The sequence below is a fragment of the Octadecabacter algicola genome (genome assembly GCF_021532625.1).
Lineage (GTDB): Bacteria > Pseudomonadota > Alphaproteobacteria > Rhodobacterales > Rhodobacteraceae > Octadecabacter > Octadecabacter algicola.
Window position 1 is genome coordinate 57,672 of the sequence record NZ_JAKGAR010000001.1, and the last position, 455,751, is coordinate 513,422.

Genomic DNA, 455,751 nt, shown 5'->3' on the forward strand with positions numbered 1-455,751 from the left:
AGCCTTCTTTTCACCGTTGAGCAGGAGAAGCGCCAGTTTCAAAAGATTTTTCATGCAATTGCCCCCAGGTCAATGTGTCGCTGGAGTCTGGAAACCAACCTTGAATCATGGGTGGCTGCGATCAATGTTCCGCCCTGCGCGACGTAGGCCAAAAGTCCGTCAATAATGTCGTGCGCGGTGTCCGCATCCAAATCCGCCGTTGGTTCATCCGCAAAGACAATGCTTGGTTGTTGATGCAATGCGCGGGCCAACATCACGCGCCGCGCTTCTCCGCCAGATAGTCCTGCGCCTGTCTCGCCCAATGGGGTGCTTTCTTTGGCGGGAAGGGTGGCGATGATCGGAGTCACCCGCGTGGCATCCAATACATCTTTGTCCAGTACTTGTCCGAATCCGATGTTCTGGCGCAGGGATTGCCCCAAGAAACGCGGCGCTTGGGGCATCCATCCAAGCGAGGAACGCCACGCATCTGCGGTTGTGTCGTCCAACGTCGACCCGCTGATAAGCACGTCACCGGTTTCCAGCCGTTCAAGACCCGCAAGCACCCGAAGCAAGGTTGTCTTGCCGACTCCGCTGGGTCCGGTCACCGCGATGCTATCACCGGGATGGATGTCGAAATCTGGATATTCAAGCGTGCGGTCATCACGCTGAACTGTCAGGTTGCGCACTGATAGCCTTAAGAACGGCAAAGGTTTGGCGCTGGCTCCTGTGCCCAGAAGGGCGGGGCGGTTCTCGCTGCGCCACGTTTCGATTTCGTCCTGTACTGCATCCGCAGCCGATTTGTCGTGCCATGCCGCCGCCAGTTCGCGGAGAGGTTGGAAGTAATCAGGCGCCAAAAGCAAAAGATAAATTCCTGCAAAAGGCGTCAAAGGTTGGCCCCAACTGCCCCACGAAAGTTCCCCCAAAAGTGCAAAACCCACCCAAACAGCGATCATGGCAACACCAAGCGCCGAGAAAAGTTCCAGAACAGTCGAGGACAGAAACGCAACGCGCAAAACTGCCATTGTGCGTTCCCGAAGCGAATTGGAAACGGTGCCAAAGCCGTCAATTACCTGTGGGCCAGCGCCGATCAATTTCAGGTCTGAAAGGGCGGCTAGCCGATCTGCCAACAGGTCGTTAAGTGACCCGATTTCGACCATCTGGCGCGCGCTCGCTTCTTTGGCGGCCCAGCCTATCAAAGCCATGAACAGCGGGATCAACGGGCCTGCCGCAAACAGCACAATCGCAGCAGCCCAACTGTACCAAGCCGTAATGATCAAGATGACAATCGGGACGACCATCACCCGCGCACGTGCTGGTTTGTACCTAAGAAGATAGGGGCGCAATGCTTCGAGTTTTTCGGTCGCCAGTGCTGCGATGGCTCCGCCGCCGCCAAAGGCAGATGGCGTCGCAGTTGCGGTTTCGACAGCGATGAGGTTAGCGCGGAGCGATTGGATCTCGGCCTCGGCTGTGGCACTAAGGTAAACTTGCGCCATATAGTTGAGCGCTGAGCGGATAAGGCCAAGGCCCAAAAGGGCCGCGCCCATCGACCATACCGCCACTGATGTTCCGACAAGCAACGATGACAAAACCCGAGCAATGACCAAAGCCTGCATCAACCAAATTAGGCTTGCGGCAACAGCCAGCGCGTCGCCAATCCGACTATGTCGATGTGGCGTTTCTGTCGGGGTCTGCTTGTGAGTCATGTGTTTGGGCTTCCTTGTGTTGAAAGCTGTGTAGGGCAATTTTTGTGGGCCAAATGTGATCTGGATCAAAGAAACCGGTATCTGTGATGTGAAATATTGCTTCAAAGGGAAGGAATCTAGATGCGTCTGACGACACGAACCAATCTTGCCGCCCGAACGTTGATGTTTTGTGCTGTTAATGACCGCAATCTTGTTCGGACGTCCGACATTGCTGAGCGCTGTAATTCATCGACCAATCATGTCGCGCGGGTGGTCCAGAATCTCCAAGCCGAAGGTTTTGTCGTTACGGTGCGCGGTCGGACAGGAGGCATTCGACTGGCCAAACGGCCAGATCAGATTTCAATTGGTGCTGTCTTTCGGGTCTTTGAAACCGAAATCCCGTTTGCTGAGTGTTTTGACAAGGAACGAAACACTTGCCCGCTGGCAATAACATGTCGGCTGCGATCCTACGTCGCACGCGCGCTTGAGGCGTTTTATCACGAGCTCGATTTAGTGACGCTCGACGATCTGGTGCGCGGAAACTGCGGGTTGGTCGACTTACTGGCCATGCAGCCAAAGCTATCGGTTGAATGCACGAAAGATTCGATTGGTGCCTAGGGGCAGAGGGTTATTTTGCAGTCGTCTAATTGCCCACTGCAACAATCGGCGATCAAAAATTGGACCAGTTCATTGATATTCGCCAGATTTGCGGCGTAGTGGATTTCGCGTTGATGGCGGGTCGCCGTCAGCACGCCCGCACGTTTCAGGATCGACAGATGACCGGACAACGTGGACGGCTTTGCGCCCAATTGGCGCGATATTTCCATCGCTGGCAACCCCTTTGGACCCGCACGCACGAGAAGACGAAACGCATCCAATCGGGAGGGGTGGGCGAGGGCGGAGAAGGCTTCTATTGCGTTGGCTTGATCCATATTTCGTTAATACCCGAAATAACGAATCTTGACAAGCTTAGGCGACTCCACTTAGGTCACTGTCAATTCGGTGTTTGCCGAAATGAATGGACGGCTGAACTGCCACAAACGGAAAGATACCCTGATGACCGATACCCCTAACGTCGTAGAAGACCACTTTCGCACCACGGACACTGATCGTTTGTTTGCCCCTGATGATCTGATCCATGCGCCTCGCATTTTGCTGCTTTATGGATCACTTCGGGATCGCTCGTTCAGTCGTTTGATGACCGAAGAGGCGGCGCGCATTTTAGGTCGTCTGGGCGCCGAAACAAAGACGTTTAACCCAAGCGGGTTGCCGTTGCCCGACGACACCGATGCCGATCACCCAAAAGTGCAAGAACTTCGCGAGCTGGTGAACTGGAGCGAAGGCATGGTCTGGTGTTCACCAGAACGCCACGGGGCGATGACAGGGATTATGAAAATCCAGATCGATTGGATTCCACTATCGATGGGGGCTGTCCGTCCAACCCAAGGCAAGACGCTTGCGGTTATGCAGGTGAACGGCGGTTCGCAAAGTTTCAATGCGGTAAACCAGCTGCGGATTTTGGGGCGGTGGATGCGGTTGCTGACGATCCCGAACCAGTCTTCAACGCCCAAGGCTTTCTTGGAGTTTGACGACAATGACCGCATGAAACCCTCAGGCAACTACGATCGCGTGGTTGATGTCATGGAAGAGCTGGTAAAATTTACTCTGCTGACCCGTGGGCGCGCCGATTATCTGGTTGAACGCTACAGTGAACGCAAAGAAAGCGGTGAAGAGCTAATCAAACGGGTGAACCAAAAGTAGGACTGGCTGATTGGATTTCTCCAGCTAAAGTCAGGGCAACAGTTCTGATCGAAGGTAAGCGACATGAAATCCAAGACCCCTGCATTTGCGGCACCTGCCGATGCGGACGTACGGCGCGCCAAGCCTGCGGTTGTGTGCTACCCCACGACGGACCTTGCGCCACCTGATCTGAACATGATCGCCGCTCGACGCACGCGGGCGGTCAGTTCAGCCAGTGTTGTCGTGCCGCCACGCGATGCTCGTTGCATTGCAGTTCCCGCGGGCGGGTTCTTTCGCATTACGGCGCCAGAGGGATATCAGGTCGGGGATCTGAATGTTTGGGCCGCAGATGATCTGAGCGAACACTTTTATTCAGGAAAGACGAGGGCGCTGCATGGCACGCATTTGTCCACGGGCGATCGCATGTGGTCACGGTTCCCCAATATGCGGCCCATGGCAACGGTGACGCAGGACACGCTGGATTGGTATGGTTGGGATGCGGATGGCGGCTCGGTTCATGATGTCATTGGCACGCGATGCGACCCCTATACGGGGCAGTTGTTGTCAGGCATGGATTATCACTATTGCTGTCATTCCAATCTGACGCGGGCGCTTGCCGATTTTACGGGACTGTCGCTTACGGATGCTGAACCGCTGGTCCACGACGTTTTGAACGTTTTTATGTGTACGGGTTTCACAGCAGACACGCACCAGTATTTCATGAAGGCCAGCCCCGTGCGGGCCGGGGACTATCTGGAATTCTTTGCCGAGATGGATTTGATTGTTGGCTTGTCAGCCTGTCCTGGTGGGGATTGCGGGGACGAGCACACGTCCGACAAGGCGACCTGTTATCCGTTGGTCATCGATGTGTTTGATAGTGCCGAACCGTTTACTGCGCCGCTACCAAATGCCTATGACCGTAGCCATGGTCGCTAACTGATATGTTGTACCAGTGTCGTGAGCATGGTGACACAGACGTTTAGCTGATCGATCTCAAGATATTCGTCCGGCTTATGGGCCTGTCGGATTGAACCCGGTCCACAGACGACAACATCGCTTCCGAGTGCTTGAAACAGCCCTGCTTCGGTGCTGAACGCCACGAGATCAGCGCGGTTTGAATCCGTGAGCTGAGCCACCAAATCACGGGCCGCGTTCTGGGGCATCGGGACAAGTCCCGCGACTTCGCCGATTGTTGTCACTGAGATCGTAGCCTCAGGGCTGATCATTTGCATGGCAGGCAGCAGGTCATCCGCACAAAATCGCACCATTTCGGATTTCACAAAATCTGCGTCGGAGTCCTGCACGGGGCGCATTTCCCAATCCACCACAGCTTTGCCCGCGATGACGTTATGGGCGACCCCGCCAGAAATGCGGCCGATGTTGATCGTGCTCCACGGTGGGGCAAAGGGGCTGTCAGGCGGGCTGCGTTCAATAAGGTCTTGTCGCAGTTCCAGTAAACGGGTGACGTATCGCGTTGCGTATTCTGCCGCGTTCACACCCAAATCAGGGGCCGATCCATGGCCCTCTAGCCCGACAAATTCGGCGGTATATTCACAACATCCTTTGTGCCCTTCGATGATACGCATTTCAGTTGGTTCACCGATGATCGTGATTTCGGGCACCAATCCCTTATTGCGTAAAACTGCCACCAAGGCCCGCGCGCCAAGGCAACCGACTTCTTCGTCATAGGTAAAGGCGAAATGCAGCGGGCGGGCCAGCGAGTTCGCATCAATCGTTTCGGCCACGGCAAGGCACGCGGCGATGAACCCTTTCATGTCACAGGCCCCGCGTCCGTAAAGACGGTCATTGCTTTGGGTCAATTCAAAAGGATCGCTGGCCCAGTCTTGATCCGTCACGGGCACTACATCTGTATGACCCGAAAGCAGCACACCACCCGTAGTTTCCGGCCCCAGTGTGGCAAACAGGTTCGCTTTTGCGCCACTTGGATCATGGTCAAGAAACACCCGCGCGCCTAATGCTTTGAATTTGTCAGACAGCCAAGAAATCAAATCTAGGTTGCTGTCGCTTGATACTGACGCAAAACCAACCAAGTGGCGTAAATGTTCAATCGTGCGGTGTTCGACCGGTTTCATGCTAGCCCTTCAGATATATCTGGCGTGGCCGGTCACAGAAACACTGCGCTGGGCCATCTTCGGTAATCAAAATGGATTCAGTGATTTCCAGCCCCCAGTCGTCCATCCAAAGACCCGGCATGAAATGGAACGTCATGCCCGCTTGCAGGACTGTGTCGTCAGCTTCGCGCAGTGAGATCGTGCGTTCCCCCCAGTCGGGAGGGTAGCTGAGACCGATTGGGTAGCCACAGCGCGCGCCGCGTTCGATACCCGCGCGTTCAAGAGGCCCAGCAAGGGCCGCTGCGATGTCGCAAGCGCGATTGCCGGCGCGTGCTGCGTTTAATCCTGCTTCCAACCCTTCGACCAGCGCTGCCTCAGCACGTTTCAGAAAGTCGGGTGGCGTTCCCAGAAAGACTGATCGGCAAAACGGGATGTGATAACGGCGATAACAGCCTGCGAGCTCAAAGAAGGTCCCTTGCCCTTGCTTAAACGTGTCACCGTTCCACGTTAGGTGAGGGGCCGCGGCGTCGCTGCCCGAGGGAAGTAATGGCACAATTGCTGGATAGTCGCCCCAGTCATCGCCAACCCCACGGATCACATCGCCGTAGATGTCTGCAACCAGATCATTTTTGCGTAACCCCGGTTCAATCCGCTCAATCACGCCGTCTATTACGGTCTCAGCGATCCGCGCGGCTTTGTGCATATAGACCAACTCTTCGTCGGATTTTATGCCGCGTTGCCAATTCACAAGGGCGGTTGCATCGATGATTTGGGCGCTGGGCAATTCAGCAAGTAGCGTGGTGTAGGCCTTGGCTGAAAAGTAGTAGTTGTCCATTTCTACGCCAAGACGGGCGGCCCCATGGCCGATGTCTTTCAGAATGCGCGACAGGTCCTGCATGGGATGACGGGTGCTGGATTGCACAAAAGTATCGTCATACCCCAAGACGCGGTCGTTCCCCATCCAGACAGTCCGCACTGCGCCGTTGGCATCCTGATTGCGGCCCCACCAGATCGGGTCGCCGTCCTGCACCACGATCACGCCTTGATGGACATAAAAGGACCACCCGTCATACCCGGTTATCCACGCCATATTGGACGGGTCTTCGACAAACAAAACGTCAATGCCGGCCGTATTCATCGCAGAGCGCACAAGCGCCAAGCGGCGCGCGTATTCCTTGTCGCTGAAGGCGGGGTTTGGGTTTGTCATTCAGGCACTCCTCAGCAGGTTTTGCAGCCTCAGGTTAGGTCGCCCAGCGGGTTATTTCTACGATTTGGCGACATTGTGGGGGCGTTTTTGAACCATCTCCCGTAACCGAAAGCAGTGCATAGACTGATTCTCGATTCCATCGCGGTATTTGATCACATTTCCACAAAGTGCTGAAATTGGCCGCACAATTCACGGTGAAACGGCATCTCTGCGGCCTTTCGGACTTGTTCTTGGGAATCCACTTGCAGGTCCGACGTGCGATGGGTTTACTTGCCACAACGAAGAGTGGGGAACCCACCGCGTGATAGATAGGGAGCCCAAGTTGGCTGATACACAACGAGACGACGCGTTTGTCGAATTCGAGAGAGTTCAAAAAAGTTACGACGGTGAAATCCTTGTCGTAAAAGATTTGAACCTTGCACTGCCTAAGGGCGAATTTCTGACCATGCTTGGGCCGTCTGGGTCCGGCAAGACCACTTGCCTGATGATGCTGGCCGGTTTTGAAACCGCCACTCACGGCGATATTCGCCTGAATGGTGAATCGATCAACAACATCCCACCGCACAAGCGCGGCATTGGCATGGTGTTTCAGAACTACGCGTTGTTCCCACATATGACGATTGCCGAAAACCTGTCTTTCCCGTTGGAAGTCCGGAATATCGGCAAATCCGATCGCGAAGCAAAAGTGAAACGTGCGCTCGACATGGTCGAGATGGGCGATTTTGGTGGCCGGCGTCCGGCGCAGCTTTCGGGCGGCCAGCAGCAACGTGTGGCTTTGGCCCGTGCGCTGGTCTTCGAACCCGAACTTGTCTTGATGGATGAACCTCTTGGTGCGCTGGATAAGCAGCTGCGTGAGAAGATGCAGTTCGAGATTACTGATTTGGCGCATAATCTAGGCATTACGACGGTTTATGTGACGCACGACCAAACCGAAGCCTTGACGATGTCTGATCGTGTTGCCGTCTTTGATGATGGCCGCATCCAGCAGCTGGCGCCACCGGATGAGCTTTATGAGCAGCCGCAAAACAGCTTCGTTGCCCAGTTCATCGGTGAGAACAATACGCTCGTGGGGGTTGTTACCAAGATCGAAGGTGACACCTGCGAAGTGAAGCTGGATAGCGGAGAGATCATTGATGCCAAGCCCGTGAATGTCGGTGCTGTTGGCGACCGCACCACTGTTTCTATCCGCCCAGAGCGCGTTGAGATTGACCCAGAGCTTGGGCCGGATGCGCATACGCTTAGCGCTGAGGTGCTTGAGTTTATTTATATGGGCGACACGTTCCGCACACGCCTTCGCGTGGCGGGCAATAGCGACTTTATCGTTAAGACGCGTAACCGTGCCGACCAGCGGCGCTATGCGCGTGGAGACACAGTCAAGATTGGCTGGCTCCCTCAGGATTGCCGCGCTTTGGACGCTTAATCGTCCAAGGCTCCCAGAATAGGCCGCGCCAAGCTCGGTGCGCGCGGCTTGATCGTAAGAACAGTCCGAGTAAAACATGGAGACTTCTAATGAAACTCACTAAAACGCTCTTGGCGACAACGGCCCTTGGCCTGTCTGCCGCATCCGTTATGGCTGATGGCCACATGTCTTCCGACATGACACTCGTGAGCTGGGGCGGTGCATACCAAGCCTCACAATCAGCTGCGTATTCCGACCCTTATGTCGCAATGAACGAAGGCGTAACTGTCACTTGGGATGAGTCCTCTGCTGAAGCCGTGGCAAAGCTGCGCGCGATGAACGAAGCGGGTTCTATCACTTGGGATGTTGTTGACGTTGTTGCTGCTGACGCTCTGCGCCTGTGCGACGAAGGTCTGGCGCTTGAAATCGACGCTGATGAGCAACTTGCTCCAGCACCTGATGGCACATCCGCTGAAGACGACTTTGGTGACCTTCTGGTTGGCGACTGCTTTATCCCGCAGATCGTTTATTCCACAACATTTGGCTACCGCACGGACTTGGTTCCTGATGGTGTAGACGCACCGGATAACATCTGTGACGTTTTCGATCTGGAAACATATCCAGGCATGCGCGCACTTGAAAAGCGTCCGATCAACAACGTTGAATGGGCTTTGCTGTGTGACGGCGTTGCAAAAGAAGACGTATACGACGTTCTGTCCACTGAAGAGGGCCAAGAGCAGGCTCTGGCCAAGCTTGACACAATTCGCGACAGCGTAATCTGGTGGTCCGCTGGTGCTGACACGCCACAGCTTTTGGCTGACGGCGAAGTGTTCATGGGCTCCACATACAACGGCCGTCTGTTTGCTGCGATCGAAGAGCAGGACCAGCCAATCGGTATGATGTGGGACGCACAGGTATTTGACCTTGATGGTTGGATCATCCCAGCGGGTCTTTCTGAAGAGCGTGAAGCACGCGCACTCGACTTCGTTTACTTCGCAACAGACACACAGCGTCTTGCGGATCAGGCCAAGTACATCTCTTACGGTCCTGCGCGTATGTCGTCCGCACCACTTGTTGGTCAGCACGCAACATTGGGCATCGATATGGCACCACACATGCCAACCGATCCTAACAACGCTGCGAACACGTTCTTGTACAACTACGAGTTCTGGGCTGATTACCGCGACGATATCGACGCGAAATTCCAAGCTTGGTTGGCTCAATAAGCGACCTTTCGGAAGGGGCGTTCGCGCCCCTTCCACCCCTTTGTTTCTAAATTTATCCACCTAAAAACTACCTTCGCGGGGACACTATGAGCGATACAACAGGGTCAGGACCAATGCTTGCAGCTGACGGCACGCCACTTAAGGCGAGCCTCGGGCGGGCGTTGCGCCGCCAAAAAATCAGGGCATTGGCACTGATTGCGCCTTTGTTGCTGTTCGTGCTGCTGACCTTTGTCGTACCGATCGTGTCGATGTTGTTTCGATCCGTCGAAAACCAGATTGTGTCAGGGACATTGCCGGGCACTGTTGTGGCCCTTGAAAGCTGGGACGCTGGAAGTGGGGGAATCCCCTCCGAGGACGTATTCCAGAACCTGTTCTTTGATATGTTCAACGCTGCCGAGGCCAAAGAGCACACCAAACTGGGTACTCGCCTGAACTACGAAAATACAGGCCTTGCGTCGATGTTCCGCACGTCAGGGCGGTCGATGGATGATGTCGGAGAGGTGTTTCAAGACGCTATCGAAGACGTGGATGACCAATTTGAAGACGGTGCCTTTTGGTTTGCCATGATGAACGGCGCAGGTGGTGAAGACCTGCTACGCGAACGTCTTGAACGCTGGGTTGATTTGACTGGCGATGACATGCGCGGCGACGTCGGTTTTGTTCCGTCTGCGGAGATTGTCGAACTTCTGCCGACGACCGCAGCCGCCTACACGGACTTTGCGATCTGGACCGCGATTGAAGACGAAGATGTCGTTGCCGAAGAAGACCCATGGGAAGCGGTCTATGCCGCATTGGTTGTTGATCTGGAAAACCCAGCCACGGGTACTGCTATTGCTGCCTATGAGGGCGAAGGTGCCGAAGCGCTTCAGGCCATTGCCGCCGCTGAAATGCCAAAGGCCGATTTTACTGCCGCATTTGCCGATCTAGACGAAGATTGGGCCAATACTGATGTTTGGAAAACGATCGAGGTCTACAGTTCCGCATACACAACAGGGTACTTCCTCAATTCGGTTGACCGTGAACTAACGCCGGATGGCGTAGAACTACGCCCTGATAACGAACGCCTTTACATCAAACTGTTTGGCCGCACGATGTGGATGTCCATGATCATCACGCTGAGCTGCATTATCTTAGGGTATCCGGTTGCTTGGTTGCTGGCTAACTTGCCCATGAAGTCTGCTAATGTGTTGATGATACTTGTTCTGTTGCCATTTTGGACGTCGCTCCTTGTGCGGACGTCAGCTTGGAAAGTACTGCTGCAACAGCAAGGCGTAATCAATGAATTGCTTGTGTGGCTTGGCTTTGTGGATGATGCAAACCGTTTGATTTTGATGAACAACTCGACTGGTACGATCATTGCGATGACGCATATTCTGCTGCCGTTTATGATCCTGCCACTTTATTCAGTTATGAAGACGATCAACCCGACCTATTTGCGCGCAGCTAAATCACTGGGCGCAACTAATATCACTGCGTTCCGTCGCGTGTATTTTCCGCAGTCCGTTCCAGGCATTGGGGCGGGGTCGATCCTCGTGTTCATCTTGGCGATTGGGTATTACATCACGCCGGAAATTGTTGGCGGCACCGATGGTGTCTTCATCTCGAACCGGATTGCCTATCATATTTCCAGATCGCTGAACTGGGGCCTTGCGGCCGCGCTCGGGACGATCTTGCTGGTGCTCGTTTTGGCGCTTTACTGGGTCTACGATCAGATCGTCGGCATCGACAACGTGAAACTGGGATAACGACATGAGCATCACGACACCCAACACCCCGCGTCCTGACTTGATAACCTTCACAATGCCGCTGACAGCCTTACTGGCCGCCATGTTCGGCTTTGTTGGGGGAAATATGATTGGCCAACCTTGGTATGGCGCCCTGATCGGCGCGATCATTGGCGCTGCAGTCGCTTTTATCGTTGAGAACAACTTGTCCCGTCGCACCGCTGTCCGTTGGGGGCTGATTGGAGCCTTCGCAGTGGCCGGATTTATCTTTGGCAACCTTGGAACGGCTATATCCGGTGCCATCGTTGGTGCTGTCCTTGGCTGGGCAGGGTATTGGCTGGCGACGGGCAAATATCGCGCTGGCGTTCCAGTATATTACACGGCGGGCCAAACGCTTTGGCACAACGCGTTCTTGCTGATATGTGGGTTCATCTTTTTCTTTCTGATCGCGCCGCTGTTCCCCGTCATGTGGCTAAGCTTTAACGCGCAAGACTTCTTTACATTCACGCCTGAAATGCTGAACTTTCAGGCCGAGGGCTACAGCCTGAAACACTACCGCGATTTCCTTGGCACCGATGAATGGATGGTGCCGTTGAAGAACTCGCTGATCATTGCACCGATTGCGACCGTCATTTCGGTGTCCCTTGGCACTTTGGCCGCAGTCGGCCTAAGCCAAAGCCACGTTCCAGGCCGACGCGCGATGATGGCTATTCTGATTTCACCTATGATCGTGCCGCTAATCATTTCGGCGACAGGCATGTTCTTTTTCTATGCACCTTTGGGCAACTGGCTCGAGGCAACTTTGGGCCTTTCACAGACCTTTGTCGGTTTTGTCAAAGTGATCCTTGCCCATGCGGTTTTGGGGATTCCCTTTGTTATCATCACCGTTACAGCGACTTTGGTTGGCTTTGACAACTCGCTGACCCGTGCGGCGGCGTCGATGGGGTCTGCGCCTTTGCCGACGTTCTTTAAGGTACAAATGCCGCTCATCATGCCAGGAGTTATTTCGGGGGCCTTATTTGCGTTCATTACCTCGTTTGACGAAGTCGTCGTGGTGCTGTTCGTTGGGTCGGCCCAGCAACAGACTTTGCCGTGGCAGATGTTTACCGGACTGCGCGAGCAGATTTCACCGACCATTTTGGCGGCAGCGACTGTTCTTGTTGTGATGTCGATCTTGTTGCTGACAACCGTGGAACTCCTGCGTCGCCGGTCTGAACGGCTGCGCGGGCTAAGCCCTGCGTAATCAGATGGCCGATCCCATGATCCGTCTTGGCGCTGACATCGGGGGAACGTTCACCGATGTCGTGCTTGAGGTTAGGGGGCAGTCTTATTCGACAAAGGTTCTTACGACTTACGGCGCGCCAGAAGACGCGATTGTCGATGGGATGATGCAGGTTTGCGTCAAAGCAGGTATTCGGCCTGACCAAATCGGTCAGGTCATCCACGGAACCACCCTTGCCACAAATGCGCTGATTGAACGTCGCGGTGCGAAGACGGCGTTGATCACCACGGAAGGGTTCCGTGATGTCATCGAGATGCGGACCGAAAGCCGGTTCGAGCAGTATGATCTCAACCTCGAACTGCCCGCACCGCTGTTGCCTCGTCACATGCGATATACCGTTCCGGGGCGGATGGATGCGACAGGGTCAGAGTTACTGCCACTGACCCGTGAAGACATCGAACCCGTTGTCGAACAGATTGCACAAGCCGGCTATGAAAGCGTCGCGGTTGGGCTGATCCATTCCTATTTGAACGATGCCCACGAAAAACTGGTGCGCGACGTGCTAAGCGAGCGTCTGCCAGACGTCATGGTGTCTTTGTCCAGCGAAGTCAGCCCACAGATGCGCGAGTATGAACGGTTCAATACTGTTGTCGCCAACGCCTACATCAAGCCGCAGATGAAGTCCTATCTCAGCCGCCTTGAGGGCCGTTTGGCGGGCGAAGGGGTAGGCTGCAAGATTTTTCTGATGCATTCCGGCGGTGGGATTATTTCGCTAAAGGACGCTGCAGACTTTCCTGTGCGCCTCGTGGAATCCGGTCCGGCTGGTGGTGCTGTGTTCGCTGCGAATATTGCGGCACGCTATGGGTTGGATAAGGTGTTGTCATTCGACATGGGCGGTACAACAGCCAAGATTTGTCTGATCCAGAACCAGACCCCAAAAACCAGCCGTGTTTTTGAAGTCGCGCGGACATATCGGTTCAAGAAAGGGTCGGGGATGCCGATCTCGATCCCTGTAATTGATATGGTTGAAATTGGTGCAGGCGGCGGATCTATCGCCCATGTGGATGCCCTACAGCAAATCCGTGTGGGTCCCGAAAGCGCAGGTTCTGAACCGGGGCCTGCTTGTTACGGGCGGGGCGGTGAACGACCGACTGTCACGGACGCGGACTTGGTACTTGGTAAACTGCAGGCCGATGAGTTTGCTGGCGGTTCGATGTCCCTCGATAAAGCGGCGTCGCAAGTTGCGTTGCAAAATGAATTGGGCGAGCCCCTCGGGATGGATGCGCGCGATGCGGCCTTTGGTTTGGCTGAAGTCGTCGACGAAAACATGGCCAATGCCGCACGGGTTCACGCCGTTGAAAACGGCGAAGACCTGTCGGAATACACCATGATCGCATTCGGCGGCGCAGCCCCGTTGCATGCTGCGCGGCTGTGCGAAAAACTCGGGATTGATCGTTGCCTGATACCGCCCGGCGCTGGGGTTGGATCCGCAATTGGGTTCTTGCGTGCGCCATTCTCGTTTGAGGCGACACGATCCGCCTACATGACCCTCGCTGATTTTGACGCTGTGTCAATCAAGGCGCTGCTTGGTGAGTTACAAACCGAAGCCACGACGTTCGTGCGAAGCTGTGACAATGACAGCGAAATCCTGTCCGAGTTTAAGGTCTACATGCGCTACACGGGGCAGGGCTGGGAAATCCCGATTACATTGACTCAAAAACAAGCACTTGCGCCCGACGCGGCCACCTTTGAGGCATTGTTCGAGGAAAACTACAGCCGCTTGTTCGGGCGCACCGTACAGGGCTTGGATATCGAAATTACGGTGTGGGCCGTAAACGCGACGACACCGCCACAACCGGTTGAAAGAACTGCAGAAACCAGCGGCGACAAGGTCGCTGTTGTTTCAGGGAAGTGTTCTTTCTTTGATGCCGCTGTTGGGGATAACGTTGCCGGATACCTTTATCGGCGCGGCCCGAAATTCGATGTAGGGCAGTACATCGATTTCCCTGGAAAAATTATCGAAGATGAAACCACAATCATCATCCCCAAAAGCCGCCGCGCGATTTACCAACCGGACGGTTGCATTGATTTGATCGCAAAGAAGGATCTGACATGACCTCGTCGAATGTCGCGTATCAAGTCATGTGGAACCGCCTGATTTCGATTGTCGAAGAACAGGCGCAAGCATTGGTCCGTACGGCGTTTTCGACGTCGGTGCGCGAAGCAGGGGACCTTTCAGCGGGTGTATATGATGCGCAGGGTCAGATGTTGGCGCAGGCTGTCACCGGAACACCGGGGCACGTAAATGCCATGGCTGACAGTGTTGCGCATTTCATCCGTCGGATCGGCGTGGAGAACATCCACGAGGGTGACGTCTATATCACCAATGATCCATGGGAGGGCACAGGCCACCTGCATGACATCACCATGGTCTCGCCGTCCTTTTTTAAGGGCCAGCATGTAGGGTTCTTTGCCTGCACGGCCCATGTGGTGGACATAGGTGGGCGCGGCTTCGGGGCGGACGCTGCCAGCGTTTACGAAGAAGGAATTTACATCCCCATCATGAAGTTCGCCCGCGAAGGTGAAGTCGATCAAACGCTTGTTCAAATCGTGCGCGGTAATGTGCGCGAGCCTGACCAGTTGATCGGTGATATCTATGCTTTGGCCAGTTGTAATGAGATCGGCCACCGCCGTCTAAGTGACATGATGGAAGAATTTGCGCTGCCTGATCTGAAAGGCGTCGCGAGGTTTATTTTTGAGAATTCGCGCCGTGCCACGCTGGAGAAGATCGCCGCGTTGCCGCGCACATCAGCGGACGGGGAAATGACACTGGACGGGTTTGACACCCCGATCACGTTGCGCGTTAACGTGACGGTCCACGAGGATCGCATCGTTTCAGATTTTTCGGGTTCCTCTGGCATGTCGACCAAAGGCATCAACTGCCCACTGGTCTACACCAAAGCCTATGCCTGCTACGCGCTCAAGGTCGCGATTGCTCCCGAAATTCCCAACAATGCGGCCTCGCTTGCGCCGTTTGAGGTGACTGCACCCGAGAGGACGATTGTAAACGCGGCACATCCGGCACCTGTGGCGCTGCGCCATATCATCGGGCATTTCGTGCCGGACACTGTTTTCAACGCGTTTGATAAGATCGTTCCGAACGTGGTGCCTGCCGAAGGCGCTGGGTGCCTTTGCAATTTCCAAGTCAGCCTGCGACCGCGAAGCGACAGACCCGACCCTGAAGGCGCAAAGAGGTCCGAAGTTTTGACTTTTAATTCTGGTGGATCTGGTGCGCGTCCCTCCGTTGACGGACTGAACGCCACTGCGTTTCCATCTGGCGTTATGACGATGCCGATTGAAGCAACTGAACATGCAGGACCCGTGATCATCTGGCGCAAGGAGCTGCGGCCGGATTCTGGTGGGGCTGGTGAATATCGTGGTGGTCTTGGCCAGTTCATGGAAGTCGGTGCGCGGGATGGATATGAATTTGATATCCAAGCGATGTTGGATCGCGTGGATCATCCTGCTTTGGGGCGGCGGGGCGGGGGCGCTGGCGCTGCGACTTTGATCGCGCAGGACGATGGCACTTATATGCGTGGCAAGGGCAAACAGTTTGTCCCCCACGGGCGACGTGTGATGATGGCGTTCCCCGGCGGGGCTGGTTACGGCGACGCCAAGGACCGCGACATAATGTCGATAAAACGAGACCTCGCGCTGGGTTATATTTCTGCCAAGGAGGCACAGGAAATCTATGGCTTAAGCGCTACTGCGATTTCTGAAGTTGCGGAATTGGTGGCAAAAGGGGACACTGTCTAGCCTTGTGTCGCGGATGTTTCCGCTGGATATTCACATGAAATAAATTTCCAGTTTATCGTATTACATCGCGGGCTTTAACGGCTGAACCGCGAACAAAAGAGGAAGAGTAACACCAATGCAAACAGTTCAAACGAGCCCAATTGAGGGGCAAAAACCGGGCACGAGTGGTTTGCGTAAAAAGACGGCGGTATTCATGGGGCCGCATTATCTTGAGAACTACGTACAATCTACGTTTGACGGCATTGGCGGAGTTCAGGGGAAAACCTTGGTCGTCGGTGGGGACGGACGGTTTTTTAATGATCGCGCAATTCAGGTGATACTGCGGATAGCTGCTGCGAATGGGGCTGCGAAATGTATCGTCGGGCAGGGCGGTATTCTGTCTACGCCTGCGGCGTCCCACCTTATTCGAAAGCGCAAGGCAGACGGTGGTTTGATCTTGTCAGCGAGCCATAACCCCGGCGGAAAAGACGAAGATTTCGGTTTGAAATACAACGGTCCCAATGGTGGTCCCGCAACGGAGGCCGTCACAGATAAGATTTTCGCGCGCACGTTGGACATTGATGTCTACAAAATCAGCGAGAGCGTGGACATCGACATTGATACGCGAGGCATGACGTCCTTGGACGCATTAGAGATCGAAGTTGTCGAACCCGTTGCAGATTACCAAGAACTGATGGAGACGCTTTTTGATTTTGGCAAAATCCGCGCGCTGTTCGCGGGCGGGTTCACAATGCGGTTTGACGCGATGCATGCGGTGACGGGCCCTTATGCTCATGCGATCCTCGAAGGGGCGTTGGGCGCGCCCAAAGGCACCGTGATGAACGGCACGCCGAGCCCTGACTTTGGCGGCGGCCACCCCGACCCGAACCCGATTTGGGCTAAAGATCTGATGAACGTTATGTATGGCCCAGATGCACCGGATTTTGGGGCTGCGTCTGATGGGGATGGCGATCGTAATATGATTGTCGGCCGCAACGCTTATGTAACGCCGTCAGACAGCCTCGCCGTTCTCACGGCCAAGGCGCATCTTGCACCGGCATACAGCAGCGGTTTGACGGGGGTAGCGCGGTCCATGCCGACCTCGCGTGCAGTTGATCGTGTTGCCGAGAGCCTTGGCATCAAGTGCTATGAAACGCCGACTGGGTGGAAGTTCTTTGGCAATCTTTTGGATGCAGGGCTGGTGACGCTTTGTGGTGAAGAAAGTGCCGGAACAGGATCGGATCACGTCCGTGAAAAGGACGGGCTTTGGGCCGTTCTGTTGTGGCTGAATATCCTTGCTGAAACCAAGATGTCTGTCGCCGAAACTTTGGATGATCTTTGGTCCACTCACGGGCGATGTTATTATTCGCGTCACGACTATGAAGCTGTGGACAGCGAAAAGGCGGGGGCCATGATATCTGCGTTGCGTGCCAAATTACCCGCATTAGCGGGGACGTCTGTTGGTGGGCTTACCGTCGAGGCCGCCGATGAGTTCGCTTATGATGATCCGGTAGATCAATCCCATTCTGCAGGGCAAGGCATTCGCATTGCGTTCAAGGGTGGCGCACGGGCTGTGTTCCGCCTGTCAGGTACTGGTACGGAAGGTGCAACCATACGCATCTATTTGGAACACCTGCAAACAGATGCCAGCAAGCTAGATATGAAACCCGAAGACGCTTTGGCTGAGGTCTGCAACGCCGCGCGTGAGGTTTCCGATCTAACGGCGCTCACAGGGCGGGTCGATCCGGATGTGATTACCTAGCGCTATGAGGTCGATAGTCCTTAGCTGTCGGCGTCCGCTTGTTTGAGAGGGGTGAAACGACCGTCATCAAATTCTGCCTTCGAGCGGACCCAGATGGTGCCGACGGCATCATCATATAGAGCCACGGGAGACATGTCCGCTTCATAGGTGCCATAGCTCAGCAAGCGATAAAGCCCGCCCTTGCGGTGCTTATGCGTTGGTTGCCATCCGGCCCGCGCAAGCGGCGAAGCCTGCACTGGGTCTTCTGCCGTTGCGGTTTTGCGGCGAAACATGAATGAGGTTCCCTTCACGTGGATAAAATTGAACCGGTAATCGCGTTGGGGCGATACGTTGTACACCCTTTGCATCCTGTATCATAAGCCGACTTGTAGACGTCTTTGAAGCTCTCGAAGGGGATATCTTCGGGGCAGTTCACTGTTTTCGAAATACCGCTATCGACCCATTTTTGCGCAGCGGCTTGCATCGCAACGTGATCTTCGGGCGACAGGTCGGCCGCTGTTGTGAATGTTTCCGGCAAGTCGGTTTCTTCGCCAAAGAGGTGGGCGAATTGCAGGGCGGCGTAGTCCATGACCTGTTCGGATGTTGTAATGCCATTGGCGGCATTCACGCGCCGAGTGTAGGCGGTGGAGAAGATCGGCTCGATGCCGGATGATACGTTTCCAGCCAACATGGAAATCGTCCCCGTCGGTGCAATGGTCGTCAAGGTACCATTGCGCAAGCCATATCGTGAAACCTTGGCTTGAACGGCTTCATCCAACGATTTGACGCTCTTGGTGTTGAGATGTTTGTCGGGATTATAGTCGGGAAATGCCCCGCGTTCTTTTGCCAAGTCAGCCGACGCTACATAGGCAGTGTTCTGGATGACTTGCATCCATTCCGCTAATAATTGCACAGCACGTTCCGATCCGTATCTAACGCCCAGCATTGCAACCGCATTCGCAACCCCAGTTACGCCAAGCCCGATGCGACGTTGTTTTTGGGCTTTCTGTCGTTGTGCGTCTAGCGGGAAACGTGACACATCAAGGGAGTTGTCCAGCATCCGAACAGCTATCGCAACGAGGCGCCGCATCTCAGCAGTGTCGAGCGACGCGGATTTGGAGAACGGGGCCCTAACCAAACGCGCGAGGTTGATTGATGCGAGCGGACAGGTGCCATTGGGCGGAAGCGGTTGTTCCGCACATGAATTGGTCGCGGAAATCGTTTCGAGATACGCTAGCGGATTTGCATCATTGATCCGATCGATGAACAGGACTCCCGGTTCTGCCGCACGATAGGTCATTTTCATGATCGCGTTCCAAAGATCCTGCGCCTTTAACGTGCGAATGATCGACCCGTTCCAAGTCAGGTTCCAGTCGAGATTCCCTTCAACTGCGTCCATGAATTCATCAGTGATCAGAACGGACAAATTGAAATTGCGCATGCGGCTGCGGTCGGATTTTGCGAAAATAAAGGCTTCGATGTCTGGGTGATCACAGCGCATCGTGGCCATCATCGCCCCACGCCCCATTCCCTTAACGAGCATCTTGCAGGTGGTGTCGAAAATATCCATCGCCGCAAGCGGACCTGCCGCTGGGCAATCCAATCCGGCGACACGCATTCCAGAAGGACGCAAAGTCGAGAAATCAAATCCAATGCCACCGCCCATTTGCATGGTTAATGCAGCGTCTTTTAATGTATCCATAATTCCGGAAACTGAATCTGGAACAGTACGCATTACAAAAGTATTAGAGAGCGTGACATTCCGTTCAGTTCCACAACCGGCCAGTATTCGGCCTGCCGGAAGAATTTTGAAATCTTTCATAGCTTCATAAAAAAGCGTTTGAATTCTATTCCGGTCACTCGGTGTTTCGGCCATAGATAGACCGTTTGCAACACGTTTCCACGTGTCGTTTAGATTAGCGTCGACGATCTGTCCCCCCCGCACGTACCGATATTTTTGGTCCCATATTTGTGCAGCTATGGGTTGTTCGAAGTCTAGCACAGGCGCAGCTGCCATGCTTAAGTCGTTCATGATTTTTCTACCCCAAGTCTCTTAATACTAACAAGATAATAACCAACTGTGTTAAGTAAGTATTAACCTTAAGGTTGTGATAGAGATAAAGTAGAAAAATTCTTTGCCGCTGAAAAAATTGTCGGCTTAGGTCATTTTGCTGCGCCTTTGGGCGGCCTGTAGTTAGGGTCGTCTTAACAACACATCGGTAGTTAGATGAAAAGGGAATCTAATTCAGGAGTGTGATATGGTGACTTTATATGCGTGTGAAGGGTCCGGAAACTGTATGAAACCTTGGTTGGCCATGATTCAATTGGAACAAGAATTCGAATTGAAAATCGTGGACGTTTTAAATGGAGAGCAAAAACGACCCGATTTCCTCAACCTTAATCCGTTGGGGGTGGTTCCTTTTCTTGTGGACGAGGCAGATGTCAGTCTTGGCGAGAGCAACGCGATGTTGTGGTTTTTAGCCGAGGGCAGCCATCTTATGCCCGATACTGCAGCCGAAAGGGCCGAAGCCTTGCAGTGGATGTTTTTTGAGCAATCCAAGTTGGAGCCGTTTATTTCCCCCGCCCGTTTCTATTCTTTTATCCTGCCCGACCAACGCGAGGCGCATAGCGATGAGATTTCACATTGGTTGGAACGCGCTCGCCCTGGCCTTGAGCGACTGGACACACATCTTGGCGCACGCATGTTTATGCTGCAATCGGGCTATTCCATCGCGGACATCGCGATCTTTGGCTACGTGCATGTCCTTCACGAGGCAGGAATTGATCCTGCTGATTACCCGATGATCGAACGTTGGATTTCGGACGTAACACACACCGACAAATTTCAGCCCCTTCAAAATCTTGGCCCTTCAAATGCCGAGGCTGCGTAGTCCAATGACCAAAGGCGTCTTTTTCAATTGACTAAAGTTAGCTCTCTGACAACGAACCTGATCCATCGGCCAGACGAGCCGATTCAGGATTTCGTTCCTTTCGACCTAGCACAACGGCTTGATGCAGCCGTGTGGGTTTTTGATATCGACAATTCGCGTATAGCCCGCGCGAACGCCGCCGCATGCCGCCTTTGGCGTGCCTCTTCGGAAGAAGACCTGAAAGGGCGGGACCTTTCTCGCGATATGTCCAGCACCGTCGCGAAACGCCTGTTGCAGTATCAGGCTGATTTTACAGCCGGCAATACGACCTTTACTGAACTCTGGACCCTTTACCCGAGTGGCGAGCCGGAAAGCGTCATGGTCGTCTATAGCGGCTATCGCTTGGAAGATGGGCGAATGGCCATGATGTGCGAGGCGTTGGGCCAAGCCGAGGATCAGCCTGACAACTTGCGCAGCGCCGAAGCACTATTGCACACCGACGTCATGATTACGTTGTTCAGTCGGGACGGGCCTCCACTGTATATGAACCCCGCAGCCCGCAACGCATTCAAGACGCCTGTTGTTGATTTCGCCCGACTTTTCGTGGAACCGACAGATTGTGATGAGCTGTTGGACCAGATGGAACGCTTGGGAGAATACCGTCTTGTGTCGCGCATGAATACGGCGCGGGGCCAACGCTGGTTTGATGTGTCGGCCAAGAAATGTTCTGACGCGGTCACAGGTCAGCCCGCAATTCTAATGACTGCAATCGACGTCAGTGAATTAAAAGAAGCCCGCGATACAGCACGGCATTTGGCAGACAGAGACCAACTCACCAACCTACACAACCGAACTTTTTTGCAGAACCATCTTTCTACTTTGTACCGCGTTCGGCCGGACACCCCATGTGCCTTGATCTTCTTCGACGTTGATCGGTTTAAGCTTATCAATGATCGATACGGACACGAAGCCGGTGACACCGTCCTTAAGCAAATCGCATTGCGCACCCGTGCGACACTCAGGGCGCATGACATGATTGCCCGCCTCGGAGGCGACGAGTTTGTCGTCTTGATCGAAGACGTACACGATCGCGCTAGCTTGGAAGCTCAGATATCGCGACTGCGTTTGGCAATTTCTCGACCAATCTTGCACAATAAGACCCGCATCGACGCTAGGATCAGCGTTGGCGTGGCTTCGTTTTTCCCGCGCAAAGGTGACCAAAGCGATGTGCTGCGCGAGGCGGACATTGCGCTTTATGCGTCCAAACAAAGTGGTCGTGATAAGGTTACGTACTTCACACCAGAGATGGGCGTTGCGGCAAAGGCCCGCGATCGCCTTGAGATTGAACTTAGACATGCCGTCGAAAACGAAGAGTTCGTCCTATACTACCAACCTCGACTTGATATCGAGACGGGAAAAATCATTGGGGCAGAGGGCCTTGCCCGTTGGATGCACCCAGAACGCGGCGTGTTGCTCCCCGACAGCTTTATCCCAATCTGTGAAGAAACCGGGTTGATCGAAGAGCTGGGGCGATTGGTTCTTGAGGTAGGATGTCGCCAGGCAATAGATTGGGCGCGCCAAGGGCGTGACTTGAGTGTGTCTCTCAACGTGTCGCCACGACAATTTAGTGACCCGGGGTTTATCAACACGCTGACGTTGCTGGCCACGGATCCCGACTTTCCGACCGGCAAAATCGAACTTGAAGTGACCGAAACCGTTTTGATTGGTGATCATGATCTGATCGCGGGTCGTTTGCGCGCCATTACGGCCATGGGATACCGGCTTGCGATTGATGACTTCGGGACTGGGTATTCTAATTTGTCCTATATTTCGCGGTTCCCTTTGACTTGTCTCAAGATCGATAGATCATTCATTTCTCAATTGCCCGAGTCTGGCCCAATCGTTCAATTGATTTTGACGCTCGGTCAGCAGCTTGGGGCAACAGTTGTGTCTGAAGGCGTCGAAACAGCCGAACAGTTGGCGTGGCTCTCTGATCACAATTGTGACGAAGCGCAAGGGTATTACATTACGGCCCCACTTCCGGTTCCCGAGTTTGAGGCCTTTACTGATCGTCTACTCGTCTTCTGATTTGTAGAACCCTGAAGCCACGGGATGTGCTGACGTGAGCACTGGACCTTAACTGGCATTTCATGTCTTTTGCGTCCTTAGCAGGAGACATCAAATGCCACAAAAAACCGCCCAACTTAGCGACAGAATTGCCCAAGGACGCGGAGATGACCTTGCAGACGTTGTCCTGCGCGGAGGTCGTGTCTTTGATGTTATTACTGGGGCTTTCTTAGACGGTGACGTTGCAATCTGCGGTGATACGATCGTCGGGACCTGTGACAGCTATGATGCCCGCGAGGTGGTGGATGTAACTGGACTGACGCTCGTTCCGGGGTTCATCGACACCCATTTGCATATTGAATCCAGCCTCGTCACCCCGTTTGAATTTGACCGTTTGGTGACCCCACTGGGGGTTACGACCGCGATTTGCGATCCCCATGAGATTGCCAATGTTCTGGGCGTCGAAGGCATTCAGTATTTCTTGGATGCAGCGCTGGAAACGGTGCTTGATATCCGTGTGAACCTTAGTTCCTGTGTGCCTTCCACGGATATGGAAACCTCTGGTGCCCGAATTGAAGCAGACGACCTGATACCGCTGATGGATCACCCGCAAGTGATCGGACTGGCCGAGGTGATGAACTATCCAGGTGTGATCCATCAAGACGCGGGGATCATGGCTAAGCTTGAGGCATTCAAAGGAGGGCATATCGACGGGCATGCGCCTTTGTTGTCTGGGCGCGATCTCAACGCGTATATCGCAGCGGGTATCCGCACGGAACATGAAGCGACCAGCGCTGATGAGGCGCGTGAAAAGCTGCAAAAGGGGCTGCGTGTCCTGATCCGCGAAGGTTCCGTTTCAAAAGACCTTGATGCGCTGTTGCCGCTGCTAGATGAACGCACGGCAAGCTATATGTGTTTCTGCACCGATGATCGAAATCCTTTGGACATCGGCGAACACGGTCACCTTGATTACCTGATCCGGACGGCTGTCGCGCGTGGGGTTTCGCCCGTTGCAGCGTATCGCGCGGCCTCACTATCGGCTGCTGAAGCGTTTGGCCTAAAGGATCGCGGCCTCATTGCGCCAGGGCAGAGGGCAGACATTGTTGCCCTGAAGAACCTCGAGGATTGTGACGCGCAACTGACGTTCTGTGGTGGTGTCCATGCGGCAGAGGCTGCATTCGACGCTCGCAAGGTTACGCCAGTCATTGGCCGCAAGTCCGTAAAGGCACCAAAGCTATCGGCGAGCGATTTTCGCACGACCTCTAACCGCAGTGAAACCGATGTAATCGGCGTTATTCCGGGCAAGATTATTACCGACCACCTCCATGAGGTGATCGAGCCAAAGAATGGCGACAAACAGCCTGATACGCAGCGTGACTTGGTTAAGATCGCGGTGATCGAGCGTCACGGGATCAACGGCAACATTGCAACGGGCTTCGTCAAAGGGTTTGGCCTGAAAACAGGGGCCATCGCATCGACGGTTTGTCATGACCATCACAACATCGCCTGTGTTGGCGCTGACTATGATGACATGGCGCTTGCTTGCAATCGGATGAGCGACCTTGAGGGTGGCTTTGTGGTGGCTTCGGGCGGCAAAATTGTGGCTGAACTTGCTTTGCCTGTGGCTGGACTTATGTCGCTTGAGCCATTCGAAGATGTGCGTTCCAGCCTTGAAACGTTACGGGACGCAGCGCGTGCGCTGGGCGTGACGTTAGAAGAGCCTTTCTTGCAGCTCGCGTTTCTAGCGTTGCCTGTGATCCCGATGCTGAAGATCACGGATCGCGGCATGGTCGATGTCGCCAAATTCGAGATAATCAGCTAGGCTCGAGGCCCTGCAATGTTCCATCTGCAAGCAGTGTCACCGTCGCTGGAAGGCCGCGATCTAGGACAGCTTGGGCGTTGGGGATGTCATTTGACGTCGCGCGCCGCGTTGCCGCGGCGGAGCTGAGCCCATGGCCAAGCCAACGTTGGATAAGCCGCGCGCGCAGGTCCGGCATCGGGACGTCTAGACGCACCGACAGGGTCCATAGGGGCGCAAGGTTGAACCACGGCGCGTCATCAAACAGCAGGTAATTGCCTTCAACGATCACTACTTCGGCGCTGGCTGGTACGATCCGCGCGCCCGCAATCGAGATGTCGCGAGAGCGATCAAACAAGGGGACCGCAACATCGACGCGTTCTTTCAGGCGACGCACCAAATGGACAAAACCAGCCCCATCAAAGGTCTGCGGCGCACCTTTGCGGGACAATTCGCCCATGTCCACAAGAACGTCGTTATCAAGGTGAAACCCGTCCATCGGGACCACGGATGTCTCGCATTTTTGGTCATTGAGACGCCGTGCCAGTTCGCTGGCCAAGGTCGTCTTGCCGCTTGCAGGGGGGCCGGAAATCGCAACCAATACCCGTGCTGGACCCTCTCGTAAGGGTTGGATCAGATCGGACAACGCGTTCACCTGTAGCGTTAGGTCAATCATAGATGGCTCCTTTGGCAAAAGGGATGCACGTAGAAGATGTTGCAGACAAGGCGGCTGTTAAACAGGTGGCAGCTTTCGGCTTGCGTCCTTGCGGGCGAAAGGTTTCATCGCCTCGCCGTGGTCGGCCAAAAATGTCCGTACACGCGGTGCATCATGACGCCCCAGCTCACGCAACCACCATGAAATGGACTTCTGGATGAACCAAGCTGGGTCAGTTGCGTAGTCTGCCGCCCAGCCCAGAATCCGTTCCCGCGCGGCCAAGTCAGCCGGCTTGGGGTTGTTCATTTTGGTCCACGGAAGGGTCATCACCAAAGCAGCGCGTTTCGTCCACATGTGATCCGATGTTGTCCATGTTTCGACTTCGTCCAAACGGGTAGGGTCCGCAAGGAGCCGTCGGGACCCAGCACCGCAAACATGATCCGCAATCGCCCAAGAATCAAATTGAGGCACCCAAGACGTAATTAGTTCCCACGCCGCGTCGTCCGGCCGAATGCGCGCCTGAACCAATAGCTTGGCTGCAGCGACCCGACATTCATGGATGTTGGTGTCCCAGAGCTCAGAGGCCAGCGTCAGACGGTCATCAAGTGAAAGCTCTGCGCGCCAGTCTTTGACGGCAGCATCAATCACAGGATTGGCCACGCCGAAATAGGGGCGGTTGGCCTTGTGATACTTGCGCATCTCAAGGGCCTTTTGCGCGTCGCCTTGCAGCTGCAATGTGGCGACTGCATCTTCGATGGGGATCATTCGACTGTTACCGATTTTGCAAGGTTTCGTGGTTGGTCAACGTCCGTGCCTTTGGCGACAGCAGTGTGATACGCGATCAACTGGGCAGGAATTGCATAAAGGATCGGCGCAATAAAGGAGCCTGCCTCAGGCATCAAGATCGTGTCCCACACACCGCTCCCAGCTTCTTTGGCGCCTTGTGCATCCGTGATCAACAACACCTTACCGCCACGGGCCATGACTTCTTGCATGTTGGAAATCGTTTTATCGAACAGCGCATCACGTGGGGCCATGACGATCACAGGTACATGTTCGTCGACCAGCGCGATTGGGCCGTGTTTTAGTTCACCTGAGGCATAAGCTTCGGCGTGGATGTAGCTGATTTCTTTTAGTTTAAGCGCGCCTTCATGGGCGAGTGGGTACATCGCACCGCGGCCCAAAAACAGGATGTCACGCGCTTCTGAAAGCTTACGGGAAACCGCCTTTGAGCGATCTCCAAGCGTCAAAGCGTGGTTCATCAAACCAGGAACGGATTGCAACTGCTCAAGCGCTTCAGCGACCTGCGCGTCATCCATATGGCCGCGATCTTGTGCGGCTTTGAGGGCAAGGATCGCAAGGACCGTAAGCTGACAGGTGAACGCTTTGGTGGAGGCCACACCGATCTCGCGACCAGCGAGAATTGGCAGCGCCAAGTCGCTTTCACGTGCAATAGAGCTTTCGGGGACGTTGACGACAGAGACGATCTTGTCGGCCTTTTCGTTGCAGTAACGTAGCGCGGCCAAAGTGTCGGCGGTTTCGCCGGACTGGCTTACGAAGAGGGCAGCAGTGCCGTTCGGGATCGGTGGTTCACGGTAGCGGAACTCGGACGCGACATCGACATCAACGGGAAGGCGGGCGATCTGCTCGAACCAGTATTTCGCGGTAAGACAGGCGAAGAATGCAGTGCCGCAGGCCACCATCGACAGGCGATCAATCTTGGTGAAATCGAGCCCACCGTCGGGCAGTTCAATTTTGCCGTCCTTGATGTAGTAGCCCAAAGCATTCGTCAGAACGGACGGCTGTTCGGCGATTTCTTTCGCCATGTAGTGTTTGTAGCCGCCCTTATCGACCGCAGAAACGTCAACCTCGATCACACGCATGTCGCGATTAGCGATACGGCCTTCGGCGTCTCGGATCTCAATGCTTGTGCGTGTGATGATCGCCCAGTCACCTTCTTCGAGGTAAGTGATCTTGTCAGTCATCGGGGCCAGCGCGATCGCGTCAGACCCGACAAAGTTTTCGCCGTCCCCATGGCCGATCGCCAAAGGGGACCCTTTGCGCGCGGCGATCATAAGGTCTTCTTCGCCTTCAAACAGGAAACAGAGTGCGTAAGCACCGTCCAAGCGGGCAATGGTCTTTTCTGCGGCGTCTTGGGGGCTATCGCCTTGATCCAGGAAGCTTTGCGCCAGAAGTGCGACGGTTTCCGTGTCAGTATCGGTTTCATAGCCGATGCCTTTGGCAGACATTTCTTCGCGCAATTCGCGGAAGTTTTCGATGATACCGTTATGAACAACCGCAACGCGACGTGTCTGGTGGGGGTGGGCGTTTTTTACGTTCGGCTCGCCATGTGTCGCCCAACGCGTGTGGCCGATACCGGACTTACCGGCAAGGGGTTCATGGACCAGCAAATCTTGTAGGTTAACCAGTTTGCCGACGGCGCGACGACGATCCAGATCGCCACCGTTTACGGTTGCAATACCGGCGCTGTCATAACCGCGGTATTCCAGCTTTTTCAGCGCTTCAACGAGGATGGGCGCTGCTTCGTGCCGCCCAAGAACACCTACAATACCACACATTTTCAGGTCTCCTTAGCCGCTTCGGCCTTCTTTGACTTTAACTTTTCAAACATCCGCCGTGCAAATCCGGCTTTGTTTTCCTGACGGGCGCGACCGACGGCCAAATCGCCATCAGGCACATCGCGTGTGACGACCGTACCAGTTGCCGTCATGCTTGCATCGCCCAGTGTAACGGGGGCCACAAGCATGGTGTTTGACCCGACAAAAACATCCGCACCGATTGTTGTTTTGTGTTTGAAAACACCGTCGTAGTTGCAGGTGATGGTACCAGCACCAATGTTTGTACGCTCACCCACCTGTGCGTCCCCAATATAGCTGAGGTGGTTCACTTTCGAACCTGCATCAAGGGACGCATTCTTAATCTCAACGAAATTTCCGATCTTTACACCTTCGGCGAGTTCAGCACCGGGGCGCAGACGGGCGTAGGGGCCGACAACGCTGTCACGTGAAACGTGGCAGCCTTCTAGGTGACTAAAAGCGCGGATCGTGGCGTTGTTTTCAACAGTCACGCCAACGGCGAACACGACATTTGGTTCAATGATGGCATCTGTGCCGATATAAGTGTCATGGCTGAAATAAACGGTATCGGGCGCCTGCAGTGTCACGCCGTTTTCCATGGCATCGCTACGTGCGCGGGTCTGGAATGCAACCTCTGCCACGGCCAGTTCAGCGCGTGAATTGATGCCCATTGTTTCGGCCTCATTGCAGCGCACCACGGTGGCGGACAGCCCTTGGGCGCGGGCAATGCCGATAATGTCTGTCAGGTAGTACTCGCCTGCAGCGTTTTCATCTGTGACCTTATCCAAAAGGTCGAACAAGACGTCTGACTTTGCACAGATAACGCCTGAATTACAAAGCGTTATGGCGCGGGTGGTGTCATCGGCGTCTTTGTATTCTATGATGGCATCTAATGCGTCGCCTTGCATCACCAAGCGTCCGTAACGGCCAGGATCGGCTGCGTCAAAGCCCAGCACAACAACGTCATTCTCTGCTCGTGCCGCGATCATGGCCTCAAGGGTTTCTGCTTGGATAAACGGTGTGTCACCGTAAAGCACAATCGCATCGCCCTCAAACCCATCTAGGGCACCTTGGGCCTGCAAAACCGCATGCCCAGTCCCGAGCTGTTCAGATTGCAATACGACCTGAGCATCATCTGACCAATCGCGCGCAGCCGCTTCCACGAGTTCAGCGCCATGACCTGTCACAACAATGGTTTTTTCCGGCTCAAGAGATGCGCCAGATTTCATCGCGTGCACCAAAAGCGGCGCACCAGCGATTTTGTGCAGCACTTTGGGCAAGTCGGATTTCATCCGAGACCCTTTACCTGCGGCCAGAATTATCAACGCGACTGCCATGTGCCCAAACCTTTATACTTTTGCGACCTTCATAGCCGTGAATGCCAATTGCGCAAGGGTGGGGGGTTCACATCCCGTGTCGCTTGGTTACAGAGACGTTAACACCAGTTTGGAAACAGGGCAGCGCATATGAAAACGGTTATCTTTGATCTCGACGGGACATTGGCGGATACATCCGGCGATCTTATCGCAGCGGCAAACGTATGTTTTGAAGGGCTAGGGCTTGGCGCACTGCTTGATCCAGCGTCGGATGCGGGGACTGCGTTACGAGGTGGGCGTGCCATGTTGAAGCTGGGCTTCAGCCGTGTTGAAGGTTTCGGAGAAGATGAAATCCTACGCCAGTACCCCATTTTGTTGGAGGCTTATGCGCGAGATATCGACACGCACACCGTCCTTTACCCCCGCGCAATGGACGCTGTTGAAGCCCTAAAGGTCGCGGGTTACGGCGTTGGCATCGCGACGAACAAACCCGAAGGGCTCGCCGAAGAGTTGATGCGCCGCTTGGGTGTTCGTGATGCGTTTGCATCTTTGGTCGGGGCCGACACTTTACCAGTCCGTAAGCCGGACCCTGAACATTTGTTCGAGGCGGCACGGCGCGCGGGCGGCGATCCGGCGCTCACGTGTTTGGTTGGGGACAGCGACACAGACCGCAATACGTCAAAGAATGGTGGGGTGCCGTCGATCCTTGTGACGTTCGGGCCATCGGGTGAAGATATGGCCGCGCTTGAACCTGAAGCGCTGCTTGACGACTTCGCTGACCTTCCCGCTGTCGTTGCCCGCCTTCTGGACTGATCGAAACGTGTTGACCCAGTCCACATGGCTGCGCACAAACACATTATGACAGAAAAATTCACAGGCAGTTTCACCCAACAAGAACCGATCCCACAGGCTGGCATTGATGCCGCCCTTGCCGTGATGAACCACGGACGGTTGCATCGCTATAACACGCAGGGTGATGAGATCGCCGAAACAGCGCTGCTGGAAGAGGAATTCGCCGCCGCGACAGGCTCGAAATACTGCCTCGCGGTGGCGTCCGGCGGATATGCGATGACGACTGCATTGCGCGCTTGCGGTGTGGGACATGGCGATACTGTTTTGACGAATGCGTTTACGCTTGCGCCGGTACCGGGGGCGATTGCTGCCGTCGGGGCGACACCAATCTATGTGGGCGTGACGGAAGACCTTGTGATTGATTTGGATGATCTTGCGGATAAGATTACGCAATCAAAGGTCCTGCTGCTGTCTCACATGCGCGGCCATATCTGCGACATGGAGGCCCTGATGGCCCTCTGTGACAATGCCGGTGTGACCGTGATCGAGGATTGTGCGCACACGATGGGGGCCACGTGGAACGGCACACCGTCAGGGCGTTGGGGTAAGTTTGGCTGTTACTCGACGCAAACCTACAAGCACATGAATTCCGGTGAAGGTGGCTTGCTGATCTCGGATGATGCTGAGGGAATGGCCCGTGCCATCATGCTGTCTGGCAGCTATATGCTGTTTGAACGCCATCGTGCGGCACCGCCCGTCGAGACCTTTAAGCAGATCAAATATGAAACACCCAATATATCGGGCCGAATGGACAATCTGCGCGCCGCGATATTGCGCCCGCAATTGGCGGATCTTCAAACACAATGCGATCGATGGAACGCGTTATACCGAGAAGTCGAAACCGGTCTGACAGAGACACCCGGATTGCACGTGCCGCCACGCCCAGAAAAAGAGGGTTACGTGGCGTCGTCATTCCAATTCCTTTTGTTAGACTGGCCCTCTGAAGCCGTTCAGGACGTGATTGCACGATGTCTGGCACGTGGGGTTGAACTAAAATGGTTCGGCGGTGCAGAGCCGACAGGGTTTACGTCCCGCTATGACAGTTGGCGGTATGCGCCGTCCGAAAGGATGCCAGACAGTGACCGCATTTTGGCAGGGATCATCGATATGCGCTTGCCGTTGACCTTTACCACTGAGGATTGCACCCTGATTGCGCGTATTATTCGCGCCGAAGTCAGTGCGGTTTATCAAGCCCAAGTGGCCTGATCGCCAAACCTTCTACGCGCGAGAATGAAGTGTGAGGTTTTGATCCGTATGCGTTTGATCTTAATTTTAGTTCTGGGTCTTTCTGCGCCATTGGGGGCCGCAGCGGATGATTTGAACGATCACTATGACCCCACGATCCTTGATCTGTGTTTAGAAAACGCGGAACGGATAACCGATCGGGAATCTTGCATCGGGCGTGCATCTAACACCTGCATGACGACCGAAGCGGGGCAATCAACGCTCGGCCAAGGGTACTGCATGAGCCAAGAGTGGGAGCAATGGGATCAGCGCCTTAATGCGGTTTATCAGCGATTGTTGGTGCAACAAGTTGAATTGGCCGAGGACAATGCAGCATTTAACCCGCTGATTCCGCATGCAGTTGAATTGTTGCGCGACATGCAACGCAAATGGGTCGCCTTTCGCGATGCGGCGTGTGATTGGGAATATGTTCAATGGAGCGGTGGAACGGGCGCAGGGCCTGCAACTGCAGAATGCCTGATGCGACTCACAGCCCATCAAACCCTTTTCCTCGAAGGACGAAGCTATTGACCCATTTCGTCAGATATATCGCAGCCTGCGCCTTGATTGCAGGGCCAGCCGCCGCCGAACCGCAACCCGCTGTGGCGGCGCTGATGCATTATATGGACGGTGTCGAAACCTGTTTTGACAATGCGGCAGACACTGAGGCCGCTCACGCCTGCATCGGGCAGGGGGCAAGCCTGTGTATGGACACCGAAGCCGATGGTTATTCCACCGTAGGAATGATGTTCTGTTCATTGGCCGAACACGAAGAATGGGACCGTCTTTTGAACGAGACGTACACCAAGACCATGGCTTTTTTTGAACGCGATGATGCCGCCGAGGCGGAGTCGTTTCCAGAATTCGCGAACCGCGCAGAATCATTGCGCGCGGCGCAGCGCGCTTGGATTCCGCTTCGGGATGCAGACTGCAGCCTCGAATACGCCTTGTGGGGCGCAGGTTCTATGCGCCAAATCGCAGGATCAGGCTGTAGGCTTCGAATGACAGCCGAACGTACGATTTTCCTGAGGTTCCTTGGGGACTACATGCGATAGTGCGATGCGCGGCAGTTTGTGTTCTTGCGCTTGCCTAGGGGGGCACCCTATCTAGGCCCAACGCCCTCGAGCCGCTTGCGGCCTGTTATCTAGAATAGAAAGTTTGCCCAGTGGCTAGCAATGAATCAAAGCCGGATTTTTACTCAGGTATTCCATGGGTTTATGTTCCACCAGAGCAAGCCCGCGCGCACCCCAAGGGGCAGCTGAATTGGATCATGTGGCTTATTTCAATCTATTTCATCGGGATTGGACTGTTCAAAATCTATTGGATCATCGCGTCAGGCTACGGGATTGGGACTGCCTTTTTGAATGGGACGTGGCCGGTGTTGACGGGGATCGGTCTAATGTTGCGGTTTCCATATGCTGTGATGATGGCGGTCATTACCGCGGGTCTCAGTGCTTTCACGTTGTTGCGCGGGATAGGGGACACCGGAACTGCTCTGATACTGCTGCAAACATTGATCGCATTCGGGATCTTGTTTTACTTAATCGACGGGGACCGCCCGAATTTCATCTACCGCCATCGGTATCGCAAGTATTCGGCGACCAATGAGGGGCCATCGCCGTCCGAGAACGACTAACTTCATGCGAAATTGACAGGTCGCGCGGCCCTTCGATCATTTAATCGTTCAAAAGCTGCAAAAATCCCCCCGCGAGCAGGGGTTTCGGCCCCGTCCCCCCGTTGACCCCCTTGAGCCAGAGCGGTAAACGCGAGGAGACGCGACAGCCGCGCGAACGCGCACCGCCATTATAGGGAGTCTGCAGGTGGAAGAGTTTCTTAGGGAATACTTACCAATCGTCATCTTTCTTGGACTCGCCATCGTGCTGGGAATCGTTTTGATCCTTGCCGCCGTGGTGCTGGCCGTACGCAATCCTGATCCTGAAAAAGTGTCTGCATACGAATGCGGGTTTAACGCTTTTGATGACGCGCGGATGAAATTTGATGTTCGGTTTTACCTTGTGTCGATCCTGTTCATTATTTTCGATCTGGAAATCGCATTCTTGTTCCCGTGGGCCGTGGCCTTTGGTGATATTTCAATGGTCGGCTTCTGGTCGATGATGGTCTTCCTCGCGGTGCTGACCGTGGGCTTTGCCTACGAATGGAAAAAAGGAGCACTCGAATGGGAGTAGCTGTTGGCCAAAACACTGCAGGCGCGGACCCAGAGTACGCAACGCAGGCATTGAACAAAGAGCTGACGGATAAGGGTTTCCTTGTCACGTCCTCAGCTGACCTGATCAACTGGGCCCGCACGGGCTCGCTACACTGGATGACCTTCGGGTTGGCTTGTTGTGCGGTTGAGATGATGCACACGTCTATGCCGCGATATGACGCTGAACGTTTCGGTATCGCGCCGCGCGCTTCCCCACGTCAGTCTGACGTGATGATTGTGGCGGGTACACTGACCAACAAAATGGCCCCAGCTTTGCGCAAGGTTTATGACCAAATGCCAGAGCCGCGCTACGTGATCTCGATGGGGTCCTGCGCGAACGGTGGCGGTTACTATCACTATTCTTATAGCGTTGTGCGTGGCTGTGACCGGATCGTTCCGGTTGATATCTATGTGCCTGGCTGCCCTCCGACAGCGGAAGCACTGCTGTACGGTATCCTGCAGCTGCAACGCAAAATCCGCCGTACTGGCACGATTGTCCGCTAACGCGGGACGGGCCGCCGCGCCCAATACGACCTTCAAAGGGAACGCTCATGTCTGACGACCTCAAAGAACTCGGCCAACACATCGAACTCAAGCGCCCTGATTGCGTGCTGTCTTGGGACGTGACGGGGGGCGAACTAACGATTGCTGTCGCTCCGGCGAACTTGGCTTCGTTTGTGGAATTCCTGAAGGTTGATAGCTCATGCAAGTTCAGCTCTTTGGTGGACATCACGGCTGTTGACTACCCGGGCCGCGCACAGCGGTTCGACGTGGTCTATCACTTCTTGTCCATGTATCAGAACCACCGCATCCGTTTGCGCGTGAAGGCCCGCGAAGACGAGATGGTGCAATCCATCATCGATGTGCACCCGTCCGCCAACTGGTTTGAACGCGAAGTGTTCGACATGTTCGGGATCATCTTCAAAGGTCACCCAGACCTGCGCCGTATTTTGACCGACTACGGCTTCCGCGGTTACCCGCTGCGCAAGGATTTCCCGACAACCGGCTACACTGAGGTCCGCTACGACGAAGTGCAAAAACGCGTTGTCTACGAACCGGTGTCCTTGGTCCAAGAGTACCGCCAGTTCGACTTTATGTCCCCATGGGAGGGTGCCGAATATATCCTTCCGGGTGATGACAAAGCGAAGGAGGAGGCTAAGTGATGAGCGCCAGTTTGGAGCCAATTGATGATGTTCGATTGGGCTGGAAAGCTATTGAAAGCCATTCCAATTGGATTGAGTGGGCTCAAGAACTTATTCCTTCTATGGTCGATATGAATAGAACGGAAGTGTTTAGCAGTCTGTTTGGTCAAGATGGCACTGCGCGGAGCTTGATATGGGATTTGTTAGATCACTTTGAGCGAGGTGGAGATGAAGTCTCGTTGAATCGAGCTTTTGAGTTTGTTTTGCGCTGTGCGAAGAGTGAAGAGGTTGAAGTGTCGAGCCCCGCGTTCATAGGGTTCTTCTGCAAGATATCTCAGGGAAACAATCCAGTAATTTCAATCGAGGATTTGGCGCAGCGCCTTCCCAATGATATTCTCGAAGATTATTCAGGTCTTTGGTTGCATCATTATGGTCTCTCGGGATTTGAGCGGATGAGGGCAGCCAATAAAGCCAAAGGAGCCACTTCATAATGGACGGCACTAAAAACTTCGATGACGCCCTCACAGGCGAGCAGAAAATCCGCAATTTCAACATCAACTTCGGCCCGCAGCACCCTGCGGCGCACGGGGTTTTGCGCCTTGTCCTCGAACTGGACGGTGAGATCGTAGAACGCTGCGATCCACACATCGGCCTTTTGCACCGTGGCACCGAAAAGCTGATGGAAAGCCGGACGTATCTGCAGAACTTGCCGTATTTCGACCGCCTCGATTACGTCGCCCCGATGAACCAAGAACACGCTTGGTGTCTGGCGATTGAAAAGCTGACAGGCACAGTTGTACCGCGTCGTGGATCGCTGATCCGCGTGTTGTTCTGCGAAATTGGCCGTATCTTGAACCACCTGATGAACGTGACCACACAGGCCATGGACGTCGGCGCGCTGACGCCACCTGTTTGGGGTTTTGAAGAACGCGAACAACTGATGGTGTTTTACGAGCGCGCCTGTGGCGCCCGTTTGCATGCCGCGTATTTCCGCCCCGGTGGTGTTCACCAAGACCTGCCGGATGAGTTGTTGACAGATATCGAGGCATGGGCAGATCAATTCATGACTCGTTTCATGGTCGATCTGGACGGCTTGCTGACCGAAAACCGTATTTTCAAGCAGCGTAACGTCGACATTGGCATTGTGACTGAAAAAGATATTCAAGACTGGGGTTTCTCAGGTGTGATGGTGCGTGGCTCCGGCCTTGCGTGGGATTTGCGCCGTGCACAGCCTTATGAGTGCTACGACGAGTTTGAATTCCAAGTGCCCGTTGGCAAAAACGGCGACTGCTATGACCGTTACCTCTGTCGCATGGAAGAGATGCGCCAGTCCGTTTCCATTATCCGTCAGGCGATCACCAAGTTGCGTGAGCCCGAAGGGCAGGGCGATGTGATCGCGCGCGGTAAGATGACCCCGCCGACACGCGCTGCGATGAAGACCGACATGGAAAGCCTGATCCACCACTTCAAGCTCTATACCGAAGGGTTCCACGTTCCGGCGGGCGAAGTTTACGCCGCAGTTGAAGCGCCTAAAGGTGAATTCGGCGTGTTCCTTGTGGCGGATGGCTCTAACAAACCTTACCGCGCGAAAATCCGTGCACCGGGTTATTTGCACCTGCAGGCGATGGATCACGTTGCCGTTAAACACCAACTTGCCGACGTTGCGGCGATCATCGGTACGATGGACGTCGTGTTCGGGGAGATTGACCGTTGAGCGCGTTTGGTCTGATGCAGCTTGTTCCTTTGGCCATGGTGCTCGCGCCAGGCGGCGTTATGCCTGCAAGCCTATTCGTCTTAGTGAGCGGCGCTGCATTTGGGGGCGGACTGTAATGTTCAGAACGGCCTTGGTTCTTTCGGTTGTTGCGACGTCCGCTTTTGCGCAGGACGCAAGCGATGCCAATATTGCGGCGATGGTCGCTGCGATCGAAGATGCTGGATGTGTTGTGACGGCGGACAACGGGGACGCTGTCCATCTTGCCTCTGGTTTAACCGAAGATGAAACTGTGGCCGTGATCCTTACCATGTATGCGGATGGTTTGGTCGCACTCGAAGAAGACGGGACCATGTCCCTTTTCACTGAGGCGTGCCCATGATCCGCGCTGCGTTATTTGTCTGCGCGGGCTTTATGCTTGCGGGCTGTGATGGCGCTGCGACTGAAACACTTCCTGACGGCGTAAGCGCTGCTGACGTCGCCTTGTTTAAATCCGCTGTAACTGATGCGGGTTGCGATATCACGAACGATGATCAGGCTGCGCTGGTCGAAGACAAAACTGGCTTTGACGACGCAACACTTTCGATCATTGTTCAATACCTTACACTTGCCGGCGAAAGCGAACCTCTCGTGACCGGTTTTCGACTGACTTCAGGATCCTGTGCCAATGCTTAGACGCCTCCACCTCGACCAACCCGCTAGCTTTGCTTTCACTTCGGACAACCAGAAATGGGCCGAAGCACAGGTGACGAAATATCCAGAAGGCCGTCAGGCCAGCGCGATCATTCCACTGTTGTGGCGTGCGCAAGAACAAGAAGGCTGGCTGACTCGTCCGGCAATTGAATATGTCGCCGAAATGCTAGGTCTTGCCTACATGCGCGCTCTCGAAGTTGCGTCTTTCTACTTCATGTTCCAATTGCAGCCTGTTGGCTCGGTTGCGCATATTCAGGTGTGTGGCACCACGTCCTGCATGATTTGCGGTGCAGAAGATCTTGTCGCGGTTTGCAAAGAGAAAATTGCGCCGAACGCGCATGAAGTATCTGCAGACGGCAAGTTTTCGTGGGAAGAAGTTGAATGCTTGGGGTCTTGTTCTAACGCTCCGATGGCTCAGATCGGGAAAGATTACTACGAAGACCTGACAGCCGCCAAAATGGGTGAACTGATCGACGCGCTTGGCCGTGGCGAAGTGCCGCTGCCGGGCCCGCAAAATGGTCGTTACGCTGCTGAGCCTCTCAAGGGTCTGACAACGTTGACAGAGTTTGACAGCGGCAATCATCAGTACAACGCGTCCGTACAATTGGCGCATGACATTGGTGATACTGTCAAACGTATTGATGGCACCGAAGTTCCATTGCTCGCGCCATGGAACCAAGCGGCACCAACTTCGGGCGGCAAAGCGGCGACACCTGCCAAGAAAGCGCCTGCTGCAAAGAAAGCTGCACCAAAACCGGCAGCTAAGAAAGTTACAGCTAAGTCGGCCACTGCTAAGCCGGCTGTCAAAGCCGCATCCGCGCCCAAGGCCGCCGCAAAAGCGAGCACAGCCAAGGCTGCTAAGCCCGCTGCGAAAGCGGCTAAAGCAGCGCCAAAGGCTGCAACTGCGTCGACAACAGGCGAAAAGAAACCCAGAACAATGTCCAAACCACGGGCAGCGGGAGCCGATGATCTGAAACGTATCAGCGGTGTTGGCCCGAAACTCGAGGGTGTGTTGAACGACCTCGGCTTCTGGCATTTCGACCAGATTGCCAAATGGGGCGAAGGCGAAATCGCTTGGGTCGATAGCCGTCTGAAATTCAAAGGTCGCATTGAGCGTGACAATTGGGTTGATCAGGCGACTGAATTCGCCGCCGAAAAGTAACGCATTTCGAAATATCGACGGTGATATCGTAGAAACCGGCCTCAAATTCAAATTTTGGGCTGTTTTCGCTGGGGTTCCCCTTATCAAGTGTAGGTTGTCACATTAGGCTCTGGCGCAGTTGGCATGTCGGGGCGTGAGATTCCGCATGCGCACAGGGAAAGGGTACAACATGAATAATACTTCTTCGAAAGGGACGGGCGCATTTTTGATCGCCGCCTTGTTCGGTCTCGTGGCACTTTTGGTTGCTTGGGGCATTTTGGATTTTCGGTTCTTCTGGTCATTGGTGATTGGTGTGATCGTTGCGATCATTACTTGGATCGTGCTTTGGCTCGGATGGGGTAAAGATGATGCCGACACAGAGTCGAGCACTGGAATGTCCGCGGGAACGACTGCTGCCGCCGGTATTGCTGGTGCAGCTGGTATCGCGGGCGCTGCGGCAGGCGCGGCAAAATCAGCTGCGGGATCCGCTGCAAGTACCGCCAAGGACGCCGCTTCCGCAACCGCAGACACCGCCAAAAACGCAGCATCGACAGCTGCTGAAACGGCGACATCTGCAGCGTCGAACGTAGCAGACGTAGCGACCAGTGCGGCCGCAAAGACCGCAGATGCTGGTAAGGCTGCGGCCTCCAAAACGGCGTCCGCAGCTAAAGGCGCGGCAAGCACGGCGAAATCCACGGCGAAGAAGGCAACTGGTGCTGCGAAATCTGCGGCAACTGAGGCTAAATCAACCGGCAAGGCCGCTGCGGCAGGCGCAAAAACAGCAGCGAAGTCCACGGCATCGGGTGCAGCAACAGCCACCAAAGCAGCAGCAACAAGCGCTAAGACGACAGCGAAATCTGCAACGTCCAAAGCCAAAGCCGCCGCAGCACCTGCGGCAAAGGACAAGAAGACGGCTGCGAAAACAACGGCAGCCAAGCCAAAGGCAGCAGCAAAGCCCAAAGCAGCAACTAAGTCTGCAACTACGACGTCGAAAACCGCATCAAAGCCGGCGGCAAAGGCTACAAAGCCAGCAGCGAAAACGGCAAAACCTGCTGCCAAGTCCGCGGCTAAACCAGCGGCCAAGGCAACTAAATCTGCTGCCAAATCCACGGCTAAACCAGCAGCAAAAACCACTACCAAGTCTACCAAGGCACCAGCCAAGTCCGCTGCAAGCGCAACGCCTGAGATTCTAAAAGCCGCGCGTTCCGGCGGGGCCGATGATCTGAAACTCCTGAAAGGGGTTGGGCCGGGTCTTGAGAAAACTCTGAACGAGCTTGGGTTCTTCCACTTCGATCAAGTTGGGTCTTGGAAGAAGAAAGATGTTGAGTGGGTTGATAGCCGACTGAAATTCAAAGGTCGCATCGAACGTGACGGTTGGGTGAAACAGGCGAAAGTTTTGGCAAAGGGCGGAGAGACTGAGTTCTCCAAACGCGCTAAGAAGTAAATCTCTCAAATGAAACAGTAAAAGGCCCGCCGGATGCACCGCGCGGGCCTTTTCTTTTGGTGCATCAAAGGGCAAACTGCGCCTATGACGACGCCACTAAATCAGACGGACGCTAAACAGGGCCGCCAAGCCGCAATCGTAATTGCACTTGCTGGTCTTTTGAGCATTTTTGCCCCAGCAATTACCCGCACGCTGGGTGCGGAACCGCGGGTTGAAATGCTGTTGTACTTAATCTCTCTTGCTGGGTTCATTTGGTCACTGGTGGTGACGTGGAAGCTGTGGCAAAAGACACGGGATAAATGATACCTTTGCCGCGTTGCCGGTAAAGACGCCTAACCTAGATCGAGGACTTCGCGATGCTCGCTGATAAAGACCGCATTTTCACTAACCTTTACGGAATGCACGATCGCACGCTGAAAGGCGCGCAAAAGCGAGGGCATTGGGATGGCACGGCCAAGATTATTCAAAACGGCCGTGACTGGATCATCGACCAGATGAAGGCCTCTGGCCTGCGGGGCCGCGGTGGTGCGGGTTTCCCGACGGGTTTGAAGTGGTCCTTCATGCCGAAAGAATCGGATGGCCGTCCGGCGTATCTTGTTGTGAACGCGGATGAATCCGAGCCGGGTACATGTAAAGACCGCGAAATCATGCGTCATGATCCACACACACTGATCGAGGGTTGCTTGATTGCGTCTTTCGCGATGAATGCGAACGCCTGCTACATCTACATCCGCGGTGAATACATCCGCGAAAAAGAAGCGCTGCAGGCTGCAATTGACGAAGCTTACGAAGCGGGTCTTGTCGGTAAGAACGCTGCCAAATCCGGTTGGGATTTCGACATCTATCTGCACCACGGGGCAGGAGCTTATATCTGCGGCGAAGAAACCGCATTGCTCGAATCTCTCGAGGGCAAAAAGGGCATGCCGCGCATGAAGCCGCCGTTCCCTGCAGGCGCAGGTCTCTATGGTTGCCCGACAACAGTGAACAACGTTGAATCCATCGCTGTTGTTCCGACAATTTTGCGCCGTGGTCCTGAATGGTTCGCGGGTTTTGGTCGCCCGAATAACGCCGGAACTAAACTGTTCGCGATTTCCGGTCATGTGAACAACCCATGTGTGGTTGAAGAAAGCATGTCGATTTCATTCGAGGAACTGATCGACAAACACTGCGGCGGTATTCGCGGTGGTTGGGATAACCTTAAGGCTGTGATCCCCGGTGGGTCGTCCGTGCCAATGGTGCGCGGCGAAAACATGCGCGATGCGATCATGGATTTCGATGCGCTTAAAGAAAAGGGGTCTTCCCTTGGCACGGCCGCTGTCATCGTGATGGATCAGTCCACTGACGTGATCAAAGCGATCTGGCGCTTGTCCAAATTCTACAAACACGAATCTTGTGGCCAGTGCACGCCATGCCGCGAAGGCACGGGTTGGATGATGCGCGTTATGGATCGTCTGGTAAAAGGCGACGCCGACCCAGCTGAAATCGACATGTTGCTCGACGTGACCAAACAGGTCGAAGGCCACACAATCTGTGCGCTAGGCGATGCGGCGGCTTGGCCGATCCAAGGTTTGATCAAGAACTTCCGCGACGAGATCGAAGATCGGATTGCGCACAAGCGGAACCCTGTTGCGGCGGAGTAGTGAATGCCTATTCGCTGATAAAACTGCTTGAACGTGAAACGCCGAAATGGTGTGAACACTGCGAACGCAATGTTACAAATGCGGAACGGCACGCGCCGGATTGTCCAAACTTACCGGAGCCAAAGCGTTCATTCGCTTTGTCGACCGTTGTAATAGGGGCGTTGTTGCTGTTCTTGTGCGTGTTGATTACGCTTCTAGTTATCTACTGGACGCGACATGGTTATTGAACAGTTCTATAAACTCTCGGTCATCGCTGTCGTTTCAGGCCACACTTCTAATACGAGACTTTGCCTCCAATGAAAGCCTTCCTAGACGGTACTGCCAGTTTCCTTGCCGCCCTTGCGACTGTCGCGATTTGCGGATTTCCGTCTTGGTTCACTTATAAAGCCATCGAAGCCAATGTTGCACCGGTTTGGGCGTGGGCGGCAATCGTAGCGTTGGCAGGTGTGGGCATTTTGATGACAATTGCATTTTTGGGCAAGGCGATCAAAGGCATCGCGCCATCCCGTGATCGACGGAGACGCTGATGCACCTTGCTGAACTTAACATTGGCCGTCTTTTGGCCCCGACAGATGACCCGCTGGTTAAGGAGTTCATGGACAACCTTGATCGCATCAACGGGCTGGGAAAAAAGATGCCCGGTTTTGTTTGGATGTCAGAAGGGTCAGGTGAGCCGGGGACGGGAAACACAGAAAACAGCATCGGCGATGATCCGCAGTTTGTTTTCAATCTCACGGTTTGGGAAGATTTGCCCAGCCTTGAGACCTTTGTGTACAAAACACTGCATACCAAGTTCATGAACCGCAAAGCGGAATGGTTTGAGGTTCTTGATCAACAGCACTTTGTTATGTGGTGGGTCGAAGAGGGACATCAGCCCACACGCGACGAAGCGTTGGCAAAGCTGGATGAGCTACGCGCGAACGGGCCCAGCGACAGCGCATTCGGTTGGGACTGGATTCGCGCCCAAAACGGGTAAAAACTGCCGAAATAGCTGATATCAGGTCTTTGCTATTGAATAGCAGGTCTGCCTGACAGACATCTAACGCAACCGGCGCACCTGATGCGGCGTATGATTTGGAGTAATGTTATGAAGACCAAGACGACTTGGCTGATGGCCGCAACTGTTGCGATGGCAATGGGAAGCACAGCGACCGCAAATCCTCGAAACGTCGAATACGTGACCGAAGGGCTGATCGCGGCTGGCATGGCGGTAGAACTGGGTGATTACTGTGGCAGTGTTGATGTCCGCCTAATTCGCGGGCTCAACTTTCTACAGGGTCTAAAGCGCCATCTTGATGATTTGGGGTACACGGACGCCGAGATTGAACAGTACATTGATAATGACGTGGAAAAAGAACGGCTTGAGGGAATTGCACGCCAACGGCTTGCCGATCTGGGTGTGCGTCCGGGTGACAGTGCAAGCTATTGCACGGTGGCGCGGGCACAGATGGCGGCCGGGACTCAGGTTGGTCGACTGTTAAGGTAATACAATTCCTACTATTTTAGTCAGATAACGGGCGCATTTTTATGCGTCCGTTTTGCTTTTTTGGGGGGCAATTCGATACCATTCGCACTGGCAAACCTGATCGTGTCGCGATAGAACCGCAACCAACCTGTGGCCCAAAGTTTTGGGTCATTCGGCAGCAAAGCACTACGGGAACAGGGAACACGTCCATGTCCGATCTGCGCAAGATCATTATCGATGACCAAGAGGTCGAAGTTTCGGGCGCCATGACGCTCATTCAGGCCTGCGAAGAAGCCGGTATTGAAATCCCTCGTTTCTGCTATCACGAACGCCTTTCCATTGCTGGCAACTGCCGCATGTGTCTGGTCGAAGTCGTGGGTGGCCCACCAAAACCAGCGGCATCCTGTGCGATGCAGGTGCGTGACTTGCGCCCTGGCCCTGAAGGGCAACCACCTGTTGTTAAAACAAATTCTCCGATGGTGAAGAAGGCGCGCGAAGGCGTGATGGAATTCCTTCTGATCAACCACCCGCTGGATTGCCCGATTTGCGATCAGGGTGGTGAATGCGATTTGCAGGACCAAGCGATGGCTTACGGCGTCGACTTTTCCCGCTTCCGCGAACCAAAACGCGCCGCGACTGACCTTGATCTTGGTCCGCTCGTAGAGACTCATATGACACGCTGCATTTCATGCACGCGCTGTGTGCGGTTCACGACCGAGGTCGCTGGGATCACACAGATGGGCCAAACGGGTCGTGGTGAAGATTCGGAAATCACAAGTTATCTGGGCGAAACGCTCGACAGTAACATGCAGGGTAACATTATCGATTTGTGCCCTGTTGGTGCGTTGGTGTCCAAGCCCTACGCGTTCACGGCACGTCCGTGGGAGTTGACCAAGACCGAATCTATCGACGTGATGGATGGTCTGGGCGCGAACATTCGCGTTGATACGAAGGGCCGTGAAGTCATGCGGTTCCTGCCGCGCAACCATGACGGTGTGAACGAAGAATGGATTTCCGATAAATCCCGTTTCGTTTGGGACGGTTTGCGCCGCCAACGTCTGGATACCCCGTATATCCGTGAAAACGGCAAGTTGCGCAAAGCGGGTTGGGACGAAGCCTTGAAAGCCGCAGCTGCTGCGATGAAGGGCAAGAAGGTTGTTGGCTTGGTCGGCGATCTTGCGAACACCGAATCTGCCTTCAGCCTGAAGTCTTTGATCGAAGGGCAGGGCGGTGTTGTTGAATGTCGCGTTGATAATGCAAAGCTGCCTGCAGGTAACCGGTCTGGATATGTTGGCACCGCAACCATCGAAGACATTGATGATGCGAAGTTCGTTATGTTCGTTGGTACGAACCCTGTTGCGGAAGCCCCTGTGCTGAACGCGCGTGTGCGCCGTGCATGGTCTAAAGGCTGTAATGTAGACCTCGTCGGTCCTGCAGTTGATCTGACCTATGACTACAACCACAAAGGTGATGATCGCGCTGCTTTGCAGAAGCTTTTGGAAACGAAGCCTGCGAAGGCCGTTAAAGAAAACCCATCCGTGATTGTTCTCGGGCAGGGCGCTTTGCAAGAAGCTGACGGTGCGGCTGTTTTGGCTGCTGTCATGCAGATGTGTGAAGAGTCAGATTCCAAACTGATGATTCTCCATTCCGCCGCTGGTCGTGTTGGTGCGATGGATGTCGATGCGACGAACGCTGATGGTATGAAAGCTGTCGAAAGCGCCGAGGTTGTTTACAATCTTGGGGCTGATGAAGTTGAAATCGCCGACGGTCCATTCGTGATCTACCAAGGTTCACACGGGGATCGCGGTGCGCACCGTGCTGATATCATCCTGCCAGCGGCTGCTTACACAGAAGAAAACGCGTTGTTCGTAAACACAGAAGGTCGCCCTCAATTGGCGATGCGCGCTGGGTTTGCACCGGGTGAAGCCAAGGAAAACTGGGCGATCCTGCGGGCGCTCTCTGCGGAATTGGGCGCACAGCAGTCTTGGGATAGTCTTGCGCAATTGCGTCAAGCTCTCGTTGCGGCGGTTCCTCACCTGGCGGACATCGATGCCGTTGCTGAAAATGACTGGCAGCCGGTTAAGACAGGCAAGTTGGGTAAGGCGACGTTCCGCGCTGCGGTTAAAGATTTCTATCTGACCAACCCGATTGCACGTGCATCCCAGCTGATGGCTGAGTTGAGTGCAAACGCCAAAGCACGGGCTGAAGCCCCGATCGCGGCAGAGTAATTGATGCGCTCGGCCCTCATAACCCTCACAGCGCTCGCTGCTTGCGAGACTGTAACGGAGCCTCCAGTAGGCGCCGTGCGTTATGATGGAATCGAGACGCGTCTGTTGGACGGTGATTTGGTCAACTTTCATGTGAAAGCGGGCAACACCTTGGAACAGCAAGATATTGCGGATTATGCGGAATGTGCCGCGGCCCAGTATGCGCTGATCCGTGGGTACGGATTTGCGCGCCATGTGCGTACGCAGATGGACGAAGAGGGTGGCAATTGGACAGGTGATGCGGTTTATACCATCTCGCCGGCTCTGCCACGTGGATTACGAACGATAGATGCGGAAGTTACGGTTGCCGAATGCGCGCGCCGGGCTATTCCGACCGTCTAGGGCCGGGGGTCTAAGGGAACGAATATGGTTGAATTTTTCACCACCACCAATCTGGGAATTGTGCTTTTGATCTTGGGGCAATGCCTTTTGATCTTGTTGCCACTGTTGGTCGCGCTTGCGTTCCTGATGTATGCCGACCGTAAGATTTGGGCTGCCGTGCAGATGCGCAAAGGGCCAAACGTTGTTGGTGTCTTTGGCTTGCTGCAAAGTTTTGCCGACTTCATTAAGTACATTGTGAAAGAAGTGGTTGTCCCTGCGGGTGCCGATAAGGCAGTGTTTTTCCTTGCTCCGATGATCACCTTTGTTCTGGCCGTCATCGCTTGGGCGGTTATCCCGTTCAATGAAGGTTGGGTTCTCAGCGATATCAACGTTGCGATCCTGTATGTCTTCGCAATCTCCTCGCTTGAAGTCTACGGCGTGATCATGGGCGGTTGGGCGTCCAACTCGAAATACCCATTCTTGGGGTCGCTTCGCTCTGCGGCGCAGATGATTTCTTATGAAGTGTCCATCGGCCTGATCATCATCGGTGTTGTTATCTCCACTGGTTCTTTGAACTTTGGCGATATCGTCATGGCACAAGAGAGCGACTACGGCATCTTTGGCTGGTATTTCATCCCGCACTTCCCGATGTTGTTCTTGTTCTTTATCAGCGCCTTGGCCGAAACAAACCGACCACCGTTTGACCTTCCCGAAGCGGAATCCGAATTGGTTGCTGGTTATCAGGTTGAGTATTCTTCTACGCCGTTCTTGTTGTTCATGATCGGTGAATTGATGGCCGTCGTATTGATGTGCGCGTTGGTGTCGCTGTTGTTCCTTGGTGGCTGGTTGTCACCGATCGGGTTCTTGCCAGATGGCATCTTGTGGCTGATCGCGAAAATGCTGGTCTGTTTCTTCATCTTCGCGATGGTCAAAGCGATCACACCACGTTTCCGCTATGACCAGCTGATGCGGATTGGTTGGAAGATCTTCCTGCCGCTGTCCCTGTTCTGGGTCGTGTTGGTAAGCTTCTTGGCTAAATTCGAAGTAATGGGCGGCTTCTGGGCCCGCTGGGCAATTGGGGGCTGATATGACACAGCAGATCGACTACAAACGGCACGCCAAATACTTCCTTTTGATGGACGTAATCAAAGGCTTTGGCCTTGGGTTCAAATACTTCTTCGCCCCAAAGGCGACAGTGAACTACCCACACGAAAAGGGGCCACTGTCCCCGCGTTTTCGTGGCGAACACGCGCTGCGTCGTTATCCAAATGGCGAAGAACGTTGTATTGCATGTAAGCTGTGTGAAGCCGTGTGCCCTGCGCAGGCGATCACCATTGATGCTGAACCCCGCGAAGACGGTTCGCGTCGCACCACGCGCTATGACATCGACATGACCAAATGCATCTACTGCGGTTTCTGCCAAGAAGCCTGCCCAGTGGACGCAATCGTCGAAGGCCCGAACTTTGAATTCTCCACGGAAACCCGTGAAGAGCTTTACTACGACAAAGAAAAATTGCTCGACAACGGCGACCGTTGGGAAGCTGAAATTGCACGCAACCTCGAATTGGATGCCCCTTACCGATGAACGCCCAATCCGCATATGAGCGCGGCAAAGCGCTGTCGGAACAGGTTAACCCCGGCATGGAGGACGCTTTGGCGGCTCGCTATGACGCGTTGGTGCCTGGGCTGTCCCGCATGGTCGTAGAGGTGCCTTATGGTACATTCTATAGCCGCGGCACTGTGGATGAGAAAACGCGCCTGTTGTCGACGATTGCGGCGCTGACCGCACTTGGTGGACAGACGGCGCCACAGCTCAAGGTGAACATCGCGAGCGCACGTGCCGTGGGTGCATCCCGCGAAGAAGTATGTGAGATAATCTACCAAATGACGCTCTATGGTGGGTTTCCGTCCATGATAAACGCCATGAATGCGGCGATTGAAGTTTTTGAGGCGGAGGACGCCGCATGAGCGATCAGAACCCCTTTGAAGCTTGGATCAATGCGAGCCAAACTTGGGCGAAGGGCGTGAGCCCCGAATTCGCAGAAGTGATGGCAGAGTCTATGAAGGGCGTTCAGGACCTCATGCCGACCATGCCCAAAGAGATGATGGAAGCCTTCATGGGGAAGGGTGCGAACCCTGATGCTTTGGATGCGAAAACTAAGCTGTTGTTGACGTTGCAGGGTTTGACGATCCAAGGCGCGATTGCTGAACCACAGATCACGTTGACAGTGCGCCATGCGCTTGAAGCTGGCGCGACGCCGACAGAACTAACCGAAACGATTGGATTGGCGGGCCTGTTTGGCGGCGCCCCTGCAATGACTAAAGCCCTTGAACTTGCGAACGCCGTGATCAACAAGGCCCCGACTGATAAGGACGCGAAATAATGACCCCAGCTCTGATTGCATTTTACGCATTCGCTGTGACGACGATTGGCGGCGGTTTGATGACCGTAGTTAGCCGCAACCCCGTTCACTCGGTACTGTGGTTGATCCTCGCATTTCTAAGTTCGGCAGGTTTGTTCGTGCTTTTGGGCGCGGAATTTGTCGCCATGTTGCTGATCATCGTCTATGTCGGTGCGGTCGCGGTGTTGTTCCTTTTCGTTGTGATGATGCTGGACGTTGATTTCGCCGAGCTAAAGGCCGAAATGGCGCGCTACATGCCGCTGGCCCTACTGATCGGCGTTGTTTTGTTGATGCAGCTTGGTTTGGCCTTCGGTGTATGGGGCTTCTCGGAAGGGGTTGATACCCGTTTGGCACAGCCGATTTCGGACGCTGAAAACACCAAACAGCTTGGCATGCTTCTTTATGATCAATACTTCCTGATCTTCCAGCTGGCGGGACTGATCCTGCTGGTCGCGATGATCGGTGCAATCGTTCTGACCCTGCGCCACCGCACGGACGTCAAACGCCAAAACGTTATGGTGCAGATGTCGCGCGATCCGGCGAAGACAATGGAACTTAAAGACGTGAAACCGGGGCAGGGGCTGTAATCATGATCGGACTTGAACATTATCTTACAGTCGCGGCGGCCTTGTTCGTCATCGGCATCTTCGGGCTTTTCCTGAACCGCAAGAATATCATCATTCTTTTGATGAGCATCGAATTGATGCTTCTGGCTGTGAACATCAACTTCATCGCTTTCTCCTCATTCCTTGGCGATCTCGTCGGGCAGGTGTTCACCCTGTTCGTCCTGACGGTCGCCGCCGCTGAGGCCGCGATTGGCCTTGCGATCCTCGTTTGTTTCTTCCGCAACCGCGGCACCATCGACGTTGAAGATGTCAACGTCATGAAAGGCTAAGACCATGGAACTGATTATTCTTTTTGCCCCATTGGTCGGCGCCATCGTTGGCGGATTTGGCTGGAAAATCATGGGCGAGACTGCGGCACAGTGGTTGACCACTGGCTTGCTGTTCCTCGCTGCGATCCTGTCTTGGGTCATCATGCTGACGTTTGATGCGTCCGCGCATGAAAACGGCTACTACTGGGTCGAGATCATGACGTGGATCCAGTCCGGTACATTGGATACCTCTTGGGGTATCCGGATGGATCGCCTGACTGCGATTATGTTGGTCGTTATCAACAGCGTATCGGCTTTGGTTCACCTGTATTCATTCGGCTACATGGCCCATGATGAACAGTTCCCTGACACGCCTTACAAAGCGCGTTTCTTTGCCTACCTGAGCTTCTTTACTTTCGCGATGTTGATGCTGGTAACCTCAGGCAACCTTGTACAGATGTTCTTTGGTTGGGAAGGCGTCGGCGTTGCGTCCTACCTGTTGATCGGTTTCTACTATAAGAAACCGTCTGCCAACGCCGCAGCGATTAAAGCTTTTGTTGTTAACCGTGTCGGTGACTTTGGATTTGCACTGGGTATCTTTGCGATCTTCTACGTGACTGGGTCTATCAACTTTGATGTGATCTTTGCCGAAGCACACACTATTTCCGAAACCACGCTGCACTTCTTGTGGCGCGACTGGAACGCAGCTGAAGTCATCGCGCTTTTGTTATTCATCGGTGCCATGGGTAAGTCGGCGCAGCTGTTCCTGCACACTTGGTTGCCTGACGCGATGGAAGGCCCGACACCTGTGTCCGCCCTGATCCACGCCGCGACAATGGTTACTGCTGGTGTGTTCTTGGTCTGCCGCATGTCGCCGATCATGGAATTCGCGCCATCCGCGACGGGATTCATCGTATTCCTTGGCGCGACAACAGCCTTCTTTGCTGCGACTGTTGGCCTTGTTCAGAACGACATCAAACGCGTCATCGCCTATTCTACATGTTCCCAGTTGGGGTACATGTTCGTGGCTGCCGGCCTTGGTGTCTACTCGGTTGCGATGTTCCACCTGCTGACACACGCTTTCTTTAAGGCGATGTTGTTCCTCGGGGCGGGCTCCGTGATCCACGGAATGCACCACGAACAAGACATGCGGAATTATGGCGGCCTGAAAGACAAGCTTCCCTACACATTCTGGGCCATGATGATCGGCACATTGGCGATTACCGGTGTTGGTATACCATTGCTGTACCTTGGTTTCCCAGTCGGGTTCGCAGGTTTCGTGTCCAAAGATGCGATCATCGAAAGCGCTTATGCGGGCACGATGGGGGGCTATGCCTTCTGGATGCTGGTTATCGCAGCGCTGTTCACATCGTTCTACAGCTGGCGCCTGATGTTCCTGACGTTCTACGGCAAGCCGCGCGGCGACAAGCACACACATGAACACGCGCACGAAAGCCCAAAGGTCATGCTAGCACCGCTGGCGATCCTTGCAGTCGGTGCAATCTTTGCTGGCATGGTTTTCTACAAGCCGTTCTTCGGAAATGCGAAATACGTGGGCCAATACTTTGGCGTTGCGTACGCTGAGCAAGGCCATGGCGACGATCACGCGATGGACGGTCACACGGATGACACGCATGCGGATGACGATCACGCCGCTACGGTCGAAGAGCACCACGATGACGAGGCCGAAAACCACGGCGATGCGTCTCACAACGATGAGGCCAACGGCTATGAAGCGGCTGAAGAAGGCCACGGCGAAACGCACTACGCATTCGACGGTGAACCGGGTGAGGGCGCCATTTATGTCGCTCACGACAACACCACATTGGATGATGCGCACCTTGTTCCTGTTTGGGTCAAACTCGCGCCGTTCTTTGCGATGCTTCTTGGCTTCGTGACAGCCTACATCTTCTATATCCGTAAGCCTGAACTGCCACGCAAATTGGCCGAACAACAGGCTCCGCTCTACAACTTCCTGCTCAACAAATGGTACTTTGATGAGCTTTACGATGCGATCTTTGTAAAGCCAGCGATGAAGCTCGGTAAGTTCTTGTGGAAGCGCGGCGATGGCAATGTCATCGATGGCACGATCAACGGCGTTGCAATGGGTCTCATCCCGATGCTGACCCGTCTCGCTGGGCGCGCGCAGTCTGGCTATGTCTTCACCTATGCATTTGCGATGGTGATCGGGATCGTGGTGATCCTGACCTACTTCACGATCACCGGAGGGTACGAATAATGAGCAACCTTCTTTCTATCACCACCTTCATCCCTGCCATTGCAGCGGCCATTCTGGCCTTGTTCTTGCGCGGCGATGACGAGGCGGCACAGCGCAATGCAAAGTGGCTGGCGATGGCAGCGACGGCGATGACATTCATCGTCTCCCTGTTCATTCTGATCGGGTTTGATGCTGATGACACTGGGTTCCAGTTCGTCGAAGACCGCTCATGGATCATGGGTCTGAACTACAAGATGGGCGTCGACGGGATTTCGATCCTGTTCGTCATGCTCACAACGTTCCTGATGCCGATTGTGATTGCGTCCTGCTGGACCGTTAACAACCGAGTCAAAGAATACATGATCGCCTTCCTGTTGCTTGAAACACTGATGCTTGGTGTGTTCATGGCGCTGGATCTGGTGCTGTTCTACCTCTTCTTCGAAGCTGGTCTAATCCCAATGTTCCTGATTATTGGGATCTGGGGCGGCAAAGAACGCATCTACGCGTCGTTCAAGTTCTTCCTTTACACGTTCCTTGGCTCGGTGCTGATGTTGGTTGCGATGGTTGCAATGTTCTCAGCGGCTGGCACGACAGACATTCCGACACTGATGCAGTTCCCATTCGGGACTGACACGTTCAGCATCCTCGGTATTCAGATCATTGGCGGCATGCAGACGTTGCTGTGGCTGGCATTCTTTGCCTCCTTCGCAGTGAAAATGCCGATGTGGCCTGTGCATACATGGTTGCCAGATGCGCACGTTCAAGCGCCGACTGCGGGCTCTGTGGTACTGGCGGCGATCCTGCTGAAAATGGGCGGTTACGGCTTCTTACGTTTCTCTTTGCCAATGTTCCCGATCGGATCCGAAGTGATGGGATCGCTGGTCTTGTGGATGTCCGCAATTGCGATCGTTTACACCTCGCTCGTCGCATTAGTCCAAGAGGACATGAAAAAGCTGATCGCCTATTCATCCGTCGCCCACATGGGTTTCGTGACGATGGGTATCTTTACGTTCAACCAGCAGGGCCTTGATGGCGCGATCTTCCAGATGCTCAGCCACGGCTTTATCTCTGGTGCGTTGTTCCTGTGTGTTGGCGTGATCTACGACCGTATGCACACGCGTGAAATCGACGCTTACGGTGGTCTTGTGAACCGCATGCCGGCCTATGCGCTGATCTTTATGTTCTTCACGATGGCAAACGTTGGCCTTCCAGGGACATCCGGATTTGTTGGGGAATTCCTGACGCTTATGGCGGTCTTCCAAGTTAACACTTGGGTTGCTGCTGTTGCGACGACTGGCGTGATCTTTTCTGCCGCTTACGCGCTGTGGCTTTACCGCCGCGTGGTCATGGGCGATCTGATCAAAGAAAGCTTGAAATCCATAACCGACATGACAACCCGCGAACGTGCAATCTTCGCGCCGCTGGTGATCATGACGCTTTTGCTGGGTGTCTACCCCAGCCTTGTCACCGATATTATCGGGCCATCGGTCGCCGCTTTGGTCGATCATGTTGAAACTGCGCAGGCGGCATTTACGCCGACTGCTGCCGCTGTGGCCTCGCATTAAGGAACCGAACTGATGTTGTCCCAAGACCTGAACACCATCCTGCCGGAAATCATTCTGTCGCTCTTCGCGATGGGGGCACTTCTGGGTGCGGTTTATACTGTAAAAGACAAAAGCGCGGGGCTGCTGGTTTGGCTGACCTCCGGGCTGTTTGTCGCATTGGCCTTCTGGATCGGCACGACGGGCGAGGGCACAACGACAGCCTTCTCCGGTATGTTTGTCGACGATGCCTTTAGCCGTTTCACCAAGGTCGCTATCTTGTTGGCCGCTGCTGCGGTACTGGTGATGAGCCAAGACTACATGCAGAAGCGTGACCTGCTGCGGTTCGAATATCCATTGCTGATAGCATTGGCCGTTGTCGGCATGATGATGATGGTTTCCGCAGGCGACTTGATGTCGCTTTACATGGGCCTCGAGCTTCAGTCTCTTGCGCTTTATGTTGTCGCGTCCTTGCGTCGTGACTCTGTGAAGTCTACGGAAGCCGGTTTGAAGTACTTCGTTCTTGGCGCGTTGTCTTCGGGTCTGCTGCTCTATGGTGCGTCCCTGACATACGGATTTGCTGGCACCACTTCTTTTGCTGGTATCATCGAAGCAACAGAGGGCGGCGTATCACTGGGTCTCCTGTTCGGTCTTGTATTCCTGAGCGCGGGTTTCGCATTCAAGGTTTCCGCAGCACCGTTCCACATGTGGACACCTGACGTCTATGAGGGCTCCCCAACGCCGGTAACCGCTTTCTTCGCCACAGCACCGAAAATTGCGGCAATGGCGCTGTTCGCGCGGGTCATGCATGACGCCTTCGGAAATTCCATCGCAGATTGGCAGCAAATCGTTGCCTTCCTTGCGGTCATCTCAATGTTCCTCGGTGGTATCGCTGCGATCGGTCAAACAGACATCAAACGCCTGATGGCTTTTTCCTCGATCTCTCACATGGGCTTTGCGCTGATGGGCCTCGCGTCCGGTACAGCGTTCGGTGTGCAGGCGATGTTGGTTTACCTTGGCATCTATGTGGCGATGAACGTCGGCACATTCGCGTTTATCCTCAGCATGGAAAAAGACGGTCGTCCGGTGACAGATATCGGATCGCTTAACATGTATTCTAAACGTGAGCCGCTTAAGGCGCTGGCGATGTTGATCTTGTTGTTCTCTATGGCTGGTGTGCCGCCGATGCTTGGCTTCTTTGGTAAGTTCTACGTGCTGCAAGCGGCTTATGACGCAGGCCTCGCTTGGTTGGCGGTTGCTGGTGTGATCGCGTCTGTGATTTCAGCGTTCTACTACTTGCGCATCGTGTTCTACATGTACTTCGGGTCCGATAAGGATGACGCATTGGATGCGAACAAATCGCCTGTCTTGTGGGGCTTCTTGATGGCGTCCGCTGCGATCATGGTCTTGGGCGTTGTCAATCTCTTTGGGATTGAACCTCTGGCCGAAGCTGCGTCACTCGCTCTTGTCAACTGATCTGCCAACGGGCTTTGGTCACTTTCATTTCGATGAAGTGACTTCGACCTTGGATGTGGCCCGCGATCAAGCGGGCCAATCCCCAATGCCCACGTGGTTTACCGCCACGCGCCAAACCGCGAGCCGCGGCCGCCGTGGCCGTCCGTGGGTCGCGCCAGTCGGGAACTTTTACGGCACGGTTTCGCTGCCTTGTCCTGATCCCAATGCTGCATCCTTGCGCAGCTTTGTCGCTGCCATTGCGTTGCACGATGCGTTGCGTGCCGTGATGGGCGAGGGGCCGACCCTTTCACTGAAATGGCCAAACGATGTCTTGCTCAATAGTGGTAAGGTTGCGGGCATCCTCCTTGAAAGCCTACAGGTGAATGGCCAGATGTGGGGGGTCGCTGTTGGGATCGGCGTGAACCTTATTGCATCACCAGACTTGGATCAGGTGGAAGAGGGCGCGGTTTATCCGGTGAATGTTAAGTCCGAAAGCGGCGTTGATATTTCCCCGACGGATTTCTTGCACCACCTTGCGTCGGCGTTCGCCCGTTACGACGAACAACTCACTACCTATGGCTTTGCCCCGATCCGAACGGCGTGGCTTGCGAAAGCGGCGCGTCTGGGGGAAACGATTACAGCCCGACTTCCGGGCGAAGCCGTAACGGGACGCTTTGAAACGGTCGATGAAAACGGTTATCTGGTCTTGAACACGGCCAAAGGCCCTCGGGCGATTGCAGCTGCTGACGTCTTCTTCTAAGGAACTTCCATGCTTCTTTGCATTGATACCGGAAACACGAACACTGTCTTCGCCCTTTGGGACGGGGATAAATTCCTGTGCACGTTTCGCACCTCGACAGAATGGCAGCGCACAGCGGATCAGTATTTCGTGTGGTGGAGCACACTATTGGCGCACCACAAAATCGATGCTGATGTGACCGAAGTAATCATCTCGTCCACGGTACCGCGTGTGGTGTTTAATCTGCGCGTTATGGCGGACCGTTATTTTGACACGCGGCCCTATGTGGTTGCGAAACCGGACTGCTTGCTGCCTGTGCCACCACGCGTGGATGAAGGCACAGCCGTTGGGCCAGACCGGCTGGTGAATACTGCTGGGGCGTATGATCGCCATGGCGGTGATTTGATCGTTGTCGATTTTGGCACGGCGACAACATTTGATGTGGTCGCAGAAGATGGAGCCTATGTGGGTGGCGTCATCGCCCCCGGTGTGAACCTCAGCCTTGAGGCACTGCACCAAGCGGCGGCAGCTTTGCCGCATGTAGATATTACCAAACCACAGTCCGTTATCGGTACGAACACCGTGGACTGTATGCAATCGGGCGTTTTTTGGGGCTATGTCGGCCTTATCAATGGCGTCTGTGAACGGATAAAGGGCGAGTACGACCGCCCCATGAAAGTCGTAGGAACCGGAGGGTTAGCACCACTGTTTTCAAGTGGTTACGCCCTTTTTGATACAATCGAAGATGACCTGACGATGCACGGACTGACCGTGATCCACAGGTTCAACAAGGATAACAATAATTAAAATGACTAAAGCTAGATTGATGTATCTCCCCCTCGGCGGAGCGGGCGAGATCGGTATGAACTGTTATGTCTACGGCTACGGGCCAGAAGGCGCAGAACGGCTAATCGTGGTCGACTTGGGCGTCGCATTTCCAGACATGGACAGCACTCCTGGCGTAGACCTGATCTTTGCGGATATCGCATGGTTGGAAGAACGCAAAAACCAAATCGAAGCGATCTTTATCACCCACGCCCACGAAGACCACGTCGGCGCGGTTGGCCATCTATATGAACGTCTAGGCGCGCCAATTTACGCCCGTGCGTTTACCGCCAACATCGCCCGTCGCAAAATGACTGAACACGGTTATTCCGAGAAATCGGTCACCACTGTCGGCAAATGGCCAGAGACCGTGAAGAAGGGACCTTTCGAAGTCGGCTTTGTGCCAATCAGCCACTCGATCCCAGAAAGCAGCGGCTTGGTGATTGATACCAAGGGCGGGCGGATTATCCACACGGGTGATTTCAAGATTGATGTCGAGCCGGGCATTGGTGAACCGTTTGATCACGACCTCTGGGCCTCGCTTGGCAAGGATGGAGTTAAGGCGATGGTCATCGATTCGACCAACGTGTTCTCGACGGAAGAAGGCCGCAGCGAATCCACAGTCGGACCAGAGATCGAAAACTTCCTTAAAGATGCCAAAGGCATGGTCGCGGCAACGACATTTGCATCCAACGTCAGCCGCGTGCGCACGATTGCGCTGGCCGCGCAGCGGGCAGGGCGGTCTGTTTGCCTGTTGGGTCGTTCCATGCGTCGCATGGTCGAAGCCGCGACAGACGTTGGCATTTTGGAAGATTTCCCACCTGTCATCAGCGCCGAAGATGTGTCGAGCATGCCACGCGAAAACGTGCTGCTTTTGGTGACGGGATCTCAGGGCGAACGCCGTGCTGCTTCAGCGCAACTGGCGCGCGGCAAATATATGGGCATCACGATGAAAGAGGGCGATACGTTCCTGTTTTCATCCAAGACCATCCCTGGCAATGAAAAGGGCGTGATTTACATCATCAACCAGTTCAGTGAGCTGGGTGTGGATGTCGTGGACGACCGCAGTGGCCTTTACCACGTGTCAGGTCACGCCAACCGTCCTGATCTGGATGTCATGCGCGATCTGGTCAAACCACAGACCGTGATCCCGATGCACGGCGAACACCGCCACCTTCGTGAACACGCCAAAATTGCCGAAGAAGCCGGCGTTCAAAGCGTTCTGGCGGTCAATGGTATGATGATTGATTTGTCTGGTAACCAGCCTAAGGTCGCTGAATATATTGAGACAGGCCGCACCTATTTGGACGGCACCGTAAAGGTTGGCCAGTTTGATGGCGTCGTGAGGGACCGCATCCGGATGGCCTTAAACGGCCATGTGATTGTTACACTAATCATTGACGAAGATGGTGATCCGTTGGGCGATCCGTGGTGCGAAGTGATGGGGCTTCCAGAGATGGGCCGCAACAATGCGCCATTGGTTGATGTTCTTGAAGAAGACCTCAGCCAGTTCATGGGCCGCGCCAAGGACAAGACTATTGCTGACGATACCAAGCTTGAAAAAGAATTGCGCACACTTGCGCGCAAGACGGCGCAGGCTGAAATTGGCAAAAAGCCCGAAGTATCTGTAATTATTTCACGGCTTGGCTAAGCGATTGGCGCGCCCTAGTCAGGGCGCGTCAGCTTACCGACAAGGCGACGCGCGATAGGGGCGACAACCAAGACTGTCGGAAAGGCGACCATCCAACTTGATATCCAAGAGCCAATCCAATTTGGGAAAAACGCTATGTCAGCGTCCAAGACACGCCATGTCGCGATTGCCGAAACGATTCCGGACATCAGGCAAGACAGAATAAACCCAAAAAGGATCGGTGCAAAACGTGCTGGTATCATGCGTAAACTCCTAAACTGGTTAGTTTAGGTTTGCCGTGGATTTGTTCCAAAGGAAATAGGTGCCGCACCCGTTAAGGTGCGACAAAAAATCCAAGGAACTGCATTAGCTTCCCTGACGCTCGTCAAAGCTTTTCATAATGAAATCAGGCGCATCGTCACCCATGCCGACAATTGCGGGACCATGGTCCTGATTGCTGCGGCTGCGTCCCCTGCCGCCACGGCTGCGCTTTGGCTTGTCAGACTTTGGTTGTTCTTGCTCGGGCTTAGTAGGGGCCTCGGCTGGTGCGACGTCCTTTGGTGCTTCGACTGCCGCAGCGTCGGCCTTGGGCGCGTCTTCTTTCACCGCTTCGGTCGTTTCGACCTTATCGGCGGCAGGTTTGCGGCCGCGACCACCACGTGAACGGGTGCGTTTTGGCTTGTCCTCTGACTTGGCCTCTTCGGAGGCAGTAGCAGGGGCGTCTTTAGGGGCCTCAGCCTTTGCAGCACCTTTAAGGTCAATGCGGGGGATTTCCATCTCTACGAGGCGTTCGATGTCGTCGAAATTCTTTTCGTCGCGGGCCACGCAGATCATAATCGCGGTGCCTTTTTTACCAGCACGACCGGTGCGACCAATACGGTGCACATAGTCTTCGGCATGGCTTGGCACGTCGTAGTTAAAGACGTGCGACACGTTTGGAATATCCAAACCACGGGCCGCAACATCAGACGCTACAAGGAAACGCAAAGATCCATCGCGGAATCCGTCAAGCGTGCGCATGCGGTGCGATTGATCCAGATCGCCGTGAATAGGCGAGGCGTTATAGCCGTTTTTCTTCAGGTATTTAGCGACGGCATCCACATCGATCTTGCGGTTACAGAAGATGATACCGTTGCGGCACTCTTCGCCTTCGGCTTCAATCAGATCACGCAAGAGGCGCTGTTTATCAGCGGCCGATTTGGTGGACTTCGCCATCACCACACCTTGTGTGATGTTTTCAGATGTCGTTGCCGCGCGGGCGACCTCGATCTTGACCGGGTTGGACAAGAACGTATTCGTAATCCGTTCGATCTCAGGTGCCATTGTGGCCGAGAAGAACAGCGTCTGGCGGGTGAATGGTGTCAGTCCGAAGATGCGTTCGATATCGGGGATGAACCCCATGTCGAGCATCCGGTCGGCTTCGTCGACCACCATGATCTTAACGTCAGACAGGATCAGTTTACCGCGTTCGAAATGGTCAAGAAGGCGACCAGGTGTTGCGATCAGAACGTCAACGCCGCGATCAATCAGGGCGTCTTGTTCTTTGAACGATACGCCACCAATCAACAGGGCCTTCGTCAGTTTCGTGTGCTTGGCATAGGCGTCGAAGTTTTCTGCAACTTGTGCGGCCAGCTCGCGGGTCGGGGCCAGCACCAAGGAACGTGGCATACGCGCCCGTGCGCGGCCGCGCTTTAGCATGGAGATCATCGGCAGCGTGAAGCTGGCGGTTTTACCCGTACCCGTTTGGGCGATGCCAAGGACGTCCTTGCCCTCAAGGGCTGGGGGAATCGCTCCGGCTTGAATTGGGGTCGGCGTTTCGTAGCCGGTTTCTTCGACGGCCTTGAGGACCTTCTTGTCGAGATTTAAGTCACTGAATTTGGTCAATTTCTTCCTTTCGCGGAGTTTGCAGCTAGGTGCCGCAATCGTCACGCGGCTGGGTTGGCCGTATTGCCACCCTTTGGGTGCGGTTGGGATACGCGTGAAGTTGCTTAAGGTCAAGTAAACAAAGGGCTTTGCGCAGAGGGGTGGATAACTGGAGCATATCCGTTACGCAAAACATCCACCATTGGCGGCGCCGTAAGCAGTGTGACCATTCCAGACGGACGCGGTTGGGGCGCGCCATATCCATCTGGCATGTAGGGTAGAGCTGCGTCTCCATTTAACAGGAAGACGCGGTCAGTTTTGATAAACGTTCCAGCAGGCAGGCTATCTGCATCGGCCGTATGGGTTTGAAGGAGGCGCGCGCCATGAACTGCGCGTGCGCGGTGCAAGTCGTCGTCCATATGTGGCGCACTTGGTGTGCCACCCCAGGCATCTTTAAATACGTTGTAGCTTTTTCGGCGGCAGTAGGCGCAAGGGCGATGCCCTGCAGCCAATGCGACTGCTTCGTCCAGAAAGAAGAGCTCGGTCCAGTTGCGGCCCGTCATCACATCACGACGGCGGCCCTGCCAATCAAGCGTGCAGCAAATCCATGCACGATGTTTCCACAGAGCATCCCCTATGACCTTGTCAGAGGTGTGTAGTATTCCGCGATTGCCCGTAAAAAGACCACGAGACGGCACAGCGATAAACTGGCCGTCCGGCTGGACTCGATTGCGCAGTGGCATGATTTACAGGGGGCGGGCGCCTGTCAGGATCGTGGACTGCCATGTTTCAGGGTCTGAGATCGTTTCGAGAGCACCGCGAAGCGTGATCTGCTTGCCTTCTTCATACAAGACCGGCTCGGCCATGCTGACCTGAAGCGAAGTGCCATGTTCAGCGGACCCGCACAACGGGCAGAAGCCCATGTCGGAAATCAAGATGAAATCATACATCCAAGGGCCTTCGCTCAGCGGGACGAGGTAGCCAGAGATGTCAAACTGCTCAACACCATTTTCCAAAGCCGCAGGAAAAACTTTGCGCACTTCATAGCTTGTATCTGTAATGACTTCGTCGACTTGGATCTGCGAAAGCAGGTCCCACTGCTCTGGCGTGTCTTCGGCCCAGACCATAGTTGCGCCAAGACCCAAAGGTGCCGCAAGCGCGAGTACAGAAGTTGCAGATTTAGTCATGATGCCATCTCCAGTGTTGGTAGGTGAATCCTAAGGCAAAAAAACTTAGTGATCCAGCCACAGTTTTTGTCATGCGCGACTTGTTGCGGATCAGACTCAGCCAGCCATCATTTCTTTGGTCGAGGTGAGAGAAACATCCGGATAATCGCGGGCGACGCGGTCGATGTCCCACTGCAGGCGTGTCAGATAAACGGTGTCGCCATCGCTGTCTGTTCCGATGTGCTGCTTGTTGGCCGCAACGAACTTGTCCACCGCGTCTTTGTCACCCGAAACCCAACGCGCTGACGTGAACTGGGATTGCTCAAACCGCACGGGCAGGCCGTATTCCATCTCAATGCGACTGGCGAGGACTTCGAATTGTAGCGGGCCAACAACGCCAACGATAAAGCCAGACCCGAAGCTCGGCTTAAAGACCTTGGCTGCGCCTTCTTCGGCAAACTGCATGAGCGCCTTTTCAAGATGTTTCGCCTTAAGGGGGTCACCCGCGCGCACGCCTTGCAGCAGTTCCGGCGCAAAGGACGGGATGCCTTTGACTTGTAATGCTTCGCCTTCGGTCAGGGTGTCGCCGATGCGCAATTGTCCGTGGTTGGGAATACCGATGATGTCGCCAGCCCATGCTTCTTCCGCCAATTCGCGATCAGACGCGAGGAACAACACAGGGTTGGAGATCGCCATTGGTTTCTTGGTGCGCACATGGGTTAGCTTCATGCCGCGTTTGAAGTGGCCCGACGCCATCCGCACGAACGCTACGCGGTCACGGTGCTTTGGGTCCATATTGGCCTGCACCTTGAAAACGAAGCCCGTCACTTTGGTTTCGTCAGGGTGAATGACGCGCGGTTGGGCGGATTGCGGCTGCGGCTCGGGGCCGAATGCGCCGATCCCTTCCATCAATTCACGGACCCCGAACGAGTTGATCGCGGAGCCAAACCAGATTGGTGTCATTGTGCCTTCTAGAACAGCTTTGGGGTCGAGGGATGGTAGCAATTCCTTGGCCATCTCGATTTCTTCACGGAACTGTTCAAGCAGCGCCGCAGGAACATGTTCTTCCCATTTCGGATCATCCAGCCCGTTGATTTCGATGCTCTCGGCAACGGTATTCCGGTCGGCGCGGTCCATAATGTCTAAACGATCACGCAAGATGTCGTAGCAGCCGATGAAATCACGGCCAACGCCAATGGGCCAAGATGCCGGTGTCACGTCAATCGCAAGGTTCTCTTGGATTTCGTCAATGATCTCAAACGTATCGCGGCTTTCGCGGTCCATCTTATTACAGAACGTCAGGATCGGAAGGTCACGCAGGCGGCAAACTTCGAATAGCTTTTGCGTTTGGGATTCAACACCCTTGGCGCCATCAATCACCATCACGGCCGCATCAACGGCGGTCAGTGTTCTGTACGTGTCCTCGGAAAAGTCCGAGTGGCCCGGCGTGTCGACAAGGTTGTAGCGCAGCGACCCTTTGGCGCTGGCAAAGTCAAACGACATCGCAGAAGCCGACACCGAAATCCCGCGATCCTTTTCCATCTGCATAAAGTCGGATCGGGTTCGGCGGGCCTCACCCTTGGCGCGCACTTGGCCGGCCATCTGAATAGCCCCACCAAACAACAGGAACTTTTCTGTCAGGGTCGTCTTACCGGCATCTGGGTGCGAAATGATCGCAAAGGTGCGGCGGCGGGCAATTTCAGCGGGAAGGGGGGCACGATCTGTCATGCTCCGCGCTATAGCGATGTGCTCGAGCAAGGGCAATCACGACGACGCATTGAAGAGAGTTCGGCACGGCAATCGCAATTCGACTTGCGACATCAGCCCTATCGAAGACAATCACCCGTTTGATGGATCAGCTTGAGGAGGCGCGTTTCAGAAGTGTTACGACGTCCGGCCTGTTTGCAAGGCTTTCCGTAACTTCAAAATCTTGATGGGGCGCTGCAGCGTGATCAGGAATGAATTCACCGTCGGCGACGTCGTCTGGCAGTGCCTTACGGGTTCTGGAATCGACCAAAAGCGTCTCGGCGGCGATCCCTTCCGCGTAAATAATCTGGTGGTCATCAAACAAGATTTGGAAGTAATCCACGAAACCGCCATCGAGTTGATACACGCTATCGCCATTGATCAGGTGCCTGACTTTTACCAATACCTCGGAGCGGCCGGCTCCTAGTCGGTCTTCGCGCTGGTATATAAACAAGCGGTGGTCGGGCGACAGGATGAGATCACGGCTATTGAAAAGCGCGCCCTCTGAGATGACGACTGGCGCAAAATCACCAACCGCCCGAAGGGTTGTTTCACCAATCCATCGAATAGCTTGCGGCCCGGCATCGCGGGTCAGGACGCGATCACCGATATTCAGATCTTCGATCGGCACTTGCGCACCGGACGCCAAAGTAATGTGTGTACCACGCGCAAAACGCACACAGGCGACATCACCAAATTTCGCAGCCGCAGACTCGCGGTCGGCACCGACAAGACGATAAATGCTTTCTGGCTCGAAAGTTGCCAGCGGCATCAAATAAACCTCGGCGGCCTCGTCCCCTTCGACTTCGACCAGTACCAAGGCTTCGTAGGTCGTACTGTCACGCGCCATAAGCGTAATTGCACAATCCAGGTAAAGCAGGTTCCCAGGAGTTCCGAGTTCGGTTTCTTCGGCAATGATAAACGCGGACCCGTCGCCCTTTTCATAGATCAACGCCTTACGCTGCGATCCTGTTGTCAGTTGGTACACATCGTCGAGCACCAGTTCGTCCATAAATGACATGACGTCACCTTCGGCCACGCCGTCTGTCACCACGAAGGCGTCAGAAGGATAGACGGCTATGGTGTTCTGGTTCGTCTTGGACATAGATGGAAACTCAATTCAACAAGGGTGGTCAACTGTGACTGACCTAACATAGAAAATGGGCCAAACGGCGTCAAAGTTCCGTCAGGTCAGAGGCAATTGACGCCTAGGTAACGTATGTGACTTTGTAGGCCAAGAGCATCAAGCGACAACAGGAGATAACGACATGGATATGGGAATTAAGGGTAAACGGGCGTTGGTTTGTGCGTCGTCAAAGGGATTGGGGCGCGGTTGCGCCGAGGCTTTGGCGGCCGAAGGTGTCGACTTAGTGCTAAATGCACGAGGGGCGGACGCGTTGGAAACAACCGCACAAGCGATCCGCGATGAACACGGGGTCGATGTTGTTACTGTCGCAGCCGATGTCACGACCCAAGACGGCCAATCCGCTGTCATCAAGGCGGCGCAAGGTGTTGATATTTTAGTGACAAACGCGGGTGGTCCGCCTCCGGGGTCATGGGCCGACTGGGGACGGGATGATTTCATCGCCGCACTTGATGCCAACATGCTGACGCCCATTGCGCTCATTCAAGCTCTGGTACCGACGATGATGGATCGCGGTTGGGGCCGTGTGGTCAACATCACATCTGGATCGGTTAAGGCACCAATTCCTGTGCTTGGGCTGTCCAACACTGCCCGCACAGGATTGACGGGCTTTGTTGCGGGAACCTCGCGTCAGGTTGCGGGTTCTGGCGTCACTATAAACAACTTGTTACCGGGCATTCACGCCACGGATCGTGCGCAGTCTTTGGACAAAGGTGTCAGCGACGCACAAGGCATTTCCATGGAACAAGCTAAGACAAACCGCGAAGCGACGATTCCTGCAGGTCGATACGGCACCCGTGAAGAATTTGGTGCAGCCTGTGCGTTCCTATGTTCTGATAAAGCTGGCTTTATCGTCGGACAGAACCTGTTGTTGGATGGTGGGGCGGTGAACGCAACGATCTAGCGTCGTGGCGGGTCATCTCTTGCTCTGGGGCGTCTGCATTGCTATCTGCCTTATTTATCCGATATTTTCGGTAAGGATTAAGGCCGTATCCACGTGACAGACGCTCCACGCTTAGAAATCAAGTCGTTAAGCCGCTCTTTTGCGGGTCGCAAGGTTGTGGACGATGTCTCGTTGTCGGTGATGGCGGGGCAGGTGACTTGCCTGCTTGGCCCGTCTGGCTGCGGCAAATCGACGACGTTGCGCATGATTGCCGGCATCGAGATGCAGGATTCCGGATCGATCCTGTCGGACGGGGAACTGCTGTGCGACACGGTTTTTCGCGTCCCGCCTGAGGGGCGCGGTATCGGGTTAATGTTTCAGGACTTTGCTTTGTTTCCGCACCTAAGCGTTGCGGGCAATGTGGCCTACGGGCTGTCAGGCAGCACGCGCAGCAACCGGGCACGGGTCGAAGAATTGCTAGAACGGGTCGGGATGTCGGCTCATATCGATAATTACCCACATGAGCTTTCTGGTGGCGAACAGCAACGAGTGGCACTTGCGCGGGCCTTGGCACCACGTCCAAGGATCATGTTGATGGACGAGCCGTTTTCAGGACTGGATGATCGACTGCGCGATGAAATCCGCGATGAGACTTTGGATGTTTTGAAATCCGAAGGTGCGGCTGTTTTGTTGGTCACCCATGAACCTGGCGAAGCAATGCGCATGGCCGATGAGATTGCCCTGATGCGGGATGGCAAGATCGTTCAAAAAGGCGCACCCTACAACATCTACAATACGCCCGTTGATAAGGATGCGGCGGGTTTCTTTAGCGATATCAATGTTGTGCCATCCGAAGTGAATGGCGCGTTGGCCCATACAGCGTTCGGGCGCTTCCTTGTTCCAGGTGTGGCTGATGGCTCGGCAGTGGATATTATTGTGCGGCCTCAGCACATCAAAATCGACTTTGACCGATCCGGCAAGGGTCCCAATCCGACGATTGCCGATGGCACGCCTGCACGTGGTGTTGTGAAACGCGCGCGTTTTATGGGCAACGAAAGTCTGGTTGAATTTGTGCTGGATGATGGTTCTTTGATGAAAGCTATCGTTCCGTCCGTCTTCTTGCCCAAAGTTGGCACGGTGCTATGGCTGATGATCCGGCGCGACAAATGCTTCATTTTCCCGCGCGACTAAACGTTCATAATCGATCAACCGCTTGCCGTCTTCTTCGACGAACAAGGATGGCAGCACTCGCATCCCCGTAATCTGGTCAATGCGCAGGTCATCGAATTTCCGTGTGGTATCGCACCAGACAACGCAGGTCCAAAGCCGTCCCCAATAATCCAGCTGAAGAGGGCGGACCGTGCGATCGCGCCCCGCAATACTAAGTGATAGTTTCTGACGTGCCCGAATAGCTGCGCGGATCTTTGGCAAATGTTGGAACCCGCGCGCGGCATCCGCAAAGGGGTAAACCGCTAAGGTATTGGGCGCGTTCATTTCTGGCAGCACACCGTCGAGCTTAGCGGCAAGGCTGGCGGCGGCGGTCGCAAGATCGGGGTCTTGCGCCTGTCCCATGGCTGCAAGGCTGACATGGAGTGCCTCTAGCTCGGCCATGCTTAGGTTCAGCGGCGGCAGCGTGATGGCGGCCGTAACGCGGAATCCGGTACCGCGTTCGCCTTCGATGGGCACGCCGGACGCGGCTAACGTATCCATATCGCGGTAGATCGTGCGCAATGACACATCCATCGCGCGGGCCAAATCAGCTGCGCGGTGCAAATCGCCATCTCGCAGGTGGCGAATCAAATTCATCAGTCTGTCTGCGCGTCTCATAAGACCTCTCTTGGGGATAGTTTTGTCAAAAAACTGTCAGTTGTCAATTTAGTGACACAAGAAAGCTAAAACCCTTACAAATATAGGGGTATTTTGTCGTTTCCCCCTTTCATATCCGCCCAAGCCCCCCTAAGTCTGTTTCCTGCAATGCCAACGCGGGCCAAATGCCCGCCCCTCGTGGAGAGAATACATGCTCAACAATATCGGCCTTCCTGGCCTTCTTCTGATCGCCGTCGTGGTGCTGGTCCTGTTTGGCCGCGGCAAAATTTCGTCCCTGATGGGTGAGGTCGGCAAAGGCATCACTGCGTTCAAAAAGGGCGTTGATGACAGCAAGAGCGAAATCGAAGACGCAATGGCTGAAGACGCCAAAGACGTCACGCCGACTGAAGACGAGACCAAGGTTTAATAACCTGCTCTTTTCTCACTTAATTACCGGAGGCGTGTCTTGCCCAATCTAAGCTGGATGGAAATGTTGGTCGTCGGGATCGTGGCACTGGTTGTCATTGGTCCCAAGGATTTGCCGGGTATGTTCCGGCAGGTTGGCCAATTCGTGGGTAAGGCCAAAGGCATGGCGCGGGAGTTTTCCAGCGCCATGAATGCTGCCGCTGATGAGGCGGGCGTCAAAGACATCAACAAGACACTGAAAGCGGCTGCTAATCCGCAGAAGTTCGGTGTCGACAAAATCCGCGAAGCCACGAAGATGCAGGGCGGTTCTATGCCTGACCCTGATGCTAAGCCGGAAAACGAAACCGATAAGCTTCGTGCGAAGATGACGGATGAACGCAAGGCGACCGCCAAAAAGATGAGCGATGCCATGGCCAAAGCGGCCAACGAGCGTGTGGCGGCTGAGAAGGCGGCCGAAGCCGCAACCAAAGCACCAGCGGGCACCGTGAAAGACGCGCCAAAGACTGCGAAAACCGCGACATCGGCGTCCAAGTCTAAAGCCCCGGCTAAGGCGGGCACAAAGAAAGCGCCTGCCAAAAAGGCCGCGACAAAGGCCAAAGCCAAACCAACAACATCTGCAAAAACAGCTAAGCCCAAGGCTGCTAAGGCCTCGAAGGACGCGAAATGAGCCAGACTGATACGTCCGAAGATGGGCTGAACACCGATGAAATGGAAGACAGTTCAGCGCCGCTGATTGAACATCTGGCCGAACTGCGAACACGACTGATCCGTGCCGTTCTTGCGTTCATTGTCGGTATAGTGATCGCCTTTACGGTCGCAGAGCCGATCCTTCAGTTCTTGCTTGAGCCGATTGAAGCCACGTTGCGCGAACTCGGTGACCCGTCCCCGACGATGCAGTATACATCGCCGCAGGAATACCTGTTCACCTTATTCCGTATTTCGATGGTATTCGGCTTTGCTTTGGCGTTTCCGGTGATTGGGTACCAACTCTGGCGGTTCGTTGCTCCTGGGCTTTACAGCAAAGAGAAGGGCGCGTTCCTGCCGTTCCTGATCGCGTCTCCGGTGATGTTCCTGCTGGGGGCTTCGTTTGCGCACTTCGTTGTGACACCTTTGGCCATGGCGTTCTTCCTTGGCTTTGCGGATGTTCCGTCCATCATCGCGGATCTTATGGCCGGCTTTGTCGGCGGGACTGATGGCGCGAATGTTGTACCCCTAGAGGACGAAGGCATTCGCATTACCTTCTTTGGTAAGGTGAACGAAAGCCTCGATATTACGCTGAAATTCATCATGGCCTTTGGCCTTTGTTTCCAGCTTCCTGTTCTTTTGACCCTCATGGGGAAGGCAGGTTTGGTCAGTGCCGAAGGTCTGCGCAACGTCCGCAAATACGCGATTGTCGGTATCTTGCTGCTCGCCGCTCTGGTGACGCCGCCTGACATCATCACGCAAGTCATCCTGTTTGTGGTGGTCTACGGTCTTTATGAGATTTCCATCCAGTTGGTAAAGCGCGTCGAAAAAACGCGCGAAGCCAAGCTGCGCGCCGAAGGCCTATGGTTTGACGATGAGGAAGAAGACGAAGACCTTGCCAATGATGAAGAGTCCACGTCGTGAATGATGAAACCTTAGGCCGGATCGCGGATGCGCTGGAACGTTTGTCACCAGCCCCCGCGACCGCGCCTGACTTCAGTGGTGCAGCCTATGTCTGGCACGCCGATCCCGATCGTTTGGAACCAGTTGAAACGGTCAGCCGTGTTGATCTGTCCCTGTTGATTGGTATCAACCGATCGCGCGATACCCTGCACGCCAACACAGTGCAGTTTGCCAAAGGTTTGCCTGCCAACAACGCCCTTCTCTGGGGCGCGCGCGGCATGGGAAAATCCAGCCTTGTCAAAGCGATCCATGGCGATGTTCAGGCCAAACACGACAAACTGAAAATCGTTGAAGTACAGCGCGAAGATCTACCCAGCATTGGCCGTTGCCTGGCTTTGCTGCGGGGACGTCCTGAGCGGTTTATCATGTTTTGCGATGATCTGAGCTTTGGTCACGACGATGCCCATTACAAGTCGCTTAAGGCGGTCCTTGATGGTGGTATCGAAGGGCGGCCCGAGAACGTCGTGCTTTATGCGACGTCAAATCGCCGCCACTTGATGCCGCGTGACATGATCGAAAACGAACGATCAACTGCAATCACCCCGTCCGAAGCGGTCGAGGAAAAGGTGTCGTTGTCGGATCGGTTCGGGCTGTGGCTCGGGTTTCATCCGTGTGATCAGGACCAGTATTTGGACATGATCCGCGGCTATTGTGATGCGCATGGTGTGCAGATCGACGATGATACGATGCGCGCTGAAGCCATTGAATGGCAAGCAACGCGCGGATCCCGTTCAGGGCGCGTTGCTTGGCAATATTTCGTCGACCTTGCTGGCCGCAAGGGCGTTACGGTTTAGGGCAGGTAGTCTGCGGGATCGACACTTTCGAGCCCGTCGCGGACCTCAAAGTGCAAGAAGGCAGGCGATCCTGCCGCAACTTCGGCAATAGACTGACCTTGGTATACGCTGTCGTCTTTCTCGACGCTCAGGTTATCAACATTCACATAAACCGTCAGGATATTGCCCGTGTGGCGTACAACGATGATCTGTGCGCCATTGGTGTTCTGCGTGATGGCTGCGATTGTTCCGGCCGCTGCGGCTTTAACCGACGTACCTGCAGATGCGCTGATGTCGATGCCCTCATTGCGGCCCGGGTTGTATTCACGAATGATGCTGCCTTGGACCGGATAGATAAACGGTGCGCTGGTGGCAGGGGCTGGCGTTGTGATTTCGCCAATATCAGGGGCAGGGGTCGTGACCTCTGGTGTTTGTGGGGTCACGTCCACTTCGGGCAGTGGTACGACAGCGCTTGGTGGTGTCGGGGTTTGTGTCCCTTCGCCGGGTGTTGAAACGGCAGCGGCTGGTTGTGCTGGTGGCGTGGCACCCGCAACAGGGATCAGCAATTGCTGGCCTTCGCGCACGGTTAGATCGGACCCAAGGCCGTTCCATTCAGACAAAGCAGCAACAGGCACATCATAAAGACGCGCGATCTGGAACGCAGTTTCGCCACGGGCGACGCGGTGGAGGCCTGGCTCGATGCCGGTTTGCGCTGCCGATGCCGTTGTCGTTGCGGTAGGTGTCGTCGTTTGCTCACCCGCGCGGTCAATTGCGTCAGAAGCAAGCGTCGTGACATTCACGCTAGGTGGTTGGATCGGGCCTGTGGTCAGCGCGCCGGTTGCGGGTGACGGTTCGGCGACACGCGCAGGGAGAGCGACGACTTCATCGCGACGAAGCGCGATATCAGCGTCCACGCCATTGTAGGCCGCCAACTCATTGGCATCGATGTTCAAGCGGGTTGCGATCTGGCGAACAGTTTCGCCGCGTTCTGCAACTACCACTTGGTAATTAGGATATGAAATTACACCACGATCATCTGGTCGTGGTCTGTTAGCGAGGTTACGCGCCGCATCGGTTGTGTCGAATCCACCACCTAAGTTGCGGATATCCCAGTCAAAATCTTGCTTGATGATGTTGCCTTCGCCATCGCAGGCCGCCAGCGTCGCTAATGCGACAGACGCCAAAAGTGCCGTGCGGAATCGTGAATAAACGGGCGTGCCCATGCCTTGCTCCTCGTATGTGCAGGGTCTTTTGCCCTGCTTTTACTGCGTTATAGCTGTGTTTTAGTCTTTTCCCAAGCCCTCAAGCAGGGGGACAAAGCGCACTGGGCGAATTTCCTCGTACTCGAAACCGGTCTCGTTTCGGGTAACCCGAATGAGCGTTTGTACAGAATCTGACTGCCCGACCGGCAAAACCATAATCCCACCAACCTTGAGCTGCGCCAAGAGAGGCCCCGGAGGATCCTCAGCGGCGGCGGTGACAAGGATGCGGTCAAACGGGGCCTGTTCTGGCAATCCGTACGAACCATCCGCTGTAAAGGCAGTCAAATTGGTGATGTCGAGCGATTGGAACACCGCGCGGGCATCGTTCATCAATGTCTTGTGACGGTCCACGGTGTAAACGCGCCGCGCAAGGTGGCTCAGGATCGCGGCCTGATAGCCAGAGCCTGTGCCGACTTCCAAGACCTTGTCACGCGGTTGAATCTGCAACGCCTGCGTCATCAAACCAACAACAGACGGCTGACTGATCGTTTGCCCGCACGCGATTGGCAGGGGCATGTCCTCATAAGCGCGATCTGAAAAATGGCCTTTGACGAACAAGGCGCGGTCTGTCTTTTCCATCGCGGTCAGGACACGTGCATCCGTTACGCCCTTGGACCTAAGGGCGAACAGGAATTGCATCTGAAGTTCGGCGCGTGTGTTCATGACATTCATTTCAAACGCTCTGTTAAATCATCTAAGACATCGTGGGCGGTTAGATCTGCGCGCATTGGTGTGATCGAGATATAGCCGTCTAGGTTGGCTGTCACATCGGTTCCTACGCCAGTTTTTTGATCTTGGCGCCCCCCCGTGACCCACAAGAAACGGCGTCCATTCGGGGCGGTCATCGGTTCCATTCCGAAACTCGTCTGATCGCGGAATCCTTGGCGCACAACCTGCATGCCTTTGACATCTTTGGCGGCAATAGGCGGGAAGTTGATGTTGTAGAAGGTGCGGTAGCTGTCGCTGGTCCAGATGCCTTTGTCCAACAAAGCACGAACGGTTTCCGCGCCATGCTGTGCGGCCGCTTCGAATGGATCGTCGAGGTCTTTGTTTCCGGCACCGAAAAACTGGCTCATGGCGATGCCGGGGACACCTTGCAGCGCGGCTTCGATGATAGCGCCAATGGTGCCCGAATAAAGCGCGTTGTCGGCAGCATTGTTGCCACGGTTGATGCCAGACAAAACCAGATCGGGTTTTGCATCTTTCATCACGTCGTAGAGGGCTGCCAACACGCAATCAGCAGGGGAGCCTTCGGCGGCGTAGCGGCGATCATCCAGTTTGGCGATCATTGTGGGGCTGGAATAGCTGATGCAGTGACCAACGCCCGATTGCTCAAATGCCGGGGCCACGGTCCAAACTTCACCGCTCGGCCCAGCCACATCATGGGCAATCGCGGTCAACGTCGCCAGTCCGGGCGCGTTTATGCCGTCATCATTGGTGATAAGAATTCGCATGATCGCCTGCTTGTTTTCTATGTTGTTAAGTCAGCAGCGGCAGTGCGGCAATGGAAGAGACAGGGAAAACGCAACGCCATGCCTCGGCGTTGCATCAAAGACTCTAGCCAGTGATCAGTGGAAGCAGGCGGGCGGCTTCACTGTGGATGTCGGCCAGTGGATCGCGGTCTTCCCCTGGAAAGAAACGCGCCCGTGTGGCTGTTGGCATCGGGTTTGGTGTGACGATCTGAACGTTTGGTCCTGTTTTTGCCGTCTCGATAGCCCATGATTTGGCCAGCGCAATTTGCGCAGCCTTCGTGGCGCCGTATGATCCGAAGAATGCAGCGCCCTCACGCGGATCATCAAAGAACACGGCTTTGCCGTCGGCACCCAACAACGGAGCGACATAAGAGATCAGCCGCGACGTAGCTGTGATGTTGATCTCCGTCGACTTGGTGAAATCTTTGGGATTGATGTGGTGGGCAGGTGTAAGCGGCGCGGCGTGGATGGCCGTATGAAGCCATAGATCAACACCGCCCCAGCGGTCATGAATAGATCTGCACAACTGCTGCATGGCCGCATCAATCGTAATATCCATCGGGGCCAATGTTGCGTCGCCGCCAGCGGCTTTGATGCGGTCATCAAGGTCTTCAAGCGCACCGGTTGTGCGGCCAACGGCGATGATGTGATGGGTCGGGGCGAGGGCTTCTGCCAGTGCGGCGCCAAGCCCGCGTGACGCGCCAGTGATAAGAGCTGTTTTCATAGCGCCTGATTAGGACGCCCACTAACAAATGGCAATGTGACTTATCCAATCACGAGACGGTGGATTGTCGCGCCCTCTTGGATCATCGCCCAGCCGTCGCCTGTTCCGATGAGGGTTAAGTCGCCCAACAGGGCGTCCGTTTCCAAACGAACGATGGCACCGGATCGGGTCCGCAAAAGGACGTGATCGTTTTCGGGGCCCTGAAAGACACCAATCAGTGTCATTGGGCGCAGCGGGGCGCGGACCGTTTGCGTTGCCGCATCCGCAGTCACGGCGTTGGTCGCGGTAAGTGGTTGGGTTGTCATTGTCGTAGCCTATGAGTGGATCAGGCGGGGCAGGTATGCCTGCACCGCCCATCCGTCGAGTCCCATAGGTAATAAATGCTGCGGCGCGGCATTATTCCGCCGATTGCCTGCCGTTCTGGGCCGTTAAAGCCCAAACATGGGCCTATTCCGCGGCCGCTTTCATCTCGAAACCTTTTTCGAGCATGTCTGACGGTTTCACAGGATACTCTCCGCTAAAACAGGCATCGCAGTATTTTGGAGCAGACGGATCACGGCCTGATGCCTCACCGACGGCACGGTAAAGACCGTCGAGCGAAATAAACTTAAGGCTATCGACAGCTAGATGTTCCCGCATCTCTTCTTCTGACATCGTCGCAGCCAGCAGCTTTTCACGCTGTGGCGTGTCAACGCCGTAGAAACACGGCCAAGCGGTTGGCGGGGATGCGATGCGGAAGTGTACTTCAGCCGCGCCGGCCTCAAGGATCATTTCTTTGATCTTGCGAGACGTTGTGCCACGAACAACGGAATCATCAACAAGAATGATGCGTTTGCCTTTGACCAAGGCGCGATTGACGTTGAGTTTAAGGCGCACACCCATGTTACGGATTGATTCAGACGGTTCGATGAACGTCCGGCCCATATATTGGTTACGAATGATGCCCATCGCATAAGGGATACCTGATTCAAGCGAATAGCCGATTGCCGCCGGGGTGCCTGAATCTGGTACAGGGCAGACCAAGTCAGCCTCAACAGGGTTTTCTTTAGCCAGTTCACGGCCAATGTTTTCGCGGGTTTCATATACGCTGCGCCCACCAAGGATACTGTCCGGGCGGCTGAAATAAACATGTTCGAAAATGCAGAAACGGGACGGCGCACGGCGGAATGGAAAGTGGCTTTCGACGCCTTTTGTTGTGGCGACAACCATTTCACCTGGTTCAATTTCACGAATGAAGGTCGCGTTGATGATATCCAAAGCACAGGTTTCAGACGCAAGAACCCAACCATCGCCAAGTTGTCCCAGCACCAAGGGGCGCACGCCCAATGGGTCACGACAGCCAATTAGTTTTGTGCGCGTCATTGCAACGACGGAAAAAGCGCCTTCAACCTTGCGCAGGGCTTCTTCCATGCGGTCGGGAATGCTTTTGCCCATGGAACGGGCCATCAAGTGGACAATACATTCACTGTCGCTTGAGGATTGAAAGATCGAACCGCGTTCGACCAGTTCTTTGCGAAGTGCAAGTGCGTTGGTGATGTTACCGTTGTGGGCAATCGCTGCCCCGCCCATGGAGAATTCCCCAAAGAACGGCTGAACATCGCGAATCTGAGTTGCCCCTTTGGACCCCGATGTGGAGTAGCGAACATGCCCAATGCCAATGGGACCGGGCAGGGTGGCCATCGTTTCAGCGTCGGTAAAGTTGTCGCGGACATAACCGAAACGACGAGCTGAGCTAAATCCTTGGCCAAATTCGTGGGTGACAATGCCACCCGCTTCTTGGCCGCGGTGTTGCAGGGCATGAAGTCCGAGAGCTGTGATGGAGGCTGCGTTTTCGACGCCGACGACGCCAAAGACGCCGCATTCCTCTTTTAGCTTATCGTCATCAAAGGGATGCGCAGGTGGCATACGGTCGCGAAGGGTACGAGACGCTGAATTGGACAAGAGGAGGCTCCGAATCCGAGGGGTATGAGATGTGAAGGGGTTTAGCGGTTTGTCACAGGGGTGTCACGAACAGATAGATCACATCTTGCCTGCCTTTTCAGGCAGCCAAGTTCAGTGATCTCGTTTTATTCTATAATGAAAGCAGACGCGAGCGGTTCCCCCAGCGATTAATTCTCAGGGGTAACGGGTTCTTCTGGGGCGCCACATTGGCCGACCAGCTGTTCGTACTGGGTTGTGATCCAGCCAAGAGCGGCCTCCGGATCACGTTCTTCGATGTTGCCCGTCATCTTCGAGAACACGGCAATCGCACGAGAGTCTTCAACCATTTCAATGTCTTGGGATTCTAGGACTGTTTGGTAGACAAAGAAAGCGACAGCGACCAACAAGATGCCACGCAGAGCGCCAAAGAGGAAACCCAAGCCTTGATCAAGACCACCAAGGGCGGATCGTTGAATGAGCGAAGAAAACAGGGGTGTAAAGATCGACACGATGACAAGCACAATCGCGAACACCGCAGCAAAAGCTGCAATCACTGACAGTTCGCAGCTGTCACCGATAAAATCGCCAATTACAGGGATCTGTTTGACCAGTGGCTGAACTTTGTCGGCAAAGATAAAAGCCATGATGGTCGCGATGACCCAGCCTGCAATGGCCAGTGCTTCGCGCACCAAACCGCGGCTGTAGGCGAGCAACGCCGAGAGAACGATGACAACAGCGACTACGCCGTCAATAATTGTAAAGTCTGCCATGGTCCGCCTCGCTTGGGGTTATCGCGCCCCGAATACCTGTTCAACAAATGCGTGGAGGTCGCGCATCTCGCGCAAATCCACCCCGCTGTCCCCACCACGTTTCGCACGCACTGGAGTAATTGCTGAGGTAAAACCAAGTTTTGACGCTTCTTTCAACCGATTTTCCGTCTGAGGGGCCGGACGAAGGGCCCCAGACAGGCTAATTTCGCCAAAAACAACACAGTCTTTGGGTAAAGCTGCATCTTCGCGGGCGGAAACTAACGCAGCGGCAACGGCCAAATCTGCGGCTGGTTCGGTCACGCGAAGCCCGCCAGCGACGTTCAGGTACACATCCAACCCCGTAAACGGCACCCCCGCACGAGATTCGAGCACCGCGAGGATCATCGCCAAACGGCTCCCATCCCAGCCAACAACCGTACGGCGCGGTTGACTGTGGGGGGAGGGCGCAACGAGTGCCTGAAATTCGCACAACACAGGCCGAGACCCTTCGATGCCCGCAAACACGGCAGACCCCGGGGCGGGCTGTCGTTCAGATAGGAACAGCGCCGAAGGATTCTTAACCTCGGCCAAGCCTTTGCCTGTCATTTCAAAGACGCCAATCTCATCGGCCGGACCAAAACGGTTCTTAACACTGCGAAGGATGCGGAACTGGTGGCCGCGTTCGCCCTCAAAATAGAGAACCGTATCAACCATATGTTCCACCACACGCGGCCCAGCGATGGCGCCTTCTTTAGTGACATGGCCAACCATAACGATGGCGATGCCATTGAGTTTGGCGAAGGTCGTCAATTCATGGGCGGCGGATCGAACTTGGCTGACAGAACCAGGCGCGGCTTCTACAGTATCCAGCCACATCGTCTGGATGGAATCGATGATAACGAAATCGGGCTTTTCGGTTTCTAATGTCGTCAGAATATCGCGCAGGTTGGTTTCTGACGCGAGTTTCACAGGACTTTCAGTAAGCCCCAAACGCCGTGCGCGCATTTGTACTTGGCTGCGGGATTCCTCACCCGAGATATAGAGAACCTTCAGCCCATTGCGTGCGAAACGTGCGGCGGCCTGCAACAGTAAAGTCGATTTGCCGATGCCCGGATCGCCGCCCACAAGAATAGCCGAGGCTTTGACCAAGCCACCGCCCAATGTGCGATCCAGCTCTCCTACTCCTGAAAGAGTACGTGGTGGTTCGGCCTCTTCGGTGGCGAGATCGGTGAGGGGGATGGTCTTGCCCCGTGCTGCGCCCATCGCTTTTTTGCTGCGCGGGCCAGCGGACAGCGGCTTTACCTCTTCAATAGTGTTCCATTCGCCGCAGCCGTCACATTTGCCGGACCATTTGCTGGTTGAGGCATTACATGCGGTACAAGTGAAGGTGGGTTCTTTAGCCATGTTCACGTTTTATTCTAATGCGCGCGCAATGCAAGAGGCCCGTTCCTCTTAGCCGGCGTTCGTTGTCCGCAAAAATTCAAGAACTGTCGGAGAGGTGAGGGCGACTAAGTGCCTGTTTCCTGCATCCCTCACGTCAGATAGATCGACCACGCGGAACCCAAGTCCCTCGTAGGTTTCGATCTCATCCACATCTGCGCCCACACGATTGCTTGTTTGGGCCAGCCTGGCCGAGACGAACAGTGCTGGATCGCGGCCAGAAACCACCAGTAAAGAATTTTCAGGGAGCGGCGAGATATCGGCGACCTGCGAATTAAAGACTTCGGGTGCGATGTCTGGCTGCAAAAGAACCAAACCATCCAACACAACAGGGCGGTTCTGAAGGCGCATTCGTACAAGGGCTTCCATCGCGAGCATGCATCCAAGAGAGTGGGCCACAACGGTGATTTGCCCGTTCCAAACGCGGTCTAGCCTAATGAACAACTCCTCAAGCGCGGACCGCGATTGCAGGGCGCTGTCTCGGTCGAACAGATAGCCGCTGGCAGATGCCCGTGATGGCCAAACAAACGCCAGTTGCGGCCCTCTAAGGTTTGTATCAGTAGCCATCTGTGCGTGGCGGTAGACAGCCTCGGCGGAGGTGTTGTTGAACCCGTGAACCCAAACGACCAAAGGATCGCCCTGTGACGGTCCAAGCGCCGCCCGAAGTTCCGCATCCGACGAGACCTGAGTTTGCTGAGACAATGTAAATGCATTCGGCCCTTCAACCGGCACTTCGCCGGGTGCGCGGTCACGCGGGACGGCAATGCCAAGGTCAAAGAAATTCAAACCATCAACGCGGTCGGTTGCATCAAATGTTGCCCGATTTGTCGCCATCAAAATCCTTTGGGTGTCCGTAACGGCGCCAATGATCGGTGCTGTGAATAAGCCCCGAGGCGCGCAGCCCGCCATCAAAGCAGCTGTGCTGGTGCCTAAAAAGGCGCGGCGACTAAAGGAAGTGGCGGTGTTCACGGTGTGGTTTTCTTTATGTGGCGTATCGTGAGGATTGAGACAAGAATTGACGCAAGGACGCAGCCTGTAAATAGATAAAGGCCCCATCCGCCTTCAACGGTTACACGACCCGCGCCTTTGACCACAACAACATACAGGGCGATCAGGAAAATGTCGGCCATTGCCAGCTTACCCAGATAGCCAAGAACGGGCAGAACCTGTGCCTTGAGCAAATCAAAATGCACCAAGGCAAGGCCGATGGTTTTTAAGTAAGGGGCGAAAACGGCAAAGGCTGTGACGATTAATGCCAGAAAGACGTCGCTGCCCCAAAGGCTTTGCAGGCCCGAAATGACCGATATTTCGTCCATACCAAAGATCGGCAAAAGGGCCGCCCGCAAGAGGGGAGCGAACCAAGCGATCGGGAACAAGATCAGTAGCGATAGGTTAGCAATGCGAAGTGCGTTGAGCATCAAGTAGTCCTCGTTTCATGAGGACTATGTGGCGACCAAAGCGGGCCACCACAAGGTGTTACTGCTAGGGGGAAAGGTCGGATTATTCAGCAGCGGGCTTTTGTGACAGCTTTACGATCTCGGCGCTTTCCTTGCCCAAGGTGTAACCAAGAGACGGCAAAGTTGCCTCAAGCTGTTCTTCCAACTGGCTCAACTGGCTGGCGACAACGCTTTCTTCCAGTTCCACCTGTTGGGACCATTTGCGAATGTCGCGCAGCGCGTGGTGCGCTTCGACGATCAAGGATTGCTGACGCTCTGCTTCTTCTTGGCGCTGTGTCAGGAATGTCTTCGCGCGCATGACCTTTTCATCGCTGTAGACATCAGCCAATTCACGGGATTGCTGGGACATTTGTGCGGCCAGTTCCAGAACAGATGGTTCCAGACGGTCTAGGTCAGGGTGGTCTCGAAGGTAGGACAGGCGTTCACGCACAGCGTCAAACTCACTGCTCATGGTGAAAACACCGGAACGATCTGCTGTATGGCAAAGGTGATAAGCGCGCGCGACATCTTCCATGCTGAGTTTGAAGTTCCGGTGGGAACGTTCAAGCGACATGATACGGCCTGCGCTGGGCATGAAAAAGAACAGTGACGCGAGGATGACTGTCAATACGATCTGCGTGATCAAACCAGCGTTCGGCACTGAGTACTCACCAAAGACTGCCGTGAAGGTCAGCCAAGGAGCCAAACCAAACGCGCAAGCCAACGTATACGCGACCGCAGTCAGACCGATCAGAGCGATCAAGGTCATTGAAACAAAATGAAGACCACGGTGGCTACGTGCCACCAAAGACAGATCGGACACATTCACCCCCAAGTTGTGATGCACAAAAAAACGTTAACCCATCTTAGGCGGTTTCCTGCCGAGGTCCCAAGGGGAAATTACCCAAAAAAGCAGCATGGTAAGGAAAACCGGAACAATAACAGGCAATTGGCCGGATTGTTTGAGGATATAGAGATATTTTGATGATGCGTGCTTGTTTTCCGCTTCCTTTATCTGGGGCGGAAACTTTGCATCGGGTCGATATCAAGCCTGATCTTCGAAATGTAGTGTTTGTTCTGGTGCCGCACACAGTGTTGCGATTCGGATGGGCTCCTACAGACTAAAATTAGTTTGCGATAAGGCCGAATACATTGAGGCGGCCGCGATCACCAGAAGGACGCCTATAACCATCAAAATGGCAGGCCAAACGCGCGGTTTTTTTGAGGGATTCCAGAACTGTCCCACAAGCCCAATGAGCAACAGAACTCCGCCAAGGGGTGCGCCACCGAAGGCAATAACAACAGCGATCATTAGGTCCATTATTCCACCTCTTCGGTTAGCGGACGGCTTCGATCGGACCTTCTGCGCGTCCATGGATGAATTGATCCACATAGGGATCATTGGATTCGTCCATGTCGCCCACTGGGCCGCTCCAGCGGATTTTGCCAGCGTGGAGCATGGCGACCTTATCTGCAATCGCACGAACGGATGTCATGTCATGGGTGATGGTGATGGCCGTTGCGCCCATTTCCGTTACGATTTCACGGATCAGATCATTGATGACGCCAGACATGATTGGATCAAGTCCGGTCGTTGGTTCATCGAAAAAGATGATCTCGGGCTCGGCCGCGATTGCGCGTGCCAGACCGACGCGCTTTTGCATGCCGCCAGATAGTTCGGCGGGCAGGCGGTCGGCAACATCTTCTGTCAGCCCAACGCGGCGCAGTTTTTCAATAGCGATTGCGCGGGCTTCGTCTTTTGGTTTCTTTAGCGACCCACGCAAAAGGCGGAAGGCGACGTTTTGCCAAACGGGAAGACTGTCAAACAGCGCAGCACCCTGAAACAGCATTCCAAAGCGCGCCAAGAACGCATCGCGGTCGCCTTTGTTCACATCCTTACCGTCTACAGTGATGGTCCCGCTGTCCGGTTGAACAAGACCCAGTACAGATTTGATAAGAACAGATTTTCCGGTGCCAGAGCCACCGATCACAACCATGCTTTCGCCCTTGGGGACGTGCAAGCTTGCACCGCGGAGAACTGCGTTACTGCCAAAAGACTTATGGAGGTTTTCAATCGTAATCATGCTGAGAAAAACGCCTCAGTCAGGAGGAAGTTGGCGGCGAGTATCAGGATCGCCGCCGCAACAACGGACGACTTTGTTGCGCGGCCAACGCCCATCGCTCCGCGCTCAGAATTCATGCCGTAGTAGCATCCCATAAGGGCGGCGATGAACCCAAACACAGCTCCTTTTGCCAAAGATGAGATAACATCCAAGGGTTCTAGGAAATCGGCGGTGTTTTGTAGGTAAGCGGCTGCATTAAAACCAAGTCGTCCGGTCCCGACAAGATACCCACCATAAATACCCACGATATCGCCGACACCAACAAGCAGCGGCATCACCAAGGTTGCCGCCAGAACGCGGGGCAGGGTCAGGTACTTCATCGGGTGGGTCGAAAGTGTCACCAAAGCGTCAATCTGTTCAGTCACTTTCATGGTCGCAATTTCTGCGGCAATCGATGACGTCACGCGCGCCGCGATCATCAGCCCGACCAAAACAGGGCCAAGTTCGCGCACCATGCCGATGGCGACGATCTGCGGTACGACTGCTTCGGCACTAAAACGGGCGCTGCCCGCGTAGATTTGTAGGGCTAAGGCACCACCGGTGAATAGGGCGGTCAGCCCAACGACCGGTAAGGAGAAGTAACCGATCTGCAAGAGGGCATGGGCAAACTCACGACCGTAGAATGGCGGACGAACCAAATGGCTGATGGTTTGGCCGGTAAAAACACCCAACCGTCCGACGGATGCTAGAACCCCAAGAAACGCCGCCCCTAGGGATGCCAGAAATGAGGACACGGGAGCGATCATCCGCCTGCATACCGACGCGCATAGCGCGACCCGAGAGAGGTCAGGATTTCATAGCCAATTGTATCCGCTTTAGCGGCCAAGGCATCGACTGTTTGATCGGGGCCCAAAACAGACAGCGAGCCAGGCAATTCGGGCAGGTCCGTCACATCAACGGTGATCAAATCCATAGACACGCGCCCAACGACAGGCACGGATTGGCTACCGTGCCACAGGTTAACACCTGCGGATAGCGCGCGATGTAGCCCATCTGCATAACCGCCTGAAACGGTTGCTATTTTGGAAGGACGTTTTGCGGTCCATGCATTGCCATAGCCAACGGTTTCGCCCACTTCGAGTTCACGAATTTGGATTACCGGCAAGTCCAGGTAGGCCACGGGCTGCGCATCCGCGAATGGCATGCCGCCATAAAGGCCGACACCGGGGCGGGTCAGATCGAAATGGTATTCGGGCCCCAGAAGGATACCCCCCGTCGCAGCCAAAGATCGCGGAACCGAAATACCGTCCGTCATCAGGTGAAACTGTTCAAGTTGCTGGCGGTTCATCGGGTGGTCCGGCTCATCGGCGCAGGCCAGATGGGACATTACAAGGCGGCAGTTTTGAGCCAAAGCAATTTCGGCCACGCTCGCCCATTCGCCAATCTCAAGGCCAAGGCGGTTCATCCCAGTATCGAGTTGAACCCCAAACGGATGCTCGGGAAGGGCTTCTAGGTGGCGGGTCAACTGGCCGACGGTATTGCACATCGGTGTCAGGACCATATCGGCGATCATATCTGTATCACCGCGCATGTGGCCCGAGAACACACAGATTTCCACATTTGGACCAAGGGCTTGGCGTAGTTCTACGCCTTCTTCGGCGACGGCTACGAAAAACCGTTTCACGCCGGCTTTAGCAAGCGCGCGGGCGACTTTACCCGCGCCGAGACCATAACCATCGGCCTTTACGACAGCGCATGTTTCAACGTCTGTCATTGCATCCAGCGCGCGCCAATTTGTGGCGAGCGCGTCTAAATCAACTGATAAGAAACCTGTACTCATTGCGGTGTTGTGCCAGCCTGTGCGTTGAGGGGCAAGCCGCCTTTAGAATTCTTGATCGCCGTTCTGCTGCCAAGGTTTCACAAGGTTGCCAAAGCGGGTGAATTCCGGCGTGAACGACAGTTCCACGGTGCCAATTGGACCGTGACGCTGTTTACCGATGATGACTTCGGCTTTGCCGAAAAGATCGGACATCTTCTGCTGCCAAGTGGCCATCGCCTCGAGGTTCGAATCCTCGGGCTTTTCGCGTTCGGTGTAATATTCACCACGATACACGAACATGACGACGTCGGCATCTTGCTCGATCGAACCGGATTCACGAAGGTCAGACAGTTGTGGGCGTTTATCTTCGCGGCTTTCAACCTGACGCGACAACTGAGACAGGGCGATAACCGGGATGTTGAGTTCCTTGGCGATCGCCTTGAGACCCATGGAAATCTCACCGATTTCCTGAACACGGTTGTCGGACGTCCCGCGGACAAGCTGCAGGTAGTCGACGATCAACAGATCAAGGCCATGGGTCCGTTTCAGGCGGCGCGCACGGGCGGACAGTTGGCTGATCGGGATTGCAGCCGTGTCATCAATATAAAGAGGGCACGCCTCAAGGGATTTAGCGGCATCTACGAAGCGGCGAAATTCGCCTTCGGTCATGTCACCTTGGCGGATTTTATGGGACGAAATTTCTGATGCTTCCGCAAGAATACGACCAGCAAGCTGTTCCGCCGACATTTCGAGGGAGAAGAACCCGACAACACCGCCATCAACCGCACCTTCGCTTCCGTCCGTCAGAAGGCCCTTTTTATAGGCCTTGGCGACATTGTACGCGATATTGGTCGCAAGTGAGGTTTTCCCCATCGATGGACGACCCGCAAGGATCAACAAGTCAGACTTGTGCAAACCACCAAGCTTGTTGTCCAAATCGATAAGGTCCGTTGCAACACCGGCCAAACCGCCTTCGCGCTGGTAGGCGGAATTGGCGACGTTAACGGCTTCGGTGACGGCTTTAAGGAAAGATTGGAACCCTCCTTCGGAACTGCCTTGTTCGGCCAGTTTATAAAGGGCCTGTTCAGCCTCAACGATTTGCTCTTTCGGCTCGCTTGCGACGTCGACCTTTTTGGCCTTTGACGCAATGTCGTTGCCGACGGTGATCAATTCACGGCGTACGGCAAGGTCATAGATCATCTGCGCGTAGTCGCGGGCCGCAAAGGCAGAAATCGCAGCACCGGCAAGACGCGCAAGATAGGCGGGACCGCCGAGTTCTTTGAGGCCTTCATCGTCTTCGAGAAACGCCTTTAGCGTGACAGGGGACGCTAGGTTGTTTTTGGCGATACGTGCGGCAGCGGTTTCAAAGATACGTGCATGCACGGGGTCATAAAAATGGTCTGGGCCGACAATAGACGCAACGCGATCAAAGATATCGTTGTTGGTCAGGATTGCGCCCAAAAGCTGCTGTTCGGCTTCGATAGAATGGGGGGCAGTATCAACGTTCGCTTCAGCGACGCCTGTTGCGTTGAATGTCGATACTTCGTTCATTTGAGTGCCCCTTGATCGCGCGTCCCACCGCTGCGCTGTCATACAAAATCAGCCTCAACGAGGCAAATTGTATAACCTGTGGATAGGTCGCTGCGCGAAAGTGTGCCACAACATACAGCAGTTTGATAGGGTGCTGCTGCTGTATGTTGTAGCGAATGGGTCGAAACCCATTCGGATTATTTTATATGTTTACGCGTGGGCCGCTGACCAACCTGCTGGATCGCGCAGGTAGGCTTCGACTTCGGTCAGTGTTTCAGCGTCAAAGGATTCGGATGCCTTGGCTTCCGCCAGAACGTCCCACCATGTGCACAAGCTGATGAGCTGAACGCCATGTTCGCCCAAGGTTTGTTCGACACCTTCAAAGATACCGTAGTAAAAGATGACGGCGGTCGCATTACAGGTCGCACCGGTTTCGCGGATCGCGTCTACGAAAGACAACTTGCTGCCGCCGTCAGTCGTAAGGTCTTCGACCAGCAGCACGCGTTGGCCTTCAGTCATCACGCCCTCGATGCGGGCGTTGCGGCCGTAGCCTTTGGGCTTTTTGCGAACGTAGGTCATTGGCAATGCAAGGCGTTCTGCCATCAAAGCACTGAACGGGATGCCAGCGGTTTCCCCGCCTGCGATATTGTCAAACGCTTCGAACCCGACTTCGCGCATGGTCGTCACGGCCAGAAAATCCATCAAAGTGCTGCGGATACGCGGGAAGGAAATCAGTTTACGGCAATCCACATACGTCGGAGCCTTCTTGCCGGACGCATGTGTAAAAGGCTCGGTTGCGTTGAAATCGATCGCACCGATTTCGATCAGCATACGTGCCGACAGGCGGGCGATTTCGGCTTTGTCAGGAAAAGACGTAGGGATCATGGTTCTCTTTCGGTTTAGGTTATTGCACGCGCCAATGAAGCGGGAAGCCTGGGTCAAACACTGTGACAGGACCGTCACCGGTATCGACTGTAGCAGGGTAGGTGACAGGATCACCCTTGGTCAGAGTCATCGTGGCCTCGTTGGGCGGCAGGTTGTAGTAGCGCGGGCCCGCAAGCGACGTGAAGTTTTCGAGCTTGCTCATGGCACCTGCGGCGTCAAACACTTCGGCAAGGCAGGACATGGTGTTGATGGCGGTGAAACAACCGGCACAACCACACGGCAATAGCTTATTTTCGTCCGTGTGCGGCGCGGAATCTGTTCCAAGGAAGAACCGTTTGTCTCCCGAGATCGCAGCCTGCACCAAAGCAATGCGGTGCTTTTCGCGCTTGGCGACGGGCAAACAGTAATAATGTGGTTTGATCCCGCCGGCGAGGATGTGGTTACGATTGATGATCAAGTGGTGGGTCGTAATGGTCGCGGCAAGGTTTGAACGGCTGTCACGCACGTAATCAACTGCGTTTTCTGTTGTAACGTGTTCCATAATGACCCGCAAATCCGGCGTCTTTTTACGGATAGGTTTAAGAACCTTATCAATAAAGACGGCTTCGCGGTCAAAGATATCGATTGACGGATCAGTGACTTCGCCGTGCACACAGAGCGGCAGGCCGATTTCGGCCATCTTTTCCAGCACGGGGCGGACTTTGTCGAAATCAGAAACACCAGAGGCAGAGTTCGTTGTCGCACCAGCTGGATAGAGTTTAACAGCAGTGATGATGCCGTCCGCGTGGGCCTTTGCGATGTCTTCTGGATCTGTATCTTCGGTCAGATAGCATGTCATCAACGGGCGAAAATTGGACCCTTCGGGGACGTGTGCCATAATGCGGTCGCGGTACGCGGCGGCTTGCGCGCCTGTCACGACGGGTGGCACCAAGTTGGGCATTACAATCGCACGTTCAAAGTGAGCGGCTGTGTGAGGCGTCACCGCGGCCATCATTGCACCATCGCGTAGGTGAAGGTGCCAGTCATCTGGGCGGCGGATCGTCAGGCTATCTGGGCTTTGTTTGGGCATACCCGCCCTTTACACCGCCCGCCGCCGTCTGACCAGAGGGATCGGTTTGACAATTCCCCGTAAACCGCCCCTTGTCTTAGGGGCGCGAGTTTGCGAAATCCTGATGAACACGCCATGAATTGTTCCTGAAAGGACATGTCTATGTTTGGATTTTTGATAGCACTTATTGCCGGCGGCGTTACGCCAATGCTCGAAGGCCCTGTTGCCCGTCCGATCGCCGGAATGCTGAGCGACACTATCGAGCTCGCCGAAGGCGAACTTCGCACGTTGGCCTTTATGGTCGCCATGATCATTGCCGGCGTTCTTTGTTCCGTGTTCAGCACGGGCACGCCGTTGAGCCTCGCGATTGGCGGAATGTTGGGTTATTTTGGCATGCGTCTTTTGCGCTGGGGGCAACGCGCCCTTGAAAACCGCAAAGGTTAAATGCCCTTCTAAATGCAAACGCCGCTCGCCTCTAACTGGGCGAGCTTTTCTGCGAACAATGGACGGTCGCCACTGGCGCTGATCTGGCGGCAGTACCGCGCCAGCATACGCTCGTGCCCTTCTTCTGCCTCGGCGCGATGCAAAAGCGTGCGCAGGTATGGCATATGCGTACGCCGCGCCCGCCAAAGATGCGCAAAACAGTCGCACGACAAGTTGTCGTTCATGGCTTGTTCAATCAATTCGGGCAGCACATCCATTCCCAACAAACCGCGCTGGGCATCTGGGCCAAGATAGGTGCAGCTGAAGTGATTGGTGTTTTCGCCGTTAAACAACGACGCATGAACAGCATCTTCGATCACTGTCGGATCATGGATCACTGAGACAGTTCGAGCCGTTTCGACCATTTGGGGCGCGTATCCAAAGCGGCTGGTGAAATCGAGGCGGCGTGCCTCGGGGTAGCGGTGATCCCAACGGGCGAGGGCTGGATCAAGTGTTGCCTGTGGTTGGATCACCAAGACCTTTGAATCCGGTGCTGCAACGGAAAAGGCAGCCGCAGCATAGCCTGCGGAACCGGCTCCGTAAAACAGCACTTGATCGAAATCATCGAAAAAACCGTCATCAATCAGACGATCAAAGTAACCAAACATCGCTGGGTGGCGGAACCAATCTGTATCGGCCGCCGCCATGAGTGTGAGGCTGGACCACCCATGGGTTTGGGCAAAGCCCCAACCGATTGGGGCCGTCTCATCATTGTTCTTTCGAACCGACGCAACACTTTCAAAGGTCACAAACAATGTTCGGCCAGCATCAATGAAGTAAGCGAAGTGGTCGGGGCCAATAGGTTCGGCGTGACCGTGTTCTTCGGCAATGTCTTCGACTTTCTCGATCCAGTCAGCGCGGCTAAGTCCGCCAAGATCATAAGCAAGGGACGTCATAATATCTTTCATCGTAGCTTCTCAGTCAAAGTATGATCTAGCACAGGTCGCCCTGCTAGGAGCGCAATAGGGCGCAATTGCGAGGCCGATGCGGCGATTGTGCGTTAGAGTTAGAAAAATGGTTAGCATTAGAAAAACGCCTGAAGGCCGGTTTGCGCCCGCCCTAAAATCAAGGCGTGAACGTCGTGAGTCCCCTCATAGGTGTTCACGGTTTCAAGGTTCACCATATGGCGCATGATGTGAAATTCGTCCGAGATCCCGTTGCCGCCATGCATGTCACGCGCCGCCCGCGCCACATCCAGCGCTTTGCCGCAGTTGTTACGTTTCATCAGGCTTATCATTTCAGGCGCGGCCTTACCTGCATCCATCAGTCGGCCAAGTTGCAGGGCCGATTGCAATCCAAGTGTGATCTCGGTCTGCATATCCGCGAGCTTCTTTTGAAATAACTGCGTCTGAGCAAGCGGACGGTTAAACTGTTTGCGATCCAATCCGTATTGCAAAGCAGCGTGCCAACAGAATTCCGCAGCGCCCAAGACGCCCCAAGCAATGCCATAGCGCGCGCGGTTCAGACAGCCAAAGGGGCCCTTGAGGCCTTGAACATCAGGCAACAACGCATCTTCGCCGACTTCGACGCCGTCCATAACGATCTCACCGGTAACGGATGCCCGCAACGATAGTTTGCCGCTAATCTTTGGCGCTGACAGACCATTCATGCCTTTCTCAAGGATGAAGCCGCGAATCTTGCCATCATGGGCATCAGATTTTGCCCAAACAACGAAGACGTCGGCAATCGGCGCGTTCGAAATCCACATCTTCGACCCGCTCAGGCTGTAACCTGTTGCGGTTTTTGTCGCGCGGGTTTTCATACCTGCGGGGTCGCTGCCTGCGTCGGGTTCGGTTAACCCGAAACAGCCGATCAATTCACCGCTGGCCAAACCGGGTAGGTATTTCTGTTTCTGTTCTTCTGACCCGTAGGCGTTGATCGGATACATGACCAAGGACGATTGAACCGACATCATCGAACGATACCCGCTGTCAACGCGTTCGATTTCGCGGGCAACAAGTCCATAGGTGACATAGCCCGCACCCAGACCGCCGTATTCTTCGGGGATCGTTAGACCGAGCAACCCTGCCGCACCCATTTCGCGAAAGATGTCGCTGTCGACTGTCTCATTGCGGTAGGCATCGCGTATTTTAGGCTGGAGGGTGTCTTGTGCAAATGTGCGGGCCGCATCCCGTAGCATGCGTTCGTCCTCTGAGAGCTGATCTTCAAGCCGGAGGGCATCCGCCCAATCGAAGGCAGATAGGTCAGGTCCGTGGCCAGATTTTGACCCCGGTTGTTTCGGTTTCGACTCGTTCATCATTGTCCCCCAATGTCGTGCGTTAACCTATCCTGACTAATGTAGTCGGACAATGCACGACTCAAATATCGTAGGGTTAGATGCTGGAATTGGAAACAATCTCAGCGGGGCGGTTCGATCAATTCTCTCGGGCAGACAATAATCGGCAGGAGTGTTTGCTCAGAACAAATTTGATCGCATCTGGCAAAGGGGCCTCAGGCATATTAGGTAACTGCTCTGCCTAGATGAAAGAGCGACATGCGCCACCTGACCCAAACAGATGCCAACCTAAGCAACCAAAAGATTCAAGGTTGGAAAGTCGTCAAACGGGTCATCCCGTATCTTTGGCCTGACGGTCAGCAATGGGTGAAAAACCGTGTCGTCGCCGCCCTTAGCGTCTTGTTCATGGCAAAGTTGATCGCCGTAACCACGCCTATTCTTTACAAAGGAGCAGTTGATGCCTTGGCGGGTGAGGGATCTGCTTCGATGTTGGCGGTTGGGGCTGTTGGTTTGACTATCGCGTACGGGGTCGCGCGTTTGATGACTGTCGGGTTTAACCAATTGCGCGATGTAATCTTTGCGCGCGTGGGCCAACGTGCATTGCGCGCACTGGCGCTTGAGACATTCACGCACATTCATAACCTGTCAATGCGCTATCACATCACCCGTAAAACTGGCGGGCTGAGCCGGATTATTGAACGTGGGGTGAAGGGCGTCGAATTCCTTTTGCGCTTCTTGTTGTTCTCTATCGGGCCGTTGTTGCTGGAACTTTTGATGATCGCAGTCATCTTGTTTTTCTTGTTTGATGTTTGGTACTTGGCGGTGGTTGTCGGAACGATTTCTCTTTATATTTGGTTCACGTTCACGGTGACCGAATGGCGCGTGAAGATCCGTAAGGAAATGAACGACCAAGACACTGACGCCAACCAAAAGGCGATCGACAGTCTGTTGAATTTTGAGACTGTAAAGTACTTTAGCGCCGAACAACGCGAAGCAGAACGCTATGATGGTGCGATGGAGCAATACGTCGCCGCTGCGTTGAAGACGTCGTATTCTTTGGCGTTCTTGAATTTTGGGCAATCGGTGCTGATTACCGGGGGCCTGGTCGTTGTAATGGTGATGGCTGCAATGGGCGTGCAGAACGGAGCACTGACTGTTGGCGATTTCGTTATGGTCAACGCCTACATGATTCAAATTACCATGCCGTTGAACTTTTTGGGCACCGTGTACCGTGAAATCCGGCAGGCTTTGGTCGATATGGGCGAAATGTTCACCTTGTTAGAGCAGCCAGCCGAAGTGAACGACAAGCCAGATGCACATGTTCTAGACGTGCAAGGTGGTGAAGTTGTTTTCGACAATGTCTTCTTTGGATACGACGCCGCACGTCCAATTCTAAAAGGCGTGGATTTGCCTATCCCAGCGGGACAAACTGTGGCGATTGTCGGATCGTCGGGTTCAGGAAAATCGACCATCGGGCGACTTTTGTTCCGGTTTTATGATGTCGGGGAGGGCGCGATCCGCATTGACGGGCAAGACCTGCGCGACGTGACACAGCTTAGCCTGCACGAGCAGATTGGCGTCGTTCCGCAGGATACCGTGCTGTTTAACGACACAATCCGCTACAACATCGCCTATGGCCGCGATGGTGCCAGCTTTGATGACATCAAGGCAGCGGCGAAGGCTGCCAAAATTCATGACTTCATTGAAAGCTTGCCCGATGGGTATGAAACCACTGTAGGCGAACGTGGCCTAAAGCTGTCAGGTGGCGAAAAGCAACGTGTCGGAATTGCGCGCACGTTGCTCAAGAACCCACCGATCTTAATCTTGGACGAAGCAACAAGTGCGCTGGACACCGAGACAGAGATGGAAATTCAAAGTGAGCTAAAGGCCATGGGGCAGGGACGAACGGTTCTGACCATTGCTCACCGCCTGAGCACGATTGCGGATGCGGACCGGATTGTGGTGTTGGAAAACGGCGTGGTTGTCGAACAGGGCACCCATGATGATCTTTTGAGCGCCGAGGGGCGTTACGCACAATTGTGGAATCGCCAGCAGCAAGACGAAGCAGCTTAACGTTCAAAAACTGGGGCGCAGCGTTAGGGCGAGAATTTACTCTGCAGCCCGCAGCGCTGCGTCGTCGACCTTGATATCTTTGGCCTTAGTTTTTTCTGCTGGCGGCGAGGCGAAGGGCGCATCAAGATCATCCCAAATAAACTCTGGCGCTTTGATGCGTTTTGCTTCGCGGGATAGGGCCCAGTCCTGCGCAGCGCGGCTGGTTGTTCCCATTGAGAGCTTCGCTAAAAGCTGTCCGGCCCAACGCGCGTAGGTGGTGACCCAAACGCGCAGTGCCAACATCGACGGGGTGAACACCAACGTCAGAACAGTCGCGATGCCAAGCCCGAAGACGACGGCAGTCGCCAGTTGTTTCCACCACAATGATGTAGGGCTATCGACCGAGAACCCGCCACCGATGAAATCTAGGCTTAGACCAAACATCATCGGCGCAAGGCCCGCCATTGTTGTAATGGTCGTGAGCAACACAGGGCGAATACGGTCTTCGGCTGTGCGGGTGATCGCCTCAGTGCGGGGCATGTAGCGTTCGTATTCTTGATAGGTATCAATAAGCACGATGTTGTTGTTCACAACAATCCCCGCCAAGGCGACGATGCCCGTACCAGTCATGATGATGGAGAACGCTTGATCCATAACAAGCATCCCGATCAGCACGCCAGTGGTGGAAAGCACCACGGCAAGAAGTACGAGGATAGAGTTGTAGACCGAGTTGAACTGCGCCAGCAGGATGATGAACATCAACCCCAGCGCCCCTAAGAAAGCCTGCGCAAGGAACGCGCCTGACTCCGCCTGATCTTCTTGATCACCGGTCCATTCATAGTTGATAGACGCGGGGAAGGGATCTGTTTCGAGCCATGCGGTCAGCTGTTCAATCCGTTCGTTTCCGTTCACCGCGACCTGAACTGTGTCACCGTCATCGATCGCGGTCTGGACGTCTGCGACACTTGCCGCATCGCCCAGTTCGACAAGATCAAACAGGGTGCCGTCCGGTGTTTCCACGGTCCGAGTTGCATCGGTAGATGCCTCCGCTTCGATTTCACGGAAGAGGCCGAGCATCGTTTGCTCGTCGTCTTCACCAACCATGAATTTGATCAGGTCCGGCTCAACGCCCGCCTTGATGTCGAAATAACGCGATTGATCAATGCGGTCGATCTGGCTGAGTTCAGGAACCGGCGTGCGGGTGATAAAGTTGGAGAGGGGCACAAGGCCCGCATTGGTGCGCACACGCAGGCTGTCCAATGTCGACAGAACGCGGTCCTGTTCTGGAAGACGCACACGTATTTCGATTTCTTCGTCGGAACTGTCAACGCGCATCGTATCCAAAAGAATGCCGCGTGTGACCAGCTGCACCATGCCGCCAACAGCGGCGACATTGGCGCCATAACGGCCAGCTTGTTCTACATCGACGGTTATTTCCCAATCAATGCCGGGCAGGGGCAGGCTGTCTTCGATCTGGATCAGGCCTGTTGTGTCCTCGAACTGGGCGCGGGCTGTCGTCGTGGCGGCGCGCAGGTCGTCCCAGTTGTCGCCTGTCAGGCGCAAGTGAACGGGTTTGGCGGAGGCCGGGCCGCGACTGAGGTTCAGGATTTCGGTCTGGATACCGGGGAGGGTTTCAAGCTCGGTCTGGAGGCGTTCCATCACGAGGTCGCCGTCGAGGGTCGCCAGATCAATGTCATTGGCGCGCGCAAAGGCAGGGCGGTCTTCCCATGGGACCAATTCAATTTGCAGTTGTCCGATTGTGTCACGGGGGCCTTCGCCGCCGCCCGTGTTCTGGTTCAGACCACCTGCACCGGCAAAAGCGAATATGGATTGCACACCGGGTTCGCGCAGCGCGATGGCTTCTGCTTGGGCGACAATGTCGTCCTTTTCAGAAACGGAGAGGTTGCCACGGGCTTGGACGTAAACGATGGCCTGTTCGGGCTCGGATTCCACGAAGAATTCAACGCCATTATTGTTGGCGCCAAAGTAAGTGAACGTAGTCATCACGACGAAGAAGATACCGCCAATAGCGACGATAGGCATGATCGGGTTACCCGCGATGAAGTGGATCACGCGGCCAAAGATAGACCGTCTATAACCGGCTTTGATGTTACGAGGCTTGCGTTCGATCTTGGCGGCACCGACGGTGATCGAGAGGGCAAATGTGCCCAGCAGGAACAAGATCATGCCGGGAAGAGACGCGAAAAAGCTGCCGTCAACTTGGTTGCCCGTAAGGTAGCCGGGGTTGAGGGTCAGCATCGCGCCTGTAAAGACGATCATGATCGACGGCAGCACGAGGGCTGCGTTTACAAACCACGGCAAGCGCGCCTTAAGGGCGTCTGAAGTCGAACCGAATGCGCGACTCATCCGGCCTGTGACGCCGCCCAAGACAGGCAAGTAAATCAAGGCGACAACAAGGGATGCTGAGAGAACAAAGATAATAGTTACGGGCAACATGCCCATGAATTGACCGGGCACGCCGGGCCAGAACAGCATCGGCAGGAATGCACAAAGCGTTGTCGCGGTTGATGATACGATTGGCCAGAACATCCGTTTGGCGGCATCCGTATAGGCCGCCATCGGGCCCGCACCTTCGCGAATGCGACGGTCGGCGTATTCCACGACAACAATGGCCCCGTCTACTAACATCCCGACAGCTAGGATCAGGCCAAACATAACGATGTTGGAGATCGTGATTTCCATTACAGCAAGGAAGGCAAAACACAGCAGAAACGACGTCGGAATGGCAAAGCCAACCAGTAGCGCTGGGCGGGTCCCGAGGGCTGCCAAAACCACAATCATCACCAAAGCGATGGCTGTCAGTACTGAGCCTTCAAGCTGGCGCACCATGGAATCTACGTTACGGGATTGGTCGTTGCTGACGCCAACTTGAACCGCGTCCTGTAGATCTTGTGGCCAACTGGCGACCTCTGCATCGACCAGATCACGGACTTCTTGGGCGGTGTCGATCAGGTTAAAACCACGACGTTTGACGATCTGCAAAGCGACCGTCGTAGTCCCGTTGAACCGCGCAGTGCTGGCGCGATCCTCAAAGGTCAGGCGAATTTCTGCAAGGTCGCCAAGGGTGATGACGCGATCACCGTTTGTCTTTACAGGTAGGTCATAGATATCGCGTGGTTCATCGAAACTGGATGGAATTTTGACGGCAAAAGACCCTTGATCCGTTTCGACCTCGCCCGCGGCAATCAGTAGATTGTTCTGGGTAACGACGTCGATCAATTCACCTGCGGTGACGTTGTACGCCTCAAGGCGAAGGGGATCGATGATCACTTCGATCATCTCTTCGCGTTGACCCGTGAGGGAGGCTTCTAACACCCCGTCAATGCCTTCAACCGCGTCCTGCAGGTCTTTTGCGACGGCGATCAAAGTGCGTTCAGGGACGTTACCTGTCAGGTTGACGATAGCGATAGGAAATTCGGAAAAGTTGATTTCGTTGATCGAATAGTTGTCGGCTCCATTAGGGAACAGGCCTTCGACGCGGGTCATGGCATCGCGGATATCGGCCATTGTTTCAGTCTTGTTCCAACCGAAATCAAATTCAAGCGCCACACCGGCGTAGTTTTCGGCTGCCGTCGCGGTCATGGTTTTTAGGCCGTCGATGTCCTGCAGTTCGGCCTCCATAGGCCGCACGAGAAGGGTTTCTGAATCTTCAGCGGAAATACCGGGGAAGGGGACAGATACAAATATGACCGGAATTTCGATGTCGGGCTCACCTTCTTTTGGCAAACCGAAATAGGCCATGCCCCCCGCCAAAATTGACAGAGCGATAAAGGCCAACACCATCCTCGCGCGGGAGGCTGCGACGTCGACGATATTCATCATCCGTCGGACTCCTCACGGTAGGTTGGGGTGACGGGCACACCGTCGGTGACGTATTCCTGCCCGACCACGATAACATCGACGGTTTCTGGCAAACCCGAGACCCAGATACCATTAACCGTGTCGCGCATAATTCCAACGGGCATGAACTGGGCGATGTCGCCGTCGGCCAAGGCACGAATGCCGATAGTGCCTTCATCGTCCAAGGTCATCGAAGACCCCGGCAAAAGATGTGCGGTTTGCCCGCTGGATGCGACAAGGATTTCAACCGTCTGACCGTCGCCGATCGCCATATCCGCATTTGGCACCTGAATTTCCACGCGGAAGGTGCGGGTTGTTTCATCCGCGGATCGGGATACGAACGATACTTGGCCTGCGAATTCTTCGCCAGTCGACAATCGTGCTCCGGCCATCGCGCCCAAACTAACGTTGCCGATGTCAGCCTCTGGAACGAACCCGACGAGTTTAATCGGATCAAGTTGAATGATTGTGGCGCAGGGCGAGCCGGCCTGCATCAATGTCCCGAGTTCAGCAGTGTCACTTTCGAGCAGCCCAGCGAAGGGCGCGGTGATGTTGAGCCGTTCAATGTCGCGTTCAATCGCGGCGACGCCAGCTTGCGCGGCTTCGATGCCTGCTTGCGCTGAAATTACTTGGCTAGATGCGCGTTGAACGCCTGCTTTGGCGGCTTCAAGGGCGGCTTGTGCGCTGATTAGTCGAGTTTCAGAAGCGAATCCTCCCTGACTAAGCTGGCTTGCGACGTTTACTTCGATCTCTGCTTCTCGGACGCGGGCGTTCGCTTCGGCGACCGTGGCTTCGGCTTCTGGAACCTTGCCCTGCGCTTCGGTTAGGCGGGCGCGGCTTTCAGCCAATTGCGCCGCGCGTGTACCGGGATCAAGGTGGCAAAGAAGGGTACCCGTTTCAACGAATGCGCCTTTACGGATGGGTTCGGACACCACTTGGCCGCCTGTTTCGGATGCGACTATAACCTGTCGCGCGGCTTCGGTGCGGCCACGCAATACCACTGCACTTTCAACGATTTGAGACTGTGATCTCATGACGACCACACTCACGGGGGGCGGGGCCTCTGCGTCTACGTTGGTGGTTTCTGTCTCTGCTTCGACCTGTGCAAAGGCCATTAACTGGTCGCGCTCGAAAACAAGGGCGTAGAGCGTCAAGGAAACGACAATCGCAGCAAGGATGGGCAGGAGGCGCATTTTCAGTCTTTCATCAACAAGGCGCCTGTGGCGCTGAAAAGGTCTTGGCCACTTAAGGCTAGTAGCTCTGGCTATTACTGGTATTTATACTGAACTAATCGGTTCATTTTCAAGTTGTATTGCAGAGTCGCTCACGCTTGATGTTAAAACTGTTTACTTTAAAAGCGCAAGCCTGATTTCGCCCGTCTTTTATTGGAGATGTCCGCGGGACTTGTCCCTAGACTATGCTTCGCGATAAGAGGGGCCAACAAAAGTATGAGGACCCGATGAGCAATCCAGAATCCTTTATTGAAGAGGTCAGCGAAGAAGTCCGAAAGGATCAACTCTTCGGGTATATGCGCAAATATGGCTGGATCGCCGTTCTTGCGGTCTTGCTGGTTGTTGGCGGCACTGCCTATTCTGAATACCGCAAAGCGCAAACGACAGCAGCCGCGCAGGCTGCAGGTGATGAAATCCTTGCAGCGCTTGAGATGGATGATGATGCGGAACGTGCCGCGGCGCTTGGCGCAATCGAATCGACCGGTGGGGCTGGCGCTATTACTGGCCTGCTGACGGCGTCCAATCTTGTTGAAACAGGTGATATCGACGGTGCTGTTGCAGCACTTGAGGCTGTTGCGTTGGATGATACCGCGCCTGCGGTGTACCGCGATTTGGCAGCACTAAAGGCAGCAATGGTGCAGGGCGAAGAATTGTCCCTGGACGACCGTCGCGCGATGCTGACCGGATTGGCCGCACCGGGCGCGACGTTCCGACTGATTGCTCAAGAACAACTAGCCTTGCTTAACGTTGAGGCGGGCGAGGTCGATGCAGCGATCGAACAGTTCGCAGCCATCGGGCAAGACGCCGAAGTGACACAGGGCTTGCGCGAACGTGCATTCAGCATGATTGTGGCTTTGGGCGGTGACATTGATGCACTCATTGGCAATACTGCACAGACATCTGAGCAGGGCGATCAATAATCCGCCTATAGGGGCATCTTAAAAGCCCGGGCATGGAAGGGAATGACGTGACAGGACTTATCTCTGGCACCACGACTAAGAAACAAAAGCGCGTGGCGATGCCCGCATTTGCGGCCCTTGCCGTTGTTGGTTTGCTTTCTGCCTGCGGTGAAAAAGACATCATTCTACCAGGGGAACGGTTGGATATTCGCGGGGACCTAGTCGACGCAAATGCCTTCGTGAACCAAGCACTGCCGGTTTCTTTGGGTGCTACGACCGCCAATGCCGACTGGACACACCGCAATGGTGGTCCAACGCACCGCATCGCCCACCCAGCACTCAGCACGACGTTGGCGCCAGTGTTTTCAACCAACATCGGTCAGGGTAACACCCGCCGGTTACGGATTACCGCTGACCCTATCGTCGCCTCTGGCCGTATTTTTACGCTTGATGCAGAAAGTCAGGTTGTGGCGACGTCCACAGCAGGAGAAAGCCTGTGGTCGCGTAGTCTAAAGCCGGACACCGACAACGCCCGCGACGCATCCGGCGGCGGTCTTGCGGCTGCTGGATCTGTTATTTTGGCGACGACTGGATTTGGTGAAGTTGTTGCTCTTGATGGCGCAACTGGTGGTGAAATTTGGCGTCAGGACCTTGATGCTCCGGGGACGTCCGCACCAACGATTGTTGGTGATCTTGCCTATGTTGTCGCCCGCGATGGCCGCGCTTGGGCGATTGAGCTCGGCTCTGGCCGTGTGCGTTGGACCGTGAGCACAACAGCACCGACAGCTAACTTTTCTGGTGGCGCTGGCGCTGCCGTGAACTCTGACGTTGCAATCTTTCCTTTCCCGACCGGTGAAGTTCTAGCCGCGTTCCCAGAAGGCGGTTTGCGTCGTTGGTCTACGGTCGTTTCTGGCCAACGCCCTGGTTCGGCGGCGTCTAATGTTTCTGACATTGCGGGTGACCCCGTTATTGATGGCAACCGTGTGTATGTGGGCAATGTATCGGGCCGGGTTGTGGCGCTTGAAATTGCCAATGGCGATCGCCTCTGGACAGCCACAGAAGGTGCGGTTGGTCCTGTTTGGCCTGCCGGTGGATCCGTTTTCTTAGTCAATGACATCGGCGAACTCGTCCGTCTTGATGCTGATACGGGGGAAGCGATCTGGCGTGTTGAAATGCCGGGCTTCGTAGAAAACCGTGAACGCCGTCAAAAAACACGCTTTGCACATTACGGTCCGATCATTGCGGGCAACCGTCTGATCGTTGCCTCTGGTGACGGGCTAATCCGACAGTTCGATCCGGCCTCTGGCGCGCTTGTTGGCACCATTGAAATCGCGGGCGGCGCTGCCTCAAACCCCATCGTAGCAAATGGCACACTGTACGTTGTATCGGCGCGCGGACAATTGGTCGCTTTCCGTTAAGCGAAAAAGGGTGTAGTGGGCTGCACTTGATCACTTAGAGAAACGCAAATGTCCTTCACACTCGCCATCGTGGGCCGCCCGAACGTGGGTAAGTCCACCTTATTCAACCGCCTTGTCGGCAAGAAGCTGGCCTTGGTCGATGACCAACCCGGTGTCACGCGCGATTTGCGCGAAGGCCCTGCACGGCTTGGCGATTTGCGCTTTACAGTGATCGATACCGCCGGTCTGGAAGAGGCGACAGACGAGTCCCTACAGGGCCGCATGCGCCGCCTGACGGAACGCGCCGTGGAAATGGCTGACGTCTGTTTGTTCATGTATGACGCGCGTACAGGAATCATGCCTGCCGACGAAGTTTTTGCAGATATTTTGCGTAAGAAGAACGCGCATGTGATCCTCGCCGCCAATAAATCCGAAGGCAAAGCCGCGGATGCGGGCGTGATCGAAGGGTTCTCTTTGGGCCTTGGCGAACCGATCCGCCTGTCAGCAGAACACGGCGAAGGCTTGGGCGAGATGTATGACGTCTTGATGCCGTTGTCCGACCAATTCGAAGAACGCGCCGCGGCCGATGCACCAGACGTTGACGTAGATGTCAACGAAGACGACGAAGATGATGACGCTCCACGCATTCCGACTCGCGAAAAGCCATTGCAGATTGCAGTCGTTGGTCGCCCGAACGCGGGTAAGTCCACGCTTATCAACCAAATCCTTGGCGAGGACCGTCTGCTGACGGGGCCAGAGGCGGGGATCACACGCGATGCGATCTCTGTGCAGATGGACTGGGTGACTGATGACGCCACGGTGCCTGTCCGTATCTTTGACACAGCGGGCATGCGTAAACGCGCTAAGGTGCAGGAAAAGCTAGAAAAGCTGTCGGTCTCTGATGGGCTTCGCGCGGTTAAGTTTGCCGAAGTTGTTGTTGTCTTGCTCGACGTGGAAATCCCGTTCGAGCAACAGGATTTGCGGATCGCTGATTTGGCAGAACGAGAAGGCCGTGCCGTGGTTTTGGCCGTCAACAAATGGGACGTTGAAGGCGAGAAACAGGCCAAGCTGAAAGAGTTAAAAGAACAGTTCACGCGGCTGCTGCCGCAGCTTAAAGGCGCGCCGCTGATCACTGTGTCCGCGAAAACGGGCCGAGGGATTGACCGTCTGCAAGAGGCCATTCTGCGTGCTCACGAAGTTTGGAACCGTCGTGTCACAACAGCCCAGCTGAACCGCTGGCTTCTTGGTATGTCAGAAGCGCACCCGCCACCCGCACCTGGTGGGCGCCGCATCAAGATGCGTTATGCCACGCAGGTCAAAACACGCCCGCCAGGGTTTGTTGTGATGTGTAGCCATCCTGACAAATTGCCAGAAAGCTATGCGCGCTACTTGGTGAATGGTCTGCGGCTTGATTTCGACATGCCGGGGACACCGATCCGTTTGCATTTCCGAAGCCAAGCGGACAAGAACCCTTACAAGAACAAGACGAAATCAACACCGTCTCGTTTGCGTAAACACTTAGGCAAAGCACCTGCGGACCAAAAGAAACCGTATCGCGGCGGCTAAGCGGGTCAGGTATTGCCGACTTGACCTGAGGGCACCTCAACCTCAACCTACGGGTGAGATTGGGGACAAAGCCTATGAAACGCATTGCCATTTTTATCGATGGAACATGGAACAGGCCGGATGCCAAGCATCCGACCAACGTCGTGCGCTTGGCGCAGTGCGTGCGGGATGGTGGCGAAGATGGCATGCCGCAGGTCGTGTCGTATCAGACCGGCGTTGGGGCAGGGCAAGGTAACACATGGCTGGCGCGGCGGTCGGATCGCATCTTTGGCGGTGCTTTGGGCTGGGGGTTGACGGCGATCATCGAAAACGCCTATCGGGACCTCGTATTCCTTTATGAGCCGGGAGACGAGATTTGCGTTTTCGGTTTCTCACGTGGGGCATTTGCCGCGCGTTCCTTGGTTGGATTGATCCGGTCGTGCGGAATTCCATCACGGGATCGATTAGCAGAGATACCCGCCGCACTTGACCGCTACCGCAGTATGGACCCGACCACGCACCCTAATACCGATGAAAGCCATGACTACCGGTTGGGGTTCTCGCCGCGGGTCACGACAAGCGACAAAGAACGCGCGTGGCGAGAGAAGAAAGGCCACTCAGTTGCGGATGTTATTCCGCTAAAGATCGCATATTTGGGTGTTTGGGATACTGTTTCGGCCCTTGGTGCGCCAGAGTTTCTACCGATATCGAGGTGGACCAACACCCAATACAGATTTCATGATGCCGAACTGTCATCGATGGTATTGGCGGCGCGTCATGCAATTTCAATTGATGAGCGGCGGATCACGTTTCCAAGCTATCCGTGGTCCAACATGCCGGAATTGAATGAAGAAAACGAAAGCCGCCTAATCCCCAGCCACCAGCAGCTTTGGTTTGCCGGCAACCACGGGGCGGTTGGTGGGGGCGGTGATCAGATCGGCCTTAGCTCAATCTCGCTCAACTGGATTGCCCTTGGGGCTGCGCGCGCGGGGTTGGCTTTGGATTGGTCGGAGATGGACAAAGTAGCTTGGCATTTTGACGCCAAGGACCCGCTAGACAACAAGTTCGGCCCTGTTGGTTTGTCCGGCTTATTGATGAACGGCTTTACCAAGGATCGCGTAGGCCCAAAGACCTTGGACGAAATGTCTATGGCTGCGGTTGATCGGGCGGCTGAAGATCAAACTTATCGGCGCAACCCGTCACTCGAAAAGGTTTATCCTGATTTGCATCGCATGACGCCCGAACAACGCGACGCCATGCGTGCGGCACGAAAATGGGCAGACGGGGGATTTACCCATCTGCCCGATGAAGTGACGCGTCCGCGTGAATGGCTTTAGGAAAGTGTTCCGTCAGAGTTGATGGTGGTTTTGCCGCCCATGTAGCCGTGCAGGGCTGTAGGGATCGCAACCGAACCGTCTGCTTGTTGACCGTTTTCCAGAACCGCAATCAGGCAGCGCCCAACCGCAAGGCCGGAGCCGTTCAACGTGTGAACGAACTGAGGTTTGCCACCGTCAGCAGGCTTGAAGCGCGCATTCATGCGGCGTGCCTGAAAATCGCCTGTGGTCGAGACCGAGCTGATTTCGCGGTAGGTGTTCTGACCCGGCAACCATGCTTCGATGTCATAGGTGCGGTGTGCACCAAAGCCCATATCTCCTGTGCACAGAACGACGGTTCTGTAAGGAATTTCAAGGCGTTCCAGGATGTCTTCTGCGCAGCGCAACATGCGCTTTTGCTCATTGTCGGATTCATCTGGATGCGTGATCGATACCATTTCGACTTTCTCGAACTGGTGTTGGCGCAGCATGCCTGACGTATCACGCCCCGCGCTGCCTGCCTCGGATCGGAAGCACAGCGAATGAGCCGCATAGCGACGTGGGAGATAGCTTTCCTCCATGACATGTCCGGCCGCGATGTAAGTCAACGGAATCTCGGATGTGGAAATCAGCCACATGCCTTCGGTGGTTTGATAGCTGTCTTCGGCAAACTTCGGTAGCTTATCCGTTCCATACATCGCATCATCGCGTACCAAGACGGGCGGGTTCACTTCAGTGAGCCCGTTTTCGTTTACATGTAGATCCAACATAAACTGGGCGAGGGCGCGGTGCAGGCGGGCAGTGACACCGGACAGCAAAACAAAACGACTGCCCGAGATTTTCGCAGCGGTTTCGAAGTCCATGCTGTCTTTGACGGCTGGAATTTCGAAATGCTCGACTGGGTCGAAATCGAAATTACGCGGGTTGCCCCATTTGGAGACCTCAACGTTGTCTTCCTCATCAGCGCCATCTGGCACGTCGGCTGCCGGAAGGTTGGGGATCACGGCCAAACGGGCGGTCAGGGCGGCATCTTGCGCCTTGGCTTCTTCGTTCAGCGCGGCAATTTCGGCTTTCTTTTCAGACACAAGCGCGCGGAGGCGTTCGAACTCTGCCTCGTCACCACGCCCCTTCGCAGCGCCAACCTCTTTGGCGGCTTTGTTGGCCTCGGCCTGTGCTGTTTCGGCGGCACCGATCTTGGCGCGGCGTGCTTCGTCCATCGCCAACAGTTCAGACGACAAAGGCGCATCACCACGACGGGAAAGAGCCGCATCAAAGGCGGCGGGGTTGTCACGGATGGCGCGAATGTCGTGCATGGGTCTGATCCTTGTTTCGTGTTTTATGCCGCTCATATGGCGCAATTTTCGCCGTATGGAAAGCATATGGATTGCGTATGGAAATCATATGGGGCCGGACCCATATGTTTAACTGTACGTAGCGTTGCGAATCCCGTGTCGCGACCGTAGTGTGCGCCAGATCGCGAGGGGGGTGCCTTCGCCAATAAATTAAGGAACGACCACAATGGAAGCCTTTGGCCAGTTTATTCCACTTATCCTGATTTTCGGGATCATGTATTTCCTGTTGATCCGCCCTCAACAGCAGAAGATGAAACAACACCAAGCTATGATCGAGGCTGTGCGCCGTGGTGATCAAGTGGTCACCCAAGGTGGCGTGATCGGTAAGGTTTCTAAAGTCAAAGACGACGGCGAAGTTGAAGTGGAAATTGCGGACGGCGTAAAAGTTCGCGTTGTGAAATCCACGCTCGCACAGGTTCTTAACAAGACCGAGCCTGCAGACGCATGATCAAAAATGCGCTTATCGCATTGGGCCTAATGGCCAGTGGGGTTGGCGCAACTGCGACCAGCGCGTTAGGCCGTGAGGCCGCATCGACAATTGTAGACACCTGCGGCGGTACGCGGCTGGTGTTGCAAGCTTCTGATGACGCGCGAACAACAGATCGTGCGAACGATCTGGATGCCGCCGCCGCCGAAGTCCTGAACGAACGCATTGGTGCGTTCTTGGGGCAAAGCGACCAATATGCCAAAGTTCAGGATCATCACGTAGCGATTCCGGATCGATTGATCGAGGTATCGCTGCCGCATTGGGATGACGCGACGCTGGTTTCTCTTGCGCCGCTTTTTGAACGGGTTGAGTTCGGGTTCTTTGATGTCGAAAGCATCAACGACGGCGGACCTGTCCAAGATTTGGCAGAAGGGCAGATTCATTTGCCCGACGCTTATGATCCTGTTCGAACCTATGTCTTGAACGACGTCGCCGTTCTGGATGGGGCGTCGATTGAAGACGCGCAAGTCTCGTTCGGTCAGCAAGGCCGCCCTGCGATTGCGTTTTCGTTTGACCGCACTGGGGCCAAGGTGTTTGGCCAGTACACGAGCGAAAACATCGGTAACCCTTTTGCAATTGTGTTGCGCGGCGAAGTGTTTAGTGCCCCTGTGATCCAATCCGCGATCTTCGGCGGAATTGGCATGTTAACGGGCGATTTCACTGTCGAAGAAACACATGAATTGGCCGCGATTTTACAAGGCGGTGTGATGCCGTTTGATCTCAATGTTGTGTCAGAGATACCTGTCGACGGGTCCGACCCCAGCGCCGATTTCTGCCCCTAGGCCGCCCCAATAGATTCCGTGCCGATCTTATGAGGCACTCCCCAGATATTTACATACATTCCGGCGTTTACGCCGTTGATACCAAGACAGGACTACCCCGATGTTGAAGATTGACCCTATTAAGCGCATAGCAATTTGGCTTGTTGTTGCGTTCGGCATTTTTTTTGCAATGCCCAACGGCTTTTACGGCACAGTTGAGCGTTCAAATGACGCGGAAACCGCCATCGCAGAAGAGCTGACCGCCGCCGAGCTGGAAGCCAAAGGGCTAACCCGCGAAGGGCTTGAGGCCGATGCTGCGGCTTGGCCTACGTTCTTGCCGGATAATCTGGTGAACCTTGGTCTTGATCTGCGCGGTGGTGCGCAGCTTCTGGCCGAAGTGAAAGTGGAACAAGTCTATGAGGCCCGCATGCGCGCCATGTGGACCGAAGTCCGCGATACTTTGGCCGCCGAGCGGGATGTTGTTGGGTTCGTTACAGACGAAAGCGATACCGAAGGTGAACTTCGTGTTCGTATTTCTGAGCCTGCGGGCATGGATCGCGCGTTGGAACTGGTGCGCGGATTGGCGCAGCCTGTCGTTAGTGTCACGACTGTTGGGCAGGTTGACATCCAAGTGGCGTCGGTATCCAGCACTGATCTGGTCGTTCAGCTGACAGAGGCCGAGAAGATTGCGACGGACGACCGTACAGTTCGTCAGGCGCTCGAGATTGTGCGTCGTCGGATCGATGAAACCGGTACACGTGAACCATCCATCCAACGCCAAGGTGAGGCGCGGATCTTGATTCAGGTTCCAGGTGTTGGTTCAGCGCAGGAAGTTAAGGACATCATTGGGACAACAGCCCAACTTGGGTTCCATCCCGTCGTTGGGAGTACAAGTGATCCAGATGCACGGGCAGGGGCCGGCAACATGGTCATCCCATCCTTGGATCAAACAGGCCTGTATTACATCGTAGAACGCTCTCCTGTGGTTACAGGCGAAGACCTTGTCGATAGCCAGCCGACGTTTGACCAAAACAACCGTCCTGCGGTGACATTCCGATTTAACGCATCGGGCGCCCGTCGGTTTGGCGATTACACGGCTGAGAACATCGGGTCCCCATTTGCCATTGTCCTAGACAACGAAGTCGTAAGTGCCCCTAACATTCGATCTCATATCTCGGGTGGCTCCGGTATTATTACTGGGCAGTTCACGGTGCAGGAAAGCACCCAGTTGGCGGTTCTGCTGCGGGCAGGTGCGCTTCCAGCTGAGTTGGACTTCTTACAAGAACAGACTGTCGGTCCCGATTTAGGACAAGACAGCATTAACGCAGGTGCGATTGCCTGTTTGGTCGCCTTTGCCTTAGTCCTTGTCTACATGGTTCTGAGCTATGGCCTGCTGGGTGTCTTTGCCAATATCGCGCTGCTTGTGAACGTCGCGCTGATCTTTGCGATGTTGTCGCTGATTGGCGGCACGCTGACATTGCCAGGTATCGCGGGGATCGTGTTGACGATTGGTATGGCGGTCGACGCCAACGTGCTGGTTTTCGAGCGTATTCGAGAAGAAAGTAAGACGGCCAAAGGCCCCGCGCGGGCCATTGAACTGGGCTATGAAAAAGCGTTGTCGGCAATCATTGATGCCAACATCACGACCTTCATTACGGCGGTAATCCTGTTTGCCATGGGGGCAGGTCCGGTCCGTGGGTTCGCGATTACGCTTGGGCTTGGTATCATTACTTCGGTCTTTACAGCGATCTTCTTGACCCGTTTGCTGGTGGTAATCTGGTTTGAACGCAAACGTCCAAAGGCGTTGTTCACAGGCCGGTACCTTAAACTGGTTAAGGCCGACACAGCCTATGATTTCTTTAGCCGCGCTAAGATGTGGTTGGGAGTCTCGGCAGTTCTTGTTGCTGTCGCGTTGGGGTCGTTCTTCTATCAAGGGTTGAACTTCGGTATTGATTTCAAGGGCGGCACCACGTTGCGTACGCAAAGCGAGGTCAGCGTAGACGTCGCTGAATACCGTGCTGTTTTGGCCCCGCTTGAGTTGGGCGAAGTCACAATCACTGAGGTGTTTGATCCAACGTTTTCTGATGATGAAAACGTCGCCACAGTCGCCATTCAGGCACAAGACGGCGAAGAAGCGGTAACGAATGAAACCATTCAAGCGGTACAGTCGGCCTTGCAATCCATTGATCCTGCCATGACGTTCCCAGCCGTTGAATCAGTTGGGCCGACGGTTTCGGGTGAGCTGATCCAAGCCGCGATTTTGGCTGTGGTCTTGGCAATTGGGGCGGTGCTTGTTTACATCTGGCTGCGGTTCGAATGGCAGTTCGCGTTGGGCGCAGTTGCCGCCTTGGTGCACGATGTTCTTTTAACGATCGGGATTTTCTCGTTCCTGCAAATCCGGTTCGATCTGGCGATCATCGCGGCCTTGCTGACCATCGTGGGCTACTCGTTGAACGATACGGTTGTTGTCTTTGACCGCGTGCGGGAAAACCTGCGTAAGTTTAAGACCAAGACGTTGAAAGAGGTCTTGAACCTGTCCATCAACGAAACGCTCAGCCGGACGTTCATGACATCCTTCACCACATTGCTGGCGTTGATTGCGCTGTATGTGTTGGGCGGGGACGTGATCCGTGGGTTCGTCTTTGCGATGATCTGGGGCGTTATTGTCGGGACTTATTCCTCGATCTTTGTAGCCTCCAGCACGTTGTTGATGCTTGGTGTCAAACGCGACTGGTCCAAAGAGGCCAAAAAGGTTGGCGGCCAGTTCGCCAACATTGACGCATAGGAGGCCGAAATGCGGTTGAACGAAGTCGTCTATACAGATGCGAAACCCGTCGATGGCTATGGGCCTGGGTTCTTTCGGATCGGCGGAGAAGTCTATGAGGGGGCGTTGGTTGTCTTGCCGACAGGCATTGCCCCTTGGGGCGGCTTTGATGACGCGAAAACTTTGACGGATGCGATCTCGGATGTGGACGTGATGTTCATCGGCACCGGGTCCGAGATCGCGCATATCCCGTCTGATTTCCGCGAGACGCTTGAAACCGCAGGGCTGGGCGTGGATGTCATGGCGTCGCCGTCGGCCTGTCGCACCTACAATGTATTGCTGAGTGAAGGCCGCCGCGTCGGTTTGGCGCTTTTGCCAGTCTAAGGCTTGGGGTAGCATACGTTCATGACTTTGAATGTTTCAGATTTGACGGTGGTTCGGGGCGGCGTGCCGGTTCTAGCTGGCCTGTCTTTTTCGGTCGCCGAGGGGCAGGCTCTTGTTTTGCGCGGACCAAATGGCATTGGCAAAACGACCTTGCTGCGTACATTGGCTGGTTTGCAGCCCGCGCATGAAGGTTCTGTGGATTACCCAGAAGATACGGGCGCATACGCGAGCCACGCCGACGGGATCAAAGGCCAGTTGAGCGTGAAAGAAAACCTCGCCTTCTGGGCCGAGATTTACGGCAATTCCGCGGACGAGTCCGTCTACGAAGCGTTCGATCTGGTTGATCTCAAGGATCGGATAGCCGGCACATTGTCGTCAGGGCAAAAGCGCCGCCTAGGCCTGGCACGGCTTGGCGTCGTCGGCCGCAAGGTGCTGTTTCTGGATGAACCCACCGTCAGCCTGGATGGGTTTTCGGTTAAGCTTTTTGCGCGTTGGCTGTCCGAGGATCACCTTGCCAAGGGCGGCATCGCAGTCATCGCGACCCATATCGATCTGGGCATTGAAGCACCCGAACTTGAACTGGCCCCGTTCAAAGCGGCACCTGACGCAGCCAGTTCTGACGAGGCCTTTCTATGATAGGCGCTAAACGGTGATCGCACTCCTGAAACGGGACCTTGTGCTTGCTGTGCGGGCAGGGGGCGGGTTTGGCCTTGGCCTGTCGTTCTTTTTGATTGTGATCGTTTTAGTGCCATTCGGTGTCGGGCCAGAGGCGGAGATTTTGACACGCATCGCACCCGGAATCGTTTGGGTCGCTGCCTTGTTGGCAGCTCTCTTGTCACTGGACCGGATTTTCGCGTTGGACTTTGAGGATGGTTCTTTGCCGTTGTTGGCGACATCGCCCTTGCCGATGGAAGGTGTAGCCCTGATCAAAGGCATCGCACACTGGATCACCACGGGGCTACCGTTGACGCTTGTTGCGCCCGTTCTTGGGTTCTTGTTGCATTTGGAACCCTCAGCTTTCGGTTGGTTGTTGGCCTCTTTGGCGCTTGGCACGCCGGCTTTGTCGATGATTGGCACGTTTGGGGCGGCCTTAACCGTAGGCGTTCGACGCGGTGGATTGTTGATGTCGCTCTTGGTGTTGCCGCTTTATGTGCCGACCCTTATTTTTGGCGCGGAGGCCGTCGCGCGCGGTGCTGCGGGCCTTGGTGGGCTAACCCCGTTGTTGATGGTTGCCGTAATCACATTGGCCAGCTTTGCGCTGCTGCCGTTTGCCGCATCCGCGGCCTTAAAAATCAATCTAAGGTGACCGGCATTGCCGCCATCAAAAGAGCAGGATAGCTAAGACAAATGTCGATTTGGGAATACGCCAATCCGAAGAAGTTCATCGCGACCACGACGCCATTGGTACCGTGGGTGATGGGTATTTCAATTTCCTGTCTTGTGGTCGGTTTGGTTTGGGGGTTCTTCTTTACGCCCGATGATTTCCGCCAAGGATCGACAGTTAAGATCATATATCTGCACGTGCCTGCGGCGCTGATGGCGATCAACGCGTGGTTTATGATGCTGATTGCGTCGTTGATTTGGCTTGTGCGGCGTCATCACGTTAGCGCATTGGCAGCCCGTGCTGCGGCGCCTATCGGAATGGTGATGACTGTGATCGCACTGATTACTGGGGCGATTTGGGGTCAGCCTATGTGGGGCACGTGGTGGGCTTGGGACCCGCGTTTGACGTCATTCTTGATCCTGTTCCTGTTCTACCTTGGCTACATGGCCCTTTGGGAAGCGATTGAAGATTCTGACACCGCTGCCGATCTTACGTCAGTGCTGTGCCTTGTGGGTTCCGTGTTCGCCGTGTTGTCGCGCTATGCGGTGCAGTTCTGGAACCAAGGGCTTCACCAAGGGACGAGCGTTCCTGTGGCCACGGGCGAGCGTTCCGTGTCGGACGTGTTCTTCGTCCCGCTTTTGGTCTGTATGATCGGGTTTGGCCTGCTGTTCTTGGCGCTGGTCTTAATGCGGACAGCAACCGAAGTCCGCGCCCGTCGCATCAAAGCACTCGAAGCGAGGATGAGATAATGTTTCCAGATCTGGGAGAATACGGGACCGAGGTTTTGACCGCTTATGGGGTTTCCATTGGTTTGCTGGTGGCGATCATTGCGCTTTCAATGCGGCGCTCTCGAAAGATGCGCGCACAACTTGATGCCGTTGAGGCCCGAAAGGACGCGGCCCGTGGCGAATAAACTGATGTTGGTTCCTGTGGTCGTTTTCGCGGGCCTTGCGGGAGTGTTCGCAGGCGGGATGTTTCTTGGGCAGGGTGACGAATTACCATCGGCCTTAATCGGTAAACCTGCCCCAGAAGGAACAGTAGAACCCCTTGGTGACCTTGCCGTTTTAAGCGATGACATCTTACGCGATGGTAACGTCAAAATCGTGAATTTCTGGGCCAGTTGGTGTGCGCCGTGCCGTGTTGAACATCCCAACCTTGTTCTTTTGGCCGAAGAGGGCGTACCGATTTACGGCATTAATTACAAAGACCTCGATCGCAATGCGCTTGGGTTTCTGGACGATCTGGGTAACCCTTACCGTGCGGTTGGCACCGATGAAGATGGGTTTTACGCATTGGACTGGGGTGTCTACGGCGTCCCTGAAACCTTCCTTTTGGACGGCGACGGTACGATCCTGTTGCGCATGGCAAGCCCGCTTACCACGCGCGAATTAGAGGCCCGAATGCGCCCCGCGTTGAACGAGGCGCTGGCTGCGAATTAACGACTGTAGCGCAGTGACATACAGCTTAAGCCACCGTCTACCAACGCCGCCTGTGATGTGTTCAATATCTTAAGCGTGTACCCTGCAGCCTGAAGCTTTTCCGCGGTTTTCGGATGGCCCGCGGACAGGAAGACATAGTCGTTCACACGGATCGCATTTGCGGCGGCTTCTTCGCCTTCCGCGGTTTCGATCACATTCAATCCCTTGAACGCCCCCGATGCCGCGAGGGCAGGCGTGGCCAAAACTGTTTCATGATCCAACAATGAGGATTCGGTTTTGAAATGTAGAATTTCTGGTGGGGTTTGCAGCACGTCGAGGCTGTACCCCAAACTCTCTACGATCGGGCGTAGGTCTTCGGCACCCTGAATATTCGTACGCGCGGATAGGCCTAATAGGACGCGGTCGTCTGTACAAAGAATGTCGCCGCCATCGACATAGCCTTCTGTTTCCAAGTCGATGACGTTGTTCATGTTTTCGACCAGCGATGGGCGCAACGCCGCTGCCTCCCCAAGGCGCGTTTCGGCCCCCGGCCGCAAGACAATCGCGGCCCCGTTCAAAACCAACGCAGGGTCTTCGATGAAAACGCTGTCTGGATAGGCTTCGTCTTTCGGGAGCAGCGTGACGTCACACCCCGCATCCCGCAACGCGCTGATGTAGGCCGCATGTTCGGCCGCAAACGTGAGGGGATCAGGGTCGCCCTGATCCTGAGCGCGCAACCCATCTGTTACAGAAGATGCGGGCAGGCGGCATAATGCGTGGCTGAATTCAAAAGACGGGTGGGACATGGGGAACCTCTTGTTTGTCTGTTGCCTTTGTTTAGCAAACACATTGAGGAGTCGAGCTTGCTAGACGGGGCAGAGCCCCCCAAACGAAAAAAGCCGCGCCCGTTAGGGCGCGACCTTTAGATCATTTAAATGCCTGAAAGCTTAGGCAGATTTTGCGAGGTTCCGCAGCACGTAGTGCAGAACGCCACCGTGTTCGATGTATTCAATCTCGATCGCTGTATCGATGCGGCACTTCAATGTGATGTTTTTCACTGTGCCGTCGGCCATTGTGATTTCACATGGAACTTCCTGAAGTGGTGTCACGCTGTCCAGACCTGTGATGGAAACTGTTTCGTCACCTGTAAGACCAAGCGACTTGCGGCTGTCACCACCTGTGAACTCAAAAGGAATAACGCCCATGCCAACAAGGTTGGAACGGTGAATACGCTCAAAGCTTTCAGCGATGACCGCTTTGACACCCAGAAGGTTCGTACCCTTCGCAGCCCAGTCGCGAGAAGACCCTGCACCGTACTGCTCGCCACCAAAGATCACAGTCGGGGTGCCTGCAGCTTGGTAGGCCATCGCCGCGTCAAAGATAGACGTTTGTGCGCCATCCGGACCCTTTGTGTAGCCGCCTTCAACGCCGTCAAGCATTTCGTTCTTGATGCGGATGTTGGCGAATGTACCGCGCATCATGACTTCGTGGTTACCACGGCGCGAACCGTAGGAGTTGAATTCACGAACAGGAACTTGGCGTTCTTTCAGGTACTGACCCGCAGGTGTCGTTTCAGCGAAAGAACCGGCAGGGGAGATGTGGTCGGTTGTGATCATGTCACCCAACACGGCCAGAACTTTTGCGCCTTCAACGTTGGTGATGACACCAGGTTCTTTGGACATACCTTGGAAGTACGGCGGGTTCTGGATGTATGTGGACTGAGCAGGCCAGTCGTATGTTTCCGCATCCGTTGTTTCAACACCCTGCCATTTTTCGTCGCCTTTGAAGACGTCAGCATACTTGGATTGGAACGCTTCGCGCGTCACAGTCTTTTCAACCATGTCGGCAACTTCTTTGGATGTTGGCCAGATGTCTTTCAGGTAGACGTCTTTGCCATCAGGCGTTTGGGCGATCGGATCTGTTGCCAGATTGATGTCCATTGTACCGGCCAGCGCATATGCCACCACGAGAGGAGGGGACGCGAGGTAGTTGGCACGAACGTCAGGCGAGATACGGCCTTCGAAGTTACGGTTACCAGACAGAACCGATGTCGCGACCAGATCACCTTCGGCGATAGCGTCGGACAGTTCTTTCTGGATCGGGCCAGAGTTACCGATACATGTTGTGCAACCGTAGCCAACCAAGTTGAACCCGATTTTGTCGAGCTCGTCTTGCAGGCCAGCGGCCTCAAGGTATGCGGACACAACTTGTGAACCCGGCGCGAGGGATGTCTTAACCCAAGGCTTGCGGTTCAGACCCAATGCGGCAGCTTTCTGAGCCACAAGGCCCGCACCGATCATCACGTAGGGGTTGGATGTGTTTGTGCAGGATGTGATCGACGCGATCACAACCTTGCCGCTGTCCATTGTGTAGTCTTCGCCAGCGACGGCCACTTCTTTGCCCATTGGACGCTTGAATGTTTCTTCCATTTCTTTGCGGAAGGCATCTTTTGCGCCAGTCAGTGCAACGTAGTCCTGTGGGCGTTTCGGACCCGAGATCGCTGGAACGATTGTGCCCATGTCGAGTTCGAGTGTGGATGTGTAGACTGGGTTGTAGTCCGCACCACGCCAGAAACCGTTTTCTTTTGCATAGGCTTCGACCAATGCGATGCGGTCTTCTTCGCGGCCTGTATTGCGCAGGTAACGAAGCGTTTCGTCATCAATTGGGAAGAAACCACATGTTGCGCCGTATTCTGGTGCCATGTTTGCGATTGTTGCACGGTCTGCCAGTGGCAGATGGTCGAGGCCTTCGCCGTAGAATTCAACGAACTTGGACACAACGCCGTGGGCGCGCAGCATTTCAACGACTTTAAGCACGAGGTCGGTACCGGTGGTGCCTTCCATCATTGCGCCTGTCAGTTTGAAACCAACAACTTCCGGGATCAGCATGGAAATCGGCTGGCCGAGCATAGACGCTTCGGCCTCAATCCCGCCAACGCCCCAACCCAGAACAGCAGCGCCGTTCACCATGGTTGTGTGAGAGTCAGTACCGACGAGCGTGTCAGGGTAAGCAACTTCTTCGCCATTTTGGTCTTTGTCAGTCCAAACAGTCTGCGAAAGATACTCGAGGTTCACCTGGTGACAGATACCTGTGCCCGGAGGAACAACGCGGAAGTTGGAGAATGCAGACTGGCCCCATTTCAGGAATGTGTAACGCTCAAGGTTGCGTTCATATTCGCGGTCCACGTTCATCTGGAACGCACGTGGGTTACCGAATTCGTCGATCATCACGGAGTGGTCAATGACGAGATCAACTGGGTTCAACGGGTTGATTTGCTGAGCGTCGCCACCGAGGGCAACAATACCGTCACGCATTGCTGCGAGGTCAACAACAGCCGGAACGCCTGTGAAATCTTGCATCAAAACGCGGGCAGGGCGGTATGCGATTTCGCGAGGGTTCTTGCCGCCTTTAGCGCCCCACTCAGCGAATGCTTTGATGTCGTCTACGGAAACTGTCTTGCCGTCTTCAAAACGAAGCATGTTCTCAAGAACGACTTTCAGCGCGGCTGGAAGGTTCGAGAAATCGCCAAGGCCTGCTTCTGTTGCGGCTGGGATCGAATAATAAGCAATCGACTGATCGCCGACCTTTAGCGTCTTGCGCGTTTTAGCGGTATCGTGTCCAACTGTGATGGTCATCTGCGTCTCTCCTGCGGGAACGTGGGAAGTGAGTCTGGTTGCGGTATACAATTGCACACAATGGTTGCCAAGGCCCGTTTTCCCTGAATTTTATGCGCTTAATTGTCACGTGTTTACTGTGTTCCACACAATTGTAACAGCCCATCGCAAACGGTTGATTGGCCTGTTAGGTCTGACTGGGTTAGGCAAGGACAACGAAACTAGGAATCCCCATGCGTAAAACCTTTGCTGCCCTCGCCTCATGCATTGCATTTGCCACCCCCGCCGTGGCGGATGGCCCTGTCGTCGTCGAACTATATACCTCGCAAGGCTGTTCAAGTTGCCCTCCGGCGGATGCGATTCTGCTGGAACTTGCTGCACGTTCGGATGTTCTCGCGCTCGCTCTTCATGTTGACTATTGGGACTACATTGGCTGGGCCGACACTTTTGGCAGCCCCGCCTTTACACGGCGCCAACAGCAATATGCGCATGCTGCAGGCGACAGCACGATCTATACACCACAAATGGTAATTGCAGGGCGGGATCACGTCATCGGGACAAAGCCGATGGAGGTGTCTGACCTGATCCGACGCCACAGCGCCGCCCAAACTGGCGTGCAGGTTGCAGCCGAGCTTCAGGGTAATCAGTTGCGGATCACCGGAACTTCACCGCGGCCATTTGATAGCGCTGCGATGGTTCAAGTGGTCCGGTTCGATCCAGAGCAGACCGTTGATATTGGTCGCGGCGAAAACCAAGGGCGGTCTATCCGATACGCGAATATCGTTACGGATTGGCAGGTCGTTGGCGAATGGGGTGGCCGCGAAGGCTTGGACCAAACCGTTCGGCTGAGCGGTAATGGAGCAGTCGCCGTGATCGTGCAAACGCGTGGCCCTCGCAACATTTTGGCGACAGCGGTCTTACGTTAAGGGCATCGAGGCTAATCGTCGTCACCATCAACAATTAACGTTATCGTACCTGCATCAGCTGCGGCTCGGATAGCTGTAACAACAGCATTTTGGGCCGCTTCTGCATCCGAGAGTTTAATTTTACCGGCTTCGCCCATCTCTTCGCGCAGGTTATCGGCCATTCGATTGGACATGTTGTCCAGCAAGTAGTTCGCCGCTACGGCCAACGGACCGCCGGTGGCTGCGGCTGAGGCCAAGGCACGCACCAGATCGCTGGAGTCGATGTCACGTAGGATTTTCGGAACGTCGGGTACAGCTAGGCGGGCAGGGATGTCTGCGAACGTAAAGATGGCTTTGCGCACGCCTTCGCCGAAACTTGGATCTTCGGAAAGCAGCCCTTCGAGAACTTGTTCGCGAGTTGCCGCAGGGCTGGAATTAAGAATCGCGCCCACGCGGCTTTCAGCGGTTTCGCTAAAGGCGGGCAGGGCGGCACCACAATAGTGCTGTGCCAACCCTGTCCCGATCCGCGCGATTGCGTCTGCCCGAATGTTTGAAGTCTTAGACATGGAAAAAGCAATGCGACGTGCCGTTTCCCCCGGAACGAGGCCAAGCAGCGTGGCTGCTTTTGATGTTGGGAGTTTAGATAGCAGTATGGCCGAGACTTCGGGGCTTTCGGCGGCGGTGATCGGCACCATTTCATCGGCCGTCAATTCGAGGACAATCGCCCATGGATCGCTGCCGTTTTGGGCGGCGGCCTCTTCGCGCAGTCTTGCGACCGTTGATGCGGAAATTCGTCCGTCGAGGGATTTGAGAGCGGCTTCGACACTGCCGGGGGCCGTAAGGGCGACATCGGAAAGCTCGGCCGCAAATTCGATCGCCACGTTCTTTAATGTCTCCCGGTCAATGATGTTCAGGCCGCCGAGTTCGCGGGTCAAACGGGCTTGTGCGGCTTCGGGCAATTGGCTGAGGGGGAGGTCCCCGCCATCGCGCAATAAAAGCTGAACGACCATTGCTGCCTTACGTGAACGCGGCAAAACGGGTGTGGTGGCCTGAGGCATCGTACTCGACAAACTGCGCGCTCCTGTTGAAAGTTGGAGCAGTTTTAGCACGGTTTAGGTGAATGGGGGCTTAACAGGGCTTCGTGAATCCGTAAATTTGCGGCGTTCTGGGGGCGATTCACAGTCGTTTCAAGGTAATTCGCTGAGAGGCGGGCGCACAAGGTATTTGCAGGATATCAACCCTTGGTTGTGCCTGGGTGGGTCATCTTGATCGAGAGCGCCTGCAATTCTTGGCGCATTTTGTCGCCCATGCCGGTGTTTGAGGCCGTAAGATCATGAAGATCTTGGACGTGAGCGCTGAGAACAGCGATTTCATCATCCGTGAATTCACGATCACCGCGAGAGAAACCGGCACAGCTGCGGCTGCCATTGGTTTCTGTGGCAATTGCAACGCCGTAGGTCATGCCAAATGCAAGTGACTGTTCCAGAACGTTATGATCGTCATACTCACCAAGGGATGACCAACGTATGGATCCTGTTTCAGTGAACCCCCAACGAACGATGGGGTCGACCATCACGTAGCCTTTTTCTGAGTACAGGTCGGTCCATTCCTTGGCATAAGTTTGGAACAGAAAGTCAGGGGAGGTTAAGCGGATGTGAAATGCAATCGCAAACCCAGCCGGAGACAAGGTCTCAACTGTTTCGAGAATTTCCCTGATTTTTGATGTGTTTGACATTCCTGTGTATACTCGCTTTCAAGTTGCTAAGCTCCAACTGGCTGGACTAAGGTGCGTTCACAGTCAGTGGTTTGAATGGTAGGTGTTTTTAATGCAGAATGACAGTGACAATTGTTTCAATTGGCCGATTGAGGTGCCCGGATCTTGATGAACCTGTCTTCACATGAGGAAGTGAGTTCTCTTGCTACGACTGGCTATTATATAGCGTTGCGGGTCGGTTTTGCATTTCCATTGGAAGAAGTGAATGCGCTTCCGGTCGCTTGGGCTGAACACTACACGACCCACCGTTTTATGCTGCATGATCCCGTAATCCGTTGGATTTACGCTAATACTGGAGCGATCGCGTGGAGCGGGATTGAACTCCCCGATCCTATGCGCGTGCTGGATCAGGCCCAGACTTTTGGGCTGCGATACGGTGTTGCGGTCGCCTGTTTTGACGGTAACCGAGAAGGGCAAAGGTCATTCGGTACGTTTGCACGGTCTGACCGTGAATTTGATAAGCTCGAGATCGACGCTTTGTACGCCTATGTTCTTAAACGTCATCACGAGAAAGCACCGCCAACGAATCTCACCAATGCAGAGCTGGAAGCACTGAAAATGGTGAAAGAGGGAATGCGGTTGAAGCAAATTGCTTATGACTTGGGCGTTTCTGAAGGGGCCGTTAAGCAGCGCCTTAAGAATGCAAAAACCAAATTGAACGCACAAACATCGGCGCAAGCTGCTGCAATGGCTGCAGAATTTGGCTTATTCTGAGCTATTTTAATTTATTAACAAATAGTTAACGGGCGCTCTTCGGGAACCATTCTGGATTAATTCTAATCTCGAAACGGTTTATTAGTTAACAAACGATTGTTCAGAGCGCTAAATGGACTCTCCAAATAGGAGAGTCTCTATGAAAAATGTCACCTTTGAATTGTCTAACGTCCACCAGTACGGATCTTCGTTTTTTGATTACCTTGCATTACGCAAACAATTCTTTGTCGATGCGCTGCATTGGCAAATCCCGCATAATGCGGAGGTCGAGATGGACCAATACGATAACCCCATGGCCCGCTATTCCCTAGTTCTCGATGATGAGGGACGGGTTCTTGCAGGCGCGCGCGCGATGTCTACGTCAGCGGTTTGGGGCGATCACACCTATATGCTCAAGGACGCTATGACGGGGAAACTGGATACGATCCCCAGTGATCTGCTGACCGACGTAATCGACAGTCCAAAGGTTTGGGAATGCACTCGATTGGTGATCGCACCAGAGGTGAATTCGATGCGCATGCGGACACAGTGCCTTGATCTTATCGTCGAAGGGCTGATTGAGATGGCCAACAAAGAAGGCGCTGACACGTTGATATCACTGTCAAACCTATGGCTTCTGCGCGCATTGAAGCGGTTGGGTTATGGTGCGGAACTGCTGGGAGAACCCTATGAGAACGGGGATGATGGTCACAAATACGCTGTCATGGCGATCGCGGCACGCCACAAGCAAGTCGCGAACAATGTCTTGCAAATGACGGCGGCGTAAATGCTTAGCAGTCCATGGGCCCACGTGTTGTGTTTTTAGGGGCCCATGGAAGGTTTTGCTGATCGTTAGGACGTTTCGCCAAATACGCGGGCAAAAATCGTGTCGACGTGTTTGGTGTGGTAGCCAAGGTCGAACTTTTCCTTGATGGCATCGACGCCCAAGGCGGCAACCACTTGTTCATCCGCAAGCAACTCTTCTTGGAAATCCGTGCGGTGTTCCCACACTTTCAGCGCGTTGCGCTGCACCATCGAATAGGCGTCTTCGCGCGATGTGCCAGCTTGTGTCAGGGCCAAAAGCACGCGCTGAGACATAACCAATCCCGGAAACTTGTTCATGTTGTCGAGCATGTTGTCAGGGAAGATCAACATTTTCTCGATAACGCCTGTCAAACGGCTAAGCGCGAAATCAAGTGTTACAGTCGCGTCTGGGCCAATGCCGCGTTCCACGGAGGAATGCGAAATATCGCGTTCATGCCACAGGGCGACGTTTTCCATAGCGGGGATCACGGTCATCCGCACAAGGCGGGCAAGTCCGGTGAGGTTTTCTGTCAGAACTGGGTTCTTCTTGTGCGGCATCGCGCTGGACCCTTTTTGGCCCATTGAGAAAAACTCTGCGCCTTCCAGAACTTCGGTGCGTTGCATGTGGCGGATTTCAGTTGCGACATTTTCGATAGACGACGCAATCACACCGAGCGTTGCAAAGAACATCGCGTGGCGATCACGCGGGATGACCTGTGTGCTGATCGGTTCAGGTGAGAGGCCCAGCTTTTCGCAAACATGTTCTTCGACAGCTGGGTCGATGTTGGCAAATGTGCCAACCGCGCCAGAGATCGCGCCAGTGGCAACTTCTTCGCGGGCGAGTTTCAGACGTGCAAGGTTGCGATCCATTTCCGCATAGAACCGCGCGAACGTCAGGCCCATTGTTGTTGGTTCTGCGTGGATACCGTGGCTGCGGCCGACGCGAACAGTCATTTTGTGTTCCATGGCGCGTTTCTTTAGCGCAGCGAGGAGACCTTCGAGGTCAGCAACAAGAATGTCTGCTGCGCGAACAAGCTGAACGTTGAAACAAGTGTCCAAGACGTCAGAGGATGTCATGCCTTGGTGCACGAAGCGGGCTTCGTCGCTGCCGACATGTTCTGCAAGGTGTGTCAGGAACGCGATCACGTCGTGTTTTGTTACAGCTTCGATTTCGTCGATCCGTGCTACGTCGAATTCAACATCCTTGGCTTTCCAGACCGCATCCGCGTTTTCGCGAGGGATGACGCCGATGTCGGCCATGGCGTCACAGGCGTGGGCCTCGATCTCGTACCAGATTTTGAACTTGGTAGCGGGCTCCCAAATGTCGGTCATCACGGGGCGGGCATAGCGAGGGATCATGGCGGCGGCCTTTTCTTCAGGGTGCAAATAGGTATTGGGGGCGTCATAAGGTGCAGGCGTTCAGGTCACAAGGGCCGGACAAAAGGGATTGATAAGGCAATGCGTACAATTTCGGATTTCCTAGGTGTTTATAAGGTCACGCGCGAGATCGCCGATCACAGGGCCGAGGCGCGGTCCCAGTTTGACGGGCAGGCGGTGATCGCGGCGACGGCAGAGGGCGCAACCTACCGCGAGACGGGGGGACTGATCGTCAATGGGCAGCGCTTTGAGGCTGAGCGCAGTTATCTATGGCAACAGGCGGGCGACAGGATTTGGGTAAGCTTTGAGGATGGACGGGCTTTTCATGATTTTGATCCGCAGTCGGGTGGTTTGGCGAGCGAACACTTGTGCGGAGAAGATATGTATCGCGGAGGTTATGAGGTTTCAGATTGGCCCTTATGGTCAGTCACTTGGAACGTTAAGGGGCCTCGTAAAGACTACCGATCCGTAACGATCTATGAAATGTGTTCGCGCTAACAAGAGCCTTCGCACTTGCAGAAACGAACCTGCTAAGGCATTCAAGGCCCCAACACGGACTGAAAAGGGAAGAATTCTGATGACAACGACAATGACAATGAATGATAAAGTGCTGACAGAGGCCTTTGGCGCGAACGAAGGCGCCGCATTGCGCGTAAAGCAGGCTCTTTTGGTTGTTGCCGGGATTGCAGCCATGGCTGCGTTGGCAAAAATTCAAGTGTTCCTGCCGGGCAATCCTGTTCCAATCACAATGGGTACATTCGGTATCTTGACCATCGGTGCAGCATACGGCGCGCGTTTGGGTTTGGTAACGATCCTTGGCTACCTTGCACTGGGTGCGATGGGTGCGACTGTTTTCGCCGGTGAGAAAGCTGGCCTGACATACATGATGGGCGGCACAGGCGGCTATCTTGTTGGGTACGTTCTGGCGACGCTTGCTCTTGGTTTTGCTGCGCGCAAAGGCTGGGACCGCAATGTTCTGCAGATGGCTTTGGCTATGCTGGTCGGCAACGCGCTGATCTACATCCCGGGCCTTCTATGGTTGAACGGTTTCGCTGAAAGCTGGGCTCAGACACTTGAGTGGGGCATCACACCATTCCTTATCGGTGATGCGCTGAAGCTTGTGCTGGCTGCGCTTTTGGTTCCAGCTGTCTGGAAATTTATCGGCAAAGCCCGCGGCTAATATCTGCGACGGTTTAGAAATTGAGAGGCGCGGAGCAATGCTCCGCGCCTCTTTCTTTTTGTAGGTATCTTTGCTGGACCTGAACCAATAGCGGCTTAGGCCAGTTTTGTGTCGATATGGTTCGAGCGTTCCAACGTTTGGTGCACAGGGCAGCGGTCTGCAATTTCCAACAGGCGTTTGCGTTGGGTTTCGTCCAGATCACCGGTCAGCGTGATGGTGCGTACGAACCGGTCAATCTTTGCCTTTGTCTCTGCGCCCGCGTCTTGGCCGTGGACTTTGTCATGGGTCACATCAACCGAGACGTGATCCAGTGGCCAGCCCTTGCGACGGGCGTACATACGGATCGTCATCGACGTACAGGCCCCGAGGCCCGCTGAAAGGAACCCATAAGGAGTAAGTCCCTTGTTGGTTCCACCGTAGGCCGCCGGTTCATCTGCAAGAACATGGTGAGGACCTGAGTGGATGTCCTGTAGATAGCCATTCGGATCGGCCTCCGACACGCGCAGCACGCCTTCGGGGGTGCCAATAGGGGGCGCAGGGCGGCGCAGGTCGAGGTAACGCGCAGCCCACGTGGCGATGACGTCTGCGGCGTATTCTGCATCCTCGGCGTTGCTGAGCAGGTGGTCCGCGTTGTCCAGCGTCACGAAAGATTTCGGATGTTTGGCCGCAAGGAAGATTTCGGATGCATTATCGATCGAAACTGTGGCGTCGCGTGGGCCATGAAGAACAAGCAGTGCTGCGTTCAGGTTTGCGATTGCCGGCGTAAGTTCGCCTTTTGCGACATCCTCGAGGAAATCATTGGAAATGCGGAAAGACCGGCCGCCAAGCGATACCTCTGCGATGCCGTCGCGCATGATGTCAGGCAGGGCGTGTGCAAAGTTATGGGTCACATGTTCCAGATCAAACGGCGCGCCGATGGTGGCGACAGCTTTGATGCTGTCCATCTCGGCAGCTGCTTTGAGGACTGCCGCACCGCCGAGAGAATGCCCGATCAGCAGCGACGGGGTCATGTTGCGTTTATCCAGTTCTGCACAAGCCGTCACAAGATCCTGCACATTGGTGGTGAAGTTTGTGTTTTCAAATTCACCTTCCGAATGGCCGAGCCCCGTGAAATCAAATCGAAGCACTGCAATGCCAAGGCCCGCCAATCGCGCGGCGACGCGGCGCGCTGCGGGGATGTCTTTTGAACAGGTGAAACAATGCGCAAATAGGGCCGTCGCAAGATGCGGACCGTCGGGCAGATCCAGACGTGCAGACAGCTGGCCACCATCATGGCCGGGGAAGGTGAAACGCTCTGTGGGCATGGGGCAATTCCTTTGGTTGCCCTTAACGTGGACGCGGGGCAAAAGACCTGCAAGAGATGTGACGGCTTCGTCACGCAGAGGTGAGATATGTGGCAACTGATTGGGCGTAGTTTGGTTATCTGCGCGGGTATCGTTTTTGCGATGTCGTTTGCGGGTGACATACATGGGCTTGGTGACAGTTTGGCTGTTTTTCGACCCGTTATTTTGCTTGGTTCATTGGGTGTTTGTGTTTTGGTCTGGCGGTGGCGCGTTGCACAGGCCTTGGTTGTTTCCGTCTGCCTTGTTGCGCTGTGGTATGGGGCAGGGCTGGTCCCATCGGGCGACCCTGCGTTGCAGCCCGATATCAGTATTTATCAAAAGAACATGCTGTTTCTGCCGAGTGATCGGACAGAATTGATCGCTGACATTCGAGAATCAGGTGCGGATGTGGTGACGCTTCAGGAGGTCAGTCATGCAAACACGCCCATGTTGGGCGCGTTGCGCGACGACTACCCATATCAATTGCTGTGCAATGCGCATGAAGTTGGAGTTGTCGCGGTGCTGTCGCGAACGCCCTTTACGCAAGAGACATGTGCGAACCAACCTGGATTTGGAGTGGTGAGCACCGAGGTGAGTGGCGTGTTGGTGCAGGTCGCGTCAGTGCATCTGTTTTGGCCTTGGCCGCGCTCCCAGCAACAGCAAGTTACTGCGTGGCTGGACGAGATGGTCCTTGATCCCAAACAGGCCACCGTCATTGGCGGTGATTTTAATATGGTCGCGTCTGGGCGCAGTATGGCGTGGATCGAAGACGCAACCGAAACGCAACGGGTGGGTCCATGGGTGCGAACCTATGATTTTTTCGGATACCCGCTTGGGATTGATCATGTTTTGGCGACGGGCGGGCAAGGTGCGTTGACGGTGCGCCCGCAGCTTGGCTCAGACCATTTTGGCCTTTTAGCAGGGATCGAGCTGCCCTAACGGCCCATCAACGCGTCATCGTGTGGGTATGTTGTTAAATTATCAAAGCCGTCCTCGGTGATCAAAACCTGATCTTCGAGCTTGATCGAAAAATCACCGCCCTCGGGGGAGACAAGTGCCTCAACGCAGATCGCCATTCCGGCCTCAAGTTCATGATCAAAGGCACCCTCCACCATCTTGTCAGGGTAGGCGACCAAAGGCCATTCATCGCATAGGCCCACGCCGTGCATCAAACAGCCGTATTTCTGTTTCTGGTACTTAGCGTCGAGAACATGTGTATTCTTGCTTAGGTCTTGGATGTTCACCCCTGGCTTAAGCATTTGCATATTTGTTTCAATATGTTCCACACCATGTTTCATGGCCTCGATCATATCATTGCGTGGTTTTTTGTCGCCGATCCACCAAGTGCGGCTGATATCGATGCAGATGCCGTAGCTGCCGATAAGATCTGTATCAAAGGCAAGGATTTCGTTGTGGTTTGGGATGCGCGGGCCGCATTCTTGGAACCACGGGTTGGTGCGTGGCCCTGTCGCTAACAGTCGTGTTTCGATCCATTCGCCGCCGCGCTTGATGTTTTCAGCGTGCAGGACCGCCCAGATGTCGTCTTCCGACGTCACGCCATCGCCCATATGGGCCCGAGCGAAGTCTTCCATCGCCTTCACGGATGTTTCACATGCGTGGTTGGCACAGCGCATGGCGAGTATTTCGTCGGGCCCTTTGATGGAACGCGCGTGTTCGGTGACTTCTTCGCCTTCCATGACCTCAAATCCGCGTGCTTCAAGGGCGCGCAGCCCGTCGACCATGATTTTATCAACCGCAAGGCGCCTGTTGTCGCCTGCATGTTCTCTCATCAGGTCGAGAACTTCGTCGGCGAAACTGCTGGCGGCTTGTTGGCCCTTGTTGCCATTGCTGAAGTAAAACATCGACGCGCCTGAGCGCTGTTCGCGAACCAAAGGGTTAAATTTGCTAAGGAATGGCGCGTTCTTGTAATCCCAGATAACCATATAGCCATCGGCGCAGACCAGCACTGCACGGAATGGGTTGTGGGTGTTCCACAACTGCATGTTGGTGCTGTCGGTCGCGTAGCGAATGTTGAGTGGGTCAAACATCAACACGCCTCCATAGCCACGTTTCACGATGTCTTGGGTCAAGCGATTCAGACGATAGGCACGCATTGCTTCGAGATTGGGGAGGATAAGCCCTGCGGCCTCCCACTCTTTTAGGGCCAGTTGGGTAGGGCCGATTTCTGTGCGGTCATTGTCATTCGGGCTGCCGTCGCCCAAAGTTAAACCACGGCTTGGATCGATTTTACGTGTTTCACTGTAACGCTGGTTCATAGGAAGCCTCATTCGTTAAGCTAACTTTGGAGCCGAGAGATTCGTCTGTCAGGTCTGAAAGCGACATGAGAAAGTGGGGCAGATGGCCATAGAATTGAACATGATTTTGCAAGCCAAGATGCCTAATGGGCAGTTGGACGTTGCCGCTGCGCGTTTGCCCGCGGTTCGCCCCGTGATCGGGGATTGGCTGTTTCATGATGATGCCTACGGCGCACAGATGGTGCTAAAGCGGCACCTTTTGCAGACCCAAGAACGAGATGTTTACGCTCAATTGCCGGAAGGTTTAGCTGCTTCTCGGGGATTTTTGGCGATGGCTTTGGAGGTCCTGCCGGATGGGTTTCAGGTTGATGGGGGGCAGGTTACGTGCCCCGATGGGGTTCAGGTCACCTTAGAATGGGATGCTCCGCTTTGGTCTGTCGGGCAAATTCTGCAGCAGGACGTGTGTATCTTGGAAAAACGTGGCGATGAACATGTGCTGACGGGGGCTGTATTGTGTTTTCCTGCCAGTTGGACTTTGGCCCAGAAGATTGGCAAGCCACTGATTGCAATACACGAACCCGTACCCGAGTATGATGCACAGATCGCGACCCGTGTTCAGCGCTTGTTTGACGGTGTGCAGGCCGAACGGCCTATTTGGCGAGCCAATGCGCTACGATATGATGATGCGGCTCTCTATCAACCGCGCCTTGAGAACGATCCGCGGCCGGTTGGAAAATCAGATGCGCCCTATATGCGCAGCGAACGTCAAACGATACTTCGCCTGCCACAGCCGGATGCTGTTGCTTTTGTCATCCACACGACAGTTGTGAAAACGGACTAACGCCTTGTCTTAAGGCGGTTATTTGAGGATTGAGTTTGAGCGGGGCGCTAGAATAGAAATACGACTGAGGCCACGACGCCAAGTGCCAAAGCAGAGGCGATCATGTGAGCCTTTGAAGATGTCATCCAGCGAAACGGATCCATCGCGATGTCAGCAAAGCTGCGGACTTTATCTGATCCGGACCTAAAGGTCGATTTTCCGTCATTGCCGTCAGCGGCCCATGCAGATGGCATTGTGGACGCACCCGCGCGGATCGCGGACGACGGAATCTCGGAGTTCCGATGCAGACAAACCCCATTGGTTTGGGGTGTTGTCTTGGAGGGGGATACATATTTTGAAACACTACTCATGACGGCACCGTGGACCATAAGTGGGTCAACATGAGGTTAGCGTTAGGGAAACTTAGCGTTCTAATCGTGGCAGGATTGAGTTCACGGGGGAGGGCGCACGGAAAAAGGGCGCCCCGAGGGACGCCCTTTGAAGACTGTAAGTCTTTGAATTAGCAGCTGTAGTACAGCTTGAATTCAACAGGGTGTGGAGTGTGTTCGTATTCGTACACTTCTTCCCATTTCAGATCCATGTAGCCCTGAAGCTGGTCTTTTGTGAACACGTCGCCAGCAAGCAGGAAGTCCATGTCTGCTTCGAGAGCTTCGAGCGCTTCGCGCAGGGAGCCACAAACAGTTGGGATTTCTGCGAGCTCTTCTGGTGGCAGATCGTAGAGATCTTTGTCAGACGCCGCACCTGGGTCGATCTTGTTCTTGATGCCGTCAAGGCCAGCCATCAGCAAAGCTGCAAAGCAGAGGTATGGGTTGGCTGCTGGATCAGGGAAACGAGCCTCAACGCGCTTGGCTTTCGGGGAGTCTGTCCAAGGAATACGAACACAACCGGAACGGTTAGACGCAGAGTACGCACGAAGAACTGGTGCTTCGAAACCCGGGATCAAACGCTTGTAAGAGTTTGTGGATGGGTTTGTAATCGCGTTCAGGGCGCGGGCGTGCTTCAGGATACCACCGATGAAGTACAGAGCTTCCTGAGACAGGTCAGCGTATTTGTCGCCTGCGAACAATGGCTTGCCATCTTTCCAGATGGACATGTTCACGTGCATGCCTGTGCCGTTATCGCCAGCGATTGGCTTTGGCATGAATGTCGCGGACTTGCCGTATGCTTGTGCTACGTTGTGAACAACGTATTTGTATTTCTGAAGTTCGTCACCTTGGGTAGTCAGTGTGCCAAAGATCAGGCCCAGCTCGTGCTGACAGGACGCCACTTCGTGGTGGTGCTTGTCGACCTTCATGCCGAGGCGCTTCATAGTGGAGAGCATTTCAGAACGGATGTCCTGTGCGTCATCAATTGGGTTAACAGGGAAGTAGCCGCCCTTAACGCCAGGACGGTGGCCCGTGTTGCCCATTTCGTACTGAGTGTCTGTGTTCCAAGACGCATCGATCGCATCGACTTCGTAGCCGACTTTGTTGATGCCTACGGAGTAGCGCACGTCGTCGAACAGGAAGAATTCAGCTTCTGGACCCCAGAAGGATGTGTCGCCGATGCCTGTGGATTTCAGGTAAGCTTCTGCACGCTCTGCTGTGCCGCGTGGGTCACGTGCGTAGCCTTCGCCTGTGTCTGGCTCAACAACGGAGCAGTGAACACAGATTGTTTTTTCAGCATAGAACGGATCGAGGTACGCGCTTTCAGCGTCCGGCATCAGTTTCATGTCGGATTCGTTGATGGCTTTCCAACCCGCGATGGAAGAACCGTCGAACATGAAGCCGTCTTCGAGGAAGTCTTCATCAACTTCATCGGAGATCAGCGTAACGTGCTGCAGTTTACCGCGTGGGTCTGTGAAACGGATATCGACGTATTCGATTTCCTCATCTTTGATTCTTTTGACGAGATCTTTGTTGGCTGACATATCAGTCTTCTTTCCATGGATAGTGTTGGAGTTGGAATTGCTCAGAGCATGGGCGCTAAGGCACCCGGCTTTTACAACGCTTCGTCACCTTCTTCGCCGGTGCGGATACGGATCGCATGGCTGACGTCGGAAACGAAAATTTTGCCGTCACCGATTTTGTCGGTTTTGGCGGCGGTGATGATGGCTTCGATTGCGCCGTCAACTTGATCGTCGGCCAGAACGACCTCGATCTTAACCTTTGGCAGGAAGTCGACGACATATTCGGCGCCACGGTAAAGTTCTGTGTGACCCTTTTGGCGGCCGAACCCTTTGACTTCCACGACACTAAGGCCTTGAATGCCTGCGTCTTGGAGCGCTTCTTTCACTTCGTCCAATTTGAACGGCTTGATGATCGCTTCGATTTTCTTCATGGCCGCGACTCCCTCGGTTTTATGATTTCATATGGGTCAGACCACTTCTATGCGGGGGCTACAATTCGGTAGGGTATTAGGGGCCTGAGTCCCATGGCGATTCCAATGGGGCTGCCTAAAAAATAGGCAAAATGATGCAGGATTGAGCGAAATTGAATCGCGGAAGGTCAAGGAAATGACTGAATTGTTAACAGCCGCCCAAATGCGCGCCATTGAGACCGCCGCAATTGAGAGTGGGTCCGTCACAGGGTTGGAACTGATGGAGCGTGCGGGGCAAGGCGTTGTTGATGCAGTGTTTTCCGAGTGGCCAGACCTGGCCGAAGGATCGTTTCGCGCGGTGATTCTATGCGGGCCGGGTAACAACGGCGGCGACGGGTTTGTTGTCGCGCGGCTGTTGCGGGACGCCGGATGGGACGTTGATGTGTTTTTGTATGGGGACGCAGAGAAACTGCCGCCGGATGCAAAAAGGAACTATGAGCGGTGGTGCGAAGTGGGTGAGGTCGCAGCGCTCATAAACGGTGTGGAGCCATCGACCCGAGGCGTCAATGTTATCGTAGACGCCCTGTTTGGAACAGGATTAGGTCGGCCGTTTGATGACAAGGATCTTCGGCAAACCCTTATGGATGTTATTGACTGTTATGACGCGGGTCATGGAATTCCAGTTTTAGAGAGGCCAGCATTTTGTCCTATTGTTGTTTCTGTCGATTTACCTTCCGGAATTTGTTCAGATAGCGGTAAGGTCTTGATCCCAAATGACCCCGTGGGGCGATTGGAGTCGATCCGAATTGTGGCCGAATTGACAGTGACTTTTCACAAAATGAAGGTCGGTCACTTTTTAAATGAAGGTGCCCAAGCGGCGGGCAAGATCACATTAGTGGATATCGGGCTGCCAAAGAACCGGAAATCCCGGGTCAAATCAATAGACGTTGCGTGGGACAAATTTTTTCTGCGAAAACGGGGTGGGCACAAGTTTTCTCACGGGCACGCACTAATTTTGTCTGGTGGTCCTGCCCAAACGGGGGCGGCCCGTCTTGCCGCACGTGGGGCCTCGCGGATTGGGGCTGGCGTCGTAACTTTGGGGGTGCCGCCAAGCGCCCAGATGGAGGTCGCGAGCCATGTAACGGCGGTGATGGTGCGACGGATTGGAGATGCGGGTGTTTTGGTGCGGGTGCTGGAGGATCAGAGGATCAATGCGTTGTGTATTGGCCCTGCATTGGGGCTGACGGATGACAAGAGCGAGCTGATCGATACTGTGTTAGAAAGTGGGCGTGCGGTTGTTCTTGATGCGGATGCGTTGACACTGATCGCTTCGGATCAATCTTTATTTGGAAAGTTGCATGATAAATGCGTGCTGACGCCCCATGCGGGCGAGTTTGCGCGGCTGTTTCCTGATATTTCCGAGAAACTCACCGCGCCAGCAACCACTGGCCCAGCCTATTCCAAGGTAGACGCTACTAGAGACGCCGCAAAGCGTGCAGGATGCACGGTGTTGTTCAAAGGGCCGGATACAGTGATTGCCAGCCCTGACGGGCGTTGTTCGATCAATTCGAGCGCATATGAGCGTGCGGCGCCTTGGTTGGCGACGGCGGGGTCGGGGGATGTGTTGGCAGGGTTCATCACAGGGCTGATGGCGCGCGGGTTCGCGCCGCATCAGGCTGCAGAATCTGGCGCGTATTTGCATACGGAATGCGCGCTAAGTTTTGGGGCAGGGTTGATTGCCGAAGATTTGCCAGAAGAACTGCCTAAAGTGTTTCGCGCTCTGGGGCTTTGAGGCCCCCTATGAGGGCCCCCAAAGAAAAACGCAGCCCCGTTAAGAGCTGCGCTAAATTCAATTAGACAATGTGAAAGCGGTTGGCCTTAGGTTTTAAACCGCGGCAGACGCCACTTCGAGGCCGTCAGCATAAAGGATGTGCTGGCGATCAAAAATCAGTTCATAAACTGTCATTTTTGTTGCGTCTTGTTCGGAGATAAATTCACCATCGATCAAGCGCTTTGCCTTAACTGTTGCAACATCAGCGCCGAACAGCGCTTTGGCACGCCAGTCACGGATGTGAACAAGTGTATCCGGCCCGACAAGTAGATCGTCCTGTGGGCGTGTGTGGCCCAAGGAGCCGGCTTTGATTTGGATAGAGGCGACATAAACTTCGTGGCTGCGGATTTCGCGCAGAACTGACATGCCTGCGTCACGTGTAATTACACGGTCGCCAGCGTTCAGGTGTTCGACAGGAAGTTCGCCGTCGAGTGTCATAACAGTCGTTCCGGCAGCAAGGCCTGCAACGTTAGCGGCTTTGGATACGGCCGCGATGCGGTCTTTAAATTCTGTTGTTTGTCCCAGGTGCATGGCGTTTCTCGCTCTCAGCTAATTTGTCTGCCTCAGTGTTTCGCAAGAGAATATGGCAAGAAAGCGTTACGAACAGGACAATTGTGGTGTCATTACATGTCATTCAAAAGGTGAGTCTTTTGGGACACTGCAAAAAAATCCAAAGAATTCGCGAAAACGTAGGGGGAGAAGCGTGTTTTCCTCTCGCATCCCTCCAGACACTTTGCTAGGAGGTGCCCAACTTAAGGGGAACGCGGTTGCGTTCCCTTTATATCGTGCGGGTGTGGCGGAATTGGTAGACGCACCAGATTTAGGTTCTGGCGCCGCAAGGCGTGAAGGTTCAAGTCCTTTCACCCGCACCAAGATTACTTAGTCCTACCAAGGGTAGGGCTGTTCGAATGGAAAAGGACGAAACCATGTCGGTTAAAGAGACCCTGAACGATGGCCTGAAGCGCGGCTATGAGATCACAGTTACAGCTGCCGAGCTGGATGCGACAGTAAACGACAAGCTCAAAGAGGCGCAGCCTGAGATTGAGATGAAGGGTTTCCGCAAAGGTAAAGTACCAATGCCGATGCTGAAAAAGCAATTCGGTCCAAAGGTTCTTGGCGAAGCGATGCAAGAAGCTGTCGATGGCGCAATGAACAAGCACCTCGAAACTTCCGGCGATCGCCCTGCGATGCAGCCAGAAATGAAAATGTCCAACGAAGACTGGAAAGAAGGCGATGATGTTGTCGTAGAAGTTTCCTACGAAGCACTGCCTGCGATCCCAGAAGTCGACTTCTCCGACATCAAATTGGAAAAGATGGTTGTTAAAGCGGACGAAGCATCTGTTGACGAAGCTTTGGCGTCTTTGGCTGAAACCGCACAGAACTTCGAGGACCGCAAAAAGGGTTCCAAAGCAAAAGACGGCGATCAGGTTGTATTTGACTTCCTTGGTAAAGTTGACGGCGAAGCTTTTGAAGGCGGCGCGGCGGAAGGCCACACATTGGTTCTCGGTTCCGGTCAATTCATTCCTGGCTTTGAAGAAGGCCTTGTTGGTGTGAAAGCTGGCGAAGAGAAAGACGTCGAAGTCACCTTCCCAGAAGACTACAATGCCGAGCACCTTGCTGGCAAAAAAGCTGTTTTCGAATGCAAGATCCACAACGTTCTGGAGCCTAAAGCGGCTGAGTTGAACGACGAGATGGCAAAGCAGTTCGGTGCAGAAGATCTTGCTGGCCTGAAAGGTCAAATTTCCGACAAACTGGAAGAAGAATATGCAGGCGCAGCACGTGCTGTGACCAAGCGTGGTCTTCTTGATGCACTGGACAAAAAGGTTTCCTTCGAGCTGCCACCATCCTTGGTTGAAGCTGAAGCTGGCCAGATTGCTCACCAGCTGTGGCACGAAGAAAACCCTGAAGTTGAAGGCCACGATCACCCTGAGATCGAGACCACAGAAGAGCACACAAAACTTGCAGAACGCCGTGTAAAGCTGGGCCTATTGTTGGCTGAAATCGGTCAGAAAGCTGAAGTTCAGGTATCTGACGCGGAATTCACACAAGCTGTGATGAACCAAGCGCGCCAGTACGGAAACCAAGCGCGCCAGTTCTTTGAATTCGTTCAGCAAAACGCTCAGATGCAGCAGCAAATCCGCGCACCTTTGTTTGAAGACAAAGTTGTGGACCACGTTCTTGAAGGCGCATCGCTGAAAGAAAAAGAAGTGTCCAAGGACGACCTGCAAAAGGCAGTTGAAGCGCTCGAAGAAGCTTAAGCTTCTCGCCAATATTAGTGAAAAGGCCGTCCATCTAGGGCGGCCTTTTTGCGTTTGTAGGGGCGAACTACGGTAAACCTGACCTTTGCCGCATCCAGAAACGCTGTGAATTCTCCCGATATGAGGTTACCCTTACGTCACGCATTTAGAATTGGGGAGTAACATGAAATTTTTATTTGCTGTTTTCATTACGTGCTTTGGTTTTGTTGGGACGGCTCAGGCGTGTCCCGATTACACACTTTGGGGAAATGAAGTGTATAACTCGACTGGGGGGCAGTTGTTTTCGCCCCGTCAATTCAATGTCGTCGCGGGTGGTGACAACAATCTCCAACGGTGTGGATTTGCGTCCGGCGTTGATGGGTTCGTAATTACGGAGCCGGATTTCTCGTTCGACCTGAGCGGCATGAATGGCTACCGCATCGTTATTGATGTCAAAAGCAATTGTGACTCGGTTTTGCTGGCCAATACAGCGGATACGCAGTGGTATTACGATGACGACAGCAACGGGAATGCGGATCCACGTTTGGATATTGGCAATCCGGGTAATGGCGTTCTCGATGTTTGGGTCGGGACGTTTGATGGTCAGACGTGTAACGCTGTTCTGACGCTTGAGACTTTCAACTAAGGTGACCGGACCAAACGAACGCAAAGGGCCGCCTTCAATGTTGAGGGCGGCCCTTTTGCGTTGCTGAAGTGATGGGGGGCGCGAACGCTGGCCTCGCGATCGGTTAACCAAATTGTGTTCGTCCGGGATTCGACACCATCACGTTCGAATGTAGGATTGTCGGTATGAAACATATCGCTGCATTTTTCGCTCTTTGCGCAGGCCCTGTTTTTGCAGATTGTCCTGACCCGTCCCTAGACGCCCCGTTCTTTGAGGCGTCTGGTCCCGATCTCATTGCCCCTCAAAGCTGGGATGTGCGCGCGACTGGTGAACATGTGGTGCCGTGCGGAGCGTGGGCTTTAAATGGGCTTAGCGATGATCGGGTAAAGGGGTTCTTGCCCTTGGCGGCGACTGCTCGGTTTGAGCTAGATACAATGGGGCCACATATTCTTATGGTCATGGCAGAGGCCGAATGTAGCCCAGTGTTGGCTGTGCAAGACAGTCGGGGCGTTTGGTATTTCGGTGATACTGCGAATGGCCGCGAAGAGGTGACCGTTTGGGGCGCAAGCGATGGCCCGTTACATGTCTGGATCGGATCAACGGAGCAGACGGCGTGCGAGGGCACGCTAACGCTTGAGACGTTTGATCGATAGATCGACCGCCCCAACAAGGGAGCGGCCAAGGTTTCGTAACCGGAGTTAGAGAGTTATGCGGAACAGAGAGAAGCCGCTGTCGCTTTGGCCTGCGGCCTCCATGGTCACGCCCGGAACGTCGGCGGCGTAGGCTTCGCCAGCGGGGCCGGTTTCAAACAAGACGGTGGTGCCGTCCATTGGGGCAAACGTCCAGTTGCCGTCGGCTTGTGGGCTCACGGTGCCCTGATCGACGATGTAGCGCACAATGACGTCGCGATTGGTGTCTGGCCCTTCAAACACGGTTGTTTCCGCTGATGCACCGGGGAAACTACCGCCCCCACCGGCGCGGTAGTTGTTGGTGGCGATGATGAATTCAGCGGCCATGTCGATTGGTTGACCTTCAAACATCAAATTCACGATCCGATTTGCACCCTCATTGATCACAGCGCCGTCGCGGTCGAATTTGGACGGCTGGCTGAGGTCGATTTGGTAGGTAACACCGTCGATGACATCAAAATTGTAAGACGGAAACTCAGGGTTCAGCAGAATTGCGTCTTGTGCGCCTGCTTCGATCTGATTGAACATACCCGCAGAGCGTTCGAGCCAGTCTTTGACCTGCGCGCCTGTCACACGAACGGCGCGGGTCGTGTTTGGGTACAAGTAAAGGTCGGCGACGTTTTTAATCGCCACATCGCCGATCGCGACATCTGTGTAATATTCAGGTCCGCCACGCCCGCCTGCCTTGAACGGAGCGGCCGCAGAAAGGATCGGCAGGCCTTCGTGTTCGGTGCCGACCATCATCTGTTCAATGTACCACATCTGCGCGTTCGACACGATTTGGACGGACGGATCATCGGCCACAAGCGCGAAGTAGCTGTGTAGCGGCGCATCCGTCTTGCCAACGGCGCGGCGCACGTATGCGAGGGTTTCTTCGTGGTCAGTCGCGACGGCATCGAGGACCGGTTGAAAGTCTTCGACCAAGGCAGTCACAGAGCGGTCTTCGTTGCGCTGCGAAATTGGGCGAGCCTCGGACGTGTGGGATAGAACGCGCCAGCCAGATCCGTCCCGTTCCAACATCAAATCAATCAGGCCCATGTGGCTGCCCCAAAACCCGCCCATGACAGCTGGTTTGCCATGCAATGTACCAGCCTCAACATCAGCACCTGCAAAGTCGGCGTAGGTGGAGGACGGGAAGACGAGGTGGCTGTGGCCAGTCAAGATTGCGTCGATCCCGTCAACGGCAGCCAATGGCACAGAAGCATTTTCCATGCCGTCTTCTTCGTCGGCGCTGCCGATCCCCGAGTGGGAGAGGGCAATGACGATGTCACAGCCCGCTTCGCGCATTTGTGGTACCCAAGCGCGGGCGGCCTGAAGAATGTCACGCGCTTGCACGTTGCCTTCGAGGTGGCGACGGTCCCAGTTCATAACCTGAGGCGGGACAAAGCCGATAAGGCCGATCTTGATGGGATGGGTTTCCCCTGATCCGTCTGTAAGGACCCGCTCAAGGATCACATAGGGAGGCAAAAGCGTATCGTCTTCGGTGGGGGAGGCGCCCAAGGATTTGGCGACGTTCGCGCAAACCACAGGGAAGCCAGCACCCGCGAGAGATTTTTCAAGGAAGCCGAGGCCATAGTTGAATTCGTGGTTGCCCAATGTGGAGGCGTCAAAGCCCAGAGTGTTCATCGCTGTGATTACAGGGTGGGTCACGTCGCCATCCATGCCACGTTCATAGGCGATGTAGTCACCCATCGGGTTCCCCTGAAGGAAGTCACCGTTGTCCAGGAGGATTGAGTTTGTTGATTCTGCGCGAACGTCCTGAATGATCGACGCCGTGCGGGCTAGGCCAACGGTGTCGATGGCACGATCCGAATAGTAGTCATACGGGTAGACGTGGACGTGCAAATCCGTTGTTTCCATGATGCGCAGGTGTGCTTGATTGGTTTGCGCACGTACCGAGTAAGGATGCATGGCGATAAGGCCAGCGGTTCCAGAGAGGAATCCGCGACGAGAGAGTGTGAATGACATGATGTGCCCCTTTGAATGAAGTTGAACCCAGTCTTAAGGTCGTTGTGCAACGAGACTGTAACAACATCCGTTGGGAGTCGAGAAACTTAAGCGTCCAACGACAAAGGCCGCCCCGAGATCGGAGCGGCCTTATATGTTTTCAACGAAGGAAGACTTAGTCTTCTTCGGAAGCTTCTTCAGCAGGTGCTTCTTCGGCGGCAGGTGCGTCGTCACCGAAGTCTTCCATACCGGCTGCGCCGATATCGTCGAACAGTTCCTGAATTTCAAATTCAGCGGCTGCTTCTTCTTCTGCAGCCAGTTCGGCTACGGATTTACCAGCGGCCTGAAGTTCAGCTTCTTCAGTGGAACGAGCAACGTTCAACTTGATCGTCGCATCAACCTCTGGGTGCAGTTTGACCAGCACATCGTGGATACCAAGCTCTTTGATAGGCTCGATAAGTACGACTTGTTTACGATCAACTGTGAAACCAGCTTCGATTGCAGCGTCAGCCGCGTCGCGAGTTGTGACGGAGCCGTAAAGGTTGCCGCCGTCAGACGCAGAGCGAATCACGATGAAAGTTTCACCATCGAGTTTGGCCGCAAGTGCTTCGGCCTCTTTCTTGGTTTCGAGGTTGCGTGCTTCGAGCTGGGCTTTCTGTGCTTCGAACGCAGCCATGTTGGCTTCGTTGACGCGCAGGGCCTTGCCGTGTGGCAACAAGAAGTTGCGTGCGTAACCTGGTTTTACTGAGACAACTTCGCCCATCTGACCAAGCTTTGCGACGCGTTCTAGAAGGATAACATCCATTGGAATTTTCCTTTACTTAACAGCGTAAGGCAGCAGGGCCAAAAACCGTGCGCGTTTGATTGCGCGTGCCAAAGCACGTTGGTTTTTTGCACCGACAGCGGTGATACGGGATGGAACGATCTTGCCGCGCTCAGAGATGTAGCGCTGAAGTGTCCGTGTGTCTTTGTAGTCGATCTTAGGAGCGTTGTCGCCCTCAAATGGATCGGACTTACGACGGCGGAAAAATGGTTTAGTAGCCATGACTTATGGTCCTTTCTTTATCTGGTGGATTAGCGGCGTTCGCGGCGATCTGGTCGCTCGTCACGCTTTTGCATTTGCACTGAGGGACCTTCCTCGTGCTCGTCCACTTTGATGGTCAGAAGGCGCATAACGTCTTCGTGCAGGCGCATCAGGCGTTCCATTTCTTGGATCGCTGGGGCAGCTGCGTCAGAGCGCAAATAGGCATAGTGGCCTTTGCGGTTCTTGTTGATTTTGTAAGCCATCGTTTTGACGCCCCAGTATTCGCTTTCAACGACTTTACCGCCGTTGTCTGCAAGCACTGTGGAGAAGTGTTCGATGAGGCTTTCTGCTTGCGTGTTGGACAAGTCCTGACGCGCAATAAACACATGCTCATATAGTGGCATGGTGACTCCGTTCTGTTCTCGGCGCATTTCAAAGGGCGAGGACTAAACATCCCACTCTCGCCCACGAGAGACTGCGCAGTTCATAAAAGCTGCGGGATGAAGGGGCCTTATACAAAGGTGCACTGTAGGATCAAGCGAAAGCTTTGCAGGTTGGGCGATCCAAGCACTTTTGGGGGCGGGCCTTGGCGAGCGGGCTGGCAAAATTTACCAAATAGTTAACAAATCGTGTTTTCAACGTTTTGGGGACAATTTTCTGCCCTAGTTCGCGGTGAGGTTGTATTAAATTAAATTGGAGATACGTATGACTGCTACGCCTGATCCGTGCCATTTTGTTGAATCCGCTGTTTCCCCGCAATCCAAGTCTTTCAGCCGACCACAAGTGTCCGAGGTCTACTGGGGCTATGAGGCGTCGTTAAACGAGCAGATCGTCGATCTTTCGATCCTTGCACGTGGTGCTGCAACCATTCTCTCGATTGCGGCGTTCATTGCTGCGGCCGCAGTTTGGATCATGCCCGCGATGACGTTCACCGGAAGTGCGTTCTTGGCGAAGCTTTTGATTTCTTTAGGGGCGCTTGTTATAGGGGCGTTTACTGGGCGGCATGCTTTTCGGGGTACACGCATCAGAGTTCAGATTGATACGAACGTTGGTGAGCTGCGCCAAGTCATTACGGGTGCAACCGGTGGAGAGATCACGCTCAGCCGACATGGCCTCGACACTGTTAAATCCGTCGACGTTGTTGCCTCCAAGATGGATGGTAGTTTTGGGCAGGTACAGGTCACGTTGAATAGCGGATTGGTTCTTGCTGTTGCAGATGGCGCGGTTGCGACGCTGTTTTCTTTGCGTGACCGCCTGGCTCATGATTGCGGGATCATGCAGGGAACCGCTGCACGGCCCGCTGTCTGGACTGGCCCATTGGCGGCATAGTCTCTCATCATTACTAGAAAATCGATTTAGCGGCCCTTCGTGGGCCGCTTTCGTGTTTTGGGGGCTGCTGCTGATGTCTTGTGCGTGGGGCAGGGTCGCGCTAACGGTAGGGAAAGAAGAATAGTGAGGGGCACATCATGAAATCATTCGTTTTTCCAGGGCAGGGCGCGCAGACGATCGGAATGGGGCAGGCTTTGGCCGAGGCTTATCCAGCGGCAAAGGCTGTTTTTGATGAAGTCGACGATGCATTGGGTGAAAAGCTGTCCGACCTGATTTGGTCCGGTGATATTGCTGATTTGACGCTGACGCGAAACGCGCAACCTGCGTTGATGGCGACATCTTTGGCGGCAATGCGCGCGCTTGAGGCTGAGGGCGTTACTATTGAAGCTGCATCTTTCGTGGCAGGGCATTCGTTGGGCGAATATTCTGCGTTGGCAGCTGCTGGCGCATTGAGCGTGACAGACACCGCGCGGTTGTTGCGGACACGTGGTGAAGCCATGCAAGACGCTGTACCGGTTGGTATTGGCGCGATGGCTGTTTTGCTGGGCATGGATTTTGAAGCCGCGCAAGCGGTTGCGGCTGAAGCTGCACAAGGCGAGGTCTGTCAGGCCGCCAATGATAATGATCCGTCACAGGTTGTCGTTTCGGGCCATAAGGCCGCCGTGGAACGTGCGGTTGAGATCGCAAAAGCCAATGGCGCAAAGCGGGCGATGTTGTTGCCAGTATCCGCGCCATTTCATTCATCCCTGATGGCACCTGCTGCTGAGGTGATGGAAGCGGCTTTGGCTGCGGTTACGCTGAATGCACCGGCTGTGCCGTTGATTGCGAACGTGCGTGCCGAGGCTGTGAACGCGGATGAGATTAAGGCGCTCTTGGTTGAGCAGGTGACGGGGTCTGTGCGCTGGCGTGAAAGCGTTCAGTGGATGGCGGGCGCTGGTGTCACTGAGGTTTGGGAGATCGGTGCAGGCAAGGCTTTGTCTGGCATGGTGAAGCGGGTTGATCGTGGTATTGCAACCCGCGCTGTTGGGTCCCCCGATGATGTTGTTGCGGCAGCTGCTGCATTGAATGAAGGATAAAACATGTTTGATCTAACAGGTAAGAACGCCCTGATCACGGGTGCGTCTGGTGGTATTGGTGGCGAAATCGCCAAATCGTTGCACGCGGCAGGGGCCACTGTGGGCCTTTCCGGAACGCGGGTCGAACCGCTTGAGGCATTGGCCGCTGAGCTGGGCGATCGCGTTCATGTGTTGCCATGTAACCTGAGCGATAGCGCCGCGGTTGATGCCCTGCCAAAACAGGCTGTGGAAGCGATGGGATCAGTCGATATTCTGGTGAACAACGCCGGCATTACGCGCGATCAGATTTTCATGCGGATGTCAGATGAAGAATGGTCCGATGTAATCAACGTGAACCTCACGTCGACAATGCGCCTGTGTAAGGGTGTTATTCGTGGCATGATGAAATCCCGTTGGGGCCGGATTGTGAACGTGTCTTCCATTGTTGGTGCGACAGGTAATCCGGGGCAGGCGAACTACGCTGCGAGTAAAGCTGGCATGGTCGGGATGTCCAAATCCATCGCTTATGAGGTCGCATCGCGCGGCATCACTGTGAACTGTATTGCGCCCGGTTTCATTGCGACAGCGATGACCGAAAAGCTGACGGACGATCAAAAAGAGAAAATCAACAGCCAGATCCCAGCCGGCCGTATGGGCACGCCAGAGGAAATTGCGGCAGCTGCACTGTACCTGTCGAGCGATCAGGCAGCATACGTCACGGGCACGACTTTGCATGTCAATGGTGGTATGGCGATGTTGTAACCCCTATATGGGCTTCATTCGAAAGCGTTTGCCCTAGAGTGAAACTCTGCTATAGGCGGCGCAGAATTGGAAATCGTGACGTAGCGTCTGGTTTCTTCAAGGTCCGGTCACGGATCAAAAACCGCTCTTGCCTATAGTAGGTTTGGGTGAACAAAACGGGCCACTGGCCCCGAACTATGTGAGGAATTTAACATGAGCGATGTCGCAGACCGCGTACGTAAGATCGTTGTAGAGCACCTTGGTGTTGAAGAAGACAAAGTTGTTGAAGGCGCGTCCTTCATCGACGATCTGGGCGCTGACAGCCTCGACACTGTTGAGCTCGTGATGGCGTTCGAAGAGGAATTCGGTATCGAAATCCCTGACGACGCTGCTGAAACGATCCAGACTTTTGGCGATGCCACTAAGTTTATCTCTGAAGCGGCCTAAGCCGTCTTTTAGATCTGATTGAAGGGGCGGTACCGAGAGGTGCCGCCCTTTTTCGTTTCGGCGAAGTTCAGCCGCCCAAGAGCCATTGCGAGCGGCCACACATTGCCGATTATGCGATTTTCCACCTGACAGCAGTGGCCCATGCGTCCGACAATTTCCGCGAGATGCGCTTGTTTGGTGGAATTGGCCATCGGCGCACTTGCCCCTTTGGTGCTGCACGCGGTATCACCTGCAAAAGCTATTAACGTGAGGGTTGAGCTATGCGTCGCGTCGTTGTTACCGGACTGGGGTTGGTAACCCCGCTTGCTGATGGAGTCGAAAAGAGCTGGGAGCGTATCTTGGATGCGCAATCTGGGGCTGGACCGATCACTCATTTTGACCCTGAGGGGTTTGGTACGACCTACGCCTGTGAGGTTCCCTATGGTGACGGCACGGATGGTACGTTCGATGCGGCCAAGTACATGGCACCTAAGGATCAGCGTAAGGTCGACACGTTCATTCTTTTCGCAATGGCTGCGGCACAGCAAGCTGTTGAAGACGCTGGCTGGACCCCGGAAAGTGATGAAGACCTTGAACGCACAGGTGTTCTTACTGGTTCAGGAATTGGTGGTCTGAATTCAATTGCTGAAACTGCGGTCATGATGAAAGAAAAGGGCCCGCGTCGCGTGTCGCCATTCTTCGTTCCGGGTGCATTGATCAACCTGATTTCTGGCCAAATTGCGATTAAATACGGTTTCAAAGGCCCCAACCATGCGGTTGTGACGGCGTGTTCAACTGGTGCGCATGCGATCGGTGATGCAACACAGCTTATCAAGGCTGGCCGTGCGGATGTGATGATTGCAGGCGGCGCTGAGGCGACGATCTGTGAAATTGGCATTGCAGGCTTTAACGCTTGTAAAGCGCTGTCCACCAAACGCGCTGACGATCCGAAAGGCGCAAGCCGCCCGTATGACGAGGACCGTGATGGGTTCGTCATGGGTGAGGGCGCAGGCATGGTTGTTCTGGAAGACTATGATCACGCTGTGGCGCGTGGTGCGAAGATTTACGCTGAAGTGTTGGGCTATGGTCTGACGGGCGACGCGTACCACATCACCGCGCCGTCCGAGGACGGGGAAGGCGGTGAGCGCTCAATGCGGATGGCGTTGAAGGATGCAGGTCTTGAGCCTGCGGATATCGATTACATCAACGCGCACGGCACATCGACGATGGCGGATACGATCGAATTGGGCGCTGTTGAGCGCATGATGGGTGATGCCGCATCCAAAGTGACAATGTCGTCCACTAAGTCCGCGACGGGTCACCTCTTGGGGGCTGCTGGCGCGATTGAGGCGATCTTTAGCATTCTGGCGATCCGTGATCAGGTGGCTCCTCCGACGATCAACCTTGATAATCCTGCGGTCGAAACTGCGATCGATCTTGCCCCTAACGCAAAAGTTGAGCGCGAGATCAATGTGGCGCTGTCCAATTCGTTCGGGTTTGGTGGCACCAATGCATCTGTCTTGTTCGGAAAGGTTTCCTAAATGTGGAAACATATCGCGGCCAACGCGCTGACGTTTTTCATCGTCGCGTTGTTCCTGTTTGCCGGTGTGATCGCTTGGGGAACCAACGAATACAGCGCTGAGGGCCCTTTGGAACAAGCGATCTGTTTGCAGGTTCGTTCAGGGTCCAACATGCGGATTGTGAGCGAGAGCCTTGCCGAACAAGATGCGATTTCGTCACCAGCGCTTTTTCGGATTGGCGTAGATTACGCGAACAAAGCATCGCAGCTGAAGGCGGGTAGTTTTCTGGTGCCCGTTGGGGCGTCCATGGAAGAGATCGTGGAAATCGTGACGCGCGGCGGGCCGAGTTCCTGTGGCACGCAGATCATCTATCGTGTTGGTATCAATCGGGTTTTGGCGGAAGTGCGTGAACTGGACCCTGCGTCTGGTGACTTCGTTCAACTGGCGCAGTTTAACCCTTCGGAAGAAGACGCACCGGCAGTATTTTCTGAAGCGCGGGAAGCAAGTGACACGCAATTCAACGTGGTGTTTGCCGAAGGCGTGACCAGCTGGCAGGTTGTGCAAGCCTTGAATTCACTGGACGTCATGGACGGCTCTGTGAATGAAATTCCAGCTGAGGGCATGTTGGCACCCGATTCATATCAGGTTCAACCCGGAGATTCGGTCGCCGAATTGTTGGACAAGATGGAGGCGGCTCAAACGCGCGTTCTGGCAGACGCTTGGGAGTCGCGGGCCGATGGGTTGCCGTTGGCGTCCCCAGAAGAGGCCCTGATTCTTGCATCAATCATCGAAAAAGAGGCGTCGACCTCTGATGAGCGGTTTGACGTTGCATCAGTGTTTATCAACCGCTTGAACCAAGGCATGCGCCTGCAGACTGACCCGACGGTCATTTATGGTGTTACGCTGGGCGAAGGCGTCTTGGGGCGTGGCTTACGCCAAAGTGAGCTTCGGGCGGAAACACCTTGGAATACCTATGTAATCGAGGGTCTGCCACAGACGCCAATTGCCAACCCAGGACGTGGATCAATCGAGGCGGCGCTGAACCCGTCTGACACGGATTTCATTTTCTTTGTGGCGAAAACCTTGAACCCGAGAGACGGGCACAACTTTGCTGTGACATTGGACGAACACAACGCAAACGTTGCGATCTATCGCCGTCTTGAGGCTGAACGTGCCGCATCGGGGGACAACTAAGGATTAACAAAGTGTTCCCGATGGGTGCGGTAACTATTTGGTAATGTTTGGAAAAAATAGAAGCTTTGCGTAGTTTGTTGCTGCGCTGGTCGAAATTAAAGCGGGCGCTTGGGATCATTCCCAGCGCCCTTTTTCGTTCTTATGGGCGGAGCAACCCGAGAGGGGAACTTCAATAATGACAGACCAAAGCGGTGGTACTCCCACCGAACAGAAATCGGCTGCTGAACGTATCGAGGAGGCTAGGCAGCTATACGAAACAATTGGTGAAACGCTGAGCGTCGTGTTGGACCTTGTGAAGGCAGGGGACTTTAAGGACATAGATCTGTTGCCCAAACAGATGTCCCGTCTAACCGATGCAATTGCGGAAGCCCGAAAGAGAGAGGCAGACTTCAATGACAAATTCGGAGACGGGCTGGGAGAAGGGGACATCGACTTCACCGCCCTCAGACGTGAGATCGGGTGCCGCCTTGGTCGCATCCGCCGATGTTGCAGATCGTAAGCAGTTCTTGAGGAGCCTGACGGATGAGCAGGTTAGGGCGCTGCCTTACCTTTTCGACTTTTGGGCGTTGGACCATCAGTTGCCCCCTGAAGGGGATTGGCGGACGTGGGTTATTCTTGGTGGGCGCGGTGCAGGCAAGACACGCGCGGGCAGTGAATGGGTCAGGTCTATGGTTGAGGGGTCGCGTCCGCGCGACCCCGGTTTGGCGAAACGTGTCGGGCTTATCGGTGAAACGATGGAGCAGGCGCGCGAGGTTATGGTGTTTGGTGAAAGCGGCATATTGGCATGTTCGCCGCCGGATCGTCGTCCGCAGTGGATTTCTGGACGCCAGATGCTGGTTTGGCCGAACGGCGCCGAGGCGCGATTGTTTTCGGCATTTGATCCTGAACGGCTGCGAGGACCGCAGTTTGATGCCGTGTGGGCGGACGAATTGGCAAAATGGCCAAAGGCGCAGGATACGTGGGATATGATGCAGTTTGGATTGCGTTTAGGCAAGAATCCACGCGCATGTGTTACCACGACGCCGCGAAATGTTGGAATATTGAAAGAGCTTTTGGAGCGGAGCAGCACGGTTCAGACCCATGCACCCACGGAAGCGAACCGTGCCTACCTTGCGGATAGTTTTCTAGCCGAAGTTCAAGAGCGCTATGCTGGTACGCGGTTGGGGCGTCAAGAATTGGACGGCGTTTTGCTGGCCGATGTCGATGGGGCGTTGTGGAGTTCTGCGACGATTGAGGCTGCACATGTAAAAGGGGTGCCTGCACTGGACCGCATTGTCGTTGCGGTTGACCCGCCCGCGGGGGCGAACGCGACATCTGATGCCTGCGGGATTGTTGTCGCTGGGATTGTGAGCCAAGGACCGGTTTCCGATTGGAAGGTATTTGTTCTCGAAGATGCGAGCATCCAAGGGGCAAGCCCGAATGAGTGGGCGGCGGCGGCTATTGCCGCCATGGATCGCCATGGGGCCGAACGGCTGGTGGCGGAAGTGAATCAAGGCGGGGCAATGGTCGAGACGATTGTGCGTTCGATTGATCCGACAGTGTCGTATCGCGGGGTTCATGCGACGCGCGGCAAGTCCATGCGTGCCGAACCTGTTGCGGCTTTGTATGAACAGGGGCGTGTTCATCATGTTCAGGGCCTTGGGGCGCTGGAAGATGAGATGTGCCAGATGACAGCGCAGGGGTTTACGGGACAGGGATCACCTGACCGCGTGGATGCTTTGGTTTGGGCGATTACGGACCTTTTCATCGAACCAGCGAAGCGGTGGCGGTCGCCGCAGGTTCGCACACTTTAGCCTAATTATTAAAGCGTTATCGGGGTGTTGCGGAGGCAACGAACGGTGCCTTTAGCATTTCAAAGCAAATTTAGACGAAACTAGATCGTGTTGGATGAGACGCCATGAAGCGGCGGCACCAGAGGGGATTTGAATGTTTGATTTTCTAAAGCGAGCGGATGGCGAACAGCAGGCAGTGCCTGAGATGAAGGCATCTGCGACGGGGAAGATTGCTGCGTGGGGGGCTTCGGGGCGATCAGTTTGGGGCGCGCGCGATACAGCGTCGCTGACACGAGGCGGGTTTACGGCCAATCCGGTGGGGTTTCGTGCCGTGAAATTGATCGCAGAAGCAGCGGCTGCTTTGCCGTTGGTTTTGCAGGACAGTGAGCGTCGCTATGACACGCACCCCGTTCTGGAGTTGGTGGCACGTCCGAATGGGGCGCAGGGGCGGGCCGAGTTGTTTGAGGCTTTGTTTGGTCAATTGTTGCTGACGGGCGATGGGTATCTTGAGGCTGTGGGGGGCGAGGATGTTCCGCTTGAGCTGCATGTGTTGCGCTCTGATCGAATGACATTGGTCCCTGGTAACGACGGCTGGCCTGTTGGATATGATTACACCGTTGGCGGGCGCAAACATCGCTTTTCGGTGGGACAGGGCCCAAGCCCAGTGTGTCACATCAAATCGTTCCACCCGCAGGATGATCACTATGGGTTAAGCCCCATGCAGGCCGCGGCGCAGGCGCTCGATGTGCATAATGCGGCGAGCCGGTGGTCCAAGGCGTTGCTGGACAACGCTGCGCGGCCAAGCGGTGCCATTGTTTACAAAGGTGCTGAGGGGCAAAGCCAGTTGAGTAGCGATCAGTATGATCGGTTGCTGAGTGAGATGGAGAGCCAACATCAAGGTGCGCGTAATGCGGGTCGTCCGATGTTGCTGGAGGGTGGTTTGGACTGGAAGCCAATGGGCTTTAGCCCATCGGACATGGAATTCCAGAAAACCAAGGAAGCCGCAGCGAGAGAGATCGCGATCGCTTTTGGGGTGCCGCCGATGCTGCTGGGGCTGACGGGAGACGCGACTTACGCGAACTATCAAGAGGCCAACCGTGCATTCTACCGATTGACGGTGCTGCCTTTGGTGACGCGCGTTGCAGGATCGATCGCACATTGGTTGGGTGATTTCACAGGCGAGAGTTTCCAGCTCAAGCCCGACTTGGATCAGGTTGCTGCATTATCGGACGAACGAGATGCCCAGTGGAGCCGGATCAGTAGCGCGCCGTTCCTGACAGATGCAGAAAAACGGAACCTATTGGGGTTGCCAGCGCTTGAGGTGGGCGATGGCTGATTTACGCGAGACGTTCGAGTGCGGTCCATCATTGCGCATTGAGGCGCACGAAAGGGTCGCGGCGCTGCAATTTGCGCAGGTGAACACTCAACTGGGCAAGATCGAGGCGATGATGGAACGGCTGGAACGCCGTTTGTGGCTGACGGTTTACGGAGTGGTTGGGGTGATTTTGGCACAGGCGGTTGAATCCATCCTGATTGCGGCACCCTGAGAGGAGACGAGATGACTTTAGAACATAAATTTATAGCCCTTGGGGACAGTGTTGCTGTCGAAAACGGAATTGAGATCAGTGGCTATGCATCACTGTTCGGTAAGATTGACCAAGGTGGCGATGTGGTTGAGACCGGTGCTTATGCTGCGTCCCTCGACAAGCTGGCGGGCAAAGGCGGGCGCGTGAAGATGTTGTGGCAACATGATCCGGCCCAGCCGATTGGGGTATGGGACGAGGTCCGCGAGGATAAGGCCGGCCTATGGGTTAAGGGGCGTATTCTGCGAGATGTTGCCAAAGGCCGAGAAGCGGCGGCGCTGATTGAGGCGGGCGCGATTGACGGGCTTTCTATTGGTTACCGTACGGTGCGGGCCAAGAAGAATGACAAGGGCGGTCGCCTTTTGTCTGAGTTGGAACTTTGGGAGGTGTCTTTGGTCACGTTCCCGATGCTTCCGGATGCGCGGGTGGGGGCTAAGGGGGATGACCCTGCGGCTGATGCTCTGCGCGAATTGGCGGGGGTATTTGAGGATGCCCGCGCTGTGCTGGGCCACCGTTAGGACCGGCGTTTCCACCCATTGATCTGAAAGGATCCAAATATGACGAAACCTGAGTGCAAGGCTCGGGCCGGGGAAGATGCGTCTAACGCGGCGCTTACCCCAGTCAACGAGTTGAAGACCGCGATGGCCGGTTTTGTGACCGATTTCAAAGACTTCACGACTGATATTCAAATAAAGCTGAAAGAGCAGGACGACCGAATGACAAAACTTGACCGTAAATCCATGATCTCTGGCGCACGCCCTGCGCTGGCCACTGCTGCTTCTGTTGAGGCGCCTCATCAGAAGGCGTTTGAGTCCTATCTGCGGTCCGGCGATGACGATGCGCTACGTAGCCTGGAGATTGAGGGCAAATCCATGTCCACGGCTGTTGCTGCGGATGGTGGTTATCTGGTGGATCCGCAGACATCTGCGAATGTTCAATCCACGCTGTCTTCTACGGCGTCGCTGCGAGCAATTGCGAATGTGGTGAACGTTGAAGCAACGTCTTATGACGTCCTGATTGATCACACTGAAATGGGTGCGGGTTGGGCCACAGAAACAGACCCGACCGCCGAAACGGGCACGCCGCAGATTGATCGTATTACGATCCCGCTGCATGAGCTGTCTGCACTGCCAAAGGCATCCCAACGTTTGTTGGATGACACGGCGTTCAACATTGACGAATGGCTTGCGGGTCGTATCGCTGACAAGTTTGCACGTTCCGAAGCAGCAGCGTTTGTGTCTGGTGATGGCATCGACAAGCCGACTGGTTTCTTGACGGCGCCACAGGTTGATAATGACGTTTGGGTCTGGGGTAACCTTGGTTACGTCGTGACGGGCGCGGATGGTGATTTTAACGGTGCGGATGCGCTGGTTGATCTCGTCTATTCATTGGGTGCGGAATACCGAGCGGGTGCGGCCTTTGTGATGAACTCAAAGACCGCTGGCCTAGTGCGGAAGCTGAAAGACAATGACGGCCGTTTCTTGTGGTCTGACGGTCTGGTTGCCGGTGAGCCTGCGCGTCTGTTGGGTTACCCAGTGCTGATTGCTGAAGACATGCCTGATGTGGCGTCTGACAGTACAGCAATCGCATTCGGCGACTTTGGCAATGGGTACACTGTTGCGGAACGTCCTGATCTGCGCGTGCTGCGTGACCCGTTCAGCGCTAAGCCACATGTCTTGTTCTATGCGACCAAGCGCGTTGGTGGTGCGATCAGCGATTACGCGGCGATCAAGCTCCTTAAGTTCGGCCTGTCCTAAGGCCCACGGAACGGGCGCGGGGGCAAGCCTTCGCGTTCGGTCCGGGCGTGTGCAGTGCGCGAGCGACCCTCGCGTTGTCCAGTTGCTTCCTTCCGTCCGAGCAATGTGGGGGGCACGCGCCCGGATTTAGGACGGTATTTAATTTGGCACTTTTCGGAGTAAACCCATGATGTTGATCGAAGAAACCAGCGTGCCAACAGTGGCATTGCCGGTTGCACAGTTCAAAGACCACCTGCGCCTTGGATCGGGGTTTTCCGATGATAGCGTACAAGACGGATTGCTGGAAGGGTTCCTGCGATCTGCGCTCGCCGCGATCGAAGCGCGCACTGGCAAAGCGCTGATCGAGCGCGATTTTAGCTGGACGTTGACGCGGTGGCGCGATGTTTGCGCACAAGCACTGCCGATTGCGCCAGTTTCGGCGATTATTGATGTTGTCTTGATTGATCGGGCGGGCACTGAAACGGCGATTGATGCTGGTTCCTATCAGTTGCGTCCAGATATGCAGCGTCCAGCATTGGAAGCATTTTCGGGGTCCTTGCCGACGATTGGCAACGGCGGATCAGTTAAGATCACGATGCTGGCCGGCTTTGGCCCAGAGTGGGGGGATTTACCGGCGGATCTGGCGCAAGCAGTGTTTTTGCTGGCGGCGCATTACTACGAATTTCGTCATGAAGTTCAGTATGACGGCGGCTGCATGCCGTTCGGAGTAAGCGCGTTGATTGAACGCTACCGAACCCTGCGCATTTTGGGCGGAGGTGCGTCCTAATGGCCTATCGTTTGAATCGTCAACTGGTGCTGGAGGCCCCGCAACGTGTGCCCGATGGCGCGGGTGGTTTCAGCGAGAGCTGGGCCGCGCTGGGCATTGTCTGGGCCAACGTAAAGGCCCGTTCAGGACGCGAAAAAGCCGGGGTTGCAGCGCCGTTGAGTTTGGTTGCGTACAAGATCGTTGTGCGTGCGGCACCTGTTGGATCGGATGCGCGCCCTCAACCGGAGCAGCGGTTCCGCGAAGGCGAGCGTTACTACCGAATTTTGAGTGTGACCGAAGATGACGTTGATGGACGTTACCTGATCTGCACCTCACAAGAGGAGACCGTGGCATGAGTTATGGTGTTTCAGCAGCATTGCAGGCGGCCATATACCAAGCGCTCTTTGCGGATGTGACGTTGGCGGGATTGGTCGGAACCGACATTTACGATGCTTTGCCATCCGGTGTTGTGCCGTCGCTTTATGTGGCGTTGGGACCGGAGCTTGCAAAGGATCGGTCTGACAAAACGGGTGGCGGTGCGGAACATGAGTTCACCGTGTCCGTGGTGACCGACAGTTCCGGTTTTGCGGTGGCCAAGAGTGCGGCGGCGGCCGTGTCGGACGTATTGGTGAATGCCGATCTGACGCTGTCTCGCGGGTCTTTGGTGTCGCTTAATTTTCATCGCGCCAAGGCGGTGCGAGTAGGTGCGGCTGACGAACGACGGATTGATCTGACGTTTCGGGCAAGAGTCCAGGATGACTGACCGCCTGTCTTAAGGCGTATAATTTTCAAACACTTATGGAGTATTCGATATGGTAGCTCAGAACGGCAAGGATCTGTTGGTCAAGATCGATATGACTGGCGGAGGCCAGTTTGAAACGGCCGCGGGTTTGCGGGCCACGCGGATCAATTTCAATGCAGAAACTGTTGATGTGACGTCTTTGGACAGCACGGGTGGGTGGCGCGAAGTGCTTGGGACGGCGGGTGTAAAATCTGCGTCGATTAGCGGCTCGGGCGTGTTCAAGGATGAGGCCACCGACGAGCGGGTGCGTGAGATGTTCTTTGCGGGGGATACACCTAACTTTCAGGTGATCGTGCCAGACTTTGGCACAATGGAGGGGCCGTTTTTGGTCAGCTCAATAGAGTATTCCGGTTCACATAACGGAGAGGCGACTTACGAGATGTCACTGACGTCGGCGGGTCAAATTACGTTCACGGCGTTCCCATAATGCAGGACAGTCTGGCAAACCCGTGGCGCGGTGAGGTGTCCCTGTCGATTGATGGGGTGACCTACACCTGCAAGCTAACGCTTGGCGCGTTGGCGGAACTGGAGGCGAACCTTGGCACGGATACACTGGTCGGCTTGGTGAAACGCTTCGAGAGCGGCGGGTTTTCTACGCGCGATGTCTTGGCTTTGGTCGTCGCTGGATTGCGTGGCGGGGGCTGGTGCGGATCGGCGGCTGATTTGGTCAGTGCGCAGATCGAGGGCGGGATCGTGCGGGCAGCAGAGGCGGCTGCCGAGCTACTGGCACGTGCGTTTGCAACCTCATGAAAGGGTCTGATGGCGGCTTTGATTGGCCCGTGTTGCTGCGGGTTGCACTTAAGGGACTGGGGTTAAAGCCAGATGAGTTTTGGGCACTGACGCCCGCCGAATTCTGGTTGCTTTTGGGAGACGACGCAGGGGCGATGCCGATGGGGCGCAATCGTTTGGATGAATTGAGCCGAAGCTACCCTGACGGGGGAAGCGGCAAAGGAGAAGACGATGGATGATATCGACGGGCTTGATGCCCTGGAAAGCGAAGCCAAGGCGCTTGAGACCACATTGGGGTCGGTCACAGTTATGACCGATGCCTTTGAGGGGCAACTGAGCCGGATGAAGGCTACGCTGGGGGATACCACGCGGGATCTGGGTAATTTGGAGCGCGGCTTTTCGGGGGGATTGCGCAAGGCGTTTGATGGTTTGGTCTTTGACGGCAATTCGTTGTCGGACGCTTTGGCGACTGTTGGTCAGGCGATGTCGCGTACAGTCTATAACAATGCGATCTCTCCGGTGACGGACCATTTTGGCGGCATCCTTGCGGGGGGCGTCAATTCATTGGTGTCGAGCCTGATGCCGTTCGAAAAGGGTGGGGCGATCAGTCAGGGTCGCGTGACGCCCTTCGCAAAAGGCGGTGTGGTGTCGGGGGCGACGACTTTTGCGATGCGTGGCGGCACGGGGTTGATGGGTGAAGCGGGGCCGGAGGCCATCATGCCATTGTCCCGAGGTGCTGATGGCAGCCTTGGCGTCAAAGCGCAGGGCGGGCAGGCCGTTAATGTCACCATGAATATCTCAACGCCAGACGTGGCTGGATTTCAACGAAGCCAGAGCCAGATTGCGGCTTCGCTTGGCCGCGCGTTGGGCCGTGCTCAACGTAATCGCTAGGACGGGAGTAAGAACATGAGTTTCCATGAGGTAAGGTTTCCGACAGATCTCAGTTTTGGGGCGCTTGGTGGACCGGAGCGGCGTACAGAGATTGTGACGTTGGCCAATGGGTTTGAAGAACGCAACACGCCGTGGGCGCATTCGCGCCGCCGTTTTGATGCGGGCATGGGGTTGCGGTCGCTTGATGATATCGAGGTATTGGTGGCGTTTTTTGAAGCGCGCCAGGGCCAGATGTACGGGTTTCGCTGGAAGGATTGGTCGGATTATCGATCCGCGAAACCTAGTCGCGAAATCACTGGCGGCGACCAGTTGATCGGCTTGGGAGACGAGGTCGTTTCGGAGTTTCAGATTATTAAGAATTACGCGTCTGGTACAGCAAATTATGCACGGCCGATTACCAAGCTTGTCGTGGGGACAGTGCAAATTTCTGTCAGTGGGGATCCGCAGACAGAAGGTGTGGATTACAGCGTTGATTTGAACACGGGCATTGTGACGTTTGATCATCCGCCGGATGTGCAGGCCGAGATTACCGCAGGCTATGAGTTCGATGTGCCTGCGCGGTTTGATACGGACTCGATCATCACGTCGATGGCAACGTTTCAGGCCGGTGAGGTCCCCGATGTACCCGTTATTGAGGTGCGGTTATGAGTACGTTTCAGGACCATTTGGAAACCGGTGTCACCACGTTGGCACGATGCTGGGCTGTGACACGGCGGGATGGCACGGCCTATGGGTTCACGGACCATGATTGTACTTTGAGCTTTGACGGCGTGACGTTCAAAGCAGATGCAGGGATGACAGCGCGGGCGATCATGGCGGCGACGGGGCTGTCCGTTGATAATTCGGAGGCCATGGGCGCGCTGAGTGATGCTGCGATAACCGAGGCAGACATTGAGGCAGGCCGATTTGACGGCGCCGAGGTTAAGGCGTGGTTGGTCAATTGGGCGGATTTGGACATGAGGGTTGTGCGGTTCGCCGGAACAATTGGCGAGCTGCGTCGCATGGGAGGCGCGTTTCATGCTGAATTGCGCGGCTTGACCGAGATCCTTAATCAGCCGCAAGGCCGTGTGTATCAAACGCCCTGTTCGGCGATCCTTGGGGATGGAAAATGTCAATTTGATCTGGCTGCGGATGGGTTTTCCACGGACGTCGCGGTCGAGGCCTTGGAAGACGATCGAAGGTTCAGGTTTGAGGCTATGAACGATTTTGAACCTGCATGGTTCGAACGTGGGCGCATTCGTGTTCTGAGCGGCGCGGCCGAAGGGCTTGTGGGCGTGATCAAGCGTGATCGAATTGTTGGCAATGTACGGGAAGTTGAAATCTGGGAAGCTTTTCGAGCGTTGATAGAAGAGGGTGACATGATCCGGCTTGAAGCGGGGTGTGACAAACATGCGGCGACGTGCCGGACGAAATTCGACAACTTTCTTAATTTTCGCGGATTTCTCGATATTCCTGGCGATGATTGGTTGGTGAGCTCTCCGGTCAGTAGCATAGATAATGGTGGCGGCAGTTTGCGCCGTGACGACATCGTATGAGTGCACTTGTATCTGCAGCACGGGACTGGATTGGCACTCCGTACGTGCATCAAGCTGCGCGGCGCGGTGCAGGGTGTGACTGCCTTGGTCTGTTGCGCGGTGTCTGGGCCGAAGTGAGTGGAACGCCTGTTTTGGCTGTTCCGCCCTACACGCCCGATTGGTCTGAACCACAAGGCGATGAAGTGTTGTGGCGCGGTGCTGTGAAACACCTGCGCCGCAAAGCTAAAACAGACGCCGCTGCAGGTGATGTTCTGTTGTTCCGGATGCGGCACGGGGCGGTCGCCAAACATGTCGGGATGCAGGCTGAGATCGGCCCGCGCCCAACTTTTATTCATGCGTATCAGGGACATGGAGTACGCGAAAGCGCGCTAACATCTCCGTGGGAACGGCGCCTTGTGGCACGGTTCGCTTTCCCTGATCGCCTATAACATAAGGTCTGTTTTTCATGGCAACGATTGTACTTTCGGCGGCGGGCATGGCGCTTGGTGGATCTGTAGGCGGCACGGTATTGGGTCTTGGTATGGGCGCGATTGGGCGTGCGGCCGGGGCATCTTTGGGCAGCCTAATTGACCAACGGATATTGGGGGGAGGCGCGGATGCCGTTGAAACCGGACGCGTGGATCGTTTCCGGCTGACAGGCGCGAGCGAAGGCGCGGCGATGAACCACGTTTATGGGCGGATGCGCATTGCGGGACAGGTCATCTGGGCAACCCAGTTCGTGGAATCCAGCGTTACGAGCGGTGGTGGCAAAGGTGGTCGGAGTCGAGCTGCGACTAAAACGTACAGTTACAGCGTGTCGCTAGCGATTGCATTGTGTGAAGGCGAGATTTCGCGGGTCGGACGGATCTGGGCGGATGGCGAAGAAATCGCCCGTGATGACCTAAATATGCGCATATACACGGGGTCTGAGGATCAACTGCCAGACCCAAAGATGGAAGCCGTCGAAGGGGCGGGGCTGGTGCCAGCCTACCGTGGGACTGCTTACGTGGTTTTAGAGGATCTGGACCTCGGACAATTTAGCAATCGTGTTCCACAGTTTTCCTTTGAAGTCATGCGGCCGGGGCCCGGCGATGCCGATATACATGACGACATGAACGAGCTTGTCACAGGCGTCGCTTTGGTGCCCGGAACGGGCGAATACGCATTGGCAACAACGCCTGTGACCTTGTCCAAAGGGTTTGGCGTACGTGAGTCTACCAATGTGAACACGCCGGCAGGTAAAACCGATTATCTGGTGTCGATGGAGGCTTTGGAAGAAGAGTTGCCCAATTGCGGTTCCGTCACCATGGTCGTGTCTTGGTTTGGCAACGATCTGCGGTGCGGGGACTGTCAGGTCATACCGAAAGTCGAACAGACTGAAACGGACGGCAATGAAATGGCGTGGGCTGTGTCGGGTGTTTCGCGTGAGGGTGCTGATGTCGTGCCAAGCGACGCAGGACGACCCGTTTATGGCGGTACCCCTGCGGATGCGGCCGTTCTTGAGGCGCTTAAGGATATGGCTGAGCGTGGCAAACGGGCGGTCTTTTATCCATTCATTTTGATGGAACAGCAGGCAGGAAACACATTGCTTGACCCTTGGACCGGCGAAGAGGGGCAGCCTAGCTTACCGTGGCGCGGGCGGATTACCACATCACTGGCCCCGACGGTTAATGGCACGCCAGATCAAACGGCAGTTGCGGATGCAGAGGTTGCGGCATTCTTTGGTCAAGCTGTGGCTACGGATTTCACGGTTTCGGGAGAAACTATTGTCTATTCGGGTCCTGCGGAGTGGTCTTATCGCCGTTTCATACTTCATTACGCGCATTTATGCGCACTGGCAGGCGATGTGGATGCGTTTTGTATTGGATCTGAAATGCGGTCCCTGACCCAAATTCGGGGCGCAAATGGTTTTCCTGCGGTGAAGGCGATGATTGATCTGGCTGGCGATGTTCGCGAAATCTTGGGGCCGGATGTGAAGATCGGATATGCGTCTGATTGGTCCGAATACCACGGATATCAGCCCAGTGGCACGGCGGATAAACTGTTTCATCTTGACCCGTTGTGGGCGTGTGAAGATATCGATTTCATTGGAATTGATAACTACATGCCGCTGTCTGACTGGCGCGAGGGTGACGGTCATTTGGACGCCGAGTTCGAGTCGATATACAACCTTGAGTATCTTCGCGGGAACGTAGAGGGCGGCGAAGGCTATGACTGGTATTACCATTCTCCCGAGGCCATGGCCGCGCAGATCCGCACTCCGATCACGGACGGAGACGGCGAACCTTGGGTTTGGCGGTATAAGGACCTTCGCAATTGGTGGCTGAATGCGCACCATGAACGTGTTGATGGCGTGCGTGCAACGCTACCGACAGTGTGGGCACCTGGTAGTAAGCCGATTTGGTTCACGGAAATCGGCTGCGCTGCGGTGGATAAGGCCACGAACGAACCCAACAAGTTTGTTGACCCTAAATCGTCGGAATCTGCCTTGCCGCGTGCATCGAATGGAATTCGAGATGATTATATCCAGCTGCAATACCTGCGCGCTATTTACGGGCACTACAACGACCCCGATCTAAATCCTGTGTCGGATGTCACAGGAGTTCGAATGGTGGACACAGACCGTATTCATGTTTGGGCATGGGATGCGCGACCGTTTCCGGCGTTCCCTGGTAATGGGGCGCTGTGGTCTGACAATGTGAACTATTCTCGGGGGCATTGGATCAATGGCAGGGCGTCGACACGGCCTTTGTCATCGGTCGTTGCCGAAATCTGTGAACGGGCTGGTGTGACGGACATTGATGTTACAGCGCTGCATGGCATTGTTCGCGGTTACTGTGTGGATGACGTGACAACCGCGCGATCCGCGCTGCAGCCATTGATGATGGCCTATGGGTTTGATGCGATCGAAAGGGATGGCGTCTTGGTGTTTCGTACGCGTGGCGCGCGGTTGGACGCAGAAGTAAGCGAAGATCAACTTGTCTATGAGTATGACGCTGAGGGCGCGATTGAATTAACCCGTGCTCAGGAACCTGAAATCGCGGGGCGTGTTCGTGTCGGTTTCGTTGAATCGGATGCAGATTACGAAGTGCGCACCTCTGAGGCGGTGTTCCCTGATGACCGCAGCCTCACGACGAGTGCGTCGGAACTTCCGTTGGTTCTGACCAGTGCAGAAGGGCAACGTATCGCTGAACGTTGGTTGTTAGAAGCCCGCGTGGCGCGTGACACAGCGCGGCTGACCTTGCCGCCGTCCTTGATGCACGTCGGGGCTGGGGATGTCATCAGCCTGCCAGATGGCCACGGCGATGGGTTGTTTCGTGTAGATCAGTCCGAGCAAACGGATCGGCAAGCTCTGGACGTTGTCCGCATCGAACCTGCCGTCTATGAACCGCAAGACGTCCCAGAGCGCACGTTTAACTTGCGCAGCTTTGTGCCTCCGGTTCCGGTGGAGTTGATGTTGATGGATTTGCCACTGCTGAGTGGCGATGAAGACCCTGTTGCGCCTTATGTGGCAACTTCTGGGGTGCCATGGCCCGGCTCAGTCGCTCTTTATTCAGCGACACAAGATGCTGGGTACGATGTAAACCGTCTGGTGACGTCTTCATCGGTGATGGGCGTTACGCAAACCGTGATGAACCATGCGCCAACAGGGCGTTATGATCGTGGCCCCGCGTTACAGGTGCAGCTCATTCGCGGTGATTTACAGTCGGTTTCGACGGATCAAATCCTTGGAGGAGCGAACGTGGCGGTGATTGGTGACGGGTCCGCTAATAACTGGGAGGTGTTTCAATTCGCAGAGGCTAATATCATCGACGAGAACACCTATGAGATTACGATGCGTTTGCGCGGACAAGCGGGCAGTGATGGAATTGCGCCGGATGAATGGCCGGTCGGGTCGATCGTTTTGCTGCTCAACGGGGCACCCGAGCAAATCTCGTTGGCGTCCTCGGCGCGCGGGGTTGAGCAGCACTTCCGCTATGGTCCGGGGGCACGGCCGTTGAGTGACCCGAGCTATCAATACCGCACGGAAACATTTTCGGGCAACGGGTTGCGGCCATATCGTGTGGCCCATCTGCGCAAACAGGAAAACGGAGCAGACCTTGGCGTGACTTGGGTGCGGCGGACGCGAAAAGATGGCGACAGTTGGGATAGTGAAGATGTTCCCTTGTCCGAAGCATTTGAACGCTACGCGGTTCGGGTGTTCAAGGATGGTGTTCAGATGCGCGAAGTTTCTGTTTCCGATCCCAGCTGGACCTATACGTCGGCGATGCAAACAGCCGACGGGACGGGCGAAATCCGCATTGATGTCGCTCAGGTGTCTGACGTTTATGGTGAGGGCCCCGTTGCAACGACGACGTTTTCGACCTGATGCGACAGGTCGGCCTAACTGATCTAGACCTTGCAGCCCGCGTGCTTTTGGCTGCTCCGCCGGAGGCATGGCCTGATCTTGCCTCAACACTTGTAGAGGATGCGCATGTCGCGGATTTATGGCGGAAACGCTACGCAACGGCGCATCCGAACGGTGGAACGGGGTCATTATACGCCCAAGCGGCTTTGTATCCTCGGTCGCGAATAGGTGGCTGTTCTAAGCCGTACTGCATGGCGATGGCTGCGGTTTTGGAGGCGCTGCAGGCATGGCGAAACCGTGTATCCAAAAGATCAAATCACGAAAAGTGATCGATCTCTTCACGGGATTATTCTTGGAGTTCAGGCTCCATATGCGGTAGGACGAACCTGAAAGAGAGGTGCGCTATGGCCCAGACCAACCCAAAATTGACAACTGTCGATCCAGTTTGGCAGCGCATTTGCGACGAAGCCCAGGCTGCGATTCATGATGAACCGCTGATCGGCGGTTTCGTTCACGCATCGGTTTTGCACCACACATCTTTGGAAAACGCGCTCGCCTATCGCATTTCGATGAAACTGTCCTCGCCGGATATGTCCGATCAGATGCTTCGCGAGATTGCGGATCGCGCCTATGCGGCGGAACCAGCCATCGTGGACAGTGCCCGCGCGGATATCGTGGCGATCTTTGATCGCGACCCCGCGTGCCTGCGTTTCCTGCAGCCTTTGTTGTTTTTTAAGGGCTTCCAAGCCGTTCAGGCGTTTCGTTTGGGGAACTTTCTTTGGAAAGAGGGCCGCAAAGATCTGGCCTATTTTGTGCAGATGCGCGTGTCCGAGATTTTCGGCGTGGATATTCACCCAGGCGCGACCATCGGCAAAGGTCTGATGATTGACCACGCCCATTCGATCGTGATCGGCGAAACCGCCGTGGTCGGGGATAATGTTTCTATGCTGCACTCTGTCACGCTGGGCGGCACAGGCAAAGAAGAAGAAGACCGTCACCCCAAGATTGGCGACGGGGTTTTGATCGGCGCTGGCGCGCACGTCTTGGGCAATATCAAGATCGGCCATTGCAGCCGAATTGCGGCGGGTTCTGTTGTTCTTGCTGACGTGGAGCCAAACAAAACCGTTGCAGGAGTCCCGGCGAAAATCGTCGGCGAAGCGGGTTGTTCACAGCCATCCGTATCCATGGATCAGCTTTTGGTTGGTTGCGGCGGCTGCAGCTAAGCCGCTAATGGGTTGACCAGCTTAACTAAGCTGGTCAAAGGCTTCCATTGCTTTGGCGCCATACATATAGCCCGGCCCACCATTCATCATGACCACAACGTTGACGGTTTCGGCGATTTCGTCGCGAGTTGCACCTGCACGGATCGCAGCTTTGACGTGGAAACCTATGCAATCGTTGCACTGTTTGGAAATACCAATCGCCAATGCGATGAGTTCCTTGTGTTTGGTGGACACAGTGCCTTCGGCAAGGGCTGCGTTGTGCAATGCGTGAAACCCTTTGGCGGTGCCTTCTTGCTCGGCGCGCATTGGCCCAAGAATGCTACCTGTGTGGGAGAGTGTCTTTTTCCAGTCCATTTTTGACGTCCTTTTAAATTGTCTTTTCAACGGCATAACGCCGCCCACAGGCCAGTACTTTGCCATAGATCAAATGGACGCTAGGTCAGTGTTGACGTTGACGTCTCGCATCTTTGGAATGGCGGCAACAAAGGGGACTGAGATGACCGACCTTGTAACTGTGACAAACGCCGAAGGCCCAGTGGCCGACGTGCGGATCAATAGACCGGACAAAAAGAATGCGGTCACACTGGAACTGCTGGCTGATTTGGTCGCTGCGGGAGAAGCGCTCGCCCATCAATCGGGGCTGCGGGCCGTTGTTTTGTCCGGTGCGGACGGGAATTTTAGTTCTGGGATGGACACGTCAGTCTTTTTAAAGATGGCGGGCCAACTGGATCAGATCAAAGACCAGATGTTGAACCTGCCAGAAGGCCAGATCGCCAATGATTTCCAGCGACCCGCGCAGGTCTGGCAGGACTTGGGCGTCCCCGTCATTGCCGCGATTGAGGGCGTCTGTTTTGGCGCCGGGATCCAGATTGCGCTGGCGGCGGATTTCAGGATCGCTGCGCCCGATGCCTCCTTGTCGATCCTCGAAGCGAAATGGGGCTTGGTGCCGGATATGGGGATATCACTGTCGCTGCCCAAATTGATGCCAGTGGACCGTGCCAAGGCTCTGATTATGACAGGGCAGGTTCTATCAGGGACTGAGGCCTTGGCCGAAGGGCTTGTAACCCGTGTTGAGGACGACCCGATTGAAGCGGCACATGCCTTTGCCGATGAGCTTGCGCAGAAAAGCCCAGACGCCATTCGTTCTGCCAAAACCTTGGCGGATGCGATCTGGGCGGGGGACGCGGCCAAAGGTCTTAAGCTTGAGGCCCAGTTGCAGGCCGACCTGATGGGTAGCCCAAACCAAATCGAAACTGTTATGGCGCAGATGCAAAAGCGCGCGCCGAACTATTCCTGACCCATAAAAAAACGCCGAGGGGTTTGATCCCCTCGGCGTTCTTGATTTCTAAAGTGTCAGACGTGACTTAGGCCAGCATACCCATCGGGTTCTCAAGGTTCGCCTTGATCGCGTTAAGCAAGTTCGCACCCAATGCGCCGTCAATCACGCGGTGATCTACGGACAACGTTGTGGACATAACTGTCGCAACTGCCAATTCACCATCTGCGCCGACGACTGGTTTTTTCACACCAGCACCTACGGCCAAGATCGCACCGTGTGGCGGATTGATGATCGCATCGAAGTTGTCGATGCCGAACATACCGAGGTTAGAAATCGCGAAGGATCCACCGACATACTCATGCGGGGCCAGTTTGCCATCACGCGCACGCCCAGCGAGGTCTTTCATCTGCGCAGAAAGCGCAGAAAGGGACTTCATTTCAGCATCTTGCAAGACAGGCGTGAACAAACCGCCGTCAACGGCTACCGCAACTGCGACATCGGATGCGGAGAACTTGAGCGTACGATCACCAGCCCATACTGCATTGGCTTCTGGGACTTCTTGCAACGCCAAGGCACAGGCCTTGATGATGAAGTCGTTGACCGACAGTTTCACGCCCTTTGGCTCCAAGGTCTTGTTGAGCTGGCTGCGGAACTTGAGCAGCGCATCCAGTTGGATGTCTTTGCGCAGGTAGAAGTGCGGCACGCTTTGCTTGGCTTCTGTCAGGCGGGCAGCAACAGTCTTGCGCATCCCGTTGAGAGAGACCTCTTCGAAGTCACGACCGTCATACATCTTGAGAACCTGATCTGTGGATGGACCAGATGCCAACGCGCCACTTTTGGCCGCAGCTGGAGCGGCGGATGCAGCAGGAGCCGAAGCAGCAGTAGCAGGTTGTGCTGTCGCATTTTCGACGTCGGCTTTGATGATGCGTCCGTGTGGGCCGGAACCCTTAATCGCCGCAAGGTCGAGGCCTTTGTCAGCCGCGATGCGACGTGCAAGCGGTGTGGCAAACAAGCGTGAGCCGTCTTTAGCTGCAGGCGCCGCAGGGGCAGGGGCCGCAGCTGCGGTAGGCGCTGGAGTTGCCTCAGCTGCCGGAGCAGCAGCAGCAGGTGCCGCCGCGGGTGCAGCAGCGCTCATGTCTTCACCTTCTTCGCCAATAATGGCGATGGCGGTGTTCACTTTGACGCCTTCTGTGCCCTCAGGGACCAGAATTTTGCCCATGACACCTTCGTCGACCGCTTCAAATTCCATCGTCGCCTTGTCGGTTTCGATTTCGGCCAGAAGGTCGCCCGACTGAACGGTGTCGCCTTCCTTGACCAGCCATTTCGCCAGCGTGCCTTCCTCCATTGTGGGGGACAGCGCGGGCATTAGGATTTCGGTAGCCATTGTCTGTTCTCCTTAACGGTAGGTGACTTGTTTAACAGCTTCGATCACTTCTTCAGTTGTGATCAACGCGTGCTTTTCAAGGTTTGCGGCATAAGGCATCGGAACGTCTTTGCCTGTGCAGTTGATGACGGGTGCATCAAGGTAGTCAAACGCCTGCTGCATGATCGTCGCAGACAGGTGGTTGCCGATTGCACCGACGGGCCAACCTTCTTCGATTGTCACGCAACGGTTTGTTTTCTTTACGCTTTCAAGGATCGTCGCGTAGTCAATCGGGCGCAGTGTGCGCAAGTTGATCACCTCGGCAGAGATACCTTCTTCAGCCAGCTTTTCGGCCGCTTCGAATGCGTATTGCATGCCAATCCCAAAGGACACGAGCGTTACATCACTGCCCACAACCTCCACGCTGGCTTTGCCAAACGGGATGGTGAAATCTTCAATCACCGGCACTTCGAACGAGCGACCATAAAGGATCTCGTTTTCAAGGAAGATGACAGGGTTGTTGTCACGAATGGCTGTTTTCATCAGGCCTTTTGCGTCGGCTGCAGAGTAAGGCATCACGACCTTCAGGCCAGGCACCTGTGCATACCAAGCGGCGTAACACTGGGAGTGCTGAGCCCCAACACGCGCCGCAGCGCCGTTGGCCCCGCGAAACACCATTGGCGCGCCCATCTGACCACCGGACATATACAATGTCTTAGCGGCAGAGTTGATGATTTGGTCAATCGCCTGCATCGCGAAGTTGAACGTCATGAATTCAACGATCGGACGCAGGCCACCAAAGGCCGCTCCTACTGCGATACCGGTAAAGCCGTGCTCGGTGATTGGCGTGTCGATGACGCGCTTGGAACCGAACTTATCCAGCATGCCTTGGGAAATCTTATAGGCACCTTGGTATTCGGCGACTTCTTCACCCATCAAGAACACGTTTTCATCGCGCTCCATCTCTTCGGTCATGGCTTCGTTGAGCGCCTCACGGACGGTCATTGATTTCATTTCCGTACCGGCAGGCCAGTCAGGGGAGGTGTCGGATGGCGCGTATTCGACAGCGGTTGCCGTGGAAACAGCAGGGGCAGCAACTTGATCCGTCGCAGCGGGTGCTTCTGCGGCCGCTGGCGCTGGGGCCGCGCTCATGTCTTCGCCTTCTTCACCGATGATCGCGATTGGTGTGTTCACCTTCACGCCTTCAGTGCCTTCAGCAACCAGAAGCTTGCCAACGATACCTTCGTCGACCGCTTCGAATTCCATGGTCGCTTTGTCTGTTTCAATCTCGGCGATGATATCGCCAGATTTCACTTCGTCGCCTTCTTTGACGAGCCATTTAGCGAGTGTGCCTTCTTCCATCGTCGGGGAGAGGGCGGGCATCAAAAGTTCAGTAGCCATTATGCATTCTCCTGCGCTGGGTCGTCGGCGTAAATATCTGTCCAAAGCTCCGACAGGGCGGGTTCTGGGCTTTCCTTGGCGAACTCGGCGCTTTCGTTCACGATGGCTTTGATTTCTTTATCAATCGCCTTGAGATCGTCCTCAGACGCGTGCTTGCCTGTCAGTAGAGTGGCGCGGACCTGTTCAATTGGATCACGCTCTTCGCGCATCTTCTGAACTTCGTCGCGTGTCCGGTATTTGGCAGGGTCAGACATAGAGTGGCCACGGTAACGGTATGTTTTAACTTCCAAAACATACGGACCTTTGCCAGCGCGGCAATGTGCGACAGCTTTCTCGGACGCTTCCTTGACGGCGAGAACGTTCATCCCGTCAACCAGCTCACCCTTGATGCCAAAGGCTTCGCCGCGTGTGTAAAGATCAGGTGTGGATGTGGAACGTTCTTGGCTCGTGCCCATGGCGTATTGGTTGTTCTCAATGACAAAGATCACCGGAAGGTCCCAAAGGGCGGCCATGTTGAATGTTTCATAGATCTGACCTTGGTTGGCAGCGCCGTCACCAAAGTAAGCAAAAGTGACGTTGTCGTTGCCTCGGTATTTGTCAGAGAACGCAAGGCCCGCACCAAGAGGCACCTGAGCGCCAACAATTCCGTGGCCGCCATAAAAATGCTTTTCAGCCGAGAACATGTGCATCGATCCGCCTTTACCAGCAGAATACCCACCTTCGCGACCCGTCAGTTCGGCCATTACGCCTTTAGGGTCCATGCCGCATGCCAGCATGTGGCCGTGGTCGCGATACGATGTGATCCGCTTGTCGCCTTCTTTGGTTGCGGCCTCTAGGCCTACAACAACGGCTTCTTGGCCGATATAAAGGTGACAGAACCCGCCGATGAGACCCATGCCGTATAATTGGCCGGCTTTTTCTTCGAATCGACGAATAAGAAGCATCTCTCGGTAGTAGCCGAGCAATTCTTCAGCAGAAACGTTTGGTTTCTTTGCACTTTTCTTAGCGGCCATGGGTCCTCCCTTGGGTGGCGAAAAAGATAGTTTAGCGTTAAACTATCTCCTACAGGACCGAAACGCAAAAATCGACTGCCAAAATGACCTTGGGGCAGGGTTCGCGTGATTTCCTGCCTTGCGTCCAGTGCATAGGAGCGACAGGATTAGGGCATGAAATGGAATATCAGACAAGAAAAAGACGCAGACGTTGCCGCAATCGCGGAAGTCACACGAGCCGCCTTTGAGGGCAAAGCCTACGCTGACGGCGACGAGGCTGAACTTCCCGCAAAGCTACGAGATGCTGGCGCGCTGGTGCTGTCCTTAGTTGCCGTTGAGGGCAAGACCGTGATCGGTCATGTGGCCCTGTCCCCCGCCAAGATCGGGGATGAGAAGTGCCTTGGCCTTGGTCCAGTCTCTGTGCGGCCGGATCGGCAGGGGCAGGGTATTGGATCTGCTTTGGTGAACCACGCGGTTGCGATTGGCTCGGCTTATGGGCGCAGTGGCGTCGTTCTAATGGGCGATCCGGGTTTTTACGGGCGCCTTGGGTTTGTTGCTGAACAAGGGCCAACCGTTAAAGGTAAACCGTCAAAGCATTTGCAAATTATTGGTTTCGAGGATGTCCCAATTGGCGACGTATCGTTTCACCCGAAGTTCTACGAATAGGTGTTGAACGTCAGCTGACTTTGACTTCCACGTAATAAACTGACCCCAAATAGAAAAGTTAACCTTCTTGCGCGACGCGGCGAAGGCCTCTTTCAGCCTGTTCTAACGCAACGCTGTTTTCGGATGGCTGCTCAATACGATTGGCGTGACTGCCAATGTGCGGAGAACTGCCGACTGAAAAGTTAACGCGCCGATAAAATTCAATCTATGGTAGAATGGTGCTGTTATGAAAACCAACTGTTTGAGGTAATTGTTATGCACCGATCGTTGATTGTTTGGACGATGTGTTTGTGGGGCAGCACGAGTGTTGCTGCGCCAATCGGCACTCTGGATCTGGACCTAAAAGTAGAGTCTATCGGGTTTTCCAATGTCACCATTTACGGTGACACACCTGCGGATAACCTTGAGTTCGATTTTCTGGATTTGAGAAACGATATTTGGGGAATTACAAAGCCGCACACGCGGTTCAGCATTGGGGAAGAGATTTCTTTTACTGCTGAATTTAACGAGCAAAGTGGGCAGCTTGATCCTTGCTCCATAGGCGGCTTTTCTTGCAGCAACGCATATGGACGCTTGGATAACGACGCATTTTCCTTCGGAGACGGAGCCGGCTTCACGTCTTGGGGCGATTTTAATATGGAAGGCGAGGCAACCGTCGGAAGTCTGGTATCGTTATCGACTTTTTCAGGGGGCCTGAACTATGAAACAGTGGAAGGAGGCGAATTCATATCTTGGGATATGTACGTCCATAATTTTTCGGTTCTAAGGAACAACCAGACACTTAATGTTGTCCCCGTACCGGCGTCCTTTCCTCTTCTTATAGCGGCGCTAACCAGCCTCGGCTTCATCAACCGCCGCAGGAGAACACGTGGCCTCGAAACCCCATGTTTGGATGTCTAGCGATCCATAGGAGTATCTGACTTCTTGAAATGGATTAGGCTTAATCTCGGTGATTGGTTCTCGTGGAGTTCCGACCACTGCAACCCAAATCAATCGTTAAACTGAACGACACCTACGACGGCAAGGTGGCATAGCCAAACTTGAGCTCTGCTACCTTGCCATTATAACCGTTTGCACGCGCAGCGAACGTCAGCATTGAGCCCGAACCTATTAGGTCTTTGCCTTTGCAAAGAGCTTTGAAAAGTAGTCGCCCACACCTTGTCGATTTGCATTGAGCATTACCTTTTTGGCGATTTCTTCTTCTGCGATGTCCGCCATTATCATGCTCGGCACGTTGTGAACGACATCCGCAAATATACGTGCCTTTTTAAGGTTTTCTGTAGCCCGGATCTCGATCAATGCGATTTGTAGAACATATAAAACTCCAGAGTAGCCGTTCATGAAAATTCTCTCATCCTAACGTTTTTCATCCGTTTCGACCCTGTCGACTATAGGTAACAACGCTAGTAGCGCCGATGGCAAGAAAGTCCCGCATAGCAGAAATCGGTGCGCGGTTCTTTGAACGATGGCATTTGGTCTGAGATACTCTGCCTGAAGGTCCGCACTAACTGTTGTGGCACAGTTGTAGGGGTTAAGAAAACGAGTGGTATCGCGACGAATACGTGCGACGTTCGCCGGTAGTTTTAGCGAATAACAATCTCGTCTGCGCGCACCATGCCCAGCATGTCGCGGGCCTGTTCGTCGAGCAAATCAAGATCAAGATATGTATCGCTGAGGCGACGGGTCAGGTTTTCCATCCGCGCAACATCTGCTTGAAGCACCGCAAGTTCAGCCGTCAACGCGCGGTTTTCTGCATTGATCTCTGCACGCTTGAAAATACCATAGTCGCCCTGCACGGCGGCAAAGGTGAAATACAAGCCGAGCATCAAAGTGCCTGCAAAATAGAGAAGGACGCCCATTGGCGCGCGTTTCGCTCGTAACATGTCTCTGCCTCATTGCACCGGTTTCTTTTTGAACCGTGTATGGCAGAGAATCGCACATCTGATTCGTCTTGGGAATCCCCTTTATGTAGGGGATCCCATTATTTTCGGTACTTTATCGGCAATTACGCGATTGATGCGGCGTGAATGCTTTCGATCGTGCGGCCCAGCGTTGCGTTGAATTCGCCATCGTCTTGATGGGCGAACAGACCCTCGGTTAGTGCGCGGCTAAAGCTCGCCACGACGCCGCTGTTCTTGGCCAAGCGGTCGTTGGCCTCTTCGCGGGAATACCCACCAGACAACGCCACGACCTTGAGGCAGGCGGGGTGATCCACGAGGACCTGATACTGACCGGGCTTTTCAGGCAGGCTGAGTTTCAGCATGACCTGCTGGCCGTCGGGCAGGGCATCAAGGTGGCGCAGAATGGCGTCGCGCAACATGTCTTCGGCTTCTGCCTTGTCCGCGATGGTGATGTTGATCTCTGGTTCTAGGATCGGCATGAGGCCGTGGCCTGAAACCTGCGCACCCAATTCAAACTGTTGTGCCACGATAGCGTCGATGCCTGCCTGATTGGCTGCATGAATGACAGACCGTTCCTTGGTGCCAAATATGCCTTGGGCTTTTGCACGTTCCAGAAGGTGGTCAAGGTTTGGGATATCTTTCAGCATTTGTACGCCGTTTTCCTCTGCCTCAAGTCCCTTGTCAATCTTGAGGAAGGGCACGACGCCGTTGTCTTCCCAAAGGGCGGCGGCGGAGGGTTTGCCGGATATTTCACGGTCCATAGTCATTTCAAACAGGATCGCGCCGATGACTTTGTCGCCGCTAAACACAGGGGCGTTGACGATGCGGGCGCGCATAGCGTGGATCAGATCAAACATCTGGTCATCGTTTGAATAGGCATCCTCGGACACACCGTAAGCTTTCAACGCTTTGGGCGTTGAACCACCCGATTGATCGAGCGCCGCAATAAAGCCTTGGCCCTTGCGGATTTGGTCTGTCATGGCTTGGTGTGTCGCGTCGGTCATTTGGGTTGTCCCTTTTGGCTGCGTTACAACCGCCATAAGGGACGTCTGAGGGGCCTTCAATTCTGGTTACGCTAACGGTTGCGCTAACATACTAGTATTTCAGCCCCTTGCGTTGATTATCCGCCCAAAGCTGCAACACCAGGAAGGGTTTTGCCTTCCATCCATTCTAGGAATGCACCGCCAGCGGTTGAAATATATGTAAAGTCTTCACCGTGGCCGGACATATTAATCGCAGCGACGGTATCACCCCCTCCACCAACGGAAATCAAATCGCCGGCGTTTGTTTGACGCGCAATTTCGTCCAACAGCTCGAACGTGCCTTTCTGGAACGGCTCAAGTTCAAACACGCCCAAAGGGCCATTCATAATCAGAGTTTTGGCGGATTGAATGACGGCAGCGATGTTCTTGCTGGATTGCGGTCCGACATCAAAAATCATCTTGTCGGCAGGGCAGGCGTCTACAGGCAGGACTTCGTTAGCGGCATTCGCTTTGAATTCTGCAGCCACGACAATGTCGACCGGCAGGACAATCTGACAGCCAGCGGCCTCGGCCTTGGCCATGATATCGCGGGCCGTGTCCGCGAGGTCGTGTTCGCACAGGGACTTGCCGACATCGACACCTTGCGCGGCCAAGAATGTATTGGCCATGCCGCCGCCGATGATGATGGCGTCGACTTTTGAAATCAGATTTCCGAGCAGATCGAGCTTGGTAGAGACTTTGGCCCCGCCAACCACTGCCACGACGGGGCGTTCCGGTGTTCCGAGCGCTTTTTCCAACGCGCCAAGTTCTTCCGCCATCAAGCGGCCTGCGCAGTTTGGCAGCAACTTAGCGACGCCTTCGGTTGAGGCATGGGCGCGGTGGGCGGCTGAAAACGCGTCGTTGCAGTAGATATCGCCCAATGAGGCCAGGAAACCGGCCATTTTTGGATCATTGTCGGTTTCCATCGACGTAAACCGTGTGTTTTCAATTAGGATCACAGCATCCGAAGGGGCTGCGTCAATGGCAGCGCGATCTGGCTTTTCGATAAAGGTCACAGGACGTCCCAAAACCTTTTCCAAGGTTGGCACTGTTACGCGCAAAGACATCTCAGGAACATATTGACCTTTCGGGCGACCAAAATGGGCGAGCATGACTGCTTTTCCGCCTGCGGCTAGAATGGTGTCGATTGTCGGTTTGATCCGCTCAATGCGGGTTGCATCCGTGACTTTGCCGTCTTCAACGGGGACGTTGATGTCCACCCGCGTCAGCACAACTTTGCCTGCCAAATCCATGTCGTCGAGTGTGTTCCAGCCCATGATGCTCTCCTAGCTTTGTTGGCTTGTTCATGCGCAATCAGCGGCGAGGGGTCAACCGTGTCTTGGAATCCTCGCGCAGGCGCACTAGGTAACTGCGCAACGCAATTCGTTAAGGAGCCGACAGATGGCTGATATCAAAGACCCAGAAAACACGATCCTGATGGAACTGGCAGGCGGAACCGTACAGATTGATCTGTTGCCAGACGTCGCGCCAAAGCACGTTGAACGCATGAAAGAGCTCGTGCGCGAAGGTGCATACGACAACGTTGCATTCCACCGTGTGATCGACGGCTTCATGGCGCAGACGGGCGACGTTGAGCACGGCAACATGGAAAACGACTTTAACATCGGTCGTGCTGGTACAGGCGGTTCCGACAAGCCTGATCTTCCAGCTGAATTCTCTAAGATCCCACATGCCCGTGGATCCCTTGGCGCTGCGCGTTCTGCGAACCCGAATTCTGCAAACAGCCAGTTCTTCATTAACTTCAAAGACAATGACTTCTTGAACGGCCAATACACTGTTTACGGCATGGTTTCTTCCGGCATGGAACACGTCGACGCGATCGTTAAGGGGGAACCACCAATGTATCCTGACCGCATGATCTCTGTGAAAGTTGCCGCAGATGTTTAAGGGCGCAGTCATTGCATCCTTGCTGGCAGCTGGCGCGGCCCATGCGGGCGGGATCGAGATTGATGTCGCTGGCGACGCCAATGGCACGATCGTTATCGATCTGTTCGAAGACATTGCACCGCTGCATGCTACGCAAATCACCGCGCTGGCGGCTGATGGCCAATACGACGGCGTGGTGTTTCACCGCGTGATCGAAGGCTTCATGGCGCAAACGGGCGATGTTCAGTTTGGCGACAGCACCGCTGATGATTTCAACATGCAACGGGCTGGCACAGGCGGGTCTGACCTTGACGATATCGCCCTTGAGGCAACGACAGAAAAATCGTTCACCCGTGGCATGGTCGGCATGGCGCGGTCCCAGAACCCAAACAGCGCGAACAGCCAGTTCTTCATCATGTTCGAAGACGGCGCGTTCCTTGACGGTCAATACACGATTGTTGGCGAAGTGACGTCTGGCATGGACGTTGTTGATCAGATCAAGTTGGGCCGCGGGTCCAACGGCGCTGTGATCGGCGAACCTGATCACATGGTTGCTGTGCGCGTTACCGAGTAACCGCAGCATCACATTCTTGTAGAGGGGCTATGCAGCGATGCGTGGCCCCTTTTACTTTGGGGGCACCCTAATAAGGAAAGCCGCCATGTTCCGTCTCGCGTTTATCTTTACGTTGATTGCCAATCTTGCCTCGGCTAGCCCTGAATTCTGGCGCCATGAATGGCCCAATACCAACTTTGACGTCACCAGCGTTGAGAGTTGGGTTGAAATCCTGTCGGGAGGGCCGCCGCGTGACGGTATTCCGGCGCTGGATGATCCGTCCTTCGTTGATGTCTTTGATGAGGATCGCCTGATGGATCGCGAACCAGTAATCACATTGGAATTGCAGGGCGAAACACCTCGCGCATACCCGATCCGATATTTGATGTGGCATGAAATCGTGAACGATGATGTGCGCGGTTTGCCGATCGCGGTCACGTTCTGCCCACTGTGTAATTCTGGCATTACGTTTGATCGGCGTGTGAATGGGCAGGTGTTAACGTTTGGCGTGTCGGGCAAGTTGCGCAACTCGGATATGATCATGTTTGACCGCGAAACCGAAAGCTGGTGGCAGCAAGCCATCGGTGAGGCCATCGTTGGTGATCTAACTGGCACAGAACTTCAAACTCTGCCGTCTTGGATGGAAAGCTGGGGAGAGTTCAAAGAGAGAAACCGTGACGGCCTTGTGATGGATGAACCGAACCAGCGGCGCAATTACGGGGCCAATCCTTATGTGCAGTATGACAGTTCACATCGGCCGTTTCTATTTTCTGGTGAATTGCCGCCCCATGACATTCCGGCCCTTGCCCGCGTTGTACGCGTTGGCGATGCCGCATGGCCAATGACACGTATCGCGCAAGTGGGAGAGATCAAAGAGGGTGGCGTTGTGCTCAGCTGGACCGCTGGTCAAGCGTCGGCGCTGGATTCCCAAACAATCGGGGACGGGCGCGATGTCGGGACTGTGCGGGTGCGCGACACTGCGGGCAATGATCTGGCCCATGACGTGATGTTCGCCTTTGCCTTTCACGCATTTTGGCCCGACGGCGACTGGAAGTTGGGCGAGTAATCCCGCCCGAATACTCAGGTGCCGCAGAAGGTCTGACGAACTTTTTCGTCTTCCTCGGGCGGGGTCGCAAAGTCGGCGTTCGGCGTGAAAGGCGATTTGAGCGCGGCGAGCATCGTGTGGAACGGCGCAAAATCACCCGCCGTGGCTGCCGTGATGGCCTGTTCGATCTTGTGGGTGCGTGGGATCACCTGTGGGTTGGTGGCTTTCCACACATCATCATTCGGTCCTGCCGCGCGCCATTTGGCGTACCAGTCGGGGAATGTCTTTTCCGTTTGATCCAGCACGTTAAATGTATTGGTAAAGTCCGCGTTCGCCTCAGACATAAGGGACAGCAGCTCTTTCACCAGCGCCGTTGTTTCGTCACTGGGCGCTAGCCCCAGTTTGGGTGCGAAAACCTTGGCCCATTCAGCCTCAAACAAATCGGGGAATGTGTTCAAAAGGGCTGTGAATTCTTCAATCGCCAAATCGGTATCTGGCATAAGGGCCACCAAAGACGTCGCAAACTGCGCAAGGTTCCAATGGGTTAGGGGGCCTTGGTTGCTATAGGCATACCGCCCGCGACGGTCGATGGAACTGAACACCGTATCGGGGTGGTAGTTGTCCATAAAGGCACAGGGCCCATAGTCGATGGTTTCCCCTGCAACCGAAACGTTGTCCGTGTTCATCACCCCGTGGATAAAGCCGACAGACATCCATTTGGCGACCAGTTCTATCTGACGCTGCATGACCTGTTTGATCAGGTCGGTCGGGCCAGTCGCTGTGGGGTAGTGGCGCTGGATCGTGTAGGTCATCAGGTCACGCAACCCGTCCACATCACTGCGTGCGGCGAAATACTGGAATGTCCCAACACGGATGTGAGAGGACGCAACGCGGGTCAAAACAGCCCCAGGCAGCGGACCTTGTTCGCGCAAGACGGGATCGCCCGTCAGCACCGCTGCGAGTGCTTTTGTGGTCGGTATATCGAGGGCCTGCATAGCACAGCTCATCAAGTATTCGCGCAGCACTGGGCCAACCCATGCGCGTCCGTCACCGTTACGCGAATAAGGTGTCGGGCCTGATCCCTTTAGCTGGATATCAACGCGCCCCAACGGGCTATCGATTTCGCCTAGATGCAGCGCGCGACCGTCCCCGAGTTGCGGTGAGAAGCCGCCGAATTGATGGCCTGCATAGACCTGCGCAAACGGGGTCGATCCCGCAAGGGCTTCGTTACCCGAAAAGATATCGGCGGCGTCTTCGTCGCTCATATCGGACGTATCAATTCCTAACTCAGCAGCGAGGTCATGGTTGAACACAATAAGAGATGGCGCGCTGACAGGTGTTGCGGCGTGCTTGGAATAAAACCGGTCCGGCAATGTCAGGTATGTGGTGTCAAACGGCAGGGTCAGGGACATGTTAGCACCTTTGATCAGAGGACGCGGGTCATCAGGGAATAGCGATCGCGCATTTTGAAATGGGCGCGGCTATACAGCCGCTGAGTGGCTTCGTCATCGCGATCTACTTCAAGGTGAAGCGCCGTTACACCGACGTCGCTTAGGCTTTTGGCGATTTCGGACAGAACCTCGGAGGCGATCCCGCGTTTTCGCACGTTGGGCCGGATGTAAAGCTCATCCACAAAGGCATCCATGCCGCCCATCTCCATGGACCAGCCAAACGTGATAATGATGTAGCCCGTGGGTGCTTTGGCGAGGCCAAACAGCCACGCAGCACCCAAGGGTGACCCCTGTAGCAGCGGCATTAATGCCGCTTCGCGTTGTTCATCCGTTCGGTCAATCCCGACCTCGGAGTGAAAGTCCCCGATCAGCTTGAGAAGGCGGGGCGCATCATCGGGCGCAGCAAGGTGGATCGCGGTGGTCATATCGGCGCCTTTGTCTGTTCGAAACGTATCTAGTGCCTCACGGGGCAAATGGGTAGGGCCACACGCCGTTTGCCTAGGCCAAGCGGCGCTTATTTTTGCGCCACCGCATTGCGAAATTGAGCCATCTAAAAGGATTCCAGGGCATGGCTGCGCCAATCTCCCTTGACGCGGTCAAAGACGTCGGAAACAAGCCCTTATAGACACTATTCCTCTTTCTTCGACTGGATACGTTCATGAGCACCTACGCCCTTACTGTCACTTGCCAATCCACCCGTGGAATTGTTGCTGCTATCGCCAATTACCTTGCCGATCAGGGCTGCAATATTACGGACTCAGCGCAGTATGATGACCAAGAGACTGGCAACTTCTTTATGCGCGTTAGTTTTGAAACGGGCGAGGGTGCTGATCTGGCCAAGATGGCAGCGGATTTTGCAAGCACCGCGACGCCGTTTGATATGACTTATGAATTCCACGACGAAGCCGTGAAGATGAAAGTGATCATCATGGTTTCACGCTTTGGTCACTGCCTGAACGATCTGTTGTATCGCTGGCGCATCGGCGCGTTGCCGATTGATATCGTTGCTGTGATTTCGAACCACATGGATTACCAAAAGGTCGTCGTAAACAACGACATCCCGTTCCACTGCATCAAAGTCACGAAAGAAAACAAGCCGGAGGCTGAAGCACGGATTATGTCTGTGGTTGAAGACACCGAGGCCGACCTGATCGTTCTGGCCCGCTACATGCAAATCCTGTCAGATGACATGTGCCAGAAAATGTCCGGTAAAATTATCAACATCCACCACTCATTCTTGCCAAGCTTCAAGGGTGCGAACCCATACAAACAGGCGTACGAGCGCGGCGTGAAACTGATTGGTGCGACATCACACTATGTGACGGCTGACTTGGACGAGGGCCCAATCATCGAACAAGACATTGTGCGCGTGACCCATGCACAATCGCCAAATGATTACGTGTCACTGGGCCGCGATGTTGAAAGTTCGGTACTGGCGCGCGCCATTCACGCCCACATTCACCGCCGCGTGTTTATAAACGGCAGCAAAACGGTCGTGTTCCCCGCATCCCCGGGGTCTTTCGCGTCGGAACGGATGGGTTAACCCAACCGCGCCAAGCGTTCCGTTAGAAGATCAAAAAAGCCGTCCGCGTCCAGATCTCCCATAAAGGTGCAATTCGGGGCGCGGTCGCTGACACGCCACCAGTCGGCAACTGTGGCGCCCATTGTCAGCTCAGACGTTGTTTCGATTTCGACATTGATATGTCGGCCGGTGAACAGGTCTGGTTTGATAAGGTAGGCGATGACCGTCGGGTCATGCAGCGGTGCGCCCTCAGAGCCATATTTTTCTTTGTCGAACCGTTCAAAGAAATCCGTCCACGCCGCGACCATATCGCCAACATGAGTACCCATTGATCGAAAGCCTGCGATGTGATCGGCCGTGGTCAGCGCTTTGTGGGTCACATCCAAAGGCATGACTGTTAGCGGAACGCCCGCGCGGAACACAATATCCGCCGCCTGTGGATCGACATAAATATTGAACTCTGCGGCAGGGGTGATGTTACCACCTTCGAAATAACCACCGCCCATAAGGACGATTTCCTCAATCGCATTTATAATGTCTGGGGCCCGTTGCAACGCTGTCGCGATATTCGTCAACGGCCCAAGTGGGCAGAGCGTCACCGAATTGGCAGGCGCCGCGCGCAACGTCTCGATGATCCAATCCACGGCGTGCTGGTCCTGAAGCGGCATAACAGGATCATTTAGTTGCGGCCCATCAAGGCCGGTTTTTCCGTGCACATGTTCTGCGGTGACCAGCTTACGGCCCATGGGTGCATCACAACCCGCAAAGACCAGTGTTTCAGGTTTGCCCGCAAGTTCACAAACAATACGCGCGTTCTTTTGGGTCAAGGGCAACGGGACATTGCCTGCAACTGCCGTAATACCCAACACGTTCACTTCCGGTGAGGCAAACGCCAGCAGGATCGCGACCGCATCGTCTTGGCCGGGGTCCGTGTCGATTATGATATTACGGGGCATATTTGGTCCTGATCCATTGTTGTGACCCATACCTAAGCGGCGATTGCCAAAAGGAAAACCCGCCATCCCCTGTCATTGTTCCAAATACACTTCGGGGGAGCCCGCACGACGGGCGCTGGCTCCCAAACGCCTAAAATCTAGACACGACCGTGCATTGCAAGACGGGCGTGAAGGTGGGGAGCATCCTTATGGCCCAGCTCAAGCGCAAAGACGTAGGCGTGGGTCAGGTAGAAACACGCACCATCAAGACTGACCGCTTCATCGGCGGCTTGTTCGTATAACGAAACCAGCGCAGCTTTGTCATCTTGCGCGTGCGCCGCCAGAAGCTGGGCGTCCAGTTTGCTCATCCGTCAGCAGTCGCGCCCATTTTCGCGGCGACCCAATCATGAAAACAATGGGTTGGGCCGTCCATTGCTGGAGAAAATCGTCCACCATCAAACCCAGGGGCTGCGCGGCCGCGTTGCATTCCTTCGACCACGCTGATGTCTTCTTCGAAAATCTCTTTCCACTGCGCGGTGTTGCGCATCCTTAGGTCGTCATCCGTTTGAGGAGATGCGTAGTAAAGGTGCACGTGCTCAATTGTGCGATCCCGCGCGATCGGTTCCAGAATGATCGCATAGGCATGTTCGCGCTGCGCTGCCAAAAGCACGTTGGGATAAAGGCAGATGTATTCCGCGCCTTCATTCCATTTGTCGCTCAGGCCCTCAAAGTCAGGGAAGGTCGTGCCATCTTCCGCCGTTAGCTGGCGATAGACGAGCGTTCCCTGACCGCTAAACGCACCGCTTGATGTGTTGGCAATCGGCTTTTCGATATTGTAGTGATCTTCCAGCCGCGAGTAGCTGTTTAAACCGGGGTGGATCCACGGCAGGTGATAGCTTTCGGCGAAATTCTCGACAGCCAGTTTCCAGTTGCACTGAACGTCCAAAGCAAAGGCGCTGTCATCTCCGCCGTGATATAAGGGTGCCGTGTTTTCGTGCCATCGGGCAATCAGGTCGGCGTTCACCACCTCAAAAGGTTCGGCTTGGCCGTCCAGATTGATAAAAACAACGTCCCGCCAGATGTGACTGCGCACTTCGATCAACCCGAGGTCTTCTTTGACGATGGCGTCGTGGGTATTATGTCCGGCCCCCCCCACATGGGGCGTCGACACGAGCGCGCCTTTGGTTGAATAACACCATGAATGATAGGGGCAGCGAATAGCGCCTTCGATTTTGCGCGCGGCATCAACAAGGATCATGCCACGATGGCGACAGATGTTTTGGAACACACGAACATCGCCGTCCTTGTCACGCAACAACAACAGCGGAATACCCAAAAACTCCATCGGTTTGGCGTCACCGTTCTCGGGCACATCCGCGCCGACAGCCAGCCCCGCCCATGAGCTATGCAGAACCGCTTTGGCTTCGGCGTCAAAGGTGGCCGGATCTGTGTAGTGTTCATTGGGAAGACCGTTTGCGGTGTCCACGTTGCGGCGCACTGCGTTTAAATCGTCTGTGGCGTGATCCTTGGCCATGACATGTCCTTTCCTGATGAGATTAGTGTGAGCGCTATTTCTTGGAGAGTCGTGTGATTTGGCGACATTCACGTTTCTCACCGCGACACATAAGGGGCATCTGGGCGACGAATTGCCAGAACACACCTGCGACATCGGCTAGGAGATGCGCAGTGCTGCAATGCGGCGTTGGACCGCCGAAGCGAAACAGGAAAACACGCGCGGGTTCGCACAAATGGGCTCACACCAACCGCTGAGATCGCATCACACTGAGGGCCTGATTACACCGATGGCACGGGACACGACCTTATGTGTTCCAACATGTCCAAAGGAGACACCAAATGCTAAAACTGACCAAATCGAGTTCTGTAATTGCACTTGTCACCATTGTAGGCACATCTGCCTTCGCACAGGATGTTGATCCCAACATCGACGTGAACGGCGACGGCTTTTACAGCTTCCCCGAAGTGAGCACGATTTATCCCGACGTCACCGCAGAGTCCTTTACCGAGCTCGATACAACAGGCGATGGCCTCTTGGATATGGCCGAAGTGGAAGCTGCTCAGGGCGCGGGTCTGCTGCCCGTGATGGAATAGGGCACAGCTTACAACTCACCCTCCCTTATCCCTTTGCATCAGGCTATTTTGTCATGATGCGGCAGGTCACGTCCCCCAAACGTGATGTGCACTTGCTCCTCGGCCCTGTGTGGTCGGGGGGCTTTTTTAATTGGGGGAGATTCGAAAACCAGCTGCTGGCGGGGGCCGCCAACAGTGTTGTTATCGGGGAAGGTGCCTTTATTTGCCGCCGCGCGACAGGGCGGCAACGCCGGTACGGGCCATTTCGACCAGCCCAATCGGGCGCATCAGCTCGGCGAAGGCATCGATCTTGCCCACGTCGCCTGTGATTTCAAACACAAAGCTGTCCAGCGTGGAATCCACGACATTTGCACGGAATACATCGGCCAGACGTAGGGCTTCGACGCGGTCATCGCCTTTGCCTTGGACCTTGAACAGGGCCAGTTCGCGCTCGACCGCTTTGCCTTCGACAGTCAAATCATGAACTTCACGAACGGAAATGATGCGGCCCAATTGCGCAGTGATCTGGTTGATCGTCTGCGGGGTACCTGTGGTTACGACCGTGATGCGGGACAAATGTCCTGTGTGGTCGACTTCTGCGACAGTCAGGCTTTCGATGTTGTAGCCACGACCGGAAAACAAACCGATGACGCGGGCCAGAACACCTGGTTCGTTTTCGACCAGAACGGCCAGCGTGTGACGTTCTTCTACGTCTGAAAAGTTCGGGCGCAGGTTGTATGCCGAATGAGAGGTGGAACCTTTTTTGAGGTTTAGAGGGGACATGGTGAGATCCTTATTCGGGGCATGCCATAGAGGCATAATAGGTGTTTGTGATACCGTCTTTGACGATGTCTTCGACGGTGCAACCGGTGACACGTTCTGCTGCAAGACCTGCGTTGACGATCAATACGGCCGGATTGGTGCGGCCGGTTTCGAAGTTCTGCACAGTCACGCCGCGGTCGGTCTGGCTGACCGTAAAGGCGTTGCCGTTTACAGTGATGGCCTCACCGGGCATGGCGCTTGCGACGATCTCGCCGGAACAGGCTGAGAGGGTAAGGAATGCGAGAAGCGACAATGGCATTTGAACTTTCATGATGTCCTCCCATTCAGTTCAGTTTTGAGTTCAATGATGACCTGAGCTACGTGTTTGCGTTCGCTTTGTGAAAGCTCTGCCGAGTCTTTGAAGTTTTCAAGCAGGGCTAAGAAGCTAGCCAATGTGTCCAAAGACATTGTGTCAGCGTGAATTGCGCGAAGCCCGATCTCGTAAGGAAGAAAGACATCCTGCCACAGTGGGTCCGATTCGCATTGAGTTGGTTTCGCGAAGGTTCTGAGCTGGCCCATCATCGAGATGTTCCAACTTAGAGGGACGTCCAAATGAGACACTGAAATCAGCCCCATGAGATCATACCAACACCGAACCCTTAGCGTCGATCACGCCTTGGGTTTCCGCATCGCCCAGCAGCATATCGTTGTGGGCTTTGCCCGATGGGATCATCGGGAAGCAGTTTTCGTGTTTCTCAACGAGGCAGTCAAACAAGACGGGGCCGTCGTGGTTCAGCATTTCCATGATTGCATCGTCCAGATCGGCGGGATCGGAACACAGGATACCCTTGGCACCAAAGGCTTCTGCCAGCTTTACAAAGTCAGGCAGGCTTTCGGACCAGCTTGAGCTATAGCGCTCACCGTGCAGCAATTCCTGCCACTGGCGCACCATGCCCAATCGTTCGTTGTTCAGGATAAACTGTTTGACGGGCAGGCGGTACTGAACGGCTGTACCCATTTCCTGCATGTTCATCAGCCAGCTTGCTTCACCGGCAATGTTGATAACCAGCGCATCAGGGTGCGCCATCTGCACACCGATAGACGCTGGATGGCCGTAGCCCATCGTTCCCAGACCACCAGACGTCATCCAATGGTTCGGTTCTTCAAAGCCCAAGTATTGCGCAGCCCACATCTGGTGCTGGCCAACTTCGGTGGTGATGTAGCGATCCTTGCGGTCCTTTGTCAGGGCTTCAAGACGCGCCAACGCGTGCTGAGGTTTAATGGTCTCTTTTTCTTGCGTGTAGGCCAAGCAATTGATTTTCTGCCAAGTCTTAATCTGTTCCCACCACTTTGCGACGCTTTCTGCGTTGGTCTTACGACCGCGGGATTTCCAGACTTTCAGGATGTCTTCAAGAACATGGGCGACGTCGCCGATCACGGGAATGTCGGTGCGGATCACTTTGTTGATCGAACTTGGATCAATATCGATATGGGCTTTGATCGAATTCGGGCTGAATTTGTCGATCACGCCGGTAATACGGTCATCAAAACGTGCGCCGATGTTGATCATCAGATCACAGTCATGCATCGCCATGTTGGCTTCGTATAGACCGTGCATACCCAGCATACCCAGCCAGTTGTCGCCAGATGCAGGATAAGCGCCCAGACCCATTAGTGTAGATGTAATCGGGAAGCCCGTTGCGCCAACCAGCTCGCGCAACAGCTGTGACGCCGCCGGACCAGAGTTGATGACGCCACCACCTGTGTAGAACAGCGGCTTCTTGGCTTTTTCCAAAGCGGCAACCAGATCGGTGATACCTTCGATGTCGCCCTTAACCTGTGGTTGGTAGTGGGACTGTTTCGGTGCCGGTTTGGAATACGTGCCAGATGCGAACTGAACATCTTTCGGGATGTCGATCAGCACAGGGCCGGGACGGCCGCTCGTGGCAACATGGAACGCTTCATGAATTGTTCCAGCCAAAGCGTCAGTTTCCTTCACCAGCCAGTTATGCTTGGTGCAGGGGCGGGTGATGCCAACGGTGTCGGCTTCCTGAAATGCATCGGACCCGATCATGAACGTCGGAACCTGACCCGTCAGAACGACGATTGGAATGGAGTCGAGCAGGGCATCCGTTAGGCCGGTAACCGCGTTCGTGGCACCGGGGCCAGACGTTACCAAAGCAACGCCCGGTTTTCCGGTTGAACGTGCATAGCCTTCGGCGGCGTGAACCGCACCTTGTTCATGGCGAACCAGAATGTGTTTGATCGAATTTTGCTGGAAAATCTCGTCATAGATCGGAAGGACAGCGCCGCCGGGATAGCCAAAGACTGTGTCCACGCCCTGATCAATCAAAGCTTGAACCAACATTTTCGCACCGGTCATCGTCTTAGCTGACATTGTCTTTGTATCCTTGTTTCAGCGTCGTTCGTTATCATGTCGCATAAAAAAGCCCCCGAAGTTTCGGAGGCGCATGGGAACCAATATGGTCTACCTTTACAGGCCCATGCGCGTCTCAATCACCACTAGAAGAATGCAAGGCATTCGAGTCTCCTTTTGCGTTGATCGGTTTATGCCGTTGTGGCGCAGGGGCGTCAACAGTCGGAATCGCAAAAATGTCGTTTGAGGGTGGGTTTTTGTAATTTTGTTAAAGCGACTGATCTCAAGTAGGGCCAGAAAACGAAATTGTACTGACAAAAATGGGAGGGGGCTGGCGCGATATATTGGAAACATCACAGCCGTTTGGGCATTGACGCTGATAGGGGAGGTTTGGCGTTTTACTGGACCGGTTCAGGAATTGGATTGTTTCGAATTGGGACGCAATGGAGTGTGAAGTCGTCCATTGTTGGAAATTAAAGATATTTTGACGTCCCACACCACTTCTAGGTTGTGCATCTGACTGGTTCCTGCACATCTTAATTCTGTTTTTTGTATCTGCCTTGGGGGGCATTATGACGCCTTTTGACACCTATATTGCTGAACGTACTGCGCTGGGAACAATGGTGCAGACTGCCATTGTGACAGCACCAAGCGGGGAACTGGTTTTGTTCTTCGTTGATCCGACTGGGTACCCAAATTCAGAAACGGGCGTTCACCGTTTATATCGCGCGATCATTATAGATGATGAAGTCCTCATCGTGGGCGCTGGCCCCGGTGTCGCCGATGGGTCTCTGTTGAATGTCGCGCTGACTCCACAGGGCCCGGCGGTCGAGTACGAGTTCTATCGAGGCGGTGTTTTTCAAGTGACAGTGTTGCCGTCGTCTGGAGGGAGCTATCCAAGCTTCAACACAAACGAAGTAGAGGGCTATACCGTGGTTAACCCCGATGCTGGTCTGGCGATTTTCGGGGACGGGGGGCGCGATGATCTGATTGGAACTGACCTTGACGATGTGATGCGCGGCAATGGCAGCAAGGACACCATCGACGGTGGCGCTGGCGACGATTTAATTTATGGCGGTAACGGCGCGGACTTGTTGGATGGCGGGGACGGCGATGACAGCATTTTCGGTAACATTGGTGTTGACGTTATCGAGGGCGGCAATGGTGATGACTACATCCACGGCGGGGACAATAGCGATGAAATATTTGGCGGCGCTGACGACGATCTGATTTTCGGCGGAAATGCCAACGATCGAATTTGGGGCGGCACAGGCGACGACGATCTGCGCGGTGGTCAGGGCTCGGACTATATATCAGGCGGAGACGGGAACGACGTGATACGTGGCAACGCAGGTAGCGATATTATGATCGGGGGCAAAGGCAACGATTTGCTTCAAGGCGCTTCTGGAAACGACAAATTCTATGGGGGCGCCGGAAATGATACTCTGAAGGGGGGCTCGGGCGACGATACCTTAGAGGGACAAGCTGGGAATGACTTCATTTACGGCGGCAGCGGCAAGGATCTTCTATATGCTGCGAGTGGGGATGATGTGCTCTCTGGTGGCGAAGGCGTGGATGAGTTTTACTTCAGTGGCGGTACTGACGTTCTTAAGGATTTTGAGGCTGACCTCGAAACGGTCTACCTGTCTGTGAACGGTGCAGAATCTTATACACCAAGCTTTTCACAAGTCGGTAGAGACGTCGTAATCTCCTATGAAAACTTCTCGCATGGTGCGTCAGAACTAACACTGGAAAACGTATTGCTGTCGGACCTTACAGACGAGAACATTCTTTACTAATTCATTAACCCAAACGACCAGTGCCTTGCAGAACGCCATGTTCCATTGCGTAGCGGGTCAGTCCTGCGGTGCTGCTGATGCCCAGTTTGCGTTTGATATTCTTGCGGTGGGTTTCCACCGTGCGCACGGAGATATGGAGCCCCTCGGCGACGTCTTTGTTGGACTTGCCCTGCGCCAGTTCGAGCAGGATTTCTTGCTCGCGGGATGTCAGTGGTTCGCGGCCATCGGTCGTGCGTGGTTTGAGTGAGCCGCGCGCGCCAGTGCACAGGTACTCGCCGCCGCCTAGAACGGTATCGATCGCAGTCTTGATTTCTTCCGTCGGTACGTCTTTTAGGACGTAGCCCTTTGCGCCGTGGTTCAATGCGGTGGAAATGTATTCAGGGCTATCGTGCATAGACAGAATAAGGATGTGTGTCTGGGGTCTACGTTCAAGGATGATCTCAATCGCGGAAAGACCACTTACACCGGGCATGTTCAGGTCAAGCAACATCACGTCGGGCGACAGGTCCTGTACCTGGTCGATTGCGTCTTGACCGTTGCTGAGCACGCCAACGATCTCCAGATCATCGTAGGTTTCAAGAATGGCTTGAATGCCCTCAGCGACCATGGGGTGATCATCAACGATCACAACGCGGGTCGGGGTGGTAAGGTCGGGCGATGAAAGCGCGGTCATGTCGGTGTCTGTCCTGTGTCTGTCGTGGTTGCTGTGGTGGGGCGCAACATGTGGCTAAGTGGTATCATAGCAAGGATCGTGGTCCCAGTGCGCGAAGATGTGATTTCCAAGGAGCCGTCCAGCTGTTCCATGCGTTCAGCCATATTGCGTAGGCCCAGTCCCGGATTGTTGCTGCGCCCTTGTGGTATGCCGCGACCATTGTCAGAAATGCGCATTACGGCCCCTTTGCGGCTTCCGGTCAGGGTGAGGGCGACTTCGCTGGCACCGGCGTGGCGCTCGATATTGGTCAGGGCTTCTTGTGCAACACGGTAAAGTGCAATGCGACCTTCTTCGTCCAAGCGGCCGCGAAACACGACTGTTTCAAAATCAACGGTTATCCCAGTTCGCGTGCTGAATTCACTGGTTAGCGACTGAAGCGCTGGGCCAAGCCCGAGGTCATCGAGCACACCAGGGCGCAAGTCCCGTGAGATGCGGCGCACCTCTTGGATCGCGCCCCCAAGGCTATCGATCCCTTTATCAAGGCTTTCGCCCGCGCGATCATCGCCTTTTGTCAAACGACGGCGGGCCAGTTCAAGAGCATAGCGCACGGACACAAGGATCTGGCTGATCCCGTCGTGAAGTTCACGGGCCACGCGGCTGCGTTCTTCTTCTTGGGTATCGATAATGCGCTCGGTCAGCTGTTTGAGTTTCGCATCCGCTAGGCGGCGTTCACGAATGTTGAACATCATCCCTGATCCAAAGACGATGATCAGCGCGGCAATCGTCACCAGCAGAATGTAAAAGGTGGTCTGTTGGATGCGGGCCTCAACGTCTGCACGTGCGGCAGCAACAGTTTCTAGAACATCGTCGATGAAAATCCCTGTGCCGATGGCCCACCGCCAATCTTGCAAGCCGCTGACGATAACAATCATCGGGGCTGCTTCGCCGGTGGAGGGCTTGAGCCAGTCGATTTCATGGTAGCCGCCCCCCGAACGTGCAAGGCGAACTATTTCATCGGTAATCATCACCCCGTTTCGATCCTGAAGCCCTGACCAGTTTTCACCGATCAGGTCTGTTTGGCGTGGTGCCACAAGGTTGTTGCCGTCGTAGTCGAACACGAAGAAATATCCGTCCTGTCCATAGATCATCGCGGACAAGATGCGGGTGACTTCAAGCTTGGCTTGTTCGTCATCAGGGGCGGCGCGCCCGTATATGTTCACAAAAGCGGTCCGTGCCAGTGACATATAGTTGCGAAGCTCTGCGCGTTTTGCGTCGATCAATTGGGTTTCGAGCGCGCGGATTTCGCGTTCCGCCAACTGGCGCGATTGGCCTGCCACGATCAATGTGATGATGGTCACACAAAGCAACAACGGCACGGTCGCCAGCAAGAACAGCTTTTGGCCGTAGTTGGGCGAGAGGCGTTGGCGCAGGTTTGAAAACAGGGATCGCATGGCGCGAATCGTTAACTTGCTTTGGCGGCACTTGGTAGGGCTGGTTGGCACGTATGGCCCCTCTAATGGGCCTGTTAGCGCAACCAAATGGCCGTAACTGGTCAGATTTGCTTACAATTTCAGCCGTTCTACGGGTCAGTGGGTATTTCGCATATCAAAATGAAAGAGTAACGTTCGAGGACTTGAAACGATCTGCCGACCCTTGGGAGAGGGAAGGCGCCTAATTCCATGGGAGGAAATAACATATGGATCGTCGTTCTTTTCTAAAGAATTCCGCACTTGGTGGCACAGCCGCCGCAGCGACAACTCTTGCTGCACCTGCGTACGCTCAAGGCAACCGCACACTGACAATGGTAACAACGTGGGGCCGTGGCCTTGCGGGTGTTCACGATGCAGCGCAACGCGCAGCTGACACGATCACAGCAATGTCTGATGGCACTTTGACCATCGACCTGAAAGCTGCTGGCGAACTTGTTGGCGCATTCGAAGTGTTTGACGCGGTTACATCCGGGCAAGCAGACATGTACCACGGCGCTGACTATTACTTCGTAGGTCAGCACCCTGCATATGCATTCTTCACATCCGTACCATTCGGCATGTCCCCACAGGAACTGATGAACTGGTACTACAACGGTGAAGGCCACGATCTGCACTCCGAGCTGGGTGAAATCTTTGGTCTGAAATCCTTCCTCGCAGGTAACACTGGCCCACAGGCTGGTGGTTGGTTCTCGAGCGAGATCACAGGCCCAGAAGACTTCCAAGGTCTGAAGTTCCGTATGCCTGGCCTCGGTGGTCAAGCTCTTGGTAACATGGGTGCTTCCATCCAGAACCTTCCAGGTGCTGAAGTGTACCAAGCCCTCGCATCCGGCGCCATCGACGGCACCGAGTGGATCGGCCCATGGGCTGATGAAAAGGCTGGTTTCCAAGAAATCACCAAGTTCTACTACACAGCGGGTATGCACGAGCCGGGCGCAGGCCTGTCCTTGGCGACAAACCTTGACGTGTTCAACGAGCTGTCCCCAGCGCACCAGAAGATCGTCGAGATCGCATCTGGCGAAGCACACCAGTGGAACCTTGCTCAGTTCATGAACAACAACGGTGCGGCGCTTGAGCGTCTGCAAGCCGGTGGTGTTAAGGTTCTGGAATTCCCTGACTCTGTTTGGGATGCGATGGGCGTTGCTGCTTCTGAAACTATGGACCAGTACGCTGGTGATGAACTGTATGACCGTGTTCGCGCGTCCTACAACGCTTCCATGGCTGCGTCTTCTTCCTGGATTTCCAAATCCGAAGGTGCGTACCGCACACAGCGTGACCGCGTAATGGGCGGCTAAGCCCGTGCGCTGGTCTATTTGACCGGCAATAAGAAAAGGGGCCCCGCCGGAAACGGCGGGGCTTTCTCCTCACTGGTTTGGGATCGGTGAGCATAATTCAAGACCACGAATGGGGGCAGGGACATGGAAGAAGACGCCGCGCAAGAGGGCTTCTGGGCATCCTACGAAAACGGATTTACGGTTTGGGTTGAACGGCTTCAGGGGAATGTCCCTGAAGGAGCGGACCCCATAGAACCCGCAGCGACAGTATTGGGCGCAATTTGGAACAGCCTTGTTTGGTTCTTCGCCAATATTCTTGAAGCATTTTACAACATTGCTTACGCAGTAACGCACCCCGCCGAATGGCTGGCATGGTTGCCTTATGTGAATGGCAATATGCCAGATGCGGCTGTGAAGGAATCGCTGATGCGGTTCATTTACTTTGGCGGTTCGGTTGAGTTGTTCTTTGCAGTATTCAGCATCTTCTTACTGGTGACGATCGCTGCGTTTTCATACCGCCCGTTTATGTGGGGTTGTGTGCGCGCGCTGGAGGGTTTTGCCAACACGGTCGGGCGTTTCTTTGCGTGGTCGGGTTTGTTGATGGTGCTGATCCAAGTGGTGATCATCTTCATGCAGCGCGTGTTCGCGGTGTCTGAGATTTCCATCGGGTTCGGCATGGCGATCACCCACGACGTAAGCTGGTGGGCCGAAAGCCTGAAGCTCTATAATGCTATGATTGTCTGCCTTTGTGTGACCTATACGTTCGTTCAAGGCAGCCACGTGCGGGTCGATTTGGTCTATTCCGCTGTCAGCCACCGTACGAAACGTGTGATCGATATGATCGGGTCCATCATCTTTATGGTGCCTGCCGCAGTCCTGACGTGGATGTATGGCTGGTATTTCCTGTGGCGGCATATGGTGGTGCCGAACCCATCGGCCTCAGACAGCCTTGATCGCCTGATCACTAAGGCACGGGCTCTGCGTTGGAACATCGAAACAATCGGCTTCAGCCCGAACGGGTTTAACGCCTACTTCCTATTTAAAATCTTGCTTGTGACCTTCACTGCGCTGGTCTTGCTGCAAGCGGTCGCGTTCTTCTACCGCTCCTATCTGGAACTGGTCGAAGGAGAAGGCAGCGTAGGTAAACACCTAGACCGTGATAGCCTTGGCGAAGGCCAAGAAGCATTTGAGGGGACACACTAATGCTCTTTGGTTTGGACGGGGTCGAAATTGGCCTTATCATCGTATTCCTGTGCCTATTCGGCGGGATTTTGTCAGGTTTTCCAGTGGCGTTTGCCATTGGTGGCGCGGCGGTTATTTCATTCGCTATTATCGCGGCGCTGGATTCAGGCGGTTATCTGATCCACCAAGCGATTGATAAAGGGTCAGCTGAATACGCAGCCCTGATTGCAGATGGGGTGAGGGCGGACGCGATATCGACCTTCAGGTTCCCTGATTTACCGCGAATTGCAGAAAATGTTTTTGTGGGTGGTTGGGAAACGGCCTTGGACCGCAACCTGTCGTTTGTTGTGAACCGGATGAACGAACGTGTTCTTGCGGGGCAGTCGATTGAAACGCTGCTAGCGGTTGTGATGTTCGTCCTGATGGGCATTACCTTGGAACGCTCCAAAATCGCCGATGATCTGCTGACAACAATGTCGCGGGTGTTCGGTCCATTGCCGGGCGGTCTGGCTGTGTCGGTTGTTGTTGTGGGGGCGTTCTTGGCGGCCTCTACAGGGATTGTAGGCGCGACGGTTGTGACGATGGGCCTTTTGTCCCTGCCAACCATGTTGCGTGCCGGCTATTCAAAAGAACTCGCGACGGGTGTTATCGCTGCGTCCGGGACTTTGGGGCAGATCATTCCTCCATCTATTGTTATCGTGCTTCTGGGCACGTTGGCGGGTGACCTTTATTCGGCAGCCCAAGAAGAACGTGCGCAGTTGGTCGGGTGTTCTGATGCCTTGACCTATCTTGGTGAACCTGCGGTGGTTTCGGTTGGGACGTTGTTCCAAGCGGCGCTGTTGCCGGGTATATTGCTAGCGTTTCTTTATGCGGCTTACGCTTTCGGGTTTGCGATGTTGAACCCACACAAAGCACCTGCTGTTGATGTAGGTGGCGGTACGGGTGAACCCATCACACGCAACGAAGGGCTGACATGGTTCCTTGCTGTGCCTGGTGGTCTGATCATTGCTCTGGTGTTCTTGATGAACCTCGGCGTTGTCGGCAGCCAGTCTGTGATCGTCGATAGCTTTACCGATGCAGGTCAAACGGCCAGCTTGCGGACAGGCGTATCGGATGAATGTGCGGCGGCAATGCTTGAACTGCACGGCGAAGAAGCATGGAGCGCTGCATTGGCTGAGCAAGCGGCAATCGACGACGCTGGTGGCGTCGCAGAAGCCCGTGCGCTAAGCGAAGAAGAACGCTCTGCGTTGATCGCCCAGAAGGTCGATGACGCGCCGGTTATCGGTACGGGCATCGCTGTTATGGCACTGCTGCTCGCGTTGATCCTGACAACTGCACGTGGGGTTGCACCTAGCGCTGATCCCACACCACTTCTGATTGGTGGTGTCGGAGTCGTGCTGATCTTGCTGGCTGATGTCGGGCTGATTAATCCGCTGACGACGCCAGGGGTGACGACTTTGATTATCATCCTGCCGTTGTTGCTGGTGTGCTGGACATTGATTCCAGCCATGGGGCGCCTTGCCAAAAACGATCTGCTGCGCGTGGTCTTCCCACCGCTGGTTTTGATCGTGGCTGTGCTGGGGTCAATCCTTGGTGGGATCACCAACCCGACGCCTGCGGCTGCACTTGGTGCGGCAGGGGCGATCATGTTGGCGGCCTATCGCAAGCTTGCGGATGATGAAAAGTCGGGCAAGATCATCTTGCTGGCCACAGGCGCGATTGCGCTGTTGCTTATTGTCGGGGTGAACTTTGACATGCGTATCGGCCAAGAGGACGTGGCATTTGAAGACTATATCGCCTTCCTCTTCGCGTTCTCGATGTTCTTGTTTGCGATGTTCGGTCTGCTTTATGCTTGTACAGTGTTGTGGCTTGGCGGCATCCTGACGCCAGTTGTGCGCGAAACTGCAAAAGTGACGAGCATGGTGTTCACCATCCTCATCGGCTCTCAACTGTTGAACTTGGTCGTGATCTCGTTCGGTGGCGAACATTACATCCAGCAGTTCCTGCGCAGCTTTGACGAAGAATGGACTGTGTTCTTGATCGTTATGCTGGTGCTCTTCGTGCTGGGCTTCGTTCTCGACTTCCTTGAGATCATCTACATCGTTATCCCAATCGTTGGACCTGTCATCTACGGCGGCACGTTCGATCCGAAATGGGTAACAATCATGATCGCGGTGAACTTGCAGACATCGTTCCTGACACCACCATTCGGGTTCGCCTTGTTCTACCTGCGCGGGGTCGCCCCGAAAGAGGTCACAACTGGCCACATCTACCGCGGTGTCTTGCCATTCGTGCTGATCCAGGTCGGCGGCTTGCTGATCCTTGCACTGGTGCCAAGCATCGTGACGATCGTGCCAAACCTGCTGAACTGATCTTAGGGTCATAGGATTAGAAGAGGGCGCCTTAGTCGGGCGCCCTTTTTTCGATCTGTGTCTTGGCTATCAAGAATAGGGCGCGCCCCCCAAGTGAGGCACACATGTTTCTCAACCGATGTCTGCTGTGGGCAACGGACTAGCTTTGACAACTGTGATGCCATGACTTTTTCAAAGCCAAACCTGATACTGGCGTCACTCGCAGAGACACACCGTTCGAGCCAAAATCATTTGCAATTTCAAGCCGTACTGTTGTCGGAGTTGCAGACGTTGGCGATGAAAATTCACCAAAGTTGGATGGGCATGAGAGCATCAACTGGGACGGAAAATATGGAGTAATTACAGCCCCAATTATTAACCCTTTGTCGCCTCGCAACCTTGAGTTGCTTGAGGCGTGGCCGTTCAAATCATATAATAGCGTCTATAAATAGCTAATTTTTTAGTGCCAATTTCGGCAATTTCTGCACGACGACAAATATTTAAGTACGATTCGAAAATAGGGGATGAATAGATTATGTTTGGTAAAATTCGCGCACTGGTTGTGGCCTCCGTTTTAACTTCGGGGCTGGCAACAACCGCAACAGCCGCAACGATGACCTTCACAAATGCTGAAACGACGCCGTCAATGACGATGGTTGTTGATGACACTATTTCAGCGGGCAACTTGCGCTTTAGCCTTTCGACAACAGTTGGAACGGCAGACTTCTTAGGGCTTGCATTTAATTTCTCGGGGACGTCACTCAGTCAAAGCGATATATCTTTCGTTAGCGCGACAAGAGCGGACGACACCGCTAGCGTAATCGACCTAGAGCTGTTTGGCGACAACACCATGAGCCAAAACACCTGTGGCGGGGGCTGTAACTTTAATGGAGCCGGCAGCGCCACCTTGTTTGATTACATCATTCGCATTGGCGAAAACGGTGGCGGCGGACAGGGGGGTATCAATTTCGTGAAATCTGTCGTGTTTGATATTTCAACGACAGCTACCCTCGCAAACAGCCCGTTTTCAGGTTTTGCTGTGCGGGCGCAGAGCACCACCAATCCAGGTGGTAGTATTAAGACAAATTTGGTTCCCGACATTCCCGTAGTGCCAGTGCCTGCTAGTTTACCGCTGTTGGCGTTCGGATTAGTTGGAGCTGGTCTTTTGGCCCGCCGTCGAAAGGCGCGTTCCTGACCAAAGTTGTGACCGTGAAAAATCGATCAAAGCGCCTTTTCAGGCGCTTTTTTCTTGCGTGGCATTCAATCAAGCGATCTCCAATTTACTATCGGGTCCGATGCAGTATTTCCCACCGAGGCCGATATTGAATGTGCCCAAGGATACTTGCCACATGATGGGCCGAGTTAAACGGCCCATCGTTGTGTTTTCGGTTGCGGACCCGTCGTGGGCTGTGTGTCCGGTTCGGTTCGTTAAAGTTTCCACTCGAACCCTGTTGCCTCTTCCGAAACGCTCCAAAGCCGTTCGATGACTGGTTTGTCATAGGCGTGGGGATGCAGGGTGCCTTTGCCGACAGGGCCAACAAATTCCGCGCGGCCAGTGGGGCCGTATAGTGCGCGCTGTTCCAAACCTTCCTCGGTGGCGCACATGACCTCTGGCCATGATCCTTTTTCGGCCGATTGTGTGATTGGCAATTTGGTCATGATCCAGAACATGAACCGCGTAAGCCCGTTGCCACTATTCGTGATCAACGAGGTCCGCGATGAACCGGGGTGGCAGACATAGACCTTAACGTCTGTCTTGCCCGCCGCTGCCAGCTTGTCCTGCAGTTCGTAAGCAAACATCATCTGGGCCAGCTTGCTTTGAGAATAGGTTTTGTTCTGGTGGTAGTTCTTGTCCCAGTTCATGTCGTCAAACTGGATGGTTTTGATCCCCATATTATAGCCAAGGCTGCTGACGACGACGATGCGGCCTTTGGTTTCTTCGATCCGCTCAAACAACAGCCCGGCCAACAGAAAGTGGCCATAATGGTTGGTGCCAAGCATGCTTTCAAAACCATCGACAGTATGCTGTTGGGTCGGAACTTGTGCGATGGCGGCGTTGCACATCAGGGCGTCGATCCGCGGGACTGTCTTCAAGACCTCAGCAGCGGCTTCGCGCACGCTTGTCAATGAGGCAAGGTCCATCCGTATGAAGCTCACCGCAGCACCTTGGCCGAATTCGTTCTTAAGTTCGGCGATGGCCGTTTGCGACTTCTCGGACGAGCGGTTGAGCATCACAACCGATGCGTTTTTCTTTAGAAGCGTGCGCGCTGCCTGAAAGCCGGCTCCGCCGTTGGCGCCGGTGATGAGAAAGGTCTTGCCCTTGAGATCGCCGAGGCGCTCTGGGGTCCAGCCGTTTGGCCCGAATGTTTTGTCAGCCATCTTGATACTCCTTCCGGCAATTTCTGTATCGTTGAGTTCATCTTAAGAAAGTAAGTAACTCTCGATGCGGGTCCAAAATAGGCGGGATTGTCGCGAATACTTGCCCGATTGTCTCAGCACTATTGAGCGTTTCGATTTTCCATGCCAGCTTAGCGCTATGAGCAGTAAGCAGATTAAAACATTAATCGAACGCCACCTTCCAGAGGCCGGCTTGGTGGATACCGCTTTGAAAGGCGTGCAACTTTATCGGGTCACCGACGCAATGCCTTGTGCGCCTGCCGTCTATGAACCCACAGTTGTTGCAATTGTCAGCGGAGTGAAAGAAGCCGTTCTCGACGGTGAACGGCATGTCTATGACAGTAGCCGATACATGTGCTGCCCGATGACCATGCCGGTCGAGGCGGGCGCACCGCAGGCATCGCCAGAGGACCCGTTGATCGGCGCGCTGATCGCGCTCGACGGACGGGTTATGACTGAGCTTTCTATCGAGATCGAGACCTCGACCAGTTCTATCCGCAAGCCAGACGGGGCGGCCCCGCAGGGGCTCACGCTGGCACGGTGGGATGCGGACTTCACTCAGGCGCTCCTCAGGCTTTTGGAATTGCTAGACAGCCCGACGGACGCGGCGGTACTTGGGCCGGGGCGGCTTCGCGAGCTTTATTATGCCGTGCTGAAGGGCGAGGCGGGGGGCGCAGCGAAGCGGGCCTTTGGTGTTGGCAACGAGATAGCGCGGACCATCGACTACCTCTCCAATCGATTGAACGAGCCTGTCACAATCGACGAGATGGCTTCTCAGGTCGGGATGAGCCGCGCCGTGTTTCACCGCAGGTTCAAAGAGGCAACGAAGATGTCACCGATCCAATTCATGAAGTCGATGAAGCTGAACAATGCAGCGATGAAGATCGCTGGCGGCATGACAGTGAACGAGGCGGCCTTGGACGTGGGATACGTAAGTTCTTCGCAGTTCAGCAGGGAGTTCAAACGCATGTATGGTAAGTCGCCACGCCAATGGAGCCACACAGCGCAGATCCCAGTTGGCGTCATGTAAGGGAGGCCCGGGGTTGAACCGCCAGCAACACCTGCACGGAAAGTAAGAATAGGCTCTTTGTGGTGCGCTTTCTTGGCTCGAGCAAGTGGCGGTGAAAGAGCAGTATCGGAATGGCAGTTCATTGCGGTTACTGGTGACCGCTTCGCTGATGAAGTTAGCTGTCATCTGAGGTAAGGAGCTTCCGCAATTCGGCAGAATATAGTTCCTTCCAACCCTTTTGTGGCGTGCGCATAAACCAACTTCCCTTGAGGTTCCAAGACGTGTTTACAGCCTCGCTCGAAACGTCGCCAACAAGAGGTAAGTACCCCGCCATGTTGTAGATCGTGAGTTCGCTGAACCACAGTTTATGGCCGTCCGAAAGGATATCCACCCGCATGTGATCAAAATGGCGACCAATTTGGCGTGCGATTTTTAGTGCTTCCTTGGTGTTCTCCGGCAAAGGCCGGTTTGCTCGTTTGGCTACCGCAGCGGCGCCCTCAAAAAGCACCCAATTCCCTTGGCCATCAGGCAGCCAGACATCAGCAACATCATCACTGAAACGGTCGTAAATGATAACAAGTCGCTCGATACGTTCCCCAAACGTGTAGACCTTGAATTCAGTGGTGATGTTAGGAATGAGCGTTTCAATCATGATCTTGCGAGCTATCCCGAAGTAGGCCCACTCCAACCTTTTTCGCCCTTGCGGCTTTCGCAGATAACGGCGCATCCGCCGATTAAAGGCTGCGCGATTTTGGGGGGCATCGTGCAATATTATGTTCGTACCGCTGCCGTGGTTCGCTTTCGCGACAACACCTTTTGCCAAGAGATCGTCTGGGATTTTGGTGGGGTCTGTTCCCGTCCAAACAACGGGTGGTGAGTCGATTTCGATCTGGTTCTTCGCCAACCAATCCCGAACGCGCAACTTGTCTGAAATCTCGGTGAATTCGGGACTACGGTCAAATATTTTCCGCCAGAAGTACTTCTCATTCATCGTTCGTGGTCTGGCCGGATTAGGCAGCCTATGTGATCGATCAACTTTATAATACCAGTACGCCAGGCGTGGGTGTCGCAACAAGACGGCCCATCGAACAGCGCTGATTACCCAAGTTGACATGGGTTCAGCGTACAGTGTCTGATAACCATTGGTCAATTTACGGATGTGGTCATAATTGCACCATAAGCCCCGCCTCAAACTTAAGACGTTATTGAAGGTTCTTGCCTGACTGGCGGGTAACAGTCATCCGTTTTCAGCAGCAGTCTTCGCTTTGGGTTCGATGCAGACGTTGGATGATTGTGGCTGGCAAGCCTGTCACGCAGAATTTGAGCGAACTGGCGCGGCGTCTTCAGCTTTGCTGATCGGGCAGGGCAATCCGCGAGACTTGCTCTGCAATCGGTTCAATAGACATCGGGTTCAATTCGTTGGAATAGTCTTCGGGGTCTTGAAGGGGTTCCCATTCGCCTTTGCGAAACACTTCGACACCTTTGAATTTCGCCTTGTAGCCCATCTTTTCCGAGCCGGGGACCCAATAGCCAAGATAGATATAAGGTAGGCCAAGTTCCTGCGCGATCTTTATGTGATCTAGGATCAGATAAGTCCCAAGTGAGTTCTTCATCAGTTCGGGGGCAAAGAAGGAATAGACCATCGATAGCCCGTCATCCAAGATATCCGTTAGGCACACTGCACGCAGGGCCTCATAGCGATCATCTGCAAGCGCGGCGGGGTCTTTGTATTCTATCAGGCGGGTGCGGATCGGGGTTTCTTCGACCATGGCCGCAAATTCAAACAGGTCCATATCAGCCATGCCACCAGAGGCATGGCGGCTTTCCAGATAGTCACTGAACAAAGTGTATTGGGCTTCTGTCGCCCAAGGGGACGAGGCCGATCTTTCCAGCGCGCTATTGCGCTTTGTAACGCGTTTCTGGCTTTTGGAAGGGGCGAAGTCAGCAATCCTGATGCGCGCGGACAGACAGGCGCTACATTCCGAACAGGACGGGCGGTACAGCACATTCTGCGACCGTCGAAACCCTTGTTTGGATAAGCTGTTGTTGAGGGTTTCCGCACCGCCGCCTTGCAATGCCGTGAACAATTTGCGTTCCATCCGGCCATCCAAATAGGGACAGGGTTGCGGCGCAGTTACGTAGAACTGCGGGGCTATGGGAAGGCTATGACGCATGCACACTCAATTCAACATTGGATAGCTTAAGCCTAACAAACCCAACGGCTGGGCGGCAAGTCGCGATTTTGCGCCAATTGGCTAAGGCCTGACGGGGCCAGTTTGTGAATTGGGAGACGTTCAGAAATGGGGCAAAGGCTGGCGAGTCTTGGGGGCATGGATGGGACGTCCATGTTTGAGGGATCGCCAGCCTTTGCCTTCAATGCGTCAGGGGACTGGGCGCATCGAAGTGGGGTGTTAGTCGTCTAAAGCTGCCGCACGTTGATCCAAAAACGCGTCAAACTCTGACTGGTCTTTGGCATGGCGCAGGCGGGACAGGAAACCTTCAAAGTTCTCTTGCTCGACTTCTAAACGTTCAATCATATCATGGCGGTAGGCATCAAAGCTTGCGTTGCCGCTGCTGCGTTGTGCGGTGGTTGGCATCAACGATTTCATCGCTTCGTCCATGTCGCGCGGGGCGGGCGATGGGCGGCCTGTCGGGGCAAACCCGCCGCGCCATGCAAGGATCACGGCAATCAGGATGCCAGCAGGCCAGAATACGTTAAGAGCTACGATTGTGACTGGGATCGCAAAGGCGGCGAACAGGATGGTTGAAAGAACTTGGACGGCGACAGGCATCGGGTCAGAATGCGCGTGGTTGGTTTTAAAATCGAAATCGGTGGAAATGGTCATCTAAAGTGTCCCTTTGAGTTGGTGGGAAGGCGCCCCAGTGAGGGGCGCCCGTGTTGGTTTAAGCAGGCTTTGCATCGTCTTCTGCGACGTCATCTTGCGTGGTGCGGGTCGCACGATCGTCCATGAACTGGTCGAATTCGGCTTTGTCTTTTGCGTCACGCAAGCGCTTGAGGAACTCTTCAAAGTTGGCTTGCTCTTCTTCGAGGCGGTTCAGCGTGTCAGCCTTATAAGCGTCAAAAGCGGCGTTACCTGAAGAGGACATAGCGGACCTCATGGCGTGGTGACGTTGGTGACGGTGATGGCGCTTTGCGGCGCAGTTTCCAGAAAACATGCGTTTACTCCAGATCATGTAGGCAAGAAGGGCGAGGCCGACAGGCCAGACGAAGATAAAGCCGAGAACCATGGTAGCGATCCATGCGCCCTTACCACGTTCATCAAGCCAACGTTCGGACCGTTGGAACCAGTTACCGCCCTCGCGCATTGGCCGCGCATAAGGGGCGTCATAATCAATATTTGTGGACGAGGTGGTCATTTCGGGTGCTCCGTTCTTGGTTTGCGTTTGATGTGAATGCTTTTCACATTACCAAGATGGGGCGGTAAGTCGGTTGGCGCAAGGTATAATGTAAATGTTTTTTACATTTACTTTGTAAGGCTTTGTTTTTCAGTTGTAAAAAATCAATTTGAGAAGGGTTTACTCGGTCAAGCAGCGCCCGTTAGGCAAGATTTCCGCTGGGCCAGCCCCAGTCAACTCTCGCGATGTGTCTGCATCCCAGAACTCCATTAGGACACCCTGAACGGCAAGTGAGTTATATCTGGGGGGCAGGCGATCTGGATGAGATTCAAACATCATCGGAGCCCGCAAAAGCGTCGCAAGGGTCAGAACCTGCGCCAGCGTTGCCTGTTCCAACCGTGTTCCCATTCGATGCTCAAGCGCGTCGGAAAATCCGTAACAGCCTGCACCCAGATAGACATGTTCCGCGTACATGGTCATGATTTCTTCTGGGGTAAACTCATTGGCAAGGTCGGCGGCTAATCTGATTTCCATCGCTTTGGCGGTTAGTGTTCGCTGCGGCGAGACCAGAAAATTGCGCACAACTGCCTGCGAAATCGGTGAAAACGCTGGAAAGGTTTCAAAGTAGTCGCGATCCTCCGACGCAGCGATGGCCTGTTGAACGATCAGGGGCGGGACAGCAGACAAATCAAACAGGTCTGAATTGCGCAGATGGGTGACATCCGGCAGGTTGAGTTCTTCCGAATGGGCGGGAACGGCAAAAAGGCAGGCAAATGCAATTAAACGGATCATCAAACGAATTCCGCCTCGATTGCGTTTGACAGTGCCTTGAGCGTTTCTGGCGCAATCGGAAAGATGTGGCGCGGGGTTCCGGCGGCGGCGAAGACCACATCGAAGTCCGACAAACGCGGGTCCCAAAAGGCGCGGATCGGGTTCAAGTGGCCGATAGGGGCGACGCCGCCAATGGCAAACCCCGTTTGCGTGCGGATCAGGGCGGCGTCGGCTTTGCCTAACGGTTCACCCGCCAGTGCGCTGGCCTTGGCTGCATCCACTTGGTTGCCGCCTGCGGTGATGAACAGGATCGCAGCACCGCTTTCCTCACCACGAAAAATGATGGATTTGGCGATTTGGTCGATATGACAGCCCGCAGCATCTGCCGCTTGTTGGGCAGTTCTTGTCTGATCGGACATTTCCATCGGGGTGATATCTAGGCCCGCCTCGGTAAGGGTGCGGGCGACTCGTTTCAGGCTTTTACTCATCTCGGTAGGGTGGCAATGGATTGACCCGTTGACCAGCCCTGAGCTGCGGCCCAAAGTCGTAAAATGAACTTTGCAGATCGAATTACACGGGTTCCGCATCCGTTTGAGCCCGAGCGAGCCGCTGAGGCGCTGGAACCTTTTGGGGATTTCAGCCCCGAGGTGCGCGAACTGATTGGTGGCGCGGCAGGATGCAGCCCGTATCTGAACGGCTTGTTGTCGCGTGATGGCGCGTGGTTGCGCGGGGCTTTGGATGACCCTGAAGCGGCGTTAAAGGCCGAACTACAGGCGGTTGCCGCTTTGCCTTTGGCGGATTTGTCAGCGGGATTGCGATTGGCCAAACGGCGGATTGCGTTGCTGACCGGGTTGGCGGATCTCGGCGGGGTTTGGTCACTAGAAGACGTGACACGCGCGCTGTCGCTTTTGGCAGATGCCGCTGTTGATGTGTCTTTGAAGCGATTGGTGGCTGCGGAAATTGCAAGAGGTAAACTGCCCGGACAGGGTGAGGATGACGCCGATACTGCCGCCGGAATGGTGAGCATTGCCATGGGCAAGGGCGGCGCGTTCGAGCTCAACTATTCCAGCGATATCGATCTTATCTGCCTGTTTGATGAAACGCGGTTCGATCCTGATGATTTCCACGATGCGCGGTCCGCCTTTGTGCGGGTGACACGAAAGATGTCCGCGATGCTCAGTGATTTGACGGGCGACGGCTATGTGTTCCGAACAGATTTGCGGTTGCGGCCTGATCCGTCAGTGACGCCTGTGTGCCTGTCCATGGAAGCAGCAGAGCGGTATTACGAAAGCGTCGGGCGGACGTGGGAACGGGCCGCGTTTATCAAGGCTAGGGCGGCGTCGGGTGACATTGAATCCGGTGAGAAATTCCTGAAGACGCTCACGCCATTTGTTTGGCGCAAGCATTTGGATTTTGTAGCTATCCAAGATGCCCATGACATGCGGTTGCGCATTCGCGAACATAAAGGATTGGGCGGTAAGATCAGCCTACCGGGGCACAATATGAAACTTGGGCGGGGCGGTATCCGAGAAATCGAATTCTTTGCCCAGACACGGCAATTGATCGCGGGTGGGCGGGATGCGTCTCTGCGCAGCCGCCAAACCGTGCCAGCTTTGGCGGCTTTAGCAAAGGCAGGCTGGGTACCCGAAGACGAAGCAGAGGTCCTGACCCGTCATTATCGCCAACACCGAGAAGTTGAACACCGTTTGCAGATGCTGCGCGATGCGCAGACCCACGATCTGCCAAGAAGTGATGAAGAATTTGCCCGTCTGGCGGCATTCATGGGGGTTGAAGATAAAGCTCTGCGCGCGGACCTGCACAGTCGCTTGGAAGAGGTTCACGCGCTCACCGAAGGGTTTTTTGCCCCAAGCGAGACCGAGGACAGCGACGCGTTCGGGGCAGAGATTACCGAACGCTGGCTGACCTATCCTGCGTTGCGATCTGATCGGGCTGTGACGATTTTTGAACGCCTGAAACCGCAGATATTGAAAGCCCTTGGCGATGCGGCGAAACCACAAGAAGCCTTAGCGTCCTTTGATGAATTTCTAAAAGGCTTGCCCGCTGGTGTGCAGGTCTTTTCACTGTTCGAGGCCAACCCCCAACTGACCAAACTGATCGTCGATATCGCAGCGACGGCCCCTGCATTGGCGCAGTATCTTGGGCGCAACTCGGCGGTGTTTGACGCGGTGATCGGGGGCGATTTCTTTTCTGATTGGCCTAAAGAAGGCGTACTGCGAGACTTGATCAAAGCTGCGATGGCCTCCGCCGATGATTATGAGGCCAAGTTGGACGCCGCGCGGCGCTGGCAAAAGGAATGGCACTTTCGGATTGGGGTGCACCACCTGCGCGGGTTGGTAGATGCGGAACAGGCGGGACGCCAGTACTGTGATCTAGCGAGCGCGGTTCTGAGCGAGCTTTACCCCGTCGTTGTTGAACACTTTGCGACAAAGCATGGCGATCCTCCTGGGCGGGGGGCTGTGGTTGTTGGCATGGGATCCCTTGGGGCGGGGCGACTTCATGCGGCGTCTGATCTTGATTTGATCGTTATTTACGATGGGCTGGATGTTGAAAACTCCGACGGCAAACGTCCCTTGGCGACGCGGCCCTATTATGCGCGATTGACGCAAGCACTGGTGACTGCCGCGACGGCGCCAATGGCCGAAGGCCGTCTATATGAGGTCGATATGCGATTGCGTCCGTCTGGCGGGCAGGGGCCCGTCGCGACGGCATTTTCTGGTTTTGAACCCTATCAATTGAACGAGGCTTGGACGTGGGAGCACCTTGCGTTGACGCGCGCGCGGGTTGTCGCGGGGGATGAGAGCTTGGCCGCGGACGTGGATGCGGTGCGCTTGCGGGTTTTGCAGGCCAAAGCCAGCGGTGAAACGGTTGCTGCGGATGTCGGGGATATGCGCCGCCGTATCGCCAGCGCCAAACCTCAGCAGGGGCCATGGGATGCCAAGATTGGCGCAGGTCGCTTGCAAGATGTTGAACTTGCTGGGCAATTGGTTGCGCTACAATCTGCTGCGACCAGCCGTGCAACAATGGATCAGATCTCTGATGGCGTGACGTCCGGCGCATTGGACGCAGGACAAGCAGCATCCCTTAGTGACGCTGCATCGCTCTGTTGGACGGTGCAGGCGGCGTCACAGCTTTTGCTTGGCACAGGGCTGGATGCGGACAAACTGGGGGAGGGCGGCTGTCGGTTCCTTGCGCGGGAAACCGGTGCGGGCGACCTTGACGCGCTGGCCGCTTTGATGGACAGCACATGCACGCAGGCAGCGGACGTAATTTCAGAGCTGGTAGGGGACGAACATGGCAAAAGGTGACGCGTTGGACCCCAAGGGGCTCATGGAAGAAGCATTCAAGATTGAAGGTATCTCTGCGCCTGAGTGCCGATCGATTTTCCTCGATTGGGCGCTTAGCTATCATGGGGCGCCACATGACGGGATCAAGGCCCTGCTGGACCGCCACGCGGCTGAACCGGCGGATCACCCGATGACAAAGACACTGAAAGAAGGTTTGGTCGCTCCAACGACGCCCAAACGGCGCGGTGGGCGGCAGGCGCGAGTGGCGGACTAAACCCGCCACTCTGCAAGATCAATTAGCGGGACAAGGCGGCGGCTTCGCGCGCCAGTGTCTCGATCGCGTCCCAATCGCCAGCCTCAACAAGGTCAGACGGTGCAACCCATGACCCGCCAACACAAACCGTGTTTGGCAGCGCAAGGTATGTCGGCGCGTTGGACAAGCTTACGCCGCCCGTCGGGCAGAACTTGATCTGTGGCAGCGGTGACGACAGCCCTTTAAGTAAAGGTGCACCACCGGCTGCTTCAGCAGGGAAGAACTTTTGTGTTGTGTAACCGCGTTCCAAGAGACGCATGGCTTCGGTGGCACTTGCAGCGCCCGGCAGCAGTGGTAGATCGTTGGCTTCGCATGCATCCAGCAAACGGTCCGTTGCACCAGGAGAGACACCAAACGTTGCGCCGGCGTCTTTTGCTGCGATCACGTCTGCTTCTGTCAGCAATGTGCCAGCGCCAACAACGCCGCCTTCGACCTTTGCCATTTCGCGGATTACGTCGAGCGCGGCATCGGTGCGCAATGTGACCTCAAGCGCCGGCAGACCACCGGAGACCAATGCACGGGCCAGATCACCTGCTTTGCTGGCGTCTTTGACCACCAGAACTGGGACCACAGGAGCGAGCGCGCAGATGTCAGCGGCCAATTGAGAAGCGTGTTCGGGCGTCATATCGAAATCCTTTTTCGGAGTAGACTAGTATACAAGATAGGTGTCACATCCCGTTTAGCGGGTTGCGACAGAAATTGGAATGGTCGTTAGAGAACCACGCCCGCGCCTTCCGTAGCAGGGCCTACGGTTTTGCGGAACATTTCGAACAACTCGCGACCAACGCCTGTGCCATTGCCCGTCAGGTCGGCAACAGCAGGGGTGCGGCCTGTCAGGTCCGTGAGGCATTCCAGTGTGCCATTGGTGGCATCCAAACGCAGGATGTCGCCGTCTCGCAGGAGGGCGATCGGGCCACCATCGGCAGCTTCTGGTGCAACGTGAATAGCGGCTGGAACTTTGCCGGACGCGCCAGACATGCGGCCATCCGTAACCAACGCGACCTTAAGTCCGCGATCTTGCAGAACAGCCAATGTCGGCGTCAAGGAATGCAATTCTGGCATGCCGTTCGATTTTGGCCCTTGGAAGCGCACGACAACGATTGTGTCCTCGGTCAACTCTCCGGCTTGAAATGCCGCCTTACAGTCGTGCTGTTCATGGAAAATCCGAACCGGGGCTTCGATGATGTGGCGTTCAGGGGCCACTGCAGAAACCTTGATCACGCCGCGCCCGATATTGCCGCTGAGTTGAACCAAACCACCCTGAGGGGCAAATGGATCAGAAGCAGGTTTTAGAATGCGGTCGTTGTGGGTTTCAGTCGGGCCCGCGCGGTAGCCAAACCCTTCTTTGGTGAGTTCGGGTTCTTGGGTGTAATGCGACATGCCCGCACCAGCGACGGTTTTCACATCTTCATGCATTAACCCGTTTTCGAGCAAGCTTGAGATCATGAACTGCAAGCCACCTGCGGCGTGGAAGTGGTTCACGTCGGCCAGCCCGTTTGGATAGACTTTGGCCATAAGCGGTGTAACAGCCGAAATGTCAGAAAAATCCTCAAGATCGAGGATCACGCCAGCCGCCCGCGCCATTGCTGGGAGGTGCAAGACGAGGTTGGTTGAGCCACCGGTTGCCATCAATCCAACAAGGCCGTTCACAAAGGCCTTTTCGTCGAGGATATCGCTGACAGGGGTGTACTCATTGCCCATCGCAGTGATCTGCAACGCGCGTTTGGTCGCCTGAACGGTCAGTTCTTCGCGCAGGTCAGTGTCAGGATTCACGAAAGACGCGCCAGGCAGATGAAGGCCCATGAATTCCATCAACATCTGGTTGGTGTTGGCGGTGCCGTAGAATGTACAGGTGCCGGGGCCGTGGTAGCTGGCCATTTCCGCCTTCATCAGTTCGGCGCGGTCAATGTTTCCTTTGGCAAATTCTTGGCGAACTTTTGCTTTTTCGTCGTTAGGCAGGCCGGACGTCATCGGGCCAGCGGGAACGAAGAGGCCCGGGATGTAGCCAAACGTTGCAGCGGCCATGATAAGGCCGGGAACGATCTTATCGCAGACACCCAAATAGAGGGCCGCATCAAAAACGTTGTGGGACAGGCCAACACCTGCTGCGAGCGCGATGACATCGCGCGAGAACAGGGACAGTTCCATCCCCGTCTGACCCTGCGTTACGCCATCACACATGGATGGCACACCACCCGCTACTTGTGCTGTGCCGCCTGCAGAACGGGCCGCCGCGCGGATCTTTTCAGGATAAGTTTCAAAGGGTTGGTGGGCGGACAACATGTCGTTGTAGGCGGTGATGATCCCGATATTTGGGGCCTTTTCCGCGATCAATGCTGCTTTGTCATCGCCCATGGGGGCGTAAGCGTGGGCTTGGTTGCCGCATGTCAGGTGAGCACGGCGCGGGCCGTCAGCTGCGGCGGCAGACATCCGAGCGAGGTATGCGGTCCGAGTTGGTGCGCTGCGTTCAATAATGCGGTCAGTCACGCGCTGGATTGTCGAGTTAAGTGCCATGTAATCCTACCAGATTGCGAGGGCTAACGTGGTCGGCCCGTCATGAAAGTTGTGGTCTCATAGCACAAATAGTTAGCGCTAACAACGAAGCTTTTGTCGCAGGCTACATTGATTGGGCCGTTGAATATGCCCTGCACCAAACAACGAACTTCCCAGCAATTACCCTTAGTTAACCACATTTCTGCCCCATGTCCGGAGGCATATTGGCCTTGCCTCGTGGGGGGGCACATAGCTGAGCCTCAAAATGGATGGGCTCTGGAGGATAACATGAAACTACTTAAACTCGTTGCATTCGGCGCCGTCGCCGCCACCCTTACAGCTTGTTCCACAGCTGATGTTGTTTCCCGTAACGCACCGCTGGATTCGCCTCGTATTGGCGCAGAAGTGGCTCCGCAGGTTTTGCGGGATTATTCCCTTCATGCGGTTCGTTTTGCTATTCCAGCAGACATGACCGTGTCCGAAGCTAATTCTTATTACCCGATTGCTGACATCGTTTGGCGCGGTGACCCATTGGGCAACCGTTCTGAGCAAATCTCCGAGATGTTCCAATCGTCCGTTCGCGCCGCAGGCCTTGGTCTGACGGGGGCGACGCCAGTGATTGTTGATGTCGAACTCGTGCGGTTCCATTCCCTAACGGAACGCACACGCTACTCTGTTGGCGGTGTCCACTCGATCAAGTTTGATTTGACAATCCGCGACGCGGAAACTGGTGAAGTTCTTGAACCCACGCGCCGCATCAATGGTGACCTGCCAGCCCTTGGTGGCTATGCCGCGCTGGCTGCAGACAATTCAGGTGAAACCCAGAAGGTCCGCATCATCCGTCATCTGTCCAGCTTGTTCTATCAGAACATGACTGGAATGACCGGACAGGGACAAACCGCGCTGACCGGAAGCTGATCCGCTTTCCAAGTTAAGATGAACACGGTAAGGGGGCTGTTATGAAACAGTTCCCTTTACCTATTGTTCGCCTGCTTCCCAAAGCAAAACCGCAAGTCATTCGCCACGGGTTTCCGTGGGTCTTTGCCAATGAGTTGGTTATGGACCGTCGTACCAAAGGCCTGAGCCATGGTGGCTTGGTCGTTTTGGAAGATGCAGATCGTCGCCCTCTCGGGCTTGGTACGATCAACCCAAAATCAAAAATCGCCGTACGTATGCTGGATTTTGATCCAGAAGCTGAGATTGATGAGACATGGTTCGCCGCCAAGTTAACGCGCGCCTTGCAGCACCGCGAAGCGCTGTATGATGCGCCGTTCTACCGTTTGGTTCACGCCGAAGCAGACGGGTTGCCAGGTGTTATCATCGACCGATTTGGCGATGTGGCCGTTATCCAGCCGAACGCGGCCTATGCCGAACGGATGATCGAACCACTTGTTGCGGCTTTGGTGGCGGTGACTGGAGTCACGACTGTTATCAAAAACGGCACAGGCCGCGCACGCAGCCTTGAAGGGCTAGAAGAAGAGATGGTCGTCGTGCATGGCGATGAGCCAACTGGCCCCGTGCCTGTGCAGATGAATGGCGCGACCTACATGGCTGATGTCATGGGCGGCCAAAAAACGGGATTGTTCTTTGATCAGCGCCCCAACCACGCATTTGCTGCGCAACTGGCCAAAGGTGGCAGTATTCTGGATGTCTTCAGCCACGTTGGCGGGTTTTCATTGGCCGCTTTGGCAAATGGCGCCATGTCCGCCATTGCGGTTGACGGGTCTGCTGCGGCTTTGGAACTGGCAGAGGCGGGGGCGAAAGCGTCTGGTGTCGCCGATAAGTTCGAAACGCGTAAGGGCGACGCTTTTGATGTACTTGAAGCACTGGGCAAAGACGGCGAAACCTTTGATGTTGTTGTCTGTGATCCGCCTGCATTCGCACCAAGCAAAGCCACCGCCGAAAAGGGGCTGCGAGCCTATGAACGCGTTGCGCGACTGGCGGCGCCCTTGGTGAAAGAGGGCGGCTATCTTGTGCTGTGTTCCTGTTCCCACGCCGCAGACCTAAAACGGTTCCGTGATGCGTCTGCACGTGGCATTGGCCGTGGTGGGCGCCGCTCGCAACTGGTTTACACGGGGCAGGCTGGGCCGGATCATCCGTTGCTGCCGCAATTGGCCGAAAGCGGCTATCTAAAGGCGCTTGCTTTCCGTCTATGAGAGTTCTGATCGACGCCTGTGTTTTATACCCGACCGTCATGCGGGAAGTTGTACTAGGTGTTGCTGGCGAAGGTCTTTTTGACCCGCGCTGGTCGCCGCGCATTCTGGAAGAATGGGCGCGTGCAGCGCGTAAGATCGGCCCCGAGGGCGAGACGATTGCGCGCGGCGAGATTGCAGGCATTCAGGCGCGGTTTCCGCGTGCCGAGGTTCAGATTCCCCAAGGGGTCGAGGCGCGGCTTTGGCTGCCAGATCCTAATGATATCCACGTTCTAGCGGCGGCTATTGGCTGTTCAGCGGATGCGATCATGACCGTGAATGCCAAAGATTTCCCGCGTGGGGAACTTGCCGAACAGGGGCTGGACCGCGTGGACCCAGACGGTTTTTTGGTCAGTTTGGCAGTGGATCATCCCGATGCCGTTCAACGTGTCGGTGAGGCCGTCTTGGCCGAAGCGCGCCGTTTGTCAGGTGAAGATTGGGAAATGCGCAAATTGATGCGCAAAGCCCGCTTGCCGCGACTTGGAAAACTCCTGTCGGCCTAAGCGTTCCATTTGATTTCATTGGCCTCAATCGCGGCGATACGCTCATGGGTTTTTGGGTGGCTCAGCAACCACGCGGGTTGGCTAGCCCCACGTGCGCCCGTGAGGTGTTCAAGTTTCGTAAACAGATCCTTTTGTGCCTGCGTGCCGATCCCCGCTTTTATCAGTAGGGCGCTGGCATAGGCGTCGGCCTCGTATTCATCCGAACGGGACAGCCGCGCCTTCAATATGCTCATCGCTGCGTTGGCGATCATCGGGCCAAGGCCTGGGATAAAACGTGACAATACCATCGCCAGCGCTGTGCGAAGGGCGTTCTGGCCAGAGAAGTCGATCATCCGGCGGCGCGAATGGCCCAAGGCCACATGGCCCAATTCATGGGCGATGACGCTGGCCATTTCTTCTGCTGTGACCTGACCATCCTGATACTTCTTGTAAAACCCACGGGTGATGAAAATACGCCCATCCGGTGCAGCCAACCCATTCACAGGGTCCACTTCGTAGATGTTTACTTTGATGCGAGGCAGATCGACGACTTTGGCCATTTCGGCCGTGAGCGCCCGCAGCTTGGCGTCCGCAAGCTCGGTTGACTTTGCATCCAGCTCTTTGGCCAGACGCCATGACGACAGACGATACATGACGATGCCGTAGCCAATCGCGAACAAAATGGGGAGAAACTTGAGCATGGAATAGATATGGGGCCGTTGCGCCTATCTGACAAGCAGATCGAGAGGATGACGGGACAGTCTTTCGCAGCCTGTTTCTGTCACCAGAACGGAATGGCCCAATGTCATAGCCGCGCCAGCGTCGCTGTCCATCAGGATCATATGCAAGAAAAAGACTTGCCCTTGCTGCATCAAAAGCGGGTTTCCTTCATAAAACATAGGGAAATCCACCCAGATCGGATTGTAGACCGCGCCCATGCCATAACCGCAGGCCTGAAGCCGCGCATGGGACAATCCATGGGCATCAAACACGTTTGCGTGGGCGGTGTAGACGTCGCCCATGGGTGCGCCCGGTTTTATCGCGGCTTCACAGGCGCACAGGGCTTCAGCAGCGGCTGCATGCATTCGGACGTGTGTGTCGCTCGGGGTGCCAATCAGCACCGTGCGCATCATGGCAGCGTGATAACGGGCATAAGCGCCAGACCATTCTAACGTCAGTTGGTCTTGAGCGTCCAGATTGCGGCGGCCTGAATAATAACGGCACAGCAACGCACCTTCGCCAGATCCGATGATAAATTCGTTGCCCGCATAATCCCCACCGCCCTTAAAGACAGCCCCTTGCATAGCGGCCAGAATATCCCCCTCGAACGCGCTTGCATGGGTCGCGGCCAAGCCAGCGTCTAAGGCGTCATCCGAAAGCACCGCGGCCCGTCGGTGCATAGCGATTTCGGCGGGGGATTTGATACGGCGCAGGGTGCGGATCAGGTCAGAATGGTCGCGCAGGTCGGGCAGGGTGGCGCGCAGGGCTTGGCCGTTGCGATCGGTCAGGCCAACCGTATCGGATTCAAACCCGATTGCGCCGGTCACACCAAGATCTGCCAATAAACGAGCGAGGTCTTTGGTCGGATCGCAGCCCTCAAATTCTGGCCAAATGTGGATGTGATCATCTGCCAAAGTTGACGTGTAGCGGGCTTGGCGCAGGTCAGGCATCCGTGTCAGTAAGTGGATGTCGCCCTTCGCCGTAAGAACCATTGCCTGAAACATTGCAAAACCAAAGGTGTCATAGCCCGTCAGCCAAAGGTGACTTTCGGGGGCAAACAGAAGTAAGGCATCAAGGCCTGCGTCTTGCACCGCTTTGGTGGCGATGGTTTGGCGGGTGGAATACTCGGCAGCGTCAAAATGGAGTGTCATGGCGCAAGCCTGTTCAGAGCCCGCCCAAACGTCAAGCGGTATCGTTGGCCTGCTTCTTCTTGGCTGCCCGCATCAACCACCATCCAAGTGCGATCACCGCCACAAGGGCCGTGATGAACCCGCTTGCGTTGCTTAGTAGGGATGCAACGGAAGTGATGTTATCCGCAAAGCCGTAGCCAAGCCCGACATAGATACCGACCCAGAAAATCTCACCAACAAAGGCCCAAAGGGCGAAGCGTGCCCAGTTAAATCGGGTCACGCCGCAAGTATAATTCATCCATGGCCCAAGTGGCGCCACCAGCCATGTCGAAAAGAACACAGAGCTGCTGCCGCGACGGTCTAGGAAATCCTTGGCTTTGGTCATCAAAGACGCGCGTTTGGGGGTCTTGTGGAACCAGTCGTGTGCCCGTTGACCAAAGCCCCGAGCAATCCAGTAACCGGAATTATCCCCAGCAACGGCGCCCCCGAATGCGGCACCCGCAACAGTCGCGAGGCTAAGATCGCCCGTAGCCGCAAACCCGCCGGACGCCAGCATCAATAGCGAAGTCGGAATAGGAATGGCCAAACAGCTCAGGAAGGTCGCGATCAATACGATTGTCGTGCCGTAAGTGGCGACCATTGTCAGGAGAAATTCACTCATCTGCGATCAATTCCCCGCAGGCGTGCGTGCGGCGCGCTCGGCTTCATGTAGGGCTGCTGCCGCATCCACACGGGTCTGTAAATCGGCAAGTGTCACGCCATTGGCGGCTGCGATGGCATCAAGCGAGATACGGCGCGGCGGGGTGCCGGGGGTGATAAATAGCGCCTCAAGTAAAAATTCTCGCGGCAGGTGATAGGACTGCGCCACATAGCGTGGTGTCATCCACCCTGCGAGGGGCTGGTTCTGGTGAGCAGGATCCATCCAGTAGATAGCTGACGAAATGGTTTTGACCCCGAAATAGCCAAGCGCGCCAAGAGCGAAGGCAAATGTGATAAGGGCCAAACGGTGCGTATCCCAAAGATGTTTGATCATGTGAGAACCTTCATTCCGCGTTCGATCCCTTGAAGGGTCATTGGCACCATTCTATCCGCGCCAAAAATCTCCCGGATCATTTGAACAGACTGTGTGTACTGCCAATACCGTTCGGGCAGGGGGTTAAGCCAAAGATTATTAGACCATTGTTCCCGCGCGCGTTCCAGCCAGACTTGTCCGGCTTCTTCGTTCCAGTGTTCATTGGCACCGCCGCGGTAGGCAACCTCGTAAGGCGACATGCTGGCGTCACCGACAAAGATGCATTTGTAATCAGGGCCATAGGTGCGCAGAACTTCCCACGTTGGGATTTGTGCATCCCAACGACGGCGGTTGTCGCGCCACACGCCCTCATAGAGGCAATTGTGGAAATAGAAGTGTTCAAGGTGTTTGAACTCGGACTTGGCCGCGCTGAACAGCTCTTCCACCAGTTTGATATGCGGATCCATCGACCCTCCGACGTCCAAGAACAACAAAACCTTCACGGCGTTGCGCCGCTCTGGTCTGGTTTTTACGTCTAAGTAGCCGTGTTCCGCCGTTGCGCGGATCGTTCCGTCGAGGTCGAGTTCATCCGCGGCCCCGTCGCGTGCCCAACGACGCAGACGTTTTAGGGCGACTTTGATGTTGCGAGTGCCGATTTCAACGGTGTCATCAAGGTTGCGAAATTCGCGTTTGTCCCAAACTTTGACAGCGCGCTGGTGGCGAGATTTGTCTTGTCCGATGCGCACGCCTTCGGGGTTGTAGCCATATGCCCCGAACGGCGACGTGCCTGCCGTTCCGACCCATTTATTGCCGCCTTGGTGACGACCTTTTTGTTCTTCCAGCCGTTGCTTGAGCGTTTCCATCAGCTTGTCGAACCCGCCGAGGGCTTCGATTTCGGCTTTTTCTTCAGCACTCAAATGCTTTTCGGCCATTTTCTCCAACCACTCTTGCGGGATGTCGACAGCTTCCATCACTTGATCAGAGGTGATGGCGTCGAGTCCCTCAAAGGCAGCGGCAAAGGCGCGATCGAACTTGTCGATATTGCGTTCGTCTTTCACCATGCAAGTGCGCGCGAGGTAATAAAAGGCCTCGATGTCATAGGTCGCAATGCCTGCATCCATGCCTTCTAGAAATGTCAGGTATTCGCGTAAGGAGACTGGCACGCCGCCTCTTCGAAGCTGATCGAAGAAGGGGAGAAACATCAGACTACGTTGCGGGTTATGATAATCGCGATGAACATGCCGACGACTCCGAAAATCATCGCAAAAACGGCGGCCCATTGCGCGATGTCAGCCATCTTCCCACCCTTGGATTTCGCCCGATAGGCCCCCAGCAATGCTCCGAAAAACAAACCGCCGAGAGGATAAATCATGGGTTACGTCCCTTTTAGTGGATTAAGCGATGCGATTTCCCGCAGGCGCGCGCGGACGTTGGTGTCAGCGCCAAATCCGTATCGCGCCCAGCCCAAAGAGTCCATGCGAACTATGCGCGCTTCTGGTGCACGGCCCAGCATTTCCAGAGCCTCGGCCTTGAACATCATCAAAGTTGCCAGAAGGGCCGCGTTTTCGTGACCGCGTGCAATTGGGATTGCACTATCGGTGAGGTTTAGCACGGCCTGACCGTCACCGGATGACAAAGCAAACGCGGCAAGCTGAACCGAAACATGCGCTGCGTGCAGGCGTGTTTCAGGGGAGCGGTTGTAGATGCGTAGGGATTCATTGAACGCGGATAAGGCGATATCGCTGTCATACCCGACATTAAGACGGCCAAAGGCGTAATGGGCAAAGCCATCGCGCGGACCGGACCAATTATGTGCACCAGCAAGGCTAACAGCCTCTAGGGCTGCGTTGCGGCGGTTATTGCCGGATGAACCACCTGTCAGAGCTGTTTCGATATTATCGATCCAGTCGCGGGTGGTGTCGTTTTGCGGCCGTGGGGTGCGGTGATCACCTTCCGGGTTCAAGCGGCTTAGCACCGCGTTCAGACGTGCAGCGACTTGGCCACGTGTCATTCCATTGGCGAGGGCAGGGTCATAGTAGGCCCGCAAGATCAACATATCAAAGCTGGTCAGGACAGCATGGATGTTGTCGTCGTTGAAAACGGAATCTGACAGGCGGTAAAGATCATTAAGCGGACCAAGAGCCTGCGCGAGTTCTTCGTGCAGACAGTCACGGATTTCCTGCGGGGCCACATCGGATGGCACAAAGACAGCGGCGCGGTCGCGGCGTTCAAGCGTGGTCCAATCTACGGTAGGCGTGCGGCGCACGGATTTGAATTCTTCCCAAGAAGACACGCGCGGTACTACAAAACAGGCGGCACGTGGCACAGCAGCATTCAAAACAGCGCGCGGAATGGCTTCGACGGTAATTGAAGCATCAGCCGCCCCCGTCATAAAGATATCAATGCCGGCCTCATTGCGGAATCGGCCCAAGAGGGCACGTAGGTCCGGTGTCAGGCTTAGCGGGATTTGTCCGGTGACGCGGACCGAAATAGGGGCTTCGAAACGGGTCAGGCGCGCAACGGGGCGGCCACTTTCCATTCGAAAGGCGAGGTCCATGAAGTCTTTGCCGATTTCACGGTTTGAACGTGTTGGCGTGTTTACGGTATTGCCCGCGAAAGATCGCATAGGTGGCAAGCTGTCTTGCAGACCCATCGTGCGGGTCGGGAGGGTTGGGGATTGTGGGGCAGGCGTACATGCGGTCATGAACATGACCGACAGCGCCATCAGACGGCGGAATGTGCGGTTCATACGGTCCCCACTCTCGAACGGCGGCCAGATGCCGCGCAGGGATCGATTCCGGCAGGGTCCAACGCAGCGGCGCTGGCCTTATGTAAGGTCAGTTCTTCGGTCCACACCTGTCCCGTCCGGGCATCTTCGGCCCGTGACGTGTGATGCGTTGCGACCGGCATTTTTGCCTTGGTCAACTCTGCTCTCCTTTTAACTCAGTCCGGAACCTGCCAGTGGACTGAGGCTCGAGTTTGGGCGAAATTGGGCAATTCCGCGTCCAAGGGCTCGGGCTCTTTATTTAAAGGGGAAAGAGGGGGTGCATTTCACCGAAAATCGGCCCGCAACGTGGATATTGCGGCGGTGTGTGATTCAAAAGACTCAATAGGTTAGTGGCCAAAACTAATGTGCCCACTAGATATAGTAAGGTCCTCAAGACCGCTCGTTAGAGTGATGTTTCAGTGAGTCGCGATTGTGGCTAGCGCTGTCCGCGCGCCATAAATGCGAGACGTTCAAACAGATGCACGTCCTGTTCGTTCTTGAGCAAGGCCCCGTGCAATTTCGGCAACGCTGACGCGCCGTCTTTCTTGAGATCTTCTGAAGTCAGATCTTCGGCCAACAAAAGTTTCAACCAATCCAGAACCTCGGATGTGCTGGGCTTTTTCTTGAGGCCCTGTTGTTCGCGAATTTCGTAGAATTGCGTTAGCGCAGCCGTCAACAAAGCATCCCTGATACCGGGGTGGTGGACTTCAACGATCTTGCGCATCGTATCCATGTCCGGAAACTGAATGTAGTGAAAGAAACAACGACGCAGGAACGCATCAGGCAGTTCTTTTTCGTTGTTGGACGTAATGATGATGATTGGACGCTGTGTGGCGGTCACGGTTTCACCGGTTTCGTAGACGTGGAACTCCATGCGGTCGAGTTCTTGAAGAAGGTCATTGGGAAATTCGATGTCAGCTTTGTCGATTTCATCAATCAAGAGCACCACACGGCCTTCGGTCTGGAACGCCTGCCAAAGTTTGCCTTTTTTAATGTAGTTGGACACGTCGTTGACCTTATCGTCACCAAGCTGACTGTCGCGCAAACGGCTTACGGCATCATATTCGTACAGGCCTTGCTGCGCCTTTGTCGTGGATTTGATGTGCCATTCGATCATTGGAAGACCTAGCGCGGCACTCACCTGTCGCGCGAGTTCGGTTTTGCCGGTTCCGGGTTCCCCTTTGACAAGCAGGGGGCGTTCAAGTGTCACAGCTGCGTTGACGGCGACCGTAAGATCATCGGTTGCAACATAAGTTTCGGTTCCGGAAAAACGCATAAGGTGCTCAATTGTCCTAATTTTCAGCAATGTTCACGGTAACATCTTGGCGGGCGGCTTCAACCCATGAAAAGTTGATTGCCAAGGGGGTGACACACTGCCTGTGAGGGAGTAAACGGTGCTTGAAGAGAGGGCAATATATTGTCAAACGAACAAGACATCTCAACATCGACGACCTCCAAGGGAGCCAAGATGAAAGCTGAATCATTCCTGCCGGACGATTATAAACCGGCCGAAAATGAGCCGTTTATGAACGATAAGCAGCTCGAATATTTCCGCCGTAAGTTGTTAACTTGGCGTTCCGAGATTTTGGAAGACAGCCGCGATACCATCGAATCTATGAAAGATGGCACGCGCAATATTCCTGACGTCGCAGATCGCGCATCAGAAGAAACCGACCGCGCGTTGGAATTGCGCACTCGGGACCGCGAACGCAAACTCGTCGCCAAAATCGATGGTGCTTTGCGCCGTATCGAAGAAGGCGAGTTTGGGTATTGTGATGTAACGGGCGAACCAATCAGCCTGAAACGTCTGGACGCCCGTCCGATCGCCACAATGAGCCTTGAGGCGCAAGAGCGCCACGAGCGCCGCGAAAAGGTTCACCGGAACGATTGATCATTCAATGAATAATTCATCGACACGACAGCATGGCGGCCACAATCGGGGTCGCCATGTTTCGATTCTAGGGGGCGGCATTGGCGGGTTGACCTGTGCGCTGGCCTTTGCGCGCAGCGGTGCGCGGGTGGATGTTTACGAACAAGCCCCTGAAATTTCCGAGGTCGGGGCAGGGATCCAGATCACGCCAAACGGCGCGCGCGTGTTTGAGGCTTTGGGGCTGGGTGCCGCTGCAGTTGAGGCCGCTTCGATACGATCCGAGGCCGTGATGCCGATGGACGGGCTGACGGGTCGACAAATTGCTCGGTTTGATCTTACTGCTTTGGCTGGGCCAGCATATCGTTTCTACCATCGGGCAAGTTTGATCGCGCTGTTGCTTGATGCCTGTCGGGCTGCGGGTGTGGTGATCAATCTGGGTTCAAAGAAGACAGTGGATGAGGTTGACGTTGACGTCGTCGTCGGTGCGGAGGGTATTCATTCGCAAACGCGCGCGTTGTTGAATGGCGAACAAGAGCCGTTCTTTACAGGGCAGGTGGCGTGGCGAGCCATGGTGGATGCGCCAGATGCGGACGCGGTTGCGCGGATCTGGATGGCGCCAAACCGTCATATCGTGACCTATCCGCTAAAGGGTGGGCTGTTGAACATCGTGGCGGTGCAAGAACGTCAGCAATGGGCCCCTGAGGGCTGGGCACACCGCGATGATGCCGGCAATCTGCGACACGTCTTTCGGGACTGCGCACCTGAATTGAAGGGCATTTTGTCCAAGGTGGACGAGGTTCATTTGTGGGGTCTGTTCCGACATCCAGTTGCAGACGTTTGGGGGCGCGATTCCATTTTCATTCTGGGCGATGCGGCTCATCCGACCCTGCCGTTTCTCGCGCAGGGGGCTAACCTTGCGATTGAGGACGCGATGATGTTGGCGCGTTGTTGTGACGCGGGATCATTGGAAGAGGCGCAGGCGCGATATGTGATCCTGCGTAAACCGCGGGTCAGCCGCGCAATTGCAGCGGCCAATAGAAATGCACGTAACTACCACCTTACAGGCGCGGCACGAACTGTTGCTCATATGGGTTTGAAAACATTAGGTTTCGTTGCGCCCAAGCTATTCTTGGGGCGCATGGATTGGCTCTACGGGTATGACGTGACGGGTGAGAGTTGACGCTGACGCATCTGGCTTAGGCGTCCAGATCGACCCAAACAGGAACGTGGTCAGAGGGTTTTTCGCGTCCCCGCACTTCGGATTCGATCCAACAGTCATTGAGTAGATCAGCGCATTGATTTGACAGCAAAAAGTGATCAATTCGAATGCCGTCGTTGCGGTCCCAAGCGCCCGCTTGATAGTCCCAGAACGAATAGTGACCTGCGCCACTGTGGCACGCGCGGAATGCTTCTGTCAGGCCAAGGTTCAACAGTCGACGAAAGGCCGCGCGGCTGTCTGGGCGAAACAGCGCATCATCTGTCCATGCTTCGGGGCGCTTGGCGTCTTCTGGTTGCGGAATTATGTTGTAATCTCCGGCCATTAGGAAGGGTTCTTCAAGTTTCATGAGCTCTTCTGCTCGTGCCTTGAGACGGTCCATCCAGCGCAGTTTGTAGTCGTATTTCGGTCCCGGTGCTGGGTTGCCGTTGGGCAAGTACAGGCCGCAGATACGGATAGCCTTGTCGCCGATAACTGTGGCTTCGATGTAGCGCGCTTCGATGTCATCAACGCCTTCGCGGCCTGCACCCTCACCACCGGGCAGTCCGCGGGTCACATCTTCGAGGGGGAGTTTGGACAGGATCGCGACGCCGTTGAAACCTTTTTGGCCGTGGGTTTCGACAGTGTACCCCATGTTTTCAAAATGTTCGCGCGGGAAACCTTCGTCGACGGATTTGATTTCTTGCAACAGGGCAACGTCTGGCTGCGACCCTTCAAGCCATTCAGTCAGCGCGCCGATACGCGCCTTAACGCCGTTGATATTGAATGTCGCGATTTTCATGGTGCAGCCCTCGGTTTGTGATGCTGTTTTGCCAGCCTCACGTCAAAGGCACAACCTACATCGAGAAACTGACGCCACAGCCACAAGAGCTGGATGCGTTGGGGTTTTCGATGACAAAGCGTGCGCCAATCAGTTCTTCTGTGAAATCGATGGTCGCATCCGTGAGGAACGGCAGGGAAATGCTGTCGATGATGACTTTCTCTCCGGCGCCTTCGAGTACCAGATCATCGTCTTTCGGCGTGTCCAGATCGATCTCGTATTGGAAACCGGAACAGCCGCCACCCTCAACCGCGATGCGCAGCGCCTTACCGTCAGCATTCGCGCCAATTTCGGACAGGCGCTCAAACGCACGCGAGGTCACTTTAGGGGGAAGAGTCAGCATGATTGCGGCCTTTAGGTTGGGTGATGGTTTCAATATAGGTGGGGGAGGCAGAGGCGACAAGGCAGTGTCGCCCATCACGCAACGATTGGGACAGAATATGACGGCGAGTTACGCTTGCAGTCCAGCGCAAACACGCGGGCGGCTTTACCCTGAAGATGAAAGTGAATTTCGCTCTCCGTTTCAGCGGGATCGGGATCGGATCATCCACGCGTCCGCTTTTCGGCGGCTAAAGCACAAAACCCAAGTGTTTGTGGAACATGAGGGCGATTATTTCCGCACCCGTCTGACCCATTCGATCGAAGTTGCACAGGTGGCAAGAACCATTGCAGGCACTTTGGGTCTGAACGGAGAGCTGACCGAGGCCGTGGCATTGGCGCACGATCTTGGTCACACGCCATTTGGGCATACAGGCGAAGACGCTTTGTCAGATCTGATGAAGCCATATGGCGGTTTCGATCACAACGCGCAGGCAATCCGCATCGTGACGTCGCTTGAAAGGCATTATGCTGAGTGGGACGGTCTGAACCTGACGTGGGAGACCTTGGAAGGCATCGCGAAACACAACGGTCCTGTTGGCGAACCGGTGCCGTATGCGCTTGCCGACTATAATGCCCGCCATGATCTGGAACTGCAGACCCACGCCAGTGCTGAGGCACAGGTTGCCGCATTGGCGGACGACGTGGCCTACAATCACCATGATATCCATGACGGGTTGCGGGCGGAATTGTTCAGCACGGATGATTTATTGGAACTGCCAATTGTTGGCGACTGTTTTCGCGAGGTTGATGCGAAGTACCCGAGCCTTGATAAATACCGCCGCCGTCACGAAGCGTTAAGGCGTTTCTTTGGGGTGTTGGTTGAGGATGTGATCAACATCAGCCGCGCGAACCTTGCGGACCTTGGCCCGCAAACCTGCGCAGACATTCGCGGCGCTGGCCGCATGATGGTGCAGTTTTCGCCAGAGCTATGGTCCGATCTTAAAGTCGTGCGTAAGTTCTTGTTTACACAGATGTATCGCGCGCCAAGCGTCGTGAAAATGCGGGCTGATGTGACGCAAGTTGTCGAAGACCTGTTTCCTCTTTTCATGACGCAACCTGAACATCTGCCAAAGCAATGGCGTAAAGATGTAGCGGCGGCCGCGGATGAAACTGCTTTGGCGCGGATCGTGTCAGATTACATTTCCGGCATGACAGACCGTTTCGCGATTGAAACCCACGCGAGGTTGGTTGGGTAAAAGGGGTGGTGCGCGAACGGCGGCTTTGAGCCCATACTAACCACATTCTGCAATTCAGCCGACGCCGGCTTTGCGATCTCTGCTTATGGTAACCTGAGGATGGATCGAAGCATTGAGCTTGAAACCGTTCAGGATCATAGTTGACGCTGTAGGAGTTGTAATGTGCCGCGAACTTTTTTCTTAGTTGCCATTTGTTTGGCTCTTTCCGGTGCCGTAATGTTTGCAGCCGTGGGCGCAGCAATCAGATCAATGACCTTTTGGCATGGAGTTGATGGGATCAAAGACTGGGACGAGCTTTGCGAGATCGAAAATTGCAGCGAATTTCCACCACTTTATATGACTTACGAAGTTGACGGAGCCCTATATTTTTTCCCAGCGTCGACGCATCCCCCTGATCCATCAAGCAACTTTGTACCTACGTTCTTCGGCGTGCTTCCCACGGGTCACAGAAGAGATGAATCGCGATATAGAAGGTCAATACAGGTGGGGCGAACCTGTTGTACCGGATGGGGCCCACTCGATTTCGATTTATATCTAGAAACTCGAGACGACCACACGATTTCCAGAGGCTTTGGAAGGATTAATAGCGGAACGGACACCATTCGCTTTGGCCGTGGGGTATTGGCCAAGCTTCCCGAGTATTACGGAATAGACACGACCCATCCGTCTGGCGCGTTGCGTGATTTCCGCTTCTATCTGCATAGCCGTGATCGCAGGTCGGATGATTTTCTACTCAACAGTCGTTTGCGGCTTCATCGCCAACAGGAGATCAACGTAAGTCAAAGAACTGGAACGTTGGATTCAATCGTTATGGTTAACTCTGCTTCAGACCTTCCAAATGCGGGTTTACTCAGTTTTAACGACGCGTTTTGGATCGTGGCTGACCGCAGAGAAGTAGATACGGGTCCTTACTTAAGAGGTTTAGCAGTTGTATCCAAATCACCCTTACTACATGGGCGACACGTTTACGGGTCTTGCAGTTATGCTAGTTGTCGCTTTTATTCGTTGTGGTTTAGCGGCGACGTGGAGAACGAAGAGCCCTTGATGATGGTCGAAATGATCGGTGACGATATTGATGTCTTGTCGAACCGTTCTTGTGCTGGAACATTAGGCGACCCTGCCTGTGACCCCGATAGGGTTAGCCTTTCCAACATAAGGCTGCGGTTTGAGGTGGTTGAACAAGTTATCGCGGCACTACGAACACCACGTCCCGCTCTCCACGATTAGTTTTTTGCCCTGATCCGGCAGAGATAGGGGAATGAGAGGATAAGGTATTTCCAAGAAGCGGCCATTCGCGCAGCCGCAGCGAATGCTCACTTCGTCCGCAAAAACGGACTTAGATGGCAGCCGCAAAAATAGTCGATCTTCGTTCGACTTCAGGGTGGGTACGGCGTGTCCGGCTGCTGGATTATCGACTAAGCGCATAGGGACCGATGTAAGTGGCGGGCGGGCCTGAGGGTGGAAGCCTCGTTGACGTAGGAAACGTAGGTGCTAAACGGTCATTTCGCATAAGGAAAAAGCCATGAACCTGTTCGCCGATATCCGCAGCTCCGTGATCACCAGCCTTGAGGCTATGATAGCCGAAGGCGTTTTGCCCGAGGGTCTAGATTTTGCCAACGTTGCGGTCGAGCCACCACGCGATGCAAGTCATGGCGACATGGCGACCAATGCGGCAATGGTTCTGGCCAAACCTGCCAAAGCGAAGCCGCGCGACATCGCAGAGGCGCTGGCCGCAAAGTTGGCCGCAGACCCTCGTATCGCGGGTGCCGAGGTCGCAGGGCCGGGGTTCTTGAACCTGCGTTTGAATGCGAACGTTTGGGCGGATGTGGTTAAGGCCGCGTTGAGCGATCCTGCGTTCGGCAAGTCCACTTTGGGTGCGGATAAGAAAATAAACGTCGAATACGTGAGCGCGAACCCGACGGGGCCGTTGCACGTGGGTCACACGCGCGGCGCGGTGTTTGGGGATGCTTTGGCGTCTCTGCTGGATTACGCGGGCTATGACGTCACGCGCGAGTACTACATCAACGATGGTGGCGCGCAGGTCGACGTTTTGGCGCGCTCCGTCTATTTGCGCTATCTTGAGGCCCACGGCCAAGAGGTGACGTTTGAAGATGGGACCTATCCTGGTGAGTACCTGATCGAGGCTGGCGAGGCTTTGAAAGCCAAGGTTGGCGATGCTTATATCGACAAGGGCGAACAGTATTGGTTGGAAGACGTACGCGAGTTTGGCACCGACGCAATGATGCAGATGATCCGTGATGATCTGGCGTCAATCGGTGTGAAGATGGATGTCTTCTATTCTGAGAAATCACTATACGGTACCGGCCGGATCGAAGCTGCGATTAAGGATCTTGATGACAAAGGCCTGATCTATCGTGGCACGCTTGAGCCGCCAAAAGGCAAGCTGCCAGAAGATTGGGAAGCGCGTGAACAGACCTTGTTCAAGTCCACTGAATTTGGCGATGATGTCGATCGTCCGATCCAGAAATCTGACGGCGCATGGACCTATTTTGCACCTGATATCGCGTACCATTTTGATAAGGTTACCAGAGGCTTCGACGAACTAATTGATGTATTTGGTGCCGACCACGGCGGTTACGTTAAGCGGATGAAGGCGGCTGTTGCTGCGTTGTCTGGCAACAGCGTGCCGCTGGACATCAAACTCACCCAGCTGGTGAAGTTGTTCAAGAACGGTGAGCCGTTCAAGATGTCCAAACGGGCGGGCACGTTTATCATGCTGCGTGATCTGGTGGAACAGGTCGGCGCGGATGTGACGCGGTTTCATATGCTCACCCGTAAGAACGACGCGCCGCTCGATTTTGATTTCGATAAGGTGACCGAACAGTCCAAAGACAATCCAGTTTTCTATGTTCAATACGCCAGCGCGCGGGTTCATTCTGTGCTGCGCAAAGCCGCGGAGGCGGGGATTGATACGTCTGATCTGGCCGCGGCTGACATGGCGCTTGCGTCTTCCGAAGCCGAGTTGACGCTTGCTGCGAAGATCGCGGAGTGGCCGCGTTTGGTCGAAATCGCGGCTAAGGGCCATGAGCCGCACCGCATTGCATTCTACCTTTATGATTTGGCGTCTGAAGTGCACGCACTTTGGAACCGTGGCAACGATGATCTGTCTTTGCGGTTCCTGCAAGAAGACGATGTCCCGGCGTCACAGGCGAAAATCGCCCTCATTCTTGCCGCCAGCGTTGTAATTTCTCACGGTTTGGGTATCTTGGGCGTAACTCCAGCGGAAGAGATGCGCTAAAGCGCACGTGTCTGGGGCCAAGAGGCGTAAATAGTAGCGGATTAATCCGTTCAGTGAGGCAGACACATGGCAGATTTTACAGCGGGCCCAAATGGGGCAGGCGCAGGGACTCCGTCCGGTATAGGTGCAGGCAAATACGTAAACGTGGCAGCTGCCGCGATATCGGTTGCACTCATCGGTGGCGTTGGGGTCTGGGGTTTTAAGCTCTTGATGCGTGACGTAACTGGGGTTCCGGTCGTTCGTGCGATGGAAGGCGAGATGCGGGTCGCACCCGAAAATCCAGGCGGTGAAATTGCAAGCCATGTAGGGCTGTCCGTGAACTCTGTCCCCGCCGAAGGTGGCGCAGCCGAGCCCGAGGATCGTTTGGTTCTTGCACCGAGCAACGTAAATCTTCAGGCCGAAGATATGAATGTCGCACCTACGATTGCCGAAGCGAGCGAAGTCGTTGTGGCCGAGGCTCCCGAAGTTGTTGACCCACTGGCCCAAGCCGTACCAGCAACCTTGACCGAAACAACAGAAGTGGAATCCGAACAGATTGCCGCTTTGGCAACGCCCGTTGATCCGTCTACACCGTTGACTGCCAATGACATTTTGGCACTGGCGGACCAGATTGCGGCAGGTGCCAACCCGATGACAGATTTGGCCGAAGGTCAGGATGTCCCGATTGAAGTCGCCGTTAATGGCGTGACTGTTGATCCAGATATTATTCCTGATGCGGTGCCCGGTGTGCGCAGATCTCCGCGACCGACTTCGCGCCCTGCGAACCGCACCTTTGCCGCCGCCGTCGTGCCTGCCGCAGCGACGGCAACAGCCGCCGCACCAACCGCCACCACATCAGTTGCAGCAAGCGGTATTCGCGGCGAAGTTACAACGACGCCGATCCCTGTTGGCACGAAACTTGTACAGTTGGGTGCTTTTGACAGCGCCGATATTGCTGCCGCGGAATGGGTCCGTATGACGGGCCGTTTCCCAGACTTTTTTGATGGCAAAGAACAGGTGATCCAACAGGCAACGTCAGGTGGTCGGACGTTCTTCCGCTTGCGCGCGACTGGGTTTGCTGACCTGAGTGATGCACGCCGCTTCTGTGCGGCAATGTCAGCTGAAGGTGCTGCCTGTATTCCGGTTGTGGTGCGTTAAGTGACCTTCGGAGCTGCGATCTTTGGCCCTGAGGGGCCAGAGATAACGGATTGGGAACGCGCGTATTTTCGGGACTATAAGCCGTTTGGCTTTATCTTGTTTGCGCGCAATGTGGAAAATCCGGATCAATTGAAACGCCTTTGCGCCGATCTGCGCGAAGCGGCGGGCCATGACGCCCCGATCTTGGTCGACCAAGAAGGCGGTCGCGTTCAACGTCTGCGAGAGCCACATTGGCGCCAATGGCTACCGCCGCTTGAGCAAATGGAACAGGCAAGTGATCCGATGCGCGCCATGTGGCTGCGCTACAGGATCATTGCAGAGGAATTGCGCACTGTTGGCATCGATAGCAATTGTGCACCCTGTGCCGATATTACGGCGCGGCTCACCCACCCGTTTTTGCGAAACCGCTGTTATGGCGGCGATGCTGTGACGGTGATGGATGCGTCGCGGGCGGTGGCGGACGCGCATTTGGCGGGTGGGGTGCTGCCTGTCGTTAAACATATTCCGGGACATGGCCGTGCGACGGTGGACAGCCATAAAAACCTACCGACAGTGACTGCCACCCGCGAAGAGTTGGATCGCGAAGATTTCGCACCATTCAAGGCGCTGGCCGATCTGCCACTGGGCATGACCGCGCATATCGTGTTCGAAGACATCGACGATAGTGCACCAGCAACCACCAGCCGCGTGATGATGGATGTGATCCGCCATGATATCGGATTCAACGGATTGTTGATGACTGATGACATCGGAATGGAAGCTTTGTCGGGGGATGTGGCACAACGATCTTCGGCATCTATCGCGGCGGGATGTGACGTGATTTTGCATTGCTGTGGCGATGCAACAGAAATCGTTCAGGTCGGTGAAGCCGCTGGTCAAATGACGGATGCAGCACAGGCCCGCGCAGAAGCGGCCTTGTTGATGCGCAAATCACCAACGCCCGTTGACATTGACGCCCTGTCAGAGGAATTTGACGACCTATTGAACTAAGCATCCAGTTGCGGTGCCGGGGCCTGCGTTAGGCCCTAATATGGGGCGTTATGTCGGATACCACAGGCCAATTAACCATGGACGTAAGCGACCGCCTTGCAGCGGAAGCGCTGATTGTGGATGTGGACGGCTTTGAAGGGCCGCTTGACCTTCTTCTGACGCTTTCACGGACCCAAAAGGTTGATTTGCGCCAAATCTCTGTGCTGGCTTTGGCGGAACAATATCTGGCGTTCATCGACAAAGCGCGGGATCTGCGCTTGGAACTGGCAGCTGATTACCTTGTGATGGCTGCATGGTTGGCGTTCCTTAAGTCCCGTTTGTTGTTGCCCCCCGATCCAAGTGAAGAGGGGCCGAGCGGCGAAGAGTTGGCCGCGCATTTGGCGTTCCAGCTTGAACGGTTGTCTGCGATGCGCGATCACGCGGCAAAACTGATGGCCCGCGATCAATTGGGGCGTGACTTTTTTGCGCGCGGTATTACCGAAGACGTAACCCGAACACGCCGTGTGACATACACCGCGACACTGTTGGATTTGATGCAAGGCTATGCGCGGATCAGAACTAAGGACGAATTCCGCCCCTTCGTGATGGATCGCGACCGCGTGTTTACAATGGAAGAAGCCTTGGGCCGAATGCGCGGGTTGATCGGTTTTGCAGGCGAGTGGACCGATATTCTATCCTATTTGCCCGAGGGCTGGGAAATGGACCCTGTGAAGCGGCGTTCAGCGACAGCCAGCACTTTTGCTGCCTCCTTGGAATTGGCCAAAGAAGGCAAGATTGAACTGCGGCAGGGCGATGTGTTCGCGCCGATCCAGATCAGAAAGAAAGACCGATGAGCGAAGATCAAACGCCCGAAAACGCAGGGGAACAGCCCGAAGAAAGCCTGTTCGAAGCCCCCCCCATGGGCGAACAAGAACGCATGGTCGAAGCGATCCTGTTTGCGAGTGCGGAACCTGTGACGGTCAAAGAACTTGCGGGGAGAATGCCCCATGGGTGTGACCCAGCAGAAGCCTTGGTGCATCTGCGTAAACGCTACGAAGGACGCGGCGTGACCCTTATTAAGGTGGGCGATGCTTGGGCGATGCGGACGGCCCCTGATCTTGGGTTCTTGATGCAAAAAGAAACAGTTGAGACCCGCAAACTGTCACGTGCAGCTGTCGAAACATTGGCGATTGTGGCCTATCATCAACCTGTCACCCGCGCAGAAATCGAAGAAATTCGCGGCGTAAGCGTGAGCCGCGGAACCGTAGATCAACTGATCGAGTTGGAATGGATTCGATTTGGCCGTCGCCGCATGACACCAGGGCGACCTGTGACATTTGTTGTCACGCAGGATTTCTTGGATCACTTCGGTCTGGAAAGCGCGCGCGACTTGCCTGGGTTGAAAGAATTGCGCTCTGCTGGCCTGTTGGAAAGCCGCCCGGCGCCAAGCTTGGCATCAGATGAAGATAGCGAAGATGGCGATGAGGATGAGAACCAGTCCGAGATGTTCGACGAAGCATAAGGTGGATGCCGCCCTCAAAATGCCGAATTTTCCTGAGAAAACTTGGGAAATGGGCCAACTACGACTATGTAGGTCCCAATGATCGGAGAATGATCCATGGAACGACTTTTGAATATGATCCTGCGACGCCTTATGAATAAAGGCATTAACAGTGGTATGCGGGCGATGTCCAAACGCGGGCAACGAGACAGCGATGAAAGCCAAGAAGCACGGAAAATGAACCGTCAGGGCCAACAAAACACCCGTGGGCTGCGCCAAACGACACGTATGTTGCGCCGTATCAGCAAGTTCTGATTGCGCCATAAAAGATTTTTCAACGACGGCGCTGCATAAGCCCCGACGTATTGGACAGAGGTCATGGACGTTCAGACGTCGTTGGTCGCACTGTTCTTGGGCTCATATGGGCGAAAAGTACGCGTGATAAGGCGTGCCTGTGTCAGTTCAAACACCCTATCATGAGGCGGTTGCCCAAGAGAATGTCCTACTAGGACTTGAAATGCTTGGATAATTTCAGGCCTTGGCCTTGATAGTTTGACTTGATGTCCTGACCATAAAGCGCAGCTGGTGTCTGGGACATGTGTTCATAAACCAAACGCCCGACGACTTGTCCGTGTTCCAACACAAAAGGAGCTTCGTGGCAGCGGACTTCGAGAACGCCACGCGACCCCGCGCCTCCGGCGCTGTCCCATCCGAAGCCTGGATCAAAGAAACCCGCGTAGTGAACGCGGAATTCGCCGACCATCGCGAGATAAGGGGCCATTTCCGCCGCGCAATCTGGCGGGATCGCGATGGATTCGCGGCTGACCAAAATATAGAACGCGCCGGGGTCGAGGATGATGCGCCCCTCAGTCGTGCGTACTTCTTCCCAAAAATCTGCAGGATCATAGTGGTTGAGCTGGGACAGATCGATGACGCCTGTGTGGGGTTTCGCACGATACCCGACGAGGTCCCCTTTGTGTGGCAATAGGTCGACCGAAAACCCAAGCCCATCGGAAATGACGGCGTCACCGTCAACAATTGGGGTTTTGGCGTGCAAGGCAGCGAGTTCTTCATCAGACATAAAGGATTTGCCCTGACGAAAGATGATCTGATTCAACATCAAGCCGGGTTTGACCAAAACAGAAAATGAACGAGGGCAGATTTCGACAAACAACGGCCCGTCATAACCGTCTGGTACGCGGTCGAATTCAACGCCGTTATCCGTAATGATCCGTGTCAAAAGATCGAGCCGTCCAATCGAGGACTTGGCACTGGCAGCCGCAGTCATACCTTGGGGCAGGGACAGTCGTTCCATCAAAGGAACAACATAGACGCATCCCTTTTCTAGGACCGCACCATCGGTCAGATCAATCTCGTGCATGGTGAATTGTTCAAGGCGTTCGCTGACACTATGGCCACGTCCTGCAAGGAAAGAAGCGCGCACACGGTAGGCGCGGGTGCCAAGTCGCAGATCTAGGGATGCAGGTTGGACCTGACCTGTCTGAAACGCCTCGGAGGCAGCAATAGCGCCGGACTGCATGAGCAATTCGATTTGGGTGTCAGAAAGAACGCCTGTTTTCATGTCAAACCTTTGATCTTGGTGCAAAAACGCCCACCAACGCAAACGCGTGGCGGGCGGTTTTGAAGTTGGTCGGGCTAGCAGGACTCGAACCTGCGACCTTCCGTCCCCCAGACGGACGCGCTACCAGGCTGCGCCATAGCCCGACTTGGGGCACGTCATATCGCATATGCGCGGTAGGGCAAGGCGTAAAACGCACCAATCGCACGCCTAGCGCGACTCGATACGGTCGCGCAGTTTTTGCATCCGTGAAAGCAGTGGCGCAATTTCGCGGGCCCGTTTGGACAGATCATCAGCTTGAGTCTTTTGCAGGAGATGAAAGATTCGCGCGGGCGCTTTGCTGTCGCTGTCAGACGGATCAGACGGGATATCCAATTTGGCGACAGGGGCAGGGGTGGGCTCTGGGTCCGCCGCCGGTTCATCGTCTTTTGCGTCTTTTGGCGTAGTCTCGGAAAGGTTCAAAGATAGCGCTGGACCTTTCTTGTCTTCAGCAGTCGGCGGCAACTTTACGACATTGGTGATTTCAACGTCATTCGAGTCTGCCTCAGCCTTTTCTGTTTCAGGCGTCGCTTCTGGCTTTGTTTCCTCTTCAGACGTCGCTTCTGCTGGAGCAGGCTCTTCGACGGAAGCCGGTTCATCTGAAACGGCCTCAGCGGGGGTCACATCAACCACGTCTTCTTCTTTTTGGGATTCGATGGATTCCAAGATGTCTGCGCCAATGGCGGTGACGTGTTTAACACCCTGTTCACGTAGAGTTTTTTGTGCGCCTTTGATGGTCATTCCATCTTCGTGCAGCAGCTTTTTGATGCCCGCCAGCAGGTGCAAATCACCAGGGCGATAATAGCGTCGCCCGCCAGCCCGCTTAACGGGTTTCACTTGGCTGAATTTGCTTTCCCAAAACCGCAAAACATGCGCGGGAGTGTCCAGCGCATCAGATACTTCTGAAATGGTACGAAAAGCGTCGCGGGATTTGGACATCCCAGCGACCCTTACTTATTGCCCGCTGCGACGCGGTCTTTCATAAGATGGCTCGGGCGGAAGCTCAGTACGCGGCGTGGTGTGATGGGAACTTCTTCACCAGTCTTAGGATTGCGACCAATGCGGGCAGCTTTGTCGCGAATAGAGAAGGTACCAAAAGAAGAGATTTTCACGCTGTCACCGTTTGCCAGTGCATCAGACATATGTGTCAAAACGCTTTCAACCAGATCGGCGCTTTCGTTGCGCGACAGGCCTACTTCTTCGTGGACGGCGTCGGCAAGATCCATACGCGTAAGTGTCTTATCAGTCATCGTGTCCCCCTGATGTTTCAGCAACATTAGGCTAAGGGGAAAAGATAAGTCAATAACAGTGGCTTGCCTGATGTTGGTTGCGCCAGAAATCCGCTTACCAACGTAGAACGACAGCGCCCCATGCCAAACCACCACCTATGGCTTCAGTGACTGTAAGATCACCCTCTTTGATTTGGCCGCGCTCAACCCCGACCGACAGCGCGAGGGGGATGGAGGCCGCAGATGTATTGCCGTGATCTTGGACTGTGACGACAACCTTATCCATGGACACACCGAGTTTTTTGGCGGTGCCTTGGATGATGCGGATGTTGGCTTGATGTGGGACGATCCAATCGACGTCGTCGTGACCAAGGCCAGCCTTCGTCAGGGCAGTGTCCGCTGTTGATGCAAGCTTTTCAACGGCTTGGCGGAAAAGGGCGTTGCCTTGCATCTTGATGAAGCCAGTCTGGTTGGACACCATTCCACCATCCACATACAGCATATCGCGGTAGCGGCCGTCCGAGTTGAGGTCGACGCCGAGGATACCTCGATCGCTGGAGCCGCCCGTGCCGGTCTGTGCCTCAAGGATCAGCGCGCCAGCGCCATCACCAAAGAGAACGCAGGTGCCGCGGTCCGTGAAATCTAAAATGCGTGAGAACGTTTCTGCGCCAATCACCAAGACGCGCTTGGCCTGACCGGAAATAATCATGCCGTTGGCGTTGGCCAGTGCGTACACAAAGCCAGCACAGACGGCTTGGATGTCGTAAGCAAACCCTTGGGTCATTCCGAGTTTTTGCTGAATCATCGTGGCTGCAGATGGGAATGTCAGGTCCGGTGTCGAGGTCGCGACAATCACGGCATCTATATCGTCAGCCTCAAGACCCGCCATCTCAAGCGCTTTTTGAGCCGCCTTAGTGCCAAGGTCGGACGTAAATTCATTGTCGGCCGCAAAGTGACGACGTTCAATACCAGAACGGGTTTTGATCCATTCATCTGTCGTGTCGAGCGTGTCTTCGAAGTAGCTGTTTGGAACAACACGGTCAGGCAGGTAGTGGCCAACGCCACGAACGATTGCACGGATGGTCATTGTATTTGTCAGTCCTTTGCCGCGCTAAGGGCGGTTTCTTCCGTAGCGTTATCTTGGGCAAGGACGGCGGCTGATGCAACCCGCGCGGCCAGCTTGTCCGAAAATCCAGACCGCCCGAGCTGTGCCGCAAGCGTTACAGCGGCGGCAACGCCCGTCGCATCGGCGCCTCCGTGGCTTTTGACGACGGTTCCGTTAAGGCCCAAGAAAACCCCACCGTTCACACGGCGAGGGTCAATTTTCTTCTTCAAGCGGCCCAAGGACGTAGCGGCGAGTAGGGCTGCTATGCGTGAAAACGGTGTGGCCTTGAATGCGGATCGCAAGGACGCAGAGATAAAGTTTGCGGTGCCTTCACCGGTCTTGAGCGCAATATTGCCGGTGAACCCGTCTGTGACGATGACATCGGTGCGGTCTTTGGGCAAATCGCCACCCTCAACGAATCCCACATACTCAAATTCGCCACGCGGAGCCGCATCGCCAATCATTTCGTGCGCGACCTTTAGTTCGGCGCGGCCTTTGTGTTCTTCTGTCCCGACGTTCAAAAGCCCGACTCGCGGTTTCGCGATGCCAAGGCCGTTTCGGGCGTAGGATGCCCCCATCAAAGCGTATGTTAGCAAATCTTCTTCGTCGGCGCGAATGTCAGCGCCTGCATCCAACATTACGTTGAAGCCTACTTTGTTGGTTGAGGGCCAAAGACAGGCGATAGCAGGGCGGTTCACGCCTTCTGCTTTGCGCAGGCGGATCATCGACACTGCCATCAATGCACCCGTGTTGCCGCACGACACACAAACAGCGGCCTCACCATCACGAACAGCATCAACGGCTGACCACATAGATGTGTTCTTGCCGTGGCGCATGACGTGGGACGGCTTATCTGTCATCGAAACGACATCTGGTGCGTCCACGATTGTGACCGAGTCCGAGATTTTACGTTTAGAAACCAGCGATTTAAGCTGTTCTTCAGGTCCGTGCAGCAAGATCCGAACATCGGGGTTCTTACGCAGAAACTGAGCAAGGCCCGCGACTACTGGCGCGGGCCCTTCGTCGCCGCCCATGGCGTCGACTGAAATAATAAGTGGTAACGAACTGTCAGAACCGGACATAGATATCCCTTTCCGACCAAGCCTATGGCTTATGCTGCGTCGTCGTCCAGATCGATTTCGTCTGCTTGCGCAATTACTTCACGATCAGCGTAAGACCCGCAAGATGGGCATACGTGGTGTGGGCGCTTCAGTTCGCCGCAGGATGTGCATTCGTTCGGGTTCGCACCATCAAGAGCGTGGTGGGACCGACGATTGTTGCGGCGGGAGGTGGAGATTTTATTCTGTGGGACAGCCATTGTGACAACCTCGGAGTAGTGGGGCGTATCAAGGATAGACCCGTTTGAATTTCGTTTTCGTATGACGTTCGGACGGGCTTTAGGCCATATAGCGCAACCTGTCGAGGGTCATTTGAAGGAAGGCGCGAACATACTGCGATTCCATTATTTGGCAAGTTCTTTTGCGCGGGTGCGCAGGTGGCGCTTTAACTGTCGTCTTCTGCCTTCTTTTCAAGGCTATCGCGCAGCGCGCCAAGGCCTGCAAAGGGGCGGGCTTCTTCGTCTGTCATCGCGGCCTTACCTGGTTCGGTAAACATTGCACGACCATCAACTCCAGTTTCTGCCCCTTCTTTGCGCGGATATGCAGGGAGGGAGAGCGCGAGGGCTTCTAGTGCGACATCATAAAGATCGAGAGTCGCGGGCAGCGGATCAGCGCTGTCATCTTCTGTGATTTGAATTTCATCTTCGTCGGGGATGTCGATTTCAGCCGTGTAGGTTCGGATCACATCTTCGTCGATGCGAGTGGTGACGGGGTCCAGCGTCACAACACAGGCTTGTTGTGCTGTCGCGCCAATGGTCGCCTCGAGGCTCCAGTCGCGTTTGCCCTTTGGAATAAGGGCGCCTTCAAAGCGCAACTTGCGCAGAGCCAGCAAATCCAAAGCTTTTGCCAGCGCTTCGCGCTCTGCGGCATCTGGCGTCAAAGTGAACTGTGTGCGCTTGCGCGAAGGCAGGTCTGCAAATCGAACGGGGTGCTGTGGAAGGTCGGTCATGTGTTGAACCCTTGAATAACGTCGCGTGTTGGCTGTAAATGCGTTAAAAGCCGATAGAAGCCAAGGTGAGATCACAGGTGGGAAATATCATGAGCATTACAACACGCAAAACGCGCGCAATATTGGCGGGCTGTGTTTTGCTGATGTCGGTCGGCTGCACAACGCTGTACCGCAATCATGGCTATGTCCCTTCGGATGAGCAATTGGCCGAAGTTCTGGTGGGTGTCGATACGCGCGATACCGTGGCAGATGTTGTTGGTCCGCCCACAGCGGCTGGCGTGGCAAACGGCGGTGGCTTTTTCTATGTCGAAAGCCGTTTCCGCTTGTACGGCCCGCTTGAACCCAAGGAAATTGACCGCGAAGTGGTTGCGATCCGTTTTGATGAAGAAGGCGTCGTGAGCAATGTCGAACGTTTCGGTTTGGAAAACGGGCGTATCGTGCCGTTGTCACGCCGTGTGACGCAGGACAACATTCGCGACACCACCTTTATTCGCCAGTTGTTCGGTTCGCTTGGTCGCTTTGATGCCGGTGATTTCCTCGGTGACAGCTAAGGGCCGTGGCCCGAGGCGGCGATCGGTTTCGGCGCACATGTGATGATCAAGCTGAATTCAACTCCGTTACCGTCCGCGTTTCAGCGGCACGGGTATGTCGTGCGGTTCGCCGCGACTGATGCGGATTTGGTATTGGCACAAAAGTTACGACATCTGTGTTTCGTAGAACGGGCAGGGCTGCTTGCCCGTGACGGCGGACGTGACACTGATAATTTTGATGCGTCCTGCGATCACGTTTTGGTCGAAGATCCGCTCGGCCAATTGGTTGGGTGTTTTCGGGTGCAGGTTTTCGCCTCAGGCGCGACCCTTGGCAACAGCTATGCGGCGCAGTTTTACGATTTAGGCCGCTTGGTCGGCTATGACGCCCCGATGGTCGAGCTTGGTCGCTTTTGCATTCATCCTGAATCCATAGATGGTGATGCGTTGCGTATGGCTTGGGGCATGTTGGCGGCCTTTGTGGATGCGCAAGGGGCGGGGATGTTATTTGGCTGCTCGTCGTTTGAGGGGGTGCAAAGCACGCAGTATCGCGACGGCTTTAACTTATTGGCGAGCAAGTATCTCGCGCCTACAAACATGCGCCCGAACGTCAAAGCCTCAGAAATTGTGCCTTTCGCCTGTGATTCAAAGGCAGTTCAGGATCAACGCAAGGCGCTTGGTCAACTACCGCCCTTGCTGAAAACCTACCTGACCATGGGCGGCTGGGTGAGCGATCATGCTGTTATCGATCATGAGATGAACACGACACACGTCTTTACGGGGCTTGAAATTGCGTCGATTCCCACTGCACGGGCGAAAGCATTGCGGGCAGTCTTGGGGTAGGCGACATTTAGCGGTCAGATGAAACAGAACTGGGCCTTGCGTGTCGCGTGACGCGGCGGTAGCAGACCCTATGGCACGCGCACCCCTTTTACAGCTTTCCGAAATCGCCCTGACCTATGGCGGCGATCCTGTTTTTGAAGACCTGTCTTTGGTCGTTCAGCCTGGCGACAGAGTCGCTCTGGTGGGGCGCAACGGGTCGGGCAAGTCCACGCTTTTGAAAGTGATGGCCGGATTGGTCGAACCAGACAAGGGCGCAGTCACAGTCGCACCGGGTATGTCGGTTGGCTACATGGAACAGGACCCGACAATGGAAGGGCATGCCACGTTGGGTGATTACGCCTCTAGCGGGATGGATGAGTCTGACTCGTGGCGGGTGGATGCAGTCGCTGAGGGGCTTAAGTTTGATCCCGCCCGCGATGTGAATGTTGCATCTGGTGGGGAACGGCGTCGCGCTGCGTTGGCAAAGCTCATGGCAGAAGCGCCGGGATTGATGTTGCTCGATGAGCCGACAAACCACATGGATATCGAAGCGATCCGCTGGCTGGAACGCGAATTGAGCCAGACACGCACGGGGTTTGTGCTGATTTCCCACGACCGCGCCTTTTTGAACGCCCTGACTCGCGCCACGCTTTGGATTGATCGCGGGCAGGTGCGACGACAGGAAAAGGGCTTTGAGCACTTTGAAGAATGGCGCGACAAGACGTTTGAAGACGAAGACATGCAGCGCCACAAACTGAACCGCAAAATCAAAGAAGAGGCCCGTTGGGCGGTCGAGGGTATTTCAGCCCGTCGGACTCGCAACCAAGGGCGACTTCGGGCGTTGCAGGATTTGCGCGCGGAACGGTCTTCACAGATCAAACGTCAGGGCACGGCGGCCATGGCACTAGCGAGTGGGGCGAAGTCCGGTAAGAAAGTCATCGATGCAAAAGGGCTGACAAAATCCTTTGATGGGAAGCAAATCGTGAAGGGTTTCGAACTGGATATCCAGCGCGGCGACCGGATTGCATTTGTTGGGCCAAATGGCGTCGGAAAAACGACACTTATCAAGATGTTGCTGGGTGAAGTTGAGCCAGATGAGGGCACAATCAAGCTGGGCACTAATCTTGAGATCGCAGTGTTCGATCAGGCGCGTGCACAGCTCGATACCGAGCGATCCTTGTGGGACAACCTGACAAGTGATCCAAGCATGGCCGTGAGCGGCAAGTCGGACCAAATCATGGTGCGGGGCCAACCGAAACACGTCGTCGGGTACCTCAAAGAGTTTCTGTTTGATGAAGGTCAGGTGCGGGCGCCAGTGCGGTCTTTGTCCGGTGGTGAGAAGGCGCGGTTGCTGTTGGCAAAACTTATGGCGCAGCCGTCAAACGTGCTGGTACTGGACGAACCGACGAACGACCTCGACATTGAAACGCTGGATCTGTTGCAGGACCTTTTGGGCGAATATGACGGCACCGTTATGCTGGTCAGCCACGACCGTGACTTTATCGACCGCGTGGCGACAACCACGATCGCGATGGAAGGCAACGGGCGCGCTGTGACTTATGCTGGTGGGTGGAGCGATTATCAGGACCAAAAGGCCGAAATCGAAGCCAGCGCACCCAAAGAGACAAAGTCCAAAGCAAAGGCCGAGAAATCGACAACCAAGGAAGAGCCAACAACTGGTCTAAGCTTTACTGAAAAGCACCGCCTCGAGGCGCTTCCAGCAGAAATCGCACGCCTTGAGGCTGAGATCGCCAAGCTGGGTGAGCTGATGGCTGACCCCGCGCTATTCACCGACCATCCGGTGAAGTTCCAAAAGGCGACGGATGCTTTGCTGGAACGGCAAGAAAAGCTGGATGCTGCGGAAGAAGAATGGCTCGAGTTGGAAGAGAAGTCAGGCTAAGTCGCAAGTGGCGATGCGATAAACGCCAGCAGGACCATGATAATCGGCACCAGAGTTAGGGCGATTATGACCAGCGCTGGTAGACCCCACGTTGACACTGCCAGCACGACGACCGTGAAGAAGATAACCAAGAAATAGTAGATGTTATCGGCGTCGCCAAAGGCGACATCGCGGGCCAACCATCCGACCAGCGGAAGGGCGTAGAACGCGCGTTGATACAAGGGCAAGGCGGGCGGGAGGGGTGTCAGAATACTCATATCGTGGATGTAACTTTAAATCCGACAGGGTGAATGCGGCGAGGCGCCGCATCTAGCGCTTTTCTTGCCGTTTCGCCTCGTCCCAGAGGGCGTCCATTTCGGCCAGATCACTGTCGGACGGTTTTTTACCCCGCGCCGCAAGAAGGTCTTCGACTTTTTCGAAACGCCGCTGGAATTTTGCATTGGCCGCACGGAGTGCATCTTCGGGGTTCACGTTCAGATGCCGCGCAAGGTTGGCCATCACGAACAGCAAATCGCCGACTTCTTCGGTGACTTCTTCGTGTGTCAGGGTGTCGCGTGCCTCGACCACTTCGGCGGCTTCTTCGGCGATTTTATCAATCACATGCCCCACATCGGGCCAGTCAAACCCGACCCGTGCGGCTCGTTTTTGCAGCTTCAGTGCGCGCAGCAGGGCCGGCAGCCCGATTGCGACACCGTCTAGTGTTCGGTCCTCATTGCGACCTGCACGTTCTGCGGCTTTTATTTTTTCCCAATCCGCGGTTTGCTGTTCGGCAGATTTATCGCGGCTTTCGTCGCCAAATACGTGCGGGTGTCGTGCGACCATTTTGTCGGACATCGTGCTGGCCACATCGCTGAAATTAAATGCACCAGCATCATCCGCCATCTGGGCGTGAAACACCGACTGAAACAGCAAATCACCTAGTTCACCGCGCAGATCATCCATGTCGCCACGCTCAATCGCATCCGCGACTTCATAGGCTTCTTCAATGGTGTAGGGGGCGATGGTGGCGAAGGTTTGTTCGATGTCCCACGGGCAGCCGGTCTCAGGATCCCGCAAGGCGCGCATAATCGCCAAAAGGCGGTCCATTTGGTGTTCGGGATCGGTCGAATAAATCAGGTCGTCGGCCATATTGTGAGTGCGCTCCATAACTGTCAGAGTGACGCTATCCAGCCCGCGAACGAAGGTCCACCCATGCCCATCATCAACCGTATTTCCGCCTTTTCCGAAGACATGACTGAATGGCGCAGACACCTGCACAAACATCCCGAATTGGGCCAGCAATGCCATGAAACCGCTGCATACGTCGTAGATCGATTGCGCGAATTCGGGATTGAGGAAATCCACGAAGGGATCGCCATTTCAGGGGTTGTTGCGATTATCGAAGGACGCTCCGAAGGGCGCACGATTGGGTTGCGTGCGGATATGGATGCGCTGCCGATAACCGAGGCCACGGGTGCTGAATGGGCGTCTGTGAATGACGGAAAAATGCATGCGTGTGGCCATGATGGGCACACCACGATGTTGCTGGGGGCGGCGAAATACTTGTCAGAAACCCGCAATTTCGCAGGCCGTATCGCGCTGATATTTCAACCCGCCGAAGAAACTGGCGGTGGCGCAGAGCTTATGGTTGAAGAAGGCGTGTTAGAGCGGTTCGACATTTCCGAGGTCTATGCGCTTCATAATATGCCAGGCACGCCGGTGGGCCAGTTCTACACGACTCCGGGGCCAATCATGGCGTCCGTTGATACGTTCCATGTGGACATCAAAGGCGTCGGGGGACACGGGGCCTATCCGCACGAAACCCGCGACCCGATCACCGCCGCGTTGTCGATTGGGCAGGCGATGGCAACCATCGTCAGTCGCAATCACTATGCGCTCAATGATCTGGTTGTGTCGGTGACGATGATCCATGCTGGTACGGCCGATAACATCATTCCGGAAACCGCCTATCTGGGCGGGACCGTTCGCACGTTCGACAAAGACGTTAAAGCGATGGTGAAACAACGCATGAGCGAAATCGTTGCGGGGCAGGCGGCGTCTTTCGGGGTCGAGGCGACATTGCGCTACGATGAAGGCTACCCAGCGACGTTAAACGCGCCAGATCAGACAGCCTTTGCGGTCGAAGTGGCCCGAGAGGTCGCCGCAGAAGGGCAAGTCATTGATACCGCCACGCGAGAAATGGGCGCAGAGGACTTCGCATATTTTCTAGAGAAAACTCCGGGGTCCTATTTGTTTGTCGGAAACGGTGACACGGCGGGCTTGCACCAGCCTGATTTTGATTTTGATGATGCAACGGCACCTTATGGGGCGTCGTTCTTTGCGCGGATTGCGGAACGCGCGTTGCCGTTGGAGGATGCGTAAATGGCGTTAGAAGATGCAAAAGGTCAGATCGATTTGGCGTTCACCCGTGATGATCTGAAGGGTGCTGCCTTCGAGAACACCTTTGGTGGTGCGACGTCGTTCCTGCGGCGCAAATACACCAAGGATTTGCAGGGTGCTGACCTTGCGGTGACGGGCATTCCGTTTGATCAGGCGGTCACAAACCGCCCCGGCACACGTTTTGGTCCCCGCGCCATCCGAGAGGCGAGCACATTGCAGCCTTACGATCCGCCCTATGGCTGGGGCTATGATCCTTTGGCAGAATTCGCAATCGCGGATTACGGTGATCTTGCGTTTGACTATGCCAATGTTGCGGCCACGCCAGTCGCGATTGAGGCCCACATCGCCGGCATTTTGGCGCAGGGTGTGGGTACGGTGACTCTTGGCGGGGATCACTTTATCACCCTGCCGATCCTTAAGGCATACGCTGCAAAATACGGCCCCCTTGGAGTGATCCAGTTTGACGCGCATTCTGACCTTTGGGCGGATGACGACATGGACCGCGTGGACCACGGGACGTTCATGTACAAGGCGGTGAAATTAGGTTTGGTGGATCCCGCGCGATCTGTGCAGATTGGCATTCGTACGGAATGCGATGACTATCTTGGTATTCGGTATTTGGACGCCCGAACTTGCCACGAAAAAGGCACTGATTGGGTGGCGCAGACGGCAAAAGAAATCGTCGGTGATGGCGCGACCTATGTGACGTTTGACATTGACGGTTTGGACCCTGCTTTTGCCCCCGGAACGGGGACGCCTGTCTGGGGTGGACTGGCAAGCTGGCAGGCTGCGGCGATATTGCGTGACCTCGCTGGTATTAACATGGTGGGTGGCGACATTGTCGAAGTGTCCCCCCCGTACGACCCCACTGGCATAACAGCGGTTGCTGGGGCGCATGTGGCATTTGAATTGTGTTGTCTCAACCTGTGGAACAAAAGAACATGAATGAATTCAATCAACCTGTAAGCGGCAATGACCTTGCGCGGTTTTCTGGGCCGCAAACATTTATGCGATTGCCCGAAGTCGATACCGCCGAAGGGCTGGATGTCGGGTTTGTTGGCATTCCGATGGACATCGGTACAAGCTGGCGATCTGGCACTCGGTTTGGACCCAAACAACTGCGCCAAGAAAGCGCGATGATCCGGCCTTATAACATCCAAACGGGGGCTGCTCCGTTTGACAGTTTGCAGTGCGCGGACCTTGGCGACATTGCGATCAACACGTTCTCTTTGGCGGATAGTTTGTCAATCATTCAAAAGACTTACGAAGACATCCTAAAGCATTCAGTCATCCCCATGGGGTTGGGTGGAGATCATTCTATGACGCTGCCCATCCTGCGCGCGATGGCCAAAAAGCACGGACCACTCGCGCTTGTGCATGTAGATGCCCACGCAGACGTAAATGATGAGATGTTCGGCGAACGCGAGACCCACGGCACGGTGTTTCGCCGCGCCTATGAGGAAGGTATCCTTGTGCCTGACAAGGTCTGGCAAATCGGACTTCGTGGCACGGGTTACACCGCCGAAGATTTCACCGAAGCCGCGGGCTGGGGTTTTAACCAACGCCTTGCCGCGGATCTTTGGCACAAGCCTTTGGATACGTTGGGCCGCGAAATCGTGGCGTCGATCGGGGACCAGCCGTGTTACTTCACTTATGATATCGACAGCCTCGATCCCAGTTTTGCGCCTGGAACGGGTACGCCTGAAATCGGCGGGCTGACGACAATGCAGGCGATGCAATTGATCCGAAACCTTAAGGGGTTGAACATCGTCGGGGGTGATCTGGTTGAGGTTTCACCACCTTATGACACCACGGGCAATACCGCCTTGACCGGGGCCAATATCATGTTCGAGATGCTCAGCATTCTACCGGGTGTGAAGTACCGCTAAACTTACGAAGGACGGCGATATGAAATGGATTGTCTTCGGGTTTCTCTGGGCCCTGCTTGGATCTGTGATTTACATTCGAATGAAGAGGATTAAGCCTGAGGATTGGCATGACACCAAATTGCCTGTCATGAAGCCGGGTGAATACCCCAAGGATAGTGGCATTGTCGTGCAACGCACATTGGATGATGATGGCCATGCGACACTGGCGGCGCTAGATGAAATTATTCGTGCAACGCCACGCACCCACGCCATTGCGGGACAGGTTGCTGAGGGCAAGATTACTTATGTCACACGCAGCCGCGCTGTCGGGTTTCCCGACTTTACGACCGTAACGCTTGCTCAGAGTCCGGACACGCAGACAAGTAGTTTGCAGATTTTTGGGCGGCTTCAATTTGGTCAGAAAGATTTTGGGGTTAACGCTGCGCGGGTTAAGGGATGGCTAGCTCAACTTGACGCCACGCGATGAACCGCTAAACCCAAGCTATGATACCTAATGAACGCCTCCTGCAAATCACCGAACGTTTCGAATTCCTAGAAGCCCGCATGGGCGAGGGGCTCGGCGGGGATGAATTCGTCGCCGTTAGCCGCGAGTACGCCGAGCTGCGCCCCGTGGTGGAAGTCGTGCGCGAATATCAGGCGCTTACAAGCGAGATTGAGGGGGCAGAAGCAATGCTGTCAGACCCCGAGATGAAAGAGCTCGCCGAGATGGAACTGCCGGACCTACGTGAGCGGTTGCCCGAGGTTGAGCAAGCCGTAAAACTGGCGTTGATCCCGAAAGATGACGCGGATGGTAAGCCTGCGCTGCTAGAAATCCGCCCCGGAACAGGCGGCGACGAAGCGGCGTTGTTTGCAGGCGACTTGTTGAGAATGTACAACCGCTACGCTGAAAACCGCGGTTGGAAGTTTGAAATTATTGAAGAAAGCCAATCTGAATTGGGCGGCATCAAGGAAGCGACCGCGCGCATTTCAGGGCCCAACGTGTTTGGCCGGATGAAATACGAAAGCGGCGTGCATCGTGTTCAGCGGGTGCCTGAGACTGAAAGCGGCGGGCGGGTGCATACATCGGCGGCGACAGTGGCGGTGCTGCCTGAAGCTGAAGATGTGGACATCCAGATCAACGCAAATGACATCCGAATTGATACCATGCGCGCGTCTGGGTCAGGTGGCCAGCACGTGAACACGACCGATTCCGCCGTGCGCATTACCCACATACCATCGGGCATCGTGGTGACGTCATCCGAGAAATCCCAGCACCGTAACCGCGAGATCGCGATGCAGGTTCTCAAGACGCGGCTTTATGATGCAGAGCGTCAAAAGTTGCATGATGAACGAAGCGCGGATCGCGCATCGCAGGTGGGGTCGGGGGATCGGAGCGAACGGATCAGGACTTATAATTTCCCACAGGGGCGCATGACGGACCACCGGATTAACCTTACGCTTTATAAACTGGACGCCGTCATGCAGGGCGATCTGGATGAGGTGATTGACGGTCTCATTCAGGATGCACAGGCGACAGCGCTGGCGGAGATGGGCGAGTGAGCGAAGCCGAGCTGCTTGCAGACGCACGACGTGCTTTGCAGGAGGCTGGTATCGAAGATCCAGTCCGTGAGGTGCGCTTGCTTTGGCGGGCGTCATTCCCAAAGCGATACGAGGAGTACGACGATGCGATGGCTGGCGGGCGGGTCGCGTCGTTTCGCGATTTGGTTGCGCGCCGCGCTGCCCGGGAGCCGATGTCGCATCTTACCGGGCGCCGCGATTTCTACGAGCATCAGTTTGAGGTCAATGCCAATGTGCTGGACCCGCGTCCTGACACCGAATGCCTTGTCATCGCCGCTTTGGAACAGCCGTTTTCACGGGTGCTGGATATGGGCACGGGGACGGGTTGTATATTGCTCAGTTTGCTGGCGGCACGACCTGAAACGTCAGGCGTCGGATCAGATCTGTCAGACACAGCCTTGGTTGTTGCTGCTCGCAACACCGCATTGCTGGAGCTGGATCATCGCACCAGCTTGATCGTTTCGGACTGGTTTAGCGATGTGGTTGGAACGTTCGATCTGATTGTTTCGAACCCACCTTACATCGCAGCGGATGAAATGGCCGGGCTTTCACCCGAGGTGCTTCACGAACCCCGAATGGCGTTGACGGACGAAGGCGATGGGTTGTCATGCTATCGCATTATTGCCAGCGGTGCGCCTATCCATTTGAGCGCTGGTGGCTGGCTGATGGTCGAGATTGGGCCGACTCAGGCAGCAGCCGTCGTGGCGATGTTTGAAACCGCAGGATTGGTAAACGTAGAGATTCGCCAAGACCTTGATGGGCGCGATCGTGTGATTTTGGGCCAAAAGCCGCTTTAACCACAGGAAATATCGGTCAAACCGAAGAATCTACTTGCGATTAACCCCTTGTGGGGCATAGTCAAAGGCATCCGAAGGGCTGGGCTGCTCGCCCCTTTTTGGACTTAGCCAGAACATCGTCGGCACATCATCGCGTTTCACATGAGGTGAGACCAGGCCGCGACAGAGAATAAGCTGGAATTTCTGTATGAAGTCTTCTCGATCCCGTTCGCGGAATAAGAACCGCAACAACAATCGCCCGTCCGGCGGCAATATCGTCAACCGCGTGTTTGACAGCAATGGCCCTGAGGGGAAGGTGCGCGGGACTCCGCAGCAGATCATTGAGAAATATAACCAGTTGCACCGTGATGCCGTATTGGCTGGCGATCGTGTGAATGCTGAGAACTTTGCGCAACACGCTGAGCACTATTTGCGCTTGCTGGCCGAAGCCCAAAAAGAAATCGACGCAAAACGCGAAGAGCAAGAAAAACAGAACCGTGACCGTCAAGTAGAACGGGACCGTGAACGCAATGAACGTTTGAAAGCCCAAGAAGCCGCCGCTGCCGCAGCGCCCGCGGCCGTCGAGGGAAGCGAACAACCGGTTGTGGAAGACACCGGTCTGGTCGAAACACCAGAAGAAGCACCCAAGCGGCGACGTACTCGCAAGCCCAAGCCAAAACCTGAGCAAGCCGAGCTTCCTGTTAGCGAAGCCCAGCCGGAAACGCCGGACGCCGCAGAATAACAAAAAGGCCCTCAGTATCTGGGGGCCTTTTTTGATCTGGGTAGGAGAGCTGTACGCGATCCGCGCCTATTCGGACTTGAGACTACGCGCCAAGGCGCAGAACCGTTCCACGTCGATCTGTTCTGCTCGATCTGTTGGCTTGATGTCGGCGGCGATGAGGTGGTCTTCGATTTCTGCGCTAAGCCCCTTCAAAGAGGAACGTAACATCTTACGACGTTGGTTAAACGCTGTGGCTGTGACGTGCTGCAACATTTTAGCATCCGCTGGAAAGCGCGGTTCGGGAAGAGCTGTGAGATGCACAACGGCGCTGGACACTTTTGGCGGAGGGGAGAAGGCCTCGGGCGGGAGGTTCATTACAATTTTTGCGTCTGTGCGCCATTGAGACAGGATCGCAAGGCGACCGTATGCTTTGGACCCTGGTTCGGCCGTGATGCGTTGTGCGACCTCGCGCTGGAACATCAGTGTCAGGCTGTCCCAATACGGTGGCCATTCTGGAGGCGTCAGCCAGCGCACCAGCAGCTCGGTTCCGATATTGTAAGGAAGATTGGCCGCAACGCGGATCGGGGGCGTCAGGTGGTCGAGTGGATTGATATCCAGCGCATCGCCCAACATGACCGAAAAGCGGTCAGGATAGGCGGCTTCGACCTCTGCCAATGCGGGTAAGCAGCGTTCGTCTTTTTCGATGGCTAGAACACGGCGGGCGCCTTCGGACAATAGGCCACGTGTGAGGCCGCCGGGGCCGGGGCCAATTTCCAGGACGTCATGATCTTCGTTTCGGCCCGACAGACGCGCAATTTTGGCTGTGAGGTTCAGATCGAGCAGAAAGTTTTGCCCGAGCGATTTTTTCGCGGCGAGCCCGTGCGTTTCGATGACTTGTTTCAGGGGCGGTAGGTTGTCGATGCTCATGTGCGGGCCTCACCCATTTGCGCAGCCATTCGCAACGCGGCAATCATTGATGTGGCGTCGGCTTGCCCTGTGCCTGCGATGTCAAAGGCGGTGCCATGATCTGGCGACGTGCGCACAAACGGCAGACCAAGGGTCACGTTCACGCCGCCCGAAAAATCCAGCGTCTTTATCGGGATGAGCGCTTGGTCGTGATACATGCAGATCGCAGCGTCATAGGTTGCGCGTGCGCCTGCATGAAACATCGTATCGGCGGACAGTGGGCCTGCGATGTCCAGACCTTCGGCGCGTAGGGCGTTCAGGGTCGGAGTGATCATCTCGATCTCTTCCATCCCCATCTTGCCGCCTTCACCCGCGTGGGGGTTCAGGCCGGCGACCGCAAGCCGTGGCTTGGCAATGGCAAAATCGCGTATCAGGGCCGCATGGGTGATCAGGATCGTGTCCGTCAGCAGGGCTGCTGTCAGTTGTTCAGGAACGTCTGCTACGGGAATGTGGATTGTGGTGGGAACGACGCGCAACATATCGCTCGCGAGCATCATTACGACGTTGTCGCGCCCAGCCAATGCTGCCAGATATTCGGTGTGACCAGGGTACGCGAAACTCGCCCCGTCAATAAGCGCCTGTTTGTGGATTGGGGCAGTGCACAGCGCTGAGGCTTCGCCGGATTGAACCAGCGCTACGGCATCGGCAATGGCATCGATAACACCTTGAGCATGGACGGGGTTAGGTTGCCCTGCAACCGCAGCAGGGCCGAAATCCCGTTCCAGAACAGGAAAGCGCTTGGCCGTCGCGGCGTCGGCCACGTTTGTTATGGACTGCCATTCTGTGCCTGCCGGCAGGTGATTTGGATCACCGATCCAGATCATGGGGACATCGGCACCGATCGCGTTCCATGCCGCAACGGCGATTTCAGGACCGATACCGGCCGGTTCGCCGCAGCTGATAGCAATGGGACGCATGGCTTACGGGTAGCTGATGTTGGCTGCGGCGCGCAGATCGGCCAACAGTGCATCTGCGTATGTCGTCAGGCGCTGTGATTGGATCTGATTGCGGATCGTTTCACGATCCACACCGTCGCCCAATTCAGGCGTGCGGCCACACATCATCAAGAACACCAATGTTTCACCGTTGGAACGGGTCAACACGTATGATGTTTCACCCACGTCCAGCTTGGCGAGTTCAATGGCGACATCCTGAGGGATATCAGAAGGCGGTAGCACATCACGTTGTAGCTGTTCTTCTGGCAGACCACGGGCTACGCCATAAAGGTCATCACAGGTGTCAACACGCGCATCTACGCGGCGGGCCTCGGCAAGGCCGCGGTCGCTAAGTCCGCCAGCAATGTAGAATGCGGCGTACTCAATTGCGGCGGCTTCGACTGCGGGGCTTGGCACTTCGCGCACACCGCGCATCTGAAACAGGGCCACGCCGTTTGTGATCGGGATCGGGGCCGTTACTTCACCAGGTGCGAGGTCCAGTAAGACACCACGCAGGGCCGCCGGATAGTTTGCGATCGGCAACCAATCAAGGCGCCCACCATTGGCGCGGGACGGCAATGCAGATACGCGGCGTGCTTCTGCTTCGAAGGTCGCGGTGGATGTGGTTTGTGCGATGCGGTTTGCCGTGGCAATTGCAGCCTGCGCGCGTGGGGGCGGCGCTGGAATGATGATTTCGGACAACAGCACTTCGATACTGGATGCCCCACCGGATTGGCCCAAGGCCTGATCAATGTCGGCCTCGCTGACTTGGGCGCGGGATGCATATCGGCTGCGGATGTAGTCGCGCCAAGTGACGTTAACGCGGACAAAATCACGGAAGGTTTCTTCGGCGACACCCGTCTGGCCAAGTAATGTCAGGAATTGGTCGAGTTCAAGATTGGCGCGGCCAGCGAATTCGGACATCGCACCGGACAGGCTTTCATCTGTGATGCTCAGCCCCGCAGAAGACAGGGCTTCGAGCTTGAGGCGGTCTTCGATGAGTTGATCGCGAGCAAGTTGGTCGAGGTCGCCAGGTGTGCGAAAGGCGCGCAGCATTGCGATACGTTGGTCGATTTCGAATTCACTTACGACGCTGTCATTTACAACAATGGCAGGCGCGAACTGTGCGCTTCCCAAAGTCGGGGACAAAAGGGCAGTCGATGTGGTGATCACACAGATCAAAGCGGGGATCAAAGCGCGCATAGAAATCCTCAATTCTTTCTACTCGGGTCTAGTTCGTGCAACGGTGAGATGGAACCCCAACAGAGCTTCCGGCGCTGAAGCCGTGCAACCCTACCGAAAGACCAAAGTCCGTGCTTGGTGTAACTGTAGTGGAAGACGTGAAGCGGCGCGACACCGAAAAATCAACGGAGACGCATTCGTTCTGCCAACCGATTTCCAAACCAGTTTCAGAGGGCGAGTCGGCGATGACGTCGTAGCGAGCATCAAAACCAACCGACCACATGTCGTTGAACTGATACGTGGAATCGATGACCCATTCGGATGCATCTGTTGTGCGGGATTCTGACTCGTCTTCAGGAAGGAAAATGTAGCTTGCTGTTACATCGAGTTTTGCACCGGACCAACCGGCACGGGTTTCCAGTTTCGAGATGTCAAAGCTTTCGTCGATCAGGCCACGGCTATCCAGATAGATCCCAGCTGGGGTGCGCAATTGTCCGGCAATTAGCCAGTCAGATTCTGTCTGACCAAGGCTGGATGTGCTCGAGAAGTTCAGGTCCTCATCTGCACGGAAAACGCGGCCAACGGTCAATGTACTGTCCCAGCCGCCATCGCCAACGCGGGTCCATCGCAGGCCAGCCGCTCCACGCAGACCGGTTTCAACCGCGTCTTCGCCCGAAAACCGTGACAGCGCCAAAAGGTTAGCTTGGTCAAATTCCACGGCGGTGCTGTCCTCATTCGTGACGTCGTCGCCGTGCACATCGGACCATGCCAGCTGAACCATTGGTTCCAGAACATGTGTGGCCTGCGCTGTGCGGCGGATTAACGGGTAGCGCAGTGTCGTCTGCACATAGGTCGTGGTGCGCAGGGTGTCATCGACCACGACATCATCGCTTACATTGTAGTAGTCCAGATCGAACCCAATGGTGCCATCAACGACTAGACCATAGTCTGTGACATGATCCCGTCGCCACGCGGCCCCAAGCCCAAGGCGTGCAACATCTCGGCCTTCCAATTCGTCGGCTGTTGTGCGGGTCGTGTTCGTGGTGCGGTAATGGCTTTGGACATCGGACGTCATAGTCAACGTACCACCCCATGACGGCGTAACACGGCGTTCCCAGCTGATATCCGCGAGAAGAGGTGGAAGTTCTTGTTCGACTTCGCCATCACGCAGGGTCGTGTAATAAGTCAGTGATGCTTGTGTTAGGTCGCGATCACGTACCCGTTCCAATGAAATCTCACTATCGAGACGGTCTTTGTCTGAATAGTCATATTCCAGCAGGTAGGAATCGTCGGACACGTATTCGACGTCAAACCGCAGGATCACTTCATCACCTAGATCAAAGATACCATCGACAAATGCGTAGGCGCGGTTGTCATCAACTAGGTCGTCGTGGCTGACAGCGGCGTCCACGGTTATGTCCCCGCGCAGGAACGCTTGTCGATAAGCGGCTTCCAGAGTGGTCGTAGAGGTTGACAGGTAAGGGGTCAGGGTCAGATCGCGGTGATCGCCGAGACGGATGAAGTACGGGAGTTTGATCCCAATTCCCAAATTGTCGGTGGTGGATAGATTGGGCGCCAATAGGCCTGACGCGCGTTCCAATGTCGGGTCAGGCAGGCGCATTCGTGGCAACCAAAAAATAGGAACACCAGCGACGCGAAACGATGCGTCGTCAAAGTAAAGCTGCTGTTCATCGGTGTCATGGATGACCCGTCGGGCACGAATTTCCCAAAGCGGAGTCTCGCCGTCTTTGCAAATGTGGCAGGAGGTCGCCGCTACCTGATAAAGTTGGGTGTAGCGCCCATCTACGCGGTCGATTTGGGTCGCAGCCAGTTGCAGTTGTTCTTCAAGCACTAAACGCGCGCCGCGCAAGATACCGTTTTCTAATTGTGGATCAAGGGAAGCGGAATCTGCGGTAAAGATTGTACCATCGCTCGTGGCGATAAAGATCGGCCCGTCAATTGTCAGGCTGTCGCTTGCTTGGTCAAATGTGACGCGCTGCGCTGATAGGCGGGTGCCTTCAAAGAAGACCTCTACGTTTCCTTCGGCCACCAAGGTTTGCCCGCCTGGGGGGACATAAACGTTATCCGCCACCAAAGTTGCCGCTGCCTGCGCAGAGGCTACGATGGGCAGGAACGTTAGAAACAGGGCCAGAAGAAATCGCATTAGCCGTCCTCGAGGTGTAGCAATAAGCCAAGGGACGCAGCGATAGCAGCCAGGGGCGGGGCCCATGCGGCAAGCACTGCGGGAATTTGGCCGTTTTCACCTAAGATTTGGGCGAAATTGCGTAAAAAGAACAGCGCAAAACAGAGCATCACAGCAACCAACACCATGACACCGGTCTTACCGCCGCGTTGGTGGCGCATCGTAAAGCCAGATCCGATCAACACCATGGCCAGCAGGAATGCCGGAAGCGCCAGTTCCATTTGTAACCAGACCTCATGACGGGTGGCTGAAAAACCAGCAACTTCTAGGCGGTCAATGAATGCGGGGAGTTCCCAAATGGGAATAGACGAGGGTTCCCCAAAGCTGTCACGAATTTCATCCGCCGTCAGAGTAGAAGGAATGCGCAGGGTTTCGTGTACCGTTGCAAACTGTTCGGAAACGATACCTTCGTTCAGTGGCCATGCCTTGGCATCAATCAAGTCCCAGCCGCCATCGCTTAGGGTTGCCGAAGCGGCCTCGAGGCGACGGACAGGGCCGCCCTCTGGGGTAAAGGTGATAAAGGTAACGCTTTGTAACTGGGTGCCATCTAGATTTGCGCGGTCTGCACGGATGACTGTTTGACTGGAATCGTTACCCTGACGCAGCCATAGACCAGTCTCAGAGATCGCGAGCACAGAAGCCCCGCCAGATTGTAACGCCGTCTCGCGGGTTTCGAACTCCTTAGAGGTGGCTGCCACGATTGGGTTAAACACACCAACGGCAATCCCTCCAATTATGAGGGTGACCAACATAGGCGCTATCAGCGCCTTTAGCGCTGAGCGGCCTGCCGCGCGTGTCACAACCATTTCCGATGATCGCGATAGACCTAAGAACATGGCGATTGTCGCCAGCACCATTATCAACGGCAGAATAGTATAAAGGGCGGCGGGCAGGTTAAGCAGGCTGAGTTGCACCAGATCGCCAAAGGGCGCGTCGGCCCCAAACCGGCGCATTTGTTCCACCAGATCAATGAGAACCATAAGGGCGAAGAATGCGCCAAAGGTGCCAGCAAAGCTCCACGCAAAGCGGCGGGCAAAGTAACGGTGCAGGATCATGTTGCGCTCACCGTTTTATGGGTCCGTCGCTTTAGCGCGTAGGGATGGGCTGCTATCCACAACAGGACATAAGACATACCAATACCAGCAAACCCTGCGATGTAGACAAACGGCCAAAGGTCAGTGTTGTTGCGCGCAACACTTGCACCAGAGCTTTCGAGGATTTTCAAAGCAATCACCAAGCCAATCGCTAGTGCGATATTGCGCCATAACCCAAAGCGGCTAAAGCCACCTGCCACCAAGGCGGAAAACCCTAACAGGCCCGCGACAAACCCCAAGAAGGATTGCGCAAACCTGTCATGGCCACGCACAACCATCTCTGCGGCGCTTTTGCCGGTCATATCCAATAGTTCTGGGGTGGGGTTAAGCAGTTCCCATGTTGTAAGCCCGTTGATGGTGCGCTCTTCGCCTGTATCCACGGTGATAAGGGCGCCGATGTCATAGACGAAGTCGTCAAACCCTGTCGTCGTCAGCCGATCCGTTTGGGTGTTCAAGTCCTGAGCCAGCCCATTGACCATCACAAGCTGTGGCCCGCCGTCCGTGCGCACCAGATAGGCACGCGCTGCAGTATATGTGACGCGCCTCTGGGGGCTGACCTCTTCGGAGATGAAGACATCAAGCATTTCCCCAGCCTGTGATATTTCGCGAATGTAGAACGTAATACCGTCAGAGGGGGTTAGGAACTCACCAGCCGTCAGGAGGGTCGTTGTCATGTCCTGAGAAATCTCACTTGAGCGCTGTACCAACCGTTCTGTAGACATAGGGACTAGAAAATGCGTGAGCACCGACATCATCGCCGCAACGATCAGCCCGAAATAGATAACCGGCCGCGCAAGGCGGTAGGGCGAATAACCTGTAGCCTGAACAACGGTGAGTTCTGAATCCGATGACATGCGGTTGGTGACATAGACCGCTGCTACAAAGGCAGACAAGGGCAATACGATCCGGATTAGCCCAGGTAGGGACAAAGACGTCAGTTCGAGAAAGACCCAAGCAGATTGGCCATCCGCGATCAGTTGGTCAAACAAGCGAACCGCGCGATTGATCCAGTAAATCATCACTAAGATAAGCGAAAAGAATCCGAACAACACAAGGAGTTGGCCAAGCATATAACGGTCAAATCGAGCCACCGGCGCATCCCCCCTTATTTGATGATCCAAGCGTTGAGTGTTGCTACCTCATTTGAACCACGGACCCAAGTGCTGTCTGGTCATTGCCAAAGGGGCAGGCTAGCTATTGCCGAACAGGAAAACACACAGCCCAAAGGTGCCCCTATGACCGATCTTGCACAACCGACCATCACCGAGACAGACCTGACAACGCTTGCCGAACGTGAAGGCGCGATTGTGGTCTTTGCGACGCCAGATGGTGCACTGGATGCAGGCGCGCGCAAAATCAATTCTCTGACACGAAAAGGCGTGATGCGCACCGTAGACAATCCGCAGTTCGCTAAGGCCAAAGAGGGCGACGCGATTGTCATGAGCTATCCGTTCGGTGTTGCTGCCTCAAAGGTGATTGTCGTGAAACTGGCGCGCCGTCCGTCTGTTACGCAAGCCCGCAAGGCAGGGGCGTCAATTGCGAAGGTCCGTGGCGAAGCTGATGTGCTGATCTTGGGGGGGAACATCAAACGTATGGCCGACGTGGCGCTGGGCTGCGTTCTGCGCGGTTACACGTTTACGCCGCACAAGACCGGTGACAAAGACGCATTGGGTGCAATCGAAGTCATGGTAAATGAACCCGTTGAGGTGAAAGCCGCGGCTGATGTGCTCATGGCAGTTGCGGAAGGCGTTGTGTTTACCCGCGATCTAACGAATGAACCTGCAAACGTCCTCACAACCACGGAATTCGCCAATCGTCTGAAAGACATGGAAAGCCTTGGCCTGACTGTTGAAGTTCTGGAAGAAGGCGAACTTGAAAAGCTCGGCATGGGATCGTTGCTGAGTGTGGGACACGGGTCCGCGTCGCCATCCAAGGTTGTTGTCATGCAATGGAACGGCGGCGGTGATGAAGCACCGTTTGCTCTGGTCGGGAAAGGCGTTGTGTTCGACACAGGCGGCATTTCTTTGAAACCTGCCGCTGGCATGGAAGACATGACCATGGATATGGGCGGCGCTGGAGTTGTGTCTGGTGTCATGAAAACGCTGGCGCTCCGCAAAGCAAAAGCCAACGTCGTGGGCCTAGTCGGGCTTGTCGAAAACATGCCGTCTGATCGCGCGACGCGACCGGGCGATGTTGTGACGTCCATGAAAGGCGACACGATCGAAGTGATCAATACCGACGCCGAAGGGCGCTTGGTGCTCGCGGATGTGCTTTGGTATGCGCAAGAACGGTTCAAACCCACAGGCGTCATCAATCTGGCGACCCTAACAGGTGCCGTCATCATCGCGCTGGGCCATGAGAACGCTGGGGTGTTTTCCAACGATGACACGCTGAGCAAAGATTTCCTCAAGGCCGCAGACGCGGAAGATGAAGGTGCATGGCGCTTGCCACTTTCACCCGCTTATGACGCTAAGTTGAAAAGCCGGATTGCGGACATGAAGAACGTTGGTGGGCGTGACGCAGGCAGCATCACAGCGGCGCAGTTCATTCAGCGTTTCATCAAAGACGACATGCCATGGATGCACCTCGACATCGCGGGTGTGGCGTCTGTGAAAGCGGAAACAGCGCTAGCACCTGCGGGTGCGACGGGCTGGGGTGTGGCCGCGCTGAACCGTTTTATTGCAGACACTTACGAGGCGGAGTGAACCTAAATGGGTGCCGCGTATTTCTACCATCTGACCAGTGCATCGCTTGAGCAGACGCTTCCGATGCTTCTGAGCAAATCGCGCGACGCGGGATGGGCGGTAGAAGTGCGCGGCGTCGATAAACACGCCATGGAACGTCTGGATCAAGCGCTGTGGAACGGGCTACCAGAAGGGTTCTTGCCCCATGGTATGGCGGGCGGCGATCACGATGCAGATCAACCGATTTTACTGACCACGGGTGGCGGCGGCAACGCGGCGAGCTGTCTGATGTCCGTCCATGGCGCCGATGTCACCCCCGAAGAAGTAGAAGCTGCAGACAGGGTCTGCGTCTTATTTGACGGCTATGACGGTGAAGCGTTGGACAAGGCGCGCGGCCAATGGAAAGCGCTCACAGGAGCCGGGTGTTCGGCGCAATACTGGTCTCAGGACTCGGGTCGCTGGGAAAAGAAGGCCGAATCCTAGCGGTTCAAGATTAGCAGGTTCTGGCGGATTTCAATGCTTTCGAACCGGCTGAGATAGGACATCCCCAAAAGCGATTTGTCCATGTCGCCGGAATTGACCGATGCCCGAACACGCCGGTCACGGATGTCACCCAAGTCAACTGTATCAAGGCGAACAGGCGCAGTCGCGACCTCTCCGTTGGCGGTGTAGGCGATGCCGATATAAGACAATTCATCCGCATCAAGGCCAACACGCGCAGCGTCATCTTGTGTCAGCACCATTTGGCTGGCGCCTGTATCGACTAGAAAGTCTACAGGCACCGAATTGATCATCAGGGTCAGATGGAAATGGTTGTCGGGCCCCTTGGGCACCTCAATTCGATCCCCGATAAAGCTGGCTTGCGGTTGGACGAAACTGCTATGGATACTGGTCCAATTGTTAGCAATGCCAATACCGCCAAGGAATATCACGACCCAAAGCAGCGCATTGCGCAGTTGTGTTGATGAGCTGAACATTGAGGCCAGCAAGGGCAGGCCGACAATGATCAATAGGATCAGTGCGATGATTTGTTCGGTTTCCATGGTCCCAATATAGGGTCAGCCGCCCAAACCAAAAGAGGCAAGTCCGTCTAATACGAATTGAACAGATAACGCGGCCAACAACATCCCCAGAAGGCGCGTCACAACCGTGATGCCTGTCTTGCCAAGCAAACGTTCAATTGCGTTAGCGCCTAGGAACATCACAAAGGTCAATGCGAAGACGGCCAATAAAACGCCCATGACAGCGAAGTAACCTGCTGTGCCTTCGGTTTGTCCGACCAGAAGAATGATTGTGGCAATGGAACCCGGACCCGCGATAAGTGGGATCGCAAGCGGAAACACAGATGGATCATCTTCGTGTTGATCGTCTTCTTCAGCTTGATCTTCGCGACGTTTTTGGCGGCGTTCAAACAACATGTCGAGCGCTGTGATAAACAGCAAAATGCCGCCCGCGATCCGGAATGCAGGCATTGAGATCCCAATGAAATCAAGGATCCCTTCGCCAAAAAGCGAAAACACTAAAAGAATGCCAATCGCCACCAAAGACGCACGGATTGCGATCGAGCGGCGTTTTGCGGGGGACATCCCTACGGTTAGGGCCACGAACAGTGGCGCCAGCCCAATCGGGTCGATAACCACAAAGAGAGCGAAGAACGCGGTGATGAGGAAGTTGGGATCCATATTGGCGATCCTTTAGGGCTGTGCGGCGTAACGCAAGAGGGCGTTACACCTTTTCGGCTTTGTCGAGCTTTTCGAGCGCGACCATCCAAAGGCCTTCGGCCTTTTTCAATGCTGCACGAACCTCAGCGTATTTACCGTTCCAAGTATCAAGCTCACCTTTGCGGCCATCCTCGTACAGCACAGGATCAGCAAGTTTTTTGGACAGCTTTTCTGCCATGTCATTGATTTTGTTGACGCGCTCTTCGCATTTGCGCACGTCTGACTTTAAAGCCAACAGTTGATCGCGGGTGATCTTCGGCTTCACAGGCTTTGGCTTTGCGGCCTTTTCTTTGTCGGCTTTGCGCGTGTCCGGTGTCAGCAACATCTTGCGATAGGCCTGCAAATCATCGTCGTAGGTTTTTACACGCCCGTCTTTGACCAGCCACAGGCGATCCGCCACGAGGGAAAGCAGGTGCATGTCATGGGACACTAGGATTACGGCGCCAGTGTAGGCGGTAAGCGCCTCAACCAAGGCTTCGCGAGATTCGATATCAAGGTGGTTGGTCGGCTCATCGAGGATCAGCAGGTGCGGGGCGTCGAGTGTTGCGAGGAGCAACGACAGACGGGCCTTTTGACCACCGGATAGGCGGCCCACTTCGGTTTCGGCTTGGTCTGCGCCAAGGCCAAACCCAGCAAGGCGTGCGCGCAGTTTTGCGCCACCTTCTTTACCGCGTTCACGGAATAGGTGATCGAGAGGGGTCTCATCGACGTAAAGTTCGTCCACTTGGTGTTGGGCAAAGAACCCGATGCGCAATTTGTTGGAGGACGAGAATTTCCCGCCCATTTTTTCCAAGCGGCCAGAGAGCAGCTTGGATAGCGTTGATTTACCTTCACCGTTACGTCCAAGCAGGGCGATACGGTCATCTTGGTCGATGCGAAGGTCGAGTTTGTCGAGGATGACGGTGCCGTCATACCCGACAGAAACGCCCTCGGTGGCGATGATGGGGGGCGATAATTCTTCTGGCGTTGGGAATGTGAAAACCGTACGCGCCGCATCTTCGGGCGCGCGGATTGTTTCCATCTTTTCCAGTTGCTTAACGCGCGATTGCGCTTGTTTTGCTTTAGACGCCTTGGCCTTGAAGCGGTTTACAAAGGCTTCGAGGTGGGCGCGTTTGGCGTCCTGTTTTTTCGCAGCGGATGCCAAAAGCGCACGTTTTTCGGCGCGCTGTTTGACGAACATGTCGTAGTTGCCTGTGTAATAGATCAGGCCTTTGTCTTCGAGGTGAAGGATGCCACCAACGGAACGGTTCAACAGTTCGCGGTCGTGCGACACGATCAGCACGGTGTGCGGGTATTTGACGAGATACGCCTCAAGCCAAAGTGCGCCTTCAAGGTCGAGGTAGTTTGTAGGCTCATCAAGCAGCAGCAGATCAGGCTCAGAGAACAATACTGCGGCCAACGCCACACGCATGCGCCACCCACCAGAAAACGCGGAGCAAGGTTCAAGTTGTTCGGCGGCGGTAAAGCCAAGGCCCTTGAGGATCGCGCTTGCGCGGGCCTCGGCGGACCATGCATCGATATCTGTTAGGCGCGTCTGAATGTCGGCAATACGGGTCGGGTCCGTGGCGTTTTCAGATTCGGCCAACAGATTTACGCGTTCAACGTCAGCAGCAAGTACTGTGTTGATGAGCGAAACCTCGTTGCCGGGAACCTCTTGAGAGACCCCGCCGATCTTCCAGCCCTTGGGCAGAGAGATATCGCCGGTATCTAGCACCATCTCGCCACGGATAATCTTGAACAGGGTTGTTTTACCCGTCCCGTTGCGCCCCACTAGACCAACCTTGTGGCCTGCAGGGATGGTGACGGATGTATTTTCCAACAGCGTGCGGCCGGAAACCGAATAGGTAATATCTGAAATGCGTAACATAAGGGGGCAGTGCCATGGCGGGCGAGGGGCGTCAATCGCGTAGCAGCGTTGGGGGTGTCCTTTATCTGCCGTCGTTGCGTGCAACGGCGCGTAGCGCCTTGTATACAATAACCTAACATCGCCGAGCCGGCGGTTTCGATTTATGGCGGAAGGACAAATCACGATGAGCAAAGACGAAGCAGACATTCTAGCGCGTGCAAAAAGTCGTGGGTCCCATGGGCGCCAACAAGACGAAGGCGTTCTCGTCATCCGCACGATTGCCATGCCCGCGGATACCAATCCGGCAGGGGATATTTTCGGTGGTTGGTTGATGTCGCAGATGGATTTGGCGGCAGGGAACTTGGCCGGTCGTGTGTCGCAAGGGCGCGGTGCGACGGTCGCTGTCGAGGGGATGCAGTTTTTGCGGCCTGTGAAGGTGGGCGATGAGGTGACGCTTTATGCCACCTTGGTCAAGGTGGGCCGCACGTCCATGCGGATCCATGTAGATGTCTGGGCGCGATCGCGGTTTTCCAATGACGGGGCCAAGGTCACTGAAGCGGAGTTTGTATTTGTGGCATTGGATGAGAGCGGTAATCCGCGAGCCTTGCCCACGAATTGACGATCCAAGGGGCCAAACGGGTCAGTTACTGCAAAGGATTAGGGGCTGAGTGAAGCGGCTGCGGCCCTTAGGAATTGACGTTCCGCCTCAGAAACGGATTTCGGGGCCCAATCGGCGGTCATGACATCCACGTCATTGAGTGTCGCCGCGATGGCCAAGGCCGCTGCATAGGCGCCTTTGAGAGAGGAATGGTGCCCGTCTTCGGAGTAAAGACCTGTCAGCCCTTCATCAGCTGCCATTTGCCAAACCCGCCCGGCCGCCGCAACGGTGCCGCCGGATCGATCTGCGATGCGGGTATAGGTGTTTTCGATGGTTTGATTAGCGGCTGTTTGGTCGTGGGCAAGAGCGCCCGGCGCCCAATGGGCAAAATAGATCACCTCAACTCCGTTCCTTTGGGCCGCTAAGGCAAGGACGGAGGTCGCGTGCTCCATTTGTGCGACCCATTCAGGCCGAAACGACATCACGCTGGCGTCTTGCAGAACGACAACATCCCAAACGCCGTTTTGAATTCGCTCTAACGCCTCCGTTTGTTCCAAATGTTCGGCGAGTGTGATTCCGGGGTAGGCGACCATATTCACATGATAGTTGACCGCAGGCGTGCTTGAGCCTGCGATGTTTCTGACTTGGGTCGGAATATCGCCGCCAAAGGTAAAGGAATTGCCGATAAATAGAACGCGTTTGTCAGGCTCCGGTTTGAATCCAAACGCGAATGCCAAGGCGATCCCGATGATCGCGAATGCCAATAACCGAACCATGTTAGAAATACCTTTAGAATGTGTTTTCTAGTGTGGTGCCCGATTGAGGTTTTAATGCGACGCTGTTTGTTCGATTTTACGTTCATTACAGCGATAAAACGATGTCGATCACATGATGGGTTTTCAACGCAACCACCTCATGCTAGCAGGCGGCCAAATCATTCAACCCTTATGAGGTATCTCCCATGGCTATCCAGCGTACATTCTCCATCATCAAACCAGACGCAACAAAGCGTAACCTGACTGGTAAAATCGCAGCTAAGTTCGAAGAAGCTGGCCTGCGCATCGTCGCATCTAAGCGTATCCAGCTGACATTGGCTCAGGCGCAGCAGTTCTACGGTGTTCACTCCGAGCGTCCATTCTTTGGCGAACTTTGCGAATTCATGATTTCCGAGCCGATCGTTGTTCAGGTTCTGGAAGGCGAAGACGCAATCGCGAAAAACCGCGAAGTTATGGGCGCAACGAACCCAGCAGACGCAGCAGACGGCACAATCCGTAAAGAGTTCGCACTGTCCATCGGCGAAAACTCCGTACACGGTTCCGATGCTCCTGAGACAGCTGCAGAAGAAATCGCATTCTTCTTCTCCGGTCTTGAGCTGGTCGGCTAAGCAACACGGCTTTGAAATTGAGGCCCCGTCGGAGTGATCCGGCGGGGCCTTTTTGTTCGCTGGTCATCCCCGCGATGAGAATTTGGTGAACAGGTTGCAATGGCCTTTGAACATCGCATTGCTTTCCCACTAGAGTGTTTCATCAAGTGACAGCATCCTAGGAGAGTTTTCGTTGACGGATAGAATTGCCCAACTTCGTGACCAACTGCGCCACGCCCAAGAAGAACTCGAAGCGGAACTTGAACGCGGTCGCACGTCTTTGGATTACACTTTGCACAAAAGGCGCGTAGTTTTTGAGGCCAGCGTAAAGAAACAGCATGCCGCTCTGAAGCAACGGCTCGCACCGTATCTGGCAGAGGCCCGCCCGATGGTCGTTCTGACAGCACCAGTTATTTATTCGATGATAATCCCGTTCGTCATTCTGGATATCTTCTTGTCGATCTATCAGGCGATCTGTTTTCCGGTTTACCGGATTGAAAAGGCCCGCCGCAAAGATTTCATCACGTTTGACCGCAAACATCTGTCATACCTAAACGGACTCGAGAAATTTAACTGCATCTATTGCAGTTACGGTAACGGGCTGTTGGCCTATGCCAGCGAGATCGCGGGCAAAACAGAAAAGCACTGGTGCCCGATCAAGCACGCCAGACGTATGGCGGCGACACATGCCCATTATCCTGATTTTCTCGAATATGGCGATGCTGAGGGCTATCAGCGAACCAAGCAAGAGTTGCACGATTCTACCAAGTAATAACGCAAATTACGCCGAAACAACTGGCCGTACGATCCTTTTTGGAAGGCGAAAGAATGCAGATAGCCGTGTTTATTACTATCACCATGTGCGCCTTCGCGGCGAATTCTGTGCTGGCGCGGGCGGGTATTTACACGTTCGAAATGGAACCCCTGTTGTTTGCAGGGCTAAGGTTGGTCAGTGGCGCGGTCATGTTGGCGCTGTTGATGTCCATTCGTCAGAATTGGGTCCCAGTTGACCGGGCTCGGGTCATCTCGGCTGGGGCGCTACTTTTGTATCTGATCCCATTCTCCATTGCGTATCTGACTTTGCCGTCAGGCGTTGGGGCGTTGGTTTTGTTCGGGGTCGTTCAGATCACAATGTTTGCCGGCTCGTGTTTGGCGGGCAACCTGCCGACATCGCGCCAATGGGGCGGAATGGTATTGGCGATGGTCGGGTTGGGGTGGCTGCTTTGGCCTTCAGAACAGCTGACGCTTGATCCAATTGGCGTGTTGTTCATGATCTTGTCTGGTTTTGGTTGGGGCGTGTTTTCACTGCGCGGGCGTGGGTCCAAGGACCCGCTGGGGGACATGACGTTAAGCTTCATGCTTTGCGTCCCAGTGGCGCTAATCTTGATAGTCTTCGGGGGCGGGTGGTCATTTGGTGGTGTGGTCACGGCAGTGGTCAGTGGTGCGTTGATGTCGGGACTTGGTTATGCGCTTTGGTATCATGTGTTGCCGCAGATTTCCGCAACGACGGGTGCAGTGGCACAGCTTAGCGTTCCGGTAATTGCGCTGATAGCCGGGGCGGCGCTGTTGGGAGAAGGCGTCACGCTGAGTGTTATTGGCGCTACGGCCGTCGTTTTGTCCGGCATCGCGGTTGCTGTGCTCAAGCGTTAAAGCAGATCCTAGTCTGGCACCTTCGCCAAGGCCCTTTGTGTCAGCGGGGGGCCAATGATCTCAAAGAAGATGGTCGAGGCAACTGTGATGGCAAGAACGGCCTCACCGTGGTCTGGAAACCGTTCTGCGGCCACAATCGCCATGCCAACAGCCACACCAGCCTGGGGCATGAGAGCGGCCCCAATATGGCGAACCTGTTCAACGGGCAGGCCCGCGAGCTTGGCACCAAAAGCTCCCGCAACCAGACGTGCTGTAAATCGCAGGATCACAAAGGCCACCCCGATAAGACCTGCCTTGAGCAGTTGTGACACGTCGAGTGACGCGCCTGCCATCACGAAGAATAATAACAGAAAAGGCCATTCGATGCTTTGTATGGCGTGAAAGGCCCGTGTGTGGTGGGTTGCGAAATTTGCGATCACAGCACCGGTTGTCATGCCTGCGATCAGATAAGACACATCAAGCATCAACCCAATCCCCGCCACCAGAAAGACCAGTCCGAGCGCTTCGATCAGGGTTGGTTCGCCCGGTTTGATGCGGCCCGACAAATATGCGCCTGGGACGCCGATCAAAACGCCCAAAGCGACCGCGCCGCCAGTTTCCCACAGAGCGTCCAGTATCGCATGGCTGCCGTCGGTCGCTGTAATCAGCCCAGCGAGGGCCATCATAGCTGAGAACGCCAGCAAGCCCCACGCATCATCAATTGCGACAATCCCCGTCAGAAGCCGCGTAAAGGCGTTTCTGCGCCCGCTTTCTTTGACGACATCCATTGTCGCCGCAGGGTCCGTCGCTGTCGCAATACCACCAAGCAAAAGGGCCGTGACAATTGACGCACCGACAAGCCAAAGTCCCGCACTGACAAGGATCGCGGTGACGATGACAATAACGATCGAGACAATCACAATTGAACGTCCCTGAGCGGCCAACGTCGTCTTGTCCAAAGAGCCGCCCATCAAGAACGCCACCATCGTGAGCGCCGTGGGGGCTACGATTTCGTGGGCAGACCCGACGTCAAAGGGCAGAATATTCAACACGGGCGGGCCAAGCACGACACCGAGCAGGATTAACAACGTGACACGCGGCACATGAACAATGTGCCCAACCTTGTCGAGAGCAAGCCCCGCAAGGAACAAAATACCAATCGAAAGAAGGCCAATTTCAGGTGTCATAGAAAACACTTACGCCTGCAGGCGTAAGGCTTCAAGCTGGGCAGTCGCGGCGAACTTCTCGGTCGCGAAGACCCGTTTCAACCAACATACAACGATCGCGAGCTTCGTAATAGTAGCCCCGCGCATACCACATGACGGCGGTTTGTATGTCGCCGTTCGATAACAACCATGCTCCGCGCAGATAGCGGCCCGCATAAAGCAGGTTCGTTTCCGCATCGAGCAATCCGTTTGGTGGGCCCGAAAACCCCATCTGCCCAGCGGTTTCCGGTAAGATTTGCATAAGGCCGTAGTAGGGACCGTTGCGGGCCTCGGCGCGGTAGTCGCTTTCACGTTGGATGACGGCATGTAGCAACGCTTCGGGGATATCGTGGATCTCTGCGTATTTGATGACAAGTGCCCGCATTTGCGGCGTCTCGCCCGGGTTGAGGGCGATCTGGGGTGTTGGTTGTACCGGTTCAGTTCGGGGGGCACCGCAAGCGGCCAAAATGAGGATCAAGGTAAGTGCGATAGGTTTCATGGGACATCGGTAGCGCGGCCATCTTCGTTGATAAAGCTGTGTGGCGCAGGGCACGCGACTTACCGCCGATCAATTAGTCCTATTTCATCCATGAAGGTATCGAGTTCGGACTTCTCAACGTTGAAATGCGCCGCCTTTAGAGCGTCGAATGTTTTGCGAAGCGCCTTCTTTTCCTCGCCTTGGCAATCGTTCCACGGACGGCCTTGTAGGGCCATGTGCAACGCGTAATAGCCGATGAAATGGGGCCGGTTTCCGTTGCTTAGAAACTTTGCGTAGGCGGCATCAGCCCCCATCTCGTGCAGGGCCTCGGCTGTCATGATGCCAGCCGCGTTATAAAGGGCTTCGGACGCGGGTCCGATATTACGAATGGTTGAGATTGCGGCCATCTCTGCAGAATAAACTGAGCACAGAAAAAGACCAGAGGCGCGGTGCGCGAAGTCCAATACTTTCGTTGGTCTGCCACCGCAGGCCATTGAGATAGCGCACCCAAAGGCGGGGAAGACGCGGTCCGCCACGGATCTAAATGCTTGCGAAATCCTTGAATACGACAGGTTTTGGCGGGCCTGGACGTCTTCGCGTTCCGTTGGGGGACGGTCTTGGTGCCGCAGGGGGCGGTTTTGGTGTCTGGGTCGGCATTTGGCCGCTCCTTCGTCTGGCTCAATATTAAATGGGCAATTGAGTGCGCCTCTATCCTTTGAAAGCAAAAGCTCTGGCTGGGTTAATGAAAGCTTATTGAAACGTTTGCGGCACCGTTGAGACGCTTTTGCGGCGGTATTGAAACGTCACAACGACGGGTTGCACCAAATTTGCAACATTTTTAAGCACCATTTGTTGAGAAAAGGAGATAAACACACCTGTTTCTTGCAGATTTTGGGGCAAGCTGTGGTGTTTTCACAATATATCGTGTTATCCGTGCAGATATAGATATTGCGGGCTGCGATATCATTTTGGCCGTGGAGGACGGCCCTACGTCTTTTGGGGGAAAGACATGAATTTTTTCAAACATCTACCTTGGGTTGCGCCGACTGCGGCGATTTTAGTAGTGGGATCCGGTTTTATGGATCGAATCGAACTAGGGTTTAGTAATCAGGATGTCGATGTATACGGGGAGGCTGACGCCCCATTTGTGACAACAGAACAAGAAGACGATGCGATCGCCGCGCTGGCAGCAGTAACCGCGGCAACAACGCTATCGCCTGTAGAAGAGCTTGAGAACGTGTCCGATACGCTGGCCGCAATGCTGGTCGAAGCTGACACTGCAGACGACGTTCAAGCAACCCGTTCGCAAGGAATTGATCTAAGCGCCGTTCAAGAGGTTGAAATACAAGCGACGCCTGTTGCGGCGCCGACTACTCCTGTCACGACGGGGTTCTTCACGGCCGCCAAAGAGAACCTCGCCCAAGCGACGTCTTGCGCAAACGATCTGCGCAATCTGGCGTCCCAGTCCAGGGTGTATTTCCCTAGCGGGGCCCTGAGTGGTGAATCTGCTGGGCTTGCTCAGGCGCGCCTTATCGGGACGATTGCGCAGCGCTGTCCAGGTGTGACCATTCAGGTGGAAGGGCATTCTGATCCATCAGGTGACTCTGTCGTTAACCTACGTCTAAGCCAAGAACGGGCAGAGGCCGTGATTACCCGTGTCGCAGCGGCAGGGATCGATACATCCAAGATGGTTGCAATCGGCATGGGTGACGGGTTTCCGTCCGGTGTGACCGGTGCAGAAGATGCGGCCTATTATGACCGCCGCGTCGAATTTCGCATCATTGATACGCTCGAAACGGCTTTTGGTGCACAACCGGTGCCGAATGCGGGCATTGTGACGGCCCGAGTGACCGAATGCGTGACCAACCTGCAAAAAGCCGCACAGGACACGTCGATCATTTATGCACCTGGGTCCGCTATTGTGTCCACGGATGCGATGGGGGCTGCGTTTGTTCTGGCTGAAATGGCGATGGACTGCCCCGAGGCACGTTTGCGCGTGATCGGTCAGCATGCGGACGAGTATGGTGGTGTCGAGGATGCAGCAACGGCCCGCTTACGGGCGATTGCGCTGATTTCTTCGATGGACAGCGCTGGTTTTGAAACATCTGAGATCATCATGGTTGCGCCGTCAGGGCCGACACCTGTCGAAGGTCTTAGCAATGCGCGCGTCGATTTTGATGTGATCCTCGAAGAGCTATAGCCGACCAAACCTAGTTGGTCTGTAAAAACGCCCGGCCAATTGGTCGGGCGTTTTCCTGTCTTTGGGTAGGGGCGTGGGGCAGGGTGAAAGAAAAACCTTTGCCTTTATAATGGGTTGTCAAGATTTAGTAGTTGAGTATTTTTATCGGGATTGACGGTTCTGACTAAATTTGTCAGGTATTGCCGCATGAAGCATGAACCTGTTCCACGCGGCGGCGCACCTGTTGGCTATCTTGGCGAACTCAACACGATTGAGGCCAGTGCCATCATTTATTGGCGGCTCTGGGCAAGCGGTGCGGACGGGCAGCGTCGAGTGCAGTCTGACTTTAACACTGCCTTGGGCGAACGCGGCGGGTTTGAAGCCGTTGAGGCCCTCGCGCAAATGTTCGACCTTTGCGCCCGTCATGGTCGTCGCCCGTTTATGCGACACCATTTGGACTGCAAATGTATCGGTGCAGATGAAAGCTGTCTGGCAAACTTCATAGGATATGCTTCGGAGTGCCAAAGCGAAGATGCGGCTTTGCTCGCGTCGTTGATGGTTAATCCGAACTTATGCATGCCGTTGGCAGCAATGGCGCAGACGCTGGGCCTTGCGCTGCGTCGGATCGCGCTTTCGCCGCTGTCTGTGGCGGCAATTCAAGACCTACAAACAACAAATGAAACTCAAAAAACGATCCACTAAGGGACTGACATGAAAAACTTTCTACTGACAACGACACTCTGCGTAACTGCGCCAGCTGTCTTCGCCCAAGCCCACGCGTCGGACGTGCTGACGACCTATTCCAACATCGCAGAGGCAGGTTATAAGGACAGCCTAACAACTGCGCAGACCTTGCAAGCGGCTGTTGATGCTCTCATCGCGGCCCCATCCGAGGCGAACCTGACTGCAGCCAAGGCCGCATGGCTTGCGGCGCGCGTGCCGTACCAACAGACCGAGGTCTTCCGGTTCGGCAACGCGATCGTGGACGACTGGGAAGGCAAAGTGAACGCATGGCCACTGGATGAGGGGCTGATTGATTACGTTGATGCGTCTTACGGTGGCCCAACAGATGGCAATGAATATGCCGTGCTTAACGTCATCGCGAACCCGACGTTCAAATTGTCTGGCGAAGACATCGACGCCACCGAAATCACATCTGATTTCCTCGAAGGTCAATTGCATGAGGCCGACGGCGTTGAAGCAAACGTTGCCACTGGCTACCACGCGATTGAATTCCTTTTGTGGGGGCAAGACTTGAATGGTCACAGCGCTGGTGCGGGCAACCGTCCTTGGACAGATTACGCGGCGGGCGAAGATTGCACCAACGGCAACTGTGATCGCCGTGCGGATTACCTCAAGGCTGCTACTGAGCTTCTGGTGAGCGATCTTGATTGGATGGCTGGTCAGTGGAGCGAAGGTGGTGATGCGCGTGCAGCCGTTTTGGCCGACGATAACACGGGTATATCCATCATCCTGACCGGAATGGGATCGCTGTCTTACGGTGAAGTTGCTGGGGAACGTATGCGTCTTGGCGTCATGCTGAACGACCCAGAAGAAGAGCATTCCTGTTTTGCCGACAACACGCACAATGATCACTACTATGATGGTCTGGGCGTTCAGAACGTTTATCTGGGCAGCTACACGCGCATCGACGGGGCCGTCGTGTCTGGTGCATCCTTGGCCGATCTCGTTGCGGAACAGGACGTCGCATTGGACGGCGAAATGCAAACGAAACTGTCAGCGACTATGCGCGAACTGGGCGACATCAAACACGCCGCGGAAGCAGGCTTTTCCTATGACATGATGCTCGAGGCGGGCAATGCGTCCGGTGAGGATTTGATCATGGGCGGCGTGAATGCCTTCATCGACCAAACTCGTACAATCGAACGTGTCGTGGCTGCAATTGGTCTTGATGTGATTGGCATTGAAGGCTCAGATAGTCTTGATGATCCGGACGCCGTATTCCAGTAATTGTCTGATTAGATTACAGAACGGACATGCGCGGCATCTAGGTGTCGCGCATGTCCTATTTTAACTTGGATGCTCGCTTAAAATGAAACCTCGTTCTCTTTATCTTGCTTTTATGGCGGTTCTGGCAGCACCATTTGCTTTGGCCGAAGCTGACCGATACGCGTCGATCTCGCAAGATTTTCACCTCAATGTTGTAGCACGCACACCGGCAGAACTAACGCGCATCGAGAATGTCTTGGCGCTGCCTGAAGATTTCAGCGTTCCGCAACGATTTGAGGATTTGTCAGCCGGTGCTGCAACCGTACGTGTGGTGCCCGATTCCAATGCGTTCAGCCAGCCGTCGGAAAACTTGTCGTTTGATGGTGAATTGTCATTTCGGGTGGGCAACGGGCTGTTCCGCAAAATCTGGGTTTCATCGCCGTCCTCAACGCTTGCTTCCGATGGTTTAGGGCCATTGTTCAATGCGCGGTCTTGCCAACGGTGCCACATCAAAGACGGGCGAGGGCACGTGCCCGAGGGCGACGACGACAACGCGATTTCAATGTTCTTGCGGATTTCGATCCCCGATGATGCGGCTGCCATTGCAGGCATCGAAGGGTATCACGGGACTGCGCCTGACCCGAATTACGGCGGCCAGCTGCAAGACTTTTCCTTGGCAGGAATCGCGGTGGAAAACAGGCTTGCGATTTCCTATGAAGAGATCGAAGTCTTTTTGGAGGGCGGAGAAAAAGCAAGCCTCAGGTCGCCGACCTATGAGGCTGCCGATCTTGGATACGGCCCGCTGCACCCAGACGCAATGCTGTCCCCGCGCATCGCGCCACAAATGATTGGCCTTGGTCTTCTTGAGGCGATTGGCGCCGCTGATATCTTGTCGTGGGCTGATCCGGATGACGTGGATGGGAATGGTATTTCGGGGCGACCAAATGTTGTTTGGTCACTTGAATATGACCGACCAATGCTGGGCCGTTTCGGGCTGAAAGCCGGGGAACCGACCGTCTTGTCACAATCGGCAGGTGCATTTGCTGGGGACATCGGGATTTCCACGCCCTTGCATCCCTCTGCCGCTGGCGATTGCACACCGGCCCAAACAGCCTGCCAGAATGCACCACATGGCGACGCCGATGTGCGTGGCTTTGAGGTTGATCAAGAGGGCCTGGATCTTGTGACGTTCTATAGCCGCAACCTTGGCGTGCCTGCGCGGCGCGACGTGGATGATCCGCTGGTTTTGCGTGGCAAAGAAGTGTTTTATTCGACAGGGTGTATCGACTGCCACCGACCGTCTTATGTGACCCAGCGCCTGACAGATCGCCCGGCCCAAAGCTTTCAGTTGATCTGGCCGTATACGGACATGTTGCTGCACGACATGGGCAAAGGTTTGGCCGATAACCGCCCCGAAGCCGTCGCCAATGGGCAGGAATGGCGCACGCCGCCACTCTGGGGGATTGGGTTGACCGAACAGGTTTCGGGGCATACGCAATTTCTGCATGACGGTCGCGCGCGCTCATTGTTAGAAGCGGTGTTGTGGCATGGTGGTGAAGCCCAAGCCGCGCGGGATCGCGTGATTGAGATGCCACCCGAAGATCGCGCTGCTTTGATTACATTTTTGGAAAGCCTGTAGATGAAAATCGCATACCCTGTCTTGCTTGCAACAACTTTGTTGACGCCTCTCGCCGTTGCAGCTGATCCGCGCGTCGAGGCCGTTCTGGATCAACATATTCTGCCAAGGTATCACGCCCTGACCGATGCGACTGCGGCACTCGCAAACGCTGACGGCTGCGATGTCGTTGCTGAGTGGGAAGCTGCGACAGAGGCATGGATCGCCGTGTCTCATCTGCGGTTTGGCCCGTCTGAGGTCGACAACCGCGCGTTTTCCCTTGCGTTCTGGCCTGATCCGCGCGGATCGACCCCGACCGCGTTGATGACCCTATTGTCAGATGACGCTCCCGCAATTGCGGATGCGTCCGTGGCGGGGCGCGGGTTTTATGCGCTGGAGTATCTGCTGTTTGATGATGCGTTCAGCGACGTCGATGGGCGATGTGACTTAATCGCGGGTTTGGCACAGGACGCCCATGCAACCGCCTATGCAATCGAAGCCGACTGGGTTGATCACTACGCCGATCTGCTGCGCACCACCGGCAATGACACCTACCGCAATGATACCGAAGCGTTGCAGCAGCTCTATGGTGCGATCACGGGGGGGCTGGATTTTGCGGTTACAAAACGGCTTGGCGTTCCCATGGGCACGTTCGAGCGTCCTCGGCCGCGTTTGGCCGAAATGCGGCGTTCAGGCAGGTCGTTGGACAATGTCGCGGTGGTTCTTGAAAGCCTTGAAGAAATGGCGCACCTGCTGTCTGGGGGCGATCCAGACGATGCCATCGCTCTAAAGTTCTATGCGGCACTTACGGCGTGGGACAGTGTTGCTGAGCTCGAAGGCGGCGCTGATTTTAGCATCGTCGCGGACCCGTTGGGCCGCTTTAAGGTCGAAGTCCTACAAAACCGGATCTCGGAGATCCGAACTTACCTGAGCGAAGACCTCGGCCCGAAGATCGGCGTCATTGAGGGTTTCAATGCGGATGATGGCGACTGATGGCAACGCGGCGCGGTTTTCTTGCTGGGTTGATTGCGACGGGTCTAACGCCCGTTCCAACGTGGGCGGATGCGGGTAATCCGTCTTTCCTGTCTGCAGCCCGTACACCTGAGGGTGATTTCGTTCTAGCCGGCTTGGATGACATTGGCGCGATCCGGTTCTCCATTCCGTTGCCGACTCGTGGCCATGCCGCTGCGGCCCATCCACACCGCCCAGAAGCCGTGGCATTTGCCCGAAGACCTGGGGTTTTTGCCGTGGTGCTTGATTGTCAAACCGGCGAGGTTCTTGCTAGGTTGGATAGCCCCGAAGGGCGCCATTTCTATGGTCATGGCACGTTTGATCCGTCTGGTGACCTCTTGTTCACGACGGAAAACGATTATGAAGTAGGGCAAGGGCGTATTGGCATTTGGGATGCGCGCCGTGGCTACGTCAGGATAGGCGAGATCGCGTCACATGGTGTGGGCCCGCACGACCTGCGTTTGATGCCTGATGGATCATTGGTTGTTGCCAATGGTGGCATTGATACCCATCCGGCGTCTGGTCGCGAAAAGCTGAACATCCCAACGATGCAACCGAACTTGTGCTATTTGGATTTGGACGGGCATTGCTATGAACACGTCACGCCATTCCACCACCATGCCAGCGTGCGACACCTGAGCATACGAGCCGATGGGATGGTTGGCGTTGCCATGCAATGGCAGGGCGAAGTACGCACATCGCCACCGCTTGTTGCGACCCATATGCGCGGTGAAGCGATGCGTGAATTGGGGGCAGGGCTGGACCTTGCGGGTTACGTGGGAAGTATCGATTTTTCGGGCGATGGAACGCGGCTTGCGGTGACATCACCACGCGCAGGCGTTGCGGCTGTCTTTGATACCACCAATGGTGATCTGGTCCTTGCGATGGAAAACGATGACGTCTGCGGTATCGCTGCATCCAAAGGGGGCATGATGCTGACCAACGGGGGGGGGCGCGTGTTTGAGGCCCACCAAGATACGACTGAATTGGCCGTCCATGACCTGTCATGGGACAATCACCTGATCGCGATTCCGCAGGGACTGTCCTAAGCACCAATGCTTTGGGTTTGGTTCCCATTTCGACGCTTTCACATTAATGTCCGTCCATCACGATGACCTTGGCTTAATTGCCTTCTTCAAGACAGGACCACTCATGCGATCAGTTGCTTTGATAGGCTACGGTGCGATGGCACATTACGTTGCCATGCACCTTGAACAAAGCCCTTGGCAGGTTAGCCACTGCGTTATCCGACAGGGTCGTGAAAGCGCCGCACGGGACGCGGTTGGAGATGGGATTGCGTTTGTTCGCCACGCTGACGAAATAGACAAACTGCCTGACCTGGCTGTCGATTGCGCGGGTCATCTTGGATTGCAAGCACATGGTGCCGCGTTCTTGCGGAAAGGTGTTCCCGTGATCAGCGCGTCGCTTGGCGCTTTGGCCGATGATGATACCTACGTCGAACTGGAACAGGCCGCACAGGAAGGTGGCACAACACTGCAATTGGCCACTGGTGCAATCGGTGCTTTGGACGCCTTATCGGCCGCCAAGATCGGCGGGCTTGAGGCCGTTCAGTACACCGGCATTAAACCACCCGCGAGCTGGCGAGGAACGCCCGCTGAAACCGCTGGACACCTTGATGCGTTGGGTGAACCCTTGATCCATTTCGAAGGCAATGCACGCGATGCCGCGCTGCGTTATCCTAAAAACGCAAACGTTGCGGCTGCTGTGGCTTTGGCTGGGGTGGGGTTTGAGCAGACCCGCGTGCGTTTGATCGCTGATCCAAGCGCTGACGGTAACAGGCACGAAATCAGTGCTAAGGGCGCGTTTGGGGCCTTTGAATTCACCATCAATGGTGCCAGCCTTCCGGATACGCCGCGAACATCCGCACTTGCGGCGATGAGCGTGGTGGATCGCATCCTGCGTCAAAGTGCATACATCGTCATCTAGGGCTGGGTGTCATCGGCTGAGTTGACGGGCAGCACAAGAAATAAGCACATCTGAGTATTTTGATTAATTATTGGCGCAGTGCTGGATTTTTGCGCAGTGCGTAGGGCGCATGGTCTGGGAACCCGCCAACGTATTTGGCCTTCTTTGGTGCGAAGCTCTTACGCTCAAACCTGAGGACATCTAATGAAATTCGAAAAAACACTGCTTGCTGCTTTTGCCGCAGTTCTAACCACCCCTGCACTGGCCGAAACTGAGATCCCATTTGCGCTGGACTGGAAATTCGAGGGGCCGTCTGCACCTTACTTCCATGCCTTGGATGCTGGTTACTTCGCCGATGCTGACCTGACAGTGACCATCAGCGAAGGGGCCGGTTCGCTGGACGCCATTCCAAAAGTTGCGACAGGCGCGTTCCCGATGGGTTTTGCGGACATCAACTCCTTGATGCGTTTCCTTGATCAGAACCCAGGCGCGCCAGTGACTGCTGTGATGATGGTCTATGACAAGCCGCCTTTTGCAGTTGTTGGGCGTCCATCATTGGGCGTGACCGAGCCATCTGACCTCGAAGGCAAAATCCTTGGCGCTCCACCCCCGGATGGCGCATGGGCACAGTTCCCAATCTTTGCGGCTGAAACCGGAATTGATGTTGACGCGATCACCGTTGAGCCTGTTGGTTTTCCAACGCGTGAGCCGATGCTTGCCGAAGGTAATGTCGCTGCGATCACGGGCTTTTCGTTCTCCTCAACATTGAACCTAAAGCGTTTGGGCATTGAGGACGACGACATCTCCGTGATGTTGATGGCGGATTACGGTGTGGACCTTTATGGAAACGCGATCATCGTCAACACAGAGTTTGCAGAGGCTAATCCAGAAGCTGTCACAGCGTTCCTTGGCGCAGTTGCCATGGGTTGGACAGATGCGATTGCCACCCCAGATGCGGCGATTGCGGCGCTGATGGAACGCAATCCTGCGGCCGACGCTGCACTCGAAACCGAGCGTTTGCAGATGGCAATCGATGCCAATGTTCTAACAGATTACGTCATTGAAAACGGCATGGGTGGTATCGACGCGGACCGCATGGCCAACGCGATCGAGCAGACCAAATCGGTATATGAGTTCGAAAACGCGCCTGACGCCGCTCTCTATTTCGATCCGAGCTATCTGCCAACTGATGGCAGCTTGATGCTGCAATAAAAACTTGCGGGGTCGCCGTAGTGGCGGCCCCCACACCCCGAAGGCAATCCCATCGAAAATCTCATTGAAATTAAAGGTGCGCGGCACGCGTATCAGACGGCAAGCGGGCCTTTGCCTGTGCTTGACGGTCTGGATGTTGCGGTTCCCGCTGGCACTTTCGCAGCTGTCGTCGGCCCCTCTGGTTGCGGCAAGTCTACACTTACCAAATTGGTCGCAGGCCTAATGAAACCCGACGAGGGCGAAGTTTGGTTGCACGGCGAACGCGTCACGGGCCCCCGCAAAACTGTGGGAATGGCCTTTCAAAATCCGGTGCTGCTGGAATGGCGTACCATTCTGGACAACGTGATCCTGCCGCTCGAAATCGTCGCGCCCAAGATGCCGACCAAAGACCGTACCGCCCGCGCGATGGACCTGCTTGAGATGGTCGGGCTGTCGGGCTTTGAAAATAAACGTCCCTCTGAACTGTCAGGTGGCATGCGCCAACGGGCGTCCTTATGCCGTTCGATCGTGCATAAGCCCGATGTGCTGATCCTTGATGAACCGTTTGGGGCGCTTGACGCATTTACCCGCGAAGATTTGTGGCAGACCATGCGCGACCTGCGTGCGGCTGAACCGTTCACCGTTGTCCTGATCACCCATGATCTGCGCGAGAGTGTTTTCCTTGGCGACCAAGTCATAGTTTTGTCTGGCCGTCCTGCACGCACGCAATTTGTGATGGACGTCGACCTTCCGGCGGATCGCACGCTGGACGTTTTGTTCACGCCAAAAGCCGCTGACATGCTGCATACCTTGCGTGACCAGATCAAGATTGCCCAAGGGCGCACCGAAGAGGGGAGCGCCTGATGCTTTACAAAGTCGCGACACCTGTTTTGGCGATCCTTACGTTCCTCGGGTTGTGGGAACTGCTTGTCTGGGCCAACGATTGGCCCAACTACAAAATGGCATCGCCGTCCGACCTTCCACCTGCGTTCTGGAAATACAAAGAACTGTTCTTAGTCATGGGGTGGCAAACGCTCTGGCGGACTGTTGTAGGGCTGCTTTTGGCCGTCGTCGTTGGCACGCTGATTGGTATGATTATTGGTTTTTCCAAGCTTGCACGCGATGCCCTTTATCCATTGCTTGTGGGCTTCAACGCCATCCCAAAGGCGACACTGGTGCCTGTCATCTCGCTCATCTTTATTGGTCAGCACGATTTCAACACCATTCTTATGGCGTTCATGATTTCATTCTTTCCGATTGCTGTGTCGGTGGGTATTGGCCTTTCCACGCTTGAACCTGAATACCGCGACATTTTGCGTGCGCTTGGAGCCTCTCGGTTTACGATCTTTCGCAAGATTGCTCTTCCCAAAACGCTGCCCGAATTCTTCGGCGCACTTAAGGTGTCTGCAACGTTGGCCTTTATCGGCACCAACCTTGTTGAGATCGTAAGCCCGCACGGGCGCGGTTTGGGCGCGTTGTTCAAGTCAGGTGAGACAAACGGGGATTACCCATTGATGTTTGCGGTTCTGATCGCCTTGGCTGTGCTTGGCATCATGCTGTATTACGCTGTGATCTTCCTTGAGAAAACCTTTGCAGGCTGGGCCGATCGCGAAGGCACCTAAATAAAAAGGCGTCAAGCCAGCGACGTTCTGCGACGAAAAATACGAGGGCCATGGCCAAACGATTTTCTGCGTTCCGGAGGAGCGTGGGTGTAGCCCACGAGCTTGAGATTGGGACTAGTCGCCCGCCTGATGAGCTGTGGGGCTTGGCTGTCTCTTGTGAAGATAGCCCGCAACAAAACAGACATTGTTGGCTGGGTGAATAGAGGGGAAACGGCCGTCACAAGGGCGTCTCTTCGAGAAGAACGCTACAGTCCAAATGAAATTAGTGAGGCACGCTACTGTGCAATCTGTTGAGTGGCCAAATCACTATAGGACGCTGAAGAACATCGGATCAGATATCCGAATGTCCATATTATCAGTATCTTACGGTGTGAATTGGCTCCGGCGGTAGGGATCGAACCTACGACCAATTGATTAACAGTCAACTGCTCTACCGCTGAGCTACGCCGGAAAACCTCGCACCGTATAGCCACAGCAATTCGGGGCGTCTAGAGGGTTTCGACGTTTTTTGTTGTCTATTTTAGCTCGAACTTTGTGGTGGCAGAAAGTTGGGGGTTTCCGGCGTCCAGCGGGGCCGCAATGTTGCGTGTTGTGAGGTCGATAAGGTGGGCCAGGACGTTGCGCTGCGCCATAGGAAAAAGGGCTGGGGCGACATCGGAATAGATTTGGCGGGTCAGTGTTTCTGGATCGGCGGGGGCGGGTTGTAGCGCCGCGATTATTTCGGCTTCGCGGGTTTTTCTATGTGCGATGAGGTCCGCAAGGCGGGATTGGGCATCGGGAATCGGCGCGCCGTGGCCGCAATAGGCGCGTTTGATGCCGGTTTGCGCCAACGCGGTGCAGGACGTCATAAAATCTGTCAGGTCCCCATCGGGCGGAGACACCAGCGACGACGCCCATCCCATCACGTGATCACCCGTAAACCCCACATCGCCGCTGACAAAACAAAGGTGGTTGCCAAAGTGGCCCGGAGTGTGGCGCGCCGTGAGAGACCAGCCATCGCCATCGATCTTATCGCCATCCGACAAGGTTTGATTTGGTTGGAAATCGTGATCAACACCTTCGCCGCTTGCCATCTGGCCCGTGGTTGCCAGCGACTGCATAACGTCAGAACGCCCCGCGCTGCTGTCACCATAGGCCAGAATCGGTGCACCCGTGACCTCTGCTAGTGGCTTTGCGAGTGGAGAATGATCAAGGTGGCTGTGTGTTACTAGGATATGGCTGACAGGACGATCTGCAATCGCAGCCCGAAGGGCGCTAAGGTGGGTTTGATCCATTGGGCCGGGGTCAATAACGATGATGCTGTTTGTGCCCAGCAGATACGTATTCGTGCCCCAATAGGTCATGGGCGACGGGTTGGGGGCCAGAACGCAGGCCAATCCGGGTTCAAGTGATACTGCTTTGCCTGCTGTGGGGCGGTTATCTGTCATCGCGCGTTCCCTTGGCGGTCGTTTCCCAGTAGCAATAGGGCAATTAGCAATCGGAAGTAGCGTATCGCATGTCTTTTAAGTGGCTCAAACGATATTTGCCGCGCAGCTTGTATGGGCGGGCCGCGCTGATTTTGATTCTTCCGGTGATTACGCTGCAATTGGGCATTTCTGTTGGCTTCATTCAACGTCATTTTGAACGCGTTACGACGCAGATGACAGAGTCCATCGTACTTGATTTGCGATACCTTCTTGAAACGGTGAATGCGGCTGGCACCTTGGAGGATGCGCAGACGGCAGGGGCGTCCATCGCAGACCCGCTTGAACTTACGATGGTGTTGCCCGCTACGGATTGGCCGGACCAAGGGATGCGTGATTGGTATGATCTAACAGGGCGTGTCGTTGAACGAACATTGCAGGAAAACCTAACGGGTCTAGGACCTGTAGTATTGCCTGATGGTCGCATTGTTCAGCTTTGGTTGGACACATCGCATGGCGATATGATGGTTGAATTTGAACGGGTTCGTGTGTCGGCGACAAACCCGCATCAGCTGTTGGTTTGGATGGTGGCACTTGGGGCGTTCATGACGCTTATTGCTTTTATATACCTACGTAATCAATTGCGTCCGATTACACGACTTGCGGCGGCGGCGACGGATTATGGTCGCGGACGCATTGTGCCGTACAACCCGTCAGGCGCAAACGAGGTCCGCGCTGCGGGGCATGCGTTCTTGGATATGCGAAACCGGATCGAACGCCAGACCCAAACCCGGACGATGATGTTGTCTGGTGTCAGTCATGATTTGCGCACCCCTTTGACCCGCTTGCGGTTGGGCCTTGGGTTGTTGGACGGGGACGAGGTCGAACCTTTGGTGCGCGATGTGGATGATATGGAACACCTATTGAACGGGTTTCTGGATTTTGCACGCGGTGATGCGGAAGACGGGACAGAACCGACGGACCCGATCGCTCTAGCTGAATTGATTCTCTCGGATGCCAAACGCATGGGGCAGGCCGTCTATGCGGGCGAAATGAGCGGTGAAGCCACAGTGGATGTGCGCCCAATGGCGCTACGCCGCGCCGTGGAAAACCTGATCGGGAATGCGCTGCGCTACGGGGCAGAAGCCCGCCTGAGCGTATCTCTCACGCCACGGGCGTTGGTCATATGTGTCGAAGACGACGGGCCCGGGATTCCACCAGAACAGCGCGAAGATGCTGTGCGCCCGTTCACCCGGCTAGACCCCGCACGCAATCAAGATCGTGGATCTGGTGTAGGTCTCGGCCTTGCTATCGTTGAAGATATTGCACGGGCCCATGGCGGCGCGTTGCGATTGGGTGAAAGCGACGATTTAGGTGGATTAAAAGCTGAGATCGTTTTGGCGCGCTAAATTGCGGCCCGTTCGTGTGAGGGGAGGGTGATACGTTTGCTGTGCAAAAAAAGTTTTGCACTCTCATTCAAAAAGGCGCCGCTTTCTGAGTGTGGTAGGCCCGGCAGGACTTGAACCCGCAACCAAAGCGTTATGAGCGCTCTGCTCTAACCAGTTGAGCTACAGGCCCCCCAAGGCACGTGGTATCAGAGCGAACGGCACCGTCAAGTTCTGACACGCAAGTTGTCACTGGAAGATTGGGCGTAAACGGGCTAGGACGCGGGCGAGAATGACGGGGATGCACGATGACTAAGAAAAATGGCCTGACTTACGCGGATGCTGGTGTTGATATTGACGCCGGAAATACCTTGGTAGAACGGATCAAACCTGCGGCGAAACGCACAAAGCGATCTGGCGTTATGGCCGGGCTTGGTGGATTCGGTGCGATGTTTGACCTAAAGGGTGCAGGATTCAGCGACCCGATCTTGGTTGGTGCAACAGACGGTGTTGGCACCAAATTGCGCATCGCCATTGATACAGGCAATGTCGATGGGGTCGGCATTGATCTGGTCGCAATGTGCGTGAATGATCTAGTGTGCCAAGGTGCAGAACCACTGTTTTTCCTAGACTATTTCGCGACTGGTAAGCTGGAGCTCGATCAGGCGACACGGATTATCAATGGCATCGCCAAAGGCTGTGAGCTGTCTGGCTGTGCATTGATTGGCGGTGAAACTGCCGAGATGCCGGGCATGTACCCCGAGGGCGATTTCGACCTTGCGGGCTTTAGCGTTGGCGCGATGGAACGTGGGACGGATTTGCCTGCCGGTGTTGTTAAGGGCGATGTGTTGCTTGGCCTTGCGTCAAACGGTGTGCATTCCAACGGCTACAGCCTTGTGCGCAAAATTGTAGAACAGTCCGGCCTTGGCTGGGGTGATGCGTCACCGTTCAGCGATGGGACGTTGGGCGAAGCGCTGCTTGCGCCGACGACCTTGTATGTCAAAGGCTGTGTTTCTGCCTTGCGCGAGCCAAACACTGTCCATGCTTTGGCCCACATCACGGGCGGTGGTTTGACAGAAAACCTGCCGCGCGTGCTGCCTGATGATTTGGGCGCTGACATAGATTTGGACGCTTGGGAGCTTTTGCCCGTGTTCAAGTGGCTGGCTGAGCAGGCGGGTCTTGAACAGAGCGAAATGCTTAAGACGTTTAACTGCGGACTGGGCATGGTAGCCGTCGTCACACCCGACAAGGTCGATGTGGCCCGTGTAATGTTTGCGATGGCGGGCCATGACGTATTTGAGATTGGTAAGATTTCTGAAGGCGAAGGCGTGCGTTATACAGGGTCGCTTCTGTGAAACGGGTCGCCATTCTAATTTCGGGTGGCGGATCCAACATGGTGGCGCTGGCGCAAAGCATGGTGGGTGACCATAAGGCGCGGCCTGTTCTGGTGCTTTCTAACGATCCTAGTGCGGGTGGCTTGACCAAAGCGCGTGACATGGGGATTGCCACAGCGGCAGTCGATCATCGGGAATATGGTAAAGATCGCAGTGCCTTCGAGGCTGTTCTTCAGGAAAAACTTGAAGAGGCGCAGCCCGATATCATTTGTCTTGCTGGCTTCATGCGTATTTTGACCGAAGGGTTCACCGCGCAATACGAGGGACGGATGTTGAACATCCATCCATCTTTGTTGCCGAAGTACAAAGGACTTCACACCCACGCGCGTGCACTTGAGGCGGGTGACAAGGTGCACGGTTGCTCGGTTCACGAAGTGACGGCGGCCTTGGATGATGGTCCGGTGCTGGGCCAAGCTCAGATCAATGTTCTGCCAGATGACACGCCGGAAACATTGGCGGCACGGCTTTTGCCGATGGAACATAAGCTTTATGTTGAGGTACTGCGCCGCTATGCGGCAGGCGATCGGTCCCTGCTGAAGATTTCGGGCTAACACTTTCGCAGCAGTTAACCTGAGCCATGACGACCCTCGACATATCCGGAGGAGGACCAAGCGTTTCAACGTTAACCGCCGCCGAGGACGCATGCCCAACTTTTTGATGTTCATCCCGCGAGAGAGCAACAATTCAAGAGTCGTAACATCCGACGGGCAAATCAATTCGTGCAAGACGGATTGTCGCCGCACTGTCGCGGATTTTGGCGGGGTATCGGCCTTTAACTTGGGGTCATGTTCCCTTACGGTTGTAGGATATGCGCGGCCTAGCTGCGCCAAAATACAGAAAAAGAAAATATGAAGACAATCACAACCACTGCCGATCTCGAGACATTCTGCAAAGAAGCCGCGAATTATCCGTATGTTACAGTCGACACAGAATTCTTACGCGAACGTACGTATTATTCGAAGCTTTGCCTGATCCAACTGGCCTATATGGGAGACGGTAAGGACGATGCGGTCCTTGTTGATCCTTTAGCTGATGGTCTGGACCTTGCGCCGTTGTATGAGTTGTTTGAAGACGCGGGCGTTGTGAAAGTGTTCCATGCGGCACGCCAAGATCTAGAGATTTTTTATGTGGATCAAGGGATTATTCCTTCGCCGCTCTTTGATACTCAAGTTGCAGCAATGGTTTGTGGGTTTGGTGAACAGGCTGGCTATGAGACCTTGGTACGCAAGATCGCCAAAGACAGTGTCGACAAGTCATCGCGTTTTACGGATTGGTCCCGCCGTCCGTTGTCCGATGCCCAGAAAACATATGCCTTGGCAGACGTGACCCATCTTCGAGTGATTTATGAGTTCTTGTCCGACCAGCTCGATAAATCTGGCCGCAAGAAATGGGTCGCCGAAGAGATGGCCGTTCTGAATGATCCCGCGACCTATCAGGCGGACCCTGACAACGCGTGGAAGCGTGTAAAAACCCGTACAAACTCCGGGAAATTCCTTGCTATCGTACGAGAATTGGCGCGGTTTCGCGAAGGTTACGCTCAGTCACGTAACATCCCGCGCAATCGTGTGTTCAAAGACGATGCTTTGGTTGAACTTGCCTCGACCAAACCAGCCAGCGAGAAAGACCTCGGGCGGTCTCGTCTGTTGCTACGCGAAGCGCGGCGAGGGGAGATCGCTGAAGGGATTTTGACAGGTGTTAAAGCTGGACTGGCCGTGAAGCCAGAAGATCAGCCAAAGCCGGACGTGCGTCGCGAAAAATTGCAGGTTAATCCGGCGTTGGCCGACATGCTGCGGGTCTTGGTCAAGGCTAAGGCCGACAATGAGGGCGTGGCGCAAAAGCTTATTGCCACCAGTGCGGATTTGGATGCGCTTGCCGGTGGCATGCGCGATGTCGCGGCCTTGCGTGGTTGGCGCAAAGAAGTCTTCGGCACAGATGCTCTGCGTCTTTGCGACGGCGAGATTGGTCTCGCTGTTAAGGGCGAAAAGGTTGTGACCTTCGAAATCTAAACGCGATTAGCGCCCGGATGTGCGGGCGTTTGTCTGCGCCTGTACTCGCACAGTGCGAATGCCGGAAAGATCTGCGCTATCAATCACATATGCAGCGCTAATCTGGCGCGAACGGGGGCTGCCCTGTGCCTCAAAGCCGGTTGGGGCTTGGGCGCGGAATTCCAAAGTTAAAACCCCATTGCTGACACCTGCATCGACCAGTTCGGCGTTGTAGTAACCTTGCGTTGGTGCGATGCCCGTTGCGCGGACGATTGCGCCCGTTGCTGAGCGTTCAATGCGAAGCTCTGTGACGCTTTGCAGCAATGCGCGGCCATCAACAATAACTGTGCGTTTGCTTTCGGTCACCAATGGACGGATGTCTTGCGGGGCGCTGGCCTCTGTGACTTCGCGGCTATTGCCGAACCAATTGAATGGATTCATGCGGCTTTCGGAAAGCCGCGCACAGCCTGACAGTGTGATCAGAACAGCGACGCTAAGAAGTGGTGTGCGAAACATTGTGGCCCCTTTGCCGAACGTGTTGGTCCTGAGTAGCCCAAAGAGACGCGCAAGAAAAGCGGGCTCTGGACGTTTGCGGGGTGGGAGCCTAAATCACGAATGAGAAGAGGAACGCACCATGGCCACCGAAGCATTTGAAGAAATCGCCGAGACATTCGAATTCTTGGATGATTGGGAAGATCGTTATGCGCATGTGATCGAGATGGGCCGAGAGATGGCGCCGCTGGATGACGTATTCAAAGTGCCTGCAACGAAAGTCGATGGCTGTGCGTCGCAAGTATGGCTCGTGCCGTCTGTCGAGGATGGTGTTTTTACGTTTCAGGGCGCAAGTGATGCGATGATCGTCAGCGGACTGATTGCGATTTTGCATGCGCTTTACAACGGGTTGCCTGTGGCTGAGGTCGCAGCAGTTGATGCGCGGGCTGAATTTGAACGGCTTGGGCTGAACGATCACCTGTCAGCACAGCGTTCCAATGGGTTACGCGCCATGATCGAGCGGATCCGATCCGTAACATCGTAACAGGACGGTCGCTGTTTGCCTTTAGGTGAGCGAGCCGAGTGTCGTTTCTAGATCGCCGTAGCCCGTAAGGCGGCGTTCAAAGGCAAGTCCAAGACGTTCTGCGTGTTCTTTGGCTTTCTCGGTCAGGGCGGGATCATCGGTTTGGGCTTGGTAAATCAACGTCTTGTAGTTCCCGAAATACATATCGCGCAATTCAGGATGGCGATCCAACCCCAGCGGTTTAACGATGAAGGCATCGAACTGGCGTACAAGGAAATCGGTGAGGTAGAAGCAATCGATCTCGTCTGTTTTGGCGAACGCCTCATTGCCTTCAAAGAAAGAATAGCAGTGCGGGCCTGCGACCATCTCGACGCCAAGATCATCACATAATGATTGCAGTAGTCCGCCTGTCCCGCAGTCCGCGTAGACGACGAAGATGTCGTCATAGTCGCTGCGAAATTTCAAAACGGCCTGTTCGACGGCGTTGGGGATCTTTTCAGGGTGAACGTGCAGGATCGCCGGAAGGCAGTGCAGGTCCATATGGGACCAGCCATTCATCTTGATCAGGTCGAGGATTTCCCGGGCCAAGGCTCCGCAGGCTAGCAAAAGAATGCGACCTTTTCCCGTCGCCGGTAGGCCGTCTGTTGTCAGAGATTGATCGTTCAGCGGCTTATTCATGGGCTTGTAAGATTCTGGCCACAGCAGGGCGGGATTTCATCGCGGCAAAATGCGCGGCGAGTTTTGGGAAGTTTTCGATATCGACCTTGTCTGCCGCGAGCCACCGACAGACGGAAACCATGTGAATGTCCGCAATCGAATATTCGTCAAGCAACCAACCGCTGTCGGGGAGTTGGCTTTCAAGATAAGCGCAACTCTCGGCCATGGTTTCTGGGACTTTGGCGACCATCGTCGCGTGTGCCGCGGGATCATCGGACCAACGTGCGCCGCGAAACTTATGCGCGTGATTCACATGCATTGTGGATGCGAGATAGCTGAGCATTTCCCGCACGCGCGCCCGTTCGATAGGGGTGTCGGGCATCAGGTTGCCGGAGAGCTCCGAGATGTATTCGAGGATCGCGGGCGTTTCCGTTAGAGGCCCAAAGTCGGTTATCAGAGCTGGGACACGCCCTTTGGGGTTCAGCGCGCGAAAGGGGGCTGCGTGTTGGTCACCGTCGGCAAAGCTGATCCAGCGTGTGTTGTAGGGCAGCCCTGCCTCTTCAAGGGCGATCTGGCTGGCGACGGCAACAGTGCCTTTGGCTGCAAAGAGAGTGAGCATATCGAGTCTTTCAAATGAAAACGCGTTCGGCGGCATTGGGCCACCGAACGCGCATGTTCGTCAAGATTGACGCGTTTTAAGCGGTTGCACCCTGATTGTGCTTGCGCGCCATAAAGGTCTTCGCCGTTTCGACCGCGACCGCCGCATCACGACAATAAGCGTCAGCGCCGATGGCTTTGCCGAACTCTTCGTTCAATGGCGCGCCGCCGACCAACACTGTGTAGTCATCACGGATGCCTTTTTCGATCATCGTGTCGATGACGACCTTCATGTAAGGCATGGTTGTCGTGAGAAGGGCGGACATGCCAAGGATGTCTGGCTGTTCTGTATCGATCGCGTCTAGATAGCTTTCAACGGCGTTGTTGATACCGAGGTCGACGACTTCAAACCCAGCGCCTTCCATCATCATGGAAACGAGGTTCTTGCCGATGTCGTGGATGTCTCCCTTAACCGTACCGATTACCATCTTACCTACGCGTGGGGCGCCTGTTTCAGCTAGCAAAGGTTTCAGGATGTGCATCCCGCCTTTCATAGCGTTTGCGGCCAGCAGAACTTCTGGCACGAACAGAATACCGTCGCGGAAGTCGTGGCCCACGATTGTCATACCACCAACAAGGGCCTGGGTCAGAATGTCGTAAGGCTGCCATTCGCGTTCCAGCAGAATGTTGACGGCTTCTTCGATCTCTTCTTTCAGCCCATCGTAAAGGTCGTCGAACATTTGCGCGACAAGATCGTCGTCGTTCAATTCGCTCAAGATGATGTCGTCTTCTTCGGACATGTTGGAATCCTTTGTTGTCTACCCTGATTTGGGCTGAAACCGTCACTTTGGTCTGGACCGATTGCGACATTGAGTGCCCGTCAAACGACGGCGATGCAAATGAATAGTTTGCGCCATCAATGTGAGGGGTGTTCATTTGTTCCGCTTTTGTTCTATATCTGGAGGATGGTAGAGACTCAGGACTTACGACGGGGGCAAGCGCGCGGACGCGGGGCGATCAGCAATACAGTTGGTCGATTTGAACCCTATGCGCGGATTGCAGTCGATGATGGTTGGGACACCCCTGAAGAGGGCATGCTGCGCACCGAGGTTGCCGTTGAAGTGCCACGAAAGGTTATCACGCGAAACGCATCGCCTGACGTACCATTTGATCGATCGATTAATCCGTATCGGGGATGCGAACACGGTTGCGTCTACTGTTTTGCACGGCCTGGTCATGCGTGGTTGGGGATGTCGCCTGGTCAAGACTTTGAGAGCCGCCTGATCGCACGCCCAACAGCACCACAAGTTTTAGAAGACGAGTTGCGAAAGAAGTCATATCGGCCAGATGTTCTGGCAATAGGAACCTACACCGACCCGTATCAACCGATTGAAAAGACGTATGGAATTATGCGTGGGATATTGCAAGTCTTGCGCGATTTTCACCATCCGGTCAGCATTGTCACCAAGGGAAGCTTGATCGAACGCGACATTGATATCTTAAAAGAAATGGCCGCAGATGGTTTGGCGCGGGTTGGCGTGTCTGTCACAACGTTGGATCCGCAAATATCGAGAGCCATGGAACCCCGCGTTCCAAGCCCCAAGCGGAGGCTTTTGATGATTGAGCGGCTGGCGGCGGCAGGCATACCTGTCACCGTTTCAGCAGCGCCTATGGTTCCGGCGTTAACGGATCATGAATTGGAATCGATTCTTAAGGCGGGAAAAGAGGCGGGGGCTACATCGGCGACAGCAATCATGCTGCGGCTTCCTCTTGAGGTCGCGCCGCTGTTTGAAGAATGGGCGCAGGTGCATTTCCCAGACCGCGCGAACCGGATCATGAACCGTGTACGCGAACTTCACGGTGGGAAGCTTTATGAAGCGGACTTCGGGACGCGGATGACAGGGCAGGGCATCTGGGCACAACAGATGAAGCAACGCTTAACCATCGCCCGTTCCCGTTACGGGTTGGACGGCGTGCGCATGCCACTTCGGCGGGACCTGTTTTTAGTTCCGCCGCGCAAGGGCGACCAGATGAGCCTGTTTTAGCTGCGACGACGTCCGCGACGTGGTGCACGGGTTGGGCCACCTCCGTCTGTGCCGTCCGATTCCGAAGAAAACCCGCCAAGAGCTGCTGCAATCGCGTCTAACGTTGGGGCTGGGCCCTTGGGACGTGTTTCCAGTGCTTCGCGCATGGCGCGCAGGTGTTCTGGGGTCGTGCCACAGCAGCCGCCGATGATTGTCGCGCCACTGTCGCGCGCAAGGCAGGCGTAATCAGCCATCAGTTCCGGCGTGCCATCATAATGGATGTGGCCGTCAACGTATTTCGGGATGCCTGCGTTGCCTTTGGCAATGACTGGCTGTTCCGGGCCAGCGGCCTGAAAGCCAAGTACGGTACGCAAAAGATCGGATGACCCGACACCACAGTTCGCACCAAACGCCAGCGGCGCATTGGGCAGTTTGCCAACCAGTTTCACCAATTCGGCGCTGGTTAGTCCCATCATTGTACGACCCGCAGTGTCAAAGCTCATGGTGCCACACCATGGCATGTCGGCCAACGCAAAGGCGGCTGCTGCTGCTTTGAATTCTTCTGCAGCAGAGATCGTTTCGACCCAGCACACATCTGCGCCGCCTGCTTTCAGGCCTTCTGCTTGTTCGTGAAACATCTCGACAGCGGATTCAAAGGTAAGCGAGCCCATGGGCACCATGATGTCGCCCGTTGGTCCAACGGACCCGGCCACGACAACCTTGCGTCCGGATTTGTCTGCAACTTCGCGGGCAATCTCTGCGCCAGCTTTGTTGATCTCATGCACCTGCTTTTCGCCACCGTGCAATTTCAAGCGGGACGCGTTGCCGCCGAATGTATTGGTTAGGAAAATGTCCGAACCGGCATCCACGGCACCTTTGTAAAGGGCGGTGATACGGTCAACATGATCGAAGTTCCAGAATTCTGGTGCATCGCCTGATTGCAGCCCCATGTTGAACAGGGTCGTGCCAGTGGCGCCGTCGGCCAAAAGCCAATCACGTGTAGAAAGCAGTTCGCTGAGGGCGTTTGTCATGTTTCAGGGCTCCGTTGATGCGAGACTGCGCTTCGCACGGGGGGGCAATGGGTGCAATTGAATAATCTTCATCATGTCGCTGAATGGAATTGCAGTGAAAATCCGTTGTTGGATTTTTGGCGGAAAGTGCATGTGATCGGCAATCCGCGCCACCATGACTAACGCAGGTATAGCGACGATCCCCGCGAAGAAGATCGCGCCGTTTTGCATCAACCGCGCGGTTAACAACTTAGACAGCGGCATCACCAAGGCACAAACAACGGCCAAGGCCGGCAAGAACGGAGGGCTTACGACGGCGGACAGGCGCAGAGCCTTGACCAGAGGCACGCTGGGACAGCAGCGACTGCGCACTGAATCCAAATGTTTGGGACAAAGCAATTGCCCTGATTCCAGCAGTGCTGGCGGCTTTGGGGCGCTGGCCTGTGTGCAAGATGGCCTGCATCAAGACATCATAGGTGCCTATGGCGCGAAAATTCCGCGCGGTAGGATCAGGCCGATGATCCATTGCAATGGCGCCGTTGCGCCAATGGCGGCCCAAACCAATACAAGATCGAGGCCCGAGATGTGTCGGAAAAAGAACGTTCCGGGCACGACCAATGCCGCAATGAGCAGAAGTTTTGGTATCACTAATCCGGACTTTAGCGGTTCACCCCCCCCGTGCGAATAGGACCTGAGCGCGCTGCAGTTGTTGTCCTGAATTTTCCATCTACAGAACCGGCCTGGTTCGGGGGGGAGTCACCATGCTTGGGCTAGACGGTGTCGGATTTTGAAAAGGTAAAGGCCAAGGTGAAATCAATCACCTTGGCCTAAGACATTGTTTAACTTTGAAGGGTATTTCCTTCAAATTGTTGGAGAAACCTTAGGCTTCGTCCATCAGCTGTGCTTTGGCTTCGGCCATGCACTCGGCCATTTTGGCACGGATCGCTGCTTCGTCTGCCAAGTGGCCAACATCGTTGAACAGCTTGCGGTAGACATCTTCGTGACCCGCTTCCTCAAAATCGGATTTGACCACTTCTTTGGCGTACTCAGCAGCGGCGTCCGCGTCTTTGCCAAGCAGTCCAGCAGCCCAAAGGCCAACCAGTTTGTTGCGGCGTGCGTCGGCCTTGAACTGCATTTCTGCGTCATGGGCGAATTTGTTTTCAAAAGCGTTTTCGCGGTCATCAAAGGTGGACATTGTCTGCTCCTCACAGGGAATGTTTCGTGTTCTCCCTAGATATGCCTCTCGCGACGCTTGCCCGCAAGGGGGGCTTGGCTTATGACGCGCTCAAGTGGCCTTTACAGACACCTTTGATCCCCCAAGGGCAGGGCCAAGCAAGGAGACAGCATGGCACGTCGCAAACTGGTTTATGAAGGCAAGGCAAAGATCCTCTATGAAGGCACAGAGCCCGGGACGTTGATCCAGTACTTCAAAGACGATGCCACGGCGTTTAATGCTGAGAAAAAAGACGTGATTGACGGAAAAGGCGTGTTGAACAACCGCCTAAGCGAGTTTTTCATGCTTGGCTTGCAACGCATCGGTGTTCCGACCCATTTCATCAAGCGCATCAACATGCGCGAACAGCTGATCCGTCAGGTCGAAATTATCCCGCTCGAAGTTATCGTGCGCAATTTTGCCGCAGGCACCATGGCCAAGCGTCTTGGCATGGAAGAAGGCACACCTTTGCCGCGCCCGATTGTGGAATTTTCCTACAAGGATGATTCTCTGGGCGATCCGCTGGTTCCAGAAGAATACATCATTGCCTTTAACTGGGCCTCTCAGCAGGATCTGGATGATATCGTTGCGCTGGCTTTGCGGGTGAATGATTTCATGGCCGGTGTGATGCACGGTGTTGGTATCAAGCTGATCGATTTCAAAATCGAAATTGGTCGTGTTTGGGACAATGAATATATGCGTCTGGTCGTCGCCGACGAAATCAGCCCTGACAGCTGTCGCTTGTGGGACATTGAGACGGGCCGCAAGCTCGACAAAGATGTGTTCCGACGTGATCTAGGTGATTTGGCTGATGCCTATACGGAAGTCGCCAAACGTCTTGGCGTGCTGCCACAGAACGCACCACCGGCGTCCAAGCCGACGTTGATCAACTGAGTTAACTGAACGAATTGCGCTATTGCGCAAATGCCGAACGAACAAAAGGAATTACCATATGAAAGCCCGTGTCCACGTGATGTTGAAAAACGGTGTTCTGGACCCGCAAGGGGCCGCGGTAAAACACGCGCTTGGCGCGATGGGTTTTGAAGGCGTCAACGGTGTGCGTCAGGGCAAGGTCATTGAACTTGAACTGGCGGACGGCACGACCGAAGCACAGATCGGTGAGATGTGTGAAAAGCTGCTCGCGAATACGGTGATCGAAAGCTACACCATTGAAACCGTTTAGGAATATTCTTGCTGCCGCAGTTCTTTTTGGGGCTGCTCCCGCCTGTGCAGAGGATTATGCTGGGCGCCATATTGCCCTAAGCCAAGCGTTTCAGACTGAAATGGGCCGTACGATTGGTGGTGGGGCAGATATGACCATCTCTGCTGACATGCGTGCCCAAATGGTATGTGCGATCGGCCAGTTGGAACAGCGTCGCGGTGCTCAAACCGTAGAAGCCTATCTTCGCTGGTCCGCTTGGGCCGTAGACGAAGCTAAGCAACTCGACAGTATTGGTGGGTTTGGTTCGTTGATGTCTCAGGTCCATATTCGATCTGACATTGACCTAAACGACGACCTTGTGCCGATCACGCAAGCCTGCGGAATTGGCCTGTAACTTTTATGGCCTTGTCTTATCGGACGGGGCACACACGTTAACTAACTTGCGATCAAACCTAGGAGATCGACCATGAAAGCCGCTGTAATCCAATTCCCCGGATCCAACTGTGATCGCGATATGGCCGTTGCGCTGGAAAAGTCCGGCGCGGATGTTGAGGTTGTTTGGCACAAGGATGCCGCGTTGCCAAAAGGTGTTGATCTGGTCGCAATCCCGGGTGGGTTTTCATTTGGCGATTACCTGCGTTGTGGTGCGATTGCTGCGAACTCTCCGATTTGTAACGCTGTGGTGGATCACGCCAACGCGGGCGGCTATGTTTTGGGCGTCTGTAATGGGTTTCAGGTCTTGACTGAAACAGGTTTGCTGCCGGGGGCTTTGTTGCGGAATGCAGGGTTAAAATACATCTGCCAAACCGTTGGTTTGAAAGTGGAAACATCAAATAGCGGCTACACTGAGGGCTACAACGCCGGTGCCGAAATCGGCATCCCGATCGCACACCACGACGGTAACTACTTTGCTGACGATGAAACGATCGCGCGTTTGCAGGGCGATGACCGCGTGGCTTTTACCTACACGGACAATCCAAACGGTAGCCGAGCGGATATCGCCGGTATTCTGTCAGACAACCGCCGTGTGCTTGGCATGATGCCACACCCGGAACGCGCCTTTGAAGAAGCCCATGGCAATACAGACGGTCAGCGTCTTTTTGCTGGTTTGATCGGCCAATTGACAACGGCCTAAGCCAAGAGATGGACGGTGCATGTTGTGCACTGTAGTCTTACCTGATGTAGCCGGGGCCGATGTTGTTTGGCCTCGACGTCGCAGGGGGTAATGTAAAAGGTGGCGGGACGATCCCGAATTTCGTTTGTTTGGTGGACGCGCGGTTTTGTAGTCGCGCTGATCCTGCTGGCTTGTACTGTTATCTACGTTTCTAACACTTTGCTCACGGAACGTTTTACTGAACGAACACGCAGCTCTGCTGAAGTGCGTTTGGCTTTGTATTCCGCCAACCTTTTGAGTGAGTTGCAGCGAAATTCGATTGTGCCGCAACTGTTGGCACGTGACCCTGCGTTAATCGGTGCGCTTAACTCCGGTGACTTCACACAATCAACGGCACGGCTGTTGTCCTTCGTGGATGAGATCGGCGCGGCTTCCTTGTTGATGATGGACACGGACGGGCGGGTCGTCGCTGCCACAGACCGTGAACGATTGGGCGAAAATCGCCGCGACCAAGAAGCGTTTGTTCAAGCGCTGCATTCGAATGCCACGACATTCACTGTAGATGAACGCGAAGAGGGCGGGTTCGATTTCAGCTACTCTCGTCGCATTGAAGACGGCGGTTTGGGCATCGGCGTTGTGTCGGTCGCTGTTGATTTGGCGAAACTTGAACGGTCTTGGGCAGGCATTTCGGACGCGGTTATGGTGCTCGACGCGGACGGCCGCGCGATCCTGGCAACAGAACCGAGATGGCGGGGCCGTACCGAAGAAGAAGGGATTGCGCTTCTTGAACCGCAATCTGCTATCGAACGTGCGTTGCGTGGCGCGCCGGATTGGTCTGCTTTGCCCATCGACGCTTACCTGCGTGGGGACGGGGTCATGCGCCAAGAGGTACGCGTGCCGTTCCAAGGTTGGCAGGTTATTAGTTTCACCACGTTTCAGTCAGTGCGCGAACGGGTAAACGCGATCCTTGCGCTCGAAATCATGGGATTCGCTATTCTCTTGGCGGGGCTGTTTTGGTTCCTGTCGCGTAAATCCAACCTCGCGGCGCGCATGTTTCAGATGGAATCGGCGGAGCTTCGCCAGTTGAATATCCGTCTGCAGCGAGAAGTTGCCGAACGAGAGAAGGTCGAAAAGGACCTTGAAGTGGCGGAACAAACGATGGCGCAAACCAGTAAACTGGCCGCCTTGGGCGAAATGTCTGCAGCGGTTAGTCATGAACTGAACCAGCCTCTTGCCGCGATGAAAACCTATCTGGCTGGGGCCCGCCTGTTGATTGCGCGCGAACGCCCCGAAGAAGCGGTTGTTGCTGTGGCGCGTATCGACAGCCTGATCGAACGCATGGGCGCCATTACCAAGCAGTTGAAATCCTATGCGCGAAAAGGGTCCGACAACCTCGAACCCGTTGATGTTAAGGACGCGGTGCTGTCTTCACTGTCGATGATGGAACCCCAGTTGCGCCAACGTCAGGTGGCTATTACGCGCACTTTGCCTGATGGCCCTGTCATGGTTCACGGGGACCGCATGCGACTGGAACAGGTGATTATTAACCTGCTGCGCAATGCCTTGGACGCGACAAAAACCGCCAGTGAACCCCGTGTCGAAATCCTACTCGCCCAAGGGGATGTGGCGCGTCTGACGGTGCGGGATAATGGTTTAGGGATTGAGGATTTGGACGAGCTGTTTGAGCCGTTCTACACCACAAAGCAGCCCGGTGACGGCACAGGTCTGGGGCTTGCTATCTCATCAGGGATCGTAAACGACTTCGGCGGACGGCTCACCGCACGCAATTCTGATAAGGGCGGGGCTGTATTTGAGGTAGAACTGCCCATATTGGGTTCAGACATGGAAGCAGCGGAGTAACGCTATGGCGCAAGCTATGAAAATCGCGATCGTTGATGACGAACAGGACATGCGGCAATCGATCAGCCAATGGCTGGCGTTGTCAGGATATGACACCGAAACCTTCGCGAGCGCTGAGGACGCCCTTAAGGGGCTTGGTCAAGATTATCCGGGGATCGTTGTAAGTGACGTGAAAATGCCGGGCATGGACGGAATGCAGTTCCTGAAAAAGCTCAAGGGTGTTGATAGTTCTCTGCCGGTCATCATGATCACAGGCCACGGCGATGTGCCGATGGCTGTGGAGGCGATGCGCATCGGTGCGTTTGATTTCCTTGAAAAACCGTTCAACCCGGACCGCATGACTGAATTGGCCAAAAAGGCGACGGTTGCACGACGTCTGACACTGGATAACCGTGAACTGCGCCGTGAATTATCCGATGGCGGAGCTTTGTTGAAAAAGCTGATTGGCGCGTCACCTGTGATGGAGCGGCTCAAGGAAGACATCCTCGATCTGGGGCAGGCGGATGGCCATGTTCTGATCGAAGGCGAAACCGGTACGGGTAAAACGCTTGTTGCGCATGCTCTGCATGCTGTTGGGGCGCGGGCGAACAAGAAATTCGTGCTGATTTCCTGTGCCGCCTATGAAGACGACGCACTGGCGAAACGGTTGTTTGGACCAGCAGGGCAGGATGATCCGATACCCGCGATCGAAGAAGCCCGCGGTGGCACGTTGGTTCTGGAAGACATCGAAAGCCTGTCGGACACCAATCAGGCCCGCCTGACAACAGCGATTAACGATCAAGGCACGCCTGCGGAAACACGTATTGTAGCGATTTGTAACCTTCAGGACGAAGGCAAAACCTGCGAAAGTGAGCTGCGCGCAGATTTGTTTTACCGCCTTGCCGCTTTGCGGATGACGGTTCCGCCACTGCGGGCGCGGGGCGAAGATATCCTGACGCTATTTACCCGCCTCAGTGAACAATTCGCCGAAGAATACGGCTGCGAAGCACCAGAAGTCAGCGCACAGGAAGCAGCCCAGTTGTTGCAAGCGCCGTGGGCAGGCAATGTGCGTCAGCTTTATCACGTTGCAGAACGCGCCGTGCTTCAGAACCGTCGCGGGTCTGGGACCATTGCATCCTTGTTGATGAACGAGGACGACGAGGCACAGCCTGCCATCACCACTGAGGGCAAGCCGCTGAAAGAGTTCGTTGAAGCGTTCGAGCGGATGTTGATCGACAACACCATGCGCCGCCACAAGGGCAGCATCGTGAATGTAATGGATGAACTATGTCTGCCGCGCCGGACCCTGAACGAAAAGATGGCCAAATATGGCCTGCAAAGGTCTGATTACCTTGGCTAACCCATTTGCAGCGCTGCTGTTTGATATGGATGGTTTGCTGCTCGACAGTGAACGAGAATTCATGGGCGCTTTGGTTGAAATCGGGACCCCGTTGGGGTTTGAAGCCGAGGCGCTCGAGGCATTCTTTCTGACGCTTGTCGGCACATCGGCCGCGCAAACATCTTTGCGGTTGGCCGAATTCTTGCCTGCAAGCGTGGATGCTGTCGCGTTCGAAAAACAATGGCGCTTGGCTAATGCCGCCCGCAGGGTCGGACCTGTCCCGTTGCGACCACATGTAGGCCAAGTTCTGCCAGCCTTGGCGCGGGCAGGGCATCGCATGGCTGTCGTCACATCGACAAAACGTGCGCCCGCGCTTGAGCATCTCAAACATGCAGGACTGCTGTCTTACTTTGAACTTGTTGTTGCCGGGGATGAGGTAAGTGCAAACAAACCTGATCCTGCGCCATATGTACATGCGGCAGAGGCATTGGGTGTTGATCCGCGCAACTGTGCGGCATTTGAGGATAGCGACACTGGCACCCACGCGGCAGTAGCAGCGGGTTGCGTCACTACACAAATTCCTGATCTGCGTCCTGCAGGTTTGCCATTGCCCGACCTTGGTCAGCATATCGCACAAGACATGGTCGTGGCTTTGCAACAGATCCGAGTGCTCGATCACACGGTGGCTTAGTGGGTTTATTGCGCATTGGCAGCCTAAATCGTCACTCAATTCCAAGATGCCGCAGTTAGACATTGTAATGTGACCATGACCTCCCCTATGTATGAGGGACGGGCGGTTGCCATGACGCTATGCGCAAAATCCCGGGAGTTTTTCTGTCTGCGGTTGCAGTGGTCCGATTTTATTAAATCCCTCCATCCCCGCGACAGACCGAAATTTGGCCCCTCGGGGTCACTTGAACAGCCCTCGTCGGTGTTGGAAATCCTATATCGCGGGGCCTTGAATGGGCCGTGTTTTCACGCGGTCGGAGACCAACGCGATGGATCGCGCGACACTGAATAGCGAGAAAGTGACGAACCCTTTGGTTCGCCCATCCGCCGTCGCGCATATCGCCTTTAATAATCACGTATCTGGGACACAGATGCCCCTCGAGTTAACCTCTGGGGCACCGCCGTGCCGTGCGTGGAACAGGAATATATGGCTAAGAAAATGCTTATCGACGCCACCCACGCGGAAGAAACCCGCGTTGTGGTGGTTGACGGAAACAAGGTCGAGGAATTCGACTTTGAAACCCAATCCCGCCGCCAGCTTGCCGGCAACATCTATCTCGCAAAAGTAACACGGGTCGAACCATCGCTTCAGGCAGCGTTTGTTGACTATGGCGGCAACCGCCACGGTTTCCTTGCGTTTAACGAAATCCACCCAGACTACTACCAGATTCCGGTCGCCGACCGCGAAGCCCTGATGGCCGAAGAAAAAGCCTATGCCGAAGCAATGAAGGCCGAAGCGGAAGCCGAAGCTGAAAAGCCAAAGCGTTCGCGCCGTCGTCGTAAGCCCAAAGCGGCTGAGGTTGAGACCGAGACGCAAGATGCTGTCGCAACAGCAGAACCGGCTGACGCTGAACCTGCGTTGGCGGAAGAGGACGTCGTGTCTGGTGACATCGCAGGCATGGAAACCATCGACATGGACCCTGAAGAGGGATCATCGCCAATGGAAACAGTCGCTGAGACGCCAGTGGAAGAACCCACTGACGATGATGACAGCGACGATGACGATGACACTGGCCCAGATGCGACTGCCAAAGATGATTCCATCGAAAGCGTTGCTGATGAGGATGAACGTGCAGACGTGCGTCCGGTTCGTAAGCCACGTCCAAAGCGCTACAAGATCCAAGAAGTTATCAAAGTCCGCCAAATCCTTTTGATCCAAGTGGTCAAAGAAGAACGCGGCAACAAGGGTGCTGCCCTGACTACATACCTGTCTTTGGCGGGTCGTTACTGTGTTCTGATGCCAAACACCGCACGCGGTGGGGGCATCTCCCGCAAGATTACCAATGCCGCTGACCGAAAGAAACTCAAGGCGATTGCCAATGAGATGTCCGTCCCAGAAGGCGCAGGGCTGATCATTCGCACCGCAGGCAGCCAACGCACCAAGACTGAAATCAAGCGCGACTACGAATACCTACAGCGCCTTTGGGAACAGATCCGCGAACTGACGTTGAAATCTTCCGCCCCGGCGCAAATCTACGAAGAAGGCAACCTGATCAAACGTTCGATCCGTGACCTTTATTCTAAAGAGATCGACGAAGTGATCGTGGAAGGTGAGGCGGGCTACCGCACCGCCAAAGACTTCATGAAAATGATCATGCCGTCGCACGCTAAGAACGTGAAGCACTACCAAGAACAGATGCCGCTTTATGCGCGCCATCAGGTCGAAAGCTATCTGTCCGGCATGTTCAACCCGACAGTGCAATTACCCTCGGGTGGTTACATCGTCATCGGGATCACCGAAGCGCTTGTTGCGATCGACGTGAACTCTGGCCGTGCGACCAAAGAAGGCAGCATTGAGCAGACAGCGACCAAGACCAACCTTGAAGCCGCCGCCGAAGTTGCACGCCAGCTTCGCCTGCGTGACTTGGCTGGTCTGATCGTGATCGACTTCATCGACATGGACGAGCGTAAGAACAACGCTGCCGTCGAAAAAATGATGAAGGACAAGCTCAAGACGGATCGCGCCCGCATTCAGGTCGGTCGGATTTCCGGCTTTGGTTTGATGGAAATGTCGCGTCAGCGTTTGCGTCCAGGCATGTTGGAAAGCACCACACAGGAATGCCCACATTGCCACGGCACAGGGCTTTTGCGCTCAGATGACAACGTCGCTTTGGGAATTCTTCGCCAGCTTGAAGAAGAGGGCGTGCGCGGTCGATCCAAAGAAGTTCTGGTGAAAGCGCCTATCGCGATTGCCAACTACCTGATGAACCAGAAACGCGAACACATCGCACAGATCGAAGCACGTTATGGGCTGTCGGTTCGAATTGAATGTGATCCGCATCTGGTCTCGCCTGACTTCGCACTTGAGAAGTTCAAGACAGCGACACGGGTCGTTGAAGTCACAGCTCCTGCGGTGATTTCATCTGAAATGGCTGTTCTGGCTGATGTCGATGAGGCGGACGAGGACGCCGAAGGGCAGGAAACTAAAGAAACCGAAAGCACCTTTGATGGGGATAGCGAGCAGCCGACCAAACGCCGTCGTCGTCGTCGTCGCCGTCGTCGTGGCGGCGCAGGAAACGCTGAGAACGCTGAGGCCAACGGTGAGAACACAGCAAACGGTGAAGACGCTGTTGCGGCGGATGCTGTTGCTGCGGAAGCTGCACCTGAGGGTGAGGTAACGGAAGCCGCTCCTGCAACGGAAGATGCGCCAAAGCCCAAACGTAAGCGCACACGCCGTAAGAAGACGGATGACGATGCCCCGAAAGAAGCCGTAGCGGCTGAAGAGGGCGCTGAAGCACCTGCTGAAGCTGCGCCAGAGGCAGAGGCGCCAGCGGATGCACCTGCTGAAAAGCCAAAGCGCACCCGCACGCGCCGCAAAAAGGTCGCCGAAACACCAGCCGAAGATGCCACACCAGCTGAGGCCGAAGCGAAAGCGGACGTTCCGGCCGAAGAAAAGGCACCTGCTGAAAAGCCAAAGCGCACCCGGGCCCGTAAAAAGCCTGCCGCCGCAGCGGCTGTGGATAGCGATGCAGTGGCCGATAAGGCAGAGGTAAGCGATGCCCCGAAAGAGGCAGAAGCCCCTAAAGAAGTAGGCGAAGCACCTGCTGAAAAGCCCGAACCCGTCGCGGCCGAAAAGCCAAAGCGCCGTCGCAAGACGACGTCAAAGGTTGCACCTGATCCTGTACCTGCACCCGAAGAGGCCGCAGCAGAGGACGACAAGCCTAAGAAACGTGGCTGGTGGTCACTGGGTGGGCGTTAATCTGTCACGTGAATATGATGCCTTAAGGCATTGAAATTAAAACGCCGCTCCAGATTGGGGTGGCGTTTTTATTTGCGTTCAATGATGTAAATTTGGAAGCCGTTTTCTTCCCGTTGAGATAGCAGCGCATGACCGGATTCAGCGCAAAAATGCGGGATGTCGATGACAGCGACTGGATCGTCAGCCCAGATGGTCAGTTGCGTTCCTACGTCCAAGCCACGCAAGACCTTTGCTAGCCGTAACACGGGCAGCGGGCACATCAATCCTCTGGCGTCCAATACTTCCATTCCAAAGATGTGCCGTGGCTTGGCCCAAATGTCCATGACGCCGCACCATTGATCCTTGCCATTGAAATACATTCCAACGCGGATGTGACATTTGGTGTCGTGACGCGGTTGAACGGTCACGCTAAGAGGAGACATGTTTGAGACAGAAACCTTCCTCGCCGCATCGCTTTTACCAGCGTTGATGATCGCCTTTTCGGCGGGCATTTTGTCATTCCTCAGCCCTTGCGTCTTGCCGATTGTGCCGCCGTATCTTGCCTATATGGGCGGTGTCAGCGTCACCGAGATGGAAGGCGATAAGGCGGCCCGCAGACGTGCCGTTGTGGCAGCGTTGTTCTTTGTGCTGGGTCTGTCGACGGTGTTCTTGATCCTTGGGGCCGGTGCATCTGCGCTTGGTCGCATGTTGGCGTCTTATCGCCCCTACATGGAGATCGCTGCAGGGATCGTTGTGATTATCTTTGGTTTGCACTTCATCGGGCTGTTTCGGTTGAAATTCCTTGATCGTGAAATGCGGGTTGAGGCCGGGGACCAAGGCGGGTCTGCGTTTGGGGCTTATTTCCTTGGTCTCGCGTTCGCATTTGGCTGGACGCCGTGCCTTGGTCCGATCCTGAGCGCCATTCTGAGCCTTGCTGGCAGCCAAGCTGATGTTGGCAAAGGCATTGTTTTGCTTGGTGTTTATGCAATGGGTCTTGGCGTACCGTTCCTGCTGGTCGCGGCATTCTTCCCGCAGATGAAACGCCCAATGGCTTGGATGAAACGCAACATGGGCGCAATTGAAAAGACCTCTGGTTTGCTGCTGATCGTTGTCGGACTGGCGATGGCCACTGGGTTCTTGTCCGTCTTTGCGTTCTGGTTGCTAGAGGCGCTTCCTATTTTGCAGATATTTGGCTGACATTGCCGCAAGCTCGCCGTAGGTTTTGTGTAACAACTTACGGGAGAGTTTTATGCGGTTGGTTTTGGCGAGTGTGTTTGGTCTTTTGGCGTCGTCGGTGGCGGCTTGTCCTTTGATGGACAATGCTTCACATTCAGTCGCTCCCGCGTGGAAGGATTGTCCAGAGACCGCTGGAAATTTCAAATCGGGGCCAGATGGCGATGATGCGAGATTTCGCCAAATCATTCTGTCGAGCAATTCTGCAGCGGCGGTTCAGGCTGGCCTTGATGCAGGGGGGAACCCAAATGTCCAAAGTGAGCATGGATCGCCAGCTTTTGTGGACTTGATCAACTTTGCGTCTTCAGACGATGAAGCCACGGTCGTTGAAATCCTTGAGGTTTTGGGTGCTGCAGGGGCTAATTTTTCAACCCCAGACAATCATGGAGACTTGGCCTTATCCAAAGCCGCAGGTGGCGGTGAGCTAGACACAGTTCGTGTTCTGCTGCGCTGGCGGGCTGACCCGAATGGGCTCAACACTTACAATCGCACGCCATTGTTTGAGACAGTGTTTGGACGCTGTTCGCCCGATGTCGGCCGAATGTTGATCCAGAACGGCGCGCGCATTGATGTCATGCCGCAAGACCAGATCGAGCGGATGTTTAATGAAGCTGCCGAGACCTGCACCAATGGGAGGGGGCGTGCATACGTTCGTGAGCTTGAAACGCTAGCTGGTCGCTAAGGTTTTCTTATTTCTGCCCGAATTTTTGGTATAGTAGTCCCAAACCAGAGGCAGAAGAGCAATGGAACAGGCAGAGCAATCAGTCGAAAACCGTCAGGTTAAGCGTCGGCGTGTGTTTTACATTCCGGGATATGACCCGATCCACCCGCGCCGCTACCGCGAATTGTACCGCACGGAGTCCAAGGCGCAGGCTGAGATTTCGGGCTATGATATCGGTATTGCGCCCAAACAGGGTGAAAACTACGGCTGGCGTGTTGAATCCCGTATGGATGGCCAGTCCGTTGATGCCGAAGTTGAAGTACTGGTGTGGTCTGACATCGTGCGTGACTCGATGGCGTCATCAATCCCTGCGACCTACCTGCAACTTTTGCGAACCGCGTGGACCTACATAACGACAGGGGCTTTGCGCCGGTTGATGTGGCTCCGCAAAGGGCCTGTGATTGCGGCGCTCTATCCGGTTGGAATGCTGATCTTACAGTTCTTGTTGGCGCTTCTTGCGGGATATGTTGCTGCCCGCGTGTTGGGATGGGCGTTGGATTTGATCGGGGGGGGCATGATGGCCTTGCTCGGGAACCCTGGTGACCTTGATTTTACGATCTTCACGGCGGGCAGAAGAGTGGCGCTGTTAATCCTAGCCATTTGGGTGATTGGCTATGTGTTGCGATGGTTTAAATCAAAAGACAGTAAGTTTTTTGCTTACTATCTGATGCATGACTACGCCTATTCCGCACAGTGGAAAGGGGCCAATCCACCCGAATTAGAAGACCGTATGGCTGACTTTCGCGGAGCCATTGGTGAAGCTTTGGAAAGTGATCTTGATGAGGTCCTCGTTGTCGGGCACTCGTCAGGGGCACATCTGGCGGTGTCGATCCTTGCCGATTTGATCCGCGAAGGCGGTGTGCCCAAGGCTGGCCCTACGTTAGGGTTTTTGAGCCTCGGGCAGGTGGTGCCAATGTTGAGTTTTCTGCCAAAGGCCGACCGTTTGCGGGCTGACCTGCACTTTCTATCCACCCGTGACGAATTGGCTTGGGTCGATGTGACTGCCCCCGGTGACGGCTGCGCATTTGCGCTTTGTGATCCTGTTGCGGTGTCTGGCGTTGCGCCAGAGGGCCATAAGTGGCCGTTGGTGATATCAGCCGCGTTTACTCAGACTCTTAGCCCAGAACGCTGGAAAGAGCTGCGGTGGAAATTCTTCCGCCTGCATTTCCAGTATCTTTGTGCGTTTGATCGGGTAGGGGACTACGACTATTTCCGCATCACGGCAGGGCCGATGACACTCGCTGATCGGTTCCGTGATCGCGCGCCGTCCAAATCGCGCATTGACGTTGCGGCCTCCAAGTTTACCAGTATGTCTCATGATCCCGCCGAAGCCCCCGTCGCGTCCTGAGAAAGTATCGCTTTGGCGATATCTGAAACTGTTCCGGCAGGACATCTTGTCGGCGCAACCCGCAAAGCTTTACCGTGCGTGGATGGCTGAGTTTAAGACGCCGTTTTTTCGCAGCTATTTGGCCAACGATCCTGAACTGGTGAAACGCGTTCTAAAGGATCGGCCCGACGATTTTCCTAAGTCTGATCGCATTGGCGCAGGGTTGCGCCCCTTGCTTGGTAATTCTGTGTTCTTGACCAATGGTGAGGCTTGGAAACGCCAGCGACGTATCATTGACCCTGCGTTTGAGGGCGGTCGTCTGCGTGAGGTCTATCCAGCTATGTATGCCGCAGGGGAGGCCGCCGTGGCCCGAATGGCGGCCAACACGGGCGTTCAGGATGTTGAACCCGAAACCAGCCATGCTGCGGCTGACGTGATTTTCCGGACCTTGTTTTCGATCCCGATCGAAGATGAAACTGCCAACGCCGTGTTCGAGAAATTCCGCGACCATCAGCGCACGCAACCGATCTTGAACCTTGCAGCATTCATTCCTGGGCCACGTTGGATGCCACGGTTCTTTAAACGCGCGACCAAGGACACCGCGGCCGATATTCGTGGCCTTATCACTGGGCTGACAGAGCGCCGCATGGTCGAGATTAAGGCGGGCACAGCGCCCGATGATCTGGCGACCAAAATCATGACGACCGCTGATCCCGAAACAGGTGAGACTTTCAGCACAGACGAAATGGTTGATCAGGTCGCGATTTTCTTTTTAGCAGGGCACGAAACCTCGGCCTCTGCGCTGGCGTGGACGTTCTATTTGATGGCGATGTTCCCTGAGTGGCAGGAGAAGGTCGCTGCAGAGGCGCAGGAGGTGTCTGCGGACTTCGCAAGCGTATCAAAGCTGCGCACGTCCCGTGATGTGTTTCGCGAAGCGCTTCGGCTTTATCCGCCTGTTCCAATGATGGTGCGCGAAACGACCTGTCCCGAAACCTTGCGCGGGCGGAATGCGCCCAAAGGCAGTCAAATTGTTCTGAGCCCTTGGCATCTGCACCGCCACGAACGGCTGTGGGATAGGCCTGACGACTTTGACCCAACACGATGGGGCACAGAGAACGGCAAGGCCTGCCAACGGGATGCTTACATTCCGTTTTCCGCCGGACCGCGGGTGTGTACGGGGGCTGGGTTTGCGATGGTCGAAGGGGCTTTGTTGCTTTCAATGCTTGTGCGGCGGTTCAAGTTTGAGCTGACGGATCGCACGCCGGTTCCGGTAGCGCATTTGACGGTTCGCTCTAAGGACGGCATTTGGCTGAACGTCACTGAACGTCACTGAACCGAATTGAAATCCGTAGGTGAGAATCACTTCATCGTTGACTGTTTCGCTGATAATCGTCGAACTAATTCAGGATTGTCACATCCTAGTAAACAGCCTTAGCACGTCAATTTAGAAATGAGACAAAAGTTTGGCGCGAGGCATTCAGGTAAATGCAATCCATTTCAATGACTTAGGTCTTGCGAATGGTCGAGTAGGGGCAATTGTGGCCGATTTGCCCTATTTCGGGCGGGGTCGGTTTACGGTAATTTAATGACGTGGGGGCTTCGAAAGGATCATTGCGATGATGATTGCGAAGCCAAAAAATATCTCTTCGTTCATGCCTTCGGGTGTTGTGAACGCTATGCGGTCGTATTTTGCGCCGACTGAGGCCGTCGATTATTCTGCGTCGGAGCTATCGGTGCGGGCATCATCGAAGGTTTCTGCACCTGCTCGGGAAACGTCTGGCGACAGAGCGCGGTATGAACGTTTACTTGAAAAAGAACTCGACCAGCAGCATCTGACTGCGGTTGAGCGCGAAGACACTGACATGTTGGACCGCGTTCGTGCTGCTCTCTATGAGGAATGATCCTTTAGGGTGTTCAACACGAACACCCTGATCGCTGAGGCAAGGCCCACGTCTCCGCGGGCCTCGTCAATCTTGATTGCCAATCCGTTTAACGTTTGGTCGCGCTCCGATGCGATCCGGCGAAACTCATCCCAAAACTCAGGCTCCAAAGAGACCGAAGTGCGGTGGCCCCGTAACGTCACTGAATGTTTGACAGGGCGGGTGCTCATTCGTCTTCGAATTTTTGCTGATCTAGGTGCCGCTGTAGCGCAGTCTCTCGGGCGGCTTCGGCCAGTCTCTCGGCTTTGGTCCGCCCGAATTTGCGCGCGTTTTGGTCAGCCTCAAGCTTTTTCGCCGTGAGATCGCGATCTTTGCGGAATTTGTTGAGGTTGACTATTTCGCTCATTTTGGGCCGATCATGTCTTCTGGGCGCACAACGCGGTCAAAGGTTTCTTCGTCAACAAAGCCAAGCGCGACAGCTTCTTCACGAAGGGTCGTGCCGTTCTTATGGGCTGTCTTGGCGACCTTAGTTGCGTTGTCGTATCCGATTTCAGGGGCCAGTGCTGTTACCAGCATCAGCGATTCCTTCATCAGCTTGTCGATGCGTGCTTCGTTAGCTTGTGTGCCAGCCAGCATACGGTCCGTAAAGCTGTCGGTGACGTCGCCGAGCAGCTGCATCGACTGCAGGAGGTTGTAGGACATCATCGGGTTGTAGACGTTCAATTCAAAGTGCCCCTGTGAGCCTGCGAAACCGATAGCCGCGTCGTTGCCCATGATGTGGGCGCATACTTGCGTCATGGCTTCGGCTTGTGTCGGGTTCACTTTCCCCGGCATGATGGAGGAACCAGGTTCGTTTTCTGGCAGGATCAATTCACCCAGTCCAGAACGTGGACCGGAGCCCAAGAAGCGCATGTCGTTGGCGATTTTGTAGCACGCCATTGCTGTGGTTTTGATCGCGCCAGACATGAACACCATGGCGTCATGTGCGGCAAGGGCTTCGAATTTGTTCGGTGCAGTGACAAACGGCAGGCCCGTGATTTTGGCCATGTTCGCTGCAACCGTTGTGTCCCAACCTTTGTCGGTGTTCAGACCTGTGCCAACGGCCGTGCCGCCTTGTGCCAGTTCATAGATGCCGGGCAGGGCCATCTTGATGCGTTCGATCCCGTTGCGGATCTGTTTGGCGTAACCGGAAAATTCCTGACCCAATGTCAGCGGTGTCGCGTCTTGCGTGTGGGTCCGGCCGATCTTGATGATATCTTTGAACTGCTCGGCTTTGTTTTCCAGCTCGGCCGCAAACTTCTCAAGACCAGGAAGCATTACGTCGCGTGCTGTCATTGCTGCCGCGATGTGCATGGCAGTGGGGAAGGTGTCGTTGGATGACTGGCCCATGTTGCAGTGATCATTTGGGTGAACTGGTTCTTTGGAACCGATCACACCGCCAAGGATTTCAATCGCACGGTTCGAGATGACCTCGTTTGAGTTCATGTTGGATTGCGTGCCAGACCCTGTCTGCCAAACAACCAGCGGGAAATGATCGTCAAGCTTGCCATCGATCACTTCGCCAGCCGCTTCGATCATCGCATCCGCCAGTTTCGCGTCCAGTTTGCCAGATGCTTTGTTGGCCATCGCACAGGCTTGCTTGATCACACCAAGGGCGCGCACGATCGCAACAGGCTGTTTTTCCCAACCAATCGGAAAGTTCATCAAGGAACGCTGTGTTTGCGCACCCCAGTAACGGTCTGATTGAACCTCAAGAGGGCCAAAGCTGTCGGTTTCTGTGCGTGTATCGGTCATGGTGCGTCCTTGCAGAATTGTCAGTATACGGTTGTATGCCGTTTATCGCCACGCGTGGCGCGGGGCAACTGCGCAATCGCCGCAGGTTATTTCCGGAATTTATCCAAGCTGACGACTTCGGCATCTTGATGGGGTTTGTCTTCTGGTTCGGCCATGACTTCCATCGGGGCTTCGGGGGCGTCGTCTTGATCGTCGTCATCGTCTTCTTCTTCCTGTGATTCAAACCGAAGGCCGAATTCCACAGAAGGATCAACGAAGGTCTTGATGGCGTCATAAGGCACATAAAGAGGTTCAGGCGCGTCACCAAAGGACAGCGTGATCGAGAACCCTTGGTCCGTCACCTCAAGGCTGTCGTATTGGTGCTGGATCACGATTGTCATCTCACCCGGGTAGCGGTCAGACAGCCAATCGGCGATCTCAACGTCGGGGTGCATGGTGTCAAACGTGATGAAGAAGTGGTGATTGCCCGGCAATCCCTTGTCTGCAACATCGGTCAAAACCTCGAGGATCAGCCCGCGCATCGCTTTGTGCATCAGGTTACCGTAATCAATGGTTTGGTTTGGGTCAGACACGGGCAGCGTTCTCCGAAGTAAATCCGCCTTTAGCATACGAGATTCGGGGGAGGATTAAAGGGGCGGTTTGACCTTTCGGCAAGTTATGCCGCCCCTTTATCGGATGTGCTCAAAGAGCCATCGAAATCACGATACTCGCGAGCGCCATTACTCCAAGCGTCGGGATCATTGGCAGTTTACGATTCAAGAGCAAGAAAGCAGCCAGTGCGGTCAATGCGGCCGCTGCCACGTTGAAGGACGCCCAGTCAGGGGACAGTGTTCTGAAAAGCCCCGACGTGGTGGCGACTTGATCAAACATCACATGGGCGGCAAACCAAACGGACAGATTTGCGATTACGCCTACAACAGCCGCAGTGATCGCCGCTAGTCCAGCACGAATACGTGGATACCCGTCGAGCCAGTCGATGAGGGGTGCCCCCGCAAAGATCCAGATAAAACAGGGGACGAAAGTGACCCAAAGCGTCATCAAGCCAGCTAATAGACCCAACGGCCAGCCCGCTTGGGCAATGCCAGCCAATATCCCGACGAATTCTGTAACCAAGATCAGAGGTCCGGGGGTAGTTTCTGCAAGGCCTAAGGCGTCAATCATTTGTGCCGTGCTCAGCCAGCCGTGATCTGTCACCACCGCTTGGGTCATGTAAGCAAGGACGGCGTACGCGCCGCCAAATGTCACCAGCGCGAGTTTTGAGAAGAACAGCCCTAGTGCGAGCAGGAACGTTGCACCCGCCGCCCATGAGGCTAGCAAAGGCAACCCCCATAGAACCCCACCAATAGCGATAGGGGTGATGGAACGGCGCCACGGCAGTGCTGTCTTGATTGTGCTGTGATCCGAACACGTCAGCGCACCATATCCCGCAGCCAGAACGATCACCAAAGGAAACGGCAGGTTAAACAGGAACAGCGCAAAGAATGCGAGAACTGCGATAATGCGGTGGTCGCGCTGTCCCAACGCACGGCCCAACAGTTTTAGGATTGCCTGCACAACGATAATAATGACCGCCGCTTTGATCCCGAGGAACGCAGCCTGAACCAACGGTAAGGCCCCAAATGACGCATAGGCAAAGGCCAGAATGGCGATCAACAAAGCGCCAGGTAGGACAAACAATCCCCCGGCTATTAGACCTCCACGGATGCCGTTCAGTTTCCAGCCTGCATAGGTAGCTAGTTGCATGGCCTCAGGTCCTGGCAGCATCATACAGAATGATAATGCCTTCAGGAAATCGTCTTGAGATAAAAGTGGGCGGTCATCCACCAGTTCTTTTTGCATGAGGGCGATTTGGGCGGCAGGCCCACCAAAGGACAAACAGCCGATGCGTCCAAAGACGCGCAACATTTCGGCGGTGGTCATGGTGTGTCCTGCATGCTGGCGTGGGTTTCTTTTACGCCATCGCGCGCCCACCGATATAGTGCATCATAGAGTGGTAATGCGGCGTCCAGTTGGGCGTGATCGTCACGATACATGCGCGACAGTCCAACGGACACGGCCAGCAGTCCAGCGGCTTGCGCCATGTCATCGCGTCCCGTGTCGGCAGCGCGCACAACTTGTGCAAGGCGGTCCAGCGGAGCCGTGCGCAATTCGAACAGGTCAAGCATCGCATCAAATGTGCAGTGGTCGCCTTTGTGGGTCAGGGCAACGTCAGGAATATCAAAAGGCGTTGCACCAAATCGTTCCGCTACACCGGCAACTTGGTCCGGGGCCACAAACATAAATTCCGCCTGCGGGTTCACAAATCGACGGATCAGCCACGGGCAGGCGATACGGTCGATCTTGGGGCGGTGGCGTGTGACCCAAAGATTGCTTGCAGGCAGGGCGGCAAAGGGTAGTCGCGGAGCATCTTCGGTGTCCCGCCAGCCATACATACCGCCGCTCAAGTACTGCGCATCAATCCCGCGCGCGCGCAGGTGCGATGTTAGGCCTTGGCTTAGCTTAAGACCCTTCTGACAGGACACCACACAGGGGCGCCCATCAAGACGAAGGATCAATCCGTCAATGTCGGTATGCGGGTGTTTGATTGAACCAGGGATAAGGTGAGGGTCATCTGCAAAATCATCATCAATGCAGATATCTACAATCACGGGCGCATCGGGTAGGCCAATAAGGCGGAGCAGTTGTTTGCAGGTGATTTCGTTTGGGGCAGCCATAGCGCATGCTTCCTTTCGGTGAACATGCGAACCTTCGGCCTAAGCCTTACGGGGGTGTTCGCGGTGCGCCCCATACCCCGTTTGTGCCGTGGTCTGGGGCGAGGGTCAAGTCGTGACGCGCAATGCCTCTAAACCGTGGAAATGATAGGTGTCGCCATAGAGCGGCGCATCAGACAAGGCCAGATTAGGACAACGATCGAACAACACCTTTAGTGCCACACGCAATTCCAGTCGCGCCAGTGGGGCGCCGACACAGAAGTGGATACCGCCGCCAAAGGCGACGTTGACCGGACCTTTGCGGGTTGGATCGAAGATCTCTGGGTCAGGGTAGGGTGCTGGATCACGATTGGCCGCACCAAGAAGGCACTTCACCGTATCGCCGCGTTTAAAGGCGTGACCGAACAGCTCACAATCCTCGATCACGTAGCGGTCAAACATATGTAGAGGCGGATCAAACCGCAGCGCTTCTTCGACCACGGTGTCATCTATCGTCTTGATGTCACGTTCCAGCAGAGTTTTTACGGCGTTGCCCATCGTATGCACCGTGGCTTCATGGCCTGCATTGAGCAAAAGGATGCAAGTGGTGATAAGTTCATCGGTGCTGAGTTTTTCACCGCCTTCTTCTGCGGCAATCAGATGGGACATCAAATCATCGGCCGGGGCTTTGCGTTTCTCATCTACATAGGATCGCATGAACGCCACAAAGCTTTCCGTTGCGGCAATAGCACGATCTTCAACGGCGCGGGTGCGCCCTGAGACATACATGGCCACCATCGCATTTGACCACGCCAAAAGATCATCCGCCCGCGTTTCCGGAACCCCCAGCAGGCGGGCGATGATTATGACGGGAACGGTGCGAGCATAAGCGTCGAGGAGGTCAAATTCACCGCTTGGAAAGGCGTCGATCAATTGATGGCACAGCGTTTCAATCTCTGGTTCCAGCTCGGCGATGCGACGCGATGTAAACGCCCGCAGGACCAAACCGCGCAACCTTGTGTGACGGGGCGGGTTCAGTTCCAGCATTGAGTGCGCTTCGACCGCATAAAACGGCGCGAGGTGTTCTGGGATGTCAGGCGCGAATTCGGACGGAATTTCCCGCCCAAGGCGTTTGTCTTTTAGGCAGGCCGCGACAGCGGCATGGGACACGGCACACACCGCGTTATAGTCGTCCCAATAGACCAAATCACCAAAGCTGCGTGCGTGATCATAGAACGCATAGGGGGTCTGAACAAAAGATGGGTCCGTCGGGGATTGGGATAAACGTTGCATATGGCGTTGATGGCGATGGCCACTGGTCAATGCAAGCGCAGCTTCGTAAATTGGCCGCTATGTTGAACGCATTGCAAACACGTATCGTCGCGATCGCGATCTTTTTGGCGGCAGTTGCTGGTTTTTCAGCCGCTGTGGGTGTGTTTGGCTATATGTCCGCGCTTGATCAGTTGGAACAGCGTGGCCAATCCGATCTTGCCTTGGCGTCTGACCGTTTGACGGGGGAACTTCAGCGGTATCGCGAATTGGCGGTCCTTATGGCCGATCATCCCGTTGTTGCTGCGACTGTTATGGGGAATCCGGATGGTGCGGCTGACCTGTTGCGCCGCACCGCTGATAAAACAGGGAGCTTGGATATTCTGATCGTGTCAGGGGACGGGACTGAACTGTCGTCTGCCACAGACGGGGACCCAATTTTCCATGGTGCGTTGCCATATTTCGAACGGGCCAAAGACGGTGCGATGGGGGTCTATCATCTGGTCCACGATCGCTATGATCAACGCACATTTCTATTTGCGGCGCCTGTCTTCTCGGAAGAAGGTCCTGTCTTGGGTGCGGTGGTCGTCGTCGTGAACGTGGATGCGGTTGAAGCCGTCTGGAGGGGCGCGAACCCAACGGTGTTCTTTACTGACGACCTTGGGGTGACGTTCATTTCCAACCGCTCTGAACTGGTCTTTTCAGCGCGTGATGTAGATGTCGTTCCGCGGACAACGTCCGCCGAGTATTCTTCAGAGATTTTGAAACCGTTCATGACCCACAGCGTGAGCGAATGGACGGGGTTACCTTTGTGGTCCGTGCAGGATCAACCTTATGTTCCTGAAACCGCGCTCCATCTTTCACTTTCTTTGCCTGTGATCCAGATGACTGGTGAGGCGTTGTTGAACGTCGCGCCCGCCCGCACGCTTGCGTCGCTACAGGCGGGGGTGGCGGCTGCGATCTGTCTTGCGTTTGGGGCGATGCTGTTTTTTGCAACAGAACGACGTCGCACCTTGGCTGAAGCCAACGCCCAACTTGAAAGCGCCGTAGCGGAACGGACCGTTGAGCTGTCCGATATCAACGCGCAGTTGCGACAAGAAGTGAGCGAACGCATCGCCACGGAGGCGCAACTGACCAAGGCACAAAGCGACCTTGTACAGGCGGGTAAACTTAGCGCGTTGGGCGAAATGTCGGCTGGGATCAGTCATGAATTGAACCAGCCCTTAATGGCTATTCGTAGCTATGCAGAGAACGCTGAAGCATTCCTAGAACGCGGGAAAACCGATGTTGCGGGGCAAAATTTGAGTCGTATCGCGGAACTGTCACGCCGCATGGGGCGCATTATCCGCAACCTGCGCGCCTTTGCGAAACAAGAAAGCGAAGGGCTGACCGATGTTGACCTTGGCGGCGTTATTTCCGCGGTGTTGGAGATTACCGAAGCACGCACTAAAGCCAGCAATGTCACGATTGAATGGGTTCCACCCGCTCGGCCGATCATTGTGCGTGGTGGCGAAGTTCGCTTACAGCAAGTTGTTCTCAACTTAGTCAGCAACGCTATGGATGCCATGGAAGGGCAATCACAACCCCAGCGCATTGAGATCGACATCGACACCGTTGACGGGCGGGTTGAACTGTACGTTCGCGATTCCGGCCCTGGATTGGATGAACCGGACCGAATTTTCGACCCGTTTTATTCAACCAAACAAGTAAGCCAAGATGGCATGGGACTGGGCCTGTCTATTTCCTACGGGCTGGTGCAAAGCTTTGGCGGAATGATCCGTGGGCGAAACCATCCGCGTGGCGGGGCTGTGTTTACGGTCACGCTTGATCCAAGCAATAGCGCCGAGGTGGCTGCATGAACCAACATGTTTTAATCGTTGACGATGAACGCGACGTGCGCGAGGCGTTGGGGCAGACAATCGAGCTGGCCGATCTTGTCCCTGTGCGGGCAGGTTCATTCGTTGAGGCAAAGGACCATATCGTTCCTAGTTTTGATGGTGTGATCATTACCGACATACGGATGCCCGGCCGTGATGGGTTCCATTTGCTGGACTATGTCCGCCAGATCGATCCCGATCTTCCAGTGATCCTTTTGACGGGCGAAGGCGATATCCCTATGGCCGTCAAAGCCATGTCGGAAGGGGCTTATGGTTTTCTTGAAAAGCCGTGTGGTGCCAAGGAACTACTGGCGGTGGTTCAAAAGGCGATACATGCGCGTTCCTTGGTGATTGAAAACCGCCGTCTCAAGGTAGAGCTGAACCAAGGGGATGCGGCTGCACGTATGTTGGTCGGGGTGTCTCAGGCGGCATCTGATCTGCGCAACAGTGCACGCGCGGTCGCGCGCGCCAGTGCAGAAGTGTTGATTACAGGTGAACCGGGCACAGGCACGCCCAAGATTGCCGAGGTTATTCACCTGTTGTCTGGCGCATCTAACCGACCATTTGTGAAACGACCTGCGGCACAACTGTCAGCGGACGCGCTTTTGGCTGCAATCGAAGAGGCGGAGTCAGGGACCCTTTATTTGGATGAGGTCACGGCACTTGCGCCATCCGTTCAGTTTGCATTGCTTGAAACATTGGAAACAGGAAGCACCGTTCGCGTTCTTGCGGGTACAACACGAGATATCCAAGACGAAGTCGAGCAGGGGCGGTTTAGCACGGATCTGTTTTACCGCCTCGACCTGATGCGGGTCCACATTCCTGCGCTGCGCGATCGACCAGAGGATATTCCAGTCCTGTTCCGGCACTATGTTGGGCTGGCCTGTGAGCAGGCGAACCTGCCCGTACCCGAGATCAATCAGGGCGTCATTGCTGGCTTGATGGCGCAGGATTGGCCTGGCAACGCACGTGGGCTGATGAACGCTGCGATGCGGTTCTCTATGGGGATGGGAGAAGATGCAGTTTCAACCAGCGGGGATCAACAGATCGGGTTGGCGGAACAATTGGCACAAGTTGAACGGTCTCTTTTGATTGAGGCGTTGCAACGGGCCGGCGGTCGATCTGGCGAAGCGGCCGCAACGCTTAAGCTGCCGCGCAAGACATTCTATGACAAACTGGCACGTCACAGCATTAAGCCCGAGACCTACCGTAGTTAAGATGTGTGGAAAACCACACAGTTGGCGGTAACATACATGTGAGATACCGCCCGCACGATGGATTTCAATAGATCACGCGCCTTCTTTTTAGTTTTAAAACAAAGATTTGCATGAATATTGTGAAACTTGGTTTGGTATGGGCGAAAAATCGCCTCTTATACCGGCGTGGTCCACCCGGGAGGGGTGAACCGATTAATTTTATGGGAGGAAACCAATGAAGTTTCTCATGAACGCAGTATCAGTTGCTGCTTTGACATTGACTGCTGGTGTTGCAGCTGCGGACACAGCAGGCTGTGATGACGGCGAAATCGTTGTAAAATTCAGCCACGTTACAAACACTGACCGTCACCCTAAAGGTATTGCGGCGTCCCTGTTGCAGGAACGCGTAAACGCCGAAATGGACGGTGTGATGTGCATGGAAGTGTTCCCACAGTCATCCCTTTATAACGATGACCAAGTTCTTGAAGCGATGCTTCAGGGTGATGTTCAGCTTGCGGCACCTTCCTTGTCCAAGTTCGAAGCCTTCACACGTCAGTTCCGCATTTTCGATCTGCCATTCATGTTCACAAACATCGAAGCTGTAGATGCGTTCCAAGCGTCCGACGCGGGGCAGGCAATGCTCGATTCCATGCAACGTCGTGGTCTTCAGGGCCTTGGCTACTGGCACAATGGCATGAAGCAGATGTCTGCAAACGTTCCATTGGCTTTGCCAACTGACGCTGACGGTCTCAAGTTCCGTGTCCAAAACTCTGACGTTCTTGTTGCTCAGATGGAAGCAATGGGCGCATCCCCACAGCCAATGGCGTTTTCCGAGGTTTACGGCGCACTGCAAACTGGTGTTGTGGACGGTCAGGAAAACACATGGTCCAACGTTTGGGGTCAGAAGTTCTTTGAAGTTCAGGACGGCGTTACTGAAACCAACCACGGCATCATCGACTACCTTGTCGTGACATCCGTTGATTGGCTGGACGGCCTTGAGCCAGAAGTCCGTGACCAGTTCCTGACAATTCTTGGCGAAGTGACTGAAACACGTAACGCTGAAGCGTTTGCGGTGAACGAAGAAGCCAAGGCGTCTATCCTTGAAGCTGGCGGCACAATTCTTGAGCTAACAGACGAGCAGCGTGCGGCATGGGTTGAAACCATGCGTCCTGTTTGGGACCAGTTCGTTGACGACGTAGGTCAAGAAAACATCGACGCAGCGCAAGCGATTAACGCTGCTCTGTAAGGAATGAGGTGGTGCGCGTTCCGGACGGAACGACGCCTCACTGACCATTCCACGTAATTGGGCCGGCTACTTTAGTGGCCGGCCCTTTCTAAAACATGAGGGGGACAGCATGTCCGGTGCATTTCAGCCCAAGGGGCGTTTGGGTGCTATTGTTCACAACATCGAAGAAAGCTTGATCGCGTTATTGCTGGGGTTGATGACCCTTGTGACGTTTATCAATGTTGTGATGCGCTATGGCTTTAACAGCCAGTTGATTTGGGGGCTTGAGGTTACACTCATCCTATTTGCTTGGTTGGTTTTGTTTGGCATCGCTTACGGGTTTAAGGTCGTCAGCCACTTGGGCGTCGATGCGGTTATCAACCTTGCGAGCCCTTCGGGTAAAAAGATCCTAGGGATCATCGCGGCGGCGGCATGCATTCTTTATGCGGCACTGCTGATGAAGGGTGCTTGGGATTACTGGGCACCGTTCGCGGGGCTTGATGCGACAACGGGGCGGGTTTTTCCAGGCATCGTGGCGGCCGAAGAGGGCGCTGGTTTCTTTGGCCTGACATTTGCGGATGGCATCTTTGCCAATTCACGCGATCAAGGCTGGTACGAAACCGACCACGTGCCAATCCCATTTGCGCAGACGTGGCTTGAGAACACGTTCAATCTTGGGGAGGCTTATGAGAAGCTCCCTCGCTTTATCCCTTACGCTATGTTGCCGTTTGCCGTTGGCTTGATGTTGTACCGGTTGGTTCAACTGATGGTGCGCCTTGTGCGCGGTGAGATCGATTCACTGATCGTCAGCCACGAAGCCGAGGATGCAGTAGAAGACGCAGGCGCCAGCCTGTCCAAGGAGACTTAATCATGGATGTCGCAATTCTTTTCGGCATGGTCATTGCCTTGCTGGCAATTGGCGTGCCTATCGCGGTGGCGTTGGGGCTTTCGTCCACACTGTTCTTGTTGGCGTTTTCTGACAGTTCTTTGGCGTCTATCGCCCAGAGCATGTATCAGGCGATGGCGGGGCACTACACGCTTTTGGCGATCCCGTTCTTCATTCTAGCCTCGTCGTTTATGTCGACGGGTGGGGTGGCGCGCCGCATCATCGAGTTCGCCATCGCCGTAATCGGCCATGTGCGCGGCGGTTTGGCGATTGCGGGTGTTCTGGCCTGTATGTTGTTTGCTGCCTTGTCAGGGTCATCCCCAGCGACTGTTGTCGCGGTCGGGTCGATCGTAATCGCGGGCATGGTCAAATCCGGCTATTCCAAAGACTTCGCCGCTGGCGTTATCTGTAACGCGGGTACGCTGGGTATCCTGATCCCACCGTCTATCGTGATGGTTGTTTATGCGTCCGCGACGGATGTGTCCGTGGGTCGGATGTTTCTTGCTGGTGTGATTCCGGGCCTGTTGGCAGGCATCATGTTGATGGTGACAATCTATGTCATTGCCCGCGTGAAAAACCTGCCAAAGGGCGAATGGCTGGGCTTCGAGCAAGTATTCTCCACGATCTTAGATGCGTCATGGGGCCTGTTCTTGATGGTCGTGATCCTTGGCGGCATCTACGGTGGTGTGTTTACACCGACCGAAGCGGCTGCAATTGCATCTATCTACGCCTTTATCGTTTCGATCTTTATCTACCGCGATATGGGGCCGCTGAAGGGTAAGTCTTGGTTGCCTGAAAGTGACGCTGACCTTGGTCTGCTTGGCCTGCGGGTGTGGGGCTTCACGTTGGTGACGTTCATCCTGTATGCGATTGGGTGTTTCATGTTCGGGGCACCGATGTGGATCGCATTCGCGGCCGCAGGTGTGTTCTTTGTCGTCGCATTGATTTTGGCAATGCTGATGTCCAAGGCGGTTCCTGCGGGGCAGGGCATGAATCTTGCATTTATTGCAGTGGCACTATTGGGCGTGGTTCCGATGATCTATGCGATCTTCAAGGTTATCGCGTCTGATGCGACGGTGTTGTTTGCGCTTATCCAATCCCTTGGTGCAGTATTTATTCTGCTTCTTCCGCCTGCGGTGTTTACGTTCTCATTGGTGCGCGGTGCGCAGCGGTTGGATCATGCAGGCGGCAGTTTTGGGCAGTCGATGATTGTTGGTGGGCGTAACCTTGTGCGCGCGAACGTCGAGAACGTGATTTATGCGATCCCGTCGCTGTTTCACCGCGATACGAAGGCGACCTTGCTTGAGGCCGGTAAGTTGACCATCATGCTGATGTTCATCATCGCAAACGCTTTGATCTTGAAACATGTTCTTACGGACGAACAGATCCCGCAGCACATCACTGAGGCCATGTTGGCGGCAGGATTAGGGCCGATCACGTTCCTGATTATCGTAAACATCATTCTGTTGATTGGTGGTCAGTTCATGGAACCATCAGGATTGATTGTGATCGTTGCACCGTTGGTGTTCCCAATTGCAATTCAGCTGGGCATTGATCCGATCCACCTTGGAATCATTATGGTGGTGAACATGGAAATCGGGATGATTACACCGCCTGTTGGTTTGAACCTGTTCGTGACATCTGGCGTTGCCAATATGTCCATGATGCGGGTTGTTCGTGCGGCGTTGCCATTCTTGGCCGTGTTGTTCGTGTTCTTGATCATGGTGACCTACATTCCGTGGCTTTCCACGATGTTGCCAACGGCCTATATGGGGCCCGAGATTATCACCAACTGATCCAAAGGTGCGCTTCCGCGCGCCCTTGATCCTGAAAACTGAAAAGCGACGCCACATGGTTGGGGCGTCGCTTTTTGTTTGGGTCGTTGGCTGTCTTAGTGCGCGTTAGGCGCTAGCCTCGAGGGCCGTAATGATCGGGGAGAAGTCCGTAGCCTTAAGGGATGCACCGCCAACAAGCGCACCATCCACGTTGGCCAACGCAAAAATTTCATCCGCGTTTGAGGCCTTTACCGAGCCGCCGTAAAGAAGACGCATGGCGCTGCCCTCGGCCCCGAAACGGGCTTCAAGGTGGACACGAAGGGCTGCGTGAACCGCACTGATTTCCTCGGCAGTTGGGGTCAGGCCTGTGCCAATCGCCCAGATCGGCTCGTAAGCGATTGTAGTTGTTTCAGCCGTCGCCGCGTCCGGGATGGATTGATCCATCTGCGCACGTAGAATGTCGAGGGTTTCACCTGCGCGATACTGGGCTTCGCTTTCCCCGATACAAATGATGACATGCAAGCCCGCGTTCCAGCCAGCGGTGGCTTTTGATGCGATTAATGCGTCGTCTTCATTGTGGTCAGTTCGGCGTTCAGAGTGCCCAGTAATGACGTAAGTCGCGCCAGTGTCCGCGATCATCGCCGCCGAGATGTCGCCAGTGTACGCCCCTGAGGAGGACGGATGACAGTCTTCGCCGCCGATGCTGAGGCCCGTGTCGGCCATTCGGCTAAGAAGCGTCGCGGGACCACAGATCACCACATCAACAGATGCATCTCCATGTTGATCCGCCAAGGCGTTCAGTTGCGGCAGGTCCGCACTGGTGCCGTTCATTTTCCAATTTCCTGCAACAAGTTTGCGCATCTCACTCTCCCCATTCTGTTTGTCATGATGTAGCAAGCCGCAAGCAAAGACGAAAGGGCAGGCCCGTGACCGAGACATCAATCCCCAGAATAGACGCAGAGGCATTTCTTGCCGGAGATTTGGCTGTGATCGAAGAGGTCCGCGTGGCCGCAAAGGAAATTGGGTTTTTGACGCTGTACAACACGCCAATTCCGACCGCTGACATTGCCGAGGTTTTTGCGACCTATGCTGCGTTCTTCAAGCAACCCGCGGCGCAAAAAGAAGCGGTTAATATGGCGAACACGGGGTCCAACCGCGGGTGGGGCGCTGCTGGATCAGAACAAGTCGATCCGGATGCAAACCCTGATTACAAGCAGGTGTTTGATTGCGGATTTGAGGTTAAGGGCTCGGACCTGCCAAGCTATGCGCCGAATTTGTGGCCTGATGAACCGGCAGAATTCAAGGTCATCATCGAGAACTACTACGCCCGTGCATTGGCATTTGCGGGTGATCTTTTGGCGGCGCTTGCTGGCGCAATTGGCGAAGACGCAGGTTACTTCAAAGAACAGTTCGATCAGCCCATGGCTTTGCTGCGCGGGAATTATTACCCGCCACGTCCGGCTGATGCGGGCGCAAAGGACTTCGGGATCGCAACACACACGGATTACGGCTGCCTTACGCTTTTGGCGATGGACGGCACACCGGGTCTCGAGGTGCGCAAACGGGGCGGGGGCTGGTATCCTGTGTCTGCACCTGTTGGTGAGTTTGTGATCAACTTCGGCGAGATGTTAGAAATGTGGACCCAAAAACGCGTTGTCGCCACACCGCACCGCGTGATTGGTGGAACGCAGGAACGCCTTTCTATCCCGATGTTCTTCAACCCGAATGCCGATACCAACGTCGCGCCGGCTGGTTCCGGAGAGGTCATTCGTGCAGTTGATCATTTACAAAAGCGGTTCGATGAAACCTACCTGCACTTACAAGATGACGACGACTAGACGTTAAAGAAACGTGAGGGCGCGTCGCGCAAGATCGCAGGCTTCTTCAGGGTCATCCAGCGCGCTGTCTGGCAGTTTCCAATAGGGCATCGCCGTGGGTTTCGCTGCGCCGTCTCGCTGATAGGTCCAACGGGTTAGACGCATGGCATCAAGCGTGTCTTTGAACGCGCCATCGCCTTTGATCATGACGCCGAAATCCGAATGCACGATCGCAAAGATGGTGCCCTCAGAATAAAGGCACAGCCCGCCCATCATTTTACGCGTTGTAAGAGGGCCAAGTCCCGAGAAAAGATCAGTCGCGAATTGGATGTCTTCCTCGGATACGGCCATATTGTTATCCGTTAGGGACGAGGCTGTCGTCGAACTTGATTGATTCACCGCAGCCGCATGCCTCGGAGACATTGGGGTTTTTGAACTTGAAACCCGCTTCCAAAAGGCTGACTTCGTAATCAATCTCAGTGCCGAACAGGAACATTTGTGCCATTGGCGCGATCATCACGCGCGCGCCTTCTTGTTCGACAACTTCGTCAAGGGGATCTACGTCGCTGACGTATTCCATGGTGTATTCCATGCCAGCACAGCCGCCTTTTTTGACGCCAATGCGCAATCCTTGCGTGCCGTCTTTTGCCATAAGTTTGGCGATCTGTGTGGCGGCTTTGTCAGTAATCGTGACAGCTTGTTTTCCGGGAATGCCGAACATGCGCGGTCTCCTTTGGGTTCAATTTAGGGCGCGGCGCGCGTTATCTCAAGAGGGCGGAAGCAGGGTTAGGGCATATTGGGTGAGCAGGGCCGCACAAATGGCCCAGCCAAACGAGGCCAATGTGCCGATAATAACATATTCTGCCGTGCGTTGATCGCGCGACGCGGTGCCAAATCGCAGTACAGATTTCGCCCCTACAAGAAAGCCCACGCCAAGGGGCAGGCCGGTGAGGATGAACACGAAGATCAGCCCACGTTCCAGCAGACCAATTTGGCGCCCGCCGTCACGTAACCCGTTGTTGCGGATGCGCATGCTGTGGGGTTTCATCAACAAGGCGACTGTGTGTTGCCCCGCGATGAGCGTCACGATGGCACCGGTTGCTATAATCATCGCGGGCAATGCCTGCGGGTAGGCGGCCCACTGGCCCGTTGCCCAAAGCTGGGGGGCATAGAAGGCGACTGCGGCTATTGTGACGACATGTGCGGCCTGATCGACGGCAAAGGCCGTCATGCCGCGGAAATTCCCGTTGGTTTTGATGCAATCGATAACAGCATGGGCGGCCGTCAATGCCAAGATTTCGGGGGCGGTTAAGTGCCCTGTTGCCGCTTGTGCCGTGGCCAACACCAGAGCGGCGTGTAACAGCATGACGCCCCCGTGGCGTTTGTGTTTGACCATCGCACCGGTTTGCAGAACGAAGTCGGCCAAGACGTGGGCGAACAGGAGGGCGGTGAAGGTTTCTATCATTGGCGGCTTTCCTCTTCACTCACTCTGATAGCCTCAAGCAAAAACCGTGAACGAGCGCCGTCTAGTGACTTTTTTACGGATTGGCGTGACTTGCCGATTGTCTTAGCGAGAGACGTATAAGTTAATTCCTCGGACGTTCGTAGTACTTTTGAAATGTCGGCCGCTTGAGTTGGCGTCCAATCAAATGAAAGTCCATCGGCCAAAGTTAGTGCCGCATGGTTTGGGCCATGGTCGCTATGAGCCCATCGAAAAGCGCTTGTTTTATTTTCTCTGATTTCTTCTAGTAACGCACCAGAGGCCTTGAAAGCGGGACCAGTGATTTGGTTTAAGTCGGCTCCGTTCAAGAGAGGCCATGTCGCCTCATGCGTGGTGGCGACCGCCATGTAGCTATCAAAACCTGTACCGAGTCCTCGCAACACCGCTCTAAACAAAAGAACCGTTCTTAGTGTGAAAGACGAATTAGTAAGAGCGACTTGCCAACCATCTCCTCTGTGGGGGGAAAAGTGTAGCGGTGCGTTCTGCAACCTCGCTATGTCGTCTGCGGCATTGGATAAATGGAGGCTAGCTCGTTCTAGTTCAGATTGCGATAGTTGACTGGAATTTACCAAGTCGCCTGTAATAACTGTGGATGCAATTGTTGGGTTCATGCAGCCACAATAGCGTGCAGACGTAATAATGCAACTAATTTAGGTTGCTTTTTGAATTATGCACCCATTTTAGGGTGCTAAATGCAAGCTAAATGGCTTGCCCTACATGAACCCCAGTTCAAGGCGCGCTTCGTCTGACATCATCTCCATGCCCCATTGGGGTTCCCAGACCAGTTCGACATCTACTGTTTTGACGCCCGCCAGCGGTTCGATTGCTTCGGCGACCCAACCCGGCATTTCGCCCGCAACAGGACAACCCGGCGCGGTCAGGGACATGAGAACCTTAACTTCGTTCTCGTCATTGACCTGGATTGTATAGATCAACCCAAGGTCCAGAATATTTACTGGGATTTCAGGGTCATAGACCGTGCGACATGCTTCGACAATGTTGTCATAAAGCGGGTGATCTGTGCTCGATGGCTGGATCAGGGGTGTGCCTTCCATTGGTTCGGACTGAGGCGCGGTTTGATCGGTCATTTGGTTGGTTCCTGTAATTCCTGACAGAACATATAGGGATTAGCTTAGGGAGCGTAAAGGAGGGCAGATGCGACGAATTGGGTGTTTGTGCAGAATGTTTCAGCGGAACAACCAATTCGGGTGAGTCATGGATCAATACAGCCGTGCCGCGAACTTTCCTAGGTGTTGTTCAAATGCGCTTGCTGCGACCTTAAGTGAGTTGATGCAGAAGGTGGGGCAGGTGGTTAAGAAAACTGGATAGGCCGTGTCTTCGGGTCACCGCTTTCTTTTGCTCTGTGATGGGCCTAGAAGCGGGCAACGATAAGAGGGCCCTATGACTGACACGTTTTCATTTCAGCTGAACCAGACCGATGGTTCTGCGCGGACCGGTGTGATGAAGACGCCACGCGGTGATATTCGTACGCCTGCGTTTATGCCTGTTGGCACTGCTGCGACCGTAAAGGCGATGATGCCTGAAAGTGTGCGCGAAACGGGGGCCGACATTCTGCTCGGCAATACCTATCATTTGATGCTGCGCCCAACGGCGGAACGGATTGCCAAGCTCGGTGGCTTGCACAAGTTCATGAACTGGGAACGCCCAATCCTGACAGACAGCGGGGGGTTTCAAGTGATGAGCCTATCTGGAATGCGCAAGCTGACAGAAGAAGGTGTTGTGTTTCAAAGCCACTATGACGGATCCAAACACAACCTGACGCCTGAACGGTCCATGGAAATCCAAAAGCTTCTCGGTTCAGACATTGTGATGTGCTTTGATGAATGTCCGGCACTTCCTGCGGATCGCAAACGCCTTGAGGACAGCATGCAAATGTCGATGCGGTGGGCGAAACGTTCAAAGGATGCCTTTGGGGATCGGCCTGGTCATGCATTGTTTGGTATTCAACAGGGCGGGCTTGAGGAAGATCTGCGCAAACAATCGGCGGACGCGTTACAAGACATCGGGTTTGACGGCTATGCGGTTGGCGGGCTTGCAGTGGGTGAGGGGCAGCAGGCGATGTTTGACACGCTTGATTTTGCGCCCGATCAGTTGCCTGTTGATAAACCGCGCTATCTGATGGGTGTGGGCAAGCCCGATGACATCGTCGGCGCCGTTAAGCGCGGCATTGATATGATGGATTGCGTGCTGCCGTCCCGTTCTGGGCGCACAGGGCAAGTGTTTACGCGTCAAGGTGTTGTAAACATCAAAAACGCTCGCCACGCCGATGATCCGCGCCCCTTGGATGAAAACTGCCGTTGTCCAGCCTGCTCGAACTATTCACGGGCTTATCTGCACCATGTGTTCCGCTCTCAGGAAATGATTTCGGGGATGTTGCTGACGTGGCATAACCTGACTTATTTCCAAGACATTATGCAAGGGATGCGGGATGCGATCAGCGCGGGCACCTTTGCCGCATGGGAGGCGGATTTCCACGCAGGCCGTGCGCAAGGGGATATTGACCCTCTATGAGGCAACAAAAACCAAACGAAATCATTCAACAAGACTATGATCTTGGCTTTCGCGATCTGGTTGGCCAGACCAATGGAAAAGGCGTATTGCGCACCTGGATATTTCGTGACCGGTTAGGGGCCTTTACGCCGAAGCCATGGTTTTTGTTACCAGCAAGCATCGTTCAGGCGCGTTTTCTTTCCAGCGGGACGTTGTCGTTGGACCTGCCGTTCGACACCCTATTTGAGGCAGAACGAAATGCTGTGGCGCTGCTACATGAAATACTGGAAGGTGGCGAGCCTGCTGCGTTCGACTATGAGGGAAAAGACGAAGCCAACTTTAGCATTGTCGCCGATTTGATTGTCTTCAGCATCGGTGCGCGGGATAAACATCTGCGTAGCGATTTGGTCTCTAGGTTAGGCCATTTGTCCAATCTTCCGGCTTGCCCAATATCTGCTGGTGCGCAGGTCGTTGCGAAGTTTAAGGGTGCACACCCCCAGTCTCCTTTGGTGGATATCTAGCAGTTCACGCCCTAAAACCAGACGATTTTGGCATTTATCCCCAGTTTTGACAGATTGCTGCCTTGCAGCGACCACGCCACGCTGGGGGCGTAGCGTTAACATCAAGACCGCGTGCCATCCGGATGTTCCGCACCGTCTGGGTGAGAACTACAGGAATCGCATTATTCATTTACCGTTTTTCATCAAATGTTCCGCAGCCAAGAGATGAACTCTGGTAGTTTGTTGACATAGCACAACCAGCGTTGGGTGCCCGCAAGGTGGGGTGGGGATTTTCTCGGTTAGCGCGCCCATGGGAAAAACGATCCTCTTGAATGCCTAAATGAAAAGAGGCGTCGTAAAACGACGCCTCTTCACATGAATTTCGTTATTAAGACTTAAGCTGTCTTGCGACGTCGTGAGACCATCAAGCCACCGATCCCGCTGAGAAGCAACAGGCCGCCGGCTGGAAGTGGAACCGCAGAAACTGACAATGGATCGTCGTTCAAAGAAAACGCACGGGCCGGTGAATAAGTCCTCCAATTGTCAAAGCTACCGCCATTCGACTCTGCGGTTCCGTCACTTGTAGAAGACGTTACCCAGTACAGGTCATCTCGGTCGAAATTTGTTGAAAGGTGGATGCCGAACCAATAATCAGTGGCACCCAGCGCTGAAAACGTAGACGCAAGATCAAAATCGATTGCAAAGACATTGCTGCCGAACCCTGTGGTGATGCCAGTGTCAGTTACAGCGCCAACCGTCGCCGCGCCATTTGCGACAATTGAATCAGGTGAACCTGCGAGATCGTCGAAAACCCAGTAATCGAATGCACCATCCCACACAGAAAGGTCGGTACCATATGCCGCGACAAAAACTGAGCCCCCAGTAATGTCGGAGTCAGCCGCCAGATTAAAGCTACTGGATTGAACCCATTGGGTCGTTTCATTTCCGGACGGGCTTGCGGCCACGTCGTTTTGATACAATGTGGCTGCCTGTGAAGTAGCAGCTGTTAGTGCAAGTGCGGCAGAAGCCACAATCGTAGAAATCTTCATTGAATAATCCCCTAATATTATTTTCTATTTTCGTTAATTGAGGAAAGAGTAGGCGGATTAGTGCCGTTGGTCAATTTTCGAATAGGAATTTTCCATATTAGCTAAAGATTAACGATGATTGTTTCTCGATGTAGGACGATGCACAATTGGTGGGATTATTGTTGATCAACTAGGGTGTGATAAGGTGGAGCGTCTTCCTAAATCTACAGGATTCGAACCTGCGCCAAGCTGCCGGTGAAAGAACATGGCGTGCGGGCACATTCTGAACAATTCCCCAGTTATCCCCAATTTTGACGGATTGCTGCCTTGCAGCGACCACGCCACACAGGCAAAGTGTTGTGAACCTGAAACGGTGTTGGTTGAAAGCGGGCGAAAGACCCCCACATCTATAAGCCGAGACCGGAGATCAGTGCGTTGCCTACAATTAGGGATCGCTGATCTTGCTAACAAAGGAAAAGAGCATGCAAGAACCTTTGAGTTCATCCTATCCCGTCCTGCCATTGCGCGACATCGTTGTGTTTCCACACATGATCGTGCCGCTGTTCGTGGGCCGCGAAAAGTCGGTCAGCGCACTGGAAGAAGTCATGCAGGACGACAAGCAAATCCTGCTGTCCAGCCAGATTGATCCGGCGGAAGACGATCCAAGCCAAGATGGAATTTACAAAGCAGGCGTGCTGGCCAATGTGCTGCAACTGTTAAAATTGCCAGACGGCACAGTGAAAGTGTTGGTCGAAGGTATTGCGCGTGTGCGCATCACAGAATTCCATGAGAATGAGAACTATTTCGAGGCATCGGCAGAGTACCTGACCGAGATGCCCGGTGATATGACCACAATCGAGGCACTGACCCGTTCTGTGTCCAAGGAATTCACCCGCTACGCAAAAGTGAAAAAGAACGTCCCTGAAGAAGCCCTGTCTGCGGTATCTGAGGCGACGGAGCCTGCGAAACTCGCGGATTTGGTTGCTGGCCACCTCGGAATTGAGGTCGAGCAGCGTCAGGAATTGCTTGAGACGTTGTCGATTTCGGAACGTTTGGAAAAAGTGTTTGGCCTGATGCAGGGCGAAATGTCTGTTCTGCAGGTCGAGAAAAAGATCAAGACCCGCGTGAAAACCCAGATGGAGCGCACGCAACGCGAATACTATTTGAATGAGCAGATGAAGGCCATTCAGAAGGAACTTGGCGACGGCGAAGAGGGCGAGGGCGAAATGGCCGAGCTTGAGGCCAAAATCGCTGAGACTAAACTGTCCAAAGAAGCGCAGGAAAAGGTCGACGGTGAGCTTAAAAAACTCAAGAACATGTCGCCGATGTCCGCCGAAGCTACAGTCGTGCGCAACTACCTAGACTGGATCTTGTCCATCCCGTGGAACAAGAAGTCCCGCACCAAAAAGGACCTAGGCAAGGCCGAGGCGATTTTGGACGATGATCACTATGGCCTTGAAAAGGTTAAAGAACGCATTGTTGAATACCTTGCCGTGCAACAGCGCAGCCAAAAGCTGAAGGGGCCGATCATGTGCCTCGTCGGCCCTCCTGGTGTGGGTAAGACATCGCTCGGTAAATCTGTGGCCAAGGCAACGGGGCGTGAGTTTATTCGTATTTCACTTGGTGGCGTGCGTGATGAATCCGAAATCCGTGGTCACCGCCGGACGTACATCGGCTCTATGCCGGGTAAGATCATTCAGGCGCTGAAAAAGGCGAAAACCACAAACCCGCTTATCTTGCTCGATGAGATCGACAAGATGGGTCAGGATTTCCGTGGCGACCCTGCATCCGCGATGCTTGAGGTGCTTGATCCGGAACAGAACGGCACATTCGTGGATCACTACTTGGAGGTCGAGTATGACCTGTCCAACGTGATGTTCCTGACCACTTCGAACTCCTACAACATGCCGGGCCCATTGCTGGACCGGATGGAGATCATCCCGTTGTCTGGTTACACAGAGGACGAAAAGCGTGAAATTGCGAAGCAGCACTTGCTTGAGAAAGTGATGAAAAATCATGGCCTTAAGGCTAAGGAATTCACACTCGAAGACTCTGCGTTGACGTCCATGATCCGGTATTACACTCGCGAAGCTGGCGTGCGGAACCTTGAGCGTGAGATCGCAAAGGTTGCCCGTAAGGCTGTGACAAAGCTGGTGAAGAAAGAAGCTGAGACGATTGTCGTTAATGAGGACAACATCGAAGATTTCTTAGGCGTCAAAAAGCATCGCTTTGGCCTAGCTGAAGAGAGCGATCAGGTCGGCGTCGTTACGGGGCTTGCCTACACATCTGTTGGCGGTGAGCTTTTGAATATCGAAGCGCTGCGACTGCCGGGCAAAGGCCGTATGAAGACAACTGGTAAGCTTGGCGATGTGATGAAAGAATCCATCGACGCAGCGTCCAGCTATGTGCGTTCGATCAGCCCGCAGATCGGGGTGAAGCCGCCTGCGTTTGATAAGTTGGACATCCACGTTCACGTGCCTGACGGTGCTACACCAAAAGATGGTCCATCTGCCGGTCTGGCGATGGTCACTGCGATCGTGTCTGTTCTGACAAAGATCCCAGTGCGCAAAGACATCGCCATGACGGGTGAAGTGACCCTGCGCGGCAATGCGTCAGCCATCGGTGGCCTGAAAGAGAAACTCTTGGCGGCTCTGCGGGGCGGTATCAAAACGGTGCTTATCCCAGAAGAGAACGTAAAAGATTTGGCCGACATTCCGGACAATGTGAAAGAAGGGCTGGAGATTATTCCCGTCACGCACGTCACAGAAGTCTTGGAGCATGCGCTTGTTTCATCACCAAAGGCGGTTGAGTGGGACCAAGAGGCAGAGGATGCAGCTGCAGCTGAAGCCGCCTTACGCGCTCGTGATGGTGGGGCAGGGGCAACAGCCCACTAATGAACGTTCAATTGTAAAACCAAGAAGGGCGCCTGAGGTTTCTCAGGCGCCCTTCTTGGTTGGTAAGGCTTGAGTCGCTTAGTTGGAAGCTACTGCGACCAAGGCTGCGAAAATCATAATCGGCAGGAGCTGTGGACTGCTGGATGACGTTTCAGTTTCCTGAACGATGGTGAGTGGCTCCATCGTAGGTTCGCTCATACCGCCGGCAGTGGCGCTCAGTGTTGTTGCTGCGGAAAGCAGAGCAGCGGTTGCAAAATTTTTAATCATAGTAACATCCCCTTAAAATGCGCTTTATTTGTCTTGGTTTTTGCGGATCGGGTCAAGCGACACGGTACATAGGGCGCGGCAATAGCGCCGCAATGACCACTTTTCGAAAGAATTCCCATGGGATTAACGTGATTTGCAGGTTACTGTTTCTCAAATGGCCACAATCAAGTGGCTTTGATCGGAGAGAGCAATGGCCACCCGCAGCACAAAAACCACGACCCCAAAGGCAAAAACAACGACGAAAACAGCCGCCGTTAAAACGACGACTAAGACGGCAACGGCTAAAGCTGTTACAAAGCCAGCGACGACAAAGGCGACGATTGTTGAATCCGTAACGCCTGTTGTAACTGCGACCCCAATCAAAAAGCCCGAGCTGATTGACCGTGTGATGGCCGAAACCGGAATGAAAAAGAAAGACGTCAAACCCGTGGTTGAGGCGATGTTGACCGTCTTGGGTCGGAGCTTGGCTGACGGCGAAGAATTGACAGTGCCGCCACTCGGTAAAGTCATGATCAAGCGCGTCAAAGATGTGGCAAATGCAAAGATCATGACCCTGAAGGTGCGCCAACCTAAGGGCGACAATGGCCCAGCAAAGGCGCCTGTTGCTGCAGAATAAAGTCGCAAAGTTGGTAGGCGAGAGAACGGCACGTGGGGGGGACCTCACGTGCCGTTTTTTTAGCTCAGGTCAGCGCCAACCGAGTTGCTTTGCGAGTTTTGCAGCACGGCATCTGCAGCAAGCTCTGCGGTCGCGGCTGACAGCGTAAACCCAAGGTGCCCGTGGCCTGTGTTGTAAAACACACCAGGCGTTTTGCCTGCTCCAACGCGGGGCATCATGTTTGGCATCATGGGGCGTAGACCTGCCCATGGAACAGCATGTTCGGTGCTGACATCTGGAAAAAGATTTTCAACCCATTTCACCAACGGTTCGATCCGATCGTTGCGGATGTCTTTGTTATAGCCGTTAAATTCTGCCGTTCCGGCGACGCGGAACCGATCCGGGCCAAGGCGCGATGTTACGATTTTGGCTTTGTCATCCAGCAGGGATACCCACGGGGCCGCCGCGCGGCTGTCGTCATCATCCATCTGGACTGTGATTGAATAGCCTTTGACGGGGTAGATGTTAACGCGGTCGCCAACTTGTGCCGCCAGATCACGGCTTTGGACGCCAGCGCAGATGACTATTCCATCAAAGTGGTCGGACCCCTTGCCATCTTTGTCATGCCACCCCACGTCCACACCGGGATTGCGCGCAGTAAGAGTGTCCACACCGCAACCGTAATGGAACGCTGCGCCACGCTTTTCACAAGCTTCGGCGAGGCCCTTGGCATAAGCGTGAATGTCGCCCGTGAAATCGGTTTCGGTGTAGTAACCGCCGTACAAATCGCCCTGCAACGCCGGCTCTAGCGTTTTCATTTCTTCGGGCGTGACCGCATGGCGTTCCAACCCGCCTTCCTTAAGCAGCGCGTTGACCTTGGCAGCACCATCAAAGTCTGGCTTGCAGTCGTAAACATGTAAGATACCACGTTTTTCCAACGCAAAATCAAAACCTTCTGTCGCGGCGTGAGAGATGAAATGCTCGCGTGCCATGATCGCAAGGCGCACAGTTTCGATCGTGTTCTTGCGGTAGTTAGGGATGTTGGACATGAATTCCGCCATCCAAGAATACTTGTGCCAGCTTGGTTTCGGGTTGACCAACAAAGGCGCGCCGCGCTGCGTCATCCATTTGATCCCTTTGAGGATCGTAGACCATTGGGTCCAAACTTCGGCGTTAGAGGCGCTCAACTGCCCGCCATTTGCAAAAGAGGTTTCCATCGCGGCATAACGGTTCTTATCGAACACGGTGACTTCAAAGCCACGGTTGATCAGCGCATAAGCTGTGGTGATTCCGGTGATGCCAGCACCGATTACGGCAATCTTTTTCATGAGTTAGTTCCCCTCGGACGTTCAAACGAGCCAGCATAAGCCAGCGATGAACCCATCTGTCAGGGAACCTGAGAGTTTCGCCGCATGCCCAGTAGGGCGAAGATCGCGACTTCTCCTTCGGTGGGCGGCAATGTGTGCCACCGCTCTCCAGATTGCTATTCACCCGCGGTCCGTGTGCCTGAGAGTTTCCGGGTCGTTGCTCCTTCGGCGCTGGGTCTTGCCCAGACTCTCCCGCGGGCGAGAGATGCATTTCTTCTATCGGTCTATTTGGGTTCTTAATCAATGATTCTATCGGGCGGGGCTTTTGATCCTCACGCGTGCGCGATAGGCACAGCGCATGACATATCCAGAACTATATATTCTTCGCCATGGCGAAACCGAGTGGAACGCAGAGAACCGCATGCAGGGGTGGCTGAATTCCCCTTTGACTGCAAAAGGGCAGAGGGACGCCGCACGCCAAGGAGAAATCCTGCGCGGCCTTGATCTTGAGGGATTCTCATTTTGGTCCAGCCCATCGGGGCGGGCCTTCCAAACGGCAGGGCTTGCGTGTGGGGTTTTAGCAGAATCGATTCATACAGACATCAGATTACGCGAAATTGGCGTAGGGGAATGGTCGGGCCGTTTGCGGTTGGATTTGCCGATGCCGGACGGTCCAGACCCAGAACTGGCACAGTATGAAATGGCCCCGGGCGGGGAAGGGTTTGCCGCCGTAACAGACCGTGCAGCAGCGTTTCTAGCTGATCTTAAAGGGCCTGCGGTGCTGATTACCCATGGAATCACCAGTCGTGCCATCCGAAGTATCGTCGCCAGAGAACACGCCTTGGCCAACCCATCGATCCACGGCGGGCAGGGCTGTGTTTATCATTTAAAAGACGGTGTGCAAAAATTGCTAACATGAGGCTTGCACCCCGCGAAGAGGGGCGCTAAACGCTGCTCATCGGGTCGTTAGCTCAGTTGGTAGAGCGCTTCGTTTACACCGAAGATGTCGGGAGTTCGAGCCTCTCACGACCCACCATTTCCCCGATTGCCAAACCGAGTTCCATCGCTGGAACACCGTTATGCGGGTGTGCGGTTCTTTTTAGCCCGTTTCCCTGACCATACGGAAATTTCGCGACTGCCACAGCGGCCAACCGAGAATTTGGCTCACAGTTACAAAGTGCAGTCCGCGCGCTGTCAGCCCGTCTAGGGTCTGCGGCATCGCGTCGACGGTCCCGCGGTGGATGTCGTGGCTGAGGATGATTCCACCTTGGTGTGTATGGCTGAGGATTCGGTTTGCAACGACATGTGCGCCCGGACGTCGCCAATCCTGTGGGTCAACAGACCAAAGGATCGTCGGCAGGCTACGCACGTCATTAAGAAAGGTCCGCTGACGACGTGTAAAGGCGCCGTAGGGCGGACGGAAGGTTACAGGTGGGCGCCCTGTGATCTGATAGATTACATTTGTGGTTTGATCGATTTCTAGGATGGCAGCGCGGTCGCTATAGTTGTTCAAGAACGGATGCGACCAACTATGGTTGCCGATTTCGTGACCTTCTTCGGCAATACGGCGTGCAATCTGCGGATACTGGGCGACCCTATTTCCAATAAGGTAGAACGTCGCGCGCAGTCCGCGTTCGCGCAGCATGTCGAGCAACCGCGGTGTGTGCGTCGGATGAGGACCGTCATCAAACGTCATTGCGACGACAGGGGATGGGGTCCTTACGGCTGTAATGGTCGCAACATCCGACAGCACAAGATCGTTAGGAAGCCGAATAAGAGGCTGCGCGGACGCGCTTGATCCCATCAATGTTGTGACACCAAAGCCAATACCGGCCGCCAAAGCATGGCGCCGCGACAGATTAACCATTAGACCCTCCCCAGGGTGTGGATAGCAAGCACGAAGAGAATTGCGGGGATTCCGCTGCAAAATCAAAGTGTTTTTGAATAAATCGTACGCGCATTGCGGCGTAAAACCCTTGTCCTACTGCATGTTGTGGCCTCGCCATTGCGAAAAGCTGCAAATCACTGTTGCTTGTGGCTTGACGGGGTAGGCTGTCGCACCTAGAAGCACCTCACGTTGATGCAAATCAACGGACAGTGGGCGGTTGTAGCTCAGTTGGTTAGAGTACCGGCCTGTCACGCCGGGGGTCGCGGGTTCGAGTCCCGTCAACCGCGCCATCACTGTCCCTTAGTCCGAGGTTAGGACTTCCCTGGTCTGGGGTTTAAGACTGCTCTGCTTGAGGGTAAAAGCAAGAAAGTGCGCGGTTGTAGCTCAGTTGGTTAGAGTACCGGCCTGTCACGCCGGGGGTCGCGGGTTCGAGTCCCGTCAACCGCGCCACTTTTCTCCCCTTTGATTGTCAAAACGCCCATCGACCGGACCGCAGGTTCGTAGTCGGGGCTGCTTTCTGCTTTTGGAATGACGGTTCGATGTCTTGACTCGTGGCGCCTGCCGACGCGTCTTACTGAAAAGCTACAGGGGTGTTTTGCCTGTTAATGCGGGCAAGACGGTCGGCGAAACGGGTTTCCATAGTGCACTCCTAAATCGAAGCTCGGAGTAATATGCAGATGGGTTGCGATTTAGGAATCAGCACGACCAAATCGGGGCCGCTTGGCAGCTTTGAGCTGATATTCGTTTTTAGAAATCTCTTGCATTAATTGCACGTTCTCGGCGAAGTGTTCTCACGGGTCGGCGATGGCGTCGCCAGCATTTACATGCAACCCCGTTTCCCCTTCCTGAACGCCGGGATTTTTCTTTGCTGCGGTTCAGTCGAGGAGGGTCGCCTTCTTCGATGCGTGCTGCGGCATGTAATGAAGGAGCCAACAATGGATCGTCCAGAGTTTTACCGTTTCCATCAGGGTGACAAGACCCTGCCATTTGAACCGAAAGAGTACGAAAATCGCCTGACACGCCTGCGTGCAGATATGCAGATAAGCGGCGTTGACGCGTGCGTTTTCACCTCAATGCATAATGTCGCTTATTATACGGGCTTCCTTTATTGCGCGTTCGGGCGGCCATATGCATTAGTCGTTACCCAAACCGATGATGTGACCATTAGCGCGGGAATTGACGCTGCTCAGCCGTGGCGGCGCAGCCATGGCGATAACATTACCTACACGGATTGGCAGCGGAATAACTTCTGGCGGGCTGTTCTTTCGGTCACTGGCGCGGGTAAGACCATCGGATATGAGGCGGATCACTTGACCCTTACGCAGAGTAATTTGATGGATAGTTTCTTGTCGCCAAACGCAATTGTTGATGTGGCTCCGATTACGATGCGGCAACGGATGCACAAGTCGGTGGCTGAGATTGCACTGATCCGGTCATGTGCCCAAGTGGCTGACGTTGGCGGCTATGCCGTTCGGGATGCGATCAAAGCAGGCACTCGTGAAATAGATGTCGCAATGGCGGGTCGCAATGCAATGGAGCTGGAGATTGCGAAACGTTTCCCAGATGCTGAATACCGCGACACTTGGGTTTGGTTCCAATCAGGCATCAATACAGATGGTGCTCATAACCCTGTCACTGGACGCACCTTACAACGAGGCGATATTTTAAGCCTCAATACATTTCCGATGATCAGCGCTTATTACACAGCGCTTGAACGAACGTTGTTCGTTGAAACAGTGGATTCCGCCAGCCTAAAGATTTGGGAGGCCAATGTTGCGGCCCATGAGTTAGGCATGAGTCTACTTAAACCGGGTGCAAGCTGTGCGGAGGTTACAGAACAGATCAATACCTTCTTTGAGGAACATGATCTGCTTCAATACCGGAGCTTTGGGTACGGGCATTCCTTTGGGGTGCTGTCTCACTACTACGGACGCGAGGCAGGCCTAGAGCTCCGCGAGGACATCGACACAGTGCTCGAACCGGGCATGGTTATTTCAATGGAGCCGATGTTGACCGTTCCAGAAGGGGCGCCTGGTTCAGGCGGTTATCGCGAACATGATATCTTGGTCATCACCGAAGATGGAAATGAGAACATTACAGGATATCCTTATGGACCTGAGTTCAATGTGATCACCTAAGGCTCACTAGACCGACCTTGGCTCGATATGAGCGAAGGTCGGTTTAGCCCCACTTGGTTGTTGATGATTTCCTCCGCTGTGCAGAGGTCAGTTAAGTTGTCCTCTCGCCCGTTGAAACGCAGCTCGAAGAAGTGGGTCTTCGCCCTGTAAAAGCGGGGCGGTTTCAATTTCAAACGCAACATCCGGTGGGATGCCAACGCCTTCATAAAGACCGCCATCCATTGTGCGGTAGGTCTGGTGTGACAATCCCAGTTCCCAACCGTTTGGCAACGTAAACCCAAGGATATCCGATAACCCACCCGACGTAGGATGACCCATCGTCGTGACCTGCGGGAGTTCCCGCATCGCCATGGTCAGAATTTCCGCGGCAGAGCCTGTCAGCTCGCTTGTGAGCAGAATGACTGGTTGGGTGAGTGGCGTCGGATCATACGGCTGCAATGTAGCCGTGAAGGGCTCAGTTTGGCCATCACCATTGCGGGTCGTTTTCGTAAGCACGTCAACGGGTTGTCCCGTGAAATGGCTTGCGACACCAAAGGATACGGAATCCGATCCGCCCGGGTTGTAACGAATATCGATGATGATCGCATTGGCGGTTTCAATCTCGGCCGCGACATCGGCAAAGGCTGTGGCCATGGCGGCCTGTTCGGTCGTGCCAAAAGGCGCATTGAGGCCCATATGTCGGATCAGGACATAGGCCACGCCATCGGGCATGAGAGTGAATTCGACACCAGTAAGCTCGACTGGGGTGAGGGCGGGGCCGACCGTGTCACGGGCGATCTGTGTTAGCGTCTCGCGTACTTGGGTGTCGCCCTCAGGCAGCCATGAAGGGCGCACCGCAGGGGAGAAGCCGTCAAACGGGCTCACGAGTTGTACGTGGCCGTCATCTAGCCCTGTGAGGGTCTCAGAGAGCAACGCAAACAGGTCCTCATTCGTCAGCGTTGGTGCGCCAGTGGGTGCGAAGTCGCGGCGTGCATCCCAGTCGACGTTATGCAGGCTAAAGAACGCGTAGTGTTCATCCATCGCCGCCCACATTGCATTGAAAACGTCTAACGCGGGGGCATTCGGATTGAACGCGCCACAAGTGTCAGGAAGGGCAGCGATGCGATCAAACAGGATCGGTTCTAGCGTTCCATCCGCAAGCAGGTGCAGGGCTTCCCCCACTACCTGCACTGTCGCGCCTTCGGCCATTTCGACCAATTTCATATGGGCAGGGAACGTAAGCTGATGGACGCAAGATGCTGAACTTTCGCTATAAAGTTGCGCCTTTAGGGGGCTTAGGGTGATGATTTGCCCGCCTGTTTGAGATCGCCAAACGCCGCGTTCATTCGCATCGGGCATATAAAGAACCCATGACACCAAGAATGCCGCGACAACGGCCCCGATTACGATCCAGAGTTGTTTCAACAAACGCATCAGGACAGCGCCGCCAAAACACGCGCCCATGACCGGATGCCTTTGTGGAACGCTTGAACGTCGTATTTTTCATTAGGCGAATGGATGCGATCATCCTCCGAGGCAAAACCGATCAACATGGCGTCCATGTCCAGCACGGTCTTGAAATGGCCAGCAATAGGGATCGATCCACCCATGCCAACAAAGACGGCTTCGCGGTCCCATTCGTCGGTGAGCGCTTGGCGGGCCTGTTCGAATTCAGGACGGTCGGTGTTCATTACGCTGGCTGGCGCGCCTTCAAGGTCGTTGTCCCAAGTGACCGTCGTGCCAAACCGCAATTGGCTTTCCACGTGTTTGCGCAGGGCTACGCGGATTTTGTCGGGATCCATATCGCCGACCAAACGACAAGTAATTTTACAGTGTGCATCTGCTGGGATCACAGTTTTGGACCCAGCACCTTGATAACCGCCCCATAACCCGTTGATTTCCAAAGTTGGGCGCGACCATTGTTGTTCAAGGACCGAATAGGGCTGTTCACCTGCCGATTCCGTTAGGCCTGCGTTTTGCATGTAGTCGGCCTCATCAAAGCCGCAGGTCTTCCACTGTGCTTTCAGATTGTCGCCGATTTCGATGACGTCGTCATAGAACCCATCAAGCGTCACGCGGCCTTGGTCATCGTGAAAACTGGCAATAATGCGCGAGATTTCCCGTAACGGGTTCACAGCGGGGCCGCCGTAGTGGCCCGAATGCAAATCCATGGCAGGCCCATGCAGGGTGAATTCGTCTTTAAGCATGCCCCGCAATTGACTGGCGATAGACGGCACACCGGGTGCAACCATGCCTGTGTCACAAATCAGCGCGAGGTCTGCTTTCAGCTCATTCGCGTTCTCTTCCATGAACGGCACAAGCGACGGTGAACCGGTTTCTTCTTCGCCTTCAAATAGGAAAGTAATCTTGCAGGGTAGGCTTCCGTTTACGGCCTTCCACGCGCGGCAAGCCTCCATAAAGGTCATCAACTGGCCTTTATCATCAGATGTGCCTCGCCCGCGGATGACCTTTAAACCGTCGCGGTCTTCGATAAATGGCGCAAACGGATCGTGATCCCAAAGTTCAATCGGATCAACGGGTTGCACGTCGTAGTGGCCGTAAAACAGCAAGTGTGGACCAGTATCGCCCACATGGCCGACGACCATTGGGTGCATAGGGGTGTCTCGTTTGCTGGCAGTCACGCCAAGGGTTTCCAGATCATCCACCAGCCAATCGGCAGCCTTGTCGACCTGTTCCTTATAGGCAGGGTCCGTTGAGACAGATTGCAGCTTTAGCAGTCCCATTAGGCGCTCAAGGGATGCATCAAGATCAGTGTCGATTTTGGCGAGAACGGCGTCGAGGTTTGAAGAGGTCATGTGCGGGCTCCGGATGATGGTTGCCGCCAAAGTGGCACATCGCGGGGCAGGGTCAATGGCTTAGGAGGGGGCTCGACCCACGAGGGCGGACAGAGCTAATTTCTAGGTGCGGAACCAGCCAAGGCGGCGGAGCAATACCCAATAGAACAAAGGTTAACGTTGCCGGTAATTGCGCCATCACCAGCGCGACCAAAGAAGCGTGAAGAATATGAAAGGCAGCAGTCGGGACAACATGATGCGTTTTTAGGTCAGGCAAGAGTTGTGTTTCAGGGCGATATCACGGCCCAAGCAATGCCTGCGACGAACCGTAACAGCCCACTGCAATTGGTGGCAAAAGTATTGCTAGAGAGCAAACAGGGCGATAATAGGGGCCAAACCTTGCTGACGGGATAATCCCCGCTGCGCCACGACAAGGGATAATGACTTGGATTATAACGCGAAACTTGATGATGCATTGGCTCGCCTTCACGAAGAAGGCCGCTATCGCACATTCATCGATATTGAACGTAAGCAGGGCAACTACCCGCATGCGGTTTGGACAACACCCGAGGGTGACCAAAAGAATATCACGGTTTGGTGCGGCAACGACTACCTCGGCATGGGGCAACACCCTGTTGTCCTTGAGGCCATGCATGAAGCGTTGGACGCAACAGGTGCTGGATCAGGCGGGACACGCAATATTTCCGGCACAACCGTTTATCACAAGCGCCTTGAGGCCGAATTGGCTGATTTGCACGGCAAAGAAGATGCTTTGTTATTCACCAGCGCTTACATTGCCAATGATGCGACGCTTTCTACCTTGCCGCGCCTGTTTCCAGGACTGATTATCTATTCTGACGCCTTGAACCACGCGTCTATGATCGAAGGCATTCGCCGCAACGGTGGCGAAAAGCGTATTTTCAAGCACAATGATCTGGATGATTTGCGCGCAAAACTGGCGGCAGACGATCCTGCGGCGCCAAAATTGATTGCGTTCGAATCTGTGTATTCGATGGACGGCGATTTTGGCCCGTTAAAAGAACTCTGCGATATCGCTGATGAATTTGGCGCGCTGACTTATTGTGACGAAGTTCACGCGGTTGGCATGTATGGTCCACGCGGTGGCGGAATTGCTGAACGCGACGGACTTTTGGGCCGGATCGATATGTTCAACGGCACCTTGGCCAAAGCATTTGGTGTGATGGGCGGTTATATCGCAGCCTCTGCCAAATTGTGCGATGCTGTGCGTTCCTATGCGCCAGGATTTATCTTTACCACATCCTTGCCACCAGCTGTTGCAGCAGGGGCGGCGGCATCGGTTGCGCACCTTAAGGGTGATCAGGACTTACGCGATCAGCAACAAACACAGGCGAAGATCCTTAAGATGCGCTTGCGTGGTTTGGGCCTCCCGATCATTGACCATGGCAGCCATATTGTGCCGTTGATCGTGGGCGACCCTGTGCATACGCAAAAACTTTCCGACATGCTGTTGCAGGATTTTGGGATTTACGTGCAACCGATCAACTTCCCGACCGTGCCGCGTGGCACGGAACGGCTTCGGTTTACGCCGTCCCCTGTGCATGGTCCTAAAGAGATGGATGCGCTGGTAAAGGCACTGGATGGCCTTTGGTCCCATTGTGCGCTGAATCGTGCCGAGCTTGCGGGCTGATTTCTCTGCATGTGCAAATTGGTTTTTGTTGTGGTAATAACAACGTAAGGAATGGCTCATATCGAATCGAGTCGATTCTAAATGGGGCAGATTTTAAGGGAACCGTATGATCCGCAATGGGTTCAGACGTGCTAAAAAAGAACCAACCGTCGAGACGGTTGGCTTTGACGCGTTTGAATTACGTTTAGGCGATCTGATGCGGGGCGAACGCGCCACGATGGGCAAAAGCCTGTTGGATGTGCAGCGTGAACTGAAGATCAAAGCGGCCTACATCGCTGCCATTGAAAATGCCGACCCAACTGCTTTTGACACACCTGGTTTTATCGCGGGCTACGTACGGTCCTACGCGCGCTACCTGAACATGGATCCAGATTGGGCGTTTGACACGTTCTGTACAGAATCCGGTTTTGCGACAGCCCACGGCATGTCCGAGCAGGCATCAGGCGCGAAGCCTTTGCCTGCGGCGCCACGGGTCGAAAATGATATCTTTGCTACTCCGGCAACCCCATTTATTCCTGCGAATGATGCCATGTTTGCTGCGGTTGAACCGCGTGCGATCGGGTCCTTTGCTGTTCTGATCGCTTTGATCGGTGGCCTTGGGTTTGGTGGATGGACCGTGTTGCAAGAAGTTCAAAAAGTTCAACTTGCGCCAGTTGAAAACACGCCCGTCGTTGTTGCGGACATTGATCCGCTGGCAGGCGGTAGCGGTGTGCCCGCAACGGATGCTGGTGTTGATGTTGTTGCCGGTTTCCAAGCGCCGAGCACTGAAGCGCTTGATCGTCTTTATCGCCCACAGGCCTTGGACGCACCTGTTCTGGTTCCACGTGATGGGCCGATTGCCAGCTTGGATCCTCGTAATGGTGGATCAATTGCAGCACCTGCGCCTTTGGACGACACAGCGGTTGCGCAGGTCGATCCTGCCGCTGCCGTTGGATCAAACGTACAGGTTACCGAAACACCACGGGCCGGTGTTCAGCTTGTTGCAGTTCGTGACGCTTGGGTGCGTGTTCGGGCTGCCGATGGCACGACCATCTATGAAACCGTTATGACAGCGGGTGACACATTCGATGTGCCGCAGACCGAAGATCCTGCCACGCTTCGCATTGGCGAATCCGGTGCTGTTTATTTTGCGGTAAATGGTGCGCATTACGGTCCTGTTGGCCCGCGTGGCTCTGTTACGTCGAATTTGGCTTTGTCGGTTGGCAACTTAACCGAGACTTATGCAGCCGTGGATTTGGACGCTGACAGTGATCTGGCCGAGGTCGTTCGTTTTGCCGAAGTGCAGGGCATTGCGCCTGTCGAAGCTGACCAATAATCAAAAATTCCTTAAGACCTGCTGTCGCACCCCGTTGCCCATGGGCCTCGTGCGGCTTAGGTGTGTGCTGCGACAACCAATAGGTATCTCATGACGCTCAATCACATTCGTCCTTGGCGTAACATCTATCGCCGCAAAAGCCGCCAGATCATGGTCGGCAACGTGCCTGTTGGGGGGGATGCCCCGATCACCGTACAGACGATGACCAATACGCTGACGCCTGATGTAGCTGCGACATTGGCCCAGATTCGCGCGGCGGCTGATGCGGGGGCAGATATCGTCCGTGTTTCGGTGCCCGATGAAGACAGCGCCGCTGCCATGAAAGAGATTTGCGCCCAAAGCCCGGTGCCAATCGTCGCTGACATCCATTTCCATTACAAACGCGGCATCGAAGCCGCCGAAGCAGGCGCGGCGTGTCTGCGCATCAATCCCGGCAACATCGGATCGCCCGAACGTATCCGTGAGGTGATTAAAGCCGCCAAGGACAATAACTGTTCTATCCGAATTGGCGTTAACGCGGGTTCACTCGAAAAGCATCTACTCGATAAATATGGTGAGCCTTGTCCTGATGCGATGGTTGAATCCGGCATGGATCATATCAAAATCCTGCAAGACAACGACTTCCACGAATTCAAGATCAGCTGCAAAGCCTCCGATGTGTTTATGGCCGCTGCGGCCTATCAACAACTGGCCGAAGTCACCGACGCGCCGATCCACCTTGGGATCACCGAGGCGGGCGGGCTGACGTCCGGCACGATAAAATCATCCATCGGTATGGGATCGTTGTTGTGGGCTGGGATTGGTGACACGATCCGCGTCAGCCTGTCCGCAGATCCGGTCGAAGAAGTAAAAGTTGGTTATGAGATCCTTAAATCGCTTGGGCTGCGCCATCGCGGGGTGAATATCATTTCCTGCCCAAGTTGCGCGCGCCAAGGGTTTGACGTGATCAAAACCGTCGAGGCTTTGGAAAAACGGCTTGAGCATATCAAGACGCCCATGAGCCTTAGTATCATCGGTTGTGTCGTCAATGGCCCCGGTGAAGCCTTGATGACAGATGTCGGGTTCACGGGCGGCGGCAACGGGGCAGGGATGGTCTACCTTGCTGGGCAGCAGTCCCATAAACTGAGCAATGATGACATGATCGAACACATCGTTGAACAGGTCGAAACCAAAGCTGCAGAATTGGACGCGGCGGCAAGCGCCGCGGAATAGGTAGGGTATTCCTGTCTTTCATATCATGGATTTCTCCGTAGGTTGAACGTCGTTCACGCACGGAAAGGTCTCAAAATGTTTCGCAAGGTTCTTCTTGGGCTTACAGTAATCGCAGCCTTTCTTGGTACCATGTCATTGGCCCAAGACCGCCCGATATCTGGCAGCCTCCCTTGGAACAACGAAGCGGCAGAACCCGTGCTTGAACAGCGTCTTGCTGACATGTTCCCGGATGGCACGCCTGTCGCTAAATTGGACACTGCATTGGACGCTGAACGGTTCAGCATGGTCTCGGACGATCGCGGTTTGTCCTCGGCAACTTCAGAAGGGCGGCGCTTTGCAAGCCGTGGTGTTGCACGGTTCGTCTTTGGCTGCACAACGCGTGTTTCATTGCGCTGGCAACAGGTGGACGGGCAAGTCTTTGAAATGGAGGGCTACATGCACCAAGGGTGCTTGTGATTAGCTTTCGTCGCGCTGTGCGATAACGATTTCACGCATGCCGTCCAGTGGGACGTAACCGCGGACCATTTCATTGCCAAACACGAAAGTTGGTGTTCCCGTGATCTGCATCCGGTCACCCAACGCGCGGTTGGCAGCAAGAACCTCTTTCACGCCGTCGCTGTCCATTTCCGCAAGAATGGCTTCTGCGTCGAGGTCAAATGCCTCGGCCAATGAGCTCAAGCTGGCAGGCGTTACATCAGAGCGCAGCGCGAACAGCGCGTCTGAGATGAGCTTGTAGGACTCGTCGCCAGCAACGATCTGGGTCGCAACTGCAAACTGAGACGCCAAAAGGGATTGTTCGCCCAGAATTGGGAATTCTTTAGTGATAATGCGGATATTACCATCCGATGCGACAAGTTCTGCGACTTCCGGATGGGCGCGACGGCAGAACCCGCAACGGTAATCAACGAACTCAACAATCGTCAGGTCGCCGTCAGGATTGCCACCAACGTAAGAATAACCATCGTTGAACAACGCATCGGCATTCAGTTCAGCAAGGCGTTCGTCGCGCGCGACTTCGGCTTCGGCTTGGCGGGCTTCAAGGACGCCGATGGCTTCCATTAGGACTTCGGGGTTCTCAAGAAGATAAGCGCGAACTTCGGCGCGAAAGGCGTCGCGCTGCGCGTCGTTCATTTCGCCAACGTCTTGGGCCATGACGGTGGTTGCGGTCAGGGCGAGGGCAGAGAGGGTCGACAAAAGGCGCATTGTGTAAGAACTCCGGTTCATATTATCGAGCAGCAGAAAGCACGTCTTGCGCGCGCTGCCAAGGGGCAGACCCCCGTGGTAGGCGATCTGCCGCACGGGTGGCATGGATAACTGCATCTTCCATTCGGCCCTGAAGAGCGTAGCGTTCGGCTGTGGCAAGAGACGCTAGGCCGGGCTGACCTGTAAGCGCGTAGGCTTGGCCGAGGTCCCGCAGAACGCCAGAAGACTGGCCATCAAGAGCGCGGGCACGTTCAAGCGTGCGGACGGCGCGGGCATTGCTGTCGGCAGAATTCACGGCCAATAGCGCGCGGCCATACCCACCAAGGATCAAAGGTTCGTTGCCGTTCAGGGCTACTGCATTCTGATAGGCTTGAACGGCGGCCATGGGCTGGCGGCTTTCCAGCAGGATTTGCCCGAATAACTCATACCAGTAGGCGTCATTTGGGTACTGCGCGAGCAGCCTTTGCATTTCTGAAATGGCGCGGGTGGCATCGGCTTGGCGATGATACGCCACCGCACGGCGCATCATCCCGATGGGGGTGTCATCACCACGTACGCGGCGCAGGGTCCAGCCAGGGTTCTGGGTAAACGCGCTCAGTTTTCCTTGGGCGCGGGCAAACCAGAAATCAGCGTTGGGATTGTTTGCGTCCGTTCCGGGGTTTGCAGCGACCAACCCGCGCAACGCGCGAATTCGATCAGACGTCAGCGGGTGCGTGCGCGTGTAGGGATCTTGGCGGGACACGGACAGTAATTCTTGGCCGCGAAATAAATCCATCACCTCAATTGCGCCTTGTGGATTTACATCTGCGCGCAGCAAAAAGCGGATACTAGATTGATCAGCGGCGGATTCTTCGGCGCGTGTATGCGCAAAGAACTGGCGCTGCGCAGCACTTGCGGCACCAAGCGCGACGCCGCCGGCAGCAGCTGCTTCATCCGAAGCGAGCGCTACTGCCAGTGCTAGTGCTATCCCAAAGCCTGCCGCATTGTTCGCCCCGCGCAGATTGGTGAGACGGCGAGAAATATGACCATTGGCGATATGGGCGGCCTCATGGGCGATGATCGCTTGCAGTTGTTCGGCGCTGGTCAGACGTTGCAACAAGCCTGAATGGATAAAGATCGCGCGGCCGTTGATCACAAAGGCGTTCAAGGCACGGTCATTAACGACCAGAATGCGCACGTTGTTGGGGTTTAACCCTGCCGCCCGCAAGATTGGCGCAGCCAGTTGATCGAGGCTGTGTTCGATGTCTGCATCCCGCAGCAAAGTCACCGCTTCGGCAGGCCGCGCGAGAGACACGAACGCTAAACAAACAGACAGGGTAAGCGAGATCACAGAAAGGCGCATTGACGGGCTCCGGTATAGCGGGGCAGATAGGGTTCAAAGCAAGGTAAGGCAGAGCAGATGAGAAACTCAAGCCGTGGTGAGGTCGATCCCTTTATCGTGATGGACGTTATGGAGGCCGCACGCGCCGCCGAGGCCGCAGGGCGCCATATTATCCATATGGAAGTCGGTCAGCCGGGGACGGGTGCACCCGCAAAGGCGATTGAGCAATTGTCCGCCGAAATGACCGCTGAACCGCTGGGATATACAGTTGGACTGGGTTTGCCCGAATTGCGGGCACGGATCGCACAGCACTATCAGGATTGGTATGGTGTAACCCTTGATCCAGAACGCGTTGTTATTACGGCTGGTGCATCAGGTGCGTTTCTGCTCGCGTTTTCGGCTTTGTTTGATACCGGCGAACGCGTTGGACTTGGAGCGCCGTGCTATCCGTCCTATCGCCAAATTCTAAAGGCGCTGGATTTGCAGCCTGTCGATATGCCTACAACGATGGCGGCCCGCATGCAGCCGGTTGCAGATGATGTAGCTGAACATGACCTTGCGGGGCTTATTGTGGCATCGCCTGCGAACCCGACTGGGACAATGCTGGGGGAGGACGAATTGCGCAGCCTTGCGCAGGCTTGTGAGGTCGCAGGTGCCGCCTTTATCAGCGACGAGATTTATCACGGGCTTGGCTACGAGGGGCGCACGGTTACAGCACTTGAAGTCACCGACGAAGTCTACGTCATTAACTCGTTTTCCAAGTATTTCTCGATGACGGGGTGGCGGGTCGGCTGGATGGTTGTGCCGCAAGATCACGTTCGCCGGATTGAACGGCTGGCACAGAACATGTTTATCTGCCCGTCCCATGCGTCACAAAAACTGGCGCTGCATGCGATGGAGTGCGCTACGGACTTGGACGTCAATGTTGACGTCTACCGCGCCAACCGCGCCCTGATGATTGAAGCCCTTCCCAAGATGGGGTTAGGAAAGTTTGCGCCGCCAGATGGGGCGTTCTACGTTTATGTGGATGTTTCTGACTATACGGATGACAGTGTGAAGTTTTGTTCGCAAGTTCTTGAAAAGGCAGGTGTTGCTGTGACGCCGGGTTTGGATTTCGACCCTGTTGAAGGCCATAAATGGGTGCGCTTGTCGTATGCGCGATCCACCGACGATATTCGAGAAGGACTGGATCGTTTGGCGGCTTTCATGGATGATGTTAGGGCGGCAACGTGAAATTCTTTGGTCAAATTAGACGGGCGGCTTGCGCTGTTTTGATCATGGCTTCGCCTGTGGCGGCTCAGGACTTTTCAGCATTGGCGCGGCTTGATGTGGCCCAATCGGGGGCGGTTGATCGGATGCGCAGTACCACGGTTGAACTGTTCCTGTCTCAGCCTGTTCCGTATCGCGTTTTCACTTTGGATGATCCGCGCCGTTTGGTGGTGGATTTCAAGGAGGTCGATTTTCGCAATGTCGATGTATCGACGTTCACCCGCAGCGATTGGATTACGGATGCGCGATTTGGCGGTCTTCGCCCAGGTTGGAGCAGGATGATCCTTGATCTGGCCGAACCCGTTCGCGTCGATCAAGCGGGGATGGCGGCGAATACGATTGACGGTACGGCACAGATCGATGTGGTGTTGCGGTCATCCTCTGCCGACGATTTTGCCGCAGCGGCGGGTGCGCCCGACGATCCTGATTGGGCGTTCTTGGCTGCGGCCGACCCTGTTGCGCCCGTTGTGAAGGGCGAAGACGATCCTTTGGTGATTGTGATCGATCCCGGCCATGGCGGAATTGACCCCGGTGCCGGCTACGGTGACGTGCACGAGGCCGAGGTCGTTCTGGTCTTGGCGTTGGAACTTGCAGCCGCGCTTGGCCGCATCGAAGGGGTGCAGCCTGCGGTGACCCGTCTAGATGATACGTTTGTGCCACTCCAAGAACGTATGACCCTTGCGCGGGGATCAGGTGCGGACTTGTTCATTTCGCTTCATGCAGACGCTTTGTCCGGTGAACAGGCCACGGGCGCTGCGATCTACACCTTGACCGATCAAGCCGAGAGCGAGGCGTCCTTGCGCATGGTTGAACGCCACGAACGCAGTGATTTACTTGCAGGTGTGGATTTGTCGGGGCAGGCGGATGAGGTGGCGACTGTGTTGCAAGACCTTGTGCGGGTTGAAACGGCAGCAGCAAGCGATCGGTTCGCTGAACAGTTGGTCATCGCGATGGGGGATACAGGAGCGGTGATGAATTCAAACCCAAGACGTCAGGCGGCGTTGGCGGTTTTGAATGCGGCTGATTTTCCGTCGGTGTTGATCGAAGTCGGTTTCTTGTCCAACGATGAGGACCGCGCCCGCCTGACAACGCCGCAAGGGCGCGCACCGATAATCGCCGCTGTGACATTGGCCGTTGGCCGTTGGGCGATTGAAGAAGAGGCGCTTAAGCCTCTGATCCGTCAGTAGGGTCAGCGTAACGGGCAAGCCAAACAGTATGGCCGCGGCACGCAGGGTCTTCGGGGCGGTAATCGATCACTTTGAAGTTGTTGGCTTCAAGTAGCTGTAGGTATTCGGCGGGGTCGAGGCTGCTGTGATAAACTTCGCCACCGGCCGCGTGGCCCCAGACTTCGCCTGCGGATGGACCTGCCGTAAACATTAGCGCCGCTTTGGGGGCAGCGTGCCTTGCGAACACGGGAAACATGGCGCGTTGATCGTCTGGCGACAGATGAAAGAAACTGTTCCACGCCAAAATTGCATCGAACGTAACGTCAAGGTTCAATCCTCTCATATCCGCGTGAATGGCTGTGGCCTGTGGGAGCGTTTGAGTGAACAGATCGATCATGCCAGCCGCGCCATCAACACCCGTGACCGCCATGCCCCGTTCAGCAAGGTGACTGGCGATTGGCGCACCTGTGCCGCATCCTAAGTCGAGCAAACGGCGCGGCGAAACATTGCGAGGTGTGACGCCTAACAGTCTGTCAAGGCAGGGTTTTTCAAACAAGGAGCGATCCCGTTGCGCCTGAAATTCGGCTGCGCCTTGATCGTACGTTGGCAATATGTCGGCGGGGGAGCTGTGTGCATTCATGTCTTTGATGTGCCTGCTTGAAGGATTGCGTACAAGGGGTGGTTCGACAAAGGCCGAGGGATTGGCGGGGATCGGCCTAAATCAGCGTTCAACCTTTTGACCCTGTCCTTCAATCTGCCTATAAGCGGGACAATTCATGTGGGGCGCACCAAACAATGGTTCTTCGGTTTATCTTCTCGTTCTTTGGGGGCATCTTTTCGATGCTCACACTTGGTGCTGGCATGGCCGCACTGACACTGGGCGCGATCTTTTATATGTATGGGAAGAACCTTCCGACCTATGAAACATTGGCGAATTATCAGCCTAAGACCATCAGCCGTGTGTATTCCGGCGAAGGGTTGGTCATTGATGAATTTGCCGAAGAACGCCGTTTGTTCACGCCAGCTGCTGAAATCCCTGACATTGTAAAACAGGCGTTTATTTCTGCCGAGGATAAGAACTTTTACACCCACGATGGTTACGACTTGCGCGGTATCGGTGCTGCGGTTGTCGAAGCTATCGTAAGCCGTGGTGAAACCCTGCGTGGTGCGTCAACGATTACTCAGCAGGTTGCCAAGAACTTCCTTTTGGATGGTTCGCGCCGTGTGGAACGTAAAATCCAAGAATTGATCCTTGCCCCACGTATCGAAGCGACCTTGGGCAAAGAAGGCATCCTCGAGCTTTACCTTAACGAGATTGACCTTGGCGTGCGCTCTTTTGGTGTAACGGCGGCGGCGCGCTCCTATTTCAACAAAACCTTGTCAGAACTGTCACCCGCCGAGGCTGCGTTCCTCGCGGTGCACCCCAAAGCCCCTTATAGCTATCATCCTGTGCGCAACCGCGAGGACGCGATTGAACGTCGGGACTTCATCCTCGAAGAGATGTTCGAAAACGGATATATCACCGCCCAAGAACTCGAGGTCGCACTGGCTGACCCGCTTCGGACGGTGCAGAATGGCGACTTCCCAAGCTATAGCAGCGAACGTCCCGACCGTGATTATTTCACGGCGGCCATCGTGTCTGAGGTTGAGACGCTGTTCCCCGATTATGAGATGAACTCTGCGGGCCTAACGATCCGCGCGACTGTGGATGAAGGCCTTCAGGCGGCTGCGCGTGACGCGTTGCAACGTCAGTTGGAAAGCTATGATCGAGGCCTCGGACGCTGGCGTGGAACTGGCGTAACGATACCCGTCGAAACCTTGTCCGACGAAACAGAGTGGCGCGCTGCGCTGCGTTCCGCGCGTGTAATCCGCACTGTTACGCTGGAAAACCCGTGGTTTCCCGCCGTTGTCCTAGAAGTTGGTGATAGTGAGATGCGCGTCGGCATTGAGGGCTGGGAAGAGGGCGACGAAGCGCCGATCGTTCCGCGCCGTGACATTGAATGGATGCGCGGCTCATTTGCTGACAATTTCACTCCGGGTGATGTAGTGCACGTGCGCCGTATGATGACAGGCGACAATGGTGCCGGTGATTTCATCCGTTGGACATTGCGCCAAGTGCCGGAAGTGCAGGGTGCGTTCATGGCGATGGACGTGAACACTGGCCGTGTCTTGGCGATGCAGGGTGGCTTTGGCTACGAGATCGCGATTTCTGAACTTAACCGTGCCTATGCCGAACGTCAGCCAGGGTCGGCGTTCAAACCTTTCGTTTTCGCAGCCGCACTTGATTCCGGATATACCCCTGCGACCATCGTAGTTGACGCGCCGATCGAGGTTGTTGCGGGCGGAGAAATCTGGCGACCGCAAAACGCTTCAGACAGGTTTTATGGCCCAACGCCCCTGCGCACAGGGATTGAGCAATCCCGTAACGTGATGACCGTGCGTTTGGCGCAGGAGGTCGGGATGCGGACCATTGCCGAATATGCGGAACGTTTCGGTGTTTATGACCGGATGAACGCCTACCTATCTGCGTCGTTGGGGTCCGAGGAAACCACCCTTTACAAATTAGTCGCGGCCTATGCGATGTTTGCCAATGGCGGCGAACGTGTGGAACCGACTTTGGTGGACCGCGTGCAAGACCGATCAGGGGCTACGATCTATCGCCACGATCAACGGGTCTGTGCAGAATGTTTGGACCCAAATCTGGAACAGGGTCGTTCTCCGCGTATTGCGTCAGATCGTGAACGCGTAATGGACCCTGTAACAGCTTATCAGCTGACATCCATGATGCAGGGTGTTGTTCAACGTGGTACCGCGCGTTCAGCGGTGAACCTGCCTGTGCCAATTGCCGGTAAGACAGGGACAACCAACGACGCCAAAGACGTTTGGTTCGTCGGCTTTAGTTCTAACATCGTGGCTGGCTGCTACATCGGCTTTGATACTCCGCGTTCATTGGGGCGTGGTGCATCTGGTGGCGGGCTGTGTGGTCCGGTCTTTAACAGCTTTATGCGGACAGCGATCCAGCGCTATGGCGGGCGTGATTTTAGTGCACCAGACGCCTGTATCTTTATCAAGATCGACCGCTTCACGGGCGCACGCCTGCCAGACTCAGCGAGTGGCGATAACGTCGTTCGCGAATGTTTCCGCGAAGAGCCAGTCTTTGGTATCACCTTTGACGGTGGCTTTGCGATGGCAGCCGATTTGCCACTGTTTGACGAAGTGCGTCCACCGGCTGCAGTCAGTGTCACAACATCATCGGGCGAAACCGCGACGATCAATTCCAACGCGTCTTTCGGATCATTGTCCTCTGGCGGCTTGTATTAAGCTTAGGTCGATTGCCCCGCAGTGGGCAATCGGCTAGATGATCCTGAACATTCCTTTCCAAGAAGTCTGACATGCGCGCTGAAATCCAAACCATCGTGACCGAAATCGAAAAAAGCCTGACGTTGCTTGCGCAGCGGATGGATTGGGAAACTGCGCCCCATCGCTTGGAAGAATTTAACGCGTGGGTCGAAGATCCTAACCTGTGGGATGATCCGGACGCGGCCCAAAAACTGATGAAGGACCGCCAAGCGTTGGTCGACGCCATGGGGGCGTATGAAGCCATCAAGCAGGAACTGTCCGATCAACAAGAGATGATCGAGATGGGCGAGATGGAAGACGATGCAGAAATCGTTACCGAAGCTGAAGAGGCGCTCAAGGCGTTGAAAGTCACCGCTGCCGCGAAAGAGCTCGAGGCGCTTTTGAATGGCGAAGCAGATGCCAATGACACCTTCCTTGAGATCAACTCGGGCGCGGGTGGCACAGAAGCCTGTGACTGGGCGGCCATGTTGGCGCGGATGTATGTCCGCTGGGCCGAACGCAAAGGCTATAAGGTTGAATTGCAGTCCGAAAGCGCGGGCGAAGAAGTCGGTATCAAATCCGCATCCTATAAGATCAGCGGCCACAATGCGTATGGCTGGTTGAAGTCCGAGAGCGGTGTTCATCGCCTTGTGCGGATTTCCCCATTTGACAGCGCCGCCAAACGCCACACGTCCTTTACGTCGGTCAAAGTTTATCCCGTTGTGGATGACAACATCGAGATCGAGGTAAATCCGGCTGACATTCGCATCGATACCTATCGGTCGTCTGGCGCGGGTGGTCAGCACGTTAACACCACCGACTCCGCTGTGCGGATTACCCACGCGCCGACAGGCATTGTGACCACCAGCTCTGAAAAGTCGCAGCACCAAAACCGTGACATCGCGATGAAGGCGTTGAAATCGCGCCTGTATCAAATGGAATTGGACAAACGGTCTGCCTTGGTCAACGAAGTCCATGAGAACGCAGGCGACGCAGGCTGGGGGAACCAGATCCGTTCATACGTTTTGCAGCCCTACCAGATGGTCAAAGATTTGCGTACGGCCTATGAAACGTCCGACACTAAAGGTGTCTTGGACGGCGATTTGGATGGCTTTATGGGCGCCACGCTCGCGATGGACGTCAGCGGCAAGAGCCGTGCGGATGCCAACGCCGAAGACTAAGTCCCGACTGTTCGTCTGATCCCTGACTTGTTCCACATCAAAGACGCGCCTTTTGGTGCGGGGCAGGCTTGACCACATCCGTTCACCATTGAATGGTTTGGTTAGGGGAGAAGCCAATGACACAAGACCATGCACCAGCTGCGTCACCGATGCCTGATATCGGTTCGCTGACATTTCATGAACTTTGGACTTGCCTAAAAGCAGGTCTTTTCGATTTTCGCGCGGCACCGCTGTTCGGCTTGGTCTTTTCCGCGATCTACGTGTTCGGCGGTTTTGTAATGCTCTGGCTTGGGGCAGGGCATGTGACGTGGGTCTTGGCCACATCGCTTGGGTTCCCGCTGGCTGCGCCCTTTGCCGCTGTTGGTCTTTATGAGGTCAGCCGTCGCCTTGAGGCAGACGAACCTTTGGACTGGCGTGATATTTTCGGCGTGGTCTGGAATGAACGCACCCGGCAGGTGCCATGGATCGGGGCAATAATCGTGATCTACTTCCTGTTCTGGACGTTCTTGTCACATATGATTTTTGCGCTGTTCATGGGGGTTTCGACGCTCACCAATGTCATGACTTCGTTTGACGTCTTTTTGACCCCCACGGGCCTGATGATGATCGGGGTCGAACTTGGCGTGGGGGCTGTTGTCGCGTTTCTACTGTTTAGCCTGACCGTTGTTAGCCTGCCTTTGGTGCTGGAAAAGGAGATCGATTTTGTCAGCGCAATGTTGTTGAGCCTGCGTTGTGTTCGTCAAAATATCAAAGTCATGTTGGTCTGGGCCTTTATCATCGCCGCATTGACGTTCTTGGCGATGATCCCGTGGTTCTTAGGGCTTGTGATTGTTTTGCCGGTTCTGGGCCATGCGACATGGCACATCTATCGCCGCGCATTGTATCACCCCGTGTCGTAGTCATTCCGTTAGACGGCGGGCGCGCACGAAAAAGGGGCCTGCGCATTGCGCGGCCCCAATTCCAAAATCAAATCTAATCGCGAAGGATTAAGCTTTTGGCGCAGCCTTGGCTGCTTTCGCGGTCGTGTTCAGTGGATCATCCTGACGCTGAACGGAGCCTTCGAAGTGAGCGCCAGATTCGATCGCGATTGTCTTGTGGATGATGTCACCCTCAACACGAGCGGAGGATGTCAGGCGAACCTTGAGGCCGCGCACAGTGCCGACGATGCGGCCATTTACAACAACGTCATCTGCCATGCATTCGCCGTTCACGGTAGCGCCTTCGCCAACGGTCAACAGGTGCGCGCGGATGTCACCATCAACAGTACCTTCAATCTGGATGTCGCCAGTTGTCTTCAGGTTGCCTGTGATGTGCAGGTCTGTGGACAGGGTGCTGGCGGGCGGCTTTGCCTTTGGCGCAGAGGATTTGAAATCGCTCTTGGCAGGGGCGGCAGGGGCAGCCGTTGCAGCAGGCTTTGCTGCAGTGTCAGCGGATTCAGGTGCGGCAGGAGTGCCGGGCTCATTGATTTTGCTCTTAGAAAACATCTTGTCCAGCTCTTATATAAATCATTGGGTTTACGGGGCGTCCGCCCACTCGGATTTCATAGTGAAGGTGCGGGCCGGTAGACCGTCCGGAGTTTCCAATATCACCAATTCGGTCGCCACGCGAGAGTCTTTGTCCAACTTCTACACGAATTCGGTTCTGGTGCGCATATCGTGTCTCAATACCGAAAGCATGCTGCACCTTGACGAGACGACCATATCCAGATGACCAGCCAGCAAAGGTTACCACACCGTCTGCTGGTGCGTAGATTGGCGTGCCGATAGGGGCGGCAAAGTCGGTGCCATTGTGCATCCGGCCCCAGCGCATGCCGAAACCAGATGTGAAACGAAAGCCGCTGCGCACCGGCATGTCGAACGGAATGCGTTCAGCTGCGATGCGATAAAGGTTCAAGCGGTCCATTGAACCTAGGATACCATTGGCGCGAGCCGCATCAGGGTCCTCGCCGCCACCGCGTGTTGAGAATTGCAATGGTGTCAGAGGGCCGCCAGTGCCGGAATAGCCGCGACGAACCTGTTCGAGAACATCATCAGGGTTCATGCCTGCTGCACGGAACATATTGTCCAGTGGTTCAACGGAAACGGTAAAGGCTTCTTCGAGTTGGCGGAAAATCTGGTCGTTGCGCTCTTGAAGAAGGCGTAATTCGAGTTCCATGTCAGCGGCGTGGCTGAGTGCGAACTCGGCGTCATCTGCAATTTGGTCGCGCTCGGCGGCTGTATCGGCAAGGGCGGTCGCAAGAAGATCAACAGTGCCAGATGCGTCGCCAGACTGCGCGAAACCTGTTGGAACATCACCTTCACCTGCGATTGCTGCCTCAAGGGCGGCAACCTGGTCTTCGGCGACCTGACGTTCATGCATGGTGCGGCGCAAGGTTGCCTGCACCACTTCCAAACCTGTTTCCAATTCGCGACGGCGATCTTCGCTACGCAGCAATTCGGATTGCATCAGTGAAATCTGTTCGAGTGCGGAAGAGAACCGCTGCTGCGCCGCAACGGCCTCGTTGGCGCGCACATCGCGCTCGGTGGAGAGGGCGTTTAGGCGTTCTTCGTATGTGGATTGGTCCCGTTGAGCTTGAGCGCGGAAGTTGCCGGCGCCGATGCTGTCCATCAGCAAAACGGCGGTTGCAATAATTGTCCAACTGATGACGATTGCGCTACCTGCCCAAGCGACAAGCTGGGTTTCGGGTTTCAGACGGATGAACCGTGTTTCCGTGTCAGAGCGCAAGAAGAGGCGCTTTTCCGGAAAGCGTTTCTCGAGGGCTACGTGAAGTTTGTGTATCAGCCGCGATTTCAAGTTCTTATCCTGGTCCCAACCCTATCCATGACGCGAGCTCCCCAGCTGCTAACGTCGTACGTCTGTTAACGGGTGCAGGAATCGCTGGCAAGGTTTTTGCCCAATTTCTTGTCATTTCAGCGGGATATGAGTCTTTTTGGGCAGCATACCGCCGACGCAGCGGTTAACAGTGGGGACAGGTCAGATACCATCGGCGAGGGGCCAATAAAAGTCAGGCGGTATACCTGCTTCGGCGCGTTTCTCTTCGTTGAATGGTGGGCGCAGTTTACTGTGGAAGTATTTGCGTACGAGGTCATGGAACAAGGGCGTCGGATCCAAGTTCTCGCGGCCGCACAGGAAGTGGAACCATTTTGAACCGTACGTGACGTGATGGACTTCTTCTGCGTAGATCACGTTGAGCGCGTCAATCGTTTGCCGGTCTTTGGCCTGCTGGAAAATCTTGATCATGCCGGGGGTCACGTCAAGGCCGCGGGCCTCAAGAACCATTGGCACCACAGCGAGACGCCCCATGATGTCTTTCGCGGTGTCTTCAGCCGCACGCCACATGCCCGCATGGGCATCAAGCGCACCGTAATAGCTACCTTGCGCTTCAAGACAGTCGCACATCAGATTGAAATGTTTAGATTCTTCGTCTGCGGCCTTTACCCAGTCGTCATAAAAACCGATCGGCATTGGCGTATCACTGAATCTTGCAATCAGGTCCCAGTGTAGGTCTACCGCGTTAAGTTCGATATGTGCCACAGCGTGAAGAATGGCGATACGGCCTTCGGGCGTTCCGGGCTTGCGGCGGGGGACGTCACGTGGGTCAAGCAGCGTCGGAGCATCAGGACGCGCAGGCATGTCTGGGGGAGTCGCCGTACCAATTTCGGGAACTTCGCCGGCGTCGCGCGCGGCTTTCCATGCAGCCGCATATTCACGAGAGATCGCCGTCTTAGTGCGGCCATCAGCGGTGCGCAGAACGTCATCTGCCATTTGAGCGAGTGGTTTCATAAGGTGTTGAATAAGCGCGACGCATTGTGCGCACAAGCCATACTCAGTCCTTACACATTAGCTGTGTAAAGCTTCGGGCCGATCATTAGAAAAGCCGAACGACTATTTCGTTTTCTTAGGCCCGTCCCGGGCAGCTTTTTCTTCTTTGGTCAGGGTCTGGTTCCAAACATTCTTGCTCAACCCGAGGGCTGGATCGAGAGGTTTGGTTTTCCCTTTGGTGACCTTACCACCCTTGTTCAAGAATTCCTGAATAAGGGCATCGTCTGTGTTGTCTTTGGGCACATGTTTCATGGGTTAATTGTAACGTGTCCCAATGGTGGGCGCAATGACGGCAATGTTTGGTTGGTCCGGCAGGACGACAGCGACGTCCAAGGTCGTCAAACGCCGCTGTCGCATCTGATTATAGCGCCTGAACCGCCGCGAGGACTTCATCGACATGACCAGGGACTTTAACTTTGCGCCAAACTTGGGCGATCTTCCCGTCCGCGATCAAAAAGGTGCTGCGCTCGATCCCCATAAAAGTCTTGCCGTACATCTGCTTAGACTTCCACGTGCCATAGCGTTCACAGGTATCACCCTCTGCGTCTGACAGCAGCGCGACCTTAAGGTCGTGTTTGGCGACAAAGTTGTCGTGCTTTTTGACGGTGTCTTTGCTGATTCCAAGAACCGTCGCGCCACTCGCTGCGAATTCATGCAACATCTCGGTGAAACCGATGGCTTCTGTGGTGCAGCCGGGGGTGTTGTCCTTTGGGTAAAAGAACAGCACGACAGGGCCGACAATGTCAGACAAAGTCACAGTGTCGCCGCCGTCACGGGGAAGCGAAACATATGGTGCAAGATCGCCAACGGCGAGCAAAGCGGCGGGTTCTGTCATATCTGGTCCTTTCGAGTGCAATCTCTTTGCGTTCTAGCGCGTTAGGCGCGAATATAAAGCGCAATGAGTGAGAGCAGTCCACAATCTACCCCAAAAGAAACAGAAGGGGACGTTTCAGCGGATCAAGCTGAGGGCGACACAGCCGTGGAAGAAACGGCTGTGGACGACATAGATGTAGAAGAGGCTGGAACGTCTGGGCGCAAACCACGCTGCCCGAAACGACGACGGCGGATTTGGTGGTCCTTTAGGGCAGTCATCTTGGTGCTGGTCGTTGCACCGTTCCTAATGTTGGCTATCGCGGCTGCGCTTTTGATTGGCCACGAAGTGAGCGCGCCGTCTTGGATCGTGCGCGAGGTAGAACGCCGCGCAGAAGAAGTTTTGGCCGGTGGCGAACTTGGCTTTGGGGCGATGAAGTTTACCGTCGGTCAAGATCTGCACCCACAATTGGTTTTGGAAAACGCTGTTTTGCGGGATGCAGATGGTGTGGCTTTGGCCCGCGTGCCAAGAATTGAAGGGCAAATTTCACCGCGCGGCGCGTTGCAAGGGCGCGTATTGGCGCAAGAAATCCGTCTGACGGGGGCACAGATATCCCTAAACAGGGCGAATGACGGCACTGTCGCGTTCGCCTTTGGTCAGGGAAATTCGGCATTGGTAGCGGCGGACGGTTTCCTAGGATTGCTGGATCAGATCGATCAAGTATTTGAAGAGGGCGCATTGGAAGCGCTGGAGCAAGTCCACGCTGAAGGGCTGATCATTAACTACGTCGATGCGCGTGCGGGCCGATCTTGGGTGGTGGATGGCGGGCGCATTGACCTCGACCTGCGCGATGGTGACCTTGATTTGCGGGCAGATGTTGCGCTGTTGTCGGGGCGGTCTTACGTCACCACCGCTGAGCTGACCTATGCATCAGCACGTGACAACCGATCCGCCCAGATCGGGGTGGCCATTGATAGCGCCGCTGCCGAAGATATCGCCAGCCAATCACCTCTTTTGGCTTGGCTGGCCATTTTGGATGCGCCGATTTCTGGTTCTGTTCGCGGTGAATTGGACACGCAAGGTTCGCTCACGGGGGCCTCTGCGACCTTGCAAATCGGAGCAGGGGAAGTTCGGCCAACGTCGCAGACCCGTCCGGTTCCTTTTGAAGGTGCACGGACTTATCTGCGGTATGACCCTGTGACCGATCAAATGATTTTTGATTCCATAGAGGTCGATAGCGATTGGGGCCGTATCGAGGGCACTGCACAAACCTATTTGCGGGAATACACCAATGGCTGGCCCGAGGCACTGTTGGGGCAGGTTCAGATCAACGAACTTAATTTCGCACCCGAAGGGGTCTATGACGAACCAATTGAGTTGAGAGACGGCAGTCTAGATTTCCGTCTGCGGCTGGACCCGTTCACGTTGGATATCGGGCAGGCGGTTGCCATGGTCGATCAGACACCTTTGCATCTGTCTGGTCAGGTCTCGGCCTTGATTGATGGCTGGTCCGTATCACTTGATGCATTCGCAGACGAGATTGGCATCGATAAGGTCATGCAGCTGTGGCCCACAGCCGTCGCGCCGCGCACGCGAACCTGGCTGTCGGAGAACATCAAAGATGGGACTGCGCGCAACGCCAACATAGCGTTCCGAGCCTATCCCAATGCGCGCCCCAATATTGCGCTGACTATGGACTTAAGCGGTGGTCAGGTGCAGTTCATGCGCACTCTGCCACCCATTGATGGCGCACGCGGTACCTTATCCATTGTAGATCGGCGGGTCGCTTTGACCTTAGAGGCGGGGCATGTGACGGCACCGGAAGGCGGAAGGTTGGATCTGTCAGGCAGTAGTATGGTGATCCCGCAAACAGGCATTCCCAACCCTCCGGCGCGATTTGATCTGGCGTTGAACGGGCGGATCACAGCGGCGATGTCAATTCTGTCTCAACCGCCGTTTAACGTGCTTCGGAATTCAGATTTGCCGGTCAGCTTTGCCCAAGGACGCGCTGATGTGGTTGCGTCTATCGACATGCCGCTTGGCAAGGATGTCGCGCCACAACAAAGGATATGGAGCGCAACCGCACAATTGCGCGATGTGCGTTCCGAGGTTCTGATCCCTGGTCAAGTGTTGACCGCATCGGCTTTGCGGTTGGCCGTTGATCCAAGCAGCCTTGTGGTGCGCGGGCCTATGCGGTTGGGCAATGTAGGGGCTACGGCAGTGTTTTCGCGGGCCTTGGGGGCAGGGTCAGAGGGCACTGCCCGCGTTGAGGCCGAGGTCACGGTTGGACCTGCTTTCTTCAATGCCTTCAACATCAATTTGCCCGATGGAATGGTGAGCGGTGAGAGCCAAGCGCAACTTGCCTTGAACCTTAGCGATCCATCGGCGCCGACATTTCGTCTGACGTCTGGCCTTCAAGGCACCAGCCTGTCACTACCTGCAGTTGGTTGGTCAAAAGCGCGCAATTCTACGGGTGCGTTGACGGTTGCTGGGCTGTTGGGTGATCAGCCGCGTATTGACGAATTTTCAATCTCTGCGCCGGGGTTGAATACCTCAGGAACGATCCGTTTGGCAGCGGGAGGCGGGCTTGAACGCGCCGCATTCAGAAACGTGCGACTTGGAGGCTGGCTAGACGCACCTGTCGTGTTGATCGGACGCGGGCAGGGCCGCCCCTTAGAGGTTCAGATCGCGGGCGGCACGTTGGATCTTCGGGCTGCTAATTTTGGCCAATCCGGCGGTGAAGGTGGGCCAATGGACATCGCGCTAGACAGCCTTCGTGTGTCAGATCAAATAAGGATCGATGATTTTCGGGGCAATTTCATCTCGACTGGTGGATTGCAGGGCGAGTTTAGTGGCAACATAAATGGCTCGGCGCCGGTGCGCGGCACTTTGGTTCCTGTTGAGGGTCGACCTGCTGTGCGTATCGTTAGCAACGATGCCGGAAGCCTATTTCGCGCCACCGGATTGCTTCGCAATGCTTATGATGGCGATTTGCAACTGACGCTTATACCGACTGGCGCCGAAGGGACCTATGACGGGACACTTGTAGGGAGCGATTTGCGTGTTCGTGATGCCCCTGCTTTGGCATCATTGCTTGATGCGATTTCTGTGGTTGGACTGTTGAGCCAGCTCGACGGCCAAGGGCTGATGTTTAACAACGTTAATGCAGAGTTTCGTCTGACGCCAAACCAAGTAATCCTCACGCAGTCGAGCGCCACTGGACCGGGTCTGGGCGTTTCAATGGACGGGATATATCAGCAGGTCGCAGGGCAGATGGATTTTCAGGGTGTGATCTCACCGTTTTATCTGCTGAACGGCATTGGGTCTGTGTTGACGCGGCGCGGTGAAGGGTTGATCGGGTTTAATTTCAACCTGCGGGGTCCCGTTGACAACCCGCAAGTAATCGTCAATCCGCTGTCCGCGCTGACGCCGGGAATGTTCCGTGAGATTTTCCGACGGCCGCCGCCAACCATTAGCCAATAGGCGCCAAGGATAGACGATCCATGAAACTAAGCGATTTTGATTTTGACCTGCCAGATGAATTGATTGCGGTGCGGCCTGCACGGCCCAGAACGTCTGCCAAACTGCTGGTGGCGCAAGGCGATCAGATCCGCGATCTGGCCGTTCGTGATCTTGTGGATGTGCTAAAGGCTGGGGACCATTTGGTTCTGAATGACACCAAGGTTATTCCCGCGCGGTTGTTTGGTGAACGCCACCGCGAAACACGTGACGGGCCAGGGATCGCAAAGATCGAAGTGACTTTGCTGGAACCGCAAGCCAATGGAACGTGGGCCGCTTTGGTCAAACCGATGCGTAAACTGCGCGAAGGTGAAGTGATTGTGTTTTCGCCTGACTTGTCAGCCGTTTTTGTTGGGCGAGGCGACGATACCGCGTTTCTAGAATTTAATCTTACGGGTGATGATTTTGACGCGGCGCTGAATGACGCTGGGGCCATGCCTTTGCCACCTTATATTGCGGCCAAACGACCTGCGGATGCACAAGACAAAGACGATTATCAGACGATTTGGGCGGCGCAAACCGGGGCTGTCGCAGCACCAACAGCATCGCTACATTTCGAACAGTGGTTGCTTGATGAGCTTGCCGCGAAGGGTGTGAAGTTCAGCCATGTGACGCTTCATGTGGGGGCTGGCACGTTCCTGCCCGTCAAGGTCGAAGATGTGGCGGATCACAAGATGCATTCCGAATGGGGACAGGTCAGCGCAAAGGCTGCCGCCGATATCATGGCTACCAAAGCGGCGGGTGGCCGTGTCATCCCTGTGGGAACGACGGCCTGTCGGCTGATCGAAAGCGCGGGGCGTTCAGGCGTGTTACAGGCTTGGGAAGGGGATACGGACATCTTCATCACACCGGGGTTCGAATTCCAGATCACGGATGGGTTGATGACAAACTTCCACCTGCCGAAATCCACGCTGATGATGCTGGTCAGCGCGCTGATGGGGGCAAAAGCCATCAAAGATATCTATGCACACGCCATCGAAAACGATTATCGCTTCTTCAGTTACGGGGACAGTTCAATCCTGTTGCCCTAGGCGCTTGGGTCAATCGATGTAATTGTCATTGCGAACGCCCGCGCGTTCGTAATGAACGGGAAGAACGCGACCATAAAGCTGTTTGGCCCGTTCCGGCGTTGCCACCATGCCCGGTTCTTCAACGTAGGACAGGATCGCCACATAGCGTGGGCGATTGCCCGAGAGCGGGGCGACCCGATGTAGGCTGTTGCGGCCCCTAAACAGTTGTAAATCGCCGGGCTCAAGCTGAAGCGATGTAACCTGATCTGATGTGCCGTCCAAAACCTTTGCCACTTCTTCGAAGTTTTCACCTTTGTCGCGTATACCGGCGGCGTATTCGAATTCCCCACCGCGTTCCGCATTCTGGATCGCCAATGTTACTGTGAAATTGTTGGTATCAAAGTGCCATGGAAACCCTGTGCCTTCTTCGGCGAGGTTTACAATCACGTCAGCTAAAGGATCAGCATACCGGTGGAATTTTTCTTCTTCCAAGCAGGCTTGGATGAATGCGTCAAATCCGGGCGTGTTATAGATGCGGCGCAAAGGGCCGTCGTCTGAAAAATTATCGGCGGCCACAAACGCATTTGAGCGGTCAAAGAACCGTCTTTGAGGGTGAGAGGGGGCGAGGCTCTCGTCATCTTGTGTGAAGTAAGCGTTGGTTCGGTTGTAGGAACGATGTGCGTTTGGTGCGACGGTGTCGGCCTCTGCGATCAAGGCGTCGATACCAGCCGGTGTCAGGAACCCACGCAGCACGGCACATCCATCTGTCGCAAGGGCTGCACGGGTTTTATCGATCACGGGTTGAAGTTGCTGTGCACTTTCCGTGATCGGATAATCGCTAAAGTTTATGAAACTGTGATCGTTCATGGTTCAACCTTTCGCTGTGCTTATATGATCCAAAAATCGTAGAGGTTGGGCTCAGATTAGGTCTAGGTCCAAGTGCGACGTACCAGTGTCGTATTCGAATGATGGAGAGACGGGATTGCGCATTGGCCTTTATTAATTTGCGAAAACCCGTCCTGAACAACGCAATTGGGCAAAAGTGCGATTGCGTCATCGACTGTCGCTTGTATAGGGGCGCTGATGACGGCGTCGTGAAAAGGTCGTCTTAGAAACGCACAAGGATTCGCGTCATGGTTAAGGTTTTCTTCGGGTCTTGGGCATTGTTCCTTGGCATGTTCATGTTGATGGTTGGGAACGGCCTGCAAGGGACGTTGTTGGGCATCCGTGGCGGCATTGAAAACTTTTCGGCCTTTCAGATGTCTATTGTCATGTCGGGTTATTTTGTCGGCTTCTTGGGCGGATCGCGGCTTGCGCCAGAAATGATCCGCCGTGTCGGTCATGTCCGTGTCTTCGCGGCCCTTGGATCAACGATTTCGGCTGTTTTGATCTTGTATCCAGTCTTGCCGGAAGTCTGGGCATGGACGTTGGGACGGGTGGTGATCGGGTTCTGTTTCTCCGGTGTTTATGTCACCGCTGAAAGCTGGTTGAACAACTCTGCGACGAATGAAAACCGTGGCCAGTCCCTTAGCCTTTATATGTTGGCACAGATGTCGGGTATTGTGGTCGCACAAGGTATCCTGAGCATCGGTGATGTGGGCGGCTATGTCCTGTTTATCATTCCGTCTGTACTTGTGTCCTTGGCCTTTGCGCCGATTTTGTTGTCAGTACAGCCAACTCCAGCTTTTGATACGACGCGACCGATGAGCATCCGAAAGCTTGTTGAAACGTCTCCGCTTGCCTCAGTTGGGATGTTTTTCCTTGGTGGAGTGTTTGCAGCGCAATTCGGTATGACAGCGGTTTACGGAACAGAGGTCGGACTGAGCGTCGGACAGATTTCAGTTTTGGTCTCGTCCATCTATATTGCGGCTCTCGTTGCGCAATATCCGATTGGTTGGTTGTCTGACCGAATGGATCGTCGTTTGTTGATTGTCGGATTGGCAACTTTTGGCGGATGTGGTGCGTTTTTGGCTGCGTTGTCAGGTGGCGATTTCTATACAATTCTCGTAGGAGCCGCGATCGTTGGTGGGACGTCGAATCCACTCTATGCGCTCTATATCGCTTACGCGAACGACTTCCTTGAACACGAAGACATGCCTGCAGCCTCAGCCGGATTTATTTTTATCAATGGTGTTGGCGCGATTATGGGCCCGATCCTTTTGGGGTGGGCGATGGGTGTGTTTGGTGTGGCGTCGTTTTGGGTCGCGGTTGCGATCTTGATGCTCGCTGGGGCTGCTTATGGTCTATTGCGGATGCTACAGCGTCCAAGCGAAACGGACGTGGCGGACATGACGTCATATGCACCGATCTTGGCCAGCGGGTCGCCCGTCGCGGTGGATATGGCGCAGGAGTATTATATCGACGCTGAGATTGAGGCCGAAACCGAGGCCGAACAAGATGAGTAACCTAGCCCAAGGGTAAAAAACCTACAGGTTGTCAGATGTTACCTATTCTGTAACGCTACGATGCTAAGGGGAGCGAGACGGGCGAAAAAAAGGGACGGAAAATGGTCACACCGGAACACGTACTGACGTATTGGCTTGATGAGGTCGGGCCGAAGGGCTGGTATAATGGAGGAAGCGAACTTGACCAACAGGTTCGGGATAAGTTTGAACCGACTTGGACCCAAGCCCAAGAGGGCGCTTGTGGATTGTGGCTGACATCGCCGATTGGAGCCTTGGGCTACATCATCCTAATGGACCAATTTCCCCGCAATATGTTTCGCGATCAAGCGGCGGCTTTTGCGTCGGACCAATCTGCGCGGGCAGCCACTAAGGTTGCCATTGAAAAGGATTGGGATCTAAAACTCCCAGAACCTGCACGACAGTTTTTCTACCTTCCCTTGATGCATTCCGAAAATTTGATTGATCAAGACCGCGCTGTTCGTCTTATCGCGACCCGGATGTCGGACTCTGACAGTCATCTGCGCCATGCTCGGGCACATCGCACTGTGATCCGTCAATTTGGCCGTTTTCCATATCGCAATGCCGCGCTTGGGCGAAAGACAACCAATGCTGAGGCGGAATGGCTTTCGGATGGGGGATATAAATTAGCCCTGGATGAAGTGGATGACGTCACCAAAGCGAAAGAGGGCGAATAGAAACGTTTTCGTAATGTTTGACATGCAAAGGTGAACGCCAATTATTGGTGGGCCCGATGACGAAATCAGACAAAATCGAAGACGGTGACCCCGTGCATAGGGACGTAAATTCGCCAGCTTCAACGTGGCGTGATGCCTTTACAAGTGACGACAGCATGTCGGTCACGCTACAAATCATGAATGCAATGGAACAAGGTATCTTGGTTTGGTCCGCCAGCGGGACCTGTGAGTTGTTCAACACACGTGTCTTTGACGTTCTCGAACTTGAGCCGACAGATCTGGGGATTGGAACATCGCGTAATGATTTCTTAGCGTCGGCGCGGGCTCGGGGTGAACTGAGCGCTGAAAAACACGCCGAAACCGATCTGAAATTTAGTCGCCGTGAACCGTTTCAATTTGATCGCAACCTGCCTTCGGGTCGCGTTGTGGCAACCTATGCGCGCCCGACACGAGAAGGCGGATTCGTTGTCACCTTCACCGATGTATCCGTGGCCCGCCAGAACGAAGCAAAACTCGCCGAGGCGAAACATGCAGCTGAACAGGCTGAAGCAAAAGCAAAACAAATCCTACAGGAAGAACGGGCGCGTCGCGCAGAAGCGCGTGCCTTGGCTGACCTCGATGAATGGCTGCAGTCCTGTAAGTCACTGACTGAACTTTATCACATTGTCGAAAAGTTTCTCGCCGGTCTCATTCCGGGGAGTAAGGGAGAGCTCTATATCTATTCCAACTCCCGCGATGTTCTGGATGGTGTTTGTGAGTGGGGCGACACCCAAGGCATCAACGACCATATAACAGCGGATGAATGTTGGGCGTTACGGCGTGGGCGTGGATTTCAATTTAAGCCAGAAACGCTCTGTCTACCCTGTGATCACCTTCATGGAGAGATGGCGGATACTCCGGGGAACTATTCTTGCATACCTGTTGTGGCCCATGGCGATACGGTGGGAATGCTACATGTCGAATTTGACTCGAAGAGTTCATATGATGAACTGAAAGCAATGGGCCGCTTTGCCAGTCGCAGCGCTGAACATATTTCTATGGCGATCGCGAATGTGAAACTGCGCGACGAACTGCATGCACAATCAATTCGTGACCCTTTGACAGGCCTGTATAATCGTCGCTACTTCATGGACGCGATGCGACGGGAAACCTCAATGTCGGATCGTGGGGGGCAGGGCTATGGCCTCATCTCTTTGGACGCCGACAAGTTTAAGACATTCAATGACAATCACGGTCATGAGGCTGGAGACGCTGTGCTGCGCGCCTTGGGCGAGCAGATGATTGCGTCAATGCCGGAAAATTCCGTATGCGCCCGCGTCGGTGGGGAGGAATTTGCGGTGTTGTTGCCCAAATCGAATCTCGATCAAGCTATGGAACGCGCTGAAGCCCTGCGAGAAGCTGTTGCTGCGCTTGCGGTACATAGTTCATTCGGGATGCTACCAAAGGTCACCATCAGTTCAGGAGTCGCGGCGTATCGTGGGGACAACACATCGCCCAATCTATTGATGAAACGCGCAGATGAGGCGCTTTACGCTGCGAAGGCCGATGGGCGCAACTGTGTAAAGCCCGCGACATCAGGCCAAACGACGCCGTGATAGGTTTGCATAGCGGGGTTGACCTGTGGTCACTGGCGGTCGGAATAAATTTAGTTTAATGCTAAACTAAATCTGGACGAGGAGGATCCCAGCGTGGCCCAAAATTTTGATATGATCGTAATCGGCGCTGGCCCTGGTGGCTATGTGGCGGCCATTCGTGGCGCGCAATTGGGCCTAAAGGTCTGTGTGGTAGAACGTGAACATTTGGGCGGCATTTGTCTTAACTGGGGTTGTATTCCAACCAAAGCGTTGCTGCGTTCGGCCGAAGTGTTCCATCTGATGCACCGCGCTAAGGATTTCGGTCTTAAAGCGGATGGCATTGATTATGATCTGCCAGCAGTCGTGAAGCGGTCTCGCGGGGTTGCAGGCCAATTGTCTGGCGGTATCGGTCATCTGTTGAAGAAAAACAAATGCACCGTGGTCATGGGCGAAGCCAAGATTACGGGTAAAGGTAAAGTCTCCGTTAAGACAGACAAAGGGTCGGAAGAGCTGACGGCGAAAAACATCGTTGTCGCCACAGGTGCACGCGCCCGTGAATTGCCCGGTCTTGAGGCGGACGGCGATCTCGTATGGACATACAAAGCTGCGCTTGATCCTGTGCGCATGCCGAAAAAGTTGTTGGTGATTGGATCTGGTGCCATCGGCATTGAATTCGCAAGTTTTTACAACACTTTGGGCGCAGATACGACAGTGGTCGAAGTCATGGACCGTGTTCTTCCTGTGGAAGATGCAGAGATTTCAGCCTTTGCGAAAAAGCAGTTCGTTAAGCAGGGCATGAAGATTATGGAAAAAGCCATGGTCAAGCAACTTGATCGCGGCAAAGGCAAAGTAACCGCTCACATCGAAATAAACGGTAAGGTCGAGAAGCAAGATTTCGACACTGTTATTTCTGCGGTTGGTATCGTTGGCAATGTAGAAGGCCTCGGCCTTGAAGAGGTTGGTGTAAAGATCGATCGCACCCACGTTGTCACAGATGAGTACTGCCGCACGGGCGTGGATGGGCTTTATGCCATTGGCGATATTGCGGGTGCCCCTTGGTTGGCCCACAAAGCGTCCCACGAAGGCGTTATGGTTGCCGATCTAATTGCGGGCAAATCTGCCCATCCGGTCAAACCAGAATCCATCGCCGGCTGCACATATTGTCATCCGCAAGTTGCCAGCGTCGGCTATACCGAGGCCAAAGCCAAAGAACTGGGCTATAAAATCAAAGTGGGTCGTTTCCCGTTCATTGGTAACGGTAAGGCGATTGCGCTTGGCGAACCCGAAGGCATGGTCAAGACCATCTTTGACGCAAAAACTGGCGAACTGTTAGGCGCTCATATGGTTGGGGCAGAGGTCACAGAGATGATCCAAGGCTACGTCATTGGCCGCAAACTGGAGACCACAGAAGAAGACCTGATGGAAACCGTCTTCCCGCACCCGACACTGTCAGAAATGATGCACGAGAGCGTTTTGGACGCCTACGACCGCGTCATTCATATGTAAGACCCCGTGTTGGTTTCGAAATGTATAAGGGCGTCCTAATCGGACGCCCTTTTGCGTTGCCCCGACCGCCGCGCGGGCGTAGCCATTGCGTATGAACGTTCAGCACACAGATAGCAGCACACATTGGCCCATGATCGTCTTGCTTTGGGCGACAGGGCTGTTGGCGGCCTCGCAATTTGCAAAGATCTCTCTCACCTTTGATGAGCTTCAGGCGGTTTACCCCAACGGGTCCGTGGCCTTGGCTGTGTCGGGTGTGTCGGTTGTTGGCATCTTGGGCGGGGCTATGGCAGGCTATTTTGTCGCGAGGATTGGCGCACGGCGTGCTGTACTTGGGGCGGTGGTGTTTTCCGCGATTGTGTCGCTTTCACAAGGGATTAGCTTGCCGTTCTGGTTGTTTATGGTGACGCGTATTGCCGAAGGGTTTGGCCATTTATTATTGGTCGTAGCTTTGCCAACGATGATGGCGGCGCTGGCGCGGCCTAACGATAGAAGCGTCGTTATGGGGCTTTGGGGCACGTTCTTTGGTGTAGGCTATGCTCTTATGGCGTTGGCTGTGCCTTCGGTCTTGGCGTGGGGCGGACCGACGGCGGTATATATGGGGCACGGGGTTTTGCTGGCGGGGTTGTTTCCGCTTTTATGGATCGCCTTGCCACAGGTAATGTCGGGCAAGGCCAGGATGCCCAATGTCGTCGAAGTCCATCGCGCAATCTTTTCGAACCCACGTTATTTCGCACCCGGTTTGGGCCATGGTATCTACACGTCTTTGTTTATCGCGTTGGTGGCTTTTTTGCCCGCGACGTTAGATGCAATTTGGTTAACGGCTGTGCTGCCCTTGGCCAACCTGTCCGGCACCTTTGTAAGTGGTTTCATCGCCCGTGTTTTGCCCGCGTCACGCCTGTCGATTGGAGGCTTCGCTGTGGCTGCGGTTTTGTTTGCGGTGTTAGGATTAACCGGTTCGGTTGGCGTGGCGTTGCTAGCCCTATTCGCCACAGGCGTTACGGCTGGGGCGAACTTTGCGGCGGTGCCAGAATTTAACACCCGTCCCGAGGATCAGGCCCGTGCAAACGGTGCCGTTGCCCAGATCGGTAATATTGGCACATTTACGGGCACTCCGGTGTTTGCGCTGGTCGCTGGAAGCCTATGGGGCCTTGTCGGTGTAAGCATCGCAATCTGTCTTGCGGGTGTGGTGTATGCTGGTTTCGCATACATGCGTGCCAGAATGTCAGCAGAGAACGGTTAATTCTTTCCTATGTTCCACTATTGTTCTATATCGGGGTTGGTCAATGCACCAATGCCCCTTATGTGGTGGCAAGTAATATCGGGGGGCCAGTATGGCTGAGCTTAAGAATATCGAAGTGCGCGGCGCGCGCGAACATAATCTCAAGAACATCGACGTGGATATTCCACGCGATCAGCTTGTGGTGATAACGGGGCTGTCCGGGTCGGGTAAGTCGTCATTGGCCTTTGATACGATTTATGCCGAAGGGCAGCGTCGGTACGTTGAATCCCTGAGCGCTTATGCCCGTCAGTTCCTTGATATGATGGGGAAACCTGATGTGGATCACATCAGTGGTTTGTCCCCCGCTATTTCGATTGAACAGAAAACCACCAGTAAAAACCCGCGTTCCACTGTGGGCACTGTAACCGAAATTTACGATTACATGCGCTTGTTGTTTGCACGCGTCGGGACGCCGTTTTCCCCAACCACGGGCCTGCCGATTGAAGCCCAGCAAGTACAAGACATGGTCGATCGTGTCATGGACATGGAAGAAGGGACACGAGGGTATCTTTTGGCGCCGATCGTGCGGGACCGCAAAGGCGAATACCGCAAAGAATTTTTAGAACTCCGAAAGCAGGGCTTTCAGCGTGTCAAAGTGGATGGTGAGTTCTATGAGCTCGACGAGCCGCCGACGCTGGATAAAAAGTTCCGCCATGACATTGATGTGGTTGTTGATCGGATCGTGGTACGCGAAGGCTTGGAAACCCGTCTGGCTGACAGTTTCCGGACGGCTCTGGACCTTGCGGACGGGATTACAGTTCTCGAGACCGCGCCAAATGAAGGTGATCCAGAACGTGTGACGTTCTCTGAAAACTTTAGCTGTCCTGTGTCCGGCTTTACGATTCCTGAAATTGAACCACGTCTTTTCTCGTTCAACGCGCCGTTTGGGGCGTGCCCGTCCTGTGATGGTTTAGGGGTTGAGCTGTTTTTCGACGAAGGTTTGGTCGTTCCAGATAAGACATTGAAGATCTATGACGGTGCCTTGGCCCCGTGGCGCAAAGGTAAATCGCCGTACTTCCTGCAAACCATCGAAGCCATCGCTAAGCATTACGAATTCGATAAGAATACTCGTTGGAAAGACCTTCCGGCGTTTGTGCAGCAGGTTTTCCTTTATGGATCTGGCGACGAAGAGATCAAGTTCCGCTATGATGAAGGCGGGCGCGTCTATGAGGTGTCCCGCGCGTTTGAGGGCGTGATCCCCAATATGGAACGTCGTTATCGTGAGACAGATTCAAACTGGGTCCGCGAAGAATTTGAACGTTATCAAAACAACAGGCACTGCGGAACCTGTGGTGGTTATCGTCTTCGTGAAGAAGCACTGGCAGTTAAGATTGCGGGGCTTCACGTGGGCCAAGTGGTTCAGATGTCCATCAACGAGGCATATGAATGGTGTAAGTCCGTTCCAGATCACCTCGGCAAACAAAAGAACGAAATCGCCGTGGCGATCCTCAAGGAAATACGCGAACGGCTTGGGTTCTTGAACAATGTTGGCCTTGAATACCTGACGTTAAGCCGTAATTCCGGCACCTTGTCAGGTGGTGAAAGCCAGCGCATTAGGCTCGCCAGTCAGATTGGGTCAGGATTACAAGGTGTGCTTTATGTCTTGGACGAACCCAGCATTGGGTTGCACCAGCGCGACAATGACCGTCTTTTGACGACGCTGAAGAATCTGCGCGATCAGGGCAATACGGTGATTGTGGTCGAACACGACGAAGAGGCTGTGCGTGAGGCGGATTATGTCTTTGATATTGGTCCAGGGGCAGGGGTCCACGGCGGGCAGGTGGTGGCGAAAGGCACGCCTGCCGAAATTATTGCCAACCCTGACAGCATCACGGGTGACTACCTAGCGGGACGTCGCGAGATTGCAGTGCCTAAGGTGCGCCGAAAGGGTAACAAAAAGAAGGTTACCGTGAAAAAGGCGAGCGGGAACAATCTGCAAGCCATCACCGTTGATTTTCCTTTGGGCAAGTTCGTCTGTGTGACGGGCGTGTCTGGAGGTGGTAAATCCACGCTGACGATTGAAACCCTGTTCAAGACAGCCTCAATGGCGTTGAACGGGGCGCGCCAAACGCCTGCACCGTGTGAAACCATCAAGGGACTAGAGCATCTTGATAAGGTTATCGACATCGATCAGCGCCCAATTGGACGCACACCACGCTCGAACCCTGCGACATACACTGGGGCCTTTACGCCGATCCGCGATTGGTTCGCGGGCCTACCCGAAGCCAAGGCGCGTGGATATAAACCAGGGCGGTTCAGTTTCAACGTAAAGGGTGGGCGCTGTGAGGCCTGTCAGGGTGATGGCGTCATCAAGATCGAGATGCACTTCTTGCCAGATGTCTACGTCGAATGTGAAACCTGTAAGGGCAAACGCTACAATCGCGAAACCCTAGAGATCATGTTCAAAGGCAAAAGCATTGCCGATGTTTTGGACATGACCGTCGAAGAGGCACAGGGCTTCTTTAAGGCTGTGCCAAGCATTCGTGACAAAATGGATGCGCTGATGCGGGTTGGTCTGGGCTACATCAAAGTGGGCCAGCAAGCGACGACGTTGTCGGGCGGTGAGGCGCAGCGCGTAAAGCTGTCCAAAGAACTGGCCAAACGGTCCACAGGTCGCACATTGTATATTTTGGACGAGCCAACCACCGGTTTGCACTTTGAAGATGTTCGAAAATTGCTAGAAGTGCTGCATGAGCTGGTCGAAGGTGGCAATACAGTTGTGGTGATTGAGCACAATCTCGACGTGGTAAAAACCGCCGATCATGTGATCGATATCGGTCCCGAGGGTGGCGACAAAGGAGGCACCGTTGTGGCCATCGGCACACCTGAACAGGTGGCCGAGGTTGAGGGGTCACATACGGGCCGCTACCTCAAAGAGATGCTCGCGGCCCGCGTGGCGGCTGAGTAATCAGTCGCCCGCCAAAAACGGCAACATGGCAGAGAAATCCATGCCGCCCATGCCCTGAAGTTCGACGAAGTCTGCATAGACTTCTGTGGCGCGTTCACCCATCGGGGTGGATGCGTTCACGGCCCCTGCGGCCTGCTGTGCGAGACGCAAATCCTTGAGCATCAGTGATGCCGCAAAACCGGGAATGTATGAATTATCAGCGGGCGTCTCTGGCCCGACCCCTGGCGCGGGGCAATAGGCGTTCATGGACCAGCTGTAGCCTGACGAGGTGCTTACGACGTCGAACATCTTTTGACGATCAAGGCCCAGCTTATCCGCCAAGGCAAACGCTTCGCAGGTCGCAATCATTGTCGCGCCGAGGATCATGTTGTTGCAAATTTTGGCAGCTTGACCTGCGCCTGCCTCGCCGCAATGCACTGCCTTTTGGCCCATGATATCGAACAACGGATCGGCAATTGCAAAGGCCGCAGCACTGCCACCCGCCATAAATGTTAGTGTGCCGTTCGTTGCTCCGCCGATGCCACCAGAAACAGGCGCATCAACGGACAAAAGCCCTGTTTTTTCAGCGGATGCAGCGACATCTCGGGCGGATTGGACATCAACAGTAGAGCAGTCCAGATGGAGTGCGCCCTTGGTCATGGCGGGGTGAATGTCTTCAGCGACAGAACGCAAAATGTCACCGTTTGGCAGCATGGTAATTACCACCTCTGCTCCATCTACAGCGGCTGCGACTGTTGGTGCACAGGTGATGTCATCGGGCGCAGCCATGGTATCAAAGCCCGTGACGGAATGGCCAGCGGCGATCAAACAACGCGCCATTGGGGCACCCATGTTTCCTAGGCCGATAAAGGTTATTTTCATTTTTGGGCTCCAGTTAAATCCAGTGGTGGTTTTGTGGGGTAGCTCATGGCGAGAACGTCCGCGCCGCTGACGGCCGACCAATCCTCGTGACGCCATTTCGGTGTACGGTCTTTGTCGATAATCGCAGCGCGTATGCCCTCAAGGAAGTCGCTGTGTTCCATACCGCGTGATGTGAACCGGAATTCATGATCTAGGGCGGCTTCGATGGTGTCTGCCAAGCGCACTTTATGAATCAAAGCCACAGTTGCGCACAGCGAAAGCGGTGAATGCCGCTGCATCAGTTTCTTTCCGTGGGCGATTGCTTCGTGGGGAGCGTCTGGCATGGCGCGCCATATGTCGCCCATGGTTTCGCCGCCAAAGACAGCGTCGATGTCTGTTTGCCACCCTTTAAGACGGCTTTCAGGGTGGGGTTTGGCGAGGGCATCAACAGCCGTCCAATCGCCTGTTTTGCAAAGGTTAAGGATCAAGGAGTCCCAATACTCGCGGGGGACATAGTAGTCCGCAAACCCGGTGTAGATCGCGTCCCCAGCGTCCAATCTGTCCGCCGTCAATCCAATGTATTCCCCCAGACGCCCCGGTGCGCGGGCAAGGATCAGTGATCCCCCGACATCAGGGACCAGACCGATGGACACTTCTGGCATGGCGATTTGACTATTCTCACACACGATACGGTGGGACCCATGACAACCGACACCGACGCCGCCGCCCATGGTAAAGCCCTGCATGAAGGTGACGACGGGTTTTGGGAAATTGAACAGCTTGGCGTTCATCCGGTATTCGTCACGCCAGAACCTTTCACCGTAGCTGTAATTCTTACGGGTTCCGTTGTCATATAGGTCTTGGATGTCGCCCCCCGCGCAAAAGGCTTTGTCGCCAAGCGCATCAATCACAACAAGTTCGATAGCATCGTCATCAGCCCAAACATCGATAGCGGCTTCAATGGCAAGGCTCATGTCCCAAGTGAGCGCGTTCAACGCATCAGGGCGGGTCAAGGTGATACGGCCTGCGCGGCCTTCGGTACGGATGTGGATGTCGTCCAAGGTTCAAATATCCATGCTATATTCGGCGATAAGATGATCGACGATGGTGTTTGTTTTGGTCGCGGTGTCGCCTTGCGTTGCGTGAAATACGGCGCGTTGGCGTTCGCTACTTGTGCCGTCAGATAGGATGGTCCGCAACCCGTCCAATTCACGCGTGCAGTGTAACGCGTCGGCGTCCTGTTCAACCAAGTCCATAAGTTCGTTGAACAATTCCGCGTAAGGAACAATTTCGCCGCGGCCAAAGTCTATCAAACCTTTGGTGGTTCCATAGCGCTGTGCACGCCAACGGTTTTCACGGACCAGAAAAGTGTCATAGCGCCGCCAACGTTGGTTTTTCACACGCAATCGCCACAACATCCGGCATAGACATTGCACCAATGCAGCAATCCCGACCGCGTGGCTGAGGCGGGGGGAAACGTCGCAAATACGGGTCTCCAATGTCGGAAAGCTGGCTGAGGGTCGTAAGTCCCACCAGATTTTCGAGCTGTCCTCAATCACGCCTACATCCACCAAGGCCTGAACAGATCGTTGGTATTCGTCCCAGCTGTCTAGGGTAGGCGGAAGGCCAGTTCGGGGTAGGTTGTCAAATATTGACAACCGATATGACGCGAGACCCGTATCGTCACCTTGCCAAAACGGCGAGGAGACCGACAACGCAAGAAGATGTGGCAGGAAATAGGTTAGTTGCCCCATCAGGTCAGCGCGTAAGGCGTTATCGTCCAATCCAACGTGCACATGCATCCCGCAGATCAACATACGTCGCCCGACGCCGCCCAGATCGTCATGAAGCTGATTGTAGCGGTCTTTGTCGGTGTGGTGCTGTTCTTTCCAATCCGCGGACGGATGACAAGATGCTGCGATGGGGGTCAAACCATACGTCGCAGCACAGTCGCGAATGGTACGCCGCAGATGTGCAAGGTCTTCGAACGCGTCGGCGGCGGTCTTGCACACGCCGGTACCGACTTCGATCTGGCATTTCAGGAACTCGGGGCTGACTTGGCGACCCAGTTTGGTTTGGCATTCGGCCATCATCGCGTCTGGTACGGTCGCCAGCGTGCGCGATTCAATGTCGACCAGAAGATATTCTTCTTCGATCCCGATTGTGAAATCTGGTTCCGCCATTGTGCCTCCCTGAAGGATAGAGTGAAGCCCGTTCCCAGAAAACGCAATTCCAAAGCTAGGGCCGCGACAATGTGTATTATTTCCCAGATCTGACATCTATCATGGGCCTTCAATCCGGGATGTGCCGGAGGCGTTATCCAGGGCGGAAAGAATGCCTTGATGTGTCAGGCGTATTCGGCCGCTGCGGGGCTGACGCACGAAGACTATATCGATGGAGTTGCGATGGGCTGATGGCCCACTATCGAAGCGTGGTTGTTTGACCCAGAGCTGCAGGCACTGTCGCGGTAAGACAGAGGTTGAAAGAGAAACGCCGCGGCCATTTGGGCGCGGCGTTAGTCATTAGAGGCTAGTTACAGAAGTCGGACTTGCGTGCCCACTTCAACGACTGAAAACAGCTCTGCGATGTGTTCGTTATAAAGCCCGATACAACCTGATGAGCTTTGGCGTCCAATTTTGCGAGTGTCATGGGTGCCGTGGATCAAATAGGCGGGCCAATCGAGGTACATCGCGTGGGTCCCAAGTGGATTGCCCGGCACGCCACCTTCAATGCTTTGTGGTAGGTCTGGATCTCGTTCGCGCATGGATGCAGTTGGGGTCCAGCTTGGGCCGACCCGTTTGCGTACAATCTGCGAATAGCCACGTCGTGTGAGTTCTTCGGACATGGGTACGGACGATGGGTACAACCGATAAGTGCCGTCTGCTGCCCAGTAGTGCAGAGCGCGGCTGGCTATGTCCGCAAGGATCGCGCCATTCCCGAGCGCGCTAAAATGGTCCTGCCATTCCTGCGTGACAAAAGAGGACGCGTTGCGCTGTGGTGCATCTTGGGCCGCCAAGACGGAGGGGGCCGTCAAAAGGGTCGGGGTCGCCAATGCGGCCGCCCCACCAATCAAAAAGCTACGTTTCGTCTGCATGCTTTGCTCCATTCGTTTGTACCTGTGCTGTCACACGAACAGGGTTGGATCAATCCAAACCGTGTCACACTCGCGTGAAGCAGGCGAGTATTGGCCCATTACGATATGGTGGTCTGGATTTAAGAAAATGCACGCGTTTGACGTATTCTAGTCAGTAGCGGGCAATGATTATTCGGACCGTGCAGCGGTGTTCTCGGATAGGCTGTCGACCAGCTCGATAAGATCTTCTCTCCGTCCGCCTAGAATATGCAATGCGTTATCAAGCGTAAAAGCCGTGCGAATGATTGTCGTCTTTGACCATTCCCATGGCCTTCGGGCCATTTCTGCCATTTCAGCGGCGGGCCCTTCAGGTGCGTAGAATACAAATAATTGTTCACCAATATTTTGCGGGTAAATATCCGCCAACTGAGCCATGAACGCGAGGTACTTGGGATAATCAATATCGTAACTGCTGACCCGGCTGAAATCGAAAAAATGTGTCATGCCAGGTTCGACGGATGGCTCTTTTGCAAAACGAGTGGCTGCAGAAATGAGCTCGTCGGCTGTTATGTGGCCATGATAATAAATGACCGCCAAAGATGGATTGGATAGAAATGTATAGTCAACCGGCATAACGTCGTTCACCCCAACCAATAAACGCCCAGTCATTTATCGTTAAGTAATTCTAACGATCAAATGCTTCTCCTGGAAAGGTTTTTGTAAATATCGCCTTTGTGTAGGTTTCTCAAAGAGCTTTTGAAAATGACTAATTGTTTTGCCGTTTGCCTTCTTGACAGGCACGGGGGCCAAGGGCGTAGGCTAGTGGCAGAGAAAACATAAGGAATCTGCCATGCTTGTATCCCAAATCCTCAAGTCCAAAGCGCAAGACGGCGTGTTGACTTTGACGTCAGACGCATCAGTTGGTGAAGCCGCTGAAGTCATGTCAACCAAGAGGATTGGTACGATTGTGGTGAGTGACGATGGCGGCGCCACGGCAGCAGGTATCTTGTCGGAACGCGATATCGTGCGCAATTTGGGTACGTCGGGGACGTCCTGCCTTACGGGGACGGTCGGGGACATGATGACCAAGAAACTGGTGACATGTGGTCCGTCTGACACCTCGTTGTCGGTCCTTGAAAGCATGACCGAAGGGCGGTTCCGCCACATGCCAGTTTTGGACGACGGGAAACTTGTCGGATTGGTTTCGATCGGCGATGCGGTCAAAGCGCGGCTTGCCGAATTGGCGATGGAAAGAGATGCCCTTGAAGGCATGGTCATGGGCCACTAGAACGCCTGCCAACACTGGGAGGCGAGGAAAGACACCTCGCATTGGCTTTTTGGGGAACATCTATGCGCATCGGTCTTTATCCAGGGACGTTTGATCCCGTAACACTTGGGCATTTAGACATTATTCAGCGTGCTTGTTCGCTGGTGGATAAGCTGGTTATTGGCGTCGCGATCAACCGCGACAAAGGGCCGATGTTTTCGTTGGAAGAACGTGTTGCGATGATTGAGGCGGAATGCACCGCGTTATCCGCCAAGACAGGCTGCGAGATCGTCGCCCATCCGTTTGAAAATCTGTTGATTGATTGCGCTAAAGACGTGGGTGCGTCCATTATCGTCCGTGGCCTTCGGGCTGTGGCGGACTTTGAGTATGAATATCAAATGGTTGGCATGAACCGCCAGTTAGATGCCAGTGTGGAAACTGTGTTCTTGATGGCGGATGCCCAACATCAGGCGATCGCCAGCAAGCTGGTGAAAGAAATTGCGCGTCTTGACGGGGATGTCAGCAAGTTTGTGACACCTGCTGTCAATACGGCCCTCAAAGAACGGCTGCAAAAACCGTCTTGAATCGAAAACGCCCCACCGATTGACGGGCGGGGCGTTGAATGTCTGTTAAGCCGAATGTTGGCTTAGCCGTAGACTGCGCGCGTTGCGATCTTGTCAGCGTCGGATGGGAAAATCCCGAGATCTTCAATCGCAAATTCTGTTGGCAGATGTGCGATTGCGTCACGTGTCCGGTTGTAAGCTGCACGTTTTGCGAGGCGGTCACGGAGTGTGTTCATCAATGTCATGTCTATCTCCTTGGTTCGGTTTGTTTGTTGTCTTGCCATTCAACATAGAGATGCTGCGCTGCAGCGGTAGCGCTATAATTTCAAAGCCCGTTATGCGCTGAGCGCATGGGTGTGTGGTAACGCATTGAAATTAAATGATTCTGAATTTCGGGAGATCGCGAACGAACAGCGAAACAAAAAAGGCCTCCCGATCGGGAGGCCTTTTAAGGAATTAATTGAGGGTCGATCTTAGATCAATTTGCCCATTGCAACAGCTGTATCGCTCATCCGGTTGGAGAAGCCCCACTCGTTGTCATACCACGTCAGGATACGTACCATGTTGCCTTCGAGAACCTTCGTCTGGTCCATGTGGAAGATGGAGGACGCTGGATCGTGGTTGAAGTCACAGCTGACCATTGGAAGGTCCGTGTAATCCAAAACGCCTTTCAATGGGCCATCAGCCGCTGTGCGGATCGCAGCGTTGACTTCTTCAACTGTCGTGTCGCGTGACGCCTCAAACGTCAGATCAACAACGGAGACGTTTGGTGTTGGAACGCGGATCGAAACACCGTCCAGCTTTCCGTTCAGTTCCGGAAGAACAAGACCTACAGCCTTTGCGGCGCCTGTGCTTGTCGGGATCATGGACAAAGCCGCAGCGCGCGCGCGGTAGAGGTCTTTGTGCATTGTATCCAGTGTCGGTTGGTCACCTGTATAGCTGTGGATTGTTGTCATAAAGCCTTTGTTGATGCCGATTGCATCGTTGAGGACTTTCGCAACAGGGGACAGACAGTTCGTTGTGCAAGATGCATTAGAAACAACGATGTCGTCGGCCGTTAGAAGGTGATCGTTGACGCCGAACACGATTGTTTTGTCGGCATCTTTACCTGGCGCAGAAATCAGAACGCGGGAGGAACCGTTCTCAAGGTGCGCCTGGCAGGCTTCTTTGCTTGTGAAGATGCCGGTGCATTCGAGCACGATATCAACATCGCCCCATGGCAAGTCAGCAGGGTTACGCAATGCAGTTACGCGCATTGGGCCACGGCCAACGTCGATGGTGTCTTCTGTGGTTGTAACGGTCGCTGGGAAACGGCCATGAACAGAGTCAAATCGCAACAGGTGTGCGTTTGTTTCTACAGGTCCAAGATCGTTGATGGCGATTACTTCGATGTCAGTACGGCCGGATTCGATAATTGCGCGCAATACGTTGCGGCCGATGCGGCCAAAGCCGTTAATTGCTACTTTTACGGTCATGGGAGCCTCCACAGTTTGGTCAGCGAAACGTGGCGTCGGAATGCAGCCACTGTTGGCGCTAACATCCCCAAAATCGCGGGAAGGTCAACCCATGGAGGCGTTTTAGCGCCAGATCGCGAGATAGTTGATCAGCTCTATACCTTTTTTGGCAAGAAATACCCCAGCGTCTAGATGCAGGACATAATGATCCAGTACAAAAAAGCCTACGATAAGCAGGATAAGGATGATCGAGAGTTTAGTGGTCATGGTCCGACTGCGTACAGCTTTCCGTCTGGATATTGAAGGCGTATTTCGATCAGTTCCAAGGCTCCCGACGGTGTGCGGTAATAAATCTTTGCCGAATAGCCCGGTGTGATTGTGGGCCAGTAGGACGGCAGAGGCGGGTTTGGAGGGATGATTGGAGTGCGATTGACCGGAGGGGCCGTATCGAGCTCCTCGATGGTGGTGGCTGGGGCTGCCTGTTCAGTGGCGGGCGTGGGATCGGTGTGTGGTGGTTGCTCGTACCGAGTGCGTACCGATAGTCGATTTGCATTGGGGTCGATGGTGACCGTTTCGGTGCCGTCGAGGGCAACGTTAATCGAGACGCCTTCGTAGGTGCCGAACCGCTCGAAATGTGCTGCTTTTGCTCGTTTCTGATCTATTAGGGTCCAGCTGACGATGATTATCAGCATGCCGATCAGGCCCAGCATTCTGATTATGAACAGGATTTCCAGTTTGCGATCCAAGTCGGCCAAACGGGGGCTTTGGACGTTGCCACTTTTATAGGCGGCGTCCAATGTGTGGGCTTTGGCAGCGCCGGACGGCGCTACGGCGATCGGGACATAGGGCGCTGTTTCGACGCGGGCCAGAAGCCGAGGTGTGTACCCGGCCAAAATGGCCATACCAACAATGCCGAAGAAGACGGCCAAAGTCATACCTGTCGCCCGATCCTCCACGAAGAAAGCGTTGTAGAGGGAAAAGAAAACCGCGGCATACCCTAGAGCAGTGCGCAGCAGGCTATATCTCAGGCGCCATGCTTGACGCCGTTCCTGTGCAGCGATCTGAAAGTCCGAATAGTTGTTTGCGTCCGGCATCTACAGGCTCCTGTCATACAGGCAGTAGCACCGCATTTGGGCGAGAGTTTGACCTAGTTCAAACGACCCATATGGGCGGCAACATCAGCCATACGCACAGAGAAACCCCATTCGTTGTCATACCATGCCAGCACCCGCACGGTGCGCCCGCCGATGACTTTGGTCTGATCAGGCGCAAAGATCGAGGAGTGCGGCGTGTGGTTGAAGTCGATCGAAACTTTGGGTTCTGGATCGTAAGACATCACCATGCCCATGTGACCGGAACAGGCTTCTGCGACGACTTCGTTAACGTCTGCAACAGTCACGTCTTTGGCCGCTTCAAATGTCAGGTCAACGCAAGACACGTTCGGGGTCGGGACCCGCATCGCTGTGCCGTCCAGTTTGCCAGCCATTTCCGGTAGCACCAAAGACAGGGCTTTCGCCGCGCCTGTGGATGTCGGGATCATTGCCATCGCCGCAGCTCGTGCGCGGTACAGATCGCTGTGGCGGCGGTCCAAGGTTGGCTGGTCGCCTGTGTAGCTGTGAATTGTCGTCATCAAACCGCGATCAATGCCGATTGACTCGTTCAACACTTTGACCAGCGGCGCGAGACAGTTTGTCGTGCAGGAGCCGTTGGACACCATGCGGTCCTGCTTTTCCAGATCGCGGTGGTTCACGCCGTAAACGATGGTTTTATCGACGTTCGTTGCAGGGGCAGAGATCAGTACCTTGCCCGCTCCGCGTTCGAGGTGCACTTTGGATTTTTCACCGTCGTTAAACTGGCCCGTGCATTCTAGAACCACATCGCAGCCATCCCAATCCAATTCGTTAGGATCGTATGTCGACATCATGTCGATCGGGCCACGCCCAAGGTCGAGCTTGCCGTCATTGACCGTGATCTCACCCGGAAAGCGACCGTGAACACTGTCATAACGCAGCAGGTGCGCATTGGTTTCGACGGGACCTGTCGCGTTGATCTTGACGACTTGAATGTCGTTACGCGCGCTTTCAGCGATGTGAGAAAGCGTGCAGCGGCCAATTCGGCCAAATCCGTTGATACCTACAGTGACGGTCATGTGTGAGTTCCCTCAGGTTTTCGATTTGCCTTGTTCTAGGGGGATGCTGTTCTGTGACCAAGTAAAATATGATGATGTTTCAGTATGTTAGCGTTAACCGTGCCGTCCCGCGACAGGTTTGCGCTAACACTTTTGGACGGTCTAGCGACGTTTGCGCTAACCGTTGGAGCAATTGCAGCATTCTTACCGCCGTAAAGAATCAGCGCACGATCAAACACGGCTGTACCCACGTCAGGCCTTGCGGCCCGCGCTGTGATGGCTAATTTGGCGCAACACCAGTTGGAGACTTAAAGATGAGCGGTTTGATTGCCCTGTTAGATGATGTTGCGGCGCTGACGCGGATTGCAGCGACGAGTATTGATGACGTCGCAGGCATGGCAGCCAAAGCAGGGACCAAGGCAGCTGGCGTCATTATTGACGATGCTGCGGTCACGCCGAAATACGTGACGGGGCTGGATCCGAAACGCGAACTGCCGATCATCTGGAAAATCGCGCGTGCGTCATTCTTTAGTAAGCTGGTGATCCTGCTACCGGTGGCGATGCTGCTAAATGCCTTTGCGCCGGTGCTGTTGATCCCGTTGTTGATGCTGGGTGGTTTGTATCTGTGTTTTGAAGGGGCCGAGAAAATCTATCACGTGTTGGTGCCTCATGGGGATGCCCACGTAGAAGCTGATATGGACGTTGGCGATCCGGCGCATCTGGAAGAGAAGCGCGTCAAAGGGGCAATCAAGACAGATTTTATTCTGTCTGCAGAGATCATGACCATTTCGTTGAATGGTATTGTTGATGAATTCCCTGATGCGGGATTGTGGTTGCAGGGGGCAACCTTGGCCGCAGTGGCAATTGCGATCACGATTGTCGTCTATGGCACGGTCGCGTTGATTGTGAAGATGGATGACGTTGGCGCGTGGTTCGCGATGAATGGTAAGACGGGGTTCGGCCGTGGCTTGGGACGTGGTCTTGTACATGGCATGCCAAAATTGTTGACGGTGCTGTCTATTGTTGGCACGGCGGCTATGCTGTGGGTTGGCGGGTCGATCCTTGTCCATGGGCTTCATGACGGGGCATTTTTGGGCTGGGAGCAACCATATGGCTTTATCAAAGATATGTCGCACACGGTTGCTGGCGATAGCGGCTTTGGGAACTGGGCTGTGACGGCCTTTGCCGATGGTGTGTTGGGGCTTGCGGTTGGGCTGTTGCTTATCCCGATCGTGACCCGCGTGATTGCCCCGCTGTTTGGCGGTGGCGAAACGGCGCATTAAACGGCGCCTGGTTCAGTACACCTGAGACTGCGAATAGGACTGCTGGATATCGGCATCATAGCGGTCATCGTATCCGGGGTCAGAAATGACGCAGGAACGTCCGCACAGCTGGCGGGTGCTGCGGGTGGCATGATCATTCAGCCAAACACGCCCACCTGGCGTTGAGACATAGCCGTTTATGCCGTAGTTGAAATCTCCCTGCAGATCGATACCAGACGGTATCTCGCCCCTCAGGCGCGGAGAATAACCGCCGTGGGTGTGATAGCTGGCTAGGATGCCGGTGCCAATTTGGGGTTCGGGCATTTCGCAGCCAGTACGCGTTCCAGCGACGGGAACGGTCGCTTTCAACTGGCCGAACTGGTCCAGCCAGATGTAGCCGCAATACTCGCGTTTTTCGGCGATAGAGATGGTTTGCAATTCGTTCAGGACGCCAATCGCGAACTGATCCACAACAATTCCAGAAGGCGCGTCAGCCGCTACGACACTAAATCCCTCATCCCCAGGCATGAGCCCTAATGGAGACACCTGACGGGAGTTCAGGCCCACTTGTGGGGCGCAGGCAGAGAGAGTGAAGGTGAGTATGGCTGCGGTTCGGATCATATCGGGTCCTAATCTTTGCGCCATACTGACATACTTAAAACGTGCCACAATCCCGAGCGTCGCCCAGAATTGTGGCCCGCCAGTTGTTTAGCCGAGAAGGTCGCGCACTTTTTGTGCGGTGGCTTCTGGTGTGATGCCGAACTTTTCGAACAGTTCAGGGGCAGGGGCGGACGCACCGAAGCTGTCCATGCCAATAAAGCCTGCTTTGGCTTCACGGCCACGTTCACCGAGCAACCATTTGTCCCAACCAAGGCGGACACCTGCTTCGATTGCAACGCGAACTGGACCACCTGGAAGCACGCGCTTACGGATGCTTTCGTCTTGGGCTTCGAAAAGTTCCCAACATGGCATAGACACAACACGTGTCCCGATGCCTTCGGCCTCAAGGATTTCACGGGCTGCCATAGCAACAGCCACCTCGGAGCCTGTGGCCATCAGGATCGCTTGGCGTTTGCCGTTTTCAGCATCTGCCAGAACATAGGCCCCTTGTGCGGTCATGTTCTTGGTTTTGTGTTCAGTACGAACAACCGGCAGCCCCTGGCGGGACAGGCACAAAACGGACGGCGTTGTCTTGGATGTCAAAGCAAGTTCCCAAGCTTCCGCAACTTCAACACTGTCGGCTGGACGGAACGTATTGGTGTTCGGCGTCGCGCGCAGCATGGCAAGGTGTTCGACAGGCTGGTGTGTTGGGCCGTCTTCGCCAAGACCGATGCTGTCGTGGGTCATTACGTAAACCGTTGGCACGTTCATCAAAGCCGAGAGGCGCATGGCACCACGGGCGTAATCCGTGAAACACATAAATGTCCCGCCGTAGGGGCGGACACCGCCGTGCAGAACCATACCGTTCATCGCTGCGGCCATACCGTGTTCACGGACGCCGTAGTGGATGTAGCGGCCTTCGCGGTTGTCTGGTGTAAAGACGCCCATGTCGGCAGTTTTGGTGTTGTTGGATCCTGTTAGGTCAGCAGACCCGCCTACAGTTTCTTGCATGATCGGATTGACCACTTCCAGTACGCTTTCAGAGCTGGAGCGCGTTGCGGCCTTCTTGCCAGCCTCAGAGGCTTGCTTTTTGAACGCTTTGATCGTTGCTGACAATTTCTTTGGGGCTTCAAGCGCGAAGGCGCGGTTGAATTCATCCTGTTTCGCCTTGCTCAACTTAGCGAATTTGGCTTCCCATTCAGCACGGGCTTCCCCGCCACGCGTGCCCATGGCTTCCCATTGGGATTTAACGTCGGCAGGGATTTCGAATGGGCCGTAGTTCCAGCCATAGGCTGCTTTAGCGGCTGCCATCTGCTCGGCATCCGTCAATGCGCCGTGACCTTTGGATGTGTCCTGCGCTGCGTGGCCCAATGCGATGTGGGTCTTGCAGGAGATCATGGACGGGCGAGGGTCAGCCTTGGCAGCAACGATCGCTTCGTCGATCGCAACAGGGTCATGACCGTCGATTTCCAGCACATGCCAACCGGATGCAACGAAACGTGCGCTCTGATCCGTGATGTCAGCCATATCAACGGTGCCGTCGATTGTGATGTTGTTGTTGTCAAAGAAACAGATCAGATGGCCGAGCTTCTGCATACCAGCAAGGCCGATGGCTTCTTGGCTGACGCCTTCCATCAGGCAGCCGTCGCCTGCGATGACATAGGTGTGGTGGTTGATAACGTTCTTGCCGAAGCGCGCGCGCAGGATTTCTTCTGCAATTGCAAAGCCGACTGAGTTCGCAATCCCCTGACCAAGCGGACCTGTTGTGGTCTCAATGCCTTCCATGTGGCCGTATTCCGGGTGGCCCGCAGTGCGTGCGCCCCATTGGCGGAAGTCCTTAAGCTGTTGAAGGCTGGCTTGTTCGTAACCTGTGAGGTGCAACAGGGAATACAACAGCATTGACCCGTGGCCTGCGGACAGGATGAACCGGTCACGATCCGCCCAGTTGGGCGCTTTGGGGTCAAAACGAAGGTGGTTTTGGAACAACACTGTCGCGACGTCGGCCATGCCCATCGGCATGCCAGAGTGGCCGGAATTGGCGGCCGCAACGGCGTCCAATGTAAGAGTACGGATCGCGGCGGCGCGCATCCAGTGCTCGGGGTGGGCGGTGCGAAGGGCTTGGATGTCCATGATGGCGGTCCTTGATGCTGCTGATATTGGCTTTGTAAGCCTCATATCAGGGCGGCCCTCAAGATCAAGGCGACACAGACGCCGCATGAATGCTGCGCCGTAGGGTCATGATAACGAACAACTTTCATCGTTTGCTGCCAAGGGTTGCATGGCTTAGTCTTTGTTTAACTGGGCGCGATTCGTGAATGAAGCCCATATGCAGCGGTTGTTTGGTGTGTTCTGACGGTACATGCGGCGACCGGAAAGGACAGGCAAATGAGCGAACTTTCCCAACTCGAAACCCGTATTTCAGCGGCGCTGGATCGGATCAAGCAAGGTGTCGAAGGCCTAGAAGCCCCTTCAGCGGCCCCCGAAGCTCCCGCGCCCGACGCCGCGGCGAACGAACGTGTCGTTGAACTCACCGCGATGCTGGATGATGAGAAAACAGCGAATGCGCAGCTCGAAGAGCGCGTGAAGCTACTGAAAGAACGCCAAGACGGCAAACTTGCGGAGCTCGAAAGCAACGTTGACGCTGGGCGGTCCCGTTCCGCGCGGATGGATCGTGAATTGCAGCGCTTGCGTCATGTGAACGCTGAACTGCGTGACATCAACAGCCAACTCCGCGAAGCCCTCACCGAAGGGGTTAGTGAACCGCACTTGGTTAACAAAGCTATGCTGGCCGAACTTGAGGCCCTGCGCGCAACCCGCTCCGCCGACGCCGCCGAAATGGATTCGATCTTAGAAGAGCTGACACCGATTATTGAAAAGGAGGCCAGCGATGCCACAGGTTGAGATCACTATCGGGGGCCGTAATTTCGAAGTCGCATGTCAGGAGGGCGAAGAACAGTTCCTGTTGACAGCCGCTGCGATGCTGGACGTCGAAGCGTCATCCTTGTCCACACAGATTGGACGTATGCCCGAAAGCCGCATGCTTTTGATGGCAGGTCTTTTGTTGGCGGACCGCACTGCGGGTTTGGAAGACAAAGTGCGCGAAGCCGAAGGTAAACTGGCGCAAGCTCAGGCGCAGCTCGAAAGCAAAAGTACGGCCACTGAACGTGTTGAAGTGCCTGTAGTTCCAGCGGAAACTATTGAAAGCATGACGGAAATTGCGCGTCAGGCTGAATATCTTGCGCAAGAAATCGAAGCGAAAGCTTCGGCAGGTTAATACAAAAAGGGGCAACGCGTGGCTTTGGTGGCGCATTGCCCTTTTTCTTTAGGCGTTCGCTTCGCGGATTTTGTCTGCAGCATCTTGATCGTACGTCACACCGTTTTCGCTGAACAATGTGTCCAACTCACCGGACAACGTCATCTCTGTGATAATGTCGCAGCCGCCAACGAATTCGCCTTTGACGTAAAGCTGTGGAATTGTCGGCCAATCGGAAAAATCCTTGATGCCTTGGCGCAGGGTTTCATCAGCCAGCACGTTCACATCTTCAAATTCAACGCCCATGAAGTTCAACACACCAGCGACGCGGGATGAGAACCCGCACTGCGGCATGGATTTTGTACCTTTCATGAAAAGCACAACGTCGTTGTTGGTGACGGTATCTTTGATCTGTGTTTCAGCGGTCATTTCTTAGTCCTTATATCCTTGCGAACAATGCGTTGTTGCGCACGAGTCATGTCGAGTTCTTGCATCCCAGTGACACCTTTTAGTGATTTCGGGTCGGGTTTCATGTGGCTGAGTGGGCGACGGTGGCGGTTGGCCAGCCAATCATCCGCAAGGATCCCTATCACGAGCACGATGCCCGCAAATGTGATCCAGCCGAGCATCACTCAGGCGCCTTTGTTGTCAGGGCCAATGCGTGCAAATCGCCGTTGCTGCCGTCCATCTTGCCTTTAAGGGCTGCGTAAACGGCGCGCTGTTGTTGCACGCGGTTCTTGCCGGCAAAGCTCGCGTCGATGACTTCGGCGGCGAAGTGCGCGCCATCGTCACCTTGCACGGTGATTGCTGCGTCTGGAAAGGCGTCCCGCAGGAGCGTTTCGATTTCTGGTGCTGTGATCGCCATTGGTTTGTCCTGTATCTCTTACTTAAATGTAGGCACAGGGCGTGCCTGCGACAAGCCCGTTGGGGCCGACTTACGCAAACGTGTCCGCAAAAGTCGCGCGGAACTGTGTTGCAAGATCGGCCAACGGCGCGGATGTGGCACCGAATGTCACCTGGTCGCCACCGAATTTACCAACCGTTTGAATCGGCACGCCCGCCTTACCAGCCGCGATCATCAGTGCCTCGGCTTTGTCGAAGTTACAGGCGATCAGGTAACGCGCTTGGTCTTCGCCAAACAGGGTCGGAGTGTCGTCAGCGTCTAGTGTCACACCCGTTTCTGCCGCTTCGGCCATTTCAAACGCTGCAAGCGCAAGGCCGCCGTCAGCAAGATCCGTGCAAGCATCGATCCATTCCGCATTATCGCGGATAAAGTCGCCGTGCAGCTTTTCGGCTGCCAGATCAACCGTCGGCGCATCGCCGTCTTCGCGGTTATAGGCTTCAGCGAGAAGGGCAGACTGACCAAGGTGGCCCGCTGTTTCACCAATCAGCAGGGCAACGTGACCTTCGCGCGCGACGCCTGCGATGATGTCATCTGCGCTCTTTAGAAGGCCGACTGCGCCGATTGTTGGAGTCGGCAAAATGCCAGTGCCATCGGTTTCGTTGTAAAGAGACACGTTGCCGGACACGATTGGCATATCCAGCGCAATACACGCAGCACCAATGCCTTTGATTGCGCCAACGAACTGGCCCATGATCTCGGGCTTTTCGGGGTTGCCGAAGTTCATATTGTCTGTCGTTGCCAATGGCTTAGCGCCAACAGCTGTCAGGTTTCGGTAGGCTTCTGCGACCGCCTGAGCACCGCCCATTTCTGGGTTCGCCTTGACGTAGCGCGGGGTCACGTCTGATGTAAATGCAATCGCCTTATCTGTGCCGTGAACGCGCACAATACCAGCGCCGAGGCCTGGTGTGCGGACCGTGTCGGCCATCACTTGGCTGTCATACTGTTCATAAACCCACTGTTTGCCTGCGTAGTTTGGTGAGGCCAGCAAGGATTTCAGCCCGTCGATTGGGTCGATGCCCGGAACGTCAGACATTGGTTCGGCGGCAGGTGTTTCTACCCATGGGCGGTCATATTCTGGCGCCGAGCCGGACAGCGTGGCAAGCGGAAGATCCGCCTTCACTTCGCCGTTGTGGAGGATCAAGAAGCGGTCTTCGGCGATGGTTTCGCCCACAATCGCGAAATCTAGGTCCCACTTCACGAAAACAGCGCGGGCTTCGGCCTCAAGTTCCGGTTTCAGAACCATCAACATGCGTTCTTGGGACTCAGACAGCATCATTTCATAAGCTGTCATGTTCTCTTCGCGCTGCGGCACGTCTTCGAGGTTGAGTTTGACCCCAAGCCCACCTTTGTCGCCCATTTCAACGGCAGAACAGGTCAGACCAGCGGCGCCCATGTCTTGAATGGAAATAACAGCACCTGTTGCCATCAGTTCCAACGTCGCTTCCATCAGGCGCTTTTCGGTGAAAGGGTCGCCAACTTGGACGGTAGGGCGCTTTTCTTCGATTGTGTCGTCAAATTCAGCGGATGCCATTGTAGCACCGCCAACACCGTCACGGCCTGTTTTGGCGCCAAGGTAGACGACGGGCATGCCGATGCCCGATGCCGCAGAATAGAAAATCTTGTCTGTGTCAGCCAAACCGGCAGCAAATGCGTTCACAAGGCAGTTGCCGTTATACGCTGGGTGGAAGCGCACTTCGCCGCCGACGGTTGGAACGCCAAAGCAGTTGCCATACCCACCAACACCCTCAACAACACCATGTACGAGTTGGCGAGTTTTGTGGTGATCAGGTTCACCGAATGACAGTGAGTTCATCGCCGCAATCGGGCGCGCGCCCATTGTAAATACGTCGCGCAGAATGCCGCCAACGCCTGTCGCAGCGCCTTGATACGGTTCAATGTAGGACGGGTGGTTGTGGCTTTCCATCTTGAAAACAACACACTGGCCGTCGCCGATGTCGACGATACCGGCGTTCTCACCGGGGCCGCAAACAACCTGTGGGCCTTCGGTTGGCAGAGTGCGCAGCCATTTTTTTGAGGACTTGTAAGAACAGTGCTCGTTCCACATCGCGCTGAAAATACCCAGTTCTGTAAACGTCGGCTCGCGACCGATGATCTCAAGAATGCGGTCGTACTCGTCTGGGCTGAGCCCGTGAGAAGCGATCAGGTCTGGCGTGATGGTTGGTTCTTGCATGTGGGTCCCCGTGCTGGCTTGGGCGTCGTTTAATCCAAGGGGCGGTCAGGGGCAACGGGGAAGGGGAAAACGCCGCAAAACCATGGGCATCGCACATGGGTGTTGGATAACTGGCAAGTCTTACCAAGCCGACACATCAATTCTGAATTAGAAAAACGGGACCCTAGAAAAAGAAACGCCGGGCACTAGGCCCGGCAAAGTCCAACAGGGAGGTATAGAGCAGCAGCGCTGCCCTATAGGAGATTAATTAATTGGCAGCAGTGAGTCGATCAAGATCAATTCACCACATTTCGCGCAAACCCGCTATGCGTGTGGCGCAAGGGTCACGACTCTGTTGTGGTGTTTAGGGCGCAGCCTTTAGGCGATAATTGAACCGGCTTCGCGGATTTTGCGGCGGTGCGAGATAATCTCGTCTTGCACAAAATCGCGGAACGCCATGATCCGTTTGGACTGCCGCAGTTCTTCGGGATAGGCGAGAAACACCGGCACTTCGCCGCTTTCGATATCCGGCAAAACCCGAACAAGGTCTGGGAAATCTTCGATAACGTAATCGGGCATGACGCCAATTCCAAGATCGGAAATGACTGCCTGTAACACACCGAAGTAGTTGTTAACGTGCAATAAGTTTGGTTTGTCGTAGGCCAACAGATGCTGAACAAGCGTTGCACCTGCAGACACTTGGAACGCATTGGGGCTTTGACAGATCAGGCGATGCCCGCCGATTTGTTCGATCTTATCGATCGGTCCGGCTTTTTCGAGGTAGGCTTGCGACGCGTATAGACGCATCCGCACAGACATCAGTTTCTTGCGAATAAGGTCGGCTTGCGATGGTTCTTTCATCCGGATTGCAACGTCTGCCTCGCGCATGGGCAAATCCAGAACGCGTTCTTCCAGCATAAGATCGATATTCAGATCAGGGTATTTTTCATAGAGCGCGGGCAGGCGGGGCGCGAGCCACAGTGTGCCAAAGCCCGTTGTTGTTGTAACTTTCAATTCACCGAACACTTCTTCGGCGCTATCTTTGATCCGAGCGCTAGCGGCCTCTAAGCGATGCGACATAGATTTGGTCGCATCAAACAGCAGCTCACCTTGTTCCGTCAGGATCAGCCCGCGGGCGTGACGGTGAAATAGGATTGTTGAGAGCGATTCCTCCAGCGCGCGAATCTGCCGCGACACGGCGGATTGCGACAAATGCAAAGTCTCGCCCGCGTGGGTCAACGACCCAGCGTCCGCAACGGCGTGAAATATTCTTAGCTTATCCCAGTCCATCGGGTATCCTTGCTGCATTGGTTTACGCTCACACTCTTGTACTTGTTACTGGGGTAGTATGTCTGTTTCAGTTCGTGATGTCAGGTAGAAATAGCTTTCAAAGGTCAGAAAGCGTGACCTATCGTGGCATTATGGCGGCATCACGTTGGGAGGCGTTTGATGGCACATCATGAAATAAGTCTGAATGATCGTTTTGATCTGAGCAAAACGCAGGTGCTTTTGAACGGTACGCAGGCGTTGGTCCGCTTGATGTTGATGCAAAAGGCACGAGATTCAAAGGCAGGTCTGAACACGGCCGGATATGTGACGGGCTATCGCGGTTCGCCACTCGGCGCGGTCGACCAGCAAATGGAACGCGCGCATCGTGAACTCGTTGCGGCTGACATCTTGTTTCAACCCGGCTTGAACGAGGATTTGGCTGCCACCGCACTTTGGGGGGCACAGCAGGCCGAATTGCGCGGTGAGGGGACCCATGATGGCGTGTTCGGGCTTTGGTACGGTAAGGGGCCCGGCGTTGATCGATCCGGTGATGTGATGCGCCATGCAAATATGGCTGGCACGTCGCCCTATGGTGGTGTCGTGATGGCTATGGGGGATGATCATACGGGCGAAAGCTCAACCACTTTGCACCAATCTGACGGAGCGATGATCGAGGCATATATGCCAATCGTGTCGCCCGCTGGCGTTCAGGAGGTCATGGATTGCGGGCTATATGCCTACGCGTTGTCGCGGTTTTCAGGCAACTGGGTTGGCCTGAAGACAATGAAGGACACGATCGAGGTCACAAGCGTTGTGAACGGTGACCCGCATCGGTTGAGCTTTGTCGAACCCAAATTTGAAATGCCGGATGGTGGGGTAAATATTTGCCTGATTGACAACCCCGTTGATCAAGAAGCCCGCGCAATCGACTACAAACGCTTTGCCGCGCAGGCCTTTGCCCGCGCTAATCGCATCGACAAGGTGGTATGGCCGCGAGAGGGCGCAAAGATCGGATTTGTTGCTGCCGGTAAAAACTGGCTGGATCTGGTGCATGCGATGTCCTTGTTGGGTGTTGATGAGGCCGAAGGTAAACGGTTGGGCATTTCCCTTTATAAGGTCGCGCAGGTCTGGCCGTTGGACGTTGAGAGTTTCAACGAATGGGCCGCTGATCTAGACCTGATCGTTGTGGTCGAAGAGAAACGCAAACTGATCGAGACACAGATCAAGGAGGCGCTGTTTGATGATCGAACAAATCGGCGTGTGTATGGTTGGCACAAGGGCGACACTTGGGAGAATGGTCGCCAGATCGAATTGTTCCCGACGCGCTATGCACTGGACCCGATTTGGATCGCCGAAAAGATCGGCCCGATCCTGACCGAAGAGGGCTGTGGATCAGAGGCGATTGAGACAGGGCTAGCTAGACTGGACGCTGCTAAACGCGCGGACAACGCACCAGAAATCGCGTCTCGTTTGCCCTATTTCTGTTCGGGCTGCCCGCACAATAGCTCGACCAAAATTCCCGAGGGTGACAGAGCGTATGCAGGTATCGGGTGCCACTACATGGTGCAGTGGATGGACCGCGAAACCGTCGGGTTTACCCAAATGGGCGGCGAGGGCGCGAACTGGGTCGGAGAGGCGCCTTTTTCCAAACGGGATCATGTGTTCCAGAATATCGGTGACGGTACCTACAACCATTCAGGCGTGCAGGCGATCCGCTTTGCGGTGATGGCTGGTACCAACATGACCTACAAAATCCTTTATAATGATGCAGTCGCCATGACGGGTGGCCAACACAATGATGGAGACTTGAGTGCCGCGCAAATTTGTCGCGAAGTTTTGGCTATGGGGGTTCCGGTTGTTGCGCTGGTCCACGATCCAAGTGAGGGGCTCGACCTTTCTACAATTCCGGCAAAAGTGAAGATTTACACCCGCGATCGCCTTGATAAAGCGCAGAATATGTTGCGAAAAGTAAATGGTGTATCGGTGCTGGTCTATGCGCAAACCTGCGCCGCAGAGAAACGTCGCCGTCGAAAACGAGGCACTTTCCCTGATCCTGACAAACGGGTTTTCATCAATTCGGATGTCTGTGAAGGCTGCGGCGATTGCGGGGTGCAGTCCAATTGCGTGTCCATCGTTCCAGTTGAAACCGAATTGGGCCGAAAGCGTTCGATTGATCAAAGTTCCTGCAATAAGGACTTTTCTTGCGTCAATGGGTTCTGCCCGTCTTTCGTAACCGTTCAAGGAGCGAGCCTTAGAAAAACGGCGACGACCCAGATCGATTTGCCTGACATGCCTCCACCCGAATTGGCCTCGATTAACGGGACACATAACGTGGTGATAACCGGTGTCGGCGGAACGGGTGTTGTCACTATTGGCGCGGTACTCGCTATGGCAGCGCATGTTGATGGCAAGGCTGCGGGTATGATGGAAATGGCGGGGTTGGCCCAAAAGGGTGGAGCGGTACATATCCACTGTCGTCTGGCGAACAAGGCCGAGGACATTAACGCCATTCGTGTTGCTACAGGCGAATGCGATGCTTTGATTGGTGGTGATTTGGTTGTTTCGGCAGGGGCTAAAACCCTTGGGCTGATGGCGACTGGGCGGACCCGTGGTGTCGTCAATAGTCACGAGATCATCACAGGTGATTTCACCCGTGATACCGAGTTTCGCCTGCCAGCGGATCGGCTAAAATTGGCGTTGCAGGCGCGACTGCAGGATCATCTTAAGATGCTTGATGCAACTGAGCTGGCCAAAGCGCTGATGGGGGATGCGATCTATTCCAACATGTTGGTGTTTGGCGCAGCGTGGCAAGCGGGGGCGATCCCCGTTTCGGGCGAGGCGATCCGCGCCGCGATTGAGCTGAACGGCACAGCGGTTCCCCAGAACCTACAAGCTTTTGAGTATGGTCGTTGGGCGATCTTGTATCCTGACGCCGCCGCGTCGGTATTAACTCCGAACGACGTGGCCGCCCGCAAAACCCTTGATGAAAAGATCGCGTATCGCATTGCTCACCTTACTGACTATCAAGACGAAGCTTATGCGTCTCGCTACAGCGATCTTGTCACGTCGTTTGATGGTGACCTGCGGGAGGCCGTCGCCCTCGGTTATCATAATCTATTGTCCTACAAAGACGAATATGAGGTTGCTCGGTTGTTACTGGATACCCGCGCAAAGGCCGAGGCGGAATTTGATGGTGAGCTGAGACTAACGCACCACCTTGCGCCCCCTTTGCTCTCTCGATGGGGCGCAAACGGGCGGCCGCGCAAGATGGCGATCCCCCAACTTGCGGCGAAACTCTTCCCGGTTTTGGCGCGCATGAAACGTTTGCGCGGAACAAGGTTGGACGTCTTTGGATATACAGCTGAACGTCGCATGGAACGCGCCCTTATAGAGGAATACGAACGCGACATGGTGGGGCTGCGTGACGTTATTTGCCCCGAGACATTGGATGTTGCTATCGAACTGGCAAAACTGCCGCTTGATATACGAGGATTTGGGCCTGTTAAGCTCAATAATGCGGCCATGGCAGGCAAAAAACGCGAAGAGCTTTTGGCAATCCTACATGGACCCAAAACGAAAGTTGCCGCTGAGTAGCTTTCGCTGGAATTCTGTTTGCACACCGCTTACTTAGACTTAAGACATTTGCGACGGATGCTATGCCCAGAAACGAAATCGCCCGTGATATTTCTTATGCCAGCTCTGCTGCGACCCGTCGCGGACGGGCAGTGATCCGTGTGATGGAAAACGCCACGGGGCGGTTGCGCCTTATTCGCAAAGCGCGTGGTTATGACACCGAAGTTGCTGAGGGCGCCGATTTTTGGCGCGTGATGACTGACCGGTATAAAATCAACATTAAAGTGGTCGGTGGATCGCTTGAGAATATCCCAGAGACGGGGCCATTGATTGTCGTCGCCAACCATCCTTATGGAATTCTGGATGGTATGACGTTGGGCCGCATTTTGTCGGAACGCCGCGGTGGCGACTTCAAGATCCTTGCAAATTCAGTGTTTCGTAAATCACCGGACTTGGCGCAGGTTGTTTTACCTGTCTCATTTGATGAAACCAAAGAGGCCGCAAAACTGAACTTGGAAACGCGCAAAGAGGCGCTCCGGTATCTGGGCGAGGGCGGCGCAATGGGCGTGTTCCCGGGCGGCACCGTTAGCACCTCTGCACGACCGTTTTCCAAACCGATGGACCCGCAGTGGCGTAACTTTACGGCCAAGATGGTTGCCAAAAGTGATGCGGTTGTTGTGCCAATTTTCTTTGAAGGCACGAACAGTCGCGCGTTTCAATTGGCGAGCCATTTGCACACGACGTTGCGCATGGGATTGCTGGTACGGGAATTCAAAGCGCGCGTTGGTTCCGATGTCTGTGTTGTGATCGGCAAACCAATTCCAGTGGCGGATTTGGACCCCTACAAAGCGGACGCGACAGCGTGCATGGATTTCTTGCGCAAAGCGACGTATGAGCTGTCACCGAAGCCCTTACCGACGGATGCGTTGGGGCATGAATTTGATGCGAAATATAAACGTAAGGACAAGTCGTAATGGCCGTTGGGATTTTCGATAGTGGGCTCGGTGGGTTGACCGTTTTGGACGCTGTGCAGAAGCGTCTTCCGGATGTGCCATTCGTTTATTACGCCGACAGCGCCCATGCACCTTATGGTGTACGCACGTCAGATGATATTTATGACCTGACAACACGGGCTACACAGGCGTTGTTTGATGCTGGATGCGACCTTGTTATTCTTGCCTGTAACACCGCGTCTGCGGCCGCGCTGCGGCGGATGCAGGAATCTTGGATTCCAGACGACAAACGGGTGCTCGGTGTGTTTGTTCCCTTGATCGAGGCGCTGACCGAACGGTCTTGGGGGGACAATTCCCCACCGCGCGAGGTCGACGTTAAACATGTAGCGTTGTTTGCAACGCCGGCTACGGTTTCGTCTCGGGCGTTTCAGCGAGAACTTGCATTCCGAGCAATCGGTGTGGACGTCGAAGCGCAGGCCTGCGGTGGCGTCGTGGATGCTATTGAAGATGGTGACATGATTTTGGCAGAAGCACTGGTGAACAGCCATGTGGATGCGTTGAAGCGCAAGATGCCAACGCCAGACGCCGCTATCCTTGGTTGCACCCATTATCCGTTGATGCAGGCTCAGTTTCAGGCGGCATTGGGTGAGGATGTGAAAGTGTTCTCACAGGCCAATCTCGTTGCCGAGAGTCTTGCAGATTACCTAAGCCGTCGCCCTGAAATGATCGGCGGCGGAGCGGGCGGTTTCCTGACCTCTGGCGACCCAAAACGGGTCAGCGACCGCGCAACACAATTCCTGCGACGACAGATCACATTTGAAGCGGCCTAAATTCCCCTTATGTGAATGACAACAGCGCGAAAATGTCGCGCAAGGATACTAAAATGACTTATAAAATCGCCATTCTTGGCGCGTCTGGCTACACAGGCGCAGAACTGGTCCGGCTGATCGCCAGCCACCCGTCGATTGAAATCGCGGCACTGTCTGGGAATTCCAAAGCAGGGCAAAGCATGGCGCAGGTGTTTCCGCATCTACGTCATCTCGATTTGCCGGTTCTTACGACGATTGATGATGTGAACTTTGATGGCATTGACCTCGCGTTTTGCGCGTTGCCCCATAAGACCAGCCAAGAGGTGATCTCAAAGCTGCCTAAGACATTAAAGATCGTTGATCTGAGCGCGGACTTCCGGCTGCGTGACCCGGCGGCCTATGAAAAATGGTACGGCAATGCACACAGCGCTATTGAGATGCAAAAAGAGGCCGTCTATGGCCTCACTGAATTCTACCGCGATGAAATTGCGGGTGCGCGTTTAGTTGCGGGTACAGGGTGCAATGCTGCGACAGGGCAGTTTGCTTTGCGGCCTTTGATCTCGGCTGGGGTGATCGATCTAGATGAAATTATCATGGATCTCGCTTGTGCGGTGTCGGGCGCAGGGCGTTCTTTAAAGGAAAACCTTCTTCATGCTGAGCTTTCCGAGGGCGCACATGCCTATGCCGTTGGCGGCACGCATCGCCATTTAGGTGAGTTCGATCAGGAGTTTTCCGCATTGGCGGGGCGGCCCGTTGAGGTCCAGTTTACGCCCCACCTAATCCCTGCAAACCGCGGAATTCTGGCGACTGTTTACGTTAAGGGTGATGCGCAAGTCATTTATAAGACGCTGGAAAGTGCCTATTCTGATGAACCGTTCATTGAGATGTTGCCGTTTGGCGAACACCCAAGCATTCGCCATGTCCGCGGTAGTAATTTCTGCCACGTTGGCGTGGTTGCGGATCGGCGTGAAGGACGTGCAATTGTCATCGCGGCCCTTGATAACTTGACAAAAGGTTCAAGCGGGCAAGCCTTGCAGAACGCAAATCTAATGTTAGGTCTACCAGAGACCGAGGGGCTGATGATGGCTCCGCTGTTTCCGTAGGGGTGGCACATGGCTGGCTTCAAGAACCTTAAGAAAACACGCAGAAAACAAGTGATTGGGGTGGCATTCGTCGCCTTGGGCGGTGTCTTTGCTATTCTTGCACTTATGCCTAAGGACGCGTTCCAATACTTTCGATCACCAACAGAAGTGGTCGAAACGCCGCCGATTGAGACCGAATTGTTCCGCATTGGCGGGATGGTGCAATCTGGGTCAATCGTGCGCGGCGAAGGCACCGTAGTGTCGTTTGTTGTGACTGACTGTTTTTCAGCGGTGCCGGTCACGTTTGACGGTATCCTGCCAAGCCTGTTTGAGGAAGGTCAGGGCATGGTCGGTCAGGGGCACTACATTGATGGTACATTCCAAGCCGTTGAAATTTTGGCAAAACATGATGAGACCTACATGCCTGCCGAAGTCGAAAACATGCATGAACAGCAGAACTATTGCGACACTGTTGAGGTTGAGGACACCAACACCTAACCCACGCGCAACGCGCGGTGTCGCCATCGGCGGTTAACCAAATCTCGGCAGTCTTTTCCTTTATCCAGAGGAGAAGACATGCACGACGTTCAACAGATCGCCAGAGATATCGTTGCCCGTGAAGGTGGTTATGTGAATGACCCTGATGATCCGGGTGGTGCCACAAACCACGGCGTTACAATCCATACAATGCGCAGGCTTGGCCTTGATCTGGATCGCGACGGTGTTGTGACCGAAAATGACGTGCGCGTGTTAAGACAAGATCAAGCCGTTTCAATCTTTGTGGACCATTATTTTAAGCGTCCAAGGATTGCCGAATTGCCAGCGCCTTTGCACGCAACGGTGTTTGATATGTATGTGAATGCGGGTGCCAACGCCGTACGGATATTGCAACGCTTGCTGCAAGACATGCGCATCCAAGTGAGCGCGGATAGCGTGATTGGTCCGCAAACCATCGCGGCGACCCAGCAGGGCATGGCTGCTGCACCCGATCATTTCGTTGATGCATACGGCATCGCACGGCGGAACTATTATTATGCCTTGGCGGATGCGCGTCCAACCAGCCGTAAATATGCGCGCCGTCGCGATGGTGGGAAGGGCGGTTGGATCACCCGCGCCGAAGAATTCATCTCGCCTCGGTACCATCTGAGCGACGCCCAGCACCGCGAAAGGACCGCGCTATGGGTTTGATCGAACGCGTTTTTACCGGCATCTTTGGGGACGGTCGTAACGTGATTGTCGAAACCGCCGAAGTTTTTCGTGAGAACGCCGAAAACGGTGCAGCACGTGATGCGTCCGTCAAAGAACAGGCCATGCAGCAATTTGCGTCGGAATTCACGGTGCGCCGTGTGGGGATGTTTGATCGTTTGATGGATGGGTTAAATCGGTTGCCGCGGCCGTTGTTGGCATTTGGCACGATTGGATTGTTCATCGTTGCGATGGTTGATCCGATTTGGTTCGCCAGCCGGATGCAGGGGATATCTTTGGTGCCGGACCCTTTGTGGTGGCTTATGGGGGCTATCGTTAGTTTCTATTTTGGCGCTCGTCATCAGGCACACAGCCAAGATTTTCAACGTTCTATAGCCCAGACGCTAGCGCGAGTACCTACGGTGATTGCAAATACCCAACAGTTGGATGTCTTGCGCGCGAATACGCCTCAGGTGGCGGATGCAACTCCGTCAGCACTGGCCATCGAGGCCGCAACCACGCCGTATGAAAACCCTGCACTTGACGCGTGGGAGACCAACCAGCCGTGACGTTTCGTCCATCGGACGCACGATGGTTTGACTGGCGGGCACGGGCGCTGTGTCTATACTGCGCCCATGATTATTGAACTCGGACATTTCGCGTTGATTCTTGCGGCCCTTGTGGGGGTCGTACAAATGGTGGTGCCACTGATAGGGGCCCATAAGGGCTGGCGTGGGTGGATGTCCTTGGCGGACCCTGCGTCGGTTATGCAGCTTGGGCTGGTTAGTTTCAGTTTTGCGGCGCTGACCTATGCGTTTGTGGTGTCTGATTTCTCGGTTGAACTCGTCGCGTCAAACAGCCATTCCGCCAAGCCGATGCTGTATAAGGTGTCTGGCGTTTGGGGGAACCACGAGGGGTCGATGCTATTGTGGCTGCTGATCCTCGTATTGTTTGGTGCATGTGCCAGCCTGTTTGGCGGCAATCTCCCGCCCAGCTTGAAGGCGCGTGTCTTAGGTGTTCAGGCGGCGGTTAGCGTCGCGTTCTATGGGTTTATCCTGTTCACCTCAAACCCGTTTGAGCGGCTGGAGTTTCCTCCCTTTGACGGGCGTGATCTGAACCCGTTGCTGCAGGATCCGGGTCTCGCGTTTCATCCGCCGTTTTTGTACCTCGGCTATGTGGGCCTAAGCATGGCGTTTTCCTTTGCAATTGCCGCGCTGCTAGAAGGTCGCGTTGATGCGGCTTGGGGCCGATGGGTGCGTCCTTGGACGTTGGCTGCTTGGGTTTTCCTAACCATCGGCATCGCGCTTGGGTCTTGGTGGGCTTACTACGAACTCGGTTGGGGCGGTTTTTGGTTCTGGGATCCGGTCGAAAACGCGAGCTTTATGCCTTGGCTTTTGGCGGCTGCTTTGCTTCATTCGGCCATCGTTGTTGAAAAGCGAGAAAGCCTGAAAGCATGGACAATCCTGCTGGCCATTCTGGCGTTTGGGTTCTCCTTGCTTGGTACTTTCATTGTGCGATCAGGCGTTTTGACCTCGGTTCATGCCTTTGCAAATGATCCCGAACGCGGTGTGTTTATTCTTGCGATCCTAGCAATTTTCACCGGTGGTGGTTTGCTGTTGTTCGCCCTTCGCGCCAGCGCGATGGAGGCCAAAGGCGTGTTTTCGACCGTCAGCCGTGAAACCGCATTGGTTGCCAACAACGTTTTGCTGGCGGTGTCGTGTTTCGTGGTCTTTGTCGGCACGATCTGGCCTTTGCTCATTGAACTCGCGTCCAGCAAATCCATGTGGCAGTTCGGCGGCGCGCTCGTGCAGAACCCGTTCTATGCCATGGGGCTGTTTGATCGGCCCGAACAGGTTTCTGTTGGTCCTCCATTCTTCAACGCTGCATTCACACCGTTCATGGTGGTGCTGGCGATCATCCTGCCAGTCGGCGCGGTTCTCGCTTGGAAACGCGGTTCTTTGGGGCGTGCGGTTAAATCCATGGTTCCTGTTGCCATTCTAGCAATTGCTTGCGGTGCTTTGGCCTTTGCCATGCAAACAGGGCGCACAGCGATGGGGCCTATTGGCGTCGTCTTAGGCGTTTGGGTTGTTGGTGGCGCAACTATGGATATCTGGCTGCGTACAGGGCGGGGCGACATTGGCTCTCGGTTGGGTCGCCTTGCACGTCTGCCGCGGGCGGACTGGGGCAAGTTCACAGCGCACTCTGGCCTTGGCATAACTGTGTTTGCCGTTGCTGCACTTCTTGCGTGGGAAACCGAGGACATTCGTGTCGCCCAAATCGGCGATCAATGGGACGTTGGTATCCATACCATTCGCCTGAATGAAGTCGGGCCTCTGAACGGGCCGAACTACTACGGTGAACGCGCTGATTTTACCGTCCTGCGCAATGGGCGCGACGTTGGGCATCTGTACCCCGAAAAACGTATCTATCCCGTGGCGAGCATGCCCACCACAGAGGCCGGCATTCGCAATGGCATTTTGCGTGACGTCTATGTCGTGTTGGGTGATCCGCAAACAGGCGGTGGCTGGGCGGCGCGCACCTATATCAAACCCTTTGCAAATTGGGTTTGGGGCGGCGCAATCCTGATGGCCATTGGTGGTTTTATCTCGCTGTCAGATCGACGTTTGCGCGTGGCAGCGGGTGCCGCAAAAGCGAAACCGCAAGGGGTGCCTGCAGAATGAAATGGCTCGCCTTTGTATTATGTTTGCTCGCCGCACCGCTGGCAGCGGTGCAGCCGGATGAAGTGTTAGACGATCCCGCGCTCGAAACCCGAGCGCGGGATTTGTCCGCTGGTCTACGCTGTCCTGTGTGCCGCAACGAAAGCATTGATGAATCCAACGCCGGAATTTCCCGCGATCTTCGCCTGTTGTTGCGCGAACGTTTGGTCGCCGGAGACACCGACCAGCAAGCGATTGAGTTTCTCGTTGATCGCTATGGCGATTACATTTTGCTCAAGCCGACCACGGATGGTGCCAATATCCTGTTATGGTTGGCTGCTCCGATCATGCTGTTGCTTGCTGGTGGTGTTGCAGTAGGTTCCGTTCGGGCACGTACGAAGGCGGCAGCGCCGGAGGAATTAACCGACGACGAACAAGAGCGCCTGAATGAAATTTTAAAAGACTAAGCACTGACGCCGCGTTTAGGGTTTCGTCAATCGCTGGCGGGCCTAGAGTACGTTTACGCAAAATTAGAGGACGCCCTTCATGGAATATTCCGCCATCCGCCTTGAGATCGCCAACGACGTCGCAACGCTGACGCTGAATCGGCCACGCTCAAAGAACGCGTTGAATGTTCAGATGCGGGCGGAAATTGCCTATGCTGTTAAGGTGGCCGAAAGCGACGCGCGTGTGTTGGTCATTGGCGGTGCCGGCGACGCTTTTTGTTCAGGGCAGGACCTTGGCGACGGTGGCAATGCAACCAGCCTTGATCTGGAACGCACCTTACGCGACGAATACGTTCCGATGTTGCGCGCGATCTTCGATTGTACGATCCCGACGATTTGCGCGGTCCACGGCGCGGCGGCTGGGGCAGGGGCGAACCTTGCTCTTGCAGCGGATGTCGTGATCGCGGCGGATGAAGCTTATTTCATCCAAGCTTTCACCCGTATCGGTCTGATCCCGGATGCAGGCGGTACCTATTGGTTGCCTCGTCAAATGGGCGCAGCCAAGGCAATGGGTGCGGCGTTGTTTGGGGATAAGATTACGGGACGGCAGGCAGCGGATTGGGGCATGATCTATGAATCCGTTCCCTTGGCTGAATTTGACACCCATGTCGCCAAGCGCGCGCTGCACCTCGCGGCGGGGCCCACGGCGGCATATGCCCGTGTGAAATCCGCAATTCGAGGATCGTTTGAAAACTCTCTGGATGAGCAATTGGCTGTTGAGGCCAAACTCCAAGGGGAATGCGGCAAGACTCGTGACTTCCAAGAAGGCGTACTGGCCTTCATGCAAAAGCGCCCCGCGAAATACGAGGGGCGCTAAAGCGTTCACTATGAATACAAATACTTAAGAAGCGGGTGCTGACCCAATGTAGGATGTTGTTATGATATCGGCGTCAATTCCGTCATTGATATCGAAACTACCTTGTACCTGTCCTACAGCGATACCGTTGATCAAAATGATCTCATCACCTTCAACATTGAACGTCGTGATTTCGGCATCGAGATTGTCTTCCTCTAGGAAGATAACAATGATGTCCTCGGTTGAGTCAAAGTCCGTGATCAATGCAAATTGCTCATCCACAATCCAGTCACCGAGAAGGAAATCATCGCTTCCTTCGCCGCCAGCGCCGACGTCGTTGTTTCCAAGAAGCAAACTGTCATCGCCATCGTCACCAAAAAGAGTGTCCGCTTCACTGTCTTGATCGGTACCCGTCAGATACCAATCATTGAACAGCCCTTCGCCTTCTTCGTTTTCGGGCAAGGTATCGTTGCGAATATCGTTGTAATCACTTTCGGTCAGATCACGGTTCAACAGTTGTGATCCGATCAGGATGTCGTCGCCGCCTTGACCAACAAGAAGGTCACTATCAGCGCCGCCCAGTAAAAGGTCGTCATTGGAACCACCTGCAAGCCGGTCTTGGCCTTCACCACCAACAAGCAAGTCTTCTCCGTCGTTGCCGGAGAGTATATCATCGCCTTGCCCGCCAAATAGACCATCAACCCATTCGTCACCAATCAACTCGTCATCGCCAGTGCCGCCGACCAATAGGTCTTTGCCTAGACCGCCGAACAGCGTGTCATTTGAAGATCCGCCGTCCAGATCGTCAAAGCCTTGGCCGCCATAGATCGTGTCGTTCCAGCTGCCGCCAGACAGATCATCATCCCCGTCGTCGCCATAGATCGTATCTTTGCCAAGGCCGCCTTCGATCGTGTCATCGCCTGCGCCGCCTGAAAGGATGTCAAAACCAGCGCCACCGTCAATGCTGTCTTCACCGCGCAGCGCGTCAAATTCATCTGCGCCACTTCCGAATACAACAACATCATCGCCGTCTGTCGCAACAACCTCTACGGGAGGCTCTGTGGTTTCGTCCTCGGGAATCTCTATGATCTCTTCGTCTTCAGGCGGCTCTGTCTCTTCTGAGCCGTCATCCGTTTCCGTTACAGCGTCTTCGCTATCCGATCCCGATGAGAATATTGTGCCCAAGCCGAGAGCGACAAGAAGTGCGAGAAGAATTTCCATAATATACTCTTAATAAAAGTTAACAATTTGATCTTACATACCAAGCGGCGGTCTGAAAATCCTAATAAATCTAGAAACAACGCGTTTCTTATACATAAGTCTAGATGAGCCAGAGACCTCAACGCTGGCAGTTCGACGAACACTTGGTACTGACGGGGCAAGTGCGTTTGTTAGAACAGGCTTTGGACACCGTTATCGGATCTAGGCCGTTAGGCCCCAACAAAAAAGGCCCCCCAAATCCATTTGGAGGGCCCTTCAAAATCGACTAAATCGTGTGCTTAGCGGTTTTCAATGTCCGTGTAGTCGCGCGCTGTCTCACCCATATAGAGCTGACGAGGGCGACCGATTTTCAACTGTGGATCGGCCAGCTGTTCTTTCCACTGGGAAATCCAACCTACAGTCCGTGCCATAGCGAAGATCGGTGTGAACATGTCTGTTGGGAAACCCATCGCTTCAAGGATGATGCCGGAATAGAAGTCGACGTTCGGGAACAGTTTCTTCTCAGCAAAGTACGGATCGGCAAGCGCCTGCTTTTCAAGCTCCATGGCGACCTGCAAGAGCGGGTTGTCTTCAACGCCGAGCAATTCAAGCACTTCGTCAGCGGACTCTTTCATAACAGTCGCGCGTGGGTCGAAGTTTTTATAAACGCGGTGGCCAAAGCCCATCAAACGGTAGTTGTCGTTCTTGTCTTTCGCGCGGGCGATGAATTCAGGAATACGGTCAACGGAACCGATTTCTTTCAGCATCTCAAGGCACGCTTGGTTGGCGCCACCGTGGGCAGGGCCCCAGAGGCAAGCGATGCCTGCCGCGATACACGCAAACGGGTTCGCACCGGAAGACGATGCGAGACGAACTGTAGATGTAGACGCGTTCTGTTCGTGGTCAGCATGCAACGTAAAGATACGGTCCATCGCGCGGGCGAGGATCGGGTTCACGTGGTACTCTTCTGCCGGAACGCTAAAGCACATGTTCAGGAAGTTGGACGCGTAATCCAGATCATTTCGTGGGTACACGAATGGCTGGCCGATGGAATACTTATAGGCCATCGCAGCGATCGTAGGCATTTTGGCGATCAAACGATGCGACGCAACTTCGCGCTGATGTTCGTCATTGATGTCTGTGCTGTCGTGGTAGAATGCCGACATCGCACCAACAACGCCTACCATTGTCGCCATTGGCGGCGCATCACGGCGGAAACCACGGAAGAAATTGTGCATCTGCTCGTGGATCATAGTGTGACGCGTGATTGTGCTTTCAAACTTTTCCAGCTGTGCAGCCGTCGGCAATTCACCGTAAAGAAGTGCATAGCACACCTCTAGATAATGGGACTGACCTGCCAGTTGGTCGATTGGGTAGCCACGGTGCAACAATTCGCCTTTGTCGCCGTCGATAAAGGTAATTGTGCTGTCGCAGGCCGCCGTAGACGTAAAGCCAGGGTCATAGGTGAACACGCCAGCCTGTCCGTACAGTTTGCGGATGTCCAGAACATCAGGGCCGGCGGTCGGGGAATGGATCGGCAGTTCGTAAGATTCGCCATCAATGGTCAGTGTTGCTGTTTTCGTATTGGCCATGGTTTTCCCTTTCTAGGACCGCAGCCCGAATTCGGGGCGGCATTATCGGTTTTAGCTGCTCACACCCCGTTACCTATGAATAGTAACCAAAATGTTTCAGCCGCAGGCGTCCTTGATACGAGCGATTGTTTCGTCGCGGCCAAGGACCAGCATCATATCGAACACAGAAGGGGAAACAGCACGACCCGCGAGCGCTGCACGCAACGGTCCGGCTAGTTTGCCAAGTTTGGTGTCATGGGCCTCAGCGAGGGCGGCCACGATCCCCTCAAGTTCGTCTCTGGACCAGCTAACAGTTTGCAACTGCGGCGTCAATTCGTTCAGTATACCTTTGTGCACAATGTCCAGTGAATTTGCCGCTTTTTCGTCCGGAGTGATCGGGCGGGATGTTAGCACAAAGTGAGCCTTTACAAGGAGTTCCGGGAAGGTCTTCGAGCGTTCTTTTAGGCTGTCCATTGCAGCCAGCAAACCATCACGTTGCGAAACTGTGAACGCAGTCGCATCTGTTGCAGTCCTAAATGCCTCAATTTCATGCAGCAGTGCAGCATTGTCGCTGATGGCAATGTGCTGACCGCACAAGTTTTCCAGTTTCTTGGTGTCAAACCGTGCAGGGCTCTTGCCGATTCCATCCAAATCAAACCACTCGCGCGCCTGCGCATCGGTAAAGAATTCATCATCCCCATGGGACCAGCCCAAACGGGTCAAGTAATTGCGCATCCCAGCGGCAGGATAGCCCAGGGCCTGATATTCCGCCGCACCCGTCGCGCCGTGGCGTTTGGATAGTTTTTTGCCATCCGGCCCAAAGATCAGCGGAACATGAGCCAAGATTGGTTTGTCCCAACCCATTGCGGTGTAGATCAGGTTCTGACGGAATGCATTTGCGAGGTGGTCATCGCCACGGATCACGTGGGTCACCCCCATATCGTGATCATCCACAACAACGGCCAACATATATACGGGGCTGCCGTCACTGCGCAGCAAGATCATATCGTCGAGCTGTTCGTTCTGCCAAGTCACATCGCCCTGAACCTCGTCGCTCAGGGTTGTCGCACCCTCACGCGGGGCTTTTACGCGCACGACATAAGGCAGGTCTGGGTGATCGGCCTCTGCCACATCGCGCCAGGGTGAGCGATAAAGCGTGGACGTTTTGTTGGCGCGGGCCTCTTCGCGGAACGCTTCGATTTCGTCCTGTGTCGCGAAACACTTATACGCGGTACCATCGGCCAACATCTGATGGGCCACTTGTATGTGGCGCTCGGCGTTGGCCGCCTGAGAAAACGGTTCTCCATCCCAATCAAGGCCGAGCCACGTCAGACCATCAAGGATCGCTTGGGTGTTCTCATCAGTAGAACGTGCCTTGTCGGTATCTTCAATGCGCAACAGGAATTTACCGCCACGGCCGCGCGCATAAAGCCAGTTAAACAGCGCAGTACGCGCGCCGCCAATGTGCAAGGCCCCCGTCGGAGAGGGTGCGAAACGGGTGACAACGGGTTTCTGAGTCATGGGAAATTAACCTTTTGCTAACCACCAATTGCGAACATCAGCGGGTTTGGTGCGCAGATACTAAGTGCGCGGGGTAAGGACAAGTGTACATGCTGCAATCCCTCTGGGCGCAGACCATGGCTCAAAGGGGTCATTTGTTCGGCTGGTCTCCGGTTCTGATGGGCATTGGCATCGCTTGGTATTTTTCATTGAGATCCGAGCCGACGGCAGGGTTGTGCGCGGCGATGTTGTTTGCAAGTGCCTTGGCGGTTGTGTCCCAGCGGCTGTGGCCGGATGGCCTGCGGATATTTGTCGTAGGGATCGCCCTTGTTGTAGGTGGCTTCGGATTAGCGGGGATGCGAGCGAACCTGGTTGCGGAACCAGTGCTTGGCTTTCGCTACTATGGCCCGATCGAAGGCCGCATCATTGAAATTGATCGTTCGCAATCAGACGCGGTCCGGCTCACATTGGACCGTGTTGTCTTGGCGCGGATGGAGACCCGACGAACACCCGCAACAGTTCGGGTCTCCCTTCATGGAGATCAGGGCTATGTTGATCCACAACCGGGGCAGGTGGTGTTGATGACGGGGCATCTTTCACCGCCGTCAGGCCCAGTTGAGCCGGGCGGTTTTGATTTTCAGCGCATGGCGTGGTTCGAGGGGCTTGGTGCGGTTGGATATACGCGCACACCAGTTTTGCTTGGCGCGGAGGCGATTGAGGGGGCCGCTGGCCTTTGGGTCTATCGTCAACGGGTTGCCATCAGCAGTGGCGTTCAGGCCCGTCTACCAACAGAAAGCGGGGCCTTTGCTGCAGCGATCATGACGGGAGATCGATCAGGCATGGGGCGCGATAGTCTTGACGCGCTCAGGGCGTCCAACCTTGCGCACCTACTGGCGATATCTGGCATGCACATGGGCATTTTGGCCGCGTTTGTCTTTGCGTCGATCCGCTATGGTTTCGCGTTAATTCCATATGTCGCCCTAAGGTGGCCAGTGAAAAAGCTAGCGGCAGGAATGTCTTTGGTTGTCGCTGCAGGATATTTGGCGTTATCGGGGGGCAACATCGCGACTGAACGCGCGTTTATCATGGTCTCTGTCATGCTGGTGGCGGTGTTGTTTGATCGCCGCGCCTTAACCCTTCGGGCAGTGGCCATTGCGGCTCTTATCGTTTTGACCTTGCGTCCCGAGGCCTTGTTTGGACCAGGGTTCCAGATGTCGTTTTCTGCTACCACAGCCCTTGTTGCTGTGTTTGCAGTGCTCCGCCGTATTGAGATGCCAAGTTTACCGAAGTGGCTTAGACCTATCGGGGGGGTGGTGATTTCCTCCCTCGTTGCAGGGCTCGCGACGGCACCGTTTGCGGCCTATCATTTCAACCAAATCGCACAGCTTGGCCTGATCGCGAACCTATTGTCGGTTCCGCTCATGGGAACGATCGTGATGCCAGCTGCGGTCATTGCGGTGGTTTTGTCGCCACTTGGGCTTGAGATGTTGGGCCTTTGGGTAATGGACCTTGGCCTACGGTGGATCTTGGCCGTCGCGCACTTTGTCGCTGGACAAGAAGGCGCATTGCGCCATGTGGTGACGCCAGATCCCGTGGTTATCGGCCTGATCGCTTTGGGTGGCGTGATGGTGGTGCAATGGCGCGGGTCGTTGCGGTGGGTCGGCGTTGTGCCCGTCCTTTTTGGTTTTACGCTGTGGCATATAGCCGAGCGGCCTGTTTTGCTGGTCGCGGATTCGGGGTCCTTGATCGGTGTGATGACTGCCGAAGGCCGCGCTGTGTCAAAAGAGCGCGGCGAGAGTTTTGCATCATCGGTTTGGTTGGAGAACGACGGTGCACCGGTTGAACAATGGGTTGCCTACAACCGCGCGGGGCTTGAGGAGCAGGGGCGTGCGGTCTGGACTGTAATTGGTGATACCCGACTGGTTAACCTGCGTGGCGCGACCGCATTGGCGGCGCTTCAGGGCTGCGGCGGGGCAGATATTCTGATCACCAATCAAGAAGCGCCAGCGCGGGCAGGGTGCGATACATATGACATCACACGATTGCGGGAAACGGGATCTTTGGCAGGCTGGCTTGTCGATGGTTCGCTAAAGCTAGTCTCAGCGCGCGAACGTTCTGGTGAACGGCTCTGGAACACTTCAGAAATGCGCCGCCGCGGCGGCGCAATAACAACTTTATTGGCAGGGCTTCACGCGCCTTAGTACGACCGGATTAAACCGACCAAGCGGCCTTGCACCTTAACCTGATCATCACGGAACAGACGGGTTTCATAGGCAGGGTTGGCGGCTTCTAGAGCGATGGCATTACCGTTGCGGCGGAAGCGCTTCAGCGTGGCTTCGGCATCTTCGACCAACGCCACGACGATTTCACCGTTATCTGCTGTCGACGTCTCACGAATGATCACAACATCACCGTCGTTGATGCCTGCGTCGATCATGGAATCGCCTTTGACTTCAAGGGCGTAGTGCTCTCCCTTGCCAACCATTGAGGCTGGAACAGTAACCTTGTGGCTCACCTCGGATATCGCAGCAATTGGTACACCAGCCGCAATACGCCCCATCACAGGCAGTGAGATTGCGCCAGAGTCTTCGAGGGACTTCGCGCCAGTCGGGCGGCTGTCGGGGCGATCCCCGTCAATCACCTTAGGTGTGAATCCAGTCGTCACGCCAAGCTTGGATTGCAGCGCATCGGGCATTTTAACGATCTCAAGAGCGCGGGCACGATGGGCCAAACGGCGGATGAAACCCCGTTCTTCCAAGGCCGTGATCAAACGGTGGATGCCAGATTTAGACCGCAGATCAAGGGCTTCTTTCATTTCATCAAAGCTTGGCGGCACGCCATCGCGCTGCACCCGTTTGTGAATGAATTCCAGCAGATCAAGTTGCTTCTTGGTGAGCATCAGCCCTCTCCCTCAACGGTTTTGGTTAAGGATGTTCTATCTGTGTTCTTGTTTTGTGTCAATATGTTCTCACGAAGGGTGGTCACGCTAGATCGGCAGGATCGTTACACTATCGCCTGTTTCCTTTGCCGCGCTTCCGATTGGCGACAACAAAAGGCAATTGGCGTCCGCCAGAACAGTCAACATTGAGCTGTCTTGTTTATCAAAACCGATGACGTGGCGAGCGTCCGGCCCTTCGTGAAAGCGCGCGCGCATATAGTGGGCGCGTGGCCCGCCTTTCGGCAGGGGCGCATCAAGTTTGGCGGTGAGGATGCGCGGCAGGACGTCAACCTGTCCCAAGGCACGTCGCACCATCGGCAACAGAAACAAGTGGCCGCAAACAACGGCGGACACTGGATTTCCTGGTAATCCCAAAAACGCGACAGTGTCTTTTGAGCCAGCCATCAACGGCTTTCCTGGACGCATGGCGATTTTATGAAAACTGCGGGCGACGCCGAAGCGATCAAGCGCCGGGGCGACTAGGTCATGATCCCCAACAGAGGCCCCGCCAATCGTCACAACAATATCCGCGCCCCATTCGTTTGCTTGCTGCAAGACGTCATCAAGCGCGTCTGGCGTGTCACGGGCAATGGGCAATACAAACGGCTCTGCGCCTGTTTCGTGCAACATCGCTTGTAGGGCAAAGACATTCGACGCAATGATCTGATCTGGCGCTGGGTCGCCGCCCGGCATCAGTAATTCATCCCCCGTTGAGATAAGTGCGACCTTGGGTCGGCGCGTGACGGTAAACTCGGGATGGTTCATGGCCGCAATAAGCGCGAGGTCAGCGGAGGACAGCACGCGAGGAGCACCTAGCGTGAAATCGGACGAAAAATCAGCGCCTAGTGGGCGTATGTTTGTGCCAGTATTTATCGGTTCAACCAGTGTGACCCGATCAGCCTCAAGGCTGACGTTCTCTTGAATGACAACGCGGGTAGCGCCCGTCGGCACAGGGGCGCCAGTGAAAATCCGCACCGCTTGGCCTGATCCGACGATGCCGTCCCATCCATGACCTGCTGCAGACTCTCCAACGACATCTAGAACGTCACCCTGCGCGACGTCGCCCACTGCATAACCATCCATTGCCGAGGCGGAAAACGGTGGCTGATCGCGCTTTGCCTGAACAGGTGCGGCCAAAGTGCGACCCAGCGCATCCGCAAGCGGAACTGTTTCAGAAAGCCCCGTCCGGACCAACTCCAGACACATCGCTTGGGCGTCCTCAACGGGGATCATCCTTCAAATCGCCCTGACTTACCGCCGTCTTTCAAGGTGACGCGGACGCCGCCGAGTTCCATGTCTTTTTGAACGGCCTTGAGCATGTCATAGATCGTCAGCCCAGCAACGGATGCTGCGGTAAGGGCTTCCATTTCGACACCTGTTTGGCCTGTGGTTTTGACGGTGGCGGTGATCCGAACGCCGGGCAGGGCTGTGTCTGCTTCAAGGTCCAAGGCAACTTTGGTGATGGGCAAGGGATGGCACAGCGGGATCAAATCGCTGGTTTTTTTGGCCGCCTGAATGCCAGCGATGCGCGCAATGCCCAGTACGTCGCCTTTCTTTGCAGTGCCGGCCGTGACGTGGGCCAATGTGTCATCCGACATTTTCACCCACGCGGTCGCGGTGGCAATCCGGTCCGTCACGTCCTTGGCCGACACGTCGACCATATGCGCTTGGCCCTGCGCGTCGAAATGGCTGAGCTTGTCGTCGGCCATTGCGCTTAAATCCCGCCCATTGTGGCCGGATTGGCCAGCAAGGTTCGCGTTGCAGCCGCAACGTCGTCCTGCCGCATCAGGCTTTCGCCGATCAAGAAGGTGCGCGCGCCGTAACGTGCCATGTCGGCGAGGTCATCGGAGGAATTCAGCCCGCTTTCGCACACGATCAAGCGATCTGGCGGAACCATGCGTGATAGTGTGCGGGTGGTGTCCAACGTCGTCTCGAACGTCTTGAGATTGCGGTTGTTGATTCCCATCAGTGGTGATTTCAAAAGGCTGGCGCGTTCCAGTTCTTCGGCGTTGTGGACCTCGAGCAGAACATCCATCCCCCATTCAAAGGCAGCGGCTTCCAGTTCGGCGGCTTGGCCGTCTTCAACGGAAGCGAGGATGATTAGAATGGCATCCGCACCAAGCGCGCGGGCTTCGGCGACTTGGTAGGGGTCATACATGAAGTCTTTGCGCAACGCCGGAAGGTCACATGCATCACGCGCGGCGACCAAATACTCGTCCGCGCCTTGAAACGATGGTCCATCCGTCAAAACGCTGAGGCATGTCGCACCGCCTGTTGCATAGGCCTGCGCAAGCTCTGGTGGATTGAAATCCTCTCGGATCAAACCCTTGGAGGGGCTAGCTTTCTTGATTTCAGCGATCAGCCCGTAGCCTTCGCGGCTCGCCTCGACCAAACGGTCCGCAAATCCACGTGTCGGGGATGCCTGTTTTGCAGCGGCGACCATGTCGGACATGGTGCGTTCTTTTTTGCAGGCTTCGATGTGCTCAAGCTTGTAGGCTTTGATTTTGTCTAGAATATCCATGGGGCATTGGTAACGCCGCACGGGGGCAGGTGCAATCAGCGCACGCGCTAAATTTCAAGCAAGGGTTTGAGCTTGGAGGAGGGGGCGGTTCAGGAAAAACGGGCCTTAAGCGCTTCGTAGTTTCCGCCGCTTAGGGCAAGTCGCAAGCCAATAAAACAGAACACGATTGCAAACAGGATCTGGCCCCAAGGTGTTTCGTTCGTCATAGCATCCGAGCGGGTAAAACCTATGAGAGCTGCAACCAAGACACTAAATGAGAATAGCATCATAGCGCAGCCCACCCAAAACCGCCGTGTAAATTTGGGGCGTGGGGTCCAGTCTGCCATAGCCTAGGAGCCTGCCTTTGCCTCTTGAGTAATCTTGGCTAGCGTTTCGACGCTGTTCCTTGCGGCCCCGCTGTCGATGCTTTCACGGGCCAACTCGACACCGGATTTAAGGCTTTCGACCTTTCCGCCCACCAGTAGAGCGGCCGATGCGTTTAGAAGCACAGCATCACGATAAGCGCTGTCTTGGCCGTCGAGTAGGGCGCGGAACGCTTTGGCGTTGTCCGCGGGGGTTCCGCCTAGAATAGCTTCGAAGGGATGAACGGGCAGGCCGGCGTCTTCTGGGTGGACTTCGCGTGCTGTGATCATCCCGTGGGAGAGGGCCGCAACGGCTGTCGGCCCGCAAATTGTGATTTCATCGGTGCCGTCAGACCCGTGGACAAGCCACGCGGCTTCGGTGCCGAGGCTGTTAAGGGTTTCGGCCATTGGGAAAATCAGTTCCGCCGAAAATGCACCCGTCAATTGACGTTTGACGCCCGCAGGGTTGGTCAACGGGCCAAGGATGTTGAAGATGGTCTTACACCCCAGCTCTTGTCGTGTTGGCATCACATGTTTGATCGCCGGATGGTGCATCGGGGCCATCATGAACCCGATACCCGCCTCTGTGATGCAGCGTTCGACCACATCAGCACCGACCATCACATCAACACCCATCTGTCCCAACGCATCCGCTGCCCCTGACAGTGAGCTTAGGTTGCGGTTGCCATGTTTGGCGACAGGAACGCCAGCGCCCGCCACAACAAATGCCGTCGCGGTGGAAATGTTGAGTGTGCCTTTGCCGTCACCACCTGTACCGACTATATCCATCGCACCCACTGGCGCATTTACCGGTACACAGCGGTCCCGCATAGCTTTGGCAGCAGCAGCATATTCCGTAACGGATTCGCCGCGCGTGCGCATCGCCATCAAAAGCCCGCCGATCTGCGCATTCGTTGCATTGCCTTCGAATAGGGCGTTGAATGCTTCTTGAGCTTGTTCAGCGGAAAGCGGACCTTCGGAGGCGGCATTGATCAAGGGTTTCATCATATCGCTCATGCGGGAACCTTTTGTGCTGCGGGCATAATATCTAGAAAATTCTTTAGCATCGCGTGGCCATGTTCGGACTTGATGCTTTCGGGATGGAATTGAACGCCATGGATCGGCAGCTCGCGATGTTGCAATCCCATGATGGTGCCGTCTTCTAGCTCGGCCGTGATTTCCAGACAATCGGGCAGGGACTCGCGCTCAACCGTAAGCGAGTGATAGCGCGTCGCTTCGAACGGGGATGGCAGTCCTTTGAACAGGCTTTTGCCCGTGTGATGCATGGTGCCCATCTTGCCATGTACGATTTCGTGGCAACGGATGACCTTGCCGCCGAATGCTTCGCCGATGGTCTGATGCCCAAGACAAACACCCATCAAGGGGGTCTTGGTTTCCGCGGCTGCCTTCGTGAGGGCCAGACAAATGCCCGCTTGTGCCGGGTCGCAAGGACCAGGTGACAGAACGATACCAGCCGCGCCCATACCCATGGCTTCTTGCACATCAATGGCGTCATTGCGTTTCACAACGACATCTGCGCCGAGTTCGCCGAAATAATGCACCAGATTGTAGGTGAAGCTATCGTAGTTATCGATCAAAAGTAGCATGGAATTGCCGCCTTACGGATGGGTTAATTTTAGGCTATCGCCCATGTGGACGACGCTTATATAGTGCCGCCATACATGGGCCGCACGGCGTGGTGCGTCAAGGCCGGTTTGGCAGGAACAGCCCCCGAAACTTTGGGGGTCAGGCGATCACAAAAGAAGGCAGCAGCAGAATGCGTGGAATGATTGGCGGTTTATTGACGGGCGGACTGGTCTCTGTCGTGGGGCTTGGTACGGCGTCAGTAGTGTCAGAACAACCAGCCGGAACGTCGCCACCTGAAGCCCCTTTGGTGCAGGCACCAGAGGTTGAGGCCGTTGAGCCAAGCACTGAGACTTCGCCAGAGGCTCCTGTGGTGTCTGATGGGCCATCGTCTCCTGTCGGCAGTGTCACCATTGAAGAACCCCAAGCGCCCGAATTGCCCGATGCGGAAGCCGCGCCAAGCGAACCCACAGCACCAGAAGCCAGCACCCCAGAAGCAGTAGCACCACGTGCGGACACCGATCCACTGGATGAACCAGAAGTGGGGACCATTGAGGGCTCTCTAGAGGCCCCAAACACCAGCGAAGAAACAAGTTTTGCGGTTGATCCTTTAGAACCTGTTTTGCCCAACCCACAAGCCATGGCACCACAAACTCCGACGCCAGAGGCTGATTTGACCGTATCAACGACGCCAGCGCAGCCTGTCTTAGTGGCCGAACCGGAGATTGCGACAGAACCTGAAACCGAGGCGGAAGAAACAGCCCAAGCTGAAGAAGCCGAAGAAGAAACTTTCGTCGTAGATCTTAGCGCTTTGGCCCCCGGGGATGACGCGGCTTCCGTCGTCAGTGAACCTGAGGCGGAGGTCGTTGCCGCAACAGAAACTGACGAACCGACAGTGACGACTGATGAAGCAGCAACGGATCAGACCGTCGAAGATGAAACCGTTGCCTCGTTGTCACCTGAGGCAGAGGCTCAAGACACCGTAGTACCCGCGACGCCACGCTTTCAGCTTCAGGGCGGAGAGAACAGTTTACTTGCGGATCGCGATACCGGTGTCACAATTATACGCCCAGCCAGCGAAGTGTTTGCGGCCGAAGTCGCTCCCGAAACACAAGCCTCAAGCGGAAATGCGCTTGTTGATTTCGCGGCCTCCACGGCGGATGTCGGGGACAAGCCGCTGATGTCGATCGTTTTAATCGACGATGGCAGCATGTCTGCTGCTGCGGCAGCGCTTTCCGGTCTGACATTTCCAGTCACAATCGCCATTGATCCTGCAAAGGAAAATGCGGCCGAGTTGATGGAGACCTACCGTAACAATGGGTTTGAGATTGCGGTTCTTGCCCAACTGCCTGAAGGCGCGGTGCCAACAGATGTCGAAGTGACCTTCCAAAGCGTCTTTAGCACGGTGCCTGAATCCATTGCTGTCGTTGACGTTGGAAACGGTGGTTTGCAATCTGACCGCGACGTGACCGAACAGGCTATGGGTATTCTTGCAGCGCAAGGGCGCGGCTTTGTAACTGTTAGCCAAGGCCTCAACATGGCGGGCCGAGCTGCGGATGCGGCTGGTGTGCCCTCTGCTGAAATCTATCGTGACCTTGACGTGGAAGGGCAGGACGCCCGTGTTATTCGTCGTTTTGTGGATCAAGCGGCCTTCCGCGCCCGTCAAGAAAGCGGCGTTGTGCTTGTGGGCCGTGTGCGCCCAGACACGATCTCGGCGTTGATCCTTTGGGGCACGGCGAACAGTGACGATCAAGTCGCTGTCGTTCCATTAAGCACTGTCCTGATCGCTGAGTAAGCCAGCCTATGTCGACATCAGAAGCCTTAGATGTTTTTCGAGACTGCTACCTGTCGGACATTATATATCCGAACAGTTTCCCTGAACGTCTTGTTGCGCTTGGGTTCGTTAAGGCTGCAGAGAGACAAAGCATCGACGAGGATGGCCGGCCTAATTCGCGCCATTTGTACCAACGTGCTGGAACGCCTTACGGGTTCTCATTTTTGCATTTGAATGGCGGAGGACTGTCCGATGGCGCTTTGGTGCTTCCAGATACGCCCGATACCCGCGCTGAATTGCTTTCGTTTGTGAACGACCAGCCAAACCTTGTTGAGACGACGGAGGAGACGCGCGCGTTCCTCGCATTTGCGCCTGAAGATGTAAGCTGGGCTCTCGTTCAGTCCCGTTTTTGGACGTCAAAAGCTGTCGGGGAAACAGGAATTAACTATTCCGTTGGCCCAGCACTTTTTGAATTTACGGACGGCACCAAAGGCATCGCATTGACCGCCAGCCGTAACCGGAGCCTTCTCGACCCGTTGACGGATGAGAACCTGTCTGAACTGACAGGTCCTGGATCCAAACTGCAAAAGCTCATCGTGACCTTTAGTGAAATCGCTACCTCGGCTTGCCCTGATCTGGATAAGATCATTTGGGCTGCAGAGGCATATGGGTTCCAAGGATGCGACGATATGGAACCGGGCGTTACCGCATTCTCGTTGGGCGGAGGGTATGGGCCGAACGCAAGCCCATCGGACGTTACCAATTCCATTCATGTAAACTGTGACACGGAATATGACTTCGAATTTGCTTTGACGTTTTCCCTAGATGAACGACTGACCGCTGATGCAATCCAGTTCGCGCTGTTCAGCTATCTTGGAGTGACTTCCGTCAATGATGACGGGACCGCACCGATACGGCTGAACAACAAAAACTTCATCGTGCGGCACTGGGTTACAAGCGAAATCTTTGGGAACCACGCGTTCTTACTGCAAGCCTAGCGTCGATTTCTGAAGGCTGTCGGCTGCGACCTGTTGGCGCGATCACTAGAAAATTACCGCTTTTGGCTATATATTATGAGTGAGCAAGCAAAGCTCGTTCACCTTTAAAAAGGAGCATATTATGACCAAAACATTTTTTCTTGCGACTGCAATTGCGGCAACGTCCACACTTCCTGCACTGGCTGATCCTGCTATTGGGTTCGGTTTCAGCGTGGCATTTGGAGGCGGCGACATGGAAACCGGAGTCGGTTTGCGTGCCTTTTCGGATGATGAAGAAGACAGCTTCGTAGCCAGCGTTGGGGTTGATTACATGTTTCAATCCAAACGCGTTCGCCCGACAGTCGGGGCCGCTTACCTTGGCGATGATACCTATTTCGGCGTCGACATGGGCTTTGGCCTAAGGGGCGAAGGTGCTGACTTCGGCGTCGGTGTTGGTGTGCTTGATACTCAAGGCACCGCGAGCTCTCCGGCCTCGGAATTCGACGACGACTTCGTCGGAGCGAGCTAAACCAAGCCGCCCTGTCCTTTGGCCTTTATCTGGCCAAAGGATGCCGTGTTTTTAGGAATTACCGGAACGGAACATCGCAGCATCTGCTGCTGCGCGCCGGATCGCGTTCGATTTGTGGACGGTCTCCATGTACTCGGCTTCTGGGTCGCTGTCATAGACAACACCGCCACCTGCCTGAATATAAAGCTGGTCGCCCTTTAGAACCGCTGTCCGCAAGGCGATACACATATCCATGTCACCATTAGCGCTGAAATAGCCGCAGCCACCGCCGTAAACGCCACGTTTTTCGGGTTCCAACTCGTCGATGATTTCCATCGCGCGAACCTTAGGTGCACCTGATACGGTGCCGGCAGGCATGCCCGCAAAGAACGCAGACAGGGCGTCTTGGTCTTCGGCCAACTCACCGACCACGTTTGACACGATGTGCATCACATGGCTGTAGCGTTCGACGATAAACTGTTCTGTTGGGCGCACAGTGCCGATCTTGCTGACCTTACCTGCATCATTGCGCCCAAGGTCGAGCAACATCAGATGTTCAGCCAGCTCTTTCTGGTCAGCCATCAAATCCGCTTCGTTTGCATTGTCGATCTCAGGCGTTTCACCGCGGGGCCGTGTGCCTGCAATTGGGCGGATCGTGACTTCTTTGCCAAAGACCCGCACCAGAATTTCGGGGCTCGCGCCAATGACCTGATACTCACCGTAATTAAAATAAAACATAAACGGCGAAGGATTGGTGCGCCGCAAAGAGCGATACAACGCAAAGGGTGGTTCGCTAAACGTCTGGGTCCAACGTTGGCTTGGTACACATTGGAAAATATCGCCCGCGCGAATGTAGTCTTTCGCCTTTTCAACGGCTTCCATGTAGCCGGACTTGGTGAAGTTTGAGACAGGAGCAGGAGGTGTGTCAGCCGCACCCAGAGTGCGTTCGGCCATCGGTACTGGCATTTCAAGACTGCGCTGCGCGTCCATAACCCGTTCCGCCGCTTGTGCGTAAGCCGCCTTGGCGCTCAACCCCGAGGTCGCATAGGCGGGTGCCACAAGGATCACTTCGCCCTTAACACCGTCCAGCACTGCAACAACTGAGGGGCGCAGCATTACCGCATCGGGCAGGCCGAGCGGATCAGGGTTCACATCAGGCAGATGTTCGACAAGCCGGATCATGTCATAGCCCAAGTAGCCGAATAGCCCCGCAGACGCCGCGGGCAAGTCGGTGGGAAGATCAATGCGGCTTTCGGCAATCAGGCTGCGCAAGTTTGCCAATGGATCACCTGACTGGTCCTCAAACGCGGCATCGTCAAACCGCGCCGTGCGGTTGATGCGGCTTTGTGTGCCGCGGCAATCCCAGATGAGATCGGGCTTCATACCCACAATCGAATACCGACCGCGGACTTCGCCACCTGTCACGGATTCCAGTAAGAACGCGTGTTCGCCTGCACCCGTGAGTTTCAACATCAAGGACACTGGCGTGTCCAAATCCGCAGTCAGACGTGTGTAAACGATCTGGTTTTCGCCCGCGTCATACCCTGCGCTAAAGCTGTCAAAATCCGGGGTCATGTCAGTCCTCAGCCTAGCGGAAGTTCGCATGCACGGCGTTCACCGCAGCATCGTTGATTTGAACGTCGGTCTGCATCTGGATCGCACGCCCGTACAGTTCATAAACGTCCTGAGCGATACCTTCGCCAGCGGATTCGGCGACCGCGGCAACTTCAGCAACATAGGCTTCGTCGCTCGGGTCTGCACCAGACACATCATCCAAGCGCACGATAATCGCATCTTCGCCGTTTGCGATTACGCGTATTTCACCGATCTCCATTTCGAAAACTTCGGTTAGGAATGACGTAGGCGCACCATTGATGAAACCACGACGTGTCATGGCATTTTCTTGTACGGCTTCAAGATCAAACGCTCCAAAGTCCTGAACGGTCGTGCGCAACTCTTCGGCGATCGCCTCGGCGTCAGCCAAAACAGCGTCGGCCGTCGCTTGAATGGCCCAACCTGCGGCGGCATCAACACGCGCGTCTTCCAGGGGGATCAGGGCAGGGGCGCGGATTTCGGTGACCTCAATGGCGAACAAGCCACCATCATCAAGGTCTGTGAGCTCTGCATAGTCGCCAACGTCTTGCGCGGCAGCCAATTCACGGAAGGACGCATAGGCCGCGATGCCTTCGCTGTTATCTTCGCTCCACTCGATCTCGCCCAGTTCCATGTCTGTCTGTTCGGCGACGTCTTCGAGACGCGCACCACCCGCCAGAAGGTTAATGATAGGGTCGATCTGGTCTTCGATGATACGACCTGCGCGGGCTGCTGCTTCGTCTTCGCGCAGGATCGGCAGGGCTTCTTCGAAGGTGGTCTCACGTGCGGACAATACGGCGTTCATACGGAACAAGGCAGGGCCAAGATCGGTCAGAAACGGGCCAGTCACTTCGCCTGTTTCGGATGCGAAAATTGCCTGACCAGCATCACCGCTCATTTCAGCAAGGCTCACATCGCCAGCATCCACATCATCCAAAGTCAGGCCACGGTCTGCAACCAACTCTGGGAAAGATGTCTCGTCCGCTGCAATCGCATCAAGTGCGGCTTGTGCTTCGGCTTCGTCACCAAACACCAAGCGTTCAATCAAGCGGCGTTCAGGGACGACGAATTCATCGATACGGGCATCATATTCCGCACGCAGTTCGGTTTCGTCTACTGGAACATCATCTTGGATCATCGCAGGTGTCAGCCAGACATAACGAACCATGCGAACCTCCGGAGTGGTGAAGGATGCAGGGTTAGCATCATAGTAGGCTTGCAAATCTGCGTCGGATGGTTGGCCCAAGGCGACTTCGACGTTTGCCTCAGTGATATGTGCCCAAGTGAATGTGCGCCCTTCGCGGGTGAATGCTGCCACTGCTTCGCCAAACGTTTCAGGGTCCGGCATGCCAGTGTAGACAGCACCTTGCAGTAAGGCACGCGCAGCACCTTCGCGCAGGGTTGTCTCGTACTCGCGAACACTTAGGCCAGATCGCGCCAGCGCCTCACGGTATTGGGCCTGATCGAATGTCCCGTCACCGCCTCGAAACGAGGGGTTGCCCAAGACTTGTCCGCTGATCGTGTCGTCGCCGACAGAAAGGCCCAAAACAGCGGCTTCGTTATCCAAGCTGCGCTCAGCGACGGCAGATTGCAATGCACGGATCGGAAGACCTTCGGCCTCCGCCTCAGGGAAGGACATCTGGCGACCAATCTGGGAACTGCGGATGGCGATCTGCGTCTGCAATTCATTGAAATATGTCTGAACCGGCAGGGATTTTTCCCCGACAGATCCGATCGAGCTGATATTGCCGCTTAATCCACTGGCGCCGAACCCCATCAGGCCGACGAACAGAAGGCCTAGAATGATCCAGACAAAGAAGTTTTTGGTTGAGCCTTTGGCCATGGTTCGCGCGCCTTCGTGTTGCGGTCGTTATAGTGGTTTGCAACTGAATAAGCGGGCCATGAGCCACGTGCAAGCGGACTTAGGGCTGATAGTCGACCAGTCGATCAAACAATGCCGTGATTCCAGCGCGGTCTACGTTGGCAAAGGCAACCCGAAGGTGCTGTTGGCCGGAGCCATCGGGCATGAACATCGTACCGGGCAGTGTCAAAACACCTGCCTGTTTGACCAGATCCTTGGCCAAGTCATCTGAGCGCACCTCGAACGGGTGTTTCATGTAGGCAAAATAGGCTCCGCAGCCTTCCAGTTCCCAACCGAGTGAGGCGAGCCTTGGGAATTGCTCTTCAATGGCGGCGCGGCGGTCGAGGATTTCCAAGCGTTCCCCCGCCAGCCAATCGCCTAGATTTCGCATGCCCCAAAGGGCGGCGTGTTGACCCAACTGGTTTGGGCAGATCGTTACCGTATCAAGGAATTTCTCGACCTCGGCCAGCCGTTCGGGCGATGCCACCATAGCGCCAACGCGATGGCCCGTCAGTCGGTAGGCCTTGGAAAAGGAATAGAGCTGGATCAGGGTGTCTTGCCATGCAGGGTCTTTAAACAGATCGTGGGGAGCACCCTCACGGCTATCGAAATCGCGGTAGGTCTCATCGATGATCAGTGCAATTCCGCTGGCTTGCGCAAGTGCGGCAAAGCCAGCAACAACATCGGCTGGGTATTCAACACCGCCCGGATTGTTTGGTGTCACTAAAACGATTGCGCGTGTTTTGTTAGTGATCAGCTCTGCGGCATCTTCTGCGCTTGGTGTCAGCCCGCTCTCGGCCTGCAATGGCACCGTTTTGACGCCCGCCATATCCAGCCACATACGGTGGTTGAAATAATAGGGTACGGGAAGAATGACCTCGTCACCCTCAGCGCAAAGGGTTGAAATCGCTGCTGTAAAGGCTTGGTTGCATCCTGATGTGATCGCGACGTTCTGAGGGCTGATCTTACCGCTATAAGCTGTCGACCATTGCGCGGCGACCTCGGCCCGAAGGTCAGGCAGACCCAAGACGGGGCCGTAAAGATGGGTTTCGTCCATCTCTACGATCATTTGGGCCATGGCTTGGCGCATTGCCAATGGAGGCGGATCAACGGGTGCGGCTTGGCTGACGTTGATCAAAGGGCGATCAGAGAAATCCACCCCGTCCAACCAGCGACGCGCTTCCATGACGGGAGGGGCAAAAGTCGTGGCGGTGCGGGGTAGGGTCATGATCAATCCTTTCCGCGATAAGGTTCAACGTATTGCAATGCCATGTCCCAAGGAAAGAAGATCCAAGTATCTTGGCTGACGCCAGTGATGAACGTATCCACCATTGGTTCGCCTTCGGGCTTGGCATAAACGGTAGCCAAATGCGCCTTTGGATAAAGCTTGCGGACCAGTTCCAGTGTTTTGCCACTGTCAACAAGATCATCAATGATTAGAATGCCTTCGCCGTCGCCCATAAGGTCAGCATCAGGCGCTTTGAGGACCTTTGCCTCGCGCCGTTGATCTGCTTTGCCGCCACCGGAATGATAGGACACCACAGAAATGGTATCGACCGTGCGCACGTCGAGTTCGCGCGCGATGATCATGGCCGGTGCCATCCCACCACGGGTCACCGCAACAATCGCCTTCCAAGCGCCATCGTCAGGGCCTTTCCCGTCCAAACGCCACGCCAGTGCACGGCTATCGCGGTGGATTTGATCCCAAGAGATGTGGAATCCTTTTTCGTGGGGCAGGCGGTCAGTCATGATAGAGTCCTTTGTATTTAGCGGCTGAGCAACAGCCGCAACCCGAGAAGGCCCAGCACCGTAGCGGCGACACGTTCAAACACGGGCTTAAGCTTTAGATAACCCGATCGTGCGGGTGGTGTGGCGAGGAGGGCTGCAAAACACAGATAGCCGCCTGCCTCGATCGCGAAGTTATTGGCAAGGATCACCGCGATATCGCTGGCCGTCAGCCCTGCCGGAAAGATCACCACAACAACAGATGCAGAAAACAGAACCGACTTCGGGTTCGCCAGATTGATCAGCATTCCACCTACAAACGCGCGGCGGTGTCGGGATGTTTGCGGGATCAAAGGTGTATCGGCGTTTTTCCAAAGGCCATATGCAATCCACATCAGATAAAGCGCACCGATCACCTTCAGAGCCACAAATGCATAAGGAAATGCAACGAACAGGGCCTCAAGACCCAACAGGGCTGCCAAGGTCCAGCTGGTGGCCACGGTCGCCAGCCCGAAGCCAGTGGCCGCACCCATCCAAAACCCACCTGCGATGGATTGGCGAAGCGCGTAAAGCAGTGCAGGACCGGGAACCAGCATCGAGGCCACGAGCGTAAGGTTAAACGCGACGATATGGGTCCATTCGATCACCGATTAATCCTTGTTAGGCGACATATCAGGTGCATCTACGGCCTTCATGCCAACAACATGGTAGCCCGCATCCACATGGTGGGTTTCGCCGGTCACGCCATTGCTGAGATCGCTGAGAAGATACAAAGCCGATCCGCCTACCTCATCAATGGAGACGTTCTTGCGCAGCGGCGAGTTGTATTCGTTCCATTTCAGGATGTAGCGGAAATCACCGATGCCAGAGGCCGCAAGCGTCTTGATCGGGCCCGCAGAGATAGAGTTCACGCGAATACCATCTTTGCCGAGGTCTTCGGCGAGGTAACGTACGCTGGCTTCCAATGCGGCCTTGGCCACGCCCATGACATTATAATGCGGCATAATGCGTTCAGCGCCGTAATACGTCAGCGTGATGGCGCTGCTGCCCGGCTTCATCATCTTCTCTGCGCGCTGCATCACAGCGGTGAAAGAATAGACGGAAATATCCATCGTCATGCGGAAGTTATCTGCACTGGTATCAACGTAACGGCCGCGCAGTTCGTTTTTGTCTGAAAAACCAATGGCATGGACAACGAAGTCAATGTTGTCCCACTTCTCCTTAATATCATTAAAAAGCGCATCAATAGATGCGGCGTCGCTTACATCGCAGGGTAGCACCATGTCGGACCCAAGGGACGCAGCCAATGGGGCCACACGTTTCTTCAAAGCATCGCCTTGATAGGAGAACGCAAGTTCCGCCCCCGCATCACCCAAAGCTTTGGCGATCCCCCAAGCAATGGATTTGTCATTGGCGAGACCCATGATCAGTCCGCGTTTTCCCTGCATCAGATTAGATGGCATAAATGTCCCCTAAAAGTTTATCCGCGCCTTTGGCGGTTTATTGTTCAAAGGGTGTAGGGGATCACGGCGGCTGCTTCAAGATGTTGTAGATCAGGTCTTGACCAAACAGGGCGACAGGTCGCCTAATGTGTTAAGACTTATACCAACGAGGTTAACATGGCGGATCGCAGCGGAAAATTTGCAGGCGACAATCCTTTTGTGATTGCGCGGGACTGGCTTGCCGAAGCGACTGCCAGTGAGATCAATGATCCTAATGCCATGGCATTGTCGACTGTTGATGAAGACGGCCTTCCGAATGTGCGGATGGTGCTGTTGAAGGAAATCGAAGTTCATGATGATGGGGACGGGGCGTTCGTCTTCTATACCAACTACGGAAGCAAAAAGGGGCAGGAGATCGCCGCCACTGGCAAAGCCGCGTTTGTACTTCATTGGAAGTCCTTGCGTCGTCAGATCCGTGTACGCGGTCACGTAACTCGAGAAGAGGGTCCGCAGGCCGATGAATATTACGCCTCAAGAAGCCTCAAGAGCCGCCTTGGTGCGTGGGCGTCCGATCAATCGCAGCCGCTTTCATCGCGCTCGTCACTCCTTGCCGATGTCGCAAAGGTGACGACAGCAAAAGGGATCAATCCTGCGCGCCCTCCGTTTTGGGGTGGCTTTCGAATCTCTCCAGTTGAAATCGAGTTTTGGGCAGATGGGGACTTTAGGTTGCACGATAGATTTAAATGGTCGCGGGAAGGGCGAGTTGACCCATGGGTCACTGTCCGATTGCACCCCTAATTTTTCACGTAACGTGAAATTTGACGTGGTCAAAGCCTTGTATTTGGCTCTATAGGGGGCCACGGTCGAATAGGATGGGATGCGCTGATTTGGATTTGGGGTCCGGATTGGCAAGGGGAAAAGATGCAAGATACAGAGAATGAAGGCTACGAAATGAAGGGCCGGGTCAAATGGTTTGATCCGGGCAAGGGGTTTGGTTTCATCGTAGCCGATGATGGTGGACCCGACATTTTGTTGCATGCAAATGTGCTCCGGAATTTTGGTCAAAGTTCAGTTGCCGATGATACGGTTATCGAAGTGCTGGTGGTCAAAACGGATCGGGGCCTACAGGCCGCGGAAGTGTTGAATATTCAATACAGTGACCAACCACCGAGCGTTGGTCTTGCCGATTTCGCCGAGTTCGATCCGGAGGTCGTCGCGGCGGCACCAATCGAACCTGCGCGCGTTAAGTGGTTCGACAAGGCCAAAGGGTTTGGGTTTGCAAATGTGTTTGGCTCGGATGCTGACATATTCGTGCACATCGAAGTCTTGCGTCTCTCGGGTCTGGCTGATTTGCTTCCTGGCGAAGCCATCGCCGTGCGTGCCATTGAAGGTAAGCGCGGGCTTATGGCAGCTGAGGTATTGCCATGGGAAGTCGCCGTTTCTTAAATCAATCTCTGGTTAGCGTCTTTGCCGTACTTGCGGCAGGTGCGTCCTATGCAGAGTGTTCGGATGAACACCTTTCATTGCGCGGCCCGTTTGGGACCGCGCAATTTTCTGTTGATGTTGCCGATACCGAAGATGAACGCAGCCGTGGTCTGATGTTCGTCGAAAGCATGGCAACCATGGAAGGCATGCTCTTTGTCTATGATCAGCCGCGCAGTGCCAGTTTCTGGATGCGTAATACATTGATCCCACTCGATATGCTGTTTGCAGATTCGTCGGGAATCATTCGCCACATTCATGCAAACGCGCAACCTCTTGATGAAACGGTAATATTTGGCGGCCGCGATGTTCAGTATGTGTTGGAAATCAATGGCGGTTTAGCGGAGCGACTGGGCCTAAAAGTGGGCGATCAGATGCAACATCCCAGCTTTGGAGCCAACAGTTCTTGGCCCTGCACATCTAATTGAACATTTTTTGATTTTAAGGCTTTTCAACACCGCAAACAGGCCTTAAACGAGGCCTCGGATCGGGGCGTGGCGCAGCCTGGTAGCGCACCTGTTTTGGGTACAGGGGGTCGGATGTTCGAATCATCTCGCCCCGACCACTTCTACAAAAACCCAACCTTCTTTAGATACCGAATACTTTAGAGGGGCCGCCCGCCGGCGGCGCGAAGCAGTTCACTCATGTCCTGCTGGACCTGTTCATTCGGAAACCGCACCAACTGTGAGCCGCCTGATCTTTGGGGCACTCGGATGTAGGTGTCCGCTGTCACAAGATAACCTTGCGCAGTTTCCCGCCCTGAAAACGAAATCACTGTTTTGGGCAACTCTTCAACCGTGCCGTCAAAGTTCAGAATAATCGCTGCAGCTGATTCTGGGTCGGGGAGGGATTCGCAACGTACCTCGTTTCGGCTTGGCCGGACGATAGATTGGCCTGGACCGTCGCACGCCGCGCCAGCCGCAAAAAATAGAGTACTGGGGTAGCTAGGAAAATAAGCCTGTTGCGCCCCTGTTGGGGCTTCGCCGGCGTTTGGTGCACCTTGTGTGAACGAACTTTCGGCACATCCTGATAGAAATACCCCTAGTGCTAGTAGTGCGACGCGCATGGCGTTCTCCCTTTGTGTTGAGACATTAGAGTGACACAGCGATTGAAGTGCGCAAGTAAAGTTTTCCCCATCCCCAAGTCTGTGGGTAAGGCCTGTGGATAATTCACGTAAATTGTAAACTCTTCGCCCTATGCTTCTGGCTTTACAGAACATTTTTTGAATGGGGCTTTGTGCAGGATTGAGAACAACCTTGTGTGTAATCCTGAGGGAGAATCGGGGACCCTTGTCGGGTGTTGTTGGACAACTACAGGTCAAGATAGTTTAATCCATATTTAGGGTAAAAATTCCGTTGACCCACTAGGTATAGTTCGGTCATGTTGTGCGGACTAGGCGAGACAGCACAACATATAGTGCTGACGCCAGCAAGGGACAGGGTAGCAGGCACAAGATGCAGTAAAGCATCCGATTGTTTGGTGAAATCACTTTAGAATTAAGGTGTTTCTTCGATGTTTTTCGCTTGGCGTGTTCATCTGGTTAGCTGGGGCTGGTTCTATTTGAACTGGTATTTGTAGGGACAAGGGCCGCAACGACGGACCACATTATCAGAGGCGATATCATGAAGATCGAACGTAACTTCACCAAATCCGGACAGGACGCATACGCAGAAGTGCCTTTCAAGGCGGCAACGTCTGAAATCCGGAATCCGGACGGGACTATCGTCTTTAAGTTGGACGACTGTGAAATCCCTGACGCTTGGTCCCAAGTTGCATCGGATGTCATCGCCCAGAAATACTTCCGCAAGGCCGGCGTTCCGTCGGAAACTGTCAAAGTAGAAGAGAAGGGCGTGCCTGAATTTCTCTGGCGCTCTGTTCCTGCTGAAGGCGCGGAAATGTCCGGAGAGATCTCCGCCAAACAAGTTTTCGATCGTCTTGCAGGTGCTTGGACGTACTGGGGCTGGAAAGGTGGATATTTCACCACCGAAGAAGACGCCCAGACGTACTTTGACGAAATGCGTTACATGCTCGCCACCCAGCGCGCAGCCCCGAACTCCCCGCAATGGTTTAACACAGGTCTGCACTGGGCTTACGGCATCGATGGTCCTGCACAAGGTCACCACTACGTAGACTACAAATCCGGCAAACTGACAAAATCCACCTCTTCCTATGAGCACCCACAACCACACGCCTGCTTTATTCAGTCCGTTGCTGATGACCTCGTGAATGAAGGTGGGATCATGGACCTATGGGTCCGCGAAGCACGCCTCTTCAAATACGGTTCAGGCACAGGCACAAACTTCTCGTCTCTGCGTGCAGCTGGCGAAAACCTTTCTGGCGGCGGTAAATCCTCCGGCCTCATGGGCTTCCTGAAAATTGGCGACCGCGCTGCTGGTGCGATTAAATCCGGCGGCACAACACGCCGTGCGGCGAAGATGGTTATCGTTGATGCCGATCACCCGGATATCGAAGAATTCATCAACTGGAAGGTTCTTGAAGAACAGAAAGTGGCGTCCATCGTTGCTGGTTCCAAAATGCACGAAGCCAAGTTGAACGAAATCTTCAAGGCGATCCGCTCATGGGATGGCGCTGAGGCAGACGCTTACGATCCTAAGGTCAACGAGACGCTGAAAACAGCGGTTCGTGACGCCAAAAAGGTTGCAATTCCAGAGACCTACATCAAACGTGTTCTGGACTATGCAAAGCAGGGTCACACATCCATTGAATTCCCCACATACGACACAGACTGGGATTCCGAAGCCTACAACTCTGTATCCGGTCAGAACTCCAACAACTCCATTCGTGTTACAGATGAGTTCCTGAAGGCTGTTGAAACAGACGCTAATTGGAAACTGATTAACCGTAAGAACGGCGAAGTTGCCAAGGTTATCAAAGCACGTGATCTTTGGGAAAAGGTTGGCCACGCGGCTTGGGCTTGTGCCGATCCGGGCATCCAGTACCACGACACCGTCAACGCATGGCACACATGCCCAGAAGACGGCGCAATTCGTGGGTCCAACCCGTGTTCCGAGTACATGTTCCTTGACGACACAGCATGTAACCTTGCATCCATGAACCTTCTGACGTTCTACACGGACGGTGAGTTCCAAGTCGAAGACTACATTCACGCGTCTCGCTTGTGGACAGTGACACTCGAAATCTCTGTGATGATGGCGCAGTTCCCATCCAAAGAGATTGCACAGCGGTCCTACGATTTCCGTACGTTGGGTCTGGGTTATGCAAACATCGGCGGCTTGTTGATGAACATGGGTTACGGTTACGACAGCGACGAAGGCCGTGCGATGGCAGGGGCCCTGACAGCGATCATGACCGGGGTCTCCTATGCAACATCTGCGGAAATCGCAGGCGAGCTTGGGCCATTCTCCGGTTACAAGAAAAACAAAGAGCACATGCTCCGCGTAATCCGTAACCACCGCAATGCTGCCTATGGCGCGTCTGATGGCTACGAAAAGCTCGACGTGAAGCCGGTTCCTCTGGATCATGCCAACTGCCCAGACGCGCGTCTGATCGACATCGCCATGGGCGCATGGGACGAAGCGCTGGATCTTGGTAAGAAGCACGGCTACCGCAACGCTCAGGCCACAGTGATCGCGCCGACAGGCACAATTGGTCTGGTTATGGACTGTGACACAACCGGCATCGAGCCTGACTTCGCTCTGGTTAAGTTCAAAAAGCTCGCTGGTGGTGGATACTTCAAGATCATCAACCAGTCGGTTCCTGCCGCTTTGGCGAAATTGGGCTACAAACCAGCGCAAATCGAAGAGATCATTTCTTACGCTGTTGGTCACGGCACGTTGGGCAACGCACCCGGCATCAACCACACAGCCCTTGTGGGCCACGGTTTTGGTCAGGCTGAGATCGACAAGATCGAAGCAGCGCTTCCATCCGCATTCGACATCCGGTTCGTGTTCAATCAGTGGACGCTAGGCGAAGAGTTCTGCAAAGACGTGTTGGGCATTCCAGCCGACAAGCTGAACGATCCGACGTTTGACCTGTTGAAATCTTTGGGCTTTTCCAAAGCAGACACCGACGCAGCCAACGACCACGTTTGCGGCACGATGACACTGGAAGGCGCGCCACACCTTAAAGAAGAGCACTATGTGGTCTTCGATTGCGCAAACCCATGCGGGAAAAAAGGCAAGCGGTTCTTGGGCGTCGAAAGCCACATCACTATGATGGCTGCGGCTCAGTCGTTTATCTCTGGTGCGATCTCTAAGACGATCAACATGGCCAACGATGCGACCATCGAAGACTGCCAGAAGGCCTATGAACTCTCATGGTCTTTGGGCATCAAGGCGAACGCACTGTACCGTGATGGCTCCAAGCTGTCCCAGCCTTTGGCTGCGGCCTTGGTCGAAGACGATGAAGAAGCAGCAGAGACACTGGAATCCGGCTCCACAATGGAGAAGGCTCAGGTGATTGCGGAAAAGATCATCGAAAAAGTCATCGTCAAAGAAGTCATCAAGTCGCACCGCGAAAAGATGCCTCAGCGTCGCAAAGGCTACACACAGAAAGCCAATGTTGGCGGCCACAAAGTGTACCTGCGGACCGGCGAATATGAGGACGGTAACCTCGGTGAGATCTTTATCGACATGCACAAAGAAGGTGCGGGCTTCCGCGCAATGATGAACAACTTCGCCATCGCGGTGTCTGTTGGTCTGCAGTACGGTGTACCACTGGAAGAATTCGTCGATGCCTTCACATTCACCAAGTTCGAACCAGCGGGCATGGTTCAGGGTAACGACAGCATCAAGAACGCCACGTCGATCCTCGACTACATTTTCCGCGAATTGGCTGTGTCCTATCTGGACCGCACCGACCTTGCCCATGTGAAACCAGAAGGGGCATCCTTCGATGATCTTGGTCGCGGTGAAGAAGAAGGCGTTTCCAACGTTAAGGAAATGTCCGAAAGCACGGCTTCCAAGTCTCTGGAAGTACTGAAGCAAATCAGCTCAACCGGTTACCTGCGCAAGCGCGTTCCAAATGATCTGGTTGTGCTACAGGGCGGTGCTGGTGCGGTTGCATTTGGGTCAGATGTTGATGCCGCAGCCGCATTGGAAACTTTGGTCCCTGCGGCCGTTGCTGGTGGCATGTCACAAACAGTGACTACGACGACAGCGGTGGCGTCGGGCACCGTAAGCCTCAGCGCACGTGATAAGGCGAAGATGCAAGGCTATGAAGGCGAAGCTTGTGGCGAATGTGGGAACTTCACCCTCGTGCGCAACGGCACCTGCATGAAATGTAACACCTGCGGCGGAACATCCGGCTGTAGCTAAGGGATTTAGGGGGCGGCCCAAAGATCGCCCCTTACACGGAACCCGGAAAGGCTGAGGTCTTTCCCGGCGACGTCTAGGCCGCAGGCAGAATACCGGGCGGTACACTAGAATGAGCCTAGATGGCGAGACTTAGGGGGGACTTCGGTTCCCCCTTTTTTCTTTGGTCATCCTTCGAACACTGACCCGTTTTTCCGTGCGGCTTTGGGGGGCCAATACAGGATGGGCAGGACGCTGCGGTTTGTGTGATGGCATGAGGCGTCTCTCGCAAGTCAGAATTCGCATAGGTCGATTATGTACCTCAAACTGAATCAGTGCGCAGATTTTCACGGTATTGCAGCAGTCGACTTATCCTGAGATTTCGAAACGTTTGATGAATTCGGGGTCAGGCGTAACCCCTATTCCAGGGCCTGTTGGCACTGTTACATGGCCATCGTTGGAAGAAACCTGGGCTTGGATATCTAGGGGCACGGTCAAAAGATCATCGCGAAACAAATTGTGGGTCGTATCAAATTCCAACATCGGTTCCCAAGGGTTCAATCCGCCCGGAAGAGGAGGCATTGCTGCCAACAAATGAAGGTTGGTTGCGACCGCAATGGCTGACCCCCAGACGTGATTGACCACCGGCGTGAAATGGGCGTGACACAGTGCCAAAACCCGCAGATATTCTGTGATTCCCCCAAGCGCACAAACCTCAGGTTGGGCGATATCCAGCCCTCGGTTTTCCAAGATGCTACGCCAGCCCCAGCGACCGAATTCTGCCTCTCCTCCTGAGATGTTTACCTTCAGTCCTGCGCGAAGTTCGCGGTATCCATCCAAGTCTTCGGGGGCGACGGGTTCTTCGAACCAATAGGCGCCCATTTCGTCCAAAGCCCGACCAACATAGAAGGCATCGGACGTTGTATAGCAGTGGTTTGCGTCAACCATGAAGCGGCCTTTGCCGTCCACGCCTTTGGCAACAGCTTCGCACAAGCGCACATCGTCTTTAGGGCCAAGGCCGGTCTTCATCTTGGTCGCAATGAACCCCATGTCGAGGATCGCGGCGGCCTCATCTGTGAAGCGGGCAACATGATCTTCCACGCTTTCACGTTTCAGCATCATTCCATAGCCATAGGCGGGAATTGTGGGGCGGTGTGCTCCACCGATCAACTTGTGCAAGGGCTGACCGGTGATTTTACCGGAAATGTCCCACAGAGCGATATCGACGCCCGAAAGAGACTGCATCGGCATTCCTTTTTGCCCATGGTCACGCATCAGGTTGTAGACTTTGTGCCAGATCACATCGCGGTCCATCGGGTCCATGCCCACAACCATTGGCGCAATGACACCTTCGACGATGCCTTTGTTCGCAATGGCAATAGGGCCGGGCCCAAAACATTCACCCCAACCGGTCACGCCTTCGTCTGTCGAAACCTCAACCAAATGTGCGGTGCGTTTAGAATAGAACTGCTGTGAGTACCCCAGTTCCTCGGGGAGGTCATATTGCAAAACGTGGCTTTTGATGGCGGTAATTTTCATGGGTGTGCCTCAGGGTTTGGTTCGAGAGGATGTTCAACAACGTCTAACACCGTTGCCAAACTTTCGCGGCCTTCGCGCGCGGATACCAGAGGTGGAGCGCCAGCAATAACGTCAAGGAAATGGGCGAATTGCAGGGCAAACGCATCCTCGGGTTGGAAGGGCAGAGTTTGGGAACTGATCGGGTTCCACCAGCTGCGCGAGCCCTCATGGGTCCAGAGCTTTAGGTCTGGGATGGATAAGGACGCTAGCGTGCCACCTATGGTGTAGCAGGCCCCCAGATGATGCGGATAAATAGGGTTTTCAGCAGATGTCATTTCCCAACTCCACGGCGCGACCACGGTGTCCGAGATTGAAAAGGTCCCCAAAGCGCCATTTTCAAAGCGCATCATCACGGCGGCTGTGTCTTCAACGACCCCGCCACGGGATTGATTGCTGCGCATCGCTTGTACGTCGGCAATGTCCCCGCATAGATGGCGCAGCAAATCGATATCATGGATCATATTGATCATCGCTGGGCCAGCGCCGGCGCCTTTGCGCCATGTTGCATCAAAATAGTCGTCGGGCTTGTACAGCCAGAACTGGCCGTTCACCGTTCTGATGTCGCCCAGTTTTCCTGCTGCGATCGCCGTGTGCGCGGCTTTGATGATTGGGTTGTGTCGGCGGTGGTGACCCGTGAGAACAGCAGCGCCTCGCGCCTCGGATGCTTTTACGATCTGGTCCGCGGCGTCGAGCGTATCAGCCAGTGGTTTTTCAATCAGAACAGGGATGTCAGCGTCGATGCACATAAGCGCATGGCTTGCGTGCATCTGATTGGGTGTCGCAATGACGACCCCATCGGGATGGCACGCTGCAAGGCAGGCCGACGGGGTTTCAAAGTGCGGAACATTTAGCGACTTGGCGAGGTCGCGGGCCGCTTCAGTAGGATCAACGATGGCACAGAGAGTTGCCTGCGCGACAGCTTGTTCGATGTGTCGGCGTCCAATAAGGCCCGCACCAAAGATCGCGATGGAAGGAGGGGGCACAACTTAGCCTCGCGTTTTCTTTGCGCAATCGCGGTGCAGTTCTGCTCCGACGATGTCTTCGATCACACGGGTGCAGACCCAGTTGTCACCGCTGGGATACCGCGTTCGACCTGCGTGAAACACCTGCATTGCCGCCGCCGCCGTATGAAGAGGCACGCCAAGTTCTTCGCCCAACCCCATCGAGATCGTAAGGTCTTTGTGCATTGTGTGGATGCTGCTACCTGTGCCTTCAAACTGGCGGTCGATGATTTTTTCCAGCGCATTGTTGACCACGCCGCATCCCGCGGATGAGGTCGAAAAAACATCGAGCAAAACTTGGCCTGACACTCCAGCTTTGGCGGCCAGCGCAGCAGCCTCGAACGTAGCTGAAAACTGCGCACCGATCAAGGATTGAAGGCAGGCTTTAACAGTTTGGCCATCCCCGGGGGCAGTGCCGACGCGGTGAATGTTGGCCGAAACGGCCTGCATAATTGGCGCGAATTCATCGAGCACATCCGAAGGCGCGGCGGCCATCATAGTAAGTGTCCCGCCCTGTGCACCGGGAAACCCGCCCGAGACGGGGGTGTCAATCAAATGCACCCCGCTGTCTGACATCTCATTGCCGATGGCGCGGGCCTCATGGGGCTTGATGGTTGCGGTGAGGATAATTACGGCCCCTTTGGCCATATTGGCAGCCAATCCATTGGGCCCCAGAATAATGCTCCGGGTTTGATCCCCATTCATCACCATTACAAAAATCGCACGACAATCCGTGGCCATAGACCTGACGTCCTTTGACACCTGACCACCCAGTTCTTTGAAAGCTGCAACGCGGACGGGATCAAGGTCCAATCCATGTGTCTCAAACCCATTTGCGATCAAGTTCTTAGCGAGGCCTGACCCCATGTCGCCCAGTCCGATGATGCCGACCTTCATGTGTCTCTCTCCTGTATTTGAAATATGGTGCGGCGATGTCTGATGACTTGCGCGGCCACGTCATTGAGCGCGCAAAAAGAGGTCACGCAGAAAGATCCGCAAAAGTCTCACTAACCTGTTTCCACGCAAACGCGAGATGTTCACGTAGCGCGGCTTCGGCTTTGTCCGCATCGCGCCGCAAGATGGCGTCAAAAATTGCGCGGTGGAAATCATAGTTCAGCTGATTGCGCGATTCCATTCGCGGCATCTGTTGCCACTGCGTTGAAAGCCATTCGGTGTAGGCTTTGTGGATCGATGGTAAGACAGGGTTGCGGGGTATTTCATAAAGAACACCGTGGAACGCGACATCCGTTTCATAAAAGCGTGTCGTTTCCGAGATCGCAGCGAAGTTATCAGCGAGCGCTTTTTCCAATCGTTTGATATCATCGGCATTTGCGTGAATGGCCGCTTGGCGCACGAGAGAGGCTTCCATCATGATACGAATATCAAAGAGGTTGCGCACGCCACCTGGCTGACCAAGAAGCTGGGTCATGATGCTTCCAACTGCGGTGATGGCTGCGTCGTAGCTGGGTTCTGCAACGACGGGGCGAAAACCGGGGCGGGCAGAGATCAGCCCTTTTCGCGCAAGTCCTTGCAACGCTTCGCGCGCCACCGTGCGGCTTACACCATGTTCTTGAACGATTTCGCGTTCAGTTGGCATAGGCTCACCGGCGCCAGGGTTTCCACCTAGGATCTCGCGCTCAAAGTGCTCGATTAAGAGATCAGCGGCCCTGTTTTTTGGGTCGCGTGCTTGTATAGACATCCGATAACTCTCATTCACAGTGTGTAATATAATTTTCGTATAACCAAAATATGGCTCGCGCGCCAGATAATGTGCGTCAAATCTCCCTCTGGACCTATTCTGTAATTATTGTCATACCAAACTTAAGTGTCAAATGGTGTTAAGTGGGAGGATTTACGATGAACCGGATCGAATATGTTGAAACTCGCTTGTTCAATGTTCCGCTACCAGAAGTTTTGACGGACGCAAAGCATGGCGACCACACGCATTTTGAACTCGTGATTTGCACGATTGTGTTAGAAAACGGTCAGACCGGAACTGGATATACTTACACTGGCGGCAGGGGCGGACATGCCATCGCTGCGATGATCCGACATGATCTGACCCCGTTTTTGGTCGGTAAAGATGCTGCAGCGGTTGAGTCATTGTATGACGAAATGCAGTGGCATGTGCATTACGTGGCACGCGGCGGGATCGCGTCATTTGCGATTTCTGCGGTTGATATCGCGTTGTGGGATCTGCGATGTAAAGGCGCCAATCAACCGCTGTGGAGGATGGCAGGTGGCGCAAGTGATCGATGCAAAGCCTATGCTGGCGGCATTGATTTAAACTTCCCTTTGCCAAAGCTGATCAAGCAAACCGAACTGTATCTGAGTGCTGGATATAACGGCGTAAAGATCAAGGTTGGCCAACCCGAATTGGCGCAAGATGTTGAGCGTGTCGCAGGCATCCGTAATGTATTGGGGCCAGACCGTGCCTTGATGGTCGATGCGAACTATTCGATGACCGTGCCAGAAGCGATCGCCGCTGCAAACGCGTTTGCCGACTTTAACATTTTGTGGTTCGAAGAACCGACCATTCCAGATGATTATGTCGGCTATGCTGAGATAGCAGATGCCGCAGGCGTACCATTGGCTATGGGCGAAAACCTGCATACGATCCATGAATTCGAATATGCGTTTCGCGATTCCAAGTTGAGTTTTATCCAACCTGATGCGTCCAACTGTGGCGGTATTACCGGCTGGTTACAGGTCGCGGAGCTTGCGAAACAATACGGCATTCCGGTGTGCAGTCACGGGATGCAAGAACTCCACGTGAGCTTAGTTTCCAGCCAAGAAGATGCTGGATGGCTTGAAGTACACAGCTTTCCGATAGATCAATACACAACTCGGCCATTGCAGGTCGAAGACCATTTGGCCGTTGCCCCAAACGATGCAGGTATCGGTGTGACTTTTGATTTTGATAAACTCGACGCGGCTCATGCGTCCATGACACCGAGGTAACATCATGACCCAGACAATTCAGGCCGCGTTCTATCGCGGTGATCGCACGTTTACGGTTGAGACGGCTGAGGCCGCTCGCCCTGCAGCGGGCGAGGTGGCCATCCGCATTGCGTATTGTGGTATTTGTGGCACCGACATGCACGTCTATCACGGCAATATGGATGCGCGCGTCGGGTTTGAGCGGGTGATCGGTCATGAAATGTCCGGTGTTGTTGCCGCGATCGGTGATGGCGTGACAGGCTTTGCCGAGGGGCAAAAAGTTGTCGTGCGGCCCTTGGATCACTGTGGCGATTGTCCGGCGTGCAATGCGGGTCATCAGCATATTTGCCATAACCTGAAATTCCTTGGCCTAGATACGAATGGCGCGATGCAGGAAATCTGGACGGTGCCGTCCCATACTGTGCACGCGCTCCCTGATGATATGCGTCTTGATCATGCCGCGTTGATCGAGCCCGTTGCCGTGGCTTGTCACGATGTGCGCATGTCCAATTTGCAAGCGGGCGAGGATGTATTGGTCATTGGCGGCGGTCCCATCGGGATGCTGTGTGCGATGGTTGCACGGGACGCGGGTGGCAATGTCGTTGTGTCCGAGGTGAACGAAGCGCGGTTGGCAATTGCGCAAAAGCTGGGGTTTGACACAGTGAACCCCGCGAAAGAGGATTTGGCTGCTGCGATCCAGAACCGGACAGGGGGCAAGGGTGCGGATGTGGTGTTCGAAGTGTCCGGCACGCAGCCCGGTGTTGATGCAATGACGGCCTGCGCTGCAACGCGCGCGCGTATCGTTATGGTCGCCATCCATGCGCAAAAGCCGCAGATTGATCTGTTCCAGTTTTTCTGGCGCGAACTGCAGATGGTCGGTGTGCGGGTGTATGAACCGCAAGACTACGACAAGGCGATTTCCATCGTTGCATCTGGTGGTGTTGATGCGGAGACCTTTATCACCGATGTCAGCCCGCTGGCGGACATCCAGAAAGCGTTTGAGCAGCTTGATAGCAGTCCGACTGCCCTCAAGAGTTTGATCAAGGTGGGGGAGTTCGCATGACGCTGTTCGATCTTACTGGCAAAACCGCACTTGTGACGGGCTGTAAACGTGGCATCGGGCGCGGTATGGCCGAAGCTTTGGCGGATGCGGGGGCTGATATCGTTGGTGTCAGCGCGAGTCTTGAACCAACAGGCAGCGATGTTGAGGCAGCGATCACAGCCAAAGGCCGCAGCTTTAAGGCCTATCAGTGCGATTTTTCTGATCGCGCCGCCGTGCGTGCCTTTGCAGCCCAGCTTGAGGCGGACGGCATTGCGCCCGACATTTTGGTCAACAACGCTGGCACCATCAAACGAAAACCAGCAGCCGAGCATGATGATGAGTTGTGGGATGAAGTGATCGACGTGAACCTGTCATCCCAATTCATCCTCAGCCGAGAAATTGGCCGCGGTATGGTTGGGCGCGGGTCCGGCAAGATCATCTTTACAGCGTCCCTTTTGACATTTCAGGGTGGGATTACTGTGCCTGGATATGCGGCGTCCAAAGGTGGGATTGGGCAGCTGACAAAGGCACTTGCGAACGAATGGGCGCCACATGGGATCAACGTGAACGCGATTGCACCCGGTTACATCGCGACGGACAATACGCAGGCGTTGCAAGACGATGCCGCGCGATCAAAATCGATCCTTGAGCGTATTCCGCAAGGTCGCTGGGGCACGCCGCAAGACTTTGCTGGGCCGGCAGTGTTTCTGGCGTCGTCCGCATCCGATTACGTGAATGGCGAAATACTGGTCGTCGATGGCGGTTGGATGGGGCGTTAAAGCAGCATCGCACACTAAAGAATTTGGGCACTTTCAGGGATGGGCGAGACTAGGTCGCGCCCGTCCTTTTTCGCAATCAGATTGTCGATTGCAAGATCACCCATAGCGCGGCGCGTTTCCTGAGTGGCGCTGCCGATGTGCGGGGTTAGCACGACGTTGGGTATCGCGCGCAAGGCATCAGGGATGTGGGGTTCGTTCTCAAACACATCGAGGCCGGCGCCGCCAAGCGTGCCGGCCTGAAGCGCAGCAATCATTGCGGTTTCGTCAACGGTTGACCCACGCCCTACGTTAATCAGAAAACCTTGAGGCCCTATCGCCTCCAAGACCTCGCTGTTGATTAAATGGTGGGTCGATGCATCGCCAGGGGCAACGCAGATCAACGTGTCACAGACCCGCGCCATCGCCGTGAGGTCATCGAAATACTTGAACGGAACGTCCTGTTTGCTGCGCCCATAATACAAGATGGTCGGATTGAAAGGGGCAAGTTTTGCGGCAATGGCCTTGCCGATGCGGCCTAAACCAAGAATGCCGATGGTTCGATTGTCGGCTGATCGGGGCAGGGGAAGCGCCCCATGTTTTACCCAATTTCCGGACCGTGCATTGGCCATCTCGGATTCAAGATTACGCCAACACGCTAGGTAAAGCATCAGTGCCGTTGTTGCCACTTCTTGGTTAAGGACATTGGGGGTATGGCAAACGGGAATTTGGCGCGCGGTCGTTGCCGGGATGTCGATGCCATCATATCCAACGCCGTAGCTGCTTACGATTTGTACATTGGGCAATCTGTCCAACAGGGCGCCCGAAATTCCGATGTGGCCATCGGTCAAGACGTAGCGCACGTCGCTGCCGTTGTCGGTTAACCATCCGTCGGGATCCTGTCCCTTGATCATTTGCTTCAGATCAAATGACGCAGTTAAGCGGTCGCGCATGACGTCTGTGATCGGGCACAGCACCAAAAGATCAGCCATCAGTGACTGTCCCGCGGCATGCTTTTTCGCGCCACGTCGCGGTAGGTCGGGGCGTCGCGTAAGGTCATGCCCTTATCCAAGCCGTTCGTAAGATCACGGAAATACTGCTGCCAGGGCGTCTGGCTTTCGGGCACTTTGTATCCACCAGCCGCCGTCAGTTGCCGCGCTCGTTCTGCAAGTTCATCCAAGGGCACCAACATGTCCGCCGTGCCTTTCGCCAAATCGAACCGTACGCGATCACCAGTCTTGAGCAAGGCAAGCCCGCCGCCTTCGGCCGCTTCAGGGGACGCATTCAGGATCGAAGGGGACCCAGAGGTGCCGGATTGGCGACCGTCGCCAATACAAGGAAGGGCTTCGATCCCCTTCTTTAGCAGGTAAGACGGCGCGCGCATGTTTACGACTTCTGCACCACCAGGGTAACCTTTTGGGCCCGCGCCGCGCATGAACAACAAGCAGTTTTCGTCTATGTTCTCGGCGGGGTCATCAATACGGGCGTGATAATCTTCTGTCCCGTCGAACACGATAGCACGCCCTTCAAAGGCTTCCATGTCATCGGGGTTAGACAAATACCGCGCTCGGAAGTCCGCTGAAATCACGCTCGTTTTCATGACCGCACTGTCGAACAGATTGCCCTTGAGGTTGAGGAAGCCTGCATCCTTCACCAGTGGGTCGGTGAGTGGCCGGATGACATCTGTGTTGGTGGCTAGGCGACCGTCGCAGTTGTCGCCCATGGGTTTTCCATTGACCGTGACTGCGGTGGGGTGAGGCAGCAACCCGCCCTCCATCAGATGCGCCACAACAGAGGGCACGCCACCCGCTCGGTGGTAGTCTTCACCCAGATACTTGCCCGCCGGTTGCAGGTTTACCAATAAAGGCACCCTGTGGCCGAGGTTTTGCCAGTCGTCGTTGTTTAGTGGTACGCCAAGATGGGCAGCAATTGCATTCAGGTGGATCGGCGCATTGGTGGAGCCACCGATCGCAGAATTGATGACGATTGCGTTCTCGAACGCCTCTCGGGTCATGATGTCAGAAGGTCGAAGGTCATCCCAGACCATCTCTACGATGCGCTTGCCTGTTTCGTAGGATATCTGCCCGCGTTCGCGGTAGGGCGCGGGTATTGCCGCGGACCCGGGGAGTTGCATGCCCAATGCCTCGGCCAGTGAGTTCATCGTTGTCGCGGTGCCCATGGTGTTGCAGTAACCCACGGACGGTGCACTGGATGCTGCAATGTCCATGAACTCTTCGCCGTCGATATCGCCCTTGGCCATAAGTTCACGCGCTTTCCAAATCGCGGTCCCAGATCCGGCGCGTTCGCCGTTCCAATACCCGTTCAGCATCGGGCCGACGGACAGTGCAATCGCAGGGATGTTGACTGTGGCCGCCGCCATCAGCAGGGCAGGTGTGGTCTTGTCACAACCGATGTTAAGGACAACGCCATCAATCGGATAGCCATACAGCGTTTCCACCAACGACAGGTAGGCAAGATTGCGGTCTAGGTTCGCGGTAGGGCGTTTGCCGGTTTCCTGAATCGGATGCACAGGGATTTCGATGCAGGTGCCGCCCGACGCGATGATCCCATCGCGCACCCGTTTGGTCAGCTCGATGTGGTGGCGGTTGCAGGGCGAAAGGTCACTTCCGGTCTGAGCGATTGCAATTATCGGTTTGCCGCCTTGGAGCTCCTCACGGGTCAGACCATAGTTGAGATACCGTTCCAGATAGAGCGCCGACATTTCCGGATCACCAGCGCGATTAAACCAGTCGCGAGACCGCAATTTGTCCTTGGTCATCTTTGGCATTTCTTGTCCTAACGCAGCTAGATTCTTCTATGGGTTGGTTCGGTATTGTAAGACCATACATCGCTGTCAATTTTTTGAAAGACCAGACTTGTGGGCCGAATGGCTTGGTGGAGATTGTGATTTTATAATTTAAAGCAATTGGTTACAGAATTATTGGCAGGATCAACAAATTAGTTTGCTTAAAACCTAGCGTCGCCCTAGTTTTGTCATACCAAAATGAGGAGCAGTCAATGCTTCCGGACAATTTACCAAATGGGAGGAATAATATGTCCGCACTGAAAAACCTTAAGCTAGCCACGTCAGCGGCAGCCTTGGCGCTGACGGCAGCTGCCGCTGACGCTCAGCAAACCAACTTGCGTATTCAGACGCATTTTAGCCAAGAAACACTGTCCGGCCAAATGGCTGCGACGTTCATCGAGGACGTCCATGCGATGTCTGGTGGGGATATTCAGATTGAGATGTTCTATGCATCATCCGTCGTCAAATCCGCCGAAACTTTTGACGCCGCTGCGACTGGTATCCTTGATTGCGATATGACAGGCGGCGCGTATCAGACTGGTAAGAATCCAGCATTCCAATTCACGGGCGATCTGACGGGTGGTTATGCCAACCCATATCAACAGTACGCTTGGTTGCTGCATGGTGGCGGCTATGACGCGATCAACGAGCTTTATAACCCTTACGGCATGGAATTTGTTGGCTGGTGGATCCCCGGTCCTGAATCGCTGTCCTCAACAAGCCCGCTGGCAGGTGTTGCGGACCTTGAGGGCTGGAAATTCCGTTCGCCTCCAGGTGTGATCACGCTGATCTTTGAAAACCTTGGCGCGTCTCCAATCGTGATGGATTTCAACGAAATCTTCACAGCACTTGAAACAGGTATCATTGATGGCGCGGACGCAGCTAACCTGACCAACAACATCGGTCTGGGTCTGTATGATATCGCTGAGCACACAAACTACCCTGGCTTCCACTCCATGCCAGCGGATCACCTTGCGTGTAACAAAGACGTTTGGGACGCTATGCCGGCAAGTCAGCAGGCGATCATGAAAGTTGCCATGCAGGCACTTGCGCTGCGCAACACAACGATCAACGAAATTGCGAACGCCCAGAACTCCGTCATTTTGGCAGAGCAGGGTCTGAACATGTACCAGTGGTCCGAAGAGGACATGGCGACATACCGCAGCGCGGTTCAGTCTGCTTGGGCCGAGTTTTCAACCACTCCGGAGTCCGAGGCGCTGTTGAATAGCCACCTCGACTTCCTGCGCGGCATTGGAGCTATGCAATAAGCCCTTCGGGTCATGGAACTCGGAAAACGGCGGGGTCTTCCTCGCCGTTTTCACCTTAAGCTAAGAATACAATTTTCGGGGGCGAAAGATGAGCGACGCGCAAACAGGTGGGCTGAAGGAATGGATATATCCATCTGCATTTTTGATCTGCGCAGGTTGGGTCGTCTGGCATATCCCTGCATTTATACTTGATTGGTTCCGCCCTGAAAGCGAGAGCCTTTTCCTTCAGATTTCTGAGCTTCATATGCGCAAAGGCGTATTGCCCAACTTGGGTGGCTTGTTTGGCGGGTTCGCCAATGTGGTTGATTGGATCGCGCTGATCCTGATCCCCGTTTTTGCGTTTCTTGGGGCGCGGTCCGTTGTGGTGGCGCCAATGGAATTCGAACGCTGGCGCCGTTGGGACCGCTTTGCGCTATTCATTGGACGCGCCACGATGATGATGATTTTGGCGATGACTTGCGTGATGCTGTTTGAGGTGTTCATGCGTTACGCCGTTGAAAGGCCGACAAAATGGGCGAATGAGCTTACGTTATGGATTGCGGGTTTCGTGTTCCTGTGTTCGGGGTTTTACGCCATGCAGCAACGCTGCCATATCCGTATTTCAATCCTGTATGACGTAGTGCCGCGTCCTGTGCGCAAGCTGTTTGATGTGCTGTCCGTGCTGATGATCGTGGCATTCACCTTTGGGTTGGTGTTTGGCAGCTACAAGCAGGTGTTCATCAACAAGTTGTATCGTTGGGAGATGTTTGGCACGGCCTTTGACCCGCCCATTCCCGCCACGATCCAGCCGATGATCCTGATCATCCTGATCCTGATTTCGGTGCAGGCGGTTGCTAACCTCATTGCAGACTGGGACCTCGACCCAGAATTTCACAGCCATGATGAGATCGACGAAGATGAAATCGCCGCGATCAAACGCAGCATCGGAGTCGAATAATGGATATCGGAACAATCTCAATGATCGTCGTGCTGGGCATGATTGTCTTGCTGGCGATTGGTATGCCACTTGGCTTTGCGTCCGCGGTGCTTGCGCTATTGGTTTTGGTTCTAAAGTTTGAACCCACGGTCTTGACTGCGCCTTGGACAATTGGCGAGGGTATGCTGACGGGGCGACCGGGGACGGGGCCCCTGTATCTGCTGACACAAAAGATATTCGACTTAATGACTGAGTATGTGCTCATATCAGTGCCCTTGTTTATCTTTATGGCGGCCCTGCTGGAACGGTCTGGGATCGCCAAGGAAATGTACAACGCGCTCGATTTCTGGTTGGCACGGGTTCGTGGTGGCGTGGCGATTGTGACATCCTTGATGGCTGTGATCATGGCTGCGATGTCTGGGATTATTGGTGGTGAAGTCGTGCTGCTGGGCTTGATCGCGCTGCCGCAAATGCTGCGCCTTGGATATAATCAAAACCTTGCAATTGGTACGATCTGTGCATCGGGGTCCTTGGGCACAATGATCCCGCCGTCTATTGTTCTTATCATTTACGGTCTGATTACTGAGACGTCGATCAAGGCTCTGTTCACTGGTGCTTTTGTGCCTGGTTTCATGCTCGCTTCGATGATCATTATTTACATTCTAATCCGCGTAAACTTGGATCACAGTCAGGCGCCACTTCCTGGCAATCCACCCGACGGCGGCATTTCTGAGGTAGGTATTTCCACGGCGCCCAAGCTGGTCTTTAGTGCGCTGTGGGCTGCGTTTATCGTGATGTTGCTGACGCTTCTGGTGGGCTGGATATTCGCCGTGTCGATCCCGACATTGGGCGAGGTAGTTGCAGGTCGACCCAAGACGGTAGTCTTCGGGTTCATCATAACTGGCGTGTTGTTCTTGATGTCTCGATCTGGAAAGGGCCAAGCGTTCCTTGCGTTCCTGAGCGTGATTGGGGCAGGCTTTGCCGCATTGCTGTTAGCACGCGTTCTGTTCTTTACGATCTTCGGTCAAAATATTCTGGAAGAGGGCGAAGACCCCATCGTTATGGGTATGCCTCATCACATCCCATACATTGCGATGGGCGTCGCCATTGGATTGGCGTTGGCGTTTGGGCTGTTTGGGGCCAAACGAACAGCGATTGGCTGGGAGCATGGCAAAGGGTTGGTTCCTCCAATTACGGTTATCGGCGTAGTTCTGGGGTCCATTTATGGCGGCATTACCGGCATCACTGAGGCTGCGGGTATGGGCGCGTTTGCCGTTCTTGTCATCGCCGCACTTCGCGGGGAGGCCAGCGTTGGTCTGTTGTGGGATGCAATGATGCGCACGCTGAAGTCCACAGGTACGATTATCTGGGTGACTATTGGGGCTGCAGCCCTTGCAGGTGCGTACACGCTGGCGGGAGGGCCGAACTACATCGCCAACCTGATCGTCGGATCTGAAATGCCGACAATGTTGGTGTTGCTGACCATGATGGCGATCCTGTTGTTCATGGGCGCATTTATGGATTGGGTCGGGATTGTGCTGCTTATCATTCCTGTGTTCCTTCCAATTGTAAAACGCCTGCCAATCGAGGAAATTGGCCTGATCGGAACACTTGACCCCAAGCACGTGTCGATCTGGTTTGGGGTGCTGTTTTGTATGAATATGCAGGTCAGTTTCCTGTCACCGCCCTTCGGACCTGCAGCGTTCTATCTTAAATCAGTGGCCCCGCCGCACATCACGTTGGTCGACATCTTTAAGGGTTTCCTGCCCTTCATTGGCGTCCAGTTGTTGGCTTTGTCGGTGCTTCTTATTTGGCCGAACATCGTAACACTGCTGCTGTAAGGAGCGGATGATATGTTGACCCAAGCGCAAAGAGACCAATTCGACCGCGATGGATACATTGTTGTTGAAGATGTGATCGACATGGCGACGCAAACAGAGGTCGACGCAGAATACGCAAAACTGATGGCGATCCTTTACGATGCTTGGCATGCCCAAGGCCTGGTGCGCGCTGCAACAACCGACATGGGGTCTTGGGAAATGCTGGACGTTGCCTATCGCTGTGGATTCGATTGGTATCAACTGCTCGATATCGTAGAGAGCCTGATTGGGCCGGAACTGACGTCTAATCCGTTTCAGCACGTGCGGATCAAACCGCCTGAGGATCTGGTGGAAAGCGGTGAAATCCGCGCGCATATCGTTACGAAAGACTGGCATCAGGACAAGGGAGTGACGCTGGAGAGCGCCGATGGGAACGAGATGGTGACAGTCTGGCTTGCTCTTAAGAATGCCACGATTGAAAACGGTTGCCTGAAAGTGAAACCGGGAATACGCGATGAAATGTTGCCGCATTGCACCCTGAAACAGACGGGCATTACAGGCACAAACATGCAAATGGATGCGAAGGTTCAATTGTCCCAACGCGACCACATCCCGAAACACCGTTGGTCGTCTGACGGGCCGAGCTGCGCGTAATGTCACTTCTGAAACTGGATAAAGCTGACAGTGTTGCCGTTGCCCGAACCCAATTGGACGTTGGGCAGGTGGTCAATGGGGTAACGATACGAGCGCCTGTGCCAGCAGGGCATAAGGTGGCGATCAAGGCGATCGGCGCGGGGCAAACTGTTTTCAAATACGCGCAACCCATCGGGATTGCATCGTTTGATATCGCTGTCGGTGACCATGTGCACACCCACAACCTCGGCTTTCAGGCGGTGGATCAGGACTATGCGTTCGGCACGAACTTGCGTGCGGCGCAGACAACTGAACAGATCGAAACCTTTATGGGATATGATCGTGGGGACGGCCGCGTCGGCACGCGAAATTACATCGGTATTATCACGTCCGTAAATTGTTCAGCGACCGCCGCTCGCATGATCGCAGATCATTTCACGCCCGAACGTTTAGCTGATTATCCCAACGTTGATGGTGTTGCGGCCTTTGTGCATGGCACGGGCTGCGGAATGGGCGGTGACGGCACAGGGTTTGAAGCCTTGCAGCGCGTCATGTGGGGTTATGCGCGCCATCCTAATCTTGGCGGAGTGCTTATGGTCGGGCTGGGGTGTGAAATGAACCAGATCGATTGGCTCCTTGAGGCCTATGGTTTAAAACACGGGCCGCTGTTTCACACGATGAACATCCAAAATGTTGCTGGGCTGCGTCGTACGGTTGAAATGGGGATAGAAAAGGTCGCCGCGATGCTGCCAGAGGCCAACAAGGCAACCCGCACGCCATGCCCGGCCAGCGCGCTAAAAGTGGCGCTGCAATGTGGGGGGTCGGATGCATGGTCCGGCGTAACGGCGAACCCTGCACTTGGCTATGCCTGTGATCTTTTGGCCGCCCAAGGAGGGACGGGTGTCTTGGCGGAAACGCCCGAGATTTACGGGGCTGAACACCTTTTGACGCAGCGCGCCAGCGATCCTGCGACGGGTCAAAAATTGATCGATCTTATTCACTGGTGGGAAGACTACACAGCCCGGAACAAAGGTAGCTTGGACAACAATCCAAGTCCCGGCAATAAAGCCGGCGGGCTGACCACAATCCTCGAAAAATCGTTAGGCGCGGCGGCGAAGGGCGGAACGACTCCGCTAACTGGTGTCTATAAGTACGCCGAACCTATCACAGCGGCTGGTTTCACGTTCATGGACAGTCCCGGTTATGACCCAGCCAGTGTGACCGGTCAGATCGCAGGTGGCTGCCAGATCGTGTGTTTCACAACGGGGCGCGGATCGGCCTTTGGATCAAAGCCGGCCCCGACGATCAAGATTGCGACGAACACGGAAATGGCCATACGAATGTCCGAAGACATGGATATCGACGCTGGCTTGGTCCTGTCAGATGGGATCAGTGTTGAGGACATGGGTCGCGCGATCTTTGCGGCGATCTTAAGAACCGCATCAGGGACTGAAACTAAATCCGAGGCACAGGGGTTGGGCGATTACGAATTCGTCCCCTGGCAAATCGGTGCCGTCATGTAGGAGACGACTATGACAAAACCACACATCGGATTCATGGGGCTTGGCCTTATGGGCGGGGCAATGGTGTCTCGCCAACAGGATCAGGGATATGACGCGTCTGTTATGGGTAATCGTGATCGCACCGAGTTCGACAAAGCAATCGCAAGGGGAGCGACAGAAGTCGCGTCCGCCAAGGATGTCGCGAAGAACAGTGATTTCGTCATGTTGTGCAAGGGCACATCCGAACAGGTTGAGGGGCCGTTACTTTGAGCGCGTTGCGTGACGCCGATGCCAAAGGGCGTGGTGATGCAATCGTGCCAGAGCTTCTAGATTACTTTGCAGACCGTCAGAAAAATGACTGATCAAAACACCGCGCCTTTCGATCTGGTTGGGCGTGGTATTGTCCTAATGCTCTTGGCCAATTTGATGTTTTCGTTCGTGGATACCTCAACGAAATGGCTGATCGGGTCGGGCCTGATGGTGATCCAGCTAGCGTTTATGCGTTATGCCACTCACTTTTTTCTAACTGTCGTTGAACAGGGCATGAAGTTCAGAACCCGGACTGCGCTGTCATGGCGGATGCGTGGGCTTGTGACGTTTCGTGCTTTTTGTTTGGTCTCGGCAACCTGCGTGAACTTTACTGCAATCGCGCATTTGCCGCTGACGGTCTCATCCGCAATCTTGTTTTTATCGCCTGTCTTTGTGTGTCTCTTTGCCCGCCCGATGCTGGGGGAACAGATCACATTGCGTCATTGGTTCGGTCTTACAATCGGTTTTTTCGGCGTCCTAATTATCGTGTGGCCATTTGGTGAAGCGATCAATTGGTACGCGGTCTTGATGATTTATCCGGCAGCGGCAATGGCTCTCTATCAAGTCTTGACGCGCAAATTGTCGGGTGTCGTGGCGCCAGACGTCCTGCAGTTTTACACAGGTGCACTGGGCACCGCCGCATTATTGCCTGCCGCGTTGTATGTGTGGGTGTCCCCAACAACGGCCATTGCGTGGGTCTTATTGTTCGGCATCGGTGCGTTTGCTTGGGCTGGGCATGAGGCGTTCACTCGCGCACATGCTTATGGCAAAGCCAGCACATTGGCGCCGATTGGGTACAGCTTTGTCATCTATGTCTCGATCGCGGGGTGGATCGTGTTCGGGGACGTGCCGACGTTTAATGTGGTTTTAGGCGCGATCATAATATTCGGGGCGGGTATGTTTACCTGGCGAAAGTCCTAGCCACGCCCAATAAATGGCATCGCGCTGGCCATAACTGTTACAAATTGCACGTTGGCGGATAGTGGTAGCTGCGCCATATGCACTACCGTACTGGCCACATGATCCACATCCATTACCGGTTCTGGCTTGATTGATAAATCCGCTTGGGGCACGCCACTTTGCATTTGGGTCGTCATGTCAGATGCGGCATTGCCGATATCGATCTGTCCGCAGGCAATATTGAATGGTCGTCCATCCAGAGAAATTGTTCGCGTCATTCCGGTCATGGCGTGTTTTGAAGCGGTGTAAGGGGTCGAGCCGGGACGCGGAACCGCAGCAGAGATCGAACCGTTGTTGATGATCCGCCCACCTTGAGGGGACTGCGCCCGCATCAAATTGAACGCACCGCGTGCTGCCAAAAACGCCCCATAGACGTTAACGTTCATAACGGTGAGGAAGTCTTCAGGAGGGATATCGCCAATCGGAGCGGCCGGAACATTATTGCCAGCATTGTTGAACAGTAAATCAAGTCGGCCGTGATCTGACTTAACCTGCTCAAACAAAGTTTCAACTTGATCAGCGTCAGTCAGATCGCACACAATGGACGAACCGCTGCCCATTCGCATTACGGTTTCGCGTAAGGTGTCGAGTTTTCGACCTGTTACGATGACATGAAAGCCGGCTTGGGCCAGTGCTTCAGCACATGCCCGCCCAATTCCAGACCCACCACCTGTCACCAATGCTATCCTGCTCATCAAAGGGCCTTTCTTTCATCTATTCGAGTTCTAGGGAGTGATGTTACGCTGGACTTGCCGAAGATCAAACCTAGCACTTTTGGATGTTAAAGCTCTGCGGCAGCGTCAGCAAACTTGGTTCCACATGTTTTGAGCAAACCAAGGAACCAGTGCGGCCGATTTGATTTGAGACCAGCTATCGAGCCTTTGCGCTATGCCAGACTGTCGCGAGCTGCAGTGTGTTTTGATCGCACGGCCAATGCCCGCTTTGAGCCGGTTTCACCATGCAGATTTTTACCTTACCGACAATCATCCCGCGTTGAGTATTTGGTACATCAATGCCACCACCGACACTGAGTAAGTCAATTTTAACGGTGATGGGACAGAAAATCATATTAGGTATTCGCGAGCTTAGCAGAAGCGAAAGGATGGGGCCTTCGACATATGTCAGGGAACGCTTTTGAAGTAACCGCGTCACGTTACACGGATAGATACATCGGCTGGCACATGACGCGAGAGTGGCAGGAGAAAAGCGCGGTGAACGGTTGCCGTATGGCAACCTGCGGCGGCGAGTACATCGCATCAATCGTGGCTGCGTGTGTCACAGAGCGATGCACAGCGTTCGAGCATATCGGTTCTGCGCTTCGTGAGTTTAGGGGCGTGCGAAGTCTCGACATGAATATTCTAACTTAGATAGCTGAATAGAGTTGGGCGTCGTATTGAGCGGTAATGCGACTTGGCGGACTGTTGGGTGGTTAACCAACTTCACTAAGCTCTCTTCGCGCCAATATTTGTTCGATCAGTGGCTCTACATGAGAAAAACTTAGTAGTCCGCCGCCGTTGATTTCAATGAGTTCACATTGATCAGGAAATCTCAGGGCAAACGTTCGAGAGGTCTGGATCGGGACATTTGGGTCTTCGGTCCCCTGAATTAGAGTAACTTGCTTTGGGCAGTCTTTGACAGTGTCCGTCCAATCCCAGAACGCGCGGGTCATATCGTGGCTACCCGCGTCGAAACCCTGATGAGTGACCATTTGCACACCTTGCTCAATACTTTTGATGACGTGAGGGTCGTTTAGAATTGCAACGTCGGACGGGGACTTGGCATACATCTGTCTCAGGAATGCTTTGGCGCCAATCATACGCATTAGTCTGCGCCCTGACCTCAAAATAAGCTTCGCAACACTTTCTGATTTCATTGACGCATTCATCAGCGACCGCGCCCATGATCCCGCAACGTTGTCATCATCGACAAAGGTTGCAGGAAAGACCCCATTAACGACGATCGCTTTTGATATCCGATCTGGCATCCGCGCGCAGAGTTGAAAGATGAGCGATGATGTCGATGCGCGGCCCAGGAGAATAAAGTCATCGGCCTGCAATTGTTGGACCACTGCTTGAATGTCGCCTGCGATACAATCAATTAGGTCAACCCCCATAGGAGCGACATCGGTTTTGCCCATGCCAGGTAGGGCGACGCTCACCATTTTGATGCCCGCTTCAAACTGCGCGGCCTCAAGTTGCGGCGTAGAGCAATGGCCGAAAATGCTGGGTAACGAAATGACAAGTCGGCCCTGTTTAGCACCGGTCACCGTTACATCAACAATCCGTCCATCAGGGCGCAAGAAGGCGAGCTCGGTGCGATTTGCCCGCTGTGAATCCTCGATGACTGGCAGGAGGCTTGCCATAAGGTCAGACAAGCTGAACGACAGGCGCATTAGTTCGCTTTGGCTGTTGCACCCCGTTTTGCTGAGGATGGATTGCATTTGGTTTCTTATCGTCGGCAACGAGCGGTTTCGTTGTTCGGCGATATCGGTCAGTGTCCGGCCCTTAAGAAAAGAGAACAACAGGGCGTTTTCCATCTGGGTCAGGCCGCATCCGTCTGTCAGTAATCGTGCAGATTGTTCAGCGCCTTTGCCTGTGTTCACGATCAACAGTAGTTGAGAGTCCAATGCCGTGTCTGACCGCATTGTAACCAACATGACGGTCGACGTTGTTTTGGTGGCGGGGTCGTAACACCGGACCATCGAATGACTTGTATTGGGCTGATCCGTTTGAGCGAGCTGTTTTAACGCATCATGCAAAACACGCGGCTCGAAGAACTCAAGAGGGATATCCAAAATCGACTGACCGGCGTCGAGGCGGTACCTCTCCCAGGCGAAATCGTTAAGATCTACAATGCCCCCGTTCGCGTTCAGCAAGAATGCAGGCTCTTCGATCCGTTGCAGCGTGATAGGTCCGCGTTGGGTATTCGAGAGAGAGTTGTCTTCGTTCGTTAGGGCCACCAACGCCCGCTCTGCTGCCTTATTGATTTGTTCAAATGTATCGGGGGTGGCCTGCGAAGGTCCTTGTTGCTCACGGATGATTTCTTGCCAAATCTTGATGAAACTATCGTAGTTTTCAGGTGCCGCGACCAAATCGCCAATGGATTGGATCAAAGCTTGTTCTTTTTGTTTCGAATTATTCGACATTACACAGCTGTGCTCCTGAAGGGTTTCGCGACTATATCAGCTATTCTTCCGGTCCCGAGAATTGAAATGGGGCAAGAAAATCAGACTCTTCGCAAGCGGTTTAGTACATATGCATCATGCCCGCAGCAAACGACTAAGTTATCGTTACGTCAATATTGAACTGGGGAATCATTTCAAACCTGATTGGGGAGGATTGGCGCACTAGGGGTTTTTGATCCCAGCGCGTGTCAAAAAGCGTTCGAAAAAAAGGTTTTATGTTCCTTTGCCAGAACGCGGTTTTTTGCAATTTCAAACGACCTGACGCAACTACGCTTTTAGTAGCTAATCCTCTCCGGCCATTTACGGGATTCCATCTTAATTGACTATTGCTAGGAATTATTATGTCGACTGCACCGCAAACCGTCCGAGTTTCTTCCGATAACCAAAGTATGTGGCAAAGCGGCGAAGCGGAAACGCTGGACTGGGTTGAATACATCCCGATCATCGGCGGCGAGATCACACAGTATGATGTTAAGTCCGCAACCCTAGCATCGGGTACGGGCAAGGTCACAATTGACGACGGTCGTATCAAATACGACTCTGAGGGCACCTACGACTACCTTGCGCGGGACGTAGAGGACATGTTTACGATCACATATGTTGTGGTTGACGACGCGGGCGTTGAAGAAACCAAAACTGCGCAGATCAAAGTTATCGGCGGCGCGAGCGAGGCTGTTTTCCAGCATGTCGACAGCGGTAACGAAGGCGCGGGCAGTATATCTTTTAGCGCAATGACTGCGGCAGATCTTCTGCAGGATGTTCACAATTTTGAACAACTGGTTCCTGTCGACATCGACTTTGACGCTGCAGAAAGCCTCTCTGGCGCGATCAACGACGCCAAAGCAGCGTTGCAAGCCGAAGTTAACCGCAACCAAGAAAACCTTGATGAAGCCGAAGATGAACTGGCCCTGCTTGTCGCCGACCGAGACAGAGCGTTCGACAAAGAAGAGCACATCCTGACGTATACAGGCAAAAGCGCCGAATTGGCGTTGGACCTGACTGCGTATTACGCCGCAGAGGCTGCCAGTAGCGCGATTAATGAACTGGTTGGCTTGTATAGGGCTGCGGAGGTTGAAAAGGGTCTGGCGGAGGTCGCCAAAGCCGCAGCCTTAACCGCCTATAATGTGGCCTACGCAGCGAACAGAACGGCGGTAGAAGCGCTCAATGTTGCCGATTACGCACTGAACGGTGCCAATGGCGCGGTTTCGCTGGCCCGCAAGGCGATCACCGACAAGGATGGGGCGATTGATGGTATTGAAAGCGCTCTGAATGGCGCAAAAGACGTTCTGGCAGATGTGGTCGCCGTTATCGACGATGTGGGGGATTGGCTTGGCAATTTGGTGGGTGATGTCGCCTATTACGCCGAGCTTGCGACCTATGAATCGGCCAAAACTCTGGCCTACGGATATGCTTGGATTGATGACTCAGATTACAAATATTGGGTCAATAAAATAAGCACGTTGAAGTCACAGAAATCAGCCTACGACAAGGCCGTCGCGAGCCGATCCTCTAAACAAAGCGACGTAGACAAATTTGCCGACGATCTACGCAAGGCAAACATTGAATTAGACGCCCTTAAGGATGCCCTTGATGATACCTTTAACGACGCGACAAGGGCGTTTAACGTCGCGCAGGACAAAGTAGATGACGCCCAAAAAGATTTGGACGATGCGCTGGACGATTGGCGGGTTGAAAACCAACGCTTAAATGACGCAATCGATGACGTTGCCGACAAGCTCAAGGAATATACAGATGCCGGTGGGGACGCCGCAAAAGCGGCTTTGGAAAAGGCAACTGACGATGCCTATACTGCATATTTCGACACCTATTATGAGCGTGAAGACGCCCTTAACGCGATGCGGGATGACGGGTTCTTCCTGAATGACAGACCCGACCTCGCGGACCTGGCCATCGCGACCGCTGACTTGGCCGCGGCGCAGGCATTGGTGACGGCAAAAGATATCGAAATATTCGGAACTGAAGGCTATGCCGCAATTCTTGAACTCAGCCAAACTGCGTTCAACACTCTGACGGACAGCAATCTGAAAGCCGAAGTCGAGGTTAAGGTCGACTCTTACATGCAAGCGGGGTTGCTGATTGACTTCGCGATGGATGGCGGCTCCGTGGATACCGACATCGATTTCATGCTCACATCGAATGCCGCCTATGACGTCGTCTCGAACACTTTCACAATCGCTCCGACGATTACGAATGATACGACGGGCGAAAGTATCGCCTTTGAAACAGCCAGCCCGAATATCACCTTCTTTGCAGGACTTGCCTACAATGCCGGTGCGACATTTGAATTCCTGACGGACATTTACGCCAAGTTCGCAAGCATCGAGATCCTCGACTTCCCCGATGGAAATGCCCCAGCCACGTTCACCGAAACGGTTCAGTTGGATGGCATTGTACCGCTTATCGATTTCGACAGCACCGATTTTGGACTGGAGTTCTCACCACCCGGATTTTTGGGCGATATCATCTCGTTTGAATTCAACTCTCCGTCTATCCAGACAGAAGGCAAAGAAACTGATTTCGACGCGGCATTCTACGAAGACGTTACAGGAACCAGCCTCGACCAGATCGCTGAAGTTATCCTTGATCTGATCGACTTGCGTCTGGAATACGGTGAAGAGTTTAAGAAAATACTTGCAGAAAATGGTGCCTCAACGGAGCTGTTCGGGGATGACCTTGGAACTGCAATCGTTGACGCTCTCGAAGCGGTACTAGAAAGCATCGGTGGGGATTACGACGAAGACGGTGACGGCTATGTGCCGATCCTTGTCATCGAACAACGTTCAGATGGATCTCTTCTCCATATTAACTCGATCTCTGATGACCTTTCCGGGCTTGATGACCCGAATAAGGGTGAATTTGGATTCTTTGTCGCCCAAGGTAAATCCGACAACATTTTCCAGGTTAATCTAGACGTGGACCAACTGATTGCGACTGTCATCAACGTCGCATTGGGCAACACCCCTGAGAGCACCATTAACCCTCTCGATCTTAGCCTGAACTTGTTCGACCTATTTGAAAGCAGTGACAAGAACGACGATGACAAAACCGAATCCGAAAAGGACGCGGACAAGGAAGAAACCAAGGAGGGCATCGATGCGATCAAGGAGTACTTCAACCTTGAATTCGGTTTTGAGCTGGCCGATTTGGACATCCGTGCAGGTGCCGGATTCCGACAGGATTTTGCCCTTTCCATCGATGATGTCGCATACACGGTTGTGTTTGAGGACGGCACGACGGGCGAGTTCTCAGCCAATGGCGCGGGCGAAATTGTATTCGAGGATGCCTCGGACCTTGTTGATACCAACAACAACGGCCAGATCGACTATACGCTCGGCCTGACCCCGACGGCAGAATTCTTCAATGACACGGAAGTCGCATTGAATGTCGGCTACACGCTTGATCTGCTTAAGGCGCATCTCGATTTCACCGCCGGTTTGCCGTTCTTGGATGTCGGATATGAAACCAGCTTGTCCTTTGGTCCGCTTTTGCGGCTGGATGGCGAAGTTGATCTGTTGTCCATGGATGTGTTCGAGGATCGTTTCGGCTTCAATGCAGGCACTGCAGAAGTGGCCGGTAGCTTTGTCGTTGCCGAAGAAGCTGTGGTGGAAGGTACATCCGGCAGGGATGTTTTGGTCGGTGACGAGTTCGACAATAGGATTTCGGGAGAAGTTGGCAACGATGTGTTGATCGGTTTGGCTGGCCGTGATCAATTGGACGGCGGGCTAGGAGACGACGTCCTGATTGGTGACGTTCTGCCGGTACATCATTTCGCGGACACAGCAGCGCAGATTTACCGGTTGTACCAAGCAACTCTTGATCGCGCACCGGACGCCAACGGCCATCAGAACTGGACGACACGTCTGGCAACGGACGAAATCACACTCTTGCAGGCGGCCAATGGCTTCGTGAATTCTGCCGAATTCCAAACCGCTTACGGCGATCTTGCGAATACTGATTTCGTTGAGTTGCTTTACGAAAACGTGCTGGATCGGGCGGCCGATGACACCGGACTTGGGTCTTGGGTTGATCGCCTCGAAGGCGGGACATCTCGGGCTCAGGTCGTCCTTGGGTTCTCAAATAGTAAAGAATTCAAGAACAACACAAATGCGGATGCAAATGAGTTCGCTCAAGGCAACACACAACAGATCTGGACGGACGATGTTTTCCGTCTGTATCAGGCCACGCTCAATCGTACGCCGGACTCCCTTGGTATGATGAATTGGTCTGAGAGACTCGGCTCGGGTGTTGATTACCTGGATGTTGCCAAAGGTTTTGTCGGTTCGCGTGAATTCCAGAAACGCTTTGGCGATGATCTCAACAGCTCGGATTTCGTGGAACTGTTGTACCAGAACGTCCTCGGGCGGGAGGCGGATGTCGCTGGTCTAGCACGTTGGACCGGCGATCTCGACGATGGGGCTGCACGGGTCGAGGTTGTGCAAGGCTTTGCACAATCCTCCGAATTCCGCTCCAAAACATCCGATCTACTTGAAGACTGGATGCGAAGCTCCGCCGCTGGTGACAAGTTGTCCGGAGGCATTGGTGACGACGTTAAGATTGGTGGGTTTGGGGCTGATATTTTTGTGTTTGAGAAACTGGACGTTGGAAACGACACCGTTATGGACCTCGAGGCTTGGGATACCATTGATATCTCCGATTTCGAGTTCAGCGAGCTCTCTGTGGCTCAGGCGGCTTTCTTTCAAGACAATGCAGACGTGGTGTTCACGGCGGGTGACGTCAACGTGCTCTTCAAAGACGTCAGCCTTTCCATCTTTGACGAGGATATGTTGCTGATCTGATCCACAGGTCGGCCCGCGGCGTTTAGGGAATGTCGAAGTCCGGTTCGGCGAGGATAAAGCCCTCAAACGAAAATCCTGGGCTCACGGTGCAACTCACCAACGTCCAATCGCCAGTTGTGCGGGCTGCTTGCCACGCATCTTTTGGTACGATCGCTTGTGGGCGTTCACCTGAGCTGATGTCGGGTCCAAGTCGGGTTTCGGTCTTTGGCCCATTGTCCGTTTGGGACATACTAAGAACAAGAGGTGCGCCCGCATGGTAAAGCCAGATTTCAACCGCATCGACACGGTGCCAATGACTGGTCTCGCCGTTCTTTAGCAGAAAATAGATACAGGTTCCGGACGGGCGGCCGTCTGATGTTTCGTCCACCCACGTTTGGCGAAAATAGCCGCCTTCGGGGTGCGGCGAGAGGTCGAGGGCGGTAATGATTTCATCTGCGGTCATAGGGGCAGGCTAGGCGGGTTCGCTCGGTAGGCCAAGGGCTGCGTACAAAAAAGGCCCCCGCAATCTGCGAGGGCCTTGTGTCTTAAGTGTCGCGACTTAGCGCAAGATGGAACGACCAGCATACACGGCTGTTTCTTCCAGCATTTCTTCGATGCGGATCAGCTGGTTATATTTGGCCAAACGGTCAGAGCGGGACAGGGAGCCCGTTTTGATCTGGCCACAGTTTGTCGCGACAGCGAGGTCGGCGATTGTCGCGTCCTCGGTTTCACCGGAACGGTGGGACATCACGTTTGTGAACCGCGCACGGTGCGCCATATCTACGGCGGTAAGTGTTTCGGTCAGCGTGCCGATCTGGTTCACTTTGACCAGCATGGAGTTCGCGGACTTCTGCTCGATCCCCATTGCAAGACGGGCAGGGTTGGTTACGAACAAATCGTCACCGACCAGCTGGATCTTATCGCCAAGACGGGCGGTCAGGGCAGCCCAACCATCCCAGTCATCCTCGGACATGCCGTCTTCAATAGAAATGATCGGGTAGTCATCGCAAAGCGCCGCAAGGTAGTCGACGTTTTCTTCGGATGTCAGGGAAGCGCCTTCGCCCTTCATCTCGTACTTGCCATCTTTGTAGTATTCTGTCGCAGCACAATCGAGTGCGAGGTAGATGTCTTCGCCAGATTTATAGCCAGCTTTGTCGATGGCTTTCAGAATGAAATCAAGGGCATCACGGGTGGAGTTGATGTTCGGGGCAAAGCCACCTTCATCGCCGATACCTGTGGAATAGCCTGCCGCAGACAATTCAGCCTTAAGGGTGTGGAACACTTCGGATCCCATGCGGATGGCTTCTTTAACGTTGCTCGCAGAGACCGGCATGATCATGAATTCTTGGATGTCGATCGGGTTGTCGGCATGTTCGCCGCCGTTGATGATGTTCATCATCGGAACGGGCAGAACGCGTGCTGCGGTGCCGCCGATGTAGCGGAACAACGGCTGAGCTGTGAAATCTGCTGCAGCCTTGGCAACGGCCATAGAGACGCCCAAAATCGCATTCGCGCCCAAACGGCCTTTGTTGTCTGTGCCGTCCAGTTCAATCATCGCCATGTCGATAGCAACTTGTTCTGTTGCATCAAACCCGAGGATGGTTTCTGCAATCTCGCCGTTGACGGCTTCGACGGCTTCCAGCACGCCTTTGCCTTTGTAGCGGGCTTTGTCGCCGTCGCGCTTTTCAACCGCTTCGTGGACGCCTGTCGATGCGCCTGATGGAACTGCAGCGCGGCCCATTGTGCCGTCTTCCAGTGTTACATCTACTTCAACCGTCGGATTGCCTCGGGAGTCGAGGATTTCGCGGGCGTGAATGTCGATGATGGTGCTCATGGCGTTTTCCTTTGGAAATGTTAGCGCAAACAATTGGTTCGTTACGAACCCTATAACGGGTCATGTAACGCTTGGGAAGGGCGGCGCAATTTGGCCGCTTGGCGGGCTTCGCGTAGGAACGTAAAGACACCAGCACCAATAACGATGGAGACCCCGATTAAGGTCATTGTATCGGGACGTTCGCCGAGGATCGTCATCCCCAGCATCAGTGCGAAAACCATCCGAGTATAGCGGAACATCGAAATAAATGCCGCATCGCCTGTGCGAGTCGCCGCGACGATGCTCAGGTATGCGGCCAGAACGATAAACACGCATGCCAGAAGGATAAGGGTATCGCTGAGCTTTGGGACAACCAGTGCGTCCCCGTCAATCCAACACAACAACAGGCCAGCGGGGATCAGCGCGATGAAGGCATGCAAAGCCATATGAGGCCCAGAGATGTCGACATTAACCGCGCGCGTCGCAAGGTCGCGCGCTGCAAGGCAGATCATTCCCACAATGCCGAGGATCATGGTGCCTGACATGCCGTCCACACCGGGGCGGATAATCAATAAGACGCCGCCAAACCCGATCAGAATAGCTGACCAACGTCGCCAACCGACAGTCTGGCCCAAGAACAAAACGCCGCCGATTGCGACAACAAGTGGCGTGGCTTGAATGATGGCTGATAAAAGGGACAAATCCATGCGAACCAGTGCTGAGATGAAAAACATCGTCCCAAGAACGTCAAACATCGTACGCTGCAGAACGCGTGGGTTTTTATGAGCCGCAACAAAGACAGGCGTGCGTTGCTTCAAAAACCAAACCGCAAAAGCCAGAGCGGCACCAGCGCCCATCACAGTAACGATCTGCCCTGCAGGGACACGATCATCCAACAGCTTAATCAACACATCCTCGATGGCGAACGCCAGCATGGAGAACGTCATCAAGGCCGCGCCCTTTAGATTTCCCATCAGGACTTCAACCTGATTTGTAGATGGGTTCCAACTTGCTTGGTCTCGATGCCATTGAGCATTTTGACGAGCGAAGACAGTTTGGCATGACCATAGCTGCGCGGATCAAAGTCGGGATGAAGGGCGTTTATTCGGCTGCCGACTGTTGAAAGTGGGTACCATCCGTCTTGGCTGTCGATCTTACCGATAGCCGCTTTGAATAAAGGTAGAGCCTTTACTGGTGGAGGAAGGTGCTTTTTGGACTCCGTGGATTGATCATCGCCGTCACTCGTAGGGACAGCGATAATGTTCTCAATGAGTATAAAACGATTGCAAACATTTCGAAGTGACTTTGGTGTCTTTGCTTCTCCTATTCCGATCACTTCTTGGCCGTCTTCCCGAAGTCGGTTGGCCAATGCCGTGAAATCGCTATCCGAAGACACCAAAACAAAGCCGTCAAAACGTCCGCCATGCAGGATATCCATGGCGTCAATAACTAGGCCAATATCACTTGCGTTTTTTTGTTTCGTGTTTGCTGTTTCCTGTCGGGCGACAAGACCTAGTTCTGGGATGACTTTTGACCAGCCATTTAGTCCATCGGATGACCAATCACCGTATACCCTGCGCAATGCGGGTTCTCCAATTTCGCTGACTTCCTTCAAAATCGCATCAGCATGTTTGGGATTAACATTGTCGGCGTCGATCAAGACCGCCAATAGCTTACGTTTGCTAGACATCCATGTTCCCATCTTTTTTAACACCGTACAGCTCTAAACGGTGGCCGCGCAGTTCATAGCCGAGCTTGTCGGCGATCTTTTCTTGTAGGGCTTCGATTTCAGCGTCAATGAACTCGATCACTTCGCCTGATTGAAGATCGATCAGGTGGTCATGGTGGTCGCGGTCGGCTGTTTCATATCGGGCACGTCCGTCGCCGAAGTCATGTTTGTCGAGGATGCCGGATTCTTCAAGCAGTTTGACCGTGCGGTAGACCGTTGCCAAAGAAATCCGCGGGTCAGCATTCGAGGCACGCGCGAACAGCTCTTCCACGTCTGGATGATCGTCAGCTGCCTCTAAGACGCTCGCGATCGTGCGGCGTTGTTCGGTAAGGCGCAGGCCCTTGGCCTCGCAACGTGAAAGAATGGTGTCTGGCATGTCGGCCTCACGGGTATTGATGTGATAAGAACCTGTTACGCCATCGTTCTGGCAGGGGCCAGTGCTGTGATGGGCTAGGGCGCGCGTAATCGAACCCATGTGCCGCCAAGGGGACGCAGGGCCGCACCCGTTCCAAGCTTGAACCGAGCCAGCCCTGCGGCGCGGTCTGTGTCAACGGTGCCAAGGTCGAAATCCTCATGGCCAAGCGCGGCTAACCGTTTGGCGGCTGCCCATAACACGGCGCGCGGAGCCTGTAAGGCTTGGCCCGTTGGGATGGACCATGCCGTTTGATAGGTCGCCGTTTGCCCATGACGCAAGATCAGACAGGCGGCACAGAGAGTGCCACGGTCATAGGCCTCAAACAGCAGTGCATTGTTGGGGTTTATCTGGGCAAACGTTGACAACAAGAAGGTCGGATAGGCGCGGTAACAGCGTTTGCGGGCCAATGTTTCGGCGGCGGCAAACATCGGATGTGCGCTGCCGTCCCAAATGGTTTCACGGATCCGCAGGCCGTTGCGCTCTGCTTTTACCAATCGGTTGCGCCACTTTCCGGACATGCCCGCCCGAAGGTCACCGCGCGTGAGGTCCCATTGTGCGATATGGGCCGATGTCATGATCTGACGAAACCCAGCGGCGCGATAGGGAATTTTACAAGGCGTTTCGCCATTCAGGATTTGCACGGGGCCATCCGCGACATCGTCAGGGACTGCACGCGAGGCGAACATCACGCGACCAAACCGTGAAAATCTACGGCGTAGGATGACAGGGGCTACCGATGCGATATCTGCGCCGTAAGCTGCCAAAGCGCGGGCAAATTCGGGGGATTGTTGCAGGGCTGTCATAAGCGCAATTAACGCGCCCTTTACCTAACAGCGCGTTAATTGGGGCATGAAACATCTGCCCGATATCCCCGCACCCCGACTGACACCGCTCGCGATTGCGGTGGTGGCGCTTGTCATCGCGCTGATTGGGGGCGGCGTTTTGGCGGTGTTAACCTAGTGTCACCAGCGCGTGGCGTTTCTTACCCGCACTCAGTTTAACGGGGGTCGACAGATCATCGGCGCTGACCATAAGGCCTGCGTTGTCCAATGTTTCGTCGTTCATCTTGGCACCGCCCTCGGAAATTAGGCGCTTTGCCTCTTTGCCGCTACCAGCAAGGCCGGATTTCACGATCAACTGGACGATAGAGATGCCATCCGACACGTCAGCCGCATCCAAGGTCAACGTTGGCAAATCGTCCCCAACGCCGCCTTTTTCAAAGACTTCCTTTGACGTTTGTGCAGCCGCATCAGCAGCCTCGCGACCATGCAGTAGCGCGGTCACTTCATTGGCCAAAACGATCTTGGCATCGTTGATCTCGGAGCCTTCAAGCGCACCCAGACGATCACATTCCTCAACCGGAAGTTCGGTGTAGAGTTTCAAGAAACGACCGACATCCGCGTCTGTCGTATTCCGCCAGAACTGCCAGAACTCATATGGGCTGAGCATGTCAGGGTTCAGCCAGATCGCACCAGACAGGGATTTGCCCATCTTTTTGCCGTCACTGGTGGTTAACAACGGTGACGTCAGGCCATAAATCTCGTGATCCAGCACACGGCGCGTCAGGTCGATCCCGTTGACGATGTTGCCCCATTGGTCAGACCCGCCCATCTGCAACAGGCAACCATAGCGGCGGTTCAGTTCCAAAAAGTCATAGGCCTGAAGGATCATGTAGTTGAACTCAAGAAAGCTTAGGCTTTGTTCACGATCCAAACGCGATTTGACTGACTCGAAAGACAACATGCGGTTGACCGAGAAATGCTTGCCGATGTCGCGCAAGAAATCGAGGTAGTTCAGATCGTCCAACCATTCAGCATTGTTCAGCATCAACGCAGGCGTGTCGGCTTTGTCGTAATCGATATAGGCGGCAAAAACCTTTTTGATGCCCGCGATGTTTTCGTCGATCATGTCTGGCGTCAGCAGGGGGCGCTCATCCGCGCGAAAGGATGGATCGCCGACTTTTGTTGTACCGCCACCCATCAGCGTGATCGGTTGGTGGCCTGTCTTTTGCAGCCAACGCAGCATCATGATTTGGATCAGCGACCCAACGTGCAGGGATTTCGCCGTTGCATCAAAACCGATATAGGCCGGAACCACGCCTGCCGCGAAAGCGTCATCCAAGCCCTGATAATCTGTGCAATCGGCGAGAAAGCCGCGCTCGATCATGATACGGATGAAATCGGATTTGGGATGGTAGGTCATAGTTAGTTCCTGCTAGCGTTCACTGCAGTCTATAGGGTCCGTTCGGGCAGAGGGAAAGAGCATGTTGAAAGATCAGCAGGTCCGTGTCGTTGGGGCCATGTCTGGCACGTCGCTAGACGGTGTGGATGCCGCCGAGATCGTGACCGATGGCCATCGCATTATTGAATTCAAGGACAGCGCGTTTCTGCCATATACCAATGCTCAACAAAATGTGCTGCGAGCAGCGCTTGGGAAATGGGCCGAAGATGATATCGCCGATGCGTCTGAGCTTGTTGAGACTGTTCATGCGCAGGTGCTTTCAGGTTTTGAGAAGGCGGATCTGGTCGGATTTCACGGGCAAACTTTGGCCCATGATCCCCAAGGACTGTTAGGGGCACCACGCACCCACCAAACGGGCGATGGCGCAATTTTAGCCGAGGTACTGGGCAAACCCGTCGTGTGGGATTTTCGCACTGCGGATGTTCAAATGGGCGGCGAAGGAGCACCCCTTGCACCATTCTACCACTTCGCGCTCGCTAAAAAGATGGATGCCAAAACGCCGATCGCGATCCTTAATCTGGGTGGAGTGGGGAACGTCACATGGATTGATCCCAGCCTTCCGCATCCTGACAGCGACGGCGCGTTGTTGGCGTTTGACACCGGGCCCGCCAATGCGCCGATCAATGACTTGATGCAGACGCGGCTTGGTCAAGCATATGATAAAGATGGTGAAATTGCTGCGAAGGGCACTGTTAATCAAGCCATTGTTGATGACTTTTTGAACCATTCATATTTCTACCGAATGCCACCAAAGTCCCTTGACCGCGACGCATTCGTTGGGCTGGTTGCTGCTGTCGAGGCCCTGTCAGACGCGGACGCCGCCGCGACATTGACGATGGCTTGTGCGGCTTCTGTTGCCCGCGGTATGAAATCTTGCCCCAATCCCCCAGACCGGATCTATGTCACAGGCGGCGGGCGCAAAAATCCGGTATTGATGGCAATGCTATCGGAGGTTTGTTCTGCTCTTGTCGTGCCAATTGAAGACGCAGGGTTCGATGGTGATATGCTCGAAGCGCAGGCTTTTGCGTACTTGGCGGTTCGGGTCGCGAAAGGTCTGCCGACGTCGGCCCCAGGCACGACAGGCGTTGCGGCAGCCGTAGGTGGCGGAACGCTGTCGCGCCCATCAATCTGACGTGTTCAGATAGTCCGCAATCCCGCGCAATAGGGCGGCGCGATTATCCGGATCGGCCAGTTTGTCGTAAACTTCAGTCGCCGCGCGGGCCATTGCGGCGGACTTAGTTGGATGTGCGCGGGCCCATTCCAGTTTTTCAACCACATCCTGCGCGCCTTCTTCTAGCGGCACATAATGTACCCATGGTTTGAATGCGTCAGTATAAAAGAGCTCCCAACCATCTTCTTCCTTCAATATTAATGAATTAGACGCCGCCGCTGAGAGGAAGTTCGATCCAGTGTCATTGCCGGAAATACTCAGGATATAGCGGAACTGATGGAACCATTCACGCGGGCGTTTGGCTGCCGATAGGCCGGCAAAGGCAGGTGAATTGGCCAACCGTTTCCATTTATCGCGGAGCACGAGACCAACCGCGTAATCAGGATGATCGCGTAGGGATTTAACAAGATTATAGCGGGGCACACACATCAGGTCGGCGATCACATCAGCCCATGCAGGGTCTGTACGCGTCAGATCGAGAGCTTGCGAGCGAATGCCGTATACGCCGCGCAATGTGCGTCCTTCAGGGGTCAGAACAGGTGACATGCGGCCCGTCATATTACCGAGCCACACGCAACGATCTACCTTGTTTTCAAATGGGACGTCATCGCGGGGAAAGCCGCCGGGTTGCCCTGTCGGCGCTAGATTGTGATAGGCTGGCAAAGGCCACAGTGTCATGTTCTTTGCCCCGATCCTACGGTTGTAAGCGACTGTGCGATGTGGCGGCATGCGATTGTCCGGCGTGCCCAAGAACCGAGCGTCCATCATATCAATAAACAGGGGCGGTTTCACGTCATGGGCAATCATCTCGTTCAGGGTGCCTTGGACACGATCCAAACCAGTTGAGACATCAGTAAGCACCATTCCGCTCGCTGTCTGAACTAGCGGTGTAGGGTCATCCATACGGTTCGCAAAACTTCCATCGTTACGCCAGTGGACCGAATTGGCGCTCAGCGCTTTTGATTTTCCATTTTTGCCTCGGGTTTCTACTGCAAAATCAATAAGGTGTTTGGTGAAGTTCAAATCCTTTGCGGTGTTCGATTGGGTCGCTCTGTGCGTTGAAATCTTTGAAATAACGGTTTGCACGTCATTGGCCGCCACGGCGAATTCCGGTTGAGGACTGATTGGAGCGAGATCGAAGTCGCGTTGCAAAAACTCAGTAATGTTTTCAATCGGATCCGATGTGATGTTAAAGTTTAAAAATCGCCTTCTGCCACGTAAAAGTTCGCGGCATAAAGCAGCATGAGCATCGTGTTCTGAAGTCCAATGATCAAGGATCGTTCCGTCATCAACCTTGGCATGCCACGCACTGGATTCGCGGTGATTTCCCTGATCCGCAAGAAAGCGAGATGTGATCCAATCGGCGGGATCACGTTGGGTGTGAATGAAATAGGCGTCCGGATAGCGCGCAATCATGTATTCTAGAACGTCGTTCGGGTGCAATGGCGGCAGGTGGCGTTTGTCGGTGCGGTATATCCCTGAAAATCCGGCAGCATCGGGCCATTTCGTGAGCGGCTCGCCACCGGTTGCTTGCGCATAGGCCAGATCAACAGCCAGTTTTCCACCCTTATGGTGGCACCATTGGTAACCGTTTTCCTTAAACAGGGCTGGCAGAATCTGCCCGCCGCTGTGGGGCAGGCCAATGCCAAAGACCAAGGGCCGTTTCGCCATTTTCGATTCCCGTCGTTACCTGTTGCGCAGTGTGGCCTGTCCACGCCTGCGCAACAAGGCGATCAGGCAGGAAGATGGATGTTAAACCTAGCGCGTATCTCGGCATCCAACGCTGGATCAAATCGGGCGGCTGACCGCGTCGCGAGGATTTGTTCCTTTTTAGCGATCGTCTGTTCGATCAAATCAGGGCGATCATTCTCGGCCCATTCTTTCGGGCTCATCCGGTTGCCAAGGGCAGGGTAGACGCAATCGCGTTCCATATGTGACAGGGTGCGATCGGTACCAAGGTAATGCCCCGGACCACCCATACAGACTTCGGCGATTTGATCGAGTGCGAGTGTTTCATCATTGACTTCAATGCCGCGCACACAGCGTTGGGCTTGGCCAATCAAATCATCGGCAAGGATTAGGCTTTCGTGGCAAAAACCTAGCAAAGATGCATGCATTCCTGCTGCTTCATAGATCATGTTGCAGCCGGCCAGACCGGCCATGACATTGGAACACATAGCTTCCCAGCCTGCCTGCATGTCGGGCATTTTGCTGTCGCTGGCGCCCCCCGCTGCACCACCAGGGATGCCGTAGAACGCGTGCATTTGTGCGCAACCTGCGGAAAGAAGGGCCTGTTCGCCCGATCCGACTGTCATCGCGCCAGTGCGCAAATCCAACCCGAACGGCCATGTCCCGAATATAGCGGGATATCCCGGTGAAATAGCGTTGACGTAAACAATTCCTGCCAAGCACTCCGCGCAGGCTTGGGTAATCGCGCCTGCAATAGTAGATGGGGCCGTCGCACCTGACATACCTGCGGACAGCAACAACACGGGCATGCCGCCCTTGATGCAAATTTCCATAGCTTCGCAGCTTTCGGTGGCAAATTTCATCGGCGGGACAACGAAACAGTTGGACATCGAAATGAACGGTCGCTCGCGATACTTCGCTTCGCCACCCGCAATCGCGTAGGCCATCTGCAGGCAGTCAGCCGCATGGGACGGGTCCGAGATCGAGGTGCCGACGTGTTTCGTTGTGCCCGAACAGCACGCATAGATGGTGTTCAAATCCATTTCCAAGTTGTCAGAGATGTCGCGCGCAACCATGGGGCGCTGCAAGAAATGTACGTTGTCCAATGTGTCCGTAATACGGGCGGCATCGTGCAGATCTTGCAGGGTGCTTTCGCGATAATTATTACCGGCAACGTCGACGATATTCACAGCGGCACCAGCCGTCCCATAGTGGACCCGTTGGCCAGATAGGTCTAGATCGTGACGCGGATCGCGCCCATGAAGCGTGAGGTCTTTGCAGGCTTTGGCGAGCATATCCTCGACCAAAGCACGTGGAAAACGGATGCGCCCATCATCGCCTAGGATCGCGCCAGCACCCGTTAGGATCTCAACTCCAGACGCGGGGGCATCCGCAAGGCCTATCGTTTCAAGGGCCGTCAGCGCGGCTTCGTGGATTTTTAGGACCTCAGCTTCGCTGAGCGGTTTATAGGTGCCACCCGTCATTCCGGCGCGGATCGGGCGCATGTCTTCGGTGAGGGGGGCGGCGCGCATTGCGTGGCGCGCAGCGCGACCGCCACTACGTGAAGGGCGGCGGGAAGGTGAAGAATCGTTCATGTGAATGGCCTTGTATTGGTGGTCTGAAAGGGGTGATCAGATCCAGCCAGGGCGTCCGCGTGCGGCCCGCCCACGCCGTGCCCCAATGGTCACGCAAACGCGTGTGGGTTTGGTTGCAAGGCTTACATCGAAACATCTCATGTGCTCAGCGTTGCCCCAGAAAAGGGGTGTTTCTATCGCTTTTGCGACCTTTGGTCGTTTTTGGGCAGACCAAACAGGCCTGCCCAGTCGTTTTTTGCTAAAATTTGCCGGTCGAGCCGCCCCCTTGGGATTTCCCACCGCCTTTTGGCGTTTCGGTTTTGAGTTTGGAAATGGTGTAAGGCGTGGTGTCGACGTGGCCACAAGATGGACAGGTGATCCGAGTTTCACCGTCACCTGCCGCATTATTGGTCGGTTCGCGAAGAACGACACGAGATTTTTCCAGTCCGGTTTTGCCACACTTGGAACAAGGCTGTGCTGCAAATTTAGCGGCACTGCGTCGGTTTAGTCCAACGATGCCTGCTATCCCCGCCGCAATCGCACCAAGGATGTAGTACATGGTGTTGCCGGAGCTTTCGGTGGAGCCTGTCTTGGGAGTTGCAGTGTCATTTGCTGCGGGCGGGTCGATCAAGCGCGCAAGCAGACCGTCGACGCCCGCGTCCAGTCCTTGCGCAAAATCATCGTTGCGAAAGTGGCCGATAATGTCTTCGGAGACCACGAGATCGACCTGCGCTTGTGCGGCGGCGTCATACCCACTGCCGGTTTCAATGCGCATCAAGCCATCGTCCCGAAAAACGAGGATCAAGATGCCAGTGTTAGCATCCGCATCGCCAATTCCCCATGTGTTAAACAGGTTCGTCGCGTACTCAGCGATTGCGGTGTTCTGAGCGTAAAATCGAACCGATGAGAGGGTGACAATCACGATTTCAGTGTCGTGATCGTCCGCTATGTCTGAGAGTTTCTCGACAATGCGAGTTTCTGTTCCAGCGTCGATAATATCGGCGAAATCATTGACGCCGTCGGCTGTGCGGTCTGGGTAGGTTTGGGCAATGAGTGGGTTGGTAACAAAGAGGGCTGCCAAAACGGCAAACAATCGTATCATTGGAAAAATCCTTAGGTGAGTAATTCGTCCACCTTATCACCGGATATTGACTGCCCAAGTAAGGAAAAACTGCCCTCAGCCGCGCCGCCGCCAAACATCTCGAGGGCTGCATCATGTATCACGCGGTGCGTCGCTCGTGCCAACGCAGACCCGAGCGAGAGCCGAGCAGCCCCCATGGCGCCATATGATTTCAGCGTTTCGGCCGTGTATATTGGGCCCGCGACCAGAACATTCACCGAAGCAGTCACGGACGCGCAGATGCGGATAACATCGTCGATAGATTTGGGCACAGGTGCATAAAGACAGTCTGCGCCGACGGCCTCAAATCCCTGCAAGCGGGCGATGGCTTCGTCGATGTCATAGGCTTGGGTCATGATCCCGTCGGCGCGGGCTGTAAGCACAAAATCGTTTGGCAAAGCGCGGGCCGCTGCGGCTGCGGCTTTGATCCGTTCAATCGCAAAAGCACGATCATATGCATTAGGGGTCGGCAGCTTGATGTCTTCGATACAGATGCCTGCAAGACCTGCTTGTCCCGCGAGGCGGACCGTTTCAGCTACGGCATCAGGATCATCGCCCCAACCGTTTTCAAAATCCCCTTGAACGGGAAGGCCGGTCGCCGCGATGAGGTCTTGGGCATGGGCGAGCGCTTCGTCGCGGGTAACGCCAAGGCCATCGGGGCGGCCAAGTGTAAAAGCATGAGCCGCCGAGCTCGTGGCGATGGCCTGTGCACCGAGAGATTTTAGCATCTTGGCAGAGCCTGCATCCCAGGCGTTGGCAAGGATGAAAGGCTGGCCGGGTTTGTGTAGGTCCCTGAAGGTGGTCATAACGGCGTCCTTTCGCGTCGGACGGGCTGTGCCGTTCCGATCCGCTGGGGGGCAACCGCAGGCCCCGACGTATTAGTAAAACAAAGGCAATCGCGGCGCGGTTAGTTGGCCTTTGTGGCTGCGAAATCAAGTAAAGTATGAAGCGCGATGTCGTATCGATCATCATCCACCGTCATTGCAACACGCACGTGGCCGGCAGCTGAGGTGCCAAAGCTTTCGCCGGGCATTGTCGCAATTTGATGAGTATCGAGAAGGTCATTGGCAAAGTCGAAACCCGACATGCCAGTCGCACGGATGTCCAACATTGCGTACATCGCGCCTTGTGTCGGGCTGGCTTTGACCACGTTTTGAGTTGCAATCAAACGTTCGGTTATTTCACGGCGGCGGGCAAACGGTGCTGACACCTCGTCTTCCAGTGGGGTGCCTTGGCCCAGCGCAAAATGGGCTGCATCTTGGATGTAGCCGGGCACGCCATAGGTGGTATGGGTGGCAAGATTGATCATATGTTCGATCACCTCTTTGGGGCCGCAGACCCAGCCGACCCGACTACCTGTCATCGCGTGACTTTTGGACATGGAGCCGACGACCAAGGTCCGTTCGGCCATGTCGGGCAGTGCCCTTGGGCTGATGTGTGTGCCATCCCAGATTTGGGTGTCATAGACTTCATCCGAGATCAGCCAAAGATCATTGGCAATACATGTGTCCCCGATCGCGGCCAGTGTTTCGAGGGAATAGACAGCGCCCGTCGGGTTGTTGGGCGTGTTAACCAGCAGGCTTGTCGCGCCTGCGGCATTCGCATTGAGGTCGGCCGCGCTGGGTTGAAACCCGTTTTCGGGGCGCGCGGGGATGGATTTTGGGATGGCACCAACGCCGCGGATCGTACCGGGGTAGGTGGCATAATACGGGTCGATAAACAGGGCAGTATCGCCTTCGTCGCAAACAGCGTTATGGGTCGCAAACAAAGCGGCCTGACCGCCCGGTGTGATCAGGATGTTTTCGGCAGTTGTGCGAACGCCGGTGCGTTCTTGGATTCGTTCGGCCACGGCACGGCGCAATTCTGGTGTCCCCGGGACGGAGGCATAGCCCGTATGCCCACCTTTGGCGCTTTTGTTCATCGCATTGAGAATATCGACATGGGTGCGGATATCGTGCTCACCGATGGTGAGTTCAATGATGGGTTCGCCCTGTGCGACCAAACC

General features: G+C 54.9%; 446 protein-coding genes, 8 tRNA genes, 1 pseudogene and 2 riboswitches (2 of these 457 running past the window's edge). Of the genes and pseudogenes, 246 read left to right on the plus strand and 209 right to left on the minus strand.

All coding sequences use genetic code 11. The features are described from left to right. Together L0666_RS00190 and L0666_RS00195 are read right to left on the minus strand one after the other, a co-directional pair. Positions 1-54, minus strand: partial view of an amino acid ABC transporter ATP-binding/permease protein gene (locus tag L0666_RS00190; RefSeq protein WP_235256918.1) — the beginning only. It extends 1,593 nt beyond the left edge of the window; only the first 54 of its 1,647 coding nucleotides appear in the window; it begins with the start codon at positions 52-54; the stop codon falls past the left edge of the window. Continuing rightward, entirely contained in the window at positions 51-1,682 is a 1,632-nt protein-coding gene (locus L0666_RS00195) for an ABC transporter ATP-binding protein/permease (protein ID WP_235256920.1), read from the minus strand. Before L0666_RS00195 ends, L0666_RS00190 begins: the two co-directional genes overlap by 4 nt. Before the next feature lie 120 nt (positions 1,683-1,802). Here L0666_RS00195 and L0666_RS00200 point away from each other — a divergent pair, with 120 nt between their 5' ends. After that, positions 1,803-2,279 carry an RrF2 family transcriptional regulator gene (locus L0666_RS00200; RefSeq protein ID WP_235256922.1) on the plus strand — a complete coding sequence of 159 codons (477 nt, stop codon included), beginning with the start codon at positions 1,803-1,805 and terminating at the stop codon, positions 2,277-2,279. On the opposite strand, the gene L0666_RS00205 is transcribed toward L0666_RS00200, so the two are convergent. Further along, positions 2,276-2,593 (minus strand): ArsR/SmtB family transcription factor, encoded by a 318-nt coding sequence (locus L0666_RS00205; RefSeq protein ID WP_235256923.1) that lies wholly within the window; start codon positions 2,591-2,593, stop codon positions 2,276-2,278. The two genes, L0666_RS00200 and L0666_RS00205, sit on opposite strands and share 4 nt — an antisense overlap. A 124-nt stretch (positions 2,594-2,717) precedes the next feature. On the opposite strand from L0666_RS00205, the gene arsH reads away from it, so the two are divergent. Together arsH and L0666_RS00215 are read left to right on the plus strand one after the other, a co-directional pair. Continuing rightward, complete coding sequence (arsH, locus tag L0666_RS00210; protein WP_235256925.1) at positions 2,718-3,422, plus strand: arsenical resistance protein ArsH; 705 nt, start codon at positions 2,718-2,720, stop codon at positions 3,420-3,422. A gap of 63 nt (positions 3,423-3,485) precedes the next feature. Next, positions 3,486-4,337, plus strand: coding sequence for an urea carboxylase-associated family protein (locus L0666_RS00215; RefSeq protein ID WP_235256927.1), 852 nt, complete (start codon positions 3,486-3,488; stop codon positions 4,335-4,337). Here L0666_RS00215 and argE read toward each other — a convergent pair. Together argE and L0666_RS00225 are read right to left on the minus strand one after the other, a co-directional pair. Beyond that, positions 4,334-5,494, minus strand: coding sequence for an acetylornithine deacetylase (gene argE / locus L0666_RS00220; RefSeq protein WP_235256929.1), 1,161 nt, complete (start codon positions 5,492-5,494; stop codon positions 4,334-4,336). The two genes, L0666_RS00215 and argE, sit on opposite strands and share 4 nt — an antisense overlap. A 1-nt stretch (position 5,495) precedes the next feature. Beyond that, on the minus strand, positions 5,496-6,680 hold the full coding sequence (locus L0666_RS00225) for a M24 family metallopeptidase (RefSeq protein ID WP_235256931.1): 1,185 nt from the start codon (positions 6,678-6,680) through the stop codon (positions 5,496-5,498). 322 nt (positions 6,681-7,002) lie between these two features. Here L0666_RS00225 and L0666_RS00230 point away from each other — a divergent pair, with 322 nt between their 5' ends. From L0666_RS00230 to L0666_RS00260, 7 genes are all read left to right on the plus strand, one after another. After that, positions 7,003-8,100, plus strand: coding sequence for an ABC transporter ATP-binding protein (locus L0666_RS00230; protein ID WP_235256933.1), 1,098 nt, complete (start codon positions 7,003-7,005; stop codon positions 8,098-8,100). Positions 8,101-8,189: 89 nt separating this feature from the next. Beyond that, on the plus strand, positions 8,190-9,305 hold the full coding sequence (locus tag L0666_RS00235) for an extracellular solute-binding protein (protein ID WP_235256935.1): 1,116 nt from the start codon (positions 8,190-8,192) through the stop codon (positions 9,303-9,305). Positions 9,306-9,391: 86 nt separating this feature from the next. Then, on the plus strand, positions 9,392-11,050 hold the full coding sequence (locus tag L0666_RS00240) for an ABC transporter permease (RefSeq protein ID WP_235256937.1): 1,659 nt from the start codon (positions 9,392-9,394) through the stop codon (positions 11,048-11,050). Positions 11,051-11,054: 4 nt separating this feature from the next. Then, positions 11,055-12,272 carry an ABC transporter permease gene (locus tag L0666_RS00245; RefSeq protein ID WP_235256939.1) on the plus strand — a complete coding sequence of 406 codons (1,218 nt, stop codon included), beginning with the start codon at positions 11,055-11,057 and terminating at the stop codon, positions 12,270-12,272. 4 nt (positions 12,273-12,276) lie between these two features. Further along, positions 12,277-14,367: a hydantoinase/oxoprolinase family protein gene (locus tag L0666_RS00250; protein WP_235256942.1), complete on the plus strand. Its 2,091-nt coding sequence runs from the start codon at positions 12,277-12,279 to the stop codon at positions 14,365-14,367. Continuing rightward, positions 14,364-16,067 (plus strand): hydantoinase B/oxoprolinase family protein, encoded by a 1,704-nt coding sequence (locus tag L0666_RS00255; RefSeq protein ID WP_235256944.1) that lies wholly within the window; start codon positions 14,364-14,366, stop codon positions 16,065-16,067. Before L0666_RS00250 ends, L0666_RS00255 begins: the two co-directional genes overlap by 4 nt. Before the next feature lie 115 nt (positions 16,068-16,182). Further along, positions 16,183-17,808, plus strand: coding sequence for an alpha-D-glucose phosphate-specific phosphoglucomutase (locus L0666_RS00260; protein ID WP_235256946.1), 1,626 nt, complete (start codon positions 16,183-16,185; stop codon positions 17,806-17,808). 20 nt (positions 17,809-17,828) lie between these two features. Here L0666_RS00260 and L0666_RS00265 read toward each other — a convergent pair whose 3' ends face one another. Beyond that, the gene (locus L0666_RS00265) at positions 17,829-18,080 is read right to left on the minus strand and encodes a hypothetical protein (RefSeq protein WP_235256948.1); all 252 of its coding nucleotides are present in this window, start codon (positions 18,078-18,080) and stop codon (positions 17,829-17,831) included. A gap of 14 nt (positions 18,081-18,094) precedes the next feature. Continuing rightward, positions 18,095-19,819: an adenosylcobalamin-dependent ribonucleoside-diphosphate reductase gene (locus tag L0666_RS00270; RefSeq protein ID WP_235256950.1), complete on the minus strand. Its 1,725-nt coding sequence runs from the start codon at positions 19,817-19,819 to the stop codon at positions 18,095-18,097. A gap of 226 nt (positions 19,820-20,045) precedes the next feature. Here L0666_RS00270 and L0666_RS00275 point away from each other — a divergent pair, with 226 nt between their 5' ends. From L0666_RS00275 to ade, 3 genes are all read left to right on the plus strand, one after another. Next, positions 20,046-20,678 carry a glutathione S-transferase family protein gene (locus L0666_RS00275; RefSeq protein WP_272492147.1) on the plus strand — a complete coding sequence of 211 codons (633 nt, stop codon included), beginning with the start codon at positions 20,046-20,048 and terminating at the stop codon, positions 20,676-20,678. A 27-nt stretch (positions 20,679-20,705) separates the two neighbouring features. Next, on the plus strand, positions 20,706-22,745 hold the full coding sequence (locus L0666_RS00280; RefSeq protein ID WP_235256954.1) for a putative bifunctional diguanylate cyclase/phosphodiesterase: 2,040 nt from the start codon (positions 20,706-20,708) through the stop codon (positions 22,743-22,745). A 94-nt stretch (positions 22,746-22,839) separates the two neighbouring features. Beyond that, entirely contained in the window at positions 22,840-24,546 is a 1,707-nt protein-coding gene (ade, locus tag L0666_RS00285; protein ID WP_235256956.1) for an adenine deaminase, read from the plus strand. On the opposite strand, the gene L0666_RS00290 is transcribed toward ade, so the two are convergent. The 4 genes from L0666_RS00290 to glmU are packed head-to-tail and all read right to left on the minus strand — an operon-like array spanning position 24,539 to position 29,111. Beyond that, positions 24,539-25,198: a nucleoside/nucleotide kinase family protein gene (locus L0666_RS00290; RefSeq protein ID WP_235256958.1), complete on the minus strand. Its 660-nt coding sequence runs from the start codon at positions 25,196-25,198 to the stop codon at positions 24,539-24,541. The genes ade and L0666_RS00290 overlap by 8 nt on opposite strands. Positions 25,199-25,255: 57 nt before the next feature. After that, on the minus strand, positions 25,256-25,942 hold the full coding sequence (locus tag L0666_RS00295; protein ID WP_235256960.1) for a DNA alkylation repair protein: 687 nt from the start codon (positions 25,940-25,942) through the stop codon (positions 25,256-25,258). Next, complete coding sequence (glmS, locus tag L0666_RS00300) at positions 25,939-27,756, minus strand: glutamine--fructose-6-phosphate transaminase (isomerizing) (protein ID WP_235256962.1); 1,818 nt, start codon at positions 27,754-27,756, stop codon at positions 25,939-25,941. The genes L0666_RS00295 and glmS overlap by 4 nt, the downstream gene beginning before the upstream one ends. A gap of 2 nt (positions 27,757-27,758) precedes the next feature. Then, positions 27,759-29,111, minus strand: a complete 1,353-nt coding sequence (gene glmU / locus L0666_RS00305) for a bifunctional UDP-N-acetylglucosamine diphosphorylase/glucosamine-1-phosphate N-acetyltransferase GlmU (RefSeq protein WP_235256964.1) — start codon at positions 29,109-29,111, stop codon at positions 27,759-27,761. 129 nt (positions 29,112-29,240) lie between these two features. On the opposite strand from glmU, the gene L0666_RS00310 reads away from it, so the two are divergent. From L0666_RS00310 to L0666_RS00470, 33 genes are all read left to right on the plus strand, one after another. Next, entirely contained in the window at positions 29,241-29,903 is a 663-nt protein-coding gene (locus L0666_RS00310; protein ID WP_235256966.1) for an HAD-IA family hydrolase, read from the plus strand. A 45-nt stretch (positions 29,904-29,948) separates the two neighbouring features. Next, positions 29,949-31,148, plus strand: coding sequence for a DegT/DnrJ/EryC1/StrS family aminotransferase (locus tag L0666_RS00315; protein ID WP_235256968.1), 1,200 nt, complete (start codon positions 29,949-29,951; stop codon positions 31,146-31,148). 48 nt (positions 31,149-31,196) lie between these two features. Next, a complete protein-coding gene (locus tag L0666_RS00320; protein ID WP_235256970.1) occupies positions 31,197-31,697 on the plus strand; it encodes a lysozyme inhibitor LprI family protein in 501 nt (166 codons plus the stop codon). After that, positions 31,694-32,221: a lysozyme inhibitor LprI family protein gene (locus L0666_RS00325; protein WP_235256973.1), complete on the plus strand. Its 528-nt coding sequence runs from the start codon at positions 31,694-31,696 to the stop codon at positions 32,219-32,221. Before L0666_RS00320 ends, L0666_RS00325 begins: the two co-directional genes overlap by 4 nt. A 110-nt stretch (positions 32,222-32,331) precedes the next feature. After that, positions 32,332-32,802 (plus strand): hypothetical protein, encoded by a 471-nt coding sequence (locus L0666_RS00330; RefSeq protein WP_235256975.1) that lies wholly within the window; start codon positions 32,332-32,334, stop codon positions 32,800-32,802. A gap of 184 nt (positions 32,803-32,986) precedes the next feature. Continuing rightward, positions 32,987-33,352: an NADH-quinone oxidoreductase subunit A gene (locus tag L0666_RS00335; RefSeq protein ID WP_216037351.1), complete on the plus strand. Its 366-nt coding sequence runs from the start codon at positions 32,987-32,989 to the stop codon at positions 33,350-33,352. Then, the gene (locus tag L0666_RS00340; RefSeq protein WP_235256977.1) at positions 33,343-33,876 is read left to right on the plus strand and encodes a NuoB/complex I 20 kDa subunit family protein; all 534 of its coding nucleotides are present in this window, start codon (positions 33,343-33,345) and stop codon (positions 33,874-33,876) included. The genes L0666_RS00335 and L0666_RS00340 overlap by 10 nt, the downstream gene beginning before the upstream one ends. Positions 33,877-33,923: 47 nt before the next feature. Then, a complete protein-coding gene (locus L0666_RS00345) occupies positions 33,924-34,535 on the plus strand; it encodes an NADH-quinone oxidoreductase subunit C (RefSeq protein ID WP_235256979.1) in 612 nt (203 codons plus the stop codon). After that, a complete protein-coding gene (locus L0666_RS00350; RefSeq protein WP_235256981.1) occupies positions 34,535-35,005 on the plus strand; it encodes a hypothetical protein in 471 nt (156 codons plus the stop codon). The genes L0666_RS00345 and L0666_RS00350 overlap by 1 nt, the downstream gene beginning before the upstream one ends. Next, positions 35,005-36,228, plus strand: coding sequence for an NADH-quinone oxidoreductase subunit D (locus L0666_RS00355; protein ID WP_235256983.1), 1,224 nt, complete (start codon positions 35,005-35,007; stop codon positions 36,226-36,228). Before L0666_RS00350 ends, L0666_RS00355 begins: the two co-directional genes overlap by 1 nt. Positions 36,229-36,343: 115 nt before the next feature. Continuing rightward, entirely contained in the window at positions 36,344-36,607 is a 264-nt protein-coding gene (locus L0666_RS00360) for a hypothetical protein (protein ID WP_235256985.1), read from the plus strand. Next, complete coding sequence (locus tag L0666_RS00365) at positions 36,604-36,900, plus strand: hypothetical protein (protein WP_235256987.1); 297 nt, start codon at positions 36,604-36,606, stop codon at positions 36,898-36,900. The genes L0666_RS00360 and L0666_RS00365 overlap by 4 nt, the downstream gene beginning before the upstream one ends. Further along, complete coding sequence (locus tag L0666_RS00370) at positions 36,893-38,080, plus strand: NADH-quinone oxidoreductase subunit E (protein WP_235256989.1); 1,188 nt, start codon at positions 36,893-36,895, stop codon at positions 38,078-38,080. The genes L0666_RS00365 and L0666_RS00370 overlap by 8 nt, the downstream gene beginning before the upstream one ends. A 169-nt stretch (positions 38,081-38,249) precedes the next feature. Continuing rightward, the gene (locus tag L0666_RS00375) at positions 38,250-39,503 is read left to right on the plus strand and encodes a hypothetical protein (RefSeq protein ID WP_235256991.1); all 1,254 of its coding nucleotides are present in this window, start codon (positions 38,250-38,252) and stop codon (positions 39,501-39,503) included. An 84-nt stretch (positions 39,504-39,587) separates the two neighbouring features. After that, complete coding sequence (locus tag L0666_RS00380) at positions 39,588-39,806, plus strand: DUF5337 family protein (protein ID WP_235256993.1); 219 nt, start codon at positions 39,588-39,590, stop codon at positions 39,804-39,806. Between the two features lie 53 nt (positions 39,807-39,859). Next, entirely contained in the window at positions 39,860-41,143 is a 1,284-nt protein-coding gene (nuoF, locus tag L0666_RS00385; RefSeq protein ID WP_235256995.1) for an NADH-quinone oxidoreductase subunit NuoF, read from the plus strand. Positions 41,144-41,439: 296 nt separating this feature from the next. Continuing rightward, complete coding sequence (locus L0666_RS00390) at positions 41,440-41,670, plus strand: hypothetical protein (protein WP_235256997.1); 231 nt, start codon at positions 41,440-41,442, stop codon at positions 41,668-41,670. After that, on the plus strand, positions 41,670-42,119 hold the full coding sequence (locus tag L0666_RS00395) for a DUF3291 domain-containing protein (protein WP_235256999.1): 450 nt from the start codon (positions 41,670-41,672) through the stop codon (positions 42,117-42,119). The genes L0666_RS00390 and L0666_RS00395 overlap by 1 nt, the downstream gene beginning before the upstream one ends. Before the next feature lie 111 nt (positions 42,120-42,230). Beyond that, positions 42,231-42,629: a DUF5333 domain-containing protein gene (locus L0666_RS00400; RefSeq protein ID WP_235257001.1), complete on the plus strand. Its 399-nt coding sequence runs from the start codon at positions 42,231-42,233 to the stop codon at positions 42,627-42,629. A 188-nt stretch (positions 42,630-42,817) separates the two neighbouring features. Further along, positions 42,818-44,836, plus strand: coding sequence for an NADH-quinone oxidoreductase subunit NuoG (gene nuoG / locus L0666_RS00405; RefSeq protein ID WP_235257003.1), 2,019 nt, complete (start codon positions 42,818-42,820; stop codon positions 44,834-44,836). A gap of 3 nt (positions 44,837-44,839) precedes the next feature. Beyond that, a complete protein-coding gene (locus tag L0666_RS00410; RefSeq protein ID WP_235257005.1) occupies positions 44,840-45,217 on the plus strand; it encodes a hypothetical protein in 378 nt (125 codons plus the stop codon). Between the two features lie 24 nt (positions 45,218-45,241). Further along, positions 45,242-46,282: an NADH-quinone oxidoreductase subunit NuoH gene (nuoH, locus tag L0666_RS00415; RefSeq protein ID WP_235257007.1), complete on the plus strand. Its 1,041-nt coding sequence runs from the start codon at positions 45,242-45,244 to the stop codon at positions 46,280-46,282. A gap of 1 nt (position 46,283) precedes the next feature. Continuing rightward, complete coding sequence (gene nuoI / locus L0666_RS00420; protein ID WP_235257009.1) at positions 46,284-46,781, plus strand: NADH-quinone oxidoreductase subunit NuoI; 498 nt, start codon at positions 46,284-46,286, stop codon at positions 46,779-46,781. After that, positions 46,778-47,164, plus strand: a complete 387-nt coding sequence (locus L0666_RS00425; protein ID WP_235257011.1) for a carboxymuconolactone decarboxylase family protein — start codon at positions 46,778-46,780, stop codon at positions 47,162-47,164. The genes nuoI and L0666_RS00425 overlap by 4 nt, the downstream gene beginning before the upstream one ends. Next, positions 47,161-47,580 (plus strand): carboxymuconolactone decarboxylase family protein, encoded by a 420-nt coding sequence (locus tag L0666_RS00430; protein WP_235257014.1) that lies wholly within the window; start codon positions 47,161-47,163, stop codon positions 47,578-47,580. Before L0666_RS00425 ends, L0666_RS00430 begins: the two co-directional genes overlap by 4 nt. Beyond that, positions 47,580-48,185: an NADH-quinone oxidoreductase subunit J gene (locus L0666_RS00435; protein WP_216037330.1), complete on the plus strand. Its 606-nt coding sequence runs from the start codon at positions 47,580-47,582 to the stop codon at positions 48,183-48,185. Before L0666_RS00430 ends, L0666_RS00435 begins: the two co-directional genes overlap by 1 nt. Before the next feature lie 2 nt (positions 48,186-48,187). After that, the gene (gene nuoK / locus L0666_RS00440) at positions 48,188-48,493 is read left to right on the plus strand and encodes an NADH-quinone oxidoreductase subunit NuoK (RefSeq protein ID WP_093995169.1); all 306 of its coding nucleotides are present in this window, start codon (positions 48,188-48,190) and stop codon (positions 48,491-48,493) included. 4 nt (positions 48,494-48,497) lie between these two features. Next, positions 48,498-50,711, plus strand: coding sequence for an NADH-quinone oxidoreductase subunit L (nuoL, locus tag L0666_RS00445; RefSeq protein ID WP_235257016.1), 2,214 nt, complete (start codon positions 48,498-48,500; stop codon positions 50,709-50,711). Then, positions 50,711-52,255, plus strand: coding sequence for an NADH-quinone oxidoreductase subunit M (locus L0666_RS00450; RefSeq protein WP_235257018.1), 1,545 nt, complete (start codon positions 50,711-50,713; stop codon positions 52,253-52,255). The genes nuoL and L0666_RS00450 overlap by 1 nt, the downstream gene beginning before the upstream one ends. Positions 52,256-52,267: 12 nt before the next feature. Continuing rightward, positions 52,268-53,707 (plus strand): NADH-quinone oxidoreductase subunit NuoN, encoded by a 1,440-nt coding sequence (gene nuoN, locus L0666_RS00455; RefSeq protein ID WP_235257019.1) that lies wholly within the window; start codon positions 52,268-52,270, stop codon positions 53,705-53,707. Further along, positions 53,697-54,446: a biotin--[acetyl-CoA-carboxylase] ligase gene (locus L0666_RS00460; RefSeq protein ID WP_235257021.1), complete on the plus strand. Its 750-nt coding sequence runs from the start codon at positions 53,697-53,699 to the stop codon at positions 54,444-54,446. Before nuoN ends, L0666_RS00460 begins: the two co-directional genes overlap by 11 nt. Positions 54,447-54,455: 9 nt before the next feature. Further along, the gene (locus L0666_RS00465) at positions 54,456-55,232 is read left to right on the plus strand and encodes a type III pantothenate kinase (RefSeq protein WP_235257023.1); all 777 of its coding nucleotides are present in this window, start codon (positions 54,456-54,458) and stop codon (positions 55,230-55,232) included. Between the two features lies 1 nt (position 55,233). After that, positions 55,234-56,901: a ribonuclease J gene (locus L0666_RS00470; protein ID WP_235257025.1), complete on the plus strand. Its 1,668-nt coding sequence runs from the start codon at positions 55,234-55,236 to the stop codon at positions 56,899-56,901. A gap of 14 nt (positions 56,902-56,915) precedes the next feature. Here the strand turns inward: L0666_RS00470 and L0666_RS00475 are convergent, their stop codons facing one another. The 6 genes from L0666_RS00475 to L0666_RS00500 form a co-directional block, all read right to left on the minus strand. Continuing rightward, positions 56,916-57,143, minus strand: coding sequence for a DUF2798 domain-containing protein (locus L0666_RS00475; RefSeq protein WP_235257028.1), 228 nt, complete (start codon positions 57,141-57,143; stop codon positions 56,916-56,918). 103 nt (positions 57,144-57,246) lie between these two features. Further along, on the minus strand, positions 57,247-58,764 hold the full coding sequence (locus L0666_RS00480) for a DEAD/DEAH box helicase (protein ID WP_235257030.1): 1,518 nt from the start codon (positions 58,762-58,764) through the stop codon (positions 57,247-57,249). 110 nt (positions 58,765-58,874) lie between these two features. After that, entirely contained in the window at positions 58,875-59,486 is a 612-nt protein-coding gene (locus tag L0666_RS00485) for a hypothetical protein (protein ID WP_235257032.1), read from the minus strand. A gap of 3 nt (positions 59,487-59,489) precedes the next feature. Then, positions 59,490-59,930, minus strand: coding sequence for a hypothetical protein (locus L0666_RS00490; protein WP_235257034.1), 441 nt, complete (start codon positions 59,928-59,930; stop codon positions 59,490-59,492). 96 nt (positions 59,931-60,026) lie between these two features. Beyond that, positions 60,027-61,637, minus strand: a complete 1,611-nt coding sequence (locus L0666_RS00495; RefSeq protein ID WP_235257036.1) for a peptide chain release factor 3 — start codon at positions 61,635-61,637, stop codon at positions 60,027-60,029. Between the two features lie 127 nt (positions 61,638-61,764). Next, positions 61,765-62,760, minus strand: a complete 996-nt coding sequence (locus L0666_RS00500; RefSeq protein WP_235257037.1) for a Hint domain-containing protein — start codon at positions 62,758-62,760, stop codon at positions 61,765-61,767. Between the two features lie 163 nt (positions 62,761-62,923). Here L0666_RS00500 and L0666_RS00505 point away from each other — a divergent pair, with 163 nt between their 5' ends. Beyond that, on the plus strand, positions 62,924-63,703 hold the full coding sequence (locus L0666_RS00505) for an SDR family oxidoreductase (RefSeq protein WP_235257039.1): 780 nt from the start codon (positions 62,924-62,926) through the stop codon (positions 63,701-63,703). Between the two features lie 93 nt (positions 63,704-63,796). After that, positions 63,797-64,873, plus strand: a complete 1,077-nt coding sequence (locus L0666_RS00510) for an ABC transporter ATP-binding protein (RefSeq protein ID WP_235257041.1) — start codon at positions 63,797-63,799, stop codon at positions 64,871-64,873. Here the strand turns inward: L0666_RS00510 and L0666_RS00515 are convergent. Next, complete coding sequence (locus L0666_RS00515; RefSeq protein ID WP_235257043.1) at positions 64,823-65,509, minus strand: helix-turn-helix transcriptional regulator; 687 nt, start codon at positions 65,507-65,509, stop codon at positions 64,823-64,825. The two genes, L0666_RS00510 and L0666_RS00515, sit on opposite strands and share 51 nt — an antisense overlap. 190 nt (positions 65,510-65,699) lie before the next feature. Between L0666_RS00515 and L0666_RS00520 the strand changes: the two genes are divergently transcribed. The 4 genes from L0666_RS00520 to L0666_RS00535 are packed head-to-tail and all read left to right on the plus strand — an operon-like array spanning position 65,700 to position 68,355. Further along, positions 65,700-65,915 carry a twin-arginine translocase TatA/TatE family subunit gene (locus L0666_RS00520; RefSeq protein WP_235257045.1) on the plus strand — a complete coding sequence of 72 codons (216 nt, stop codon included), beginning with the start codon at positions 65,700-65,702 and terminating at the stop codon, positions 65,913-65,915. Positions 65,916-65,954: 39 nt separating this feature from the next. Beyond that, the gene (gene tatB, locus L0666_RS00525; RefSeq protein WP_235257047.1) at positions 65,955-66,581 is read left to right on the plus strand and encodes a Sec-independent protein translocase protein TatB; all 627 of its coding nucleotides are present in this window, start codon (positions 65,955-65,957) and stop codon (positions 66,579-66,581) included. Continuing rightward, a complete protein-coding gene (gene tatC, locus L0666_RS00530; RefSeq protein ID WP_235257049.1) occupies positions 66,578-67,522 on the plus strand; it encodes a twin-arginine translocase subunit TatC in 945 nt (314 codons plus the stop codon). Before tatB ends, tatC begins: the two co-directional genes overlap by 4 nt. Continuing rightward, positions 67,519-68,355 carry an ATP-binding protein gene (locus L0666_RS00535; protein ID WP_235257051.1) on the plus strand — a complete coding sequence of 279 codons (837 nt, stop codon included), beginning with the start codon at positions 67,519-67,521 and terminating at the stop codon, positions 68,353-68,355. Before tatC ends, L0666_RS00535 begins: the two co-directional genes overlap by 4 nt. Here L0666_RS00535 and L0666_RS00540 read toward each other — a convergent pair. From L0666_RS00540 to pyrC, 17 genes are all read right to left on the minus strand, one after another. Beyond that, positions 68,352-69,557, minus strand: coding sequence for a peptidoglycan DD-metalloendopeptidase family protein (locus L0666_RS00540; RefSeq protein ID WP_235257053.1), 1,206 nt, complete (start codon positions 69,555-69,557; stop codon positions 68,352-68,354). The genes L0666_RS00535 and L0666_RS00540 overlap by 4 nt on opposite strands. A gap of 60 nt (positions 69,558-69,617) precedes the next feature. Further along, positions 69,618-70,259 carry a protein-L-isoaspartate(D-aspartate) O-methyltransferase gene (locus L0666_RS00545; protein WP_235257055.1) on the minus strand — a complete coding sequence of 214 codons (642 nt, stop codon included), beginning with the start codon at positions 70,257-70,259 and terminating at the stop codon, positions 69,618-69,620. 5 nt (positions 70,260-70,264) lie between these two features. After that, a complete protein-coding gene (gene surE / locus L0666_RS00550) occupies positions 70,265-71,050 on the minus strand; it encodes a 5'/3'-nucleotidase SurE (protein ID WP_235257057.1) in 786 nt (261 codons plus the stop codon). A gap of 103 nt (positions 71,051-71,153) precedes the next feature. Next, positions 71,154-71,792: an SDR family NAD(P)-dependent oxidoreductase gene (locus L0666_RS00555; protein WP_235257059.1), complete on the minus strand. Its 639-nt coding sequence runs from the start codon at positions 71,790-71,792 to the stop codon at positions 71,154-71,156. Between the two features lie 41 nt (positions 71,793-71,833). Then, positions 71,834-72,097, minus strand: coding sequence for a hypothetical protein (locus tag L0666_RS00560; protein WP_235257061.1), 264 nt, complete (start codon positions 72,095-72,097; stop codon positions 71,834-71,836). Between the two features lie 142 nt (positions 72,098-72,239). Continuing rightward, on the minus strand, positions 72,240-73,697 hold the full coding sequence (gene purF, locus L0666_RS00565; RefSeq protein ID WP_235259529.1) for an amidophosphoribosyltransferase: 1,458 nt from the start codon (positions 73,695-73,697) through the stop codon (positions 72,240-72,242). A gap of 203 nt (positions 73,698-73,900) precedes the next feature. Then, on the minus strand, positions 73,901-74,482 hold the full coding sequence (locus tag L0666_RS00570) for a CvpA family protein (RefSeq protein WP_235257063.1): 582 nt from the start codon (positions 74,480-74,482) through the stop codon (positions 73,901-73,903). Positions 74,483-74,500: 18 nt separating this feature from the next. Beyond that, complete coding sequence (gene radA, locus L0666_RS00575; RefSeq protein ID WP_235257065.1) at positions 74,501-75,865, minus strand: DNA repair protein RadA; 1,365 nt, start codon at positions 75,863-75,865, stop codon at positions 74,501-74,503. 48 nt (positions 75,866-75,913) lie between these two features. Continuing rightward, on the minus strand, positions 75,914-76,870 hold the full coding sequence (locus L0666_RS00580) for an alpha/beta hydrolase (protein WP_235257067.1): 957 nt from the start codon (positions 76,868-76,870) through the stop codon (positions 75,914-75,916). Further along, positions 76,867-77,319, minus strand: coding sequence for a paraquat-inducible protein A (locus tag L0666_RS00585; protein WP_235257069.1), 453 nt, complete (start codon positions 77,317-77,319; stop codon positions 76,867-76,869). Before L0666_RS00585 ends, L0666_RS00580 begins: the two co-directional genes overlap by 4 nt. Positions 77,320-77,401: 82 nt before the next feature. Then, on the minus strand, positions 77,402-78,106 hold the full coding sequence (locus L0666_RS00590) for a DNA repair protein (RefSeq protein WP_235257071.1): 705 nt from the start codon (positions 78,104-78,106) through the stop codon (positions 77,402-77,404). 568 nt (positions 78,107-78,674) lie between these two features. After that, complete coding sequence (locus L0666_RS00595; protein WP_235257073.1) at positions 78,675-79,421, minus strand: ABC transporter ATP-binding protein; 747 nt, start codon at positions 79,419-79,421, stop codon at positions 78,675-78,677. Continuing rightward, positions 79,418-80,206 carry an MlaE family ABC transporter permease gene (locus tag L0666_RS00600; protein WP_235257075.1) on the minus strand — a complete coding sequence of 263 codons (789 nt, stop codon included), beginning with the start codon at positions 80,204-80,206 and terminating at the stop codon, positions 79,418-79,420. The genes L0666_RS00595 and L0666_RS00600 overlap by 4 nt, the downstream gene beginning before the upstream one ends. Further along, positions 80,203-81,240, minus strand: coding sequence for an alanine racemase (gene alr / locus L0666_RS00605; RefSeq protein WP_235257077.1), 1,038 nt, complete (start codon positions 81,238-81,240; stop codon positions 80,203-80,205). Before alr ends, L0666_RS00600 begins: the two co-directional genes overlap by 4 nt. A 42-nt stretch (positions 81,241-81,282) precedes the next feature. Beyond that, a complete protein-coding gene (locus L0666_RS00610) occupies positions 81,283-82,770 on the minus strand; it encodes a replicative DNA helicase (protein WP_216037294.1) in 1,488 nt (495 codons plus the stop codon). A gap of 189 nt (positions 82,771-82,959) precedes the next feature. Further along, a complete protein-coding gene (locus L0666_RS00615; protein WP_235257079.1) occupies positions 82,960-83,634 on the minus strand; it encodes an orotate phosphoribosyltransferase in 675 nt (224 codons plus the stop codon). A 19-nt stretch (positions 83,635-83,653) separates the two neighbouring features. Then, a complete protein-coding gene (gene pyrC, locus L0666_RS00620; RefSeq protein ID WP_235257081.1) occupies positions 83,654-84,703 on the minus strand; it encodes a dihydroorotase in 1,050 nt (349 codons plus the stop codon). Between the two features lie 141 nt (positions 84,704-84,844). Here pyrC and L0666_RS00625 point away from each other — a divergent pair, with 141 nt between their 5' ends. Next, positions 84,845-85,126 (plus strand): hypothetical protein, encoded by a 282-nt coding sequence (locus L0666_RS00625; protein ID WP_235257083.1) that lies wholly within the window; start codon positions 84,845-84,847, stop codon positions 85,124-85,126. A gap of 8 nt (positions 85,127-85,134) precedes the next feature. Here the strand turns inward: L0666_RS00625 and L0666_RS00630 are convergent, their stop codons facing one another. Both L0666_RS00630 and L0666_RS00635 read right to left on the minus strand, forming a co-directional pair. Further along, a complete protein-coding gene (locus tag L0666_RS00630) occupies positions 85,135-86,073 on the minus strand; it encodes a hypothetical protein (protein ID WP_235257085.1) in 939 nt (312 codons plus the stop codon). 116 nt (positions 86,074-86,189) lie between these two features. Continuing rightward, entirely contained in the window at positions 86,190-87,422 is a 1,233-nt protein-coding gene (locus tag L0666_RS00635; RefSeq protein ID WP_235257087.1) for an acyl-CoA dehydrogenase, read from the minus strand. Positions 87,423-87,659: 237 nt separating this feature from the next. Here L0666_RS00635 and L0666_RS00640 point away from each other — a divergent pair, with 237 nt between their 5' ends. Further along, on the plus strand, positions 87,660-89,474 hold the full coding sequence (locus L0666_RS00640) for an ABCB family ABC transporter ATP-binding protein/permease (protein WP_235257090.1): 1,815 nt from the start codon (positions 87,660-87,662) through the stop codon (positions 89,472-89,474). Between the two features lie 36 nt (positions 89,475-89,510). On the opposite strand, the gene L0666_RS00645 is transcribed toward L0666_RS00640, so the two are convergent. Beyond that, positions 89,511-93,296: an efflux RND transporter permease subunit gene (locus L0666_RS00645; protein WP_235257092.1), complete on the minus strand. Its 3,786-nt coding sequence runs from the start codon at positions 93,294-93,296 to the stop codon at positions 89,511-89,513. Further along, on the minus strand, positions 93,293-94,507 hold the full coding sequence (locus tag L0666_RS00650) for an efflux RND transporter periplasmic adaptor subunit (protein WP_235257094.1): 1,215 nt from the start codon (positions 94,505-94,507) through the stop codon (positions 93,293-93,295). The genes L0666_RS00645 and L0666_RS00650 overlap by 4 nt, the downstream gene beginning before the upstream one ends. A gap of 266 nt (positions 94,508-94,773) precedes the next feature. On the opposite strand from L0666_RS00650, the gene L0666_RS00655 reads away from it, so the two are divergent. The 4 genes from L0666_RS00655 to L0666_RS00670 all read left to right on the plus strand — a co-directional run bounded on the left by L0666_RS00655 (position 94,774) and on the right by L0666_RS00670 (position 99,724). Then, positions 94,774-95,466, plus strand: coding sequence for a tetratricopeptide repeat protein (locus L0666_RS00655; RefSeq protein ID WP_235257096.1), 693 nt, complete (start codon positions 94,774-94,776; stop codon positions 95,464-95,466). A gap of 98 nt (positions 95,467-95,564) precedes the next feature. Further along, positions 95,565-96,863 (plus strand): PQQ-like beta-propeller repeat protein, encoded by a 1,299-nt coding sequence (locus L0666_RS00660; protein ID WP_235259530.1) that lies wholly within the window; start codon positions 95,565-95,567, stop codon positions 96,861-96,863. 48 nt (positions 96,864-96,911) lie between these two features. Beyond that, positions 96,912-98,408, plus strand: coding sequence for a ribosome biogenesis GTPase Der (gene der / locus L0666_RS00665; protein WP_235257098.1), 1,497 nt, complete (start codon positions 96,912-96,914; stop codon positions 98,406-98,408). A gap of 74 nt (positions 98,409-98,482) precedes the next feature. Continuing rightward, entirely contained in the window at positions 98,483-99,724 is a 1,242-nt protein-coding gene (locus tag L0666_RS00670; protein WP_235257100.1) for a DUF2235 domain-containing protein, read from the plus strand. Here the strand turns inward: L0666_RS00670 and serS are convergent. After that, the gene (gene serS / locus L0666_RS00675) at positions 99,721-101,013 is read right to left on the minus strand and encodes a serine--tRNA ligase (RefSeq protein ID WP_235257102.1); all 1,293 of its coding nucleotides are present in this window, start codon (positions 101,011-101,013) and stop codon (positions 99,721-99,723) included. The two genes, L0666_RS00670 and serS, sit on opposite strands and share 4 nt — an antisense overlap. 205 nt (positions 101,014-101,218) lie before the next feature. On the opposite strand from serS, the gene yajC reads away from it, so the two are divergent. The 9 genes from yajC to L0666_RS00720 all read left to right on the plus strand — a co-directional run bounded on the left by yajC (position 101,219) and on the right by L0666_RS00720 (position 108,211). Further along, positions 101,219-101,500: a preprotein translocase subunit YajC gene (gene yajC, locus L0666_RS00680; RefSeq protein WP_235257104.1), complete on the plus strand. Its 282-nt coding sequence runs from the start codon at positions 101,219-101,221 to the stop codon at positions 101,498-101,500. Then, positions 101,497-102,321 (plus strand): SecDF P1 head subdomain-containing protein, encoded by an 825-nt coding sequence (locus tag L0666_RS00685; RefSeq protein ID WP_235257106.1) that lies wholly within the window; start codon positions 101,497-101,499, stop codon positions 102,319-102,321. Before yajC ends, L0666_RS00685 begins: the two co-directional genes overlap by 4 nt. A 100-nt stretch (positions 102,322-102,421) precedes the next feature. Next, the gene (gene secD, locus L0666_RS00690; RefSeq protein WP_235257108.1) at positions 102,422-105,085 is read left to right on the plus strand and encodes a protein translocase subunit SecD; all 2,664 of its coding nucleotides are present in this window, start codon (positions 102,422-102,424) and stop codon (positions 105,083-105,085) included. A 9-nt stretch (positions 105,086-105,094) separates the two neighbouring features. Next, entirely contained in the window at positions 105,095-105,448 is a 354-nt protein-coding gene (locus L0666_RS00695; RefSeq protein ID WP_235257110.1) for an Mth938-like domain-containing protein, read from the plus strand. Between the two features lie 21 nt (positions 105,449-105,469). Next, positions 105,470-106,084: a heme ABC exporter ATP-binding protein CcmA gene (gene ccmA, locus L0666_RS00700; RefSeq protein ID WP_235257112.1), complete on the plus strand. Its 615-nt coding sequence runs from the start codon at positions 105,470-105,472 to the stop codon at positions 106,082-106,084. Positions 106,085-106,097: 13 nt separating this feature from the next. After that, positions 106,098-106,754 (plus strand): heme exporter protein CcmB, encoded by a 657-nt coding sequence (ccmB, locus tag L0666_RS00705; protein ID WP_235257114.1) that lies wholly within the window; start codon positions 106,098-106,100, stop codon positions 106,752-106,754. 41 nt (positions 106,755-106,795) lie between these two features. After that, on the plus strand, positions 106,796-107,521 hold the full coding sequence (locus L0666_RS00710) for a heme ABC transporter permease (protein WP_235257116.1): 726 nt from the start codon (positions 106,796-106,798) through the stop codon (positions 107,519-107,521). Further along, positions 107,521-107,685 (plus strand): heme exporter protein CcmD, encoded by a 165-nt coding sequence (gene ccmD / locus L0666_RS00715; RefSeq protein WP_235257118.1) that lies wholly within the window; start codon positions 107,521-107,523, stop codon positions 107,683-107,685. Before L0666_RS00710 ends, ccmD begins: the two co-directional genes overlap by 1 nt. Further along, positions 107,645-108,211, plus strand: a complete 567-nt coding sequence (locus tag L0666_RS00720) for a DsbE family thiol:disulfide interchange protein (protein ID WP_418887964.1) — start codon at positions 107,645-107,647, stop codon at positions 108,209-108,211. The genes ccmD and L0666_RS00720 overlap by 41 nt, the downstream gene beginning before the upstream one ends. Here the strand turns inward: L0666_RS00720 and L0666_RS00725 are convergent. Together L0666_RS00725 and acnA are read right to left on the minus strand one after the other, a co-directional pair. Continuing rightward, on the minus strand, positions 108,208-108,996 hold the full coding sequence (locus L0666_RS00725) for an arginine deiminase-related protein (protein WP_235257120.1): 789 nt from the start codon (positions 108,994-108,996) through the stop codon (positions 108,208-108,210). The genes L0666_RS00720 and L0666_RS00725 overlap by 4 nt on opposite strands. A gap of 141 nt (positions 108,997-109,137) precedes the next feature. Beyond that, on the minus strand, positions 109,138-111,825 hold the full coding sequence (acnA, locus tag L0666_RS00730; RefSeq protein WP_235257122.1) for an aconitate hydratase AcnA: 2,688 nt from the start codon (positions 111,823-111,825) through the stop codon (positions 109,138-109,140). Positions 111,826-112,037: 212 nt separating this feature from the next. On the opposite strand from acnA, the gene L0666_RS00735 reads away from it, so the two are divergent. Further along, positions 112,038-112,730, plus strand: coding sequence for a DUF1223 domain-containing protein (locus tag L0666_RS00735; protein WP_235257124.1), 693 nt, complete (start codon positions 112,038-112,040; stop codon positions 112,728-112,730). 11 nt (positions 112,731-112,741) lie between these two features. Here the strand turns inward: L0666_RS00735 and L0666_RS00740 are convergent, their stop codons facing one another. Beyond that, positions 112,742-113,779: a FliG C-terminal domain-containing protein gene (locus L0666_RS00740; protein WP_235257126.1), complete on the minus strand. Its 1,038-nt coding sequence runs from the start codon at positions 113,777-113,779 to the stop codon at positions 112,742-112,744. A 164-nt stretch (positions 113,780-113,943) separates the two neighbouring features. Then, positions 113,944-114,444, minus strand: coding sequence for an autoinducer binding domain-containing protein (locus tag L0666_RS00745; RefSeq protein WP_235257128.1), 501 nt, complete (start codon positions 114,442-114,444; stop codon positions 113,944-113,946). A gap of 147 nt (positions 114,445-114,591) precedes the next feature. Between L0666_RS00745 and L0666_RS00750 the strand changes: the two genes are divergently transcribed. Together L0666_RS00750 and L0666_RS00755 are read left to right on the plus strand one after the other, a co-directional pair. Further along, positions 114,592-115,197 carry a helix-turn-helix transcriptional regulator gene (locus L0666_RS00750; RefSeq protein ID WP_418887965.1) on the plus strand — a complete coding sequence of 202 codons (606 nt, stop codon included), beginning with the start codon at positions 114,592-114,594 and terminating at the stop codon, positions 115,195-115,197. A gap of 139 nt (positions 115,198-115,336) precedes the next feature. Then, the gene (locus L0666_RS00755; protein WP_235257132.1) at positions 115,337-115,963 is read left to right on the plus strand and encodes an acyl-homoserine-lactone synthase; all 627 of its coding nucleotides are present in this window, start codon (positions 115,337-115,339) and stop codon (positions 115,961-115,963) included. A gap of 65 nt (positions 115,964-116,028) precedes the next feature. Here the strand turns inward: L0666_RS00755 and purB are convergent, their stop codons facing one another. Continuing rightward, a complete protein-coding gene (gene purB / locus L0666_RS00760) occupies positions 116,029-117,339 on the minus strand; it encodes an adenylosuccinate lyase (protein WP_235257134.1) in 1,311 nt (436 codons plus the stop codon). 99 nt (positions 117,340-117,438) lie between these two features. Here purB and L0666_RS00765 point away from each other — a divergent pair, with 99 nt between their 5' ends. Both L0666_RS00765 and L0666_RS00770 read left to right on the plus strand, forming a co-directional pair. Further along, positions 117,439-117,855 carry a DUF6314 family protein gene (locus tag L0666_RS00765; protein ID WP_235257135.1) on the plus strand — a complete coding sequence of 139 codons (417 nt, stop codon included), beginning with the start codon at positions 117,439-117,441 and terminating at the stop codon, positions 117,853-117,855. A gap of 79 nt (positions 117,856-117,934) precedes the next feature. Continuing rightward, entirely contained in the window at positions 117,935-118,537 is a 603-nt protein-coding gene (locus L0666_RS00770; protein WP_235257137.1) for a biotin transporter BioY, read from the plus strand. Between the two features lie 95 nt (positions 118,538-118,632). Here the strand turns inward: L0666_RS00770 and L0666_RS00775 are convergent, their stop codons facing one another. Beyond that, complete coding sequence (locus L0666_RS00775) at positions 118,633-119,841, minus strand: bifunctional alpha/beta hydrolase/OsmC family protein (protein ID WP_235257139.1); 1,209 nt, start codon at positions 119,839-119,841, stop codon at positions 118,633-118,635. A gap of 87 nt (positions 119,842-119,928) precedes the next feature. Between L0666_RS00775 and L0666_RS00780 the strand changes: the two genes are divergently transcribed. Beyond that, positions 119,929-120,798 (plus strand): endonuclease/exonuclease/phosphatase family protein, encoded by an 870-nt coding sequence (locus L0666_RS00780; RefSeq protein ID WP_235257141.1) that lies wholly within the window; start codon positions 119,929-119,931, stop codon positions 120,796-120,798. Here L0666_RS00780 and dddP read toward each other — a convergent pair. Next, a complete protein-coding gene (dddP, locus tag L0666_RS00785) occupies positions 120,795-122,135 on the minus strand; it encodes a dimethylsulfonioproprionate lyase DddP (RefSeq protein WP_235257143.1) in 1,341 nt (446 codons plus the stop codon). The two genes, L0666_RS00780 and dddP, sit on opposite strands and share 4 nt — an antisense overlap. A gap of 82 nt (positions 122,136-122,217) precedes the next feature. Between dddP and L0666_RS00790 the strand changes: the two genes are divergently transcribed. After that, a complete protein-coding gene (locus tag L0666_RS00790) occupies positions 122,218-122,955 on the plus strand; it encodes a heme-dependent oxidative N-demethylase family protein (protein ID WP_235257145.1) in 738 nt (245 codons plus the stop codon). 47 nt (positions 122,956-123,002) lie between these two features. Here the strand turns inward: L0666_RS00790 and L0666_RS00795 are convergent, their stop codons facing one another. From L0666_RS00795 to L0666_RS00805, 3 genes are all read right to left on the minus strand, one after another. Next, positions 123,003-123,305, minus strand: a complete 303-nt coding sequence (locus L0666_RS00795; RefSeq protein WP_235257147.1) for a hypothetical protein — start codon at positions 123,303-123,305, stop codon at positions 123,003-123,005. Positions 123,306-123,454: 149 nt separating this feature from the next. Further along, complete coding sequence (glnA, locus tag L0666_RS00800; RefSeq protein ID WP_235257149.1) at positions 123,455-124,864, minus strand: type I glutamate--ammonia ligase; 1,410 nt, start codon at positions 124,862-124,864, stop codon at positions 123,455-123,457. A gap of 71 nt (positions 124,865-124,935) precedes the next feature. Next, positions 124,936-125,274 (minus strand): P-II family nitrogen regulator, encoded by a 339-nt coding sequence (locus tag L0666_RS00805; RefSeq protein ID WP_216037260.1) that lies wholly within the window; start codon positions 125,272-125,274, stop codon positions 124,936-124,938. A gap of 175 nt (positions 125,275-125,449) precedes the next feature. On the opposite strand from L0666_RS00805, the gene L0666_RS00810 reads away from it, so the two are divergent. Further along, on the plus strand, positions 125,450-127,045 hold the full coding sequence (locus L0666_RS00810; protein WP_235257151.1) for an NAD(P)H-hydrate dehydratase: 1,596 nt from the start codon (positions 125,450-125,452) through the stop codon (positions 127,043-127,045). Positions 127,046-127,138: 93 nt separating this feature from the next. Here L0666_RS00810 and L0666_RS00815 read toward each other — a convergent pair whose 3' ends face one another. Further along, positions 127,139-127,615, minus strand: a complete 477-nt coding sequence (locus L0666_RS00815; RefSeq protein WP_235257153.1) for a Hint domain-containing protein — start codon at positions 127,613-127,615, stop codon at positions 127,139-127,141. 256 nt (positions 127,616-127,871) lie between these two features. On the opposite strand from L0666_RS00815, the gene L0666_RS00820 reads away from it, so the two are divergent. The 4 genes from L0666_RS00820 to L0666_RS00835 all read left to right on the plus strand — a co-directional run bounded on the left by L0666_RS00820 (position 127,872) and on the right by L0666_RS00835 (position 130,599). Beyond that, positions 127,872-127,956 (plus strand) — tRNA-Leu (locus tag L0666_RS00820). A 54-nt stretch (positions 127,957-128,010) separates the two neighbouring features. Next, positions 128,011-129,342: a trigger factor gene (gene tig / locus L0666_RS00825; RefSeq protein ID WP_235259532.1), complete on the plus strand. Its 1,332-nt coding sequence runs from the start codon at positions 128,011-128,013 to the stop codon at positions 129,340-129,342. Positions 129,343-129,505: 163 nt separating this feature from the next. Next, the gene (locus L0666_RS00830) at positions 129,506-129,967 is read left to right on the plus strand and encodes a hypothetical protein (RefSeq protein WP_235257155.1); all 462 of its coding nucleotides are present in this window, start codon (positions 129,506-129,508) and stop codon (positions 129,965-129,967) included. A 164-nt stretch (positions 129,968-130,131) separates the two neighbouring features. Next, positions 130,132-130,599: a hypothetical protein gene (locus L0666_RS00835; RefSeq protein WP_235257157.1), complete on the plus strand. Its 468-nt coding sequence runs from the start codon at positions 130,132-130,134 to the stop codon at positions 130,597-130,599. Positions 130,600-130,644: 45 nt separating this feature from the next. On the opposite strand, the gene L0666_RS00840 is transcribed toward L0666_RS00835, so the two are convergent. The 4 genes from L0666_RS00840 to rpsF all read right to left on the minus strand — a co-directional run bounded on the left by L0666_RS00840 (position 130,645) and on the right by rpsF (position 134,010). Then, on the minus strand, positions 130,645-132,603 hold the full coding sequence (locus L0666_RS00840) for a bifunctional 2',3'-cyclic-nucleotide 2'-phosphodiesterase/3'-nucleotidase (protein WP_235257159.1): 1,959 nt from the start codon (positions 132,601-132,603) through the stop codon (positions 130,645-130,647). 154 nt (positions 132,604-132,757) lie between these two features. After that, positions 132,758-133,387, minus strand: coding sequence for a 50S ribosomal protein L9 (gene rplI, locus L0666_RS00845; RefSeq protein ID WP_235257161.1), 630 nt, complete (start codon positions 133,385-133,387; stop codon positions 132,758-132,760). Positions 133,388-133,399: 12 nt separating this feature from the next. Continuing rightward, on the minus strand, positions 133,400-133,627 hold the full coding sequence (gene rpsR / locus L0666_RS00850; protein WP_093993249.1) for a 30S ribosomal protein S18: 228 nt from the start codon (positions 133,625-133,627) through the stop codon (positions 133,400-133,402). Between the two features lie 29 nt (positions 133,628-133,656). Next, positions 133,657-134,010: a 30S ribosomal protein S6 gene (gene rpsF, locus L0666_RS00855; protein ID WP_235257163.1), complete on the minus strand. Its 354-nt coding sequence runs from the start codon at positions 134,008-134,010 to the stop codon at positions 133,657-133,659. A 301-nt stretch (positions 134,011-134,311) separates the two neighbouring features. Between rpsF and L0666_RS00860 the strand changes: the two genes are divergently transcribed. The 4 genes from L0666_RS00860 (at position 134,312) to L0666_RS00875 (ending at position 137,178) form a co-directional block, all read left to right on the plus strand. Next, positions 134,312-134,935, plus strand: a complete 624-nt coding sequence (locus tag L0666_RS00860; protein ID WP_235257165.1) for a hypothetical protein — start codon at positions 134,312-134,314, stop codon at positions 134,933-134,935. Between the two features lie 137 nt (positions 134,936-135,072). After that, entirely contained in the window at positions 135,073-136,011 is a 939-nt protein-coding gene (gene fabD, locus L0666_RS00865) for an ACP S-malonyltransferase (protein ID WP_235257167.1), read from the plus strand. Between the two features lie 3 nt (positions 136,012-136,014). Further along, a complete protein-coding gene (fabG, locus tag L0666_RS00870) occupies positions 136,015-136,752 on the plus strand; it encodes a 3-oxoacyl-[acyl-carrier-protein] reductase (protein ID WP_235257169.1) in 738 nt (245 codons plus the stop codon). 192 nt (positions 136,753-136,944) lie between these two features. Beyond that, positions 136,945-137,178, plus strand: coding sequence for an acyl carrier protein (locus L0666_RS00875; protein ID WP_235257171.1), 234 nt, complete (start codon positions 136,945-136,947; stop codon positions 137,176-137,178). A gap of 8 nt (positions 137,179-137,186) precedes the next feature. On the opposite strand, the gene L0666_RS00880 is transcribed toward L0666_RS00875, so the two are convergent. Next, positions 137,187-137,369 (minus strand): hypothetical protein, encoded by a 183-nt coding sequence (locus L0666_RS00880; protein WP_235257173.1) that lies wholly within the window; start codon positions 137,367-137,369, stop codon positions 137,187-137,189. 69 nt (positions 137,370-137,438) lie between these two features. On the opposite strand from L0666_RS00880, the gene fabF reads away from it, so the two are divergent. From fabF to cysE, 21 genes are all read left to right on the plus strand, one after another. Beyond that, positions 137,439-138,698: a beta-ketoacyl-ACP synthase II gene (gene fabF, locus L0666_RS00885; RefSeq protein WP_235257175.1), complete on the plus strand. Its 1,260-nt coding sequence runs from the start codon at positions 137,439-137,441 to the stop codon at positions 138,696-138,698. Continuing rightward, positions 138,699-139,871 carry an endolytic transglycosylase MltG gene (mltG, locus tag L0666_RS00890; RefSeq protein WP_235257177.1) on the plus strand — a complete coding sequence of 391 codons (1,173 nt, stop codon included), beginning with the start codon at positions 138,699-138,701 and terminating at the stop codon, positions 139,869-139,871. It begins immediately after the preceding gene. A gap of 175 nt (positions 139,872-140,046) precedes the next feature. Next, positions 140,047-140,370 carry a hypothetical protein gene (locus tag L0666_RS00895; RefSeq protein ID WP_235257179.1) on the plus strand — a complete coding sequence of 108 codons (324 nt, stop codon included), beginning with the start codon at positions 140,047-140,049 and terminating at the stop codon, positions 140,368-140,370. Continuing rightward, positions 140,264-141,664, plus strand: a complete 1,401-nt coding sequence (locus L0666_RS00900; RefSeq protein WP_235257181.1) for a DNA-packaging protein — start codon at positions 140,264-140,266, stop codon at positions 141,662-141,664. Before L0666_RS00895 ends, L0666_RS00900 begins: the two co-directional genes overlap by 107 nt. Positions 141,665-141,797: 133 nt before the next feature. Beyond that, positions 141,798-142,979 carry a phage portal protein gene (locus L0666_RS00905; RefSeq protein WP_235257183.1) on the plus strand — a complete coding sequence of 394 codons (1,182 nt, stop codon included), beginning with the start codon at positions 141,798-141,800 and terminating at the stop codon, positions 142,977-142,979. Further along, positions 142,972-143,190, plus strand: a complete 219-nt coding sequence (locus tag L0666_RS00910) for a GTA head formation protein, RCAP_rcc01685 family (RefSeq protein ID WP_235257185.1) — start codon at positions 142,972-142,974, stop codon at positions 143,188-143,190. The genes L0666_RS00905 and L0666_RS00910 overlap by 8 nt, the downstream gene beginning before the upstream one ends. An 11-nt stretch (positions 143,191-143,201) precedes the next feature. Then, the gene (locus L0666_RS00915; protein WP_235257187.1) at positions 143,202-143,744 is read left to right on the plus strand and encodes an HK97 family phage prohead protease; all 543 of its coding nucleotides are present in this window, start codon (positions 143,202-143,204) and stop codon (positions 143,742-143,744) included. 39 nt (positions 143,745-143,783) lie between these two features. After that, on the plus strand, positions 143,784-144,983 hold the full coding sequence (locus L0666_RS00920; RefSeq protein WP_235257189.1) for a phage major capsid protein: 1,200 nt from the start codon (positions 143,784-143,786) through the stop codon (positions 144,981-144,983). Between the two features lie 166 nt (positions 144,984-145,149). After that, on the plus strand, positions 145,150-145,749 hold the full coding sequence (locus tag L0666_RS00925) for a head-tail connector protein (RefSeq protein WP_235257191.1): 600 nt from the start codon (positions 145,150-145,152) through the stop codon (positions 145,747-145,749). Then, positions 145,749-146,084, plus strand: coding sequence for a head-tail adaptor protein (locus tag L0666_RS00930; RefSeq protein ID WP_235257193.1), 336 nt, complete (start codon positions 145,749-145,751; stop codon positions 146,082-146,084). The genes L0666_RS00925 and L0666_RS00930 overlap by 1 nt, the downstream gene beginning before the upstream one ends. After that, positions 146,081-146,491: a DUF3168 domain-containing protein gene (locus L0666_RS00935; RefSeq protein WP_235257195.1), complete on the plus strand. Its 411-nt coding sequence runs from the start codon at positions 146,081-146,083 to the stop codon at positions 146,489-146,491. Before L0666_RS00930 ends, L0666_RS00935 begins: the two co-directional genes overlap by 4 nt. 49 nt (positions 146,492-146,540) lie before the next feature. Continuing rightward, the gene (locus L0666_RS00940) at positions 146,541-146,957 is read left to right on the plus strand and encodes a phage major tail protein, TP901-1 family (RefSeq protein WP_235257197.1); all 417 of its coding nucleotides are present in this window, start codon (positions 146,541-146,543) and stop codon (positions 146,955-146,957) included. Continuing rightward, on the plus strand, positions 146,957-147,280 hold the full coding sequence (locus L0666_RS00945; RefSeq protein ID WP_235257199.1) for a gene transfer agent family protein: 324 nt from the start codon (positions 146,957-146,959) through the stop codon (positions 147,278-147,280). Before L0666_RS00940 ends, L0666_RS00945 begins: the two co-directional genes overlap by 1 nt. Further along, positions 147,277-147,498 carry a rcc01693 family protein gene (locus tag L0666_RS00950; protein WP_235257201.1) on the plus strand — a complete coding sequence of 74 codons (222 nt, stop codon included), beginning with the start codon at positions 147,277-147,279 and terminating at the stop codon, positions 147,496-147,498. Before L0666_RS00945 ends, L0666_RS00950 begins: the two co-directional genes overlap by 4 nt. Beyond that, the gene (locus tag L0666_RS00955; RefSeq protein WP_235257203.1) at positions 147,491-148,150 is read left to right on the plus strand and encodes a phage tail tape measure protein; all 660 of its coding nucleotides are present in this window, start codon (positions 147,491-147,493) and stop codon (positions 148,148-148,150) included. The genes L0666_RS00950 and L0666_RS00955 overlap by 8 nt, the downstream gene beginning before the upstream one ends. 15 nt (positions 148,151-148,165) lie before the next feature. Continuing rightward, the gene (locus L0666_RS00960; RefSeq protein ID WP_235257205.1) at positions 148,166-148,798 is read left to right on the plus strand and encodes a phage distal tail protein, Rcc01695 family; all 633 of its coding nucleotides are present in this window, start codon (positions 148,166-148,168) and stop codon (positions 148,796-148,798) included. Then, complete coding sequence (locus L0666_RS00965; RefSeq protein WP_235257207.1) at positions 148,795-149,685, plus strand: DUF2163 domain-containing protein; 891 nt, start codon at positions 148,795-148,797, stop codon at positions 149,683-149,685. The genes L0666_RS00960 and L0666_RS00965 overlap by 4 nt, the downstream gene beginning before the upstream one ends. Continuing rightward, the gene (locus L0666_RS00970; protein WP_235257209.1) at positions 149,682-150,113 is read left to right on the plus strand and encodes an NlpC/P60 family protein; all 432 of its coding nucleotides are present in this window, start codon (positions 149,682-149,684) and stop codon (positions 150,111-150,113) included. Before L0666_RS00965 ends, L0666_RS00970 begins: the two co-directional genes overlap by 4 nt. 17 nt (positions 150,114-150,130) lie before the next feature. Further along, entirely contained in the window at positions 150,131-154,033 is a 3,903-nt protein-coding gene (locus L0666_RS00975; RefSeq protein WP_235257211.1) for a baseplate multidomain protein megatron, read from the plus strand. After that, the gene (locus tag L0666_RS00980; RefSeq protein ID WP_235257213.1) at positions 154,033-154,341 is read left to right on the plus strand and encodes a DUF7742 family protein; all 309 of its coding nucleotides are present in this window, start codon (positions 154,033-154,035) and stop codon (positions 154,339-154,341) included. The genes L0666_RS00975 and L0666_RS00980 overlap by 1 nt, the downstream gene beginning before the upstream one ends. Positions 154,342-154,416: 75 nt before the next feature. Further along, positions 154,417-155,235: a serine O-acetyltransferase gene (gene cysE, locus L0666_RS00985; RefSeq protein WP_235257215.1), complete on the plus strand. Its 819-nt coding sequence runs from the start codon at positions 154,417-154,419 to the stop codon at positions 155,233-155,235. 21 nt (positions 155,236-155,256) lie between these two features. Here the strand turns inward: cysE and L0666_RS00990 are convergent, their stop codons facing one another. After that, positions 155,257-155,589 (minus strand): carboxymuconolactone decarboxylase family protein, encoded by a 333-nt coding sequence (locus L0666_RS00990; protein ID WP_235257217.1) that lies wholly within the window; start codon positions 155,587-155,589, stop codon positions 155,257-155,259. Positions 155,590-155,731: 142 nt separating this feature from the next. Here L0666_RS00990 and L0666_RS00995 point away from each other — a divergent pair, with 142 nt between their 5' ends. Continuing rightward, complete coding sequence (locus L0666_RS00995; protein ID WP_235257219.1) at positions 155,732-156,532, plus strand: crotonase/enoyl-CoA hydratase family protein; 801 nt, start codon at positions 155,732-155,734, stop codon at positions 156,530-156,532. Positions 156,533-156,599: 67 nt separating this feature from the next. Here L0666_RS00995 and L0666_RS01000 read toward each other — a convergent pair whose 3' ends face one another. Genes L0666_RS01000 through pdhA form a run of 3 tightly spaced genes read right to left on the minus strand, consistent with a single transcriptional unit; the run spans position 156,600 to position 160,291 of the window. After that, entirely contained in the window at positions 156,600-157,898 is a 1,299-nt protein-coding gene (locus L0666_RS01000; RefSeq protein ID WP_235257221.1) for a pyruvate dehydrogenase complex dihydrolipoamide acetyltransferase, read from the minus strand. A 12-nt stretch (positions 157,899-157,910) separates the two neighbouring features. Then, complete coding sequence (locus L0666_RS01005) at positions 157,911-159,278, minus strand: pyruvate dehydrogenase complex E1 component subunit beta (protein WP_235257223.1); 1,368 nt, start codon at positions 159,276-159,278, stop codon at positions 157,911-157,913. After that, positions 159,278-160,291, minus strand: coding sequence for a pyruvate dehydrogenase (acetyl-transferring) E1 component subunit alpha (pdhA, locus tag L0666_RS01010; RefSeq protein ID WP_235257225.1), 1,014 nt, complete (start codon positions 160,289-160,291; stop codon positions 159,278-159,280). Before pdhA ends, L0666_RS01005 begins: the two co-directional genes overlap by 1 nt. Before the next feature lie 153 nt (positions 160,292-160,444). On the opposite strand from pdhA, the gene L0666_RS01015 reads away from it, so the two are divergent. After that, on the plus strand, positions 160,445-160,936 hold the full coding sequence (locus tag L0666_RS01015; RefSeq protein WP_235257227.1) for a GNAT family N-acetyltransferase: 492 nt from the start codon (positions 160,445-160,447) through the stop codon (positions 160,934-160,936). Between the two features lie 255 nt (positions 160,937-161,191). Beyond that, on the plus strand, positions 161,192-161,836 hold the full coding sequence (locus L0666_RS01020) for a VPLPA-CTERM sorting domain-containing protein (protein ID WP_235257229.1): 645 nt from the start codon (positions 161,192-161,194) through the stop codon (positions 161,834-161,836). A gap of 210 nt (positions 161,837-162,046) precedes the next feature. Here the strand turns inward: L0666_RS01020 and L0666_RS01025 are convergent, their stop codons facing one another. The 4 genes from L0666_RS01025 to L0666_RS01040 form a co-directional block, all read right to left on the minus strand. Next, positions 162,047-162,277, minus strand: coding sequence for a hypothetical protein (locus L0666_RS01025; RefSeq protein WP_235257231.1), 231 nt, complete (start codon positions 162,275-162,277; stop codon positions 162,047-162,049). Between the two features lie 242 nt (positions 162,278-162,519). Continuing rightward, the gene (locus L0666_RS01030; RefSeq protein ID WP_216037210.1) at positions 162,520-162,819 is read right to left on the minus strand and encodes an FtsB family cell division protein; all 300 of its coding nucleotides are present in this window, start codon (positions 162,817-162,819) and stop codon (positions 162,520-162,522) included. Between the two features lie 122 nt (positions 162,820-162,941). Further along, positions 162,942-163,841 (minus strand): fructose bisphosphate aldolase, encoded by a 900-nt coding sequence (locus L0666_RS01035; RefSeq protein ID WP_235257233.1) that lies wholly within the window; start codon positions 163,839-163,841, stop codon positions 162,942-162,944. 116 nt (positions 163,842-163,957) lie between these two features. Further along, positions 163,958-165,136 carry a phosphoglycerate kinase gene (locus L0666_RS01040; protein ID WP_235257235.1) on the minus strand — a complete coding sequence of 393 codons (1,179 nt, stop codon included), beginning with the start codon at positions 165,134-165,136 and terminating at the stop codon, positions 163,958-163,960. 124 nt (positions 165,137-165,260) lie between these two features. On the opposite strand from L0666_RS01040, the gene L0666_RS01045 reads away from it, so the two are divergent. The 3 genes from L0666_RS01045 (at position 165,261) to L0666_RS01055 (ending at position 167,365) form a co-directional block, all read left to right on the plus strand. Continuing rightward, positions 165,261-165,767 carry a peptidylprolyl isomerase gene (locus L0666_RS01045; RefSeq protein WP_235257237.1) on the plus strand — a complete coding sequence of 169 codons (507 nt, stop codon included), beginning with the start codon at positions 165,261-165,263 and terminating at the stop codon, positions 165,765-165,767. After that, a complete protein-coding gene (locus L0666_RS01050) occupies positions 165,760-166,320 on the plus strand; it encodes a peptidylprolyl isomerase (protein WP_235257239.1) in 561 nt (186 codons plus the stop codon). The genes L0666_RS01045 and L0666_RS01050 overlap by 8 nt, the downstream gene beginning before the upstream one ends. An 85-nt stretch (positions 166,321-166,405) precedes the next feature. Continuing rightward, positions 166,406-167,365, plus strand: a complete 960-nt coding sequence (locus L0666_RS01055) for a DUF3179 domain-containing protein (RefSeq protein ID WP_235257241.1) — start codon at positions 166,406-166,408, stop codon at positions 167,363-167,365. A 14-nt stretch (positions 167,366-167,379) separates the two neighbouring features. Here L0666_RS01055 and L0666_RS01060 read toward each other — a convergent pair whose 3' ends face one another. Both L0666_RS01060 and L0666_RS01065 read right to left on the minus strand, forming a co-directional pair. Beyond that, positions 167,380-168,756, minus strand: coding sequence for a protein adenylyltransferase SelO (locus tag L0666_RS01060; RefSeq protein WP_235257243.1), 1,377 nt, complete (start codon positions 168,754-168,756; stop codon positions 167,380-167,382). Between the two features lie 14 nt (positions 168,757-168,770). After that, on the minus strand, positions 168,771-169,220 hold the full coding sequence (locus L0666_RS01065; protein WP_235257245.1) for a GNAT family N-acetyltransferase: 450 nt from the start codon (positions 169,218-169,220) through the stop codon (positions 168,771-168,773). Between the two features lie 233 nt (positions 169,221-169,453). On the opposite strand from L0666_RS01065, the gene purU reads away from it, so the two are divergent. Next, a complete protein-coding gene (gene purU / locus L0666_RS01070) occupies positions 169,454-170,338 on the plus strand; it encodes a formyltetrahydrofolate deformylase (protein WP_235257247.1) in 885 nt (294 codons plus the stop codon). Here purU and L0666_RS01075 read toward each other — a convergent pair. The 3 genes from L0666_RS01075 to L0666_RS01085 form a co-directional block, all read right to left on the minus strand. Beyond that, positions 170,335-171,273: a nucleoside hydrolase gene (locus L0666_RS01075; protein ID WP_235257249.1), complete on the minus strand. Its 939-nt coding sequence runs from the start codon at positions 171,271-171,273 to the stop codon at positions 170,335-170,337. The two genes, purU and L0666_RS01075, sit on opposite strands and share 4 nt — an antisense overlap. Positions 171,274-171,410: 137 nt before the next feature. Then, complete coding sequence (locus tag L0666_RS01080; RefSeq protein WP_235257251.1) at positions 171,411-171,620, minus strand: hypothetical protein; 210 nt, start codon at positions 171,618-171,620, stop codon at positions 171,411-171,413. After that, the gene (locus L0666_RS01085) at positions 171,617-172,786 is read right to left on the minus strand and encodes an aromatic ring-hydroxylating oxygenase subunit alpha (protein ID WP_235257253.1); all 1,170 of its coding nucleotides are present in this window, start codon (positions 172,784-172,786) and stop codon (positions 171,617-171,619) included. Before L0666_RS01085 ends, L0666_RS01080 begins: the two co-directional genes overlap by 4 nt. A gap of 320 nt (positions 172,787-173,106) precedes the next feature. On the opposite strand from L0666_RS01085, the gene L0666_RS01090 reads away from it, so the two are divergent. Further along, positions 173,107-173,361 (plus strand): EF-hand domain-containing protein, encoded by a 255-nt coding sequence (locus tag L0666_RS01090; RefSeq protein WP_235257255.1) that lies wholly within the window; start codon positions 173,107-173,109, stop codon positions 173,359-173,361. 198 nt (positions 173,362-173,559) lie between these two features. Here the strand turns inward: L0666_RS01090 and ilvN are convergent, their stop codons facing one another. From ilvN to L0666_RS01105, 3 genes are all read right to left on the minus strand, one after another. After that, positions 173,560-174,123, minus strand: coding sequence for an acetolactate synthase small subunit (ilvN, locus tag L0666_RS01095; RefSeq protein ID WP_235257257.1), 564 nt, complete (start codon positions 174,121-174,123; stop codon positions 173,560-173,562). A 10-nt stretch (positions 174,124-174,133) separates the two neighbouring features. Beyond that, positions 174,134-174,433 carry a fimbrillin family protein gene (locus L0666_RS01100; protein ID WP_235257259.1) on the minus strand — a complete coding sequence of 100 codons (300 nt, stop codon included), beginning with the start codon at positions 174,431-174,433 and terminating at the stop codon, positions 174,134-174,136. A gap of 309 nt (positions 174,434-174,742) precedes the next feature. Next, a complete protein-coding gene (locus L0666_RS01105) occupies positions 174,743-176,500 on the minus strand; it encodes an acetolactate synthase 3 large subunit (protein ID WP_235257261.1) in 1,758 nt (585 codons plus the stop codon). A gap of 551 nt (positions 176,501-177,051) precedes the next feature. Between L0666_RS01105 and L0666_RS17220 the strand changes: the two genes are divergently transcribed. After that, the gene (locus L0666_RS17220) at positions 177,052-178,278 is read left to right on the plus strand and encodes a calcium-binding protein (RefSeq protein WP_272492148.1); all 1,227 of its coding nucleotides are present in this window, start codon (positions 177,052-177,054) and stop codon (positions 178,276-178,278) included. Positions 178,279-178,282: 4 nt separating this feature from the next. Here the strand turns inward: L0666_RS17220 and L0666_RS01120 are convergent, their stop codons facing one another. Both L0666_RS01120 and L0666_RS01125 read right to left on the minus strand, forming a co-directional pair. Further along, positions 178,283-178,951 carry a response regulator transcription factor gene (locus tag L0666_RS01120; RefSeq protein ID WP_235257263.1) on the minus strand — a complete coding sequence of 223 codons (669 nt, stop codon included), beginning with the start codon at positions 178,949-178,951 and terminating at the stop codon, positions 178,283-178,285. After that, positions 178,948-180,381, minus strand: coding sequence for a cache domain-containing protein (locus L0666_RS01125; RefSeq protein ID WP_235257265.1), 1,434 nt, complete (start codon positions 180,379-180,381; stop codon positions 178,948-178,950). Before L0666_RS01125 ends, L0666_RS01120 begins: the two co-directional genes overlap by 4 nt. Before the next feature lie 245 nt (positions 180,382-180,626). On the opposite strand from L0666_RS01125, the gene L0666_RS01130 reads away from it, so the two are divergent. The 4 genes from L0666_RS01130 to L0666_RS01145 all read left to right on the plus strand — a co-directional run bounded on the left by L0666_RS01130 (position 180,627) and on the right by L0666_RS01145 (position 186,419). Continuing rightward, on the plus strand, positions 180,627-181,712 hold the full coding sequence (locus tag L0666_RS01130) for a TRAP transporter substrate-binding protein (RefSeq protein WP_235257267.1): 1,086 nt from the start codon (positions 180,627-180,629) through the stop codon (positions 181,710-181,712). Positions 181,713-181,835: 123 nt separating this feature from the next. Then, positions 181,836-182,894 (plus strand): TRAP transporter small permease subunit, encoded by a 1,059-nt coding sequence (locus L0666_RS01135; protein WP_235257269.1) that lies wholly within the window; start codon positions 181,836-181,838, stop codon positions 182,892-182,894. After that, a complete protein-coding gene (locus tag L0666_RS01140) occupies positions 182,894-185,245 on the plus strand; it encodes a TRAP transporter large permease (protein WP_235257271.1) in 2,352 nt (783 codons plus the stop codon). The genes L0666_RS01135 and L0666_RS01140 overlap by 1 nt, the downstream gene beginning before the upstream one ends. Positions 185,246-185,759: 514 nt before the next feature. Then, the gene (locus L0666_RS01145; RefSeq protein ID WP_235257273.1) at positions 185,760-186,419 is read left to right on the plus strand and encodes a PEP-CTERM sorting domain-containing protein; all 660 of its coding nucleotides are present in this window, start codon (positions 185,760-185,762) and stop codon (positions 186,417-186,419) included. Positions 186,420-186,652: 233 nt separating this feature from the next. Here L0666_RS01145 and L0666_RS01150 read toward each other — a convergent pair whose 3' ends face one another. Continuing rightward, positions 186,653-187,603, minus strand: coding sequence for an SDR family oxidoreductase (locus L0666_RS01150; RefSeq protein WP_235257275.1), 951 nt, complete (start codon positions 187,601-187,603; stop codon positions 186,653-186,655). 157 nt (positions 187,604-187,760) lie between these two features. Between L0666_RS01150 and L0666_RS01155 the strand changes: the two genes are divergently transcribed. Next, positions 187,761-188,651, plus strand: a complete 891-nt coding sequence (locus L0666_RS01155; protein WP_235257277.1) for an AraC family transcriptional regulator — start codon at positions 187,761-187,763, stop codon at positions 188,649-188,651. Positions 188,652-188,805: 154 nt separating this feature from the next. Here the strand turns inward: L0666_RS01155 and L0666_RS01160 are convergent, their stop codons facing one another. The 6 genes from L0666_RS01160 to L0666_RS01185 all read right to left on the minus strand — a co-directional run bounded on the left by L0666_RS01160 (position 188,806) and on the right by L0666_RS01185 (position 193,246). Next, positions 188,806-189,621, minus strand: coding sequence for an ATP-grasp fold amidoligase family protein (locus L0666_RS01160; protein WP_235257279.1), 816 nt, complete (start codon positions 189,619-189,621; stop codon positions 188,806-188,808). A gap of 352 nt (positions 189,622-189,973) precedes the next feature. Continuing rightward, positions 189,974-190,804, minus strand: coding sequence for an arginyltransferase (locus L0666_RS01165; protein WP_235257281.1), 831 nt, complete (start codon positions 190,802-190,804; stop codon positions 189,974-189,976). Between the two features lie 237 nt (positions 190,805-191,041). After that, positions 191,042-191,476 carry a DUF2852 domain-containing protein gene (locus L0666_RS01170; RefSeq protein WP_235257284.1) on the minus strand — a complete coding sequence of 145 codons (435 nt, stop codon included), beginning with the start codon at positions 191,474-191,476 and terminating at the stop codon, positions 191,042-191,044. Between the two features lie 58 nt (positions 191,477-191,534). Then, positions 191,535-192,008: a DUF2852 domain-containing protein gene (locus L0666_RS01175; RefSeq protein ID WP_418887966.1), complete on the minus strand. Its 474-nt coding sequence runs from the start codon at positions 192,006-192,008 to the stop codon at positions 191,535-191,537. A 159-nt stretch (positions 192,009-192,167) separates the two neighbouring features. Then, positions 192,168-192,779 carry a transglycosylase domain-containing protein gene (locus tag L0666_RS01180; RefSeq protein WP_235257286.1) on the minus strand — a complete coding sequence of 204 codons (612 nt, stop codon included), beginning with the start codon at positions 192,777-192,779 and terminating at the stop codon, positions 192,168-192,170. Next, positions 192,779-193,246, minus strand: a complete 468-nt coding sequence (locus tag L0666_RS01185; protein WP_235257288.1) for a YbaK/EbsC family protein — start codon at positions 193,244-193,246, stop codon at positions 192,779-192,781. The genes L0666_RS01180 and L0666_RS01185 overlap by 1 nt, the downstream gene beginning before the upstream one ends. Positions 193,247-193,309: 63 nt before the next feature. Here L0666_RS01185 and L0666_RS01190 point away from each other — a divergent pair, with 63 nt between their 5' ends. Beyond that, positions 193,310-196,084: a [protein-PII] uridylyltransferase family protein gene (locus L0666_RS01190; protein WP_235257290.1), complete on the plus strand. Its 2,775-nt coding sequence runs from the start codon at positions 193,310-193,312 to the stop codon at positions 196,082-196,084. After that, a complete protein-coding gene (locus tag L0666_RS01195) occupies positions 196,071-196,337 on the plus strand; it encodes a hypothetical protein (RefSeq protein ID WP_235257292.1) in 267 nt (88 codons plus the stop codon). The genes L0666_RS01190 and L0666_RS01195 overlap by 14 nt, the downstream gene beginning before the upstream one ends. A gap of 22 nt (positions 196,338-196,359) precedes the next feature. Here the strand turns inward: L0666_RS01195 and eda are convergent, their stop codons facing one another. Both eda and edd read right to left on the minus strand, forming a co-directional pair. After that, positions 196,360-197,001, minus strand: coding sequence for a bifunctional 4-hydroxy-2-oxoglutarate aldolase/2-dehydro-3-deoxy-phosphogluconate aldolase (eda, locus tag L0666_RS01200; RefSeq protein ID WP_235257294.1), 642 nt, complete (start codon positions 196,999-197,001; stop codon positions 196,360-196,362). 86 nt (positions 197,002-197,087) lie between these two features. Next, the gene (gene edd / locus L0666_RS01205; RefSeq protein WP_235257296.1) at positions 197,088-198,890 is read right to left on the minus strand and encodes a phosphogluconate dehydratase; all 1,803 of its coding nucleotides are present in this window, start codon (positions 198,888-198,890) and stop codon (positions 197,088-197,090) included. A gap of 267 nt (positions 198,891-199,157) precedes the next feature. Between edd and L0666_RS01210 the strand changes: the two genes are divergently transcribed. From L0666_RS01210 to L0666_RS01220, 3 genes are read left to right on the plus strand one after another with little or no spacing between them, the layout of a single operon-like run. Continuing rightward, the gene (locus tag L0666_RS01210) at positions 199,158-199,787 is read left to right on the plus strand and encodes a DUF6778 family protein (RefSeq protein WP_235257298.1); all 630 of its coding nucleotides are present in this window, start codon (positions 199,158-199,160) and stop codon (positions 199,785-199,787) included. A 41-nt stretch (positions 199,788-199,828) separates the two neighbouring features. Next, on the plus strand, positions 199,829-201,025 hold the full coding sequence (locus L0666_RS01215; RefSeq protein WP_235257300.1) for an RSP_2647 family RNA methyltransferase: 1,197 nt from the start codon (positions 199,829-199,831) through the stop codon (positions 201,023-201,025). Then, entirely contained in the window at positions 201,022-201,564 is a 543-nt protein-coding gene (locus tag L0666_RS01220; protein ID WP_235257302.1) for an RSP_2648 family PIN domain-containing protein, read from the plus strand. The genes L0666_RS01215 and L0666_RS01220 overlap by 4 nt, the downstream gene beginning before the upstream one ends. On the opposite strand, the gene L0666_RS01225 is transcribed toward L0666_RS01220, so the two are convergent. From L0666_RS01225 to L0666_RS01265, 9 genes are all read right to left on the minus strand, one after another. After that, positions 201,561-202,244, minus strand: a complete 684-nt coding sequence (locus tag L0666_RS01225) for a M48 family metallopeptidase (protein WP_235257304.1) — start codon at positions 202,242-202,244, stop codon at positions 201,561-201,563. The genes L0666_RS01220 and L0666_RS01225 overlap by 4 nt on opposite strands. A gap of 24 nt (positions 202,245-202,268) precedes the next feature. After that, complete coding sequence (locus L0666_RS01230; protein ID WP_235257306.1) at positions 202,269-203,414, minus strand: M24 family metallopeptidase; 1,146 nt, start codon at positions 203,412-203,414, stop codon at positions 202,269-202,271. 31 nt (positions 203,415-203,445) lie between these two features. Next, entirely contained in the window at positions 203,446-204,054 is a 609-nt protein-coding gene (locus tag L0666_RS01235; RefSeq protein ID WP_235257308.1) for a DedA family protein, read from the minus strand. 6 nt (positions 204,055-204,060) lie between these two features. Next, on the minus strand, positions 204,061-204,426 hold the full coding sequence (locus tag L0666_RS01240; RefSeq protein ID WP_235257310.1) for a hypothetical protein: 366 nt from the start codon (positions 204,424-204,426) through the stop codon (positions 204,061-204,063). Beyond that, positions 204,423-205,607: a vWA domain-containing protein gene (locus L0666_RS01245; protein ID WP_235257312.1), complete on the minus strand. Its 1,185-nt coding sequence runs from the start codon at positions 205,605-205,607 to the stop codon at positions 204,423-204,425. The genes L0666_RS01240 and L0666_RS01245 overlap by 4 nt, the downstream gene beginning before the upstream one ends. After that, entirely contained in the window at positions 205,607-205,777 is a 171-nt protein-coding gene (locus tag L0666_RS01250; protein WP_235257314.1) for a hypothetical protein, read from the minus strand. The genes L0666_RS01245 and L0666_RS01250 overlap by 1 nt, the downstream gene beginning before the upstream one ends. A 3-nt stretch (positions 205,778-205,780) precedes the next feature. Then, entirely contained in the window at positions 205,781-207,154 is a 1,374-nt protein-coding gene (locus tag L0666_RS01255; RefSeq protein WP_235257316.1) for a DUF2927 domain-containing protein, read from the minus strand. After that, complete coding sequence (locus L0666_RS01260) at positions 207,151-207,330, minus strand: hypothetical protein (protein ID WP_235257318.1); 180 nt, start codon at positions 207,328-207,330, stop codon at positions 207,151-207,153. The genes L0666_RS01255 and L0666_RS01260 overlap by 4 nt, the downstream gene beginning before the upstream one ends. A 278-nt stretch (positions 207,331-207,608) precedes the next feature. Further along, positions 207,609-208,448, minus strand: coding sequence for an AAA family ATPase (locus L0666_RS01265; RefSeq protein WP_235257321.1), 840 nt, complete (start codon positions 208,446-208,448; stop codon positions 207,609-207,611). 192 nt (positions 208,449-208,640) lie between these two features. On the opposite strand from L0666_RS01265, the gene dksA reads away from it, so the two are divergent. Then, positions 208,641-209,063: an RNA polymerase-binding protein DksA gene (gene dksA, locus L0666_RS01270; protein WP_235257323.1), complete on the plus strand. Its 423-nt coding sequence runs from the start codon at positions 208,641-208,643 to the stop codon at positions 209,061-209,063. Positions 209,064-209,070: 7 nt separating this feature from the next. Beyond that, entirely contained in the window at positions 209,071-210,222 is a 1,152-nt protein-coding gene (locus tag L0666_RS01275) for an FAD-dependent monooxygenase (RefSeq protein WP_235257325.1), read from the plus strand. A 16-nt stretch (positions 210,223-210,238) separates the two neighbouring features. On the opposite strand, the gene xth is transcribed toward L0666_RS01275, so the two are convergent. Together xth and L0666_RS01285 are read right to left on the minus strand one after the other, a co-directional pair. Further along, a complete protein-coding gene (gene xth / locus L0666_RS01280; protein WP_235257327.1) occupies positions 210,239-211,039 on the minus strand; it encodes an exodeoxyribonuclease III in 801 nt (266 codons plus the stop codon). A gap of 55 nt (positions 211,040-211,094) precedes the next feature. Beyond that, on the minus strand, positions 211,095-211,418 hold the full coding sequence (locus L0666_RS01285; RefSeq protein WP_472850249.1) for a HesB/IscA family protein: 324 nt from the start codon (positions 211,416-211,418) through the stop codon (positions 211,095-211,097). A 100-nt stretch (positions 211,419-211,518) separates the two neighbouring features. On the opposite strand from L0666_RS01285, the gene L0666_RS01290 reads away from it, so the two are divergent. The 8 genes from L0666_RS01290 to L0666_RS01325 all read left to right on the plus strand — a co-directional run bounded on the left by L0666_RS01290 (position 211,519) and on the right by L0666_RS01325 (position 219,836). Continuing rightward, a complete protein-coding gene (locus tag L0666_RS01290) occupies positions 211,519-212,655 on the plus strand; it encodes a deoxyguanosinetriphosphate triphosphohydrolase (RefSeq protein WP_235257329.1) in 1,137 nt (378 codons plus the stop codon). Positions 212,656-212,817: 162 nt separating this feature from the next. After that, entirely contained in the window at positions 212,818-213,882 is a 1,065-nt protein-coding gene (locus tag L0666_RS01295) for a hypothetical protein (protein WP_235257331.1), read from the plus strand. Positions 213,883-214,177: 295 nt separating this feature from the next. After that, complete coding sequence (gene argS / locus L0666_RS01300; RefSeq protein ID WP_235257333.1) at positions 214,178-215,914, plus strand: arginine--tRNA ligase; 1,737 nt, start codon at positions 214,178-214,180, stop codon at positions 215,912-215,914. Positions 215,915-215,980: 66 nt separating this feature from the next. Then, positions 215,981-217,051 (plus strand): SPOR domain-containing protein, encoded by a 1,071-nt coding sequence (locus L0666_RS01305; RefSeq protein ID WP_235257335.1) that lies wholly within the window; start codon positions 215,981-215,983, stop codon positions 217,049-217,051. Next, positions 217,052-218,041 carry a glycoside hydrolase family 3 N-terminal domain-containing protein gene (locus L0666_RS01310; RefSeq protein ID WP_235257338.1) on the plus strand — a complete coding sequence of 330 codons (990 nt, stop codon included), beginning with the start codon at positions 217,052-217,054 and terminating at the stop codon, positions 218,039-218,041. It begins immediately after the preceding gene. 50 nt (positions 218,042-218,091) lie between these two features. After that, a complete protein-coding gene (locus L0666_RS01315; protein ID WP_235257340.1) occupies positions 218,092-218,874 on the plus strand; it encodes a segregation and condensation protein A in 783 nt (260 codons plus the stop codon). Further along, on the plus strand, positions 218,871-219,542 hold the full coding sequence (scpB, locus tag L0666_RS01320; protein WP_235257343.1) for an SMC-Scp complex subunit ScpB: 672 nt from the start codon (positions 218,871-218,873) through the stop codon (positions 219,540-219,542). The genes L0666_RS01315 and scpB overlap by 4 nt, the downstream gene beginning before the upstream one ends. A 132-nt stretch (positions 219,543-219,674) precedes the next feature. Beyond that, complete coding sequence (locus tag L0666_RS01325; RefSeq protein ID WP_235257345.1) at positions 219,675-219,836, plus strand: hypothetical protein; 162 nt, start codon at positions 219,675-219,677, stop codon at positions 219,834-219,836. 190 nt (positions 219,837-220,026) lie between these two features. Here the strand turns inward: L0666_RS01325 and L0666_RS01330 are convergent, their stop codons facing one another. From L0666_RS01330 to L0666_RS01365, 8 genes are all read right to left on the minus strand, one after another. After that, positions 220,027-221,103 carry a 2'-deoxycytidine 5'-triphosphate deaminase gene (locus L0666_RS01330; RefSeq protein ID WP_235257346.1) on the minus strand — a complete coding sequence of 359 codons (1,077 nt, stop codon included), beginning with the start codon at positions 221,101-221,103 and terminating at the stop codon, positions 220,027-220,029. Between the two features lie 66 nt (positions 221,104-221,169). Then, a tRNA-Pro gene (locus L0666_RS01335) sits at positions 221,170-221,246 on the minus strand. A 64-nt stretch (positions 221,247-221,310) separates the two neighbouring features. Then, complete coding sequence (locus L0666_RS01340; protein WP_235257348.1) at positions 221,311-222,078, minus strand: MerR family transcriptional regulator; 768 nt, start codon at positions 222,076-222,078, stop codon at positions 221,311-221,313. Between the two features lie 11 nt (positions 222,079-222,089). Continuing rightward, positions 222,090-222,389, minus strand: a complete 300-nt coding sequence (ihfA, locus tag L0666_RS01345; protein WP_235257350.1) for an integration host factor subunit alpha — start codon at positions 222,387-222,389, stop codon at positions 222,090-222,092. A 94-nt stretch (positions 222,390-222,483) separates the two neighbouring features. Beyond that, the gene (locus tag L0666_RS01350) at positions 222,484-223,455 is read right to left on the minus strand and encodes a beta-ketoacyl-ACP synthase III (RefSeq protein WP_235257352.1); all 972 of its coding nucleotides are present in this window, start codon (positions 223,453-223,455) and stop codon (positions 222,484-222,486) included. Between the two features lie 8 nt (positions 223,456-223,463). Next, positions 223,464-224,555 carry a phosphate acyltransferase PlsX gene (plsX, locus tag L0666_RS01355; RefSeq protein WP_235257354.1) on the minus strand — a complete coding sequence of 364 codons (1,092 nt, stop codon included), beginning with the start codon at positions 224,553-224,555 and terminating at the stop codon, positions 223,464-223,466. A 29-nt stretch (positions 224,556-224,584) separates the two neighbouring features. Further along, a complete protein-coding gene (rpmF, locus tag L0666_RS01360) occupies positions 224,585-224,791 on the minus strand; it encodes a 50S ribosomal protein L32 (protein ID WP_216037148.1) in 207 nt (68 codons plus the stop codon). Positions 224,792-224,976: 185 nt separating this feature from the next. Next, positions 224,977-225,540, minus strand: a complete 564-nt coding sequence (locus L0666_RS01365) for a YceD family protein (RefSeq protein ID WP_235257355.1) — start codon at positions 225,538-225,540, stop codon at positions 224,977-224,979. Between the two features lie 89 nt (positions 225,541-225,629). On the opposite strand from L0666_RS01365, the gene L0666_RS01370 reads away from it, so the two are divergent. The 3 genes from L0666_RS01370 to L0666_RS01380 all read left to right on the plus strand — a co-directional run bounded on the left by L0666_RS01370 (position 225,630) and on the right by L0666_RS01380 (position 228,789). Beyond that, on the plus strand, positions 225,630-226,091 hold the full coding sequence (locus L0666_RS01370; protein ID WP_235257357.1) for an outer membrane protein assembly factor BamE: 462 nt from the start codon (positions 225,630-225,632) through the stop codon (positions 226,089-226,091). A gap of 42 nt (positions 226,092-226,133) precedes the next feature. Then, positions 226,134-226,910 (plus strand): GNAT family N-acetyltransferase, encoded by a 777-nt coding sequence (locus L0666_RS01375; RefSeq protein ID WP_235257360.1) that lies wholly within the window; start codon positions 226,134-226,136, stop codon positions 226,908-226,910. A gap of 70 nt (positions 226,911-226,980) precedes the next feature. Further along, on the plus strand, positions 226,981-228,789 hold the full coding sequence (locus tag L0666_RS01380; RefSeq protein ID WP_235257362.1) for an ABC-F family ATP-binding cassette domain-containing protein: 1,809 nt from the start codon (positions 226,981-226,983) through the stop codon (positions 228,787-228,789). Here L0666_RS01380 and L0666_RS01385 read toward each other — a convergent pair. Next, positions 228,786-229,046, minus strand: coding sequence for a hypothetical protein (locus L0666_RS01385; protein WP_235257364.1), 261 nt, complete (start codon positions 229,044-229,046; stop codon positions 228,786-228,788). The two genes, L0666_RS01380 and L0666_RS01385, sit on opposite strands and share 4 nt — an antisense overlap. Positions 229,047-229,098: 52 nt before the next feature. Beyond that, entirely contained in the window at positions 229,099-229,917 is an 819-nt protein-coding gene (gene mazG, locus L0666_RS01390) for a nucleoside triphosphate pyrophosphohydrolase (RefSeq protein WP_235257366.1), read from the minus strand. A gap of 63 nt (positions 229,918-229,980) precedes the next feature. Here mazG and L0666_RS01395 point away from each other — a divergent pair, with 63 nt between their 5' ends. The 7 genes from L0666_RS01395 to L0666_RS01425 all read left to right on the plus strand — a co-directional run bounded on the left by L0666_RS01395 (position 229,981) and on the right by L0666_RS01425 (position 236,132). Next, positions 229,981-231,150 (plus strand): M20 aminoacylase family protein, encoded by a 1,170-nt coding sequence (locus L0666_RS01395; protein WP_235257368.1) that lies wholly within the window; start codon positions 229,981-229,983, stop codon positions 231,148-231,150. Next, positions 231,151-232,113, plus strand: a complete 963-nt coding sequence (gene speB, locus L0666_RS01400; RefSeq protein WP_235257370.1) for an agmatinase — start codon at positions 231,151-231,153, stop codon at positions 232,111-232,113. It begins immediately after the preceding gene. Continuing rightward, positions 232,110-233,057 carry an agmatinase gene (speB, locus tag L0666_RS01405; protein WP_235257372.1) on the plus strand — a complete coding sequence of 316 codons (948 nt, stop codon included), beginning with the start codon at positions 232,110-232,112 and terminating at the stop codon, positions 233,055-233,057. The genes speB (L0666_RS01400) and speB (L0666_RS01405) overlap by 4 nt, the downstream gene beginning before the upstream one ends. A 19-nt stretch (positions 233,058-233,076) precedes the next feature. After that, complete coding sequence (locus tag L0666_RS01410) at positions 233,077-233,523, plus strand: DUF1499 domain-containing protein (RefSeq protein WP_235257375.1); 447 nt, start codon at positions 233,077-233,079, stop codon at positions 233,521-233,523. A 17-nt stretch (positions 233,524-233,540) separates the two neighbouring features. Further along, entirely contained in the window at positions 233,541-234,596 is a 1,056-nt protein-coding gene (gene prfA / locus L0666_RS01415) for a peptide chain release factor 1 (RefSeq protein WP_235257377.1), read from the plus strand. Further along, positions 234,593-235,411 carry a peptide chain release factor N(5)-glutamine methyltransferase gene (prmC, locus tag L0666_RS01420; RefSeq protein WP_235257379.1) on the plus strand — a complete coding sequence of 273 codons (819 nt, stop codon included), beginning with the start codon at positions 234,593-234,595 and terminating at the stop codon, positions 235,409-235,411. Before prfA ends, prmC begins: the two co-directional genes overlap by 4 nt. A gap of 187 nt (positions 235,412-235,598) precedes the next feature. Continuing rightward, complete coding sequence (locus tag L0666_RS01425) at positions 235,599-236,132, plus strand: DUF4167 domain-containing protein (protein WP_235257381.1); 534 nt, start codon at positions 235,599-235,601, stop codon at positions 236,130-236,132. A 66-nt stretch (positions 236,133-236,198) separates the two neighbouring features. Here L0666_RS01425 and rsmA read toward each other — a convergent pair whose 3' ends face one another. Genes rsmA through lptF form a run of 6 tightly spaced genes read right to left on the minus strand, consistent with a single transcriptional unit; the run spans position 236,199 to position 243,561 of the window. Continuing rightward, complete coding sequence (gene rsmA, locus L0666_RS01430; protein ID WP_235257383.1) at positions 236,199-237,038, minus strand: 16S rRNA (adenine(1518)-N(6)/adenine(1519)-N(6))-dimethyltransferase RsmA; 840 nt, start codon at positions 237,036-237,038, stop codon at positions 236,199-236,201. Then, positions 237,035-237,994, minus strand: a complete 960-nt coding sequence (gene pdxA / locus L0666_RS01435) for a 4-hydroxythreonine-4-phosphate dehydrogenase PdxA (RefSeq protein ID WP_235257385.1) — start codon at positions 237,992-237,994, stop codon at positions 237,035-237,037. Before pdxA ends, rsmA begins: the two co-directional genes overlap by 4 nt. A gap of 3 nt (positions 237,995-237,997) precedes the next feature. Next, positions 237,998-239,215, minus strand: a complete 1,218-nt coding sequence (locus tag L0666_RS01440) for a peptidylprolyl isomerase (RefSeq protein ID WP_235257387.1) — start codon at positions 239,213-239,215, stop codon at positions 237,998-238,000. A gap of 28 nt (positions 239,216-239,243) precedes the next feature. Next, entirely contained in the window at positions 239,244-241,358 is a 2,115-nt protein-coding gene (locus L0666_RS01445) for an LPS-assembly protein LptD (protein ID WP_235257389.1), read from the minus strand. Next, positions 241,358-242,452 carry an LPS export ABC transporter permease LptG gene (lptG, locus tag L0666_RS01450; RefSeq protein WP_235257391.1) on the minus strand — a complete coding sequence of 365 codons (1,095 nt, stop codon included), beginning with the start codon at positions 242,450-242,452 and terminating at the stop codon, positions 241,358-241,360. The genes L0666_RS01445 and lptG overlap by 1 nt, the downstream gene beginning before the upstream one ends. Further along, positions 242,449-243,561, minus strand: a complete 1,113-nt coding sequence (gene lptF, locus L0666_RS01455) for an LPS export ABC transporter permease LptF (protein WP_235257393.1) — start codon at positions 243,559-243,561, stop codon at positions 242,449-242,451. The genes lptG and lptF overlap by 4 nt, the downstream gene beginning before the upstream one ends. A gap of 165 nt (positions 243,562-243,726) precedes the next feature. Here lptF and L0666_RS01460 point away from each other — a divergent pair, with 165 nt between their 5' ends. Both L0666_RS01460 and L0666_RS01465 read left to right on the plus strand, forming a co-directional pair. Continuing rightward, positions 243,727-245,196, plus strand: a complete 1,470-nt coding sequence (locus L0666_RS01460) for a leucyl aminopeptidase (RefSeq protein ID WP_235257395.1) — start codon at positions 243,727-243,729, stop codon at positions 245,194-245,196. A gap of 6 nt (positions 245,197-245,202) precedes the next feature. Beyond that, a complete protein-coding gene (locus L0666_RS01465; RefSeq protein WP_235257397.1) occupies positions 245,203-245,658 on the plus strand; it encodes a DNA polymerase III subunit chi in 456 nt (151 codons plus the stop codon). Here L0666_RS01465 and L0666_RS01470 read toward each other — a convergent pair. The 3 genes from L0666_RS01470 to L0666_RS01480 are packed head-to-tail and all read right to left on the minus strand — an operon-like array spanning position 245,655 to position 248,763. Then, positions 245,655-246,218: a retropepsin-like aspartic protease family protein gene (locus tag L0666_RS01470; RefSeq protein ID WP_235257399.1), complete on the minus strand. Its 564-nt coding sequence runs from the start codon at positions 246,216-246,218 to the stop codon at positions 245,655-245,657. The two genes, L0666_RS01465 and L0666_RS01470, sit on opposite strands and share 4 nt — an antisense overlap. A 15-nt stretch (positions 246,219-246,233) precedes the next feature. Beyond that, positions 246,234-246,857: a MarC family protein gene (locus tag L0666_RS01475; RefSeq protein WP_235257401.1), complete on the minus strand. Its 624-nt coding sequence runs from the start codon at positions 246,855-246,857 to the stop codon at positions 246,234-246,236. 43 nt (positions 246,858-246,900) lie between these two features. Next, entirely contained in the window at positions 246,901-248,763 is a 1,863-nt protein-coding gene (locus L0666_RS01480; RefSeq protein ID WP_235257403.1) for an ABC-F family ATP-binding cassette domain-containing protein, read from the minus strand. Between the two features lie 163 nt (positions 248,764-248,926). On the opposite strand from L0666_RS01480, the gene L0666_RS01485 reads away from it, so the two are divergent. Beyond that, positions 248,927-249,361, plus strand: a complete 435-nt coding sequence (locus L0666_RS01485; protein WP_472850247.1) for an acyl-CoA thioesterase — start codon at positions 248,927-248,929, stop codon at positions 249,359-249,361. 38 nt (positions 249,362-249,399) lie between these two features. Here L0666_RS01485 and L0666_RS01490 read toward each other — a convergent pair whose 3' ends face one another. Then, positions 249,400-250,116, minus strand: a complete 717-nt coding sequence (locus L0666_RS01490) for a DUF4886 domain-containing protein (protein ID WP_235257405.1) — start codon at positions 250,114-250,116, stop codon at positions 249,400-249,402. Between the two features lie 185 nt (positions 250,117-250,301). Here L0666_RS01490 and ndk point away from each other — a divergent pair, with 185 nt between their 5' ends. The 3 genes from ndk (at position 250,302) to L0666_RS01505 (ending at position 252,353) form a co-directional block, all read left to right on the plus strand. Beyond that, on the plus strand, positions 250,302-250,724 hold the full coding sequence (gene ndk, locus L0666_RS01495) for a nucleoside-diphosphate kinase (protein ID WP_073141126.1): 423 nt from the start codon (positions 250,302-250,304) through the stop codon (positions 250,722-250,724). A gap of 172 nt (positions 250,725-250,896) precedes the next feature. After that, a complete protein-coding gene (locus tag L0666_RS01500; protein ID WP_235257407.1) occupies positions 250,897-251,475 on the plus strand; it encodes a hypothetical protein in 579 nt (192 codons plus the stop codon). A gap of 68 nt (positions 251,476-251,543) precedes the next feature. Beyond that, positions 251,544-252,353: a DMT family transporter gene (locus L0666_RS01505; protein ID WP_235257409.1), complete on the plus strand. Its 810-nt coding sequence runs from the start codon at positions 251,544-251,546 to the stop codon at positions 252,351-252,353. Positions 252,354-252,361: 8 nt separating this feature from the next. On the opposite strand, the gene L0666_RS01510 is transcribed toward L0666_RS01505, so the two are convergent. The 3 genes from L0666_RS01510 to L0666_RS01520 are packed head-to-tail and all read right to left on the minus strand — an operon-like array spanning position 252,362 to position 254,422. Beyond that, positions 252,362-253,519, minus strand: a complete 1,158-nt coding sequence (locus L0666_RS01510; protein WP_235257411.1) for a cation:proton antiporter — start codon at positions 253,517-253,519, stop codon at positions 252,362-252,364. A 31-nt stretch (positions 253,520-253,550) separates the two neighbouring features. Continuing rightward, positions 253,551-254,036, minus strand: a complete 486-nt coding sequence (locus tag L0666_RS01515; RefSeq protein WP_235257413.1) for a transglycosylase SLT domain-containing protein — start codon at positions 254,034-254,036, stop codon at positions 253,551-253,553. A gap of 59 nt (positions 254,037-254,095) precedes the next feature. Beyond that, positions 254,096-254,422, minus strand: coding sequence for a TfoX/Sxy family protein (locus tag L0666_RS01520; protein WP_235257415.1), 327 nt, complete (start codon positions 254,420-254,422; stop codon positions 254,096-254,098). Between the two features lie 671 nt (positions 254,423-255,093). Here L0666_RS01520 and L0666_RS01525 point away from each other — a divergent pair. From L0666_RS01525 to L0666_RS01570, 10 genes are all read left to right on the plus strand, one after another. After that, the gene (locus L0666_RS01525; protein ID WP_235257417.1) at positions 255,094-256,215 is read left to right on the plus strand and encodes an OmpA family protein; all 1,122 of its coding nucleotides are present in this window, start codon (positions 255,094-255,096) and stop codon (positions 256,213-256,215) included. 186 nt (positions 256,216-256,401) lie between these two features. After that, complete coding sequence (locus tag L0666_RS01530) at positions 256,402-256,896, plus strand: hypothetical protein (protein WP_235257419.1); 495 nt, start codon at positions 256,402-256,404, stop codon at positions 256,894-256,896. A 9-nt stretch (positions 256,897-256,905) separates the two neighbouring features. Then, positions 256,906-258,165, plus strand: a complete 1,260-nt coding sequence (locus tag L0666_RS01535; RefSeq protein WP_235257421.1) for an imelysin family protein — start codon at positions 256,906-256,908, stop codon at positions 258,163-258,165. 82 nt (positions 258,166-258,247) lie between these two features. Further along, positions 258,248-259,783, plus strand: coding sequence for a di-heme oxidoreductase family protein (locus L0666_RS01540; RefSeq protein ID WP_235257423.1), 1,536 nt, complete (start codon positions 258,248-258,250; stop codon positions 259,781-259,783). Further along, a complete protein-coding gene (locus L0666_RS01545) occupies positions 259,784-260,752 on the plus strand; it encodes an imelysin family protein (protein WP_235257425.1) in 969 nt (322 codons plus the stop codon). Next, the gene (locus tag L0666_RS01550) at positions 260,752-261,819 is read left to right on the plus strand and encodes a DUF1513 domain-containing protein (protein WP_235257428.1); all 1,068 of its coding nucleotides are present in this window, start codon (positions 260,752-260,754) and stop codon (positions 261,817-261,819) included. Before L0666_RS01545 ends, L0666_RS01550 begins: the two co-directional genes overlap by 1 nt. 103 nt (positions 261,820-261,922) lie before the next feature. Beyond that, positions 261,923-262,717: an aspartate dehydrogenase gene (locus tag L0666_RS01555; protein ID WP_235257430.1), complete on the plus strand. Its 795-nt coding sequence runs from the start codon at positions 261,923-261,925 to the stop codon at positions 262,715-262,717. A 183-nt stretch (positions 262,718-262,900) separates the two neighbouring features. Then, positions 262,901-263,908 carry an ABC transporter substrate-binding protein gene (locus tag L0666_RS01560; protein ID WP_235257432.1) on the plus strand — a complete coding sequence of 336 codons (1,008 nt, stop codon included), beginning with the start codon at positions 262,901-262,903 and terminating at the stop codon, positions 263,906-263,908. Positions 263,909-263,959: 51 nt separating this feature from the next. Then, positions 263,960-264,751, plus strand: coding sequence for an ABC transporter ATP-binding protein (locus L0666_RS01565; protein ID WP_235259536.1), 792 nt, complete (start codon positions 263,960-263,962; stop codon positions 264,749-264,751). Beyond that, complete coding sequence (locus L0666_RS01570; protein ID WP_235257434.1) at positions 264,751-265,509, plus strand: ABC transporter permease; 759 nt, start codon at positions 264,751-264,753, stop codon at positions 265,507-265,509. The genes L0666_RS01565 and L0666_RS01570 overlap by 1 nt, the downstream gene beginning before the upstream one ends. Positions 265,510-265,885: 376 nt before the next feature. Here the strand turns inward: L0666_RS01570 and L0666_RS01575 are convergent. Continuing rightward, positions 265,886-265,960, minus strand: a tRNA-Asn gene (locus L0666_RS01575). 64 nt (positions 265,961-266,024) lie between these two features. After that, a complete protein-coding gene (locus L0666_RS01580; RefSeq protein ID WP_235257436.1) occupies positions 266,025-266,936 on the minus strand; it encodes an MBL fold metallo-hydrolase in 912 nt (303 codons plus the stop codon). A gap of 68 nt (positions 266,937-267,004) precedes the next feature. Here L0666_RS01580 and L0666_RS01585 point away from each other — a divergent pair, with 68 nt between their 5' ends. After that, positions 267,005-268,321, plus strand: coding sequence for an ATP-binding protein (locus L0666_RS01585; RefSeq protein WP_235257438.1), 1,317 nt, complete (start codon positions 267,005-267,007; stop codon positions 268,319-268,321). A gap of 92 nt (positions 268,322-268,413) precedes the next feature. Here L0666_RS01585 and L0666_RS01590 read toward each other — a convergent pair. Further along, positions 268,414-268,490: transfer RNA gene (locus tag L0666_RS01590), tRNA-Ile, on the minus strand. Positions 268,491-268,605: 115 nt separating this feature from the next. Here L0666_RS01590 and purM point away from each other — a divergent pair. From purM to rnd, 3 genes are all read left to right on the plus strand, one after another. Further along, the gene (purM, locus tag L0666_RS01595) at positions 268,606-269,652 is read left to right on the plus strand and encodes a phosphoribosylformylglycinamidine cyclo-ligase (RefSeq protein WP_235257440.1); all 1,047 of its coding nucleotides are present in this window, start codon (positions 268,606-268,608) and stop codon (positions 269,650-269,652) included. Continuing rightward, positions 269,649-270,242, plus strand: coding sequence for a phosphoribosylglycinamide formyltransferase (gene purN, locus L0666_RS01600; RefSeq protein WP_336246260.1), 594 nt, complete (start codon positions 269,649-269,651; stop codon positions 270,240-270,242). The genes purM and purN overlap by 4 nt, the downstream gene beginning before the upstream one ends. A 297-nt stretch (positions 270,243-270,539) precedes the next feature. Continuing rightward, positions 270,540-271,697: a ribonuclease D gene (rnd, locus tag L0666_RS01605; protein ID WP_235257442.1), complete on the plus strand. Its 1,158-nt coding sequence runs from the start codon at positions 270,540-270,542 to the stop codon at positions 271,695-271,697. A gap of 6 nt (positions 271,698-271,703) precedes the next feature. Here the strand turns inward: rnd and L0666_RS01610 are convergent, their stop codons facing one another. Next, positions 271,704-272,192, minus strand: a complete 489-nt coding sequence (locus L0666_RS01610; RefSeq protein WP_235257444.1) for a hypothetical protein — start codon at positions 272,190-272,192, stop codon at positions 271,704-271,706. A gap of 118 nt (positions 272,193-272,310) precedes the next feature. Here L0666_RS01610 and L0666_RS01615 point away from each other — a divergent pair, with 118 nt between their 5' ends. After that, positions 272,311-272,712 (plus strand): SufE family protein, encoded by a 402-nt coding sequence (locus L0666_RS01615; RefSeq protein WP_235257446.1) that lies wholly within the window; start codon positions 272,311-272,313, stop codon positions 272,710-272,712. Between the two features lie 21 nt (positions 272,713-272,733). Here the strand turns inward: L0666_RS01615 and L0666_RS01620 are convergent, their stop codons facing one another. The 3 genes from L0666_RS01620 to L0666_RS01630 form a co-directional block, all read right to left on the minus strand. Then, positions 272,734-273,369: a DUF1638 domain-containing protein gene (locus L0666_RS01620; RefSeq protein WP_235257448.1), complete on the minus strand. Its 636-nt coding sequence runs from the start codon at positions 273,367-273,369 to the stop codon at positions 272,734-272,736. Then, positions 273,362-273,967: a glutathione S-transferase family protein gene (locus L0666_RS01625; protein ID WP_235257450.1), complete on the minus strand. Its 606-nt coding sequence runs from the start codon at positions 273,965-273,967 to the stop codon at positions 273,362-273,364. Before L0666_RS01625 ends, L0666_RS01620 begins: the two co-directional genes overlap by 8 nt. Before the next feature lie 76 nt (positions 273,968-274,043). Next, positions 274,044-274,745 carry a corrinoid protein gene (locus tag L0666_RS01630; protein ID WP_235257452.1) on the minus strand — a complete coding sequence of 234 codons (702 nt, stop codon included), beginning with the start codon at positions 274,743-274,745 and terminating at the stop codon, positions 274,044-274,046. A gap of 165 nt (positions 274,746-274,910) precedes the next feature. On the opposite strand from L0666_RS01630, the gene L0666_RS01635 reads away from it, so the two are divergent. Continuing rightward, a complete protein-coding gene (locus L0666_RS01635; protein ID WP_235257454.1) occupies positions 274,911-275,990 on the plus strand; it encodes a PA0069 family radical SAM protein in 1,080 nt (359 codons plus the stop codon). On the opposite strand, the gene bmt is transcribed toward L0666_RS01635, so the two are convergent. From bmt to L0666_RS01655, 4 genes are all read right to left on the minus strand, one after another. After that, on the minus strand, positions 275,987-277,000 hold the full coding sequence (bmt, locus tag L0666_RS01640) for a betaine--homocysteine S-methyltransferase (protein WP_235257456.1): 1,014 nt from the start codon (positions 276,998-277,000) through the stop codon (positions 275,987-275,989). The two genes, L0666_RS01635 and bmt, sit on opposite strands and share 4 nt — an antisense overlap. A gap of 229 nt (positions 277,001-277,229) precedes the next feature. After that, positions 277,230-277,442: a hypothetical protein gene (locus tag L0666_RS01645; protein WP_235257458.1), complete on the minus strand. Its 213-nt coding sequence runs from the start codon at positions 277,440-277,442 to the stop codon at positions 277,230-277,232. Positions 277,443-277,459: 17 nt separating this feature from the next. After that, positions 277,460-277,627 carry a hypothetical protein gene (locus L0666_RS01650; protein ID WP_235257460.1) on the minus strand — a complete coding sequence of 56 codons (168 nt, stop codon included), beginning with the start codon at positions 277,625-277,627 and terminating at the stop codon, positions 277,460-277,462. A 232-nt stretch (positions 277,628-277,859) separates the two neighbouring features. Further along, the gene (locus tag L0666_RS01655) at positions 277,860-278,174 is read right to left on the minus strand and encodes a DUF1476 domain-containing protein (protein ID WP_235257462.1); all 315 of its coding nucleotides are present in this window, start codon (positions 278,172-278,174) and stop codon (positions 277,860-277,862) included. Between the two features lie 150 nt (positions 278,175-278,324). Between L0666_RS01655 and purC the strand changes: the two genes are divergently transcribed. From purC to L0666_RS01695, 8 genes are all read left to right on the plus strand, one after another. Beyond that, complete coding sequence (gene purC / locus L0666_RS01660) at positions 278,325-279,086, plus strand: phosphoribosylaminoimidazolesuccinocarboxamide synthase (protein ID WP_235257464.1); 762 nt, start codon at positions 278,325-278,327, stop codon at positions 279,084-279,086. 58 nt (positions 279,087-279,144) lie between these two features. Then, complete coding sequence (purS, locus tag L0666_RS01665; protein WP_235257466.1) at positions 279,145-279,375, plus strand: phosphoribosylformylglycinamidine synthase subunit PurS; 231 nt, start codon at positions 279,145-279,147, stop codon at positions 279,373-279,375. Beyond that, complete coding sequence (locus L0666_RS01670) at positions 279,362-279,748, plus strand: hypothetical protein (RefSeq protein ID WP_235257468.1); 387 nt, start codon at positions 279,362-279,364, stop codon at positions 279,746-279,748. Before purS ends, L0666_RS01670 begins: the two co-directional genes overlap by 14 nt. Positions 279,749-279,820: 72 nt before the next feature. Continuing rightward, on the plus strand, positions 279,821-280,489 hold the full coding sequence (purQ, locus tag L0666_RS01675; RefSeq protein WP_235257470.1) for a phosphoribosylformylglycinamidine synthase subunit PurQ: 669 nt from the start codon (positions 279,821-279,823) through the stop codon (positions 280,487-280,489). Between the two features lie 99 nt (positions 280,490-280,588). Then, positions 280,589-282,328 carry an ATP-binding protein gene (locus L0666_RS01680; RefSeq protein ID WP_235257472.1) on the plus strand — a complete coding sequence of 580 codons (1,740 nt, stop codon included), beginning with the start codon at positions 280,589-280,591 and terminating at the stop codon, positions 282,326-282,328. 4 nt (positions 282,329-282,332) lie between these two features. Continuing rightward, complete coding sequence (locus tag L0666_RS01685; protein ID WP_235257474.1) at positions 282,333-283,667, plus strand: sigma-54-dependent transcriptional regulator; 1,335 nt, start codon at positions 282,333-282,335, stop codon at positions 283,665-283,667. Continuing rightward, a complete protein-coding gene (locus L0666_RS01690) occupies positions 283,660-284,337 on the plus strand; it encodes an HAD family hydrolase (RefSeq protein ID WP_235257476.1) in 678 nt (225 codons plus the stop codon). The genes L0666_RS01685 and L0666_RS01690 overlap by 8 nt, the downstream gene beginning before the upstream one ends. A 465-nt stretch (positions 284,338-284,802) precedes the next feature. Next, complete coding sequence (locus L0666_RS01695; protein WP_235257478.1) at positions 284,803-287,574, plus strand: Rne/Rng family ribonuclease; 2,772 nt, start codon at positions 284,803-284,805, stop codon at positions 287,572-287,574. 68 nt (positions 287,575-287,642) lie between these two features. On the opposite strand, the gene L0666_RS17330 is transcribed toward L0666_RS01695, so the two are convergent. Beyond that, the gene (locus L0666_RS17330; RefSeq protein WP_336246261.1) at positions 287,643-287,996 is read right to left on the minus strand and encodes a sulfurtransferase TusA family protein; all 354 of its coding nucleotides are present in this window, start codon (positions 287,994-287,996) and stop codon (positions 287,643-287,645) included. Here L0666_RS17330 and L0666_RS01705 point away from each other — a divergent pair. The 5 genes from L0666_RS01705 (at position 287,995) to L0666_RS01725 (ending at position 292,735) form a co-directional block, all read left to right on the plus strand. Continuing rightward, a complete protein-coding gene (locus tag L0666_RS01705) occupies positions 287,995-288,750 on the plus strand; it encodes a cytochrome c biogenesis CcdA family protein (protein WP_235257480.1) in 756 nt (251 codons plus the stop codon). The two genes, L0666_RS17330 and L0666_RS01705, sit on opposite strands and share 2 nt — an antisense overlap. A 52-nt stretch (positions 288,751-288,802) precedes the next feature. Next, the gene (locus tag L0666_RS01710) at positions 288,803-289,468 is read left to right on the plus strand and encodes an ankyrin repeat domain-containing protein (RefSeq protein ID WP_235257482.1); all 666 of its coding nucleotides are present in this window, start codon (positions 288,803-288,805) and stop codon (positions 289,466-289,468) included. Positions 289,469-289,529: 61 nt separating this feature from the next. After that, the gene (locus tag L0666_RS01715; protein WP_235257484.1) at positions 289,530-290,855 is read left to right on the plus strand and encodes a hypothetical protein; all 1,326 of its coding nucleotides are present in this window, start codon (positions 289,530-289,532) and stop codon (positions 290,853-290,855) included. Continuing rightward, on the plus strand, positions 290,824-292,167 hold the full coding sequence (locus tag L0666_RS01720; RefSeq protein ID WP_235257486.1) for a cytochrome P450: 1,344 nt from the start codon (positions 290,824-290,826) through the stop codon (positions 292,165-292,167). The genes L0666_RS01715 and L0666_RS01720 overlap by 32 nt, the downstream gene beginning before the upstream one ends. Positions 292,168-292,450: 283 nt before the next feature. Continuing rightward, complete coding sequence (locus L0666_RS01725) at positions 292,451-292,735, plus strand: hypothetical protein (RefSeq protein ID WP_235257488.1); 285 nt, start codon at positions 292,451-292,453, stop codon at positions 292,733-292,735. On the opposite strand, the gene L0666_RS01730 is transcribed toward L0666_RS01725, so the two are convergent. The 7 genes from L0666_RS01730 to L0666_RS01760 form a co-directional block, all read right to left on the minus strand. Continuing rightward, positions 292,723-292,944 (minus strand): ribbon-helix-helix domain-containing protein, encoded by a 222-nt coding sequence (locus tag L0666_RS01730; RefSeq protein ID WP_235257490.1) that lies wholly within the window; start codon positions 292,942-292,944, stop codon positions 292,723-292,725. The two genes, L0666_RS01725 and L0666_RS01730, sit on opposite strands and share 13 nt — an antisense overlap. Beyond that, on the minus strand, positions 292,941-293,120 hold the full coding sequence (locus tag L0666_RS01735; RefSeq protein ID WP_235257491.1) for a DUF4169 family protein: 180 nt from the start codon (positions 293,118-293,120) through the stop codon (positions 292,941-292,943). Before L0666_RS01735 ends, L0666_RS01730 begins: the two co-directional genes overlap by 4 nt. Continuing rightward, on the minus strand, positions 293,117-294,508 hold the full coding sequence (gene fumC, locus L0666_RS01740; protein WP_235257493.1) for a class II fumarate hydratase: 1,392 nt from the start codon (positions 294,506-294,508) through the stop codon (positions 293,117-293,119). Before fumC ends, L0666_RS01735 begins: the two co-directional genes overlap by 4 nt. A gap of 86 nt (positions 294,509-294,594) precedes the next feature. Continuing rightward, positions 294,595-295,041 carry an SspB family protein gene (locus tag L0666_RS01745; RefSeq protein ID WP_418887974.1) on the minus strand — a complete coding sequence of 149 codons (447 nt, stop codon included), beginning with the start codon at positions 295,039-295,041 and terminating at the stop codon, positions 294,595-294,597. 148 nt (positions 295,042-295,189) lie between these two features. Then, positions 295,190-296,428: a chromate efflux transporter gene (chrA, locus tag L0666_RS01750; protein WP_235257498.1), complete on the minus strand. Its 1,239-nt coding sequence runs from the start codon at positions 296,426-296,428 to the stop codon at positions 295,190-295,192. Next, positions 296,425-297,222, minus strand: a complete 798-nt coding sequence (locus L0666_RS01755; RefSeq protein WP_235257500.1) for a chromate resistance protein ChrB domain-containing protein — start codon at positions 297,220-297,222, stop codon at positions 296,425-296,427. Before L0666_RS01755 ends, chrA begins: the two co-directional genes overlap by 4 nt. 105 nt (positions 297,223-297,327) lie before the next feature. Continuing rightward, positions 297,328-298,491 carry a cytochrome P450 gene (locus L0666_RS01760; RefSeq protein WP_235257502.1) on the minus strand — a complete coding sequence of 388 codons (1,164 nt, stop codon included), beginning with the start codon at positions 298,489-298,491 and terminating at the stop codon, positions 297,328-297,330. A gap of 29 nt (positions 298,492-298,520) precedes the next feature. Between L0666_RS01760 and L0666_RS01765 the strand changes: the two genes are divergently transcribed. From L0666_RS01765 to L0666_RS01785, 5 genes are all read left to right on the plus strand, one after another. After that, the gene (locus tag L0666_RS01765; protein ID WP_418887967.1) at positions 298,521-300,326 is read left to right on the plus strand and encodes a sensor histidine kinase; all 1,806 of its coding nucleotides are present in this window, start codon (positions 298,521-298,523) and stop codon (positions 300,324-300,326) included. Next, entirely contained in the window at positions 300,323-301,561 is a 1,239-nt protein-coding gene (locus L0666_RS01770) for a sigma-54-dependent transcriptional regulator (protein WP_235257504.1), read from the plus strand. The genes L0666_RS01765 and L0666_RS01770 overlap by 4 nt, the downstream gene beginning before the upstream one ends. Before the next feature lie 214 nt (positions 301,562-301,775). Then, positions 301,776-302,786 carry a DctP family TRAP transporter solute-binding subunit gene (locus L0666_RS01775; RefSeq protein WP_235257507.1) on the plus strand — a complete coding sequence of 337 codons (1,011 nt, stop codon included), beginning with the start codon at positions 301,776-301,778 and terminating at the stop codon, positions 302,784-302,786. A gap of 109 nt (positions 302,787-302,895) precedes the next feature. Continuing rightward, positions 302,896-303,633: a TRAP transporter small permease gene (locus L0666_RS01780; RefSeq protein ID WP_235257509.1), complete on the plus strand. Its 738-nt coding sequence runs from the start codon at positions 302,896-302,898 to the stop codon at positions 303,631-303,633. Positions 303,634-303,635: 2 nt separating this feature from the next. Beyond that, a complete protein-coding gene (locus tag L0666_RS01785) occupies positions 303,636-305,447 on the plus strand; it encodes a TRAP transporter large permease (protein WP_235257511.1) in 1,812 nt (603 codons plus the stop codon). Positions 305,448-305,552: 105 nt separating this feature from the next. Here the strand turns inward: L0666_RS01785 and tpiA are convergent, their stop codons facing one another. Further along, positions 305,553-306,287, minus strand: coding sequence for a triose-phosphate isomerase (gene tpiA, locus L0666_RS01790; protein WP_235257513.1), 735 nt, complete (start codon positions 306,285-306,287; stop codon positions 305,553-305,555). Between the two features lie 65 nt (positions 306,288-306,352). Between tpiA and L0666_RS01795 the strand changes: the two genes are divergently transcribed. After that, complete coding sequence (locus L0666_RS01795) at positions 306,353-307,264, plus strand: isopenicillin N synthase family dioxygenase (RefSeq protein ID WP_235257515.1); 912 nt, start codon at positions 306,353-306,355, stop codon at positions 307,262-307,264. A gap of 3 nt (positions 307,265-307,267) precedes the next feature. Here the strand turns inward: L0666_RS01795 and L0666_RS01800 are convergent, their stop codons facing one another. From L0666_RS01800 to L0666_RS01815, 4 genes are all read right to left on the minus strand, one after another. Beyond that, positions 307,268-307,594 (minus strand): TfoX/Sxy family protein, encoded by a 327-nt coding sequence (locus L0666_RS01800; protein ID WP_235257517.1) that lies wholly within the window; start codon positions 307,592-307,594, stop codon positions 307,268-307,270. A gap of 4 nt (positions 307,595-307,598) precedes the next feature. Next, on the minus strand, positions 307,599-307,964 hold the full coding sequence (locus L0666_RS01805) for a HesB/IscA family protein (RefSeq protein WP_235257519.1): 366 nt from the start codon (positions 307,962-307,964) through the stop codon (positions 307,599-307,601). 45 nt (positions 307,965-308,009) lie between these two features. Continuing rightward, entirely contained in the window at positions 308,010-308,708 is a 699-nt protein-coding gene (locus L0666_RS01810; protein ID WP_235257521.1) for a DUF3307 domain-containing protein, read from the minus strand. 749 nt (positions 308,709-309,457) lie between these two features. Continuing rightward, positions 309,458-309,832: an SUF system Fe-S cluster assembly protein gene (locus L0666_RS01815; RefSeq protein ID WP_235257524.1), complete on the minus strand. Its 375-nt coding sequence runs from the start codon at positions 309,830-309,832 to the stop codon at positions 309,458-309,460. 313 nt (positions 309,833-310,145) lie between these two features. On the opposite strand from L0666_RS01815, the gene tgt reads away from it, so the two are divergent. Both tgt and L0666_RS01825 read left to right on the plus strand, forming a co-directional pair. After that, entirely contained in the window at positions 310,146-311,276 is a 1,131-nt protein-coding gene (gene tgt / locus L0666_RS01820; RefSeq protein WP_235257526.1) for a tRNA guanosine(34) transglycosylase Tgt, read from the plus strand. Next, a complete protein-coding gene (locus L0666_RS01825) occupies positions 311,273-311,776 on the plus strand; it encodes a hypothetical protein (RefSeq protein ID WP_235257528.1) in 504 nt (167 codons plus the stop codon). Before tgt ends, L0666_RS01825 begins: the two co-directional genes overlap by 4 nt. A 374-nt stretch (positions 311,777-312,150) precedes the next feature. On the opposite strand, the gene L0666_RS01830 is transcribed toward L0666_RS01825, so the two are convergent. Then, the gene (locus tag L0666_RS01830) at positions 312,151-312,804 is read right to left on the minus strand and encodes a VPLPA-CTERM sorting domain-containing protein (protein ID WP_235257530.1); all 654 of its coding nucleotides are present in this window, start codon (positions 312,802-312,804) and stop codon (positions 312,151-312,153) included. Positions 312,805-313,265: 461 nt separating this feature from the next. Here L0666_RS01830 and lon point away from each other — a divergent pair, with 461 nt between their 5' ends. Beyond that, positions 313,266-315,677, plus strand: a complete 2,412-nt coding sequence (lon, locus tag L0666_RS01835) for an endopeptidase La (RefSeq protein WP_235257532.1) — start codon at positions 313,266-313,268, stop codon at positions 315,675-315,677. Between the two features lie 78 nt (positions 315,678-315,755). On the opposite strand, the gene L0666_RS01840 is transcribed toward lon, so the two are convergent. Further along, positions 315,756-315,944, minus strand: a complete 189-nt coding sequence (locus L0666_RS01840; protein ID WP_235257534.1) for a hypothetical protein — start codon at positions 315,942-315,944, stop codon at positions 315,756-315,758. 190 nt (positions 315,945-316,134) lie between these two features. Here L0666_RS01840 and L0666_RS01845 point away from each other — a divergent pair, with 190 nt between their 5' ends. Beyond that, positions 316,135-316,560, plus strand: a complete 426-nt coding sequence (locus L0666_RS01845) for an HU family DNA-binding protein (RefSeq protein WP_235257537.1) — start codon at positions 316,135-316,137, stop codon at positions 316,558-316,560. 59 nt (positions 316,561-316,619) lie between these two features. Here the strand turns inward: L0666_RS01845 and L0666_RS01850 are convergent, their stop codons facing one another. Next, positions 316,620-317,867: a D-amino acid dehydrogenase gene (locus L0666_RS01850; protein ID WP_235257539.1), complete on the minus strand. Its 1,248-nt coding sequence runs from the start codon at positions 317,865-317,867 to the stop codon at positions 316,620-316,622. 52 nt (positions 317,868-317,919) lie between these two features. Continuing rightward, positions 317,920-318,022, minus strand: a riboswitch (glycine riboswitch). Between the two features lies 1 nt (position 318,023). Next, a riboswitch (glycine riboswitch) is annotated at positions 318,024-318,111 on the minus strand. Positions 318,112-318,204: 93 nt separating this feature from the next. On the opposite strand from L0666_RS01850, the gene L0666_RS01855 reads away from it, so the two are divergent. Together L0666_RS01855 and L0666_RS01860 are read left to right on the plus strand one after the other, a co-directional pair. Next, the gene (locus tag L0666_RS01855) at positions 318,205-318,765 is read left to right on the plus strand and encodes a histidine phosphatase family protein (RefSeq protein ID WP_235257541.1); all 561 of its coding nucleotides are present in this window, start codon (positions 318,205-318,207) and stop codon (positions 318,763-318,765) included. A gap of 41 nt (positions 318,766-318,806) precedes the next feature. Continuing rightward, a tRNA-Val gene (locus tag L0666_RS01860) sits at positions 318,807-318,882 on the plus strand. A gap of 63 nt (positions 318,883-318,945) precedes the next feature. Here the strand turns inward: L0666_RS01860 and L0666_RS01865 are convergent. After that, a complete protein-coding gene (locus L0666_RS01865; protein ID WP_235257543.1) occupies positions 318,946-319,713 on the minus strand; it encodes a polysaccharide deacetylase family protein in 768 nt (255 codons plus the stop codon). A gap of 234 nt (positions 319,714-319,947) precedes the next feature. Between L0666_RS01865 and L0666_RS01870 the strand changes: the two genes are divergently transcribed. From L0666_RS01870 to L0666_RS01880, 3 genes are all read left to right on the plus strand, one after another. Then, positions 319,948-320,024, plus strand: a tRNA-Asp gene (locus tag L0666_RS01870). An 83-nt stretch (positions 320,025-320,107) separates the two neighbouring features. Further along, positions 320,108-320,184: transfer RNA gene (locus L0666_RS01875), tRNA-Asp, on the plus strand. 485 nt (positions 320,185-320,669) lie between these two features. Next, the gene (locus L0666_RS01880) at positions 320,670-321,872 is read left to right on the plus strand and encodes an aminopeptidase P family protein (RefSeq protein WP_235257545.1); all 1,203 of its coding nucleotides are present in this window, start codon (positions 320,670-320,672) and stop codon (positions 321,870-321,872) included. An 87-nt stretch (positions 321,873-321,959) separates the two neighbouring features. On the opposite strand, the gene L0666_RS01885 is transcribed toward L0666_RS01880, so the two are convergent. After that, positions 321,960-323,285, minus strand: a complete 1,326-nt coding sequence (locus L0666_RS01885) for a S41 family peptidase (RefSeq protein WP_235257547.1) — start codon at positions 323,283-323,285, stop codon at positions 321,960-321,962. Further along, entirely contained in the window at positions 323,285-324,667 is a 1,383-nt protein-coding gene (locus L0666_RS01890) for a M20/M25/M40 family metallo-hydrolase (RefSeq protein ID WP_235257548.1), read from the minus strand. The genes L0666_RS01885 and L0666_RS01890 overlap by 1 nt, the downstream gene beginning before the upstream one ends. Positions 324,668-325,091: 424 nt before the next feature. Between L0666_RS01890 and hemA the strand changes: the two genes are divergently transcribed. From hemA to L0666_RS01910, 4 genes are all read left to right on the plus strand, one after another. Further along, positions 325,092-326,315 (plus strand): 5-aminolevulinate synthase, encoded by a 1,224-nt coding sequence (gene hemA, locus L0666_RS01895; protein ID WP_235257550.1) that lies wholly within the window; start codon positions 325,092-325,094, stop codon positions 326,313-326,315. A 106-nt stretch (positions 326,316-326,421) separates the two neighbouring features. Then, positions 326,422-327,630 carry a helix-turn-helix domain-containing protein gene (locus tag L0666_RS01900; RefSeq protein ID WP_235257552.1) on the plus strand — a complete coding sequence of 403 codons (1,209 nt, stop codon included), beginning with the start codon at positions 326,422-326,424 and terminating at the stop codon, positions 327,628-327,630. A 90-nt stretch (positions 327,631-327,720) separates the two neighbouring features. Then, entirely contained in the window at positions 327,721-328,842 is a 1,122-nt protein-coding gene (gene ispG, locus L0666_RS01905; RefSeq protein WP_235257554.1) for a flavodoxin-dependent (E)-4-hydroxy-3-methylbut-2-enyl-diphosphate synthase, read from the plus strand. A 75-nt stretch (positions 328,843-328,917) separates the two neighbouring features. After that, positions 328,918-329,298, plus strand: a complete 381-nt coding sequence (locus L0666_RS01910; protein WP_235257556.1) for a hypothetical protein — start codon at positions 328,918-328,920, stop codon at positions 329,296-329,298. On the opposite strand, the gene L0666_RS01915 is transcribed toward L0666_RS01910, so the two are convergent. Both L0666_RS01915 and L0666_RS01920 read right to left on the minus strand, forming a co-directional pair. Then, positions 329,299-330,066, minus strand: a complete 768-nt coding sequence (locus L0666_RS01915) for a DsbA family protein (protein ID WP_418887968.1) — start codon at positions 330,064-330,066, stop codon at positions 329,299-329,301. Between the two features lies 1 nt (position 330,067). Continuing rightward, positions 330,068-331,387: a M48 family metalloprotease gene (locus tag L0666_RS01920; RefSeq protein WP_235257558.1), complete on the minus strand. Its 1,320-nt coding sequence runs from the start codon at positions 331,385-331,387 to the stop codon at positions 330,068-330,070. Positions 331,388-331,444: 57 nt separating this feature from the next. Here L0666_RS01920 and L0666_RS01925 point away from each other — a divergent pair, with 57 nt between their 5' ends. Both L0666_RS01925 and L0666_RS01930 read left to right on the plus strand, forming a co-directional pair. Further along, the gene (locus L0666_RS01925) at positions 331,445-332,599 is read left to right on the plus strand and encodes a pyridoxal phosphate-dependent aminotransferase (protein WP_235257560.1); all 1,155 of its coding nucleotides are present in this window, start codon (positions 331,445-331,447) and stop codon (positions 332,597-332,599) included. 44 nt (positions 332,600-332,643) lie between these two features. Continuing rightward, a complete protein-coding gene (locus tag L0666_RS01930) occupies positions 332,644-333,822 on the plus strand; it encodes an N-acetylmuramoyl-L-alanine amidase (RefSeq protein ID WP_235257562.1) in 1,179 nt (392 codons plus the stop codon). Here L0666_RS01930 and L0666_RS01935 read toward each other — a convergent pair. Next, entirely contained in the window at positions 333,800-334,441 is a 642-nt protein-coding gene (locus L0666_RS01935; protein WP_235257564.1) for a class I SAM-dependent methyltransferase, read from the minus strand. The two genes, L0666_RS01930 and L0666_RS01935, sit on opposite strands and share 23 nt — an antisense overlap. A 155-nt stretch (positions 334,442-334,596) precedes the next feature. Here L0666_RS01935 and L0666_RS01940 point away from each other — a divergent pair, with 155 nt between their 5' ends. From L0666_RS01940 to L0666_RS01950, 3 genes are all read left to right on the plus strand, one after another. After that, a complete protein-coding gene (locus tag L0666_RS01940; protein ID WP_235257566.1) occupies positions 334,597-337,122 on the plus strand; it encodes a penicillin-binding protein 1A in 2,526 nt (841 codons plus the stop codon). A gap of 71 nt (positions 337,123-337,193) precedes the next feature. Next, entirely contained in the window at positions 337,194-338,321 is a 1,128-nt protein-coding gene (prfB, locus tag L0666_RS01945) for a peptide chain release factor 2 (protein WP_235257568.1), read from the plus strand. A 116-nt stretch (positions 338,322-338,437) separates the two neighbouring features. Further along, on the plus strand, positions 338,438-339,220 hold the full coding sequence (locus L0666_RS01950) for a DUF2189 domain-containing protein (RefSeq protein WP_235257570.1): 783 nt from the start codon (positions 338,438-338,440) through the stop codon (positions 339,218-339,220). Between the two features lie 87 nt (positions 339,221-339,307). Here the strand turns inward: L0666_RS01950 and L0666_RS01955 are convergent, their stop codons facing one another. From L0666_RS01955 to L0666_RS01975, 5 genes are all read right to left on the minus strand, one after another. Beyond that, the gene (locus L0666_RS01955) at positions 339,308-339,805 is read right to left on the minus strand and encodes a bactofilin family protein (RefSeq protein WP_235257572.1); all 498 of its coding nucleotides are present in this window, start codon (positions 339,803-339,805) and stop codon (positions 339,308-339,310) included. Further along, positions 339,795-341,114 carry a M23 family metallopeptidase gene (locus tag L0666_RS01960; protein WP_235257574.1) on the minus strand — a complete coding sequence of 440 codons (1,320 nt, stop codon included), beginning with the start codon at positions 341,112-341,114 and terminating at the stop codon, positions 339,795-339,797. The genes L0666_RS01955 and L0666_RS01960 overlap by 11 nt, the downstream gene beginning before the upstream one ends. Before the next feature lie 180 nt (positions 341,115-341,294). After that, positions 341,295-342,104, minus strand: coding sequence for a ferritin-like domain-containing protein (locus L0666_RS01965; RefSeq protein WP_235257576.1), 810 nt, complete (start codon positions 342,102-342,104; stop codon positions 341,295-341,297). Positions 342,105-342,206: 102 nt separating this feature from the next. Further along, on the minus strand, positions 342,207-342,395 hold the full coding sequence (locus L0666_RS01970) for a hypothetical protein (RefSeq protein WP_216037038.1): 189 nt from the start codon (positions 342,393-342,395) through the stop codon (positions 342,207-342,209). A gap of 109 nt (positions 342,396-342,504) precedes the next feature. Continuing rightward, on the minus strand, positions 342,505-342,978 hold the full coding sequence (locus L0666_RS01975) for a peroxiredoxin (protein ID WP_235257578.1): 474 nt from the start codon (positions 342,976-342,978) through the stop codon (positions 342,505-342,507). Positions 342,979-343,041: 63 nt separating this feature from the next. Between L0666_RS01975 and L0666_RS01980 the strand changes: the two genes are divergently transcribed. Both L0666_RS01980 and queA read left to right on the plus strand, forming a co-directional pair. Beyond that, positions 343,042-346,437 (plus strand): DUF3971 domain-containing protein, encoded by a 3,396-nt coding sequence (locus tag L0666_RS01980; RefSeq protein ID WP_235257580.1) that lies wholly within the window; start codon positions 343,042-343,044, stop codon positions 346,435-346,437. A gap of 20 nt (positions 346,438-346,457) precedes the next feature. Next, positions 346,458-347,504: a tRNA preQ1(34) S-adenosylmethionine ribosyltransferase-isomerase QueA gene (gene queA, locus L0666_RS01985; protein WP_235257582.1), complete on the plus strand. Its 1,047-nt coding sequence runs from the start codon at positions 346,458-346,460 to the stop codon at positions 347,502-347,504. A 9-nt stretch (positions 347,505-347,513) separates the two neighbouring features. Here queA and L0666_RS01990 read toward each other — a convergent pair whose 3' ends face one another. Further along, complete coding sequence (locus L0666_RS01990) at positions 347,514-348,350, minus strand: HalD/BesD family halogenase (protein ID WP_235257599.1); 837 nt, start codon at positions 348,348-348,350, stop codon at positions 347,514-347,516. Positions 348,351-348,616: 266 nt separating this feature from the next. Here L0666_RS01990 and L0666_RS01995 point away from each other — a divergent pair, with 266 nt between their 5' ends. The 6 genes from L0666_RS01995 to uvrA all read left to right on the plus strand — a co-directional run bounded on the left by L0666_RS01995 (position 348,617) and on the right by uvrA (position 357,850). Next, on the plus strand, positions 348,617-349,888 hold the full coding sequence (locus L0666_RS01995) for an MFS transporter (RefSeq protein WP_235257606.1): 1,272 nt from the start codon (positions 348,617-348,619) through the stop codon (positions 349,886-349,888). A gap of 101 nt (positions 349,889-349,989) precedes the next feature. Further along, positions 349,990-350,583, plus strand: coding sequence for a DUF924 family protein (locus tag L0666_RS02000; RefSeq protein WP_235257614.1), 594 nt, complete (start codon positions 349,990-349,992; stop codon positions 350,581-350,583). A gap of 56 nt (positions 350,584-350,639) precedes the next feature. After that, a complete protein-coding gene (locus L0666_RS02005; protein WP_235257624.1) occupies positions 350,640-352,178 on the plus strand; it encodes a diguanylate cyclase in 1,539 nt (512 codons plus the stop codon). 111 nt (positions 352,179-352,289) lie between these two features. After that, a complete protein-coding gene (lpdA, locus tag L0666_RS02010; RefSeq protein WP_235259541.1) occupies positions 352,290-353,663 on the plus strand; it encodes a dihydrolipoyl dehydrogenase in 1,374 nt (457 codons plus the stop codon). A 91-nt stretch (positions 353,664-353,754) separates the two neighbouring features. Next, positions 353,755-354,903, plus strand: coding sequence for an MFS transporter (locus L0666_RS02015; protein WP_235257640.1), 1,149 nt, complete (start codon positions 353,755-353,757; stop codon positions 354,901-354,903). 91 nt (positions 354,904-354,994) lie between these two features. Beyond that, positions 354,995-357,850 carry an excinuclease ABC subunit UvrA gene (gene uvrA, locus L0666_RS02020; RefSeq protein ID WP_235257650.1) on the plus strand — a complete coding sequence of 952 codons (2,856 nt, stop codon included), beginning with the start codon at positions 354,995-354,997 and terminating at the stop codon, positions 357,848-357,850. Here uvrA and mmsB read toward each other — a convergent pair whose 3' ends face one another. The 5 genes from mmsB to L0666_RS02045 form a co-directional block, all read right to left on the minus strand. After that, positions 357,851-358,711: a 3-hydroxyisobutyrate dehydrogenase gene (mmsB, locus tag L0666_RS02025; RefSeq protein WP_235257659.1), complete on the minus strand. Its 861-nt coding sequence runs from the start codon at positions 358,709-358,711 to the stop codon at positions 357,851-357,853. Then, positions 358,708-359,751 (minus strand): enoyl-CoA hydratase/isomerase family protein, encoded by a 1,044-nt coding sequence (locus tag L0666_RS02030; RefSeq protein ID WP_235257661.1) that lies wholly within the window; start codon positions 359,749-359,751, stop codon positions 358,708-358,710. The genes mmsB and L0666_RS02030 overlap by 4 nt, the downstream gene beginning before the upstream one ends. Before the next feature lie 3 nt (positions 359,752-359,754). Further along, on the minus strand, positions 359,755-360,873 hold the full coding sequence (locus L0666_RS02035) for a carboxylate-amine ligase (RefSeq protein WP_235257663.1): 1,119 nt from the start codon (positions 360,871-360,873) through the stop codon (positions 359,755-359,757). Between the two features lie 350 nt (positions 360,874-361,223). Then, complete coding sequence (locus tag L0666_RS02040) at positions 361,224-361,796, minus strand: L,D-transpeptidase (RefSeq protein ID WP_235257665.1); 573 nt, start codon at positions 361,794-361,796, stop codon at positions 361,224-361,226. A 156-nt stretch (positions 361,797-361,952) separates the two neighbouring features. After that, a complete protein-coding gene (locus tag L0666_RS02045; protein WP_235257667.1) occupies positions 361,953-362,267 on the minus strand; it encodes a hypothetical protein in 315 nt (104 codons plus the stop codon). A 346-nt stretch (positions 362,268-362,613) separates the two neighbouring features. Here L0666_RS02045 and L0666_RS02050 point away from each other — a divergent pair, with 346 nt between their 5' ends. Beyond that, entirely contained in the window at positions 362,614-363,051 is a 438-nt protein-coding gene (locus L0666_RS02050) for a CBS domain-containing protein (protein WP_235257669.1), read from the plus strand. Positions 363,052-363,113: 62 nt separating this feature from the next. Then, on the plus strand, positions 363,114-363,614 hold the full coding sequence (gene coaD / locus L0666_RS02055) for a pantetheine-phosphate adenylyltransferase (RefSeq protein WP_235257676.1): 501 nt from the start codon (positions 363,114-363,116) through the stop codon (positions 363,612-363,614). Between the two features lie 62 nt (positions 363,615-363,676). Here the strand turns inward: coaD and L0666_RS02060 are convergent, their stop codons facing one another. The 5 genes from L0666_RS02060 to gap (L0666_RS02080) all read right to left on the minus strand — a co-directional run bounded on the left by L0666_RS02060 (position 363,677) and on the right by gap (L0666_RS02080) (position 367,196). Beyond that, a complete protein-coding gene (locus L0666_RS02060; protein ID WP_235257678.1) occupies positions 363,677-363,838 on the minus strand; it encodes a hypothetical protein in 162 nt (53 codons plus the stop codon). Positions 363,839-364,066: 228 nt separating this feature from the next. Beyond that, positions 364,067-365,068, minus strand: a complete 1,002-nt coding sequence (gene gap / locus L0666_RS02065) for a type I glyceraldehyde-3-phosphate dehydrogenase (protein WP_235257686.1) — start codon at positions 365,066-365,068, stop codon at positions 364,067-364,069. A 102-nt stretch (positions 365,069-365,170) separates the two neighbouring features. Further along, complete coding sequence (locus tag L0666_RS02070; protein WP_216037019.1) at positions 365,171-365,314, minus strand: hypothetical protein; 144 nt, start codon at positions 365,312-365,314, stop codon at positions 365,171-365,173. Beyond that, on the minus strand, positions 365,311-366,141 hold the full coding sequence (locus tag L0666_RS02075) for a hypothetical protein (RefSeq protein WP_235257695.1): 831 nt from the start codon (positions 366,139-366,141) through the stop codon (positions 365,311-365,313). Before L0666_RS02075 ends, L0666_RS02070 begins: the two co-directional genes overlap by 4 nt. A gap of 53 nt (positions 366,142-366,194) precedes the next feature. Further along, positions 366,195-367,196: a type I glyceraldehyde-3-phosphate dehydrogenase gene (gene gap / locus L0666_RS02080; protein ID WP_235257703.1), complete on the minus strand. Its 1,002-nt coding sequence runs from the start codon at positions 367,194-367,196 to the stop codon at positions 366,195-366,197. Between the two features lie 293 nt (positions 367,197-367,489). Between gap (L0666_RS02080) and L0666_RS02085 the strand changes: the two genes are divergently transcribed. Further along, a complete protein-coding gene (locus tag L0666_RS02085; protein WP_235257705.1) occupies positions 367,490-368,458 on the plus strand; it encodes a DUF808 domain-containing protein in 969 nt (322 codons plus the stop codon). A gap of 12 nt (positions 368,459-368,470) precedes the next feature. Here the strand turns inward: L0666_RS02085 and L0666_RS02090 are convergent, their stop codons facing one another. Then, a complete protein-coding gene (locus L0666_RS02090) occupies positions 368,471-369,058 on the minus strand; it encodes a DUF4329 domain-containing protein (protein ID WP_235257707.1) in 588 nt (195 codons plus the stop codon). An 87-nt stretch (positions 369,059-369,145) separates the two neighbouring features. Next, the gene (gene tkt / locus L0666_RS02095; protein WP_235257709.1) at positions 369,146-371,167 is read right to left on the minus strand and encodes a transketolase; all 2,022 of its coding nucleotides are present in this window, start codon (positions 371,165-371,167) and stop codon (positions 369,146-369,148) included. A gap of 255 nt (positions 371,168-371,422) precedes the next feature. Here tkt and L0666_RS02100 point away from each other — a divergent pair, with 255 nt between their 5' ends. Both L0666_RS02100 and L0666_RS02105 read left to right on the plus strand, forming a co-directional pair. Further along, positions 371,423-371,938, plus strand: coding sequence for a hypothetical protein (locus L0666_RS02100; RefSeq protein ID WP_235257711.1), 516 nt, complete (start codon positions 371,423-371,425; stop codon positions 371,936-371,938). Then, positions 371,925-372,311 (plus strand): cell division protein ZapA, encoded by a 387-nt coding sequence (locus L0666_RS02105; protein ID WP_235257713.1) that lies wholly within the window; start codon positions 371,925-371,927, stop codon positions 372,309-372,311. The genes L0666_RS02100 and L0666_RS02105 overlap by 14 nt, the downstream gene beginning before the upstream one ends. 48 nt (positions 372,312-372,359) lie before the next feature. Here the strand turns inward: L0666_RS02105 and grxD are convergent, their stop codons facing one another. The 5 genes from grxD to L0666_RS02130 all read right to left on the minus strand — a co-directional run bounded on the left by grxD (position 372,360) and on the right by L0666_RS02130 (position 376,654). Continuing rightward, complete coding sequence (gene grxD / locus L0666_RS02110; RefSeq protein WP_235257722.1) at positions 372,360-372,719, minus strand: Grx4 family monothiol glutaredoxin; 360 nt, start codon at positions 372,717-372,719, stop codon at positions 372,360-372,362. Beyond that, positions 372,716-372,919: a hypothetical protein gene (locus tag L0666_RS02115; RefSeq protein WP_235257724.1), complete on the minus strand. Its 204-nt coding sequence runs from the start codon at positions 372,917-372,919 to the stop codon at positions 372,716-372,718. The genes grxD and L0666_RS02115 overlap by 4 nt, the downstream gene beginning before the upstream one ends. Beyond that, entirely contained in the window at positions 372,919-373,155 is a 237-nt protein-coding gene (locus L0666_RS02120; RefSeq protein ID WP_216037007.1) for a BolA/IbaG family iron-sulfur metabolism protein, read from the minus strand. The genes L0666_RS02115 and L0666_RS02120 overlap by 1 nt, the downstream gene beginning before the upstream one ends. Before the next feature lie 70 nt (positions 373,156-373,225). Continuing rightward, a complete protein-coding gene (purL, locus tag L0666_RS02125; protein ID WP_235257726.1) occupies positions 373,226-375,385 on the minus strand; it encodes a phosphoribosylformylglycinamidine synthase subunit PurL in 2,160 nt (719 codons plus the stop codon). A 357-nt stretch (positions 375,386-375,742) separates the two neighbouring features. Further along, entirely contained in the window at positions 375,743-376,654 is a 912-nt protein-coding gene (locus L0666_RS02130; protein ID WP_235257729.1) for a LysR family transcriptional regulator, read from the minus strand. A gap of 159 nt (positions 376,655-376,813) precedes the next feature. Here L0666_RS02130 and L0666_RS02135 point away from each other — a divergent pair, with 159 nt between their 5' ends. From L0666_RS02135 to L0666_RS02180, 10 genes are all read left to right on the plus strand, one after another. After that, complete coding sequence (locus tag L0666_RS02135) at positions 376,814-380,227, plus strand: indolepyruvate ferredoxin oxidoreductase family protein (RefSeq protein WP_235257731.1); 3,414 nt, start codon at positions 376,814-376,816, stop codon at positions 380,225-380,227. Positions 380,228-380,289: 62 nt separating this feature from the next. Continuing rightward, a complete protein-coding gene (locus L0666_RS02140) occupies positions 380,290-381,180 on the plus strand; it encodes a lysophospholipid acyltransferase family protein (protein WP_235257733.1) in 891 nt (296 codons plus the stop codon). Next, on the plus strand, positions 381,180-381,989 hold the full coding sequence (locus L0666_RS02145) for a glutamate racemase (protein WP_235257741.1): 810 nt from the start codon (positions 381,180-381,182) through the stop codon (positions 381,987-381,989). Before L0666_RS02140 ends, L0666_RS02145 begins: the two co-directional genes overlap by 1 nt. Positions 381,990-382,042: 53 nt before the next feature. Beyond that, entirely contained in the window at positions 382,043-383,071 is a 1,029-nt protein-coding gene (gene argC / locus L0666_RS02150; protein WP_235257751.1) for an N-acetyl-gamma-glutamyl-phosphate reductase, read from the plus strand. 9 nt (positions 383,072-383,080) lie between these two features. Continuing rightward, on the plus strand, positions 383,081-383,548 hold the full coding sequence (ccmE, locus tag L0666_RS02155; protein WP_235257761.1) for a cytochrome c maturation protein CcmE: 468 nt from the start codon (positions 383,081-383,083) through the stop codon (positions 383,546-383,548). A 78-nt stretch (positions 383,549-383,626) separates the two neighbouring features. Beyond that, entirely contained in the window at positions 383,627-384,238 is a 612-nt protein-coding gene (locus L0666_RS02160; RefSeq protein WP_235257763.1) for a holin-associated N-acetylmuramidase, read from the plus strand. Then, on the plus strand, positions 384,229-384,804 hold the full coding sequence (locus tag L0666_RS02165) for a holin family protein (protein WP_235257765.1): 576 nt from the start codon (positions 384,229-384,231) through the stop codon (positions 384,802-384,804). The genes L0666_RS02160 and L0666_RS02165 overlap by 10 nt, the downstream gene beginning before the upstream one ends. 66 nt (positions 384,805-384,870) lie before the next feature. Next, complete coding sequence (locus tag L0666_RS02170; RefSeq protein WP_235257773.1) at positions 384,871-386,916, plus strand: heme lyase CcmF/NrfE family subunit; 2,046 nt, start codon at positions 384,871-384,873, stop codon at positions 386,914-386,916. Then, positions 386,913-387,359, plus strand: a complete 447-nt coding sequence (locus L0666_RS02175) for a cytochrome c-type biogenesis protein (protein ID WP_235257781.1) — start codon at positions 386,913-386,915, stop codon at positions 387,357-387,359. Before L0666_RS02170 ends, L0666_RS02175 begins: the two co-directional genes overlap by 4 nt. A gap of 79 nt (positions 387,360-387,438) precedes the next feature. After that, complete coding sequence (locus tag L0666_RS02180; protein WP_235257791.1) at positions 387,439-388,215, plus strand: enoyl-CoA hydratase-related protein; 777 nt, start codon at positions 387,439-387,441, stop codon at positions 388,213-388,215. 24 nt (positions 388,216-388,239) lie between these two features. On the opposite strand, the gene L0666_RS02185 is transcribed toward L0666_RS02180, so the two are convergent. The 3 genes from L0666_RS02185 to gltX form a co-directional block, all read right to left on the minus strand. Continuing rightward, positions 388,240-389,415, minus strand: a complete 1,176-nt coding sequence (locus tag L0666_RS02185) for a calcium-binding protein (RefSeq protein WP_235257793.1) — start codon at positions 389,413-389,415, stop codon at positions 388,240-388,242. Between the two features lie 278 nt (positions 389,416-389,693). Beyond that, a complete protein-coding gene (gene gltA / locus L0666_RS02190; RefSeq protein ID WP_235257799.1) occupies positions 389,694-390,986 on the minus strand; it encodes a citrate synthase in 1,293 nt (430 codons plus the stop codon). Between the two features lie 96 nt (positions 390,987-391,082). After that, positions 391,083-392,486, minus strand: coding sequence for a glutamate--tRNA ligase (gene gltX / locus L0666_RS02195; protein ID WP_235257807.1), 1,404 nt, complete (start codon positions 392,484-392,486; stop codon positions 391,083-391,085). 89 nt (positions 392,487-392,575) lie between these two features. Here gltX and L0666_RS02200 point away from each other — a divergent pair, with 89 nt between their 5' ends. Continuing rightward, a complete protein-coding gene (locus L0666_RS02200; RefSeq protein ID WP_235257817.1) occupies positions 392,576-394,666 on the plus strand; it encodes a ComEC/Rec2 family competence protein in 2,091 nt (696 codons plus the stop codon). Here the strand turns inward: L0666_RS02200 and lexA are convergent. The 6 genes from lexA to L0666_RS02230 all read right to left on the minus strand — a co-directional run bounded on the left by lexA (position 394,663) and on the right by L0666_RS02230 (position 399,872). After that, a complete protein-coding gene (gene lexA / locus L0666_RS02205) occupies positions 394,663-395,364 on the minus strand; it encodes a transcriptional repressor LexA (protein WP_235257826.1) in 702 nt (233 codons plus the stop codon). The two genes, L0666_RS02200 and lexA, sit on opposite strands and share 4 nt — an antisense overlap. A gap of 87 nt (positions 395,365-395,451) precedes the next feature. Next, a complete protein-coding gene (locus L0666_RS02210) occupies positions 395,452-396,636 on the minus strand; it encodes a molybdopterin molybdotransferase MoeA (protein ID WP_235257828.1) in 1,185 nt (394 codons plus the stop codon). Beyond that, complete coding sequence (gene moaC, locus L0666_RS02215; protein ID WP_235257838.1) at positions 396,633-397,112, minus strand: cyclic pyranopterin monophosphate synthase MoaC; 480 nt, start codon at positions 397,110-397,112, stop codon at positions 396,633-396,635. Before moaC ends, L0666_RS02210 begins: the two co-directional genes overlap by 4 nt. Positions 397,113-397,117: 5 nt before the next feature. Further along, the gene (gene trpC / locus L0666_RS02220) at positions 397,118-397,924 is read right to left on the minus strand and encodes an indole-3-glycerol phosphate synthase TrpC (RefSeq protein ID WP_235257840.1); all 807 of its coding nucleotides are present in this window, start codon (positions 397,922-397,924) and stop codon (positions 397,118-397,120) included. 329 nt (positions 397,925-398,253) lie between these two features. Further along, positions 398,254-399,282, minus strand: coding sequence for an anthranilate phosphoribosyltransferase (gene trpD / locus L0666_RS02225; RefSeq protein WP_235257842.1), 1,029 nt, complete (start codon positions 399,280-399,282; stop codon positions 398,254-398,256). Further along, positions 399,279-399,872: an anthranilate synthase component II gene (locus tag L0666_RS02230; protein WP_216036983.1), complete on the minus strand. Its 594-nt coding sequence runs from the start codon at positions 399,870-399,872 to the stop codon at positions 399,279-399,281. The genes trpD and L0666_RS02230 overlap by 4 nt, the downstream gene beginning before the upstream one ends. A 170-nt stretch (positions 399,873-400,042) precedes the next feature. Here L0666_RS02230 and L0666_RS02235 point away from each other — a divergent pair, with 170 nt between their 5' ends. The 3 genes from L0666_RS02235 to L0666_RS02245 all read left to right on the plus strand — a co-directional run bounded on the left by L0666_RS02235 (position 400,043) and on the right by L0666_RS02245 (position 403,129). Next, a complete protein-coding gene (locus tag L0666_RS02235; RefSeq protein WP_235257844.1) occupies positions 400,043-401,644 on the plus strand; it encodes a divergent polysaccharide deacetylase family protein in 1,602 nt (533 codons plus the stop codon). Between the two features lie 8 nt (positions 401,645-401,652). Further along, on the plus strand, positions 401,653-402,621 hold the full coding sequence (locus L0666_RS02240) for a hypothetical protein (protein ID WP_235257846.1): 969 nt from the start codon (positions 401,653-401,655) through the stop codon (positions 402,619-402,621). A 121-nt stretch (positions 402,622-402,742) separates the two neighbouring features. Continuing rightward, a complete protein-coding gene (locus tag L0666_RS02245) occupies positions 402,743-403,129 on the plus strand; it encodes a hypothetical protein (RefSeq protein ID WP_235257848.1) in 387 nt (128 codons plus the stop codon). Positions 403,130-403,180: 51 nt separating this feature from the next. Here L0666_RS02245 and trpE read toward each other — a convergent pair whose 3' ends face one another. The 6 genes from trpE to fabI all read right to left on the minus strand — a co-directional run bounded on the left by trpE (position 403,181) and on the right by fabI (position 409,750). After that, positions 403,181-404,683: an anthranilate synthase component I gene (gene trpE / locus L0666_RS02250; protein ID WP_235257850.1), complete on the minus strand. Its 1,503-nt coding sequence runs from the start codon at positions 404,681-404,683 to the stop codon at positions 403,181-403,183. 13 nt (positions 404,684-404,696) lie between these two features. Then, positions 404,697-406,544, minus strand: coding sequence for a peptidylprolyl isomerase (locus tag L0666_RS02255; RefSeq protein WP_235257852.1), 1,848 nt, complete (start codon positions 406,542-406,544; stop codon positions 404,697-404,699). 79 nt (positions 406,545-406,623) lie between these two features. After that, positions 406,624-407,790, minus strand: coding sequence for an aminotransferase (locus tag L0666_RS02260; RefSeq protein ID WP_235257854.1), 1,167 nt, complete (start codon positions 407,788-407,790; stop codon positions 406,624-406,626). Positions 407,791-407,792: 2 nt separating this feature from the next. Next, positions 407,793-408,311 (minus strand): xanthine phosphoribosyltransferase, encoded by a 519-nt coding sequence (gene gpt, locus L0666_RS02265; RefSeq protein ID WP_235257863.1) that lies wholly within the window; start codon positions 408,309-408,311, stop codon positions 407,793-407,795. Positions 408,312-408,328: 17 nt separating this feature from the next. Beyond that, positions 408,329-408,934 carry a LysE family translocator gene (locus L0666_RS02270; RefSeq protein WP_336246262.1) on the minus strand — a complete coding sequence of 202 codons (606 nt, stop codon included), beginning with the start codon at positions 408,932-408,934 and terminating at the stop codon, positions 408,329-408,331. A gap of 3 nt (positions 408,935-408,937) precedes the next feature. Next, the gene (fabI, locus tag L0666_RS02275) at positions 408,938-409,750 is read right to left on the minus strand and encodes an enoyl-ACP reductase FabI (protein ID WP_235257873.1); all 813 of its coding nucleotides are present in this window, start codon (positions 409,748-409,750) and stop codon (positions 408,938-408,940) included. 150 nt (positions 409,751-409,900) lie between these two features. Here fabI and pdxH point away from each other — a divergent pair. The 4 genes and pseudogenes from pdxH to L0666_RS02295 form a co-directional block, all read left to right on the plus strand. Then, positions 409,901-410,527: pseudogene (gene pdxH / locus L0666_RS02280) on the plus strand (pyridoxamine 5'-phosphate oxidase); the annotation flags it as partial. Positions 410,528-410,650: 123 nt separating this feature from the next. Next, positions 410,651-411,175: a cold-shock protein gene (locus L0666_RS02285; protein WP_235257888.1), complete on the plus strand. Its 525-nt coding sequence runs from the start codon at positions 410,651-410,653 to the stop codon at positions 411,173-411,175. Continuing rightward, on the plus strand, positions 411,154-411,639 hold the full coding sequence (locus L0666_RS02290; protein ID WP_235257890.1) for a DUF192 domain-containing protein: 486 nt from the start codon (positions 411,154-411,156) through the stop codon (positions 411,637-411,639). Before L0666_RS02285 ends, L0666_RS02290 begins: the two co-directional genes overlap by 22 nt. A gap of 60 nt (positions 411,640-411,699) precedes the next feature. Further along, positions 411,700-411,776, plus strand: a tRNA-Pro gene (locus L0666_RS02295). Positions 411,777-411,815: 39 nt separating this feature from the next. Here L0666_RS02295 and L0666_RS02300 read toward each other — a convergent pair. After that, the gene (locus tag L0666_RS02300; protein WP_235257892.1) at positions 411,816-412,277 is read right to left on the minus strand and encodes a hypothetical protein; all 462 of its coding nucleotides are present in this window, start codon (positions 412,275-412,277) and stop codon (positions 411,816-411,818) included. A gap of 556 nt (positions 412,278-412,833) precedes the next feature. Between L0666_RS02300 and L0666_RS02305 the strand changes: the two genes are divergently transcribed. Then, complete coding sequence (locus L0666_RS02305) at positions 412,834-416,508, plus strand: vitamin B12-dependent ribonucleotide reductase (RefSeq protein ID WP_235257902.1); 3,675 nt, start codon at positions 412,834-412,836, stop codon at positions 416,506-416,508. Between the two features lie 345 nt (positions 416,509-416,853). On the opposite strand, the gene L0666_RS02310 is transcribed toward L0666_RS02305, so the two are convergent. The 4 genes from L0666_RS02310 to L0666_RS02325 are packed head-to-tail and all read right to left on the minus strand — an operon-like array spanning position 416,854 to position 420,762. After that, on the minus strand, positions 416,854-418,023 hold the full coding sequence (locus tag L0666_RS02310) for a mandelate racemase/muconate lactonizing enzyme family protein (RefSeq protein ID WP_235257904.1): 1,170 nt from the start codon (positions 418,021-418,023) through the stop codon (positions 416,854-416,856). Then, on the minus strand, positions 418,020-419,045 hold the full coding sequence (locus L0666_RS02315) for a Gfo/Idh/MocA family oxidoreductase (RefSeq protein WP_235257906.1): 1,026 nt from the start codon (positions 419,043-419,045) through the stop codon (positions 418,020-418,022). The genes L0666_RS02310 and L0666_RS02315 overlap by 4 nt, the downstream gene beginning before the upstream one ends. A gap of 3 nt (positions 419,046-419,048) precedes the next feature. Then, complete coding sequence (locus tag L0666_RS17335; protein ID WP_336246271.1) at positions 419,049-419,984, minus strand: NAD(P)-dependent oxidoreductase; 936 nt, start codon at positions 419,982-419,984, stop codon at positions 419,049-419,051. 58 nt (positions 419,985-420,042) lie between these two features. Beyond that, on the minus strand, positions 420,043-420,762 hold the full coding sequence (locus tag L0666_RS02325) for an FCD domain-containing protein (RefSeq protein WP_235257917.1): 720 nt from the start codon (positions 420,760-420,762) through the stop codon (positions 420,043-420,045). 158 nt (positions 420,763-420,920) lie between these two features. Here L0666_RS02325 and L0666_RS02330 point away from each other — a divergent pair, with 158 nt between their 5' ends. From L0666_RS02330 to L0666_RS02340, 3 genes are read left to right on the plus strand one after another with little or no spacing between them, the layout of a single operon-like run. Next, positions 420,921-422,024 carry a mandelate racemase/muconate lactonizing enzyme family protein gene (locus L0666_RS02330; RefSeq protein WP_235257919.1) on the plus strand — a complete coding sequence of 368 codons (1,104 nt, stop codon included), beginning with the start codon at positions 420,921-420,923 and terminating at the stop codon, positions 422,022-422,024. 4 nt (positions 422,025-422,028) lie between these two features. Further along, positions 422,029-423,066, plus strand: coding sequence for a zinc-dependent alcohol dehydrogenase (locus L0666_RS02335; RefSeq protein ID WP_235257928.1), 1,038 nt, complete (start codon positions 422,029-422,031; stop codon positions 423,064-423,066). After that, positions 423,063-423,824, plus strand: coding sequence for an SDR family oxidoreductase (locus L0666_RS02340; protein WP_235257930.1), 762 nt, complete (start codon positions 423,063-423,065; stop codon positions 423,822-423,824). The genes L0666_RS02335 and L0666_RS02340 overlap by 4 nt, the downstream gene beginning before the upstream one ends. Before the next feature lie 14 nt (positions 423,825-423,838). Here L0666_RS02340 and L0666_RS02345 read toward each other — a convergent pair whose 3' ends face one another. Together L0666_RS02345 and L0666_RS02350 are read right to left on the minus strand one after the other, a co-directional pair. Beyond that, complete coding sequence (locus L0666_RS02345) at positions 423,839-424,792, minus strand: 2-hydroxyacid dehydrogenase (RefSeq protein ID WP_235257932.1); 954 nt, start codon at positions 424,790-424,792, stop codon at positions 423,839-423,841. Continuing rightward, positions 424,792-426,588: an IlvD/Edd family dehydratase gene (locus tag L0666_RS02350; RefSeq protein WP_235257934.1), complete on the minus strand. Its 1,797-nt coding sequence runs from the start codon at positions 426,586-426,588 to the stop codon at positions 424,792-424,794. Before L0666_RS02350 ends, L0666_RS02345 begins: the two co-directional genes overlap by 1 nt. Positions 426,589-426,854: 266 nt before the next feature. Between L0666_RS02350 and L0666_RS02355 the strand changes: the two genes are divergently transcribed. The 7 genes from L0666_RS02355 (at position 426,855) to L0666_RS02385 (ending at position 433,975) form a co-directional block, all read left to right on the plus strand. Continuing rightward, positions 426,855-427,874, plus strand: a complete 1,020-nt coding sequence (locus L0666_RS02355) for a TRAP transporter substrate-binding protein (protein ID WP_235257936.1) — start codon at positions 426,855-426,857, stop codon at positions 427,872-427,874. An 88-nt stretch (positions 427,875-427,962) separates the two neighbouring features. Next, positions 427,963-428,811, plus strand: coding sequence for a TRAP transporter small permease subunit (locus L0666_RS02360; RefSeq protein WP_235257938.1), 849 nt, complete (start codon positions 427,963-427,965; stop codon positions 428,809-428,811). Further along, positions 428,811-430,631, plus strand: a complete 1,821-nt coding sequence (locus L0666_RS02365; RefSeq protein WP_235257947.1) for a TRAP transporter large permease — start codon at positions 428,811-428,813, stop codon at positions 430,629-430,631. The genes L0666_RS02360 and L0666_RS02365 overlap by 1 nt, the downstream gene beginning before the upstream one ends. 12 nt (positions 430,632-430,643) lie before the next feature. Further along, positions 430,644-431,264: a phytanoyl-CoA dioxygenase family protein gene (locus L0666_RS02370; protein ID WP_235257949.1), complete on the plus strand. Its 621-nt coding sequence runs from the start codon at positions 430,644-430,646 to the stop codon at positions 431,262-431,264. Then, the gene (locus L0666_RS02375) at positions 431,264-432,766 is read left to right on the plus strand and encodes a UxaA family hydrolase (RefSeq protein ID WP_235257951.1); all 1,503 of its coding nucleotides are present in this window, start codon (positions 431,264-431,266) and stop codon (positions 432,764-432,766) included. Before L0666_RS02370 ends, L0666_RS02375 begins: the two co-directional genes overlap by 1 nt. A gap of 9 nt (positions 432,767-432,775) precedes the next feature. Continuing rightward, positions 432,776-433,015 carry an NAD(P)-binding domain-containing protein gene (locus L0666_RS02380; protein WP_235257953.1) on the plus strand — a complete coding sequence of 80 codons (240 nt, stop codon included), beginning with the start codon at positions 432,776-432,778 and terminating at the stop codon, positions 433,013-433,015. 84 nt (positions 433,016-433,099) lie between these two features. After that, entirely contained in the window at positions 433,100-433,975 is an 876-nt protein-coding gene (locus tag L0666_RS02385) for a DMT family transporter (protein WP_235257955.1), read from the plus strand. On the opposite strand, the gene L0666_RS02390 is transcribed toward L0666_RS02385, so the two are convergent. Beyond that, positions 433,972-434,709, minus strand: coding sequence for an SDR family oxidoreductase (locus L0666_RS02390; RefSeq protein WP_235257956.1), 738 nt, complete (start codon positions 434,707-434,709; stop codon positions 433,972-433,974). The genes L0666_RS02385 and L0666_RS02390 overlap by 4 nt on opposite strands. A gap of 734 nt (positions 434,710-435,443) precedes the next feature. After that, on the minus strand, positions 435,444-437,159 hold the full coding sequence (locus L0666_RS02395) for a bifunctional helix-turn-helix transcriptional regulator/alpha/beta hydrolase (RefSeq protein ID WP_235257958.1): 1,716 nt from the start codon (positions 437,157-437,159) through the stop codon (positions 435,444-435,446). Between the two features lie 380 nt (positions 437,160-437,539). Between L0666_RS02395 and L0666_RS02400 the strand changes: the two genes are divergently transcribed. Continuing rightward, a complete protein-coding gene (locus tag L0666_RS02400) occupies positions 437,540-442,015 on the plus strand; it encodes a DUF4214 domain-containing protein (RefSeq protein WP_235257960.1) in 4,476 nt (1,491 codons plus the stop codon). A 22-nt stretch (positions 442,016-442,037) separates the two neighbouring features. Here L0666_RS02400 and L0666_RS02405 read toward each other — a convergent pair whose 3' ends face one another. From L0666_RS02405 to tyrS, 7 genes are all read right to left on the minus strand, one after another. Beyond that, a complete protein-coding gene (locus L0666_RS02405) occupies positions 442,038-442,457 on the minus strand; it encodes a cupin domain-containing protein (protein WP_235257963.1) in 420 nt (139 codons plus the stop codon). 96 nt (positions 442,458-442,553) lie between these two features. After that, the gene (eno, locus tag L0666_RS02410; protein ID WP_235257965.1) at positions 442,554-443,828 is read right to left on the minus strand and encodes a phosphopyruvate hydratase; all 1,275 of its coding nucleotides are present in this window, start codon (positions 443,826-443,828) and stop codon (positions 442,554-442,556) included. A 50-nt stretch (positions 443,829-443,878) separates the two neighbouring features. Next, positions 443,879-444,781: a DMT family transporter gene (locus L0666_RS02415; protein ID WP_235257967.1), complete on the minus strand. Its 903-nt coding sequence runs from the start codon at positions 444,779-444,781 to the stop codon at positions 443,879-443,881. Then, positions 444,781-445,497, minus strand: a complete 717-nt coding sequence (locus L0666_RS02420) for an NYN domain-containing protein (protein ID WP_235257969.1) — start codon at positions 445,495-445,497, stop codon at positions 444,781-444,783. The genes L0666_RS02415 and L0666_RS02420 overlap by 1 nt, the downstream gene beginning before the upstream one ends. Continuing rightward, positions 445,490-445,912, minus strand: a complete 423-nt coding sequence (locus L0666_RS02425) for a Fur family transcriptional regulator (protein ID WP_235259543.1) — start codon at positions 445,910-445,912, stop codon at positions 445,490-445,492. Before L0666_RS02425 ends, L0666_RS02420 begins: the two co-directional genes overlap by 8 nt. A 74-nt stretch (positions 445,913-445,986) precedes the next feature. After that, the gene (locus L0666_RS02430) at positions 445,987-446,754 is read right to left on the minus strand and encodes a GNAT family N-acetyltransferase (protein WP_235257971.1); all 768 of its coding nucleotides are present in this window, start codon (positions 446,752-446,754) and stop codon (positions 445,987-445,989) included. Positions 446,755-446,902: 148 nt separating this feature from the next. Beyond that, positions 446,903-448,153, minus strand: coding sequence for a tyrosine--tRNA ligase (tyrS, locus tag L0666_RS02435; RefSeq protein ID WP_235257973.1), 1,251 nt, complete (start codon positions 448,151-448,153; stop codon positions 446,903-446,905). Positions 448,154-448,214: 61 nt separating this feature from the next. Here tyrS and L0666_RS02440 point away from each other — a divergent pair, with 61 nt between their 5' ends. After that, positions 448,215-449,324 carry an anhydro-N-acetylmuramic acid kinase gene (locus L0666_RS02440; RefSeq protein WP_235257975.1) on the plus strand — a complete coding sequence of 370 codons (1,110 nt, stop codon included), beginning with the start codon at positions 448,215-448,217 and terminating at the stop codon, positions 449,322-449,324. Here L0666_RS02440 and L0666_RS02445 read toward each other — a convergent pair. The 5 genes from L0666_RS02445 to L0666_RS02465 all read right to left on the minus strand — a co-directional run. Beyond that, positions 449,316-451,034: a glycosyl transferase family 90 gene (locus L0666_RS02445; protein WP_235257977.1), complete on the minus strand. Its 1,719-nt coding sequence runs from the start codon at positions 451,032-451,034 to the stop codon at positions 449,316-449,318. The two genes, L0666_RS02440 and L0666_RS02445, sit on opposite strands and share 9 nt — an antisense overlap. A gap of 62 nt (positions 451,035-451,096) precedes the next feature. Further along, positions 451,097-452,647, minus strand: a complete 1,551-nt coding sequence (locus L0666_RS02450; protein ID WP_235257979.1) for a trimethylamine methyltransferase family protein — start codon at positions 452,645-452,647, stop codon at positions 451,097-451,099. Positions 452,648-452,885: 238 nt separating this feature from the next. Next, on the minus strand, positions 452,886-453,728 hold the full coding sequence (locus L0666_RS02455) for a TPM domain-containing protein (RefSeq protein WP_235257987.1): 843 nt from the start codon (positions 453,726-453,728) through the stop codon (positions 452,886-452,888). 11 nt (positions 453,729-453,739) lie between these two features. After that, a complete protein-coding gene (locus L0666_RS02460; protein WP_235257989.1) occupies positions 453,740-454,552 on the minus strand; it encodes an isocitrate lyase/PEP mutase family protein in 813 nt (270 codons plus the stop codon). A gap of 101 nt (positions 454,553-454,653) precedes the next feature. Beyond that, on the minus strand, positions 454,654-455,751 hold the 3' portion of the coding sequence (locus L0666_RS02465) for a pyridoxal phosphate-dependent aminotransferase (protein ID WP_235257991.1). The gene runs 75 nt beyond the window's last position; the window shows 1,098 of its 1,173 coding nt (coding positions 76-1,173); its start codon lies beyond the right edge, outside the window; its stop codon occupies positions 454,654-454,656.

Coding starts and splice junctions, on each gene's coding strand:
- L0666_RS00195 (WP_235256920.1), bottom strand. CDS start 1,682: ATGACTCACAAGCAGACCCCGACAGAAACGCCACATCGACATAGTCGG.
- L0666_RS00200 (WP_235256922.1), top strand. CDS start 1,803: ATGCGTCTGACGACACGAACCAATCTTGCCGCCCGAACGTTGATGTTT.
- L0666_RS00205 (WP_235256923.1), bottom strand. CDS start 2,593: ATGGATCAAGCCAACGCAATAGAAGCCTTCTCCGCCCTCGCCCACCCC.
- arsH (WP_235256925.1), top strand. CDS start 2,718: ATGACCGATACCCCTAACGTCGTAGAAGACCACTTTCGCACCACGGAC.
- L0666_RS00215 (WP_235256927.1), top strand. CDS start 3,486: ATGAAATCCAAGACCCCTGCATTTGCGGCACCTGCCGATGCGGACGTA.
- argE (WP_235256929.1), bottom strand. CDS start 5,494: ATGAAACCGGTCGAACACCGCACGATTGAACATTTACGCCACTTGGTT.
- L0666_RS00225 (WP_235256931.1), bottom strand. CDS start 6,680: ATGACAAACCCAAACCCCGCCTTCAGCGACAAGGAATACGCGCGCCGC.
- L0666_RS00235 (WP_235256935.1), top strand. CDS start 8,190: ATGAAACTCACTAAAACGCTCTTGGCGACAACGGCCCTTGGCCTGTCT.
- L0666_RS00240 (WP_235256937.1), top strand. CDS start 9,392: ATGAGCGATACAACAGGGTCAGGACCAATGCTTGCAGCTGACGGCACG.
- L0666_RS00245 (WP_235256939.1), top strand. CDS start 11,055: ATGAGCATCACGACACCCAACACCCCGCGTCCTGACTTGATAACCTTC.
- L0666_RS00250 (WP_235256942.1), top strand. CDS start 12,277: ATGGCCGATCCCATGATCCGTCTTGGCGCTGACATCGGGGGAACGTTC.
- L0666_RS00255 (WP_235256944.1), top strand. CDS start 14,364: ATGACCTCGTCGAATGTCGCGTATCAAGTCATGTGGAACCGCCTGATT.
- L0666_RS00260 (WP_235256946.1), top strand. CDS start 16,183: ATGCAAACAGTTCAAACGAGCCCAATTGAGGGGCAAAAACCGGGCACG.
- L0666_RS00265 (WP_235256948.1), bottom strand. CDS start 18,080: ATGTTTCGCCGCAAAACCGCAACGGCAGAAGACCCAGTGCAGGCTTCG.
- L0666_RS00270 (WP_235256950.1), bottom strand. CDS start 19,819: ATGAACGACTTAAGCATGGCAGCTGCGCCTGTGCTAGACTTCGAACAA.
- L0666_RS00275 (WP_272492147.1), top strand. CDS start 20,046: ATGGTGACTTTATATGCGTGTGAAGGGTCCGGAAACTGTATGAAACCT.
- ade (WP_235256956.1), top strand. CDS start 22,840: ATGCCACAAAAAACCGCCCAACTTAGCGACAGAATTGCCCAAGGACGC.
- L0666_RS00290 (WP_235256958.1), bottom strand. CDS start 25,198: ATGATTGACCTAACGCTACAGGTGAACGCGTTGTCCGATCTGATCCAA.
- L0666_RS00295 (WP_235256960.1), bottom strand. CDS start 25,942: ATGATCCCCATCGAAGATGCAGTCGCCACATTGCAGCTGCAAGGCGAC.
- glmS (WP_235256962.1), bottom strand. CDS start 27,756: ATGTGTGGTATTGTAGGTGTTCTTGGGCGGCACGAAGCAGCGCCCATC.
- glmU (WP_235256964.1), bottom strand. CDS start 29,111: ATGGCAGTCGCGTTGATAATTCTGGCCGCAGGTAAAGGGTCTCGGATG.
- L0666_RS00310 (WP_235256966.1), top strand. CDS start 29,241: ATGAAAACGGTTATCTTTGATCTCGACGGGACATTGGCGGATACATCC.
- L0666_RS00315 (WP_235256968.1), top strand. CDS start 29,949: ATGACAGAAAAATTCACAGGCAGTTTCACCCAACAAGAACCGATCCCA.
- L0666_RS00320 (WP_235256970.1), top strand. CDS start 31,197: ATGCGTTTGATCTTAATTTTAGTTCTGGGTCTTTCTGCGCCATTGGGG.
- L0666_RS00340 (WP_235256977.1), top strand. CDS start 33,343: ATGGGAGTAGCTGTTGGCCAAAACACTGCAGGCGCGGACCCAGAGTAC.
- L0666_RS00345 (WP_235256979.1), top strand. CDS start 33,924: ATGTCTGACGACCTCAAAGAACTCGGCCAACACATCGAACTCAAGCGC.
- L0666_RS00350 (WP_235256981.1), top strand. CDS start 34,535: ATGAGCGCCAGTTTGGAGCCAATTGATGATGTTCGATTGGGCTGGAAA.
- L0666_RS00355 (WP_235256983.1), top strand. CDS start 35,005: ATGGACGGCACTAAAAACTTCGATGACGCCCTCACAGGCGAGCAGAAA.
- L0666_RS00360 (WP_235256985.1), top strand. CDS start 36,344: ATGTTCAGAACGGCCTTGGTTCTTTCGGTTGTTGCGACGTCCGCTTTT.
- L0666_RS00365 (WP_235256987.1), top strand. CDS start 36,604: ATGATCCGCGCTGCGTTATTTGTCTGCGCGGGCTTTATGCTTGCGGGC.
- L0666_RS00370 (WP_235256989.1), top strand. CDS start 36,893: ATGCTTAGACGCCTCCACCTCGACCAACCCGCTAGCTTTGCTTTCACT.
- L0666_RS00375 (WP_235256991.1), top strand. CDS start 38,250: ATGAATAATACTTCTTCGAAAGGGACGGGCGCATTTTTGATCGCCGCC.
- L0666_RS00380 (WP_235256993.1), top strand. CDS start 39,588: ATGACGACGCCACTAAATCAGACGGACGCTAAACAGGGCCGCCAAGCC.
- nuoF (WP_235256995.1), top strand. CDS start 39,860: ATGCTCGCTGATAAAGACCGCATTTTCACTAACCTTTACGGAATGCAC.
- L0666_RS00390 (WP_235256997.1), top strand. CDS start 41,440: ATGAAAGCCTTCCTAGACGGTACTGCCAGTTTCCTTGCCGCCCTTGCG.
- L0666_RS00395 (WP_235256999.1), top strand. CDS start 41,670: ATGCACCTTGCTGAACTTAACATTGGCCGTCTTTTGGCCCCGACAGAT.
- L0666_RS00400 (WP_235257001.1), top strand. CDS start 42,231: ATGAAGACCAAGACGACTTGGCTGATGGCCGCAACTGTTGCGATGGCA.
- nuoG (WP_235257003.1), top strand. CDS start 42,818: ATGTCCGATCTGCGCAAGATCATTATCGATGACCAAGAGGTCGAAGTT.
- L0666_RS00410 (WP_235257005.1), top strand. CDS start 44,840: ATGCGCTCGGCCCTCATAACCCTCACAGCGCTCGCTGCTTGCGAGACT.
- nuoH (WP_235257007.1), top strand. CDS start 45,242: ATGGTTGAATTTTTCACCACCACCAATCTGGGAATTGTGCTTTTGATC.
- nuoI (WP_235257009.1), top strand. CDS start 46,284: ATGACACAGCAGATCGACTACAAACGGCACGCCAAATACTTCCTTTTG.
- L0666_RS00425 (WP_235257011.1), top strand. CDS start 46,778: ATGAACGCCCAATCCGCATATGAGCGCGGCAAAGCGCTGTCGGAACAG.
- L0666_RS00430 (WP_235257014.1), top strand. CDS start 47,161: ATGAGCGATCAGAACCCCTTTGAAGCTTGGATCAATGCGAGCCAAACT.
- L0666_RS00435 (WP_216037330.1), top strand. CDS start 47,580: ATGACCCCAGCTCTGATTGCATTTTACGCATTCGCTGTGACGACGATT.
- nuoK (WP_093995169.1), top strand. CDS start 48,188: ATGATCGGACTTGAACATTATCTTACAGTCGCGGCGGCCTTGTTCGTC.
- nuoL (WP_235257016.1), top strand. CDS start 48,498: ATGGAACTGATTATTCTTTTTGCCCCATTGGTCGGCGCCATCGTTGGC.
- L0666_RS00450 (WP_235257018.1), top strand. CDS start 50,711: ATGAGCAACCTTCTTTCTATCACCACCTTCATCCCTGCCATTGCAGCG.
- nuoN (WP_235257019.1), top strand. CDS start 52,268: ATGTTGTCCCAAGACCTGAACACCATCCTGCCGGAAATCATTCTGTCG.
- L0666_RS00465 (WP_235257023.1), top strand. CDS start 54,456: ATGCTTCTTTGCATTGATACCGGAAACACGAACACTGTCTTCGCCCTT.
- L0666_RS00470 (WP_235257025.1), top strand. CDS start 55,234: ATGACTAAAGCTAGATTGATGTATCTCCCCCTCGGCGGAGCGGGCGAG.
- L0666_RS00475 (WP_235257028.1), bottom strand. CDS start 57,143: ATGATACCAGCACGTTTTGCACCGATCCTTTTTGGGTTTATTCTGTCT.
- L0666_RS00485 (WP_235257032.1), bottom strand. CDS start 59,486: ATGCCACTGCGCAATCGAGTCCAGCCGGACGGCCAGTTTATCGCTGTG.
- L0666_RS00490 (WP_235257034.1), bottom strand. CDS start 59,930: ATGACTAAATCTGCAACTTCTGTACTCGCGCTTGCGGCACCTTTGGGT.
- L0666_RS00495 (WP_235257036.1), bottom strand. CDS start 61,637: ATGACAGATCGTGCCCCCCTTCCCGCTGAAATTGCCCGCCGCCGCACC.
- L0666_RS00500 (WP_235257037.1), bottom strand. CDS start 62,760: ATGTCCAAGACGAACCAGAACACCATAGCCGTCTATCCTTCTGACGCC.
- L0666_RS00505 (WP_235257039.1), top strand. CDS start 62,924: ATGGATATGGGAATTAAGGGTAAACGGGCGTTGGTTTGTGCGTCGTCA.
- L0666_RS00515 (WP_235257043.1), bottom strand. CDS start 65,509: ATGAGACGCGCAGACAGACTGATGAATTTGATTCGCCACCTGCGAGAT.
- L0666_RS00520 (WP_235257045.1), top strand. CDS start 65,700: ATGCTCAACAATATCGGCCTTCCTGGCCTTCTTCTGATCGCCGTCGTG.
- tatC (WP_235257049.1), top strand. CDS start 66,578: ATGAGCCAGACTGATACGTCCGAAGATGGGCTGAACACCGATGAAATG.
- L0666_RS00540 (WP_235257053.1), bottom strand. CDS start 69,557: ATGGGCACGCCCGTTTATTCACGATTCCGCACGGCACTTTTGGCGTCT.
- L0666_RS00545 (WP_235257055.1), bottom strand. CDS start 70,259: ATGAACACACGCGCCGAACTTCAGATGCAATTCCTGTTCGCCCTTAGG.
- surE (WP_235257057.1), bottom strand. CDS start 71,050: ATGCGAATTCTTATCACCAATGATGACGGCATAAACGCGCCCGGACTG.
- L0666_RS00555 (WP_235257059.1), bottom strand. CDS start 71,792: ATGAAAACAGCTCTTATCACTGGCGCGTCACGCGGGCTTGGCGCCGCA.
- L0666_RS00560 (WP_235257061.1), bottom strand. CDS start 72,097: ATGACAACCCAACCACTTACCGCGACCAACGCCGTGACTGCGGATGCG.
- purF (WP_235259529.1), bottom strand. CDS start 73,697: ATGCCACCTGCGCATCCCTTTGATGACGATAAGCTAAAAGAGGAATGC.
- L0666_RS00570 (WP_235257063.1), bottom strand. CDS start 74,482: ATGGCAGACTTTACAATTATTGACGGCGTAGTCGCTGTTGTCATCGTT.
- radA (WP_235257065.1), bottom strand. CDS start 75,865: ATGGCTAAAGAACCCACCTTCACTTGTACCGCATGTAATGCCTCAACC.
- L0666_RS00585 (WP_235257069.1), bottom strand. CDS start 77,319: ATGCTCAACGCACTTCGCATTGCTAACCTATCGCTACTGATCTTGTTC.
- L0666_RS00590 (WP_235257071.1), bottom strand. CDS start 78,106: ATGACCTTGATCGCTCTGATCGGTCTGACTGCGGTCGCGTATACGTTG.
- L0666_RS00595 (WP_235257073.1), bottom strand. CDS start 79,421: ATGATTACGATTGAAAACCTCCATAAGTCTTTTGGCAGTAACGCAGTT.
- L0666_RS00600 (WP_235257075.1), bottom strand. CDS start 80,206: ATGATCGCTCCCGTGTCCTCATTTCTGGCATCCCTAGGGGCGGCGTTT.
- alr (WP_235257077.1), bottom strand. CDS start 81,240: ATGAGTACAGGTTTCTTATCAGTTGATTTAGACGCGCTCGCCACAAAT.
- L0666_RS00610 (WP_216037294.1), bottom strand. CDS start 82,770: ATGAACGAAGTATCGACATTCAACGCAACAGGCGTCGCTGAAGCGAAC.
- L0666_RS00615 (WP_235257079.1), bottom strand. CDS start 83,634: ATGATCCCTACGTCTTTTCCTGACAAAGCCGAAATCGCCCGCCTGTCG.
- pyrC (WP_235257081.1), bottom strand. CDS start 84,703: ATGCCCAAACAAAGCCCAGATAGCCTGACGATCCGCCGCCCAGATGAC.
- L0666_RS00625 (WP_235257083.1), top strand. CDS start 84,845: ATGTTTGGATTTTTGATAGCACTTATTGCCGGCGGCGTTACGCCAATG.
- L0666_RS00630 (WP_235257085.1), bottom strand. CDS start 86,073: ATGAAAGATATTATGACGTCCCTTGCTTATGATCTTGGCGGACTTAGC.
- L0666_RS00635 (WP_235257087.1), bottom strand. CDS start 87,422: ATGAACGAGTCGAAACCGAAACAACCGGGGTCAAAATCTGGCCACGGA.
- L0666_RS00640 (WP_235257090.1), top strand. CDS start 87,660: ATGCGCCACCTGACCCAAACAGATGCCAACCTAAGCAACCAAAAGATT.
- L0666_RS00645 (WP_235257092.1), bottom strand. CDS start 93,296: ATGATGAATATCGTCGACGTCGCAGCCTCCCGCGCGAGGATGGTGTTG.
- L0666_RS00650 (WP_235257094.1), bottom strand. CDS start 94,507: ATGCGCCTCCTGCCCATCCTTGCTGCGATTGTCGTTTCCTTGACGCTC.
- L0666_RS00655 (WP_235257096.1), top strand. CDS start 94,774: ATGAGCAATCCAGAATCCTTTATTGAAGAGGTCAGCGAAGAAGTCCGA.
- L0666_RS00660 (WP_235259530.1), top strand. CDS start 95,565: ATGCCCGCATTTGCGGCCCTTGCCGTTGTTGGTTTGCTTTCTGCCTGC.
- der (WP_235257098.1), top strand. CDS start 96,912: ATGTCCTTCACACTCGCCATCGTGGGCCGCCCGAACGTGGGTAAGTCC.
- L0666_RS00670 (WP_235257100.1), top strand. CDS start 98,483: ATGAAACGCATTGCCATTTTTATCGATGGAACATGGAACAGGCCGGAT.
- serS (WP_235257102.1), bottom strand. CDS start 101,013: ATGCACGACATTCGCGCCATCCGTGACAACCCCGCCGCCTTTGATGCG.
- yajC (WP_235257104.1), top strand. CDS start 101,219: ATGGAAGCCTTTGGCCAGTTTATTCCACTTATCCTGATTTTCGGGATC.
- L0666_RS00685 (WP_235257106.1), top strand. CDS start 101,497: ATGATCAAAAATGCGCTTATCGCATTGGGCCTAATGGCCAGTGGGGTT.
- secD (WP_235257108.1), top strand. CDS start 102,422: ATGTTGAAGATTGACCCTATTAAGCGCATAGCAATTTGGCTTGTTGTT.
- L0666_RS00695 (WP_235257110.1), top strand. CDS start 105,095: ATGCGGTTGAACGAAGTCGTCTATACAGATGCGAAACCCGTCGATGGC.
- ccmA (WP_235257112.1), top strand. CDS start 105,470: ATGACTTTGAATGTTTCAGATTTGACGGTGGTTCGGGGCGGCGTGCCG.
- L0666_RS00710 (WP_235257116.1), top strand. CDS start 106,796: ATGTCGATTTGGGAATACGCCAATCCGAAGAAGTTCATCGCGACCACG.
- ccmD (WP_235257118.1), top strand. CDS start 107,521: ATGTTTCCAGATCTGGGAGAATACGGGACCGAGGTTTTGACCGCTTAT.
- L0666_RS00720 (WP_418887964.1), top strand. CDS start 107,645: ATGCCGTTGAGGCCCGAAAGGACGCGGCCCGTGGCGAATAAACTGATG.
- L0666_RS00725 (WP_235257120.1), bottom strand. CDS start 108,996: ATGTCCCACCCGTCTTTTGAATTCAGCCACGCATTATGCCGCCTGCCC.
- acnA (WP_235257122.1), bottom strand. CDS start 111,825: ATGACCATCACAGTTGGACACGATACCGCTAAAACGCGCAAGACGCTA.
- L0666_RS00735 (WP_235257124.1), top strand. CDS start 112,038: ATGCGTAAAACCTTTGCTGCCCTCGCCTCATGCATTGCATTTGCCACC.
- L0666_RS00745 (WP_235257128.1), bottom strand. CDS start 114,444: ATGTCAAACACATCAAAAATCAGGGAAATTCTCGAAACAGTTGAGACC.
- L0666_RS00750 (WP_418887965.1), top strand. CDS start 114,592: ATGAACCTGTCTTCACATGAGGAAGTGAGTTCTCTTGCTACGACTGGC.
- L0666_RS00755 (WP_235257132.1), top strand. CDS start 115,337: ATGAAAAATGTCACCTTTGAATTGTCTAACGTCCACCAGTACGGATCT.
- purB (WP_235257134.1), bottom strand. CDS start 117,339: ATGATCCCTCGCTATGCCCGCCCCGTGATGACCGACATTTGGGAGCCC.
- L0666_RS00765 (WP_235257135.1), top strand. CDS start 117,439: ATGCGTACAATTTCGGATTTCCTAGGTGTTTATAAGGTCACGCGCGAG.
- L0666_RS00770 (WP_235257137.1), top strand. CDS start 117,935: ATGACAACGACAATGACAATGAATGATAAAGTGCTGACAGAGGCCTTT.
- L0666_RS00775 (WP_235257139.1), bottom strand. CDS start 119,841: ATGCCCACAGAGCGTTTCACCTTCCCCGGCCATGATGGTGGCCAGCTG.
- L0666_RS00780 (WP_235257141.1), top strand. CDS start 119,929: ATGTGGCAACTGATTGGGCGTAGTTTGGTTATCTGCGCGGGTATCGTT.
- dddP (WP_235257143.1), bottom strand. CDS start 122,135: ATGAACCAGCGTTACAGTGAAACACGTAAAATCGATCCAAGCCGTGGT.
- L0666_RS00790 (WP_235257145.1), top strand. CDS start 122,218: ATGGCCATAGAATTGAACATGATTTTGCAAGCCAAGATGCCTAATGGG.
- L0666_RS00795 (WP_235257147.1), bottom strand. CDS start 123,305: ATGAGTAGTGTTTCAAAATATGTATCCCCCTCCAAGACAACACCCCAA.
- glnA (WP_235257149.1), bottom strand. CDS start 124,864: ATGTCAGCCAACAAAGATCTCGTCAAAAGAATCAAAGATGAGGAAATC.
- L0666_RS00805 (WP_216037260.1), bottom strand. CDS start 125,274: ATGAAGAAAATCGAAGCGATCATCAAGCCGTTCAAATTGGACGAAGTG.
- L0666_RS00810 (WP_235257151.1), top strand. CDS start 125,450: ATGACTGAATTGTTAACAGCCGCCCAAATGCGCGCCATTGAGACCGCC.
- L0666_RS00815 (WP_235257153.1), bottom strand. CDS start 127,615: ATGCACCTGGGACAAACAACAGAATTTAAAGACCGCATCGCGGCCGTA.
- tig (WP_235259532.1), top strand. CDS start 128,011: ATGTCGGTTAAAGAGACCCTGAACGATGGCCTGAAGCGCGGCTATGAG.
- L0666_RS00830 (WP_235257155.1), top strand. CDS start 129,506: ATGAAATTTTTATTTGCTGTTTTCATTACGTGCTTTGGTTTTGTTGGG.
- L0666_RS00835 (WP_235257157.1), top strand. CDS start 130,132: ATGAAACATATCGCTGCATTTTTCGCTCTTTGCGCAGGCCCTGTTTTT.
- L0666_RS00840 (WP_235257159.1), bottom strand. CDS start 132,603: ATGTCATTCACACTCTCTCGTCGCGGATTCCTCTCTGGAACCGCTGGC.
- rplI (WP_235257161.1), bottom strand. CDS start 133,387: ATGGATGTTATCCTTCTAGAACGCGTCGCAAAGCTTGGTCAGATGGGC.
- rpsR (WP_093993249.1), bottom strand. CDS start 133,627: ATGGCTACTAAACCATTTTTCCGCCGTCGTAAGTCCGATCCATTTGAG.
- rpsF (WP_235257163.1), bottom strand. CDS start 134,010: ATGCCACTATATGAGCATGTGTTTATTGCGCGTCAGGACTTGTCCAAC.
- L0666_RS00860 (WP_235257165.1), top strand. CDS start 134,312: ATGACTGCTACGCCTGATCCGTGCCATTTTGTTGAATCCGCTGTTTCC.
- fabD (WP_235257167.1), top strand. CDS start 135,073: ATGAAATCATTCGTTTTTCCAGGGCAGGGCGCGCAGACGATCGGAATG.
- fabG (WP_235257169.1), top strand. CDS start 136,015: ATGTTTGATCTAACAGGTAAGAACGCCCTGATCACGGGTGCGTCTGGT.
- L0666_RS00875 (WP_235257171.1), top strand. CDS start 136,945: ATGAGCGATGTCGCAGACCGCGTACGTAAGATCGTTGTAGAGCACCTT.
- L0666_RS00880 (WP_235257173.1), bottom strand. CDS start 137,369: ATGGCCAATTCCACCAAACAAGCGCATCTCGCGGAAATTGTCGGACGC.
- fabF (WP_235257175.1), top strand. CDS start 137,439: ATGCGTCGCGTCGTTGTTACCGGACTGGGGTTGGTAACCCCGCTTGCT.
- mltG (WP_235257177.1), top strand. CDS start 138,699: ATGTGGAAACATATCGCGGCCAACGCGCTGACGTTTTTCATCGTCGCG.
- L0666_RS00895 (WP_235257179.1), top strand. CDS start 140,047: ATGACAGACCAAAGCGGTGGTACTCCCACCGAACAGAAATCGGCTGCT.
- L0666_RS00900 (WP_235257181.1), top strand. CDS start 140,264: ATGACAAATTCGGAGACGGGCTGGGAGAAGGGGACATCGACTTCACCG.
- L0666_RS00905 (WP_235257183.1), top strand. CDS start 141,798: ATGTTTGATTTTCTAAAGCGAGCGGATGGCGAACAGCAGGCAGTGCCT.
- L0666_RS00910 (WP_235257185.1), top strand. CDS start 142,972: ATGGCTGATTTACGCGAGACGTTCGAGTGCGGTCCATCATTGCGCATT.
- L0666_RS00915 (WP_235257187.1), top strand. CDS start 143,202: ATGACTTTAGAACATAAATTTATAGCCCTTGGGGACAGTGTTGCTGTC.
- L0666_RS00920 (WP_235257189.1), top strand. CDS start 143,784: ATGACGAAACCTGAGTGCAAGGCTCGGGCCGGGGAAGATGCGTCTAAC.
- L0666_RS00925 (WP_235257191.1), top strand. CDS start 145,150: ATGATGTTGATCGAAGAAACCAGCGTGCCAACAGTGGCATTGCCGGTT.
- L0666_RS00930 (WP_235257193.1), top strand. CDS start 145,749: ATGGCCTATCGTTTGAATCGTCAACTGGTGCTGGAGGCCCCGCAACGT.
- L0666_RS00935 (WP_235257195.1), top strand. CDS start 146,081: ATGAGTTATGGTGTTTCAGCAGCATTGCAGGCGGCCATATACCAAGCG.
- L0666_RS00940 (WP_235257197.1), top strand. CDS start 146,541: ATGGTAGCTCAGAACGGCAAGGATCTGTTGGTCAAGATCGATATGACT.
- L0666_RS00945 (WP_235257199.1), top strand. CDS start 146,957: ATGCAGGACAGTCTGGCAAACCCGTGGCGCGGTGAGGTGTCCCTGTCG.
- L0666_RS00950 (WP_235257201.1), top strand. CDS start 147,277: ATGAAAGGGTCTGATGGCGGCTTTGATTGGCCCGTGTTGCTGCGGGTT.
- L0666_RS00955 (WP_235257203.1), top strand. CDS start 147,491: ATGGATGATATCGACGGGCTTGATGCCCTGGAAAGCGAAGCCAAGGCG.
- L0666_RS00960 (WP_235257205.1), top strand. CDS start 148,166: ATGAGTTTCCATGAGGTAAGGTTTCCGACAGATCTCAGTTTTGGGGCG.
- L0666_RS00965 (WP_235257207.1), top strand. CDS start 148,795: ATGAGTACGTTTCAGGACCATTTGGAAACCGGTGTCACCACGTTGGCA.
- L0666_RS00970 (WP_235257209.1), top strand. CDS start 149,682: ATGAGTGCACTTGTATCTGCAGCACGGGACTGGATTGGCACTCCGTAC.
- L0666_RS00975 (WP_235257211.1), top strand. CDS start 150,131: ATGGCAACGATTGTACTTTCGGCGGCGGGCATGGCGCTTGGTGGATCT.
- L0666_RS00980 (WP_235257213.1), top strand. CDS start 154,033: ATGCGACAGGTCGGCCTAACTGATCTAGACCTTGCAGCCCGCGTGCTT.
- cysE (WP_235257215.1), top strand. CDS start 154,417: ATGGCCCAGACCAACCCAAAATTGACAACTGTCGATCCAGTTTGGCAG.
- L0666_RS00990 (WP_235257217.1), bottom strand. CDS start 155,589: ATGGACTGGAAAAAGACACTCTCCCACACAGGTAGCATTCTTGGGCCA.
- L0666_RS00995 (WP_235257219.1), top strand. CDS start 155,732: ATGACCGACCTTGTAACTGTGACAAACGCCGAAGGCCCAGTGGCCGAC.
- L0666_RS01000 (WP_235257221.1), bottom strand. CDS start 157,898: ATGGCTACCGAAATCCTAATGCCCGCGCTGTCCCCCACAATGGAGGAA.
- L0666_RS01005 (WP_235257223.1), bottom strand. CDS start 159,278: ATGGCTACTGAACTTTTGATGCCCGCCCTCTCCCCGACGATGGAAGAA.
- pdhA (WP_235257225.1), bottom strand. CDS start 160,291: ATGGCCGCTAAGAAAAGTGCAAAGAAACCAAACGTTTCTGCTGAAGAA.
- L0666_RS01015 (WP_235257227.1), top strand. CDS start 160,445: ATGAAATGGAATATCAGACAAGAAAAAGACGCAGACGTTGCCGCAATC.
- L0666_RS01020 (WP_235257229.1), top strand. CDS start 161,192: ATGCACCGATCGTTGATTGTTTGGACGATGTGTTTGTGGGGCAGCACG.
- L0666_RS01025 (WP_235257231.1), bottom strand. CDS start 162,277: ATGAACGGCTACTCTGGAGTTTTATATGTTCTACAAATCGCATTGATC.
- L0666_RS01030 (WP_216037210.1), bottom strand. CDS start 162,819: ATGTTACGAGCGAAACGCGCGCCAATGGGCGTCCTTCTCTATTTTGCA.
- L0666_RS01035 (WP_235257233.1), bottom strand. CDS start 163,841: ATGACCGACGCGACACACCAAGCCATGACAGACCAAATCCGCAAGGGC.
- L0666_RS01040 (WP_235257235.1), bottom strand. CDS start 165,136: ATGGGCTGGAACACACTCGACGACATGGATTTGGCAGGCAAAGTTGTG.
- L0666_RS01045 (WP_235257237.1), top strand. CDS start 165,261: ATGGCTGATATCAAAGACCCAGAAAACACGATCCTGATGGAACTGGCA.
- L0666_RS01050 (WP_235257239.1), top strand. CDS start 165,760: ATGTTTAAGGGCGCAGTCATTGCATCCTTGCTGGCAGCTGGCGCGGCC.
- L0666_RS01055 (WP_235257241.1), top strand. CDS start 166,406: ATGTTCCGTCTCGCGTTTATCTTTACGTTGATTGCCAATCTTGCCTCG.
- L0666_RS01060 (WP_235257243.1), bottom strand. CDS start 168,756: ATGTCCCTGACCCTGCCGTTTGACACCACATACCTGACATTGCCGGAC.
- L0666_RS01065 (WP_235257245.1), bottom strand. CDS start 169,220: ATGACCACCGCGATCCACCTTGCTGCGCCCGATGATGCGCCCCGCCTT.
- purU (WP_235257247.1), top strand. CDS start 169,454: ATGAGCACCTACGCCCTTACTGTCACTTGCCAATCCACCCGTGGAATT.
- L0666_RS01075 (WP_235257249.1), bottom strand. CDS start 171,273: ATGCCCCGTAATATCATAATCGACACGGACCCCGGCCAAGACGATGCG.
- L0666_RS01080 (WP_235257251.1), bottom strand. CDS start 171,620: ATGAGCAAACTGGACGCCCAGCTTCTGGCGGCGCACGCGCAAGATGAC.
- L0666_RS01085 (WP_235257253.1), bottom strand. CDS start 172,786: ATGGCCAAGGATCACGCCACAGACGATTTAAACGCAGTGCGCCGCAAC.
- L0666_RS01090 (WP_235257255.1), top strand. CDS start 173,107: ATGCTAAAACTGACCAAATCGAGTTCTGTAATTGCACTTGTCACCATT.
- ilvN (WP_235257257.1), bottom strand. CDS start 174,123: ATGTCCCCTCTAAACCTCAAAAAAGGTTCCACCTCTCATTCGGCATAC.
- L0666_RS01100 (WP_235257259.1), bottom strand. CDS start 174,433: ATGAAAGTTCAAATGCCATTGTCGCTTCTCGCATTCCTTACCCTCTCA.
- L0666_RS01105 (WP_235257261.1), bottom strand. CDS start 176,500: ATGTCAGCTAAGACGATGACCGGTGCGAAAATGTTGGTTCAAGCTTTG.
- L0666_RS17220 (WP_272492148.1), top strand. CDS start 177,052: ATGACGCCTTTTGACACCTATATTGCTGAACGTACTGCGCTGGGAACA.
- L0666_RS01120 (WP_235257263.1), bottom strand. CDS start 178,951: ATGACCGCGCTTTCATCGCCCGACCTTACCACCCCGACCCGCGTTGTG.
- L0666_RS01125 (WP_235257265.1), bottom strand. CDS start 180,381: ATGCGATCCCTGTTTTCAAACCTGCGCCAACGCCTCTCGCCCAACTAC.
- L0666_RS01130 (WP_235257267.1), top strand. CDS start 180,627: ATGGATCGTCGTTCTTTTCTAAAGAATTCCGCACTTGGTGGCACAGCC.
- L0666_RS01135 (WP_235257269.1), top strand. CDS start 181,836: ATGGAAGAAGACGCCGCGCAAGAGGGCTTCTGGGCATCCTACGAAAAC.
- L0666_RS01140 (WP_235257271.1), top strand. CDS start 182,894: ATGCTCTTTGGTTTGGACGGGGTCGAAATTGGCCTTATCATCGTATTC.
- L0666_RS01145 (WP_235257273.1), top strand. CDS start 185,760: ATGTTTGGTAAAATTCGCGCACTGGTTGTGGCCTCCGTTTTAACTTCG.
- L0666_RS01150 (WP_235257275.1), bottom strand. CDS start 187,603: ATGGCTGACAAAACATTCGGGCCAAACGGCTGGACCCCAGAGCGCCTC.
- L0666_RS01155 (WP_235257277.1), top strand. CDS start 187,761: ATGAGCAGTAAGCAGATTAAAACATTAATCGAACGCCACCTTCCAGAG.
- L0666_RS01160 (WP_235257279.1), bottom strand. CDS start 189,621: ATGAATGAGAAGTACTTCTGGCGGAAAATATTTGACCGTAGTCCCGAA.
- L0666_RS01165 (WP_235257281.1), bottom strand. CDS start 190,804: ATGCGTCATAGCCTTCCCATAGCCCCGCAGTTCTACGTAACTGCGCCG.
- L0666_RS01170 (WP_235257284.1), bottom strand. CDS start 191,476: ATGACCATTTCCACCGATTTCGATTTTAAAACCAACCACGCGCATTCT.
- L0666_RS01175 (WP_418887966.1), bottom strand. CDS start 192,008: ATGACCACCTCGTCCACAAATATTGATTATGACGCCCCTTATGCGCGG.
- L0666_RS01180 (WP_235257286.1), bottom strand. CDS start 192,779: ATGATCCGTTTAATTGCATTTGCCTGCCTTTTTGCCGTTCCCGCCCAT.
- L0666_RS01185 (WP_235257288.1), bottom strand. CDS start 193,246: ATGAGTAAAAGCCTGAAACGAGTCGCCCGCACCCTTACCGAGGCGGGC.
- L0666_RS01190 (WP_235257290.1), top strand. CDS start 193,310: ATGAACTTTGCAGATCGAATTACACGGGTTCCGCATCCGTTTGAGCCC.
- L0666_RS01195 (WP_235257292.1), top strand. CDS start 196,071: ATGGCAAAAGGTGACGCGTTGGACCCCAAGGGGCTCATGGAAGAAGCA.
- eda (WP_235257294.1), bottom strand. CDS start 197,001: ATGACGCCCGAACACGCTTCTCAATTGGCCGCTGACATCTGCGCGCTC.
- edd (WP_235257296.1), bottom strand. CDS start 198,890: ATGGCACTTAACTCGACAATCCAGCGCGTGACTGACCGCATTATTGAA.
- L0666_RS01210 (WP_235257298.1), top strand. CDS start 199,158: ATGAAACTACTTAAACTCGTTGCATTCGGCGCCGTCGCCGCCACCCTT.
- L0666_RS01215 (WP_235257300.1), top strand. CDS start 199,829: ATGAAACAGTTCCCTTTACCTATTGTTCGCCTGCTTCCCAAAGCAAAA.
- L0666_RS01220 (WP_235257302.1), top strand. CDS start 201,022: ATGAGAGTTCTGATCGACGCCTGTGTTTTATACCCGACCGTCATGCGG.
- L0666_RS01225 (WP_235257304.1), bottom strand. CDS start 202,244: ATGCTCAAGTTTCTCCCCATTTTGTTCGCGATTGGCTACGGCATCGTC.
- L0666_RS01230 (WP_235257306.1), bottom strand. CDS start 203,414: ATGACACTCCATTTTGACGCTGCCGAGTATTCCACCCGCCAAACCATC.
- L0666_RS01235 (WP_235257308.1), bottom strand. CDS start 204,054: ATGAGTGAATTTCTCCTGACAATGGTCGCCACTTACGGCACGACAATC.
- L0666_RS01240 (WP_235257310.1), bottom strand. CDS start 204,426: ATGATCAAACATCTTTGGGATACGCACCGTTTGGCCCTTATCACATTT.
- L0666_RS01245 (WP_235257312.1), bottom strand. CDS start 205,607: ATGTTTCTCCCCTTCTTCGATCAGCTTCGAAGAGGCGGCGTGCCAGTC.
- L0666_RS01250 (WP_235257314.1), bottom strand. CDS start 205,777: ATGATTTATCCTCTCGGCGGTTTGTTTTTCGGAGCATTGCTGGGGGCC.
- L0666_RS01255 (WP_235257316.1), bottom strand. CDS start 207,154: ATGAACCGCACATTCCGCCGTCTGATGGCGCTGTCGGTCATGTTCATG.
- L0666_RS01265 (WP_235257321.1), bottom strand. CDS start 208,448: ATGCGTTTTTCCGGAACCGAAACTTATGTTGCAACCGATGATCTTACG.
- dksA (WP_235257323.1), top strand. CDS start 208,641: ATGAAAGCTGAATCATTCCTGCCGGACGATTATAAACCGGCCGAAAAT.
- L0666_RS01275 (WP_235257325.1), top strand. CDS start 209,071: ATGAATAATTCATCGACACGACAGCATGGCGGCCACAATCGGGGTCGC.
- xth (WP_235257327.1), bottom strand. CDS start 211,039: ATGAAAATCGCGACATTCAATATCAACGGCGTTAAGGCGCGTATCGGC.
- L0666_RS01290 (WP_235257329.1), top strand. CDS start 211,519: ATGACGGCGAGTTACGCTTGCAGTCCAGCGCAAACACGCGGGCGGCTT.
- argS (WP_235257333.1), top strand. CDS start 214,178: ATGAACCTGTTCGCCGATATCCGCAGCTCCGTGATCACCAGCCTTGAG.
- L0666_RS01305 (WP_235257335.1), top strand. CDS start 215,981: ATGGCAGATTTTACAGCGGGCCCAAATGGGGCAGGCGCAGGGACTCCG.
- L0666_RS01315 (WP_235257340.1), top strand. CDS start 218,092: ATGTCGGATACCACAGGCCAATTAACCATGGACGTAAGCGACCGCCTT.
- scpB (WP_235257343.1), top strand. CDS start 218,871: ATGAGCGAAGATCAAACGCCCGAAAACGCAGGGGAACAGCCCGAAGAA.
- L0666_RS01325 (WP_235257345.1), top strand. CDS start 219,675: ATGAATAAAGGCATTAACAGTGGTATGCGGGCGATGTCCAAACGCGGG.
- L0666_RS01330 (WP_235257346.1), bottom strand. CDS start 221,103: ATGAAAACAGGCGTTCTTTCTGACACCCAAATCGAATTGCTCATGCAG.
- L0666_RS01340 (WP_235257348.1), bottom strand. CDS start 222,078: ATGTCCAAATCCCGCGACGCTTTTCGTACCATTTCAGAAGTATCTGAT.
- ihfA (WP_235257350.1), bottom strand. CDS start 222,389: ATGACTGATAAGACACTTACGCGTATGGATCTTGCCGACGCCGTCCAC.
- L0666_RS01350 (WP_235257352.1), bottom strand. CDS start 223,455: ATGACCATCCGTGCAATCGTTCGTGGCGTTGGCCACTACCTGCCTGAC.
- plsX (WP_235257354.1), bottom strand. CDS start 224,555: ATGTCCGGTTCTGACAGTTCGTTACCACTTATTATTTCAGTCGACGCC.
- rpmF (WP_216037148.1), bottom strand. CDS start 224,791: ATGGCTGTCCCACAGAATAAAATCTCCACCTCCCGCCGCAACAATCGT.
- L0666_RS01365 (WP_235257355.1), bottom strand. CDS start 225,540: ATGACCGACCTTCCACAGCACCCCGTTCGATTTGCAGACCTGCCTTCG.
- L0666_RS01370 (WP_235257357.1), top strand. CDS start 225,630: ATGAGCATTACAACACGCAAAACGCGCGCAATATTGGCGGGCTGTGTT.
- L0666_RS01375 (WP_235257360.1), top strand. CDS start 226,134: ATGATCAAGCTGAATTCAACTCCGTTACCGTCCGCGTTTCAGCGGCAC.
- L0666_RS01380 (WP_235257362.1), top strand. CDS start 226,981: ATGGCACGCGCACCCCTTTTACAGCTTTCCGAAATCGCCCTGACCTAT.
- L0666_RS01385 (WP_235257364.1), bottom strand. CDS start 229,046: ATGAGTATTCTGACACCCCTCCCGCCCGCCTTGCCCTTGTATCAACGC.
- mazG (WP_235257366.1), bottom strand. CDS start 229,917: ATGGCCGACGACCTGATTTATTCGACCGATCCCGAACACCAAATGGAC.
- L0666_RS01395 (WP_235257368.1), top strand. CDS start 229,981: ATGCCCATCATCAACCGTATTTCCGCCTTTTCCGAAGACATGACTGAA.
- speB (WP_235257370.1), top strand. CDS start 231,151: ATGGCGTTAGAAGATGCAAAAGGTCAGATCGATTTGGCGTTCACCCGT.
- speB (WP_235257372.1), top strand. CDS start 232,110: ATGAATGAATTCAATCAACCTGTAAGCGGCAATGACCTTGCGCGGTTT.
- L0666_RS01410 (WP_235257375.1), top strand. CDS start 233,077: ATGAAATGGATTGTCTTCGGGTTTCTCTGGGCCCTGCTTGGATCTGTG.
- prfA (WP_235257377.1), top strand. CDS start 233,541: ATGATACCTAATGAACGCCTCCTGCAAATCACCGAACGTTTCGAATTC.
- L0666_RS01425 (WP_235257381.1), top strand. CDS start 235,599: ATGAAGTCTTCTCGATCCCGTTCGCGGAATAAGAACCGCAACAACAAT.
- rsmA (WP_235257383.1), bottom strand. CDS start 237,038: ATGAGCATCGACAACCTACCGCCCCTGAAACAAGTCATCGAAACGCAC.
- pdxA (WP_235257385.1), bottom strand. CDS start 237,994: ATGCGTCCCATTGCTATCAGCTGCGGCGAACCGGCCGGTATCGGTCCT.
- L0666_RS01440 (WP_235257387.1), bottom strand. CDS start 239,215: ATGCGCGCTTTGATCCCCGCTTTGATCTGTGTGATCACCACATCGACT.
- L0666_RS01445 (WP_235257389.1), bottom strand. CDS start 241,358: ATGCGATTTCTTCTGGCCCTGTTTCTAACGTTCCTGCCCATCGTAGCC.
- lptG (WP_235257391.1), bottom strand. CDS start 242,452: ATGATCCTGCACCGTTACTTTGCCCGCCGCTTTGCGTGGAGCTTTGCT.
- lptF (WP_235257393.1), bottom strand. CDS start 243,561: ATGCTTGGCCAACTCCTTGTGTTGTTCGGATTCTTTTCGCTTATCTTA.
- L0666_RS01460 (WP_235257395.1), top strand. CDS start 243,727: ATGACCGATCTTGCACAACCGACCATCACCGAGACAGACCTGACAACG.
- L0666_RS01465 (WP_235257397.1), top strand. CDS start 245,203: ATGGGTGCCGCGTATTTCTACCATCTGACCAGTGCATCGCTTGAGCAG.
- L0666_RS01470 (WP_235257399.1), bottom strand. CDS start 246,218: ATGGAAACCGAACAAATCATCGCACTGATCCTATTGATCATTGTCGGC.
- L0666_RS01475 (WP_235257401.1), bottom strand. CDS start 246,857: ATGGATCCCAACTTCCTCATCACCGCGTTCTTCGCTCTCTTTGTGGTT.
- L0666_RS01480 (WP_235257403.1), bottom strand. CDS start 248,763: ATGTTACGCATTTCAGATATTACCTATTCGGTTTCCGGCCGCACGCTG.
- L0666_RS01485 (WP_472850247.1), top strand. CDS start 248,927: ATGAGCAAAGACGAAGCAGACATTCTAGCGCGTGCAAAAAGTCGTGGG.
- L0666_RS01490 (WP_235257405.1), bottom strand. CDS start 250,116: ATGGTTCGGTTATTGGCATTCGCGATCATCGGGATCGCCTTGGCATTC.
- ndk (WP_073141126.1), top strand. CDS start 250,302: ATGGCTATCCAGCGTACATTCTCCATCATCAAACCAGACGCAACAAAG.
- L0666_RS01510 (WP_235257411.1), bottom strand. CDS start 253,519: ATGACACCTGAAATTGGCCTTCTTTCGATTGGTATTTTGTTCCTTGCG.
- L0666_RS01515 (WP_235257413.1), bottom strand. CDS start 254,036: ATGAAACCTATCGCACTTACCTTGATCCTCATTTTGGCCGCTTGCGGT.
- L0666_RS01520 (WP_235257415.1), bottom strand. CDS start 254,422: ATGGCCGCAATCTCAACCATTCGTAATATCGGACCCGCGTCCGAAGCC.
- L0666_RS01525 (WP_235257417.1), top strand. CDS start 255,094: ATGGATCGAATCGAACTAGGGTTTAGTAATCAGGATGTCGATGTATAC.
- L0666_RS01530 (WP_235257419.1), top strand. CDS start 256,402: ATGAAGCATGAACCTGTTCCACGCGGCGGCGCACCTGTTGGCTATCTT.
- L0666_RS01535 (WP_235257421.1), top strand. CDS start 256,906: ATGAAAAACTTTCTACTGACAACGACACTCTGCGTAACTGCGCCAGCT.
- L0666_RS01540 (WP_235257423.1), top strand. CDS start 258,248: ATGAAACCTCGTTCTCTTTATCTTGCTTTTATGGCGGTTCTGGCAGCA.
- L0666_RS01545 (WP_235257425.1), top strand. CDS start 259,784: ATGAAAATCGCATACCCTGTCTTGCTTGCAACAACTTTGTTGACGCCT.
- L0666_RS01550 (WP_235257428.1), top strand. CDS start 260,752: ATGGCAACGCGGCGCGGTTTTCTTGCTGGGTTGATTGCGACGGGTCTA.
- L0666_RS01555 (WP_235257430.1), top strand. CDS start 261,923: ATGCGATCAGTTGCTTTGATAGGCTACGGTGCGATGGCACATTACGTT.
- L0666_RS01560 (WP_235257432.1), top strand. CDS start 262,901: ATGAAATTCGAAAAAACACTGCTTGCTGCTTTTGCCGCAGTTCTAACC.
- L0666_RS01570 (WP_235257434.1), top strand. CDS start 264,751: ATGCTTTACAAAGTCGCGACACCTGTTTTGGCGATCCTTACGTTCCTC.
- L0666_RS01580 (WP_235257436.1), bottom strand. CDS start 266,936: ATGACAGATAACCGCCCCACAGCAGGCAAAGCAGTATCACTTGAACCC.
- L0666_RS01585 (WP_235257438.1), top strand. CDS start 267,005: ATGTCTTTTAAGTGGCTCAAACGATATTTGCCGCGCAGCTTGTATGGG.
- purM (WP_235257440.1), top strand. CDS start 268,606: ATGACTAAGAAAAATGGCCTGACTTACGCGGATGCTGGTGTTGATATT.
- rnd (WP_235257442.1), top strand. CDS start 270,540: ATGAAGACAATCACAACCACTGCCGATCTCGAGACATTCTGCAAAGAA.
- L0666_RS01610 (WP_235257444.1), bottom strand. CDS start 272,192: ATGTTTCGCACACCACTTCTTAGCGTCGCTGTTCTGATCACACTGTCA.
- L0666_RS01615 (WP_235257446.1), top strand. CDS start 272,311: ATGGCCACCGAAGCATTTGAAGAAATCGCCGAGACATTCGAATTCTTG.
- L0666_RS01620 (WP_235257448.1), bottom strand. CDS start 273,369: ATGAATAAGCCGCTGAACGATCAATCTCTGACAACAGACGGCCTACCG.
- L0666_RS01625 (WP_235257450.1), bottom strand. CDS start 273,967: ATGCTCACTCTCTTTGCAGCCAAAGGCACTGTTGCCGTCGCCAGCCAG.
- L0666_RS01630 (WP_235257452.1), bottom strand. CDS start 274,745: ATGTCCGAAGAAGACGACATCATCTTGAGCGAATTGAACGACGACGAT.
- L0666_RS01635 (WP_235257454.1), top strand. CDS start 274,911: ATGGTAGAGACTCAGGACTTACGACGGGGGCAAGCGCGCGGACGCGGG.
- bmt (WP_235257456.1), bottom strand. CDS start 277,000: ATGACAAACGCCCTCAGCGAACTGCTTTCTACACGTGATTGGCTTTTG.
- L0666_RS01645 (WP_235257458.1), bottom strand. CDS start 277,442: ATGCAGGCCATCTTGCACACAGGCCAGCGCCCCAAAGCCGCCAGCACT.
- L0666_RS01655 (WP_235257462.1), bottom strand. CDS start 278,174: ATGTCCACCTTTGATGACCGCGAAAACGCTTTTGAAAACAAATTCGCC.
- purC (WP_235257464.1), top strand. CDS start 278,325: ATGGCACGTCGCAAACTGGTTTATGAAGGCAAGGCAAAGATCCTCTAT.
- purS (WP_235257466.1), top strand. CDS start 279,145: ATGAAAGCCCGTGTCCACGTGATGTTGAAAAACGGTGTTCTGGACCCG.
- purQ (WP_235257470.1), top strand. CDS start 279,821: ATGAAAGCCGCTGTAATCCAATTCCCCGGATCCAACTGTGATCGCGAT.
- L0666_RS01685 (WP_235257474.1), top strand. CDS start 282,333: ATGGCGCAAGCTATGAAAATCGCGATCGTTGATGACGAACAGGACATG.
- L0666_RS01695 (WP_235257478.1), top strand. CDS start 284,803: ATGGCTAAGAAAATGCTTATCGACGCCACCCACGCGGAAGAAACCCGC.
- L0666_RS01705 (WP_235257480.1), top strand. CDS start 287,995: ATGTTTGAGACAGAAACCTTCCTCGCCGCATCGCTTTTACCAGCGTTG.
- L0666_RS17330 (WP_336246261.1), bottom strand. CDS start 287,996: ATGTCTCCTCTTAGCGTGACCGTTCAACCGCGTCACGACACCAAATGT.
- L0666_RS01710 (WP_235257482.1), top strand. CDS start 288,803: ATGCGGTTGGTTTTGGCGAGTGTGTTTGGTCTTTTGGCGTCGTCGGTG.
- L0666_RS01715 (WP_235257484.1), top strand. CDS start 289,530: ATGGAACAGGCAGAGCAATCAGTCGAAAACCGTCAGGTTAAGCGTCGG.
- L0666_RS01720 (WP_235257486.1), top strand. CDS start 290,824: ATGATCCCGCCGAAGCCCCCGTCGCGTCCTGAGAAAGTATCGCTTTGG.
- L0666_RS01725 (WP_235257488.1), top strand. CDS start 292,451: ATGATGATTGCGAAGCCAAAAAATATCTCTTCGTTCATGCCTTCGGGT.
- L0666_RS01730 (WP_235257490.1), bottom strand. CDS start 292,944: ATGAGCACCCGCCCTGTCAAACATTCAGTGACGTTACGGGGCCACCGC.
- L0666_RS01735 (WP_235257491.1), bottom strand. CDS start 293,120: ATGAGCGAAATAGTCAACCTCAACAAATTCCGCAAAGATCGCGATCTC.
- fumC (WP_235257493.1), bottom strand. CDS start 294,508: ATGACCGATACACGCACAGAAACCGACAGCTTTGGCCCTCTTGAGGTT.
- L0666_RS01745 (WP_418887974.1), bottom strand. CDS start 295,041: ATGCACAAAGCGATGCGCGGGCTGATCCTCGAGGTTTTGACCGATGTT.
- chrA (WP_235257498.1), bottom strand. CDS start 296,428: ATGACCACCGCCGAAATGTTGCGCGTCTTTGGACGCATCGGCTGTTTG.
- L0666_RS01755 (WP_235257500.1), bottom strand. CDS start 297,222: ATGGCTGCCCCAAACGAAATCACCTGCAAACAACTGCTCCGCCTTATT.
- L0666_RS01760 (WP_235257502.1), bottom strand. CDS start 298,491: ATGCAACGTTTATCCCAATCCCCGACGGACCCATCTTTTGTTCAGACC.
- L0666_RS01765 (WP_418887967.1), top strand. CDS start 298,521: ATGCAAGCGCAGCTTCGTAAATTGGCCGCTATGTTGAACGCATTGCAA.
- L0666_RS01770 (WP_235257504.1), top strand. CDS start 300,323: ATGAACCAACATGTTTTAATCGTTGACGATGAACGCGACGTGCGCGAG.
- L0666_RS01775 (WP_235257507.1), top strand. CDS start 301,776: ATGAAGTTTCTCATGAACGCAGTATCAGTTGCTGCTTTGACATTGACT.
- L0666_RS01780 (WP_235257509.1), top strand. CDS start 302,896: ATGTCCGGTGCATTTCAGCCCAAGGGGCGTTTGGGTGCTATTGTTCAC.
- L0666_RS01785 (WP_235257511.1), top strand. CDS start 303,636: ATGGATGTCGCAATTCTTTTCGGCATGGTCATTGCCTTGCTGGCAATT.
- tpiA (WP_235257513.1), bottom strand. CDS start 306,287: ATGCGCAAACTTGTTGCAGGAAATTGGAAAATGAACGGCACCAGTGCG.
- L0666_RS01800 (WP_235257517.1), bottom strand. CDS start 307,594: ATGGCCGTATCCGAGGAAGACATCCAATTCGCGACTGATCTTTTCTCG.
- L0666_RS01805 (WP_235257519.1), bottom strand. CDS start 307,964: ATGTTCGGCATTCCCGGAAAACAAGCTGTCACGATTACTGACAAAGCC.
- L0666_RS01810 (WP_235257521.1), bottom strand. CDS start 308,708: ATGATAGAAACCTTCACCGCCCTCCTGTTCGCCCACGTCTTGGCCGAC.
- L0666_RS01815 (WP_235257524.1), bottom strand. CDS start 309,832: ATGACCGATCAAACCGCGCCTCAGTCCGAACCAATGGAAGGCACACCC.
- tgt (WP_235257526.1), top strand. CDS start 310,146: ATGACTGACACGTTTTCATTTCAGCTGAACCAGACCGATGGTTCTGCG.
- L0666_RS01825 (WP_235257528.1), top strand. CDS start 311,273: ATGAGGCAACAAAAACCAAACGAAATCATTCAACAAGACTATGATCTT.
- L0666_RS01830 (WP_235257530.1), bottom strand. CDS start 312,804: ATGAAGATTTCTACGATTGTGGCTTCTGCCGCACTTGCACTAACAGCT.
- lon (WP_235257532.1), top strand. CDS start 313,266: ATGCAAGAACCTTTGAGTTCATCCTATCCCGTCCTGCCATTGCGCGAC.
- L0666_RS01840 (WP_235257534.1), bottom strand. CDS start 315,944: ATGATTAAAAATTTTGCAACCGCTGCTCTGCTTTCCGCAGCAACAACA.
- L0666_RS01845 (WP_235257537.1), top strand. CDS start 316,135: ATGGCCACCCGCAGCACAAAAACCACGACCCCAAAGGCAAAAACAACG.
- L0666_RS01850 (WP_235257539.1), bottom strand. CDS start 317,867: ATGAAAAAGATTGCCGTAATCGGTGCTGGCATCACCGGAATCACCACA.
- L0666_RS01855 (WP_235257541.1), top strand. CDS start 318,205: ATGACATATCCAGAACTATATATTCTTCGCCATGGCGAAACCGAGTGG.
- L0666_RS01865 (WP_235257543.1), bottom strand. CDS start 319,713: ATGGTTAATCTGTCGCGGCGCCATGCTTTGGCGGCCGGTATTGGCTTT.
- L0666_RS01880 (WP_235257545.1), top strand. CDS start 320,670: ATGGATCGTCCAGAGTTTTACCGTTTCCATCAGGGTGACAAGACCCTG.
- L0666_RS01885 (WP_235257547.1), bottom strand. CDS start 323,285: ATGCGTTTGTTGAAACAACTCTGGATCGTAATCGGGGCCGTTGTCGCG.
- L0666_RS01890 (WP_235257548.1), bottom strand. CDS start 324,667: ATGACCTCTTCAAACCTCGACGCCGTTCTCGCCAAAATCGACACTGAT.
- L0666_RS01900 (WP_235257552.1), top strand. CDS start 326,422: ATGATCCGCAATGGGTTCAGACGTGCTAAAAAAGAACCAACCGTCGAG.
- ispG (WP_235257554.1), top strand. CDS start 327,721: ATGACGCTCAATCACATTCGTCCTTGGCGTAACATCTATCGCCGCAAA.
- L0666_RS01910 (WP_235257556.1), top strand. CDS start 328,918: ATGTTTCGCAAGGTTCTTCTTGGGCTTACAGTAATCGCAGCCTTTCTT.
- L0666_RS01915 (WP_418887968.1), bottom strand. CDS start 330,066: ATGAACCGGAGTTCTTACACAATGCGCCTTTTGTCGACCCTCTCTGCC.
- L0666_RS01920 (WP_235257558.1), bottom strand. CDS start 331,387: ATGCGCCTTTCTGTGATCTCGCTTACCCTGTCTGTTTGTTTAGCGTTC.
- L0666_RS01925 (WP_235257560.1), top strand. CDS start 331,445: ATGAGAAACTCAAGCCGTGGTGAGGTCGATCCCTTTATCGTGATGGAC.
- L0666_RS01930 (WP_235257562.1), top strand. CDS start 332,644: ATGGCTTCGCCTGTGGCGGCTCAGGACTTTTCAGCATTGGCGCGGCTT.
- L0666_RS01935 (WP_235257564.1), bottom strand. CDS start 334,441: ATGAATGCACACAGCTCCCCCGCCGACATATTGCCAACGTACGATCAA.
- L0666_RS01940 (WP_235257566.1), top strand. CDS start 334,597: ATGGTTCTTCGGTTTATCTTCTCGTTCTTTGGGGGCATCTTTTCGATG.
- prfB (WP_235257568.1), top strand. CDS start 337,194: ATGCGCGCTGAAATCCAAACCATCGTGACCGAAATCGAAAAAAGCCTG.
- L0666_RS01950 (WP_235257570.1), top strand. CDS start 338,438: ATGACACAAGACCATGCACCAGCTGCGTCACCGATGCCTGATATCGGT.
- L0666_RS01955 (WP_235257572.1), bottom strand. CDS start 339,805: ATGTTTTCTAAGAGCAAAATCAATGAGCCCGGCACTCCTGCCGCACCT.
- L0666_RS01965 (WP_235257576.1), bottom strand. CDS start 342,104: ATGAAACCACTCGCTCAAATGGCAGATGACGTTCTGCGCACCGCTGAT.
- L0666_RS01970 (WP_216037038.1), bottom strand. CDS start 342,395: ATGAAACATGTGCCCAAAGACAACACAGACGATGCCCTTATTCAGGAA.
- L0666_RS01975 (WP_235257578.1), bottom strand. CDS start 342,978: ATGACAGAACCCGCCGCTTTGCTCGCCGTTGGCGATCTTGCACCATAT.
- L0666_RS01980 (WP_235257580.1), top strand. CDS start 343,042: ATGAGTGAGAGCAGTCCACAATCTACCCCAAAAGAAACAGAAGGGGAC.
- queA (WP_235257582.1), top strand. CDS start 346,458: ATGAAACTAAGCGATTTTGATTTTGACCTGCCAGATGAATTGATTGCG.
- L0666_RS01990 (WP_235257599.1), bottom strand. CDS start 348,350: ATGAACGATCACAGTTTCATAAACTTTAGCGATTATCCGATCACGGAA.
- L0666_RS01995 (WP_235257606.1), top strand. CDS start 348,617: ATGGTTAAGGTTTTCTTCGGGTCTTGGGCATTGTTCCTTGGCATGTTC.
- L0666_RS02000 (WP_235257614.1), top strand. CDS start 349,990: ATGGTCACACCGGAACACGTACTGACGTATTGGCTTGATGAGGTCGGG.
- L0666_RS02005 (WP_235257624.1), top strand. CDS start 350,640: ATGACGAAATCAGACAAAATCGAAGACGGTGACCCCGTGCATAGGGAC.
- lpdA (WP_235259541.1), top strand. CDS start 352,290: ATGATCGTAATCGGCGCTGGCCCTGGTGGCTATGTGGCGGCCATTCGT.
- L0666_RS02015 (WP_235257640.1), top strand. CDS start 353,755: ATGAACGTTCAGCACACAGATAGCAGCACACATTGGCCCATGATCGTC.
- uvrA (WP_235257650.1), top strand. CDS start 354,995: ATGGCTGAGCTTAAGAATATCGAAGTGCGCGGCGCGCGCGAACATAAT.
- mmsB (WP_235257659.1), bottom strand. CDS start 358,711: ATGAAAATAACCTTTATCGGCCTAGGAAACATGGGTGCCCCAATGGCG.
- L0666_RS02035 (WP_235257663.1), bottom strand. CDS start 360,873: ATGGCGGAACCAGATTTCACAATCGGGATCGAAGAAGAATATCTTCTG.
- L0666_RS02040 (WP_235257665.1), bottom strand. CDS start 361,796: ATGGAGCAAAGCATGCAGACGAAACGTAGCTTTTTGATTGGTGGGGCG.
- L0666_RS02045 (WP_235257667.1), bottom strand. CDS start 362,267: ATGACACATTTTTTCGATTTCAGCCGGGTCAGCAGTTACGATATTGAT.
- L0666_RS02050 (WP_235257669.1), top strand. CDS start 362,614: ATGCTTGTATCCCAAATCCTCAAGTCCAAAGCGCAAGACGGCGTGTTG.
- coaD (WP_235257676.1), top strand. CDS start 363,114: ATGCGCATCGGTCTTTATCCAGGGACGTTTGATCCCGTAACACTTGGG.
- L0666_RS02060 (WP_235257678.1), bottom strand. CDS start 363,838: ATGACATTGATGAACACACTCCGTGACCGCCTCGCAAAACGTGCAGCT.
- gap (WP_235257686.1), bottom strand. CDS start 365,068: ATGACCGTAAAAGTAGCAATTAACGGCTTTGGCCGCATCGGCCGCAAC.
- L0666_RS02070 (WP_216037019.1), bottom strand. CDS start 365,314: ATGACCACTAAACTCTCGATCATCCTTATCCTGCTTATCGTAGGCTTT.
- L0666_RS02075 (WP_235257695.1), bottom strand. CDS start 366,141: ATGCCGGACGCAAACAACTATTCGGACTTTCAGATCGCTGCACAGGAA.
- gap (WP_235257703.1), bottom strand. CDS start 367,196: ATGACCGTCACTGTAGGTATCAACGGATTTGGCCGAATTGGCCGCTGC.
- L0666_RS02085 (WP_235257705.1), top strand. CDS start 367,490: ATGAGCGGTTTGATTGCCCTGTTAGATGATGTTGCGGCGCTGACGCGG.
- L0666_RS02090 (WP_235257707.1), bottom strand. CDS start 369,058: ATGATCCGAACCGCAGCCATACTCACCTTCACTCTCTCTGCCTGCGCC.
- tkt (WP_235257709.1), bottom strand. CDS start 371,167: ATGGACATCCAAGCCCTTCGCACCGCCCACCCCGAGCACTGGATGCGC.
- L0666_RS02100 (WP_235257711.1), top strand. CDS start 371,423: ATGAGCGAACTTTCCCAACTCGAAACCCGTATTTCAGCGGCGCTGGAT.
- L0666_RS02105 (WP_235257713.1), top strand. CDS start 371,925: ATGCCACAGGTTGAGATCACTATCGGGGGCCGTAATTTCGAAGTCGCA.
- grxD (WP_235257722.1), bottom strand. CDS start 372,719: ATGACCGCTGAAACACAGATCAAAGATACCGTCACCAACAACGACGTT.
- L0666_RS02115 (WP_235257724.1), bottom strand. CDS start 372,919: ATGCTCGGCTGGATCACATTTGCGGGCATCGTGCTCGTGATAGGGATC.
- L0666_RS02120 (WP_216037007.1), bottom strand. CDS start 373,155: ATGGCGATCACAGCACCAGAAATCGAAACGCTCCTGCGGGACGCCTTT.
- purL (WP_235257726.1), bottom strand. CDS start 375,385: ATGCAAGAACCAACCATCACGCCAGACCTGATCGCTTCTCACGGGCTC.
- L0666_RS02130 (WP_235257729.1), bottom strand. CDS start 376,654: ATGGACTGGGATAAGCTAAGAATATTTCACGCCGTTGCGGACGCTGGG.
- L0666_RS02135 (WP_235257731.1), top strand. CDS start 376,814: ATGGCACATCATGAAATAAGTCTGAATGATCGTTTTGATCTGAGCAAA.
- L0666_RS02140 (WP_235257733.1), top strand. CDS start 380,290: ATGCCCAGAAACGAAATCGCCCGTGATATTTCTTATGCCAGCTCTGCT.
- L0666_RS02145 (WP_235257741.1), top strand. CDS start 381,180: ATGGCCGTTGGGATTTTCGATAGTGGGCTCGGTGGGTTGACCGTTTTG.
- argC (WP_235257751.1), top strand. CDS start 382,043: ATGACTTATAAAATCGCCATTCTTGGCGCGTCTGGCTACACAGGCGCA.
- ccmE (WP_235257761.1), top strand. CDS start 383,081: ATGGCTGGCTTCAAGAACCTTAAGAAAACACGCAGAAAACAAGTGATT.
- L0666_RS02160 (WP_235257763.1), top strand. CDS start 383,627: ATGCACGACGTTCAACAGATCGCCAGAGATATCGTTGCCCGTGAAGGT.
- L0666_RS02165 (WP_235257765.1), top strand. CDS start 384,229: ATGGGTTTGATCGAACGCGTTTTTACCGGCATCTTTGGGGACGGTCGT.
- L0666_RS02170 (WP_235257773.1), top strand. CDS start 384,871: ATGATTATTGAACTCGGACATTTCGCGTTGATTCTTGCGGCCCTTGTG.
- L0666_RS02175 (WP_235257781.1), top strand. CDS start 386,913: ATGAAATGGCTCGCCTTTGTATTATGTTTGCTCGCCGCACCGCTGGCA.
- L0666_RS02180 (WP_235257791.1), top strand. CDS start 387,439: ATGGAATATTCCGCCATCCGCCTTGAGATCGCCAACGACGTCGCAACG.
- L0666_RS02185 (WP_235257793.1), bottom strand. CDS start 389,415: ATGGAAATTCTTCTCGCACTTCTTGTCGCTCTCGGCTTGGGCACAATA.
- gltA (WP_235257799.1), bottom strand. CDS start 390,986: ATGGCCAATACGAAAACAGCAACACTGACCATTGATGGCGAATCTTAC.
- gltX (WP_235257807.1), bottom strand. CDS start 392,486: ATGACTCAGAAACCCGTTGTCACCCGTTTCGCACCCTCTCCGACGGGG.
- L0666_RS02200 (WP_235257817.1), top strand. CDS start 392,576: ATGCTGCAATCCCTCTGGGCGCAGACCATGGCTCAAAGGGGTCATTTG.
- lexA (WP_235257826.1), bottom strand. CDS start 395,364: ATGCTCACCAAGAAGCAACTTGATCTGCTGGAATTCATTCACAAACGG.
- L0666_RS02210 (WP_235257828.1), bottom strand. CDS start 396,636: ATGATCCCCGTTGAGGACGCCCAAGCGATGTGTCTGGAGTTGGTCCGG.
- moaC (WP_235257838.1), bottom strand. CDS start 397,112: ATGGCCGACGACAAGCTCAGCCATTTCGACGCGCAGGGCCAAGCGCAT.
- trpC (WP_235257840.1), bottom strand. CDS start 397,924: ATGGATATTCTAGACAAAATCAAAGCCTACAAGCTTGAGCACATCGAA.
- trpD (WP_235257842.1), bottom strand. CDS start 399,282: ATGAGCGATATGATGAAACCCTTGATCAATGCCGCCTCCGAAGGTCCG.
- L0666_RS02230 (WP_216036983.1), bottom strand. CDS start 399,872: ATGCTACTTTTGATCGATAACTACGATAGCTTCACCTACAATCTGGTG.
- L0666_RS02235 (WP_235257844.1), top strand. CDS start 400,043: ATGCGTGGAATGATTGGCGGTTTATTGACGGGCGGACTGGTCTCTGTC.
- L0666_RS02240 (WP_235257846.1), top strand. CDS start 401,653: ATGTCGACATCAGAAGCCTTAGATGTTTTTCGAGACTGCTACCTGTCG.
- L0666_RS02245 (WP_235257848.1), top strand. CDS start 402,743: ATGACCAAAACATTTTTTCTTGCGACTGCAATTGCGGCAACGTCCACA.
- trpE (WP_235257850.1), bottom strand. CDS start 404,683: ATGACCCCGGATTTTGACAGCTTTAGCGCAGGGTATGACGCGGGCGAA.
- L0666_RS02255 (WP_235257852.1), bottom strand. CDS start 406,544: ATGGCCAAAGGCTCAACCAAAAACTTCTTTGTCTGGATCATTCTAGGC.
- L0666_RS02260 (WP_235257854.1), bottom strand. CDS start 407,790: ATGACCCTACCCCGCACCGCCACGACTTTTGCCCCTCCCGTCATGGAA.
- gpt (WP_235257863.1), bottom strand. CDS start 408,311: ATGACTGACCGCCTGCCCCACGAAAAAGGATTCCACATCTCTTGGGAT.
- fabI (WP_235257873.1), bottom strand. CDS start 409,750: ATGCCATCTAATCTGATGCAGGGAAAACGCGGACTGATCATGGGTCTC.
- L0666_RS02285 (WP_235257888.1), top strand. CDS start 410,651: ATGCAAGATACAGAGAATGAAGGCTACGAAATGAAGGGCCGGGTCAAA.
- L0666_RS02290 (WP_235257890.1), top strand. CDS start 411,154: ATGGGAAGTCGCCGTTTCTTAAATCAATCTCTGGTTAGCGTCTTTGCC.
- L0666_RS02300 (WP_235257892.1), bottom strand. CDS start 412,277: ATGCGCGTCGCACTACTAGCACTAGGGGTATTTCTATCAGGATGTGCC.
- L0666_RS02305 (WP_235257902.1), top strand. CDS start 412,834: ATGAAGATCGAACGTAACTTCACCAAATCCGGACAGGACGCATACGCA.
- L0666_RS02310 (WP_235257904.1), bottom strand. CDS start 418,023: ATGAAAATTACCGCCATCAAAAGCCACGTTTTGCAATATGACCTCCCC.
- L0666_RS02325 (WP_235257917.1), bottom strand. CDS start 420,762: ATGTCTATACAAGCACGCGACCCAAAAAACAGGGCCGCTGATCTCTTA.
- L0666_RS02330 (WP_235257919.1), top strand. CDS start 420,921: ATGAACCGGATCGAATATGTTGAAACTCGCTTGTTCAATGTTCCGCTA.
- L0666_RS02335 (WP_235257928.1), top strand. CDS start 422,029: ATGACCCAGACAATTCAGGCCGCGTTCTATCGCGGTGATCGCACGTTT.
- L0666_RS02340 (WP_235257930.1), top strand. CDS start 423,063: ATGACGCTGTTCGATCTTACTGGCAAAACCGCACTTGTGACGGGCTGT.
- L0666_RS02345 (WP_235257932.1), bottom strand. CDS start 424,792: ATGGCTGATCTTTTGGTGCTGTGCCCGATCACAGACGTCATGCGCGAC.
- L0666_RS02350 (WP_235257934.1), bottom strand. CDS start 426,588: ATGCCAAAGATGACCAAGGACAAATTGCGGTCTCGCGACTGGTTTAAT.
- L0666_RS02355 (WP_235257936.1), top strand. CDS start 426,855: ATGTCCGCACTGAAAAACCTTAAGCTAGCCACGTCAGCGGCAGCCTTG.
- L0666_RS02360 (WP_235257938.1), top strand. CDS start 427,963: ATGAGCGACGCGCAAACAGGTGGGCTGAAGGAATGGATATATCCATCT.
- L0666_RS02365 (WP_235257947.1), top strand. CDS start 428,811: ATGGATATCGGAACAATCTCAATGATCGTCGTGCTGGGCATGATTGTC.
- L0666_RS02370 (WP_235257949.1), top strand. CDS start 430,644: ATGTTGACCCAAGCGCAAAGAGACCAATTCGACCGCGATGGATACATT.
- L0666_RS02375 (WP_235257951.1), top strand. CDS start 431,264: ATGTCACTTCTGAAACTGGATAAAGCTGACAGTGTTGCCGTTGCCCGA.
- L0666_RS02380 (WP_235257953.1), top strand. CDS start 432,776: ATGACAAAACCACACATCGGATTCATGGGGCTTGGCCTTATGGGCGGG.
- L0666_RS02385 (WP_235257955.1), top strand. CDS start 433,100: ATGACTGATCAAAACACCGCGCCTTTCGATCTGGTTGGGCGTGGTATT.
- L0666_RS02390 (WP_235257956.1), bottom strand. CDS start 434,709: ATGAGCAGGATAGCATTGGTGACAGGTGGTGGGTCTGGAATTGGGCGG.
- L0666_RS02395 (WP_235257958.1), bottom strand. CDS start 437,159: ATGTCGAATAATTCGAAACAAAAAGAACAAGCTTTGATCCAATCCATT.
- L0666_RS02400 (WP_235257960.1), top strand. CDS start 437,540: ATGTCGACTGCACCGCAAACCGTCCGAGTTTCTTCCGATAACCAAAGT.
- L0666_RS02405 (WP_235257963.1), bottom strand. CDS start 442,457: ATGACCGCAGATGAAATCATTACCGCCCTCGACCTCTCGCCGCACCCC.
- eno (WP_235257965.1), bottom strand. CDS start 443,828: ATGAGCACCATCATCGACATTCACGCCCGCGAAATCCTCGACTCCCGA.
- L0666_RS02415 (WP_235257967.1), bottom strand. CDS start 444,781: ATGGGAAATCTAAAGGGCGCGGCCTTGATGACGTTCTCCATGCTGGCG.
- L0666_RS02420 (WP_235257969.1), bottom strand. CDS start 445,497: ATGTCTAGCAAACGTAAGCTATTGGCGGTCTTGATCGACGCCGACAAT.
- L0666_RS02425 (WP_235259543.1), bottom strand. CDS start 445,912: ATGCCAGACACCATTCTTTCACGTTGCGAGGCCAAGGGCCTGCGCCTT.
- L0666_RS02430 (WP_235257971.1), bottom strand. CDS start 446,754: ATGACAGCCCTGCAACAATCCCCCGAATTTGCCCGCGCTTTGGCAGCT.
- tyrS (WP_235257973.1), bottom strand. CDS start 448,153: ATGACCTACCATCCCAAATCCGATTTCATCCGTATCATGATCGAGCGC.
- L0666_RS02440 (WP_235257975.1), top strand. CDS start 448,215: ATGTTGAAAGATCAGCAGGTCCGTGTCGTTGGGGCCATGTCTGGCACG.
- L0666_RS02445 (WP_235257977.1), bottom strand. CDS start 451,034: ATGGCGAAACGGCCCTTGGTCTTTGGCATTGGCCTGCCCCACAGCGGC.
- L0666_RS02450 (WP_235257979.1), bottom strand. CDS start 452,647: ATGAACGATTCTTCACCTTCCCGCCGCCCTTCACGTAGTGGCGGTCGC.
- L0666_RS02455 (WP_235257987.1), bottom strand. CDS start 453,728: ATGATACGATTGTTTGCCGTTTTGGCAGCCCTCTTTGTTACCAACCCA.
- L0666_RS02460 (WP_235257989.1), bottom strand. CDS start 454,552: ATGACCACCTTCAGGGACCTACACAAACCCGGCCAGCCTTTCATCCTT.